Here is a 459894-nt window from a genome sequence, read left to right as displayed (position 1 = left end):
CCGTTCCAGCGCGCGCGCAGGTCGGCCAGCAGCGCTTCATTGCCGTGATGCATCACGTGCAGGTAAGCGAGGCCGAGACGGTCGAGCTCGGTCACCAGATAGCGGTTCAGGTCCGGCCCTTGCTCGCCTTCGTCCACGCCGCCGAGCGTGGCGCCGGGCGACAGGCGGATCGCGGTGCGGTCGGCGCCGATCTCGTCGGCGATCGCCGTCGCGACCTCGATCGCGAAGCGGGCGCGGTTCTCGATCGAGCCGCCATACACGTCGGTGCGCGTGTTCGCATTCGGCGAGAAGAACTGCTGGACGAGATACCCGTTCGCACCGTGGATCTCGACGCCGTCGGCGCCGGCCTCGATCGCGCGGCGCGCCGCGGTGCGGAAGTCGTCGACGGTCGCGCGCACTTCCTCGGTCGTCAACGCGCGCGGCACCGGGATGTCCTGCATGCCCTTGACCGTGAACATCTGCGCGCCCGGTGCGATCGCCGACGGCGCGACACCCTGCCGGTGATGCGGCGTGTTGTCGGGATGCGACATGCGCCCGACGTGCATCAGCTGGATGAACAGCCGGCTGCCGCGCGCATGCACCGCGTCGCTGATGGTCTTCCAGCCGGCGACGTGCGCGTCGGTATAGATGCCGGGCGTCGTGAGATAACCCTGCCCGTCGTCGGACGGCTGCGTGCCTTCGGTGACGATCAGGCCCAGGCTCGCGCGCTGCGCGTAGTATTCGGCGGCCCATTGGCCGGGCGTGCCATCGAAGGCCGCGCGGCTGCGCGTCATCGGCGCCATGACGAGGCGGTTTTGCAGTGTGTAGCGGCCCACGCGGGCCGGGGTGAACAGTTGGCTCATGATGCGTTGCTCCTCGAAGTTCGGGACGGCGGCACCGGGACGATGCCGCTTCGGGCGCCGGCCGCGCATCGTTGCGCGGGCCTCGCCTCCACGCAGTCATCATCCATTGCTTCCTTTTCGGGATAAACCGGGTAATCTGGATAACATTGATCCAAACATGGAGCAGTCGACTTGGAATTGCTGAACGATATGGCGCTGTTCGTCGAGGTCGTGAAGGCGAAGGGTTTTCGCAGCGCGGCGGAAACGCTGGGCGTGCCGAATTCGACGCTGTCGCGGCGTATCGGCGCGCTGGAGAAGGCGATCGGGTTGCGGCTGCTGCATCGCACGACGCGCCGGATCGAGCTGACCGAGGCCGGCCGGCTGTATTTCGAGCGCTGCAAGCGCATCGTCGACGAGGCGCGGCTTGCGCACGAGCAGCTCGGCGGTCTGCTGGCCGAACCGACGGGCGTGCTGCGCGCGTCGTTTCCGGTCGATTTCGCGGTGACGTATCTGGCGCCGCTGATCGTCGAGTTCTCGAACCGCTACCCGAAGCTGACGTTCGATTTCGAGCTGACGTCGCGACGTGTCGATCTGGTGAGCGAACCGTTCGACGTGGCGATCCGCATGGGCGAATCCGAGGATTCTCAACTGATCGCGCGGCGGCTGGCTACGCTCGGGAACTACCTGTATGCGTCGCCCGGCTATCTCGACCGGGAGGGCGAGCCGCGCATGCCGGACGACCTGACGCGGCATGCGTGCCTCGGCCTCGCGAGAGCCGGCACGTGGACGCTGCACGATGGCGTGCGCACGGTGTCGGTGCCCGTGAGCAGCCGCTTCGCGGTGAACAGTGTCGGCATGCTGCGGCGCCTGGCCACGCTCGACGCCGGCATCATCGTGCTGTCGGAAGAGATCGTCGCGGACGACCTGGCCGCCGGCCGATTGCGCCGCGTGATGCCCGCATGGGAGGGCGAGCCGGTTCCCGTCTATGCGATGACGGAAACGCGGCTGCTGCCCGCGAAGACGCAGCATTTCATCGAGTTTTTGCGGGAGCGTTTCGCGCAGGCGTGACGGGCGGTTGCGCGGGTATCCTGCCGTCGATCACTGCGTGCCCGACTTGTCGCTGACCGGCACCATGCGGGCTTTCGTATCGTTCGCGGCGTTTGCGGAATTTGCGGCGTTCACGGCCTTCGCGTCGTCGCCCGGTTCGAGCACGAAACGGAACGAATCGACCCGCTGCATCACCTTCGCCGCATACGCGTTCGAGCCGCCGCTGTAACTCCTCAGTCCGGCCCGCACGTCGCCTCCGGCGGCCCTCACGTAGCCCGACAGGATCGCCGACCCGACTTCGACGTTCGCGTTCGGTTCGGTCAGGTCCTTCACGTTGCGCAACAGGCCGCGGTGCGCGGCCGGCACGACCTGCATCAGCCCGGTCGCGCCATGCTGGCCGCGCGCCTTTTCCTGGAAGCGCGATTCGATCGAAATGATCGCGTAAACGAGTGCCGGAGGCAGGGAATATTTCGTCGCAGTTACGCTCACGATATCGGCGAGCTTCGCGGCCCGCTCCTTCGCGACACCGAATTTCTTCGTCAGGTAGGACGTGATGCGGCGGTTTGCTTCGTTGGGCTGATCGTTCGCGTCCAGCGCGGAAGCGGCGAGTGGCGCGGACGCAGCCATTTGCTCGGGCGCGGAGGCGACCACCGCCGACGCCTGTTGCGCCGATGCCGTGTGCGGCAAGCCGAGCGAAAGTACGATCAGCCAGAGTAACCGTCGCATGGTCGAGTGCGGGGAAATGGGAGGCGCATAGTATATCGGCCAATCGCGGCCGATGTGTGCGCGCGGGATCGAATGAAAGCGCAGTGTCAGCTTGTTGCGGTGCGCGGCGCCAGATCGTGGACCGTTGCGCGGACACACATCGGAGTCCAGAGCGACGTTGCGACCGATCCGGGAGCGCATCTCCGTCAGTCGCGATCGAGATCGGCCTTGAGCATATGAAGGCGGGTTCGTCCGTCGGGAGTGAAATGCGTACCGAAGCGTACCAGCCCTTCCCGATGCAGATGGCAACTCATGGTAAAGCTCAGCAGCATGCCGGGCTCGACATCCCGGACCTGGAGATCGATCGACTTGACGCGCGGCTCGTGCTTGAGAATCGTCGCTTCGATTGAATGTCGGAGCCGGTGCGCAGACGATGGCAGATGACGATAGATTTCCGAAAGATCGTCCAGGCCGTAGTCCGGCAGATGCGCAAGACTGTTGCGTCGGCTGTTCAGGATGCGCTGTATGTTGTCCTGTACGGAAAGAAACGTCTGCGTCGCTGCGTCGAAATCGGCGATGTTGGAACCGTTTGAAAAATGTCCGGTGAGGGCTTCGAAGAGGCCGGGGCCCGTCGGGTTCATCCATTCACCTCCGCGTTAAGATGAAAATTGTCCGGCACCTGCTCGGTATGAGAGCACCGGAATGTGAGTTGCAGGTTCATGGCTGCACGATTTCAGCGACTGAACGACCGAGCCATTCATTGAGCGCGAGATAGAGCATGCCCCCCATGATGAACGAGAGGGCGAGCCAGCTGAACGGCCCAAAGCGGCCGCTCGGCCGGCATGCGGTGACGTCATCGATCATGACGGGAAGGTGCGTGTCCGGCTTGCCGCCGAGGCGCTCATCGATTGCGTTCAGAAGCGCGGCATGAGCGCCACGCTCGCCGAGTGCGAGCTTGCCCGCAAACCCGAGATCCAGTATCGCCCGGAAGATCGCAAGTAGCGGCAGAACGGGGCGGGGCTCGGCAACGCGGTGTTCGATGCGCGAAATCACCTCGTGGCCGGCGTCGTTCCGGCCAAAGGCTTCGACCTGCAACGGTTCGCGCTCCCAGGCGGTGCGATCGTCTCCGGTCAGGTTGCGCAATGCCGTCTCGTCGAGTAATGCGCATTGGGCGTACAACGCGTCCTCGATCACGTCCAGCGGATGGCCGGCCGACGTCATTTCGTCGCGCAGTCGGGCAACCTGTGCGCTGCACGAATGCCGAAGCGGGGCGAACGAATGGCGTGCCGGTTCGTGGGTGAGACTCGCGACGGTCATCGCGGTATCGCGTAAGGCGACCGGCAGCAGTATTGCGGCATCGACGGGCTGCGGCATCATGCGGGAAGCACCACGTAAAGTTCGAGCGAGACGTCGGGTACCGACGCGGGGATATAGAACTGACATGCCCGTGCATCCATCATGCGCTTGAACGCGGCGTGAGCACCGTCAAGAGCAAAGTACTGGTTCTCGATGCGAACCGGAATGGCGGCGGGAACGCGCGACATGGCGCGCAGCGGAATGCCGGGCAGCGCGGAGTTGACGATCTGCTCGACGTCGTCGGGCGATCCGGCCTTGCACAGGCGCGGTAGCTGTTCGAGCAACGCATGAGCGGGCAACCCGGACTGGACCGACAGGTAATACTCCGCACCTTCGACGAGCCGGTCGTCGTTGATTTTGCCCAACCATGACGTCCCGCGAAGCTTCTCCAGGGCGATCGGTACGACACGCGATGGAACGACCGTATCGAGGAGCGTGCGAATCAACGATTCGAGTTCCGCGAAAACCGGATCGGGATCGAGATGATCGTAGGCAGGAATGGATTGCAGGGTTTCCGCTGTCGAGAATGTCAGCAACGAACCGGCCAGGCGTGCCAGCGTGCCATACAGTCGTTCGGGGTGCTGATCGGGCGCCTGACACAGTCGTGCAAGCTCGGGCCAACAACTGTTCACGCTGTGCAACAGCCAGAACAGCGACACGTCGGCGACCGCGTAGTCGGCGATCTGATCGGAACGCTCCCGGCGTCGCACGGCGAGGCTGGCGCTCTTGGCCAGCAGGATCTCGGATAGCCGGGTCATGCGGCCGACGAGGTGGCTGCTGGCCGACAGGAACAGACACGGCGGCACGAAGGCGGCGTCCATCTCGAAACGCCCCTGCGCGTTGCGCGAGATTCTTCCGATCGGGCAGGTGACGTAGTCGCTCGACACCTCGAAATCGAACAGCAACGCCAGCGCATGGCGTTCTACGCTGATCTCCTCCACGTTGTCGCCGTTCACGTCGGCGACCTGGAGATACTCCCGCCGAAAACGCCGCGGCCGCGCAGGTCTTTCGTCAATGTCGATACAGTTGCCGCCTTGCGGATCGAGGAGCGGTAACCCGATGAGCACGACAACCGAATCGGCCTGCGCGGGGACGTCGTTCAGATCGCGCGCCGGCGGAAGGCGATCGGCCGACTCGCTGTCGACCAGGGTTCCGTCCGGCAGGCGCAGATCGAGTGCGGACACCTGCAGGCGATCGATCGTCAGGGCCTGGGTGTCGAACGCAATCCGGCATACGCCCCACGGATCGGGGCTCGTGATGCGCGCGATGCGTTCGTCGGTCGCGTGGTTCCACAACGCCTGCTGCTGAAAGTGCTGGGGCGTCATGAAAATTCCCTTGGCCCACAGCGGTCTCGTTATCTTCATCGTCGTTCGATAGGCATGAAAAATATAGTTTGAGGACGGCCCCGATAGTCAGCGTCGGTTTTTTGCCTTGGGCATTTGAGAGACGAGCGACAGGCCGATGTCCATCCCTTCGATCTGAAAGTGCGGAACCACGAACAGCCTGATGCGAAAAAAGCCGGGGTTGTCTTCGATGTCCTCGACGCTGACGCGTGCTTCCCGTAGCGGGTGCGATGTCTGCAGGTCGTCGCCTGGATCGGTCATTTCCGTTACGAGCGACTTGATCCAGGTATTCAACTCCAGTTCGAGCAGGCGCCTGTCTTTCGTCGTTCCGATGTTCTCGCGCTGGATCAGCTTCAGGTAATGCGCGATACGCGAGATCAGGAAAATATAGGGGAGTCGCGCATTGATGCGGCTATTCGCCGCTGCTTCCTTCGCCTCGTATGAAACGGGTTTCTGCGCGGAGTTCGCCGAAAAGAAGCAGGCGAAATCGTGGTTGAGATAGAACGAAAGCGGAATCAACCCGAGGTTCGCGAATTCGGCTTCGCGCGTTTCCGGAATCAGCGCCTCGGCTGGAATTTTCGCCGGGGTTCCGCTGCCGAGGTCGTAGAGATGAACTGGCAGATCCGTCACGAGGCCGCCCGCGCGAGGCCCGCGAATCTGCACACACCAGCCGTTCCGGACGAAGCTCTTTACCAGGTTCGCGGCGAACACGAACGAGGCGCTTGCCCAAAGGTAGCGGCTGGAGTCGGGGCCCTTGACGGTTTCACGATAGCTGAACGCCCGAACGGGCACGGTGTCCGGGCCGTATGGCGGACGGGCCAGGAAACGCGGGAGCGTGAGCCCGACATAACGGGCATCGTCGGATTCGCGAAAACTTTTCCATTTCCGGTATTCGACGCGATCGAGATAGCTGTCGAGGTCCCGAATACAGACGACTTCCTCCATCGTCCGCTTGCCGAAGAACAGCGGCGATACCGCGCCGATGAACGGCATGTGCGCCGCGGCGGAAACCTTCGAGATATCGCGCAGCAGCGCGATGTCCGGCGCGCTGCGATCGAATGCGTAACCGGCAATGATGGCGCCGATCGGCTCTCCACCCGGCGTGTCGTATTCGCGGACGTACGTATGCAGAAAAAGGCCGCTCTGAATGATTTCGGGCGAGTCCTCGAAGTCATGCCGTAACTGTTCCTTCGAGACGTCGAGCACTTCGATACGTACGTTCTTGCGGAAATCGGTGCGATCGACCAGGTATTTCAGACCGCGCCACGTCGATTCGATTTGCTGAAACGCGGCGTCATGCAGGATCGCGTCGATCTGGTTGCCGATTCGCGCGTCCAGTCGGGCGATGTGGAAGTCGATCAAGCTCTTGTCCAGCACGTCGATCTTTTGCGACGTGCTCCCGATGGCGTCGATGAGTACGGTAATCGCATGCACCAGACGCTCGCCTGCCGTCGATCTCGACACGATATCGGGCTGCGCGAACGCATGCAGAGGCTGCACGGGCACCGTGGGCGAGATGCCGAGCGTGTCGCACAGCGACGCATAGATTCCGTCCGACGACGCGGATGCGCCGGGGTCCGTGCTCGTCGCCGACTCACGCGGAGCGGTTTCGCGTTCCGACATGTCTCAATACTCGTCGATGATCACTTGATATGTACGAGTCAAGCAAGACGCACTCTCGAAATTTCAATCGATGAATGTGACTGATCGAAAGTATTCGATTGCTTTCTAGTACAAATTCCATTGATTGAATGGTCGGGTAATTACGAGATAAAGATTCGTACATCAAAATTCTAAGTTAGGATAAATAGCACATAAATTTCATCTTGAAATTTCCATTCGAAATAATTTTTGAAATCTGCGAAAAATCCGTGAATGTCGATTCACAACGGATGCCAAACTGTTTACCATGCGTCGAAAAAATTCATATGCCGGCTGTTGCGCCAGCGTGCGCGATATCGATCATGAGCATGATGCGAACGGGAAACGAGGGCGATGGCGGATCTACTTGAAAGGGTGGAAAGGTACGGAGCGAATCACGAGGCGGTGACGGGGCGGCAGGCCTATTTCCTGGACGTCGCGGGAAGCGCCTCGGGCCGGGAATTGTCGGTGGTGTCGTTCACCGCGACCGAACGTATCGGCGATCCTTACCGGATCGTCATCGAGCTGACGCATCCGGACAGCCTCCTTCGCGGCGACTATCTCGGGCGCGACGCCACGTTCACCATCGCACCGGAAGATGGCACACGGTCGCGCGTGTTCGCCGGATGCGTGACGCACTTCGCAAAAACGAAGACGACGAAGGATTTCAGCCTTTACCGGCTGGTCGTCGAGGCGCACACCGCGCGTCTTCGGCTCGCACGCACGAGCCGCATCTATCAGCAACGGAGCGCACCGCAGATCATCGAGGCAATCCTGCGCCGCCATGGCTTCAAGGGGCACCAGTTCGCGTTCGCGCTGCGCCGCCAGTATCCGCAGCATGCATTTCGTTTCCAGTATCAGATGTCGGATCTGGCCTACATCGGCATGCTGATGCAGAAGGAAGGAATCTACAGCTACTTCACGCAGGGCAAGCATGGCGATGTGCTCGTGTTTGCCGACGACGTCGATCACTACGTCTACGCGCCGGAACTGAATGCGCGTTATCGGGAGACGGCCGGCCTGGAGGCCGGCGTCGAGGCCGTGTTCGCGCTCGAGATGCACGCGAAGACGGTTCCGCAATCGATTCTTGTCGCGGATTACAACCCGGATCAGGCCTGGGAGCGCTTCAAGGCGGATGCGAACGTGGCGAAGAAGGACGTCACGACTTACGGGCAAGCCTACGTTTACGGCACGCATCACCTGGATCAGGAGGGCGCGCGCTGGGAGGCGCAACTGCGTCACGAGGCGGAGATCGCATGGCAGGTGATCTACGAAGGCGAGAGCAACGTTCTCGAACTGCGGCCGGCGCGTGTGCTACGCGTCGACGAAGCGTTGCCGGATGCACCGACCGGCCAGGTCGTGGTTGAAACGGTTCACACGGGCGGGCGCGGGCGCGCCTATCGCAACACCTATCAGGCGATTCCCGCGGATCGCCGTATCAGGCTCAGGCTCGACGAGGCGGCGTGGCCGAAAATCAACGGCACGTTGAGCGCGCGCGTCACGTCGCCCGGCGACTACGACTATGCGTACCTCACGCAGCAGGGCCGCTACACGGTGCGCTTCGACCTCGACTTCGACGAATGGAATCCCGGCGGCGAGAGCGTGCCGCTGCGGCTTGCGAAGCCGTTCGCCGGCAGCCTGCAGACCGGCTTTCATTTTCCGGCGCTGCACGGCGACGAAGCCGTGGTGGCCTTTCGCGACGGCGATCCGGACAAGCCGTACCTGTCCCAGTTTCACCACCACAGCCAGGCGGTCGACCTCGTCACGAATCAGGATCGGTGGCTGTCGCGCAACGTGATCCGGACGCAGAGCAACAACAAGCTGCGGATGGAGGACTGGCGGGGATGCGAAGGCATCAAGCTGTCCACCGAGCATTCCGGCAAGAGCCAGCTCAATCTCGGTTATCTGGTCGATTCGAACAAGCAACGGCGCGGCGAAGGGTTCGAGCTTCGCACGTCGGGATACGGTGCGATTCGTGCCGGGAAGGGGCTGTTTGTCACCACCGACGATCGACCGAAAGCCGCCGGCGATCAACTCGACATGCAGGAGGCGCTCGCGCGTCTGAACGACGCGCAGGCCCGCATGGAAGGGCTGGCTCAGGCGGCGGCCGTCGCGCAGGCCGATGCGGCCGATGCCAGATCGATGCAGCAGGTGCTCCAGGACCAGATTCGCGATCTCAGGCAAGCGGTGATGCTGCTGTCGTCGAATGCGTCGATCACGACGGTTACGCCGGATACGCTGATTCACAGTGCCGGCGCCAATCTGACGATGACGGCCGGCGCCAATGCCGATATCGGCGTGCTGCGCAAGTTCACCGTTGCAGCCGGCGAGGCAGTCAGTCTGTTCGCGCAGAAGATGGGTATCAAGCTGTTTGCCGCGCGCGGCAAGGTGCGGCTCCAGGCGCAGCGCGACGAAATGGAGCTGACGTCGCAGCAGAACCTGACCGTGACCAGCAGCGACGGCCACGTGATCGTCCAGGCGGGCAAGTCGATCATGCTCACGGACGGCGGTGGCGCTTACATCAAGCTCGACAACGGCAACGTCACCATCGCATCGCCGAACAAGGTGACGATCCGCATGGCCGACTTCGCCTGGGACGGGCCGGACAGCGCGGCGGGAAAGCTGCCGGCGTTTGCCGTCTGCGCGGGGTCGAAGGCGGCGGCGTCGATCGCCGGTGAAAACAGCATGGCGTTGTCGTGATGGCGAATCCGCAAGCTACCGCCCACGTTTCGCGTTGCGAGCCGCCGGCACTTGCAAACGGCGGCTTTCTGCTGGTCGATCCCGATGCATTTTCCGACGTCGACATGATTGCCGCGCTGAACCCGACGCGGTGCAGCCCGACCAACTGGGGCAAGGATCCGGCCGGCCTGCCGGCGATCGTCGATCTCGGTCGGTGCGACGAATGGCAGATTGCGTGGCTGGCAGCGGTGCTCGACGCGGAGCACGCGAACCGGAAGCACACGCCGCTGATGGCGGCGGGAATCGGCGCGTATATCGACGCATCCGCGTCGCTCGATGCGCTCGTGGAGCACATCGCCGGTCTTCTCCTGGTGCTGCCGGTCAACCGGCACGGCAATCGCTCGCCCGGCGGCGCGCTGTGGCGTTTCTTCGACCCGCGCGTGTTTGCTCATCTGTGCTGGATGCTCGATTCCGACACGCTCGACGAACTGGTCGGGCCCGTGTCGAGCTGGTCGTTTCCCTGGCTGGATGGGTGGTTCAGATTCGACGTGAAAGTTCGGCATGCTGATGAGAACAGGCAGGCCCCTGTCGTGTTGTTCGAGGCGCGCGCAGGTGAGTTCCGGCGCATCGACGCTGCCGTATGGGCGCGGGCCCAGCGAATCGCGAGCATCAATCGGGTGGTCGCTTGCCTCGATAACCCGGAGGAACTCGACTGGCCGCAGCGGGTTGCGATCGCGTCGCGAATCGAATCGGCATTGACGGCGGCCGAGCACAGGCTGCATTGGCGCGACCGGGACGACTGCGTCCGCTATGCCGAGTACGCGGTGCGCTACGGCGCGGCGTTTCTCGATCATCCGAAGCTGGTCGACTGCTGGGCGCGGCTGGAAACCCGCGCCGCATCGATGGGCTGGGCCGACGTGATGGCTCTGCTGACGCCGGACGAGCATTGCGCGTTGTCCGGGTGCGTGACCGATGGCGATGGTGTAGCGCCGGATCGGCCATTTAAGAATCACTTTTCATTCGACGGGACCTGACATCGATGGCCGCTGCGACAGAACCGAAATGCGATCTTTGTGACAAGCACGGCTTGCTGCTGATGCCGGTGCGCTATGCGGTTGCGCCCGTCAGCAGCGGGCTGCCGGCGGTAAGCGCGCCATTGAAGGTCGAGGATGCGGCGCGTAGCGTGGGCAACGGCAAGCCGCAGAACCTGGCGATGCAGGGCGGCAGCGTGCGATACACGGCGCGGCTGCTGCGCAGCGGCTATCTGTATGTGTACGACGAGAAACGCGACCGGATGGACGCGTACTGGATCACGGAAGACGGCAACTATCTGCGCATCGCGCCGGAAGCCGCGGTGCCGGACTGCGCAAGATCGGCCAGGCCGTGCAACTTCACCGGGCATCGGGAACTGGCGGGCTGCATTGCGATTCCGGGCGCGCGCGACGCGGGCATCGTCTGGCTCGGGTATTCCGACGTGCAATGGACGCAGGCCGTGATCGACGCGCACAAAGGGGCGAACGGGAAGCGCCTGCGCGAACTGCACATGCGGGCGTTCGACGCGGGCGCGTGGGCGAACGCGCATCCAGGTATGACCGGAAAGAGCGCTTCGCGCGGGCGGGGCGCGGTTCCGCATGCGGTGCCGATGAGCGAGCTTGCGACGACCGTGGGCGAGTACGCGACGGCCAAATCCGTGCCGAACGGTTTCGCGCCGTCCTCCGCGCCCCGTTTCCATTTGCATGCGGGCAAGGCCGACGAGGTGCTGGCGGCGTGCAGCCGGCGCAGCCCGGAGCTGCTGGGTGCGATCGTCGCGGTGGACGATCCGGCCGGTGTCGCGCAGGACCTGGCCGCGCTGATCAACTGGCACAAGGAACGGTTGAACGATACGCGCGTGGAGAAGGAGAGGTACGGGGCCGGATATGGCCCGTATCCGACGACCTACCGGGACCTGGTCGCACTCGATGCGGCGATCAAGACTTTGCATGCGTCCAACGACGTGAAGGTCAAGAGGGAGGTGTTCCAGCAGGCGGACGATCTGGCGGACTACCTCAAGGTGAGTTACGAGGTTGCACGCGAGCATGGTCGGGCGATGGGAAGTGTGCCACCCAGGAATCCTGCGCGCGAGCAGGAACTGGACGCACTCATCCGGCACCCGTCGCCGGAACGGTGGGAGAACGCGCAGCAGAAATCGTGGAATGCGTTTCTGGACAAACTGAACGTCGACGCCTACGGCAAGTGGAAGACGGAATACGAGCAGGCGGAGAAAACGTTGCAGACGCAACATATCGAACCGTTGGCGAAGGCGCATGCGGCGTGGATGCAAAGCAACCAGCTCGCCAACAAGCTCGACTGCACGCACGACGGCAAGGATGCGCTGGCCGGTGACGTCTACGCAGAGACGCTGCAGCGCTGCATGGCGGCGACGCAGGAGATCGCCGGCTGCAGCGAAGTTTACGTGCGCTGGCTGAAGGGCGCGATCACGGACAAGACCAATTTGCTGCTGCGTGCGCTGGTGCTGCGTCAGGACGATCTGATCGAGGCACTCGCGGCCGCGCCGCTCGATCCGGAGGCGGTGCCGTGGAAGGCCCTGATGGATCGGTACGCACAGCGCTGCCAGGCGCTCATCAAATCGGACCCGGTCGCACAGGCCAAGGCGCGGATGAAGCAGGCGGCGGCGGACAAGGCCAGGGCGCAAGCGGAAGCCGCTCGCCGAGAGCTCTCTTTCGCGTCCGCGATGTCGTCGGGCGTGGCGCTGTTCGACAACCCGCTGAGGCGCGCTGTCGAACGGAAGGAAGCGGCGGCGAAATCGAGTCAGGCGCAAGCCGAGCAGGCGAAGCAGGAAGCCGCGCCGAAACTGTTGCCGGATTCGGTGGCGAACGTGCTGACGCAAATTGCCCGACCGTTGGCGGCGGTGTTGCGGGAGTTCAACGAGAACGCGGCGGAGAAGACGCTGGCGCGGTGGATGGCGGTCGTTGGCGTGGCGCTGAAGATGCCGGCGGGCACGGTGGAGATCAATGGAACGGCGCGGGACACGATCAAGACGCTGTCGAAACTGTTCATCGACAACCTGGTGGATGCGGGGGAGCAGGCGGGCAAGCCGCTGTCGGCGCAGCAGATGAGGCAATTGACGACGTTGGCGGAGCGGCAGGTGGTGGGGAGTTTTGCGAGCGGAAATCTGGCGTCGTTCGAGGCGCGGGCACGGGATGGGAACGTGAAGGCGCGGATGGTGGTGTTCATCAACGACGACATCCGAGAGGCACTGAAAGCGACGAGCGATCCGACGTTGAGGGTGAAGTTGCTGGCGGAGAAGGTGACGTCGCCGGGGAGTTTGCGTGAGTTCCGGTTGCTGCGGGCGAAGCTGGGGGCGTCGGTGTATGGGGCGGCGACGGAAGGCGCGCTGACGGCGATCGATGCGGTGTGCAAGTACGCGGGATGGAAGGCATTGCTGGAGAGCGAAAGGAAGGCGCTGTCGTTTCAGAAGACGCGGCAGCAGGATTGGCGGGAGACGCTGGGCGGCGCGCTGTTTGTGGGCGCGCTCGGTACCGGGGTGGGGAATGTGGCGAAGACGTACGGGACGTGGCGGAATCAGTACGCGACGGGGATGGCGGAGCGGGTGGCGGGCGGGAAGCTGGCGATGCGTGCGGATATTGCGCTGCGGGTGGTGGGGGGGATGGCTTCTGCGGTGTCGGGGGTGGTGGCGGTGATGGATGCAGTTGATGGCGTCGTGAGCGCCGCGCAATCGAAATGGGGACTGGCAATGCTCCAGTTTTTTTCCGGTGGAGTCGGAATTGCTGCAGCCATTGCTGGCGGTTGGGCTGCGTACTCAGTCGCGGGTGGCGGCACGATGGTTCTCGGTCTGAGTTTAACGGGATGGGGCTTGATTCTCGCTGTTGTGCTGGTGGGGGTAGGTATGGCGATCGAGTATGTGAAAGGCAACATTTTTTCTCAATGGCTTGAGAAAACCTACTGGGGCGTTCTGCCAATCTCAAGTCGTTACGGAGAGTCCAAAGTTGAGCAGGCAGATTTCAACAAGATGATGGCGGGAGCGTGATGTTTACGACGAGCAAGAAGCAGCGACCGCTTACTGAGCAGGACCGCGAGTGGCATTTGCCAGTTAAGCGTCGAGAGGCAGATCCGCATGCCTCAATGAGGGTGATCCGGTTGAACTCTACGTATCTGGAATTGGTTGACGGATACTACTCGAATCGCGGGTTAATGAGTTTTATAGGATTGCTGGCGGTAGGCGGATTTTTGTGGGCGATTTTTTCTCTTTGGGGTGTGGTGATTTTTAATAATTATTTGAATCCTGCGTGGAATAGAAGTGACGAATGGCAAATGCTAGTGGCGCTTGGGGTATGTTCAATTATATCGATTTCGGTGATTGCTGGAAGCACCGCATTTCTCATGAAAATCGGGGAATGGTTAAGATATGCGCATTATCCAATTCGCATAAATCGTAGGGCGCGCATGGTTTATGTTTTTCGCGGCGACGGAACAGTGCTGAAGGCGTCATGGGACGACGTATATTTCGCGTTGCGCGTGAACGCACAAGTTGCCGGCATTCGCACGTTCGGCATATGTGGGCTTGTGCTGAAGGATCCCGAGACCGTCGAAGAGATGTTCGTGTTCGGCTACGCATCCAGCAGCAAGGAATACTGCCTGCGCCACTGGGAGTTCATCCGCCGCTACATGGAAGAAGGGCCGCGCGCGGTACTCAACGCCCCCGGACTCGATCTCTATCTCCCGATCGCAGACAAGCGCGAGACGCTGTACCAGGGCTGGATACAACTGGTTTCGCACGATGCATGGAATCCGGTCTTCAAGTGGCTGATGTTCCCGTTCCACGTGCTGTTCTTCATCGGTCGTCTGGTGCACCACGCCACGAGCAAGGTGCCGAAATGGCCGGAGGACGTGGAAGCCGAGTGCCGCATTGAACCGGGTGACCCGTACATACGCGATTCGAGTCTGAATCCGCCGGCATATCGATAACGAGCGCGCAACCACAACCGCTCTGGCGAAACACCCCGACCCCGCGATCACCATTCGTCCCAATTGCCATTTCAACTCCATAGGAAACCAAAAAATGCCAAACGTCATCTACGTCGGCGACGCAACGAGCCACGGCGGCAAGGTGCTGACCGGCTCATCCCGCGTCAAGCTGCACGGCCGCGGTGCCGCGCGCAAGACCGACAAGGTTTCGTGCCCGCGTTGCGGCGACAACGAAATCGCCGAGGGCAACGCACGAATGCGCGATGGCGATCTGCCGCTCTCGTTCCATGGCCACAAGACTCGCTGTGGGGCCACGCTGATCGCATCGAGCAAGGTGACGGGCTGCGCGTGATGGCATTCGACCTCCAGAGGATCGGCCCGGAGCGCGACGTGCCGAGCATTCGGCCGGCCTGGCTGGCTTGTGCGCTGTTGTTCGTCATCCTGACAGGGGGCGGCGCATTTTGCGTCGTTCGCTTCTGGCCCGCTGGCGAACCCACGAACACGCCATGGTTCTGGTGTTGCGTCGTCGTGTTTCCGGCCATCGGCTGGTTGGTCCCGTTTCTCGCTTACCTCGGCGTCCTGCAGGCGCCGCGACGGCGTGCGATCGACTACAACGCAGCTCGGCAGCGTCATGTCGAGTCGGTTTGCCGCCGTGCCCGCGTTCCCCTTCACGTGCTCGGATCGGGATTCGTCTTTTCCGCGCAGGCTCACGACAACCGGGCCGATGCCGTCGTGGAGAAGCGACTCGCGCTGGCGCAGCAAGCCCGTTTCCCGGGGGATCATGAAGTCGTGGCGGCACGCTGGATCGAGCCGGAAGGGGAGGCATGGATACCCGAAGACGATCACGCGGATGCGCAGCGGCACCGTGCGTTGCTGAGCCACCTGTTCGACACGCTGCTTCGCGGGATCGCGCCCACGCTGCGGGCGATGCCCGAACGCACGCCATTGCGGATTCGGCTGGGCGTCGACACGTTGCTTTCGACACCCGAGATCGAGAACGCATGGCATGCCGGCTGGGCTGCGAATCGATTGCGCGCATCGGTCAAGCCCGAAATCGATACGACGGCGCCCGAACTGATCGCGGCCGATCGCTGGATAGACGGAAAAGACGACGAAGGGGCCGATGCGGTCGTCCTGCTGTGCGTCGTGCAACTCAACGCGTTGCTGAATGCGCGTCCGGCGGAAGGGGCAGCCGAAGCAGGCGTGATCCTGCTGCTGGCCTCGCAGTCGGTCACGGCGCGTACCCGGCTGACGACTCAGGCGCTGCTCTTTCGTCCGGAACGACGCGATGAGGCGACGCTGGCGCAGGGTGTGGCCCAGGCACTGCTCTGGGCACGCGTGCGTGGCCCGGAGCTGCTCGACCACTGGATGGCCGGCGGCGCGGAGACGCCGCTGAATCGCGCACTGGCGAGCGCTCTCGATGCATGGGGTGTCGGCGCGATGCAGACGCCGAACCTTGACGGCCAGCACGACATCGACCTGTGGATCGGCACGGCCGGCATGGCGGCGCCATGGCTGTGCGTCGCCTTGGCGCTGGAGCACGCGCGGGTTTCCGCACGAACGCAGCTGGTCAGCGTTGCCCACGCGGATCACGTGACGGTCGCGGTCGTCGCGCCGAGATTTTGACAGGAGCCGCGATGCGTTTGAATTACACACTGGCTGCTTTGTTCACGGCGCTGATCGGCGCGTCGCTTTTCGTGTTCGGCAAAGGTGAGCGGATCGGGCTGTCGACGATGAACGAGCGGCTGCTGGCCGTCTGCGCGCTGGCCCTGCTGTTCGTGATCGCGATTGTCGTTTATGCGTTGCTGGTTCGGCGCGCCGAACGCAAGGCCGCGATGCAGGCGGTCGGATCGGCCGAAATTGTCGATGCCGAGGCTGATGGCCGGCCGTCGGCACCGTCCGATCCGTTCGTCGGTCTGCGCAGTGCGTTGCGCGCCCGGTACGGGTTCCGCTGGCGCTACCGTCAGCCGTGGCTGTTGCTGACGGGTGATGATCCGACGATCGCCCGGCTGTTGCCGGAACTGGCGGAGTCCGGCTGGCTGCTTGCCGACGATGCGGTCGTGCTGTGGAGCCGGACAAGTGAGAACGGACTGCCCGACGAGGCGTGGCTGAAGCGCGTGGTTCGCTTGCGCCGTCGCCGGCCGGTGGATGCCGTCGTGTTGGCCGTCGACGGGATGGTGCCGCCGCCCGCGCCGCGCCGCGGCATTGATCGCGATGGCCTGAACCTCGCCCGCATCGCCGATACGTTGCGCTGGGCCGCGCCGGTGTACGTGCTCGACGTGGCCGATGCCGATTCGGCCGCCGGGAGCGGTGCATCGGTGGCGGGCGCCCGGATACCGCGTCCCGCCGACGCCGACGCGATCGGCGCCGCGCTCGATACCGTGCGCAGGCGCCTTGCCGATCTTGCCGTGGCGCAACTGGCACGGAATGCTGCGGATACCTGGGCGGCGACGCTGTCGGCGCGACTCGACACACGCATTGCCCAGCTGGCAGGCTGGATGGCCGGCCTGTCCGGCAATGATGCCCATTCGGCGATCGGAAGGTTTCAGCGCAGGCAGCAGGTCGAAGGTGTGTTTTTCGTAGGCTGTCCGAATGCCGCGCACGACCCGCGCATCGCGCGCGACGTCGGTGAGCCGTTGTGGCGTTATCTCGGTGACGCCGCGCGGGCCGTACCGGGCCGTCGGGTTGGCTGGCACCCGGTGACCGCGTGGTCGATCGTCGCCTTCACGGCACTGGGCCTGTGGACGGCGGGGATGCTGGTGTCCGGCGTGTCGAACGCGCGCGAGGTGCTGCGGACGAAGCAGGTGCTCCGCACGCTGGACGCAGCGCCGGATCCCGCGGCGCGGCTGCGCGCATTGCTGGCGCTGCAGCAGCGTATCGCCTTCTACGAAAGCCGGACGCGGGAGCGCACGCCGCTGATGTCGCGGTTCGGCATGAACCGCGATCGCGAAATGCTCGCGGCGCTGTGGCAACCCTATGCGCGGACGAGCCGTCAGGTACTGGTCACGCCGGTTCAGCAGAACCTCGAGGCCATGCTCGTCGATCTCGGCCAGATGCAGACCGAACAGGTCGACGACCGGACCAGTCGCCTGGCATTCACCGGCCACGAAGCGCTCAAGACCTACCTGATGCTGGCCGAGCCGGCGCGCGCCGATGCGACCTTCATGACCCCGCAGATGGTTCGCTATTGGAGCACGGGCGCGAGTCTCCGTCCGGGGGAAAAGCTCGACCTGTCCGGGCGGCTGCTGGGCTTTTATGCCGATCGCCTGAAGGCGCACGACGACTGGCGCATCCGCGCGCGCACGGACCTCGTCAATGGTGCGCGCCAGACGCTGCTGGCGGTCATCGGCGTGAAGAATTCGGAAGATACGATCTACCGGGGCGTCATCGAAGCAGCGGGCAACCGCTACCCGGACCAGACACTCGCGTCGCTCACGGCCGGCACTGACACGCGCGGGCTGCTGCGGGCCACGGTGTCGGTACCGGGTACCTTTACCCGGCAGGCCTACGACGGCGCGATCGCGGCGGCGATCGAGGAGGCCGCGACGCGCAACGAGGCCGCGCACGACTGGGTGCTGGCGGAGCACCCGGTTCGCCATGCGCCGGAGCAGCCGGCGGCCGACCTGAAGGCCGCGCTCACCCGCCGTTATTTCGACGACTACGCGGATCGCTGGCAGGGCTTCATGAACGGGTTGCAATGGGAGCCGGCGCCGACGCTGCCGTCCTCGATCCAGCAGCTCAGGCTGATGGCCGATACGCGGCAGTCGCCGGTGATCGCGCTGATGAAGTCGCTCGAGTATCAGGCAGGAGCGGGGGCGCTGAAGGCGTCGCTGTCCGATACGCTGGTCGACAAGGCCCAGCAGATATTCGGGGGGAAGATCGACGGGCCGCAGATGGCGAAGCCCGATCCCGCCGGGCCGTTGGGCGCGTCGTTCGGCCCCGTGCTGCGCATCGTCGCGCAAGGCGACGACGGCGGCGGCAACGACCTGAGCTTGCAGCGCTTCATGGATCGCGTGACGACGCTGCGCCTGAAACTCCAGCAGATCAACGATAGCCCCGATGCCGACGCGCGGGCGAGGGAGGCAGCGCAATCGCTGTTCCAGGGGCGCGGATCGGAACTGGCCGATACGCACGCCTATGCGCAGCTGATCGCGGCGAGCCTGGGCGCGCAGTGGGCCGGCATGGGCGAAGCGCTCTTCGTGCGACCGGTCGCGCAGGCGACGCAAACGGTGATGCAGCCGGCTCAGGCCAGCCTGAACGACGCATGGCGGAGGACGATCGTCGCGACCTGGAATCGCTCGTTCGCCGGCCGTTACCCGTTTGCGAATACCGGTAACGATGCATCGATTCCCGAACTTGCCCGGTTCCTGCGCCCGCAGGGCGGGCTGATCGGTGCGTTCCTCGGTTCGCAGCTTGCGGGCGTGCTCGAATTGCAGGGCGATCAGTGGGTGCCGGCATCGGCCGGTGGAACGGCCGTGCGCTTCGATCCGGATTTCCTGAAGGCGATGAACCTACTGCAGCGCATGGCGGGCCATCTGCTCGCGCAGGGTGAGCCGCAATATCGTTTCGACCTGCGGCCGGTGCCGACCGTGGGCGTGACCGAAACGACGCTCATGCTCGACGGCCAGCGCATGCATTACTACAACCAGCAGGAAACATGGCAGCCGATGACGTGGCCGTCGAACCGGACGCAGGGGCTCGGTACGTCGTTGCAATGGCAGACCGAATCGGCCGGCGCGAACAAGCAATTCGAATTTGGCGGCCGCTGGGGATGGATTCGCATGCTCGAACGGGCTCGTGTGCAGCCGATCGACAGCGCGACCTTTCTGCTGACGTGGCAGGCCGTTCCGGATACGCGTGCGCCACGAGCGGGGCGGGGGCCGATAGCTGCGGCTGGCGCAGGCGCGCAGGAAGCCGGTGGCGTCGAGCGTGACGAGCGTGACGAGGGTGACGAAACCGCCGTGGCAGAGCGTGCCGACAGCCTGACGACACAGGAACCGCTGGTGCCGCCTTCCCCCGATGTCGTGTATCCGTTGAGCGTCGTGTTGCGCACGGACGTGGGCAAGGGGCCGCTGGAGTTGCTGACGCTGCGGCAATTTGTGCTGCCGTCGCGCATCTTCGCCGCGCGAGGGCCGGCTGCGGGCAAGTCGACTGCGCGATCGGCGCGGGCCGACGGCCCCCCGCCGCTGCCGAGCGCGTTCATCGATGCGGCAAAGCATGCCGGCACGCCGCTGCCGGAAGGCAGGCGGCCGCTATGAACGTCATCAGAAAGGTATCGGCGCGCATCGTGCTCGTGTACGCGGCCGAAGCGCGTCTCATCCAACCCAACGGTATCGCGAGATCGAGTCAATGAGCAACGGGACCCAGGACAATGAAATCCTCCGCTACTACGAGGCGGAGATGCGCTACTTGCATGACGCGGGCAAGGAGTTCGCGCAGGCGTTCCCCGATCGCGCACGGATGCTGAACATCGATCGTATCGGCGAACGCGATCCGCACGTCGAACGTCTGTTCGAAGGCTTCGCCTTTCTGATGGGGCGCCTTCGCCACAAGCTCGACGACGAACTGCCGGAGCTGACGGAGGGGCTCGTTAGCATGCTGTGGCCGCACTATCTGAGGATGATTCCGTCCTTGTCCATTCTCGAACTGACTCCGTCCGCCGGGGAGCTGCAGAAGCACGAGACGCTTGCTGCCGGGCTGGAGGTCGAGTCCGCGCCGATTCCTGCCGAACCGTCCTCCGGTCGGGGCGACGACGGCGTGCGGTGCGTCTATCGCACGACGCAGGCAGTCGATCTGTACCCGCTGCGGCTCTCCGAGGCGAGCGCGTATGCGCGGGAAGACGGCCGGTCGGTCCTGCGTTTCCGGTTCGAGATCGAGCCGCAGGCGCAGCGGGCGCGGCTGAGCGTGCCGCGCCTGCGCCTGTTCCTGAACGCGGACCGGCCTGTTGCACTGGCGCTGTACGCGGCGCTCGTCAACGCGCCGGCCGCGCTTCAGGTACGCATTCCCGGCTATCCCGCCGACCGTCCCGGTTCTGCGCAGCCCATGCCGGGCCTCCGTATCGAACCGGCGGGATTCGCGGCTGACGAACGACTGTGGCCGAAAGCCGACAACGCGTTCGGGGGGTATCAGTTGCTGCTCGAGTACTTCACGTTCCCCGAGAAATTCATGTTTGTGGACGTGTCGGGGCTCGACATGCAGGCTATTCCCGACGACGCGCCGTACTTCGACGTCGAGGTGGTACCGAGCCGTCCTTATCCGGACGACCTGCGGTTCTCGGCAGAGAACGTTCGCCTTTTCTGTACGCCGATCATCAACCTGTTCCGGATGGAGGCGGACCCGATCCGCGTCACGCACTTCGAAACGGAGTATCGCGTTCACGCGATCGAGCAGCACGATGGCCAGGTCGACGTGTATTCGGTAGATGCCGTGCAGGGCTTCGAGGGGCAGTCGGGGCAGCGCTTCGAGTACGCGCCGTTTGCATCGTTCCGACATCGCGGCGGCATGTTGCGCCACGAAATGCCCGAACGATACTTCCACACGAGAATGCGGCGCGGCCCCGCGGGGCGATTCGACACGTGGGTCGTGCTGGGCGGACACGCGTGGGAGAGGCAGGCGGCGCTACCGATGGAGACGCTGTCCCTCACGGTGACCGGTACGAACGGAATGCTGCCGCGCAAGGGGTTGCGCGAAACGAGCATTACCCGGATGCGCGGCGGCTTCACGAATGTGGAATCGGTACGCAACCTGACGGCACCGACGCTTCCCGTCTATCCGCCAACCGACGATCGCTTTCAGTGGCGTGTTCTGTCGCATCTGGCGCCGAATTACCTGTCCTTGCTGAACCCGGAGATCCTGCGGGGGGCGCTCGCGCTGTACGACTGGACCGAAGGAGAACTGAACAAACGCCGCATCGAAGCGATCGTCGATGTGCGGCATCGGCCGCTGCAGACGCTGGTGAAGGGCGGGCTGCAACGCGGCGTCGAAATCGAAGTGACGCTCGATAGCGGGGCGTTTGCCGGCGCCGGCGACATGGAGCTGTTCGGGGGCATGCTCAATCGATTCCTTGGGCTGTATGCGACGCTGAACCTTTTCACGAGACTGGTGATCGTCGTACAGCCGACGGGCCGGCGCGTTGTCTGGCCGGACACGAAAGGCGACGGGGCGCCGTTTTGAACCGGCCCGGAAACCCCGCTGGTGCGCGGGAGGCGGACGCGCTGTTGCCGGCATTGCTCGACAGCGCGACGCGGATGAACTTCTATCGCTTCTGCGAATTGCTCGAACTCGCGGCGCCCGATCGGGCGCCGCTCGGTACGACCGATTCGCCCCGGGCGGAACCCGTTCGGTTTCGCTCCCGGGCGCGGATCGGGTTTCCGAATCGTGAAATCGATGCGGTGGAACACGATCCTGATCGTCCGACGGCGCCCCCGGACGTGCGCACGACGTTTCTGGGGCTGTACGGCGTCGATGCGCGGATGCCGTCGTATTTCGTCGATGCAATCGCACAGAATCGAGAGGGTGCGGATGCGCTGTCCCGTTTTCTCGACCTGTTTCATCATCGCATCGCGACGCAGTACTACCGGGTATGGCGCAAGTATCGCTATCCGACCGGATTCAGGCCGCAAGGGGACGATACGGTTTCGCGTTACCTGCTGAATTTCGCGGGTCTCGGGCTGGGCGATCCGGAGATTGCCGGGGCGGTGGGCATCCGCAGGCTGTTGTCGATGCTCGGACTCGCGGCGCAGAAGACGCGGACGGCGGAAGGGCTTGCCGGCGTGCTCCGGCATGCGGTGCCGGATGCGCACGTGACGATCGAGGAATGCCATCCGGTATGGCATCGCGTCGGGATGCACGAACCCGGCGCGCTCGGGGAGGGGTGCCTGCTGGGTCGTGAGTTTTGCGATCGGGCGAATACGGTGCGCGTGGTCATTCGGCCGGATACGCGCGAATCGGTGCTGGCGCTGATGCCGGGGCACAGTCAGCATCGGGCGCTCATGGCGCTGCTGCGCTTTTATCTCGGTTACGAGGCGAATGCCCATCTCGAGATGCATGTTGCGCCGGCGCTGATGCCGGGTCCGCGACTGAATTCGACCGACGTCAGCCTTGGGTACACCAGCCAACTGTCGCCACCCGGCACACATGCATCGACAACGGCGGCAGTGCGTGTCCAGCTCGGTCGATGGACAGGCGGCGCGGATCGGGTTTCCGGATGATGACTTGCTTGCACGCCCGGTATTGGCGGGACGTGATTTCGCGGACGTAACGATAACAGGATGGATTGAATGATTCGAACCTTGATGACTGGCGCGATTACGGCCGCCGCCGTTGCCCTGTCGGGGTGCGGCGTGGGCCAGGCGGTGAAGGATGGCGCGATGGATGCCGCGAAGTGGGTATTCACGACGCAGGTCAAGACGATGAATATCGATCTGGTCAGCCGTGCGTCGCTCAATCCGAACGATGCGTCGCAACCGCTGTCGACCATCGTTCGCATTTATCAGCTGAAATCCGGGCAGACCTTCCGCCAACTCGACTACGCGCAGTTGCAGACCAACGATCTCGATGCACTGAAGGCTGATCTCCTGGTGACCAAGAGCGTTCTGCTACGGCCCGATGCGAGCGTCAGCATCGCCGAGCCCATGCATGTCGACGCACAATTTGTCGGCGTAGTTGCATTCTTCCGCAATCCGGAAGCGGGTGCTGCGTGGAAGCTGTTGATCCCGAAAAAGCAATGGAAAAGTACGGATCCCGTGCGGATCGATGGGTATGACAATGCATTGAATCTGGTTGGGCGGACAGAGGGGCCGAAGCGCAGTACGGCACAGCAAAGCGTGCCGAATGCCGCAAAGCCGAAGCCCGTTGTCGAGGAAACCCGAACGCAAGCGGGCTGACCTGCCTGCCGTGTGCCGGTACAACGGGAATGCGTGGGGCGGCGTCCGTCATTCGATCCACGACCAGGCAGTTTCAGGCCCTCGTGTGCCGCACCGCCACCCGCGCAATCGCCCCGATCGCATCGCTGACGAGCACCGCGAGCAGCCCGACGATCACGCCGCCCTGCAGCACGAACGCGGTATTCGACGTCTGCAACCCCGCGATGATCACGTCGCCGAGCCCGCGCGCGGCGACCGTCGAGCCGATCGTCGCGGTGCCGAGATTGATCACGACCGCAAGCCGGACCCCGTTGACGATCACCGGAAACGCGAGCGGCAGCTCGACCGACACGAGTTGCTGCCAGCCGCTCATCCCCATCCCGCGTGCGGCGTCGACGACGTCGCGCGGCACGTCCTCGAGCCCCGCGATCGTGCTTTCGAACACGGGCAGGAGTCCGTACAGCACGAGCGCGATCAGCACGGGCTTCAATCCGAAGCCGACGGCCGGCACCGCGAGCGCGAGCACCGCGACGGGCGGGAAGGTCTGGCCGATGTCGACGACGCTGCGCGCGACCGGCAGGAAATCCGCTCCCCACGGCCGCGTGACCGCGATGCCGGCCGCGACCGCGACGATCGTGCCGATCACGCTCGACAGCGCGACGGTGCCGAGATGCGCGAGCGTGAGGTCGAGCAGGCTCGCGCGATCGTAGATGACCGGCGCGCCGTTGTCCGCGAACGGCGCGAACAGTCCCTGCAGCCACGCGGGACGCAGCAGCAGGACGAGCAGCAGCGCGAGCGCGGCCGCGCGCGCGACGTACGCGGGAAGCGCCGACCGCCCGGGCCGCCGGGTGCCGCGCGCCGTCATGCGGGCTTCCTCGCGTGCGCACGGATCGCATCGAGCGTGATGCGGCGCGCGTGGCGAGCGTCGCCATCGTCGACCGGCAGCGCATCGACGCCGCGCCACAGTAGCTCGGACACCGCATCGCGCAGCGTGCGCGTCGCGGCGATCGGCTCGCCGTCGGCATGACCGGGTTCGGCTACCGCGTCGATCGGCGTCAGCGCGAGCAGGCGCAGCGGCCGGTCGACGCCCGCGACCAGCTGCTCGACGACGCCGGCCGCCGGCTTGCCGAGAATCTCGGCCGGCGAGGCGACCTGCAAGAGCCGGCCGCCGTCCATCACCGCGATCGTGTCGCCGAGCTTCAGCGCTTCCTCGATGTCGTGCGTGACGATCACGACCGTGATGCCGAGGCGGCGCTGCAACGCGAACAGGTCGTCCTGCGCCTTGTTGCGGATGATCGGGTCGAGCGCGCCGAACGGCTCGTCCATCAGCAGCATCGCGGGCTCGGCCGCGAGCGCTCGCGCGACGCCGACGCGCTGCTGCTGGCCGCCCGACAGTTCGTGCGGGAGCTTGCCCGCGAACTCGGCCGGCGCGAGATGAAACAGGTCGAGCAATTCGTTCACGCGCGCATCGATGCGGTCGGCCGGCCAGCCGAGCAGGCGCGGCACGGTCGCGATGTTGCGCGCGACGCTCCAGTGCGGAAACAGCCCGTGCCCCTGGATCGCATAGCCGATGCCGCGCCGCAACTGCTCGGGCGCGACGGTGGCCGTATCGACGCCGTCGATGCGGATCGTGCCGCTGGTGGGCGCGATCAGCCGGTTGATCATGCGCAGCAGCGTCGACTTGCCGCTGCCCGATGCGCCGACGAGCGCGGTGATCGTGCCGCGTTTCATCGTCAGCGACACGTCGTCGACGGCGACGATGTCGCCGAAGCGTTTGCCCGCACGTTCGATCTCGATCATTCTGCACGCCCTTTCGCGAGCGTGGTCGCGGCTTCGAAGATGACGGCCGCCGCCAGCGCGAGCGCGATCGTCGGGATCGCGCCGAGCAGGACGAGATCGGCGGCCGATTGCCCGATCCCCTGGAAGATGAAGGTGCCGAAGCCGCCGCCGCCGATCAGCGCGGCGACCGCGGTCAGCCCGATGTTCTGCACGAGCACGATGCGCACGCCGCTCAGGATCACCGGCAGCGCGAGCACGAGATCGACGCGCAGCAACCGCTGCGCGCGCGTCATGCCCATCGCGCGCGCCGCTTCGGTCACGTGCGGCGGCACCTGCCCGAGCCCGACCACGACGCTCGATGCGATCGGCAGCAGCGAATACAGGAATAGCGCGAGCACGGCCGGCGCGACGCCGATGCCGCGGATGCCGAGCGCGGCCGCGAGCGGCACGTGCGCGGCGAGCAGGCCGAGCGGCGCCATCATCAGCCCGTACATCGCGATACTGGGGATCGTCTGCACGATATTGAGCACGGGCATCGCGACGGTGCGCACGGCCGCGATGCGCGCGCACGCGATGCCGAGCGGCACGCCCGCGACGAGCGCGGCGGCCACCGAGCCGCCGGCGAGCGACACGTGCCGGATCGCCTCGCGCCAGAAATCGTCGCTGCGCACCGCGTATTCGCGCATCACGGAGAGGCCGTCCCACCAGCCGCTCGCGAGCGGCACCGAAATCGCCGCTATCGCGACGACGAGCGCGGCCAAGCGCCGCCACGGGCCGAATGCGAGCCGGGCAAGGGCGTCCGCGACGAGCACGGCCCACGCGAACAGCAGCAGCCAGACGCCGGCGGAGGGCGACACGCGCGCGAGTGTGTCGTCCGGCGCGACGACGTGCGCCGCGGCCGCGCCGACCGCGTACGCGAGCGTCGCGAGCCATGCGCAACCGGCCGCGAGCCGCCACGCGGGGCGGCTCGCCGTCATCGCCCACAGCGCGCCGACGATCCACAGCGCGGCGAGCACGGCGCCCTGCACGGCCGGCAGCGCGGCGAACACGGACAGGTCGGTGCCGGCCGCGATGCGGTTCGGCCGCAGCACCGCGAACGGCAGGCCCAGCACGGCGACGATCGTCAGGACACCGATCAGGATGCCGACCTTGTCCACCGCGATGCGTCGCGCGGAGGCCGCCGCGCGCTGCGTCATTTAACGAAACCCTTCGATTTCAGGTAGCTTTTCGCGACGCCGGCGGCCGGCTCGCCGTTGATCTGGATGCGCGCGTTCAGCGTCTGCAGCGTCTTCAGGTCGAGGCTCGCGAACACGGGCTTCAGGTAGTCGGCGATCTGCGGATGCGCTTTCAGCACGGCTTCGCGGATCACCGGCGCGGGGGCGTAGACGGGCTGCACGTGCTTGTCGTCGTCGAGCACCGCGAGGCCGCTCGACGCGATCCCGCCGTCGGTGCCGTAGACCATCGCGGCATTCACGCCGTCGGTCTGGTTCGCGGCGGCCTTGATCGTCGCGGCCGTGTCGCCGCCGGACAGCACGACGAGCTGGTCGGGCTTCAGCTTGAAGCCGTATGCCTTCTCGAACGACGGCAGCGCGGAAGCGCTGTTCACGAATTCGGCCGACGCCGCGAGCTTCACCTTGCCGCCGCCGGCGATCCACTTGCCGAAGTCGGAGAAGGTCTTCAGGTGCTGCGACTGCGCGACGGGCGCGAGTACGGCGACGCCCCACGTGTTGTTCGCGGGCGCCGGCGCGAGCCAGACGAGATGGTTCGCCGCGTAGTCGAGCTTCTTCGCGGTGTCGTAGCCCTGGTTCGCGTTCTTCCACAGCGGATCGTCGGCCTTGTTGAAGAAGAACGCGGCGTTGCCCGTGTATTCGGGGTAAATGTCGATTTCGCCGCTCGTGAGCGCCTTGCGCACGATCGGCGTGGTGCCGAGCGCGATTTTTTCGGTGACGGCGATGCCGTGCGCCTTCAGCACCTGTGCAATCAGGTTGCCGAGCAGGTTGCCTTCGGTATCGATCTTCGACGACACCACGACGGGTGTGTCGGCGTGCGCGCCGGGTGCGACGAGCGTAGCGGCGAGCGTGAGGCCCAGGATCCGGGCGGGCAGGGCGAGCTTCATACGGGCCATTCTCCAGGACGGGGGCGTACGCCGAAAGTTACTTGACTGAGCCGGCTTTGGCAAACCGCCTGCGGCGGCGTGTCCACAGCCCGTGTGGGGATAACCCGCATCCGTCGTCCCGGCTTGCTACACTCGAATCCGTTCCCGCCTTGCCGACACTTCCTGACATGAAGCCCGAGCTGCTGGTTCTGATCGCGTTGCGCGGCGATGCGCATCGCGAGATCGCCGCGTCGTTCGACGTGCGCTACGCCCCGACACCCGACGCGCGCGAACGCGCGATCGCCGAGCACGGCGGCACGATACGCGCGGTGCTGACCAACGGCAGCACGGGGCTCACCGCCGCCGAGATCGATCGCCTTCCACAACTCACGTTCGTCAGCGCGCTCGGCGCCGGCTACGAGCACATCGACGTCGCGCATGCGAAGGCGCGCGGCATCACCGTGGTCACGGGCGCCGGCACCAACGACGATTGCGTCGCCGATCACGCGTTCGCGCTGCTGCTCGCGGCCGTGCGCAACGTCGTGCAGCTCGATGCGAAAACCCGGGCGGGCGTGTGGCGCGAAGGACTGCCGATGCCGCCGAACGTGTCGGGCAAGAAGCTCGGCATCGTCGGACTCGGCAAGATCGGCGAGAAATGCGCGCGCCGCGCGGCCGGCTTCGACATCGAGATCGGTTATCACAACCGGTCGGAGAAGCCCGTCCCGTATCGCTATTTCGACCGTGTCGACGCGCTCGCCCAGTGGGCCGATTTCCTGATCGTCGCGACGCCGGGCGGCGCGCTCACGCGGCACCTGATCGATCGCGCAGTGCTCGATGCGCTCGGCCCGGGCGGGTTCGTCGTCAACGTGTCGCGCGGCAGTGTTGTCGATACCGCTGCTTTGGCAGAGGCGTTGCGCGACGGGCGCATCGCGGGCGCGGGACTCGACGTGTACGAAGGCGAACCGGAGCCGCCGCGCGCACTGACGGATCTCGACAACGTCGTGCTGACGCCGCACATGGGCGGCTGGTCGCCCGAGGCGCTCGATCGCTCGGTGCGGCAGTTCATCGACAATGCCGAGCGGCACTTTTCAGGGCAGCCGGTGTTGACGCCGCTTTGAGCGCGGGGCGGCGGGCGCGGTTCAGGCCGCCTGCGCGCAGAATTCCCAATAGAACGCCGGCAGGTTCGCCGGCTTGTCGGCATCGAGGTCGATCCAGCCGAACTGACGGTGCTCGTCGCTCAGGACGATGTCACGACGATCGACCTCGCACTGGAAGCACACGATGAGCACGCGCTTGCCCGGCACGACCTCGCACGAACGGCTCGCGACGTAGCGGATCGCCGATGCGACGATTCCGCATTCCTCCCACACTTCGCGCATGACGGTTTCTTCCAGCGATTCGCCCGCTTCGGGCCAGCCGCCGGGCAACTCCCATTCGTCGCGCGGATTGCGCAGGAACAGGACGGAGCGAGCGTCGCGGACGATCGCCTTGGCGCTGATCGGGATCATGTGCGTTTTCCGTTGGCATTCGACTTTCGCAGCCTATCGCACACGTCACCTTCTTGCAGCGATCCCCCGCCGGCGCCGACCGGCGCGCAGGCGGGGGACGCTGTGCCGTTAGGCCGGCAGCCGGCGTGCGGCTACGCGCCCGTGGACGACGCCAGCGGCACCGTCACCGACGTACCGGCCGGATCGAGCGTCAGGCCCGTGCCCGGCGTCGGCCGCAGCGTGGCCTCGTTGTCGCTCGACAGCACGACGAGCCCCAGCCGGTGGCCGGCTTCCAGCTTGTAGTCGCGCGGCATGAACGTCAGCTTCAGGTCGTACGGCATTCCGGGCAGCACGGGCTCCGAGTGCCACTCGGACCACCGGTTGCGCGGGTCGGTCCACGCGCGCGTGACGATCGTGGCCGTGCCGTCCGGCGCACGATCGACCAGCAGCGCCGTCACGTTGGCCACCGCGGTGAAGGTCAGCCTCACGCGTGCGGTCGCGGCGCCGGACAGCCGTGTCGCGGCCGTGAGCGGCGCGGTCTCGAAGCGGCTGCGATTTTCGCCGGTCGGCGTGTTCGCCAGCGTCAGCGCGGTGATGCGCGCATCGTCGGTGAAGCGGGCGAGCGGGCCGCCGGTCGGCAGCCGCAGCAGCGTGCCGGTGCCCGCGCCGTCGCCGCCCGCGAAATACGTGACCGGCGTGGCATGGCGTGCGGCCCAGTCCGCTTCCTTCAGCAGCGTGCCGTCCGCCTGCTCGATCACCGCGCGCGGATCGCGTTCGACGCCGTTGTCGAAACCGATCAGGTAGCGCGTAAACCAGCGGTTCACTTCCGCGGTCCACGCATCGGCCATCGCCGGCACGCGGGTCGGGTCGGTGTGCTTCAGGCGGTGCAGCCACAGCTGCGTCGGCACGCCCTGGCGCCGCATCGCGAGATGCCACGACGTCGACTGGTCGACGCGCACGTTGTCGTCGGTCAGCCCCTGCGCGACGAGCGCCGGCGCGACCGCGAGCGCGGTCGGGATGTCGCGCGCGGCCCAGAACCGCGAATAGTCGCCGGTCTTGCGGTCTTCCTGCTGCAGCGCCTCGTCGATCAGGTGCGTGCAGCGCTCCGGATGCGCGTTCGTCAGCAGCGCCTTGATGTACACGTCGACGTCTTCGCCCTGATAGCCTTCCGGCGCACGCACGAGCCCGCCCGAGCGGTAGTAGCCGTACATGTTCGTCAGCCCGGCGACCGGCACGATCGCGTCGAGCCCGCGCGTGCGCAGGCTCGCCACCATCTTCGGCAGCGTGCCGTCGTACGACACGCCGTACATGCCGACGTGGCCCGTCGACCAGTTCGCGACGACGGTCTTGCCGTTCGCGTCCTTCGCGCTCGCGTCGCGGCCGAGCCAGCGGATCACCGATGCCATCGCGACCGATTCGTCGCGCGTGAGGATCGTCGGGCAGCCGTCCGAGCCGGCGGTGCCGAGCGAATCCGCGTAGACGATCGTGAAGCCGCGCGGGATGAAGTAGCTCTCGATCCACGAGCGGCCGGCGGCGGCCGCTTCGACCTGCTGCAGCATCCGTACCTGCGGCGCGGCGGCCATGATGCGCGCGGACGTCGATGCGGCCGCGGCCGCCTGCGCAGTGGCGGCGGGGTGCGGCGTGCCGTCGAGTTCGACGTCGACGTTGTGGTCGGGGCTGTCGGCGAGGCCCGCATAGTACGGGCTCGCGAGCACGATCACGGGCGTGCGGGCGCCATTCGCGGTTTCGGTCGGGCGCACGATGCGCACGTGGATGCGGTCGCGCGTGCCGTCGCCGTCGGAATCGACCGGCGTGTCGACCCACGCGTTCTCCTCGATCGTGCCGCCGGACAGCGACGGCTGCACCTGGCCGTTCGCGATCACGGGCCTGTAGCGGCCGCCGCTGGCCGGATTCGCGTACGGCACGCCGGACGGCGAAATCCGCGATGCCGACGACTGCTTGTCGGCCGCCGATGCGGCGGCCCCCTCCTGTTGGCCTTGCGCGAGCGCGGAGACGCCCGCCACGCTGCCGCCGTCGTCGCCGCCGCACGCGGCGAGCGTCGCGGCCGCAACGAGCGCGGGAAGCCACGCGCGACGCAATCCGGTTCGATGAATGTCCATAGTCGACCTCTTGTTGTGATTGTCCGGAACCGGCCGGCCCGCGATATGCCCCCCGCGGCCCGGCCGGGTGCTGCATCGGATGAAGCGGAACTGCACCTTCGAAAGCGCCGGGCGCGCTGCCCGGGTGTCACGGCCGGCGTCGACGCGCGTCATGCGGCGCGCGACCCGGCAGGCGTCGGGGTCGGGGCGACTGCACGCCCCGACCGCAAAGCGTCAGCGCGGCGGCCGCTGCGGCGCAGCCGGCACGAGATGAATACAGGAGTGCGAATCAAATGCGGGCATGCCCGATCTTCCTTCAGGTTTCGAATGAAACGGAACGGCACGATGCGATGAGGCGGGGATGGTGCGAACGGCGGTGCTGCAACGGCAGGAAAGCGCGATGCGGGTCGGCAACGCCTGGCCGGATTGCTTTCCGGAAGCTTGCGCAAAACTTATCTCAGTGAAATCCTGGTGTCAAACTTTTTTAGTTTCGGTCAAACAAAGTTATTTCCCGGTTCTCGGGGGCGACTTGCGATCGGTCTAAATTTCCGTGCAATCTGTCCGTAAACGGTAAAAAACGGGTTGAAAGGAGAGAGAGGGCATGACGATTTCAGTGACGGCCGCGAGCGGCATGTCGCTCGCGCAGCGCGCGCAGGAAGCCGCACTCGACGGGCGGCGGCAGACGGACGCGGTGCCGGGCAATCCGCCGGACGCGCCGATTACCGTCCGTGCGCTGGATCAGGACGCGATGCACGCGGCGCGCCTGAAGCAGATGTCGATGCTGGGCGACCTGTCGGCGAAGCTGCGCGACGTCACCGGCCAGCTCGTGACGAGCCTGAACGAGATCGTCGCGAAGCGCCCGGATCTGGCCGATGCGCAGTTCGACTTCGTGACCGACAACGGCAGGATCAAGGTCGTGTCGAAGACGATGACGGACAGCGACCGCGCGTGGGTGGAGTCGACGTTGAACGCGAACGCGGGCCTCGTGCTCGCGACGCGCGAGTTTCACCAGCAGGCCGTCGACTTTGCCGGGCAGGGCGCGGCCGCCGTGGGCGAGACGTTCATGGACGACGATCGCAAGGTGGCCAGCCGGCGCGCCGACGCGGACTTCCTCTTCATGAAGGAGATCAACGCATCCGTCGCGCGCAACCAGAAGTTCGAAGAGGTCGGTGGGCATTTCACCACGCAGGACGGCACGCCGCTGAAGTTCGACCCGTCGGCCGGCAGCGCGCGCGGCACGCTTGCGCTGCTGGATACCGACCGTCAGTTGTCGTCGGGCGCGGCGATCTTCGTCGACGATGCGGGGCACAAGACGTACGGCCGGCGCGCCGGCCTGATCGACGTCGGCTTCGGGGCCGCGTTCGAGGACATCCTGAACGGCCGCGGCAGCGCCGGTTTCCACGCAATCGCATAACGGCGCATGACGTCGAGCCGTGCGCCGCGTGTCTACTCGTCGCGTAGCGCTTCGGCGGGCCGTACCCGCGCGGCGCGCCAGCTCGGGTAGAGCGTCGCGACGCACGACATCAGGAACGCGGCCGCGGCGATCTCGATCACGTCGGTCGCCGCGAGCTTCGACGGCAGCGAACTGAGGAAGTACACGGACGGCGTCAGGAAGCGGATGCCGAGCAACTGCTCGATCGCCGGCAGCACCCACGGGATGCTCACCGCGATCGCGCAGCCGAACGCGACGCCCGCCAGCGTGCCGGCGAGGCCGATCGTCATCCCCTGGATCGCGAAGATCTTCATGATCGACCCGGGCGGCGCGCCGAGCGTGCGCAGGATCGCGATGTCGCCCTGCTTCTGCGTGACGGTCATCACGAGCGACGACACGAGGTTGAACGCGGCCACCGCGACGATCAGCATCAGGATCAGCGACAGCATCCGCTTTTGCAGCCGCTCGGCTTCGAACCACGTGCGGTTCTGCCGCGTCCAGTCGCGGATATAGAGGTCGCCCGACAGCGTGCGCGACAGCGCCAGCGCGATCTCCGGCGCGCGCTGAAGATCGTCGAGGCGCAGCCGGATGCCGGTCGCCGCGCGCACGTTGAACAAGTTCTGCGCGTCCCGGATGTGGATGTACGCGAGCGCGCTGTCGTACTGGTAGTGGCCCGACTCGAACGTGCCGACCACGTTGAACTGCCGGAACTGCGGCAGCGCGTCGCCGATGCGCGCGGTGTTGCCGGGCGCGAAGAACGTGATGCGGTCGCCGATCTTCACGTGCAGCGCGTCGGCGAGCGCCGAGCCGAGCACGATGCCCATCCCGCCCGGGGCGAGGGCGTCGAGGCGCCCCGTCTTCAGCTTGCGCGCGATCTCGGACACGCGTGGTTCCAGCACCGGATCGATGCCGCGCAATGCGACGCCCGTCACGCTGCCCGCGTTCGTCAGCAGCGCCTGCGCGTTGACGTAGGGCGCCACTGCACGCACCGCCGGGTTCTGCAGCGATTCGTGCGCGGTCAGCCGCCAGTCGGGCATCGCGCCGGCGGGCGAAAAGATTTCCACGTGCGCGAGCACCGACAGCATCCGGTCGCGCACTTCGGTCCGGAAGCCGTTCATTACCGACAGCACGACGATCAGCGCGGCGACGCCGAGCGCGATGCCGGCCATCGCGGCGCCCGCGATGAACGACACGAAGCCGTCGCCGGCCGAGCGCCGGCCGCCGCGCGCGTAGCGCAGCCCGATCTGCCATTCGAACGGGAGTTTCAAGCGGTTTCCTTTCATTTCGATTCGAATCATGCCGAGCCGCGCATTCTAGCGAACGCGGCGCGACCGCGCGCAGCGGTTGGACGGTGAATCGAAATTCGCGTGGGCGGCAGGTCGTCGGGCGGCGTCGCACGCCGGCACACCGATATTTCCATCGTTTCGGGTCTGATCGATAATGGCGGCCAGCATTCGGTCGAATATTCCAGATAATCAACGGCGCAACCGGGCCGCGCCGTCACAGACCCATAACGATTCGGGGAACGTTGCCGCACCAGGCAGCATGTCCTTGACAAGGAAATAACAATGGATTTGCTGCGCTTCCTGCTGCTCCTGCCGATTCGCGCGGCGGGCTTCGTCTGGTGGCTGCTCGGCTGCGCGCTGCGCCCGCTGGTCGGCGACGTGTCGTGGACGGCGCCCGCATGGATGGGCGTCACCGCCGCGGCCGTGCGCCGTCGCCCGTGGCATGCGGGCGGCCTCGTGCTGCTCGCGGCCGCGCTCGGCTACGGCGGCTACTGGCTCAAGCATCGCCCGAAGCCGCCCGAGCCCGAAACCGTCGGCTTCACCGTGAAGGCGCCGGCGATCACCACCTACGAGGTGGACGACGCCGACAAGCCGAAGATCACCGTGCATCCGCTCGAAGTCGTGTTCGCGCAATCGGCCGCGCCGATCGAACGGGTAGGCAAGCCGGCCGGCGACGGCATCGAGATGACGCCCGCGTTGAAGGGCGCCTGGGAGTGGGTCGACGACAAGACGCTGCGCTTCACGCCGGCGGCCGACTGGCCGGTCGGCGCGCACGTCGACGTGCGTTTCGCGGTGCACCGGGTGTTCGCGCCGCAGGTGACGATGCGCGACGACCGTTTTGCCTTCGACCTGCCGGCGTTCGCTGCAACGTTCGGCAACAATGAGTTCTACCAGAATCCCGACAATCCGGCGGAGAAGCAGGCGCTGCTGCAATTGCGCTTCAACTACCCGGTCGATCCGGCCGAGTTCGAGAAGCGCATCGGCCTCGTGCTGGTCGGCCGCGACGGCAAGCCATCGACGCCGCTGCGCTACACCGTCAGCTACGACAAGATGAAGACGAGCGCGTGGGTCCACTCGCAGCCGCTCGAGATTCCGCGCGATCCGCTGGTGGCACGGCTCGACGTCGACAAGGGCGTGAAGAGCGCGCGCGGCGGCAACGGCACGCCCGACGTGCTGCACGCGTCGGTCGGCGTGCCGGGGCTCTACAGCCTGTCGATCGGCAACGTCGCGCCGACGCTCGTCGACAACGAGCGCTACGAGCCCGAGCAGGTACTCGTCGCGGAAGCGTCGGACGGCGTGCGCAGCGCCGACCTGGCTGCGCGCTCGAAGGCGTGGGTGCTGCCGAAGCGCAAGCCGGGCGTCGAGCAGTCGGACGACGATCCGCCATACGAATGGAACGTGTCCGACATCAGCGACGCGGTGCTGAAGCAGTCGAAGCCGCTGCCGCTCGACGTGGTGCCGACCGAGAACGACTACGCGACGCTGCAAAGCTTCAAGTATCACGCGACGCCGGGCGATCGCATCGTCGTGCGGTTCGCCGGCGACCTGAAATCGGCCGGCGGCTACCTGCTCGGCGAGCCGGTGACGACCGCGTTCACGGTGCCCGATTATCCGAAACTGCTGCGCTTCATGGCCGACGGTTCGCTGCTGTCGATGAGCGGCAGCAAGCGGCTGTCGGTCGTGTCGCGCAACCTGCCGGGGATGAAGGTCGAGATCGGCCGCGTGCTGCCCGACCAGCTTCAGCATCTCGTGAGCTTCAACAACGGCACGTACGCGCGCCCCGAGCTGTCGTACGCGTTCAGCGAGGATCACATCGTCGAGCGTTTCGTGCAGACGCGGGCGTTCCCGGCGGGCGACCCCGGCCACGCGCATTACGAAGGCATCGATCTCGGCCAGTACCTGAAGGGCGGCAAGCGCGGCGTATTCCTGCTGCACCTGACGAAGTACGATCCGGCCGCCGAAAAGAAGAAAGCCGACGATGCGAAGGACAGCGATGCATCGTCCGGCGACGGCGACAGCCAGGATCAATCCGACAGCGCCGATTCGGGCGACAGCAGCGGCAACGGCGGCGACGGCGACAGCGCACTCGGCGACACGCGCCTGATCGTCGTGACCGATCTCGGGATGCTGGTCAAGAAGGCGCTCGACGGCAGCCAGGACGTGTTCGTCCAGTCGATCCGCACGGGCAAGCCGGTGGCGGGCGCCACCGTGTCGGTGCTCGCGGTGAACGGCCAGGCGCTGTTCACGCAGACGACGGGCGCCGACGGCGTCGTGCATTTCCCCGCGTTCAAGGGCCTCGACCGCGAGAAGCGGCCGCAGTTGTACATCGTGAAGAAGGACACCGACCTGTCGTTCCTGCCGGTGGCCGGCCGCGATCGTCAACTCGATTTCTCGCGTTTCGACGTCGACGGCGAGCGCAATGCGACGGGCCAGGGGCAACTGTCCGCGTACCTGTTCTCGGATCGCGGCCTGTACCGGCCCGGCGATCCGTTCCACGTCGGCCTGATCGTGCGCGCGGCGAGCTGGGCGCGCAGCCCGGCCGGCGTGCCGCTGCAGGCGGAAATCGTCGACCCGCGCGGGATCACGGTCGAGCGCAAGCCGGTGACCGTCGATGCGACGGGCTTCACCGAGCTCGGCTATACGACCGCCGAAACGTCGCCGACCGGCACGTGGACCGTCAATCTCTACATCGTGAAGGACGGCCAGCCGGGCGCCGAGCCGATCGGCAGCACGACCGTGCAGGTGAAGGAGTTCCTGCCCGACCGGATGAAGGTCGATGCGAAGCTGTCGCAGCAGGTGGTCGAAGGGTGGGTGAAGCCGAAGGGGCTGAAGGGTGTCGTCGATGCGCAGAACCTGTTCGGCACGCCGGCGGAGAAGCGCCGCGTGGCGGCGACGCTGACGCTGCGCCCGGTGTGGCCGTCGTTCCGAAGCTGGCAGGGCTATCGCTTCTTCGACGCCCGCCGCGCGAAGGAGGGCTATACGACGACGCTGCAGGACGGCACGACCGACGACAAGGGCCACGCCGAGTTCGACCTCGATCTCGACAAGTACGCGGACGCGACCTACCAGCTCTACTTCCAGGCGAAGGCGTATGAAGCGGAAGGCGGGCGCAGCGTCGCCGCGAACGCGCAAGCGCTCGTGTCGAACAACGACTGGCTCGTCGGCTACAAGTCGGTCGACGATCTCGGCTACGTGAAGCGCGGCAGCCCGCGCACGGTGCAGCTCGTCGCGATCGATCCGAATGCGAAGGCGATCGACGTGAAGGACTTGCGCGCACAGCTCGTCGAGGAACGCTACGTGTCGGTGCTGACCAGGCAGGATTCCGGCGCATACAAATACGATTCGCGGCTGAAGGAAGTGCCGGTCGACGACAAGCCGCTGACGATCCCGGCGGCCGGGCTCGACTTCACGCTGCGTACCGACAAGCCGGGCAGCTATGCGCTCGTGATCCGCAACGCGGGCGGCGCCGCGGTGAACCGCATCGAGTATTCGGTGACGGGCGATGCGAACGTCACGCGTTCGCTCGATCGCAATGCGGAGCTGCAGGTGAGCCTGTCGAAACACGACTTCAAGCCGGGCGAGCAGGTGGAAATCGCGATTCGCGCGCCCTACGCGGGCAGCGGCCTGATCACGATCGAACGCGACAAGGTGTATGCGCACGCGTGGTTCCATGCGGATACGACGAGCTCGATCCAGCACATCACGGTGCCGGCCGGCTTCGAGGGCAACGGCTACATCAACGTGCAATACATTCGCGATCCGTCGTCCGATGAAATCTTCATGAGCCCGCTGAGTTACGGCGTCGTGCCGTTCTCCGTGAACCTCGATGCGCGCCGCAACGCGGTGTCGGTCGATGCGCCCGCGCTCGTGAAGCCCGGCGACACGGTGAATTTCACCGTGCATTCGGCGAAGCCCGCGAAGGTCGTCGTGTTCGCGGTCGACGAGGGCATCCTGCAGGTCGCGCGCTACAAGCTCGGCGATCCGCTGAAGTTCTTCTTCCGCAAGCGGATGCTCGAAGTCGGCACGTCGCAGATCCTCGACCTGATCCTGCCGGACTTCGAGAAGCTGATGGCGATGGCCGCGCCCGGCGGCGACGCCGACGATGCGATCGGCCGCCAGCTGAACCCGTTCAAGCGCAAGCGCGACAAGCCGGTGGTCTACTGGTCGGGGATCGTCGACGTGAACGGCGACACGCGCCTGAGCTATACCGTGCCCGACTACTTCAACGGCAAGCTGCGCGTGATGGCCGTGTCGGTGTCGCCGGACCTGATCGGTACGTTCGAAGGCGCGACGACGGTGCGCGGCGATTTCGTGCTGTCGCCGAACGTGCCGACGACGCTCGCGCCGGGCGACGAGGCCGACGTCAGCGTCGGCGTCTCGAACAACCTGACGGGCGTCGGCAACCAGCCGGTGCCGGTCGCGGTCACGCTGAAGACGGGCCCGCAGTTGCAGGTGATCGGGCCGGCCACGCAGAACGTCGCGCTCGCGCCGCAGCACGAAGGCGTCGCGATGTTCCGTGTGAAAGCGACCGACACGCTCGGCTCGGGTGCGCTGTCGTTCGGCGCGCGCTACGGCGCGAAGGGCGCGCAGCAGCGCGTCGACGTATCGGTGCGGCCGGCCGCCGCGTTCCGCACGCAGCTCGACATCGCGCGGCTCGATCCGGGCAAGAAGGCGAGCGTGCCGAACCTGCGCGCGATGTACGACGCGTATGCGTCGCGCGACGCGAGCATCTCGACCGCGCCGCTCGTGCTGTCCGAAGGGCTGTCGTCGTATCTCGTCAACTTCGAGCACGCCTGCAGCGAGCAGATGGTGAGCGCGGCCGTGCCGCGCGTGTTCGCGGCGAAGTGGCTGTCGGTGCGTGCGCTGACGAGCGCGATGCATGCGACCGATGCCGGCGCCGACGCGACGAACGCGGCAGCGATCGCGCAATTCCTCGGCGTGCTGCGCAGCCGGCAGAACGCGCAGGGCGGCTTCGGCCTGTGGAGCGCGACGCCCGATGCCGATCCGTTCGTGTCTGCCTACGCGATGCACGTGCTGCTCGATGCGCGCGAGCGCGGCGTCGCGGTGCCGAAGGACATGCTCGACGCGGGCAACGCGTATCTGCAGAAGCTCGCGGCGAACGATTCGCTCGGCTCGCTCGACCTGCTGCGGCAGCGTGCGTACGCGGTGTATCTGCTGACGCGCCAGGGCAACGTGACGACCAATAGCCTCGCGGCCGTGCAGAAGCGGCTGCAGGAAGCGTATCCGAACGACTGGAAGAACGATCTCGCGGCCGCGTGGCTCGCCGCGTCGTATCAACTGCTGAAGCAGGACAAGGAGGCCGCCGCGCTGATCGCCGGACCGCAGGCACTGCTCGAGCGCAAGCGTGCATCCGACGGCGGTTACGCGACGGGCTACTACGTCGATCCGCTGACGCGCGATGCGAGCGTGCTGTACCTGATCGCGAAGCACTTCCCGGACCGCGTGCGCAAGCTGTCGCCGCGCGCGATGGACAACCTCGCCGCGCCGCTCGTCGACAATCGCTACAACACGCTGTCGTCGGCGATGACGATCCTCGCGCTCGATGCGTATGCGACGTCGAGCGCGGGCCAGCTCGACCAGCTCGCGATCGACGAAGTGCGAACGGGTGCCGCGGCGAAGGACGTGTCGTCGATCCAGGCGAACCTCGTGCGCTCGGGCACGTGGTCGGCAGGTGCGTCGCGGGTCGACTTCGTGAACGGCAGCACGCTGCCCGCGTGGTGGATCGCAAGTCAGTCGGGCTACGACCGCGGCACGTCGACGAAGGCGATCAGGAACGGGCTGGAGATCGTGCGCGACTACACCGACACGAGCGGCAAGCCGCTCGCCAGCATCATGGTCGGCCAGGAGATCGACGTGCACCTGAAGATCCGCGCGACGGGTTCGGCGAGCGTCGGCAACATCGCAATCGTCGATCTGCTGCCGGGCGGCTTCGATCCGGTGATCGCGCCGCCGCCCGTCACCGACACGCAGGACGGCGACGGCAACGGCGACGGCGGCGCGTCGGCGCCGGTGGCCGATGCGCCGTGGCGTTCGCCGATCGGCGTGACGGGTTCGACGTGGCAGCCGCAGTTCGCGGACGTGCGCGAGGACCGCGTGGTGATCTACGGCACCGCGACGACCGACGTGCGCGAGTTCGTCTACCGGATCAAGGCGGGCAACGCGGGCCGTTTCGTCGCGCCGCCGGCCTATGGCGAATCGATGTACGACCGCCGCGTGCAGGCGCAGGCGCCGGGCGGCAAGACGCTGACGGTGGAGCGCGTGCGATGACGATGCGGTTGCAACGGCGTGGCCGGCCGCACCGGTTGCGAGGAGCGCCCGCACGTGGCTGACGGCGCTTCGGAGCGCCGGCGAGCGCTGCACGGCGCCGGCCGCTGGCTGCATCGCTGGCAGAACTGGATCGCCGGCGCGCTGCTCGTGTTCGGCGCGCTGGCCGCGTGCCGATTGTGGCCGCATCCGCCGCTGCGCGACTGGAAGCCGTCGTCGGTGGCGGTGGTCGACGCGCAGGGCCGGCTGCTGAGGCTCACGCTCGCGAAGGACGACCGCTACCGGATGTGGGTGCCGCTCGACCGGATGTCGCCGCAGCTCGTCGAGGCCGTGATGCTGCACGAGGACCGCTGGTTCTGGTGGCACCCCGGCTTCAATCCGTACGGGCTCGCGCGCGGCGCGTGGATCACGTACGTGCGCGGCGGCAATCCGCAGGGCGGCTCGACGCTGACGATGCAGCTCGCCCGCTCGCTGTGGAAGCTGAACACGCGCACGCCGGCCGGCAAGCTCGAACAGGTTGCGCGTGCGGTGCAGCTCGAACTCTTCTATTCGAAACGACAGATTCTCGAAGCGTATCTGAACGATGCGCCGTACGGCCGCAACGTCGAAGGCGCAGGCACCGCGAGCGTCGTCTATTTCGACCGGATGCCCGATGCGCTGACGCTGCCCGAGGCGCTCGCGCTCGCGGTGATACCGCAGGACCCGGCGCGGCGCGTGCGCGGCGGGCAGGACGAGATCAACCGCGCGCTGGCCGCGTCGCGCAACCGGCTGTATGCGCGCTGGCTGAAGCAGCATCCGGGCGATGCGTCGTTCAAGCCGCTGTTCGCGTTGCCGCTGGCGATGCGGCCGCTGTCCGCGCTGCCGTTCGACGCGCCGCACGCGGTCGACCAGGCGCTCGCCGCACGCAACGCGGGGCGCACGTCCTCGGGCGGCGGGGCAGCCGGCCGCGACGCCGACGCGCGGCTCGTGACCACGCTCGATCTCGACCTGCAGCGCATGCTGGAGCGGCAGATCGCCCGCTACGTGGCGCGCAACGACACGCGCGGCGTGCGCAACGCGGCGGCGATCCTCGTCGATACGCGCGACATGGGCGTGAAGGCGCTCGTCGGCTCCGCGAACTTCTTCGACCGCTCGATCGACGGACAGGTGAACGGCACGCTCGCGCGACGCTCGCCGGGCTCGACGCTCAAGCCGTTCATCTATGCGCTCGGCTTCGACCAGGGCGTGCTGCATCCGCAAACCGTGCTGCGCGACGTGCCGACTGCGTTCGGCCCGTATGCGCCGGAGAATTTCGACGGCCATTTTCTCGGGCCGATCACCGCGACCGACGCGCTGAACCGCAGCCGCAACGTGCCGGCCGTGTGGGTCGCGTCGCAGCTCAAGTCGCCCGATCTGTACGGGTTCCTGAAGGAAGCCGGCGTGCGCCGCCTCGCGAGCGCGCAGCACTACGGGCTCGCGCTCGTGCTCGGCGGCGGCGAGGTGACGATGCAGGATCTCGCGGCGCTGTACGCGATGCTCGCGAATCGCGGCGAGTTCCGGCCGCTGCGGCTGCGCGCGGACGAACCGGCGCCGAGCGGCCGGCGCCTGCTCAGCGCGGAGGCGAGCTACATGACGATGGACATGCTGCGCCAGCATCTGCGCCCCGACGAGACGAGCGGCGCGCAGCCGTCGAGCGTCCCCGTCTACTGGAAGACCGGCACGTCATGGTCGTTCCGCGATGCGTGGACGGCCGGCGTGTTCGGCCCGTACGTGCTGATCGTGTGGGTCGGCAATTTCGACAACTCGACCAATACGGCGTTCGTCGGCGTCGATGCGGCCGCGCCGTTGTTCTTCCAGGTCGTCGATGCGCTGAATGCCGAGCGCACGCTCGTCGAGCCGCCGCGTGCGGTGCCGCCGAAGCTGAAACGCGTGCGGATCTGCCTCGCGAGCGGTGATCTGCCGAACGAGTGGTGTCCGCAGCAGGGCTGGACGTGGTTCATTCCCGGCACGTCGCCGATTCGCGTGAGTACCGTGCACCGGCCGGTCGTGGTCGACGATGCGACGGGGAAGGCCGCATGCCCGCCGTACGACGGCAAGCGCACGCATACGGAGATTTTCGAGTTCTGGCCGTCCGATCTGCAGCAGGTGTTCGCGCAGGCCGGCATTCCGCGCCGGCGGCCGCCGCAGAACGCCGAATGTCGCGACGCGGGGCAGGTCGAAGGCGATCCGCCGCGCATCACGTCGCCGTTGCGCGGCAGTAAGTATGCGATGCGCGTGAAGCGCACGGAGGACACGCGCATCGCGTTCAACGCGACGGCCGATGCGAGCGCGCATGCGCTGTACTGGTTCGTCAACGATGCGTTCGTCGGGCGCAGTGCGCCGGGCGACGCGTTGTTCTGGCAGCCGCGCACGGCCGGCAGTTACACGGTGCGCGTGGTCGACGATCACGGGCGCAGCGACCAGCGGCCGCTGGGCGTCGGGCTGGAGCAGTAGCGGCGGTCCGTCCGCGCCGATTCAGACGCTGTAGCCGATCCGCAGGACACCCCACGGCCGTCCGCCGACGACGATGGGCGCGGACACGTCCTTCATCAGCGCGAACTGGCCGTTGCCCATGTCGCGCCGGTAGGTCTGCAGCAGGAACGGCTTGGTATGCGACACGGAGCTGCGCGCCGTCCGGTCCGTGTAGATCCGGCGGTTGCGGCAGTTCGCGGCGTTCCACGCGGCATCCGCGCGCTGCGGCAGCGAGAACTTCCGGTTGTGGGTCGGCAGGTAGCACTGCCGGTCGAAGCTCGCGCAATAGACGATGCGCGCGTCGGTCTCGAGCACCGGCTCCTGGAGGGCCGGCAGCACGCGATCGGTGAACGCCGTGAAGCGCGTCATGAACTGCTGCGGGTCGGTGCCGGGAATCGGTTCGTAGTGCGTGTCGAAGAGCGCGTCGAGCGCGATATCGCCGCGGCCGACCGCGTCCTCGAAAAGCTTGCTGATCGCGGCGGCCGTGTTCCGCGCGGTTTCGATGAAGCGCGTGTCGGGCGACTCGATGCCGGTCGCGGCCGTCAGCTCGATGAGCGTCTCGGACACGGTCAGCAGGTTGCCGAGCCGGTCCTTGGCCTGCGAGAAGTTGTCGGCCGAGTTCTCGACGCCGGACGCCATCTCGCCCACCTGCTCGTCGAGACGGTGGCATTGCGTCTCGATTTCGTCCGTCAGCGACGCAATCTGTTCGGCCTCGCCGGCGAGCTCGGTGATCGCGTGTCCGGTCGCGTGAACGACGTCGCCGATCGCGCGCGTGCCTTCGCGCACGCGGTGCGCGCGTGCGGCATTGTCGGTTCCCTCCGCGATCAGGTGTTCGGTCTGCTCGGCGAGCCGCGCGAGGGTCGTCTCGATCTGGGCCGTCGCCTGCCCGGTCTTCGCGGACAGGTTCTTGACCTCGGCGGCGACGACGGCGAAGCTGCGGCCCGCGTCGCCCGCGCGGGCAGCCTCGATCGCGGCGTTCAGCGCGAGCAGGTGCGTCTGGCGCGCGATGACGGAGATATCCTCGGATACGGCCCGCACGTGATCGAGCGCGTCGCGCAGTGCACCCATCTGGTCGCTGATCGTGGTGACGCCCTCGACGAGCCCGTGAATGTCGGCGAGCGACGCCTCGATCGTCTGCTGCGACTGACGGACCGCATCCGACGCATTGGCGCTGACGTCGCGCACCTGCTGCGCGGCCTCGGCGATCCGGTGGTTGCCGCGCAGCGTGAGCGCGGCCGATTCGCGCAGCGTGTGGCAGACCTGCGCCTGACGGGCGACGCGGGCGGCCACTTCCTCGACGTGGCCCGACACGTCGCAGATCTCGATGCCGAGCCTGCCGGCCTGCTCGGCGATGTCGCCGACGAGTGCGCGCGACGAACGGCGGCCGCGGCCGATTCCGAAGAAATTCACGTTGCTGGGTCTCCTTGAGAGCGTGCATGCCCGGTTCCTGGCGGATATCGGGTGCGCGCTCCTGACTTGACGGCAGCACGGCTGCGGACTTGAGACCGGGTAAACATCGAGACCGGCATTCCAGACGGTGCGACCGGTGCGGGGCAGCGCGCGTGGGTGCCGCGTTGTCGTGGCGTCCGCATGGCGGTGTGGCGCGAGACGGGCGGCACGTATCGGCCGCCCGTCCGCACGCGCTGCGTCAGAACACGTGATGAATGCCGGCGTTGACGCCGACCGTCGTGCCCGGCAACCCGTACAACGCGCCGCCCGTGATGCCGAGGCCCGTATTCATCGCGCCGTGGTTGTTGACGACGCCGACCTGCGCATACAGGCCCGTTCGCTTCGACAGGCTGTAGTCGGCGCCGACCGCGGCAAGCAGCGAATGATTGTGGGAGTCGTTGCGGTCGGTCGTGTACCACGCGCCGGTATTCAGGTCGAGGGCCGGCGTGACGCGATAGTCGAGACCGGCGCTGTACACGTTGTTGCTGAACGAGCCGGCGACCTTGTAGCTCGTGAACGACGCCTTGCCGGTTACGGGCCCGAACGTGTAGGCGGACCCGATCGTGCGGCCGACGAACGCCACCGTACTCGGAACCGGTGTGGGGGACGTACCGCCGTTCCCGTCGTAGAGCGCCGCGTTGAGCATGAAGCCGCCGTTCGTATAGGTGAGACTGCCGGAATACTGGCGTCCCGCCTGGAAGTCGCCGGCTTTTCCGCCGAACCCGAACATCGCGCTGGCCGTCAGACCGGCGATCGTCGGGCTCGTGTACGAAATCGCGTTCGGGTTGAAGAGACCCGTGACGAGCACGTTGTCGACGTACGGAATCAGTGCGGCGCCGAAGTGCGAGACGTTGCGCGGATCCGAGCCGAGTATCGCGAGCACGAACGGCGAGAACTGCAGGCCGACCTTCGTTTCGCCGAATCCGCCGTCGATCCCGACCCACGCCTGCCGGCCGAAGAAGTTACCGTTGGAATGGCCGAACGCGCCGTCCGTGATGTTGAAGCCGCTCTCCAGCTTGAATCTCGCGTGCAGCCCGCCACCGAGATCCTCGGTGCCCGTGATGCCGAAGTTGGTCGGCGTCATGCCCGTGTCGGTCAGTGCGAATTGGCGTCCGGCATTGCCGCCGGTTGCCGAGTCGAGCGATCGGTTCGTATAGAGCAACGCGGCGTCGAGATCGCCGTACAGCGTGACGCTGCTCTGGGCGAAACCGCTCGTGCTTGCCGCCGCGCCGATAAGCGCCGCGCAAATCGTCCATGTCCTGCTCTTCATCGTCTGTCTCCTTTTCGTGGAATTTGTATTAAGTAAAACTAATTGAAACTGCGGTGTCGGAATCGATGCGAGCCGCCGGCATGCCGTGCCGTCGGGGAATGCGCGGCGATGCTTCTCGCCGGCGCGAAGGTAGCCGCGAGCCCTGGGGGAGCGGCGCGCGGCCGCGCTTCGGCGCCGCAGTGAAGTGAGACGCCCGCCGTGGCGGGCGACATCACATCGAGCGGTTCAACTGTTCGAGGATGGCCGGGTTCTCGAGCGTGGACGTGTCCTGCGTGATCGCCTCGCCCTTCGCGAGCGAACGCAGCAGGCGCCGCATGATCTTGCCCGAGCGCGTCTTCGGCAGGTTGTCGCCGAAGCGGATGTCCTTCGGCTTCGCGATCGGCCCGATCTGCTTGCCGACCCAGTCGCGCAGCGTCTTCGCGAGCGCCGCCGCTTCCTCGCCTTCCGGACGCGAGCGCTTCAGCACCACGAACGCAACCACCGCCTCGCCGGTCGTATCGTCCGGACGGCCGACCACCGCGGCTTCGGCCACCAGCTCATGCGAAACCAGCGCCGATTCGATTTCCATCGTGCCGAGCCGGTGGCCCGACACGTTCAGCACGTCGTCGATCCGGCCCATGATCGTGAAGTAGCCGGTGTCCTTGTCGCGCACGGTGCCGTCGCCGGCCAGATACAGCCGCCCGCCGAGTTCTTCCGGGTAATAACTCTTCTTGAAGCGCTCCGGGTCGCCCCAGATCGTGCGGATCATCGCCGGCCACGGGCGCTTGACGACGAGAATGCCGCCCTGCCCGTTCGGCACGTCCTGGCCGGTTTCGTCGACCACCGCGGCCATGATGCCCGGCAGCGGCAGCGTGCACGAACCGGGCACGGTGGGCGTCGCGCCCGGCAGCGGCGTGATCATGTGGCCGCCCGTCTCGGTCTGCCACCACGTGTCGACGATCGGGCAGCGCTCCTGGCCGACGTGCTTGTGATACCACATCCACGCTTCCGGATTGATCGGCTCGCCGACCGTGCCGATGATGCGCAGGCTCGACAGGTCGTAGCTCTTCGGATGCACCTTGTCGTCGGCCTCGGCCGCCTTGATCAGCGAGCGGATCGCGGTCGGCGCCGTGTAGAACACGGTGACCTTGTGGTCGCCGATCATCTTCCAGAAACGGCCGGCGTCCGGGTAGGTCGGCACGCCCTCGAACACGACCTGCGTGCCGCCGCACGCGAGCGGGCCGTACGTGATGTACGTGTGGCCCGTGACCCAGCCGATGTCGGCCGTGCACCAGAACACGTCGGTGGGCTTCCAGTCGAAGGTCCACTTCATCGTCTGCGCGGCCCACAGCAGGTAGCCGCCCGTGCTGTGCTGCACGCCCTTCGGCTTGCCGGTCGAGCCCGACGTATACAGGATGAACAGCGGATGCTCGGCGCCGACCCATTCCGGCTCGCACTGGTCGGATTCGCCGTCCGTCAGTTCGTGCATCCACAGGTCGCGCCCGGCGTGCCAGTCGATCTTGCCGCCGGTGCGGCGATAGACGATCACGCTCTTCACGGCTTCGCAGCCGCCCAGCGCGAGCGCTTCGTCGGCGATGCTCTTCAGCGGCAGCGTCTTGCCGCCGCGCGCCTGCTCGTCGGCCGTGACGAGCGCCGTGGCGCCGACGTCGACGAGCCGCTCGTTCAACGACTTCGCGGAGAAGCCGCCGAACACGACCGAGTGCGTCGCACCGATACGCGCGCACGCCTGCATCGCGACGATGCCTTCGATCGACATCGGGATATAGATGACGACGCGGTCGCCCTTGCCGATTCCGCGTTTCTTCAGCGCATTCGCGAAACGCGACACACGCGCGAGGAGATCCGCATAGGTGACGCGCGTGACGGTGCCGTCGTCGGCCTCGAAAATCACCGCGACGCGCTCGCCGTTGCCGGCTTCGACGTGACGGTCGAGGCAGTTGTACGACGCGTTCAGCTCGCCGTCGTCGAACCACTTGTAGAACGGCGCGTTCGACTCGTCGAGCACCTTCGTGAACGGCTTGTGCCACGCGAGGCCCTCGCGCGCGAGGCGCGCCCAGAAGCCTTCGTAATCGTTCTCGGCCTCGGCGGCGAGCGCACGATAGGCCGGCATGCCGGAAATGGTCGCCGCCTGTTCGAGCGCCGCGGGCGGCGCGAACTGACGGGTTTCGTGAAGAACCGATTCGATCTTGGACAAGCGTGTCTCCATGCGTTCATGTGATTCCTGACTGCGCTCAGGAAAACGCAACATACGTGCCAGTCGCCCGATTGGTTCACCGATGCGGCGAAAGCCGCGACAGCCGGACGCATGACGTTCGATCCCGTCCGACGGGAGCGTCCCGGGCGGTCGCGCGACACGGCGCGGCGTTCATAAATGCAGCAGGATATGTTGCAGTCCTGAGCAGATGGCGACGAAGCCGGGGCCGGAAGCAGAAAGACGGTCGGCCGCGTCAGGCGAGTAGCGACCGCAGCGCCGGCGCGTGCCTGAATTGCCGGATGCGCTCCAGCGCCGCCACCTCGAGTTGGCGAACGCGTTCGGCCGACAGGTTCAGTTGGCGGCCGATCTCGCGCAGCGAATACTCGCTTTCGACATCGATACCGTATCTCAGGCGAAGAATCCAGGCTTGGCGCGCCGGCAGGCTGTCGATCAGCGACGCAACCGCCTCACGCAACTGGCCGGCACTCGCGGCTTCCTCCGGGGTCGGCGCATCGGGATCGATCGTGACGTCGCATAACGTAAGGTCGCGATCGGGCGAAACCGGCATGTCGGCGGAGATCGGCTCACGCACGATACCCATCAGCTCGCGCACCTTGTCGACGGGCAGCCGCATCTGCGTGGCGAGCGCCCGCGCGTCGGCGACGTCGCCGGTTCGTTGCCGGTGGATTCGTGCGAGCCGTGACAGCTTGTTCAGCGAATCGACCGTATGCGCGGGCACGCGTATCGTGCGTCCCAGATCGGCGAGCGCGTGCGTGATCGCCTGCCGGATCCACCAGGTTGCGTACGTCGAGAATTTGAAGCCGCGCCGAGGGTCGTAGCGATCGACGGCTTTCATCAGGCCGATATTGCCTTCCTGGATCAGATCGGGGAACGGCAGGCCGCGATCGGCATACCGTTTGGCGACCGACACGACGAGCCGCAGATTGCTCTGGAACAGCTTCGTTCTCGCAGGTTGCATCGCATGTTCGATACGCGACACCCGTGCGTCGAGCGCGATCGCGATGTCGAGCGGCAGCGGCGACTGGGCGGCTGCGCGAGCGAGCGCGCTGCGCGCTTCGATCAGCGCAGGCGCATGGCGAGCGAGTGCGGCGCTGCATTCGGGATGTGCGGCGCCGCATGCGTGCAACCACGCGCGTACGTCGTCGCATCGCGTGAAGAGGTCGTGGCGTGCGGGTTCGGTACGTATCCCCGAACGGGCGAGCACGTCGACGAGTCGTTTTTCGAACTTGCGAGCCCGAGTCGCGCGCTCGCCGTTCGCATGTCCGATACGTTCGATCGCGCGCGACGTGAACCGGATCCTGCCGGTCGACGCCGCGGCCTCGCGCAGCAGCGCCCGGTAACCGGCCGACGCGAAACCGTCGGCGTGCAACGCGCGGTGCATCGCCGCGGCCAGCTCGCCGGCACGTTCGAGCGCGTCGACGACCGTATCGCGCCACGCCGGGCTGTCGAGCGGCAGGCCGCCGGCGTCTTCCGGTGCCAAGGATTCCATGGTCGAATCGTCGGGTAGCGTCGGCGGCGCGCCCGCGGACGATTCGGCATTGCCCATCAACCCCGTCACGTAAACCGACGAAGCCACCTTGCCGGCGCGGATGTCGTCCGCGATCGCCGCGATGGCGGCGAGCGCGGCCGGGTCGCGGCTCAAGGCATCGACGCATGCCGCGCGACCGCTTTCCAGACGAAGCGCGAGCGCGATCTCTTCGTCGCGTTCGAGCAGCGGTGTGGCGCTCATTTCCCGCAGATAGAGCCGGACCGGGTCGCGGGTCCGGCCCGCGAGCAGATCGTCGGCCGCGAGCGGCGATGCGGCATGGGCGAGCGGCGACGTGACGTCCGACGCTTGCGCGAAATGCCCGTCGAGCGTCCATGCGGTGCGCGCGCCGGCATCCTCGCGCACCTCGATGCCAAGCTCGCGCAGCATCGACGCGGCCGCATCGAAATCCGCGCCTTCGGCTGCATCGTCGGGCAACGCATCGGCGATGTCGCCGTGCGTGACGTACCCGCGGTCAATGCTCAGCGCGATCAACGCATGCAGGTGTTCCGCGCGTACGGCATCCGCGTCGCGGGGCGGGCCGCCGTTGCCCTCGCGAGCGGGCCCGGCATCAAGCGAGCTTGGCATAGACGTTGCACCAGCCTTCGGCGGCCACCGCCTTGCCCGCGAACATCGGGCAAGTGCCGACGGATTCCCCGGCTGCGGCCTTGTAGAAGCGGCAGTTCGAACACGTCTGGCCGGCCTGATACTTCGGAAACTTGCCTGTATCGACAGTCGTTGCCTTGGCGCGGTAGCCGAGCGTCTTCGCTGCCGCGTCGTTTTCGTCGACGGGCGGTGCGGCGGCGAATGCGCGGGTGCCGGCTGCGAGTGCGGCGCACAGGCCGGCAGCCTGCGCGAAGAAGATTCTGCGATTGCGGGAAATCATGGAGTCATCCTGAACGAAATGAAAGAAAAAGCCCGGCCCGCGCGCCGGGCGTGCGTCCCGGCGCGGCGGTCTGCCGAAGCGAAAGCGGGCGGGAAGGTTACTTGCGCGGCCCGGCGATGAGCGGCGCCTTCGATGCGTTGGCGATATCGGCGGTCAGCTTGCCCTTCGACGCGTCGTAGCCGTTCGAGTACAGCAGGAACGCCATCAGGTCTTCGTATTCCTGTGCCGTCATCTTGCCGGGGCGATCGGCCGGCATGTTGCTCGACATGTACAGGAAGATGCCGCCCACCGTGATATGCGACTTGCCCTCGGGAGCGAACGCCTCGCCGCTCAGCGCGGGAGCCGTATTGCCCTCGAGCTGGTCGCCGTGGCATTTCGCGCAGGCGTCGGCGTAGAGCTTCCTGCCGTGCTGCACCTGGGTCTCGTCGAACGACGGGATGCCGCTGCCTTCGCCGGTCGACACCTTGATGAAGCCGGTCCCTGCCGGCCGCTGCGTGGACGCGATCGCGCCGTCGAGAAACCTGCCGGGCGTCCGTGCGGCGGCCGCTTGCGCGACGGACTCGGGAAGCGTCCATCCGCGCGTGAGCGACGCGAGGCGGCCGTCGCCGCTCATCGTCGTCAGCGCGGCGTCGATGCGCTGTTGCAGCGCGACCTTGCCCGGCCCGAATGCGAACGACAGTTGCCAGTCGGAGTACGGCGACGAGGTTGCCGCGACCCGGAAGTGCAATGGCCGGTGTGCGTGCTCGTATGCGACGACGCTCGGATACCAGACGATCGCGCGCTGTGCGCGACCGGCGGCGAGCGCGCCGATCGTTTTCTCGCTGGTGTTTTCGAGGTCGAAGCGGGCATTCGCCTGCTGCGCGGCGATCAGTTGCGACGGGCTACCGTACGTGGCGGCGATCGTTTCCTTCGCACCGGACGGCGCCTGCGCATCACGCAGCGACACGCTGACGTAGCCGGAGCGCAGGTAGCCCTGCGAGAACGTCATCTTCGATCCCGACGCATCGGCGATGGCCGAGCGCGGGAAGCCGGCGATCACGTCGCAATCGCGTTCGAGCGATTTCGTCAGCTCGCCGGCGGAGATGCCGTCGTCGTCGCCGTTGTCGTCGACGCCGCGCTTGTTGAAGGTTGCAGCGATGCCCGCGGTGCGGAACACTTCGCGTGCGACGGATCGGTCGAGTGCCGTGGTCGGGCTGCCGGGCAGCGTGCAGATGCGCACGCCGGCCGCCGCGGCTGTCGGTGTCATCGCCACGCCCACGGCGAGCAGACTGGCGACGGTAACGGAAGTGAGACGAGTATTCATGGTCGTGTGTCCGGTTGAAGCGGGTGGGCGTCGCGCCCGCATCGGGCGCATGCGGGCGCGACTCGGGCCGGGCGTGCGTTCAGTCGAGCGCGAACACGTAGAGCGTGCCGCCGCGCGGAACGTCCTTCGCGATGTCGGCCATCGGGCCGCCCCAGATCGGGTTCGCGCCGCCATAGCCGGCAAGCACGGCGACATACTCCTTGCCGTCGACCTCGTACACGGACGGCTGCGAAATGATGCCGCTCGCCAGTTGCGGGCTTTCCCAGAGCACCTTGCCGGTCGTCGTGTCGAACGCGTACAGGTGGCCGTCGAGCGAACCGCTGAACGCGAGGCCGCTCGCGGTGGTCGCGACGCCGCCGTTCCACGGCTTCTTCGACCAGTGGCTCCACAGCTTCTTGCCGGTGTTCACGTCGATGGCCGTCAGCTCGCCGTAGCCTTCGCTGCCCGGTTCGGGCTTGATCTCGAAGCCTTCGCCGAGATACGGCAGGCCTTCCATGTAGCTGACCGACTTGCCGGTCAGGCTCATGCACGCATGTAACGCGGGCACGACCGCGATGTTGCGTTCCTGGTCGTACGAGATCGACCACCAGTTCTTGCCGCCGAGGAAGCTCGGGCACGTTTCGATCGTCGTGCCGGCCTTCGGGAACTTCGATTCGTCCTGGATCGGCTTGCCTTCGGCCGTGTAGCCGGTGACGGACAACGCCTTCACGAACGGGGTCGCGTAGATCAGCTTGCCGGTGGTGCGGTCGATCGCATGGAAGAAGCCGTTGCGGTCCGCGTGAATGATCGCGTCGTAGTCCTTGCCCTTGTACTTGATGTCGGCAAGGACGGCCGCGTTCACGCCGTCGTAGTCCCACGTGTCGTTGTTGGTGTACTGGTAGTGCCACTTCAGGTTGCCGTTCTTCGCATCGAGCGCGAGCAGCGAGTCGGAATACAGGTTGTCGCCGGGGCGCAGCGCCGCGAGCCACGGGCCGGGGTTGCCGACACCCCAGTACAGCGTGCGGGACGCGGCGTCGTACGTGCCGGTGAGCCACGCGGCGCCGCCGCCATGGCTCTGCATGCCGTCGGGCCACGTTTCGGCGCCTTTTTCGCCGGCAGCGGGGATCGTGTAGCGTTTCCAGACCTGTGAGCCGTCCTCTGGATTCAGCGCGGCGATGTACCCGCGAATTCCGTATTCGCCGCCGGACGTGCCGACGACGATCGCGCCGTCGATCGCGAGCGGTGCGAGCGAGAACGCGTAGCCGAGGCCCGGCTCGAACATCTGCTTCTTCCACACGAGATTGCCGGTCTGCGCGTCGAGCGCCGCGATTTCGCCGCTCAGCATCGCGATGTAGACGTTCTTGCCGTACAGCGCGACGCCGCGGTTGACGACGTCGCAGCATGCGGTCTTGAACGATGCCGGACCGAGCTTCGGCTCGTACTTCCACAGCTGCCTGCCGGTCTTCGCGTCGAACGCATAGACGTTGTCCTTCGGCGTCGTCACGAACAGATAGTTGCCGTTGACGATCGGCGTGGCCTCGAAGCCTTGCTTCAGGTCGGCGGGGAACTTGTACGCCCACACCTGCTTGAGATCCTTCGCGTTCGACGTGTCGATCTGCTTGAGCGGCGAGTGCGAGCGGCCGTCGTAGGTGCGGTAGTAGGTGAGCCAGCCGGGATCGCCATGCGCATCGGTCAGGCGCTGGTAGGTCACGGCCGGATAGTCCGCGGCCGCTTCGACGAGGCCGGGGTTCAGCGCGACGGCGGCCGCCACCGCGATTCCGATCGTCGCCAGCCGGCTCGCTGAAGCCGAGAATTTCTTCATGGTTGTCTCCTGGGTCATTGTGGTCGCACCGCCGCGCACGTTTCGTCGCGCCGGCACGGTTGGGTTCCGGGCCGAGTGCACTGCCGGTTACGCAAATCGTATGCCATTGCGGCGCGAGCGCGGTGTGGCGCGGCATACCGGGGCATCGCAGGCGATGTGTCGATGGACGACGCGCGCCATGGCGCTCGCGAAGGTGTTGCATTCGGGTACACCGCCGCGCACGAAGTGTTGCCAAACATGACAGGTGGCGCAGGACGCAGCACGGTGGGCGGTCGCCGTCGCCGGTGCATGCCGTTCGAATGCGATGCGCGGTGCCGTGCGTGCCGCATGCGCTCGCCGCGCTGGCACGGTTTTCGCACGCCAGCATCGCGACAACCCGTCGCGCGCGGTACCTCGTACCGGGTGGGCGGAATACAAATAGGGAGACGACGGAAATGATCAGGAGACCAAAGGCAGGCGGACGATACGGCACGATGCGAAGCGACCGGCGTGCGCAATGCGTCGGCACGACCCTCGGGGCGCTCGCGCTGTTCGGCATGTCGCCCGGTGGGGCGCACGCGCAGCAGCAGGCGGACGGCGCCGCCCTCGCGCCGCACGAGTCGGCCGTCATGCTGCCTGCGGTGGTCGTCGTCGGCACGACGCCGCTGCTCGGGATCGGCACGCCGCTGTCGAAGGTGCCGGCGAATGTGCAGACGGTGCGCGCGGCGGAACTCGACGTGCAGCACCGCGCGACGCTCGCCGATTTCTTTGCCGCGAACCTGCAGAGCGTGACGATTTCGGACGCGCAGGGCAACGCGTACCAGACGGACGTCAACTATCGCGGCTTCACCGCGTCGCCGCTGCTCGGCACGCCGCAGGGATTGTCGGTGTTCGTCGACGGCGTGCGCGTGAACGAGCCGTTCGGCGACGTCGTGAACTGGGACATCCTGCCGATGCAGGCGATCGATCGCGTGCAGCTGATTCCGGGCTCCAACCCGGTATACGGGCGCAATACGCTCGGCGGCGCGCTCGCGATCACGACGAAGAACGGCAAGTCGAATCCGGGCGGCGAAGCGGAGGTGTCGGGCGGCGCGTGGGGTCGCAAGACCGCGGGCATCGAGCAGGGCGGGACGATTGGCTCGAACCTCGACTACTACGCGACCGCGAACGTCGCGAACGACGGCGGCTGGGCGGACCATAATGCGAGTCGCGTGCGGCAGGCGTTCGGCAAACTGCGCTACACCGATGCGGACACGACGCTGTCGATCGCCGCAGGCGGCGCGGACAACACGCTGTCCGGCACCCAGACGATCCCGCGCTCGTTCCTCGACAACCCGAAGCAGGCGTATACGTATCCCGACAGGAACCGCAACAGCGCCGGATACCTGACGCTGTCCGGAGACCGTTTTTTCGGCGAGCAGGTCGAGTTGAGCGGCAATGCGTACTACCGGCACCTGCGTAACACCAACACCAGCAGCAACAACAATACGGACTACGGATCGGCGGACGATGACGGAACGGTCGACACGCTGCAAGGCAGCAATGCACGATCGACGGTCGTTACCGACAGCTACGGCGGCAGCGTGCAACTCACGCTGCTCGGCAAGCTCGGCGGGATGGCGAACCGGTTCGTCGCGGGCGTTTCGGCGGATGTCGCGAACTCGAGCTACGTCGCGTCGTCGCAGGACGCGTATTTCACCGACGCGCGCGCGGCAATCGGCCTCGGCGATTTCGTCCAGCAGACCAGCGCGAAGACGCGCAATGCGAATTTCGGCGTATACATGAGCGACGCACTGTCGCTGACGCCGCACTGGACGCTGACGCTGTCGGGCCGCTACGACTGGTCGAAAGCGCAGGTCGGCGACGAGAGCGGCATGCAGCCGCTGCTCGACGGCAACCACGTGTTCTCGCGCCTGAACCCGGCGGTCGGGCTCAACTGGAACCCGATCGCGGGTATCACCGCGTATGCGGCCTACAACGAAGGCATGCGTTCGCCGACCGCGATCGAACTCGCCTGCGCGGATCCCTCCGCCCCGTGTTCGCTGCCGAACGACTTTATCGCCGACCCGGCGCTCAGGCCGGTGATTTCGAAGACGTTCGAAGCCGGCGTGCGTGGCCGCATCGGCGCCGCGACGACCTGGAGCGCCGCGGCCTATCGCACGACGTTGACCGACGATATCCAGTTCATCAGCAGCCCGGCGAGCGCGCAGGGCTATTTCCGCAACGTCGGCGATACGCGGCGGCAGGGCATCGAGCTCGCAGGCCATACGCGGCTCGGCCTGCTCGGCGTCGGGCTGTCGTACAGCTACGTCGATGCGACTTACCGATCGTCGTGGACCGAACACAGCCCGGCGAATTCGGCGGCGGACGCAAGCGGCAACGTGACGGTCAAGCCGGGCGATCGCATTCCCGGTATTCCCGCGCATACGATCAAGCTGCGGCTCGACTATGCGGCAACGCCGGCGTGGGACATCGGCACGAATCTCACGTGGCGCGGCGGCGTCTACGCGCGCGGCGACGAGAACAACGCGGACGTCAACGGCAGGCTCGCGGGGTACGTGCTGGTCGACCTCGACATGCGCTACCGGATCACGAAGCGGTTCGAGGTGTTCGCGAGCGTGACGAACCTGCTCGACAAGCGCTACGCGAGCTTCGGCGCGCTTGGCCAGAATTTCTTCAACGGGCCGAACCACACGTTCAACGGCGCCAATCCGGTAAACGAACAGTTCGTCGGGCCGGGCGCGCCGCGCGGCGCATGGATCGGCGTGCGCTATGCGTGGGATTGAGCGCGGCGCGGTGGCGCGGGTCGTCGCGCCGCGATGCAGCCCGCGCGGGGGGGGGCGTCACGGGAACGGCGCCGTCGCGAACATCGCACGCACGGCGCGTGCGACGCTGCGCGCCAACGCGGGATCGCTTGCCAGATGTCCTGCCTTCACGCGCTCGATCACGACGTCGGGTGCGGCCCGCGCGAGGCGGTCGACGTTGTCGATCGGGCAGACGGGATCGTGCATCCCGTGCGCGGCGAACAGTGGCACCCCGGCCTGCACGGCCCGATGCGCGAGCGCGAGCACGCGGCGCTCGCCGAGCCAGCAATCGCGCTGCAGGTAGTGCGCCTGGATCCGGTATTTGTCGATCAGCAGGGCGGCCGTCTTGCCCGAGCGGACCGCACGCACCGGCGAGCGCCGTGTGCATGACGATGCGAGGAGGGCGTTTTCGTACGCGTGCCATGCGAGCGCCACCGCGCGCTGTCGGCCCGTGCTCGCGCCGTGGCGCAACCGCTGCGCGCAGCGCGCCAGCAGGCGCTCCGGCGGCCCGCCGCCGGCTGCCGCATGCAGGCGCCGCCATTCGCGGGGCGCACGCGTGCGGGAGGTCATGAACAGCCCGCGGATTTCGCGTGGCGACGTCAGGAACAGGCCGCGCAGTACGACACCGGTCACCCGCTCCGGATGCGTGCCCGCATACGCGAGCGCGAGCGCGGCGCCCCACGAGCCTCCTACGACGCCCCAGCGCGCAATGCCGAGCCGCTCGCGCACCGCCTCCAGATCGGCGATCAGCTGCGCGGTGCGGTTGTGACGCGTGCCGCCGCGCGGTGCCGACGCGCCCGCGCCGCGCTGGTCGACGAGCACGACACGCACGCGCGCGAGGTCGAACAGTCGCAGGATGCCGGTCTGGCTGCCGCTGCCGGGACCGCCGTGCAGCACGACGACCGGATGGCCCTGCGCGGCGCCGGCCGTTGCGAAGGCGATCGATTGCGCGTCACGACGCATGCGCAGGCGGGCAGGCGTTGCTCGCGACGTCGGTGTGTCGGGCGGGACCCGCAGCGCGGGCGACGGCGCGGAGGGAATCGGGCGACGCATCATGGCGATAGGGTTCTGGCGGAATCGGGAGGCGTGAACGTTGACGGCCGGGCAGCCTGATCTGTGTCAAAGCCAGAAACGCGCCAGCCGCGAAGATCGGGATTCGCACGGGTAGTCACGCGCCGGGAAATCGCGGTATCACCGGGGCCATGCTGTCGCGCGACAGTGTCAGGACGACTTTATTACGTCGTGCTTTCGGTTCGTGCCGCGGAGCCGGCGTGGCCCGATGCTTGCTTGCAACCAGGGCAAAGAGCCCGGCAATTGACCGGAACGATTCCCCGGAGGAGACGATGCGCGAAGACGTAGAGCAGGCGGCCGGGTCACCGGCCGCGCATCCCGCTGGCTGGCCCGCGCCGTCGATCCAGAAGGCCCACGAGCGCTCGGAGACGTTCGGCCTGCAGGTAACGGCCCGGCCCGACTACGATGTGCTGTCGAACTCGGCGCTGGTGCTGAAGCGCGAGCAGAGCCGGGTGCTGTGCGTGCACGCGATGCCGGTGATGGAGACGTTGCACGAGCAGATCGTCAACACGCAGAGCATGATCGTGCTGACCGATGCGGAAGGGCTGATCCTGCATTCGATCGGCGACGACGATTTCCTGCGCCGCGCGGAGAAGGTCGCGCTGCGCCCGGGCGCGAACTGGGCGGAGAACCGGCAGGGCACCAACGCGATCGGCACGGCGCTGGCCGAGCTGTGCCCGATGGTCGTCCACGGCGACCAGCATTTCCTGGCCGCGAACCGCTTCCTGACCTGTTCGAGCGTGCCGATCCTCGATCCGTATGGCGATGCGATCGGCGTGCTCGACGTGACAGGCGACCACCGTGGCTATCACCAGCACACGATGGCGCTCGCGAAGATGTCGGTCCAGATGATCGAGAATCATCTGTTTACGACGACCTTTCAGGAAACGCTGCAGGTGTCGTTTCATGGGCGCCCCGAATTCCTCGGCACGCTGATGGAAGGGATCGTCGCTTTCACCGCCGACGGTCGCTTCCTGTCGGCCAATCGCAGCGCTCAGTTCCAGCTCGGCATGCCGCTCGCTGCGCTGCGCGCGCACACGCTGTCGTCCCTGTTCGACGTCACGAGTGCGCAACTGATCGACCGTATGCGCGCGAACACGGACCGGCACCTGACGCTCAATCTGGGCAACGGCGCGGTGGTCTGCGCGCGCGTGCACTTTCGCCGCGTGACGCTCGCCGAAGGCAGCCGGCCGACGGACGTGCACGACGCGGCGCAGGCCGCGCGCGCGAACGCGGCGCCCGCTCCGGCGGCGGCCAAGTCGGCCTGCCTGTCGCGGCTCAATTATCTCGACACCGGCGATGCGCAGGTCGCCAGCGTGATCGCGAAGGTGCGCAAGGTGATCGGCAAGGACATCCCGATCCTGATCACCGGCGAGACCGGCACCGGCAAGGAGCTGCTCGCCCAGGCGATCCACAACGACTCGCCGCGGCGCGATGCACCGTTCGTCGCGGTCAACTGCGCGTCGATTCCGGAGACGCTGATCGAGTCCGAGCTGTTCGGCTACGAGGAGGGCGCGTTCACCGGCGCGCGCCGCAAGGGGGCGGTCGGCAAGCTGCTGCAGGCGAATGGCGGCACGCTGTTTCTCGACGAGATCGGCGACATGCCGTATCCGCTGCAGGTTCGGCTGCTGCGCGTGCTGCAGGAGCGCCTCGTCAACCCGCTCGGGTCGACGAAGACGATCGCGGTGGACATCGCGATCATCTGCGCAACGCACCGCGATTTGCGCGACATGATCGCGCAGAACCGTTTTCGCGAGGATCTCTACTACCGGTTGAACGGCCTCGTGGTGCGCCTGCCGCCGTTGCGCGACCGCACGGATCTCGAGGTCGTCGTGCAGAAGATGCTGCAACGGGAAGCGTTCGCGAGCCCGGGCCGGCCGCCGCTGTCGGTCGCCCCGGACGTGATGGCGCTGTTCGAGCGCTGCGCGTGGCCGGGCAACTTCCGCCAGCTCGGCAACCTGCTGCGCACGGCGGCCGCGATGGTCGACGACGATGGAGAAATCCGGCGCGAGCATCTGCCCGACGACTTCTTCGACGACCTGCGACGCGACGATGCGCCGGCCGTGTCCGATCCGTCCGCCGCGGCGAGCGCCGGACCCGGCGTCACGGACGCGTTCCCGCCTGCCGACGCGCGGCTGCAGGACGTGGCCGCGTCGGCGATCGCCGCGGCGCTGGCCCGTCACGGCGGCAACGTCTCCGCCGCGGCGCGCGCGCTCGGCGTATCGCGCAACACGATCTACCGGAAGATGCCGACGGTCGACCCGGAGCGCCACCCGTCGGACGAAAGCTGACACGCGGGCCACGCGGTATCGGCCGTCGCGCGGCGCGCGACCTGTCACAACCGGTGTGCCAAGTTGCAACACCGGTGTTCAACGTTTCAACACCTGCCTCCCCCCGGACGCCGCGCGCGGTCGGGGCGGCGGACTGCATTCGCGCGAATCGTGTCGGCTGTTCGTAAGGTCGGCGGCCCGATGCCCGGATGATGGCCGCAGGCCGCCGCCTGGCCGCGAAAGTGCGACATCGGCACGCTCCTTGCTGATGAGGAACCGACCGCATGATTGCCGCGGTTGTTCGACTCACCCAGCAACGCATCAACTCAACAGGAGACACACCATGCAGTGGACGACACCGTCATACACCGACCTGCGCTTCGGCTTCGAAATCACGATGTACATCGCCAACCGCTGATCGCCGTGCGTGCCGCCCGTTTCGCCGTGGTCGGCGCGGGCGGCCTCGGGAGCTGACGCCCATGAAGATCAAGATACTCGGCTCGGGAGCCGGCGGCGGGCTGCCGCAATGGAACTGCAATTGTGCGAACTGCCGCCGTGCGCGCAGTGGAAGCGGCCATGTGTTGCCGCGCACGCAGTCGTCGATCGCGGTCAGCGACGACGGCATCGACTGGGTCCTCGTCAACGCGTCGCCCGACATTCTTGCCCAGTTGCGCGCCGATCCGGACCTGCAGCCGGCGCGCGCGATCCGCGACAGCGGCATCGCGGCCGTCGTGCTGTGCGACGCGCAGATCGATCACGTGACGGGCCTGCTGATGCTGCGCGAGCGATCGGCGCCGTTGCCGCTCTACGCGAGTGCGCCGGTGCTCGACGATCTGTCGACCGGCTTGCCGCTCGTGCCGCTGCTCGGCCATTACTGCGGCGTCGCCGCTCATACGATCACCCCCGGCGAGGCGTTTTCGGTGCCGGCGGCGAGCGGGATTCGTTTCACCGCGATTGTCGTCGACAGCAAGCCGCCGCCTTATTCGCCGCGGCGCGCGTCGGCCGCACCCGGCGACAATATCGCACTGTCGATCGAAGACGTCGCGAGCGGGCGGCGCGCGTTCTATGCGCCGGGGCTCGCGGCGGTCACCGACGACGTGCGTGCTGCGATGGACGGCGCCGATCTCGTGCTGGTGGACGGCACGTTCTGGACCGGGACCGAGATGATCGATCTCGGCTTGTCGGCCAAGCACGCGGCCGACATGGGGCACCTCGCGCAGTGCGCGGAACACGGGCGGCCCGGCATGATCGACTGGCTCGATACGCTGCCCGCGCAGACGCGCAAGGTGCTCACGCACATCAACAACACGAACCCGATTCTCGATCCGCATTCCGTCGAGCACGCGCACCTGCGCGCGCATGGCATCGACGTCGCTCACGACGGCATGCAATTCCAGGTCTGACGATGAACGCACCGATCCCCGCTACGGCGTTGCACGCGACGCCCTGGAACGCGACCGAATTCGAGGCGCGACTGCGTGCGCTCGAATCGCGCTATCACATCCATCATCCGTTCAACCGGCGGCTCAACAGCGGCGCATGTTCGCCCGCGCAGATCCGCGGTTGGGTCGCGAACCGCTTCTACTACCAGATCAGCATCCCGCTCAAGGATGCCGCGATCCTGTCGAACTGCCCCGACCGCGACACGCGACGCCGCTGGGTCCAGCGGCTGATCGACCACGACGGGCAGGGCGACCACGAAGGCGGCATCGAGGCGTGGGTGCGGCTCGGCGAGGCATGCGGGCTCACGCGTGCCGAACTGTGGTCGCTCGAACACGTGCTGCCCGGCGTGCGCTTCGCGGTGGACGCGTACGTGAACTTCGCGCGGCGCGCGCCGTGGCAGGAAGCCGTGTGCTCGTCGCTGACCGAGATGTTCGCGCCGCAGATCCATCTCGACCGGCTCGCGGGCTGGCCGTCGCATTACCCGTGGATCGAGCCCGCCGGGCTGCACTATTTCCGCAGCCGGGTGCCGCTCGCGCAGCGCGACGTCGAACACGGGCTCGCGGTCACGCTGGCGCATTTCACGACACCGGATGCGCAGCAGCGCGCGCTCGGCATTCTGCAATTCAAGCTCGACATTTTGTGGTCGATGCTCGACGCCGTCGAAAAGGCCTACCCCCTATGAACGCGATCGAAGCTGCCAGCGGCGTACCGCTGCGCCCCTGCCTCCGGGGCATGTACCGACTGCAATGGGAGGCGGCGCAGGATGCGTACGTGCTCCTCTATCCGGAGGGCATGGTCAAGCTCAACCCGAGTGCGGGCGAGATTCTCGCGCGCTGCGACGGCACGCATGAACTGGACGACATCATCGGCGAACTCGAGCGCCTGTTCAGGCAATCGGATCTGGCGACCGACGTCTACCGTTTCCTCGATCATGCGCGCCTGCGCGGCTGGCTCGACTGACATGGCCCCCGACACTTCACGCCCGTCCGCGCCGCTGTGGCTGCTCGCGGAACTCACGTACCGGTGCCCGCTGCACTGTGCGTTCTGCTACAACCCCGTTGATTTCGCGACGCATGGCGCGGAACTCGACACCGATGCGTGGCGCACGGTCATCAGCGATGCGCGCGCGCTCGGCGCCGCGCAAATCGGCTTCTCGGGCGGCGAGCCGCTGCAGCGCGGCGACCTCGAGACGCTCGTCGCGCATGCGCGCGGGCTCGGCTTCTACACGAACCTGATCACGTCGGGCATCGGGCTGAACGTCGCGCGCATCCAGCGGCTCAAGGAGGCCGGGCTCGACCACATCCAGTTGTCGCTGCAGGATTCGACGCGCGAACTGAACGATTTCCTGACCAGCACGCGCACGTTCGAACTGAAGCGCGGCGTGGCGCGGCTGATCAAGGCGCACGGCTACCCGATGGTGCTCAACTGCGTGCTGCATCGCTACAACCTGCCGCACGTGGGGCAGATCATCGAGATGGCGCTCGACCTCGGCGCCGATTACCTGGAACTCGCGAACACGCAGTATTACGGGTGGGCGATGCTCAATCGCGACCAACTGATGCCGACCGTCGAGCAGGTGCGCGAGGCCGAGGAAACGGTGAACCGCTATCGCAAGCTGGTCGGCGAGCGCTGCCGGATCCTGTTCGTCGTGCCCGACTATTTCGAGCATCGCCCGAAGGCCTGCATGAACGGCTGGGGCTCGGTATTCGTCGGCGTCGCGCCGGACGGTACCGCACTGCCGTGTCACGCCGCGCGATCGCTGCCGGGGCTCGCGTTGCCGAACGTACGCGACCGGTCGCTGAAGGAAATCTGGTACGACAGCGACGCGTTCAACGCGTTTCGCGGCGACGACTGGATGCGCGAGCCGTGTCGCACGTGCGACGAGCGACATGCGGATCACGGCGGTTGCCGGTGTCAGGCTTACCTGCTGGCCGGCGACCCGAAGGAGGCCGATCCGGTGTGTGCGAAGTCCGCCCATCACGGCCAGGTCGAGCAGGCGGTGCAATTCGCGCGACGTGGCACGACGCGCGACGAACAGCCGCTGGTTTTCCGCAGCCGGGAGAATTCGCTCGCGCAATGTGGAGCGACGCCCGACTGCTGACGGCGCGCGACGAACACGACGGCCGGTGCGAACGGGGGCATGGCGCGATGGACTCTGGAGCGATCGATATGCATTCCTATTCATATCGCTGGCGAGGGTCGGGCGGGCAAGGACGGCCGGGCGGCATGCGCATCGTGTTGGCTGTCGCTGCGACCTGTGTGATGCATGCGGGCGTATTCATGCTGCTCGCACGCGAACCGGTGGCGCGCAGCGTGCCCGTGCAACGTCGACTGATGATGGCGATACTGATTGTGCCGGCCCCGGAGGGGGCGACAAGGGCGCCTGTCGCGGCGCCGTCGAAGGCCGCGTCACGCGCGCTGCATCGTGCCGTGCCTGCGGCCCGATCGTCGCAGAGCGGCAAGTCGCCGGCGATGAAACCCGTCGCGCCCGATCGCGCCGGACCGCCGGCCCATGATGCGTCGACGCCGTTACGGCCCGTGCCGGCCGCTACGTCGGTCGAGCGACGCAGCATGCCCGACGACGATCCGAGTCCCAACGCCGGGCAGACGCGAGCCGTCTCGCACGCAATTCCGGCATCCGCGCTGCCGCGCTTCGTCGTGCATCCCGAATGCGTGCTCGCTCCACCCGACTACCCGCCGCAGTCGCTGCGCACGGGCGAGCATGGCACGGCGCTCGTCGAGCTGGAGACCGATGCGGCGGGCAGGGTCGTTGCCGCGCGTGTCGTGACAGGCAGCGGCTATCCGCGTCTCGACGCGGCAGCGCGCGAAGCCGCGCTGGCGAGCCGCTGCACGCCGTACTTGGAGAATGGCGCGCCGTCGCCGATGCGGGCGCGCGTGCCCGTAACGTTCAATCTCGATGAATGACCGGGCACGTCGCCCCCATCACCCATCGTCGGCCTTCCCCTGCAGCCCCTTCAGCCCCTGAATCACGACCAGCAGCGCGCGCCCGTGCTCGTCCGACCCGTCCCATGCGTCGACGATCGCGTCGCGCAGCAGGTCGTTGTAGCGGCGGCGCGACGGCTTCGTATCGACGCCATAGAAACTGCATAGCTTGTTGAATGGCGCGCTGCGGCGCAGCCGCCGCCCGTTCGACAGCCGCAGGCGCGACACGGTCGGCTGGCTGACCCCGGAAAGTCGCGCAATTTCGCTGGACGAACGCGTATCCGCCAGCAGACGGCGCAACAGGTCTTGAACGGGAAAATCTTGGTCCGGGGCTTCCATGCGATGCATTATACCTATACAGTAACGGCTGTTGAATGGGCTTGCTGTCACCAGCGAGGCTGTATCGCGAGAAAGTTGATGACACTGAAACACCTCCCCCCCACGTTCTGCTGGACCAAGATCGGTACCGAGTCCGGCGAGGAACTGCCGACCGTCGTGCTCCGCAAGGAATGGGAGCGTCGGCTCGGGGGCGGACGTTTTCTGTGGGGCATCAACCAGCCGCTCGGCAGCAGCGCGCAAGTCGCCGCGCATCGCACGGGCTCGCTGCTCGCGCTGTTTTCGCCGGTCGCATCGCGCCCGCGCGCAGGCGAGCGGAAAAACATGCTGCTGTGGAATGCATGGATCGACGCCAACGGGCAGGTGCGGCCGTTGCCGCCGCACACGTTCATCGCCAGCCGCTCGACGCTGCCGTCGGGCCGGCGCCGCGAACAGCACTACGCGCTCGTGTGCGCGTCGTCCACCGCGCTGACGGTCGGCACGCAATTGCGCGTGTTTCCCGATCACCTGCGCAGCGTGAGCACCGGCAAGCCGCTCGGTGCCGCCCAGGGCGCGGCCGTGGTCGATTGCGTCGGGCGCGCGAAGGAGCAGACGGGCAAGAGCTATCCGCTCGCGTTGTCGGTCGAGCTCGAAGCGCCGTATTTCGTGCGGCTCGCGCAGCCGTGCGTGCTGAAGGCGCGCGATCTCGCGGAAGTGAACAAGGCCACGCGCGCGGGCGATTTCGATCGCTTCGTCGAGCTCGTCGCGCGCTTGCGCGGCCGCTCGCCGACGGACGCCGTGCGCGGCGTCACGCGCGACCTGTTCGACGTGCCGCCGATCGAAACGGCGGCAGCGTATGTTGCGCCCACGCATGTCGCACGTTTGCGCAACCGGCCGGCGGCCGAGCATCCGCGCGATCTCACCGGCGACCTGTTCGACCTGTCGCCGGGCGACGCGGCCGCGTTCGCGGGTCTGGCGCATCCGCGCATCGGGCGTGCATGACGAAACGCGCGCCGCGCGTCGCGCAAGAATTTGTTGCAATCTCGCCATAGCGGAGCGGCGAGCGTAGAGGGACAATCGGCACGAAGCGCGCTGCGCGGCGGCCGATGCGTCGACCCTCGATGGGTCGTGGTTCACGCCGCCGACATGCGCACCACGCACACTGAGCGTCGGCGTGCTTCACACTGCAATCCTGAGGGAGAAGTGTCGATGTCGACCCACATCTGTTCGCGGGAAGCCCAGGCCGCGCAACGCTTCGTCGAAGCCACGCGCAACGTCGATCAGGCGTTTCGCGCCGTGCGCGGCGAAAGCGACGACGACGTTTCGTCGGCCGAATACGCACGCGCGATGTCGCGCCTCGATCGCGCGCTCGACGAGCTGGCGCGTGCGCAGGAATTCTTCGATCGCATAGCCGGCGCCGACACCACCGCGCACGACAACTGATCCCGCGGCGTTCACGCTTTCGCGCGTCGGGCGACGCGCGTTCACCTTCATGCCGGGCATTGCGCCCGGCATGCCGTTCGATCATCCCGTTCCGGCTTCAGACCTTGCGGCCTTCGACCGGATAGCCGGGATCGGTATAGCCGTGCGTCGACGCATGCCCGGGGGGCACCAGCGAATCGACGAACCGTTCGTCGTCCGGGCCGAGTTCGAGCGTCAGCGCGTCGATGTAGCTGTCCCAGTGCGCTTCGGTGCGCGGCCCGGCGATCGTCGAGCTGACGATGCGATTCTTCATCACCCATGCCAGTGCGAATGCAACCGGGGTTGTGCCGCGCGCGGCGGCATGCGCGGCCACCTGCTGCGCGATGTGCAACGATTCGGGCCGCCATTCCGTTTGCCGGATACGCCGGTCGCCGCGGCCCGCGCGCGAATCGGCGGGCGGCTGCGCATCCGTCGCGTACTTGCCGGTCAGCACGCCGCGCGCGAGCGGGCTGTACGGCACGACGCCGATCCCGTAGTGCGCGGCGGCCGGCAGCTGTTCGACCTCGGCCGTGCGATCGACGAGGTTGTACAGCGGTTCGCTCGCGACCGGGCGATCGATGCCGAGCTGGTCCGCGAGCCGCACGATTTCGGCGATACGCCAGCCCTTGAAATTCGACAGCCCGAAGTAGCGCACCTTGCCTTGCCGGATCAGGTCGGCGATCGCGCGCATGCCTTCGTCGAGCGGCGCATCGGTCAGCGCGCGATGGAAATAGAGGATGTCGATGTAATCGGTGCCGAGCCGCTTCAGGCTCGCGTCGACCGATTCCATGATCCATTTGCGCGACTGGCCCTGCCGGTTCGGCCCGGCGTCCGGGCCGGCCGGATAACCGAACTTCGTCGCGACGATCCAGCTGTCGCGACGCGGCGCAATCGCGCGGCCGACCACTTCTTCCGAGCGGCCGGCGTGATACACGTCGGCCGTGTCGATGAAATTGATGCCCTGGTCGAATGCCTTGTCGATGATGCGTGCCGAGGTCGCTTCGTCGGTTTCGCCGCCGAACATCATTGCACCGACACACAGCGGCGACACCTTGAGCGCGCTGCGCCCGAGATAGCGGTAATCCATGGAAGCTCCATGCGGGCGCGTGCCCGCCGGTTGAATGAACGGGGGCGCTTGTCCGCCGGCTTACACGCCGGCTTCGTCGAACACGCGCTGCGCGATCGGCAGCGCCGAGCTTGCGGTCGGCCAGCCCGAGTAGAACGCGAGGTGCGTGATCGCCTCGATCAGCTCGTCGCGCGTGAGGCCGTTGTCGAGCGCTTTTTTCAGGTGGAACGGCAGTTCGTTGATGCGATACAGCGACACGAGGCTCGCGACCGTGACGAGGCTGCGATCGCGCGGCGACAGGCCGGGGCGCTGCCACACGTCGCCGAACAGCACGTTGTCGGTGTAGTCGGCGAGCGCGGGGGCGATGGCGCCGAACGCTTTGCGTGCGGCGGAAGTCGGTTCGGACATCGAGGGCTCCGGTGGCGGTTGGGGAACCCCGACGATGGTAGCCGCCGCTGCGCGTGTCGATAATCCCCGGCAAACCGCATGCACTTATCGACCCGGCTCATGAATCGCGGCGCCGACGCGGCGCCTCGACCGCTCATGCGCGATAGCGCAGCGCGTCGACGATCACCGCGAGCGCGCGCGACGACTGCCGCCGGCTCGCGTAGTACAGGTGATGGCCGGGGAACGTCGGGCACCAGTCGTCGAGCACGCTGTCGAGGCGGCCGGCGGCGACATGCGGCGCCGCGAGTTCGGCGGGCACGTAGGCGAGCCCGTAGCCCGCGAGCGCCGCGTCGAGCGTTTCGTAGGTGCCGTTGAAGGTGACCTGTCCGTCCACGCGCACTTGCAGCACGTCGTCGCCGCGCGCGAGTTCCCATGCGTACAGCCCGCCGTGTGTCGGCAGGCGCAGGTTGATGCAGTCGTGCTCGACCAGATCCTGCGGCGACACGGGCCGCGCACGTTCCGCGAAATACGCGGGCGCGCCGACGATCGCCATTTTCATGTCGGCCGAGATGCGCACGGCGATCATGTCCTTCGCGACCTGGTCGCCGAGCCGCACGCCGATGTCGAAGCGCTCCGCGACGATGTCGGACAACCCGTAGTCGTTCACGAATTCGACCTTCAGGTCGCGATAGTCGCGCAGGACCGGCGCGAGCTTCGGCCACAGCAGCGTGCGGATCGCGAAGTCGGTCGCGTTGATGCGCACGGTGCCCGCGGGCTGGTCGCGCAGCTCCGCGAGCGCCGTCAGTTCGGCGTCGATTTCGTCGAAGCGCGGCGCGAGGTTGCGCAGCAGGCGCTCGCCGGCTTCGGTCGGCGCGACGCTGCGGGTCGTGCGCGTGAGCAGCCGCACGCCGAGGCGCGTTTCGAGCGAGCGGATCGTATGGCTGAGCGCGGATTGCGACACGCCGAGCTGGGCGGCCGCACGCGTGAAACTGCGCTCGCGCGCGACGGCGATGAAGGCGAGGAGGTCCGCAAAGTTGTCGCGCGGCATGGCAGGTGTCGGAGGGTCGATGCCAGCGCATCGTACCACCGGGGTCGCCAGCCCGCGATGCGACGGGAAGCGATGCGATGCTTTGCGACGATGCCGCGCGCGTCAGCCGGCGCGCGTCATGTTCGGCGCACGGGGCGCGGGATGGTACGCGTAGCCGCCATGCTGGAACGACATCGCGAAGAACCGCATCTGGTAGCGGATCGCATTCGCCCAGTAGTCCCACGTGTGGCCGCCGGGCCGCTCCGCATAGTCGTGCGGCACGCCGAGCGCGACGAGCCGTTCGTGCAGCGTGCGGTTCGAGCCGACGAACGCGTCGTCGCGGCCGCAATCGATCGTCAGGTCGAGGTGCGCGCGCACGAACGCGCCGGCGCCGGCGACGATCACGTTGCGGTTCCAGAACGACGGATGGCGGCCGGGGTCGCCGAACACGTGGTCGATGCCGGGTTCGTCCGCGCAGCAGCGCGGATCGACCGCGCCGCTGATGCTGCCGACCGCGCCGAACGTGTCGGGCCGGTCGAGTGCGATGCGCAGCGCGCCGAAGCCGCCCATGCTGAGCCCGGTGATCGCGCGGGCGCGCTGCGTCGCGATCGTGCGGAAGTGCGCATCGACGTAGGACACGACTTCGTCGCCGATGAAGGTTTCGAAGCGGCTGCCCGAGTCGAACGGACTGTCGATGTACCAGCTCTCGTGCCCGCCGTCGGGCATCACGAGGATTACGCGGTAGCGGTCGGCCAGCGCGGCGATATGTGTGTTCGACGTCCAGTCGGTGTGGTCGCCGCCCGAGCCGTGCAGCAGATAGACGACCGGATAGCGGTCGCCGTCGCGGGCGCCGCGCGCATAACCGTCGGGCAGCACGACGGTCGCCCTGAGCGTCTCGTTCATCGCGGCGCTGGGGATCGCGACGACCCGCGCCTGGAAGGCGAGAGCGGGGCCGGAAATGGCGACCAGCAGAAACAGCCAGAAGGCGCGTGCCAGATTCATCGATCTTTGCATGTGTCGACCCTGTCCGGCGCCGGGCACCGGGAAAACCCTGTTCGACCGACTCTAGCAACCGCGCCTTTCAGCCATATTTCGGCGAATCCTACGGGTTGTCAGGCGGGCGGCGCGCGCAGGATGCGCTCTGGCGCGCGTCGAGAAACGCATCGGCCGTTCCATCCGCGCACGTCGAGCGTGCCGATGAAACCGTGGACGAAGACGACGGGTGTGGGCTGGGTCATTGGGCGGGAGCGGAAGGAAGGGGCGGCAATGCGAGTTCGGCGAGCAGTTCGTCGAGTTCGAGCACGTGCGTGCGGTCGTGGTCGAGCAGTTCGCGCACGAGTTCGTCGAGCGACATGCGGCGGATGCCGTCGCGCAACCCGCAGCGCGCGAGTTGCTCGGGCGCCAGCGCGGCTGCCGTTGCGCACAGCGCGGCGCGCCCCGTGCGGAACGCGGCGACGGCCGCGTCGAGCGGCTGGGCGAGATAGTCGCGCTGCGCGGCGAGCACGGTGCCGTCGACGGACGCGATCACCGGCAGCTCGAGCGTGCGCACGGCGTCGATGCGAGCGGCGAACACCGCGTCGAGATCGCGCAGGTGGCACGCGTGCTCGACGAGCGAGAAGCCCGTGCCGTCGGGGCGGCGTGTCCACAGCGCGGCCGGCACGTGCGCCGCATAGGCGGCGAGCCGATCGGGCAGGCGGCCCAGCGCGGCGACGACGTCGGCAAACGGCAGCCGTTGCGGCGCGGCGCTGAACACCGCGCCGTAGCTGAACAGCGTGCCGTCGAGCCGCCCGCGCGCCTGCACGACGTCGTGGCCGTGACGGCGCATCACGTCCGCGACCATCGCGCCGCAGAACTGGCGGCCCGTCGTGTCGGCTTCGATTTCGGGGAATTTCAGCGCGATTTCGTGCTGGATCGCACCGATCGCGGCGACGCCGACGCGCGACAGCGCCGCGAATTCCGCGTAGCGCGCGGGATGCGCGATCAGCGCTTCGAGCTGGGCGCCGAGCGCGGTGGCGCGGAAACGGTCGAAACGGGAATGCATGGCGAACGGGCTCCGTCGAGTAACGTGTCAAAACGATACGTTACTCGACGGAGCCCGTCAACCTACCGGTCAGGACGGGCGCGAGTGTCGCGCCCGTCCGTCGCTCAGGACTTCTGCCGGGCGTCGACTTCCGCGCGCATCCGCGCTTCCTGCTCCTGCAGCTCGGGCGTGAATGCGTCGCCGAAATCCTCGGCTTCGAACAGCGGACGGATCTCGATGTCGGAATCGCCGGGCATCGGGTTCGGGCAGCGCTTCACCCATTCGACCGCTTCTTCCATCGATTTCACCTGCCACAGCCAGAAGCCGGCGATGAGTTCCTTCGTTTCGGCGAACGGGCCGTCGACGACGGAGCGGTTCTTGCCGGAGAAATGCACACGCTTGCCGCGGCTGCTCGGGTGCAATCCGTCGGCGGCGAGCAGGATGCCGGCTTTCACGAGTTCCTCGTTGAAGCGGCCCATCTCGGCCATGAGTTCGGTGTCGGGCAGGCGGCCGGATTCGGAATCGGCGGTGGCTTTGACGATGACCATGACGCGCATTGTCGAGTCTCCTTGAAAAGGTGTGAAGGTATCCGCCGCAGGGCGACGGCAAATCGATCGGTTACGACACTACGACGCGCGGCGGCGACGCGAATCGACATCGCGGCAGAAAAAAATCAGCGGTGATCGGAACGGGGCGAGAGCGCGTCGCGCCGGCAGTGCGTCATGCCGCGCCGGCATGCGCATCGAGCACGCTGCGGATCCGCGCGGCGAGTTCGTCGCGCCGATACGGCTTGCCGAGCAGCATCACGCCCGGGTCGAGCCGCCCCGCATGAAAGATCTCGTCGTGCGTATAGCCGGACGTGAACAGCACGGGCAGCGGCGGCTTGCGCCGCGCGGCGCGGCGCCCGAGTTCGCCGCCCTTCACGCGGCCGGGCATGATCACGTCGGTAAACAGCAGGTCGATCGGCGTCTCGCTGTCGAGCACGCGCAGCGCGGCTTCGCCGTCGGAAGCCGTGATGACCTTGTAGCCGAGCTGCGCGAGCATGTCGACCACCGTCAGGCGGACATCCGCATCGTCCTCGACGACGAGGATGGTCTCGCGGCCGCGCACCGCGTCGTGCTGCGGCGTGCGGGCGGGTTCGTCGGCCGCTTCGTGGCAGCGCGGAAACGTGAGGCGTACGGTCGTGCCGCGGCCCGGCGTGCTGTCGATCGACACGTGGCCGCCGCTCTGCTTGACGAAGCCGAACACCATGCTGAGCCCGAGCCCCGTGCCTTCACCGTTCGGCTTGGTCGTGAAGAACGGCTCGAACGCGCGCTCGAGCACGTCCGCCGTCATGCCGGCGCCGGTGTCGGCGATCTCGAACACCACGTATTCGCCGGGCGGGATCGGCGTGCGGCGTGTGCCCGGCGTGTCGACCGGATGGGTGTCGTTGTACGCGGCGATCGTCAGCGTGCCGCCGCCCTGCATCGCATCGCGCGCATTGATCGCGAGGTTCAGCAGTGCGTTCTCGAGCTGGTGCCGGTCGGCGAGCACGTTGCCGACGTCGGGCGACAGCGCCGGGGCGATCCGGACCGTTTCGCCGAGCGCGCGCCGCAGCATCTCGCTCATGCCGTCGATCAGCCGGCGCGGGTTCAGCGTCGTCGGCGAAAGCGGCTGGCGTCGCGCGAAGGCGAGCAGGTGCGATGCCAGCTGCGCGCCGCGCCGCACCGCGTTGTTCGCGCTCTCGATCCGCGGTTGCGCGCTGGCATGCTCGCCGAGTTCGACCGAGAGAATCTGAAGATTGCCGCTGATCACCTGCAGCACGTTGTTGAAGTCGTGCGCGATGCCGCCCGTCAGGCTGCCGATCGCTTCCATCTTCTGCGCGTGACGCAATTGCTCCTCGATCGCCGCGCGCTCGGCGATCGCGTCGGTCACGCGCTGTTCGAGCGTTTCGGTCAGGCTGCGCAGCTCGGCATTGGATGCCTGGAGTGCCGCTTCCGCGCGATCGCGATGGCGCGTGGCGAGCACGCGTTCGGTGGTTTCGACGACGACGGCGAGCACGCCGCCCGGCGCGCCGTCGTCGTCGGGCATCGGGCTGTAGTGCAGATCCATCCAGACGTCTTCGGGGCGGCCGCTGCGCAGCAGCACGAGCGCCTTGTCGCGATAGGTCAGCGTGCCGCCGGCGAGGCACGTGTTCATTACGTTGCGGTTGAAATCGGCGACCTCGGGCCAGCCGAGTTCGACCGGCTGGCCGAGCAGATAAGGGTGGCGGCCGCCCGCGAACCCCGCATACGCGTCGTTGTAGATCATGTAGCCGGGGCGGTCCCACAGCATTACCAGCGGCAGCGGCGACGCGAGCACGATGCGCACCGCGGCGACGAGGCTGGCCGGCCACGCGTCGAGCGGGCCCAGCCCGGTGGCCGCCCAGTCGAACGCGGCGATGCGCCGGGCCATCTCGCCCCGCCAGCCGGGGCAAGCGTGATGCTGTGCGAACAACTCGACCTGCATGGAAGCGCTCCGGTGAGGACAGGCGGCCGCGGGCGGCGCGGCCAATCGTGAAAGCGTGCTCCATTTTAGTGCGGATCGGCCCGCATGGCGGCGCGTCGGCCGTCGCGGAACCCGTCGCCAAAACTGATATGCTGATCCTCACCACGTTCACGCGGAGGGCGCCATGGCTGCTAAGGAAGTGTCGAAGAAGAAGTACCTGAAAATCCTGAACAAACGCTTGCGCGCGGAACCGGCCGCCCCGGCCGGTGCGTCGTTCGTCTTTTTCCCGCCGGGCGCGAAGGCGAAGCACGCGACGGGCGTCGTGTCCGCCGACGTGCGCAGCAAGCGCGAACTGGCGGTGATGGCCGCGGTGCATCGCAAGGCGGCCGAAGAGTTCGTCGTCGCCGGCGCCTGACCGGCATCGGCTGCACCCCAATCGAAGGACGGCCGCCGCCGCGTTTGACTACACGGCGGCGGCTTCGCAATGAGCGATCGCCCCGGCGAGCACGCGCGGGATGTCGTGCGTGATCGCCGGGCCGTGCATCGGCAGGATCACGTCGAGATCGAGCGCCTGGATTCGCCGCAGCGCATTCGCCAGGTGTGCGAGCGAAGGCAGGTAGTCCGAGCGGCGGATCGAATCGACGATCGCCGGCAGCGGGTCGTCCGCCGCCTCGTCGCCGAAGCGCATCAGGATGTCCGACGACAGCAGCGCCTTGTATGCCGGCAGGTACACGACCAGCGCATCCCATTGATGCACGTGCTTCGTGAAGACCGGCACGACGTCCACCCCTGAAATCGTCGTCGGCTCGCCGTCCTTCAACGGCTCCGCGCGCACGCCGAAGATATCGGCCAGCCCGTGCGTGCAGATCGGATGCGCATACGCGACGAGCGCCGGATTGGCCGCGAGGAAATCGGGCAGCGCGCCCATCTCGTCGACTTCGAAATGCGGAACGATCACGCTGCTCACCCTCGACGGCGCGATGCCGACGGTCGCGAGACTCGCGGCCAGTTGCGGAAAATTGGCACGCGTGCCCGTTTCGATGCAGACGACGTCGCCGTCCGGCGAGCGGACGAAGAACTGGCTGAAGCCGAGCTTCAGCTTGTCGACATAAGTCGTTGCGCGAAACAGGCCGCTGCGGATTTCTTCGATACGGGCGTGGTCCATCGATGCCATCCTTGCGCGGGCAGTGGGGGCCGGACACCGCCGTCGCGCGATCGCCGCGATGTATCCGGGGCCGCGCGACGCGGTGCCACGATGCAGTCTAGCAGCGTCGGTGCACGCACGAATCCTGTCAGGTCATGCGGCAGCAGTCGCCGCCGGGCGTGGCGCCGAACGCCGCGCCGGCCGTCGGGCACCTGCGGCGATCAGGACACGTTGTCGGCTGCCGGCGCGTAGCGGCCGCCGCCTGCTTCGTCGCCTGCCGCGAGCTGTTCGAGCGCGAGCCCCTTCGTCTCGATCCCGAGCGTCCACACGGCGATCGCGGCCGCGACGAACGACAGCGCGCCGAGCGTGAACACGCCGCCCTGGCCGAACACCGGCAGCACGACGCCGACCACGTAAGGCCCGATCAGCGAGCCGACGCGCCCGATCGCCGATGCGAAGCCCGAACCGGTCGCGCGCGCGCCGGTGCCGTACAGCTCGGGCGTGTACGTGTACAGCGCGGCCCACATCCCGAACAGGAAGAACTGCATCGCGAGGCCCGTGACGATCAGCAGTGTCGTGCTGCCGCCGTACAGCGCGCTCTGGCCGTACGCATACGCCATGGCGCCGCCGCCGATCAGCGACGCGATGCAGGTCGGCTTGCGCCCCCAGCGTTCGACGAGCCACGCGGCGCACAGGAAGCCCGGCACGCCGCCGAGCGAGATCAGCACCGTGTAGAACACCGATTTCGTGACCTCGAAGCCGGCCTGCTGCAGCAGCGCGCCGAGCCACGACGTGAGGCCGTAGAAGCCGAGCAGTGCGAAGAACCACAGCAGCCACACCATCACCGTGCGGCGGCGGTACACGCCGCTCCAGATCTCGCGCAGCGCGCCGCGCCCGCGGGCGGCGGCCGGTTCGGCGAGCCGCGACGGCGGCGGCAGCGTCGTGACGCCGGCCGAGCGCATCACTTTCGCTTCGATCGTGTTCATCACCGTGTCGGCTTCCGCGTGCCGGCCCGCGTGTTCGAGCCAGCGCGGCGATTCGGGCACGATGCGGCGCACGACGAGCACGAACACCGCCGGAATCGCGAGCAGCGCGAACACCGTGCGCCAGCCGAACTGCGGCAGCACGAAATACGCGACGACGCCGGCCGTGATGAAGCCGAGCGGCCAGAAGCCGTCCATCAGCGCGATCAGGCGGCCGCGCTTTTCGGTCGGCACGAATTCGGACAGCAGCGTCTGCGCGACCGGAAACTCCATCCCCATCCCGATGCCGAGCAGCACGCGGTAGACGATCAGCGCGTCGACGCTCTGCGCGGTCGAGCACAGGTAGGACGCGGCGCCCCACAGCACCATGCTCCACTGGAACACGGGCCGGCGGCCGAAGCGGTCGGCGAGCAGGCCGGCGACGGCCGCGCCGAGCACCATGCCGAAGAAGCTCGCGCTCGCGACGAGGCCGGCGGCGGCGGTCGACAGCCCGAACTCCTTGCGGATCGAGCCGAGCACGAAGGTCATCGTGCCGAGGTCGACCGAATCGAAGAAGAACGCGATCGCGATGATGAAGAAGATCCGCTTGTGATAGCCGGAGAACGGCAGGCGTTCGAGCCGGGCGGCGGCGGAGGCGGGTGCGGTGGCGGCGGGCATGGCGTCCTCTGAAATGAAAAGGGGCCGCGAAGCGCATGCTCCAGGGCCCCGATGCTTCATCTTCAGTAGACGCGACCACAAACTGCCGCATCAGAGGAAAAGCGCCGCCTGCTTGCCCAAATGCGTCATCGGCGGCGGCGCGTGCCGTGTCAGTTCTTCAGCTTGTAGCCGGTGCGGAACATCCACGCGACGATCGCGAGCAGGATCACGAGGAACAGCCCGGTGGCGGCGAGGCTGATCCACACATGCACGTCGGCGATCCCGTAGAACGACCAGCGGAAGCCGCTGATCAGATAGACGATCGGGTTGAACAGCGTGATGACGCGCCATGCGGGCGGCAGCATGTCGACCGAATAGAAGCTGCCGCCGAGGAACGTGAGCGGCGTGATGATCAGCAGCGGCACGAGCTGCAGCTTCTCGAAGCTGTCGGCCCAGATGCCGATCACGAAGCCGAACAGGCTGAACGTGACGGCCGTCAGCACGAGGAACGTCACCATCCAGAACGGATGGAGGATATGCAGCGGCACGAACAGGCCGGCGGTGGCGAGGATGATCACGCCGAGCAGGATCGACTTCGACGCGGCCGCGCCCACGTACGCGATCACGATCTCCCAGTACGACACGGGCGCGGACAGGATCTCGTAGATCGTGCCGGTGAAGCGCGGGAAGTAGATGCCGAACGACGCGTTCGAGATGCTCTGCGACAGCAGCGACAGCATCACGAGGCCCGGCACGATGAACGAGCCGTAGCCGATGCCGTTCACGTCGCTGATGCGCGAGCCGATCGCGGAGCCGAACACCACGAAGTACAGCGACGTCGAGATCACCGGCGCGATGATGCTCTGCATCAGCGTGCGGCGCGTGCGGGCCATTTCGGCGCGGTAGATCGCGCGGATTCCATGCAGGTTCATGCGTCAGGCTCCTTGCTGCACGCCGTTGCGGCGGTTGTCGATCAGGCTGACGAAAATGTCTTCGAGCGAGCTCTGCGTCGTGTGCAGGTCGCGAAAGCCGATGCCGGCCGAGCCGAGCGCATTGATCAGCTTCGCGATGCTCGCGTCGTCGCGTTGCGAGTCGTACGTGTAGACGAGCGCGGTGCCGTCGCCTGCGCGTTCGAGCCCGAACGGCGCGAGCGCGGGCGGCACGTCCGCGAGCGGATGCTCGAGCTGCACGGTGAGCTGCTTCTTGCCGAGCTTGCGCATCAGCTCGCGCTTTTCCTCGACGAGCACGAGCTCGCCGCCGAGGATGATGCCGATCCGATCGGCCATTTCCTCGGCTTCCTCGATGTAGTGCGTGGTCAGCAGGATCGTCACGCCGCTCTCGCGCAGCGAATCGACGAGCTTCCACATGTCGCGGCGCAGCTCGACGTCTACGCCGGCCGTCGGCTCGTCGAGGAACAGGATGCGCGGCTCGTGCGACAGCGCCTTCGCGATCATCACGCGGCGCTTCATGCCGCCCGACAGCGTCATCAGCTTGTTGTCGCGCTTGTCCCACAGCGACAGCGCCTTCAGCGTCTTCTCGATGTACGCGGGATCGGGCGCCTTGCCGAACAGGCCGCGGCTGAACGACACGGTCGCCCAGACGGTTTCGAACGCGTCGGTGGTCAGCTCCTGCGGCACGAGGCCGATCATTTCGCGGGCCGCGCGGTAGTGATCGCGGATGTCGTGGCCGCCGACCGTCACGCGGCCTTCGGTCGGCGTGACGATCCCGCAGATCGAGCCGATCAGCGTCGTCTTGCCGGCGCCGTTCGGCCCGAGCAGCGCGAAGATCTCGCCGGGGCGGATGTCGAGGGTCACGTGCTTCAGCGCCTGGAAGCCGGACGCGTAAGTCTTGGAGAGGTCGGAGACGGAAAGGATCGGTTGCATGCTCACGGCTGGCACGGCCGGCCGGCGCGACGGCGTGCGCCGCGCGTGCCCGGCGTCGGCGTCGCTGCGAAGCGGGCGGAAGCGGGAACGGCATGGCGGACGGGCGTCATGTCGAACGGTATTGTGGTGCGGGATCGCGGGACCGCCATATTAGCAATCGGTAGATGGAAATGCATTCTGGTGGAAAGGACGGGCGGTGCCGGTGCCGGATTGGCGTGAATTGCGCGTATCTCGCTCGATAAAGTGGCGATTTATTTGACTGGAGCGAACAATACGGACGCGTTTGCGCGAATCAGGCCGCGATCGCATGGCGGCGCGGCGGTCGGGCCGACCGGCCTGCCCGGCGGCTCCTGCGCCGTACCGGGACCGCGTGCGCCGCGCACGTGATAATGCGTTCCTTTCATCGTTGACGGAGCGGCGCGGATGTCTTTGATCGATTTCAAATCCGTCGCGGCGGCGCAGGCCGTCGCATGGAAATCCACGATCGTCGGCGAGGTCGGGCCGGCCCGGATCAAGGTGCTGCGCATGGACGCGCAGCCGTACGAAGCGGAAGTGCACGACTACAACGAGGGGCTGCTGGTGCTCGACGGCCGGATGATGCTCGAGGTCGGCGGCGAGACGGTCGTGGTCGAGGCCGGGCAGATGTACCTCGCGCTGGCCGGCACACCTCACGCGGTGCTGCCGGGTAGCCACGGCACGCTCGCGATCGTCGACGTGTAAGGTTGCGCCGCAGCATGCGTGTGAGCCGCCGAGGCCCGGCCGGCCTGATTCGGCGCGAGTTGATGGCTGCCGTTCAAACGCGTGTTGGACAGGCTGGTTATTTGTCTGAGCAAATAAAATGAAGGCTGTTTGAAAATCTGTCAAATACCGTGTAAACGCTAGGATCGCGCCATTTCATTCGTTTGGAACTCTGCATCCATTTACTTGTTGGAATGGTCCGATCATAGTCTCGACAAACGACGCATCACGATAACGAATCAAGCGTACGTATGGAGACCACACGATGAGACGCCTATCCGCCGGGCCAGCCGGACTGCCGTTTCCCGACTTTTCGCTGAATGCAGGCGCGATGCCGATCGCGTCTCTGCGTTGCCATCTCGCCGTTTAGCGGCGAACCATTTCCCGTTTCGATCGTTCCGACGGCGCCGTGCCGCATGACGGCGCCGCGGGAGAGCGCTCGTCCGTCGCCGCGGCATGTGCCGCATCTGCCTGACCGGCAACGCGGCTGACTTGCGCGCTTCTTCATGCGCCGCGCGTTCGCGCCGCGGCGCGATACCAACCGGCGGGCCATGCAGCCTCGCCGGACGAGACTTGTCGTACCCGAAAAGGAGGGGTTGATGATTTGCATTCCTGAATGGCGGAAAGCGATTCTGTCGTGCGCGGTGCTCGCTTTGCCGTTCGTCGCCGGTTGCGGCGGCGGCGACGATCCGGGGCCGATCACGGTGCCGCAATGCTCGGGCGCCGCATGCGGGCCGAGCGGCGCGGAAACCACGCCACCCGTCGTGAAGAAGCTGTGTCCGGATGTGCTCGATTACACGACGACGTATACGGGCGGTGCGGGCAGCGGCGAGTACGTGAAGGTGAAGTTCGACACGACGAAGCTCACCTATCAGATGCAGTTCCTCGACTCGTCGGTGCCGACGTCGGCGGGGCAGATCAACAATACGCGCGCGGGCCTGACGATCAGCGGCGCGTTCCATCATCCGACCAATCTTCCGACGGCCGAGCAGAACCGTTGCGCATTCGTGCTCGACAGCGGCGCGACGAGCGACGGCACGTATTCGGTGACGATCAATCGCGCGGACCCGCCGATGCTGTTCGTCGGCAATGGTGTGGTGGGCGGCGGGATTCCGGGCGCGACGATCGCGTTCGAGGGGATCGAGGTCGTGCCCGGCTACTTCCTCGGTACCGTACCGTCGCGCACGTTCGACTTCTATCCGTTCATCGGCTTTACCGACACGGAAACGGATTTCACGAAGGTGGCCGGCACGTACAACGAAGTCGGCATTCACCTGTCGCCGACCGGCACCGGCTTTCAGACCACTACGCCGCAGGGCTGGCAGCCGGACGTCGTGAACTGGAACCAGACGCTCAATGCGGACGGCTCGTGCACGATCACGCAAGGCAGCGACTACTCGTGCCAGACGACCGGCACGCCGTGGACGTTGCGCAAGAACGCGGACGGCACGTCCGACAACGTATTCGTCAGCCAGGCGCAGACGGGGCAGGCGTATCCGTCGGCCGGCCAGGGGCAGCCGATCGTGCTTCTCGTGCCGAGCCAGGCCCATGGCGTGATGATCGTCGGCAAGCTGAACGGTGCACTGGTGCCGGTGGTGATCCGCGTAGGGTACGCGTATGCCCCGCCGGGCAATCCGTTCGGTTCCGTGGCCGATGCGGAAGTCGGCATCTCGATGCTCGCGCCTTCCACACCGGTTGCGGCCAACGTGCTGAAGGGCGGATTCATCGGTGCGACGAGCGCGTCCGCGTGCGGTGTGGTGACGAACAACGGGCCGTCGAGCAATGCGGCTGCTGCGCGACCGAGCTTCGACCCGATGATCCCGCATCCGGACCTGCCGGGCGTGTTCAACACCAGTTTCAATTACTTCACGCCGTCCGCCGGCAACTGTACCGACGGCACCGCCGTATCGACCATCGCGGCGAACTACACGTCGACGCTCTTCCAGGGCAATACCGCGGCATTCATCGATCCGCAGACGTCGTCGGAGACGGCTCAGTTCGGGCTGGACTATACGCAGGCATCGCCCGGCAAGATCGCGGTCACGGCCAACAGCGACTTCAACGCGAAGGGCGCCAGCGGCAACGTGGCGATCTTCAAGAAGGGCGACAAGGGCTGGATCGTGACGGCCGGCAACGTCTACGCGATGGTCGTCAACAACAGCCAGGTCAACCCGTTCTTCACGGTCGGCGCGTTCGTCCAGTAACCCTGCACTGAACACGTAACACCGGCGGCGCACGCGTCGCCGCCGGCGAATCGAATTTCAAGAGGATTCCTATGAATTTGAAAAAGTGGATGGCCGCGGCGTCGCTCGCGCCCGTGCTGGCCGCCTGCGGCGGAGACGGCGACCCGCCGCCCGCGCCGGTGGTCCGGCTGTGCCCGCAGACGATCGACTACAACACGGTGTTCATCGGCGGCTCGGGCTCGGGCGAGCTCGTGAAGGTGCAGCTCGATACGACGAAGATGACGTACCGGATGACGTATCTCGCATCGCCGGTGCCGAGCACCACGGGTACCGTGCAGCCGACCCGCGACACGGCGCCGGCCAACGTGGTCGACGGCACGCTCGCCGACGAAACGGGGCTGCCGACGGTGAAGCTGAACCAGTGCACGTTCCGGATGCAGAACGCGAGCCTCGACCCGAACCGGCCCGCGCGGCTGTTCCTCGGCGAAGGCGTGCTGGGCGGCGCGATTCCCGGCGCGACGATCCAGTTCGACGGCGTGATCGGCGTCGGCAAGATTGCGCAGACGACGTTCCCGTACTACCCGTTCATCAGCTTCTCGTCGCTGGAAACCGATCTGACGAAGATCGCCGGCAAGTACAACCAGCTCGGCTATCACCAGGTGCCGTCGCAGAACTTCCAGCCGGTGGCGCTCGACCAGCAGGTGACGATCAACGCGGACGGCAGCTACGTCGAAACCGACAACTTCGGCAAGAAGAACGGCGGGCAGCCGCTCGCGTCGAGCGCGACCGTCAACCAGCCGTTCACGCTGCGGCCCGATGCGCCGGCGTTCCAGTCGCTCAACTACCTGCCGCAGATTCCGCCGACGCTCGCCGCGCTCGATCCGGCGAAGGCCGGCAAGGGGATCCTGATCGTCGGCAAGCTGCGCAACCAGCTCGTGCCGATCTTCATCCGCACCGGTGCTGCCAACGCGGACCTCACGCAAGGCTCGCCGAGCGCGGACGACGAATCGGGCATCTCGTTCCTGAGCCCGCAGACGGCGATCGCGCAAGGCTCGCAGAACGGCGAGTACACGGGTGTCGACAGCGCGTTCAACTACCGCGCGACCGCGCTCGTCGGCGCGCAGGCCACGCTGCTCGATCCGTTCAATGCGTCGCAGGCCGCGCTCACGCGTGCGCTGAACCTCGACTACACGCAGAAGGTGCCCGGTGTCGTCACGACCGTGCATGCGGACGCGGCGTCGGGGCCGGCGACCGGCAAGTTCGTGTTCACCGGTGGCGTATTCGGGTTCCTCGACATGAACGATACGAGCAACCCGTACTTCACGGTCGGCGCATTCGTGCAGTGACGCACGCCTGGATGGAGACACGGTGGCGCCGCGCGCAGATGCGCGGCGCCCGGACAGAATGAGGGGGAGACTTCATGAAGAAGCTGATTGTCGCGGGTGTCGTCGCAGGCGTGTCGACACTCGCATCGGCCCAGCAGGCGGGCGACAACGTCGCGACGCTAGGCTGGCTGCACATCATGCCGCAGGATTCGACCAACGGGCTGACGACGAATCTCGCGAGCATGCCGATCAACGGGCCGCTGCGCCTGCCCGGATCGTTCACGTCGCCGGGCACGAGCCTGACGGTCAACAATGCCGATACGGTCGGCCTCACGCTCACGCACTTCTTCACCGACCATATCGCGGTGACGTCGGTGCTCGGCGTGCCGCCCGAGTTCACGCTGACCGGGCACGGCACGATCCGGCCGCCCGGGCCGGCCGGCGCGCTCGGCAGCGTCAACATGGACGATCCGGCGAACCAGCCTGCGGTGAAGAACGCGCGGCAGTGGAGCCCGACGATCATTCTGCAGTACTACTTCAATTCGTCGACGGCGCGGTTCCGCCCGTTCGTCGGGATCGGCGTGGCCTACAGCTGGTTCAGCAACATCGAACTGAACGGCAACTTCGCGAAGGACATCAACGAGAACCTCGGCAGCGTACTCGCGGCCGGCGCCGGCAAGCCGGGGCCGACGTCGGTGGAGGGCAAGGCGTCGTCGTCGTTCACGCCGGTCTACAACGTCGGCGCGAGCTATGCGATCGACAAGCACTGGGGGCTCACGGCAACGCTGACGTACATGCCGCTGAAGACCTATTCGTCGCTCGTGATCAAGGCGGCCGACGGCTCGACGCTCGCCACCACGCGCACGCGGCTGAAGGCCGATCCGCTGATCACGTTCGTCGGGATTTCCTACAAGTTCTGAGCCGTCCGGCGCGCATGACGCGCGCCGGCGGCTTCCTGCGACCCGTTGGCCGGACCCTTCCGGCCGGGAGGTCGCGTTCCTGGCGGCGTGCCGCCATTTGTGAAGAGAGGGGGCAGTTCAAATGAGCATTCGCAAAATCGTATCGCTTGTTGCTGCAGTGGCTTTCACCGCGGTTTCGGCCGCGCCTGCTTTCGCCGTCACCGTTTCACGTGCCGACGGCCAGCCGATGAACCCGAATGGCGAGCCGTTCTCGGCGTCGGGGATCACGAATCTCAGCAAGGGGTCGATCAGCGCATCCTGTACCGCGACCTTCAACGGCACGATCACGTCGACCGGCATCGTCAACATCACATCGACGCAGTTCACCGGCGGCGGGACGTGCGGCCTCATCGCCGGCAGCGCGAGCAGCGCGTCGCCGTGGACGGGGCAGGCCGACAGCACGACACAGCTGTCGATCAATAACGCGAAGGTGACCGTGACGCTGCTCGGCACTTGCGGGCCGAGCAAGGTCGTGACGGCGTGGAGCGATTCGAACTCGTCGCTGACGTTCAACAACGCCGTGCTGACGCCGGATTGCACGGTGGGCGGCACGGTCCTGACGTCGCCGAAGTTCCACGTGCAGTAAGCGTCGCAGATCGAAGCGGGGCCCGCCGCGCACGAGGGCCGTGCGTCACGCGCGGCGGGTTTCCACCGCTTCGACGGATTCATTCCGTCGCGCGCATGGGCGCGGCGGCGGGTTGGCCACGCTGTCGCGATCCGACGCGCGGTCTTGCGGGGGCGGCACGGCGTATCGCGCCAGCCGATCCGACTGAATCACCCTTATTCCAATTGGCCAGAACACTCCCGGACCACCCATGCTGACCGATCCAGCAAAGTATGGAGATGCCCGCGGCGCGACGCCTGACCGGCTGCGCACCGCCGCGTGGCTGCAGTACCTGATCGACCATCTCGATGCGGCTGCCTGCGCGGCGCAGGCGGGTGACGCAGACGATTCGACCGTCGTTACGTCGCATGCGATACGCATGCGGGCCGGCGCGGATCTGCCCCGGCAAGCCGCGGCGATGCTTCACCGGCTCGCGCCGTGGATCGCATCGGACGGCGGGGCGTGCGCATGCGACCTGACCGACCCGCGCCGCGCGTGCTCGCATGTGCCGTCGATGCAGCAGCTCGCCGACGCCGAACGCAGCTGCCCCGGTTCGCGCGCCGTGTTCGACACCGCGAACGGCGTGATCGATGCCTGCGCATTCGACGATCCCGATATCGGCTGGGCCGCGCTCGAGCGGATTGCCGGCGGTGTCGAATGCAACGGGAGCGGCGACTGCGAATGTCCCGAACATGAAAGGGGCGCGCAGGACGGCTTGCTGCCTGCGAAGAACCTGAGAGACAGGCTGGCCGTCGTCGCGGCGGCGAGTGGAGAAACGTCGGCGCTGCCTGGCGCCGTCATCGACGCGATCGTGCTGCGCGCGTGCGGGCCGCGCGACGATGCATCGCGCATCGACGAGATGGCGGCACTCGCGACGTTCTCGGCCGTGCTCGCTGCCGGCAACGGAACGTCCATTGCCGCGTTTGGCGGTCAGCACAACCTCGTGGCGCGGGCGATCCGCACGCATCGCGCCGATCTCGCGTCCGTGGACGGTCTACTCGCGGCGTTATCCGTGTGCAGGCTCGATCAGCTCGTCGGCGCGGGCAGCTTCTGGGCTTACTCCCTGCTGGCGGGCATCGTGATCGCAGCACCGGACGCCGTCCGGGAAATCGGTCGCCGCTTTCATGGCGACGAGTGGCAGGCGTGGCTCGATCACGTGCTTGCGTGGCCGGCGGTCAACCGATTCGGGCCGAAGGAGGACGTCGCGTTCGAACGCCTGCAAGGCGCGATGAGCCTGACGTCGCGATGGAATCCGATCGTTCGCGGGAAGCGGATGCGCAAGCAGGGTGGTGCAACACCCTGATTCGGGGTGCACGTGGGGCAGGGCCGGCCGATGCATCGCCTTTGCCGAACCGACACGTGAGGATGCCAGACCAATCGCGCACGAGCACCTGGCTCGCGCCGAAATGCCGAGCCCCGTTCGCACGCGTGAGCGGGCGTCAGCCGGTGACGCGCCGAGCCGCCATGCCGGCCACTGGTCGCATGCCACGCCATCCATCTTTCCTGACCGCCTGACTGCCTCCCCGATCCAGGCGCCGTCGACCGAACGCAGTATGATTCCGCAGTCGATGCGGGCGATTGCTGCGCTGTAACCGCCCGCCCGCACCGCCGAAGATCGGCCACGCTTGTTGCACACCGGACGCAAACCGCCGCCGCGTGAGCGCGCCGCTGCGAACCCGCATCCGGACCCCCTTCATCGAAACGGTCAGTCAGATGTCAAAGCAAAACAAGAAAATCCTTCTCCTGAGCGTGAGCGCCGGCGCCGGGCATACCCGTGCGGCCGAAGCGATACGCGCGTTCGCCGACCATCATCCGGCCGGCATCGAAGCCACCCACCTGGACGTGATGGATTTCGTGTCCACCGGCTTCCGCAAGTTGTACACCGATCTCTACATCAAGCTCGTCAGCAGCCAGCCGGCGCTGTGGGGCTACCTGTACCAGAAGACCGATGAAGTCGATCCCGCCGCGCCGTCGCAGAAGATCCGGCGCGCGATCGAGCGGCTCAATTGCCGGGCGCTGCTCGCCGAAATCGAACGGCAGCGCCCCGACGCGATCATCTGCACGCACTTTCTGCCCGCCGAACTGCTGTCGCGCGAAATCCGCAAGGAGCGCGTCGATACGCCGGTGTGGGTGCAGGTCACCGATTTCGACCTGCACAGCATGTGGGTCGTGCCGAACATGCGCGGCTATTTCGCGGCCAACGACGAGATCGCGTGGCGCATGCATGCGCGCGGCATGGCACCCGACACGGTGCACGTCAGCGGCATCCCGATCATGCCGGCGTTCGGCCAGCCGCTCGATCGCGTGGCTTGCGCAGCCGAATTCGGCCTCGATCCCGCGCGCCCGACGTTCCTGATGATGTCCGGCGGCGCGGGCCTCGGCGGGATCGATGTGCTGGCCGCGCGCCTGCTGGAGATGGATGCCGACTTCCAGCTGATCGCGCTGGCCGGCAAGAACAAGGCGATGCTCGCGTCGCTGCAGGCATTGGCCGCGCAGCATCCGGGCCGGCTGTTTCCGCAGGGCTTCACGCAGCAGGTCGAACGCCTGATGGCGTGCGCGGACCTCGTGATCACGAAGCCGGGCGGCCTGACGACGTCCGAATGCCTCGCGATGCAGTTGCCGATGATCGTCAACTCGCCGATTCCGGGCCAGGAAGAGCGCAACGCGGATTTCCTGCTCGAACAAGGCGTCGCGCTGAAGGCGATCGACGACGATGCGCTCGTCTACCGGATCCGCGCGTTGCTGCAGAAGCCGGAGCGTCTCGCAGACATGCGCCGCCGTCTCGCGCCGCTCGGGCGGCCGCTCGCCGGCCGCTTCGTGCTCGATCGCGTGCTGGGCCTGGAGCCCGCCGCATGAGCGGCGCGCGTTTTGTGCCGACCCGCCATACGGTGTTCGTCGTCGCGTGGGTCGTGTTGCTCGCGTACTTCTTCGCGAACGTGGAGATCCAGATCGAAGGCAGCGCGGGCTGGGCCGCCAACCTGCCGACGTGGCGCATCGAGCATCACTGGCTGCTCGACATCTTCTGGGGCGGGCGCCCGATGACCGGCTACCACGCATGGGTGTTCCCGTTCGTCGCGCTGTTCTTTCACCTGCCGGCCGTGTTCAACGGTCGGTGGTCGTGGCGCATCGAAGCGCGGATCGTCGCGTGCATCATGGTGTTCTGGCTGACCGAGGATTTCCTGTGGTTCGTGCTGAATCCCGCTTATGGCCTGGCCCGCTTCAATCCGGCGAACGTGCCGTGGCACATCCACTGGCTGGGTGTGGCGCCGACCGACTACTGGACGATGAGTGCGGCCGCGATCGTGCTGTTCATCATTTCCCGCGAGCGCAAGCGTGCCTTCTATTGATCCCCGACCCGACATGAAAATCGCCTTCCTCGCCGCGCTGGCCGTCGCGCTCGCCGCGCTCGTGCCGCCGGCCCATGCGGACCCGGCCGCCGCGTCGTCCGTCCGGCCGATCAAGTGGGCGCAGAGCCTGACCGACGGGCATGTGAACAACCTGCATCGCATCACGCCGACGCTGTACCGCAGCGCCCAGCTGTCGCGCGCGGACGTGCCGGAACTGCAGAAGCTCGGCATCCGCAAGGTCATCAGCTTCCGTTCGTTTCACTCGGACGACGCGATCCTGGCCGGCACGCAGATCAGGATGCAGCGCATCCGGATCAACACGTGGGACATCCGCGACGAAGACATGGTCACCGCGCTGAAGGCGCTGCGCACGGCCGACCAGGATGGCCCGGTGCTGATCCACTGCCAGCACGGCGCCGATCGTACGGGCCTCGTGTCCGCGCTGTACCGGATGGTGTACCAGGGCTGGACGCGCGAGCAGGCGCTCGACGAGCTGCAGCACGGCGGCTACGGGTTCCACCCGATCTGGCAGAACATCACGAACTATCTGATGCACGTGGACGTCGAGCGTTTGAGGCAGGCAGTGACCGGCGGCTGACGAACGCATGAAAAACGCCGCCGACAATCGCTGTCGGCGGCGTTTCGTCGGTACATCGATGAGCGGGCGGCGAACCCGCTACCGTCAGACCGTCTCCGGCTGACGCACCGCCTTCGCGACGTTCCTCGCCACCGCACCGTTCGCGACGAAGTACGGCACGTCGACCCGCGCGAGCGGCTGGCGGCCGCGGATCTTGTCGGCGATCTTCTCGGCGATCATGATCGTCGGCGCGTTCAGGTTGCCGGTCGTGATGATCGGCATGATCGACGCATCGACCACACGCAGCCCTTCGAGCCCGTGCACGCGGCCTTCTTCATCGACCACGGCCATGTCGTCGTAACCCATCTTGCACGAGCACGACGGATGGAACGCGGTCTCCGCGCGGGCCCGCACGAACGCGTCGAGTTCCTTGTCGCTCTTGCAGTCGGCGCCCGGGTTCAGCTCGCGGCCGCGATAGCGGTCGAGCGCCGGCTGCCGCATGATCTCGCGCGTCGCGCGGATCGCATCGCGGAACTCGCGCCAGTCGAGCGCTTCGGCCATGTAGTTGAACAGGATGCTCGGATGATCGTTCGGATCGCGCGAGCGCAGCTTCACGCGGCCGCGGCTCGGCGAACGCATCGAGCCGACGTGCGCCTGGAAGCCGTGCATCTCGATCGCGTTGGAGCCGTTGTAGTTGATCGCCACCGGCAGGAAGTGATACTGGATGTTCGGCCAGAGATCGTCGTCGCGCGTGCGGATGAAGCCGCCCGCTTCGAAGTGGTTGCTCGCGCCGAGACCGGTGCCGTTCAGCATCCATTCGAGGCCGATCTTCGGCTGGTTCCACCACTTGAGCGCCGGGTACAGCGACACCGGTTCCTTGCACTCGTACTGGATGTACATCTCCAGGTGGTCCTGCAGGTTCTGGCCGACACCGGGCAGATCGAGCACGACCGGGATGTCGAGCGCCTTCAGCCACGCGCCGGGGCCGACGCCCGAGCGCTGCAGCAGTTGCGGCGACGCGATCGCGCCGCTGCAGACGAGCACTTCGCGGCGCGCATGCGCGGTCGCGCGCTCGCTGCCGCGCAGGTACGTGACGCCCGATGCGCGCTTGCCGTCGAACAGGACGCGGTCGGCGAGCGCGTGCGTGACGATTTCGAGGTTCGACCGCGTCTTCGCCTGGTCGAGGTAGCCGCGCGCGGTGCTGGCGCGGCGGCCCTTCGGCGTGACCGTGCGGTCCATCGGGCCGAAGCCTTCCTGCTGATAGCCGTTCAGGTCGTCGGTGCGCGGATAGCCGGCCTGCACGCCTGCATCGACCATCGCCTCGAACAGCGGGTTCACGCCCGGCTTGCTGGTCGTGACCGACACGGGGCCGCTGCCGCCGTGATAGTCGTTCGGGCCGACGTCGCGCGTCTCGGCTTTCTTGAAGTACGGCAGGCAGTCGAGATACGTCCAGTTCTCGAGGCCCTTGTGCGTCGACCAGTTGTCGTAGTCGAGCGCGTTGCCGCGGATGTAGCACATCCCGTTGATCAGCGACGAACCGCCGAGCCCCTTGCCGCGGCCGCATTCCATCCGGCGGTTGTCCATGTGCGGCTCGGGGTCGGTTTCGTACGCCCAGTTGTAGCGGCGGCCCTGCAGCGGGTAGGCGAGGGCGGCCGGCATCTGCGTGCGGAAGTCGAAGCGGTAGTCGGGGCCGCCCGCTTCGAGCAGCAGCACCGTCACGTCCGGATCTTCCGTCAGGCGCGTTGCGAGCACGTTGCCCGCGGAACCTGCGCCGCAGATGATGTAGTCGTATTCGCGTGTCGTCATGACGGGTTCTCCTCCTTTAAAACACCGGGTTGTAGCGGCCGAGCTCGACCTGCACCGACTTGATCCGAGTGTAGTGCTCGAGCGTCGTGATGCCGTTCTCGCGTCCGACACCGGATTGCTTGTATCCGCCAACCGGCATCTCGGCCGGCGATTCGCCCCACGTGTTGATCCAGCAGATGCCGGCTTCGAGGCGATGGATCGTGCGGTGCGCGCGCGACAGGTTCTCGGTCACGACGCCGGCCGCGAGGCCGTAGTGCGTGTCGTTCGCTCGGGCGATCACTTCGTCCTCCGATTCGAAATCGAGGATGCTCATCACCGGCCCGAAAATCTCTTCGCGCACGATCTTCATGTCGTCGCGGCAATCGCCGAACACGGTCGGCGCGACGTACTGGCCGCTGCCGAAATGGCCGTCGGTCAGGCGCGTGCCGCCCGCGAGCAGCTTCGCGCCCTCGGCCTTGCCGCTGTCGATGAAGCCGAGCACCTTGTCGAGCTGCGCGGCCGACACGAGCGGGCCGAAGTTGGTGTCGGCATCGGTCGGCTTGCCGACGCGGATGCGCTTCACGCGTTCGAGCACCTTCTGCGTGAACGCGTCCTTCACCGAACGGTGCACGAACACGCGCGTGCCGTTCGTGCAGACCTGGCCCGAGCTGAAGAAGTTGGCGGTCACCGCGATGTCGGCCGCGCGGTCGAGGTCCGCATCGTCGAACACGATCAGCGGCGACTTGCCGCCCAGTTCCATCGTCACTTCCTTCAGCGACGACGCGCCGGCGAGCGACATCACCTTCTTGCCGGTTTCGACGCCGCCGGTGAACGACACCTTCGCGATGTCCGGGTGGCCCGTCAGCAGCGCGCCGACCGAGCCGTCGCCCTGCACAACGTTGAACACGCCGGCCGGCACGCCGGCTTCGGTATAGATTTCCGCGAGCTTCAGCGCGGTGAGCGGCGTGACTTCGCTCGGCTTGAACACCATCGCGTTGCCGGCCGCGAGCGCGGGCGCGGTCTTCCAGCACGCGATCTGGATCGGGTAGTTCCACGCGCCGATGCCCGCGCACACGCCGAGCGGTTCGCGGCGCGTATAGACGAACGACTCGGCGCGCAGCGGCACCTGCAGCCCTTCAATCGCGGTCGCGAGGCCCGCGTAATACTCGATCACGTCCGCGCCGGTGACGATGTCGACCGCGAGCGTTTCGCCGATCGGCTTGCCGGTGTCGCGCGTTTCGAGCGCGGCGAGCTCGTCGTTGCGCTCGCGCAGCAGGTCGACCGCGCGGCGCAGGATGCGCGAGCGCTGCATCGCGGTCATCGCGGCCCATTCGCGCTGACCTGCCTGTGCGGACGCCACCGCGCGGTCGACGTCGGCCGCGCTCGCCTGCTGCACCTGCGCGAGCAGTTCGCCGGTGGCGGGATCGAAGGTGTCGAAAGTCTTGCCGCTCGTGGCGTCGACGTAACCGCCGCCGATGTAGAGGCGCTGCAAACCGAATACGGACATGAGGATCTCCTTGAGGGCGACTGCGTGACGCGTCAGTCGGACGCGAGCAGCAGGTCGATGTAAGTGTGGGCGAGCTTCAATGCCGCCCGGGTGTCGATCGGGCCGCCGGCGAGCGCGCCGCGCAGCCACAGGCCGTCGATCAGCGCGGCGAGGCCGCTGGCGGCTTCGCGCGCTTTCGTGCGCGGCAACGCCTTCGCGAATTCGGCGCACAGGTTCGAATGGAGGCGCCGCGTGTTGACGTGCTGCAGGCGCTTGAGCATCGGGTCGTGCATGCTCTGCGACCAGAACGCGAGCCACGTCTTCATCACGGGCGCGCTGACCTGCGTGTCGTCGAAGTTCGCGGCGACGATCGCGCGCAGCCGCGAACGCGGATCCTTGCGCGCGGCGACGCGGCGGTGCGTGGTAGCCGACCACAGGTCGCGCAGCACGTGCCGCATCGTCGCTTCGAGCAGGCCGTCCTTGTCGCCGAAGTAGTGGCTGACGATACCCGTCGAGATGTTCGCGCGCTGCGCGACCGATGCGAGCGTCGTGCCGGGCAGGCCTGCTTCGTCGATCGAGCGCAGCGTGGCGTCGATCAACTGTGCGCGGCGAATCTCCCGCATTCCGACTTTCGGCATCGCAACTCCCTTCGCCCGGACGGGCCGTTCCTGGAAGTCGAGAGCTTAGCGGTTTTTTATTGATCATTCAATCAACAAAAAATCGGGGTCGGACGGTGATGGAGCTGCGGGGTCGGCCAAATCGGCAGCGGATCGCGCGTTGTGCAGGTGCGGAAAAATAATTGAAAGATGATTAAGAATGCTGAAGTTTGTTTAAAACGATTCGTGAAGTTGACGATCAATCCGGGTAATCGTTGCGGATGTCGAAGCGATTACGGAATGAAAGAATATTGAGCTGTGTGATATTCGATGAAATATGACGGACGGTGGGCGAAACGACGTCACGATTCATTCATGAAAATTCGTTTTAAATGGATGAATGAAACTGCTTAAGTTGTTGATTGAAAACTAATTTATAGAAGTTTACCGGGGGCTGACTGCTGTCGCGCAAACGATTGCATTCGCCTTCGAGTGCACAGTGCTTACCATAAAAAATGACGAAATAATTTGAAATCGCCGTATTTCCTAGCAGAGTAGAGGGTATCGTTTGGATGACTTGAGTCAGTAATATTGTCCGTATTAGTATGGCGCCGCACTACGAGGAATGAATCGATGCCGCCGGGATTGCTGCGGCGCATTGGCCGGCCGCGCCGTTCGGCGCGCGCGCAAGAACCGGCGCAGTCATTGCGCATCTGCAGCATGCCGCGACGTCGAGACGCCGCATCCACCGGAGAACGACGATGCTGACCGAAAAACACGTGGTCCCGCTGCCGAATGGTCTGAAGGTCTACGTCGAACGGAACGTGTTCGACCCGGCGTTCGACACGGCGATGCTCGTCAACGGCGCGCTCGCGACGACCGCGTCGTTCGGGCAGACCGTCCAGTATCTCGGCGAGCGGATGAACACGATCTGCTTCGACCTGCCGTATGCGGGGCAGTCGCGCCAGCACAACCCGGGCTGCTTCATCCTGACGAAGGACGACGAGGCCGCGATCCTGCAGTACCTGGTCGAGCGTTTCGCGCCGGCGTACCTCGTGTCGGTGTCGTGGGGCGGCGTCGCGTCGCTGTTCGCGCTCGCACGCGGCTGCCCGAGCGTGCGGCGCGCGGCGATCTGCTCGTTCTCGCCGTTCCTGAACGACGCGATGGTCGACTACGTGACGCGCGCCCGCGACCACATCGCGGCCGGCGAGAACCTGAAGGCCGCGCAGTTGCTGAACGACACGGTCGGCCGCTACCTGCCGCGCATCATGAAGCTGTACAACTACCGCTACCTCACGCGCCTGCCTCGCGACGAGCAGGACCAGGTCGCGTTCCACGTCGACCAGATCCTGTCGCTGCAGCCCGAGCGCTACCTCAGCGAGTTCTCGAACATCGGCTGCGAACTGCTGTTCCTGAACGGCGAGCGCGACGAATACACGACGCCCGCCGACGTGCGCCAGCTCGGCGCGCACGTGCCGCGCGCACGGTTCGCGACGGTGCCCGACGCCGGCCACTTCCTCGACATCGAAGGCCGCGCGCAGCGCGAGCACACGCGCGCGGCGCTGCTCGACTTTTTCTGCGGCGGCGCGTCGCTCGCCGCCGGCCTCGCGCTCGCCGCCGCGCAGGCGTGCGCGCCCGCGCCGATGCACGCGCTGTCGTCGTGACGCCGCACGCCGTGCGTCCGGTACGCGCGGCGCACCCGAATTCCCATCCCAACGAGGCAGGCCCGCCGTGAATATCGTTCAGACCATCGCCATCGTCGTTCCGTGGGCCGCGTGGCTCGCCTACTGGATCGCCACGTCGCAACGCGTGAAGACGACCGTGCGCAAGGAAGCGTCGCGTTCGCGCACGCTGCAGTCGATTCCGCTGATCGTCGGCGGCGCGCTGATCATCCTGCCCGATCCGTCGTGGCAGGCGCTCGTGCCGGACTGGCAGCGCTTCGGCCTGCAGGCGCAGTGCGGGCTCGCGGTGCTCGTGGCCGGCCTGCTGTTCTCGGTGTGGGCGCGGCTGCACCTCGGCATGAACTGGAGCGTGTCGGTCACGCTGAAGGAAAACCACGAACTCGTTCGCACGGGGCCGTACGGGCTCGTGCGTCACCCGATCTATACGGGCTGCCTGATCGCGCTCGTCGGCGCCGCGCTGATCGGCGGCGAATGGCGCGGCGCGATCGGCGTGCTGCTCGTGTTCGCGTCGCTCGCGTACAAGGTGCGCGTCGAGGAGAGCTGGCTGACCGGGTATTTCGGGCCGGCGTACGCGCAGTACCGCCGCGAGGTCGCGGCGTTGATTCCCGGCTTCTACTGAACCCGCGAGGCGCGCGATGGCGAAGATGATCGTGACCGCGATCGGCTCGGCGGGCGACGTGCATCCGCTGCTCGGCGTCGCGCGCACGCTCGCGGCGCGCGGCCACGACGTCGTATTCTGCACGCACGCGCCGTTCGAGACGGTCGTGCGCCGCTTCGACTTCGAATTCGTGCCGATCGGCACCGCGGCCGAATACGAGGCCGCGATGGCGAACCCCGCGCTGTGGGATTCGCGCACGTCGTTTCGCACGCTGTGGCAGGTGATCGCGCCGACGCTGCGCCCGCATTACGACACGCTGCGCGCGCTGACCGACGGCGACACGGTGCTCGTCGGCACGCTGTGGGCGTTTTCCGCGCGCTTCATGCAGGAACTGCACGGCACGCCGTACGTGTCGGTGCAGGTATCGCCGTCGACGCTGCTGTCCGCGCATGCGCCGCCGACGCACCCGCGCCTGACGATTCCCGCGCGCTGGCCGCTGCCCGTGAAGGCGGCGCTGATGACGCTGATCGAGCGCCTGGTGCTCGATCGCACGTGCGGCCCCGCGCTCGACGCGGTGCGCCGCGATCTCGGGCTCGTGCCCGCGCGGCGCGTGCTGGGCCGCTGGCTGCATTCGACCGACGGCGTGCTGTGCCTGTTTCCCGGCTGGTTCGCGCCGGCGCAGCCCGACTGGCCGGCGAACCACCTGCAAAGCGGCTTCCCGTTGTTCAACGACGTTGCGGCCCCCGACGACGATGCGGCGCTCGACGCGTTTCTCGCGGCCGGCGGGCCGCCGGTCGTGCTGACGGCCGGTTCGACGCGCGTCGATCACGCGGCCTATGCGCGCGCGGCGGCGCACGCGCTGCGCGCGACCGGCGCGCGCGGCATCCTGCTGACGCCGCACGAGGCGGCGCCGGACGGCGACCGGCTGCTCGTGCGCCGTTTCGTGCCGATGCGCACGCTGCTGCCGCGCTGCCGCGCGCTCGTGCATCACGGCGGGATCGGCACTGCGGCGCTCGCGTTCGACGCCGGGATCGCGCAGGTCGTCACGCCGTTCGCGCACGACCAGTTCGACAACGCGCAACGGGTGGCCGTCAGCGGCTGCGGGGTGCGGATCGACGGCCCGATCGACGGTGCGCGCCTCGGCGCGGCGCTCGCGCGCGTGCTCGGCGAACCGTCGTTCGCGGCGCATGCCGCCCGTGCGCGTGCGCGGCTGGCGGCCGAGCGGGACGGCTGCGACGCCGCCGCCGATTTCATCGAACGGTTCGCGCCGACGCGCGGGCGGCCCGCCGCGCGGCCCGAAGTCGCGGCGGCCGGCGCATGAGCACCGCGTCGCCGCTTCACGACGGGCCCGGCGCGCCGTCTGCGTTCGACGCGCCGGCCCCGGCCCCGGCCGCACAGCCGGTGCGCGGCATCCGGCTCGCGCTGCTGACGTTCGCGCTGTCGCTCGCGACCTTCATCGAGGTGCTCGATTCGACCGTGACGAACGTCGCGGTGCCGGCGATCTCCGGCAGCCTCGGCGTATCGAACAGCCAGGGCACCTGGGTGATCAGCTCGTATTCGGTTGCGGCCGCGATCGCGGTGCCGCTGACGGGCTGGCTCGCACGCCGCGTCGGCGAGTTGCGGCTGTTCGTCGGCGCGGTGCTGCTGTTTACGTTGACGTCGCTGCTGTGCGGGCTCGCGCGCGACCTGCACGTGCTCGTGATCTGCCGCGCGCTGCAGGGGCTGTGTTCGGGGCCGATGGTGCCGCTGTCGCAGACGATCCTGCTGCGCACGTTCCCGCCGGACAAGCGCACGATCGCGCTCGCGCTGTGGGCGATGACGGTGCTGCTCGCGCCGATCTTCGGGCCGGTGGTCGGCGGCTGGATCGTCGACAACTTCTCGTGGCCGTGGATCTTCCTGATCAATCTGCCGATCGGGCTGTTCTCGTTCGCGGTCTGCACCGCGATGCTGCGCCCCGACGCGCAACGCGGCGAGGCAGGCCCGATCGACGTGCCGGGCATCGTGCTGCTCGTGATCGGCGTCGGCTCGCTGCAGGCGATGCTCGATCTCGGCCACGATCGCGGCTGGTTCGGTTCGCCGCTGATCGTCACGCTGGCGGTGGTCGCGGCGCTGTCGATCGTGTCGCTGCTGATCTGGGAGGCGGGCGAAGCGCATCCCGTCGTCGACCTGAGCCTGTTTCGCGATCGCACGTTCTCGTTCTGCGTACTGATCATCTCGCTCGGGATGATGAGCTTCTCGGTGGTCGGCGTGGTGTTTCCGTTGTGGATGCAGGCCGTGATGGGCTACAACGCGTTCCACGCGGGGCTCGCCACGGCGTCGCTCGGCGTGCTTGCGCTGGTGTTCTCGATCCTCGTCGGGCTGCATGCGCACCGCTTCGACGCGCGCGTGCTCGCGACCTTCGGCTTCCTCGTGTTCGCGGCCGTGCTCGCGTGGGATGCGCATTTCACGCTGAAGATGACGTTCGCGCAGATCGCCGCGCCGGGGCTGATCCAGGGGATCGGGCTGCCGTGCTTCTTCATTCCGCTGACGGCCGCGACGTTGTCGCGCATTCCGGACGACCGGCTCGCCGCCGCGTCGAGCCTGTCGAACTTCCTGCGCACGCTGTCGGCCGCGTTCGGCACCGCGATGAGCGTGACGCTGTGGGACAACCGCGCGACCTATCACTACGACGTCGTGTCGCAATCGGTCACGCATGCGTCGGCGAACACGCAGCGCTTCGTGCACACGCTGAACGCGATGGGCGTGGACGGTGTGCGCGAGCTGACGACGCTGCACCAGGTCGTGATGCAGCAGGCGTACATGATGGCCACCAACGACATGTTCTGGATGGCGAGCATGACGTGTCTCGCCCTCGCGGCGATGATGTGGCTGACGCGCCCGAAGCGTGGCGCGGCGGCGTCGTTCGGGCATTGAGGAGAGCAACATGACGACACTCGGCGCACTCGTGATCCTGTATCACCCGAGCAATGCGCAGCTCGACGCGCTCCGCGCATGGCGGCACGCGTGCGACGCACTGCTCGTCGTCGACAACACGCCGCAGCCCGACGCGCGCGCCCGCGCGGTGTGCGCGCGCGAAGGCATCGCGCTGCTGCATCACGGCAATCGCGGCGGGATCGCGGGCGCCTATAACGCGGGCCTCGCGGCGCTGTTTCGCGACCACGTCGATGCGGTCGCGCTGTTCGACCAGGATTCGTCGGTGCCGGCCACGTATTTCTCCGCGATGCGCGAGGTCTGCGCGGGGCTCGCGGGGCGCGCGTTCCTCGCCGGCCCGCGCATCTTCGACGAGAACGCGCGCAGCTTCCTGCCCGAACTGTCGACCAACGGGATCGGGCTGCGCCGCCTGCGCATCGAGCCGGGCGCGCCGCTGCAGCGCTGCGCGTTCCTGATTTCGTCGGGCTGCGTCGTGTCGCGCGACGCGTTCGACGTGCTCGGCCGCTTCGACGAAACGCTGTTCATCGATCACGTCGATACCGAATACAGCTTCCGCGCGCTGTCGCGCAACGTGCCGCTCTATGTCGTGCCGTCGCTGGTGCTGCCGCACCGGATCGGCGCGAAGCAGCGTCACGCGATCGGCCCTTTTGAAATGACGTCGATGAATCATTCGTGGCAACGGCGCTACTACAGCGCACGCAATGCGGTGCAGCTCGGGATGCAGTACGGGCTGCGCTTTCCGGTGGCGATCGTGCCGAACCTGCTGACCGTGTGGCAGGTCGTGCAGATCGCGCTCGTCGAGCGCGACAAGCGCGCGAAGCTCGCCGGCATCCTGTTCGGCGTCGCGGACGGCCTGTTCGGCAGGCTCGGCCCGCTCGAACGCACGCGGCCGCGTCTGGCCGCGCGTGCGCAGCGCATTCAGCAGGGATGAGGGGCGCGATGCGGCGTGTGAAAAAAGCGGCGGGGCCGGTGCCTCGCGTGAACGGCGGCTCGATGACGATCGTCGCCGCGGCGATGTCGCTGGCGTTGAGCGGATGCGTGCCGTCGGGCTTTCTGCCGTCGCTGTCGTTGCGCGCGCCGGCCGACGATGCGCTCGCGCACACGGCCGGCCCCGGCCTGAGCGGCGCGTGGCCCGCGCCCGACTGGGTGAAGCAGTTGCAGGACCCGCAGCTCGACGCGCTGGTCGCCGAGGCGTCGCAAAACAACCCCGATCTGCAGGTCGCGCAGGCGCGGCTCAGGATCGCGCAGGCACAGCTTCAGCAGTTCGATTCGTTGACGGGGCTGACGGGCACGGCCGGCGCAACGGTCAGCCGTGCGCGGATGCCGAAGCCGGGCAACGACGTCGCCGACGTATCGGTGAGCGGCTATCGCGTACCGGTCGAGATCTTCGGCGATCCGAACACCTCGCCGTCGTCGGTGTTCGTCGGGCTGACCTACCAGCTCGACCTGTGGGGGAAGAACCGCGCCGCGACGAAGAGCCTGATGTCGCTGCGCGAAGCGGCGCGGGTCGAGGCCGAGCAGGTGCGGCTCACGCTGGCGGTCGCGATCGTCACCGTGTATTGCCAGCTCGACCAGGCGTATGCGATGCAGGATCTGCTGCAGCAGAAGCTGAAGGTCAGCCAGCGCGTGACGACCGTGCTGCGCGAGCGCACCGCGCGCGGGCTCGACAACGCGTACGACGCGAGCGATGCATCGATCAAGCGCAGCAAGCTGCTCGCGCAGATCGCGCTGAACGATGAACAGATCAAGCTCGCGCAACTGCAGCTCGGCGTGCTGTCGGGCCGCGGCCCCGAGCGCGGGCTCGCGCTGCAGCGGCCGCGCGTCGGCGCGTTCGCGGGCGGCGCGCTGCCCGCGCGGCTGCCGGCCGATCTCCTGGGCCGCCGGCCCGACATCGTCGCCGCGCGCTTGCGGGTCGAAGCCGCGTTCGCGAATGCCGATTCGACGCGTGCGCAGTTCTATCCGGACGTGAACCTCGTCGCGCTCGGCGGCGTGTTCGCATTGACGCCCGCATCGCTGTTCTCGCGCGACGCGCTCGCCGGTTCCGTCGGCCCGGCGATCTCGCTGCCGGTGTTCGATCGCGGCCGGCTGAAGGCGAAGCTCGGCGCGGATGTCGCGCAGGCCGACGTCGCGATCGGGCTGTACAACAAGACCGTCGACGATGCGCTCGGGCAGGTCGCGCAGATCGTCACGTCGCTGCAGACGTCGCAGACGCTCGTCGCGCAACAGCAGGATGCGGTCGCGGCCGCGCAGAAGATCGTGGAGATCGCGACCGACCGGCACCGGCGCGGCGTGCTGATGCAGAAGGATGTGGACGTCGCGGATCTCACGCTGATCGACGAGCGCGCGCAGATGATTGCGTTGCTCGGCCGGCAGCGGACGCTGCGCGTCGGGCTGATCGGCGCGCTGGGCGGCGGGTTCGATGCAGGGGCAACGGTCGCGCAGGCGCCGGCACCGGCCGCGCATCGGGTACGCAGCGGGGCGGCGAAGCGGGGGGCTTCGGCGGTCGCGCCGGCCGTGGCTGCGGCTGTGGCGCCCGCTGCGACTGCTCCAGCCGTTGCTGCCGCCGCTGGCGCGACCCGATCGGCGGCAGGGCCTGCGATCGATTCGCGTGCGGGTAGCGCAAGCGCGCCGCAGCGCGTCGTCGCATCGAATACGGCGTCCGCACGGCGCGACGACGCGGCACGCACGCCGGCCGTCGCCGCGACGCTTCGCGGCACCGCCGTTCTCGCGCACACGGCGGCGGCAAATCCGGCGCCGAACCCGTCGGTGATACCGCCGATCCCCCTGTTCCAGCACGATCGTCTGATCGTCACGCAAAGCGACTGATGCACCACGACAACCTTCACACCGCCGCGCCGCCGGCCGCGCTGAACGATCCGGCACTCGACGCGCGCCGCGCGACGCGCCGCAAGCGCTTCATCGTGTTCTTCGCGATCGTGCTGGTGGCCGCGTTGGCATGGCTCGCGTACTGGCTGCTCAGCGACCGCTATTACGAAGACACCGACGACGCGTACGTCGCCGGCAGCATCGTCCAGGTCGCCGCGCAGATCCCGGGATCGGTGACCGACGTCGTGGTCGCCGATACGCAGGCCGTGCGCGCCGGCCAGACGCTCGTGAAGCTCGACGACACCGAGGCGTCCGTCGCGTTCGCGCAGGCGAAGGCGCAGCTCGTGCAGGCCGTGCGGCAGGTCGCGAACGCGAAGATCTCGACCACGATGTACGTCGAGGCCGTGAACGCGCGGCGCGCCGACCTGTCGCTCGCGCAGCGCGCACTGGCCGCGCGCTCGGGCGCATCGGTCGAAATCGTCGCGCCCGAGGAGCTGGCGCGTGCGCGCGCCGCGGTGGCCGGCGCGCAGGCGAATCTCGCGGCCGCGCAGGCGCAGCTCGACGCGGCGCGCGCGCTTGGCACCAGGTTGCCGGTCGACGAAAGTCCGGCCGTCGTGCAGGCGGCCGCGCAGTTCAAGCTCGCGTACCGGAACCTGAAGCGCACGACGATCGTCGCGCCCGTCGACGGCACGGTCGGGCAGCGTTCGGTGCAGGTCGGCCAGCAGGTCGGGCCCGGCGTGCCGCTGATGTCGATCGTGCAGCTTAACCAGCTGTGGATCGAAGCGAATTTCAAGGAAGGCCAGATCCGCCACATGCGGATCGGGCAGCCGGTGGAGGTCGTGTCGGATCTCTACGGCTCGCGCGTGCGCTATCGCGGCCGCGTGCAGGGCTTCTCGGCGGGCACGGGCAGCGCGTTCTCGATGCTGCCGTCGCAGAACGCGGCCGGCAACTGGATCAAGGTCGTGCAGCGCGTGCCGGTCGTGATCGCGCTCGATCCGCGCGATCTCGCCGCGCATCCGCTGCGCGTCGGGCTGTCGATGCGCGCGACGGTCGACACGCACGACCGCAACGGCCACGCGCTCGACAGCGAGCCGCCGACGCCTGCCGTCAGCACGCGCGTGCACGACGGCGTCGCGAGCGACGCGGAAAGCGCCGCCGCCGCGATCATCCGCGAGAATCAGGGCGGATAAGGCGTGCTCCGAGAAAGGCAGGCCGGTCACAAGGATCGGCCTGCCGGCGAGCGTCTCCCACCGCCCACACCGCGCGCAAAACCTGCCCGCCGCTTCCCGCCCGACTTTCGTATTTCCGCCATCGATGTCGGCGTCGTTCAAACGCGTGTCGCGTTTGAGACATCGGCGCCCCTGCCTCCCGGACTACTCTCGAACAGCACGTTGCGCGTGCGCCGCATCGGCCGGCGCGCCGCGGCGCCAGCCAACGAGACATGGAGACAATACGATGAGCAGCAATCGAGGTGTCGTCTATCTTGGACCGGGTCAGGTCGAAGTCCAGAAAATCGATTATCCGAAGATGGTCGATCCGAGCGGCCGCGCGATCGGCCACGGCGTGATCCTGAAAGTGGTCAGCACGAACATCTGCGGCTCCGACCAGCACATGGTGCGCGGCCGCACGACCGCGCCGGTCGGCCTCGTGCTCGGGCACGAGATCACCGGCGAAGTGGTCGAGATCGGCCGCGACGTCGAGACGCTGAAGCTTGGCGATCTGGTGTCGGTGCCGTTCAACGTCGCATGCGGCCGCTGCGCGATGTGCAAGGACACGCATACGGGCGTGTGCCTGAACGTGAACCCGTCGCGCGCCGGCGGCGCGTACGGCTACGTCGACATGGGCGGCTGGATCGGTGGCCAGGCCGAGTACGTGCTCGTGCCGTACGCGGATTTCAACCTGCTGAAATTCCCCGATCGTGATCAGGCGATGGCGAAGATCCGCGATCTGACCTGCCTGTCCGACATTCTGCCGACCGGTTATCACGGTGCGGTGAGCGCGGGCGTGAAGCCGGGCTCGACAGTCTATATCGCGGGTGCGGGCCCGGTCGGGATGGCGGCGGCCGCCTCGGCGCGCCTGCTCGGCGCGGCTGTGACGATCGTCGGCGACATGAACGCGGAACGCCTCGCGCACGCGAAGGCGATGGGCTTCGAGACGGTCGACCTGTCGAAGGACGCATCGCTCGGCGAGCAGATCGAGCAGATCCTCGGCGTGCCCGAGATCGACTGCGCAGTCGACTGCGTCGGCTTCGAGGCGCACGGCCACGGTTCGTCGGGCCATGCGGAGGAAGCGCCCGCGACGGTGCTGAACTCGCTGATGGAAATCACGCGGCCGGCCGGCGCGATCGGCATCCCGGGCCTGTACGTGACGGACGATCCGGGCGCGAAGGACAAGGCCGCGCAGCACGGCAGCCTGAGCATTCGTTTCGGCCTCGGCTGGGCGAAGTCGCATTCGTTCTTCACGGGCCAGACGCCGGTGCTGAAGTACAACCGCAATCTGATGCAGGCGATCCTGTTCGACCGGCTGCCGATCGCGAAGATCGTCAACGTCGAAGTGATTTCGCTCGACCAGGCGCCGGAAGGCTACAAGAAGTTCGACGGCGGCGCGCCGCGCAAATTCGTCATCGATCCGCACGGGTTGCTGGCCGCGTGATGCGCTAACGTTCGACGCGCGCGACGCGTCGCGGAAAACGGGCGGTGCCGGAAACGGGCCGCCCGTTTTCATTGGGCCGGTATGGTGATGAGGTGCGCGGCGCAGGCGCGCGCGCTGTCCGGCGCGCCGGCGAGTGTCGGTCGCGGCCATACGGAATCGTCGCGATGATCACCGCCCGTTGAGAAACCTTCCGCCGGCGACAGGCCGTGCATACGGCCCGATCGCACGCTCAGTGAGCGCGATAGAGCTTCGCGAGGTCGGCGTTGCTGGCCGCCGCGCGCCGCGCATGCCGGGTGTGCAGGCTGACGCGGCGAATCGCATGCGTGCGGCGCGCCGTGTCGCGGTCGCCTTTCCAGTCCGCCACGCGAACGGCGTCGGTGCGCGCCCGGTCACGCGCGTGCAGCGTCGACGGCGCCGTGCGTGCAGCGGCCGTCCTCCGGGCGGATTCGACGGCATTCGCGCTGCCGCCGCCGCGCGGCGGATTGGTCGCGACCTGTGTGCCATCGATCGCATGAAACGGATACACGGGCACGGGCAGCACGGGCAGCAACGCATCGTTCGATGCCTGCAATCCGGCTTCGGGTACGGGAGCGCCCGGCATACCGGGCCCGCGGCAAACGGGATCGGCCTTGCACGTGCGGTCGACCGCCACGTAGCCGCCCACCAGCAGCACGAGCGTCACGATGCTCAGGAGCGGCGCGCTGGATGCGCGTGGCCGCCGCAACGCGGCGTTGCGCAGCATCCGCGCGATGCGCGACGACCACGTATCTAACGACGGCGGCGGTGCAGGTGCGGCGCGCGTCGTCGACGGTCGTTCGCGTGCAGTGCTCATGGGATGCTCCGTGACGTCGGGGGCGCGGAACACGTTCGTCCGCGCGTACTTACCGCTTCATTTTTGGTCGCCGGCGGGTGAAACGCAAGGTGCATGCGGGGTGTCATGATTCGTCGGTTCTGCGCCGGCCGTTCTGCCGCTGCCGGGCCGCGAGCGCCCCGAGTGTCTCCATCGCGTGCTCGACCGCCGGTGTCCACGGCCGGCCGTAATTGAGCCGAAGAAAGCGGCGGAATCCGCCGGTCGCGGAAAAGATCGGCCCGGGCGCGATGCTGACGCCGCTTGCCATCGCGTCGCCGAACAGATGCATCGCATCCACGCGCGGCGGCAATTCGATCCACAGGAAATACCCGCCGTGCGGCGCGAACACTTCGGTGCCGGCCGGAAAATACGCGCGCACGGCCGTCAGCATCTGTGCCTGGTGCGCGGCGAGATTGCGGCGCAGCTTGCGCAGGAAGCGATCGTACGCACCGTCGCGCAGGTAGCTCGAAATCGCCATCTGCGCGGGCACGTCGGCGGCCGGCGCGCTCGCGCCTTTTGCCTGCCGGACCTGCCGCACGAAACGGCCGGCCGCGACCCAGCCGATCCTGAACCCCGGTGCGAGGCATTTCGAGAACGACCCGCAATGCAGGACGAGCCCGTTCTCGTCATACAGTTTCGCGGGGCGCGTGGGAGCCGTGTCGAAATGCAGTTCGCCGTACACGTCGTCCTCGATCAGCGGCACGTTGCGTGCCGCGAGCAGCTCGATCAGCGCGCGCTTGCGCTCGTCGGTCAGCGTCGCGCCGGTCGGGTTGTGGAACGACGTCATGAACCAGCACGCGCGCACCGGGTGCGAGTCGAGCGCTTCGGCGAGCGCATCGAGGTCGAGGCCCGCTCGCGGGTCGACCGGAATCTCGACGGCCTTCAGGTGCAGCCGCTGCACGGCTTGCAGTGCAGCGTGGAACGCCGGCCGCTCGATCGCGACGATGTCGCCGGGGCGTGTCAGCGCCTGCAGGCTGAGCGTGAGCGCCTCGATCGCGCCGGTGGTGATGACGATTTCCTCCATCGGCAGCGACGCGCCCGCGTTCAGGTAGCGCAGCGCAATCTGGTGCCGCAGCGCGTCGTGGCCGGGCGGCAATCCGGCCAGTAGTTTCGTGCGGTCCATGTTGCGCGCTGCGGACGCCACGTGGCGCCACAGGCTGCTCATCGGAAACAGCGAATAGCTGGCGAATTCGGAGCCGAGCGGAACGACGTCGTCGCATTTGAGCGAATCGAGCAAACGCGTCAGCGTATCGTCGCCGCCGGTCGGCGCGGGGGCGGCCGGCTTGCGCGGCGGTTCGTGGCCGAACCGCACGTGCCTGTCTTCGAGGTTCGCAACGAAATAACCGGAGCGCGCCCGCGCGACGATCAGACCCTCGCTCTCGAGCAGGTAGTACGCGCGAAACACGGTGGACGGGCTCACGCGATACGCGCGGCACGCGGCACGCACGGTGGGAATCCGCGCGCCGGCCACCAGGTCGCCGCGCCGGATGGCGTCGGTGATCGTCTGTGCCAGTGCCGCATAGCGCTTCATGCGTGCCCTCCGGCTGATCGTGGCCTTGGGACAAAGCGTAGTACGGCAGCCGTGGCGTGCAAGCGCGCCCCCAAACCGCCGGCTGATCCGCATGTTTTGAACGCGCTCTGATCCTTTTCTTTCGTCTGACCAGCGGGCATCCTCTCGCAATTCTTGTTCCCGATGTCCGACCGATACGGAATTCACGCTGCGCCGACGGCGGATCCGTGACGCTCGCGCGTGCTGCGCGGTTCCCTGTCCGCGGCGTCCTTACCTTACCCGGAAGCATTCAGCGTGAAATCGAAGACCCTCATCGCGGGCCTGGTGGCCGGCCTCGCCCTCAACCTGTTCAGCGGTGCCGCCACGGCAGCCTGCATCAGCAATCCCGCCTCCCAGCCGAACGCGACGTTTCCCGCCGCGCTGACCGGCAAGCTCGTCTATCACAGCTACGTCAAGTACGGCGACGGCACGAGCCAGCTGTTTCTCTACGACTTCTCGGCTCGTTCGCTGACGCAGCTGAGCAAGAGCACGTGGGGCATCACCGATCCGATGAACGGCGTGTTCAGCCCCGACGGCAAGTGGCTCGCGTTCATGGGCATCAGCAACGGCGCATGGAACGTGTTCATGCTGCAGCTCGGCGCCGGCACGCCGCCCGTCAACATGACGAACAGCACGGGCGCCACGCGCAACGAGGATCCCAAGTTCAGCACGGACGGCAAGACGCTCGTGTTCAAGCAAAACGGCGACGTCAAGCAGGGCACGCTGTCGTACACGAGCGCGGGCCCGGTGTTCACGTCGGTCGTGAGCCTGACGAACGCGCCGGCCGGCGCCGAATACTCGATGCCGTTTCTCGCGCCGGACGCGAGCGCCGTCTATTACGCGACCGGCACCGGCTCCAACATGGGACTGATGAAGCGCACGATCGCGACCGGTGCGACCGCCGTGTTCGATCATCCGGCCGGGCTGCAGACGTACTACCCGATCGTGCGTGCGGACGGCATGGTGTTCTACGCGCGCTGGAAAGACAGCGGCGGGGCCGACCAGATCTACGCGAAGACTGCCGACCCGGCGTCGACGCCGAATGCGTTATCGCTCAACGACTGCGCGAGCAACAACTCGGACCCGGCGCCGGTGAGCGGTACGAACTATCTGTTCTTCTCGTCGACGACGGCGGGCGGCTATCAGCTCTATGTCGGCGACGTGACGACCGGCCAGCGCTGGAGCCTGTCGCAGTTCGGCGTGAATGCCGATACGACGAAGGCCAAGCTCGGGTCGAGCTACTACGGCGGCCCGGCCACCGCGCAGCCGACGCTGCTGTCGCAAGGGCGTCCGGCCGCCGCGTCGGCGAGCTACAACGCGTCGCTCACGCCCGACAAGGCGTTCGACGGCAACGCCACGAGCACGCGCTGGGATTCGCCGGAAGGCGCGGGCGTCGGTTCGCAATGGATCTCCGTGGATCTCGGTGCGGTGAAGCACATCGATCACGTCGATCTGTACTGGGACGCGGGCGCGCTCGTCTACCAGATCCAGACGTCGAACGACAACGCGAACTGGACGACGATCTATTCGACGAGCAACGGTGGTTCATATACCCACGTCACACTGCCGAATCTCAACGGCAGCGGACGTTACGTGCGGATGCTCGGCACGCAGCGCGCGACGCAGTGGGGCTACTCGCTCTACGAAATGCAGGTGTGGGGGTCGTAAGTGCACGCCGGAAGCAGTCTTCAAGGTCGCTGCATGGTGTCGGTCTCCGTTGCTGCGGTGATCGCCGATACATCGCAGGTTCCGGTATCTCGATGTTTTGGGAAAACGCAGGGGCGTGCAGTCTGTCAATCGCAGGCGATGGGCTGACCGGACGAGGGGAGAAGGGCGAACACGCAGGAGACGCTGGAAGAAGACGACCCGCTTCGCGCGGGCCGGTCCGAACGCTCCGTGTTACGTCAATGCGTCTTGGGTATCGGGTTCAGGTTCGGGCAGCAGTGGTCAGGGCATCCGGGGCCGAACGTGATCTCGACGCGCCGCCCAGTATCGTCAAATTCGCTGGCGGGAAACGGCAATTTGTAGATTCGTGCGATGACGGAATTTCGTTCGCCTCGAACCGAAAATTGATCCAATGCGGCTTTGACATTCGCTGCACGTCGTCGAGCAAGGGCTTTCGGGTCTCTCTCCGTCGGTTCCGCCAAACCGACGACCGAAACCACATCGACAATGGAAAAGCGATTGCGCATATCGGCTGACCACGCTGACAGCCTCGCCAACTCGGCGATAGATAGGTCGCTCGAATCATTGTCGAATCGAACGTCAAAATCCCAGCCGGGCAAGTTCGACGGACCATCGCACGCGAATGCCATATGTACGCAACTCAACGCGAGCGCGGCGGCAGTTAGCAATTTAGTCAATCGCAGCATGGTGTCGGTCTCCGTTGCTGCGGTGATCGCCGATACATCGCAGGTTCCGGTATCTCGATGTTTTGGGAAAACGCAGGGGCGTGCAGTCTGTCAATCGCAGGCGATGGGCTGGCCGGACGAGGGAAGAAGGGCGAACACGCAGGAGACGCTGGAAGAAGACGACCCGCTTCGCGCGGGTCGGTCCGAACGCTCCGTGTTACGTCAATGCGTCTTGGGTATCGGGTTCAGGTTCGGGCAGCAGTGATCAGGGCATCCCGGACTAACGTTCACCTCGACGCGCCGCCCCGATTGCCCGAACTCGTCCGGCTTGAAAATTTGACTCATGAAATCGCTTTTCTCGCCACGGATCGAAAACTGACCTAGGGCAGTCATCACGTTTTCCGCCCGTCGCGTTGCAAGCTGCTGTGCGTCTTGCTCGGTTCTTTCGGCCAGTCCTACAAGCCATACCGTATCGATGATCGGAAAGCGCCTTTTCAGATCGCTAGACCACGCCGATAACCTCGATAGTTCGATCGAAGAAATTGCGCTCGAGTCAGTATCGAAAACAATGTCGATGTAATGGGCAGGCATGTTCGATGGACCGTCACACGCGAATGCTGCATGCGCGCAGCACAACGTGAGCGCGGCGGCAGTCAGGAACTTAGTCACCATCGACGACGTACCCCGCAATGCTGTCGGCATTGTTGATTGCCAAGGCCGGATGCGATTGCCCCCATTCAGGAAGGAACCGCGTGATTGTGTATTGATCATCTGTAGATGACATCGTGTCTTGGAAGTGCGTTGCTTCGTGGATGATAGTGGATACGTGAGAATCGGCATTCGCAGTCCACGGGCGCATCGTGCAGAATCGCGCGCTGATGGCGATCGTGTGTGTTGTCGTGTCCGGCGCGCAGACGTGCGCCGCTTCCCCGCCGGTGCCGACCGGGTTAGGTGTGCATCCGGTCGCCAGATCGGCGGCGCTTCCGGTACGGACGACGTTCCTTTCATTGAAGGAGCACACTACCTTAACTACCTTTGTTAGTCCGGTCAGTAGGTGCATTCGTGTTGCCTCGTCGTTACGACCGAACCACTTGAACACGCGGTCTTTTTCGTACTGCGACCACTTTCGCAAAGAGACTATGCGAGCGTCTAGCTTCTCGATGGCTTTGGTCTGAGCCTTGGCGAACACGGCTCGGAACTCCGAGTTGGTCATGTTCTCGCAGATCGGCCGCAAGTCAACGTTCGCGAAATGCTGCGATCCTTCGATGGTGTTTGTCGTTGTCTCGGCAACGGTAGTCTGGTTCCCCATCTTTTCAATCCTCGATTACAAGCTTCAAGGTCTGCGCATCTTCGGTCTGCACGCGCGCAGTACAACCGTGCCGATCGCTCATGCCGGACGCAAGCATGTTCCCTGATCGATCCTTGATCCAATAGCGCACGTTGCTTAACGGCTGCTTGGTCCGAACGTCGCGGATCACGAACTGATCGTCATGGATACCCGACGCGGGCGCGAATGCCGAACGTGCGCCGAACGGGTTCGCCGCTTTGCGGCCGCCGTCGCCCCCGTAAAAAATCGTGCTGTCGCTACCCGCGATAAGTCGGTTTTGCCCGCATGGACAGAGTACCGCGTCACCTTCCAGGGCGACGCATCGCCCGTGATGAATCATGCGCTGGGCGCTGCCCACTATCAGGAACGCCCCATCGCAATTTCCGCATGTCGCCTTGTCGCCATCAATGGCTACCTGCTTGCCGTGATTGAACATCGTAGACGTAACGGCGATGACGACGCCGCCAGTTGTCGTCGGGTCGCCGTTCCTGACTGCTCGTCGGCTCATAGTCGTTTCCTCAATCGAAGTTGGTGTCGCGCGTGCAGGTCATTTGCATATTGCCGCGATACATCGGATCGATTGCATCGGGCGAACAGATCTGCGTAGTGTGTAGCTGCTGCACCATCGCGTAAAGCAGGATCGATGAGTGAAGAAAATACGAACAATCGGCGTGTTCTTTTTCTGTCATAGGCTCGGAAATATTATGTATGGACGAGCCATCGAAGATCGCCGGCAATGATTGGTTTGTATATGGGACGAGTATGATTTTTATTAGTAATCCAATGGAAACGTAGATACTTCGAAGCCGCGCATTACCGAGGGGAGGGATGAACGCGCAATCGAGCGCTGAGTTTCGCAAACCGAGCGGGAAGATGTGCCACGATCCAGGACTTGATCGTTTGCTGTCGACGCTGCTTGTCTGCAAGCGGATGCAACTCGATTGATAGGTCGCCGATGAAACGCACTGGGGATTCGACATTAAGCATGTGCGGCCGAATGGAGCGACAGCGACTGCAATGGCAGAGAAATGGCCGTGCTGCGCCCCTTCGACGAATCATTCGTGGCAGACGTTGCTTACAACGTGGTCGTGAGGGCGTCGTGAACCTGTTCACTGAATCGCGGCTCGCCCCGCGCTCGGCGGCCGAAAGGCGGTGACTCCAAGCGGACTGCGAACGCGTGGCAGACGTGATTGCACCTGTTGTCGCGCTGGGTGACAGCGGACGAGATCACGTGTTGGAAGCGGAGTTTCTACTCCGGGAAAATTCCAGGCTCGAACGAGCGATACTGTTCGGCGCGACACCGCGCCGATCCCCGGCGAATGCCTTCTCGTGACGAGCGCAAACCGGAAAGGGGGGAATCGTCCTACAGCGGTAATGCGGTCAGGTGAGGTGCCTCGGAAGCATCGCGCAGAAAGTTACCACCGCTGCATGGCGGTTGCGATCACGCTTCTACAATCCCTGGGCATCAGTCTTCGCGACCGCATGATTTTTTACCGCGCAGCGCGCGTGTCACGCGTGGACCGCATGCGTCGGAAACGCCGGCCCGGCACTGGCCGCACCCTGCGCGAGCGGCGCGACCTGCTTGCGGCGCTCCCTCGTCGGCGCGACGCCGAACGCGTCGCGATAGCTCTTGCTGAAATGGCACGCCGACTGGAAGCCGCACGCCATCGTGATGTGCATGATCGACATGTCGGTCTGCAGCAGCAGCTCGCGCGCGCGGCGCAGCCGCAGCGTCAGGTAGTAATGCGTCGGCGTCATCCCGAGGTGTTCGCGGAACAGGCGCTGCAGTTGCCGCTGCGACATGTTCGCGAGGCGCGCGAGCTCCTCGCGCGACAGCGGCTCCTCGATGTTGTTCTCCATCAGCGAGATCACCTCGAACAGCGACTTGTTCGCCGAGCCCAGGCGCGCGACGAGCGGCATGCGTTGCTGCGCGCTCGTGTCGCGTACGTGTTCGACGATGAACTGCTCGGCGATCTGCGTGACGCGCGCGGTGCCCACGCGCGCGGCGATCAGGTTCAGCATCATGTCGAGCGGCGCGACGCCGCCCGTGCACGTGATGCGGTCGCGGTCGATCACGAACAGTTCCTTCAGGAAGCGCGTGTCCGGAAACTCTTCCTTCAGCGCCGACATGTTCTCCCAGTGGATCGCGCATGCGTAGCCCGCGAGCAGCCCCGACTTCGCCAGTGCATAGGTGCCCGTGCACAGGCTGCCGAGCGGAATGCCCGCGCGTGCGAAACGACGCAGCGTCGACAGATGGGCCGGCGTGGTCGCACGCTGCACGTCGACGCCGCCGCACACGAACACGATGTCGGGCTGCCCCGCGCATTCGGCCGGGCCCGTGTCGACCGTCAGGCCGTTGCTCGCCGTGACCGGGCCGCCGTCCGGGCTGATCACCGACCAGCGGTAGAGCGGCTGGCCGCTCAGGTAGTTCGCCATCCGAAGCACCTCGATCGCATTGGTGAACGCGATCATCGTGAAGTTCGGTAAAGGCATGAACGCGAAGTGGGACAGCGACGCTGTGCGGTCGGGCGACATGGGGAGCTTCCTGGAATCTCTAATAGCTATAGGCCCGAGGCACCGATCGGGCTGCGGTATTGTGTGAGCGAGCGCAACAAGCGTGCCATACGGCTAAACCCTAGCTCCATACGTTGTCTGGGCGTAAGGCCGATGCTGCACTGCACCGTATCCGGGAGATGTCGCACTTCGATCGAGCGGCACAGGCACTGCGGAAGTGCGTGTCCATAGGTGAACAGCCGTCGCCGTTTTTGTCGGTCATCCGAAAAAGCACGACCGGTCACTTGTATAAAACGGACGCGGATGGCGGAAAAGGCAAAGAACGCGTCTAAATTCATCAATCCGCCGAAAATCCGAACGACAAGAATAGAGCCGTCGGCAGCCTTGTACTGGACGAGCGGGAAACCCAGGCAGGGCGGGCCTTGAGCTTCGGTTTCAGCCCCCTATTCTTCGTCACGGACGCACTATGTCGAACACCCAGCCTTTCTTCTCGCAGTCCCTTGCCGAGCGCGACGCGCCGGTGCGCAGCGCCATCCTGAAGGAACTCGAGCGTCAGCAGTCGCAGGTCGAGCTGATCGCGTCGGAAAACATCGTGTCGCGCGCCGTGCTCGAGGCGCAGGGCTCGGTGCTGACCAACAAGTACGCGGAAGGCTATCCCGGCAAGCGCTACTACGGCGGCTGCGAGTTCGCCGATGAAGTCGAGGCGCTGGCGATCGAACGCGTGAAGCAGATCTTCAACGCCGGCTATGCGAACGTGCAGCCGCACTCGGGCGCGCAGGCGAACGGCTCGGTGATGCTCGCGCTGGCGAAGCCGGGCGACACGGTGCTCGGCATGTCGCTCGACGCCGGCGGCCACCTGACGCACGGCGCGAAGCCGGCGCTGTCGGGCAAGTGGTTCAACGCGGTCCAGTACGGCGTGAATCGCGACACGATGCGGATCGACTACGACCAGGTCGAAGCGCTCGCCCACGAACACAAGCCGAACCTGATCATCGCCGGCTTCTCCGCATACCCGCGCGCGCTCGACTTCGCGCGCTTCCGCGCGATCGCCGACAGCGTCGGCGCGAAGCTGATGGTCGACATGGCGCACATCGCCGGCGTGATCGCCGCGGGCCGCCACGCGAACCCGGTCGAGCACGCGCACGTCGTCACGTCGACCACGCACAAGACGCTGCGCGGCCCGCGCGGCGGCTTCGTGCTGACCAACGACGAGGACATCGCGAAGAAGATCAACTCGGCCGTGTTCCCCGGCCTGCAGGGCGGCCCGCTGATGCACGTGATCGCCGGCAAGGCCGTCGCGTTCGGCGAAGTGCTGCACGCGGACTTCAAGACCTACATCGACAACGTGCTCGCGAACGCGCAGGCGCTCGGCGAAGTGCTGAAGGCGGGCGGCGTCGATCTCGTCACGGGCGGCACCGACAACCACCTGCTGCTCGTCGACCTACGTCCGAAGGGCCTGAAGGGCGCGCCGGTCGAACAGGCGCTGGAGCGCGCGGGTATCACCTGCAACAAGAACGGCATTCCGTTCGACACCGAGAAGCCGACCGTCACGTCGGGCATCCGCCTCGGTACGCCGGCCGGCACGACGCGCGGCTTCGGCGTCGCGGAATTCCGCGAGGTGGGCCGCCTGATCCTGGAAGTGTTCGACGCGCTGCGCGCGAATCCGGAAGGCGACCACGCGACCGAACAGCGCGTGCGCCGCGAGATCTTCGCGTTGTGCGAACGCTTCCCGATCTACTGATCCCACCGTCCCGACAATACTGGAGCAACACATGAGCACGCTGCATCAAGACAGCATCATCATCGACGGTCTGAACATCTCGAAGTTCGAGAAGCCGGTGTTCGAAGACATGCGCCGCGGCGGCATCACGGCCGCGAACTGCACGGTGTCGGTGTGGGAGAACTTCACGAAGACCGTCGACAACATCGGCGTGATGAAGAAGAAGATCCGCGACAACGGCGAGCTGCTGACGCTGGTGCGCACGACGGAAGACATCTTCCGCGCGAAGAAGGAAAACAAGACCGGCGTGATCCTCGGCTTCCAGAACGCGCATGCGTTCGAGGACAACCTCGGCTACATCGAGGCGTTCGCCGACATGGGCGTGCGCGTCGTGCAGCTTTGCTACAACACGCAGAACCTGGTCGGCACCGGCTGCTACGAGCGTGACGGCGGCCTGTCGGATTTCGGCCGGGAAGTGATCACCGAGATGAACCGCGTCGGCATCATGGTCGACCTGTCGCACGTGGGCGGCAACACGTCGTCGGAAGCGATCGCGTTCTCGAAGAAGCCGGTGTGCTATTCGCACTGCCTGCCGTCGGGTCTGAAGGAGCATCCGCGCAACAAGAGCGACGAACAGCTGAAGGAGATCGCCGATGCGGGCGGCTTCGTCGGCGTGACGATGTTCGCGCCGTTCCTGAAGCGCGGGATTGAAGCGAACATCGACGACTACATCGAGGCGATCGAGTACGTCGTGAATCTGATCGGCGAAGACGCGGTCGGCATCGGCACCGATTTCACGCAGGATTACGCGAAGGAATTCTTCGACATGCTGACGCATGACAAGGGCCGCTATCGCCAGCTGACGAACTTCGGCAAGGTGATCAACCCGGACGGCATCCGCACGATCGGCGAATTTCCGAACCTGACCGCGGCGATGGAACGCCACGGCTGGAAGGAGTCGCGTATCCGCAAGATCATGGGCGAGAACTGGGTGCGCGTGTTCAAGGACGTGTGGGGCGCATAAGCGCCGCGAACGCCGAACCGCCGCCAGAAATTCAACATTAAAAAAACCGGGACGTGCCCGCGCAAGCCGCGCGGACACGCGGACGATGTCGCGCCTGCGCCTCGAGCCGCGCGACCCATTTCCTCACGGAGTCACACGATGCAACCGCAACTGCCGATCAACGTCGATCCCGATACCGGCGTCTGGACCACCGACGCGCTGCCGATGCTGTACGTGCCGCGCCACTTCTTCACGAACAACCACGTCGCGGTCGAGGAAGCGCTCGGCGTCGAAGCGTACGCGGAGATTTTGTACAAGGCCGGCTACAAGTCTGCCTACCACTGGTGCGACAAGGAAGCGAAGCTGCACGGCCTGACCGGCATGGCGGTGTTCGAGCACTACCTGAAGCGCCTGTCGCAACGCGGCTGGGGCCTGTTCTCGATCATCGAGGCCGATCCGGCCGGTGCGCGCGCGAAGATCGAGCTGCGCCACTCGTCGTTCGTGCTTCAGCAGCCGGAGAAGGAAGGCAAGCTCTGCTACATGTTCGCGGGCTGGTTCGCCGGCGCGATGGACTGGGTCAACGACACGACGCCGGAAGGCAAGGGCGCACCGCGTGCGCAATCGAAGGAAGTGCAGTGCGCGGCCGAGCATCACGACCATTGCGTCTTCGAAGTGTCGCCGATCGCGCACTGATGTATTGATGCACTGACACCCCGCAACAGAACAACACCCGCAACACGAGACATTCGAACGCCAGAGGTCGCCAGCGATGCGTTATCCCCACCTGTTCAAACCCATGCAGCTGAACCAGCTGACGCTGCGCAACCGGATCGTCAGCACCGCGCATGCGGAGGTGTATGCCGAGCCGGGCGGCCTGCCGGGCGACCGCTATATCCGCTACTACGAAGAAAAGGCGAAGGGTGGCGTCGGCCTGGCCATCTGCGGCGGGTCGAGCCCGGTGTCGATCGACAGCCCGCAAGGCTGGTGGAAATCGGTGAACCTGTCGACCGACAAGATCATCGATCCGCTCACGCGCCTCGCCGACACGATGCACAAGCACGGCGCGAAGATCATGATCCAGGCGACGCACATGGGCCGCCGCTCGTCGTTCCACGGCGAGCACTGGCCGCACCTGATGTCGCCGTCGGGCGTGCGCGAACCGGTGCACCGCGGCAACGCGAAGATCATCGAGATCGAGGAAATTCGCCGCATCATCGGCGATTTCGCGGCGGCCGCGAAGCGCGTGAAGGCCGCCGGCATGGACGGTATCGAGATTTCGGCCGCTCACCAGCACCTGATCGACCAGTTCTGGAGCAAGCGGTCGAACCACCGCACCGACGAATGGGGCGGCAGCCTCGAAAACCGCCTGCGCTTCGGCATCGAAGTGCTGACCGCCGTGCGCGAAGCGGTCGGCAAGGATTTCTGCGTCGGCCTGCGCATGTGCGGCGACGAATTCCACGAAGACGGCCTCGATCACGAAGCGCTGAAGGAAATCGCGCAGGCGATGTCGGAGACGGGCCTGATCGACTACCTGAGCGTGGTCGGCTCGGGCGGCGACACGCACAACACGATCGCCAACTGCATGCCGCCGATGGCGCTGCCGCCGGAGCCGTTCGTGCACCTTGCGGCCGGCATCAAGTCGGTCGTGAAAATTCCGGTGATGCACGCGCAGAGCATCCGCGATGCGGGCCAGGCCGAGCGCCTGCTCGCCACCGGCATGATCGACCTGGTCGGCATGACACGCGCGCAGATCGCCGATCCGCACATGGTGATCAAGATCCGCGACGGCCGCGAGGACGAAATCAAGCAGTGCGTCGGCGCGAACTACTGCATCGACCGCCAGTACAACGGTCTCGACGTGCTGTGCATCCAGAACGCGGCGACGTCGCGCGAAGCGACGATGCCGCACATCATCGAGAAGTCGCGCGGCCCGAAGCGCAAGGTTGTGGTGGTCGGCGCGGGCCCGGCGGGTCTGGAAGCCGCGCGTGTCGCGAAGCTGCGCGGCCACGACGTCGTGCTGTTCGAAAAGAACGCCGAAGTGGGCGGCCAGGTGATGATCGCCGCGAAGGCGCCGCAGCGCGAGCAGATGTCGGGGATCATCCGCTGGTTCGACATGGAAACGAAGCGCCTGGGCGTCGATCGCCGTCTGGGCGTGGCCGCCGACGAGAAGATGATCATGGCCGAGAAGCCGGACATCGTCGTGCTCGCGACGGGCGGGTCGAGCTTCACGTGGCAGGTGCCAGGCTGGGGCGTGGCCGAAGGGCTCGCCGTCAGTTCGTGGGACATCCTGACCGGCAAGGTCGAGCCGAAGCAGAACGTGCTGCTGTTCGACGGCGTGAGCACGCATGCCGGTGCCGGCGTGGCCGACTTCATGGCGAGCCGCGGCTCGAAGGTCGAGGTCGTCACACCGGACGTGAAGGTCGCCGACGATTGCGGCGGCACGACGTTCCCGATCTTCTATCGCCGGCTGTACGCGTTCGGCGTGATCCCGACGCCGAACACGATGCTCGATCGCGTCTATGAAGAGGACGGCAAGCTGATCGCCGTGCTGCGCAACGAGTACACGGAAGAACTGGAAGAACGCGCGGTCGACCAGGTCGTGATCGAGAACGGCTCGTCGCCGAACGACGAGCTGTACTGGAAGCTCAAGCCGGAATCGGTGAACCGCGGCCAGATCGATCCGCACACGCTGTTCGCGGCCGAGCCGCAACCGTGCCTGTCGGAAGAACTCGGCAACGGCCGTTTCCTGCTGTTCCGTGTCGGCGATTGCATCTCGATGCACAACGTCCACGGCGCGATCTACGACTCGCTGCGTCTCGTGAAGGATTTCTAAAGATGAATCCGGCTTTCCTCATTACCGCGCTGCTGTGGCTGTCGGTGGCGGGGCTCGCGTTCGCGGTCGCGAAGCGCTCGTCTTACTGGCGTCTCGGCCGGGCCACCGCGCCCGGCTCGTTCGGCATCGCGAACCTGTTCGCGATTCCCAAACGCTACTTCGTCGACCTGCACCACGTGGTCGCCCGCGATCCGTACATCGCGAAGACGCACGTCGCGACGGCCGGCGGCGCGATCGGCGCGCTCGCGCTGGTGTTCATCAACTACGGCCTCGCGATCTACTCGCCGTGGCTCGACAAGCTGATCTTCCTTGCGGCGCTCGCGATGCTGGTCGGTGCGGTGTTCGTGTGGCGCCGGCGTGCGGCCCGGGACGTGCCGGCCCGCCTGTCGCGCGGCCCGTGGAATACGCTGCCGTGGCTGCTCGGCTCGTTTGCGCTCGGCCTCGTGCTGTTCATGCTGGTGCCGACCGGTGCGATGTCGGGCGCGTTCGCGGTGCTCTGCGCGCTGCTGATCGGTGTCGGCGCGTTCACGATGACGGTCGGCGCCGCGAAGGGCGGCCCGATGAAGCATGCGATCGCCGGCCTGCTGCACCTCGCCTTCCACCCGCGCCAGGAGCGTTTCGCCGCGACGCGCGAATCGTTCACGGGCAACGGCACGGCCACGCCGCCGACCGCACTGAAGCTGCCGGACATCGAGCATCAGGAGTACGGCGTCGCGAAGCCGGTCGAATTCCGCTGGAACCAGTTGCTGAGCTTCGACGCGTGCGTGCAGTGCGGCAAGTGCGAAGCCGCGTGCCCCGCGTTCGCGTCGGGCCAGCCGCTGAACCCGAAGAAGCTCATTCAGGATCTCGTCGTCGGGATGGCCGGCGGCACCGATGCCGCGTACACGGGCAGCCCGACGCCGGGCCTCGCGGTCGGCCAGCATCGCGGCGAGCCGAACGGCCCGATCGTGTCGGGCCTGATCGAAGAGCAGACGCTGTGGTCGTGCACGACCTGCCGCGCATGCGTGCAGGAATGCCCGATGCTGATCGAACACGTCGACGCGATCGTCGACATGCGCCGCAACCGCACGCTCGTGCACGGCACGGTGCCGGGCAAGGGCCAGGAAGTGCTCGCGAACCTGCGTGAAACGGGCACGATGGGCGGCTACGACACGGCCGCGCGCTACGACTGGTCGGTCGACCTGAACGCGCCCGTCGCGCAACCCGGCAAGCCGGTCGACGTGCTGTTCGTCGCGGGCGAAGGCGCGTTCGACATGCGCTACCAGCGCACCCTGCGCGCATTCGTCAAGGTGCTGAACAAGGCAGGCGTCGACTACGCGGTGCTCGGCTCGACTGAAACCGACACGGGCGACGTCGCCCGCCGGCTCGGCGACGAAGCGACGTTCCAGCAGATGGCGAAGCGCCTGATCGGCACGCTCGGCACGCTGTCGTACAAGCAGATCGTGACGGCCGACCCGCACGTGATGCACAGCCTGCGCAACGAATACCGCGCGCTCGGGCTGCGCGTGACGGTCAAGCATCACACGACCTATCTCGCCGAACTCGCCGACAGCGGCAAGATCGCGCCGAAGGCCGTCGACGCGCTGCAGGACAAGCGCACCACGTATCACGATCCGTGCTACCTCGGCCGCTACAACGGCGAGACGGAAGCGCCGCGCAAGCTGCTGAAGACGATCGGCATCCAGGTCGTCGAGATGGAGCGCAACGGCATGCGCGGCCGCTGCTGCGGCGGTGGCGGCGGCGCGCCGCTCACCGACATCCCCGGCAAGCAACGCATTCCCGACATCCGCATCGCCGACGCGCGCACGATCGGCGCGGACGTGGTCGCGGTGGCCTGCCCGAACTGCACGGCGATGCTCGAAGGCGTCGTGGGCCCGCGCCCCGACGTGCTCGACGTGGCCGAACTCGTCGCCGCCTCGCTGGAGTGAATCGATGAACACGATCAAACGAATCGATCCGCGCCGGCCGTTCATCATCACGGCCGCCGGCCTGAAGCGCATCACGCTCGGCGAGGCAGGCAGCGCCGATGCGAACGCCGCGCACTGGTCCGCGCACGGTCATGGCGCGGCGGCCGCGAAGCCGCGCCGCGCGCTGCAGGATCCGAAGCACGTGATGCTGGTGGTCGCGCACGGTGAACGCGGCGCGCTCGACGAGCATTCCCGGCAGGCGATCGCCGCCGCCGCGCTGCTCGCCGACGCGCAGACCGAAGTCGCGCTGCTCGCGTTCGGCGAGCTGAAGGACGACGTGGCCGAACTGGGCGTCGACAAGCTGCTCGAACTGGCCGGCTTCGATCGGCGCGCGTTCGATCCTGAAAGCGAATTGCAAGCGTTGCAGGCCTGTGTGGCCGCACTCGCGCCGAAACACGTGTTCGTGCCCGACAACGCGACGGGCGACGGCGATCTCGGCCGGCGTTACGCGGCGGCCGCCGGCGCAAGCGTCGCGACGCACGTCGTCGAGATCGACGCGAAGCATGTCGGCGCGTATGCGCATGCCGGTCGCGCGTTCGCCACCCGTGCGCTGCCCGACGTGATCCTGCTCGCGCAGAACGCCGTCGACGCGAAGCTGCCGTTCGTCGGCGCGGGCGAACGCGTGGCCGCCGACTTCATCCGCCCGGCCCATGACGCCGCGCAGCCGTACCGCGATCTCGGCCTCGACGAAATCGACGCGGCACAGGTCGCGCTCGAGGAAGCCGATTTCATCGTGTCGGCCGGCAACGGCGTGTCCGACATCGGCGCGTTCGAGCGGCTGGCCGGCGTGTTCGGCGCGGCGATCGGCGCGAGCCGCGTCGCGGTCGACAACGGCCATTTCACGCGCGACAAGCAGGTCGGCGCCACCGGCAAGACGGTCGAGGCGAGCGTGTACATCGCGTTCGGCATCTCGGGCGCGGTGCAGCATCTGCAGGGGATCAAGGACTGCCGCCATGTGATCGCGGTGAACCTCGACGGCAGCGCGCCGATCGCGAAGCGCGCGAACCTGACGGTGGTCGGCGACGCGCAGGGCACGATCGCCGCGCTGATCGAACAGGTGCAGGCTGCGCGCGCCGCGCGCGGCGAATCGCCGGCCGCGGTCGGCACGCGTGAACCCGAAGGAGTCGCCGCATGAACGCCCCCCGCCAGTTGCAACGCATCGCGGTGCTCGTGTCCGTCGGCCGGCATCCGGTCAGCGGCGTCGCGCGCTACAGCCGCAACGATGCGGCCGCGCTCGAAACCGGAGGCCAGCTCGCCGAGCGGCATCGCGCGACGCTCGACGTGATCCATGCCGGCGACCCGGCGAACGCGGCACTTGCCGAATATCTGGCGCTCGGCGCCCGGGAGGTCGAGGTGCTGGCCTGTCGCGACGGCGACGATGCGGTGCACGCGCTCGCCGCCCGCGTCGAAGGCTACGACCTCGTGCTGACCGGCACGCGCGCCGAAGGCGCGTACGACACCGGGATGCTGCCGTACCGCGTCGCTGCGGCGCTCGGTTATCCGCTCGTCGGCTCAGCCGTCGACGTGAGCGTCGGCGGCGGCCGCGTGGCGGTCCGGCAATTTTTGCCGAAAGGGCTGCGGCGGCGCGTCGATGCGGCGCTGCCGGCCGTCGTCGCCGTCCATCCGCTCGCCAATGCGGAGCCGCGCTACGCGTACGCACGGCTGCGTGCCGGCGCGATCCGACCGGCGCTCGCGGCACCCGGCGTGGACGCCGATGCGGCTGCATGGGCGGTCGGCCCGGTCGAGCGTAAACCCGTAAAACTGGTCGCCGCCGAGAAGCGCTCCGGGCATGCCCGGATGCTGTCCGCGACGACGACCGAAAGCCGCGGCGGCAACGTCGTAAATGAAGGGAGTTCGGTCGAAAAAGCACAAGTGATCCTCGCGTATTTGCGCGAGCATCAGCTCATCGACTATTGATTTTGATGCCTGTCGGCAAGAACCCAGGGATGCAAGGAATCCGGAGCAAACGATGAAAGTATCGGCAGACATTCGTGCATTGATCGAGCGGCGCAAGGAAGGGCACAGCCTCGAAGCGCCGTTCTACACGAGCGAGGACATCTTTGCGCTCGACATGGAGGCGATTTTCCGCCAGCACTGGATCCAGGTGGCGATCGAGCCGGACATTCCGGAGCCGGGCGACTACGTGACCGTGCAACTGGGGAACGACTCGATCCTGATCGTGCGCGACGACGACATGGCGATCCGCGCGTTCCACAACGTGTGCCGCCACCGCGGCGCGCGCCTGTGCAACGAGGACAAAGGCTCGGTCGGCAACATCGTGTGCCCGTACCACAGCTGGACCTACAACCTGACGGGCCAGCTGATGTTCGCCGAGCACATGGGCGAGAAGTTCGACCGCTGCAAGCACAGCCTGAAGTCGGTGCACGTCGAGAACCTCGCGGGCCTGATCTTCATCTGCCTCGCCGACGAGCCGCCGGTCGATTTCGCGCAGATGCGCGCCGAGATGGAGCCGTACCTGCTGCCGCACGATCTGCCGAACACGAAGATCGCCGCGCAGATCGACATCATCGAGGAAGGCAACTGGAAGCTCACGATGGAAAACAACCGCGAGTGCTATCACTGCGTCGCGAACCATCCGGAGCTCACCATCTCGCTGTACGAATACGGCTTCGGCTACCAGCGTTCCGACGCGAACGCCGAAGGCATGGACGCATTCGCGGAAACCTGCGTGCGGCGCGGCAAGGAGTGGGCCGAGATGGGCCTGCCGTCCGCCGAAATCGAAAAGCTGCTCGACGTGACGGGTTTCCGCACGCAGCGGCTGCCGCTCGATCGCCACGGCGAATCGCAGACGCTCGATGCGAAGGTCGCGTCGAAGAAGCTGCTCGGCGGCTTCGACAAGGCGGACCTCGGCGGGCTGTCGTTCTGGACCCAGCCGAATTCGTGGCACCACTTCATGAGCGATCACATCGTGACGTTCTCGGTGATTCCGCTGTCGGCCGGCAAGACGCTCGTGCGCACGAAGTGGCTCGTGCACAAGGACGCGAAGGAAGGCATCGACTACGACGTGAAGAACCTCACGGCCGTGTGGAACGCGACCAACGACCAGGACCGCGCGCTCGTCGAATTCTCGCAGCGCGGTGCGACCAGCAGCGCATACGAGCCGGGCCCGTACTCGCCGTTCACGGAAGGTCTCGTCGAAAAATTCTCGGCCTGGTACATCGGCCGGCTCGCCGAAAAAACCGGCGCGTAGTCGTCAGCGGAACAGCAAGCGGAGTCAGACATGATGCGAGATGCGGCCAACTTCGAGCCGACGGACAGCCGGGTGACGCGCCCGGCGTTCTGGAATGCCCTTCCCGAGCGCTGGACGAGCGACGTCGAGGAAACGCTGGTGTGCTGCCACGTGCGGCAGGAAACGCACGACGTGAAGAGTTTCTTCTTCCGTTCGCCGCAGGGCCGCGCGTTCTCGTTCGAGCCCGGGCAGTTCCTCACGCTCGAACTCGACATCGACGGCGAGACGATCAACCGGTGCTACACGATCTCGTCGTCTCCGGCGCGGCCGCATACGGTGTCGATCACGGTGAAGCGCGTGCCGGGCGGCAAGGTGTCGAACTGGCTGCACGACAACCTGCAGCCGGGCGCATCGGTGCGCGTGCTCGGCCCGGCCGGCGAATTCACGTGCGCACGGCATCCGGCGCGCAAGTACCTGTTCCTGTCGGCCGGCTCGGGCGTCACGCCGCTGATGTCGATGAGCCGCGCGCATCATGATCTCGCCGAGGACCGCGACATCCTGTTCGTGCACAGCGCACGCACGCCGGACGACATCATCTTCGCGCGCGAGCTCGACCTGATCGCGTCGAACCATACGAACTTCCGCACGTCGTTCGTCGTCGAGCGCGTGGGCGCACGGACCAACTGGCCGGGCGTCACGGGCTTCCTGACGCTGCCGCTGCTGAAGCTGATCGCACCGGATTTCATGGAGCGCGAAATCTTCACGTGCGGCCCCGCGCCGTACATGAAGGCCGTGCGCGACCTGCTCGACGAAGCCGGATTCGATCGCAAGCAGTATCACGAGGAAAGCTTCTCGTTCGAGACGCTCGCGCAGACCGCGAGCGACGAGCTGCTCGCCGATCTCGTGCCGCCGGCCGACGGTGCGGACACCGCCACGACGCAGTATACGGTCAGCTTCGCGAAGAGCAATCGCGAGATTGCGTGCGGCTCGGAGCAGCACGTGCTGGATGCGGCGCGCCAGTCGGGCGTACGGCTGCCGGCTTCGTGCACGCAGGGCATGTGCGGCACCTGCAAGGTGAAGCTCGTGTCGGGGCAGGTGGAGATGAAACACAACGGCGGTATCCGCCAGCGCGAGATCGACCAGGGGATGGTGCTGCTGTGCTGCAGCAAGCCGCTGTCGGATCTCGTGATCGACAAGTAAAACAAGTAGACGCGCCATCGGCTGGCCCGCAGGCGTCGCCTGCGGACAAGCATCCGTCGCAAAACGACCGGATCGCCGAATTGTGGTTGAAGAACCTAGAGAGACAACGCGCCGGCGTGCGCATTTCAAGGAGATCGACCATGAAGCTGTTCGGAAAACTGTTTTGGACCGGCGCACTGTCGGCCATGGTGGCATTGAGCGCATCGGCGCTTGCCGATACGAAGCCCACGCTGAAGATCGGCTACGTCGAAGGCTGGGACGACAGCGTCGCGACGTCGAACGTCGCGGCCCGCGTGATCGAGAAGAAGCTCGGCTACGAAGTGAAGCTCGTGCCGGTCGCGGCCGGGATCATGTGGCAGGGCGTCGCGCGCGGCGATCTCGATGCGACGCTGTCCGCGTGGCTGCCGGTCACGCATGGGTCGTACTGGGATGAATACAAGTCCAAGGTCGTCGACCTCGGCGCGAATTTCCCCGATGCGAAGATCGGCCTGATCGTGCCCGCTTACGTGAAGGCGAAGAGCATCGACGACCTGAACGCGGAGAAGGCCAGCTTCGGCGGCCGGATCGTCGGCATCGATGCGGGCGCCGGCGTGATGCGCAAGACCGACGACGCGATCAAGAGCTACGGGCTGAGCTACACGCTGATGCCGAGTTCGGGCAGTGCGATGACGGCCGAGCTGTCGCGTTCCGTCAATGCGAACAAGCCGGTCATCGTGACGGGCTGGGCGCCGCACTGGATGTTCGCGAAGTGGAAGCTGCGCTTCCTCGACGATCCGAAGAAGGTGTTCGGCGGCGCGGAGCACGTCGACAGCGTCGTGAATCCGCAGCTCGAAACGAAGGCCAAGCCGGTCGTCGCATTCCTGAAGAAATTCCAGTGGAAGCCGGGTGAAATCGACAGCGTGATGCTCGCGATTCAGAACGGTTCGAAGCCGGAAGCGGCGGCCGATGCGTGGATCGCGGCGCATGCCGACCGCGTGAATTCGTGGACGGAAGGCGCGCAGTAAGCACACGGCGAGCGCGTGACGATTCGTCACGCGCGGCACGTCGACAATCCCCATAAAAAACATACCGGGAATGGCATGCAGGAATCCGAAACAATCGCGATGAACTGCGGCCATATCCCGAAACTCTGTTGCTGATTCTGCAAAAAACCCCGTAAGTTGTTACACTACGGCCCTTGCGCAAGAGTCATCACAGCTTACATGGGACCAGAGCCAGCGTTCACGCGCGCTCTGATCAACAGGAGGAATTGGATGAGTCAGGCAGGACTGCGTGCGAATCGCACCAGTGACGTTGAGGCAACCATCTCACATGATTCGACGGGCCACACGCTGCATCGTGGCCTCACCTGGAAAGACGCTTTTTGGGTAACGAGCGGCGTGCCGGCTGGCGTGCTGTTCACGATCGGCGGCGTATGCGCGACGATCGGCCAGCCCGCGTGGGCGATCTGGATCGCCGCGATCACGATGGGGCTGATTCAAAGCGCGACTTATGCGGAAATATCGGGGCTATTTCCCCATAAATCGGGCGGCGCGTCCGTGTATGGCGCGATCGGCTGGGTCCGTTACAGCAAGCTGATTGCCCCGGTGTCCGTGTGGTGCAACTGGCTCGCGTGGTCGCCGATGCTCGCGCTCGGCTGCGGCCTCGCGGCGAGCTATGCGCTCACGAGCCTCTTTCCCGCCAACGCGGCGGTGCTGCACTGGCAGCTCAAGGTTGCCGATCTCGGGTTCATCAAGCCGGGTCTTTCGCTGCGGATCAATGCGACGTTCATCATCGCGACGATCCTGCTTCTCATCACGTTCAAGCTGCAGCACAGCGGCGCATCGAAAGCGGCACGCACGCAGCGCATTCTCGGCATCGCGTCGCTCACGCCGCTCTTGATCGTCGGCATCGTGCCGTTCGTGTTCGGCGACGTGCCGAAGTCGAACCTGCTGCCGCTGCTGCCGCTCGGTCACGACGCGCACGGCAACGTCACGGCCGCGACGTTCGGCACGTGGAACGGGCAGGGCGTGACGATGGCGCTCGGCGCGATGTTCATGGCCGGCTGGGCGTCGTACGGCTTCGAGACGGCCGTCTGCTACACGCGCGAATTTCGCGATCCGCGCCGCGACACCGCGAAGGCGATCTTCTGGTCGGGCGCGTTGTGCCTCGTCGTGATGACGCTCGTGCCGATGGCGTTCCAGGGCGCGCTCGGCACGCAGGCGATGCTCGATCCGTCGATCGGCGACGGTACCGGCGTCGCGGCAGCGATGGCGAAGATCGTCGGCGGCGGCGCATGGGTCGCGAATGCGGTGGTCGTGATGCTGATGCTGTCGATCCTGCTGATCGTGATGACGTCGATGATGGGCTCGTCGCGCACGCTGTACCAGGCATCGGTGGACGGCTGGCTGCCGAAGTACCTGTCGCACGTGAACGAGCACGGCTCGCCCACGCGCGCGATGTGGACCGATCTCGGCTTCAACCTCGTGTTGCTGATGATGTCGGACTACATGACGGTGCTGTCGATCTCGAACGTCTGCTACATGCTGTTCGTATTCCTGAATCTTCAGTCGGGCTGGATCCACCGGATGGATCGCGGCAACTGGGATCGGCCGTTCCGCTGCCCGACATGGCTGCTCGTCGGCGGCGCGATCTGCGGCTATGCGAACCTCGTGTATGTCGGCGCGGGTGCGAACCTGCAGGGCGAGGGCACACTGCGCAACGGGCTGATCGCGATGCTGCTGATCGTGCCGGTGTTCCTGTTCCGCCACTACTGGCAGGATCGCGGTCGCTTCCCCGCGCAGATGCAGCGCGACATGGAGCTCGAGGTGCCGAAGCGCGCGATGTGGCTGAACCTGATGCCTTACGCGGCGCTGGTCGGCGCGGGGCTGACGATCTGGTTGTCGTATTACTTTGCGTGGGTGAAGTGACGGCCGGATGCATGCGCGGTGCGTCGCCCGACGCACCACATGCAACGCAATGACAAAAGGCCTGACCGGTCCACACCGGTCAGGCCTTTTTCGTTTCGCTCCCGTTTGAACGGGAGCGCTGCCCGCTTACGGAAACACCACCGTCCGATCCCCATTCAGAAACACCCGCCGCTCGATGAACGCCTTCACCGCGCGCGCGAGCGTGAGCGATTCGACGTCGCGCCCCACCGCGAGCAGTTGCTCGGGGCGCAGCGCATGATCGACGCGCTCGACCACTTGCTCGATGATCGGGCCTTCGTCGAGATCGTCGGTGACGAAGTGCGCGGTCGCGCCGATCAGCTTCACGCCGCGCGCATGCGCCTGGTGATACGGCTTCGCGCCCTTGAAGCCCGGCAGGAACGAATGATGGATGTTGATCGCGCGGTTCGCGAGCTTCGCGCTCGTCTCCCGCGACAGCACCTGCATGTAGCGCGCGAGGATCACGAGCTCTGCGCCGCTCGACTCGAAGAAGTCGAGCCACTGCGCTTCCTGCTGCGCCTTCGTATCGGCCGTGATCGGGAAGTGGCGGAACGGCAGCCCGTGCTGCGCGGCGAGCGGCTCGAAGTCGGGATGGTTCGACACGATGCCGACGATGTCCATCTTCAGCTCGCCCATCCGCCAGCGGAACAGCAGGTCCGCGAGGCAGTGCTCGAGCTTCGACACCATGATCAGCACCTTGGGCCGTGCGTTCACGTCGTGGATGGCCCACTGCATGTCGCCCTGCTCGCCGCCGAGGCCGGCCGCGATCGGCGCGAATTCGTGGCGCAGCGCGTCGATCTGCAGCGTCTCGTCCGTCGGATGAAACACGCAGCGCACGAAGAAGCGGTTGCTGAGATCGTCGTCGAACACGTTCAGCGCATCGACGTAGCAGCGATGGCGATCGAGAAAGCCGACGACGGCGGCGACCTGGCCGGCCGCGCTCGGGCACGACAGTGTCAGGACGAATTGATCGGGGCGGTGCTCGGCGGTCATGAGAGTCCTCGTGTGGCAGGGGCGCACGGCCGTGCGGCGGCGCACGAACGCGCCGCGCCGCACGGGTAGCGGGAGGCTCAAGTAAATCAGGACGATACTGGGGCGGATAGAACCAACGCGCCGTGTGGCTGGTATCGGCGCGCCAGCGCGCGAGGGCGGGCGCGGCCGGTCAGGCCCCCGCGCACGCGTCGAGCAGCCAGCGCCGGAACACGTGGGTCGCGTCCGGCTCGGGCCGCTGCGGCGGTCGCACCAGGAAGTAGCCGCGCGACGTGACGACGGGCGCGTCGACGAGCTTCACGAGCTGCCCGGACGCGACGAGCTCGTCGACGAGCGGCGACCAGCCGAGCGCGACGCCTTCGCCGAGCAGCGCCGCATGGATCACGAGCGCGTAGCTGTTGAAGGTCACGCCGCGCGCGGCGGCCGCCGGTTCGAGCCCGTGCGCGTCGAACCAGCCGGACCACGACAGCCAGCGCTCGGGGCGCGTCGGCTGCACGTGCAGCAGCGGCAGCGCGAGCAGGTGGTCGGCCCGCGCGACGTCGGGGTGCGCAGCGCGGAACGCGGGCGAGCACACGGGCGTGACCGATTCCGGAAAGAGCCGTGCGGCGGTGCACGACGGCCAGTGGCCGTCGCCGAACAGGATCGCGATGTCGCCGTGATCGCGCTGCGCGTCGTAATCCTGTGACGTGACGACGCGCACGTCGACGTCCGGCATCACGCGCTTCAGCCCGGCAAGGCGCGGCATCAGCCAGTAGGTCGCGAAACCGAAGTCGGTGACGATCGTGAGGGAACCGTGCTCGCGGCGCGCCCGCAGCGTCGCGGTCGCGCCGCGCAGCGTGTCGAGGCTCAGCCGCACGGCTTCGTACAGGCACTGGCCGTCGGCCGTCAGCGTGACGCCGCGCGGGCTGCGTTCGAACAGCGGCACGCCGAGTTCGGCTTCGAGCTGGTACACCTGCTGGCTCACGGCCGGCTGCGTCGAGCCGAGCTCGCGCGCGGCGGCCGTGAAGCTCGCGAGCCGGGCGGCCGATTCGAACGCACGCAGCGCCTGCATCGACGGTAACGGTTCGGGTTTCGACATAAGTCTCTCTAATGGCCCCATAAGGGCCGGACGCCTACCCGCGCGAATTCGGGCGGGCGATAGTGCATCGGACGGTACGGCCCACGCGCTTCGCGGCCGGCGGGCCACGCCTTCCGCGATTCTAGCCAGCGCGGGCCGCACGCGCGGCAGTTTCTTCGGGCCGCCTCCGTCATGCCGGACGTCTCGCCGCCCGAGCGGCGCGCCGTTCCATTCGAACACCGTTTTCCCCACGACCGCCGATGACGAACCCGACACCCAACATCCTGATCCTGATGGCCGACCAGCTCACGCCGTTCGCGCTGCCGGCCTACGGCAACCGCGTCGCGCGCACGCCGACGCTCGACCGGCTCGCCGCGCAAGGCGTGGTGTTCGACGCCGCGTACTGCGCGAGCCCGCTGTGCGCGCCGTCGCGTTTCTCGCTGCTGACGGGCAAGCTGCCGTCGGGGATCGGCGCCTACGATAACGCCGCCGAATTGCCGGCGCAAACGCTGACGTTCGCGCACTACCTGCGCGCGGGCGGCTACCGGACGATGCTCTCCGGCAAGATGCATTTCTGCGGGCCGGATCAACTGCACGGTTTCGAGGAGCGCCTCACGACCGACATCTATCCGGCGGATTTCGGCTGGGTGCCCGACTGGGACCACCCGACCGAGCGACCGAGCTGGTATCACAACATGAGTTCGGTGCTCGACGCCGGCCCGTGCGTGCGCACGAACCAGCTCGACTTCGACGACGAAGTCACGTTCGCCGCGAAGCAGAAGCTGTACGACGTCGCACGCGAGCGCGCGGCCGGGCACGATGCGCGGCCGTTCTGCATGGTCGTGTCGCTGACCCATCCGCACGACCCGTATGCGATCACGCGCGAATACTGGGATCGCTACGGCGACGAAGAAATCGACATGCCGGCCGTGCGGCTCGATGCGGCCGAAAGCGATCCGCATTCGCAGCGGCTGCGCTTCGTGTGCGAGAACGACCGCACGCCGCCCACCGACGCGCAGATCCGCGCCGCGCGCCGCGCGTACTACGGCGCGACGTCGTACGTCGATACGCAGTTCGGCGGCGTGCTGGCCGCGCTCGAACAGTGCGGGTTCGCGGACGACACGATCGTGATCGTCACGTCCGACCACGGCGACATGCTCGGCGAGCGCGGGCTCTGGTACAAGATGACGTTCTTCGAAGGCGGCTGCCGCGTGCCGCTGATCGTCCATGCGCCGGGCCGCTTCGATGCCGCGCGCGTGCGCGGGCCCGTGTCGCACCTCGACCTGCTGCCGACGCTCGTCGACCTGGCCGGTGTCGCGCCGGCCGGCGGCTGGCCCGATGCAGTCGACGGCGCGAGCCTCGTGCCGCACCTGCGCGGCACGCCTACGCACGACGTCGCGCTCGGCGAATACCTCGCCGAAGGCGCGATCGCGCCGGTCGTGATGATTCGCAGCGGCGACTGGAAGTACGTGCATTGCCCGCTCGATCCCGACCAGCTCTACAACCTGTCGGACGACCCGCGCGAGCTGACGAACCTGGCCGGTGCGCCGGAGGCCGCGGGCGTGCTCGCCGCGTTCCGCGCGCAAGCCGCGCAGCGCTGGAACCTGCCCGAGCTGGACCGGCAGGTGCGCGCGAGCCAGCGGCGCCGGCGCTTCCATTACGCGGCGACGACACAGGGCCGTATCCAGGCGTGGGACTGGCAGCCGTTCACCGACGCGAGCCAGCGTTACATGCGCAATCACATCGAACTCGACACGCTCGAGGCGATGGCGCGCTTTCCGCGCGTCGGGCGCTGAGCGTCCGGCAGTGCGAACCTTGACGAACGACGGAGGAAGCGGACGATGAAACGGCAATGCAATGCAGCAATCCGGATCGGCGCGGCGCTCGCCGCGGCCGCGTGCCTGCTGACGGCGCCAGGCGCGCGGGCGGCCGACCCGCAGACGTGCGGCAACGTGAAGATGGCGGCGCCCGGCTGGACCGACATCGATGCGACGAACGCGATGGCGGGCGTCGTGCTGAAGGCGCTCGGCTACCGGCAGGACGTGGCGAACCTGTCGGTGCCGATCACGTACCAGGGGTTGAAGAAAGGGCAGGTCGACGTGTTCCTCGGCAACTGGATGCCCGCGCAGGCGCCGCTCGTGAAGCCGTTCGTCGACGAGAAATCGATCGACGTGCTGCACGCGAACCTGAGCGGCGCGAAGTTCACGCTCGCCGTGCCCGATTACGTGGCGGCCGCCGGCGTGCATACGTTCGCCGATCTCGCGCGCAACGCGGACCGCTTCGGCGGCAAGATCTACGGGATCGAGCCCGGCGCCCCCGCGAACCAGAACATCAAGCGGATGCTCACCGATCACGCGCTCGGGCCGGCGAACTGGTCGCTCGTCGAATCGAGCGAGACGGGCATGCTCACGCAGGTCGAGCGCGCGGTACGCGACAAGCGCTGGATCGTGTTTCTCGCGTGGGAGCCGCACCTGATGAACACGAAGTTCCACCTGACCTACCTGTCGGGCGGCGACGCGTATTTCGGGCCGAACTACGGCGGCGCGACGGTCAACACGGTCACGCGGCCCGGGTTCGCCGGCCAGTGCGCGAATCTCGCGCGGCTGTTCCGGCAGATGACGTTCTCCGTCGACGTCGAGAACCGGATGATCGCCGACATGCTCGACAACAAGACGTCGCCGGCGCTCGCGGCGCAGCATGCGCTGAAGGCCGACCCGGCGCTGGTTGCCGGCTGGCTGGACGGCGTGACGACGGCGGCCGGCGCGCCGGGCCTACCGGCCGTGCGCGCGGCCCTCGACGGCCGTTGATTCCTCCGTCCGGGCGGCCGGTTTCGGCCGTGCCGCCTGTCTACGTGTTTTCCCGACCGGGTCGCATCGTGACCATTTAGTGTCGCCTTCAGACGGGTGACGCGAAATATGGGTTTGTATTTTTCGCCAATGGCTGCGTTATTGCGAAAAACGAAATGCCGAAGCCAGCGGGCGGTCTGAATTCGAATCCACCGGTGCATCGCGGCACACGCCGGGACGAGATTCTATCCATCGAACGGTTCAGGGAGGGTGGTCGACAATGAAGCACACGAAAGTTGCCGTAGCCGCCGCGCTTGCATGCGCGGCCTGCATTCCCGCCATCGGGCATGCGCAGAGCAGTGTGACGCTGTACGGGATTCTCGACGCGGGCATTACGTACGTGAACAACACGGGCGGCTCGCACGTGGTCAAGTTCGACGACGGCGTCGCGTACGGGAACCGCTTCGGCCTCAAGGGCACCGAAGACCTCGGCGGCGGCCTGAAGGCCGTGTTCACGCTCGAGAGCGGTTTCCGCCTCGGCAACGGGCAACTCGGCTTCGGCGGCGCCGAATTCGGCCGGCAGGCGTATGTCGGCCTGCAGAACGACTGGGGCACGCTGTCGTTCGGCAACCAGCTCGACATCACGAACGAACTCGTGTCGATCTACAACATCTCGGCGTGGGGCAGCGGCTATGCGATCCACCAGGGCGACTTCGACCGCTTCAACGGCGACCGCCTGCCGAATTCGGTGAAGTTCCTGTCGAACGACCTCAACGGCTTCAAGTTCGGCGCGATGTATTCGTTCGGCAACGTCGCGGGCAACTTCCACCGGAACAGCGCATGGAGCGCGGGCGCGAGCTTCACGAAGGGCGACTTCTCGATCGGTGCCGCGTACACGCGCCTGAACAACCCGAACGGCATCTATGCGTTCGACCCGTACGCGATGATCGGCACGCACACGTTCCTCGGCCAGCAGACCGTCACCGTCGATCCGGCGACCGGCGCGCGCACCGACCTGTTCTCGAACACCGCGATGGACGTCGACAGCCAGGGCACGTTCGGCATCGGCACGAGCTACACGATCGGCAAGCTGACGCTCGACGGCAACTTCTCGTACACGACGATCAAGGGCTTCGGCCAGTCGTCGCACATGCAGGTGTACGAAGGCGGCGGCTCGTACCAGTTCACGCCGGCACTGAGCCTGATCGCCGGCTACCAGCACACGCGCTTCGAAGGCCATCACTGGAACCAGGGCACGGCGGGCCTGCATTACCTGCTGTCGAAGCGCACGGATGTCTACATCTCCGGCGACTACCTGCGCGCGTCGCAGGGTGTCGATGCGGTGATCGGCTACAGCTTCACGCCGTCGACCACGCAGACGCAGGCCGACGTGCGGATCGGGATGCGGCATTCGTTCTGATCGGCGTAGGGTGGGGCGGCGACGTCTTCAGCGAGAGGTCTCTCTTTGGCGCGAACCGAGGTTCGCGCTTTTTTTTTGCCGCCTGAGAACGGCCGCCCGACGGTATTGACCGTTGCCGTCTATAGGCGCTAGCATCGTCCGCATGCCCGATCACGCCATTTCCCTCTCCACGCCGCGCCGCGCATGTTGTCAGAACATGCCAGGGGGAAGTTGCGTCCAGCGAACTCGCTGAACATTCAAGCAATCGCCTTCCGGCCGCCTGTGATGCAAAACAGGCGGCCTTTTTGTTTTTGGACCGCCCCTTTCGGGATGGAGAAACTCGATGCCGCTCGCGCTGTATGACACCTGGTCGCGTACCGTACGCCCGTTTACCCCGATCCGTGCCGGCCAGGTCGGCATGTACTGCTGCGGCCCCACGGTCTACGACGATGCGCACATCGGCAACCTGCGTACCTACGTGTTCGAGGATCTCCTGCGGCGCGTGCTGGAGCGCAACGGCTACGCAGTCCGGCACGTCGTCAACATCACCGACGTCGGCCACCTGACGTCGGATGCGGACGAAGGCGAGGACAAGATGGAGAAGGGCAGCCGCCGCACCGGCGAATCGGCGTGGGCCATCGCCCGGCGCTACACGGAAGCGTTCATCCGGGACTGGCGCGCGCTCAATCTCCTCGAGCCGGCGGTCTGGTGCCGCGCCACCGATCATATCGACGAACAGATCGCGTTCATCGCGACGCTCGAGCGCGCAGGCTACGTGTACCGGACGGACGACGGCCTCTACTTCGACACCAGTCGGCAGGACGACTACGGCTATCTCGCGCGGCTGGACCGTGCGGGGCTGCAGGCGGGCAAGCGGGTGGCGCTGGGTGGCAAGCGGAGCATCACGGATTTCGCGTTGTGGAAGTTCAGCCCGGCCGACGTCAAGCGGCAAATGGAATGGGACAGCCCGTGGGGCCGCGGCTTTCCAGGCTGGCATATCGAGTGCTCGGCGATGTCGGCGAAGTATCTCGGCACGTTGTTCGACATCCATTGCGGCGGCGAGGATCACATCGCCGTGCATCACAGCAACGAGATCGCGCAGACCCGCGCGGCCCACGGCACGCAGCTCGCGAACTACTGGATGCACGGGCACTTCCTGACGCTCGACGCCGATACGAAGATGTCGAAATCGAGCGGCGAATTCGTTCGGCTGCAGACGTTGCAGCGCCGGCACGTCGATCCGCTCGCGTACCGTTATCTGTGCCTGACGGCCCACTATCGCAGCAAGCTGCATTTCACGTGGGCGTCGCTCGACGCCGCGCAAACCGCGCTGAACCGGCTGCGGCACCTCCATGCCGGCTGGCCGGACGGCGGGCGCGTCGATGCGGATTTCGCCGCGCGCTTCGACGCGGAACTGAACGAGGACCTGAATCTGCCCAGGGCGCTCGCGGTGCTGTGGGATCTGGTCAGGAGCGACCTGCAGGCGGCGACGCTGAAAGCGACCGTCGACAGCTTCGACGCCGTGCTCGGCCTCGGTTTGCGCGAATGGCGGCCGGTTGCGCCCGACGTTCCCGAACACGTGCGTGCGCTGCTCGACGCGCGCGAGCGCGCTAGGGCGGACCAGGACTGGGCGCAAGCCGACCGGATCCGGCGCGCGTTGAGCGCCGAAGGGTGGCATGTCAAGGACACCGCGGAAGGTCAATGCGTGTCCGCCATCGCCACGGGCCCGACCGAGACGGGCGACCCGACGCGGTGACGTGCGCGGGCCACCAGCATCGTCGGTGGTCTCGCCCACGGCCCGTTTGCCGCGCCTGGCATATCATCGCGATTTATTCGTGTTTGCACCGTCGTCGCGCGCACGCATCGGCGTGCATCGCCGTTCCCGAACGGCGGCGGTGCGCCGCGTCGATCGCCCAGACCTCGATGACCGCCCCCGTGCCCGACTCCGCTCCGTTATCCCCGCTCCCCGCGAACCTGTTCCGCCACGCGCCGTTCCGGCGCTTCTGGGGCACGCGCGTGATGTCTTCGCTGGCTTTCCAGATCCTGTCGGTCGCGATCGGCTGGTACGTGTATGCGCTCACGCACAGCGCGTTCGCACTCGGCCTCGTCGGCCTCGCGCAGTTCGTCCCGATGTTCGCGCTGACGCTCGTCGTCGGGCAGGTGGCCGATCGCTACGACCGCCGTCGGATCGCGACGATCTGCCAGGGCGTCGAGGCGCTGGCCGCCGGCGTGTTCCTGGTCGGCGCCGTGCAAGGGTGGCTGGCCGCGCCGGCCGTGTATGCGCTCGCGGCGATCGTCGGCACCGCGCGCGCGTTCGAGTCGCCGTCGGTGTCGTCGCTGCTGCCGGCCGTCGTGCCGCGCACCGACCTGCCGCGCGCGACCGCGTTGTCGACGTCCGCGAACCAGGCCGCGCAGATCCTCGGGCCGGCATTCGGCGGGTTGCTGTACGGCATCGGCGCGCCCGCCGCGTTCGGCACGAGCGTCGCGGCATTCGCGATCGCGGCGGTGCTGAGCGGCACGATTCCGCTGCGCAGCGCGCCGCCGGCCCGCGAGCCGGTCACGCTGCGCTCGGTGTTTTCCGGCATCGCGTTCATCCGGCGCGAACCGGCGATACTCGGCGCGCTGTCGCTCGACCTGTTCGCGGTGCTGTTCGGCGGCGCGACCGCGTTGCTGCCGATCTATGCGCGCGACATCCTGCAGGTCGGCCCGTGGGGGCTCGGCGCGTTGCGCGCGGCGCCCGCGGTCGGTGCGCTCGCGGGCACGCTGTGGCTCACGCGCTTTCCGTTGAAGGGGCGGCCGGGCCGCGCGATGTTCGGCGGCGTGATCGCATTCGGCATCGCGACGATCGTGTTCGGGTTGTCGCGGCACTTCGCGCTGTCGCTCGTCGCGCTGGCCGCGCTCGGCGCGTCGGACGTGGTCAGCGTCGTCGTGCGCCTGTCGCTCGTGCAGTTGCGGACGCCGGACGAGATGCTCGGGCGCGTGAGCGCGGTCAACGCGCTGTTCATCGGGACGTCGAACCAGCTCGGCGAATTCGAGTCGGGCGTGACGGCCGCATGGTGGGGCGCACCGGCCGCGATCGTCGTCGGCGGCACGGCGACGATCCTGGTCGCGCTCGCGTGGATGCGGCTGTTTCCGCAACTGCGGAACATGACGTCGCTCGAACGGGAGCATTGAAGCGGTGCCGGCGCGGTTTCACGTCCGATGAGCGTGGCTGACGAGCCTGCACGATGGTGTCGGGACGAGCATCGGTTGGGGGCTGCTCGGCGATACGCGCGCCGGCGCACTGGTTCTGCTGTCGCTGACGGGGGCGATGCTCGTGATCGTCGCGCTCGTACGTGCGGCCGGCGCGCAACGGTCGACGCTCAGGCGCCGGCGTCGCGCACGACCTGCACGGCCGTGCCGTAGCAGATGACTTCCGTCACGCCCGACCCGATTTCGGTCGAGTCGTAGCGCATCGCGACGATCGCATTCGCGCCGAGCTTGCGCGCGTCGGCGAGCATCTTGTCGAACGCGTGCTGGCGCGCCTTCTCGCACAGCGACGTATAGAGCGTGATGTTGCCGCCGAAGATCGTTTGCAGCGACGCGCCGAACGAGCCGACGATCGAGCGCGAGCGCACGATGATGCCCTGTGCAACGCCGAGCGAGCGGACGGTCGTATGGCCGGGCAGATCGAACGCGGTCGTGACACGCTCGGGCGAGAGGTCGTCGATTGAGCGGGAGAGATCGGTCATCGCGTGGCACCGTGTGGCGGAAGTGAACGAATGACGATTCTATCCGGAACGGCGAACGGGCCCGGCCGGGCTCGAACGGGCGCGCCTTCGACGCGCGCCCGTTGTGCCGCACCCGGCCGTGCCCCGATCAACGTCCGACGGTCGCGCTGCCGTTTCCGCCGAGATCGACCGCGTACGCGAGCGCCAGTTTGCCGAACTTCAGCGCATGGTTCGCCTGCCGGTCCGAGTTCTCCAGCGTGTCGTTCACCGTATGGATGTACGGGCTGTCGTTCTGGTCGGCCTCGAACGGGAACGACGCCGGATACCCCTGCGCATTCCACGACGCGTGATCCGAGCACGCATACCCGCACTGCGACGTGCCGATCGCAAGCTCCGGCAGGTAGGTCTTCGCGAGGTTCGTCAGATAGGTGTTCTGCGCGGCGTTCGTGTAGTCGGTGATCAGGTAGATATCCTTCGGATCGCCCTTGTAGTTCGTCATGTCGAGCTGCAGTACGCCGACCACGTTCGCGTTCTGCGTGCGGAACTGCTTCGCGATCGCTTTCGAGCCGAGCAGGCCGGCTTCCTCGGCCGCGTACCCGATGAACTTGATCGTCCGTTTCGGCTTGTAGTTGTTCGCGAGCAGCACGCGCAGCGCTTCGGTGAGGCTCGCGATGCCCGACGCGTCGTCGTCGGCGCCGGGCGAGCGCGTGTTCTCCGTCGTGCGGCCGACCGTCGAATCGAGGTGACCGCCCAGCACGACGGTGCCCGCGGCCGGATCGCTGCCGCGGATCGTCAGGATCACAGATTTCTGCGGAAAGCCCGTGTGCGTGAACTGCTCGACGGTAATGTCGGCGCGCGAACCCGCCAGCTGCTTCCACTGCAACGCGAGCCAGTCCGATGCGGCGACGCCGTGCGACGTCGTGTAGTAGCGGTTCGTGAAGCCGGACAGCGACGTGATCGTGCCGACGATGTTGCTGGCCTGAAGCTGCTGGATCCACGTGCCGATCTGCGGCGCGTTCGCAACCTTGTAGGCGGGCGCCGCGGCCTGTTTCGCGAGCGTCGCCGGCAACGGCTGCAGCGCTTGCCGTGCTTCGTCGAACGAATCGTGCACGACGTAGCCGGGCCCGTGGCCGCGCGTATGGTGGACGGCATGGGCGAGATCGCCCAGTCGCGCAGCGTCGATCTCGACGACGTGAACGGTCTCGCGGCGTGCGGTGCCGTCGGCCGTCTTGCCGGCGTCGACGGTCGTGCTGTACTGCGCGGCGGCGCTTGCGTCGATGCGCTGAAGCTGGCGGAACGCGGTGTCGCCGAGCGTGATCCAGACGGGTGCCGCGTGCGCGGCGGCGCTCAGCAGCATGCCGCCCAGCGCGGCGCTCAGGTGGGTCGGTTTCAGAGTAGGCATGGTCGATCTCGTGAGGATGGCGATGTCGATGAAGGGAGCGCGCCGCAGGTCGTGCAGCGTGCTCCCGCCTGCTGCGGTATTACGACTTCTGCGGAACGGTCACGCCGTACGTGCAGCTCTTGTTGTACGCGTTGCCGATCGCGGTGAGCTGCGCGTTGCTGTAGCCGAGCGCGGACGCCGCCGTCAGCACGGCCTGCGCGGCGGCCTTCTGGTTGGTCGAGCTGTTGGTCATCGACAGCCCTTTCAGGAACGCCTTGTCCATCGCCTGCGCGCCGATCGCGTCGCGCGCGACGAGGTTGCACGACGCCCAGTACTGGCCGGCCGTGTGGATCTCCGCGCCGCGGGCCTGCGCATAGGTGCGCCCGACGTTCCAGTTGGTCACGCGGCCGCCCCAGAACTCGTTGTGCCCGTCCCAGTTGTAGACCCAGTGGTACTGCGCATCCGACGGGCTCCACTGGTTGAAGTCGCGGCTGTACGCGGCGGCGAGATAGTCGCCGGTGCCTTCCGACAAACCTTCCTGCTGCGACAGGCCGCCGTTCGTCACCCAGTCGTGGATGCCGTGGCCGAGTTCGTGAATCACGACGTCCGCGTCTTCCGCGTCGTCCACGCCGCCCTGACCGAACGTCAGTCGCCCGCTGCTCGACGAGTACGACGAGTTGTCGTCGCCCGATTCGCCGTGCGGGTCGTACTGCACGCCGCCCGTGTACTGGTACGGCAGCGCCTTGATCCCGAGCGTCTGGTTCACGTAACGCAGGAACGTGTCGATGTGGTAATACGCGTTCACCGCTTCGAAATACAGGTTGCCGCGCGTGAATTCGAACGCGGGTGTCGATTGCGTCGGGCATGCCTTGTCGAGCGGCGCATCGAAATCGACGCAGGCCGCGTACGGGCCCGTCAGCGTGTAGCGCGAACCCGACTGCGCGATGTCCTTCAGCGTCACGCGCACGCGCGCGGCGGTGAGCTGCGACGAATCGGCGTCGTTGGCGTCCTTGTAGCCGGTGCTGCCGTAGCTGCTCTTCGTCGGCGAAAGCGGATCGGGACGGAACACGAAGCCGGTGCCGTCGGTCGCGTAGAACGCCTTGTCCTCGGCGCGCAGCACTTCGCCGCTGCCCGAGTCGATCAGCAGTTCCCAGTCGCCCTTCGGGCCGTCGTTCGGGCGGCCGCGCACTTTCCACGCGGTATGCGTGCCGGTCTTGTCGACGAACGCGACGAGCTGCGCATCGAGGTTCGTGAAGCCGCTCACGCCGAGATACGCGCGGGCGCGGTCGAGCGCCTGCTGCTGGTCGACGGCCTGCGATTTGCGCGCGGTCGCGACCACGCCGTTGATCGTGTTGCTCGCGACGTACAGGATGCGGCCGTCCTTCGCGACCGTCACCGCGATGTCGCTGCCGTACACCGGCAATCCGGCCGCCTGCTGCTGCATGCGCACGACGGTGAAGTCGGCATCGCTGCGCTCCGACGTGACGACGAGGCTCGCGAGCGCGTTCGCGTCGAGCCCGAGCTGCGCGGCCTGCGACGCAACGAAGTCGCGCGCGCTGGCGGCGGGTGTCCCGGCGGCCTTCTTCGCGCGATACGCGGGGTTGTACAGCGTGACGGCGACGCCGTCCGCGCGGAACTGCCCGGCGGCCGTATCGGTCCTGGCGGCCGGCGGCGCGACGCCGCGTGTCAGGCTTTCGCGCAGGCTCGTCGCTTGCGGATTCGACACCTTGGTATCGGCCGCGGTGCCGCCGACGATGCCGAAACCGAGCGCGAGACCCAGGGCGAGCGGCAATGCTTTGCGTGATGTCTGCATACGTGATCCTCATCTCAACGGTTGGACACGCCCGCGCGTTCGTGGCGCGCAGGCACGACACGGCCCGCGCGCCGGCTCGATGGAACCGGTGCGGCGAAGCGGTGTGGGGAGCGTCGACTGACTAAGGAACCCTAAATGTCAGGTCGAAGGAAAACAGGCGGGTGACGAGCGGGGCGAGCGGATGGAGAAGCGAACGGCAGGCAGGTGCGGCGACGGCGAATCGAGCATCGTCATGTCATACCCCTCGGATCGGACGGATATCGGTTGATGGCCCGCATGGCGAGACGTGCGGCGCGCGGCGAGCCGCGTACGCGTGTCGTTAGGGAGCCTATCTAACTTTTTTTGGTATGTTACAGAATATTTTCAACGACATTCCAAATTATTTTCGACGACCGCTTCGGTCCGTCGATCAATCGCCGGCATTGTTCAGCGAGCGGCGGCAAACGCCGCCGGAACGTGCAATACCGCGCCGGATTGTGCCGAATGCCGACGACGATCAGCGCGTCACGCGCCGGTCGCTGCGCGGGCTCAGGCCGAAGCGCGCGCGATACGTGCGCGAGAAATGCGACGGCGACTCGAACCCGCACGCGACGCACACCGACGTGATGCTCATGTCGGTCTGCTGCAGCAGTTCGCGCGCCCGGTCGAGCCGCAGGTTCAGGTAGAAATGCGTCGGCGTGTCGTTCAGCGTCGCGCTGAACAGCCGTTCGAGCTGGCGCCGCGTGATCGACACCTCCTGCGCGAGCGCATCGGAGCCGAGCGGATTTTCCATGTGCCGCTGCATCGTGCCGATCACCTGGATCAGCTTGCGGTTGTGCACGCCGTAGCGCGCGGCGATTTCGAGCCGCTGGCTGTCCGAGCGCTGCCGGATCCGGCTGACGACGAACTGCTCGGAGATGGCTGCCGCGAGATCGGCGCCGTGCCGTCGGCCGATCAGGTCGAGCATCATGTCGATCGACGCGGTGCCGCCCGCGCACGTGATGCGCCGCTCGTCGATCTCGAACAGCTCCTGCGTCGCGTTCAGGCCCGGATAGCGTTCACGGAACGCGGCCAGCGCTTCCCAGTGCAGCGTGAGCGGCTGCGACGCGTCGAACAGCCCGGCTTCCGCGAGCACGAAGCTGCCCGTGTCGATGCCGCCGAGCGTTGCACCATGACGGTGCTGGCGGCGCAGCCAGTCGCCGATCGCACGCGTGTAGCACACGAGCGGATCGAAGCCCGCGACGACGAACACTGTCTCGACGTTGCCGACGTCCGCGCACGCGGCTTCGGCGGCGACCGGAATGCCGTTGCTCGCGGCGACGGGCGCGCCGTCGGCGCTGATCACGTGCCAGCGGTAAAGCTCGCTGCGAAAGCGGTTCGCGACGCGCAGCGGCTCCACCGCGGACATGAAGCCGAGCGCGGAGAAGCCGGGCAGCAGCAGGAAGTGGAAATCCTCGGGCATCGGGGCAGCGGATGGAGTCGGGTGGCGTCGTGCAGCATGCGGGGCGGCGGGCGCACGCGTATGCGCCGCGGCCGGCTCGCGCGCACGGAACGGTCAGGCGGAGATTATCGCGGGTTTTGCGCGGCGTCAGCGCGTTTTTGCGCCGCGCGCGGACCGGCGCGCGGTGGTCGACGGCAACTCGCCGAACTGCGCGTTGTACGCGTTCGCGAAATGCCCGAGGTGGATGAAGCCCCAGCGCGCGGCCGCGTCGCTGATCGACAGGTCGGCCTGCCGCGTGTCGAGCAGCATCCGCCGCACCTGCGACAGGCGCAGCGAGCGCACGTAATGCAGCGGGCTCGTCTGCACGACCGACTGGAAGCTGTTCTGCATCGTGCGCCGGCTCACGCGCAGTTGCGCACACAGGCTCAGCACGTCGACCGGCGCTTCGGGGTGGTCGATCACGTAGTCGTGCACGCGGCGCACGATGTCGGCGCGGCACGCATGCGTGAGACGGTTCGCCGGTTCGGGTATCCGGTACGTGAGGAGATCGACGAGCACGTTGCCGACCTCGCCGCGCAGCTCACGCTGCGCGCGTGCGTCGCGGTACGCATCAGGCGCCGCCAGCACGCGCTCGAGCTGCGTGGCGATTTGCACGCTCGCGCGCATCAGCACGGCGGTGGGCATGTCGACCACGCCGCGCCGCAACGCGGCTTCGTCGAGCCGTACATCGGCCGCATCCTCGACCTGCTGCATCAGCTCGGCGTCGGCGACGACGCCGACCAGCGACATGTCGTCGGGCGAATGCAGCTCGAACGGTGCGCCGCCGCGCGCCATCACCATCGTGCCGCGTTCGACGCGCGCGCCGCCGAATGCGAACGCGCCCGAGCCGGTGAGCGGCATGCCGAACACCGTATGGTCGTGCGGCAGGCGGCCACGCTGGATGATGCGCACGTTGGCAGCTTCCTGGAACAACTGCACGCCGTCCAGCACCGCGTGCTTGACCGCGCTGCGATACACGCCGGCGCCGATCTGGTCGTAGCGCTGGTTCCAGCCGCGCAGCGCGTCGGCATGGCTGTCCGCGTTGTCGAACCTCTCGTGAAACACGAACACGGCGCCTCCAGGTGTGTCGATCGGGACCGCGCAAGGTTAAACCGACCGCGCGGTCGGCGCAATACGGGGGAGCGCTATTCCGCGCGCCTGCGTCAGAGGGTCGGAAGCGTCCGGACGGCGCGGCTTTCAGGCGGTTTTCCAATATCCCGAATCGGCACGCACGCGGTGCCGGTCCGGGTGCTGACCGGATTTATTGTCGAACTACAGTCGCCCCACACAACGTGATTCCCCAACTGGAGGCGACATGAGGACAAGGCGACGAACCGCGGTGCTCGCGGCGACGCTGGCGTTCGCGGCGGCATGGGCGGGCAGTGCGAGCGCGACGGAAAAGCCCGAGGAACTGGTCGTGCAGAAAATGCCGCCATGGCATCCGCACGCGGTCTATATCGTCGACATCTCGATGCCGTCGATGACCGACGGGCGCATCTACGTGTACGACGCCGATGCGAAGAAGCTGCTCGGCCAGATCGACGGCGGCTTCGGCCCCGGCTTCGCGATTGCGCCGGACCACCGGACGAGCTTTGTCGCGACGACCTACTTCTCGCGCGGGTCGCACGGCACGCGCACCGACGTCGTCGAGCTGACCGACAACACGACGCTCGATCATGCCGGCGAGATCGTAATTCCGGCCAAGCATGCGCAGCACGTGCCGTCGCCGTACAACACCGCGTTCAGTGCCGACGGCAAGCGGCTGTACGTCGCGAACATCACGCCGGCCGCATCGGTGACGGTGATCGACGCGGTGTCGAAGAAGGTGCTGTCGGAAATCGACACGGCCGCCTGCGTGCTCGCGTATCCGTCGGGCAACGACCGTTTCACCGCACTGTGCGAAAGCGGCAAGGCGCTGACCGTCACGCTCGATGCGAACGGCAAGGAGACGAAGCGCGCGATGTCGGACGCGTTCATCCACGTCGACAAGGATCCGGCGTTCGTGAATGCGTCGCGCTACCACGGCCGCTATCTGTTCACGACGTACGGCGGCCACGTGCTCGACGCGGATTTCAGCGGCGACAAGCCGACGTTCGGCAAGCCGTGGGCACTGCTGACGGACGCCGAGCGCGCCGAAGGCTGGCGCCCGGGCGGCATGCAGCAGACGGCCGTGCACGCGAAGCTGAACCGCTACTACGTGCTGATGCACAAGGGCGGTGACGGCTCGCACAAGGACCCCGGCATGCAGGTCTGGGTGTATGACCTGAAGTCGCAGCGGCGCGTCGCGCGCTGGGATCTGGCGCAGCAGAAGATCGATCCGCTCGTGTCGATCCAGGTCAGCGAGGACGACCGGCCGCTGTTCTACGGGCTGACGGCGACCTCCGACCTCGTCGTGATGGATGCGCGCACCGGCAAGCTTCAGCACGTGGAGAAGCAGATCGGCAATACGTCGTCGCTGCTCGTCAACCCGTGAGGCCGCGATGACACTCGATCCCGTACTGGCCACCAGCGCGCAGGCCGGCGCCGCCGCCGTCGTGCTGCTCGGCGCGTTCGCGAAGATGCGCCGGCCCGCCGCGTTCGGTCGGGCACTCGCCGGCTACCGGCTGCTGCCCGACGCACTGACCGCACCTGTCGCGTTCGCGATTCCGCTCGCGGAAGTAGTCGGCGCCGCGGCGCTGCTGTTTCCCGATACGCGCATGGCCGGCGCGATCGGCCTGATCGCGCTGCTCGCGGCGTTCGCCGCCGCGATCGCGATCAATCTCCTGCGCGGCCACACCGACATCGACTGCGGCTGTTCCGGCTTCGCGGCGGCGCGTGCCGACGTACCGCGCGGCATCGGCTGGCTGCACGTCGGGCGCGCGCTGCTGCTCGCCGCGCTGGCCGCGACCGCGTTCGTCGAACCGGGTGCGCGCGCGGTCGTGTGGTTCGACTACCTGACGCTGTTCTTTTCCGTGCTGCTGATCGTCTGCGCGCTGCTCACCGTCGACGTGCTGCTCGCCAACGTCCCGCGCCTTTCCCATCTGAGGAATTCATGATGCAAACCGCTCTCACCGTTTCCACCGCACTGTTGTGGGTGGCCGTCCTCGCGCTCGGCGCGATCTGTCTCGCACTGGTGCGCCAGATCGGCATCCTGTACGAACGCATCATGCCGGCCGGCGCGTTGATGATCGACAAGGGGCCGGCGGTCGGCGCGATCGCGCCGACGTTCGAGCTGACCGACATTCGCGGCGCGCGGGTGAAGGTCGGCGGCATCGACGCGTCGGGCAACGCGACGCTGCTGTTCTTCCTGTCGCCGACGTGCCCGGTCTGCAAGAAGCTGTTGCCGCTGCTGCCGTCGCTGCAGGCGAGCGAGGCGACGCCGGTCAACATTGTGCTCGCGAGCGACGGCGATGCCGACGAACACGCGCGCTTCGCGCGCAAGCACGACCTCGGGCGCTTCCCGTACGTGCTGTCCCAGGAGCTCGGTCTTGCGTACCAGATCGGCAAGCTGCCGTACGCGGTGCTGCTCGACGAAACGGGCACCGTGCGCGCGAAGGGGCTCGTCAACACGCGCGAGCATCTCGAGAGCCTGTTCGAAGCGAAGGCGCGCGGCGTCGCGTCGCTGCAGCAGTTCGTGCACGGCGATCACAGTCACGACGCGCACGCGCAGCACGCATGACCGGCCGACCCACTTTCAACGTCATTGGAGAACAACCACATGGGCCTGTTTGATTCATGGTTCGAGCGGTCGGCGCGCGGCGTCGCGCAGCACAGTTCGCGGCGCAGCGCGATGGCGAAGCTCGGCAAGGTGCTGGTGGGGTCGGCGATGCTGCCGCTCCTGCCCGTCGATCGCACCGCGTATGCGGCCGACGCGGCATCGGGGGCGTCCGGTGCGGCGGCGGCCGGGGCGAGCGACGACCCGACGAGCTGCGACTACTGGAAATACTGCGCGATCGACGGCTGGCTGTGCAGTTGCTGCGGCGGCACGTCGAGCAGTTGCCCGCCGGGCACCACGCCTTCGCCGATCACGTGGATCGGCACGTGCCGCAACCCGCACGACGGTTCGGACTACATCGTGTCGTACAACGACTGCTGCGGCAAGACGTCGTGCGGCAAGTGCTTCTGCAATCGCAACGAGCGCGAGAAGCCGCTGTACAAGCTGTCGCTGAACAACGACATCAACTGGTGCATGGCCAACGGCAATTCGAACTATCACTGTTCGGTATCGGTTCTGCTGGGAGCGGCAAAGCAATGAAACGGAAGCAAGCGGAAAAGATCGCTGTCGCGTGCGTGACGGCCGTGGCGGCCTTCGCGCTGGCGGGCGTCGCCGGCGCGCAGGAAGCCGTGCGTTACCCGGCCGGCAAGAACCTGTTCGATGCGCAGTGCGCGGTGTGTCACCAGGCGGGCGGCAAGGGGCAGGACGGCCTCGCGCCGCCGCTGACCGAGTATCCGGGCAAGTATGCGACGGCCGCGGCGGGGCGCGCGCAACTGGTCGCGACGCTGCTGCACGGGATGTTCGGCGAGATAAAGGTGCGCGACAAGAGCTACAACTTCAAGATGCCGTCGTTTGCGAGCGCGAGCGACGACGACATCGCGCACGTGCTCAACTACGTCGTGTTCGATCTGAACGCGCAGCACGGCGATGCGAAGCCGTTCACGGCGGCCGATATCCGCGCGGCGCGCGGGAAGGAGATGGACGGCACGGCCGTTCACGCGCAACGCGAAACCGTCGTCAAGGGGCTCGGCCTGTGAGGCTCGCCCGCGCGGCCCCCGTGGGCGACACCGCGCCGCGCACGCGGTGCGCGGCGGTGCGTCGGTTCGGCAGCGTGTCGCGCCGCGTGGCGTTGCGGCTGATGCTGGGCGGTGCGCTCGTCGGGTTCACCGCGGCATCCGCGCAGGCCGAAGGCGCGGGCGACGCGGCGCTCGCGCGGCAGCACTGGGTGCTCAACTGCATGGGCTGCCACACGGCGACGGGCGGCGGTATTCCCGGCAAGGTGCCGCCGCTGGCCAACTCGCTCGGCTATTTCACGCACCTGCCGGCCGGGCGCGAGTACGTGATGCGCGTGCCCGGCGCGTCGAATTCGGCGCTGTCGGACCAGGATCTGGCCGACGTGCTCAACTGGGTGCTCACGACCATGAACCGCGACGCGCTGCCGCGCGACTTCCGGCCTTATACGGCCGCCGAAGTCGCCGCGCACCGCCGTCCCGCTTTTTCCGACGTCGCGACCGTGCGCGCCGGCCTCGTTCGCGCGTTGCAGTCGCGCGGGATCGACGGCGTTGCCGAGCGCTACTGACCGACTCGTTCAGGACATGTCGCGGCCGGGACGATGCGGGCCGATGCGTTCGTGCGCATGATCGCGGAAAGCGCGCGGGCCGGGGCGTGACGCGCACGCCGCGTGCGGTGTCGCCAAAAAAAAACCGCCAACCCGTGACGGGTTGGCGGCTCGCGTTACGATGACCGGTATCAGAACTGGTTCATCGTGTTGTCCTTGCCCGCCGCCTTCAGCGCTGCTTCGCCGCTGAAGTATTCCTTGTGGTCGTCGCCGATGTCCGAGCCGGACATGTTCTGGTGCTTCACGCAGGCGATACCCTGACGGATTTCCTTGCGCTGCACGCCGGCCACGTAGCCCAGCATGCCCTGGTCGCCGAAGTATTCCTTGGCCAGGTTGTCGGTCGACAGCGCGGCGGTGTGGTACGTCGGCAGCGTGATCAGGTGATGGAAGATGCCCGCTTCACGCGATGCGTCGGCCTGGAACGTGCGGATCTTCTCGTCGGCGAGCGCCGCCAGTTCCGTGTCGTCGTATTCGACGCTCATCAGCTGCGCACGGTCGTAGGCCGACACGTCCTTGCCTGCCGCCTTCATCGCGTCGTATGCCTGCTGACGGAAGTTCAGCGTCCAGTTGAACGACGGGCTGTTGTTGTACACCAGCTTCGCGTTCGGGATCACCTTGCGGATCTCGCTGACCATGCCGCCGATCTGCGCGATATGCGGTTTTTCGGTTTCGATCCACAGCAGGTCGGCGCCGTTCTGCAGCGACGTGATGCAGTCGAGCACGCAGCGTGCTTCGCCCGTGCCGGCGCGGAACTGGAACAGGTTGCTCGGCAGGCGCTTCGGACGCAGCAGCTTGCCGTCGCGCTTGATGACCACGTCACCGTTGCCCAGCTGGTCGGCCGACAGCTCTTCGCAGTCGAGGAACGAGTTGTACTGGTCGCCCAGGTCGCCCGGCGTGTGCGTCACGGCGATCTGCTTGGTCAGGCCGGCGCCCAGCGAGTCGGTACGGGCGACGATGATGCCGTCGTCCACGCCCAGTTCCAGGAACGCGTAGCGGATCGCGCGGATCTTCGCGAGGAAGTCTTCGTGCGGCACCGTGACCTTGCCGTCCTGGTGGCCGCACTGCTTCTCGTCGGACACCTGGTTTTCGATCTGGATACAGCAGGCGCCTGCTTCGATGAACTGCTTGGCCAGCAGGTACGTGGCTTCCGCGTTGCCGAAACCGGCGTCGATGTCGGCGATGATCGGCACCACGTGCGTGACGTGGTTGTCGATCTTCTCCTGGATCGCGGCCTTCGCGGCGGGGTCCTTGGCGGCGTCCAGTTCGCGGAACAGGCCGCCCAGTTCACGAGCGTCGGCTTGACGCAGGAACGTGTACAGCTCGCGGATCAGCGCGCTGACCGAGGTCTTTTCGTGCATCGACTGGTCCGGCAGCGGGCCGAACTCCGAGCGCAGCGCGGCGACCATCCAGCCCGACAGGTACAGGTAGCGGCGTTCGGTGCTGTTGAAGTGCTTCTTGATCGAGATCATCTTCTGCTGGCCGATGAAGCCGTGCCAGCAACCCAGCGACTGCGTGTACTTGGACGGATCGGCGTCGTAGGCGGCCATGTCGGCACGCATGATCTTCGCGGTGTACTTGGCGATGTCCAGGCCCGTCTTGAACTTGTTCTGCGCACGCATGCGGGCGGCGTACTCGGGGTTGATCGCATTCCACGCGTTGCCGTGGGTTTCCTTCAAACCGGCAACTGCCTTGATGTCGTCTTGATACTGGGCCATGTCAATCTCCTGGGAGCAAAGCACGTTTGAGTAACGGGTTGGGCGTGTCCGCCAGGTCTGTCGAAGCGGACTGCATGGGATGAATGGTAACGCCGCCCGTCAGGCTTTTGGTGATGTCTTATATAAGACATAAGACATTATTTTTGCTTGTTTTTCAATGAGATACGTTGCGATTTTTGCGATGTAAAACATGTTTTCAAGCGACGAAAAGGCGGCGGCGCGGGAATTCGACGAGGATTCCGCAATACGAAACGCGCTTTCGGCTGCTGGAGGCCGGGCCACTTTCACACGGGCCCGTGACATCCGTTCGTCGGCACGGCCGAGCGGCACGGGCCGGGCGTGGCGCCGGCATGCGGCGAGCGGCGGTCGGAATCGGCAATGACGCGCCGCATGCGGACAAGCCGGCGCAATCGGAAATGCGCTCGAAAACCCCGTCCACCAAGCCTCTGAAGAAACCTAGTGGTTTCCACTCATAGTCGCAAACAGTCAAGAACAGGTCGCCGCCGGTCTTCTCGCGACCAATATGGCTCGTTACTTTTACTCCCACGATGCAGGCCGGGCACACCCCGCGCACCGGCTGCCGCGAGTCCCACCGGGAGGAAACGAACCATGAAGTCGACGAAGATCGCCGCGCTTGCCGCGGCCGTGCTGGCGACCGGCGCGTTCACACACGCGGCGCTTGCCGAAACGGATGCCGCGACCTGCCGCACCGTGCGTTTCGCGGATATCGGCTGGACCGACATCACGTCGACCACGGCGCTCGCGTCGACCGTGTTCGAGGCGCTCGGCTACAAGCCGACCACGACGATCGCGTCGGTGCCGATCTCGTTCGCCGGCCTGAAGAGCAAGCAGCTCGACATATCACTCGGCTACTGGTGGCCCGTGCAGCAGAAACAACTCCAGCCGTTCCTCGACAGCAAGTCGATCAATGTCGTCGAACCGCCGAACCTGTCGGGCGCGAAGGCGACGCTCGCGGTGCCGAGCTACGAATACCAGGCCGGCCTGAAGACCTTCGAGGACATCGCGAAGCACCGCGCGGAACTCGACGGCAAGATCTACGGGATCGAGCCGGGCAGCAGCGCGAACGCGACGATCCAGAAGATGATCGACACGAACCAGTACGGGCTCGGCGGCTTCAAGCTCGTCGAATCGAGCGAGGCCGGGATGCTGGTGACGGTCGAGCGCGCGATCCGCGAGAAGAAGTGGGTGGTCTTCCTCGGCTGGGAACCGCATCCGATGAACATCCAGCTCAGCATGAACTATCTCTCCGGCGGCGATGCGTCGTTCGGGCCCAACTACGGCGAGGCGCGCGTGTACACGCTCACCGCGCCCGACTTCATTTCACGCTGCCCGAATGCCGGCAAGCTCGTCACGAACCTGCGCTTCTCGACGCAGCTCGAGAACCAGCTGATGCAGTCGGTGATGAACAAGACGAAGCCGGCCGAAGCCGCGAAGGCGTACCTGAAGAAGAACCCGCAGGTGCTCGATCCATGGCTCGCGGGCGTCAAGACGTTCGACGGCAAGGACGGGCTGCCGGCCGTGAAGGCATATCTCGGCCTGTGACGACCCGCGCGCATCCACTGGTGCGCCCCGACAAAACACCCGCAATGCGACACAACCCGATTCAAGCGAGGCAACCAGCATGAACCACGAAGTCATCATCACCTGCGCCGTCACCGGCGCGGGCGATACGGTCGGCAAGCATCCGGCGATTCCGGTCACGCCGAAGGAGATCGCGGCCGCCGCGATCGAGGCCGCGAAGGCCGGCGCGACGGTCGCGCACTGCCACGTGCGCGATCCGCAGACGGGGCGCGGCAGCCGCGACCCGAACCTGTACCGCGAAGTGGTCGACCGCATCCGCTCGGCCGACGTCGACGTGATCATCAACCTGACGGCCGGCATGGGCGGCGACCTCGAGATCGGCCCGGGCGAGGACCCGATGCGCTTCGGCAAGGGCACCGACCTGGTCGGCGGCCTCACGCGCCTCGCGCACGTCGAGGAACTGCTGCCCGAGATCTGCACGCTCGACTGCGGCACGCTGAATTTCGGCGACGGCGACTACATCTATGTGTCGACACCCGCGCAGTTGCGCGCCGGCGCGAAGCGCATCCAGGAACTCGGCGTGAAGCCGGAGCTGGAGATCTTCGACACCGGCCATCTGTGGTTCGCGAAGCAGTTGCTGAAGGAAGGGCTGCTCGACGATCCGCCGCTGTTCCAGCTGTGCCTCGGCATTCCGTGGGGCGCGCCGGCCGACACGGGCACGATGAAGGCGATGGTCGACAACCTGCCGCCGGGCGCGCACTGGGCCGGCTTCGGGATCGGCCGCATGCAGATGCCGATGGTCGCGCAGGCGATGCTGCTCGGCGGCCACGTGCGCGTCGGCCTCGAAGACAACATCTGGCTCGATCGCGGCGTGCATGCGACCAACGGCACGCTCGTCGAGCGCGCGAGAGAGATCGTCGAACGGCTCGGCGGCCGCGTGCTGACGCCGGCCGAAGGCCGCCGCAAGCTCGGCTTGCCGGCGCGCGGCGAGCGTGCGCTCGAACGCCGTCCGGTCGCCGAATTCGCGTGAGCGGTTTCGCCCCCTGATCGATACGAAGCGGCGGCGCGCTCCGGCGCGGCCGCCCACCGATTTCCCCTGATTTGAAGGATGCGTTGACATGGCTGTGAAGACCGACATCAAGACGTTCGCCGCCATCGGCACCGGCGTGATCGGCAGCGGATGGATTTCCCGCGCGCTCGCGCACGGTCTCGACGTGGTCGTATGGGACCCGGCGCCGGGCGCGGAAGCGCGGCTGCGCGCGAACGTCGCGAACGCATGGCCCGCGCTCGAACGCGTCGGCCTCGCGCCGGGCGCCGATCCCGCGCGGCTGCGCTTCGTTTCGACGATCGACGCATGCGTCGCCGATGCCGATTTCATCCAGGAAAGCGCGCCCGAGCGCGAGGCGCTGAAGCTCGAACTGCATGAGCAGATCAGCCGCGCGGCGAAACCCGACGCGATCATCGCGTCGTCGACGTCGGGGCTGCTGCCGACCGATTTCTACGCACGGGCGACGCATCCGGAGCGCTGCGTGGTCGGCCATCCGTTCAATCCCGTGTACCTGCTGCCGCTCGTCGAGGTGCTTGGCGGCGCGCTTACGTCGCCGGAAGCGGTCGAAGGCGCGATGGCGGTCTATCGCTCGCTCGGCATGCGGCCGCTGCACGTGCGCAAGGAAGTGCCGGGCTTCATCGCCGATCGCCTGCTCGAAGCGTTGTGGCGCGAGGCGCTGCACCTCGTCAACGAAGGCGTCGCGACGACCGGCGAGATCGACGATGCAATCCGCTTCGGCGCCGGCATCCGCTGGTCGTTCATGGGCACGTTCCTGACCTACACGCTCGCCGGCGGCGACGCGGGCATGCGACACTTCATGCAGCAGTTCGGCCCCGCGCTCGAACTGCCGTGGACGAAGCTGGTCGCGCCCACGCTCACCGATGCGCTGATCGACCGCGTCGTCGAAGGCACGACCGAACAGCAGGGCACGCGCAGCATCAAGGAACTCGAACGCTATCGCGACGAGTGCATCACCGAGGTGCTGAAGTCGATCGCCGCGGTGAAGGCGCGGCACGGGATGCGATTCGAAGACTGAGGGCGAAAGCGATGACGGGCGATACCCCGCTGACGATATACCGCGACGTGGTGCGGCCCGAATGGGTCGACTACAACGGCCACCTGCGCGATGCGTTCTACCTGCTGATCTTCAGCTTCGCGACCGATGCATTGCTCGATCGCATCGGCCTCGACGACGCCGCGCGTCGCGAGCGGGGCCGCTCGGTCTACACGCTCGAAGCGCACGTGAACTACCTGCACGAGATCAAGGAGGGCACACCGGTGCGCGTCGATGCACGCGTGCTCGCGCACGACGCGAAGCGGCTGCACCTGTATCTCGAACTGTTCGCGCCCGGGCGCGACGATCCGGTATCGGCGAGCGAGCAGATGCTGCTGCACGTCGATACGCGCGACGGCGCGAAGTCCGCGCCGTTCGACGACGACGTGGCCGCACACGTGGCCGAGTTGCACGCATTGCAGCGCGACTGCGCGGCGCCCGCGTATGCGGGCCGCGTGATCGGGCTGCCGCCGCGCCGTTAGCCGGCGCGCACCTTCAACCGCGGAGCGCGCACGATGCTCGAACCGGAAATCGCGGCGTTCGTCGCTGCCGTCGACGCGTGGTATCCGGCCGACGCGGCGGCGCGCTCGCCCGACGCACAGCGGCGCCTCTACGACCGCTTCGCGGCCGAATGGACGCCGGCCGCGCTGCCGGACGGCATCGTGCAGCACGACGCCGTGTGGCAGACACCCGACGGCCGCGCGATTGCGCTGCGGCGCTACACGTCCGCGCACGGCGCGCCGCGCGGCACCGTGCTGTTCTTTCATGGCGGCGGTTTCGTCGTCGGCTCGCTCGACAGCCATGCGCTGATCACCGCGCAACTGGCGGCCGATACGGGGCTCGACGTGATCGCGGTCGACTACCGGCTGGCGCCCGAGCATCGTGCGCCGGCCGCGCTTGAAGATTGCCTGGCAGTCACGCGCGCCGCACGCGATGCACGCTGGCCGTTCGGGCCGTGCGCGCGCCCGCTGACGCTCGCGGGCGACAGCGCGGGCGGGATGCTCGCGGCGGCGGTGGCCACCGCGTTGCGCGATGCGGGCGAAGCCGGCCTCGACGGTATCGCGCTCGTCTATCCGATGCTCGGCTTCGAACCGCAGTCGCCCGCGCGTGAAACCGAAGCGCACGCGCCGATGCTGACGCTCGACGACGTTCACCGCTATCGCGCGCTGTATTGGGAAGGCGGCTTGTCCGATGCGCTGGCGCACGGCCACCCGCTGTTGCGCGCGTCGGTGCCGCTCGCGGCTTCGCGGTTCGACGGCCTGCCGCCCGTGCTCGCGATCGGCGCGGAACACGACCCGCTGCGCGACGATGCGCGCGTGTACGTCGAACGGATTCGCGCGGCCGGCGGGGCCGCGCACTACTGGATGGGAGAGGGGCTGGTGCACGGCTGTTGGCGCGCGCTCGGGACGAGCCCGCAGGCCGCTCGGATGCACCGGACGGTCGGCGGTTTTTTGCTCGCACCACACGCGTAGCGGGCGTTACCGGGAGGCAACGATGCAGGCAGCGCAACACCGTATCGAGGACTGGCGGACGTTTTCCGCCGACGCGGCCATTGCGGCGGCGACGATCGGCGACGGGGCGGTGGATGTCGAATGGAGCGACGCGCGACGATCGCCGTTTCATTTCGACTGGCTGCGCGACAACTGCGCGTGTTCCGCGTGCGTGCATGCGGTGACGCGGGAGCAGGTGTTCGAGATCGCCGATGCGCGCGAGGATCTGTGCGCGCTCGCCGTGCTCGTCGAAGCCGACGGCGCGCTGCATGTCGAGTGGAACGACGGGCATCGCAGCGCGTGGTCGCCCGGCTGGCTGCGTGCGCATGCGTACGACGATGCGTCGCGCGCGGAGCGCCAGGCCGCGCACGGCCGGCACGTGTGGGCCGGAGACGATGCAACGGCCGTCGGCGTGTTCGCGTGGCGCGACGTGATGGAGGATGACGGTGCGTTGCTCGCGTGGCTCGCCGCGTTGCAGCGCACGGGGCTGACGCGCGTCGAAGGCGTGCCGGCCGAGCGCGGCCGCGTCGACGAGATCGCGCGCCGCGTCGGCCTGATCCGCGAAAGCAATTTCGGCGTGCTGTTCGACGTCGAATCGAAGCCGCGCCCGGACAGCAATGCGTATACGTCGCTGAATTTGCCGCCGCACACCGATTTGCCGACACGGGAATTGCAGCCGGGCGTGCAGTTCCTGCATTGCCTCGCGAACGACGCGACCGGCGGCGACAGCGTGTTCCTCGACGGCTTCGCGCTCGCGGATGCGCTGCGGCGCGAGTATCCGGCCGATTTCGAGCGGCTCGCGTCGACACCGTTCGAGTTCTGGAACAAGAGTGCGAACAGCGACTATCGCTGCTCGGCGCCGGTGATCGGGCTCGATGCGCGCGGCAACGTCACCGAGGTGCGCGTCGCGAATTTTCTGCGCGGGCCGCTCGATGCGCCGGCCGGCTCGGTCGCGGCCGTCTATCGTGCGTACCGGCGGTTCCTTGCACTGGCGCGCGAGCCGCGCTTTCGGGTGCAGCGCCGACTGCGCGCGGGCGACATGTGGGCGTTCGACAACCGGCGCGTGCTGCATGCGCGGACGGAATTCGATCCGTCTACCGGTCGCCGGCATCTGCAGGGCTGCTACGTCGATCGCGACGAGTTGCTGTCGCGGTGGCGCGTGTTGTCGCGCTCGGCAGCCGTCCCGCGCTGACTGGCGCACCCGGCTTCGTCCCGCACGCGCGCTTGCGTCGCGGACGAAAAAGCGCCCGGACGCAAGGCGCCCGGGCGAAGCCACCCGCTGCCGGGCGGCGGAGGTATGCGTTTCACAAAAAAGACGAGCCCCGCAACGGGGCTCGTCCTGAGACTGCTTCATCGCGCGACGCGCGGCGCCCGCCGGGGGCGCATCGGCTTACTGACCGAAGAAGATCGAGTCGCGAGCGTTCGACGACGCTGCGGCCGGGGCGCCCGAGTGGACGACCGGAGCCGGTTGCGCGCCGTAGCCGCTGGTGTCGGCACCATGAACACGCGCTTCGGCGCTCTGGATGTCGTTCGGGTAGTACGGGCTCGACAGGCCCGGCTTGTAGCCGGCTTGTTCGAGCTGAACCAGTTCGTTCTTCACTTGCGCGCGGGTCACGGTGCTTTGGGCGAATGCGCCGAACGAAGCGGACAGGGCGGCAGCGGCAACGACTGCGGAAACGAGCGATTTCATGATGACCTCCGGTGTTTTATTGAGTTCGCTGTCGACACCATGTCTTGAGCGATTGATCAAATCTTAGTCATCGGAAGGTTCAGGGTAAACGCTGATTTTGACGATAGATTGTTTCCTGGGTGGTAACAGTGGCGCGTCGAATCAGTCTTTCAACCGGCTTTCTTTTCGGTCGGTGTAATAAGTCTGACGAATGTTGCGCGGCACGCATCGCGCTCAGCGCACTTCGGCCGCCGTGTCGAGCGGCCGGCGCGGCGGGCGTCCTGCCGGCGCGCCCGCGCCGAGGAAGCGCACGCCCGTCGCGGCTTCCGACGCTTCCCACAGCAGCGCCGCCGACGCCACGTCGCGCGCGGCACGCGGCACGCTCGCGGGCGCCGGCAGCCCGCGCGACTCGAACCAGCCGGACGGCCCGATATACGCGCCGCCGGCGAGATCGGGTGCGGTCGCCGCATGAATCGCGGGCAGCGCGCCCTGATCGGCCGGCTGCGCAAGATAACGGTTCGCGGCGCGCATCAGCGCGGCGCGAAGCGGCGCCCCGTCCATCGCCGGGCCCGCGAACTGCAGGTTGGTCGCCGCGTAGCCCGGGTGCGCGGCCACGCTGATGCCGGCGAACGCCGCGCGCTCGAAACGGCGCTGCAGTTCGATCGCGAACACGAGATTCGCGAGCTTGCTGTCGCAATAGGCGAGATAACGGTTGTAGCGGTGCTCGGCGCGCAGGTCGTCGACGCGGATCCGGCCGCCGCGGTTCAGGCCGCTCGACATCGTCACGACACGTGCGCGGCGCGCGGCGCGCAGCGCGGGCAGCAGATGGCCGGTCAGCGCGAAATGGCCGAGGTGGTTGGTGCCGAACTGCATCTCGAAGCCGTCGTGCGTACGGCGCAGCGGCAGGAACATCACGCCGGCGTTGTTGCAGAGGATGTCGACGCGGCCATGGCGTTCGGCGACGTCGGCCGCAAAGCGCGCGATGGACGCGAGGTCGGCCAGGTCGAGCGGATCGACTTCGACCCGGGCATCGGGATGGAGCCGGCGGATCGCGTCGGCGGCCTGCGCGGCGCGGGCGGCGTCGCGGCAACCCATCACGACCGTCGCGCCTTTCGCGGCCAGCGTTTCGGCGAGCTGCCAGCCGAGGCCGCTGTTGGCGCCGGTCACGACCGCGACCTTGCCGCCCTGCGCCGGGACGTGGCGCGCGCTCCATGCATGCATGTCTGCCTCCATCGGCGCGACCGGGCGGTCGCGACGCGTAATCATTACATCGATTGATGTAACGATAGTGCGCGCAGGCGCGGCAGACAAGCGGGGGAATTAGGCACGCGCTTCTAGCGCGGGCGCATCGCGGGATGTCGAGCCCGTGACACGCGGCGGGCGGGATTTACCTGCCGCCGGCCAGCGCGAGCACTTCCGCGGCGGAGATCATCGCGGCCGCGTTCGCGGGGGCCGGGCGCTCGGCCGGGCGGAATACTTCGTCGCCGCGATGGATGACCTGGCGCGACAGCGCGCAGGTGCCGGTGCGCTGCGCGAAGCGGCGGCGCCAGCGCTGTTCGCCGTAATGACAGCGGCCGGGTTCGACCCAGCGGACGACGAGCAGCGTATCGGAGCGTTCGAGGATTTCGACGTGGACGTCGGTGGGATCGAGCACAGGCAGGGATTTGGAGGCCTTCATTTTGCCGTTTCCTAAAGCTCGTGCGGTTTCGGCCGTGGCAGTGGATGTCACTACCCGAGGGCGAATCCGTAGCGGTTTCCATGAGTGGTGCGCTAAATGTAAGCGTCTGTGACCGGAAAAAACATCCTGTCTGGCTCAAATTACCTTTTGCCGATTCAGAAACAATCCACGCTTATTTTCTTGAAAACCACAGACAAAAACGCCCCGGACGTGAAGTCCGGGGCGGAAAATCGGCCCGCGCGCCGTGTCTGCTCGCCCAGTCACGGTGCCCATCGCCGGGGGACGGAGGTGCCCGCAGGGATCGAACGCGGGCGGGGAGGCGACGGGCCGGAAGCGCGGTCCGGTACGTGATGATCGCGCGCGCATCCCGTTGAGACCCTGACGCGAACATGACTTTTTCGTCAGGTTCGCGCGGCGCCGCGCCGGGCGTGGGCGAAGGCGCCGCTCCAAGGCCCCGACGACAGGGGCGCTGCGGCAGATCCGGGAGTGTTCTTGCGGCGGCCGTCGACCCGCGAAGCTTCCCGCGTCGTCCGATTTTCCCGTCGGGGTAAATACTGAATCCTGATTCCGTGACAAACGCGAAACCGCTTCCTATTATTGGTTGGACCTTTGGTCCTTTGTGCCAATCGGCCGACGGCTGGCCGGCTTTTTCGGGAGAGTTGCTCATGAGATTGCAGGGCAAGCGCGCGCTGGTGACGGCGGCCGGGCAGGGCATTGGCCGCGCGACCGCGCTGCGGTTCGCGAGCGAGGGCGCCGACGTGCTGGCGACCGACATCAACGAAGCCGCGCTCGTTCGGCTCGAGGCCGATGCCGAACGTGCGGGCGGCCGGCTCGTCACGCGGCGGCTCGACGTGACCGACGCGCAGGCCGTTGCGGCGCTCGCCGCGCAGGAGCGCGCGTTCGACGTGCTGTTCAACTGTGCGGGCTATGTGCACCACGGCTCGATCCTCGATTGCGACGAAGACGCGTGGGCGTTCTCGCTGAACCTGAACGTCACGTCGATGTACCGGCTGATCCGCGCGCTGCTGCCGGCGATGCTCGAAGCCGGCGGCGGGTCGATCATCAACATGGCGTCGGCCGCATCGAGCGTGAAGGGTGTGCCGAACCGCTTCGTCTACGGCACCACCAAGGCGGCCGTGATCGGGCTGACCAAGGCGGTGGCCGCCGATTTCGTCGAACGCGGCATCCGCTGCAACGCGATCTGCCCGGGCACGATCGAATCGCCGTCGCTGGAGCAGCGGATCGCCGACCAGGCGCGCACGCGCCACGTGTCGACCGACGAGGTGCGCCAGGCGTTCGTCGCGCGCCAGCCGATCGGCCGCATCGGCAGCGCGGACGAAGTGGCCGCGCTCGCGCTGTACCTCGCCTCCGACGAAGCCTCGTTCACGACCGGCGCGATCCATCTGATCGACGGCGGCTGGTCAAACTGACCGTGTCGAACTGACCTGACCGATCGAGCCTTCCCATTCACCTTCCGTTTCCGTTCAGACGACGACATGAAACTGCTGAGATTTGGCGACAAACACCATGAAAAGCCGGGCCTGCTCGATGCGCAGGGCCGCATTCGCGACCTGTCCGGCGTGATCGACGACATCGCCGGCGATGCGCTGACGCCGGCCTCGCTCGCGCGGCTGCGCGACATCCCGCCGTCGTCGCTGCCGCTCGTCGACGGTACGCCGCGCATCGGCGCGTGCGTCGGCCGGGTCGGCAAGTTCATCTGCATCGGCCTCAACTATTCCGACCACGCGGCCGAATCGGGGATGGAAGTCCCGAAGGAGCCCGTCGTGTTCGGCAAGTGGACGAGCGCGATCTCGGGGCCGAACGACGACGTCGAGATTCCGCGCGGCTCGGAGAAGACCGACTGGGAGGTCGAGCTCGGCGTCGTGATCGGCCAGGGCGGCCGCTATATCGACGAAGCCGACGCGCTGTCGCACGTCGCCGGCTACTGCGTGGTGAACGACGTGTCGGAGCGCGAATACCAGCTCGAACGCGGCGGCACGTGGGACAAGGGCAAGGGCAACGACACGTTCGGCCCGCTCGGCCCGTGGCTCGTGACGGCCGACGAAGTGCCCGATCCGCATGCGCTGCGGCTGTGGCTCGACGTCGACGGCCATCGCTACCAGAACGGCACGACCGCGACGATGGTGTTCCGCGTGCCGCACCTGATCAGCTATCTGAGCCGCTTCATGAGCCTGCAGCCGGGCGACGTGATCTCGACCGGCACGCCGCCGGGTGTGGGCCTCGGGCAGAAACCGCCCGTCTATCTGCGCGCCGGGCAGGTGATCACGCTCGGCATCGACGGGCTCGGCGAGCAGCGCCAGCGCACCGTGCAGGCCTGAATTCCTTTCGCGGACGATTCGTCATGCCTATCATTCGATCGATGCGCGTCCTCGACGTGCGCTTCCCGACCTCGCGCCAGCTCGACGGCTCCGACGCGATGAATCCGGACCCCGATTATTCGGCGGCCTACGTCGTTCTCGAAACCGACCGCGACGGCCTCGAAGGTCACGGGCTCACGTTCACCATCGGGCGCGGCAACGAAATCTGCTGCGCGGCGATCGACGCGATGCGTCACCTCGTCGTCGGCCTCGACCTCGACTGGATTCGCGAGGACATGGGCCGCTTCTGGCGGCACGTGACGTCGGACAGCCAGTTGCGCTGGATCGGCCCCGACAAGGGCGCGATCCACCTGGCGACGGGCGCCGTCGTCAACGCGGTGTGGGATCTGTGGGCGAAGGCCGTCGGCAAGCCGCTGTGGCGGCTCGTCGCCGACATGAGCCCCGAGGAACTGGTGCGGGCGATCGACTTCCGCTACCTGACCGACTGCCTGACCCCCGACGAAGCGCTCGCGCTGCTGCGCCGGCAGGCGCCCGGCAAGGCCGAGCGGATCGCGACGCTCGAGCGCGACGGCTACCCGTGCTACACGACGTCGGCCGGCTGGCTCGGCTACAGCGACGACAAGCTGCGCCGGCTGTGCGGCGAGGCGGTGGAGGCCGGGTTCGACCACGTGAAGCTGAAGGTCGGCGCGAACCTGGAGGACGACATCCGCCGCGTGACGATCGCGCGCGAAGTGATCGGCCCCGATCGCAAGCTGATGATCGACGCGAACCAGGTATGGGAAGTGGACGAGGCGATCGACTGGGTGCGCGAGCTGGCGTTCGCGCGGCCGTGGTTCATCGAGGAGCCGACCAGCCCCGACGACGTCGAAGGGCATCGCAAGATCCGCGAGGCGATCGCGCCCGTGCAGGTGGCGACCGGCGAGATGTGCCAGAACCGCGTGCTGTTCAAGCAGTTCATCGCGCGCGGCGCGATCGACGTCGTGCAGATCGATGCGTGCCGCCTCGGCGGCGTGAACGAGATTCTCGCGGTGATGCTGATGGCCGCGAAGTACGGGCTCCCGGTGTGCCCGCACGCGGGCGGCGTCGGGCTGTGCGAGTACGTGCAGCATCTGTCGATGATCGACTACGTGTGCATTGCCGGCACGAAGGAAGGGCGCGTGACGGAGTACGTCGATCACCTGCACGAGCATTTCGTCGAACCGTGCGTCGTGCGCGGCGCGGCGTACCTGCCGCCGACGGCGCCCGGTTTCTCGATCGAGATGAAGCCCGAATCGCTGGAGCAATACCGGTTCCGCGGTTGAAGCACGGCCATGCACGATGGCGCGCGTCGCGCGTCGCGTGCGGCGACAACATGAACGACGGAGACGCGAAGTGGATCTGAATCTGCAACACAAGGTCGCGATCGTGACCGGCGGCGCGTCGGGCATCGGCGCCGCGATCTCGATGCGGCTGGCCGAAGAGGGCGCGATTCCGGTGGTGTTCGCGCGCCACACGCCGGACGATGCGTTCTGGCGCGCGCTCGTGCAGAAGCAGCCGCAAGCCGTGTGCCTGTCCGTCGAATTGCAGGAGGACGAGCAGTGCCGCGACGCGGTGGCGGAAACCGTCGCGCGCTTCGGCCGCATCGACGGCCTCGTCAACAACGCGGGCATCAACGACAGCGTCGGGCTCGAGGCCGGGCGCGACGCGTTCGTCGCGTCGCTCGAACGCAACCTGATCCACTACTACGTGATGGCGCACTACTGCGTGCCGCACCTGAAGGCCGCGCGCGGCGCGATCGTCAACGTGTCGTCGAAGACGGCCATTACCGGGCAGGGCAACACGAGCGGCTATTGCGCATCGAAGGGCGCGCAGCTCGCATTGACGCGCGAATGGGCCGTCGCGTTGCGCGACGACGGCGTGCGCGTGAACGCGGTGATCCCGGCCGAGGTGATGACGCCGCTGTACCGGAACTGGCTCGCGGGCTTCGACGACCCCGACGCGAAGCTCGCCGGCATCGCGGCCAAGGTGCCGCTCGGCAAGCGCTTCACGACGGCCGACGAAATCGCCGACACGGCTGTATTCCTGCTGTCGGAGCGCGCGTCGCACACGACCGGCCAGTGGCTGTTCGTCGACGGCGGCTATACGCATCTCGACCGTGCGATCAGCTGAGGGCCGCGATCCATGCAACCCGACCTGAACCTGCCCGCCACGCCGCCGCTGATCGCGCTGACCGGCATCGGCAAGCGCTTTCCGGGCGTGCAGGCGCTCGACGATTGCCGTTTCGACCTGCGCGCGGGCGAAGTGCATGCGCTGATGGGCGAGAACGGCGCCGGCAAGTCGACGCTGATGAAGATCCTCGCGGGCGTCTACCAGCGCGACGAAGGCGAGATACGGATGGACGGCCGCGCGGTGGAGATCGCCGATCCGCGCGGCGCGCAGGCGCTCGGCATCGGCATCATCCATCAGGAACTGAACCTGATGAACCATCTGAGCGTTGCGCAGAACATCTTCATCGGCCGCGAGCCGCGCGGCCGCTTCGGCGTGTTCGTCGACGAAGACAAACTGAACCGCGATGCAGCCGCGATCTTTCAGCGGATGCGGCTCGATCTCGATCCGCGCACGCCGGTGGGCCGGCTCACGGTCGCGAAGCAGCAGATGGTCGAGATCGCGAAGGCGCTGTCGTTCGACTCGCGCGTGCTGATCATGGACGAACCAACCGCCGCGCTGAACAACGCGGAGATCGCCGAGCTGTTCCGCATCATCGGCGACCTGCGCGCGCACGGTGTCGGCATCGTCTACATCTCGCACAAGATGGACGAGCTGCGCCAGATCGCCGATCGCGTGACCGTGATGCGCGACGGCAAGTACGTCGCGACCGTGCCGATGGCCGGCACGTCGATGGAGTCGATCATCGCGATGATGGTCGGCCGCCAGCTCGCCACCGAATCCCGCACGCCGCCCGATACGTCGGCGAACGATATCGCGCTCGAAGTGCGTGGGCTGTCGCGCGGCCGCGCGATCCGCGACGTCGGCTTCACGCTGCGGCGCGGCGAGATTCTCGGCTTCGCCGGGCTGATGGGCGCGGGCCGCACCGAGGTCGCGCGCGCGGTGTTCGGCGCCGACCCGGTCGACGCGGGCGAGATCCGCGTGCACGGCAGGGCCGTGACGATCCGCACGCCGGCCGATGCGGTCCGGCACGGCATCGGCTACCTGTCCGAAGACCGCAAGCACTTCGGGCTCGCGGTCGGGATGGACGTGCAGAACAACATCGCGCTGTCGAGCATGCGCCGCTTCGTGCGCCGCGGCGTGTTTCTCGATGCGCGCAAGATGCGCGACACCGCGCAGTCGTACGTACGGCAGCTCGCGATTCGCACGCCGTCGGTCGCGCAGCCGGCGCGCCTGCTGTCGGGCGGCAACCAGCAGAAGATCGTGATCGCGAAGTGGTTGCTGCGCGATTGCGACATCCTGTTCTTCGACGAGCCGACCCGCGGCATCGACGTCGGCGCGAAAAGCGAGATCTACAAGCTGCTCGACGCACTCGCCGCCGACGGCAAGGCGATCGTGATGATCTCGTCGGAGCTGCCCGAGGTGCTGCGCATGAGCCACCGGATTCTCGTGATGTGCGAAGGCCGCGTGACGGGCGAACTGCGCGCGGCCGACGCCACGCAGGAAAAGATCATGCAGCTCGCGACGCAGCGCGAGTCGACCGTGTTGTCCTGATTCCGATTCAGACGTCTACCCGATCATGTCCAACGATACGCATCCCGTTCCGCCCCTGGCCTCCGGCGACCCGCCGGCCGCCGCATCGCGCCTGAAGTCGCGCTTCTTCAACCCGGCCGCGCGGCAGAAGCTGCTCGCGTTCGCGAGCCTCGTGCTGCTGATCGTGTTCTTCAGCGTCGCGTCGCCGAACTTCCTCGAAGTCGACAACCTCGTGTCGATCCTGCAGGCCACCGCGGTGAACGGCGTGCTGGCCGTCGCGTGTACGTACGTGATCATCACGTCGGGCATCGACCTGTCGGTCGGCACGCTGATGACGTTCTGCGCGGTGATGGCCGGCGTCGTGCTGACGAAGTGGGGAATGCCGCTGCCGCTCGGGATTCTGGCCGCGCTCGGTTTCGGCGCGCTGTCCGGCTGCGTGTCGGGCTTCGTGATCGCGAAGATGAAGGTGCCGCCGTTCATCGCGACGCTCGGGATGATGATGCTGCTCAAGGGGCTGTCGCTCGTGATCTCGGGCACGCGGCCGATCTACTTCAACGACACGCCGGGCTTCACGTCGATCGCGCAGGATTCGCTGATCGGCAACCTGATTCCCGCGCTGCCGATTCCGAACGCGGTGCTGATCCTGTTCCTCGTCGCGATCGGCGCGTCGATCGTGCTGAACCGCACGATCTTCGGCCGCTACACGTTCGCGCTCGGCAGCAACGAGGAAGCGCTGCGGCTGTCCGGCGTGAACGTCGATGCATGGAAGATCGCGGTCTACACGTTCAGCGGCGCGGTATGCGGGATCGCGGGACTGCTGATCGCGTCGCGGCTCAATTCCGCGCAGCCCGCGCTCGGGCAGGGCTACGAGCTCGATGCGATCGCGGCCGTCGTGATCGGCGGCACGTCGCTGTCGGGCGGCGCGGGCAGCATCGTCGGCACCATCATCGGCGCGTTCATCATGAGCGTGCTGACCAACGGCCTGCGCATCATGTCGGTCGCGCAGGAATGGCAGACGGTCGTGACGGGCGTGATCATCATTCTCGCCGTCTACGTCGACATCCTGCGCCGGCGCCGCCGCTGAGGCACGCACCTGTGCATGCATGTGCTTCATCGCCGGTTCCGGCCGGTGTTCCAGTCGTTCCAGTCGATACGAAAAAAGGAGACGCGAAGTGATCAGGAGCAAGGTGTTGAATGCGGTCGTCGGGCTGACGTTCGCCGTCGGCGTCACGGCCGGCGCGCACGCGCAGGAAGCGTATATCCCGCTGATCTCGAAAGGGTTCCAGCATCAGTTCTGGCAGGCCGTGAAATCGGGCGCGATGCAGGCCGCGAAGGACTACAAGGTGAAGGTGACGTTCGAAGGCCCCGAAACCGAGGCGATGGTCGACAAGCAGATCGACATGCTGTCGGCCGCGATCGCGAAGAAACCGGCCGCGCTCGGCTTCGCCGCGCTCGACAGCAAGGCCGCGCTGCCGCTGTTGAAGAAGGCGCAGGCCGAGAAGATTCCGGTGATCGCGTTCGACTCGGGCGTGGACAGCGACATCCCGGTGACGACGGCCGCGACCAACAACAAGGCCGCCGCCGCGCTCGCCGCCGACAAGCTCGCCGCGCTGATCGGCGACGAAGGCGAGGTGGCTGTGGTCGCGCACGACCAGACGAGCCGCACCGGCATCGACCGCCGCGACGGCTTCCTCGACCGGATGAAGGCCGCGCACCCGAAGGTGCAGGTCGTGACCGTGCAGTACGGCGAAGGCGACCAGCTAAAGTCGACCGAAGTGACGAAGTCGATCCTGCAGGCGTATCCGAAGCTCAAGGGGCTGTTCGGCACCAACGAGGGCTCGGCGATCGGCGTGGTCAACGGCGTGCGCGAGATGAAGCGCAAGGTCGTGATCGTCGGCTACGATTCGGGCAAGCAGCAGAAGGATGCGATCCGCAGCGGGCTGATGGCCGGCGCGATCACGCAGAACCCGATCGGGATCGGCTACAAGACGGTCGAGGCGGCCGTGAAGGCGACCAAGGGCGAGAAGCTGCCGAAGGTCATCGATACCGGGTTCTATTGGTACGACAAGACCAATATCGACGATCCGAAGATCGCGGCGGTGCTGTACGACTGATTGCCGCCTCGAGCGGCGGGGGCGGCGGCAGCACACGCCGCCGCCGCTGCGGCGACCGGACACGAGGGCATCATGAGCGCAATGCGTATCGATTCGCATCAGCACTTCTGGCGTTATCGCGCGGCCGACTACCCGTGGATCGGCCCGGGGATGGACGTGCTCGCGCGCGACTATCTGCCCGATGCGCTGGGGCCGCTGATGCATGCGCAGGCGCTCGGCGCGTCGATCGCGGTGCAGGCGCGCGCCGGGCGCGACGAGACGGCGTTCCTGCTCGATCTCGCGCGCGACGATGCGCGCATCGCGGCGGTGGTCGGCTGGGAGGATCTCGCCGCGCCGCAGCTCGCCGAGCGCATCGCCGAATGGCGCAGCCCGAAGCTGCGCGGCTTTCGTCACCAGGTGCAGGACGAAGCCGACGTCGCGGCGTTCGTCGCGGACGCGGGCTTCAATCGCGGCGTCGCATGGCTGCAGGCGAACGGTTACATGTACGACGTGCTCGTGTTCGAACGCCAGTTGCCGGACGTGCGCGCGTTTTGCGCGCGGCACGATGCGCACTGGCTCGTGCTCGACCATGTCGGCAAGCCCGCGCTGGCGGCATTCGAGCATGACGAAACCGCGTTGCCGCGCTGGCGCGCGGCGCTGCATGAACTGGGCGCGATGCCGCATGTCGCGTGCAAGCTGTCGGGGCTCGTGACCGAGGCCGACTGGCGGCGCGGATTGCGCGCGCGGGACATCCGGCATATCGAGCAATGCCTCGATGCGGCGCTCGACGCGTTCGGCCCGCAGCGGCTGATGTTCGGGTCGGACTGGCCCGTGTGTCTGCTGGCCGCGTCGTACGACGAAGTCGCGTCGCTCGTCGAGCGCTGGGCCGAAACGCGGCTGTCGGCGGCCGAGCGCGACGCATTGTGGGGCGGCACGGCCGCGCGGTGTTACGGGCTGCCGGCGTGAGTGCGCGGCTTCGTCGGACGCATGCCGGCGGCCGTCGTCGCGCATCGATGGTTGCGGCCGCATCGATGCGCGGGGCGGCTCACGGGCCCCGCCATATAAAATAGGCGCGAACGGTCTGCGCGATTCGTCGGACCGAAACCGATTACCAGCGTCGAACGTATGTCCATCCAGCCGATTCAGAACCGCCGTCTCTACCAGCAGATCGCCGACAAGCTCAGTGCGATGATCGAGTCCGGCGATTTTCCGCCGGGCAGCTACCTGCCGCCCGAGCGCGAACTGGCCGAACGGTTCGGCGTGTCGCGCACGTCGGTGCGCGAGGCGCTGATCGCGCTCGAAGTGAGCGGGCTCGTGAGCGTGCGCGTCGGCGACGGCGTCAAGGTGCGCCACCCCGAAACGGCCGCCGAACCCGACGTCGCGGAGAAGGTCGCGCCGTTCACGATCATCGAGATCGATCCCGAACTCGGCATCGCGCTCGACCTCGATACCGAAATTCCGCCGTTCGCGCTGCTGCAGGCGCGCCGGCTGATCGAGCCGGAGGCGGCGTCGCTGGCCGCGAAGCACGGCTCGGACGAGCAGATCGAAGGCATTCACGAAGCGTTCCTGCGCAACCAGGAAGACAACCGCAGCGGGTCGCTCACGCATCCGGGCGACCGGCTGTTTCATATCCGGATCGCGGAAGCGAGCGACAACGCCGCGTATGCGCTGATGATCAAGCAACTGCTCGCGCACAAGTACGACCCGATGTTCCAGCGGCTGCAGTCGCTGTACATGCCGAACGACATGCCGCACCGGTCGGAACTGGAACACCGCGCGATCCTCGATGCGATCCGCGCGCGCGACCCGGACGCCGCGCGCCGCGCGATGGCCGAGCATCTCGACGAAGTGATCCGGATCTTCGGCCGCGCGCTCGACTGAGCGCGCGGCTGCGCGTTCACGCGCTCAGAAGCGATCCGCGCGATACGGCGCCGGATCGGTGAACGGCGCTTCGCCCGTCATCATCTCGGCCAGCAGGCGACCGGTGACGGGGCCGAGCGTCAGCCCGTGGTGGTTGTGCCCGAACGCGAACCACAGCCCGCGATGCGCGGGCGCCGGGCCGATCACCGGGCGCATGTCGGGCGTGCACGGCCGGAAGCCGAGCCACGGTTGCGGGTCGAGCCGCTCGCCGAAACCGAACACGGGGCGCGCCACGCGTTCCGCGCGCTCGAGCTGCACGCCGGTGGGCGGCACGCGGCGCCGCGCGATTTCGACGCCGGTCGTCAGCCGCAGCCCGCGCGTCATGGGTGCGATCACGTAACCGTATTCGCGATCGACGATCGGCGCCGACGGCACGCCGCGCGCAGACGGTGCGTAGTGCATGTGATAGCCGCGCTTCTCGCGCAGCGGGATCGTGTAGCCGAACTTCCCGAACACCGTGTCTGACCACGGGCCGAGCGCGACGACGACGGCCGGCGCGGCGGCCGGCCCGGCCTGCGTGTCGACCTGCCAGCCCGGCGACAGCGCTGCGAGGCTCGCGGCGTCGCCCGTCAGCAGCGTGCCGCCGCCTTGCACGAAGAGTTGCGCATACGCTTTGACGAGCGCGGACGGATCGACGACGCTTTTCGGATCGAGCCAGTGCAGTGCGCCGCAGAAGCCGGGCGCGAGGCTCGGTTCGTGCGCGAGCAGCGCCGCGGCATCGAGCGGCGTGATGCCGAGCCCGTGGCGGCGCGCGGTGAGGCCCGCTTCGGCCACGCCGCGATCGAACGCGGCCGGCGTGCGGAACGCTTCGAGCCAGCCGTTCGCGCGGATCAATTCGCCGGCGCCGGCACGCGCGATCAGCGCGTCGTGCTCGACGATGCAGCGTTCGATCAGCGGCAGCATGTCGCGCGCCGCCGCCGCGTGACGCGGCGGCGCCGATTCCCACCAGAAGCGCGCGAGCCACGGCGCGAATGCGGGCAGCGACGGGCTGTGCCAGTAGAGATCGGTCGAACGGTTCAGCGCGTAGCGCATCAGCGTGAACGGGCTGCGCGGGAACGGATACGGTTCGACCGACGAGCGCTCGATCAGCCCCGCGTTGCCGAAGCTCGTGCCTTCGCCGGGCGCGCCGCGATCGACGAGGGCGACTTTGCGTCCGCGATCCTGCAGGTGGAGTGCTGCGCAGACGCCGACGATGCCTGCGCCGAGAACGATGACGTCGAAATCCATCGGTATGAGTGGACAGCGGTCGAGACGGGTTGCAAACCGACGTTGGAGTCGGGGCGGATTCCGGAGGAAGCGGTGCTGGCGGGCAGCTTGTCGTTAGGATACTCGCGATGTCGCGCGATTCGCAAAGGCAGATCTGGTTTTTAACCGGATGCCAGGTGCGGGGCGGGCGTCGTGTTCATCGATGGCAAGCGGTCGCTTCATGCACCAGCAGAATTGGCGGTTCCGAGCTGACCAACGGGCGTCGAATCCGCTCAACGCCCTTCACGCCATGCAGCCGCGAACGTCCGTGCCGCGGCGAAACAGCCGGCTTCGTCCCCCGGCGCCCCGATCAGCTGTACCCCCACCGGCAGTTCGCCGGGCACGAAACACGGCGCGACGATCACCGGCAGATCAGCGAACGAGATCGGCTGGGTGAGCATGCCGAGCGTCTTCGCGGGTTCGAGCATCGCGCCGTTGACGTCGACCGCGGCGTCCGTGAATCGCGGCGCCGCATAGGGCGTCGCGGCCGCGAGCAGGATGTCGTACCGGTCGAACAGCGTCGCGATGCGTGCCTGCCACGCCGCGCGGCAGGCCAGCGCGCGCGCATAGGCGGCAGCGGGCGTCGCGATCCCCGCTGCAACGCGGGCCCGCAATCGTTCCGACACGTCGGCGGTGGGCGCATCGAGCAGCGCCCGGTGCGCACGGGCGAGTTCCACATTCGACACGATGACGGCAGCTTCACGCACGCGCGCGGCTTCGGCGGTATCGATCGGAACCGTGTCGGTCGTGCGCAGGGCCGCCGCCGCATGCCGGACGCCCCGCCACGCGGCGGCATCGGCATGCTGCTCGAAATCGCCGGTCAGCACGGCGGCGCGCAGCGGGACGGCCGGGTCGCGCGGCGCCGGTCGTGCGTGCAACGGCCCGCTACCGAGCAGTGCGTCGTAGAGCGCGGCCAGATCGTCGATGTCGTTCGCGAACCCGCCGACCGCATCGAGCGTGGCCGCATACGGCACGCATCCGTCGCGCGACAGCCGTGCGGTGCCGGGGCGGAGGCCCCACACGCCGCACAATGCGGCCGGCGCGCGAATCGAGCCATTGGTGTCGCTGCCCAGTGCGAGCGGCACGTAGCCGGCCGCCACCGCGGCGGCCGAGCCGCTCGACGACCCGCCGGTCATGCGCAACGGATCGGCCGGCAACCGCACCACGCCGAAATGCGGATTCACGCCGGTGGCGCCGCACGCGAGTTCGTCCATATGCGTGGCGCCCACCGGAATCGCGCCGGCCGCGACGAGCCGGGCGACCAGCGCCGCGTCGCGGTCTGCCGGCGGCAGCGCGGCGCGCGCGGGCGAACCGGCGATCGTCACGTAGCCCGCCACGTCGAAATTGCCCTTCACGAGAAACGGTACGCCCGCGAGCGGGCCGGGATCGCGTCCGTCCCGCACGAGTGCGTCGATCCGCCGCGCGTCGCGCAACGCCCGTGCGTCGAAGGTGTGCGAGCACGCGCGATACAGCCCGTCGCGGGCGGCGATGCCGGCGAGCACGGCCCGCACGACCGACACCGCGTCGATCCGTCCGGCGCGAACGTCGGCCGCCACCGCAAGCGCACTGCGCATCGGCAACGGCGCGCTCATGCGCGCTCCATCAGCCGGCGCGGAATCGACAGGATCAGCGCGGCCGCGGCGAACAGCGTGAACGCGAGCAGCGCCACGCCCAGCTCGGTGCTGCCGGTCAAGCCCGTCGCGTAGCCCATCAGCGTCGGGCCGATGAATCCCGCGACGGCCGCGCCGATGTTGACGAGCCCCGCGCCGCCCGCCGCCGCCTCGCCGGCGAGAATCCGCGACGGCAGGCTCCAGAACATCGCCAGCGTGCACATGATGCCGGCCACGCCGACGGTCAGGCACGCGACGGCGAGCACCGGATGCGCGTGCATGCCGAGGCTCGCGAGCAGTGCGATGCCGCCGAGCGTGACGGGCAACGCCGTATGCCAGCGGCGTTCGCCGGTGCGCACCGAATGCTGCGCATTGACGACCATCGCGACCGATGCGACGAGATACGGAATCGCGCTGACGAGGCCGACCGCGAGGTTGCTGAGCGTGCCGAGCGCCTTGATCATCGTCGGCATCCAGAACACGAGGCCATAGTTGCCGACGTTGTAGAGGAACGAGGTCGCGACCAGCAGCCACAGCGTCGGCTCGCGCAGCGCGGCACCGAGGCGTGTGCGCTTGCCTGCGGATTCCTGCGCCATTTCCGCGTGAATCAGGCGCTTGTCCGCGTCGGTCAGCCACGCGGCGTCGTCGACGCGTTCGGTCACGCGGGCGAGCAGATACAGGCCGAGCACGATCGCGGGCAGCCCTTCGAGCAGGAACATCCATTGCCAGCCGCGCAGCCCGAAGCCGCCGTGCGTCGCGTCCATGATCCAGCCGGACAGCGGCGCGCCGACGATCACGCCGAGCGGCATCGCGAGAAACAGCAGCGCCATGACCTTGGCCAGCCGGTGCGACGGGAACCACACGCTGAAATACGCGATCACGGCCGGAAAGAAGCTCGCCTCGGTCACGCCGAGCAGGAAGCGCAGCGCGTAGAAGCTGGCCGTGTCGTGCGTCGCGAGCGTGGCGACCGACACGACGCCCCACGACAGCATCGAGCCGGCCAGGCAGCGCTTCACACCGATCCGGCGCACGAGCCAGCCGGCCGGCACCTGAAGCAGCAGGTAGCCGACGAAGAACAGCCCCGCGCCGACACCGTACGCGGCGTCCGACAAATGCAGGTCGTTCACCATCTGCAGCTTCGCGAAGCCGACGTTCACGCGGTCGAGGTAGCCGAAGAAGTAGCAGACCAGGATCAGCGGGATGATGCGCCGGCTCAGACGTGCGTACAACGCGTCGACGTCGGGCGCGCAGGCGCTTGCGCCGTGGTCCGTGCCGGTCTGGATGTCGCGCGGCGCGGCGGCGCCATGGGAATTCGTCATCGTGACTCCGTGCGGGTTGAGCCGCGAGGCCGTTGCGTCGTGCGTGGCCTCACGCGGGCGGGGCGGAAGGAGGGCATGCGACTAGACCGCGCGGCGCAGCGCGAGGCCCGGGCGTACGCTGGTATGCCGGCCGTGTTCGAGCACCGCGCGGCCGTTGACGAACACGTGCTCGATGCCTTCGGGGCGCAGCGTCGGGCTGGCGAACGTTGCGCGGTCGATCACGCGCGCGGGGTCGAATACGACGAGATCGGCGTAGTAACCGACCGCAAGCCGCCCGCGCTCGGCGATGCCGAACTGCTCGGCCGTGAGGCCCGTCATCTTGCGCACGGCCGCTTCGAGCGGAAACAGCTTGCGTTTGCGCGAGAATTCGCCGAGCACGCGCGGGAACGTGCCCCACAGGCGCGGATGCGGGCGCGCATCGTTCGGCAGACCGTCGGAGCCGACCATCGCCAGTTCGTGCCCGATGATGCGCTCGACGTCGGCTTCGTCCATCACGAAGTAGATCGCGCCGGCCGGTTGCAACGCGTCGATCGCGGCGTCGATCGAATCGCCGAACAGCGGCAGCAGCTCGTGGAAATCGCGGCCCGCGAGTTCGGGGTGCGGCCGCGACCACGCGAGCAGCACGCGCGACGACTGGCGGATGCGGTCGGCGCGCAGCATCGTCGACGTGGCCGGATACGGATGGCAGTCGAGGCACAGCGGCTGGTGCGCGCGCTGTGCGTCGATATGCGCGAGCGTTTCGGCCGAGCGGCCGTGATTGGCCTTGCCGGCGACCTTGTGGTGCGACAGCACGACGCGCACGCCGAGCGCGCGCCCGATCGAGAACGCCTCGTCGAGCGACGCGATGATCGCGTCGGTCTCGTCGCGCAGGTGGGTGGCGAACACGCCGCCCGTCTCGCGCAGCGGCGCGCACACGTCGATCAGTTCGTCGGTCGTGGCCGCCATCGCCGGCGGATAGAACGTGCCCGACGATACGCCGAACGCGCCGGCGGCCATCGCATCGCGCACGTCGGCGGCCATCGCGGCGATTTCCGTGGGGCTGGCGGCGCGGCCGAGGTCGGCCATGTGCCGCACGCGCAACGTCGAATGACCGACGAGGGCCGCGGTGTTGACGGCGGCGGGTGCGGCATCCAGCGCGTCGAGATATGCGCCGAACGACGCGAAGCGAAAGTGCTGCCATGCGCCGAGCAGGTCGAGCGGCTGCGGCACGTCCTGTTGCGCGAGCAGCGGCGCGAGGCTGATCCCGCAGTTGCCGGCGATCACGGTCGTGACGCCCTGTGCAACCTTGGGCTCGACGTCCGGATCGGTCAGCACGAACGCGTCGTCGTGCGTGTGGCTGTCGATGAATCCGGGGGCGACGACCTGGCCGGCCGCGTCGATCACGCGCGCGGCGCTCGCATCGCGCAGGTCGCCGATCGCGGCGATGCGCGCGCCGGTCACGCCGAGATCGGCGTCGAAGCGCGCGGCGCCCGTGCCGTCGATCAGCGCGCCGCCGCGCAGGATGACGTCGAAATGCATGATGGCTCCTCGTGTCCCCGCCGGCCTGGGCGGCCGGCTTCCGGGGGATGAGTTGCCGATCGTCCCCGGCCAATAACCGGCCGTCCAATGCGAGTGCGCAAGCGATTCATGCGCGGCAGTCATCAATGCCGGCGTGCCGCGCGAGGGTCAGGCGAGCGATGCCTTCACCAGCGCGTGCAGGTCGCTCGCGAAGCTGGACATCGAGATCGTGCGGTGCCGCACGATGCCGACGGTGCGCTCGATCGTCGGGCTCGCGATCGGGACGGCGCGCACGGCAGGCGTGCCGTACGCGCGCAGCGCGCTTTCCGGCAGGATCGCGCAGCCGACGCCCGACGCGACGAGCGCCGCGACGCTCGAAATGTGCTCGACCTCGTAGAACCAGCGGGTCCGCACGGCTTCCTGGCCCAACAGCATTTCGAGCAGCAGGCGGTTGCCGCTGTCGCGTCCGCCGATGATCAGCTTCGCCTGCCGCAGCTCGCCGAGCGTGACGCTGTCGGCGCGCGCGAGCGGGTCGCCGTTGTGCACGGCGAGCACGTAGCGATCGGTGAACAGCGGCTCGAACAGCAGTTCGTCGTCGTCGCCCGGAGGCAGGCTCACGCCGAATTCGGCGATGCCGGCGCGCACCTGCGACAGCACGAAGTCGTGATTGCCGTCGAGGATCTGCACGGCGACCTGCGGGTATTTGGCCGCGTAGTGCCGCAGCACGTCGGGCAGGGCGCGCGCGACGACGGTCGGGATCGCGGCGAGCCGCACCTTGCCGTAGCGCTTCTCGGCGATTTCCCGGATCGACGACAGCATCGTGCCGAGCTGCGCGATCTGTTCGCGCGCCATCGGCAGGAACTGGCGGCCCACGCCCGTCAGCGTGACGCTGCGGGTCGTGCGCTGGAACAGCTCGACGCCGAGCGTCTGCTCGAGTTTCTGGATGCGCCGCGACAGGCCCGGCTGCGTGAGGTGCAGCTTCTCCGCGGCACGATGAAACGTGCCGAGCTCCGCCACGGCGACGAACGCTTCGAGTTCCGAGTTTTCGACTTTCATGGCGATGCGCGCTCCCGGTCCGCTCCGGCGGCATGGAACGGCACGCCGGCAGCAAGCCGCCATTGTCGTCGAAATCGCGCGGGGAGCAACGCGGCCGGGCGCCGCGCCGTCAGAGCGTCGCGAACAGCTTGCCCCAGCGCGTGAGCCCGCGCGTATCGACGCCCGCCATCCGCAACGCCTTCCACACCACGGTCGCGACCGTGTCATAAGCGGCGATCCCGGTCGCCTGCTCGAACGGCCCGACGAGATGCGCGGCATGCAGGTTCGTGCAGAACGTCGCCACCGCATCGGGTCGTGCTTGCGCGGTCTTGCGCATCAGCGCGGCGAGCTGCGTGTCGGGCACATCCGCGAAGCTGGCGTTCTCGCGCAGCCCGAGATGCTGCTCGGCCACGCAATCGATGCCGAGCTGCGCGTACTGCCGCACGATCCGCTGCTGCACGTCGCCGAGATACGGCGTGACGAGGCCGAGCCGCCGCACGCCGGTGCGTTCGAGCAACTCGTTCAGCGCGAGTACCGACGTCGTCGCCGCAATGCCGGTCGCTTTCTCGATGCTGCGACACAGCGCGGCGTCGCGCTCGAAGCCGAGCCAGCCGGCCGACGTGCCGCTCCAGCCGATCACGTCCACGCGCGCGTCGGCGAGCTGGCGGGCCGCGACGAGGATGCGCGCCGCGTCGAACTGGTCGAGCGCGGCCTCGGTGAGCGCAATCTCGGTGACGGTGAAGCGCGCGAAATGCACGCTGACGTCGGGCAGCCCGGCGACGATCGCGGTCGTCAGCGGTTCGAGCGCGGTGTTCGACGACGGCGTCAGGATGCCGATGCGGATGCGCGGGTTCATCGCATGGCCCCGCGTCAGTCGAGCAACTGCCGCACGGCATCGACCGCGGCGCGGCGCAATGCAGCCAGGTCGAGGCCCGGAATCTCGCCGTTGTCCACCACGACGCGGCCGTTCACGACGGCGTACTTCACCGGCGCCGGTTCGCCCGCCGCAACCGGCGCGATCGCGTAGTCGTGGAAGCCGTTGAAGCGCGGCCCGCTCACTTCGTACAGCACGAGATCGGCCGCTTGCCCGACGTCGAGCGTGCCGACCGCATCGAGCCCGAGCACGCGTGCGCCGCCTTGCGTGCCCCAGTGCAACACCTCCTCGGCGGTGGTTGCCGCCGCGCCGTGCGCCGCGCGATGCACGAGCCATGCGAAATTCGCTTCGTGCGTCATGCTGCCCGATTCGTTCGACGCGACGCCGTCGACGCCGAGCGAGACCGGCACGCCGGCCGCCGCCATGCGCGGCGCGGGCGCGATGCCGCTGCCGAGCCGTGCATTGCTGACGGGGCAGTGCGAGCAGCCGGTGCCCGTTTCCGCGAGCATCGCGATTTCGTTCGCTTCGAGATGGACCAGGTGCGCGAACCATACGTCCGGGCCGAGCCATTCGTGTTCGGCGACGAACTCGACCGGCAGCTTGCCGTAGCGTTCGCGGCAGAAATCGACGTAGCGCGTCGTTTCCGACAGATGCGAATGCAGCCGCAGGCCCATCCGGCGCGCCGCGCGCGCGACCTCGGGCAGCAGCTCGGGCGGCAGCGAGAAGGTCGGCGTGGTCGGCGCGACGACCACGCGGCGCATCGAGGCCGCGCCCGCATCGTGATAGCGTGCCTTCAGCCGCTCGATGTCGGCAAGCATCTGGTCGAGCGTCTCGGGCTGCAGCGCGGTGCCGGCGAAGCCGGGGTGATCGCCTGCCGCCTGCAGCGCGCCGCCGCGGCACAGCACGAAACGCATCCCGAAGCCGGCCGCTTCGTCGAACAGCAGGTCGCCGGTCTCGGTCGTGCCGCCCGCGTGATACAGGTAGTGATGATCGGCGCAGGTCGTCACGCCCGACAGCAGCAGTTCCGCGAAGCCGAGCCGGGCCGCGATGCGTGCGAGGTCCGGCGTGAAGCGCGCGACGCGCGGATACGGCACCGCGGCAAGCCATTCCTGCAGGTCCGCGTTGATGCCGGCCGGCACCGCTTTCAGCAGGTTCTGGAACAGGTGGTGATGCGTGTTCACCCAGCCCGGGTAGACGACGCAGTCGGTGGCGTCGATCACGCGCTCGCCGGGTAGCGGCGCGAGGCCGGCCGCGATCGTGTCGATCCGGCCGTCGCGCACGCGCAGGTCGGTGCGGCCGAGCCGCGCGGCGTCGCCCGCACGGCCGCTCATGACCGCGATCGGGTTGCGGATCAGCAACGAAGAAGAAGGAACGCTCATGGTCGGGTCTCCTCGGATTTGGTTCGGGATTCGGAAGGGGAGGCTGGCCGGCCGTCATGCGCCGCATGGCGGCGCGGTGCCGCACGCGGCGCGGCCGGGCGCCGTCAGTCGCACTCGCGCGCCATCGGGCTGCCGTGCGCGGCGTCGGCATGTGCGTGCGCATCGACCGGGTCGGCCTCCGGCACGCCGTTGAGCAGCGCGTTGAGCAAGACCGACACGAGGCACGCGAGCACGACGCCGCTGTGCAGGAACGGCTGCGTCCAGTCGGGCATGTGCGCGAACACCTTTGGCGCCATCACCGGAATCAGCGCGGTCGCGATCGTGAAGCCGACGATCAGCACGTTGTAGCGGTTGTTCTCGAAATCGACTTTCGCGAGCGTCTGCACGCCGGCCGCGACGACCACGCCGAACATCGCGATGCCCGCGCCGCCGAGCGCGGCCGACGGCGTCGACGCGACGATCGCGCCGATCTTCGGCACCAGCGCGACGACGCACATCAGCACGCCGCTCACCGCGACGATCCAGCGGCTGCGCACGCCGGTCAGGATCACGAGCCCGACGTTCTCCATGAACGCGATGAACGGGAACGCGGCGAACGTGCCGGCGATCGCGCTCGCGACGCCGTTCGCACGCAGCCCGCGCACGACGTCCTCCTCGCTCACCTGCTTCTCGACGATGTCGCCGATCGCGACGAACAGGCCCATCGACTCCACCATCTGCACGATCATCACGACGACCATCGTCAGCACCGGCACGATCGCGAACACCGGCGTGCCGAAGTGGAACGGGTAGGGCACGGTGAACCACGGCGCGGCCGCGACGTTCGTGAAGTTGCCCATCCCGAGCGCGATCGCGAGCAGGCTGCCGGCGACGAGCCCGATCAGTACCGACAGGTTGCGCAGGAACGCATTCGCGAACCGGTTGACCGCGAGGATCACGACCGCGACGACGAGCGCGACCGCGAGGAACGACAGCTCGCCGAACTGCAGCTTCGCCGCGTCGCCGCCGCCGGCCCACTGGTACGCGACCGGAAACAGCTGCAGCCCGATCACGGTGACGATGCAGCCCGTCACGACCGGCGGGAACAGGCGGCGCAGCCGGCCGACCAGCGGCGCGGCGAAGGTCGTGATGATGCCCGCGCCGATCACCGCGCCGCACACGCCGGCGAACCCCACGCCCGGCGTCAGGCCGATCGCGATCACGGGGCCGACGCTGCTGAACGCGACGCCCTGCAGGATCGGCAGCCGCACGCCGAGCTTCCAGACGCCGACCGTCTGCAGAATCGTCGAGATGCCGGAACAGAACAGCGCGGTGCTGATCAGCACGGTGGTGTCGGCGGGCGACATCTTCAGCGCCGACGCGACGATCAGCGGCACCGCGATCGCGCCGATATACGCGACGAGCATGTGCTGCAGGCCGAGCGTCAGCATCTGGCGGCGCGGCAGGACCCGATCGACGGGATGTGAGGCAGAGTTCATGGGCATGTCTCCTGAGGTTCGTTATCGGGCGGGCGCGCGATGCGCCCGCCTGGCGTGCCCGTCAGGCCGCGACCGGCGCGGCGAGACAGGCATGGAAACGGTCGGTCAGCGCGGCGCGATCGAGATCGCGGCCGATGAAAACGATGCGCGACGAGCGCGGCTCGCACCCCCACGCCTGCGCGGCCCGCAACTCGATCACGCCGTGCACGCCCTGCAGCACGTAGCGCTGCGCGCGGCCCTGCACGGCGAGGATCCCCTTCATCCGGAACAGGTTCGCGGTATCGGCGTGGCGCAGCTCGCCGAGCCACGCTTCGAGCGCGTCGAGATCGATGTCGGCTTCGACTTCGATGCCGACCGACGACACGCTTTCGTCGTGTTCGTGGTGGTCGTGATCGTCGTCGTGTGCGTGCGCGGCGTGATCGTCGTGCGCAGGGTCGTGGCTGTCGTCATGCGTGTGCGCGTGTTCGTCCGCATGCGCGGCGTCGGCGTGCAGGCCGTCGCTCTCGACGAGAATCTGCGCGAATTCGTTCGCGCCGATGCCGAGGATGCGGTCGAGATCGACCTGCGCATAACTCGACGTGACGATCTCCGCCGTCGCGTTGAGCCCGCGCAGCCGCGCGGTCAGTGCGTCGACATCCGGCGCGTCGACGAGGTCGACCTTGTTGATCACGATCCGGTCCGCGCAGACGATCTGGTCGACCGCCTGGTTGTCGCGGCCGTCGAGCACGAGATCGTCGAGGTGCGCGCGGATATGTTTCGCGTCGACCATCGTGACGACCGCGTCGAGCGCGACTTCCTTCGCGATCGGATCGTCGAGGAAGAAGGTCTGCGCGACCGGATACGGATCGGCGAGCCCGCTCGTCTCGACGATGATGTGATCGAGCCGGTCGGGCCGCGCGACGAGCATCCGCACGATCCGCACGAGATCCTCGCGCACCGCGCCGACGCAGCACACGCAGCCGTTCGTCATCTCGTAGATTTCCTCGGTCGATTCGAGCACGAGGCCGCCGTCGATGCCGATCTCGCCGAACTCGTTCTCGATCACCGCGATCTTGCGGCCGTGCTTCTCGCGCAGGATGTAGTTCAGCAGCGTGGTCTTGCCCGCGCCGAGAAAGCCTGTGAGCACGGTGACCGGAATCTTCTGGACGTCGCTGTGGGTGGTGTGGATGTGGGTCATGATGCGTCTCCGTTGAGTCGGTTGGGCTGCCGGTTCGGCTGTGATGCGGTTTCTTTCCAGCGATGGACGGTGCGGGAATCGAGGTCGAACAGGTCGAGCACGCGGCCGAGCGTGTGATCGATCATCTGGTCGAGCGAAGCGGGGCGCGCGTAGAACGCCGGCACCGGCGGCGCGACGATCGCGCCCATCTCCGTGACGGCGGCCATGTTGCGCAGATGCGTGAGCGTGTACGGCGTCTCTCTCGCGAGCAGCACGAGCCGGCGGCGCTCCTTCAGCACGACGTCGGCCGCGCGCGCGATCAGGCCCGACGACAGGCCGCTCGCGATTTCGGCGAGCGTCTTCATCGAGCACGGCGCGACGATCATCCCGAGCGTGCGGAACGAGCCGCTCGAAACCGGCGCGGCGATGTCGTCGCTGCGGTACAGCACGCTCGCGAGCGCGGCGACGTCGGACAGCTTGAAGTCGGTCTCGTGCGTCATCGTCAGCGCGGCGGCGCGCGACACGACCACGTGCGTCTCGATGTCGAGCTCGCGCAGCAGCGCGAGCAGCCGCATTCCGTACACGAAGCCGGACGCGCCGCTGATGCCGACCACGAGCCGCCGCGCGCTCATCGCGCGGCTCCGCCGAGCCGGGCGATCGCCTGCGCGGCGCGCTGCATCGCGGCGTCGCCCACACGCGCGCGCACGCCGTCGAAGCGCGAGCCGCGCGTCGCGTCGATGCCCATCCGCGACGTCGTGCCGTCGGCCGACGACGACGGATCGAGCGGGCTGCCCGGCAGCCCGTCGACGACGAACAGGTCGCGGTGCGGCTGGAAGTGCGTCGCGATCGCCCACAGAACCTGCGCGTCGTCGGTGATGTCGACGTCGCTGTCGACCGCGACGACGTTCTTCAGGTACGGGTCCCAGCCGAGCAGGGCGAGCATGATCTGGCGCGCTTCGCCGTCGCGCGACTGTTTCAGCGCGACGTAGCAGTGAAAGTGCGTGCCGGAGTTCGGGTAGTGAATGGCGGTGACCGACGGAAAGCGCGCCTTCAGCTTCTCGCTCATCTCGGCTTCGCGCGGCAGCCGCGCGAGCGTCAGATGCTCCGCGTACGGGCCGCCGACCACGTCGACGAGCCACGCGTCGTCGCGCCGCATCATCGCGTCGATGCGCAACACGTTGTTGGTCGAGCGGTCCGACGAATAGCCAGTGAATTCGCCGAACGGGCCTTCTTCGGCATGCGCGTCGGGATCGATCGTGCCTTCGAGCACGAACTCGGCGGCGGCGGGCACGCCGATGCCGTGGCGCGGCGTGCGCACGAGCTGCAGCGGCGCGCCGAACAGGCCGCCCGCGATCGCGCGCTCGTCCGCACCGAACGGCAATCGTGCGGCGGCCGCGAGCATGAACAGCGGATGCGCGCCGATTACCATCGCGACTTTCAGCGTGTCGCCGCGCGCCTTCGCGGTCTGCAGCATGCGCCACAGATGGCCGCGCGAATGCAGGCTCGTCGCCAGCGCGTTGCGCGCATGCGGCATCGAGCGGTGGTAGCTGAGGTTCGCGACGCCCGTCACCGGATCTTCGGCGACGATCACCGCGTTGGTCACGTACGGCCCGCGATCGGTTTCGAAGTGGCGGATCATCGGCAACCGCGCGAGATCGACCGCGTCGCCTTCGACGACGTGATCGAGCACCGGGCCGTGCGGCACGACGACCGGCGCGACGGGCGCGTTCGCCCGCTGCTGCCATGCGTCGAACAGCCCGTTCGCATCGACGCCGAACAACCGGCCGATCCGCGTGCGGCAAGCAAAGACGTTGGTGACGAGCGGCGTCGACAGGCCGTCGATGCGCTCGCAGACGAGCATTTCGTGCCGGCCGCGCGCAGCGAGCGACGCGACGACGGCGGTGACGTCCTGGTCGGCGGACAGCGGCTGTGCGATCGTCAGTACGTCGTCCGGAAAGTGTTCGCGATACGCGGTCGCGAAGTGATGGAAATCCTGCTGCTCGGCAAAAAGACTGGACGCCATGATGCACTCCGTCGGATACGGAAGAGGAAAGACCGGACCGCGCGCGGGTGGCGGCAGCACGCGATCCGGCTGCGGCGCGTTACACGTAGGTCGCCGTCAGGCGCTTCTGCGCTTCGTCGAGATCCTTCGGCGGCCGGGTCGGCTCGATGCCGACGAGGCGGGCGATGTTGTTGCCCATGTAGTCCTCGAGGCCGTCCTCGTCGAGATCCATCCCCTGCGGCGCGGGCCCGCACAGCATCTCCAGCTCGCGCAGCCACATGCCGGGCTCGTTCGGCGGCGAATCGGTGCCGAACACGATCTTGTTGCGCGGCAGCTCGCGGGCGAACTCGACGATCCGCGACTGGTAGCACCAGCCCGATTCGCAGTACACGTTCGGCGTATCCATCGCCATCCAGAACGCTTCGAACGAGTAGTTGCCGCCCGTCTGGATTCCGAAGTGACCGATGATGAAGTTCACCATCGGAAACTCGCGGATGATCGGGTAGAACTGCGTCGGGATCGTGTACGGGCCGTCACCGGTGTGGATCAGCACGACGATGTTGTACTTCGCGCAGACCTTCATCGCGGGGCGCAGCCAGTCGAGCGCGCGATCGGGCCGGTAGCCGTGCATGTTCGCGTGCAGCTTCACCATCTTGAAGCCGTACTCCTTGATGTGGAATTCGAGCTCCGCCGCGCCGTTCTCCGGGCCCCAGCGCGGGTTGTACGTGAAGTTGCCGATGAAGCGGTCCGGGTATTTCTGCGTGAGTTCGGCGATGTACGCCATGTAGTCGCGGATGCCTTCGCGGCCGCGGCGGTTGCCGTCGCGATAGCCGGTGTTGCCCGGCGGCGGCTGGATGAAGCCCATGTCGATGCGGCGCGGCTTGCCGTTGATGATGTACGGGCCGTCCATCATCTTCAGCAGGCGTTCGCCGGTGAACGGTTCGCCGGTGTGGCGCCACGCCTCGTCGACGAGGTTGGTCGGGTGCAGGTGCGTATCGATGATCATGCAATGCTCCGGAATCGGGAGAGAGGGGCGCGGGCGTCAGGCGGCGGCAAGCAGCGCCTTCGCTTCGTCGACGGTGCGCGGCGCGGGCGTCGGTTCGAGACCGATCATCCGGGCCGTGTTGTTGCCGAGGTAGTCCTCGAGCGTGTCCTCGTCGAGATTCATCCCTTGCGGCGGATCGAAGCAGAGCACTTCGAGCAGGCGCAGCCACATGCCGGGCTCGTTCGGCGGCGTGTCGGAGCCGAACAGGATCTTGTGCTTCGGCAGCACCTTCGCGAATTCGACGATGCGCGACTGCAGGCACCAACCGGATTCGCAATACACGTTCGGCAGGTCCATCGCGAGCTGGAACGGCTCGAAGCAGTACACGCCGCCCGTCTGCACGCCGAAGTGCGCCATGATGAAATTGACGGTCGGGAATTCCTTGATCATCGGCACCCACTCGGTCGGGATGCTGTACGGGCCGTCGCCGGTGTGCAGCTTCACGAGCACGCCGAGTTCCGCGCATTTCTTCAGCGCGGGGCGCAGCCAGTCGAGCGCGCGATCGGGGCGATACGCGTGCATGTTGGCCTGGAACTGCACCATCTTGAAGCCGAGCTTGCGCACGTAGTGATCGATCGCATTGACGCCGTTCTCCACGCCGCAGCGCGGGTTGTAGACGAAGCAGCCGATGAAGCGGTCGGGATGTCTGCGCACCATCTCGACCGTGTACGCCATGTACGCGTCGATCGATTCGGTGCCCGACTTTTCGCCGTCGGTATAGGTATAGATGGTGTTGCCTTGCGGCGGCTGGATGAACGCCTTGTCCACGCGGCGCGGCTTGCCGTTGATGAGGAACGGGCCGTTCATCGTCTCGATCAGGCGCTCGCCGGTGAACGGCGGGCCGTCGTGACGCCACGCGAGGTCGACGAGATTCGTCGGGTAACAGCTGGTGTCGATGATCATCTACTCGATCTCCTTGAGAGGAACCGGAAAAGCCGGTTGCCGGATCGCGGGCAGGCACGTCGATGAAGCGACCCTGTCGGTCGGATTCATGCGGCCTTTTGCAAGGCGCCTTTTTTGGCGCCTTCCCCTCGCCGGCATCGAGTGACACACTTCGACGTGCACTGCTGCTTGGGACCGAGTGTCACCAGCCGAATGTGCTCTGTACAATATTTTTTACTGACGTTCTTGATACGTTTGCGATATGGACATGCGTGTGTTGCGTTACTTCGCGGTGCTGGCCGACGAACTGCATTTCGGGCGCGCAGCCGCGCGGCTCCATATCTCGCAGCCGCCGCTGAGCCAGCAGATCCGGCTGCTGGAAGAGCAGCTCGGCACCGCGCTGTTCGTGCGCTCGCAGCATCGCGTCGAACTGACCGAGGCAGGGAAAACACTGAAGGAACAGGTGCCGCTGATCGTCGCGCAGTTCGATCGCGCGATCGATCTCACGCGTTGCGCGGGGCGCGGCGAGGTGGGGCGCCTCGCGGTCGGCATCATCAGCTCGGCGATGGTCGCGCCGATTCCGCACGCGCTGCGCGTGTTCGCCGAACGCCATCCGCACGTGCACTGGTCGCTGCACGAGATGACGCCGGCCGCGCAGATCGACGCGCTGAAGGAGAAGCGGCTCGACGTGTGCTTCTTCCGGCTGTTCCAGGACGATCCGTCGATCCGCAGCGAGATCGTCGTGCGCGAGACGGCCGTGGCCGTGCTGCCGCTGGGCCATCCGCTCGCGGCGCGCGATGCGATCGCGCTCGGCGAGCTGGCCGGCGAGCAGTTCGTGTCGTTCGGACTCCGGCATTCGCAACTGGCGCAATTCCTGCAGCAGAGCTGCGTCGATGCGCGCTTCACCCCGCGCATCGCGCACGAGGTCGTCGAGGTGCACACGCTGCTGTCGCTGGTGCGCGAAGGGTTGGGCGTCGCGCTGCTGCCGGCGTCGTCGCGGCAGATTTCGACCGGCGGCGTCGCGTTCGTGCCGTTGCGGCCGCCGGCGCTGGAAGTGCCGCTGCAGGCGCGCTATCGCGCGGACGATACGTCGGCGGTGCTCGGCGCGTTTCTCGACACCGTACGCGAGGTCGCGGCCGAATTCGGCGTTTGATGCGGCGCGTGCGTCAGCGCGCGAGCGATTGCGCGACGAGCGCGCCGATCGCGTCGATCAGCGGCTTCACGCGTGCATGCCGCTCGCGCGGCCAGATCGCATGCAGGTTGTAATGCGTCGGAATCGCGATCGTGCAGAGCTCGACGAGTCGGCCGTCGCGCAGCGCGTCGGCGGCGAGCAGCCCGCGCACCAGCCCGGCGCCGAGCCCTGACGCGAGCGTCGCGACCAGCCCCGCCGCGTTGTCGAACACGGCGATCGTCTGCGGTTCGACGGGCTCGAGCCCGGCCGCTTCGAGCCACGGTATCCACGACCGCTTCGTATAGCCGAGCAGCGGCAGCGCCAGTAACTGTTCGGGCGCGAGCGGCGCGGTGAGCCCGTGGCGTTCGAGCAGCGCGGGCGCGGCCATCGCGGTCAGCCGATCGGGGCAGACCAGCGCGCTGTCCACGCCTTCCCATTCCCCGTAGCCGTAGCGCAGCGCAACATCGACGCGATCGAACGCGTCGCGGTCGTGGCGCGGCGCGGACAGTACCGTCAGCGTCGTGCCGTCGAGCGTGCGCATCAGTTCCGGCAGCCGCGCGGGCAGCCAGCCCTGCATCAGTTCAGGATCGACGTCGAGCCGAAGCGACGGCCCCGTCGTGCGGCCCTTCACCGACGACAGCGCGCGATCGATCTGTTCCATCCCGTCCGACAACTGGTTCGCGAACAGCGTGCCCGCATCGGTCAGGATCACGCGGCCGCCGGCGCGTGCGAACAGCGGCTGCCCGATGAATTCCTCGAGCGAGCGGATCTGCTGGCTGATCGCGCTGTGCGTGAGCGCCAGCTGGCGCGCCGCACTCGAAAAACTGCCGACCCGCGCGGCTTGCAGAAACGCCTGCATCGACTGGATCGAAGGGTATCGCTTGAGCATCTGTTAGTCCGACTGACAGGGATTCGACGAAATGATCGCTGGCGCGCCCGCGCTTCGCGTTTCGATAATGCGTCGACACCGCGCAACGGACGCGGGCCGACACCCTCAATACGAATCAGGAGACAGCGCATGATCGACATCGTCGTGAACGATACACGCCATTCGCTCGCGAATGTACCGGAGGGTATGCCGTTGCTGTGGGTGCTGCGCGACCGGCTCAAGCTCACCGGTACGAAGTTCGGCTGCGGCAAGGGGCTGTGCGGCGCGTGCACCGTGCATCTCGAAGGGCAGGCCGTGCGTTCGTGCCTGATTCCCGCCGCTGCCGCGAACGGGCGGCGCATCACGACGATCGAGGGGCTGTCGCCGGACGGGCGCCATCCGCTGCAGCTCGCGTGGGTCGCCGAGGACGTGCCGCAATGCGGCTATTGCCAGCCGGGGCAGTTGATGCAGGCCGCCGCGCTGCTGAAGGGTGGGCAGCCGGTGGACGACGCGGCGATCGTGCAGGCGATGTCGGGCAACGTTTGCCGCTGCGGCACGTATGCGCGGATTCATCGCGCGATCAAGCGTGCGGCGTCGGGCGATCCGGCGCTTGCGGCCGCCGTTGAATCCGCGAAGGAGGCGTGACATGCGCGACGATCACGCATTTAATGCACCGCAGGTCGACGAGACCGCGCGTCGCCGATTTCTCAAGCAGGGTTCCGCGTTGCTCGCCGCCGGCATCGCGGTCGGTTTCCGGATGCCCGACGCCATGGCCGCCGGCACGCACGCGAGCGGCGATCCGCAGCCTGCGGCCGGCGAATTCGAACCCAATGCGTGGGTGCGCGTGCTGCCCGACGACACGATCAAGCTCGTCGTGCACAAGCACGATTCTGGAACCGGCACGCGTACCGCGCTCGCGGCGGTGGTCGCCGAGGAACTCGACGTCGATCCGTTCAAGGTCGACGTGATCACGCCGGAAGATCCGTTTTTCGCCGAGTACATCCATCCGCTGTGGAAGGTGTTCTCGACCGGCGGCAGCACGAGCGTTGCAATGGAGTACGACCGGCTGCGTCGTGCGGGCGCGACGGCCCGCGCGATGCTCGTCGAAGCGGCCGCGCATCGATGGCGCGTGCCCGCTGCCGCATGCACGACGGCCGACGGTGCCGTGCTGCATGCGGCGAGCGGGCGCCGGGCGACGTACGGCGCGCTCGCATCGGCCGCCGCGCAGTTGCCGGCGCCAGACAAGGTCGCGCTGAAGGACCCCGCGCAGTTCCGCTACATCGGCAAGCTGCGCAGGAAGCGCGGTGCCGCGCAGAAGGCCGACGGGTCGTTTCCGTACAGCATCGACGTATCGCTGCCGGGGATGTTGGTCGCGGTCGTCACCCGCGCGCCGGTGATCGACGGCCGCGTGCGCAGCGTCGATGCCAAAGCCGCGCTCGCGATTCCCGGCGTGCGCGACGTGCTGCAGATTCCGCCGCGCCCCGACGTGCTCGGCGGCAACCAGGCCGGCGTCGCGGTGCTCGCGGACGATTACTGGTCCGCGCATCGAGGGCAGGCCGCACTGACGATCGAATGGGAAGACAGCCTGTTCGAGACGTTCGACAGCAGCATGCTCGCGGCGCGCCAGGCCGCATGGGTCGACGATCCCGCCGCGCGCGTCGTGCCGACGATCGCCGACGGCGATCCGGCGAAGGCGAACGCAGCCGGCGCGCGCACGATCGACGCGTCGTATTCGATGCCGCACAAGGCCGCGAATCCGCTGGAGCCGGTCAATCTCACCGTGTGGGCGCACAACGGCGGTATCGAATACTGGGGCGGGCTGCAGGTGCCGTCCACCGCGATCGAAGCGGCCGACGTGATCGGCGGCGTCCCCGCGCATCGCGTGACGCTGCACGAGCTGGTGTCGGGCGGCAGTTTCGGCGCGCGCGAATCGAAATACTGGCTGTTCGAGGCGACGTGGCTCGCGGTGAAGACCGGCAAGCCGGTGAAGCTGATGAACAGCCGCGAGGACGAGATGCGCGCGCTGTTCTATCACGCGGCGAGCTACCACCGCGCGCGTGCGGTGCTCGACGCGCACGGCAATCTCGCGTCGCTGTGGCTGCGCGCCGTGATGCCCGCGTCGCCGCAGCAGTGGGAGCCCGGCTATCTGGAGCGCACCGACCGGATGGATTTCAGCACGACCGAGGCGCTCACGAAATGGGAGTTCGCGTATGCGGCGCCGCATCGCGACATCGGCTGGATCCGGATGGAGACGGGCGTGCCGACCGGCTGGTATCGCGCGGTGAGCTACATCCCGAACGTGTTCGCCGTCGAATCGGTGATGGACGAGGCTGCACATGCGGCGCAGCGCGATCCGGTCGAGTTCCGGCTTGCACACATGCGCGATCGGCCGCGTCATGCGGCCGTGCTGCGTGAAGCCGCGCAGCGCGCGGGCTGGGGACAGCCGTTGCCGGACGGCGTCGCGCTCGGCGTCGCGACGAACCAGGCGTACGACAGCTATGTCGCGGTGGTCGCGCGGGTCGTGCGCAAGGACGGTGCGGTGAAGGTGGAGAAGCTCACGTGCGTGGCCGATTGCGGGATCGCGGTGTCGCCGGCCGGCGTCGACGAGCAACTGTACGGCGGGCTGATGTGGGGGCTCGGCCACGCGACGTCCGACCGTATCGATTTCAGGCACGGGCGCGTGCAGCAGTCGAACTTCGATACGTATCGCGTGATGCGGATGAGCGACATGCCCGACACCGATATTCACATCGTGCAGGGCGATCCCGCGAAGCCGGGCGGCGTCGGCGAGCTGTCGAGCCCGGCCGTGACGCCCGCGATCGCGAACGCGGTGTTCCGGCTGACGGGGAAGCGGTTGCGCGAGACACCTTTCGATTTGTCGGCGCTCGCGTAGCGTGGCGACGGAACGTATGACGTTTGACGCGCGCGCTGCTGCAATCCGCTGATCAATCCACCGACGTCGCGACCGGATCGACGTCGGCAGGCGGGTTCGGTCGAATCGCGCGGCGCCACGCCGATTCCGCATACGTTCCGATGATTCTCGCGGGTGTTTCCCACTGGTTGGTCATGCGAATTTTTACCTAAGATGAAGCCATCATGCGCGTAATTCGGTGCCTGCACGCGCATGGATGGAGGCGGCAGGAGGCAGCGCCGGAGCGACGCCAGCGGATGTTGCCATCATGGACGCGAAAGTGTGCGCGTCGGCTGCCAGTCCCGCGACTGCAGCGACGCCAGCGGGCGCGGCTGCAATCGCCGCGCGGAGCGTGTCCGGCCGTCTCGGCCTGACCACGTCGCTGCGCCACGCGCTCGTCGCAATCGTTTGCGTTCTCGGGGCCGCACAGGCCGTATCCGCAGGCGTTTTTGCCGACGTTTCCGCCGCAGCCGACGATCCGGCCGCCGCGTTGCGCATCGCCGCGGGCGCGAGCCCCGTCGAGCCGGCCGATCCCGCTGCGGCATCTGCCGATACGGCCGTGCGGCAGGTCGTGCTAGGCATCATCAGTTTCACCCGCTGGCCGACGACACCCGTGCGCCTGCATCTGTGCGTCACGGGCCGGCCCGACTATGCGCGCGGCCTGACCGATACGCTGCAGGCCGGCTCCACGCTGCTCGACGTGCAGCGTGTGCGCTTCGACGATGCCGCGCTCGGCATGGCCTGCGACGTCGTCTATCTCGGCAACCTGGGCACGAGCGAGCGAGCGCATGTGAGAGCGGCGCTGGCCGGTCATCCGGTGCTGACGATTTCGGAACACGATCCGTCGTGCACGACGGGCGGCATGTTCTGCCTCAACGTCGACGGCGAACGCGTGTCGTTCGACATCAACCTCGACGCCGTCGCACGCAGCGGTGTGCGCGTGCATCCGAACGTGCTCAATCTCGCGCGACGGCCGGGGGCGCCATGACACGGTTCGCGCCTCACTTGTCCCCGTCGCGCGTGGCGCGCCCGACGCTGCAAAGCGTGCTGCGCCGCGCGCACCTGCGCCTCGCGTTCGTCGCCGTCACGATGGCCGCCGTGTCGCTGATCGTGGTGGCCGTGATCGCATTGCGCGCGTATGCCGGCAACAACCTGAACCTGCTGGCCCGCTCGCTCGGTTATACGGTCGAGGCGGCGCTCGTGTTCGGCGACCGCGTGGCGGCCGCGGAGGCGATCGGTACGATCGCCAGCGACGAGGACGTCGCGCAGGTGGTGGTCACCGACAGCCAGAACCAGCCGTTCGCGACGTGGCAACTGCCTGCCGGCAGCGGGATCGCGCGGCTCGAGCGCGCCGTCGCCGACCTCGCGCTGCCCGGGCCCGTGACGGTGCCGGTGATGCACGACGGCATCGCCGTCGGCCACGTCGTCGTGCGCGGCCGCGGCCATCAATTCTTCGGATTCCTGCTCGGCGGCGTCGGCGGCATTCTCGGTTGCCTGGCGGTCAGCGTGTTCGGCGCGTATGTCAGCTCGAAGCGTTTGTTGCGCAACATCGTTTCGCCGCTGCGCGCGCTGGCCAGCGTGGCGCACGCCGTGCGGCGCGAGCGTGCGTTTGCGCAGCGGGTCGAGCCCGTCGCGATCGCCGAACTGAACCAGCTCGGCGACGACTTCAATGCGCTGCTCGACGAATTCGAAGGCTGGCAGAACACGCTGCGCGACGAGAATGCGTCGCTCGAACACAAGGCGACGCACGATGCGCTCACGGGGCTGCCCAACCGCATGCAGTTCGAGTCGCGCCTCGCGCTGGCCCTCGGCGAAGCCGGGGTGACCGGCCAGCGGGTCGCGATCCTGTATCTCGACTGCGACCGCTTCAAGGAAATCAACGACTGCCTCGGCCACGAGGCCGGCGACGCGGTGCTGATCGGCATCGCGTCACGGCTGCGCACGCAGGTGCGCGAGGCCGACCTGGTCGCGCGCCTGGGCGGCGACGAATTCGCGGTGATGCTGCCGGCCGTGCGGGAAACGGGCAGCGTATGCCGTATTGCGGACGAGATCCTGTCCGGCATGGCGCCGTCGATCGAGCTGTCCGACGGCCGCGTGGTGGCCACCATGATGAGTGCCGGCGTTGCGCTGTATCCCGATCACGCGTCGGATGCGAGCGGCTTGCTGCGGGCGGCGGATGCCGCGATGTACCGCGCCAAGCGCGCCCGGCCAGGCTCGTGGCAACTGGCGGAAGGGGTCGCGGGGGCGGCTTGAGGTTCATCGTTACACGCCGCGGGCGAGGCCGCGGCAGTGGGTTGAAAAAGTGCCCGCGATGCGGGTGCAATCGAAGGGGTCAATGATGAACAACACGTTTCCGATGGACATTGGGCGCCTGTGCGTCGGCAGCACGCTGCTTCTGTGTATGCTGCTCGGAGGTTGCCAGGCACCGCCGCTTCATCGCGGATTGACGCAGACGCAGGTCACGGCGCTCAAGTCCGCCGGCTTCCAGGAAACCCCGCAGGGTTTCGAGTTCGGCTCGACCGGGCCGATCCTGTTCGCTTTCGATCGCTACAACCTCAAGCCCGACGTGCGGCGGATCGTGGAAAGGATCGGGCGCACGCTCAGGTCGGCGGGGATCAACGGGGTACGGGTCTACGGCTACTCGGACCAGGAAGGGGAGGACGAATACGACTTCGAGCTGTCCCGGCGACGGGCGGAGGTCGTTGCGCTCGAACTGGTCGACCTGGGGCTGGATGCGAAGCGCATCACGATCGTCGGGAAGGGGAAGAGCGATCCGGTCGGCGACAACAAGACGGCCGCGGGCCGCGCGCAGAATCGACGGGCGGCGATCGTGGTGTCGCCGCGGTAGCGGAGGCGGTCTTCTCGAGCGCTTTCGTTGATCGGGATGATGGGTGGATGTGGTCGGCGAGAACGGGTTGCTTATCTGCCGCCCCCCACGCATCACCAGGCAATATTACAAGACGACCTCGAAGTCCCCGCACCGCCCGTTGCCGTGCAATGCGTGCCCGCACCGTTGTCATAAAACGTCCGCGTCTCAGGTTGCGGCACGGACGGATCAAACGGATTAGGCGTCCCATGCGGGCCACGCGCGGCATCGTACGGACGAGCCGGCGCATACGCGCCGCTACTGCCAGCCGGCCGCGACCCGTTAGCCCGCAGATATTCATTCCAGTTCTGCGCGCGCTGTTCATACCCGGGCAACGCACGACCAAAACTATCGCTCCCACCCGCACCGAGCGCGACACGATTCGAGGGCAATACCCAGTCGGGCTCGTGTTCCGCCGAAGGCGTCGGTGCCACGAGCGCACCTTCCGTCACCCGCAAGGGTCGTGTATCGGGCGTATCGAACGGACTGCGCTCCACCGGCGCAACGTGCGCCGAGCGACGCTGGCCCATCCGCACCGCATGCCCGTCATCCCGGGCGGCAGCCTGCCGCTCCGAACGAAACACATTGGCACCCGCCGACCGATCGGCCAGCGAATCGCGCCCCGAAGCATCGGCGGCGGAAACGGACAGCGCGCACGCGATCGCGGCGGCGGAAGAAAGGTAGAAAGGATGATTCATCAGCGTTCCGAAGCAGGTGATGTGCGATGAGAAAAAAACGGCAGATCACTGGCTGGCGGCTGGGCGACGGACGGGCGTCGAAGCGGCGCTGAAACGACTGCGAAGCACGGCGTGCGCGCGTCACAGGGAGGCTGGCTGGACTGCAGAAGCGAATTCGTATTATTTCATAAAAATGACAATCCGCTTCCAGATGTTTAGTTTTGTTTGTAAACAGAAGGAATTACCGTCTCGAGCGAGCGCACCAGATCAGTGCCGACCCGACCAATCATCAGTTGATTGAGTGGCAACGCCTGCGCCCTGAGCCGCCGAAATAGCCTGCTGCACGGAACCCACAAGCGCCGAACGCCAGACGCAGCAAGGCGACCACCCAAACAGACACTCCCCCATAGCAACCCGATTGCACCGCAGCAAACGTTCTCGCACCTCACCCGGTTGCGCCCCGGTCGCCACCGCCGCCTCCCAAAACCCTCCGTGTTTTCCCTCACTCGACCGGCATTTTTGACAGACGATTTAAAAACGCCCATATAATTTCGACTGCCTTGCCAACGGCTGTCGGACCATCCTTCCGATCAAGCGGTTTGGCAAGCGGGGCAGGCGAAACGCTTGCGCAATGCAAGACGCATCACGATGTCTTTCCGAACCAGACGTCCCCTTCGGGGACTGCAAGAGCCGGGCCCCGCTACGCAACATTCCGCCGGAGTTCCGTCTTCTATGTGTCTCGGGCGTGTCCCATGTCCTCGCCCCGGGTGCTGTTCGATTGCGCAAGTCATGCCGCCTTTGCCCGTATGACTAAACAACATCGAGGAGCTCCCAGATGACGCTGTCCCGTCTTACGTCCATTTCCGTCGCCGCCGTGCTGTTCGCCGCGGGCGCCGCTGCCGCGCAAGCGGAAACCGTGAAGATCGCCATCGCTGGTCCGATGAGCGGTTCGGTCGCCCAATACGGCGACATGGTGAAGGCCGGCGCGCTGACCGCGATCGAGCAGGTCAACGCCGCAGGCGGTGCGGGCGGCAACAAGTTCGAAGTGGTGATGATGGACGACGCCTGCGAACCGAAACAGGCCGTCGCCGTCGCCAACAAGATCGTCAGCCAGAAGATCAAGTACGTGATCGGCCACGTGTGCTCGGGTTCGACGATTCCCGCGTCGGACATCTACGAGAACGAAGGCATCGTGATGGTCACGCCGTCGGCCACCGCACCGCAGCTGACGGAAGGCAAGAAGCGTCACTTCATCTTCCGCACGATCGGCCGTGACGACCAGCAAGGCCCGGCCGCCGCGCACTTCATCATCAACAACGTGAAGCCGAAGAAGGTCGCGGTGCTGCACGACAAGCAGTCGTACGGCCAGGGCATCGCGTCGTCGGTGAAGAAGGACCTCGAAGCCGCGAAGATCCCGGTCGTGCTGTTCGAAGGCATCAACGCCGGCGATTCGGACTACTCGGCGATCATCACGAAGCTGAAGTCGCAAGGCGTCGATTTCGTCTACTTCGGCGGCTACCATCCGGAAATGGGCCTGCTGCTGCGCCAGGCGCGCGAGCAGGGCGTGAAGGCCACGTTCATGGGGCCTGAAGGCGTGGGCAACAAGGACGTGACGGCGATCGCCGGCCCGGCTTCGGAAGGCATGCTCGTCACGCTGCCGGCCGACTTCTCGGCCGATCCGGCCAACGCGGCTCTCGTGAAGGCCTTCGCGGACAAGAAGCGCGATCCGAACGGCCCGTTCCAGATGCCGGCCTACGCAGCGGTGAAGATCATCGCCGACTCGATCGCAGGCGCGAAGTCGACCGATCCGACCAAGGTCGCCGCGTACATGCACAAGACGACGTTCGACACGCCGATCGGCAAGGTCGCGTATGACGCCCAGGGCGACCTGAAGGCGTTCAAGTTCGTCGTGTACACGTGGCACAAGGACGCGACGAAGACCGCCGCCAAGTAAGACGGAGTACCCGCCCGCGCACCCGCCCCGTCCGAAACCCGGACGGGGCGGGTGCGTATTGATCGCGCATCTGCCCCATGCGCGCCGACGGGCGGCCCGAGACGACACCGTGCGTTGCGCGCGGCCGCGCGCCGTGATCCGGCGACGGCATGCGACCCAGCGCCAACGGGAGCTTCCCGCACATGACTGACTTCTTTCCTCAATTCGCCCAGCAGCTGGTCAACGGCCTGACGCTGGGTGCGATCTATGCGTTGATCGCCATCGGCTATTCGATGGTCTACGGCATCATCGGCATGATCAACTTCGCCCACGGCGAGATCTACATGATCGGCGCGTACGTGGGCCTCGTCACACTGACCGCCATCGGCATCTCCGCCGGCTATCCGCTGCCGCTCGTGCTCGGCGCCGCACTGATCGTGTCGGTGATCGTCACCGGCCTGTACGGCTTCGCGGTCGAGCGCGTCGCCTATCGTCCGCTGCGCGGCGGCCCGCGCCTCGTGCCGCTGATTTCCGCGATCGGCATGTCGATCTTCCTGCAGAACTACGTGCAGATCGGCCAGGGCGCGCGCGACGTGTCCGTGCCGGTGCTGATCTCCGGCGCGTTCGACATCCATCTCGGCGGCGACTTCGACGTGACCGTTCCGTATGCGCGCCTGTTGATCGTCTGCGTGACGATCGTGCTGATGATCGCGCTCACGCTGTTCATCTCGCATTCGCGGATGGGCCGCGCGTGCCGCGCATGCGCCGAAGACATGAAGATGGCGAACCTGCTCGGCATCGACACGAACCGCGTGATCTCGTTCACGTTCGTGCTCGGCGCGATGCTGGCCGCCGTCGGCGGCGTGCTGATCGGGCTCACGATCGGCAAGCTGAACCCGTACATCGGCTTCGTCGCGGGCATCAAGGCATTCACCGCCGCGGTGCTCGGCGGGATCGGCAGCATCCCGGGCGCGATGCTCGGCGGCGTGTTGCTGGGCCTCGCCGAAACCTTCGCAGCGGGCTACATGCCGGCCGAATACAAGGACGTCGTCGCGTTCGGCCTGCTCGTGCTGATCCTGCTCTTCCGCCCGACCGGCCTGCTCGGCAAGTCGGACATCGAAAAGGTTTGAGGGAGACGCAGATGAGTCAAGTCATTTCCGTTCGCCGCCCGGCCGCCGACGCGTCGATCGGCCAGGCGCTGAAAAACGCCGTCGCCGCCGCATTCCTGACGGCGATCCTCACGATTCCGGTGCTCGGGCTGCAACTGAAGCTCGACGGCTATCAGGTGGTGCTCACGCCGCACTGGCGGCCGGTGTGGATCGCGGTCGCGGGCGTGTTCCTGTTCCAGTTGTTCAAGCCGTGGCTCGTGCGCGCGAAATCGGCGGTGAAGCTGCCGGCGATGCCCGCGATGGGCGCGCAGCAGCAGCGCGTGATCGTCTGGGTGCTGCTCGCGGTCGGGCTCGTGTGGCCGTTCTTCGGTTCGCGCGGCGCGGTGGACGTCGCGACGCTCGCGCTGATCTACGTGATCCTCGGCCTCGGGCTGAACATCGTGGTCGGTTTCGCGGGCCTGCTGGATCTCGGCTATGTCGGGTTCTATGCGGTGGGCGGCTACACGTACGCGATGCTGAACCAGTATTTCGGGTTGTCGTTCTGGGAGTGCCTGCCGCTTGCCGCGATCGCGGCCGCGACGTTCGGCTTCCTGCTCGGCTTCCCGGTGCTGCGCCTGCGCGGCGACTATCTCGCGATCGTCACGCTCGGCTTCGGCGAAATCATCCGCCTGCTCGCGAACAACCTGACGAGCCTCACGGGCGGCCCGGACGGCATCTCGGGCATTCCGAAGCCGACCGTGTTCGGCTTCGAGATGGCGCGCAGCGCGAGCGTCGAAGGCGCGAAGACGTTCCATGAACTGATCGGGCTGGAATACAGCGGCGACCACGTGGTGATCTTCCTGTACCTGCTCGCGCTCGTGCTGGTGGGCTTCACGCTGTTCGTGACGAGCCGGCTGATCCGCATGCCGATGGGCCGCGCGTGGGAAGCGCTGCGCGACGACGAGATCGCGTGCCGGTCGCTGGGCCTGAACCCGACGCGCATCAAGCTGTCGGCATTCACGCTCGGCGCGGCGTTCGCCGGTATCGGCGGGGCGTTCTTCGCGGCGCGTCAGGGCCTCGTGAATCCTGAGTCGTTCACCTTCATCGAATCGGCGCTGATCCTCGCGATCGTCGTGCTCGGCGGGATGGGCTCGCAGCTCGGCGTGATTCTCGCGGCGATCCTGCTGACCGTGCTGCCGGAAGTCGCGCGCGGCTTCGCCGAGTACCGGATGCTGATCTTCGGTCTCGTGATGGTGTTGATGATGATGTGGCGTCCGCAGGGCCTGCTGCCCGCGAGCCGTCCCCACGTGGAGTTGCCGCAATGAGCGCGAATGCAGAACTGTTGAAGGTCGCCGGGCTGCAGATGCGCTTCGGCGGGTTGCTCGCGGTGGACGGGATCGATTTCGACGTACGCCGCGATGAAGTGTTCGCGATCATCGGGCCGAACGGCGCGGGCAAGACCACGGTGTTCAATTGCGTCGGCGGCTTCTACAAGCCGACCGGCGGCGACGTCGTGCTCGACGGTCATGCGATCGGCGGGCTGCCGAGCCACAAGATCGCGTTGAAGGGCCTCGTGCGCACGTTCCAGAACATCCGTCTGTTCAAGTCGCTGACGGTCGTCGAGAACCTGCTCGTCGCGCAGCATCGCAAGGTGAAGGCGGGGCTGCTGCCCGGCTTGTTCTCGACGCCCGCGTATCGCCGCGCGGAAAAGGACGCGCTCGAACGCGCGGCGGTGTGGCTCGACCGGATGGGGCTGACGTCGGTCGCCAACCGGCCGGCGGGCACGCTGTCGTACGGGCACCAGCGGCGTCTGGAGATCGCGCGCTGCATGATTACCGAGCCGCGCCTCCTGATGCTCGACGAGCCGGCGGCCGGCCTCAACCCGCAGGAAAAGATCGAGCTGCAGCACCTCATCGACCGGCTGCGCCGCGAGTTCGGCGTGTCGGTGCTGCTGATCGAACACGACATGAGCCTCGTGATGGGCGTGTCCGACCGCATCCTCGTGATGGAGCACGGCCGGCCGATCGTGATCGGCACGCCGGAAGCGGTCCGCAACGACCCGCGCGTGATCAAGGCGTATCTGGGGGAAGAGTGATGCTGAAGCTGGAACAGGTCCATACGCACTACGGCGCCGTCGAAGCGCTCGCGGGCGTGTCGATCGAAGTGAACAAGGGCGAGATCGTCACGCTGATCGGCAGCAACGGCGCGGGCAAGACGACGCTGATGATGACCGTGTGCGGCACGCCGCGCGCCTCGTCGGGCCGCGTGCTGTTCGAGGGCAACGACATCACCGGGATGTCGACGCACCAGATCATGCGGCAGGGAATGGCGATTTCGCCGGAAGGGCGGCGCGTGTTCCCGAGCCTGACGGTACTCGAAAACCTGAAGATGGGCGGTTTCTTCGCGAGCCGTCACGAGATCGACGACGGCATCGAGCACGTGTTCAAGCTGTTTCCGCGCCTGAAGGAGCGCGCGGCGCAGCGGGCCGGCACGATGTCGGGCGGCGAGCAGCAGATGCTGGCGATCGGCCGCGCGCTGATGAGCAAGCCGCGCCTGCTGCTGCTCGACGAACCGACGCTCGGCCTCGCGCCGCTCGTGATCGCGCAGATCTTCGACATCATCCGCACGATCCGCGACGAAGGCGTCACGGTGTTCCTGGTCGAGCAGAACGCGAACAAGGCGCTGGGTGTGGCCGATCGCGGCTACGTGCTCGAAACGGGGCGCGTGGTGCTCGCCGATACGGGCGCGAACCTGCTCGCGAACGACCGGATCAAGCAGGCGTACCTCGGCGGTTGATGCCGAAGCCGCCGGCCTGCAACGGGCCGGCGGCGCTTCCCGTTTTGCGTTCTCATGCAAGGCCGGTTCCCGGCCTTGTCTTCCTATCCGATCCTGAACGTGCTTTTCAGTACGTCGCGCAGATGCAGCGCGGCGCGATTGCTGTCGTCCGTCAGGATATAGATCAGGTGCGGCGGGAGATCGGGCAGCACGATCCCGGCGACGTGGCTCGTCAGGTTGCCGGACACGCGATCGTGTTCGATCAGGCCGACCGCGAGGCCGTTGGCGATACACGCTTCGACCGCCGGCGAACTGGCGCTTTCGAGCAGCATCCGGTGCGCGATCTTCGCCTTCCTCAGTGCGTTCAGCGCGGTGTCGCGGTACGGGCAGCCCTGCAACTGCACGGCGATCGGCAACGGTGCGTCGGGATTGAACTTGAAGGTCCGCGCGGCGACCCATACCGGGTGCGTCTTGCTGAGCAGCTCGCCGTGCGGCGGCGCTTTCGGCACCACGGCAATCGTGATGTCCAGCTGGCCGCGCGAGAACAGCGACTGCAGCTCTTCGCTGGAGCGCGCCTCGACGGTCAGTTCGAGCAGCGGCCGGTCGGCGGCGAAGCGCGGCAGGAATTCCGCCATGAAGTGCGCGGCGTACGAATCGGGGATCCCGAGCCGCAACTTGCCGGTCAGCACCTGCGGCGACAGCGATTCGACGAGCCGGTCGTGGCTCAGCAGGAACTCGGTGGTGTCGCTCAGCAGCTTGTGGCCGAACTGCGTGAGTTCGACGGCCTGGTTGTTGCGCGTGAACAGGCGCTGCGCAACCATCTCTTCCAGCTTCTGAATCTGCGCGGTGACCGACGACGGGCTGCGGTTCACGTGGGCGGCCGCATCCTTGAAGCGGCCGAGCTTCGCGACCGCGTGGAAGGTGCGCAGCAGGTCGACGTCCAGGGTACGCGGCATGATTTGGAAATTCCGAATCAGTGATTCAGGTAATGTCGATTGACGGAATTATTGGGCATCCCTATCCTCGGGTCAACAGGCAGACGACGGCAGGCAGCCGGCCGGGCGTTGCACGTATCCGGGGAACGATTCATGTCGATCAACGATTTCGTTGTAGATGCATTGGTGCGCGACAGGAAGCTGAAGGCCGAATCGGTATGGACGGTCGAGAATCACGAAAAATATTCGACGCTGAAGCGCGGCGACGATGATACGAGGAGGAAGGAAGCCGGGCGCGAGGTGTTTTCGCTGATGCGAAACCTGAACGAGCTGGGCGTGCGCAGCCCCGCGCTGTGCGCGGACCGCGACGGCAACGGTTCGTTGCGCGAAGCGATCGGCAAGCTGAGCGAGCGGCTCGCGACGTTGTCGCGCGGCCGCGATGTGCATTACATCGAGCTCGGGCCGGAACCGGTCAAGACGACCGAGCTCGTGAAGGCCGTCAGCGGCGGCGGGCCGGACCATCTGCGCTACACGGCCGTCGACATCAACGAATCGTCGGAAGACGCGATGCGGCACGCGATCATGCCGTTCCTGAAAACGCCCGGCTGTTTCAACTACATCGCCGACGATTACCGGAACGTGCAGTGGGGCCGCATCGACCAGGGCCAGGACGTGACGTTCATCACGATGCTCGGGTTCCAGGAGGGCAACGAACTGCCGGTGACGATCGGCCGGGTCATTCGCAATCTCGGCGGCAAGTCGACCTACGTCGTGTCTGAAATGCAGTTGCTGGTCGAGGGCAGAGAGGAGCCCATCTACACCTTCTACCAAAACGAGAACATGGTGCGGTTTTCCGAGGTCGTCAGCCGGCAGCAGGGCTTCGAGCCGCTCGGCCAGCACCATGTGTCGATCGTCCGGCTCAATCTGCTCGGCGACCAGTTCCATGTGGCGGTCACGCTGCAACCGGTGTCGAAAGCCGGGGCCGACGGGCATCTGATCACCAACGTCTGCCTGAAATACACGCCGGAGCAATTCCGCCGCGTGCGCCACAGCCACGCCAATTGCCGCGTGATCGACGAACTGCACAGCGGCGACGGCAGCGTCGTGTACCAGATCGCGCAGTTCAAGGGCTGAATGCCGAAACGACCACAGCGAGGCACGCGATGAACAAGGGAAATGCATTGCCGGTGTTTGCGCGAGGGATCGACCGGGTGAGGCTCGCGCTGCAGACGTCGCTCTCCGGCGGCGCGAACGTCGACGGCGCGCTCGACGCCGCGACGGAGCCGATGCGCTGGACCCGAGCCTGCCTGCGCGACGGCTACGAGGTGCGATACCGGCGCAACCTCGACGATCTCGGCTATCGCGACGTGCCGATGCGCGGCACGCGCTCGGATGCACTCAATGCGGTGTGCCATCTTCGCGGACTGTTTTCCGACGAAGCGGTCGATGCGTTGCGCGAGATCGGCCGCGCGCTGGAGCGCAGCGCGTCGAGCAGCAACTGGATCATCTCGAAGCGCGTGCGTGCGGTGACGGAGCGCTCGCGTTTCATTGACGACATGATGCACGACCGTGCGTTCCTGCTGAGGGTGTCCCGTCTCGCCGGTGCGCCGCTGATTCCGTATCCGATGGTCAATGCGCGGTCGCAGTTCAACTACTACTACCCGACCGACCAGCGCGACGGCCGGGAGCAGTTGGGCATGTGGCATACCGACGGCACCAGTTTCGTGCTGAACATCGTGCTGTCGGATCGATCCGACTACGAGGGCGGAAACTTTCTGTTCTACGAATCGACCGCGGAGACGTTCGACCGCCACGATCGCGAACGCCGGCACGTGAAGACCGCGAACCTCGACAACGCGGGCGACGCGCTGCTCATCTATGGCAGCAAGCTGTTCCATGGCGTCGAGCCGGTCGTGTCGGGGCGCCGCATGTCGCTGGTGCTGTCGTTTCATTGCCCGCTCACGCGGGAGGATGACAACGGTTTCTGGCATCTCGCGTCGGACGACGGCATCCCGCGCACGATCGTCAACTGGCTGGCGCTGCAGCGCGCGCTCAAGGACGATGCCGAACTGCAGTACCGGCGCCTCGGGCTCGAACCGATTCGCCCCGAGGATCTGGAGGACCAGCGCGTGTCCCCGGCCACTTTCTGAGAGCCGTCGCCCCATGCAGCTATTCCTGCTCCAGCTCGTTTTCGTGTTGTCGTGGAGTTCCGGTTTCATCGGCGCCAAGCTCGGCGCGGAGACGGCCGGCGCGTTCAACCTGTTGTTCTGGCGGTTCCTGCTCGTCACGCTTTGTCTGGCGATCGTCCTCAACCGGCAGCTCGGGCGCCTCACCTGGGAGAAACTCCGCTATCACGCGGTGATCGGCTTCCTGTCGCAGTTCCTCTATCTGACCTGCGTGTACATCGCGATTCAGCACGGTCTGCCGCCCGGCATCGCCGCGATCGTCGCCGCGTTACAGCCGCTCATCACGGCCGCGATGACGGCGGTGGAAGGCAGCGAGCGCAGCGGGGCGCGCCAGTGGGCCGGGCTCGTCGTCGGGTTCGCCGGCGTGGGCATCGTGATCGGCGGGCAGTACGCGCTGCCGGCTGGCTCGGTCGGGCTCGTCATGTACCTGCTGCCGCTGGTGTCGGCGCTGGGGCTGTCGATCGCGACGATCTATCAGCGGCGCCGCGCACTGACGGCCGCGCGCAGCAACGAGGACGGGCTGTTCCTGCCGCTGTTCGTGCAGGGCTGCGTGAGCCTCGTGCTGTTCGCGGCGTGCGGGATCGTCACGGGCGACCTGCACGTGCCGACCCAGCCGAACGTGTGGGTCTCCGTCGTGTGGCTGACGGTGTTCTCGACCTTTATCGCGTACCTGTCGTTGTGGGCGCTGCTCAAGCGCATGCCCGCGACGCGCGTGGCGATCCTCGTCTATCTCGATCCGCCCGTCACGCTGATGTGGGCCGCGTGGATGTTCGGCGACCGGATCGAGGTGACGACCTATCTCGGCATCGTCGTCGTCGCGATCGGCGTGTGGCTGGCCGGCAAGCACGGCGAGCGGCCCGCGCGGGCGCGGCGGGCGGACATGGAGGCGGCCGGCCGCTGACGCACTGGTGGCGCGCGCGGTTCCGGTGTAGCGTCGCGGTACTGTCCGAACCGCGAAGGAACACGATGATCGTCAAACGGATCGTCGCCAATATCGACACCCGATCAGTCGACGACGCAAAGCGCTTTTACCAGCGCATCTTCGGCCTCGACCTGCTGATGGACCACGGCTGGATCGCGACCTACGGCAATGCCGAGCAGATGGACGTGCAGATCAGCTTCGCATCGCAGGGCGGATCGGGTACGCCGACGCCCGATCTGTCGATCGAGGTCGACGATGTCGATGAAGCGCTCGCCCGCGTCAATGCGGCCGGGATTCCGGTCGAATACGGCCCCGCCGACGAGCCTTGGGGCGTGCGGCGGTTTTACGTGCGCGATCCGTTCGGCAAGCTGGTCAACGTGCTTGCGCATCGCTGAGGCGGTGCGCGGCGGCTTCGGTGTTTGCGCATGCGGCGCCAGCCCTTTACGGCGTTTTCCCCCGCCTTCTTCGGCCGGTGCAGCGCCAACCCGACGAGGTCGAGATTGTCCGCATCGCCGGCACGGCCCCGTCGTGCCCGATAGTGCTTCGACATGGTGGCCTGCGTGCTGACCGGAGTGAGTTTGTAGTCAAATTTGCTTCAATCGTAGTCAAATTGGCTACAGGAGAGCGATCTATCCGGGTTAATACAGAATCGACGACTCCCTCGTCGAATCGTCGAATCGCCGATTCGACATGCGGTGCGTCACGCATGCAGCCTGAGCCCTTTCACGGCCTTCTCCACTGCCTTCTTCGGCCCGTGCAGCGCCAGCCCGACGAGGTCGAGATTGTCCGCATCGCCGGCACGAAACACTTCGCGGTTGGCCGCGTCGTGCCCGGTCGAAAACATCGCGTGCACGTAGGGCACGATCGTGAGTTCGCGCGACAACGCCTGCCGGTGCGCGGCCTGCAGGCCGTTCAGGTCGGCCGCGAATACCAGCATCGGCTGGCCCAGCATCCGGCCGTAGCGGCGTCCCGCCGCATCTTCGTAGGGCTCGCCGAGCGCGTCGGGCGCTTCGGCCGCGACGCCCGTCGCGAGAAACGCGACGACATTGAGTTTTTGCCACGCCGCGAGATCGTCGCGCACGATCAGCGCTACCTTGGTATCGAACATGATTGCTCCTCGTAGGGGCGCTCATGATCGAATGCGGCGCGCGATCCGTCTGGAACGTTTGTGCACAGTTGCCGGTACGCGGCCGGCGTGATCCGGTACGCGCGGCGGAACCAGCGGCCCAGGTGGCTCTGGTCGGCGAAGCCGACGTCCGCGGCGGCCTGCGCGGGCGTGCGGCCGGCCGCCAGCAGCCGGCGCGCGGTGCGCAGCCGCAAGCGCACCAGGTACGCGTGCGGCGACGCGCCGAACGCGCGCTGGAACAGCCGCGTCAGCCGGAACCGGTCGACTCCGGCAACGCTCGCCAGTGCATCGAGCCCGATGTTGTCGTCCATGTGTTCGTGCAGCAGGTCGCGCACGCGCGCGATCGACGGCGGCACGACGCTGCTTTCCAGCGCGGGCGGGCTGCGCAGTTCGCCGCCGAGCCGCATCAGCAGCCGGTCGAGCGTCTGGTCGCGCGCGAGTTTGCCTTCGTTGCCGTGGATCGAGAAAAACGCGTGCCGGATCGCGTCGACGAGGCCGCGGTCGTCGACCAGCGTATGGCCGAACGACGCCTCGACGCCGCCGAGGCCCGGCAGGTCCAGCCGGCGCGCCGCGCGCTCGACCCATGCTTGCGGCAGGTACAGCATCCCGTACGTGAAGCCGCCGGCTTCCGGCGCATGACCGTCGTGCAGCGCGCCCGGCTCGATCAGGATCGCGCGGCCCGGCACGCTCGTATGCACCGACCGATGGCACTGGAACTGCTGCACGCCCTGTTCGGTGAAGCCGATCAGCATGTCGTCGTGATCGTGCGCATCGTATGCGTGGCCGTTGAAATGCGCATGCAGGCTTTCGATGCCGGTTTCCGCATCGCGCCGTGCGACGAGCCAGTGGTCGGTCGTGTCGAGTTTCTTCGCGGGTGTCGTCATCGGATGCGGCGCGCGTGGTCGTTGCTCGGCGAATAGTGTACGCAGGTCGCGCGACGGGAATTGGGGAGCGCATCATGATCCGTTTGCCGCCGCCTGTTCGTCGCGCGCATATTGCGCGGGCGGCCGGCCGACGTGCCGCGAGAACGCGACGCTGAAAGTGCTCGCCGAACTGTAGCCGACGCGCGCCGCGATCTCGGCGATGCGGCCCTCGTTGCGGCGGAGCAGATCCTTCGCGAGCGCCATGCGCCACGTGAGCAGGTATTCCATCGGCGCGAGGCCGACCGCGCGGCTGAAGCGCTCGAAGAAGGTCGAGCGCGACAGCGCCGCTTCTTTCGCCAGCTCGACGATCGTCCACGGATGCGCGGGGCGTTCGTGCATGCGGCGGATCGCGGCGGCGAGCCGGCTGTCGGCCAGCCCGCGCACGAGGCCGGGCGACGCGTTCGTGCCGGACGTGAAGCGCAGCGCCTCGATCAGCAGCACTTCCAGCAGGCGCGCCAGCACGATGTCGCGTGCGGGGCGCTGCGCACGCGATTCGTCGCGGACCAGTTGCACGAGCGTGGTCAGCCGCGGTTCGCCGCGCACGTGCACGAAGCGGGGCAAGAGCGACACCAGCAGCGATGCGTCCGACGAACCGAAGCTGCAGTTGCCGGCCATCATCCGTGTATCGACCGGATTGGCGGGGTCTCCGATCAGGAATTCGCCGTGATCGAGCGCGACCGGCGGCGCGGTTTCGACACCCGGCGGCGGCGGTTCGAGGCTGGACATCGCGACGCCGTACGCCGCCGGAATCAGCACGAAATCGCCGGGCAGCAGCGCGATCGGCGCATGCCCGTCGATCGCGATCCGGCAGCCGCCGTCGAGGATCGCGCAATAGAACGGCTCGCCCGCGACCGTGCGGCTGATCGACCAGGGGCTGGCGCCGCGGATGGACTTGGAATGTCGCGCGCCGGGTTGCAGCAGGGTCACGACTTCGGTCAACGGGTCGATCATTGCCGGACGCTCGCAAAAGAAAAGCGGATTTTCGATTGTAGCAAATACGAATCCAGCCATCTATCGTACGAACACATGCCCAACGCACTCACAGGAGTTTGCATGAAGACCGTACTGATCACCGGCTGTTCTTCCGGCTTCGGCCTCGAGATTGCCCGTCATTTCCTCGCCCGCGACTGGCAGGTCGTCGCGACGATGCGCACGCCGCGCGAGGACGTGCTGCCACTGTCGGAGCGCCTGCGCGTGCTGCCGCTCGACGTGACGAACGCGGACAGCATTCGCGCCGCGATCGATGCGGCCGGTCCGATCGACGTGCTCGTCAACAACGCAGGCTTCGGCGCCGCCGCGCCGGCCGAGCTTCTGCCGCTCGACACGGTGCGCGCGCTGTTCGAGACCAACACGATCGGCACGATCGCGCTTACGCAGGCCGTGTTGCCGCAGTTTCGTCAGCGCGGGGCCGGCGTGGTCGTGAACGTCACGTCGAGCGTCACGCTGAAGGCGCTGCCGCTCGTCAGCGCGTACCGTGCGAGCAAGGCGGCGGTCAATGCGTACACCGAATCGATGGCGGTCGAACTCGAGCCGTTCGGCGTGCGCGCGCATCTCGTGCTCCCGGGCCGTGCGCCCGACACGCGCTTCGCCGACAACGCACGCGCGAACATGCACGGCTTCGAGCACGAAGCGTATGCGGAATTCGTCGGGGCGAGCGTCGCGCGGATGCTCGATGCATCCGCGCCGGTCACGCACGCGCAGGACGTCGCCGAAGCCGTGTGGCGGGCGGCGACCGATCCGTCGAGCCCGATGCGTATTCCGGCCGGCGCCGATGCCCTTGAGTGGGCGGCAGCGAGCGCGCCGGCATCGGCGTGACGGCCGTGCAGAGCACGCGCGATCTCGGCGAACTGATCGCGATGCGGTTGCGGCGGCGCGAGGCGGTGTATGCGGTGATGAAGGGGGGCGATGTGAGGGCATCGTGATCGACGCCTGAGAGGTTTCGACCGCTGCAATGCTTGTCGTATTCATTGGTGCAGCATTGCAGCGCGGATCGCCCGGCGGTGAGTCGATGCTGTCGCACGCACGGTTTCTGGATGTCGTGATGACGCATCGATCTGACCGAGCGGCATGGGACGGCCCGACATTGCGAAGGGCCACGAGATTGTCCTGACATTTTTGCCGGCGCTCCTTGCGACGGCCGCACATCCCAAACAAAAAACCCGCGAAGCGTCGTGCTGTCGCGGGTTTCCGGAACTGCGGTGCATGCGGGGTAACCGCATTTGGTGCCGACGGCGAGACTCGAACTCGCACAGCTTTCGCCACTACCCCCTCAAGATAGCGTGTCTACCAATTTCACCACGTCGGCACTGCAAGGGGCGCAATTCTAGCGCGACGTTGCGCGTTTGTGAAGGGGGTGTGACACGATCGTCGGATGCTGCCGGCGATCCCGGTAAAATCCGGGCGATCGACCCGACGATCGTCGCAACCGCCACCTGTTTTCTCCGCGTGACCCACACCCTCGAACAACTGCAGGCCGGCCAGCTCGCTGGCGCACGGCAACTCAAGCTCGCATGCGGCTTGACGGAATTCCCGCGCGAAATCTTCGATCTCGCCGACACGCTCGAAGTGCTCGACCTGACCGGCAATGCGTTGTCCGCGCTGCCGGACGACCTCCCGCGGCTGCACCGCCTGCGCATCCTGTTCGCGTCCGGCAACCGCTTCACCGCCTTCCCCGACGTGCTCGGCGCGTGCGGGCAGCTCGACATGATCGGTTTCAAGGCGAACCGGATTCAAACCGTGCCGCGCGGATCGCTGCCGCGCGCGCTGCGCTGGTTGATCCTCACCGACAACGCAATCGACGCATTGCCCGCCGACATCGGCGACTGCACGCGGCTGCAAAAGCTGATGCTCGCGGGCAACCGGCTGCGCGCGCTGCCCGCCGAAATGGCCGCATGCCGCGCGCTCGAGCTGGTGCGGCTGTCCGCGAACCGGCTGGACGAACTGCCCGACTGGCTGCTGCGCCTGCCGCGCCTCGCGTGGCTCGCCACCGCAGGCAATCCGTTCGGCGCCGCGCCGGAAGCCGCGGCGTCGGCCGGGCCCGAAGTCGTGGACGTCGACTGGACGTCGCTCGCCTGCGAGCAGAAGCTGGGCGAGGGCGCATCGGGCGTCATTTACTGCGCGCAGTGGCGTGCGGACGGGCAATCGCCACGGGCGGTCGCCGTCAAGCTGTTCAAGGGCGCGGTGACGAGCGACGGCCTGCCCGATTGCGAAATGGCCGCGTGCCTGCACGCCGGCCGCCACCCGAACGTGATCCCGGTGATCGGCAAGGTGCGCGGGCATCCCGACGGCACGCACGGCCTCGTGATGGAACTGGTCGATCCCGCGCTGACGAACCTCGCCGGGCCGCCGAGCTTCGCGACCTGCACGCTCGACGTGTATGCGGCCGACGCGCAATTCGAACCGGCGGCAGCGGTGCGGATCGCGCATGGCATCGCGTCGGTGGCGGGCCATCTGCATGCCCGCGGCATCATGCATGGCGACCTGTACGCGCACAACATCCTGCACGACGGCGAAGGCGCGGCGCTGCTCGGGGATTTCGGCGCGGCGTCGCTCTACGATGTGCGCGATCGTACGCGCGCCGCCGGGTTCGAGCGAGTCGAGGTGCGAGCGTTCGGCCATCTGCTTGGCGAGTTGCTCGCGCGATGCGAACCGCGCACGTGGGCCGGCAGCGAGGCGCTCGATGCGCTCGCGGCGGCCTGCGTGAGCGAAGACGTCGCTGCACGGCCGTCGTTCGACGAGATCGCGGCCGAACTGGCCGCGCACGCGTGACGGCGTCGCGCCTGCTTACGCCTGCCGCGCGGTTAGCAGCTTGATCCCAAGCCCGACGAACAGCAGCCCGCTCGCGCGCTTGAGCGCACGCACCGCGCGGCTCATGCCGAAGCCGCGATGGAACCGGCGCACGCCGGCCGAATAGACGCTGTGAACGACGACGACGGTGCACGCGATCGTCGCGTACATCACGACGAACTGCAGTGCGAGCGGCCGGTCGTGCACGATGAACTGCGGCATGAACGCCGACAGGAAGATCATCGTCTTCGGATTGCTGCCCGATACGAACAGCGCTTCGCGGAACAGTTTCCGGCGGTCGGGCACCATGATGTCCGCCGCGCCGGCAGAAGCGGCGGCGTTGCGATCGCCGCGCAGTTGCCGGACACCGACGACCATCAGGTACGCGGCGCCCATCACCTTCATCGTGACGAACAGCGGCGGCATCGCGGCCAGCACCGCCCCGACGCCGAGCGCGACGAGCACCACGACCACGCCCTGCGCCGCGAGGTTGCCGGCGATCGTCGCGGCCGTGCCGTGCGTGCCGTAGCGCACCGTGTTGCGGATGACGAGCAGCACGTTGGGCCCCGGCGACAGCGTCGTGGCGAGATAGGCTGCGGCAAACAGCATCCAGGTCTGAATGGCCATGCGGTGCTCCGGGAGGCGGTTCCGGCGATCGGGATGACGCGATGATGCCACGCCAATAAATGGCGCACGCCTGCGCCGGAACCGTGCCGTCGCGGCGCGTCAGCGGGCGTCGCGCATGCAGTACGCGGGAATCGACGGCGGCGTATCGATCGCGGCGGGCCGCGTCATCCACGCGATCCACCCGGCCCAGATCCCGCAGACGATCATCACGGCGAGGTTCAGCGGCGTCCGGTAGCGGACGATCAGGTCGGCCAGCGGCAGGCGGTGTTTCATGTGCGTCTCCTTCGATCGGGGCGGATGGCGTTACTGGCCGGAGTAGGTCGGTGCTTTGGCGTCGCAGGTCACGGCGACCGTCGAGCCGTCCGCGAAATGCAGCCGGAACGGCACCTTCGCGCCGGGCGCGACGGCTTGGCGCGGTTGCTCGAGCATCACGTGATAGCTCTTCGGCTTGAAGGTCACCGTGCCGTGCGCGGGCACGTCGACGGCATCGATGTGGACCATCTTCGCGGTGCTGCCGTTCGTCTGCGTTTCATGCAGCATCGCCATCCCGTACGCGGGCGTGTCGACGCCCGTCAGCGTGACGGGCGCGTCGCCGTCGTTCTTCAGCGTGAAGTAGCCGGACGACGGAACGGTGGCCGGCATCGCACGGATCCAGCAGTTTTCCGCCTGCACGGCCGGCGCGGCGAACGTGACGGGGGTTTGCAGTGCCAGCAGCGCGAACAGCAGGCCGGTCGACATCGAGCGTTTCATGATTGGTTGTCCTTATGGATGAATTCGACGGGAAGTGGTGACGATGCGACCGGCGTGGCCCGTCGATGCGCATCGCGATGCATCATTTGAGCGTGAACGAGTAGTGGCCTTGCGTACGGTGGCCGTCGCTTGCCACCGCGATCCATGCGACCGTGTAGGTGCCGGCCGTCAGGCTGGTCAGCGCGGCGTGCATGCGCTTGCGGTTGCCGGCGTCGACGGACGATTTCCCGTCGACGACCGACTGCCCGTGGCTGTCGGTGACGGCGATCGAGCTGAAAGCCGGCTCGAGCGCTTCGCTGAAGCCGATCGTGACCGCGTGCGGCGCGCTCGAAAGCGTGGAATCGGCGGCGGGTTCCTGCGTCTTCGGGAACGCGTGGGCGTGGGCGGCGTGGATGACGACGAAGCCGAGTGCGGCGAGTGCGCCGCGAACGAAAGTGGCAGTTTTCATGGTTGGGTATGCGAATGGAGAACCGGATGGCGCGACACGGATTCGACGGCCGGATGCATGCGCATCGTCACGGCGTCACCGATGGCGGGCGACGTCGGCGCGAACGTGCGCGACCGGCCGTTCGCACGCGGGCGAATGCCGGTGCGACAGTCCGGACCGGAAGCGGCCGGCCGCACGCACGGCACGAGGCCGCACGCAACGCGATGAGACATGAGCGTCCTTCGAAACGTGACACGTCACGCACGCTGGCGGCGTGCGCGGGCCCCGTGATGCGCGACGGCATCACGGGCGTTGACGACGATTCAGGACGTGAACGGCGGGGCGCGCGGTTGCGCGGCCGTGAGCGGCAGCGCGCGGCGCAGGCTGTCGAAGCGGGTCGCTTCGCGGTGCTGAATGACGTGCACGTTGGCCGCGAACGTGAGTTCGGGCGCGGGCAGTGCGGGCGTGTGAGCAAGCAGGCTGCAATAGCCGCATGCGTGGAGGTGGGCCTGCAGGCTCTTCTGCGACGAATCGGCGGCGGCGTCGCCAGCGGCCGGCGCGGCCGTGCAGTAGCCGGCCAGCAGCGTATCGACGCGCTGCTGCGTCGTCAGTGCCTGAGAGATCGTCGGCGCGAGCGCCGTCAGCAGGATGGCGAGCATCCCGATCAGACTGCCGATCTTCCGGAGGCGACGACTCAGCATGTGATGCGCGGGGCGGCGATGGACGACGATGGAGCGGATTATGCCACGCACGCCGGGTCGCATGGCGACACGGACGTGCGGCGTTGCAGCGCGCTACGCGTGCTTCGCCAGGTATTTCGTGATCAGCGTCATCTGCGCGGCCCAGCCCTGATCGTTCATGTCGCGCGCCTGCGCACGGCGCGCTTCGATCAACTGGTCGAAGCCCGTTTCGGTGACGGTGAGCAACGTGCCGCCGGCCTGCGCGGCCAGCGTGAACGTGACGAGCGTCATCGGCTCGGACGCGTAATCGATATTCGGGTCGATCGCGAACGGATGCCAGCGAAACGAGAACAGTTGCTTCGGCTCGACGCGGTCGACGACGATTTCGAACACAGTGCCCGCGTACGGCTCTTGCGCTTTCGCGACGTCGTCGTCGACGCGCGTCGGCGTGATGCGGCCGAACAGCGGCTGGCCGGCGACGAACGGCCCGTCGAACGAGACGCCGAACCACTGGCCGAATTCGCCGGAATTGCTGACGGCTTCCCACACGCGATCGGGCGATGCGTTGAGCAGGGCCTGTTTTTCGATGCGATCGGTTTGCTGGGTCATGACGTTCTCCACAGGGATCAACCTTTTCCGGACGGTGCGCGCGAGCGCGCGCCGTACTAGTCGAGCATGACCGCGTCGGGCACGTCGAGCACGAGGTCCGACGTCGCGACTGCCACGCACGGCAGCGTGTAGCCGTCGGCCTTTTCCTCGCGGCTCAGCCCCGGCCATTCGATCGTGTAGCGTACGCTGCCGCTGACGATCCGGCAAAGGCAGCTCCGGCACGTGCCGTTGCGGCACGAGCGCGGCAGCGACACGCGCGCGAACGCGGCGGCTTCGAGCAGCGTCAGCGTATCGGGCGCATCGAAGGTCGCGCCGAGCGGCTCGATGCGCACGAGGGGAAGGTGGTCCGGATCGGTCATGGCGGAGGCGGGCGGCGGTTCGGCGGCAACGCGCCAAGCATACCCGAACGCGTCGGCGGCAGGCCGCCGGCGTCAATGCCGCCGCAGGTGCCGGTACACGGTATTGCGGGCGAGACCGAGTTCGCGCGCCGCCGCAGACACGTTGCCGCCATGGCGCGCGAGCACGGCATCGATCACCGCGGCCTGATGGCTCTGCAGCGTCGTGCCTTCGCGCGTGCCGGCGGCAGCGGCGGATGCGGCCGGTGCTGCGGATGGTGCGGCCGGTGTGTCGTCGCAGTCGAGCCAGAAATCGTCGGGCAAATGGGCGAGCGTGATTTCCGCTTCGTCTTCGGCCAGCATGCCGGCCGTGCGTAGCACGTTGGTCATCTGGCGCAGGTTGCCGGGCCAGCGGTGGCGCGTGAACGCGTCGAGCACGTCGGCCGCGATGCGGCGCGGCATCGGTTCGCTGCGCGCGAGCCGCGCGAGAATCCGGTCGACGAGCGCGGGCAGATCGGTGCGTGCGGCGAGCGCCGGCAGCGTGACCGCGAGGCCGTTGATCCGGTAGAACAGGTCTTCGCGGAACGTGCCTTCCGCGATCATCGCGCGCAGGTCGCGATGGGTCGCGCACACCACCCGCACGTCGACCGGCACCGCGCGTGCGCCGCCGAGCGGCATTACCGCGCGTTCCTGCAGCACGCGCATCAGGCGGACCTGCTGCGCGAGCGGCATGTCGCCGATTTCGTCGAGAAACAGCGTGCCGCCGTCGGCCTGCACGATCTTGCCTGGGCTGCCGCGCTTGCGCGCGCCCGTGAACGCGCCGTCCTCGTAGCCGAACAGTTCGGCCTCGATCAGCGAATCGGGCAGCGCCGCACAGTTGACCGCGACGAACGGGCCGTCCGCGCGCGGCGACGCGTGGTGCAGGGCGCGGGCGAGCCATTCCTTGCCGGTGCCGGTCTGGCCGAGGATCAGCAGCGGCAGGTCGCGCCCGCGGATCTTCGCGACGCGTTCGAGCACGGCGGCCATGCGCGCGTCGCCCGTATCGAGCGTCGCGAACGTGATCGCGTCGGGGTCCGGTGTGCGCACGCGGGCGGCGGGCGCCGGCGGCGTGACGGCGACGGTGGTCTTGTGCGCTTCCGCGAATTCGCAGCGCGCCAGCACGCGTACGCCGGTCGACAGCGTGAGGCGGAACATCGCGCCGGGTGCGCGTGCGGCCTGCTGGGCGAGCTGGCCGAAGCGCATGCCGAACAGCGCGTCGCTGGCCTGATGCTGCAGTGCGTCGAACGACGCGCCGAGCTGGAATTGTGCGCTGCGGTTCGCGGCGATCAGCCCGCCGTCGGGGCCGAATGCGACGAGCCCGGCGAACAGCGAATCGACGCATTCCTCGTGCGCGTGAAAACGCAGCCGCAACGCTTCCGCGCACTGGTTCGCGAACAGGTGGTTCTCGATCAGCTGCGCGGACATCCGCACGAGCGCGAGCGTGTGCGGGCTCGAGCCGCGCGGATCGCCGCTGACGTCGAGCGTGCCGAGCGTGCGGCCGAACGGATCGAAGATCGGCGCGCACGAGCAGGTGAGGATGTGGTTGGCGTGCAGGAAGTGTTCGTCGCCGTGCACCGCGACGGCCTGGCCCGATGCGAGCGCGGTGCCGATCGCGTTGGTGCCGCGCGCGCCTTCCGCCCACGAGACGCCGGTACACAGTGCGACGCGATTGGCTTTCTCGATGAAATCCGCGTCGCCGATGCTGTGCAGGATCACGCCGTCGGCGTCGGTCAGCAGCACGAGGCTTTGCGTGTCGGCGATTTGCGCGTGGAGATTCTCCATCACCGGGCGCGCGTGCGAGAACAGCGTGTGATTCGTGTCGAGCAGTTCGCGCAGCGCGATACGCGACAGCGGCGAGAAATCGGGGCATTCGTGCGCGCGCAGGCCGACCGCGGTCGAACGCGCATGCGCCTGCGCGAGCAGGTCGGTGCGACCCGCGGCGGCGGGCAGCACGAAGGGTTGCGGCATGACTTGTCTCCTGTCCCATGCTCTGCGGTCGGCAGCAATGAACGCGTCAGCGTTCGCCGTCGCCGCGGACTATTCGCAGCCAACGGCGCTCGGCACGCCAACGCATACCGCCCCCACGTACTCGCCGAAATCCGCTGCGGATTCCCGCTTTCACGTGCGGCGCACCATCGATGTGCGAACGCCGGCCATCCGGGTACGCATCATCATACAAGCGCCGCGTACGATGCGCGACCGCGAACAAAATCCCCTTGCTTTTAAGCGCCCGCCTGCAATGATGGAAGTGGAGCACGCACGCGCCGTGTTCCGCATTGCAACATGCATGCGACGCGACATGCATCCGTTCGGGAGACGCATCATGGTTCGAACGGAACTGAGAGTCGTGCTGGCGGCCATCGCCACGTTCATCATGCTGGGCGGCATCGCCGTGGCGATCCACGGGCTGCTGTTCGATCTGACCGATGCGGTGCGATACGGGGCGGCCGCGATTGCGGTGGGCGCCACGACCGCTGCCATCGCGCTCAACGTCTGGCCGAACGATCCTCATTGACGCCGGTTGCCGAAACGGTGCCGGATGCCGCGCTGATCAGACGATATGCGCGTCGGAACGACGCACACCGGAAAATTTGTCTCCTGCGCGAAACCGTCTAAAGTGAAAGCAACCGGCATGCGTCGTCCGCGCCATATCCCCGCGGACGGTGCCTCCGCCGGCGAGCCCGCGTACATTTCGTCCGGCCGGTGGCGGACGACGGACGCGGTCATTCGTTTTCTACCGGTCGAGGCGGCTCCCCATGCAGATCCATTTCACGAACGAGAAGCCCGAATATTCGGGGCGAGACCTGATGCTTGCGTTCACTGCGTTGGTCAATGGTGAGCGCGTCCAGTGTCAGATCACCGCCGAGGCGCTGGAAGATCACTTCGGCGCGGCATCGCCGCGCTTCGAGGACATGGTCGGCGCATTCGACCAGCATCGCGACCGCATCGAGGCGGCGGCGCGGCGCCTGCTGTCGGAGACGCGCGCGCAATGCGTGACGCTGCGCAGCGGCTACGTCCGCTTCTACGAGGCGAACTGGCGCTGACGACACGACGTTCGTCTTGCGGCGCGCGTCGCTGACGATGTGCGCGCGGAAAGACTGCGCTTGTGCGAGCAATGCCGTTCGGTGACGGCCGGGCGGCATTTTCGTATGCGGGCCGCGTCGGCTGCGCGTGCGTCGGCATCACCAGGCGCGTCATTTCATCAGGATCGCAGAAGAGATCGTTCGAAAAAAAACGCCACCCGAAGGCGGCGTTTCCCGTCATGCATCGCGCCGAAGCGCCACCCGTCACTCGCTGCCGAGATAGAAGAAGCGGAACAGGAACACGGCCGCGATGATCCACACGATCGGCTTGACCGAGCGGGCCTGGCCCGTCAGCAGCTTGAGGCCGCCATACGCGATGAAGCCGAACGCGACGCCGTTCGCGATCGAGTACGTGAACGGCATCAGCAGCGCGGTCAGCGCGGCCGGCACGGCTTCCGTCGCATCGTCCCACGGCACCTCGACCATTTCGCGCAGCATCAGGCACGACACGTACAGCAGTGCCGGCGCCGTGGCGTACGCGGGCACCACGCCGGCGAGCGGCGCGATGAACAGGCACGCGAGGAACAGCACGGCGACGGTGATGGCCGTCACGCCCGTGCGGCCGCCGGCCTGCACGCCCGATGCGCTTTCGATATACGCGGTGGTCGACGACGTGCCGAGCACCGAGCCCGCGACGATCGCGGTGCTGTCGGCGAGCAGCGCCTTGTTCAGCCGGCTCATCTTGCCTTCGACGAGCAGGCCCGCGCGGTTCGCGACGCCCATCAGCGTGCCGGTCGCGTCGAACAGCTCGACGAGGAAGAACACGAGGATCACGTTGATGACGCCGGTCGACAGCGCCGCGCCGATGTCGAGCTTGAACAGCGTCGCGTCGATCGACGGCGGCGCGGAGAACACGCCGTGGAACTGGTTGTCGCCGAAGAAGAACGACAGGATCGTCACGCCGATGATGCCGATCAGGATCGCGCCGCGCACGCGCAGGTGGTCGAGCGTGACGATCGTGAAGAAGCCGACGATCGCGAGGATCGTGTCGTGCTTGTGCAGGTCGCCGAGCGTGACGAGCGTGGCCGGGTTGCCGACGATCACGCCCGACGTCTTCAGCGAGATGATGCCGAGGAACAGGCCGATACCCGCGGTGATCGAGATCCGCAGCGATTTCGGAATGCCGTTGACGATCGCCTCACGCACGCGGAACAGCGTGACGAGCAGGAACAGGCAGCCGGAGATGAACACGGCGCCAAGTGCGGCCTGCCACGTGAAGCCCATCCCCTTGACGACCGTGTACGCGAAATACGCGTTCAGGCCCATGCCGGGCGCGCATGCGATCGGGTAGTTCGCGTACAGCCCCATGATGATCGACGCCAGCGCCGCGACGAGGCAGGTCGCGACGAACACCGATTCCTTCGGCATGCCGGCATCGCCTAGGATCGCGGGGTTGACGAAGATGATGTAGGCCATTGTCAGGAACGTGGTGACGCCCGCGAGTATTTCGGTGCGGAAGTCGGTGCCGGCTTCAGCGAAGCCGAAATACCGCTTGATGGATTCCATGAAGGCGTTTCTCCGGTCGGGTTGTCGTGTTGCTTGTTGTGCCGAATTGTTGTAAAGGCAGTGCGCGCCGGGCTTACTGTAACCAGCCACTATTGCCCGGCTATCGGCGGATTGTAATAGCGCGGATAGCTCGGACGATATAGTTGGAGGGCACGATCGCAAGATCGACCGCTGCCTGCGCGCGAACGGTCTGGCAGCCCGGCCGCGCGGCGAAGGCGCGCATTTTACCGGTTCGGGCGGAACGGGCCGGCAGAAATGGCGGAAACCTGGCGGAAAGGGAGGCGGGGCACGCGAGCGCGGCCAACCGATGCGTACGCAACGGCGTGCGCAGTGGAACGCACGGAGCAGGGGGATGACATCCGACTGAAACGCGGCACCCGCATGCTGGACGAGCGCGGACGCGGGCGAAGCGTGCGCGCGAACGCACGGGCGTGGCCGATGCGGATGGCCGGCCGCGGCGTGCGGCGGGCATTCGTCAGTCCAGGCGGTTGCAGAGATCGGGCTATCGTGCGCCGAAGCCGTCCCGCCCGCAACTGTCATTTCGCGATGCGGGGGCGACTGTGGTTTCTGTGTAAAAGATTGCAAGACCCCATCGCGTAAACCGGCAAGTCTTTCTAGGATAGATACACCGCGCATGCACACGCCGGCCGTTCATTGCCGACGCGGGGGAGTCGCAGTCCGTGCAGGCCCGGCGGTGAAGTGCGGTCAAGGCCGTTGCGCGTTCGGGCAGGCACGGCCGATTGCGATTGCCCGATGCGGGTTCGTCCGTAATCACGGAGGTCAGCATGTTGAACTGGATCAGTCGTTGGGCGATGCGACACGCCCCCACGCCGGAAAAAACCGCTGCGTCGATGCTCGTGACGGCGCGCATGGAACTGTTCGCAGCCGAACAGCGCGTCATCGACGCGAAATTACAAGCGGATTACTGGCGCACACGTGTGTCATTCCTCGAGGAGGTGCAGAAGCAGGGCATCGATCCGTGGGTGACCGCGCAGGCAGCGCAACGTCCCGACCTCGATTCCACTCCCCGGAGCACGGGCCCGCGTCTCGCCGCCAGCACCTGATGCATCAACTGCATCCCGTCGCTGCGCACGGCGCGCGATCGCTCGCGGCACGCAGCGGCGTGCCGCGATATTCGATGCGCACCTGCGGCGCGTTACGCCGCAGGTGCGTCCGTTTTCGGTCGCGGCCGTTCCGCGTCCAGCGTGCCTGACGGCGCGCGCTTATCCGCTTCCTCTCCCCGCCCCGAAGAGCAAACGTTGCACGTGCGCGAGCATGCGCGTGACGCGCTCGCCGCGCCGCACGTACGCGATCGTGAGCGTCGCTTCGGCTGACCGGTCGGCATCGGTACCGAGCCAGATGCGCTCGCCGCGGGCGATGCGCAGCACGTCGCCGGGCTGCACCCAGTGATCGTCGACGCTCGGCGGGCGCGTGACCCACAGCGCCGCGCCGTGCGCGCGGAGTTCCGCGTCCTGCGGCGCGCGCCACGTCAGCGTCGTGCGCGGCGCGACCGCGAAACGGATCACGACGGTCGGTAGCGCGATCGTGCCGGCACGGCGCGGATCGGGTTGGTCGAACAGCGTGCTTGCGTGGTCCATCGTCATCTCCATTCAGTGAGCCGGACGGACGACGCGCACCAGAACAAAAAGGCCTCGTCCGTTTCCGGCGAGGCCTCGTGTGACATGCTGTACTGCTCGATTGCTAATGCACAAGCGCCTCCCGTGAACCGTTCTTTCGAAGGTTCATCGAGCGATGAATCGCGATGGCGATGAGCTTGTACGTAGGCATGCGAACGAGTTTGTCTGCGAGGAACGCGGTTGTCAACGACAATTTTCGGGATAAGCGGGAGCGATGCATCGATGCGCCCGCACCGCAATGCGTGACGCCGCTGCGTACTGATATCCCGTGGGTATCCGGTACGCAGCGGCGCGTTCGTCATGAACGACTTCGGCTTCGACTTCGACATCGCTCGCGCAGCACGCTGCGCATCCGGGCGAGCGCATGCGCGAACCACGCATCGCGTGTCATCACGCACGCGGTCGTGATCGACGCTTCGGCCGGACGGTCGTCGCCGGTGCTCATCCAGAGGCGATCGCCGCGCCGCACGCGCAGCACGTCGCCGGGCCGAATCCAGTAATCGTCGACGCTGCCCAGCCGCGTGACCCACAGCGTCGCGTCGTGCACGCGGATCTCCGCATCGTCTTGCGCGCACCACGTCAGCGTCTTGCGCGGCGCGACCGTGAATTGCATCACGACGCGCGGCAATGCGATCGCATCGGCGCGGCACCGATCGGGGCAGACAACCAGCCGGCTTGCTTGGTCCATCGTCATCTCCATCCGTTGAGCCGGGCGGGATGACGCGCACCAGAACAAAAAGGCCTCATCCGTTTCCGGCGAGGCCTCGTGACATGCGTAACTGAATCTCGATGCTAACGCACAAGCGCCTCCGGTGATCGCCGCGGGTGGGCGTTCACTCGGTTTTTATGCGCGATGGCGGCGGGCTTGAGCGTAGGCATGCGAACGAGTGTGTCGTGGCAGCGCAGCAATGTCAACGGAAATTTCGAGACACGTGGCGGTCACGCGTCGCGTTGCGCGAGCCCGTTCACGAGCAGCTCGGACAGCAGGCCCGTCATCCCTTCCGGGTGCGTGGCCGCGCGCGCCTTGAGCTGTTCGACGAGGTCGGCGTTGAGCTTGCAGGCGAACGGCACGAGGCCCTGTTCCTGGTCGAGCTTGCGCTGCGCGCGGCGGTCGAGCTTGACGGCTTCTTCGGCACCCTTGCCGAAACGCGCGGAGTTCGACTGCTTCATCGCTTGCGTCAGCTTCAGCGCCTTGTTCTTTTCGAGATCGGTTTTCTTCATGGCCATCGCGGCACCTCCGGGAAATGAAGCCGCGATTGTACGCATTTCGGCGGGCAGCGCCCGCCGCGCCGGCAGGAATCGCGCTCAGGCGCCCTTCGTCGTGCCCCAGTTGCCGCCGTGTGCGGCCGCCTGCGCGGCCGGCGAGCGGGCGAGGTAGGCGAGCGCCTGTTCGGTCGAGCCTTCGTGGTGCGGCGTATAGCTCGGCTTGAAATAGCGCAGCGCCGCGCCGATCACCTTCCAGAACGACGGCAGGTGCCCGCGCCGCGAGCCTTGCCACCACGCGAGCGCGAAACCCGGGTAGCGGCCGGCGGCCGGGTCGCGCCGGTACATGAACTTCGCGCCCGTCGTGATGTAGTAGAGCAGCAGCAGGATCACGAACGCCATGTGCACGCAGCGCTCCGGATAGGTGCCGCCCATGTGCCGGTAGATGTCGAACGCGACCGTGCGGTGCTCGACTTCCTCCGCACCGTGCCAGCGCAGCAAGTCGACCATCGTCGGGTCGGCCTTTCCCTCGTCGAGCCCGTGCGCGTTGAGCACCCAGTTGCCGAGATAGCCGAAGAAATGCTCGAGCGACGCGATCACCGCGAGCTGCTGGCGCAGCCAGAAACGCGTGTGGCCGATCTTCAGCCCGAGCGGCTGTTCGCCGAGCACGCGCGTGAAGAGGCGGTTGAGCTTCTGTGTGAACGGCTTCGTGTCTATCCCGTGCCGGTCGTAGTAGTGCTTGAGCACGCCGCCGTGCGAACGCGAATGCACCGCTTCCTGCCGCAGGAAGCCTTCGGCCTCGTCACGCAGGCGCGCATCGGTGATCAGCGGCAATGCCTTGTTGTACACGCGGCAGAACCACAGCTCGCCTTCCGGGAACAGCAGGTTCAGCGTGTTGATGATGTGCGTGCTGCCCGGGTCGTTCGGCACCCAGGTGATCGGCGTGTCGCTGAAGTCGAACTTCACGTGCCGGGCCTTGATCTTGTGATAGTCGGCGGTATCGGTCATCTGTGTCTCCCTGTGCGGCGTCGTGCGCCGTCAATGCGATGCCATGCTGACGCGGGCGATCATCCGGCCGAGCCACGGCATGAAGCGGCCGACGAAGCGCATCGCGTGCGCCTCGGCGCCGACCGCGACGACGGGGCGGTTGCGCAGTACGGCGTCGACCATCGCCTGTGCGACGGTTTCGGGTTTCAGGCCGCGCATCTGGTACAGCTTCGTCGCGCGCTTGCGCAGCCGTGCTTCGTCCTGCGCGTTGGCGCCCGCGTACTGCGTCGACGCCATGATTCCGGTTTCCGCGAAGCCCGGGCACACGGCCGTCACGCCGATGCGTTGCGCCGCGAGCTCCGCCCGCATGCATTCGCTGAGCATCAGCACCGCGGCCTTCGTCGTCGCATACGCGGGCAGGTCGCGCGACGGCCCGAACGCGGCGGCCGATGCGGTATTGACGATGTGGCCGCCGGTGCCGCGCGCGGCCATCTGCTGCGCGAACAGCCGCGAGCCGTGGATCACGCCCCACAGGTTCACGTGCAGGATGCGCTCCCAGTGCCGCGTGCTCGTGTCGAGGATGCCGCCGGCCATGCCGATGCCCGCGTTGTTGATCACGACGTCCGCACCGCCGAGTTCATTGCCGACCCACGTCGCGAGCGCTTCCATTTCGTCGGCGGACCCGACGTCGACGCGTTTCGCGTGCGCGTGCGCACCGGTCAGCCCGATCAGCAGCGCGGTGCGCTCGGCGCTCGCCGGATCGATGTCGCATGCGACGATCGTCGCGCCTTCGCGGGCGAACGCGAGCGCCGCGCAACGGCCGATGCCGCTGCCCGCGCCGGTCACCACAGCGACCTTGCCGCTGAAGCGGCCGCTCGTCGCGCGACGGCGCGCGTTCGCGAGCGCGGGCGGTTCGTCGCCCGATTCGACCGCGTCGATCAGTTGCCCGGCGAGATCCGCGAAGCGCGCCGGATCGGCGAGCGGCAGCCAGTGCCCGGCCGCGACCTCGCGACGGTAGTACTGCGGCACCCAGCGCGACAGGTTCTCGGACAGCGCGGGGCTCACGTATTTGTCGCCGAGCGGCACGATCGTCTGCACCGGCGCATGCGCGTAGCGCTCGCGCGGCGCGAACAGGCAGCGGATGAAGTTCGCGCGGTACAGGCGCACGCCGCGCGCGCCGTCGTCGGCCTGCGTCGGGCGCGGTGCGGCGGGCGTCTTCTCGAGCCGGCGCAGCAGGCCCGGCCACGCGCGGCCGAGCCACAGCCGCCAGCCGAGCTCGGGGATGAAGGGCAGATGGAACAGGTACACGTACCACGACCGCACGAGCTGGCCGCCGAGTCTGGCGAGCGACGCGGGCGTGGGCCGCAGCACGCGTTCGCGCAGCCAGAAGCCGACGTGGTCGAGGCACGGCCCCGAGCACGACGTGTACGACGCGATGCGGCCGGCGAGGCGCGGATCGGTGACGAATTCCCAGCCCTGGATCGAGCCCCAGTCGTGCGCGACCAGGTGGACGGCGCGGCCGGGGCAGAGCGCGTCGATCACCGCGACGAAGTCGTCGGTCAGTTTCGCGAGGTGGTAGTCGGCCGTGCGCTTCGGCACGCCGGACAGGCCCGCGCCGCGCACGTCGTACGCGATCACGTAGTGCTTGCGGGCCAGCAGCGGCGCGACGTGCTGCCAGACGCTGCTGTCGTCCGGATAGCCGTGCACGAGCACGACCGGCGAGTGGGCCGGGTCGCCCCAGGTCCTGACCGCGAGCGTCAGGTCGCCGGACGCGACCGCCGTTTCGCTATGAACCGATTCGAACAGGGCCAGCGGCGCTTCGTCGGAAAGAGGCTGCATCGTGAGTCCGTCGTTCAGGGATTCGGGAGGATGGGCGCGTTCGCGTCAGGCGACGGCCTGCATGCGTTCGGCCTGGCGGCGCTGCCGGCGGCGCACGTGCGGCAGGTCGTCGTCGAGCCAGTACGCGTCGTCTTCGGTGATGACGAGCAGCTCTTCGAATTTCGCGCCGACGCCGGCGAAGCCGAGATGCGGTTCGACCGCCCACAGGCCCGGCACGGGCGCGTGCTCGGAGCGGCGGTCGATCGACCACAGCGGCGACCAGCCTTGCTGTTTCGCCGCGCGGCCCTGGTCGAGCAGCAGATTGCGCGTCGCGTTCAGCCCGAAGCGGGCGACGAAGCGCGGCTTCGACAGCTTGTGGATCTTCGCGACGCGATGCGCGAGCACCTTGAACGGATACGCCTTGTGGCGCGGCTCGACGCCCTGGCGGCGGCACAGCGCGTCGACTTCCTGGGCGACTTCGGCCATCGTCCGGCGCGCCTTCACGAGCCGCACGATCATGTCGCGATGGTCCATCAGGTCGTCCTGCAACTGTTCGAGGATCGGATTGCGGCCGAGGCAGTGCGCGTAGCCGACGTCGGCCACGATGCCGTCGAGCACCGGCGCAACGTCGAGGATCACCGGCATGTCGGTTTCGAGCTGGCGGTTGCTCGGGAAGAACGCGAGATTGAAGCCGCCCATGTGCTTGAGGCCCGAAAAGCCTTCGAATGCGGTGCGGTCGCCGAACCACGCGAACGGCTTGTGCAGCCAGTCGTGCACGCCGTTGTCCTGCAGCCATTCGGTCAGCAGGCGCGCGGCTTCCTTTTCGGTGATGCCGGGGTAGAGCATCGCGCCGACGGTTTCGACACAGCGGTAGGCAAGCTGCTGGACCGCGCGGAATTGCGGCAGCTCGTCGAGGTGGACTTCCGGCAGCGGATGCGGGGCGGACATGATGCGTCTCCGTTCGGGTGCTGATCCGGAACGCACCCGTCGGCGTCGCCGTCGCGGATTATTCAGTCAGCATTTAATGTGTCATTGATCGATGTAATGATAATAGACGGTTCCGGAAAGCGCGCCAGCCCCCGGACGTGAGGATTTGTCCTAATGGAACGGGGAAATAGAGGGGAAGCCCTAGATTGCCGGAGGCTGCGACGACCGGGGGCGTGCCGCGAATCCGGTGCGGATCCGGATGTCTGCGTTATCCGTCCCGCCTCCCGCCCAGCCGCTCCAGCAACGTCCCCAGCAAGTCGATCGGCAGCGGAAACACGATCGTCGAGTTCTTGTCCGCGGCGATCGTCGTCAGCGTCTGCAGGTAGCGCAGCTGCATCGCCTGCGGCTGCTGCGCGAGCGTTTGCGCGGCCTGCAGCAGCTTTTCCGACGCCTGCAGCTCGCCTTCCGCATGGATCACCTTCGCGCGCCGCTCGCGCTCGGCCTCGGCCTGCCGCGCGATCGCGCGAATCATCGTCTCGTTCAGGTCGACGTGCTTGATCTCGACCGTCGACACCTTGATCCCCCATGCATCCGTCTGCGCGTCGAGCGTCTTCTGGATGTCGGCGTTCAGCTGCTCGCGCTCGGCGAGCAGCGCGTCGAGTTCGTGCTTGCCGAGCACCGAACGCAGCGTCGTCTGCGAGAGCTGGCTGGTCGCGTCGAAGAAGCGCGCGACCTGTATCACCGCCTTCTCCGGATCGACCACGCGGAAATACACGACCGCGTTGACCTTCACCGACACGTTGTCGCGTGTGATCACGTCCTGCGGCGGCACGTCGAACACGACGGTGCGCAGGTCCATCCGCACGACCTGCTGGACGATCGGGATGATCAGCACGAGCCCCGGCCCCTTCACCTTCCAGAAGCGGCCGAGCATGAACACCACGCCGCGCTCGTACTCGCGGAAGATGCGGATCGACGACGCGACCAGCACGACGACGAAGACGATCAGCACACTGCTGAAGCCGAACGTATAACCGATCATGACGGGACTCCCTGGTGTTGTTCTTGCGTCGGCACGTCGTACAGCGGGGCGACGGTGAGCAGCAGCCCCTGGCGTCCGGTGACCCGCACGCGGCAACCGGCGGCGAGCGGCACGCTGCTCGCGACGCGCCAGCGCTCGCCGTGCACGCGCGCCCAGCCCGCGGCCGACGGTGCGGGCCCGGCCGCGCCGTCCGGCTGGTCGGCCAGCAGGCCGTCGTCGAGCACTTCGCCGATGCTGCCGACCATCGCCTCGGCGCCCGTCACGACCGGGCGGCGCCGCGCGCGCAGCGCGACGCTCGACACGCCCGCGACGAGCAGCCCGCCGCCGAGCGCGAGGCTCGCGATCACGGGCCACGGAATTCCGTAGCCGGGCACGTCGGTGTCGATCAGCATCAGCGCGCCAATCGTGAACGACACGATTCCGCCGAACCCGAGCACGCCGAAGGTCGGCAGGAACGCCTCGGCGACCAGGCAGCCGAGACCGAGCAGCACGAGGCCGAGGCCCGCATAGCTGACCGGCAGCAACTGCATCGCGAACAGCCCGACCAGCAGGCAGATCGTGCCGACGACGCCCGGCAGCACGAAGCCGGGGTTCGCGAACTCGAAGAAGAGGCCGTAGATGCCGATCGTCAGCAGGATCAGCGCGACGTTCGGGTCGGCGATGATCGCGAGGAAGCGGCTGCGCCAGTCGGGCTCGACCACGACGAGCGGCGCATGCGCGGTGGCGAGCCGCAGCGTGCCGGCGGTGGTCGTCGCGGTGTGGCCGTCGAGCTGGCGAGCGAGGTCGGCCGGGTCCTGGGCGATCAGGTCGATCACATGCTGCGCGCGCGCCTCGTTCGCCGACAGGCTCACGGCCTCGCGCACCGCGCGTTCGGCCCATTCGGCATTGCGCCCGCGCAACTGCGCGAGGCCGCGGATATAGGCGGACGCGTCCTGCGTCGCCTTGCGGATTTCGGTCGATTGGGTATCGGTCGGCAACGCGGCCTGCGTCGCGGCCGCATCGGACGCCGCTGAGGCGCCGGAAGGGGCGGCCGGCGCGCGCGGTGCGACGGGGTTCCCGGCCGGCGGCGCCGCGCCGCCGACGCCGAACTGCACGGGCGACGCCGCGCCGAGATTGGTGCCGGGCGCCATCGCCGCGAAGTGGCTCGCATAGACGATATAGGTGCCCGCGCTCGCGGCTCGCGCGCCGCCCGGCGCGACGAACGCGGCGACCGGCACCGGCGAGCCGAGGATGGCCTTGATGATCTGCCGCATCGACGTGTCGAGGCCGCCGGGCGTGTCGAGCTGCAGGATCGCGAGCGGCGCGTGCCGATGCGCCGCGCGGTCGAGCGAGCGCACGATGAAATCGGCGCTGGCCGGCCCGATCGCACCGTTGACCGGGATCACGATTACCGCGCCTGTGGCGGCGGGTGCGTCGGCCGCCGGCGGCGCGGCGAGCGCGGCACACACGACGAGCAGCGCCGCGAACAGCGCGGCGCGCGCGATCCGTGCGGACAACGGGTGACGAGGGTGGCCGCCGGGCGTGGCAGGCGCCGGCGACGGCCCGTGACGATGAAAGGGCATCGAGACGTCCGGGCGGCGCGCGGCCGCGTGCCGTCCGGCTGGCGGAAAGGGCGTGGGCCCGATGCTTAAAGATTAGGCGGTTTCGGCACAAAGCGCGAAACGACGGCCGGCTAGCGTCAGCTCGCGCCGCCGCCGCGCGCGAGCACTTCGTCGCGATAGTCGGCGGGGCTGCGCCCGCTCCATTTGCGGAACGCGCGGTAGAACGCGCTCGGTTCCGCGAAACCGGTCGCGGCCGCGACGTCGGCGATCGTGCGCGCGGGGTCGGCCAGCGCCTCGAACGCGAGATCGCGCCGCAGCGTGTCCTTGATCGACTGGTAGGCCTGGCCTTCCTGGTGCAGCTTGCGGCGCAGCGTGGCTTCGGCCACGTGCAGCCGCGCGGCCATCCCGCCCGCGCCCGGCCACGCGGCGGGCGGCATCCCGCGCAGCACCGCGCGCACGCGCTGCGCGAGCGCATTCGGGTTGCGGTACTTGACGATGAAGCTCGCGGGCGCGTTGCGCAGGAACGTCTTCAGCGTCTTCGCGTTCTGCACGACCGGCAGCGTCGCGAATTCGGGATCGAAATCGACATACGAATCGGGTTCGTTGAAGCGCATGTCGTCGCAGAACATCGACGGGTATTCGTGATCGGCGGGCGGCGTGTCGCAGCGGAAGCTCGCATGCAGCAGCGGAATGCGGCGCCCGATCAGCCAGCAGGTGAGCCCGTACACGATGATGAAATAGGTCGCGTACGTGAACATCGCGGGCGTCGCGCCGTTGTTGCGGTGCACGAAGCGCAGCCGCACGCGCTGCGGGTTCGCGTCGAGTTCCGCGTGCAGGTCGTCGAGCACGCAGTGCATGAAGTTCACCGCGCGCGCCATCGCGTGCAGCCCGTCGCGCGCAGTGAGCGCGGCCTGGCTCATCGCGATGAAGCTGCCGCTGCGCATCGGGTGGCGATCCTGCCCGAAAAACTCGTCGTCGAGCGTGCGCGCGATCGCGTTCCAGAGGGCGCCGTATTGCTGCGCGGACACGCGTGCGCGCGGCTGCCCGAGCAGCGCGGGCGCGATGCCGGCCTGCGCGAGCAGCGGCTCGGCCGCGACGCCGCGCCGGGTCGCGAGCGCGACGCTGTAAGCGACGAGGCTGATCGCGACGGTTCCCTTGTCTTCCTGCTTCATCGATGTCGCCGGTGTGGCAAAAACGCTCAGTGTAAATGAGCGACGCGAGCATCGAACAGTCGCGCGTGCTTGCCTACACTTGTTGCATCGAAACGCAAGGACGGTCGCGCCCGGCGGCCGCGGGAGACAGCAGCACCATGGACGAGCTTTACACCGAAGACCAGCGGATGATCCGCGACGCCGCGCGCGCCTTTGCGACCGAGATGCTGGCGCCGAACGCCGCGCAATGGGACCACGACGCACACCTGCCCGATGCGATCGTCGCGCAGCTCGGCGAACTCGGCTTGCTCGGGATGATCGTGCCGCAGGAGCTGGGCGGCTCGTATACGGACTACGTGGCGTACGCGCTGGCGATGGAAGAGGTGGCCGCCGGCGACGCCGCCTGCGCGACGATGATGAGCGTGCACAACTCCGTCGGCTGCGGGCCGATCCTCGGCTTCGGCACGCCTGCTCAGAAAGATCGCTGGCTGGCCGACATGGCGGCGGGCCGCGTGATCGGCGCATTCTGCCTGACCGAGCCGCAGGCCGGCTCCGAGGCGAACAACCTGCGCACGCGTGCGGAACTGCGCGACGGCAAATGGGTGCTGAACGGCGCCAAGCAGTTCGTGACCAACGGCCAGCGCGCCGGCGTCGCGATCGTTTTTGCCATGACCGATCCGGAGGCCGGCAAGCGCGGCATTTCCGCGTTCCTGGTGCCGACCGACACGCCGGGCTTCATCGTCGGCAAGCCCGAGAAGAAGATGGGCATCCGCGCGTCGGATACGTGCCCGATCACGTTCGAGAACTGCGCGATTCCGGAAGAGAACCTGCTCGGCAATCGCGGCGAAGGGCTGAAGATCGCGCTGTCGAACCTCGAAGGCGGCCGCATCGGCATCGCCGCGCAGGCGCTCGGCATCGCGCGCGCCGCGTTCGACAAGGCGCGCCGCTATGCGGGCGAGCGCGTGCAGTTCGGCAAGCCGATCGCCGAGCATCAGGCGATCCAGCAAAAGCTCGCCGACATGGCCGTGCAGATCAATGCCGCGCGCCTGCTCGTGCATCACGCGGCGAAGCTGCGCACGGCCGGGCTGCCGTGCCTGTCGGAAGCGTCGCAGGCGAAGCTGTTCGCATCCGAGATGGCCGAGCGCGTGTGTTCGGACGCGATCCAGATCCACGGCGGCTACGGTTACCTGGTCGATTACGAAGTCGAGCGTCATTACCGCGACGCGCGCATCACGCAGATTTACGAAGGCACCAGCGAAGTGCAGCGGATGGTGATCGCGCGGCAGCTTTGAGCCGCGACGATCGCGCCGACGACAACGTCACGCAGGGCACGAGGGCAGCGCGGTGAACGCGGCACGCAACGACGTGACCGTGCGCCGCGCAACAGGGGATCGGGCATGGGCTGCCGCGCATGCGCCGGTCGACCGCGAGGCATGGAGACTTGCCGCGGCACGGAGGCATGCGTAAGGGCTGAAGCGCTTATGCAAACCGCGCACGGCATGGGGGCCACGTAAGCGCTAAAGCGCTAACGTGGGCCGACCGCGCAAGGCATGGGGTCCACGTAAGCGCTAAAGCGCTAACGTGGACCGACAGGAGACTAACGATGACGGTACAGGCATTCCTGAACGCACGCGACTTTCTGCTGCGCCATCGCACCGACTACGAAACCGCATACCGCGATTTCGAATGGCCGGTGCTCGAGACGTTCAACTGGGCGCTCGACTACTTCGACCCGATGGCGCGCGGCAACGACCAGCCCGCGCTGTGGATCGTCGACGCGGCGACCGGCACCGGCGACCCGTATTCGTTCGCGCAGATGTCCGAGCGTTCGTCGCGGATCGCGAACTGGCTGCGCGCGATCGGCGTCGTGCGCGGCGACCGGATCCTGCTGATGCTGCCGAACCGTGTCGAACTGTGGGACGCGATGCTCGCCGCGATGAAGCTCGGCGCGATCGTGCTGCCTGCCACCACGCAACTGTCGCCCGACGACGTGCGCGACCGCGTGCAGATCGGCGGCGCGAAATACGCGATCGTCGACGAAAACGAAACCGCGAAATTCGAACAGCCCGACCTCGGCCTCGCGCAGAAGATCGTCGCGGGCGCGCCGCGCGCGGGCTGGCTCGCGATGAACGACGGCTACGCGGCGAGCGCGGCTTTCGAGCCGGATGCCGTCACGCACGCGAACGATCCGATGCTGCTGTACTTCACGTCGGGCACGACGTCCAAGCCGAAGCTCGTCGAACACACGCACCGCACCTATCCGGTCGGCCACCTGTCGACGATGTACTGGGTCGGCCTGCAGCCGGGCGACATCCACTGGAACATCAGCTCGCCGGGCTGGGCGAAGCACGCATGGAGCTGCTTCTTCGCGCCGTGGAACGCACAGGCGTGCGTGTTCGCATTCAACTACACGCGCTTCGAGCCGAAGGTCGTGCTCGATGCGCTCGTCAAATACCAGGTGACCACGCTGTGCGCGCCGCCGACCGTGTGGCGCATGCTCGTGCAGCAGCCGCTCGCGTCGTTCGACGTGAAGCTGCGCGAGATCGTCGGCGCGGGCGAGCCGCTCAATCCCGAGATCATCGAGCGCGTGAAGAAGGCATGGAACATCGCGATCCGCGACGGCTACGGCCAGACCGAGACGACCTGCCTGATCGGCAACTCGCCGGGCCAGCCGGTCGTCGCGGGCTCGATGGGCCGGCCGCTGCCCGGCTACCGGATCGAACTGCTCGACCCGGACGGCGCGCCGGTGACCGAAGGCGAAGTCGCGCTGCCGATCGGCGCCGACGTCACGCGCCCGGTCGGGCTGATGACCGGCTATGCGAACAACCCGGACGCGACGGCCTATGCGATGCGCGACGGCCATTACCGCACGTCGGACATCGCGATGCGTCGCGACGACGGCTACTACGTGTATATCGGCCGCGCGGACGACGTGTTCAAGTCGTCCGACTACCGGCTGAGCCCGTTCGAACTCGAAAGCGTGCTGATCGAGCATCCGGCGATCGCCGAGGCGGCCGTCGTGCCGAGCCCCGACCCGGTGCGGCTGTCGGTGCCGAAGACCTTCATCACGCTGCGGCAGGGCTATGAAGAAAGCCCCGCGCTCGCGCTGGAGATCTTCCGTTTCTCGCGCGAGAAACTCGCGCCGTACAAGCGCATCCGCCGCCTGCAGTTCGCCGACCTGCCGAAGACGATCTCGGGGAAGATCCGCCGCGTCGAGTTGCGCCGCCGCGAGATCGAGCGCGGTGACGATGCGAGCGCGCGCATGCCCGGCGAATACTGGGAAGAGGATTTCGCCGCCGACCTGAAGTGACGTGACCGCGGGCCGCGCGCGCCGCGTGACGCGGCCGCCGCCCGTAGCCGAATTGAACCGGCCGCGCGGCGATAGCGCGCTTCGCGGCCTTCTGCAAGGAGATGGGATCGATGAACGCGATTTCGAAAGACGTGCCGACGGTCAAGCTGCTGATCGACGGTGCTTTCGTCGAGTCCGCCACGAACGAGTGGCGCGACATCGTCAACCCGGCGACGCAGCAGGTGCTCGCGCGCGTGCCGTTCGCAACCGTCGCGGAAGTCGACGCGGCCGTGCAGGCCGCGCACGCCGCGTTCGCGACGTGGAAGAACACGCCGATCGCCGCGCGCATGCGCATCATGCTGAAGTTCCAGGATCTCGTGCGCTCGAACCAGCAGCGCATTGCAAAAACGCTGACGGCCGAGCAGGGCAAGACGATTCCCGATGCCGAAGGCGACATCTTCCGCGGCCTCGAAGTGGTCGAGCACGCGTGCTCGATCGGGTCGCTGCAGCTCGGCGAATTCGCCGAGAACGTCGCGGGCGGCGTCGACACCTACACGCTGCGCCAGCCGCTCGGCGTGTGCGCGGGCATCACGCCGTTCAACTTCCCCGCGATGATCCCGCTGTGGATGTTCCCGATGGCGATCGTGTGCGGCAACACGTTCGTGCTGAAGCCGTCGGAGCAGGACCCGATGACGACGATGGAGCTCGTCGAACTCGCGATCGAGGCCGGCGTGCCGAAAGGTGTCCTGAACGTCGTGCACGGCGGCAAGGAAGTCGTCGACGCGATCTGCACGCATCCGCTTGTGAAGGCGATCTCGTTCGTCGGTTCGACGGCGGTCGGCACGCACGTGTACAACCTCGGCAGCGCGCACGGCAAGCGCGTGCAGTCGATGATGGGCGCGAAGAACCATGCGGTCGTGCTGCCCGACGCGAATCGCGAGCAGGCGATCAACGCGCTCGTCGGCGCGGGCTTCGGCGCGGCCGGCCAGCGCTGCATGGCGACGTCGGTCGCGGTGCTGGTGGGCAACGCGCGCGACTGGCTGCCGGACATCGTCGAGAAGGCGAAGGCACTGAAGGTCAACGCGGGCGCGGAAGCGGGCACCGATGTCGGGCCGGTCGTGTCGAAGGCCGCGAAGGAGCGCATCCTGTCGCTGATCGACGCGGGCGTGAAGGAAGGCGCGAAGCTCGAACTCGACGGCCGCGACGTGAAGGTGAGCGGCTACGAGCACGGCAACTTCGTCGGCCCGACGATCTTCTCCGGCGTGAAGACCGACATGTCGATCTATACGCACGAAATCTTCGGGCCGGTGCTGGTCGTGATGGAAGCCGACACGCTCGACGACGCGATCGCGCTCGTCAACGCGAACCCGTTCGGCAACGGCGTGGGCCTCTTCACGCAGAGCGGCGCGGCCGCGCGCAAGTTCCAGAGCGAGATCGACGTCGGCCAGGTCGGCATCAACATCCCGATCCCGGTACCCGTGCCGTTCTTCAGCTTTACCGGTTCGCGCGGCTCGAAGCTCGGCGACCTCGGCCCGTACGGCAAGCAGGTCGTGCAGTTCTACACGCAGACCAAGACGGTCACCGCGCGCTGGTTCGACGACGACGCGACGGCCGGCCCCGTGAACACGACGATCCGGCTGCATTGAGCGGCGGAGGGCACCAACATGAAAATCGGATTTATCGGCCTCGGCCACATGGGCGCGCCGATGGCGCTGAACCTGCTGAAAGCCGGCCATGACGTGCACGCGTTCGACCTGAGTGCCGATGCACTGCGCGCGCTGCAGGATGCCGGCGCGCAGGTGGCCGCGTCGCCGCGCGACGCGGCGTCGGGCGCGACGTTCATCATCACGATGCTGCCGGCCGCCCCGCACGTGCGCTCGGTGCTGTCCGGCGAGAACGGCGTGCTCGCCGGCCTCGGCGCGGGCGCGACCGTGATCGATTCGAGCACCATCGATCCGGCGAGCGCGCAGGCGTTCGGCGCGCTGGTGCGCGAGCACGGCGGCGCGTTCGTCGATGCGCCCGTGTCGGGCGGCACAGGCGGCGCGGCGGCCGGCACGCTGACCTTCATGGTCGGCGGCAGCGACGCGGATTTCGAGCGCGTGAAGCCGGTGCTCGCCGGCATGGGCAAAAACATCGTCCACTGCGGCGCGACGGGCATGGGGCAGGTCGCGAAGGTCTGCAACAACCTCGTGCTCGGCATTTCGATGGCGGCCGTGTCGGAGGCGATGTCGCTCGGCGTCGCGCTCGGCATCGACCCGAAGGTGCTGGCCGGCATCGTCAACACGTCGACGGGCCGCTGCTGGAGTTCGGACACCTACAACCCGTATCCGGGCGTGATCGACACCGCGCCGTCGTCGCGCGGCTACTCGGGCGGCTTCGGCACCGACCTGATGCTGAAGGATCTCGGCCTCGCGAACGACGCGGCGAAGCAGGCACGCCAGCCCGTCTATCTCGGCGCGCTCGCGCAGCAGCTGTACCAGACGATGAGCAGCCGCGGCGACGGCCAGCTCGATTTCTCGGCGGTGATCCGCCTGTATCAACCGGCAACGAAGAAGGACGCGTAATGATCGAACTGGACTACGTCGACGACGGCGCGATCGCGTGCGCGACGCTCAAGCGTCCGCCCGCGAACGCCTTTACCGCCGACGGGATGCGGCAGTTGCAGGCGAGCGTCGCCGAACTGAATGCGAACCCGCGCGTGCGCGCGCTCGTGATCACCGGCGACGGCCCGAAGTTCTTCAGCGCGGGCGCCGATCTCAACACGTTCGCCGAAGGCGACCGCGCGGTCGCGCGTGCGATGGCGTCGAGCTTCGGTGCGGCGTTCGAGGCGCTGCACGATGCGCGCGTCGTGACGATCGCGGCGATCAACGGCTATGCGATGGGCGGCGGGCTGGAGTGCGCGCTCGCGTGCGACCTGCGGATCGCCGAGACGCATGCGCAGATGGCGCTGCCCGAGCCGTCGGTCGGCTTGCTGCCGTGCGGGCTCGGCACGCAGACGCTGCCCTGGCTCGTCGGCGAAGGCTGGGCGAAGAAGATCATCCTGACCGGCGCGCGCGTCGATGCGGCCACCGCGCTGCGCATCGGCCTCGTCGAGGACGTCGTGGCGTCGGGCGCGTCGCGCGATGCCGCGCTGGCGCTCGCACGCAACGTCGTGCGGCAGAGCCCGCATGCGGTCGCATACAGCAAGGATCTGATCGGCCTCGCGCGCCGCGGCGTGCCGCGCAGCGCGGCGCTCGCGGTCGAGCGCGAGCGTTTCGTCGACCTGTTCGACACGAACGATCCGCGCGAAGGCGTGGCCGCGTTCCTCGGCAAGCGCGCGCCGCAGTGGCACACCGAGGGGGAGTCGCAACGATGAGCACGCCGGTGACGAACCCCGATACGTTCGCGGCGCACGCGCCCGAGGTGCTGTTCCGCGTGGTGAATCGCGTGGCGTTGATTACGCTGAACCGGCCGGCCGCGCTCAACGCGCTGTCGTACCCGATGATCGGCGAGCTGGCCGCGCACCTCGAGCGCTGCCGCGACGACGACCGGATCGTCGCGGTCGTGCTGCGCGGCGCGGGGGAAAAGGGCTTCTGCGCGGGCGGCGACGTGCGTGCGCTGTACCGGATGGTCGCGCAGCGCGAAACCTGGCTGCCGTTCTTCGTCGACGAATACCGGCTCGACTACGCGATTCATACGTTCCCGAAGCCGGTCGTCGCGCTGATGGACGGCGTGACGATGGGCGGCGGCATGGGTCTCGCGCAGGGCGCGGCGCTGCGCGTCGCGACCGAGCGCAGCAAGATCGCGATGCCGGAGACGCGCATCGGCCTCGTGCCCGACGTCGGCGCGACACATTTCCTGTCGCGCATGCCGGTCGAACTCGAACTGTACGTGGGGCTGACCGGCGCGATGCTGTCGGGCGCCGACGCGCTGACCGCAAAGCTCGCGGATCTATGCGTGCCGTCCGCGTGGCTCGACACGTTCGAGACGCGTATCGAGAGCGTCAGGTGGGAGGGCGACGCGTTGCCGTTGCTGCGCAAGGTGTTCGAGCCGCCGTGCAACGTCGTGCCGCATGCGGCGCTCGACAGCCAGATGCCGTGGATCGTGCGTCACTTCGACAAGCGCTCGACCGTCGAGCGGATCGTCGCGACGCTGACGCAGGATCTCGCCCGCGAGGACCTGTCGCGCGAGCATCGCCAATGGCTGCAGGCGACGCTCGATGCGCTCACCGGCCACTCGCCGACGATGTTGTCCGTGACCCGCGAGGCGTTGCTGCGCGGCCGCCAGATGACGCTGGCCGAATCGTTCCGGATGGAACTCGGCATCGTCGCGCGCGCGATCGAGGAGGGCGACTTCTGCGAAGGCGTGCGCGCGCATCTCGTCGACAAGGATCGCAAGCCGCGCTGGGCGCCCGCGTCGCTCGTCGAGCTGCGCGCCGAACGCGTGCGGCATTTCCTGACGTCGCCGTGGAAGCTGTTTGCGCATCCGCTGGCCGATCTCGGCGCGGCGTGATGCCCCCCCGGCGCGCCGCGCGGCGCGTCGGTTTGCACGCGTCCCGTCACGCTTCGTCGGGACGCTCGATCATTGGCGGCACTGCCTGCGCGAGCGCGTCGATCACGCAGCGCGTCTTGCGCGGCAGGTAGCGCGTCTTCGGCCAGATCGCGTGAATGTCGCCTTCGCAGACGAAGCAGCGATCGAGCACGACAACCATCTCGCCGCGCTTCACGTATTGATCGAGCAGCCAGCTCGGCAGCCACGCGATCCCGAACCCCGATGCGCCGGCTGCCGCGATCGCCTGCACGTCGTCGAAACTGAGCTGGTGCGGCATGTCGATGCGGACCGTCGAGCCGTCCGGCGCGCGCAAGTCCCACGGTTGAGTGACGCCCGAGCGTGAATACGCGATCGTCCGGTGGTTTTTCAGATCGTCGAGCGTCTTCGGCGTCCCGTAGCGTGCGAGATACGACGGCGCCGCGCCGAGGCTGCCGTACTGCGTGCCGAGCCGCCGCACCGCGAGGCTCGTGCTGTCCGCGAGCGTGCCGATCCGCACCGCGAGGTCGATGCCTTCCTCGACGAGATCGACGAAACGGTCGGTGATCGACACGTCGATCCGCAGATGCGGATAGGTGCGCGCGATGTCGAGCACGATCGGCGTCACGCAATGGTGCCCGAACGCGAGCGGCACGCTCAGGCGCAGCTTGCCGCGGGGTTCGTTGCGGCCGCAGTCGAGGTCGGCCTCGGCCGCTTCCAGTTCCGCGAGCGCACGCACGCAGCGGTCGTAGTACGCCTGGCCGTCGTCGGTCAGGCTCTGGCTGCGCGTCGTGCGCTGCAGCAGCCGCGCGCCGAGCCGCTTCTCGAGCCGCGCGATTGCCTTGCCGACGGCCGAACGCGTCATGTCGAGCCGCTCCGCGGCGAGCGCGAAACTGCCCGATTCCACTACCTGGACGAAGGTCGTCACGCCGTCGAGTCTGTCGGTCATCGGAAGGTTGGATGATTGAGTCCTGTAGTTCCCCAGTCTGGAGAAATGTGTGCGTCAATGGGGATGGAAATTCTCACTATAGTACCGATTCCCGTTCAGCGTGCGTTGCCGGCCGCGCGCGGCGAACCCTTCTCACTGGAGGCGCGCGGCCCGTTGCCGGGCCGCCGCGCAATACGCATGACGCTATCCGACTCCCGCAGGAATGCGGTCGCGCTCGCGGCCGTCTGTCTCACGTCGCTGATGTTCGGCCTCGAAATCTCGAGCGTGCCGGTGATCCTGCCGACGCTCGAACACGTGCTGCATGGCGATTTCAACGGCATGCAGTGGATCATGAATGCGTACACGATCGCGTGCACGACCGTGCTGATGGCGGCCGGCACGCTCGCCGACCGGTTCGGCCGCAAGCGCGTGTACGTGGCGGGCACCGTGCTGTTCGGCGCGACGTCGCTGCTGTGCGGGTTCGCGCCGAACGTGCCGGTGCTCGTCGCCGGCCGGCTGCTGCAGGGCGCGAGCGGCGGCGCGATGCTGATCTGCCAGATCGCGGTGCTGTCGCACCAGTTCCGCGAAGGCCGCGAGCGCGGCCGTGCGTTCGGGATCTGGGGCATCGTGTTCGGCATCGGGCTCGGCTTCGGGCCGATCGTCGGCGGCGCGATCGTCGCGCTCGCAAGCTGGCCGTGGGTGTTCCTCGTCCATGCGCCGCTCGCGGCGATTGCGCTCGTGCTGATCGGCGGCGCGGTGCAGGAGTCGCGCGATCCGCACGCGGGCACGCTCGACGTGGCGGGCATCGTCACGCTGTCGCTCGCGGTGTTCGGCCTCGCGTTCTATATCACGCAGAGCGCCGAACTCGGGCTGACGAGCGCGGCCGGCCTCGGCGTGCTCGTCGCGACCGTGCTGGCGCTCGCGGGCTTCTTCGTCGCGGAGCGCGCCAGCGCGCGGCCGATGTTCGATTTCTCCGTGTTTCGGATTCGCGCGTTCACGGGCGCGATCTTCGGGTCGATGGGAATGAACTTCAGTTTCTGGCCGTTCATGATCTACCTGCCCATCTGGTTCCAGGTCGCGCTCGGCTACGACAGCGTGACGGCCGGCCTCGCGTTGCTCGCGTATACGTTGCCGACGCTGGTCGCGCCGCCGTTCGGCGAACGGCTCGCGCTGCGCTTCGGGCCGGGCGTCGTGATCCCGGGCGGGCTGTTCACGATCGCCGCGGGTTTCGCGCTGATGCGGATCGGCAGCGCGGCCGATCATGCGAGCTGGATCACGATGCTGCCCGGCTGCGTGATCGCCGGCATCGGGCTCGGGCTCACGAACACGCCCGTCACCAACACGACGACGGGCGCGGTGCCGAGCGCGCGGGCCGGGATGGCGTCGGGCATCGACATGAGCGCGCGGATGATCTCGCTCGCGCTGAACATCGCGACGATGGGCTTCGTGCTGGTCGCGGGGATCGTCGCGAGCCTGAAGGCCGGTGCGGCCGGCACGATCGGCGATGCGGCGCTGCGCCGGCTCGCGCAGGAAATCGCATCCGGCCGCACCGACGGGCTGCACGAGATCGCACCGGCGCTCGCGCAGGCCGACCCGACCGGCGCGGCGCTGCATGCGGCGCTCGTGCACGGGTTCGGCTGGGTGATGGTGTACGGCGCGGTGGGGGTGGCCGTGCTCGCCACCGCGAGCGCGGTGGCGTTCGCGCCCGCGCGGCGCGGGGCGCCCGTGTGCGAATGAGGCAGGGCGTGACCGGTGCGGCCGGCGCGGTGCGCGCGCCGGTCAGGACATCCCGCCGCCGAGTGCGCGGTACAGCGTCATCCGGTTGTTGCGCCGGTCCAGCCGCGTCTGCTCGTCGGCGCTTTGCACGTCCCGCAGCAGCCGCTGCTGATCGAGCCACGGCTGCACGGCCGTCGCGCCGGCCGCGAACCGCGCGGCGGCGAGCCGCTCGGCGCGCTGCGCGTCGGCCAGCGACAGCGCGCGCTGTTCGGCCTCGCGTTCGAGCGGCGTCAAGGTTGCGATCGGTCGAAGCGGTGAGAGAAGGCGCTTGCGTGCGTGGCGGCCTGCGTCACCGCTGCGCGGCAACGAGCGCCATCATCGGCCGGTCGCATTCCTCTTCGAGTGCGGGCATCGCATCGACCTGCGCCTGCGTCGGCCCCCATTCGTCGAGGTGCATCAGCGTGAAGCCGCTGCCGATCAGCAGGTTCACGAGCGTGCCGAGCGTGCGGTGCTGCTTGACGACGCCCGGTGCGAGCCAGTCGGTCACGCGTTCGCCTTCGCGCTGATAGCCGTCGAGCGGCCAGGACCGGTTGCCCTGCGCATCGACGACGAAGCCGGGCCGGCGCGGCGCCGTGTAGACAGGATGCTCGATCGAGAACACGAGCCGGCCGCCGGGCACGAGCGCGTGATGGATCGTGCGCAGCAGCGTGTCGAGGCGGGCGACATAGTGGAACGCGAGCGAGCTGTACGCGAGATCGAACGCGGCGCGCGGCAACGCGAGTGCTTCGAGATCGTCGCGGCGGTACGTGATGGCCGGGTGCGCGGCGGTCGATGCCGCGCGTTCGAGCATGCGCTCGGACACGTCGATGCCGAGCACGCTTGCCGCGCCCTGTTCGGCCGCCCAGCGGCTGAACCAGCCGTAGCCGCAGCCGAGGTCGAGCACGTGGCGGCCCGGCAGATCGGGCAGCAGCGCACGCAAGGCCGGCCATTCGGGCGCGCCGTCGAGGCCGTGGATCGAGCGGTTCAGGCGGCTGTAGCCTTCGAAAAAGGCCGGGTCGTCGTAAATGTTCTGCGTCATGCGTCAGGCCTCGTGCGAGCAGGGTGCGCGGTGCCGCGCACGCGATTCCGCGAGCTTACGCGCGCGGCGCGCCCGCGTCGATCCGGCGTTGCGTGTCGGCGTCGACGATGTCGCGGATCGCGCTGAACAGCGGGACGGCGTCGGTGTAGCGTCGGCCGTAGCCGAGATTGAACGCGTAGTCGAAATCGGGCGGATTGCGGCCCTGGTTGTGCTGGAGAATCGTCTCCAGCTTGTCGAGCGCCTTCGCCGCGCGTGCCTCCGGCGACGCGGCCGCATCGTATTCGTCCCACAGCGCGACGATCTCGTCGCGCAGCGCGGGATCGAGCGGCGCGGTGAGCGTCAGCAGGTCGTCGCGTTCGTGTGCGCTCTTGTCGGGATGTGCGTCCTGTTCGATCGCGGGGATGTCGCCGTGCAGCGCCTCGCCGAGATCGTGGACGACGCACAGCTTCAGCAGCTTCAGCGTGTCGATGCCGGGCAGCGCGTCCGCGAACACGAGCGCCATCAGGCACAGCCGCCAGCTGTGCTCGGCCGTGCTTTCCGCGCGCCCGGCCGACGTGTGGCCGCTGCGCAGCACGTCCTTCAGGCGTTCGGCTTCGCGCAGGAAAGCGAGCCGCGCGTGGATCGTATCGGGGTTCATGTTCGGTGTCCTTGCGATGAGCCGACCAGCGTAATCCGGCTCGCCGCGGTTCGTCCACGCATGAAATATGCGTGGCTTAAGCGGACGGGGGCGTTGTCGGCATTATTTGCGTGGCGCGCCGCAGCCAGCATGCGGTTCATCGTGGCGCGCCGGCGATCACGCATCGTGGAGCGTCTCCACGAGCCGTGCGGCCGAGCCGTCCGACAGTGTCATCCGCGTCCACCGGCACAGGCTGCCGCGGATCGGCACGACGCGCGACGCATTCGCACCGGTGTCGAATTCGACGCTCGGCGGCCCGGCATGATCGCGCCAGCCGAGCGTGTCGAGCGCGGCTTCCATGCGGATGATCTGCGGGCTCGCGTAGCGCCAAAGCGACGTGCCGAGCAGCATCGGCAGCGGTTGCGAGAATTCGGCCGCGCGCGCCGGCGACGCAGCGAGCAGGCGGTGCGTGAGGTCGCACACGAGGTGCATGCGGCCCGCGCTGCCCGCGACGAGCCGCGCGAGCGCGCGGTCGCCCGCGGAATCGAGGCGGGCGGCGAGCAGCCGCTCGGCCGTCGCGCGCTCGTCGGGCGACATCTGCTGGCGGCCGGCTTCCCAGCGCGAGATCGTTGATTGCGCGACGCCGAACAGCTGCGCTGCGTGGCTTTGCTTGATGCGGTGCAGCGCGCGCCAGCGCTTGAGTTGCGGGCCGAGCGCGGACGGATGAGGCGAGGGGTCGCGCATGTCGATGCTCCTCTATCCGGCGCCGGCCGGATGCATGACGGGCAGGGCGGGTCTAGAACCCGGCGAGCGGCCGGTCCTTGAGCGAAAAATACGCGACCGGCAGCAGCAGGACCCCGCCGAGCACCAGCACGCCGTCGGCCGCCACGGTGACCGGCGTGGCCAGGATCCGGAGCCCCTTCGCGAAGGCGGACGGCGCTTCGTCGATGACGACCGTATAGCGCTCGTTGAATGCTTGCGCGGTGCCGTCCGGTTTCAGCGTGAAGCCCTCGGCGGAATAGCGCTTGCCGACGACGTTGCCTTCGAGTTCGATCCGTTTGTGCGACGCGTTGAAGCCGTCGGCGATTGCCGCCTGACGCGCGTCGTCCGGCGCATCCTTCGACAGAACGGTGTCGTACTGGCCGGTCACGTCGCCGCCGTCGACGCGGAAGCGGCTGAACGACGTGTGCAGCGATGTGCGATAGCGGGCCGTCAGCACCGGGCGCAGCGTGTCCGGCAGATCGAAGATGTAGTGATAGCGTTCGCCCAGCACGACCAGCTTCTTGCCGTCTTTCGTGATCATGAAAGCGGAAACGTGCTCGATGTAGGTTTCGTCGCGGTTTTCGTAGAGCGCCGGCGTGAAACAGCCCGACAGCGCGAGGCTGCTCGCGGCGATGCCGGCGGCCAGCAGGCGCCGGCGCGTGATCGATAGACTCATTCGTTGTTGTCCCGTCTGGTGCGGTTCGGTTCAGTTCAGTGGCTTGCGCCCTCGGAAGCCGGATTCTCGCGTATCCGCTGCGTGTTGTCGAACGGGAAATCCGCCACGGCAGCGGCCGGTCCCGGTCGTCGCCCCGCCGCCGACGTTTTCGTCACGCTTTCAACCGTCTCCTCCATATCTTATTATTTGGCCGGTGCGGACGCGTACCGGCCGCCATCGGTCATGCCGACGCATGACGCGCCGGTATGAATTGCCGCCTTTCGGCCTGAGCGTCGCGCGACGCGCGGTTGAAACGACAGGAAAGCGCGTGGCCGGCGCGTTTCACGAAAAATCACGAGAGGGCGCGATGGTACGACTGGTCTTGCTGCTGCTGGGCATCGAATACCTGCGCACCCGCTGGCGCGGGCTGACCGTGCTGGGCTGGGTATGGGTGGCCGCCGGCATCGTGATCTTCGTCGATGCGCTCGACGGCGCGCTGCACTTTCCGATCCAGATCTTTGCGTGGCTGTTCCTGATCGAAGGGCTTGCGACGCTCACGGTGGCCGGCAGCGGCGTCGGCGGGCAGCGCATCCTGCGCTACGTGAAGGGGATTGCGGTCGTGGTCGCCGCCGGCCTCGTGTTCGCCGGACATCATCACGGCCATTTCCTGCTGTCGATGATCTTCGGCACGCTGTTCCTCGTCGACGGCCTGCTGCAGTGCACCGCCGCGTGGATGGTGCGTTATCGCCGCTGGAACGTCGCATTTGCATGGGGCGTCGTCGAGATCCTGCTGGCGATCTTCTTCTATCAGCCGTACCCGACGCACTATGTGGGCACCGTGCCGTACTGCCTCGGCCTGCTGCTGATGTTCGGCGGGATGCACATGCTGAGCCTCGCCGCGCGGGTGCGGCGGCTGACGCGCAATCCGGCGTTCGTGACGTCGCCGGCGCCGGCGCTCGCGCCGGACGTCGACGATGCGCGCGGCCTGCCGCATTTCACGCAATCCGAATGGGACGGCCCGCCGGCCGACGGCGAGCATGCGCTGACCGTGCACGTGTGGACGCCGACCGGCACGTCGAAGGCTGAAGCGCAGCACTATCCGGTGATCGACCGCTACATCGCGGCGGTGGACGTCAACGGCGTGATCTCGACCGGGCACGCGGCGCTGGAGTCGCCGGAGGGCGTCTATATCAGCCTCTATCCGGGCGTCGAAATCGATCGTTCTCCGGACGAATTCACGCGCATCCTGCGCGCCACCCGCGAAAACGACGTGCCGGGCCTGTTCCAGCCCGACTACGCGACCGAGTCGAACGCGTGGTGCCCGTCGACCGTGCGCGTGCGCATCCGCAACTACGATCCGGCGAAGCTGGACGCGTTCTGGACGTCGTACCGGCAGGACACGACGTACAACCTCACGCACCGCAACTGCTCGAGCACCGTGTCGAACGCGCTCGAAGCCGCGCTCGACGGTGCGGTGTGGCGGCTCAAGGGCGCGCGTGCCGGATGGGGCGCGTTCGTGCGGCTGCTGCTCACGCCCGAGCTGTGGGTCGCCGCGCAGATCCGCAAGCGTGCGGTGACGATGGCATGGACGCCCGGGCTCACGCTCGACTATGCGCGCGCACTCAGCATGCTCGCCGATCCGCGGCCGTTCGCGTGGTGGAAGGTCGCGCGTTCGGCGGTGAAGGCGATCATGGCGTCGCGCCGCACGTGGCGCGAACAGGACAACGCGGCGCTGTCGCCCGGCGGATCGGAGGCGGCGTCGATGAAGTGATTGCGTGCCGCCGGACGAGGGCCCGGTGTCACGGCGGCCGCCATCGCGCGGCCCGGCGATGTTGCCCCTCTGCAAGCCCCCACGAATGCGAACAACAATGAACAAGACGAGAGCAATCCACATCCTGATTCCCGCCGCGCTGGCGCTGACGAGCGCCGGTTTCGCGCAGGCGAGCGCGGACGAAGTGCCGCGCATGAGCAACGACGTGTACCGCACGTCGGTATCGTTCTGCTCGAACGTCGCGGCGGCGGAGAAGATCGAGTGCCAGGGCGACATGATCGCCGCGGGCAGCCGGATCGTCGCGGCGCTCGGCGGCCTGCCGCCGGCCTCCGCCGCGGCGATCGACGAAGGCGCGCGCAACAAGCTGCCGCCGGCGGAGCGCAAAGGGCTCGCGCCCGTCGAGCCCGGTGCGATCGACAAGGACGACGACGTCGCCGGTCTCGCCGGCATGGTGCGCCTGTGCGACGTCTACGAATCCGAACCGGCATCGCGCGCGCGGCATCACGCGGCGTTGAAGCAGCAGGCGCCGGACGCCGCACCGCGTGTCGAGGCGTTGCTGTCCGATGCGTCGACGGCGGCGCGCCGGCGCGTCAGTATCGGCGTGTGGCAGATCCTCGCGCTCGAAGGCCCCGAATCGGCCGCGCGCGCATGCACGCAGCTGGGCGCCGGGTCGTGAGCGACGGCGGGCCGGGCGCGTGCGCGAATCGGTTGCCCGCGAGCCGGTGCGGATAGGGCGACGCCCGTGGCGCTGCCGAATGGTCAGTCGCTCGCGATCGTGGCCGGGCTGACCCGTACCGGCTTGCCCGGCGTGCGGGCGCCCACGGAGCACTGCGCTGCGTCGCGCACGCGTGCTTGGTGCGCGTGCGACAGCGGCCCGTCGCAAATTATTTCGTCCACCTTCACATTCGTGCCATGTTGCGTCGGCAACAATCGCGGACGGACATTCGACAATCTTGCGGCGCATCCCGCGACCGCAAGCCTTTTCCGAGGAAACGCCATGCTCAAGACGCTCGCCCGCGCCGTTGCCGCACTCGCCGTCGCTTCCGCATCGCTGCACGCCGCCGCGCAGACCAGCTACGACTACCTGTTGCTCGCCGCATCGTGGGAGCCCGGCTTCTGCGCGTCGCACGACACGCCCGAATGCACGAACCTCGCCGGCACGTATGCTGCGACGAGCCTGTCGCTGCACGGCCTGTGGCCGAACAACTACGACGGCAACCAGCCGTTCTACTGCGGCGTGCCGCAGAACGACATCGACCTCGACAATGCGCACCAGTGGTGCAGCATGGACGCCTACCCGATCAGCAGCGCGACCCGCAACACGCTGTCGACGTACATGCCGGGCGTCGCGTCGTGCCTCGACAAGCACGAGTGGTTCAAGCACGGGACCTGCTCGAACTCGGCGACGCCCGATGCGTACTGGAACCAGGCGTCCGGCATGATCAGCCGGCTCGGCAACACGTCGTTCAACGCGTTCCTGCAGGCGAACGCAGGCAAGACGGTCACGCGTAACCAGCTGCTGTCGGCCTTCGAAGGCGCGTTCGGCAGCAATACGCGCAGCGCGGTGTCGCTGAAGTGCACGAAGACGAATGGCGTCAGCTACTTCACCGAAGCATGGATCGCGGTGAAGACCAATGCGGCCGCGCAGTTCCCGAGCGCAGCATCGCTCGTGACGGACGGCAATACGCAGGGCACGTGCCCGACGTCGGGCGTGTATATCGCGAAGTAAGGGGACGACGGCGGGGGCGTGCGCGGCAACGCGCCCGTCGTCGCCCGTCGTGGCTTCGGCTTGATGCGTGAGCACGGCAGCCGAGCGGTTCCGGTGCGTCAGGCGGGGGCTCTCGGCTGTCGGCTATGGCGGGCAGCGGATGTCGCGGCACCGCTCGATGCGACATTTGTGACGCGCTGCTGGCTGATGCCGGTCGAGGGCCGGTATCGTCGTTACCGTCGGCGGCGCGCACCGTGCACCGGACCATCGACCTCGTTAGCCGAGCAGACGCAACGCATCGTCGAGCGACAGCACCGTCGTGCGCGATTCGAACGCGGTCGAGAACAGATGCTCGTGAACCACCGGGTCCGGGTCGTAGCAGCAATCCTCGACGGTGTACAGGCGGAAGTCCGCGTCGCTCGCGTGGGCGATCGACGACAGCATCACGCCCGTCGACGCGATGCCGACCATGATCAGCGAATCGATGCCTTGCTCGACCAGCCGCGTTTGCAGATCGGTGCCGAAGAACACGCTGGCGCGGTGTGCAATGATCAGCGGTTCTTCGGGCAGCTGCCCCAGCTCCGGGCACGTACCGTCGTCGATGAACAGGCCGAGCTGCTTGATGCCCTGGCCGTTCTTGTTGCGCGGGCTGACTTCCGGATAGCCGGGGCTGAACCGGAGATTCGCGAACCAGACGCCGATACCGCTTGCCCGTGCCGCGTCGCAGAGCCGGCGCGTATTGGCGAGCAAGCCGGGCGCGACCGACGGAAAGAGGCCGAGGATGTCGGTCTGGTAATGCATGACGAGCAGCGCGGTGCTCGACGGCACGATGGCGGGAAACGGCGCGGATGCGCTGCCGCCCGGATTCGCGCGGGGTGTCGTAGCGATATCCGGTGTGTCTGGGCGAGTCATGAATGAAGGTCTCCGGTAGCCGGCGGGGAATGTCAGCGTCCCCGATTTGTACCGGAAAATCAGGGCGGCTGCCGAGGCGATTTTCGTAGGGGTGGTTTGCCGTGGTGTGCGCCCGCGATCGTCACGCCGGGGGCCCGTTCTTGCATTGCCGGCAATATACTGGCGATTGCTTCGTCGGCTGTCTGTCGGTGCGGCGTGACGCCGGCTTTGACGGGCGGCTCCGCTCAGGTGTCACTACGTGACTGCTGCTTTCGCGCAATCAGCGCCCGGAAGCGGCAATGCCCGGCGCGATGCAATCCCCTGTCACGATGTATCCACAAGAGCGACACGTCATGCCGGTTACCGGATTCAGTCACTACAACCTGCGGGCGGATCGGGCGACACTCGACGCGCTTCGCGATTTCTACGTCGACATCGTCGGGCTGCACGAAGGGTTTCGTCCGCCGTTCAATAGCTTCGGGTATTGGCTGTATGCGGGCACGCAGGCGGTGCTGCATCTGTCGGAAGCGCGGCCGGGCGAGTCGCGCCCGTCAAGCGTCGCCAATACGTTCGATCACGTTGCGTTTTCCTGCACGGACGCCGAAGCGACGGCGCGTCATCTGACCGACGCGAACGTGCCATTCACAAGCACGCATGTTCCGCTCACCGGCCAGGTACAGATGTTCTTCCGCGATCCGGCGGGTAATGGCGTCGAGTTGAATTTCGCGCAAGACGCGTGAGCGCACCGGGCATTTGTCGATCGGCCGCCTGCCGCGCGCGACGCCCGGGCGTGCAACAGGCACGCACCGAGCCCCTTACCGGGCTGCCACGATCACATGTGCCTGAATCTTGCCGCTCACCGGGCCTTCGCCATGGCGGCTGGCTATCAACTCCGCAGCACGATCCGCGGCGAGCTGAAGCAATTCCGTGTCGCGCGCCTCGATTTCGTTTCGCAGCGGCGTTCCGAGGCAATAAGCGGTGGCCACATCGCGTGCCGACGGTGCGCAACTCACTTTCGCCCGCGTCTCGACTTCGATGTGCGCGAACCCGGCGCGCGCCAGATCCTCCCGGATTCGAGCAACGTCGTGATAGCCGTGCGGCGTTCGGGCGAGGAATCTTGGCGGGTCGCGCGGAAATAACGCGGCGACGGCGTGGGTGACGTCGTCGGCAAAGGCGTTTTCTTCGATGCGGTCCCAGACACTGAAGACAAAACGGCCGCCCGGTTTCAGCACGCGGCGTGCCTCGGCGTAGCCGGCGATTCGGTCGGGAAAAAACATCGCGCCGAACTGGCAGCAAACGACGTCGAATGACGCGTCCTCGAAGGGCAGGTCGAGCGCATCCGCCTGCCTCCATTCGATACGGTTGTCGGCACCCTGCCTGGCGGCGGCATAGTCAAGCATCGGTTGGTTGAGATCGGTCACCACGTAGCGCGCGCCAATCCGGAGTTTTGGCGCCAGCGCCCGCGTGACCGCGCCGCTGCCGGCCGCCGTTTCAAGCACCGAGCCGGGCGAAGAGGCCGCGACGAGCTCCGCCATGTCGGCGGCATAGGCGTCGAAGATCAGCGGGACCATCAGCGTGTCGTAGGACTTCGGGATCGAGCCCGCGAACACCTTGTCGTGCTCAGTCATGGTGCCTCCTTGGAATCACGTCGTGACACCCTTTATTACCCATTTTAGGGCGGCTCGGGTCAAGCCGACGCGTCTTTTGGCTGCCGAGGCATGGGCGGCCAAGATTCATGGGGGGCCATGCGTGCCGGTTCTGTCAATACCGTCTGGCGCTCTTTCCCAGACTGCTTGGACGGTTGCAGTGTCGCCATGACTGGACTGCGAATGGCTGCCAGCTTTGAGCTTGCGGATTCGGCCATCCGCAGCCCACTCATCAACGATGTCGCGCTGACAAATGGATGTCGTTTTGATGTATTGCAGCGGTCGTTCACTAGACGGAGCGAACCGGGCTCGCTTTAGAATCCAGAAAGGATGGTTTGCCAAGCCAACTAGCTGACGGTGAGAAAAAAGAGACACCATGAAGAGACGACGCATTCTGAAGGGTGTTGCCGCCCTGCCTTTCCTCTCAACCACCACGATTTTTGCAGACGTGATTCCAGCAGTGGCTGAAACAGGCCGCGTTCGGCCTGGCGATCCTGAGTGGCCGGAAACGGAGGAATGGGAGGCGCTGAGTCGCGCAGTTGGTGGAAATTTGTTGCGACCAACGACGATCTGGGAGACTTGTGCGCAGGCGCCCCATACGCCCGACTGTCTCGCTCGCCTGGGGGAAGCGCGAAACCCGATCGCGCTCGGTGACGATCCTGGCGGCACGCAGATATCAGGATGGCTCGACGGATGGACACCCCGCTCGAGCGCTTACGCTCTGGCGGCCCGTTCTACTGCCGACGTGGTTGCGGGCATCAATTTCGTGCGCCAACACAATTTGCGTCTCGTGGTGAAAGGAGGAGGGTACAGTTACCTGGGCGGTTCGAACGCGCCGGATTCCCTTTTGATCTGGACACGCGCGATGAACCGCATCGAGCTACACGATGCATTCGTTCCCTTGGGCGCTTCGATGCCTCCCGCGCCGGCTGTGACTGTAGCGGCCGGCTGCATGTGGATCGACGTCTACACGGCCGTCACCACTGAGGCTGGGCGATACGTCCAAGGCGGCGGTTGTGCGAGCGTGGGGGTGGCCGGCCTCGTCCAGGGCGGCGGTTTCGGATCGTTCTCGAAGCGTTACGGATTGGCAGCCGCGAGCCTGCTCCAGGCCGAGATCGTCACCGCTGACGGCGTTGTCCGCACGGTCAACGCATCGCGGGAGCCCGACCTGTTCTGGGCGCTGAAAGGCGGAGGTGGCGGCAGTTTCGGTGTGGTGACCAAGATCACTTTGCAGACCCACGATCTGCCTGAGCACTTTGGTTGGGCTGCGTTCACGGTCAAGGCGTCATCGCGTGAGGCTTACCGGCGGCTGGTTGAACGACTCGTTGACCACTATGCTGAAAACCTGTTCAACCCCCAATGGGGCGAGCAGCTCGTTTTTCACGGCAACGAAGTCCACGTGTCGATGGTGTGTCAGGGCCTCGACGACGGACAGGCCAAATCGGTCTGGGCGCCTTTCATCGATTGGGTACGAGCCTCACCAGCAGATTTCGCGTTCAACGACGAACCTCGGATCGGTGCCGGTCCCGCACGCCGCTGGTGGGATCCTAAGGCCAACCCGGATCTGGTGCCCGACCCACGAGACGGCGCGCCCACCCAGCACGTTTGGTGGCGAGGCGATGGAGACGAGGCCTCCCTGTTTCTGTACGGCTACGAGTCACAATGGCTGCCCGCGACGCTTCTCGAACCGACGCAGCGCGGTCGGTTTGCCGGGACGCTCGTGGAGGCCGCCCAATTTCATGCCGTGGAACTGCACGTCAACAAAGGACTCGCGGGTGCACCTGCGGAGGTGAACGAACACGCACGTCAGTGCGCCATGAATCCCAAAGTCGCCGATGCGTTCGCCTTAATGATTGTGGCTGCGGGCGGGCCTCCGCCGTTTGCAGGTCTCCCGATCACGCAGCCTGACATGACAGAGGCATATGGCCAAGCCGAGCATGTGGTTAAAGCTGCGGCTGTTCTTAGAGCGTTGTCACCACAAAGCGGCTCCTATCTTTCGGAAACAAATTTTTTCCGTGGAGATTGGCGCGAAGCGTTTTGGGGGGCGAATTATGCGAGGCTGAAAGCGATCAAGAATCGCTACGACCCCGAGGGGTTCTTTTTCGTCCATCACGGGGTCGGCAGCGAGGACTGGAGCGCCGACGGCTTTACGCCGGTGCGGTCGTGACTGTCGGGATATTCCTTCATTGACTTGGGGTGGTCGTGTGTCGTCCATCCGGACCACAAAGCGCTACGGAGCGATTGTGGCCGAATGCCGAATTTTTCACCGAATGAGGCGATGTTCGCCTGCCGCCGTTGCGCCAAGTGGGGTCCCCATAACCTCCAATGCGTCAAAAAATCGACCTTCCCGAATAAGTCGTCAACCACTCCAGCGCCAGCGTCCCCGCCAGCGAATTCCCGTTCGCATCGAGCCCCGGCGCCCACACGCACACGGCCATCTCGCCGGGCAGCACCGCGACGATCCCGCCGCCGACACCGCTCTTCGCGGGCAACCCCACGCGATACACGAAATCGCCGGCCGCATCGTAGGTGCCGCAGGTCAGCATCAGCGCGGACAGCCGCTTCGCGGAACTCGAATCGACGATCCGCTCGCCGGTCACCGGCGCGACGCCGCCGTTCGCGAGGAACAATGCGGCGCGCGCAAGCTCGACGCAGTTCATCGTGATCGCGCACTGGCGGCAATACGCATCGATCACCGTGTCGGGCGGCATCTGCATGTTGCCGAAGCTCGCCATGAAGTGCGCCATCGCGCGGTTGCGCTCCGCGTGCTGCAGCTCCGACTGCGCGACGCGCGAATCGTAGTCGATGTCGTTCGAGCCGATCAGCCGCCTGACGAATTCGACGAGCGCCGTCTCGGCCTGCACGAAGCGGCGGCACAGCACGTCGGTGACGACCAGCGCGCCGGCGTTGATGAACGGGTTGCGCGGCTTGCCGCGCTCGCTTTCCAGCTGGACCAGCGAGTTGAACGCGTTGCCGGACGGCTCGCGGCCCACCCGTTCCCACAGTTCGTCGCCCAGCAACTGGAACGCGAGCGTGCACGCGAACAGCTTCGAGATGCTCTGGATCGAGAAGCGCTCGTGCGCGTCACCGACCGTGAAAACGTTTCCGTCAAGCGTGACGACGGCCATCCCGAACTTGTCGGCGGGCACTTTCGCGAGCTCGGGAATGTAGTCGGCAACCCGCCCCTGGCCGATCCAGGGGGTGAGTTCGGTATGGATGCGTTCGAGGATCGTCTGGTAATTCATCAAGTCAGGCGGGCAGGTGAGTAGCCCGAATTCTGGCGAGCCCGTATGGAACCGTCCCGCCACCATTTCGTCAAGCTCGACCGACATCGCGCCCTTATTTTCAAGACCTCTGAACAGGCAATCGGCGGGCGCAGTATCATGCGGTACGTTTCGGCCGATGGCCGGCGTCCGGCACCGGCCGGCGCCGCCGCGGCCTCCTCGATGATCCGACCGTTGCCCATGTCTTTTCGCATCCTGCTCGTCGAAGACGACACCCGCCTGTCCACGCTGATCGCCGGCTACCTGCGCAAGAACGACTATGAAGTCGACACTGTGCTGCATGGTGACGCCGCGGTGCCGGCGATCCTGTCCATTCGTCCCGATCTCGTCATTCTCGACGTGAACCTGCCGGGCAAGGACGGCTTCGAAATCTGCCGCGAGGCGCGCAAGCAGTACGACGGCGTGATCATCATGGTGACGGCCCGCGACGAGCCGTTCGACGAACTGCTCGGCCTCGAATTCGGCGCGGACGACTACGTGCACAAGCCGGTCGAACCGCGCATCCTGCTCGCGCGGATCAAGGCCCAGCTGCGCCGCGCGCCCGCGCGCGTGGCCGAGAGCACCGCGCCGCAGCCCGAGCGCTATGCGTTCGGCAAGTTCTCGATCGACCGCACCGACCGCTCCGTCGTGCTGCCCGACGGCAGCACGCCCGACCTGACGTCGGCCGAATTCGACCTGCTGTGGGCGCTGGTGTGCCATGCGGGCGAAGTCGTCAGCCGCGACGACCTGATGCTGCAGTTGCGCGGCGTCGAATTCGACGGGCTCGACCGCACGATCGACGGGCGCATCTCGAAGCTGCGTCGCAAGCTGCGCGACGACGCGAGCAACCCGCAGCGGATCAAGACGATCCGCAGCAAGGGTTATCAATTCAGCAAGCACGCGTGGGAATGACCCGGCCGTCGTGCGACGCCGTCACGTTCCGCGCGGGCCTTTCACCCGCCGGCCGGGAGCCGCGATGATCCGACGAACCCGCTCGCACCCCGATGCGCCGCCGCTGCCGACGCTGCGCTACGTCAAATGGCGCTGGCTGCATTTCCGTCGCGCATGGACCGATACGCGCGCCGACCGCATTCCGAGCTGGTCGCGCCTCTACGTGCGCACCTACCTGCATCTGCTCGGCCTCGTACTGCTGACCGCGCTCGTGCCGGCGCTCGCGCTGTGCGTCGAATTGTCGCCGCAGGTCGTATGGCATGCGTTCGACTCGCTGCCCGGCGACATCTGGATCGTGCTCGCATTCGTGTTCGCCGCGCCCGCGCTCGCCGCATACCGATGGATGCGGCCCGTGTGGTCGGATCTCGTGATGGTGCGCGAGCGCGCGATCGATTTCACGGGCGGCCGCTTCAACACGCGGGCGCGCGAATCGCACAGCGTGATCATCGGCCCGCTCGCGCGCACGCTGAATGCGCTCGCGATGCGCATGGAACGGCTGATCGCCGCGCAGCGCGATCTGACGAACGGCATCTCGCACGAGTTGCGCACGCCGCTCGCGCGCGTGCGTTTCGCGCTCGAAATGCTGCGCGAGCCGGGCTCCGCGGCCGAATACCAGGGCGCGCTCGAGAGCATCGCGCAGGACGTGACCGAGCTTGAAGAGCTGATCGACATGAGCCTCACGTATGCGCGGCTCGAATACAGCTCGCTGCAATCGAACCTCGAGATGACGGCGCCCGTCGCGTGGTTCGAGCATCAGGTCAGCGACGCGCAACTGCTGTATCCGGAGCGCGCGATCGAATCACGCATCGCGATCGCGTCTGACCTGCGCGTGAGGATGGACCGGCGGCTGATGTCGTATGCGATGCGCAACCTGCTTCGCAACGCGAGCAAGTATGCGAGATCGCGGATCGTCGTCGGGATCTCGCTCGTGCACGGCAACATCGGGATCTTCGTCGAGGACGACGGTCCCGGCGTGCCGGAGAGCGAGCGCGAGCGGATCTTCGACGCATTCGTGCGCCTCGACCGCCGCACCGGCGGCTATGGGCTCGGCCTGTCGATCACGCGGCAGGTGCTCCATGCGCACAACGGCCGGATCGCGGTCGTCGATCCGGTCGAACTCGGCGGCGCGCGCTTCGAGATCAGCTGGCCGGTGTAGCGATACGCCGCCGCGCGAGGCCCGAGTCTCGACACGCTCAGTACGTGCGACCGAGCTGCAGATAGAAGTTGCGACGGCCGCTCGGCGCGAGCGCCACGCCGATGTAGACGGGCCCGAACGCGGTCGACAGGCTCGTGAAGAACGTATAGCTCTGCTTGAGCGCGCCGCCGCCGATCTGCTGGCCGCTCGACCACACGTTGCCGACTTCCGCGCTGGCGCCCACCGACAGCGCCTTGACCGGCGACGCGTTGAACGTCATCAACTGGTTCATGTAGGTGACCTGCGCATAGGCGAGCTCGTTGCCGTTCAACTGGTCGGCCGCATACGCGGACAGATGCTGGAAGCCGCCGAGCGTGAAGTTGAACGCGTTGATCAGGTTGGTGCCGCCGATGCTCTTGCCACCTTCGATCGTCGCACTGACGCTGTGCCGGCCGAACTGCTGCGCCACCATCGCCTTGCCGTAGATCTCGGTGTAGGGCGCGTTGTTGATGCCGTCGTCGAACTCCGACGCCGATCCTCCATTGCGCGACACCAGCGAGCGTTCGACACGCAGCTCGGTGAAATAGCCCTTGCGCGGGAACAGCGGATCGTCGAGCTGGTCGATGACGAGCCGCGCGCGCGCCGTCAGCGCCTGCGACGTGAAGCTCGGCCACAGCAGCGTCTGGCCGTTGCCGTCGTCGAACGGCAGGTTGTAGGTCGGCGAGCCGTGCCCGGTCACGTAACCGAGGCCGATCCGGAAATCGCCGAGCCGCCCGATCGGCAGGCCGAAGTCGATCCCGGCGCGCGCGGTCTGCATCAGGTATTGCGTGATCTTCACGTCGCCGCTGTCGTCGTACAGGTTCGCGTAGCGGCGCTGATATTCCGCGTACGGCGACAGATAGACGCCGTACGCCGTCGACAGCGGCTGGCGGAACTCGATGCGCGCGGATTGCAGGTCGCTGCCGATCGTCGTGTCCGCGCGGAATTCGAGCCCTGAATCGGTCAGCCACGGCCGCCGGTAGCCCACATGCAGGCGGAAGCCGCCCTCGTCGGTCGAACTGCTCGACATGCCGAGCCCGAACAGCAGGAAATTCGGCCCCCAGTATTTCTCGCGCGCGTTGATTTCGAGGACGTTGTCGTCGCCGTGGCTCACGATCTGCTGCGTGACGCTTTCGAAGTTGCCGCCCGTCGTGAGCCCGAGCAAATCCTTGCTGACTGTGTCGGGATCGTAGATGTCGCCTGGTTTCACGTGCAGCGCGTTGCTGACGACCCGCGTCGGCACGCCGCCGGAGGTCTTGATCTCGATGCGCGTGATCCGGATCGGCGGCGGCAGCGGCTGCGCGTGCGCCGACCGGTAGGCCGCGTACTGTTCCGGCGTGAGCGCGAAGCGCCGCAGCCTCGGCAGTGCCGCGGTCGCGGCGGCCGCGCCGGCGGCGATCGCCTGCTTCGCGTTCTGGAAATCGGTGAACGCGAGCGAGCCGAGGTCCGGCGTGAGCAGCACGTCCTGCGCGTCGAGCTGCTTGCGCTGCGCGGTCACGTTCTGGCGGATCAGGATGCCGACCATCTGCTGCATCACGTCGGCGGGCGACGCGAGCGCGTCGAGCGGGCGCAGTTGCGAGCCGATGTCGACCGCGATCACGATGTTCGCGCCCATCTGCCGCGCGGTGTCGACGGGCAGGTTGCTGACGAGCCCGCCGTCCACGAGCGCGCGCCCGTTGATTTCGGCCGGCGCGAACAGGCCCGGCATCGCCATGCTCGCGCGGATCGCGAGCGGCAGCGAGCCGTGGTCGAGCACGACCATCTGGCCCGTCTGCAGGTCGGTCGCGACCGCGCGGTACGGGATCGGCAGGCGGTCGAACGGCTGGTTGGTCGGCACGGCGGCCGTCCAGTTCGCGAGCAGCGCCTGCAGCCGGTTGCCCTGCACGAGCCCGACCGGCGCCTTCACGCCGTTCTTGCCGAAGCCGAGCGTCAGCCCGTTGATGTACAGGCGTTCGTCTTCCCGGCTGGTTTGCGGCAGGTCCGCGCGGTCCGTCACGTCGAACGCGATGTCCGCAAGATTGACCTCCGACAGCCGCTTCTGCATCTCGTCGGCGGCGATGCCGCTCGCGTACAGGCCGCCTACCACGGCGCCCATACTGGTGCCCGCGATGCAGTCGATCGGGATGCGGTTGTCCTCCAGCACCTTCAGGACGCCGAGGTGCGCATAGCCGCGCGCGCCGCCGCCGGACAGCACGAGGCCGATCGACGGGCGGCCGGCCGGGCCGCCGTCGGCTTCGCAGATGTGGGCGGATGCGGCGGCCGTGGCAGCGGGTGCGCTGGCGGCGGCGACCGGGGCGGCCGAGGGTTCGGCGGCCGGCAGCGATTGCGCGGCGACCGTGCAGCACCACAAGGCGACGAGCGTCGTGCAAAGCGGGCGCAGCCGCGCCCAGCGGAAGAAAACGGTCGCTGTCATGGTGAACATACCTGGCGAGATCGGGCGTCTGAAGCCTGCCGGGAGCAGGCAAGACCGAGAGATTACCGTGTTTTACAGGCGCCGCGCGAGCGGCCGTTGCGTAGCTGGGCGTGCGCCGAACGGCATTTTTGACAATTCCGTCGCGAAAAAATCATCGGAATTGCCTAAAGTATCGGAACGAATTGCCGCTAAGCTCGTGATGGGGCGGCATGGACGCACCGCGGAAATGCGGCGCGGCTGCCTGTCCGTTCGAATACAAAGGCCTGATATGTCGACACCGCTGTTCGGAAAGTTGTTTGCGCAACCCGTTGCGATCGACCCTGGAACGGCGAGTACGCGGATCTATACGCACGAACGCGGCGTGGTGCTGAACCAGCCGTCGGTCGTCTGCTTCCGCAAGGGCGGCGCGACCGACGCGCGGCCGACGCTCGAGGCCGTCGGCGAGCTCGCGAAGGCGCTGCTCGGCCGCGAACCGGGGCATCTCGAAGCCGTGCGGCCGATGCGGCACGGCGTGATCGCCGACGCGCACGCGGCCGAACAGATGATCCGCAGCTTCATCGACATGTCGCGCACGCGTTCGCGCTTCGGCCGTCGGGTCGAAGTGACGTTGTGCGTACCGTCCGATGCGACGGCCGTCGAGCGCCGCGCGATCCGCGAGGCCGCGTTCGCGGCGGGTGTATCGGAGGTCGAACTGATCGAGGAAGCGCTCGCGGCCGGGCTCGGCGCGGGCCTGCCGGTGACCGAGCCGGTCGGCTCGATGGTCGTCGACATCGGCGGCGGCACGACCGAGGTCGCGGTGATCGCGCTCGGCGGTATCGTCTACCGCGAGGCGATTCGCGTCGGCGGCAACCAGTTCGACGCGGCGATCGTCAATCATGTCCGCAACCTGTATGGCGTGCTGCTCGGCGAGCAGACGGCCGAGCACGTCAAGCAGACGATCGGCTCGGCCACCAGCGCGGTGCCGCGCAGGTCGACGCGCGCGGTCGGGCGCGGTGTCGGCGACGGCCTGCCGCGCTCGATCGAGCTGTCCAACCATGACGTGGCCGACGCGCTGGCCGCGCCGCTCAAGCAGGTGATCGGCGCGGTGAAGTCGGTGCTGGAGAATGCACCGGCCGAGCTCGTGACCGACATCGCGAATCGCGGCCTGGTGCTGACGGGCGGCGGCGCGCTGCTCGCGGACCTCGAACGCCTGCTGTACGACGAGACGGGGCTCGTCGCGCGGATCGCCGACGAGCCGGCGACCTGCGCGGTACGCGGGGCCGGCGAGGCGATGGGGCGGCTCGCGATGTGCCCGGTCGACTGAGCCGGGCCGTGCCGGACCGCGCATCGCGGCGCGGTCGTTCACCTTCTTTCGATCTCCGCAGGGCGTGGCCGCGTCGCAGGGCAAGCGTGTTCGGCCGACTGTTAGAAGTGGCCGGCAGGCCGGCATCGGTCCGCCATCGATTCGTCGCGTGGACACCCGAACGCGCGCCATGCTAGCGTGACGCGCCCGTTTCGGGCCGGGCCGCCCAGCCGATACGCGCCCGACGACCTGAGAGACCGAAAATCTTGAAAAAACACATGAGACGGCGCTTTTTTGCGCGCTTCGGCCGCCTGCTGGCCATCGTCGCCTGCCTCTGGATCGCGGCGGCCGTCGCGCTCGTCGCGTACGGGATGCGGATGCCGAGCGAGCCGGCCGACGTCGCCGTGATCTTCGGCAACGCGCTCGACGAAACCGGCGCGCCGAAGCCGGTGCTGGCCGCAAGGCTCGACGTCGGCGTGCGCTGCTATCGAACGGGGCAGTGCCCGGCGTTCCTGGTCAGCGGCGCGATCGACGGCCCGGGGCTGAACGAGGCGACCGCGATGCGCGACTATCTCGTGGCGCGCGGGGTGCCGGCCGACCGGATCGCGGTGGACGACCACGGCGACAACACGCTCGCGACGGCGCAGCATACGCTCGCCTATCTGCAGGCGCACCGCGTGTCGTGCGTGGTGATCGTCAGCCAGTATTACCACCTCGCGCGGGCGCGCCTCGCGTTCGAACGCGTCGGCATCGCGCGGGCGAACATCTTCGCCGTGTATCCGCGCCGCTTCCAGTTGCGCGACGTCTATTCGAGCTGGCGCGAAGTGCCGGCCTACGCGGTCTATGCGGTGCGCTTGTGGGCGAATCCCGACGCGCGGCCGGTTTCGTTCAGGCCGATGCTTTATCTGATGAGCCTGTTTTCGTAACGGGTTCCGGCTTTTCCTTTTCTTCGCGCGGCGTGCCGATTCAGGCGGGAGGCTGCGCGCTTTGTCGTCGCTGCGCACGTTCCCCGTTCTGTCCTATCCTGTGCGAAACACGCAACGCGCCGCGCGTTGCGGTCCGACACAGGAGCATCGATGCCGAATCACGCCGAAGCCACGACGACCCAGGCGCCGCAAGTCGCGCCTGTTGCCCCGACCGCAGCGTCGGGCCCCGCCTTCATCGCGCCCGAAGCCGATCCGCAGGCACTCGCGCGCAACAACCAGTACGTGCTGAAATCCGGCGACGCCTTCGTGGTCGGCGACGCGCTCGGCGATATCGGCGGTCACGACGACGGGCTATTCGTCGACGACATGCGCGTGCTGTCGACGTGGCGCCTGACGTTCGGCGGCCGCGCGCCGTCGCTGCTGTCGGGCGCGACGAGCGCCGACAACGCGTCGTTCACCGCGCACCTGACGAACCGCCCGCTGCCGCCGCTCGGCGGCCAGGAGACGCCCGAGGGCGTGATCCACATCGAACGGACGCGCGTGCTCGCCGGCGACGTGCTTTACGAAGCGCTGACGCTGACGAACTACGGCGCGAGCGAAGCCGAGGTACCGCTGTCGCTGTCGTTCGCGGCCGATTTCAAGGACATGTTCGAGGTGCGCGGCACGCTGCGCCCGAAGCGCGGCACGGTCGGTGAGCCGCGCGTCGACGCGGGCGCGGTGCGGCTGCGCTACGACGGCCTCGACGGCGTCGAGCGCAACGTGACCGTGCATTTCTCGCCGGCGCCCGACGCGCTGTCGGTCGATCGCGCCGACTACACGCTGACGATCGCCGCGCAGGCATGCGTGTCGATCTACCTGACCGTCGATGCGACGCTCGGCCCGGTGCATGCGGAAGGGCCGGGATGCGGCCGCGTCGCGCTGCGTACCGCGCTCGTCGGCGTGCATCGCGAGATGCGCGCGCGGCGCGAATCGATGGCGCGGGTGAATACCGGCAATCCGCTGTTCGACGCATGGCTCGACCGTTCGCTCGCGGATCTGGGGCTGCTCACGACGCAGCTCGACACGGGGCCGTACCCGTATGCGGGCATTCCGTGGTTCTCGACGCCGTTCGGCCGCGACGCGGTGATCACGTCGCTGCAGATGCTGTGGCTGCAGCCGTCGCTCGCGCGCGGCGTGCTGCGTTTTCTCGCGGAGCATCAGGCGCGCGAGACCTCCGCGTTCCGCGACGCGGAGCCCGGCAAGATCATGCACGAGTTCCGCCGCAGCGAGATGGCCGCGACGGGCGAGGTGCCGTTCGCGCTGTACTACGGCGGCGTCGATACGACTCCGCTGTTCATCATGCTCGCGGGCGCGTACGTCGAGCGCACCGGCGACGATGCACTGATCGACGAGCTGTGGCCCGCGCTCGAACGCGCGACGCAATGGGTGATCGACAAGTGCGACCGCAATCCTTACGGACTGCTCGATTACCAGCGCACGTCGGAGCGCGGCCTCGCGAACCAGGGCTGGAAGGACAGCCACGATTCGGTGTTCCACGCGGACGGCCGCTTCCCCGACGGCCCGATCGCGCTCGTCGAAGTGCAGGCGTATGCGTGCGCGGCGCTCGATGCGATGGCGATGTGTTCGCACCGGCGCGGCCACGCGGCCGATGCCACGCGCTACGCGTTGCGCGCGAAGACGCTGCGCGACCAGGTCGACGCGCTGTTCTGGATGCCGGAAGGCGATTTCTACGGGATCGCGCTCGACGGTCACGGCGAACTGTGCCGCGTGTTCGCGTCGAACGCCGGCCACCTGCTCGCGTTCGGGCTGCCCGATGCGGCGCGCGGCGCGGCGGTCGCCGGTGTGCTCGGCTCGGCGCTGTTCCAGACGGGGTGGGGCATCCGCACGCTCGCGGCCGGCCAGCCGCGCTTCAATCCGATGGCGTATCACAACGGCTCGGTGTGGCCGCACGACAATGCGCTGATCGCGCGCGGGCTGGCGCACTACGGCGACAAGACGGCCGCGGTGAACCTGCTGCGCGCGCTGTTCGAGGCGGCGGTGAGCTTCGAGATGCGCCTGCCCGAGCTGTTCTGCGGGTTCCCGCGCCGGCGCGGCGAACCGCCGACCGCGTATCCGGTGGCCTGCCTGCCGCAAGCGTGGGCGGCAGGCGCGCCGTTCATGATGCTGCAGGCCTGCCTCGGTGTGAGCATCGACGCATCGCGTCACGAAGTGCGCGTCGAGCGCCCGGCGCTGCCCGAAGGCGTCGACTGGCTGCGGATCGATGCATTGCGCGTCGGCGACGAAACCGTGTCGCTCACGTTCCGCCGCGTCGACGGGCAGGTCATCGCGTCCGCGGAGCAGCCGGGCCGCGTGAAGGTGATCGCGGTGCTGTAGCACGACGCGGCGCGAACGTTGCGCGATGTCGCGCCACGTTCGCGCCGCGCGGCATAGAATCGTGACATGACCCTTGAACGATGGCGGAGGTAGACGATGACGACCGACAACCGGCCCGACGACGGCGAGCACAAGCTCGAGAATCTGGAAGCGGCGGTCGACCACCTGCACAAGTCGATCGAATCGCAGAGCATCGCGGTCGGCGCGGCGAAGGGCATCCTGTTCAGCCTGATCGAAACGCTCGGCGCGCTGATCGGCGATCCCGACCTGCCCGAGCACGCGCGCTCGGGCTACGAGGCGCTGCGCGACAAGGCGAGCGAATTGCGCGGCGGGCTCGACCGGCATTGATGCACGAATGGCGCCGGGGCAGGCCGCACGGGCCGCACCGGCGCTGCCCGATTCTGCAGACGAAGCACAAAACCCCGTGCGCTCAATGAGTTAGGTCGCCGATGCGCAGGATATCCACACGCTTGCCAACACAATCTGTGGAGAACCTTCCGGCCCGAAGCCGGGTGTGAGGCGCGTGCGTTCTAAAGTGCGTGCGCTGCCACATGGTTGACCGCGCAAGGTCCGTATCTCGAAACCCCTTTTGTATCAGCGTGTTACGCGGCGGCTCGGGAGGATATCCACAGGCTTGCCAACATATTCTGTGGACAACTCGCAATCGATTGCGTCGCGACAGTTGACGATCGGGCCGCCCGAGGCCCGCGCGCGAAGCCCCGGTGCATACGGGTTGCCCGATGTCTGCGTCGGCACGCTAATTCGTGCGCGATCAAGGGCTTAGGTCCCGGGTACCCAGGATATCCACATCCTTGCCAACACTTTCTGTGGACAAGCGGGGCCGTGTCATTCGGCCTGCGCGGTGGCGGCCGCTTCGGCCACGATCCAGTCGCGAAAGAGCGTCATCGCCGGCGTGAGCGGTTTCGACTTCAGCGACGTGAGCCAGTAGCCGCCGGCACGCACGTCGATGTCGAGCGGCCGCGCGAGCAGGCCGAGCTGCAGCTCGCGCGCGAACATGCACGCCGGTGCGAGCGCGACGCCCGCGCCCTGCATCGCGGCCTCGACCATCAGCCGCGACGAATCGAACACCGGCCCGTTGACCGCCCACGGTGCAAGCTGCGCGGCATCGAACCAGCCGAGCCATTCATCGGTGCGGTACGAGCGCAGCAGCGTTTCGTTCGCGAGATCGGCGGGGTGTGCGAGCCGCCGCGCGATGTCCGGCGTGCACAGCGCGGTGAGCGGCGCGTCGAGCAGGCGCTCGTTGCGCGTGGCCGGCCAGTTGCCTTCCCCGAAGCGGATCGCGAAGTCGAGGCCCTCGGCGGCGAGATCGACGACGTTGTTGTTGGTCCGCAGCCGCAGCTCGACGAACGGGTGCGTATCGCCGAACTGCTTCAATCGCGGCATTAGCCAGCCTATGGCAAAGGTGCCGACGACGCCGAGCGTCAGCACCTCGTGGAAGCGCCCGCCGTCGAACTGCTTGAGCACCGTCTCGATGCGGCTGAACGCGTCGCTCAGCACCGGCAGCAGCGCGCGCCCCTCGTCGGTGAGCCCGAGGCCGCGCGGCAGCCGGGTGAACAGCGTGCAGCCGAGCCGCTCCTCGAGCGAACGCACCTGCTGGCTGACCGCGGCCTGGGTCACGCTCAGCTCGAGGCCGGCGCGCGTGAAGTTCAGGTGGCGCGCCGACGATTCGAACGCGCGCAATGCATTGAGCGGAAGGTGAGGGCGGAGCTTCGTCATAAGAATTTCTTTTGTCAGCGCTCAATTATCGTTGCTTGTCAGGCAACCGTAAAGTCACGATAGTGCAGTCTCGCCGGCCGGGCGTGTTCAACACCATTTCGCCTCCATTCCACCACGAGACAACCGACATGACCTACTCATCGAAACGTCGCACCCTGTTGCTGGCGGCCGCCACGGCGCCGCTCGCGCTGACCGTCGCCGCGTGCGCGTCGCGGCCGGCCGCTTCGCCTGCCGCAACGGACGAGGCCGGCGCGGCCGCCGCTGCTGCGGCCGCGAGCGTGGCGCCCGCCGCCGCCGCGCAGATGTTCGCCGAGCTCGAACGCAGCGCGGGCGGCCGCGTCGGCGTGTGCGCGATCGACATCGCGACCGGCCGGCGTGCCGAGCACCGCGCGGACGAGCGCTTCCCGTTCTGCAGCACGTTCAAGGCGATGCTGAGCGCGGCGGTGCTCGCGCAGAGCGTCGAGCGCCCGGCGTTGCTGCAACAGCGCGTGACTTATAGCCAGGCCGATCTCGTCAACTATTCGCCGGTGTCGGAGAAGCATGTCGGCACGGGCATGACGGTCGCCGCGCTGTGCGAGGCCGCGATCCAGTACAGCGACAACTCGGCCGCGAACCTGCTGTTGAAGATGCTCGGTGGCCCGTCGGCGGTGACGGCCTACGCGCGCTCGATCGGCGACGACACGTTCCGGCTCGATCGATGGGAGACCGAACTGAATACCGCGCTGCCCGGCGACCCGCGCGACACGACGACGCCGGCCGCGATGGCCGCGAGCATGCGCGTGCTGATGGTTGGCGATGCGCTGCCGCCCGCGCAGCGTGCGCAGCTCGTCGCGTGGATGCGCGGCAACAAGGTCGGCGACAAGCGGCTGCGCGCGGGCGTGCCGGCCGGGTGGACGGTCGCCGACAAGACGGGCACCGGCGACTACGGGACGACCAACGACGCGGGTGTGGTGTGGTCGCCGTCGCGTACGCCGATCGCGCTGGCCGTGTACTACACGCAGGCACGTGCCGATGCACGCGCGAAGGACGACGTGATCGCGTCGGTCGCGCGCATCGTGGTGCAGGCATTCGGTTGACGCGGGCGGCGCGACGCGCGCTGCGACGTCCGTGACGCGATCCGCATGCGTGCGGTGCCGCAACCGTGACCCGCGCGATCAAACGTTGTGCGATCAACGACTTAGGTCGCGCATGCTCAGGATATCCACATGCTTGCCAACAAAAATTGTGGACAAGCCCGCGCGCGGGCGCGTCCGGTGGGGCGCGGGCCGCCGTGCCGCGTTTGAAGCAGCACGGACAAAGTCTTTCGTATCAAGTGCTTGGGCGCGGTATGCGCAGGCTGTCCACAAGCTTGCCAACACAATCTGTGGACAAGCCCGGCCGCCGCGCCGACGACGATCAGGGCTGCCGATCGTCGACCGTCGGCCAGCGCACGAACGCGAACACCCACAACATGATGAAGTTCAGGACCGGGACGAACATCGTCAGGATCCACCAGCCCGAATGTCCGGTGCGCCGGACGATGCGGATGTACGGATAGATGATGATGGCGACGAGCACGAGTGTGACGACCAGCTGCCACGCGGTGAAGTGTTCCATGGTCTTCCTCGGAGTGTTGTGTCGTGGTGCGGCGCCGGCGGAACTGCCGGGCCGTTGAGCCGGCGCGCGAAGCCGGCGATGCGAGGCTCGCGTGCGGCTCGCGTGATCTTGCCGCGCGGCGGGCGCGAGCGTCAAGACGACGATGATGGAACGTCGTTGCGCAGGATCGCTCGCCTGCGCGCATGCCCGGGCCGCATGGTGCCGCAACCGTGACGCCGCGCTTGAACCGTAGCCGGATCAACGGGTTAGCGCAGGCTTGCGCAGGATATCCACAAGCTTGCCAACACAATCTGTGGGTAAGTGGTGCCGCGCATGGCGGGCACGTTCGAAGCGGCTGCGGCGTGCATCGTCGTGGCGTTGTGATGCGTCGTGCGGTGACGCGGGGGATGCGATGGCCATCCTCGGGGCTTGTCTGCATCACGCGTGCCAAAGTCCTTCGGATCAAGGGCTTAGCGTCGCGGTGCGCAGGATATCCACAAGCTTGCCAACATTTTCTGTGGAGAAGTCGGGGTGCGCGAGTAATGTGCAACACCCCCGTGAACGCCACACACTGCCCCGATTCACTGGTGCGCTCACGCAGTGCAGATCCCGGCCACACTGACTTTCTGAAACAGGTGCGGGCTCGCGACGGCGGACGATCGATAGACCGACAGCCTGGCGACGAACTCGGGATGCGTGAAGGCCGCGCGAAATGCTTCGCACGATTCTCGGATCGCGCATGACAGAGCCGGGCGCATCACTGTTCCGGCTGGCGCATTTGCCGCGCACGCCTGGCAAATCCTTTCCGATCAAAGGCTTGGTGTCGTTAACGGACGGTTGTCCACAAGCTTGCCAACACAATCTGTGGACAAGCCGCGCGATGCGCGCGGGTCAGGCCGGCTGCGGAAAGCGCACGGTGACGGTCAGCCCGCGCCCGCCGCGCGTGGTGCCGAGCGCGACCGTCGCGCGATGCTGTTCGGCGATCCGCTTGACGATCGACAGCCCGAGCCCGCTGCCCGAGGACGTGACGGCCTGCGCGCCCTTGCCGCGATAGAAGCGCTCCCACACGTCGGTGCGTTCGGCTTCCGGGATGCCGGGGCCGTCGTCGGCGACTTCGAGCACGGGCGTCGTGCCGTCGAGCCGCGCGGACACGTCGACGCGCGCGCCGTCGCCCGCATAGCGGATCGCGTTGTCGACGAGATTGTTCAGCAGCACGCGCAGCGTGTCCGCGTTGCCCGAGGTCATCACGGGCGTCGACACGATCGCGCCGAGGTCGATCCGGTGCGCATCGGCGACACGCGTGCGATCCGATACCACCGAGCGGCACAGTGCGGCGAGATCGACGGGCGCCGACGTGCAGGCGGCCGCCTGCGCATCGGGTTCGAGGCGCGCAAGCGTCAGCAACTGCTCGGCGAGGTGGCCGAGGCGCGTCGTGCCCGCCTGGATCTGCGCGAGGATGCGCTCGCGTTCCTCCGCGCTCGACGCGCGCCGCAGCAACTGCGACTGGATCGACAGCCCCATGATCGGCGTGCGCAACTCGTGCGCGGCATCGGCGATGAAGTGGCGCTGCAGCGTGAACGAGCGGTCGAGGCGCGCGAGCAGGTCGTTGATCGCCTCGGCGAGCGGACGGACTTCGTTCGGCATCGAACCGACGTCGACCGGTTCCAGATTGTTCGCATTCCTGCGTTTGAGGCCGGATGCGATCGAGCGTAGCGGCCGCAACCCCGCGCCGATGCCGAACCACAGGCCGATCGCGAGCAGCGGCAGCATCGAGAACACCGGCCACAGCAGGTGCACGGCGATGCCTGCGATCGCTTCCCAGCGGGCATGGCGAGCCTGGGCGAGCCGGATCGTCGTACCGCCGCGCTCGGTCATATAGGTGCGCCACGGCTGGCCGCCGACGTCGACAGTCGCGATGCCTTTCTGCGCGGGCGGCGGGAGGGCCGAATCGCGGTCGGTCGAATACACGAGCGTGCCGTTGCGCCAGACCTGCAACAGCACCGCGTCGGGGTCGCCCGCCTCGAAGCCGTGCTTGCCGTTGGCGTGGTTGCTGAACGACAGCTCGCCGTTCGGGCCGACGACGATCTGTTTCGACATGCTGCGCATCTGGTCGTCGAGCAGGTCGTCGAGCTCGCGCAGCGCGCCCCAGTAGGTGCCCGCGCTCGCGACGAGGCCGATCACGCACGCGGCCGGCAGCAGCCACGTCAGCAGGCGCCGCCGCAGCGACGCATTGCGCCAGCGCGCGAGCGCGCGTTGCATGCGCGTCATGCGCCGTCACCGATCCGGTAGCCGACGCCGCGCACCGTGCGGATCATGTCGTGGCCGAGCTTCTTGCGCAGGTTGTGGATGTGCACCTGCACCGCGTTGCTCTCGATTTCCTCGCCCCAACTGTACAGCCGCTCCTCGAACTGCTCGCGCGAAATCACCGCGCCCGGGTCGCGCATCAGCTCGTGCAGCAGCACGAATTCCTTCGGCGACAGCGGCACTTCGTCGTCGTCGAGCCACACCAGATGCTTGACGGGGTCGAGCCGCAGCGGGCCGATCGCGAGCGTCGTCTGCGCGCGGCCCGCATGGCGGCGGTTGACCGCGCGGATGCGCGCGAGCAGCTCGTCGAGTTCGAACGGCTTGACGAGATAGTCGTCGGCGCCGCTGTCGAGGCCCGCGATGCGGTCGGGCACGCCGTCGCGCGCGGTGATGATGATCGCGGGGAGGGTTTCGTCGCGGCGGCGCAGCGCGGCGAGCACCGACAGGCCGTCGCGGTTCGGCAGCCCGAGATCGAGCAGCAGCAGGCCGTAGCCGGTCGCGCGCAACGCGAGCGAGGCGGCGTCGCCGTCCTTCACCCAGTCGACCGCGAAGCCTTCCTGTTTGAGCCCCTGTTCGAGCCCGCTGCCGATCAGCGGATCGTCCTCGACGAGCAATACGCGCATGGATTCGTGCCTTTTCAACAGGGCGCCGCGGCGCCCGGGGTTCCCATGATAAGCGCCGCCGTATTAGGCGAAGCTTAAATACGGACCGTGCGAAGGCCGCCTTCGTACACGTCTTATGCGACACCGTGTCGCCTCGGTACGACCTTCAGGTTTGCTTAATCTTACGGTCCGTAATCTTGGGCCGTCGCGTTCAACGGGGCGCGGCGTCACATCGAAGAAGAGGACCGACATCATGAAACACCTGGCCAGAATCCTGGCGGTCGCGCTCGCCACGCTGCCGGCCGCCGTCTACGCGCAATACACGGGGCCGACCGCGCTGACCACGACCACCGTGAAGTCACTGCTCGCGAACGGCAAGGACGACCAGCATGTGCAGTTGCAGGGCCGCATCGTCAAGCATATCGGCGGCGAGGATTACGAGTTCGCCGATGCGACCGGTACGATTCGCGTCGAGATCGACGACAAGCTGTGGCTGGCCGGCCAGCCCGTCAGCGACAAGAACGAGGTGAGGGTGACCGGCGAATTCGAGCGCAAATGGTCGGGCAGCGCGAAGGTCGACGCCGATCACGTCGAAGTGCTGCGCTGACCGGTGCGTGCGGGGCCGGTGATACCATGGACGACCGGTTCCCGTTCTCACCAAGATGGCCGCCAATTTCGACGAACTCGCGTCCCGGATCCGGGCGCAATTTTCCGAGCTGAGCCCGCAATTCCAGGCGGGCGCCGCCTTCCTGCTCGATCATCCCGACGAAGTCGCCACGTCGTCGATGCGCAAGGTCGCCCAGCGCGCGCAGGTACAGCCCGCGTCGCTCGTGCGGCTCGCGCAGCAATTCGGCTTCCCCGGCTGGAACGAGCTGCGCGACCTGTGCGTCGCGCGCGTGCGCACGCGCCCCGAGCCGCTCACGCAGCGCGCGCGCTCGCTCGTGCGGCCCGACGCGAAGGCGTCGCTCGCGCACGACCTGCTCGCCGCGCAACAGCACAATCTGTCGGCCACCGCCGCGCAGAACGAGCACGCGCTCGCCGATGCCGCGAAACTGATCCGCAAGGCGTCGCACGTACATGTCGCGGGGTTTCGCTCGTGCTATCCGGTCGCATTCGGTTTCGTGTACGGCTACCGGCTGTTTCGTCCGAGCGTGTCGCTGCTCAACGGCGTCGCCGGTTCGCTCGAAATGGAGCTGCGCACGATCGCGAAGCAGAGCGTGACCGTCGTCGTCAGCTTCGCGCCGTATTCGGCGGAAGCGACGCGCGTCGCGCAGGCCGCGAAGGCGCAGGGCAGCCGGATCGTCGCGATCACCGACAGCGCGGTGTCGCCGATCGCGCTGCACGCGGATGCGCAACTGATCTTCACGCACGACAGCCCGTCGTTCTTCCCGTCGCTGGTGGCCGCGCACGCGATGGCCGAAGCGCTGGTCGCGCAGTTGCTGGCGCTCGAAGGCAGCGATGCGATCGCCGCGCTCGAACGCACCGAAGCGGAACTGCACGCGAAGGGCGCCTACGTCGTTTGACGCGGGACGTGCGGCTGCCACGCCGCTTCATTTACGCCTTCCCATTCACAAGACTCGACCGATGACGTTCACATACGAGGTGACCGACGCGGGCGACGCGAACGTGCGCAAGCAGATCGTCGCGCCGCTCGTCCGGTTCAACGAAAGCCGGGCCGGCCCGAACGACGCGCGTGCGCTGGCTGTGATCGTGACCGACGAAGAAGGTGCGGTGGTCGGTGGCCTGTGGGGCAGCACCGCGTACGGCTGGCTGCATGTCGACCTGCTCGTGGTGCCCGAGGCCGCGCGCGGCCAGGGCGCGGGCACGCGCATCATGGATCTGGCCGAAGCGGAAGGCGTCGCACGCGGATGCCACAGCGCGTGGCTCGACACGTTCGACTTCCAGGCGCGGCCGTTCTACGAGAAGCGCGGCTATGTCCGCTTTGGCGAACTGCCGGATTATCCGGTCGGCCACACGCGCATTTTCCTGACGAAGAAGCTCGCGGGCTGAGCGGTTGACGCGGGCGCCGGCCGTCGCCTAGGATACCGGTCAGCGATGCAGGTCGCTTCCGGGTCCGCGGAAAGGGTTGAACCCACCTGTTGCAGCAAATTCAGCTTTCCCCCTGTCCTTTGTGCTGGCGGTATTGCGGACCTTCGGCCATGACTGCACGAGGATTCGCATGAAAAAACTGCCTCCCGGGGCCCATCCCGATCATCTGAAAAAGCAGGCCAAGACATTGTTGCGCCTGTACCGTCAGGGCGACGCCGATGCCGTCGCGCGCTTCATCCGGTTTCTTCCCGCCGCCGCGAACCGCACGCACGACGAAACGCTCGCGCTCGGGCTTCGGCTGCACGACGCGCAATCCTGCATTGCGCGCGAGTACGGTTTCGCGTCGTGGGCCGATCTCGGCGCATTCGTCGACTCGCATGCGCTCGGCGGGCAACCGCGCCCGCAACTGATCCGGCGCTGGCTCGACCTCGCGTACGGCGGCGACGTGACCGGCGGCGTCGCCACGGCCCGGCCGCGCGTCGCCGCGCAACTGCTGCTCGACCATCCCGATCTCGTCGCGCACGATTCGACCGTCGCTTGCGCGGCCGGCGACCTCGACGCCGTGAAGGCGGCGCTGGCCGCCGATCCCGGCTGGATCGCGCGCGCCGGCGGCGCGTTGAAGCTGCCGCCGCTGGTCGCCGTCACGCATTCGCAGCTCGGACAGATTCCCGAGTTCGCGGTCAGGCTGCGCGCTTGCGCGCGCCATCTGCTCGATGCCGGCGCCGATCCGAACCAGCGGATCGGCAACCGCTTTCCTCCCGCATCGCTCGACGCGCCCGACGAAGCCGGGCCGCTGTCGGCGCTGTACGGCGCGGCGGGCGTCAATCGCGATCCGGTTCTCACCGCGATGCTGCTGGACGCCGGCGCCGACCCGAACGACGGCGAATCGCTGTATCACTCGGTGGAAAATCCGGCCTGTACGCGGCTGCTGCTCGAACACGGCGCGCGGGTGAGCGGCACCAATGCGCTGCGTCGCGCATTCGACATGCGCGATGCGGATGCGCTCGAACTGCTGCTCGCGCACGGCGGCGACCCGAACGAGCCGCCCGGCGAGGGGCTGGCGCAGACCTGGGGCGCACCGCTGCTGCGGGCGATCGGCGTGCGCTGCTCGGCGCGCCACGTCGCCGCGCTGCTGGCCGCCGGCGCCGATCCCCATGCGCGGACCCCAACCGGCGTCAGTGCGTACCGGCTCGCGATGCAGACCGGATTGTCGGACGTCGCGGCGCTGTTGCGCGCGGCCGGCGCGGAAGAGCCGCTCGACGCGGCGGACGCGTTCGTGGCGGCGTGCGCGCGCGCCGACGCCGACGACGCACGGCGCATCCAGGCGCGGCATCCCGAACTGCCCGGTGCGCTGCCCGACGAGCGGCTGCGGCTGCTGCCGGACGCCGCCGCATGGGGGGCGGCCGACGCGGTGAAGGTCATGGTCGAACTGGGTTGGCCGATCGCGGCGCGCGGCGGCGACTGGGACGCGAGCGCACTGAATCACGCGGTGTTCCGCGGCGATGCGGATTTGCTGACGTTCCTGCTCGCGCATGGCGCGAGCTGGCGCGAAACGCACGGGTTCGGGAGCGATGCGCTCGGCACACTGGCGTGGGCGTCCGTCAACGAGCCGGAGCATGTCGGCCCGGCCGACTGGGAGGCGTGCGCGCGGGTGCTGCTCGCGCATGGTGTGCCGCTCGCCGCACGGCACCCGTCGAATCCGGACGGCGTGCTGATCGACGGGCGCGCGCTGTATTTCTCCGAAGCCGTGACCGATATATTGCTCGGGATCGACGGCGGGGGGCCGGCGTCGAACTGAACGACCGTGGGCCGGCAACGGCTGCAAGGGCGCGAGGGCGGCGGCGTGTTGCGTGCCGCCCCGCTCGCGGCCGTGTTGCAGGGTACCCGGCACTGGCCGCAAGCGAGCACCCGGCGCACCGGTTTTTTCCTGTCGCGCGACGACATTTCGATGCATGCTGAAACGTCGGATGCAGGACAGGCGTACGCTCGGTCATCCCCTTCCTTCCGGAGTCCGCGATGCCCCGTTCCGATCTGCAAGCCCGCCAGGCCGAAGCCTTCCGCGCACTGCATGCGCGCCCCGGCGCGTTCATCATCCCGAACCCGTGGGACGCCGGCACTGCGCGCCTGCTCGCGATGGCCGGCTTCGAGGCGCTCGCGACCACGAGCGCCGGCTACGCGTTTTCGAAAGGCCGGCCCGACAATGCGATCGACCGCGACGCGATGCTCGATCACATCGCCGAGATCGTCGCCGCGGGCGGCCTGCCTGTCAGCGCCGATCTCGAGAACGGCTTCGGCGACGCACCCGACACGGTGGCCGAAACGATCCGGCTCGCGGCCGAGGCGGGCGCAGTCGGCGGCTCGATCGAGGATGCGACGGGGCGTGTCGACACGCCGATCTACGCGCGCGACGCGGCGATCGAGCGCATCGCGGCGGCCGTCGACGCGGCGCGTGCGCTGCCGTTTCCGTTCACGCTGACCGCGCGCTGCGAAAACTACCTGCACGGCCGCCCCGACCTCGCCGACACGATCGCGCGGCTCGTCGCCTATCGCGACGCGGGCGCCGACGTGCTGTACGCGCCCGGTATCACCGATGCGGACGACATCGCGGCGGTGACGCAGGCGGTCGGGGCGCCCGTGAACGTCGTAATGGGGCTGCAGGGCGGGTTGCTGAGCCTCGACGCGCTGGCGGCGCTCGGCGTGAAGCGCGTGAGCGTCGGCGGTGCGCTGGCGCGGGCCGCGCTCGGCGCGTTCCTGCGCGCCGCGAAGGAGATGGTGCAGGACGGCACGTTTACGTTCGCGCAAGCGGGCGTGCCGGGGCGCGACATCAATCGCTGGTTTGCGTCGCCCGATAATTCGCCGGTTTTGTTCGGCGAATGAGCGTCGATAAATCGTGGGATCGTTTCCAGTCGAAACGTGGATTGACGATAATCAACCGATTTCACGTCAGGATTAAACGCCGGTGACGGCGCAAAATCCATCGTCTATTCTCCGCATTCGGCCCGCACGACCCGGTCCGGCGCGCAAGCCAAGCCGGACCGGGCGATCGGGCATTCGCCGTGCGTGTCGATGGCGCGCATTGTTGCATTTTCCCGGCAGGTATGTTTTTGAACGCGGGAGTTGCACGGCGATTTTTTGATTGATAATCTGCGGCACGTTCGAATGAACGGTTGGTGATCCGCCGGTTATATCGATATATAAAAATGCTGAGAGAGCGATGACGATCCGAGAAAATCAACGCGTCAGGTTTGGCGTCGGCGATGTCGTGACGCTGAAGACGGGCGGCCCGCGCATGACCGTCACCTATGCCGGGCCGGTCGTATTCGACGACGGCGACTGGCTGATCTGCCAGTGGTTCGACGAGAGCGGCGAATTCCGGCAGGAAATGTTCCCGCACGACACGGTAGTGCCCGAGCCGCGTGCGATTTCCGCCGGGCGCGTCCGCATGCGGATGCAGTCGCATCGCTACCGGTCGGCCGCCTGACGATGCCCTGCCGCCGCGATGCGGCCGCACGCGGCGCCTGCGCCGCGACATTTCACGTCAGCCCGAAACATGCGGCGGCGCGCCGCGCCGATACTGTCTGCATGAACCCGACCGATCCCATCGCAGCGGTCACGCACCGCGATCCCTATCCCTACTATGCGGCGCTCGTCGACGGGCCGCCGCTCGCGTTCGACGCCACGCTCGGCCTGTGGGTCGCGAGCCGCGCGGCTGCCGTGACGGCCGTGCTCGGCCATCCGGCCTGCCGCGTGCGCCCGCTGGACGCGCCCGTGCCGCCCGCGTTGCGCGGCACGACGGCCGGCGCGCTGTTCGGCGAACTCGTGCGCATGAACGACGGCGCGATGCGGCACGACGTGCCGAAGCAGGCGCTGCGCGCGGCGTTCGCGCCGATCGATGCCACCGCGTTGCGCGATCGCGCGGCGCAGCTTGCCGCGCGGTGCTTGCCGGCGCCGGGCGACGCCGACGCGCTGAACGCGTGGTGCATGACGATGCCCGTCTGCGCGGTGGCCGATCTGCTCGGCTTCGACGACACGCAGCTCAACGATATCGCGCTGCTGGTCGTCGATTTTGTCGCCGCGCTGTCGCCGTTGTCGGATGCGGCGGCGCTGGCCCGCGCGAGCGACGCCGCGCGGCAGTTGCTCGACCGCATGACGGCGCGCGTCGCGCAGACGCATGCGCACGACGGCACGCTCGTCGCCGCGATACAGCAGGCGGCCCGCGCGTCGGGCTGGCAGGCGGGCGAAGCGCGGGTCGCGAATCTCGTCGGGCTGCTGTCGCAGACTTGCGAGGCGACCGCCGCATGGCTCGGCAATGCGCTAGTGGCGTGGAACGGGGAGGCGGGCGGGGAGGCGGCAACGCGCACCGTGCGCGACGATGCCGCGCTCGACGCATTCGTTGCCGAAATCGGGCGCCTCGATTCACCGGTACAGAACACGCGCCGCTTCGTCGCGTCGCGCACGACGATCGAAGGCGTGAGCGTCGAAGCCGGCGACGCGATCCTCGTCGTGCTCGCCGCGGCGAACCGCGACCCTGCCGTGCATCGCGACCCGCACCGGCTGATGCCCGGCCGTGCGGCCGGCCCGAATTTCGGCTTCGGCACGGGGCCGCATGCGTGCCCGGGCGAGCGGATCGCGCGGGCGGTGACGGCGGGGGCGTTCGGGGCGTGGCTGCGTGCGGGCGGCGAGACGCCGCGCGACGGGCTGGTGTGGCATTACCGTGCGTCGACCAACGTCAGGATGCCGAAGTTCGACGCAGCAGGGTGAGCGGGAAGGAGGGACTTATCGGCAGCCTTGCTTCTCCGCCCATTGCTCCTGGGCGGCTATGCGGCGCTGCACGCGTTCGACGAGACCGGTGGAAAAGGTCCGCATGCTGATGCCGCGGCGCTTGGCGAGGATCGTCTGCGCGACGTCGGTGCGCGGATTCGGCTGGCAGGCCCAGTACAGGGTCATCAGCCAGCCGATGCCGGTCCACCCGAACAGCGCGTTGAACATCGCGACCGTCAGCTTGTCGTGCCGGCCGCGCCGGTCGGCAATGACTGCCGGCAGAAAATAGATCGCGATCGCGGCTACCGAACCGGCTACTTGAATCAGGACTGCGTTCTGCATGTTGCTGCTCCATCCGAACTGCAATGGGACTGATTGTCGCGCTTTTTTCGGTAGCGTGCAGGCCGCGCGTCGGCAATTGATTGTTGCGCTTTTAATGATGATCAGCCGGCTTCGGCCGCCGCGGGCTGAACTTCGTTGCTCAGCGCGAAACCTTCGTCGAGCCAGCCCGTCACGCCGCCGATCATCAGCTTGACCGGCCGGCCGAGGCGCGCGAGCTGGATCGCCGCGCGCGCGGCGCCGTTGCAGTGCGGGCCCGCGCAGTAGACGACGAACAGCGTGCCGGCCGGATAGCCGGCGAGCTTGCTCTCGATGATCTTGCGGCGCGGCAGGTTGCGCGCGCCTGGCACGTGGCCAGCCGCGAACTGGTCGGGGCCGCGCACGTCGAGCAGCACGAAATCGGGCGCACCCGACGCGAGCGCGTCGTGCACGTCCCAGCAATCGGTCTCGTAGCGCAGCGACGCCTCGAAGTGGGCGAGGGCGGCGGGGCTGTCGGCGGCGGGCACGTCGGTGACGAAGGACATCGCAGGTTCTCCTGAAGATTGCGCGGATCGCGGTGGAATGAGGGGCAGTATCGCGGTTCCGCGCGTTTCGCGGCAGTGGCGCGATCGACAAGTTCCGGTAACATCGCGCCATGCACAATCATCTCGTCGTCGCGCTCGCCTACGATCGCCTCTGCACGTTCGAATTCGGCTGCGTGGTCGAACTGTTCGCGCTCGAACGCCCCGAACTCGGGGTCGACTGGTATCGCTTCGCGGTCTGCGCGAGCGAGCCGGGGCCCGTGCGCGCGGCGGGCGGCATCACGGTCGCGGCGCCTTACCGGCTCGCGACGCTCGATCGCGCCGATACCATCGTGATTCCCGGCTGGCGCGATCCGGACGAACTGCCGCCGGAACCGCTGCTGAAGAAGCTGCGGGCCGCGCATCGTCGCGGCGCGCGGCTCTGCTCGATCTGCTCGGGCGTGTTCGTGCTGGCGGCGGCCGGCGTGCTCGACGGCCTCACGGTGACGACCCACTGGCGCTATGCGGAGAAGCTGCAGGCGCGCTATCCGGCGCTGCGCGTGAATCCCGATGCGCTCTACGTCGACGAAGGGCAGATCGTCACGTCGGCGGGATCGGCGGCGGGGCTCGACATGCTGCTGCATCTCGTGCGCCGCGATCACGGCGGCGCGATCGCGAACCGGGTCGCGCAGCGCCTCGTGCTGCCGCCGCATCGCGACGGCGGCCAGGCGCAGTTCGTGCCGCGCCCGGTCGCGCCGGGCGGCACCGACCGGCTCGCGAAGCTGATCGACTGGATGCGCGCGCACGCGGCCGAGCCGCACACGCTCGCATCGCTCGCCGCGCAGGCCGCGATGAGCACGCGCACGCTGCAGCGTCAGTTCGCGGACGCGACGGGGATGTCGCCGCTCGCGTGGCTGATCCGCGAACGCGTGAACGTCGCGAAGGACATGCTCGAAGCGCATCCCGCGTTGCCGCTCGCGCAGGTCGCCGCGCGCGCGGGGTTCGGTTCCGAGGAATCGTTGCGCCGGCATTTCCGGCGCGTCGCGGCGACGAGCCCGGCCGCGTACCGGCGCGGGATGGATCGTGGCGCGCGATAGCGGGCGCCGCATCGGATCCCGTCGCGCGACGCTACGCGGATGCGGCGCGGCATGCGAAACGCGGCCTGCCGCGTAGTCCGGCCGGCCGCCGCGGCGGCCGATCGACCGGGCAGGCTCAGCGCGTGCGGGTGTCGAGCGCCTTCTGCCTGATGCACGCGATCCGGTACACCCCGTCCTCGACTTCGACGCCATGCGTATCGTGCGTGAAGCCGGGGAAGCGCAGGTCGAATTGCTCGAGCGCCTTCAGGTAGCCGAGCAGCGGGCCGTCGGCCGGCCCCGCGTTCTCGCCCGGCATCAGCAGCGGAATGCCCGGCGGATAGGGCACGACGCCCGTCGCGACGGTGCGGCCCGCCATCTCCGACAGCTCCAGCATCTCGATGTCGTTGTGCACCAGGTGCTCGAACGCCTCGGCCGGGCTGTAGTCGGGCTTCGGCAGCGTCGAGAAGCCGCGCGACATCATCTCGGTCGTCTTCAGGTCGCTCATCGCGCTGAACATCAGGTCGCACAGGTCGCGCAGGCCGAGCTTGCCGTAGCGCGCCGGATAGCGCGCGACGAGTTCGGGCAGCGCCTGTTCGAGCGGCGCGTTCGCGTCGTAGTCGCGCTTGAAGTCGAGCAGCGTGTTGACGAGCGTGCCCCACTTGCCCTTCGTCACGCCGAGCGAGAACAGGAACAGGATCGTGAAGTCGGTCGTCTTCTCGACGACGATTCCGTGCCGGTCGAGATACGCGGTGACGACCGACGCCGGAATGCCGACCGGCATCAGCCCGCCGTGCGGTGCGACGCCCGGCGTGACGATCGACACCTTGATCGGGTCGAGCATGCAGTAGTCGTCCTCGATGTCGCCGAAGCCGTGCCACGTGTCGCCCGGATGCAGCACCCAGCACGACGGGTCGGTGGCGAGCAGCGTTTCGTCCGCTTCGTGGAAGCGCACGCGGCGGCCGGTCTTGCGATCGACGACGCTGTCGGGCTGCCAGCCGTCGAAGAACCAGTCGTCGTTCTCCGCGCATTCCGTGTGCAGGCGCGCCAGCATCTGGCGGAACGCGACGGCCTCGCGGATCGCGTCGGTCGTCAGCGCCTCGCCGCCGGGGCCGTCCATCATCGCGGCGCTCACGTCGTTCGACGCGATGATCGCGTAGTTCGGCGACGTCGACGCATGCATCATGTACGCCTCGTTGAAGCGCGCGTGCTCGATCGGGTTGCGGCCGTCGCGAACGTGGATGAACGAGGCCTGCGACAGCGCGGCGAGCAACTTGTGCGTCGACTGCGTCGCGAACACGGTCGGCTTGCTCGCGTCGTGTTGCGACGGATCGCCGTGCATTGCGTGACGGTCGCGGTAGATCGGATTGAAGCGCGCGTAGCCGTACCACGCCTCGTCGAAATGCAGGCGGTCGACGCTCTGGCCGAGCAGCGCCTCGACGCGCGCGACGTTGTAGCAGAGGCCGTCGTACGTCGAGTTCGTGATCAGCGCATGCACGGGCGTCGGGTCGATGCCGGCGCGACCGCGCACGAGCGGGTTCGCGTCGATCGCGAGGCGCACGGCGGCGGCCGTGAGCCGCTCCGGCATGATCGGCCCGATGATCCCGTAGTGGTTGCGCGACGGCACCAGGTAGGTCGGAATCGCGCCGGACATCGTCATCGCGTGCTCGGCCGACTTGTGGCAGTTGCGGTCGCACAGCGCGACCTGGTTGCGCGTGACGCTCGCCATCACGATCACGCGGTTCGACATCGACGAGCCGTTCGTCACGTGATACGTGCGATGCGCGCCGAACACGCGCGCCGCGTAGCGTTCGCTTTCGCCGATCGGGCCCGAGTGGTCGAGCAGCGAGCCGAGCTCGCCGACCGAGATCGACAGGTCCGAGCGGAACAGCGCTTCGCCGAAGAATTCGAAGTACGCGCGGCCGACCGGCGATTTCAGGAACGCGGTGCCGCCCGTGTGGCCCGGCGTGTGCCACGAGTATTCGTACACGCGCGAGAACTGCGCGAGCGCGCGGAACATCGGCGGCAGCACGGTTTCGCGGTAACGCTCGATCGCGGCGACGATCCGGCCGCCGATGAACGCGGTGGTGTCCTCCAGCAGCCAGATGAAGTCGTCGGCCTTGCGCATCGCGTCGACCGGAATCGCGGACGCGCTCGCGCGGCTCGCGAGCAGGAACACCGGCACGGTCGCGTTGCGCGCGCGCATCGCGTCGAGCACGGCCTGCGCGGGCGCATGGGCGACGTCGCCGCCGAGTTCCCAGTTGAGCAGCAGGCACTGGATCGCCGGATCGGCGGCGACCACGGCGCAGGCATCGTCGGCGGACGTCGCGATCACGACGTCGACGAGCCGCGCGCGCAGTTCTTCGGCCAGCGCCGTCGCGGCGCGCCCGGTGGCCGTGCGTTCGTCGATGTCGTGCTGCACCAGCAATGCTTTCATGCCGAGGCGGCGGAAGGCCGGTTGGGTCAAGGATGCGGTCATGTGTCATTCCCCCGTCGGTTGGGTTGCCTGGGCGCTCGCGGCAACGGCCGGCGAGCGAGCATGAAGGACGTCGGCCCGGTGTCGGCCCACGGAGATCCAGAAGGTGGCGGCGAGCGCGGCGATGGTCACGCCGAGCGCGAGATAGCGCACCCAGCGCGGCGAACGGCCGCCCGGATGCACGTGGGTTTCCTCGATCTCGCGCTGGCGATTGATCGACAGTTCGTAGAAGACGATCGTCGCGACGACGAAGATCAGCGACCAGCGCGTCTGCTGGCCGTCGGAGCCGACCATCGCCCACAGCGCGTAGACGGCGCCGATCAGGCCGACGATCGTGTAGAACGTGAACTGGTGCGACGGCATCTTTCCGTAGCCGAGCACCTTGATCGCGATGCACGAGTAGATGTACGGCAGCAACGTCATGATCACGGCGATCGACGCGATCTTGCCGAACTGCTCGCTCGCGCTCGGCGACATCGTCGCGAGCACCTGCACCGACATGATCAGCGCGACGATCGCGAGGCCGGCCGACGGCACGTTCTTCGAGTTCACGCGGGCGAACACGCCGGCGAACAGGCCGTCGTCGGCGGCCGCCTTCGCGGTCTGGCCGACCAGCAGCGTCCAGCCCGCGAGCGAGCCGAGGCAGCCGAGCGCCGCGCAGATCGCGACCGCGTTCGCGGCCGTATCGCCGAGCGCGAGGCGCGCGGCATCCGCGAACGGCGCGCTCGATGCGAGCAGCGCCTTGTTCGGGATCATCCCCATGATCACGGTCGAGCTGAGCACGTAGCAGACGGCCGCGAGCACGACGCCGCCAACGGTCGCGATCGGCACGTTGCGCGACGGATTCTCGACGACGCCGGCCGACACCGACGCGCTCTCGACGCCGATGAACGCCCACAGCGTGAAGTTCAGCGTCGCGCCGATCGCGTTGAAGCTGCTCGTGCCCGACACGTTCCAGCCGGCGAAGTACACGTCCTTGCTGAACCAGAACCAGCCGAACACGGCCATCCCGAGGATCGGCACGAGCGCGAAGATCGTCGTGACCGACTGCACGCGGCCCACGACGTTCGGCCCGAGGATGTTCGCGTACGTGAACAGCCAGATCACGAAGATCTGCGCGAGCGCGAACACGAGCGGGTCTTTCAGGACCGGGAAGAAGTGCACGAGATAGCCGAGGCCTGCGACCGCGAGGCCGACGTTGCCGAGCACGTTCGCGAGCCAGTAGATCAGGTTGGTCTGGTAGCCCATGTACGGGCCGAACGACTTGCGCGCGTATGCATACGGGCCGCCGGCGGCCGGGTCGATCGCGGCGAGCTTCGCGAACACGAGCGCGAGCGACACGGCGCCGACGACGGTGATCAGCCAGCCGAAGATCGCGATGCCGCCGGTGGCGGCGAGGTTCGCGGGCAGCATGAAGACGCCGGAGCCCATCATGTTGCCCGCGACCATCAGCGTGGCGGGAACGACGCCGATTTTCGGCGCGGAAGCGGTGGCCGGCGTGGCGGCGGAACGGGAGGGGGACGAGCTGGCATCGGACATGCGAGGCTCCTTGAAAAGACGTGATGCGGTTGAGGTGGCGCGGCCCGGCGCCGGTCGACGATTCCGGTGCGGATCGCCGTTTTATTAAGCGGTGTCATGTTATCTCGGTAATCGGATTTTTAAATGAAAATGCAGAAGTTAAATCGTTTGAATATTGATGTGAATCATTGAGTTGAGAGAAACGATGTCTCGGTGCGACCTCGGTGGCGCGGCGCGGTTGGGCTTGTGGGGCCAGCGCTCCCGATGCCGGACGGTCGCAAAGGCCGGTCGAATGGCGCGTCGGTCGCTAATTGAGCGTTTTGTCGAATGGGTTAAATCGCGGCGTGACGTAAATAATCATTCGATCAGTGATCGATTTTGTTGATTATCGTCAACGGAATGAAAAACGTGTTGCTTGCGCAATATGCTTCGCGTTCACGTGATGGGTGCCGATTTCTGCTGACAGCAGGCCGACGCGGCCCAGCCGCTCGGCGCATTCACACGGGTTTTTCCTGACGGGCGCGAGGGCAGCCGGGGAACACGTCGGGAAAACGTCGGGAAAACGGGAAAAGGACCTGAAGGGGCCCCGAAAGCGGCCACGGAAAGCGCCCCCGGGGCCCGGCCCATCGGCGTATCATCCGGATTTTCGTCAGCCCGATCCAGGCACCCCACCATGACTTCCGTCGACACTACCCCCGTCCTCGACCATGACAAGCTCGTTACCTTCGTCGAGCGCAAGTGGAACGATGAAATCCTCCATGCACTGACCGACTACATCGCGATTCCCGCGAAGAGCCCTGCATTCGATCCCGACTGGGCGAAGCGCGGCTATCTCGAGCGCGTCGTAACCGATGCCGCGCAGTGGGCCGAACGCCAGCCGGTGAAGTGCCTGAAGCTCGAGATCGTGCGTTTGCCCGGCCGCACGCCGGTGATCTTCTTCGAAACGCCCGCCACGCGCTCGGGCAGCACCGACACGATCCTGCTGTACGGCCACCTCGACAAGCAGCCCGAATTCGACGGCTGGCGCGCGGACCTCGGCCCGTGGACGCCGAAGTACGAGAACGGCAAGCTGTACGGCCGCGGCGGCGCGGACGACGGCTACGCGATCTACGCGAGCCTCGCGGCGCTCGGCGCGCTCGACGAGCAGGGCATCGAGCGGCCGCGTTGCGTCGGCCTGATCGAGACCTGCGAGGAGTCGGGCAGCTACGACCTGCTGCCGTACGTCGACGCACTGCGCGACCGGCTCGGCCAGGTATCGCTCGTCGTGTGCCTCGATTCGGGCGCCGGCAACTACGACCAGATGTGGCTCACCACGTCGCTGCGCGGGCTCGTGTCCGGCGACCTGCAGGTCGAGGTGCTCGAGGAAGGCGTGCACTCGGGCGTTTTCGGCGGCATCGCGCCGTCGAGCTTCCGCGTGATGCGCCAGTTGTTCGAGCGTCTCGAAGATGCGAAGAACGGCAACCTGCTGCCCGGCGTGTTCCATTGCGAGATTCCCGACAGCCGCGTGCGCGAAGCAGACGCGGCCGCCGCGATTCTCGGCGACGCCGTGTGGAAGGGGCTGCCGTGGGCCTGCGGCGCGGACGGCAAGCCGGTGCTGCCGACCACGACCGATCCGCGCGAGGCGCTGCTGAATTCGACGTGGCGTCCGTCGCTGTCGGTCACCGGTGCGGCCGGCCTGCCGGCGCTCGCCGATGCGGGCAACGTGCTGCGCCCGCGCACCGCGTTCAAGCTGTCGCTGCGCCTGCCGCCGCTCGTCGACGCCGCGCAGGCCGTGCAGCAATTGAAGGAATTGCTCGAACTCGATCCGCCGTACAACGCGAAGGTCACGTTCAAGCCGGACGCGGGCGCCGCGACGGGCTGGAGCGCGCCGGATCTCGCGCCGTGGCTCGCATCGTCGCTCGATGCCGCGTCGCGTCGCCACTTCGGCGCCGACTGCGCGTACATGGGCCTCGGCGGCACGATCCCGCTGATGAACGTGCTTCAGGAGGGTTTTCCGTCCGCCCAGTTCATGGTGTGCGGCGTGCTCGGGCCGAAGTCGAACGCGCACGGCCCGAACGAATTCCTGCACGTGCCGTACGCGAAGAAGCTGACGGCGGCGGTCGCGGACGTGATCGCGACCGCGCGCTGATCGCCGGATTGCCCGACGTGCCGATGGCCCGACCCGGGCCGACTTGATGGAGTGTTGCCGATGACCGTACTGCCGACGCCCGATACCGAACCGCTGCGCATGCGCGCCGAACCGCTGCATGCGTTCGTCGCGGCACTCTGGGAACGGGCCGGCAGCAGCGGGCGCGAGGCTGCGCTCGTCGCCGATCATCTGGTCGGCGCGAATCTCGCGGGCCACGATTCGCACGGGATCGGGATGATCCCGAACTACGTCGCGTCGTGGCGGGAAGGGCAGTTGCAGTTGAACGGGCACGCGTCGATCGTGCGCGACGGCGGCGCGGTGCTGACGATCGACGGCGGGCGCGGCTTCGGCCAGGTGATCGCGTTCGAGGCGATGGTCGAGGGGATCGAGCGTGCGCGACGCATGGGTATCTGTGCGATCGGGCTGCGCGACGTGCATCATCTCGGCCGCATCGGGCACTGGGCCGAACAGTGCGCGCGCTCGGGGCTCGTGTCGTTCCATTTCGTCAACGTGCCGGGCGACCTGCTGGTCGCACCGTTGCACGGCACCGATCCGCGCTTCGGCACGAACCCGTTCTGCGCCGCGTATCCGCGTGCGGGCCGGCCGCCGCTGCTGCTCGATTTCGCGACGAGCGCGATCGCGTACGGCAAGACGCGTGTCGCGTACAACCAGGGCAAGCGCGTGCCGGGCGGGTCGCTGATCGACCATCGCGGGCAGCCGACCGACGATCCGGCCGTGATGCACGAGCAGCCGTTCGGTGCGCTGCTGCCGTTCGGACTGCACAAGGGCTATGCGCTGGCCGCGATGTGCGAGATTTTCGGCGGGGCGCTCGTCGGCGGGCATACCACCTACGGCGACACGCTGCAGAAGACGAGCGCGATCGTCAACGGGATGCTGTCGGTGCTGATCGATCCGAATGCGTTCGATGCGGCCGACGCCGAGCGCGAAGCCGATGCGTTCGTCGCATGGGCGAAGGCGTCGCCGCAGGCCGGCGACGCGCCGGTGCAGGTGCCGGGCGAGCCGGAAGAGGCCAGCCGCGCGGCACGCGGTGCCGGCGGCATTCCGGTCGACCGCGCGACGTGGCGGCAGATTCGCGACAGCGCGGCGGCGGTCGGCTTCGATGACGCGGCGCTCGATGCGTGGACGCAACGTTGCACGGAGCGCGCATGAGCTGGCAGTCGGAGAAGGCGCGCGGCGAGGAGATCGCGTATCAGCTCGCGCCGCTCGGCAACGTGACGGTCGTGCGGTTCTTCAGCGGTGCGGCGATGCGGCTCGACGGCGTGATGTTCGGCTTCATGTCGCGCGGGTCGCTGTTCCTGCGTGTGGATGACGTGAACCGTCCGGCGTTCGTCGCGGCGGGGATGGGGTCGTTCTTGTACGAGCGGCCCACGCGGACCGTCGCGCTCGCGGGCTACTACGAAACACCGGCCGACGTGCTCGAGGACGCAGGCGCGCTGTTCGACTGGTGCCGCAGCGCGTATCGCGCGGCGCTGCTGGCAGGGCCGCCGAAGCGCAAGGCGCGGGCGGCGGTGAAACCGGTGGGGGAAGGGAAGCCGGCGGTGAAGCGAGCGGTGAAACCAGCGGCAAAACCCACAGCAAAACGCAAGCAAACCTAATACCGGCCAAGCGAAGCAACTGCTTCGCGAACTTCGCTTTCCTTTCTTTCGGTCTCGGCCGTATCCGTGCGGTGCACGCGGCGTGATGCCCGGCGGCGCGCCCGCACCGGTGCGCAAAAGCCACTGGCTTGCCGCATCGCACATCCCCCGTGCTTCACAACGGCGGCCCCGGCGTTTATGATCGGCGCGGGTTGCACCCGTGCATCGCGCGACCCGCGCCGGCCTCGCCGCCGGCTCCGCGAACGACGCATCGTACGTCGCGCGGCATGCTTCCCCACTCATCATTCCAGACGGAGACAGCCGATGCTCGTCCTGATTCTCGGTTTAGCGATCTTCCTCGGTGTGCACTCGATCCGGCTCGTCGCGGACGGCTGGCGGTCGGCGACGATCGAGCGGATCGGCGAGAAAGGCTGGAAGGGCCCGTATGCGATCGCGTCGATCGTCGGCTTCGTGCTGATCGTCTGGGGTTACGGCATCGCGCGTGAGGGCGCGACGCTGCTGTGGGTGTCGCCCGTCGGCGTGCGCCACCTCACCGGGATGCTGACCGCGATCGCCTTCGTGCTGATCGCTGCGTCGTACGTGCCCGGCAACCGCATCAAGATGCTCGTCGGCCATCCGATGGTGGCCGGCGTGGCGGTATGGGCGATCGCGCACCTGCTCGCGAACGGTACGCTGCACGCGGTCGTGCTGTTCGGCGCGTTCTTCGTGTGGTCGCTCGTCGATTTCGTCGTGTGGCGTGCGCGCGATCGCCGCGATGGCGTACGCTATCCGGCGGGCAGGCTGTCGGGCGACGTCGTGGCGATCGTGGCCGGGCTCGTCGCATGGGCCGTCTTCGCGCTGTTCCTGCACGGCTTGCTGATCGGCGTGCGGCCGTTCGGTTGAGCGAACGACCGAACGACCGAACGACGGCCCCCCGGCCGCCGACGCCAACGCTTAGCGCAGCTTCGCGCCGGCCGCGTCGCCGAGTTGCGCCGGCTTGCGGCGCAGGAAATACGCGGCGACGATCGCGATCGCCGTCGAAACCGTGAACCAGAACTGGAAGCGCGAATCCGGGTTGAATGCCTGCGAGCCGAGCACGGCGACGAGCGCCAGCAGCGCGACCCAGTTCGACACCGGATAGAACCACGCGCGGAACGCCGCCGGATCGCGTTGCTCGTGTTGCGTCTGCCGGCGCATCGCGAAGTGCGCGACGATGATGAAGATCCACACGATCATCACGAACGCACCGCTGCTCTTCGCGAGCATCAGGAACAGGTCGCCGCCGCTCACGAAGTGAATTCCCAGAATCGACACGCAGATCGCGAGGCACAGCACGAGCGCGTTCATCGGCACGCCTTTCGCGTTGGTGCGGCCGAACACCGCGGGTGCGTGACCCCGCTGGCTCAGCGAGAACAGCATGCGCGAGTTCGAGAACAGGAACGAGTTCATCACCGACATGAACGACACGAACAGCACGATCTTCATCGCGACGGCCGCGCTCGTGAAGCCTGCCATGCTGAACAGCGACACGTACGGCGATTTCAGGTTGGCCTTGTCGGTCCACGGCATGCACAGGATCAGGATCGATACCGAGCCGACGTAGAACACCATCACGCGCACGATCACGCTCTTGATCGCGCGGATCACGTTCTTGCTCGGGTTCTCGGATTCGCCCGCCGCCACGGCCGCGATTTCGCTGCCGCCGAGCGAGAAGATCACGACCATCACGCCCGCGAGCACGGGCGAGATGCCGTTCGGCATGAAGCCGCCGTGATCGGTGAGGTTCACGAGCCCCGGCGCCGGAATGCGCGGCTGGAAGCCGAGCAGGATCGATGCGCCGAGCGCCATGAACACGATGATCGTCGCGACCTTCGCGAACGACAGCCAGTATTCCGCTTCGCCGAACGAGCGCACCGAGTACGCGTTGCTCGCGATCAGCGTGACGAGCATGAACAGCGCGCCGCCCCAGATCGGCAGCCACGGCAGGAAATCGTGGAGGATCGCGCCGAGCAGGATCGCCTCGACGGTAATCGTCATCATCGACTTGAACCAGTACAGCCAGCCGACCGCGAAGCCCGCCCATTCGCCGAGATAGCTGCTTGCGTAGGTGGAGAACGATCCGCTGTCGGGGTTGCGCGAGGCCATTTCGCCGAGCATGAACATGACCAGCGTGACGATCACGCCGCCGATCAGGTACGACAGGATCGCCGCGGGGCCGGCGCTCGCGATGATCGCGCCGGAGCCGACGAACAGGCCCGCGCCGATCACGCCGCCGAGCGCGATCATCGTGATGTGCCGTTGCTTGAGGCTTTGCCTCAATGAGTTGTCCTGCATCTCCTACCTCTGATTATTGTTGACCGGGAACGCATCGGGTGGCGCGGCGGCAAGCGTTCTGCCGCCGCGGGGGCGCCGACGTCGAGGGAGCGTGTGTGACGCGATGTGCCGGGCCGCCGGCGCTGAATCGGAATGGCGGCCGCGAAGTGCCGGTCGGTGCCCGCGAGAGGGCGACGACGACCGCAACCCCGGATTGTGGGCGGACACCGCCGTCGCGGCAAACGAGATATGCGAAAGACGTCTTGCGGTTTGCTCATCAATTGCCGCGAGGGCGGCAAGCGCGTGTTCGCGTCAGATCGGCCTGACGAACAACCCGACGGTGAGCACGGCGCCGATGCAGACGATCCCGATCCGCAGCACGCGTTCGTTGACGCGGTGCAGCGCCCACGTGCCGAGCAGGCCGCCGACGATCGCGCCGCCGCCGAGCGCGAGCGCGTTGCCCCAGTGCAGGTGCGGCGACGTCAGGAACAGCACGACGGCCGATGCGTTCATCACGCCCGCGAGCGCGTTCTTCGTCGACATCGCGTGACGCGGCGACAGGCCGGCCATCGTCAGCACGGCCATCATCAGGAAGCCGAGCCCGCCGCCGAAGTAGCCGCCGTAGATCGCGATCATGAACTGCGACAGCGCGGCCGGGACGGTGCCGAGGTGTGCGGTGCCTTCGCGCGGCTTGCGGAAAAAGCTGCCCCACGCGAACACGATCGTCGCGAACAGCACGAGCCACGGCACGAGGCGCGAGAAGATCGACGACGGGGTCTTCAGCAACAGCAGCCCGCCGAGCGCGCCGCCGACCACGCTGATCGCGAACATCGCGCGAAACGACAGCTTGCCGACGCCGCGCACCAGCTTGCGGCTCGCCCAGCCGGTCGTGACCTGCGCGGGAAACAGCGCGACCGTCGACGTGATGTTTGCCGCGAGCGGCGACATGCCCGACACGATCAGCGCGGGCAGCGTGACGAACGAGCCGCCGCCGGCCAGGGTGTTCTGCAGTCCGGCCCAGAGGCCGGCGAGGACGACGAGTGCGAGCATCGGTGCGGGAGCGGAAGGTGGCGGGGGCGCCGGTCGAAAGCGGGCAAGCGCGGCGGACGCACGATGGTAATGCAGGATCGGGCGCGGCGGGAACCCGTGCGATCGCGGTGTCGTTGCGCGGTCTTACGACGTCGCGCGACCAATGTCTGATTGCCGAACGGCGCGCGCGAAATAGACTGATTGATGAGCGGCAGGACAGAACCGGCAGGGTTGGGGCAAGCCGGCGCCCGGTGCGCTCGGGAACGCAGTTCCTGTTGACGGGTTCGATTCCGGCCACGCGGTGCCGGCGCGCCGGAATCGGGCCACCTTTATTCGGGGGACACGCATGCGCGCCGGCGGGCGAACAGGCGACGAGGTCGATCGCGGCCACGCGAGGGTGCTTCGTTGCCGTTGCTCCGCCGTATCGGCGGAGTAGCTGAATTTCGCAATCCGGATCATGCGGCGCGTGTGCCACGCGCCGTACGATCGACGTTGCCCGATCGCTCCGCAGCCGGCGGATGTCAGCCGTTGGACGGCCGTCGCGGGGGCGCGGGCGTGAGAGAACAATCATGAGAAAGTCGCTTCACGGAATCGGATCGGGTACGGCCGTCTGCCTGATCTGCACTGCATGTATCGCCGCATCGCCGGCAGCCGCCTACACGCCGCGCGGCATGCGGCATGCGCATCCTTCTCGCAACGTGCAGCCGCTTGCGATCGCGACCGTCCAGCCGACGGCGAACGGCGGAGACCAGGCCGACGCGCTGCAGGCCGCGTTCGATGCGTTGCAGCCGGGCCAGCACCTCGTGCTTGCGCCGGGACGCTACGTCGTCGGCCGCTCGTTGACGGTATCCAGGGCGGACGTCGTGATCTCCGGCTATGGCGCGACGCTGGTCGCGACCGATCCGGCGCAGCAGACCATCGTGATGAGCGGCAGCGGCTCGACGCTCGTCGGCGTCACGCTGGTCGGCACGGGCACGACGCGGCTGACGACACCCGAATCGACGAAGGTCGAGGTGACGGGCACCGGCGTCCAGGTGCTCGGCGTGACGATCCAGGGCGGCGCCAGCGCCGGGATCTTCGTGTTCGGCGGCAGCAACGTGGCGATCGTGGGCAACACCGTGCAGGCGACGCTGGCCGACGGCATCCACACCACCTACGGCTCGACCAACGTGCTGGTGCGCGGCAACACGGTGAAGGACACCGGCGACGACCTGATCGCCGTCGTCAGCTACCAGCATGACGGCCGCCTGAGCGCCAACGTGCTGATCGACGGCAATACGGTATCCGGCAATTACTGGGGGCGCGGCATCTCCGTGGTCGGCGGTCGGTCCGTGACGATTTCGAACAACACCGTCAACGGCGTGCAGAAGGCGGCCGGCATCCTGGTCGCGCAGGAGGACAGCTGGAAGACCTACGGTGTGTCGGACGTGCTGATCGAGAACAACGTCGTCGGCGCGATCCAGGACGGCACGAACGCGAACAACGGCCTGCCGCCCACCGGGCAGGGCGCGATCGAACTGGATACGTCGTCGGGGGCGGTGTCGTACGTCGTCGTGAAGGGCAACCGCGTATCGGGTTCGGGCTATGCCGGCTTCCGCGCGGCGGGGAACGTCTGCCATTTCGCGGTGACCGATACGACGCTCGCGTCGATTGCCGGCGTACCGGTGTCGCTGCTGACGAACGGCTGCCCGGCCGCCAGTATCGTCGCGTACGGCAATTCGCTGGGCGGCGTCGCGCTGGTGCCGCCGGTCGGCGCCTCCCCGACCGGGACGATTCCGGCCGGCGGCGCGGTGACCGCGGGGATGCCGGCGGTGCGCACGAGCCTGATGCGTGCAAATGGCACATCCGCCCCGGCGCGGAACTGACGAGGTTCGCGACGTGCCGCCAGTCGTGCGATCGAACGGGGCGCCGCGCGATGCGTTCGGGCGCGCGGTTGCCCCGGTGCCGTGGCGGCGTCCGCGACCGCGGGCAAGCGGCCGCGATGCGCGGCGATGCGGTCGGTGTGGTCGCGTTTGATCTCGTGCTGCGGGTCGTCGGGCGATGCGCGATGACGGTGGCCTTTGCAGTCGAAGTCCGCGGTGTGGATCCCGACGATCGTGCCGGTCGTTCATCGGAATGGCCGGTTCGATCGTCGTCGCGTCGCTCGGCGCGTCATCGGCTCATGCCGGCGGCTTCAACTGCGATGAAAAACGGCTAACCGTCGATGCCGATCGTTACGTCGAGGCGAGGCCATCCGCGAAGCAGTTGACCGATCCAGCGCACCTATTCGGCATCGGCGCAGACCGCTGACCCAACACCGGCCGGTTGCGGCGAACGGTCGAGCTTCGGCAGCCACACGAAGGCGATCGTCACGAGCGTCACGCCGACGACGAGCATCGGCACCACCATCGGCCAGGCCCCTAATTGATATTGCGGGCCGACGAAGGTTGCCGCCGTCTGGCCCACGCAGAAAGCGAAGAACATCATGATGAAGCCGGACCACGACACGGCACGACCTGCAAGGTGCGGCAGACCGCTCACCGCGCCTGCCTGTCCGCAAGGCTGGTGGATGCCATGGCCGAGACAATACACGCCGTGTCCCAATAGCAGCGGCCATGCACTCCACGGAAGCAGCACACAGCCGAGTGCCTGGATCACCGCGCCGGTGAGGCTCAGCATCGCGCCTTGCTGCACGGTGCGAAGCATGCTCTGCCGGTTGAGCAGTCGTCGGCATCCATACGTGCTTGCAACGTAGACCAGGGTGCCGCAGGCGGGTATCCAGCCGTAGCGCTGAGGCGATATGCCCAGATATCCGATATAGATCGCCGGCGAGAGCAGCAGAAAGCAGAACATGCCGGTATAGGTCGACGCGGCCACGAGTGCCCATACCCTGAACGTCGCATTGGAGAGGATTTCGCGTACGCCGCCGGCTGCCGGCTTGCTCGTATGTCCCTGCCGACGAGATTCTTCAAAACCGCGCCAGCACGTCGCAAGCAGCACGCATGCATACACGCTCATGCCTGCCAGGACCCACCGCCAACCTGCGTGTTGGGTGACATAGGCACCCAGGATCGGCGCGACACACGCCATCAACCCCATTCCCGTGAATCCGCGCGCCATCACATGGGGCCCATCGTCGGCCGCATAGCGATCGCGCACCGTCGCACGTGCGCATACCAGGATTGCGGCCATCGCCAAACCCTGAAAGGCGCGTGCCACGGTCAACATCACGGCGGTCGCGGCGAGCGCGGCACCCAGCGCAGCGACCGCGTAGAGCGCGAGGCCGGTCAACAGCACCGGCCGACGGCCGAAGCGATCGGACAGGCTGCCCATCGGCAACTGCCCGATGCCGAATGCCAACGCAAACACCGTGAGACTGATGCTGGCCGAGCCCAGCGTCGCGGCGATTTCGGGCAGCGCCGGCAGGTAACTGTCGGTCGCAACCGGCTGCGCCGCCAGCAAGAACGGTAGCAACAGCGCAAAGTCGATGGGAGCGCGGCGAATCATTTGAGCAGTTCCGGGCAAGAACCTTTCCTGAATGGATTGACGGCAACCGCGTAGCCCGCGCAACAGGGTACGAGGACGCCGAGGCTGGCCGTTGCGGTCGCAATGGTTTTCCGGATGGTTTCGGGCATGAGTACGACGTCAGGCAGAATGATATCGGTCCGGGCGGACCCGTTTCACGCGTACGCGGCCGTGACGATGAACGGCGCCGACAGCGTCGGCGCCGAAGCAGTTCGACACGACCGCGACTAGCGTTGAAGGGATCTGGATACCCGCTCGTTCACCGTGCTGTCCGGTTGCATTGCCAGTGCCCGCAGGCGCGCGTATTCGGCCTTGCCGACCGGCTGCGCATTCGGCTGGCCCAGATCGTTCATGTGAATACGATAGGTTTCCCGCGCGCTCAACGCGGCAAGCGATGCAATCACGGTGGCGCCGAACGTGATTGCGCCCACGATCAACCAGACATTGGCCGTCCCGGGCGGCGCCACGGCCGTGAAGAGCGCCGGCAGCATCGCGGTGGCGGCGGTGCCGAGGTTCTGCGCGATGGCCATGGCCGACACACGGGTGCGGGTCGGGAAAAGTTCGGGGTAGAAGCTCGGGAACACTGCGTTGTAGCCCTGATAGACGACGCCCCACATCAGCAGCGACATCGCGAAAGCAAGCGGTACGCTCTTGATGCTGATCGCATACAGGTACGCGAACGCGAGCAGGCCCGACAGCAGCGCACCGAAAACGATGGGCGGTTTGCGGCCGATCCTGTCCGACAGGTTGCCGACGTACGGAATCACCAGCACCGCGACGATGTTGCCCACCACCGGAATCCACAGGTAGACGTCCTTCGCGAAGCCGATGCCGTAGGCCGGCTGCACCGCATAGGCCGCGCCGAAGATGGTGGCGACCACCGGAATCACGTTCATCAGCGCCATGCAAACCACACGCAGCATGTCCTTCCAGCTGTACTTGAACGCGTCGACGACCGGTGAACGCGGGCGCGACTGCTGCCGGACTTCGGCTGCGAACGCTGGCGTCTCGTCCACCTTGCGGCGGATGATCCAGGCCGCGATGATGACCACGAAGCTGAGCAGGAACGGAATGCGCCAGCCCCAACTGGTGAATTGCTCGGCCGGCAAGTAGTGGGCGAGCGGCAGGAACACGGCAGCCGCCAGCACCTGGCCGGCCTGCACGCCCTGCAGCGTGAAACTCACGAAAAAGCCGCGGCGTCCGAAGGGCGCGTGCTCCAGGATCATCGAACTGGCGCCCGAGATCTCGCCGGCGACCGCAAAGCCCTGCGCCAGACGCAGGATCACCAGCAGTACCGGCGCCAGCAGCCCGACCTGCTCATAGGTCGGCAGCAGGCCCACCCCGATGGTCGAGAAGCCCATCAGGAACATGCACCAGAGCAGCACGGTCTTCCGTCCGTGCGTGTCGCCGAGATGACCGAGCACGAACGCGCCGATCGGCCGCGATACATAACCCACGCCGTAGGTGGCCAGCGACGCGATGATGGCGGTCGTCGCATTGCCCTTCGGGAAGAAGATCTGCGGAAAGATCAGCGCCGAGGCGGTGGCGTAGATGAAGAAATCGTAATACTCGAGCACCGACCCGATCCAGCCGCTGGCGGCGGCCTTCTTCGACTGATGCTTGCCGCGAGGCTCCTGTGGTGTGGCTTCGATCATGCTTGTCTCCATATATTGATATCGAGGGCAGAGGGCAACGCGCGTGCGAGGCACCGGCTCCTGCCCGAAGCTCGGTGCCTCTTCGTACGACGGGTGCAACGGTCGCGGCCCTGCCTGTGTCGGCTTCAGCCGATCTGTTCTCGTACAGCGGCGCTTACGCTCGATCGATCGCCGACGCGGCGGCCCGCAGGGCCAGCAGATAGCTGTCGACACCGAAGCCGCAGATCTGCCCGCTGACGATGTCGGCGAAAACGGAGTGATGCCGGAACGGCTCCCGGGCATGGATGTTGGACATGTGCAATTCGACGATCGGGCAGGTCAGGATGGCCAGCGCGTCGCGGATGCCGTAGCTGTAGTGGGTCCAGGCGCCGGCATTGATCAGTACGGCATCCTGATGTTCTTCGAATGCGCGATGAATCCGCTCGCACATCGATGCTTCGCTGTTCGTCTGGAACGATTCCACCTGCGCGCCCAGCTCGGTCGCGAGCGATTGCAGCCGCGCGTCGATCTCCGCCAGCGTGATGGTCCCGTACTGCTCCGGATCGCGCTTGCCGAACATGTTGTGGTTGATGCCATGCAGCATCAGGATCTTTTTCATCGGAGTCTTCCTCGCACATTCAGTCAAAAGGCACGGCAAGCCGATCGATCACCTCGCTGGTCTCGGGACGTACGCCGCGCCACCACGCGAACGCTTCGGCCGCCTGCTCGACCAGCATGCCGACCCCATCCGCGATCCCGTGCACGCCCGCATTTTTCGCGAGTCGGAGAAAGGGTGTCAGACGCTTGCCGTACGCGAGCTCGTAGGCCGTGCCGTCCGGGCTGAACACGCTCGGCGGAACGGGCGGCAGGTCGCCGGTCAGACTGGCCGACGTGGCATTGACCACCAGATCGAAACGGCCCATCCGGGCCAGGTTCGCGTAGCTGCTGGCCACGAGCGGGCCGCGTCCGGCGACCTGCGCGGCCAGTGCGCGCGCCTTGTCGACGTCGCGATTCGCGATGACCATCTCGGCCGGCGCCGCGTCGAGAAACGGCAGCAGTGCGCCGCGGGCTGCGCCGCCCGCGCCGAGCAGCAGCACGCGCTTGCCGGCCATCGGGAGGCGGAGGTTGACTTCGATGTCGCGGACGAGCCCGATACCGTCGAAGTTGTCGGCCAGGATGCGGCCGCCTTCGAACTTGAGCGCATTTGCCGCGCCCGCCAGTTCCGCACGCTCGCTTCGTTCGTTCGCCATCGCGAAAGCGTCGAGCTTGAACGGGGCCGTGATGTTGATGCCCTTGCCGCCGCTCGAGGCGAAAGCACGAACCACGTCGGCAAAGGCGCCGTCCGGCTCGACCGGTCCTTCGATCGCCGTATAGCGGATGTCCTGCCCGGTTGCCTGCGCGAACAGGCCGTGAATCAGCGGAGATTTCGTGTGTCCGATCGGATTGCCGATCACTGCGTACTGGTCGGTCATCGCTGGCTCGCTTTCGAATAGAGGACGCCGTCGGCCTGCATCGCATCGATTTCGGCCGGATCGAAGCCGAGCGATTGCGCGACTTCGGCGTTGTGCTGCCCGAGATCGGGTGCGGTCTCCCGGATCGTCGTGTCGCAATCGGAGAACCGGAACGGCAGGTTGGGCAGGCGCAGCGTCCCGTAGCGCGGATGCTGCTGCTCGACGACCATGCCGCGTGCCTGGATCTGCGGATCGGCCAGCACCTCGTCGATGCGCTGCACCTTCGCGCAGGGAACGTCGATGCCATCCAGCAGTTCGAGTACCGAAGCAACCGACCGGGCGGCCACCCACGGCTCGACCACCGCGAGAATCTCCGAGCGGTGCGCGTTGCGTCCGACACTGTCGTGAAACCGCGTGTCGGCGCCGAAGCACGCCGGGCCGCCGTGCGCTTCGATCAGCGCGGCGAAGCGTTTCCATGCGTCGTCGACCTGCGCGGCGATCACGAGATCGCCGTCCGCGGCACGGAACACGCCATAGAGCGTCGAGGTCGGCATGTCGTGCCCGGTCTGCTCGGGCAGCACGCCTTGCAGCGTGTAGCACTGCACCGCGTATTCGTGCATCGACACCAGCGTGTCGTACAGCGCCATGTCGATGTGCTGCCCGCGCTTGCTCTTCACGCGCCCCAGCAGCGCGGCATTGATGGCCGCCACCGCATGAATGCCGGTGTACATGTCGCCGAGCGAGATGCGTAGCAGCGGCGGCCGCTCGCCCGGCGTGCCGACCATCTGCATGATGCCGCTCTTGGCCTCGGCGATCAGCCCGAAACCGGCACGATGCGCGTCCGGCCCGGTGTGGCCGTACGCCGAAATCGAGCAGTAGACGAGGCCCGGATTGCGCGCCGACAGTTCGGCGTAGCCCAGCCCGAGTTTGTCCAGTGCGCCCGGCCGGTAATTCTCGATGAACACGTCCGCCGAGTCGCACAGCCGCTGCATGAATGCCTTGCCGCGCGCGTCCTTCATGTTGACGCTCACGCCGCGCTTGCCCATGTTGAGCTGCAGGAAATAACCGCTTTGCTGATCGTCGAGCACGGTTGCGTGCTGGCGTCCGGCGTCGCCGGTGCCGGGGCGCTCGACCTTGATCACTTCCGCGCCGAGTGCCGCGAGGCATCGCCCGACATAGGGGCCGGCGAGGAAGTGGCTATAGTCGACGACGCGAATGCCTTCGAGGGGACGGGCTTGCATCAGATGGCTCCCGGGCGGCGCGGCACCATCAGGCGATGTTCGCCGCGTTGAACGACCTGGCCGTCCTGGTTGATCAGCTCGGAAGGCAGCACGACGATGCCCCAGTCGGGGCGGCTCTTGCTCGCCCGCATCGAGCCGACGCGGAATGTGACGTGCAGCACGTCGTTGACCTTGATCGGCAGCAGGAAATCCCACGTCCAGCCGAGCGACATGCCCGGCAGAAAGCGGTAGTCGCTCTGCGTCTTCAGCCCGTCGGCGATGGACAGGCCGAACAGCCCGTGCGCGACGAGGCAGCCGAAGTGGCTGGCATTCGCGTAGTCCTCGTCCACGTGGACGGGCGTATGGTCGCCGGTGAGATCGGCGTACGCGAGGATGCGCTCCTTCGTCACCGTATAGTTCGGGCTCGTGCATGCGTCGCCCTCACGGGCGTCGTCCCAGTATTTCTCGACGATCGTCATGGTCACGCCTCCGCGCGCGGGTTGATGGCCAGTGCCTGCGCGACGCATGAAGCCGGCCGGGCCTGGATCAGTTCGACGGCGAGCCCGTCGGGCAGGCGAAGCCAGTTGCGCCCCTGCGGCATCTCCGTTACGCCGAATCGTTGTGCCGCGGCCAGCGCGGCCTCCAGGTCTTCGCACATCACGCCGAGATGGGCGAGCCGGCCTTCCGGGCCGTCATGTTCCGGTGCGTGGATGAACTGCAGGCCGCCGAGTGTCCAGTACTGCCGGGGCGCGTCGAGCGTGCCGTCCACTTCGCGCAGGGTCATGCCGAGCACGTCCTCGAAAAAGCGGATGTGCCAGCGGATGTCCTTCACCCAGATCGCAACGTGTTCCAGATAGGCTTTCGGCGCGCTCATGCGGCGACCTCCTCGCGTTGGCGATCGGCCATCGCGCGCTCGAGCCCCTTGATGCAGGCGACGAGCGTCGCATTGACCGGGGTCGGCACGCCGTAGCGCTGCCCCCACCGAACGACCGAACCGTTGATGAAGTCGATCTCGGTGATCGAGCCTTTCTCCAGGCTTTGCAGCATCGACGTCTTGAAGGTCGCGGGCAGCCCCTCGGCGGCAAGCGTCCAGGCCTGTTCGGGATCGGTCATCGACAGCGTCACGCCGGCTGCCTGCGCGGCCGCGATCGCCTCGGCCACGGCCGCGAGCGATGCGGCCTTCAGCAGCGGCTCGTCGTAGAGCTGCCCATAGGTCAGGCCGGTCACGCCGGTCAGCGCGCCCGTCGCGACGTTCACGAGCAGCTTGTCCCACATCGTGCCGACGATGTTGTCGCTGACCGTCGTGGCAAGGCCCGCGGTATTGAATGCGTCGGCGATCGCCTGGACCCGCGGCGTGATGCGGCCGTCGAGTTCGCCGATATACGTGTACTTGCCGACCACGCCGGACTCGATATGACCCGCGCCGCGCAGTACGCCGCCGACATAGGTCTTGCCGGCGAGCACGCGCTCGCGGCCGACGACGTCGGCCAGGATGTCCTCGTGGCCGAGACCGTTCTGCAGCGATAGCACGAGCGTATCCGGCCCCACCAGCGCCTGCGCGCCGCGTATGGCCGCCTCGGTATGGAACGACTTGACCAGTACGATCACCAGGTCGGCTGCGCCGACGTCGGCCGCCTGCGTCGTCGCATGGACGCGCACGTGCCGGGAGCCGCCGGTGTCGTCGACCCGCAGGCCGTCGCGACGCATCGCGTCGACGTGTGCGGGCGAGCGGTCGATCAGCCAGGTCTCGTGACCGCCTTCGGTGAGGGTGGCACCGATCGCGCAGCCCAGTGCGCCGGCGCCCAGTATCGCAATCTTCATTGTTTTCTCCTGTCGACCAGAGTTGACGCCATGTCGGCCGGAACGCGTGCTTCAGCACTGACTTCGGTCCCACGCATCGCTGACGAATGGCTGCACGATAGAATTCGGCGCTCACGCTGGCAATGCAATGACTACAATGGCGTCATTGCCATGGACAATAATGCGATGACGTCGACCGATCTTCCCGACCTGAAGCTGCTCCAGCTCTTCGATCTTCTGTACGACCTGCGAAGTGTCACGCGCGTGGCCGAGCAGCTCGGCCAGAGCCAGCCGACGGTCAGCATCTGGCTCGGGCACTTGCGGGAATACCTGCACGATCCGTTGTTCATTCGAACGCCGGGCGGCATGGCGCCGACGCCGCAGGCCGATGCGCTCATCGGGCCGTGCCGGGAAATTCTCGAGTCGCTGAGACGGTTCACCGCATGGGAGATCGCCTTCGACCCCGCCACCGCGCAGCGACGATTTCGCATCTGCATGACCGACGCGAGCCACGTCACGCTGCTTCCGCGGCTGCTGGCGCATGTCCATGCGGCGGCGCCCGGCATCCGGCTGGAAGCCGCGCGGATCGACGGCAACACGGAACGCGCGCTCGAATCCGGCGAGGCCGATCTCGCGATCGGCTATGTCCCGTGGCTCGGCGGCAGCATTTATCAGCAGCAGTTGTACGAGCAGGACTGGGTGTGCCTTGCCAACCGTCGCCACCCCAGGATCCGTACCCGACTCGGGGTGAAGCAATATCGCGCGGAGGGGCACGTGGTCATCACGGCGGGTACCGGCGCGCAACTTCTCGAGCAGGCGCTGAGGCGGGAGCGCATCGACCGTCAGGTCGTGCTGGAGTTGCCGGGATTTTTGGGGCTGGGCGCGATCATCCAGAGCACCGACCTGATCACGACGCTGCCGCGTCACATCGGCGAGACGTTGGCTCGGGCCAATGACCTGGCGGTTCATTCATGCCCGATTCCGGTGGAAGGATTTGCCGTGCGGCAGCACTGGCACGGCCGGTATCACCACGAAGCGGGGAATCGCTGGCTGCGTAGCGTGGTGATTCAGTTGTTTGGCGGTTCGCATTGACGCAATGCGAGCGTCGTTGACTCGGGAGAGGTATCGAGCGCGCTACCGTGAGCCTGACGACTCTCGGCGATGGGATGCCGGCTTGATGGACTCGTGCCGGCCCCCTTCCACGAGAGGTGGCGATTCGGGGCCGGGGCCACTCTGCTCACTCCCGTCGAATCAGCTCGAGACCTTCGCGGTAGGTGGTCACCTTGAACGCGGGGAACCGTTGCTTGAACTTCGTCGAATCGAACAGGTTGTCCTGCTCGTAGCGGGGTAGAAGCTCCCGGATTTCGCGTACCTGAGGGGAGAATAGGCCGGCGGCCAGGAAGGCCCATTTCCCGACGATCGAATACGCGGGCTTTCGTCCGAATGCGTTGCTGGCCATGTCGATGAACTCCCGATAGGTCGGCCGGTCGTCGCAACACGGTAGATGCCAGGTCTGCCCGAATGCATCCGGCGTATTGGCGAGCGTCGCGAGCGCACGGCTCGCGTCGGGCGTCCAGATGAGCGTGCGCCGCGTGTCGTCGCGCAACGGCACTTTCGGCTTCTTGCCTGCCTTGAGCTTGTCGATGACCAGCGCGTTCGTGAAGCTCTGGGTCTTGCCCGGGCCATAGAATTCGGGCGCCCGCCCGATCAGGACGGGAATATCTCCGCGCGCCATCTCTTCGAGCACCATCGACGCCATTGCCGCGCGCACCTTGCCCTTGCGGCCGACCGGCGCGAACGGTGTCGACTCCGTCTGCAGCCGGTTGTTCTGCGGGTACATGTAGGTGTTGTCGAAATAGGCGAACCGCGCGCCTTCCGCGCGGCACGCATCCAGCGCGTTCTTCAACATCACGGGAAACTGCGTTTCCCACAGCTGCGTGTCCGGCGGCAGGCCGGCCGTGAAATAGACGATGCTGCTGCCTTTCACCGCCTGTGCGGTCTGGCTCGCATCGAGCAGATTGGCCGAGACCAGGCTGTCGGTGTCGTTGACCTTGCGCGGATTGCGGCTCACGAGGCGTATGTCGCCCGTGTGGACGCGTCGCAATTCTCTCGCCAGTTCGGTCGCGATCTGGCCATTTGCCCCTAATATCGTCTGCATATCGTCCGCCTTTGTGGCTTTGCCATCAATGATGATGAGCGAGAGGCTAACCTTGAAGGCAAGTTCAAGGTCAAGGGGCCGACGAATGCGCCGGCGACATTCAGTCTCGTTGAAGCGCGACTGGTCGATTGAATCTCTCTAACGGAGTGATAGGGAAACGCAGAACCAGATATATAGTTCGGCAAACTGAATAAAATTCGGATCGTCTTGCGATGGCTGTATGGCAAGCAGTAAAAGGATTCTGCCGGACAACCGCCTGATCAGTCTCAAGCCGGCGACGTGCTCGTCGGTGCAGATCTACCCCGTCACAACTTCGCTTGACATTCAACTTCACTTCAATCCTAGGATCTCGTCAGTGACGTTGCGCGCCGTTGTTACGTGTGCGCTGCCCTGGTTGACGGGTGTTGTGAAACAGCCCCGACTCATGTGAGGAATTTGGAAATGTTCAAGCGTTGGTTCGCCAGACACTGGCTTCTTGCCATCATCGTTTCAATGTTGACGGGCGGTTACGCGTATGCCGCGCAGACTGGACAGAGCGACGGCGCGGTGCAGCCGGGCGACAGGATTCTGGTCGTGATGACCAACCACGCCCGGTATCCCTCTCGATCGGATACGACCGGACTTTGGTTCACTGAACTGACGCATTTCTATGACGTCGCCGAGGCGGCCGGACTGCAGATGGATTTTGCGAGCCCGGCAGGCGGGGAAGTGCCGATCGACCAGCGCAGCCTGAAGTCCTTCTACCTGGACGATTCGGCACGCGCACATCTGGCAGATCCGGCGTTCATGGCGCGATTGAAGGCGACGTTGCCGGCTTCCGCCGTGACTCCATCCAGTTACAAGGCGATCTACTTCACCGGCGGCCACGGAACGTTGTGGGACTTCGCGGATAGCGCGGCATTGAAATCCGTCAGTGAGCAGATCTATCGCCAAGGCGGCATTGTCTCGGCGGTTTGCCACGGGGTCTCCGCACTGCTGCCGCTGCAGGACGATGGCGGGAAGTCGCTCGTCGACGGCGTGCCCGTGACGGGATTCTCCGATATGGAAGAAACGCTGTCCGGCATGAAGTCCCAGGTGCCCTTCTTTTTGCAGGATTCGCTCGTAAGCCGTGGTGCGCGCTACCAGAAGGCGTTGCTTCCCTTTACGTCTTATGTCGTCAGTTCCGATCGGATCATTACCGGGCAGAACCCGCAGTCGAGCAAGGAAATTGCCGAGGCGGTGGTCAAGCGACTGAAGGAAATGAATTGACCTGCAGCCGACAGGAGCGGGTCAAGCATCGGAACGGGGCGCTTTTTTAACGAGTCCGCGCAACGGGGGAGCGGAGCGCGCAGTCGTTCGCGGTCCGAGTATCGAGTGGTCGGTGTCACCGCTTTCGATTACCAAAGGAGGCTGTCATGAGCGGCAAGGAAGAAGTCGACTGCATCAACCAATCACGTCGTGAACTGATGATCGGGGCCGGTGCGGTAGCCGCCGCGTCGATGGCGCTGCCTTTATTCGCTTCGAGCGGCGCGGCGAACGCTGCGACAACCCGGCATCCGTTCCATCCGTCGGAAGGCGACGCGGGCGGGGGCAACAAGATTGTGACGAAGGATGGCGTCGAGATTTTCTACAAGGACTGGGGAAAAGGTCAGCCGATCGTCTTCAGTCACGGTTGGCCGTTGTCGGCGGATGACTGGGACGCTCAAATGCTGTTCTTCGTGGAGCATGGATATCGAGTGATTGCCCATGATCGCCGTGGGCATGGGCGATCGACGCAAACAGCCGATGGCAATGACATGCATCACTACGCTGCCGACCTGGCGGCCCTGACCGAAGCGCTCGATATCAGAAACGCGATCCACATCGGGCATTCGACCGGGGGCGGAGAAGTGGCTGCCTACGTGGCGCGCCATGGCATGAAACGGACCGCCAGGATCGTTCTGGTCAGTGCGGTACCGCCGGTCATGGTCAAGAGCGAGCGCAATCCCGGCGGCACGCCGATCGAGGTCTTCGATGGTTTCAGGAAACAGCTCGCCGCGAACAGGGCGCAGTTCTATCTCGATGTTCCGTCCGGGCCGTTCTACGGGTTCAACCGGGCGGGAGCGAAAGTGTCCGACGGCATCATTCGCAATTGGTGGCGCCAGGGCATGATGGGCGGCATCAAAGCCCAGTACGATTGCATCAAGGCCTTCTCGGAGACGGACTTCACCGCGGACTTGAAGAAGATCACGCAGCCGGCGCTGGTGTTGCATGGCGATGACGACCAGGTGGTGCCCTACAAGGATGCCGGCATGCTGTCTGCCAAGCTGCTCGGGAACGCCAGGCTGACGATCTATCCGGGCTATCCGCACGGGATGTTGACGACCCATGCGGATGTCATCAATGCGGACATTCTGAAGTTCATTCGGAGCTGAAGATCGAGGCAGCCTCTCTCGAGAGAGGCTGCCTTTTTCCGGCGTGGTTCCGATCGGTTTACTGCAATACCGGATCAGCTTTCGAGGCTTTGGCTACCCACGCAAGAACGCGAGCAGATCGGCGTTGATCGTGTCGGCGTTGGACGTCGGCATGCCGTGCGGAAAGCCCTTGTAGGTCTTCAGCGTACTGTTCCTGGCGAGCTTCGCCGACAGCAGGCCGGAATCGGCATAGGGGACGATCTGGTCGTCGTCGCCGTGCATGACGAGCACCGGAATCGTCGTGCTCTTCAGGTCCTCGGTGAAGTCGGTTTGCGAGAACGCCACGATGCCGTCGTAGTGTGCCTTGGCGCTGCCCATCATGCCCTGGCGCCACCAGTTCCAGATCACGCCTTGCGACGGCTTCGCGCCGGCACGGTTGTAGCCGTAGAAGGGGCCCGCCGGCACGTCGTAGTAGAACTGCGCGCGATTCGCTGCGAGCTGGGCCTGCAGGTTGTCGAACACGTCCTTCGGCAAACCACCCGGATTGCTCGCGGTCTTGACCATCAGCGGCGGTACGGCGCTGATCAGCACGGCCTTGGAGACGCGATCTTCGCCGTGGCGGGCAACGTAGTGGATGACTTCACCGCCACCCGTGGAATGGCCAACATGAACCGCACCCTGCACCCCGAGGTGGTTGACCACTGCCGCGACGTCGTCGGCATAGTGATCCATGTCATGGCCGTCCCACACCTGGCTGGATCGTCCGTGTCCCCGGCGATCATGCGCGATGACGCGGTAGCCGTGCGACAGGAAAAAGAGCATCTGGGCATCCCAGTCGTCCGCGCTGAGCGGCCAGCCGTGATGGAAGAAAATTACCTGTGCATCGCGCGGGCCCCAGTCCTTGTAGAAGATCTGAACGCCATCCTTCGTCGTGACGTAAGCCATGATCAGCACTCCTTTTCAATGTGAAGATTGAGATTCAGTCGCGTTCCTGACAAATTTTGTTGCTCGCTGGTGGGCTGCTCCTTTTATGATGGTGGCGGATAAGGCGGCAACGTTGCCACGGGGCAGGTCGCGCTGCCGGAAGTGCGCAGGCCGGCGTCGCCATTCGCTCGGGCCTGGTCGGAACGATGCGCTCCTTTTGTCGAGACAATTTGAAATGATCAAGCGACCGCGGTGCGGTTGCTTGCCGAAGAATCCGTCGTGTTGCTCGTCGTCGTCATGGAGCAACTTTAGGATTAAAGTGAACGTTAATGTCAATCGTTTTTTGGGGGGTAGAGTGAAAATCGGAGAGTTGGCGAAGCGCACGGGTCTGACGGCTTCACGCATCCGTTTTTACGAGGCCGCCGGCTTGATAAGGGTGGTGGAGCGTAACGTGAACGGCTATCGGGAGTATCCGCCGGAAGCGGAGTTGATTCTGGGGATGATCGCTATCGCGCAGCATGCCGGGTTCACGCTTGAACAGATGCGGCAGTTGTTGCCCGTTGGTCCCGGCGCCTGGGATCATGGTGCGTTGCTGGACGCGCTCAAGCAGAAGGTGGTCGAGATCGATAGTGTCCGCAAGCGTCTCGACCAGAGCCGCGCGCAACTGCTGGTTGCGATCGAGAGCATCGAGAACAAGCCGGACGGAATCGAATGCGCGGATAACAAGAAGCGCGTGCTCGACCGTCTCCGTGAAGCAGGCATTACGCCGGATTTCAGCAAGCTGGGCGACTCCGGCGCTGGCTGAGCCCCGTGGCGATCGCGCTGCTTGCTCGATCGAGGGAACGTCGAACAGCTTATCCGTCCCGGTACGACAAATGTCCGCGCAAGGAACGAACGGGTTGTCCGATTTGGCACGGGATTGGTACGACCTCGCTGCGACCAAAAGAGCCGCCACGCCGACTCGTCGTTGAGCGCTTGACCTTAAAGTCATATTCAGTCTTAGAGTGATTGCTACCGGCTGTTGATCGGTATGCCTTCCGAGGCACGCCCGACGGCTCAATCACAAGAAGGTCAGGAATATGGACAAGCGGTTTACAGAGGTCGAGTTCGGCGCGCACAAGGTCGAGGTGCCCGCTGGCGGGTACTACGACCGTTACCGGATGAACCCGAATCTCGACGAGGTCGCACAGGATCCTGCGGCGGGCAATATCGACTTTTTTCGCAGGATTCCAAAGCGGCTCGTCACCTCTACTGTCGGTCCGACCTGGGCGCCCAACTTTTACTATCGCTCGAGCAATGTGCAACTGCTGTTCCTGGCGCCGGTCGACCGGTTGCGGGCGATGTTACGAGCGCCGCTCGAGCCGCTGAGAGCATTTCCGGGCCACGGGCTTGTGGCGTTGACCTTTTTCTCCTATTCGGTCTGTGACAACGATCCATACGACGAAGTATCTGTCGCCGTGGTGATCCGTCGGCCGGGCGCGCGTGGGTCGCATGCGCTGGAACTTCTCGACTCCATCCGGCGGCGGAATTTCTTCGCCCATGTTCTCGCGCTGCCCGTGACGACGGAAATCGCTCGGGTCCGTGGTCTGTATGGGTACCAGTTGCCGAAGTGGCGAACGGATATCGGATTGAACATCGGCGCAGACATTTCAGCCGCCATCGCCGGCCCTGGCGGCAAGCCCGACCTGACCTTGAGCGCGCCGCTTCCCGCTTTGCGCGATGTCCCGTCGCAGTCGCATATGGGATCGGCAACCATGATCAACATGATCGACGGCGAATGGCACCAGACCTTGGTCCAGACCAATGTGTTGTCGTTCGCCCAGCGCCTCTTTCCACGAGACGTCAATCTGACACGGCACGGCGGCCCCTTGAGCCAGTTGCTTGACGGACTCGGAGCCTCCACGGTGCTTCGCATGGACGTGGTCAAAGACGCGCAACTGGTCCTGAACATGCCAACCCGGCTAGATGCTTTCGCGCCACGATCATGAAGATAGGGGATCTGGCGGAGCGCACGGGATTGACCCCTTCGCGCATCCGCTTTTATGAACGCATTGGGCTGTTGACCGCGGTCGAGCGCCAGCCGAACGGCTATCGGATCTATTCGGCTGACGCGGTGCTGGTGCTCGGGCTGGTCGCAACCGCGCAAAAGGCAGGCTTCAGCCTGGACGAGATCCGCATGTTGCTGCCGCCCGACCTTGCGCAATGGCAGCGTGGTGCGCTACTGGACGCGCTCAGCCACAAGGTGCGGGACATCGAAGCGATGGAGGTGCGGCTTGCGCAGAACAAGCGGCATCTGATGGCGTTGATGGCCGAGGTCGCGGCCAAGCCCGAGGATATCGATTGCACCGCCAATGCAACGCGGCTGCTGTCGCAGATGCAGTTGGGCGATCCGGGCAGCACCGCCCGAACGCAGGGCGCCGTCAAAGTGAAGCGGCGCCGATCGGTCCGAAACAGCTAGGCGGCGACGTGCGTATCGATGCGTTGATATCCGGGGCCTGCTTGCCGTTACACGAGCGCTGCGACCTGCTCGGCGGTTGCCTTTGCTGATTGCGGATTCTGGCCCGTCACCAGCCGGCCGTCGGTGACCACGTTCGACGTGAATGGCAGCAATGCCTTCTCGTAAAGTGCGCCACGTTGCACCATCTCTTCTTCCGCGTTGTAGGGCACTTTCTTCGCGACGCCAGCCAACACCTCCTCAACCCATGAATAGCCGGTGACGCGGCGGCCCGCTACGAGCAATGCCCCGTTGCTGAGTTTCGTATTCAGTAACCCGCAATAGCCGTGACAGACGGAAGACACGATGCCGCCGCGCTCATAGATGTCTCGCGTGAGCCGCTGGAGTCCTGCGTCATCGGGGAAATCCCACATGACAGCGTGGCCGCCCGTGAAGTAAATCGCATCGAAATCCGCAGGATCGATCTGGTCGGGGCGTGCCGTGGTGGCCAGAAGTTTCTGGCAGTCGGGGTCGTTTAACCACGCTTTCACGGAGGCGTCGGCGAGGGGCCATTTCAGCGAGCGCGGCTCTAACGGAGAACGGCCGCCCCTGGGGCTGACGAGACGCTGGCCATACCCTTTCTCGGCGAATACGTGCCAGGCATGCGTCAGTTCCGATAACCACAGCCCGGTGGGTTCGGACTGATCGGCGTAGTTGGCGACATTGCTGACGACGTGAAGTATGCGTTTGGTCACGTTGGACGTCCCCTCTTCATGGGTCACGAATGAGATTCATGGACATGTCGTTCTTTTGTCTGATGGCGCAAAGCACGCGTGCCACCGCAGACCATAACCTTAAAGCGAAGTCGATGGTCAAGGCTTTTTTGCCTTCGTCGTGTGTGCTGTTTCGCGTCCGGCATCAGGCCGTGTGACCTGCCCCCTGCAAACAGGGTCAGCCGGAGTCTAGTAGATCGAGAAACTGGGCTGGCCGACACCGTCGTCGACGCCACGGCGTGATGATTGAACGCGAACAGTCGGTTTTGCCCGGTGGGCCTAACGAAGTTTGGTCAATCGATCTCGTGATAGGCGTAGATGCCACAGTAATGCGCGTTGCCGCGGCACTTGGCAAATCCGCCTGGATTTTGGTGTCCGGTGTGGCTGCAGGCGGGCGTTGGAAATGCTCATGGTCAACATCGGAATGGTATCCCGACGCGGTGACACTTTTTCGTCAGGAAGTCGATGAGTCGGATTGGGCGGGGTCGTCCAGCAAGTTATCGATGCATTATCTAAGATGATGCTGAAGGATAAAAAATAAGACGGGGTAACATTCTTTGGATATTACCCATCCATCTATATGTAATTGGAATCAGACCGGCCCACTGCTTGTGGGGGTAGTGCAATCGATTGTTACGGTCGCCGACCCTTCAGCCGTCTCGGGGTTAAATTCCACACCGGGTCCGCGGTAGCTATATGCGGTTAGCCTTCCAAGTTGATTGGTTAAGCATTGAACGGATACGGTTGTTCCGGTCAGATTGGAGAGTGAAACATTTTGTCCTCTCCAAATAAAACTGAAAACCCTCGTTGATGAGTTGAGTGGCAACGTATCCCCCGTTGCCGTGCACGTCCCCCCGGACGGACTGGAGCACTGCAGTACGATCGTGGAGCCGTCGGCATATACACTGGCACTTGACGCGATTGACAAACATCCAGCGATAATCAAGCCGATTCTTTTCATACCAACCCTCCAGTGAAGAGTAATTAACCTCGATAGACGGATTTGTATTTCGCGGGACTGCGGGTGCATAGTCTGATAAGGAAAACGGAATGTCAACGACGCTATCGTGAGATTTTGATGACACTCCACAGCCCCGGGAATGTAGGGGCTTCGGATCTTGGCGGTAATGGTGAATCGAAGTGTGAAAAAAGAAAGCAAAATAAAGAAGCCTGCCGGGACGCGGTATTTTGACGAGGGACAGGAACGGGCGACGCGGATGCGCTCGTTCGGCTTCCGATGCCGGGTGGCTTAAATTCGTGCTTACGTCTCATCGATCGCGACAGTACCAGGATCACGTGCTGCGAACGTTAGCTGGCATCGACCTCGATTGCCAGGCGTTCCTGGCGGGTATGCACAAGCTCATCACCCGTTAACCGTGGCCTCAGTGCCTTGATCTGAGTGCTTGAGCCAAACACGTAGCCGGCACAGTGCGCCGCGAATCCAAGCGTTTCTTGCGAGGTCGAGTTTCACATCCGAAGTTGCTCCATTCGTGCGAGTTGTCAAAGCGCACCGAAACCACCCGAAAAGAGCACAACTTTCGTTCGTCGGACTGTTCCTCAGACCAAAAAGAGGTTGCGGTTTTACCCGCTTGCCTCCGTGAAATTGCCGTGCTAATTTTTCATGAAATTTCTCGTCGTAATTTTCACGGAAGTCCGCATGTTCGTGCAGTCCGACCGTCACGTCGCCAGCTACTACGCCGGCACCTACCCGGCGCCGATTCCGCATCGTCCGGAACTGGACGAACGCATCGACGCCGACGTGCTCGTCGTCGGCGCGGGGTTCAGCGGGCTGCATACGGCGTTGCGCCTGGCGCTCGCCGGCAAGCGCGTCGTCGTGCTGGAAGCGAGCCGCGTCGCGTGGGCCGCGTCGGGCCGCAACGGCGGGCAGGCGCTGCTCGGCTGGTCGTGCGACATGCAGCCGCTCGAGGATGCGCTCGGTCGCGACGGCGCGCGCCTGCTGTGGGACAGCATGCGCTGGGCCGCGGCCGAGGTGCGCGACTTGCCCGCGCGGCACGGGTTCGACATCGACTACCGGCCCGGCAGCCTGTGGGCGGCGGTGCGGCCGCGCCGCGTCGCGATGCTCGAGCAGGCCCGCGACGAGGCGGCCGAGCGCTGGGGTTACGACCGGCTGCGCGTGATCGGTCGTGACAAGATGCCCGAATGGATCGGCAGCACGCGCTATCTCGCGGCTCTCCACGATCCCGAGGCCGGCCACCTGAATCCGCTGAAGCTCGCGCTCGGCCTCGCACAGACGATCGAACGCGCGGGCGGCCGCGTCTTCGAGCAGAGCCGCGTGCTCGACTGCCAAGAGACCGCCGGCGGCCACATCGCGCGCACCGCGCGCGGCGAGGTGCGCGCGGACGTGCTCGTGCTGGCCTGCAACGCGTATGTCGACCGGCTCGATCGCGATCTCGCGCGCCGGCTGCTGCCGGTCGGCACGTATCAGGTCGCCACCGCACCGCTTGCGGCCGACGTCGCCCGGTCGCTGCTGCCGCGCAACAGTTGCGTGATCGACAATCAGTTCGTGCCCGACTATTTCCGCCTGAGCCCCGACAACCGGCTGCTGTTCGGCGGCGGCTGCACGTATCTCGGCGGCATTCCGGCCGATATCGCGGCGGCGACGCGCCCGCATCTCGAACGCGTGTTTCCGCAACTGGCCGGCGTGCCGCTCGATTACGCGTGGGGCGGCCATATCGACATCAGCATGCGCCGCACGCCGGACATCGGCCGCCACGGGCAGCGCTTCTGGCTGCAGGGCTTCTCGGGGCACGGCGTGCTGCCCACGCTTGCGGGGGCGCGCGCGGTGGCCGATGCGGTGCTCGGCGACGAATGCCTGCTCGCGCAGTACCAGCGCATCCACAACCCGCGCTTCCCGGGCGGCGACCGGCTCGCCGCGCCGCTGGAAGCGATCGGCAAGGCCTGGTACCGTCTGCGCGATACCGTCTGACTGAATCGGAATTGACCATGAACGAACAGGAAGAGATAGAAAGCCTGGCGATCCTGATCCGCGACCTGCGCAAGCATCGCAAGGTCACGCTCAACGATCTCGCGGAACGGATCGGCCGCTCGGTCGGCTTTCTGTCGCAGGTCGAGCGCGGGCTGTCGCGCCCCACGGTGGCGGATCTCACCGCGATCGGCGAGGCGCTCGGCGTGCCGACCACCTATTTCTACAGCCTGAGCAAGCCGCGCAGTGTGCCGTGGGTCACGCGGCCCGACGAGCGGCGTACCGTGTATTACGCGGCCGGCATTACCGACATCCTCGTGTCGCCGAACATGCGCGCGCGCTTCTCGATCCTCGAAAGCCATCTCGCGCCCGGCGCGAGCAGCGGCGAGCGGCCCGTCGACGACAGCGACGAGCAGGGTGGATTCGTACTCGAAGGAGAACTGACGATCTGGGTCGACGGCGACGACACGCCCGTCACGCTCGGCCCGAACGATGCTTTCCAGCTTCCCGCGCACAAGCGCTTTCGTTATGCCAATCTGACCGAAACACCGACGCGCGTGATCTGGGTATTCACCTGAGCTGTCGGCGCGGTATGCGGTCGGGCGAGCAGCCGCGTCGAGGTAGTTATTTGCAGTCCTGATCTGTAACCGGCATGCGACGTCGTGCATGCCGGATGAATCCGGTTCGCCGCACTGCGGCACCCGTCATACGAGACATGGAAAGGATGAGACATGGCTGACGTCGTTCCCGCGCTGGTCGATGAAGTGCGCGCATTCCGGCAGGCGCACCCCGAGATCCGTTATGTCGACCTGATTTGCCTCGACCTGCCCGGGCATTTCTACGGCAAGCGCTACCCGATCGACGCACTTGAGAAGGTGGCGGCCGGCTCGCTGCTGAAGCTGCCGCAGAACTGCATCCTGCTCGGCACGCAGGGCGGGCTCTACAAGATCGGCGACTACTGTTTCAACGACGGCGACCCGGACGCCGTGCGTCGGCTGATCCCCGGCACGCTGAAGCCGGTGACCTGGGAGAAGCAGCCGCTCGGCCAGATGCTGATCACGACGGACGGCACCGACGCCCCGGTCGAGTTCGAGCCGCGCGAAGTGCTGGCGCGCGTGCTGAAGCGGTTTGCGCGGCGCGGCATCCGGCCGGTCGTCGCGTTCGAGCTCGAGTTCTACCTGTTCGCCGCGCAGCTCGAAGCGGGGATGCCGACGTATCCGCGCGACCGCCTGTCCGACGATCGCGACGATCAGCCGAACATGCATATCGAGCGGCTGTCGCGCTTCTCCGACGTGCTGCACGAGATGGTCGACGTCGCGTGCATGCAGGGAATCGACGCGACCGTGATCACCGCCGAGCTCGGGCCGGGCCAGTTCGAGATCAACTTCGGCCATTGCGACGACGGGCTGCGCGCGGCCGACTGGTCGGCGATGTTCTGTCGCAGCACGCGCGGCGTCGCGTTGCAGCATGGCTATCGCGCGAGCTTCATGGGCAAGCCGTACCTGCATGCACCGGGCAGCGGGATGCACGTGCACGTGAGCCTCTACGACGACGCGGGGCGCAATCTGCTGGCGGCGGACGGGCAGCGGCCGCTGCGGCACGCGGTGGCCGGATGCCTCGCGCTGCTGCCGCACTGCATGCCCGTGTTCGCGCCGAATCACAACGCGTTCCGGCGCTACGGATCGATGGTGAACGCGGCGAGCCGCGCGAGCTGGGGCTTCGAGGATCGCGATGCATGCATCCGGATTCCGGAGTCGGATGAGCGCAACCTGCGGATCGAGCACCGGCTCGCGAGTGCGGACGCGAACCCGTATCTGGTGCTCGCGGCGATTCTCTCCGGGATGGAGCACGGGCTCGATGCGAAGATCGAGCCGATCGCGCCGCTCAACGAGGATCGCGGTAGCGGCATCGATTTCCCGAAGGAGATGCTGTCGGCCGTCGCGGGGATGCAGGATCATGCGGCCGTGCGCGAAGGGCTCGGCAGCGAGTTCGTGATGGTGTATTGCGAGAACAAGCGCCAGGAAGAGCTGGATTTTCGCAATGAGATCGGCGCGCGGGAGTATCGGTGGTTTCTGTGATTGTCCGTGAGCCGATGTCGCCCGTCAGGGCAGTGCGCGCCAGTACCGCACTTCGTCGATCGGCGTGCCGTCGATCTCGAACGTCTTGATGTCGTCTTCGGCGACGAAGCTCTCGCGTTCATAGAACGCCCGGGCGCGATGGTTCTTGATCAGCACCCACAGCGACACCCATTCATGACCCATGTCATGCAGCGCCCGGCACGCATGGTCGACCAGCGCCGCGCCGATGCGTTGCCCGCAATGCGACGGATGCAGGTAGATCGCTTCGATTTCGCCCCAGGCGCGATCCTTGTCGGTGTCGCGCGTCGGACCGTAGGCGACCCAGCCCGTCGGGCCGCTTTCCGCGAACGCGAGCGCAACGCGCGGCCGGCCGGCGTCGAGCGCATGGCGCCACGAAGCGGTGCGCTTTTCGACCGACAGGCCGGCGAGGAACGGGGCCGGCATGATGCCCGGGTAGGTGGCCTGCCACGATGCGACGTGGATGGCGGCGATGGCCGGGGCGTCGGCGGGCGTGGCGGCGCGGATGTCGATCTTCATCGTGTCCGGATCGTTGAGGACTTCAGAGGATTCAGGCCGCATCGCCGCGCGTTTTCGCGGTGCCGAAGCGGCGCAACGGCAAGGGCCGCACGCGCCGCGCCGCGTCGAGAAACGCCTTGCGGCACGGCATGCGAACAAGCCCTTACTCGCCGAGCTTCGACGTCACGCAGCCCGTGCTCGAGCATTCGCGCTCGCGTTCGCGCAGGAACGACAGCCGCGACTGCGTCATGTCGTTCGCGCACTGGATATCGACGAGATAGCGGTCGTTGCGCGTCTCGCTGCACTGCGCGTCGCGTTGCTTGAGCCACGCGAGCTGGCCGGCCTTCAGCGTCGCCTGCTGGTCGCCGCTCAGTTGCTTGCGCAGGCGGCCGTATTCGTCGTTGAGATCGCGGTCGGACTGCGAGAACTGCGTGCTGGTGCAGTACACCTGGTCGAACGCGCTGCGCGGCGTCCCGCAGCCGGCCGCCTGCGCGGCGAACGGAACGGCGAGCGCGAGCAGTGCGCAGGATGCGAGCAGATTCTTCATTTTCATCGTGGTGCTCCTGACTGGGGGAAATCCGTGGGGGCCGACAGCGGCCCCGTCGTTGTCATTTCGGCGCGGTGCACGCGTCGATGCCGCCCGCGATCGCAGCGGACAGCTTCTGGATCGTCTCGCGTCGCGCAAGCCGCGCTTCCTCGTCCGGATTGACGATCACGCCGGCTTCGACGAGCACGGCCGGAATCGGCGCGGTGCGCAACACGACGAGATCGTCGAAGCGGTGGATGCCGAGTTGCGGGTCGATCAGCGGGCGATTCTCGCCGCGGATCGGCTGCGCGTGATACAGCGACGGCCGTTCGCCGGCTGCGACCAGCCGTTCGGCGATCGCCTTCGCGCAACGCAGGCTTTCCGCATAGTGCGGATTGCGTTCCGACACGAACACCGAGAAGCCGCGGAATTCGCGCTGGCGGCCCGCGTCGATGAACTGCTGCTGCATCGAGTCGTGATGGATCGACACGAACAGGTTCGCGTCGGGCGCCTGCGTCGATCGCTGGTCAAGCGCAATCTCGCGCCCGTCGGCCGACGTGCGCAGCACGCGGTCGCCATGCGCGGTGAGTTTTTCGGCAACCGCCGCGGACAGGTCGAGGTTGTACAGGTATTCGACGCGGCCGCTCGCGCCGGTCGAGCCGGGATGCGCCGGCGTATGGCCGGTGTCGACGACGATGTAGCGCCCGGAGGCGGGCTCGGCGGCGGTGGCGGCCGTGTCGGCCGCATGCAGCGCCGGCGGCGCGGCGAGCAGCGGCGCGCAGGCGAGCACGCGCGCGGCCGTGCGGGCGAGCGCACCCAGGTGTCGGAGGATTCGGTTCGTCATTGTTGTTCTCGCGGAGGGCATACGGCGCGTCGAACGGCGCGGCGCCGTCGGCCTGCTCAATGCAGTCGGAATGTCGCGCGATTATAGCGGTTGGCGGCGCCGCCGCAATGACGAAACGGCCGGCACCGCGCCGCGCGGCAGGCGGCGCTCAGGTCAGCACGCGGCGGGCCGCCAGCATGCCCCAGTACGACGCTTCCTCGAACAGCGACAGCCCGGACAGATCGGCATGCGCGAACACGACGGGGCCGTCGGCATCGCGCAGCGCGAGCAGGCCCGGCCGGCTCAGGAAGCCGACGTCGGGCGTCGCCATCGCGTGGCCGCGCACGGTGATCTCGAGCGCCGTCGCGTGTTTCCACAGCTCGCGCCCGTATACGGCCTGCAGGTCGATCGCCGCCTGTTCGCGCAGCGCGTCGGGCTTGGCCTGCGCCAGCCAGCGGCGCGTGTCGTCCGGTGCCTGCAGGTTCAATGCCTGATACGCGGAAAACACCGAGCGTGTCGGCGGCGACATCCGGATCAGTTGGTGCGTCGACACGACATAGCCGAGCGCCGCACCGTCGTAGACGACGTTGTCCCATGCGAGCGGTACACCCGCTTCCTCGGCCGGCATCCCGTCGAGCAGGAAGTTGGACACGAGCCACGGCGCACGCGGCGGCAGATCGCGCGCGGGGTCGAAGCCGGACGCGGCAAGCAGCGGAAACACGCGTGCCGCGACGAACAGCGGCATCGCGCTGACGACGCGTCGCGCCTTCAGCGTGAACGTCGACAGTGCGCCGTCGCTGCCGATGCGCGCGCACAGCACGTCGACGCCGCCCGTGCGTTCGGTCGCGCGCACCGCGAAGCCGTCGCGCGACCACGCGTTCGAGCCGGTGCGCGCGGTGATCGAATCGCTCAGCTTCGTCACCATCGTGTGCAGCCCGTCGGGCCAGGTCAGTACCGCACCGTCGCTCGCATCGCCCGCATGGCCGCCGCGCGACGAGAAATAGTGCAGGCCGGCCCATGCCGAAACGTGCGCGTAGCCCGCGCCATAGTCGTCGCGGCAGCAGTAGTTCAGGTACCAGTGCAGCGCCTTCGCGGTATAGCCCTCGTCGAGCAGCCACTGGCGAAACGAGCGCCGGTCCAGCGCGCGCCAGCGCGGGTCGCGCGACGATTCCGCGATCGGGATGCAGAACACCTTGCGGCCGTCGGCGCCGCGCGCGGTGCGCAGGCTGTCCGTATACGCGAAGAAGCGTGCCTGTTGAGCGAGTTCGTCGGCGCCGAGGCCGGCCGTCGGCACGATGCCGTCCTGCCACTGCCCGGCGATGAAGAGCCGTTCGTCGGGCGCATGGACGAGCACGCGCTCGTCGTACACCGGCCGCGCGGCGAACGGCGCCGACTCGATCACGCCGAGATCGGCGAGCATGTCGCGCAGATGCGCGGATTCGAGCGACGGCAGCGGCAGGTAGTGCGCGCCCTTCGGATAGCCGAGATCGCCGAAGCGTCCGCCGGCCGCGTTGCCGCCGAATTCGGGGCCCGCGAGCACCGTGAAGCGCTGGTGCCCCGCGCGCGCGAGCTGCCACGCGCACGACAGGCCGGCCGCTCCCGCGCCGAGGATCGCGATGTCGGTCTCGATCGTGCCGGACGGCGGCGGCAGCGTCGCATGGTCGCGCAGCGCGTGGCCTTCGCGCATGCCGGGGTAGCCGACATGCGGCGTCGTCTCGATCCAGCCGGTGCGCCCGCAGGCGGCGAGCGACGCGGCCGCCGACGCGACGAGGAACGTGCGGCGGTCCATCAGCGCAGCACGTGTTTCCAGTCGTCGTCGAAGCGGCGCACGAGCGGCTGGTCGTTGAGTTCGTTCGGCGACATCGGCAGCGCCGGCATGTCGGCCGGGAAGTGGAACATCTCGACGGCCGTCTGCGCGTCGAGCCAGCGCGTGGGCACAGAGTAGTGCGTCGGCACCGTGAAGTCGCGGCGCTTGCCGGCGATCACGAAACCCCAGTCGCCGAACGACGGCACGTAGCAGTGATAAGGCCACGTGTTGAGCCCGGCTTCGTGCAGCGTCGCGATGATGGTCCAGTACGCGTGCGGCGCGAAGTACGGCGACGTCGACTGGATCACCGCGTAACCGTTCTCCGACAGGTGGCGCGCGAGCAGCCGGAACACCGGCACCGAATACAGCCGGCCGAGCCCGAAGTTGGTCGGGTCGGGAAAGTCGACGACGATCGCGTCGTACACGTCGGCATTCGATTCGAGCCAGCGCACCGCATCGTCGTTGATCACCTGCACGCGCGGGTCCTTCAGCGCGCCCTGGTTCAGCTTGACGAGCGGCGCGGACGTCGAGAACAGCTTCGTCATCGCGGGATCGAGATCGACGAGCGTGATCCGTTCGAGGTTGCGGTGCTTGAGCAGTTCGCGCACCGCTAGACCGTCGCCGCCGCCGAGTACGAGCACGCGCTTCGCCCACGGCAGCGCCTCGATCGTCGGATGGATCAGCGCCTCGTGATAGCGGTGCTCGTCGCGCGACGAAAACTGCAGGTTGCCGTTCAGGTACAGCCGCATGTCGTCGTGCCACTGCGTGAGCACGATGCGCTGGTACGGCGTCGTTTCCGAATAGATCGTCTCGTCGCCGTACACGCCGTGTTCGGCCCAGTGCGTGATGCGGTCCGACAGCGCGAACCCGGCGACGAGCAGCCCGATCACGAGCGACGCGCGCATCAGCTTGCCGCGCACGTTGCGGATCTCGTCGCGGAACAGGTGCGTCGTCCACAGCGCGACGAAGGCGTTCAGGAGCCCGAACAGGAAGCTCGTGCGCAGCAGGCCGAGACGGGGCGCGAGCACGAGCGGGAAGATCAGCGACACGGCGAGCGAGCCGAGATAGTCGAAGGTCAGCACTTCGCTGACGGTATGGCGGAATGCCTGGCGGCGCTGCTGGAACGCGCGCATCACGAGCGGGATTTCCATCCCGATCAGCAGGCCGAGCGCGAGCACGAGCGCATAGAGCGCCGCGCGAAACGGGGCGGCGAGCCACGCGAACACCGCGAACAGCAGCGCGGCCGACACGCCGCCGAGCAGGCCGACGAGCAGCTCGATGTCGACGAAGCGGTCGAGCACGTCGTCGTCCTCGACGAACTTCGCGAGCCACGAGCCGATCCCCATCGCGAACAGGTAGCAGCCGATCACCGACGAGAACTGCAGGATCGAATCGCCGAGCAGGTAGCTCGACAGCGCGCTGCTGATCAGTTCGTAGCCGAGCCCGCACGACGCGAGCACGAGGATCGACAGGACGAGCGCGCGCTTATGCAGCATGGCGCATCCGTTGTGCAGTGTTCGGCAATGTGGATATACTGGCGCGGATTTTTGTCTGTCGGCCCCGAGCGGGCCGGCCGGCGACGGGGCGGCGAACCGAGCACAAAATCCGAGGAAAAGAATGAATAGTGCCTATCTTTATGCGGTTCATTTGCTGTCGGCGTTCGTGCTGCTTTTCGTGTTCGCGGCAGTGTACCTGAAGGTCACCCCGTTCGACGAACTGGCGCTGATCCGCGACGGCAACGCGGCCGCGACGCTGTCGTTCGGCGGCGCGCTGATCGGTTTCTGCCTGACGCTCGCGTCCAGCATCGTGCACAATTCCACGCTCGGCGAAGTCGTGGTCTGGGCCATCGGCGCGATGATCGTCCAGTTGATCACCTATGCGGCGCTCACCCGCGTGATGCCCGGCATGAATCATGCAATCGAGGATCGCAACGTCGCGATGGGCGGCCTGATGGGCACCGCGTCGCTCGTCGTCGGCATCATCAATGCCGCCTGCCTGACCTGACGCGCCACGCGTTTCGAGGAGATCGACATGAGTCTGGGTTCATTCATCCGCAAGCAGTTCATCGACGTCCTGCAATGGACGGAGGACACCGACGGCGTGCTGGCCTGGCGCTATCCGATGGAAGACCAGGAAATCCAGTACGGCGGCAAGCTGACCGTGCGCGAAACGCAGGTCGCGATCTTCGTGAACGAAGGCAAGATCGCCGACGTCTTCCAGCCGGGGCTGTACACGCTGGAAACGAACACGCTCCCGGTGCTCACGTACCTGAAGAACTGGGACAAGTTCTTTCAGTCGCCTTTCAAGTCGGACGTCTATTTCTTCAGCACGCGGCTGCAACTCGGCCGCCGCTGGGGCACCGCGCAGCCGGTGACGATCCGTGACCGCGAATTCGGTTTTGTGCAGGTGCGTGCGTTCGGCATCTACTCGTACCGGATCGTCGACGCGGGCGCGTTCCACCGCGAAGTGAGCGGCACGCGCGCGCAGTACACGGTCGACGATCTCGAACAGCAGTTGCGCAACCTGGTCGTCACGGCGATGAGCACGACGTTCGGCTCGTCGGACGTGCCGTTCGTCGACATGGCCGCGAACCAGTCGCTGCTGTCGCAACGCGTCGCCGACGCGCTGGCGCCGGTGTTCACGCGCTACGGCCTCGCGCTTGACGCGTTCGCGGTCGAGAGCGTATCGCTGCCGGCCGAACTGCAGAAGGCGCTGGACCTGCGCATCGGCGCGGGGATGGCCGGCGATCTCGCCCGCGCCACGCAATACCAGACCGCGCAGGCGATTCCGCTCGCCGCGCAAAACCCGGGCGGCATCGCCGGCGTCGGCGCGGGGCTCGCGGCCGGCGCGGCGATCGGGCAGGCGATGGCCGGCCAGATCGCGGGCGCCGCGCAGCCGGCGCAGGCCGCACCCGTGGCGGTGCCGGCAGCGGCTGCGCCGGCGGCAGGTACCGATTACGTGCAGCGGCTCGAACAGTTGAAGGCGCTGTTCGACAAGGGCCTCGTGACCGAAGACGAATATTCGCGCGCGAAGGCCGAGATCCTCGCGAAGCTCACCGGTTAAGCGTCGCGCATGTTCAGCACCTCGTGCCCCCAGTGCGGCGCGCCGGTCGAGTTTCGCTCGGCCGCGGCGGTCATGGCCGTCTGCGCGTTCTGCCGCAGCACGCTGCTCAAGCGCGGTGCCGACGTCGAACGGATCGGCGAACTGGCCACGGTGCTCGACGATGCGTCGCCGATCCAGATCGGCACGGCCGGGCGCTACGGCAAGCGCGCGTTCACGGTGCTCGGGCGCATCCAGATGACGTACGACGCCGGCGCCTGGAGCGAGTGGTACGTCGTGTTCGACGACGGCGCGTTCGGCTGGCTGTCCGATGCGTCGGGCCAGTATGCGATCACGGTGCGCGAGCCCGACGACGCGATCGGCGCGACCTGGCCGGCGTTCAACGCGCTCGAACCCGGCATGCGGATCGACCACGGCGGCCGCGCGTATCTCGTGTCCGACGTGCGCACCGCACGCTGCACGGGCGGCGACGGCGAGTTGCCGTTCCGGGTCGATGCGGGGTGGGAAGCGCGCGTGGCCGATTTGCGCACCGGCAACGCATTCGCGACCTACGACTATTCCGATGCCGCCGCGAACGGCGGGTGCCCGGCGGTCTACGCGGGCGAAGCACTCGAGTTCGATGCGCTCGCGTTCACCGGGCTGCGCGATACCGAGAACGAGACGCGCGAGCAGCGCGGCGCGGAGATGGTGCCGTTCGCGTGCCCGAGCTGCGGTGCGCCGCTGTCGTATGCGCCGAACGTGGCCGATTACGTCGTGTGCGGAAACTGCCATGCGGGCGTGCAGTGCACGGCCGAGCAGCAGACCGTGTTCGCCGCGCAGCGCAGGCTCGACGCGGTGAAGGGCGCGCTGGAGCTCGGCGCGGTCGGTACGTTCGACGGCGCGAAGTACACGGTGATCGGGATGATGCGTTGCCGAGTGCCGGGCGACGACGAGACGTGGGACGAATACCTGCTGCTGAATCCGAAACGCGGCTTCCTGTGGCTCGTGCAGAGCGACGGGCGCTGGGAGCGCGTGCAGGTGCTCGACCAATGGCCGACGATCGGCAGCGATGCCGACGTGACCGACGGCGGCAAGACCTATCGCCTGCGCGAGACATACGACTCGGAGGTCGTCTACGTGGTCGGGGCGTTCAACTGGCGTGTGCAGGTCGGCGATCGCACGTCGATCATCGACTACGGCTGGCAGAAGGACAAGCTGACGCGCGAGCGCAGCGCCGCGGAGATCGTGTGGTCGCGCGCGCGGCCGCTGTCGGGCAGCGCGCTCGCCGACCGCTTTGGCATGCCGGCGCTCGCGACGGCCGCGGCTACCGGGGCTACGGCGGCAACCGGCGCCGCCGCGTCGACCGGCCTGTTCGGCGGAAAAGGCCCGCACAGTTTCGCGCCGCTGCCGCTCGTGTTCAGCGCGCTGCTCGTGATCCTGAATATGGGCTCACTGTTTTCGTTTAGCGGGCGCACCGTCTACGTGCTGATCGGCCTGCTGGTGCTGTGGCTGCCTGAATGGCTGTGGAAGCGCTTTGCATCGGACGGGGGCGGCGCGTGATCCGGTACATCCTCTACGGCATCTACGCGCTGATCGTCGTCACGCTGTTCAGCTGCGCATCGATCGGCGGCAGCGGTTCGGGCGGCAGCGGCTGGGGCAGTTCGTCGGCCCGCAGCGGCTACTCGTCGTACGGGTCGCACAAATGACCGCGTTCGACGGGATTGCGGCACCGCCGCGCGCGACGTTCGGTTCGCACGTGCTGGCCGATCTGGCCGGCATCGACGCCGCGCTGCTGCGCGACGCCGCGCGGCTCGAGGCGCTGCTGACCGACGCGGCGCAGCGGGCGGGCGCCCGCGTGATCGGCGCGCATTTCCATCATTTCGGCGGCGAGCATGGCGTGACGGGGGTCGTGCTGCTCGCCGAATCGCACATCACGATCCACACGTGGCCCGAGCATCGCTTCGCGGCCGTCGACGCGTTCATGTGCGGCGCGGCGCGCGCGGCCGATGCGGTCGAGGCGATCGCCGCCGCGCTCGGCGCGCAGGCGCAGGTCCGGCAGCAGGTCGCGCGCGGCGGCGCGCCGACGTGAGCGGGCGAGTCGCGTTCGTGACGCTATTCCCGCCAACGGCCAAACCGGAACGACGACACGCCATGCAGCGTCGCGCGGCACGCGCCGCTGTCAGTGCGGCACCGCTTCGGCTTCGGCCCAGCGCTTGAACGAATCGAGACGCCGGCGCGTCTGCACGAGGTAGAACGCGCCGATCAGCGGTTCGAGCAGCCAGCGCAGCCAGGCCGGCTGCGCGCGGAAGTGATATGTGAATTTCACCTCGGTCGTGCCGGGCGTGTGCTCGGTGAAGTTCCAGCTGCCGCTGAAGCGTTCGAGCACTTTCGGCCCGTCGACCATTTCGACGGCCGCGACCTGCGGCGGACGGTACGAGATGTAGCGCGACACCATCGTCGCGCCCGACTGGCTGCGGCAGAACGCGTCGACGCCGACGTCGGCCGCCGCTCCGTCGAGCAGGTAGGCGTCGGCGAGGAAGCTGTCCCACATGAGCCGCCGCGCGTAATCCTGCGACCACGTGAAGAGGCGCCTGCGATCGACGCCGACGGTCCGGCTGACTGAGATCCTCATGATGGCGGACGCAATGGCGCGGATTGGGATGAAATCGAGTGTAACCCGCCAATGCCGCGCATTTCTTCATACTTCGTCAAGTCGAGGAGGGGCTCGATTGACGCACTCCGGGATTTCACCTAGAGTTCGTGTCAACCCTTCGGGAAAGACCCGAAGCGTTTCAATCTCTTGAGGGAGCCTCATGAGTACGCAACAGAACCGGCGCTTCGACGCGCTCGTTTTCATTGGTCGTTTCCAGCCTCCGCATCGTGGTCACCTGAACGTGCTGAAGTCGGCACTGAGCCGGGCCGCGCGCGTGTGCGTGCTGATCGGATCGACCGACAAGCCCCGCACCATCAAGGATCCGTTTTCGTTCGACGAGCGCCGCCAGATGCTGGCTTCGCTGCTCGACGCGTCCGAGCGCGACCGCGTCACGATCGCACCGTTGCAGGATTCGACCTACAACGACGGCGACTGGGTGCGCTGGGTGCAGGACGCCGTCGCGTCCGCGCTCGGCGACGTCGCGCAGCGCAAGGTCGGGCTGATCGGCCACGAGAAGGACGCCACGTCGTATTACCTGCGGATGTTCCCGCAATGGGAGCTCGTCGACGTCGACGCGACGGAAGACATTTCCGCCACCGAAATCCGCGACCAGTATTTCGCCGAACGCCCCAACAGCTTCGTGCAATGGGCCGTGCCGGAACCGGTGTTCGGCTGGCTCGAGCGTTTCCGCACGCAGCCGGAATTCGCGCAACTGAAGTCGGAAGCCGAATTCATCGCCGGCTATCGCAAGGCGTGGGCGGCCGCGCCGTATCCCGTCACGTTCGTGACGGTCGACGCGGTGGTTGTGCACTCGGGCCATATCCTGCTCGTGCGCCGCCGCAGCGAGCCGGGCCGCGGCCTGTGGGCGCTGCCGGGCGGGTTCGTGAACCAGGACGAGCGGCTCGACGCGGCCTGTATCCGCGAGCTGCGCGAAGAAACCGGCCTGAAGCTGCCGGAGCCCGTGCTGCGCGGCTCGATCAAGGATCGCCAGGTGTTCGACCACCCCACGCGTTCGCTGCGCGGGCGCACGATCACGCACGCGTGCCTGTTCAACTTCCCGACCGGCGAATTGCCGCGCGTGAAGGGCAGCGACGACGCCGACAAGGCGCGCTGGGTGCCGCTGAACGAATTCGCGCAGATGCGCGGCGTGATGTTCGAGGATCACTTCGACATCGCGTATCACTTCTTGGGGAAGCTGTGACACGCTGATTCCCCGCAATCCGTCCGCCGCGACAGACGCGGCGGCACTTCAACGGCCTAGAGGAGCTCTAGCCATGCAAAACGATCCCGGCGGCTTTGCCGCGATTCTCGCCAATCCGATCCTCAACACGGATTCGTACAAGGCTTCCCATTTCCTGCAATATCCGCCCGACGCGACGGCGATGTTCTCGTACGTCGAATCGCGCGGCGGCCGCTACGACCGCACGCTGTTCTTCGGCCTGCAGATGCTGCTGAAGGATTATCTGTGCAAGCCGATCACGCACGCGATGATCGACGAAGCGCGCGACTTCTTCACGGTGCACGGCGAGCCGTTCAACGAAGCGGGGTGGCGCTATATCGTCGAACGCTACGACGGCTATCTGCCCGTGAAGATCCGTGCGGTGCCCGAGGGTTCGGTCGTGCCGGTGCACAACGTGCTGATGACGGTCGAATGCGACGATCCGCAGGTGTTCTGGCTCGCGTCGTATCTCGAGACGATGCTGTTGCGCGTCTGGTATCCGGTGACGGTCGCGACGCGCAGCTGGCACCTGCGGCAGACGATCCGCCGCTTCCTCGAAAGGACCGACGACGATCTCGCGCAACTGCCGTTCAAGCTGCACGACTTCGGCGCGCGCGGCGTGTCGAGCGCGGAGTCGGCCGCGATCGGCGGCGCCGCGCACCTCGTGAGCTTCATGGGCTCGGACACGGTGCTCGGCGTACTGGCCGCGAACCGCTTCTATCGCGAGCCGATGGCCGCGTATTCGGTGCCGGCGGCCGAACACAGCACGATCACGTCGTGGGGCCGCGAACACGAAGCCGATGCGTACCGGAACATGATTCGCCGTTTCGGGCTGCCCGGTGCGATCGTATCGGTCGTGTCGGACTCCTACGATCTGTTCGCCGCGCTCGATCTGTGGGGCGGCGAGCTTCGTCAGGCCGTGCTCGACTCGGGCGCGACGTTCGTCGTGCGACCCGATTCGGGCGACCCGGTGAAAATCGTGCTGCAGACCGTGCGCGCGCTCGACGAATCGTTCGGCTCGACCGTGAACGGCAAGGGGCGGCGCGTGCTGAACCGCGTGCGCGTGATCCAGGGCGACGGCGTCGACGAGCTGTCGATCGAAGCGATCCTTTCCGCGCTCGACGATGCGGGCTATGCGGCCGGCAACGTCGTGTTCGGGATGGGCGGCGCGCTGTTGCAGCAGGTGAATCGCGATACGCAGCGCTTTGCGATGAAGTGCTCGGCGATCCGGCGCGGCGACGTATGGCACGACGTCCGCAAGGATCCGGTCACCGACCAGGGCAAGCGTTCGAAGAAGGGGCGGCTCACGCTGCTGCGCAGCATGCGCACCGGTGAGTATCGGACCGTGACGCTGCCCGTCGCGTGGGACGACCGGGTGCTGGAAGGCGAGTGGGAAGAGGCGCTGGTAACGGTGTTCGATACGGGGCGGTTGCTGGTCGACACGACGTTTGCGGAAGTGCGGGCGAGGGCGCACGCGGGGGAGGTGTGACGCAGCCCACCGGCGCGAGCGGGGCGGCAGCGCGCGATGCGGCCGCCCCGTTCGCGCTCAGGCGGCGCGGGTGACGAGCGTGCGAAGCACGGCATCCACGTCGATTTCCCCTTTCAATACATCCGCGCGTGCCGACTCGAAATCGATCCAGCCTTCGTTGAAGCCGTCGAGCATGCTCATGCGCGGTTCGGGGTAACGCATCCGCTGCGTATCGAACAGGGCTGCCCATGTGTCGCGCGGTACGACTTCGGCGCGGACGGCGCGCCCGAGCACGCGAGCGAACGCGGCCGCAAGGTCGTTCGGGCTGACACGACGCGGCCCTTCGAGCTCGACGATGCGTACGCCGGCCCATTCTTCCTGGAGCAGCGCGGCGGCTACGCGGCCGACGTCTTCGGTAGCGACCATCGGTACCGGTCTGTCGAGCGGCTGGAGAAAGCTGTGGACGACACCGGCGTCGCGTGCCGTCGCGACGTCCCATGCGGCGTTTTCGACGAACCACGCGGGGCGCAGGAACGCGACGGGCATTGGCAGGTCGCCGAACGCCCGCTCGAGCATCGTCAATTGCGTGAGCAGGTTCACCCGCGTCGCCTGCGCGCCGATCGTCGACAGGCAGACGATCTTGCGCGGCCGCGCGGCTCGCAATGCCGCGCCGACTGCGTCGATCACCGCGCGTGTTTCGGGAAATCCCGGGGATGGATCGAAGCACGGCGGCAGCAGAACGAACACGCCGGCCGAGTCCGAGAAAGCCGCCGTCAGTGCAGCGGTGTCGGTCATGTCGGCGAGTGCAACGTCGCAGTTGCGCGCAGCCCAGGGCACGGCGCGATCCGCGCTGCGCGTGACGGCCCGCACGCGCTGGCCGGATGCGAGCAGCGTTCGGGCAAGTGCGCCGCCGACCTGTCCGGTGATGCCGGTAATGGTGTACATGGTTCGAAATCCTCATCGAAAAATGGGAGGAATGCGCGCCGGAACGGCCGGTAGGCGCATCTGCCTGTCGTACTCGGCATGCCGCCGCAGGGGGTTGCCGTCGCGATGCATCGGGTTGCATGATAGGGAACGGCGATTCCTGACGGAATCGAATTCATGTCATTGGATTGGTGATTTTTTGTCATGAGCGAAATCATGAGCATCGACGGGCGGATTCTGGCGAACGTGGGCGTGCTGGCCGCGATCGTGGAGGGCGGCAGCTTCGCGCGCGCGGCCGATGCGCTCGGCATGTCGCCGTCCGGTGTCAGCCGGGCCGTCGGCCGGCTCGAGGCGCGCGTCGGCGTGCGGCTGCTCGATCGCACGACGCGGTCGGTGACGCTCACGGACGAAGGGCGGCGTCTGTACGAAGACATCGGGCCGCTGCTCGCCGGCATTGGCGACGCGGTCACGCTGGCCGCCGGCTCGGCCGCCGCCGTGCGTGGCAGGCTGCGCGTGAATGTCGACGCCTATTTTTCGCGACGGGTACTGGCACCGCATCTGCCCGCGCTTCTTGCGCGCCATCCCGATCTGTCGCTGGAACTCGCTGCGCGCGAGCAACTCGGCGATCTGGTCGCCGAAGGATTCGACATTGCGGTGCGGTTTGGCGAACCGCCGTCATCGTCGCTGGTCGCGCGCAAGCTTCTGGAGACGCGTGCGGTGACGGTCGCCGCGCCCGCATACGTGAAACGGCACGGGCGTCCCGAGACACCGGCCGATCTCGTCGGCCATGCCTGTATCCAGATGCGCAACACGCTGACCGGCGAGCCGCTCGAATGGGTCTATCAGCTTGGCCGCAAGCGCGTGCCGGTGAAGACGACCGGCCGGCTGCTCGTCAACGATGCCGGCACGATGCTCGGCGCATGCCTGGCCGGTGCCGGCGTCGCGCGCTTCAAGGCGAGCGGGGTAGCGGGGCTGATCGAGCAGGGGCGGCTCGTTGAACTGCTCGCGGATTGGCGCGGCGAGGCGTTCCCGCTGTTTGCGTACTATCCGTCGCGTCATCTGCCACCCGCAAAGGTACGGGCGTTCATCGATTTCGTGGCCGAGATCGTGGCGATCGGCAGTTAGCACGATCGCCCGCGATCACCGCTCACCTGCGAGCGCGCGCGTTCCGGCATCCGTCTGCATGCCAGCCCGCGCCGCCTCCATCGCCCGTGCGAGCGCATCGAACACGGCCGGCCCCTTGCAACGCGACACGTTGAACCGCAGGTACGACGTCGCGCCGTGCGACGGGCTGAACACGTTGCCGGGCGCGAGCACCACGTCCTCGTCCAGCGCATGGCGCGCGACACGCGCGGCGTCGAGCCCGTCGGGCAATTGCGCCCACACGAACAGGCCGCCGCGCGGCTCCGTCCAGATTCGCAGCCCGGCGCGCGACACGCGCCGGAGCGTTTCGCCCATCGCATCCGCGAGGCGCGCACGCAGGCTGTCGACATGGCGCCGGTACGTGCCGTCGACGAGCAGCCGGTGTACGACGTTCGCGCCGATCTGCGCATGGCCGAACGACGTCGCGAGCTTCAGGTCGACCAGCGCATCGATCCATTCCGGGCGCGCGGCGACATAGCCGCAGCGGATCGCGGCCGACAGCGTCTTCGAGAAGCTGCCGATCGATACGACGCGCGACAGCCCGTCGAAGGCCGCGAGGCGCGGCGCGGGCGTGCTTTCGAAATCCGCGAAGATGTCGTCCTCGACGATCAGCAGGCCATGCTCGGCCGCGAGCGTCAGCAGCCGGTGCGCGACGGGCGCCGAGAGCGTCGCGCCGGTCGGGTTGTGCAGCGCCGCGTTGGTGATGTACAGGCGCGGCCGGTGCTCGGCGAGCACCTGCTCGAAGCGCGCGAGATCGGGGCCGTTCGGCGTGTACGGGACGCTGACGATCCGCGCGCGGTGCGCACGCAGCAGCGCCTGGAAGTTGAAATAGCACGGATCGTCGAGTACGACCGTGTCGCCAGGCTCCAGCAGCAGGCGGCACACGAGATCGAGTGCGTGCGAGCCGCCGTCGGTCAGCATGATCTGCGCGGGTTCGGCCTGGATGCCATGCTGCGCGAGCCGCCACGCGAGCTGCTGGCGCATCGCGGGCAGGCCGAGCGGCGTCGCGTAGTCGGTCAGCGCGTCGGATTCGTCGCGCGACGCGGCGCGCAGCGCGCGGCGCAGGCTCTCGTCCGGCAGCCACGACGGCGGCAGCCACCCGCAGCCGGGCTTCACGGACGTCGGCGCCGCTTCGAGCGACTGGCGCGACAGCCACAGCGGATCGAGCCCGCGATCGAGGCGCGGGCCGAGATCGGCGAGCGCGAGCGGCGGCGCGTGCCCCGACACATAGAAACCCGAGCCGCGCCGCGCCACGAGCACGCCTTCGCTCGCGAGTCGCTCGTATGCATCGACGACGGTCGATTTCGACACGCCCAGCCCCTCCGCCATCATCCGGATCGACGGCACGCGCGCGCCGGGCACCAGCGCACGGCTCGCGATCCGTGCGCGCAACGTATCCATCACGGTCTCCACGCGCGTGCGCGACGGGGTGGGCGGAACGGGAAGCGGGTTGGCCTGGCTCATGGCGAAGAATGAACTGTACGGCCGGTTGTCCAGTACAGTTTGTCCGAATTGTATTGGGCTGTAGCTTACGCGCTTTTCATGGACGGCGGATCATCGGTCATCCACTTTCCCCGTTCAGGATTTCCCGTGCAAAAAACGACCGACGGATGGCTCAGCGGCCTGCTGGGCGTAATCATCTTCAGCGGCTCGCTGCCCGCGACGCGTGTCGCGGTGCAGGGGCTCGACCCGCTGTTCGTCACGTTCGCGCGCGCGACGATCGCCGGCGCGCTCGGCCTGCTGCTGCTCGTCGTGCTGAAGCAGCGCCGGCCGACGCGTGCCGAAGCCGTGTCGCTGGCCATCGTCGCGCTCGGCGTCGTGGTCGGTTTTCCATTGCTGACGGCGCTCGCGCTGAAGCACGTGACCTCCGCGCACGCGATCGTGTTCGTCGGGTTGCTGCCGCTCGCGACCGCGCTGTTCGGCGTGTGGCGCGGCGGCGAACGGCCGCGGCTGCCGTTCTGGATCTTCTCGATCGTCGGCAGCGGTGCGGTGGCCGCGTTTGCGCTGCGTAACGGCGGGCAGGCATCGGTGGTCGGCGATGCGCTGATGCTGGCCGCGATCGTCGCGTGCGGGCTAGGCTATGCGGAGGGCGCGCGCCTGTCGCGCGAGCTCGGCGGGTGGCAGGTGATTTCGTGGGCGCTCGTGCTATCGCTGCCGCTGATGCTGCCGCTCGCGTGGCTCACCCGGCCCGCGTCGTTCGACGGCGTCGATGCCGCCGCGCTGTGGGGGCTCGCGTACGTGTCGCTGTTCAGCATGCTGATCGGCTTCGTGTTCTGGTATCGCGGGCTCGCGCTCGGCGGGATCGCGGGCGTCGGCCAGTTGCAGTTGCTGCAGCCGTTCTTCGGCTTGCTGCTCGCAGCCGGGTTGTTGCACGAGGCCGTACCGTCGTCGATGGTCGTGGTGACGGTCGTCGTGGTCGGCTGCGTGGCGGGCGCGAAATACTTCTCGAAAATGACGCCCGTGCGGCGCGCGGGCTGACGCGCATGGCCGAACGGAGGGGGCGGGCGCTTCCCGTCGAAGGTTGACGCGCTCGCGCCCGGTCGTCCGGGGCACGCAGGCCGCGCGCCCCGTTGCTTCGTGCCGGCGTTACTCGAACGTTTCGAGCGCGAGCAATTCGTCGATCGTCTGCCGGCGGCGGATCAGACGCGGCACGCCGCGATCGACGAGCACTTCCGGCGCGAGCGGCCGGCTGTTGTAGTTCGACGACATCGACGCGCCGTACGCGCCCGCGTCGTGCAGGAACAGCAGGTCGCCGATCTGCGGCTGCGCCAGCTTGCGGTGCGTGACGACACCGCCCGCATCCTGCGTGAACACGTCGCCCGATTCGCACAGCGGCCCCGCGATCGCGATGTCGACGAGCGGCCGGCCGGCCGGCAGCGCGCCATCCGGCGCATGCACCGACACCGCGTGGTAGCTGCCGTACATCGACGGGCGCATCAGGTCGTTGAAGCCCGCGTCGATCAGCACGAAATCGTGCTTCGGCCGGCGGTTGACGGCCTGCACTTCGGTGACGAGCGTGCCGGCTTCGGCGACGAGGAAACGGCCCGGTTCGATCTCGATGCGTACCGGGTGGCCGAGGTGCCGCTCGATCCGCTTGCGCGCGGCGTCCCACTGGCTGAAGTAGTGACCGACGTCGACACGCGGCTCGCCGTCGCGATACGGGATCGACAGGCCGCCGCCGGCCGAGATCGCGTCGATGTCATGGCCGAGCGACGTGACGAGATCGACCATCGCATCGCATACCTGCGACAGGTGGTCGTAGTCGACGCCCGAGCCGATATGCATATGGATGCCGACCAGCTTCAGCCCGTACCGGCGCACGATCTCGATCGCGCGCGGCACGTCGTCGATCCAGATGCCGTGCTTGCTCTGCGGGCCGCCGGTGTTGGTCTTGTTGCTGTGGCCGTGGCCGAACCCGGGGTTGACGCGCAGCCACACGCGGTGGCCGGGCGCGTGCTCGCCGATGCGCGCGAGCATGTCGAGCGAACCGGCGTTGACGGTCACGCCGTGCTTCAGCACGGCCGCGAGCGTCGGGCGGTCGATCAGGTCGGCCGTGAACACGACGCCCTCCGGCTCGCCTGCCGGACTGAACCCGGCCGCGAGGCTGCGCTCGATCTCGCCGAGCGACACCGCGTCGACGCACGCGCCTTCCTCGCGCATCAGCTTCAGGATATGGACGTTCGAGTTCGCCTTCTGCGCATAGCGGATCACGTCGAACTGGCGCAGTTGGGCGATGCGGTCGCGGATGACGTCGGCGTCGTACACCCACAGCGGGGTGCCGTATTGCTGCGCGAGCGTCGCGAGCTGGCGGGAATCGAGGGACATGGCGGATGAATCGGGACGAATGAACGGATAACGTGAATGATGCGCCGGATTGGCTATACAGTAAAATGCCTGTATATCGACATTCGATTCATATCTGATATAGCCGATCATGCTCACGCATCGTCATATCGAGGTTTTTCGCGCGCTGATGGTCACCGGCAGCACGACGCGCGCGGCCGAGATGCTCTATACGTCGCAACCGACGATCAGCCGCGAGCTCGCGCGCATGGAGCAGGTGGTCGGCTTTGCGTTGTTCGAGCGCGCGCACGGCCGGCTGCGGCCGACGATGGCGGCGCTCACGCTGTTCGACGACGTGCGGCTCGCGTATGTGGGGCTTGAACGCGTCGCGGCGACGGCCGCGCGCCTGCGCGAGTTTCGCGACGGTCAGCTGTCGGTGATCGCGCTGCCGGCGTTTTCGCACGCGATCCTGCCCGGCGCGTGCCGGCGTTTTCATGACGCGCACGCGGGCGTGAGCGTGTCGGTCGCGACGCAGGAATCGCCGGTGCTCGAAGAGTGGCTGACCGCGCAGCGTTACGACGTCGGACTGACCGAGCACGACGTCGCGCCGCCCGGCACTGTGCTCACGCCGCTGCTCGAAGTCGACGAAGTCTGCGTGCTGCCCGACGGCCATCCGCTGCTCGCGCAGGACGCGATCGATCTGCCGGATCTCGCCGACCGTCCGTTCGTGAGCCTGTCGTTGAACGATCCGTACCGCATCCTGATCGACGAGGCGTTCGCGCAACTCGGCGTCGCGCCGCGCTCGGTCGTCGAAACACCGTCGGCGGTGTCGGTGTGCGCGTTCGTGCGGCAAGGGCTCGGCGCCGCGATCGTCAATCCGCTGACCGCCATCGATTTCGTCGGGCGCGGCCTGCACGTGCGGCCGCTCACGCGGTCGTTCCCGTACCGGGTCAGCGTGATCGTGCCCGAGCATCGGCCGAAGAGCCTGCTCGTCGATGCGTTTGCCGACGCGCTGCGCGGCGAGGCGAACGCGATTCGCCGGCGCCTGGCCACGCTGCTCGGCTGACGCGGCCGTATGATGGGCGTTTCACCGCCATCGCCGCCTTTTTCCGGAATTCCTCATGACCGACACTTCCGTTTCCCTCGAACCACCGATCCTCACCGGCGCATGCGTCGAACTGAGGCCGCTCGACCGAGCCGACCGGCAGGCGCTGCTGGATGCCGCCGCGGACGGCCAGCTGTGGAACCTGAAGGTCACGGTCGTGCCGGGCCCCGAGACGGTCGACGCCTATATCGACACCGCGTTGCAGGGCCGCGCCGCCGGCACCGTGATGCCGTTCGCGATCGTCGATCGCGCATCGGGCCGCGTGATCGGCAGCACGCGCTTCTGGAAGATCGATCGCCAGAACCGCAAGCTCGAGATCGGCCATACGTGGCTGAGCGAATCGGCGCAGCGCACGCGCGCGAATACCGACGCGAAACGGTTGCTGCTGGGTTATGCGTTCGACGTGCTGCAATGCGTGCGCGTGCAGTTCACGACCGACGAGCTGAACGAGAAATCGCGCGCGGCGATTTTGCGGCTCGGTGCGAAGCAGGAAGGCATCGTGCGGCACGAACGGATCATGCCGGATGGCCGCAAGCGCAATTCGGTGCGCTTCAGCATCATCGACGACGAATGGCCGGACGTGCGTGCGCGGCTGGACGCGAAGCTTGCGACGTAACGTGCAACGCGTGAGGTGCGACTTCCGACGCGCGTCGCGCCGCCGGAAGGGGGCGGCGACGCGACGGGAGGGAAAGCAGCGCGCCGCGCATCACGCGCGGCGCGGCGGCGCGTTACTGCGCCGATGCGAGGTGGTGGCGTTCCGCGAGCTTCTGCGCGTCCGCATACTGCTTCTGCAGGATCGGCAGCGCCTGGCGGGCGACTTCCTTCAGCTTCGCGTCGCGGCCCGATGCGATTTCGGCCTGGAATGCCGAAATCGTCTTCTGCTGGCCGGCGAGCGCGACCTGTTCGATATACGCCTTGTCGAACTCGGCGCCGCGCAGGTTCTTGATGCTGTCCAGCACGGCCGTGTCGGGGTCGTTGGCCGGCACGTCGACGCCGCGCGGGCTGGCTGCGCGCATCGCCTGGATGATCTTTTGATCATCGGCCGACACGCGTTGCGCGAATGCCTTCACCTGGCTGTCCGACGTGCGCGAGTCGGCGATGCGTGCCGCGCCGTGCTGCGTCGACACCGTTTTCGTGCCGTCCGTGATGAAGGCCTGGTCGGCTTCGTGGATGCGCGTCGCGGCGGCGGCCGGCGCAGCCGGTGCGGCCGGTGCCGGTTGGGCGGTTTGCGCGGTCGCCGTCACGGCGACGAGAAGCAGGCCAGCGGCAGACAAGGCAAGGCGCGAGACTTGGGGAAAGCGGTTCATGGGACCTCCTTTCGATCGGGGCTCTGGTTGAAAACCGGATCGTTCGATCCGGTGCTGTGCGAGAGACCGGGCGCGCCCGGGCCGGATTCGACCGCCGCTCTGCCGCGGCGCCGGTCGAAGTGTTTCCCGGCCCGACCGATTCTAGGAGAGCGATCCGGTAGCAGGTGCAACGGTGCTGTGGTTTGTGTAACGGTTGGTAAGACGAATCGATGAGCGTGCGCGCCGACAGGTATTGCGTACATGCTGTGTGTGCGGCGGCGGCAATTTTTGCGTGCACGTGACGCGTGAAATGCACGTGGGTGTCATCTGGCGGCCATCGTGGTGTCGTGGGAGATCGTGCGTGGCGAGCGGCGGACCGAACCGGACGTGCGCCGCGAACGAAGCGAACGACGTGCACGACACGCAGGACGCGCACGAATGCGTCACACGCGATCGAGCAGGGCGGCGAGACTCGGCAGCAACGGTGTCGCGCAATGCGCCTGCAGCGCGTCGGGCGCGGTATAGCCCCACGCGACGCCCTGGAATGCGATGCGCGCGCGTCGTGCCGCGTCGGCATCGCGGATTTCGTCGCCGACGTACAGCGCTTCGTCGTGCCGCACGCCGGCCTCTTGAACGAGCGCGCGCAGACGACGTGCCTTGCCGAACAGCGGAATGCCGCACGCGAAATGTTCGACCCGGCTGCTCGCGGGCGGGCCGAGCCGGTCGCGCACGATCGCCTCGGTATTCGATGTGGCGATCGCGATGCGGATGCCGCGCGCGGCGAGCGCGTCGAACGTAGCGTCGACGCCGGGGAACAGCGCCACTTGCGCGACACGCGGCTGCATCAGGCGACGCATGTCGATCGTCACGCGCGGCACTTTCCACATCGGCACGTCGAGCGCGCGAACGATGTCGCGCGCCGACATGCCGCGCAGCGCCGGGCGCAGCTCGGGCGTCGCGTCGCGAAAGCCGTGCAGACGCGACGCTTCCGACAGCGCCGCGAGAAAGCTGTCGAGCGAATCGGCAAGTGTGCCGTCGAAGTCGAATGCGATGAGGCGGTAGGGCATGAAGCGGTGTGGCGGGTTGATCGGGCAGGGTGACATTGTCACCGAATCGAGTGCTGTCGCGTGCACGATCGGCTGAGCGTGCGGAGACGCGAGAGGGTCGAGCGCGCTCGCGCCGCCTCATCGGGACGATTGGCACCGATGTGCGGTTTGCTGAACAAGTCGGCCACCTCAGCCCGGTTGCACGCCACTTTCGCCCGGAAGGCGCATGCGCATCCGTCGAGCCGCAGCGACATGCAGCACCGCTTGTCGCCCCACGCGCTGCGCGGTATCGTCGGCGTTTCGCCTTCCCCTCGAACCGGAGACCGACGTGCCCGCTGCCGCCCCCGCCACGCTGAGATTTTCCACCGACAAGCGCGAACTCGACGTCGACGCGATCTTCGACTTCCTGCACCGCGACGCGTACTGGTCGCAGGGCATCCCGCGCGACGTGGTCGAGCGGGCGATCGCGGGGTCGCTGTGCTTCGGCGCGTACGTCGGCGACCGGCTCGTCGGCTTCGCGCGGCTCGTGACCGATCACGCGACGTTCGCGTACCTGTGCGACGTGTTCGTGCTGCCGGCCGACCGCGGCCACGGTTACGGCCGCGCGCTGATCGATTACGTGTTCGCGCAGGAGATGGTGCAGGGCCTGCGCCGCATCATGCTCGTGACGTCCGATGCGCATGCGCTGTACCGGCCGGTCGGCTTCGGGCCGGTGGAGAATCCCGAGCGGGTGATGGAGATCCGCCGCCCGGACATCTACGCGAAACGTTGACGCGCGGCGCAGCGCATACAATACGCACTTTCCGTTTTTTGCCGAAGAGAAGCCCGTCATGACCGAACAGGAAGCCGAACAGCTCGCGACGCATCGCCATTACAAGGGCGGTCTGTATCGCTATATCGGCGTTGCGCGCCATTCCGAAACCGAGGAATCGGTGGTCGTGTACGAACACCTGTGGCCGCATGCGCGCGGGCTGTGGGTGCGGCCGGAAGCGATGTTCAACGGCAATCTCGAAGACGGCACGCCGCGTTTTCGCAAGCTGCGCGATTGACGGGCGGCCGGCCCGCGCGGGCCGGCACCCTGCGCGTGAGCCGCGCGCGCGTTACGCGACGGCCAGCGCCTTCTCCAGCTCGGGCGGCGCGTGCCGGACCGTGACGTCCGGCGTGCCGTGCCATGCAGCGAGCTTCTTCACCGCCTTCGCGACATCGGCCGCGACCCCGGTGCCGAATCGCACACCGGGCTCGACATGCACGGCCTTCAGTTCGAACGTGCCGAGCGTGCGATGCGCCTTCGCGTCGACGCGCCCGACCAGCCGGCCGCGATGCAGCACCGGCAGGCAGAAATAGCCGTAACGCCGCTTGTGCTCGGGCGTATAGCATTCGATCGTGTAATCGAAACCGAACAGCGTCGATGCACGCCGCCGGTCCCAGACGACCGGGTCGAAAGGCGACAGCAGCGTCGTGACCGTCGAGCGCAGCGTATCGGCCTCGGCGGCCGGCAGCCACGCTTCGAGCGAGCGATGCACGTAGGCCGGCTCCTTCCAGCCGTCGATCGCCACCGGGATCAGGTCGCCCGCGTCCGCGAGCTGCTCGAGCTCCGCGCGGTACGAACGGCGCGGCAGCCGATAGTAATCGGCCACCCAGTCCGCGCGCACGACGCCGAGCGCGCGGCACGTGAGGTCGAGCAGCGCGGGCAGCACGGCTTCGCGCGGCGGCAGGTCGCGCGCGTCGTCCCAGTCGGGCAGCACGCGCTCGCGCACGTCGTAGACGCGCTGGAAATTGCGGCGTTCCGACACCATCAGGTCGCCCGTCGTGAACAGCACTTCCAGGTGACGCTTCTCGGGCTTGCGATCCCACCACCCGTTGCCTTTCACGCCATCGTCGCGGACGAAATCGGCCGAGCGCACGGGGCCTTCGTCGCGAATTCGCGCGAGCAGCCGCTCGATGGCGGGACGATGCTGTTCGTGCCACTCGGCCGCGTATTTCCAGCCCATTCCCGACGGATCGAGCATCTTGTAGCGCATCAGGCCGAACTGCTCGATCGGCAAAAAGCACGCCTCGTGCGACCAGTATTCGAACAGGCGCGCCTCCGCGAGATGTTCGTCGAGCCACTGCGGCGAGAAATTGCCGAGACGGCTGAACAGCACGAGATACGGGCTCCGCGCGACGACGTGGATCGTGTCGATCTGCAGTTGCGCCATCCGGCGGATCGTGTCGAGCACGTCGGATTTGGTCGCCTTGCGGCGGGGCGGCGTCAGCAGGCCCTGCGCGGCGAGATGCAGCGCGCGGGCGGCGGCGGGCGAGAGCGTAAGCATCGGAAGGGCGGCCGGGAGTGATGATCGGGAGCCACTTTAGCGCGAAAGCGGCGCACGCGCATGACGTGCCGCTGCAACGTGTCTGACAATGCTTGACAGATGCATTTCGCAAGTTTCCCTATAGTGCAGTCCATGGCGCGACGAAATGAGCGCGCAACGATTCCGCTTCCGACGCACATATGTCCATGGCACGCAGGAAGCGAATCCGGGATTCTCAACCCCCATCGGGAGACCCGGAGCCCTGAGCGGACATCCATGCGGTTGCGCACCGGCCCCGTGTGGATGTCCGCTGATTTTTTTGTTTTTTCCGGTTTCCCCTCTCCGTCACGCGGCCCTTCAGGCCGTGGTGCTCGTCTCCCCCGGCCGCAATGCGCGCGACAAGTCGTAATGTCGGGCCGCGCCGTAACGCGGCGAACCGAAATGCCAGTCGTAGTTGCCGCGAATATACGTGCGGGCTTCGTCAAGCAGCCGCAGCGACGTTCGGTCGGTGGTGCGCGCCCGCACCCGTGTTTCCAGATCCAGATATTGCGCCAGATACCCGTTGTGGATCCCGGCCGCCGCGTCGAGCGCGGCTTGCGGCGCGAGCCCGCGTTCGTGCATCAGGACGCACACGAGATTGCTGCTCGATTCGCCGGCTTCCTTCGGATACGAAAAGATGTCGTTGCACAGGCACAGGATCAGGCTGGACAGCTTGCGCAGGCGCTGAACCTCCTCGTCGGCGTAGAAAGCGGCCGGGGCTTCGTAGCCCGCGGCGATATCGATCAGCGCAAACGCGCCTTCGCCGCATCCGTTGTACGTGCGGCCGGAAAGATATTCGGCCTCGCCCGGCACGACGTCGGTCGCGTAACGGCCGGCTTCCCACAGCGTCGAAAACAGGAACGTCATCATGCCCGCCGTCCAGCGCGCGAACTGCGCGCGCGTGCACGTGGCCGCGATGCGTGCACACACGTCCTGCGTCGCCCGTTGCAGCGACGGCAGGAATGCCGCCAGGTGCGGCAGCCGCGCCGCCAGCGCAGTGCGCAGCGGCACCGGATCGTAGCCGGTCGGATCGGCCATCATCTCGTACAGCCACAGGTAGAGCGCCCCGAGATCGCCGGGCGCGCGCGCGGCGCCGTGCAGACTGCACAGGCCGTCGTCGATCGCGAAGATCCAGCCGTATGCGCGGGTCGTCGTGCACAGGCCGTCGAAGGTCGCATGCGCATAGACGCGCGCGCAGTATTCCCCGACCTTGCCGTGGCGAATGCCGCTGGCCCAGCGCGGATCGTCGAGCACGCCGTGGCCGTTCATCCACGCATGCAGATCGGCTTCGGCGCGACCGGCATCGGGATGCACGGGCGTTTCGAACGGGTGGAACAGATGCGGCAGCACCAGCGCGGGCGCGGCGGCAACGGTTTCGACGGTGGACATGGCGTATCTCGCGAAGGGCGGATGACAACGGGCGCAGTGAAGGTGCGCTCCGGCCTACTTGCCGGACCGGCGCGTGCGTTTGCCGTAGGCATCGATGGCCTGCTCGAAGTCGTTGCGTCCGAAATCGGGCCAGCACGTCGGCGTGAAATAGAACTCCGAGAAAGCGGTTTGCCAGAGCATGAAATTCGACAGGCGCTGCTCGCCGGACGTGCGGATCACGAGGTCCGGTTCGGGCTGGCCGGCCGTGTAGAGCCGGCTCGCGATCAGCTCGGGGCTGAGCCGCGCGAGCAGCTGATCGACGGTGCCGACCGCGACATGCTCCTCGATCAACGACCGGATCGCATGCAGCAGGTCGAGGCGGCCGCTGTACGCGACCGCGATGTTCACGTCGAGCCCGCGCGAGCCGGCCGTGCGTCGTTGCGCGGCGTCGATGCGCCCGGCCGTGGCGGGCGGCAGTTTCGTCAGGTCGCCGATCAGGCGCAGGCGCCAGCGGCCGCTGGCGGCGAGTTCGTCGAAGACGTCGGCGATCACCGCGAGCAGGCCGCGCAATTCGTCGGCGTCGCGGTCGAGGTTGTCGGTGGACAGCGGCCAGAGCGTCACGAACGGGATGCCGGCTTCCTCGCACCACGACAGCAGCGCGTGCACGTTGCGGCCGCCGGCCCGGTACCCTTCGGCGGGCGGCAGGCCGAGCCGGTCGGCCCAGCGCCGGTTGCCGTCGAGAATGACGGCCAGATGCGCGGGTAGTCGCCGCGGGGCGATGGCTGGCGCGACCGGCGAATCGACGGCGAACGGGTTCGGCGCACGCAAAATCAGCTCTTGAGTCATGGCGACTCCTTCGACGCATGAAAGCGGTCGAAACTTGAAGCAGCAGATGGGATTGTTACCGCAACTGTCCGAATGCCGGCGTGGGGATGACGTTCGCGCGGATGCGGGCCGCGCATTATTGGTCGATATATTCCGGATTTTCAAGTGATCCGCGTGCGCGAATCGCAATGCCCCCGGGGCGCAAGGCCGGGCGGGCATTGCGCCGGACAAGGCGGAAGCCCCGTACGGTTCCGTTCAGGCGATTTTCGGTTCGACGTGATTTTCAGGTCGCTATTGCGGCCGGCGCTTTTTATTCATTTCGCTTTATTGAATAAAGCGGGAATTGAAAAATAAAAAGCAACGCAATTTGCGGGCGGCGAAAACGATTCCGCCGCGCGGGCCGCTTATTGCCGCTTGCCGCGCGCGACTTCGTCGCCGGCGCCGGGCGGCAGCCGGCGCGTGATCGGAATCGATGCGAACGAGCACAGCCCGACCACGACGAACGCGGGCCAGAAATCCGACCACACCATCTTCTGATGACCCTGCAGCCAGTGCGAAATATGCAGCACGAGGCCGGCCACCGTCACGCCGAGGCCGAGCGACATCTGCTGCACGACGCTGCCGAGGCTCGTCGCGCGGCCCGCATCGCGCGGCGAGATGTCCGCGTAGATCATCGAGTTCAGGCTCGTGAACTGCAGCGCGGGGAAGATGCCGCCGACGAGCACGATCAGCCAGATCGCCCAGGTCGCCATGCCGGGATGGAACACGCCGTACGCGGCGATCGCGAGCCCCGCGAAGGCCGCGTTGTAGATCAGCACCGTGCGGAAGCCGAAGCGGCGCAGCGTATGGGTGGCCGTCGAGCGGCTCATCGCGCCGCCGAACGCGGACGCGCAGGTGATCAGCCCCGAATGGAACGCGCTCATGCCGAGCCCTTCCTGCAGCGCGAGCGGCAGCAGGAACGGCACCGCGCCGAGGCCGATGCGGAACAGCGACCCGCCGACGACGCTCGCGTGATACGTCGGAATCTTGAGGAAACTGAGGTCGAGCACCGGGCGCTCCTTGCGGCGCGCGTACGGCACGTAGAGCGCGAGCATCGCGGTGCCGGCCACGCACATGAGGATCGCGTTCGAGCGCGACGTGAGCGAGCCGTCGATCAGCGTGAGGCCCATCAGCAGCAGCGCGGCGCCGCTGGCCGACAGCAGGAAGCCGAACCAGTCGAGCGGGCCCGGATCGGGCTCGCGCGTGTTCGCGATGTGCTTGCTCGCGAGATAGATCCCGTAGATGCCGATCGGCACGTTGATGAAGAAGATCATCCGCCAGTGCAGGTAGGTCGTAATGAAGCCGCCGACGAGCGGCCCGACCGTCGGCCCGAACAGCGCGGGAATCGCGAGGTAGTTCATCGCGCGCACGAGATCCGAGCGCGGCACCGCGCGGAAGATGATGATGCGCCCGACGGGCACCATCATCGCGCCGCCGACGCCCTGGATGAAGCGCGCGAACGTGAGCACGCCGAGGGAATTGGACGCCGCGCACATCAGCGAGCCGACGACGAAGATGCCGATCGCGGTGCGGAATACGGAGCGGGCGCTGAAGCGGTCGGCGAGCCAGCCGCAGATCGGGATAAACACGCCGAGCCCGACCACGTAGGCCGTGATCGCGATGTTCAACGTGACGGGGCTGTGCCCGAAGTCCCTCGCCATCGCCGGGAGGGCGGTGACGATGATGTTCGCGTCGACGCTTTCCATGAACAACGCACAGGCAACGATGAGCGGTGCTAGAAAGACGGGCGACATGGGCTGGGCACGCGGTAAAGGCGTCATTATGCCCACAATGTGACCGTTGAGTCACGTACGACAACAGTTGTTCCGCATGTTGCAACAGTCGTCTTTTCGAGCGGGCGGGGTGGAAAGAACGACTGCGCGAACGGGCGCACGCGCAGCATGGACTCGGCTGACAGGCTGCGCGGTCTCGACGGTCGGCAGGATCTTCGCGATGTCGAAGCGGCGATCGCCGGAATGCGTCTCGTGCAGTGCCGCGACGGCGAGTTCACGCGCGTGGCGATCCTGCGCGACCCGGACTCGCGAGCCGGTCGTCCACGCCGAGTCGGGTGGGGTTTCGTTGCGGCGCAGCGAGTCGCGTGTGCCGTCAGTTTCGACGAGAGCGGTGCAATGTGTTCGTGCAGTAACCATAGAGGCTTCGCGATTCGGCGCACGTGCCGGAGAACAGGAACACGATGGGCCGCGTCACGGTTCACCATCGCACACGGACCTTTTTGACAGCGCGAAAGGGCGTTTCTAGAATATGAGCGTTTGCTCATATTCGAAGCTCGCATGCCCACCATGTCCGAATCGTCTTCGCGCACGCCGCTGTCGCCCCGCAAGGCACCGCGCCAGCGCCGTTCGGTCGCTACCGTCGACGCGATCGTCGAGGCCGCTGCCCGCGTGCTGGAGCGCGACGGCCTCGACGGCTACACGACCAACGCGGTCGCGGCACTGGCCGGCGTGAGCATCGGCTCGCTCTATCAATACTTCCCGAATCGCGATGCACTGACGGCCGCGCTCGTCGAGCGCGAGAGCGCGCATCTGCTCGACGACGTCGATCGCGCGGCCGCGCTGTCGTGCTGCGACGACGTCCTGCGCGCGCTGGTGCGCGGAGCCGTGGCGCACCAGATGCGCCGGCCGGCGCTCGCGCGGCTGATCGATTTCGAGGAAGCGCGGCTGACGCTCGACGCGCGCGACGCACGGGTCGCGGACCGCATCCACGCCGTGCTGCTGCATGCGCTCGGTCTGCGCGACGCGCCGCACGTCGCGGCGCCCGACGTCGTCGCACGCGATCTGCTCGCGATCGTGAAGGGGATCGTCGATGCGGCGGGCGCGCGCGGCGAGACCGACGACGCTGCACTCGAAGCGCGCGCTTGGCGCGCGGTGCGCGGCTATCTGCGCGAGTCGCGCGAATCGAAACTTGCTTGACATGCGGGTTTCGTGCGACAGTCGGACCCACTCGCACCACTACATGACGCGTATCGATCGACGGCCATCGAGACGAACGCGCGCGCGAACGAGACCCCGTGCCGATCCACTCACCATCGAAAGGGGGGACACGTCATGACGTCACGTCGTGCCGCATCGATTGCATCTCGCTTGTCAGCCGGTCCTGCATCGCATCCCGCATCGGGTTTCGCACCGCCCGCGCCACGCCTGCGCTGGGCTGCCGCACTGGCCGTCGCCTACCTCGCCGTCGCCGGCTGCGCCGCGCAGGCCGACAACGCGAACCCTGCCGCCGCACAGGTTGCCCGCCCGCCCGCGGTCGCGGCCACCTCCGCCGCGGCGGCGGCCCCCGCGGCGGGCACGCTGCTGCCGCCGCCGAGCCAGCTCTACGGCGACCTGTTCGTCGCGGTGCAGACCGCGCAGCTCTATCCCGACCAGAAGACCTTCGTCGACGCGACGCCCGATACCGATCCCGCGACGATCGTGCAGTTGTATCAGCAACAGAAATCGCAGCCGGGCTTCTCGCTGAAGGCGTTCGTTGACCAGCATTTCACGCCGCCCCCGGCAGGCGGCGTGACGCCGCCGCCGAACCAGACGCTGCGCCAGCACATCGACTGGCTTTGGCCGCAGCTCACGCGCACGAGCACGACGGTGCCGCCGTACAGTTCGCTGATTCCGATGCCGAAACCGTACGTCGTGCCGGGCGGCCGCTTCCGCGAAGGTTACTACTGGGACACCTATTTCACGATGCTCGGGCTGCAGGTGTCGGGCCGCGAGGATCTCGTCGACGACATGCTCGACAACTTCGCCCACCTGATCGACACGATCGGCCACATTCCGAACGGCAACCGCACGTATTACGCGAGCCGCTCGCAGCCGCCGTTCTTCGCGTACATGGTCACGCTCGCCGCGCAGGCCGAAGGCGACAAGATCTACCTGAAATACCTGCCGGAACTGCGCAAGGAGCATGCGTACTGGATGCAGGGCGAAACCACGACGCCGCGCGGGCAGGCCGCGCGCCACGTGGTCGCGATGCCCGACGGCGCGGTGCTGAACCGCTACTGGGACGCCAGCGATACGCCGCGCGACGAGTCGTATCTCGAGGACGTGACGACCGCGAAGTCGGTGCCGTCTCGCCCGGCGAACGACGTGTACCGCGACCTGCGCGCGGGCGCCGAAAGCGGCTGGGACTACAGCTCGCGCTGGTTCGGCGACGGCAAGACGCTCGCGACGATCCGCACGACGTCGATCGTGCCGGTCGACCTGAACAGCCTGATGTTCCATCTCGAGACGACGATCGTGAAGGGCTGCGCGGTCGCGCGGGACATCGGATGCGTGACCGATTTCTCCGGGCGTGCCGCGCGGCGCGCAGTCGCGATCAATCGCTATCTGTGGAATCGTCGCGGCTATTACGGCGACTACGACTGGCAGTTGCGCAAGCCGCGCGACGGCGTGACGGCCGCCGCGCTGTATCCGCTGTTCGCGGGCGTCGCATGGCCCGAGCGCGCGAAGGCGACCGCGCGCGAGGTGCGCAAGACGCTGCTGCAGCCGGGCGGCCTCGCGACGACCACCGAGAACACCGGGCAGCAGTGGGATGCGCCGAACGGCTGGGCGCCGTTGCAGTGGATCGCGATCGACGGGCTGCGGCGCTATGGCGACCCGGCCCTCGCGAAGGACATCGGCACGCGCTTCCTGTCCGACGTGAAGCAGGTGTATGCAGCCGAAGGCAAGCTCGTCGAGAAGTACGTGGTCGAAGGCGCGGGCACGGGCGGCGGCGGGGGCGGCGAATATCCGCTGCAGGACGGCTTCGGCTGGACCAACGGCGTCACGCTGAAGCTGCTGGGGTTGTACGGCGAGTAAGACGGCGAGTCATACGACGCGGCGCGTGCCGCGTCGCCCGCACGGGAAACATCACACGGGTCGGAGCGGCGCGCAAGTGGCCGTCCGGCCCGTGTCTTGATGCGGGCTGCGTCAGAACGTGATCGTCGTGCGCACGCCGATCACCGTTTCGTCGCCGATGCGCGCACCGGCCGCGTTCGGGTTCGGGATGCCGCCGCCCGGACGGAAGAAGTGCTGCAGGTCGGCCTGCACTTGCCACCACGGCGCGACCTGGTACTGGTAGGTCGCTTCGACGACGGTTTCCGCGCGGCGCACCGGGTAGCCGGGTGTCGCGTACACGCCGGTGTCGCCGTCGAGGCCGCGCGCATGCGAGCCGATCTTCGCGTAACCGACCGCGATGCCCGCCACGTCGTCGTCGCGCCCGGCGAACGGCGCCTTCAGCGTCACGCCTGCGTTGGCCGCGAAATCGACGATATTGCGATCGCCCGGCGAGCCCATCACGCGCGCGAACACGCCGACCGCGCGCGGGCTGTCGGCCGACGGCCGCCATACCATCTGGTCGGCCACCGCATAGAAACCGTAGTTGCCGCGATGGGTGGCGGCGATGCCGTTGCTGTCCGGATTCGCGAGCGACAGGCCGTCGGTGCCGTAGCGCGGGTCGTTCGCATGCTGCGACTGATACCAGAAGCCGAGCTTGTACGTGCCCGGCAGGCCGGCCGGCTGCGGCGCCTTCGGGTCGGCCGGGGGCGCGTTCAGCGCGTACTGCACTTCGCCGATCACGAATGCGCCGCTGCGCAGGTTGAAGTTGGTGCCGTGCGCGTTCAGCACCTGCGGATCGCCGTCGCTGCGCCCGGCCGGGTTGCCGTCGAACACGCCGACCATCGCGGTCCACGCATCGGCCGGCTTCACGCGCAGCCGCACGCCGAGCGACGACAGCGGATACGCGGCGCCGCCGGCCGGCAGGTCGGTCGACGGCAGCACGGGCCAGCCGAACGTCGCGTTCATGAACGTCGCCGCGTTCTGGCTCACCATGAATTCCTGGTCGACGCTCTGCTGGCCGACCTTCACGTCGACCTTGCCGTCGAGCAGCGACTGCTGGTACCAGAGTTCCCACAGGCGCGTGGTCGCATTCGCCTCGATGCCGGTCGCGGTCTGCAGCGTCTGCAGGTAGCGCTGCGTGAGGTTGGTGCCGTGAATCTGCAGCGCCGACACGTTGAACGTGCCGCCCGGCAGGCCGACCGCCTTGCCCGTGTCGACGGTGAAGCCGAATTGCGTGAGCCCCTGATAGGCACCGCCGCGATTCGTGCCGCCCGACGTGTTGTACAGGTACTCGCTGGTTTCCTGCAGGCTGAGCGTCACACCGTGATCGCCGAGCACGTCGCGCAGGCCGCCCATGTTGCCGAGCAGGTTCGAACGCTCCCACAAGCCGGTGGGCGCGGCGGCATCGGCGGCCTGTTGCGCGGGCGCGGCGGCGTCGCCGGCGCTGGCCGGCGATGGCGACTGGGCGAACGCGGGCGCGGCGGCGAGCGACAGCAGCATGGCGAGCGCATCGACACGGCGCTTGCGCGGAACGGGTTCGAGAGGGTTCTTCATGTGGATTCCGTTGTTGGTTTGTTTAGTCAAGCTGACGAAATGAACACGGGATGCGCTGCGCATGGCGGGACGATCGCGCGGCGGCCCCTGGCGCCTGGAAACTGGCGCGGCTGCGCAACGGCGAGTTACGGCAGCCAGCCGCCGATGCGCCACACCTGCGCGAAGCCGAGGCGCGACGCCGCCGAACACAGCAGCGCGACGAGCGCGACCGCGGCGGCCATCACGGCGACCATCACGCAGTCGAGCAGGCGCGGGGCCGCCGGCAGGTGGGCGAGTGCCGTGCCGCGCCAGTTGCTGAACGCATGGGCGAGCGGCGAGCGGCCGGAAATGAACGAGCGGTCGCATGCGCCTTGCAGGATGCGCTTGAGCCTGACCGCGAACGATTGAAGAAACATGACGCTGCCTCCGTCCGGTCCGGCTCGGGCCGGACGACGTGATCGAGCGCGGGCGCTTGATGCAGCCTGCGATCGGAGGGTGGAACGTAACGGAGCGTGCAACGGACGAACCGGCGATGGCCGGCCCGGGAGGAAGCGCGCTAACCCGGCGAATGCGAGCTAGCGGCGAACGACATGCGTGCGGCGGCTATCTCGCGATGGCTTGGCCGGCGTGGGCCGGCATCGAACTGCAACTAGAGCATGTGTCCACGGATGGAACCCTGTGATGAATTGCGGCGGATTGTATGCGTGTGGTTTGCTGCAGCGCAAGTAAAAAACGCACGAACGGCGCTGCGTGTGGCGTGCGCCTCACTGCGCGCGGCTGCATCGCGGCCCCGGCAAGAGGGGGTGCGACGACGCGGCGGCGGTGCGCCGCGCCGTTGTTCACGCACATCGGATCGTGACCGTATCGCGACGCGCTGAAAGGTTTCGTCGCGTCGTTTCGAGGGCAAATCTTTCAATGCCGCAAGGCGGGAAATTTATTTGGGGAAATGGGGTTTGGAGGGGTTGACTTCACTTTCGGGCCGTCCATAGAATCCGCCATCTTCACTCTTGGGGCCGCCGCCTTGGACGCCTGCAGTAGTCGATCTTCGAACGAAATTTCCGCCTGAGCGACCGACGTCCGCGCCTCATCGAAGCCGCCGTTTGTCCCCCGGGCAAACGGTGCGCGCAGCAGTATTCCGCAGCAAATCCCTACGTGCACCCTGATTCGCGCCGGTTAGCGTGATGCGTTTTCGCATGCGCCGCCCGGCTTCACCGCCGCCTGGCTGGCGGCCGCGTTCGCGCATGCCTTTGCCCGGCGCGCGAATGCCGGCCCGCACGCCGGACGGCGGTCAACCGTGTTCTCCGGAACACCGCACAGGAGCCGCCATGAACGACAGTGACAGTTGTCCCTTATGCCCGTTGCACACACAGACCCTTTTGAACCCGGGTCGCAGGGACACTCCGGCCGACTAGCCTGACACGTCGCTCAGGCCCCGGACTGGCCCCGCGCCCAACACGCGGCCGGCACGCCTGCCGTCGCCGCATGGAGCCAGACCATGAACTTCGGCCTTCTGCTGTCGAATCTTCCGCACGTCACGGAATCGCGCCACCACTACGACGCGATGCTGATGCTCGACGCCCGTCCGCGGGTGTTCTCCCGCCTGCTGACCCGGCTGAAATCGCTGCTTCACTGAAAGACGCACCGAGCGCGTCTCGGCATGCGCACACGCGGCCGCGTCGAGCGGTCGCCCCGCGCGCATGCCAAGGTCGCCTGCTCATCGGATCATCATTAGCCGTACGGAACACATCATGTCCACGCCATCCAACGTATCTCCACCGATCGCCGCCGAACGCGGCGCCGTGCTCGACGAAGCCCACCTGGGCGACATCCGCGGTGCGCTCGGGACGATCGCGCATCACGACACCGGCGCGCGCGGCACGTGGTGGGCGCGCCTGCGCACGCTGCTCGCGATCGTCGGCCCGGGCCTCATCGTGATGGTGGGCGACAACGACGCCGGCGCATTCGGCACCTACACGCAGGCCGGCCAGAACTACGGCACGACGCTGCTGTGGACGCTGCTGCTGCTCGTGCCGGTGCTGTACGTGAACCAGGAAATGGTGCTGCGCCTCGGCGCGGTCACGGGCGTCGGCCATGCGCGCCTGATCTTCGAACGCTTCGGCAGGTTCTGGGGGGCGTTCAGCGTGATCGACCTGTTCCTGCTCAATGCGCTCACCATCGTCACCGAGTTCATCGGCATCACGTTCGTGCTGGCTTTCTTCGGGCTGCCGAAGGTGGCCGGCGTGTGCGTGGCCGCGGCGCTGACCATGGCCGCCGTGAGTACCGGCGATTTCCGGCGATTCGAGCGGTTCGCGATCGGGCTGTGCGTGCTGAGCCTGCTGCTCGTGCCGGTGCTCGTGTCGATCCATCCGCCCGTCGCGCAGATGTCGCGCGACTTCTTCGTGCCGAACTGGCCCGCGCACGCGAAGCTGTCGGACGTGATGCTGCTCGTGATCGGCATCGTCGGCACGACCGTCGCGCCGTGGCAGCTGTTCTTTCAGCAGAGCTACGTGATCGACAAGCGCATCACGCCGCGCTTCATGAAGTATGAAAAGGCCGACCTGTGGATCGGCATCGTGTTCGTGCTGATCGGTGCGGTCGCGATGATCGGCTTCAGTTCCGCGCTGTTCAGCGGGCATCCGGAAGCCGGCAACTTCACCGATGCGGGCGGCATCATCGCGGGCCTCGAGAAGTATGCGGGCCGTACGAGCGCGACGCTGTTCGCGGTGGCGCTGCTCGACGCGTGCATCATCGGCGCGGCGGCCGTGTCGCTGTCGACGGCCTATGCGATCGGCGACGTGTTCAGGATCCGCCACTCGCTGCATCGCGGCGTGTCCGATGCAAAGGGTTTCTATCTCGTGTATTTCGGCATCGTCGCGGCCGCGGCCGCGCTCGTGCTGATTCCGGGCAGCCCGCTCGGCCTGCTGACCGAAGCCGTGCAGACGCTCGCGGGCGTGCTGCTGCCGAGCGCGACGGTGTTCCTGCTGGTGCTGTGCAACGACCGCCAGGTGCTGGGGCCCTGGGTCAACTCGACGAAGCTCAACGTGTTCACCGGTGCGGTGATCTGGGTGCTCGTGCTGCTGTCGATCATCCTCACGGCGTCGGTGATGTATCCGGATATCAGCGGCGAAGCGATCGTCGACGTGCTGATCGGCGGCACCGTCCTCGCGATCGCCGGCTATATCGCGACGGTACTGGTTCGCCGCAACAAGCGCGTGATCGAACCGGCGGTCGACCGTTCGCTGCGCGACACGTGGCGCATGCCGGCGCTCGACACGCTCGAGCCGCGGAGCATGACGCTCGCCACGCGGATCTGGATGGCCGTGCTGCGCGGCTATCTCGTGATCGCGGTCGGTCTCGTGATCGTCAAGGTGGTGCAGATGACGCTGCTGAAGTAACGCGGCGGCTCGCTCGACCGCAAGCGGCACCGCGCCGCCACCCGCACATGCCGGCCCGCGAGGCCGGCATGTGCGTTTACCGACGCGTGTGACGACGGCACGCGGCGCGACGTCAGATCAGTTCGAGCTTCGACGTCAGGTACGTGAGCTGGATCCGGTTCGCGACACCGAAGCGCTTGCGCAGCTTGCGCAGGTGATAGTCGACGTTGTGCGCGCTGGTGTCGAGGCGCCGGCCGATCTCCTTGTCGGACGCGCCTTCGGCGATGCCGAGCAGCAGTTCCTGCTCGAACGGCGTGAGCCCGTTTACCGCGCGTTCGCGCGACGTCGAGATCAGTTGCGGCGACGCGAACTTGTGCACCGACAGCCCGATCGACAGCGCCTGCTCGATCGTCGCCGGCGTGATCCATTCGCGCGTGCGGCGCGGCGCGGTGAAGCTCATGAACGCGTGCAGACGCGTGCCGGGCACGGCCATCGAATACATGATGCCGCTGCACATCCCGTCGTCCTGCATCGTCTGCAGGAAGCCGTCGAGCGCGGCGGGCGTCGCGCGCGGGCCGGCGTCGTGCTCGCGGTGGTCGCGGCGCAGTTGCTGCAGGTCCCACACGATCGGCATGTTGCACACGCGTGCGCCGAGCGTGCGCGGATCGACGTCGTGATGGTTGTGCCGCACGTAGTCGCCGCGATAGGTGGCCGGCGTGAAGGCTTCGTGCAGGTAGAGGCTTTCGACCCGCTCGTGCGCGAATTCGAGTGCGAAGTACGCGAACGTCGAGAAACCCGTCAGATGCAGCAGGCTCGCGACGATCCGGTTGCGCTCGGCCGTGCTCTGCGCGTGCGCGAGCGTGTCGGCGACGCCGAGCTTCGGCGCATGCGGCTGCGTGAGCTCGCCGCGCTTCACGTCGTCGCACCAGACGACCTGCACCGGGCGCTCCCGCAGCACGTCGGGGCGCGCGTTCAGCCCGTGCGACGGACGGGCAATGGTTGAGGCGACCGCTTCTTCATGCAATGCAATATCGGACATGAGCCATCCCTCGGAATCGACGCGCATCGCCTGGCGGCGGCCGTATCGTGTACGGCATTCGCGGCGGTGCGATCGAGCATCGTGTGATATGCGCCGATCGTCATCCCTGACGAAACGCGGGGGCATTGTACAAAAATGCGTCGGTGCGCGTAATATGCCGTAATACTAATCGCGGTGAAAGTTTCATATTCGCACGCGTATAACGACGACCAGAAAATCCTAAAGAAAAGACCAGATCGTGACGGGGCGCAGTTTCACATATTGGGAAAGGGCGGGCTCCTCATGACACATGCTGACGGCGCACCACGCGTCGAATGGTTCTCACAAGCCGATATAACGGCGGCCGCCGCTTATTCGAGCGAATATCAGTCAATCGAGCGCGACGTTTTTACCGGCTTGCAAATTACGCCAGGTAAATCCGACTTCGCATCGGTCGATTTCGCGCAATGCCATGCGCGATTGCGGCAAATCGGATTCAGCACGCTCGGTTACGGCGCGTACGAAATGATCGGGCGGCGCATCCTGTGCGCGCACCTGCTGCGCGACCTCGCGCCGGCGACATTCATGCAGCCGTTCATCGAAGGCATGCTCTACGAAAGCGACCCGCGTTTCGCGCAGGTGCGGCAGAGCGGCTTTCCGGTCGCGTGGCGGCTCGACGAGATCGAAGCGGCCGCGCAGGGCAGCGGCGACCGCAAGGTGCTCGCGCTTGCCGGCCATCTGCGCGCGCACGCGATGAACAGCGGCGTCATCTTCGGGCTGTCGGCGCCGCGCCTCGACCTGCGGGTCGCGGTGAACCTGACGTCGGAGACGCACGGCACGGACTGGATCGACGATCGCGTGATCGGCGGCGCGTTGTCGGTCAGCCTTGCCGTGCATCGCGTCGCGCTGCCGTTCCTCGAGGCGCGCGTCGCGCGCATGCGCGGCTTTGCGCTCGGCGACGAACAGCAGCAGGTGCTCGACCGCCTCGTGCACGGGCTGTCCGATCAGGAGATCGCGAGCGCGCTGCGCACGTCGCTGCACAAGGTCGGTCACCATATCCGCTCGCTCGAAAAACTCTTCAACGTGCAGAACCGTGCGCAACTCGCGTACCTCGCCGCACGGCGGATGCCGTCCGACCTGACGTCCGCCTGACGCGCGCGCCGGCGGCCCGGCGCGCGATGGAAGCGGTTCCGGCGGCGCGTGCCGGAACGTGCCGCCGGGTTTCGTAGTCCGATTCGATCGTGGCCGGAAAACGCGCTTTCACGCTACGAGGCGCGTGCCTTTTTCCGTCGTTCCCCGTCGCTACACTCGTCCCATTCAACGGTCCGTGCGACATGGGGCAGGGTTGCCCGTACCAGCAGGCAATAACGACAGGACGACGGCACGATGGCAGAACCGAAGGCGCTCCCCCGCGACTGGCAGCGGTTGTTTTCCGCTGGCCGCGGCGTGTCCGGACGGCGCTTCGGGGGCGCATCGCCGCGCGCCGATCTGTTTCTCGCGACGTTCATCGTCGCGGTCGTCGCGCTGTTCATCCTGCCGCTGCCGCAGGCCGCGCTCGACGGAATGATCTCGCTGAATCTCGCCGCGAGCGTCGTGTTGCTGACGGTGTCGACCTACGTGCCGTCGGCGGTCAGCTTCTCGTCGTTTCCGGCGCTGCTGCTGTTCACGACGCTGTTCCGGCTCGCGCTGAACATCGCGTCGTGCAAGCTGATCCTGCTGCATGCGAACGCGGGTCACGTGATCGACGCATTCGGGCGGCTCGTGGTGGGCAACAACGTCGTGGTGGGCGGCGTGGTGTTCCTCGTGATCGCCGTCGTGCAGTTCATCGTGATCGCGAAGGGCTCGGAGCGGGTGGCCGAGGTCGGCGCGCGCTTCTCGCTCGATGCGATGCCGGGCAAGCAGATGAGCATCGACGCGGACCTGCGCGCGGGCATCATCAGCGCCGACGAAGCGCGCGAACGCCGCGAGAAGCTCGAGCAGGAATCGCAGATGCACGGCGCGATGGACGGCGCGATGAAGTTCGTGAAGGGCGACGCGATTGCCGGCCTCGTGATCGCGTTCATCAACATCGTCGCGGGGATCGCGGTCGGCACGCTGATGCACGGCATGGATATCGGCGAAGCGCTGCAACGTTACGCGATCCTGACGGTCGGCGACGGGATGGCGTCGCAGATCCCGTCGCTGCTCGTGTCGATCGCGGCCGGCATCGTGACGACGCGTGTCGCGACCCGCGATGCACGGCAGCGCCAGCTCGGCGAACAGCTCGGCGAGCAGCTGGGCGCGCATCCGCGCGCATTGCTGATCGCGGCGTTCGTGCTGAGCGGTTTTCTCGTCGTACCCGGTTTTCCGAAATGGTCGTTCGCGCTGATCGCGCTCGGCCTCGGCGCGTTTGCGTTCTCGCAGCTCAGGCGCAAGACGGCCGCGCCGAGCTTCAACCTGATTCATGTCGCGGGGCGCGTCGGCGCGGCCGACGACGGCCAGCCCGCGAAGGTGTCGCATGCGGCCGGCGTCACGTCGCTGATCGCGGTGTCGCTGTCCGACGACCTGCGCGCGAGCCTGAACCTGGCGCACCTGCAGGCCGCGCTGTCGAGCGCGAAGGCGCGGGTCGACGCGGACATCGGCACGGTGTTTCCGCGCATCACGCTGAACGACGACGAAGGCGCGGCGGCCGGCACGTACCGGATCTACCTGCAGGACGTGCTCGCCGCGCAAGGCGCGCTGAAGCCGGGCTGGCTGCTGTGGGACGGTGTCGCGCCGCTGCCCGAGCGCGCGGAGCGCCAGCCGGCCGAAGCGTTCGGCCCGTTCGCGACCGCGCTGTGGATCAAGCCCGACGGCGCCGCGCCCGACGGCAGGTGGCTGTCGAGTGAAGGCGCGCTGGCCGCGCACGTCGAGCAGATCGTGCGCCAGCATGCGGACGAACTGCTCGGGATCCAGGAGACGCAGGCGCTCGTGCACCTGGTGCGCCGCGATCACCCGGAGCTCGTCGGCGAACTGACGCGGCTCGTGCCGCTGCAGCGCGTGACCGAGGTGTTGCGCCGGCTGCTGGCGGAACAGGTGCCGATCCGCAATCTGCGCGTGATCTTCGAGAGCCTGATCACGTGGGCGCCGAACGAACCCGACGACGTGATCGCGCTGGTCGAACTCGTGCGTGTCGACCTGCGCCGGATGATCACCGACCGCCATGCGGGCACGACGCGCCAGCTGCGGGTCGTGCTGTTCGAGCAGAACCTGCAGGAGCGGATCGAGCGTGCGGTGATGCGCACGAAGCAGGGGAATTTCCTCGCGCTGTCGAGCGCGGTCAAGCAGGACATCGGCGAGCAGGTGCGCGCGATCGTGCAGGCCGCGCAGGCGGCCGGCCCCGGCGGTCACGGCACTGCGCAGGGCGCCGCGCGGCTCGCGGTGATGGTCGCGCTCGGCGCGCGCCGCTACGTGAAGACGATCCTGCAGCCGGTGCTGCCCGACCTCGCGGTGCTGTCGTACCAGGAGGTCGAGGAGGACGTGCAGCTGCATACGGTCGGCTGGGTCAAGAACCCGCCGGACGACGGGACGGTCGGCGCGGGCGCCGACGTGCGCGTGCCGGGAGCCGTGCAATGACCAGCTCGACGATCCTCGACCTGACGCGGCAGGCGCTGATGCTCGTGCTGCTGCTGTCGCTGCCGATCGTGCTGATCGCCACCGTCACCGGCCTCGTCGTCGCGATTCTGCAGGCCGTCACGCAGGTGCAGGACGCCAATATCGGCATCGCGGTGCGGCTGATCGCCGTGATGGTCGCCCTCGTGCTGCTGTCGGGCTGGCTCGGCGGCGAAGTGCTGCGTTTCGCGCAGCAGGCGCTGGAACGCATGTTCGTTTCTTCCACAGGAGTGCTTTGATGCGTCGACGCGTCGCCTCGATCCGGTTTCAACCGCGCAGCCTGCAACGGGCCGCGCTTGCCGTGTGCGCGAGCGCGCTGCTCGCGGCATCGCTGTGCATGGCGCCCGCGCAGCCCGCGCGCGCCGCGGACCTGCGCTGGCGCAACAAGCCGTTCACGATCGTCGCGAACGGCAAGAAGATCGGCGACTTCATCCGCGAGCTCGCGTCATCGCAGGGCGTGACGGCGGTGGTCGACCCGAAGGTCGACGGCGTGATCAGCGGCCGCTTCTCCGGTACGCCGCAGCAGACGCTGGATACGATCTGCTCGACCTACGGCCTGACCTGGTACTACGACGGATCGTTCCTGTACGTCGATCCGGCCGACCAGTCGCAGACGCAGATGATCCCGATCCCGCCGAATGCCTCCGGAGAAATCGGCCGCGCGCTGCAGGCCATGCAGATCCCCGACAAGCGCTACACGCTGGTGATCAACGACCGCGCGAACAGCGTGTACGTGGCCGGCCCGCGCCGCTACGTCGAACTCGTGCGGCAGGCGGTGGGCTCGGTCGGCGACCCGTCGGCGAACGGCGCGCACGCGGACATCCGCGCGTTCCGGCTCAAGTACGGCTGGGCGTCGGATTTCACGATCAACCGCTCCGGCAAGGAAGTGACGGTGCCGGGCGTCGCGACGATCCTGCGGCGGCTGTTCGGCAAGGCGGCCGACACGACCGCGGCGCCGTCGAACCCGTCGCTCGGGCAGGCCGCGCGCCAGGTGAAGCTCGGCTCGGGGCTGACGATCGCGGTGCCGCGCCTCGATTTCCCCGACATCTCCGGCGGCCCGCGTTCGGGCGGCTATGCCGGCGACGGCAGCATGGGCGGCGGGTTCTCGCCGTTCTCGAACGGCGGCGGCGACACGCTGCCGCAGATCGTCGCCGACCCGGCGATCAACGCGGTGATCGTGCGCGACCTGCCGGAGAACATGTACCGCTACCAGTCGCTGATCGGCCAGCTCGACGAGCGGCCGCGCATCGTCGAGATCAACGTGACGATCATCGACATCAACGAGGATTCGCTCGACAGCCTCGGGATCGACTGGCGCCTGCACACGACGCACGGCGACGTGCAGATCGGCAATGGCCAGAATGCGCTGAACGGCAACACGCAGTACAACGGCAGCGGCAATCCGCCGCTGACGTTCGGGATCGGCACGTCGGAAACCGGGCAGACGGGCACCTTCATGCCGACCGGCATCGCGCTGACCGCGTCGATCGGCGGGTCGCTGCGCAACTACCTGCTCACGCGCGTGAACGCGCTCGCGCAGAAGGGGCAGGCGCAGCTGCGATCGAAGCCGAAGGTGCTCGCGCTCGACAACACCGAGGCGATCCTCGAGAACCTCACGCAGTTCTACGTGCAGGTGCCGGGCTATCAGGATTCGTCGCTGTACAGCGTGACGACCGGCACGAGCATCAAGGTGACGCCGATGATCGTCGACGAGGCGATCCGCAATGCGGCCGCCGTATCCGGCAACCCGCAGAGCGTGATGATGTCGATCGACATCCAGGACGGCAACATCGTGCCGGGGCAGGCCGTGTCGAACGTGCCGGTGATCCAGCAGCGCAACATCGTCACCAAGACGATGATCGACGAAGGCAAGAGCCTGCTGATCGCGGGTTTCAACGACGACGAGGTGCGGCTGAACAAGAGCGGCGTGCCCTGGCTGTCCGACATTCCGCTGATCGGCAACCTGTTCAAGTACACCGACAAGTCGGGCAACCACATGGAGCGGTTCTACCTGCTGACGCCGCGCGTGGTGACGACCGCGTCGATGTATGCGCCCGACGGCTCGCCGGTGAACCCGGGCGCCGACGGGCCGGCCAGTCCGGAAGGGATGTCGATGTACCGGCCGCCGGACAACGACGTCGCGGTGCCGCTGACGCCGAAGCCGCTGCCCGGCACGAAGTTCGGGCCGCCCGCGTTGCCGCCGCCGTCGGGTTCGGCGTCGCAGCCGGCGGCGACGACCGCAGGAGTTACCCCGCATGTCGACGACCATCATTGATCCGCACGGCGACGGTGCATTGCCCGGCGGCGCGGGAGGCGCGGGGGCCGGTTCGGCCGCGCCCGCGTCGCCGTGGAACCTGTGCTTCCTGAGCGGGCCGATGTACGGCCGCACGATGTCGCTCGCGCGCGGCGCGAACTGGGTCGGCACCGCGGCCGACTGCGAGGTGATCCTGCCCGATCGCGAGATCGGCGCGAAACAGGTGTGCCTGCAGGTCGGCGCGCTCGCGGTGACCGTGCAGAACCACGGCGGCGACGCCGGCGCACCGGTCCTGTTCAACGACGAGCCGCTCGGCGCGGGCCGCCGCTCGCTGACGCCGCACGACGTCGTGACGGTCGGCTCGATCCGGCTCGGCATCGCGCGGCACGCGCAGGCGAGCGTCGCGCTGCCGGATGAAGCCGGCACGCCGGACCCCGCGCGCGAGGCGGCGTGGCTCGGCTGGCTCGCGGGCGGACTGCGCCGCCTCGGCAGCCGGCGGCTCGTGATCGCGCTGGTCGCGCTGTGGCTCGGCGTGCTGCTCGGCGCGCTCGGCTACGGTTTCGTCACGTGGTCGGGGCGCCTGCCGTGGCAGCACGAATCGGTGCTCGCGCGCACGCACCGGCTGCAGCAACTGCTGCGCGCGTACCCGGAGCTGGCCGTCGCGCCGCGCGACGACGGCGTGATCGTGTCGGGCTACGTGAGCGATCCGGCCGCGCGCGAACGCGTCGCGCAGATCGTCGCGGGCGTCGACAACGCGGCGCTCGGCAACATCTACGTGGTCAGCGACCTGGTCGCGACCGCGCAGACCTATTTCAGCGACACGGCGCTGACGGTCGCGTATCTCGGCCGCGGCCGGATCGAGCTGACGGGCACGGCCGCGCGCGCGCAGATCGAGCCGCGTATCCGCAACTACATGAAGGATGCGCGTCCGGCGCTCGAGGTGGTCGATCACGTGCGCGATGCCGACGCGGGCGCGCCGCGCACCGCGACGACGCTCGGCGGCACGGCGGGGATTCCGGAGATCACGACCGTGTTCGCCGGCGACGGCGACCAGCGCTACATCGAGACCGCCGACGGCAGCCGCTATTTCGAGGGCGCGCGGCTGAAGGAGGGCGCGACGGTCGTGTCGATCGGCCCGGACGAAGTCGTGTTCGAGCGCAACGGCCAGCGCATCACGATGCCGCTCGGCGGCCCGTCGGCGCATGCGCCCGAGCAGGTGCCGGCGCCACCCGTGGCGCCGCTTGCGAGCGGCGCGGCGGCCGGGATCGCGCAACCGGTGCCGATGTCGTCGCCGGATGGTTTGCCGTCCGATGCCGCGGCGGCCGGTGCCGCGGCGCAACGCGCATCGAAGGACGCGGCGCACTAGCGTCGTGACAGGTCATGCGCATCGCGCGGCGCGCGGTGCGCGCATTACGCGGGGCGTCGCGAGCGTGCGGCGCCCCACGTCGACGGCGGGGCATGGGGCTTCCGTCGCCAGGTGGATGACGTTCACGTAAAGGAGCGCAACATGGGTACGCAGGCAGCAGGTGGTGCAACCAACACGAACCAGGTCCAGCAGCAGGCGGACGACCTGACCAAGACGCAGCTCGAACTGACGAAGATCAACTTCCAGGTCCAGCAGTCGACCGCGACGTTCGAAACCAGCAACGCCGTGACCGCGCAGGAGGGGACGGCGAACGCCCAGGTCGCGCAACACCTGAGCTCGGCCGGCCGCGCATGACGCCGGCCGCCGGCCACGCCGCGCACCGTTGTGCGCCGGGCGTGCCCGCGACGGGCGCCCGGTGGTGGCGGTGCGCGTGCCGGCCGGCCTGTTCCGGGCGGGCCCGACCGATCCGGTCCGGCGCGTGCTTTTCGAGGAGGGCATGGACATGTCAGTGACAGGCGTAGGCGCGGCGACGCCGGGCGCGGCCGCGCTCGCGGGGGCCGCGCAGCAAACGGGCGCGGCGTCCGATCCGGCGCAGGTGCGCCAGTTCGATGCGTTGATGCAGCCGGGCGCTTCACCAGCGGCGCCGCCGTCTTCGTCGGGCGTCGCGATGTCGCGCGCGCCGGCCGATGCGGCGCCGGCCGTGCAGATGACGCCCGCGCAGGCGAACCCGTCGTCGCTCGTCGAGCGGTTGCGCACCTACGGCAACGATCTCGACGCGCGGTACGCGAACATCGACAAGCATCGCAGCGAGATGCTGACGTCGATGGCCGACAGCCGCAGCGATCCGATGATGACGATGGTGAAGGCGATGGATTTCCAGTGGACGGCGACCACCACGATTTCGGAATACCAGTTGAGCCTGTCGGTCGCGCAGGCGGCGAACGGCTTCACGCACACGGTGCTGAAGACGCAGGAGTGAAAGCGCGCGTGCGGGCCGAGTGCGGCCTCACGCGCCCTGAAGCGGACAAACGATGACGACGATCGATTCGACGCCGCGCGCGCATGCGTGGCGCAGCCGGGCGGCGCGCGCGCTGCTCGCGGGGCTGCTCGTGCTGCTGGCCGGGTGCCAGAAGGAGCTGTACTCGGGCCTGTCGGAGCGCGATGCGAACCAGATGGTCGCGGTGCTCGGCGACGCGGGCATCAGCGCGTCGAAGGACAACGACGCGCGCGACACGTCGGACCGCAACGCGTGGCTCGTCAGCGTCGCGGACGGCGACATGCAGTCGGCGCTCACGGTGCTGCAGGCGAACGGGTTGCCGAAGCCGAGCTATGCGAGCCTCGGCGAGCTGTTCCAGAAGCAGGGCCTCGTGTCGACCCCGGCCGAGGAACGCGTGCGCTACCTGTACGGCGTGTCGCAGGACCTGTCGCGCACGCTGCAGGACATCGAGGGCGTGGTCGTCGCGCGCGTGCAGGTCGTGATTCCGGAGAACGATCCGCTCGCGGACAAGATCAAGCCGTCGTCGGCGGCCGTGTATATCCGCTACCGGCCCGGCGTCGACCTGCGCGCGATGGCGCCGATGGTCAAGGATCTCGTCGCGCACAGCATCGAAGGGCTGCAGTACGACAACGTGTCGCTGTTCCTGCAGCCGGCCGCCGCGCGCGCGACGCGCGTGGACGGGATCGGCAGCGCGGTGACCGACATCGTGCGGCTGCGCTCGCCGCTCGGCTGGCTCGTATTCGCGCTGATCCTGCTGACCTGCGCGGTGATCGCGCTGTCGGCGGCGCGGCGCGGGATGTTCGGCGCACGGCTCGCGGGCCTGCTCGGCGCGTCGCGCGCGGCGCACGGGACGGCCGGTTCCGGCGGCCTGCGCACGCCGGACGGCGCGCGCGACGGCGCATGAGCGATCCGTACGCGCCGCCGCCGGGCGACGGGCCCGCCGCATCCGACGCGGCGCCGCTGCCGTGGCTGCAGCCGCTCGGGCCGCCGCCCGCGGCGCGGCGCGCCGCGTTTCATGCGCTCGTCTGCGACTTCAACCTGCGGCCCGACCGCTATCTGCACGTGACGCGCGTGCCGGCCGACTGGCCCGCGCGCTACCGTTCGCCGGATGCGTTCGGCGCGGCCGGCCGCAAGCTGCTGGCGCGGTACCTGCTCGACGCGCACGGCGTGGCCGGCCGGCACGACTTCGACGTCGCGAACCCGTGCGCGCGGCTCGCGCTGCTGCCGGGCGCGGCGCTCGAGCAGCTGGCCGCGTATGCGGGGCTGCTGCTGCATCGCCCGTGGCTGCGCGATGCGCTGGCCGTGCGGCGGATTCGCGCCGAAGTCGCGGCGAAGCTCGGCGCGGACGCACTGGAACTCGCGCTCGAACGCGCGCCGGAATTCGGTGCGCTCACCGACACGCTCGAGCCGTGGCGCGCCGATCCCGCTGCGTTGCCTGCGATGATTCGCGCGCGCGGCGGCCGGCTGCTGGCGGATTTCATCGGTGCGGCGGGCGACGCGGTCGCGCGGCGCACGCGCCTGAAGTTCCACCGCGCGATCGACGACGAAGCGCCGTACTGGCTGAACCGCGCGCAGCGCGATCAGTTCGGCGAACTGATGTTCCTGTTTCTGATTCCCGAGAGGCTCGCGTCATGGGACTGGCTTTTCTGATCACGAGCGACAACCTGCAACTCCTGTCGGAGCGCAAGGTGCTCAAGGAGCGCGAATACGCGGCGCTGCTCGACGCGTCCGCGGTGATCGCCACCGCGCGCGACGAGGCCGCGCGCATCGTCGCCGACGCGCAGCGCGAATTCGACAGGCGCCAGGCGGCCGGCTACGACGAAGGGGTGCGCCGCGCGCAGCGCGAGCAGGCCGCGCAGGCCTATACGCAGGCGCTCGCCGCCGCGCGCACGATGGAGACGATGAAGGATGCGATGGCCGACATCGTCGTGAAGGCCGTGCGCGCGATCGTCGGCGAGATGAGCACGAAGACGCTGTACGAGGCCGCGCTCGCGCGGATCGCGCCGCTCGTGCGCGACGAGGCGTTCCTGATCGTGCGGGTCGCGCCCGGCCGCCAGGACGAAATGCGCGACGCGCTCGACGGCGCATTCGCCGGGCAGTCGAACCGGCAGAAGATCCGCATCGTCGAGGACGCGCAGCTCGAACGCCATGCGTGCACGGTCGAGACGCCGTCCGGGCGCATCGACGCGAGCCTCGACCTGCAGATCGACGCGCTGCGCCAGGCGATCCGCCGCGATGCGCTGAAGGGCGCCGCGCGATGAACGCACCGCTCGACGATACGCTGCCGGCGGGCGACGACGACGGCGCGCCGTTCGATCGCGGCCGCCTCGTCGGCGAGCTCGATGCGGGGCTCGCGTTCTTCTCGCCGGTGTCGGTGCAGGGCCGCGTCAATCACGCGGTCGGGCAGATCCTGAACGCGACGGGCATCCGTGCGCGGCTCGGGGAAATCTGCGAGCTGCGCACGCCGAACCAGCCGACGCTGCTCGCCGAAGTGGTCGGCTTCTCGCGGCAGACGACGCTGCTCACGCCGCTCGGCGACGTGGCGGGGCTGTCGCCCGAGACGACCGTCGTGCCGTCCGGGCGCGAGCATGTGTTTCCGGTCGGAGAAGGGCTGTTCGGCCGCGTGCTCGACGGGCTCGGCCGGCCGCTCGACGATCGCGGGCCGGTGACCGGCGCCGCGTGGGTGTCGACGCAGCAGGACCCGCCGAATCCGCTCGCGCGCAAGCTGATCGACACGCCGTTTCCGACCGGCGTGCGCGTGATCGACGGCTTGATGACGCTCGGCATCGGGCAGCGCGTCGGCATCTTCGCGCCGTCCGGCGTCGGCAAGAGCACGCTGCTCGGCATGATCGCGCGCGGCGCGCAGGCCGACGTGAACGTGATCGCGCTCGTTGGCGAACGCGGCCGCGAGGTGCGCGAATTCATCGAGCACAGCCTGTCGCCCGAGGTGCGCGCGCGGTCGATCGTCGTCGTGTCGACGTCCGATCGCCCGGCGATGGAGCGTGTGAAATCCGCGCTGGTCGCCACCGCGATCGCCGAACATTTCCGCGATGCGGGCAAGCGCGTGCTGCTGCTGGTCGATTCGCTCACGCGCTTCGCGCGCGCGCAGCGCGAGGTCGGCCTCGCGAGCGGCGAGCCGCCGACCCGGCGCAGCTTCCCGCCGTCGACGTTCGCGGTACTGCCGCGCCTGCTCGAGCGCGCGGGGCAGGGCTCGCGCGGCTCGATCACCGCGCTCTATACGGTGCTCGTCGAAGGCGACGAGGAATCGGATCCGATCGCCGAGGAAGTGCGCTCGATCCTCGACGGCCATATCGTGCTGTCGCGCAAGATCGCGCTCGCGAACCGCTATCCGGCGATCGACGTGCTCGCGAGCCTGTCGCGCGTGATGCCGCTCGTCGCGAGCCGCGCGCACCAGCATGCGGCCGCGCGCGTGCGCGAGCTGATCGCGAAGTACCAGGAAATCGAGCTGCTCGTGCAGATCGGCGAATATCGCGAAGGCAGCGACCGGCTCGGCGATCTCGCGCTGCGCGCGCGCGACGCGATCGGTGCGTTCTGCGCGCAGGCGTCGGACGAGGACGTGCGCTTCGACACGCTGCTCGCGAAGCTGACGAAGCTGGCGAACGATCATGTCTGAAGCCGACGACCGCCTCGTGCTCGCGACGCTCGCGCGCCTGAAGCGCGTGCGCGCGATGCGCAGCCAGATCGCACGCGTCGCGGCCGCGCGCCAGCAGGGTATCGCCGCGCAGAGCCGCCGCGCGCTCGCGGCCGCGCACGCGCAGCTGGCGCAGCAGGTCGCCGCGAAGGCCGCGATCCAGACGCGGCTCGCCGACGACGTGCGCGAGGCGCGCGCGCTGCAGGATGCGGCGGCCGACACGCGCACGTTCGACCGGCAGATCGGCACCGCGAACGCGTCGGTGAACGAGGCCGCGCACGTGCATCGCGGCCACGAGGCGACGCTTGCCGACCTGCAGCGCGCCGCGCGCAAGGCGCAGGCAGCCGAGGACAAGCTCGGGAAAGCCGGCGAGAAGGCGCTGCACGCGCGCGCCGCGCGGGTCGAGCGCGATGCTGACGAAGTCGCGGACGGCCATGCGGTGCGACGTTTCGCGACGGCTGGCGCATGGGCGGCCGTGGGCGCCGACGCGTCGGGCCACGGGGCGGCCGCGTCCGATGCAGCGCAGGCATTCGATGCGGAGATGACCGCACCGCGGGCCGATACGCGAGCCGACCGGGACGACCCGAACGACCCGAACGACCCGGCCGCTTCCGCCGCCGATGGCGTTGGCGATGATCTCCCCGATGTCGCCACGCCGGCCACGCTGGAGCGCCGATGCTAGACCCGGCCTCGGGCTTCAACGACGTCGCGGGCACGCTGCGGCCGCTGCTCTATGTGATGCCGCGCCTGTTGCCGATCATGTTCGTCGTGCCGGTATTCAACGAGCAGATCGTCACGGGCCTCGTGCGCAACGGAATCGCGGTCGTGATCGCCGCGTTCGTCGCGCCGGCGATCGACGCCGCGCAGGTGGCCGCGCTGCCGTTCCTGATGTGGTGCCTGCTCGTCGCGAAGGAGGCGATGGTCGGCATGTTGCTCGCGGGCGCGTTCAGCGCGGTGCTGTTCGCGATCCAGGGCGTCGGCTACCTGATCGACTTCCAGACCGGCAGCGGCAGCGCCGCGTTCTTCGATCCGATGGGCGGACACGAAGGCGGCCCGACGTCGGGATTCCTCAATTTCGTCGCGATCGCGCTGTTCGTCACCGCAGGCGGGCTGCAGGTGCTCGTGCAGCTGTTCGCGCAGTCGTATGCGTGGTGGCCGATCGGCTCGCTCGGCCCCGATTTCTCGTCGATGCTGCAGACCTTCGTCGTGCGCCAGACCGACACGATCTTCGAATGGATGGTGAAGCTCGCCGCGCCGGTGACGATCGTGCTGGTGCTCGTCGAGCTCGGCGTCGGGCTGGTCGGGCGCGCGGTGCCGCAGCTCAACGTGTTCGTGTTCTCGCAGCCGCTGAAGAGCGCGCTCGCGCTGCTGATGATGGTGCTGTTCCTGCCGGTGGTGTACGCGTCGCTGCATGCACTGCTGAGCCCCGACAGCGGGTTGATGGCGTTGCTGCGCGCCCTGTTCGCCGCGCACGGCGGCGCGTGAGCGCGACGGAGCCGCGATGGCCGAAAAGGACCAGAAGCCGACCGCGAAACGCCTGCGCGAAGCGCGCGAGAAAGGCGATGTGCCGAAGAGCGCGGAAACGATCTCGTCGGCGTTCTTCGTCGGCGTGTGCGTCGCGCTCGCGGTGGGTATCGGCGCGCTGTTCGCGCGGCTGCAGGCGCTGTTCCGGCTCGTGTTCGACGCGGTCGGCGCGGCCGACCCGTCCGCGCGGATCGCGGTGCTGATCGACGGCGCCGCACGCGACTGGGCGACGCTGTCCGCGCAGATCGTCGCGGCCGGGCTGCTGGCGGGCCTGCTCGCGGGCTTCGTGCAGGTCGGCGGCGTGATGGCGTGGAGCCGCCTCGTGCCGCAGCTGTCTCGACTCAACCCGGCCGAGGGGATGAAGAACCTGTGGTCGCTGCGCAACCTCGTCAATCTCGCGAAGATGCTGCTGAAAACGGCGCTGCTCGCCGCGACGCTCGGCTGGCTGATCGTCGAGTCGCTCGACCCGGCCGTGCAGTCGGGCTTCACGCGGCCGCTCTCGATCCTCGCGCTGATCGTGAAGCTGCTGATGCTGCTGTTCGGCTGGGCCGCGCTGATCTACATCGTGATGGCATTGATCGACATCGTGCACCAGCGGCACGAATTCAACCAGAAGATGAAAATGTCGATCGACGAAGTGCGGCGCGAGCACAAGGAAGACGAAGGCGATCCGCACGTCGAGGCGAAACGCCGCCAGCTCGCGCGCGAAGTGCAGTTCGCGTCGCTGTCCGACCGGATCGGCTATGCATCGGTGGTCGTCCATTCGCCGCGCGTCGCGGTCGCGCTGTATTACGGCGGGATCGGCACGCTGCCGTGGGTGCTCGCGCGCGGCGAGGGCGACGCGGCCGAGCGGATCGTGCGTGCCGCGCGCGATGCGCTGCGCCCGACGCTCGCGAACGTCGGGCTCGCGCAGGCGCTGTACGAGACGACGCCCGAGAACGGCACGATCCAGCCGCAGCATTTCCGCGAAGTCGCGCAGCTGCTGAAATGGGCGACCGGCGCGGGCTGATGCGTGCGACGGCAGCCGCTTCGGCATTCAGCCCTTTTTTCGTTCCGCGCGCGTGCTTGCGTGGCCATGCGTTCCGATCCGATATGGCCCCTTGGGGCGGTCATGCGTGTGCGGCGCTTGACGATATTTTTTTCTTGTTTGCGCGCAAGTTCACCTGTGAATTATTGCTGATTTATTTCTTCGTAAGATGGCTCGACCGTCACGCCGGACGGCGGGCCGCGAGCTTGCGCCACGCGTGACGGAAATGGTCAACAGGGGCGGACAAATCAAATGTGCGGAATCGACGGCTTTCTGAATAGCGTCGCCTTCGATGAGGAGACAGCGCGCGGCACGCTCGCGCGGATGACGGCAAGCCTCGCGCATCGCGGGCCGGATGGGCAGGGGATCTGGGTCGACCCGGAAGCCGGCATCGCGCTCGGCCACCGGCGGCTCGCGATCGTCGACCTGTCGGTGCACGGCCGACAGCCGATGGCATCCGCGTGCGGCCGCTACGTCTTGGTCTTCAACGGCGAAATCTACAACCATCGCGAACTGCGCGCGGAACTCGAGCGTGCCGGGCGCGCACCGGCGTGGCGCGGCCACTCCGACAGCGAGGTGCTGATCGCGGCGATCGCCGCGTGGGGTGTCGACGCGACGTTGCGGCGCGCGACCGGCATGTTCGCGTTCGCGCTGTGGAACCGCGCGTCGCGGGTGCTGACGCTCGCACGCGACCGGATCGGCGAGAAGCCGCTCTATTACGGCCGGATCGGCGACGCGCTGGTATTCGCGTCCGAGCTGAAGGCGCTGCGCGGCTATCCGGGCTTCGACGGCGCGATCGATCGCGATGCGCTGTGCCTGTACCTGCGCCAGTCGAGCGTGCCCGCGCCTCACACGATCTATCGCGGCATCCACAAGCTGCCGCCGGGCACCTTCATCCAGTTCGAGCATGCGCGCGACACGCCGCGCATCCGCGCGTACTGGACGCTCGAGCAGGCCATCGAGGATGGCCGCGCGCAGCCGTTCGAGGGCAGCGCCGACGAAGCCGTCGGCCAGCTCGACACGATCCTGCGCCAGGCGGTGGCGCGGCAGATGGAAGCGGACGTGCCGCTCGGCGCGTTCCTGTCGGGCGGCATCGATTCCTCGACGATCGTCGCGCTGATGCAGGCGCAATCGGCGACGCCGGTCGACACGTTTACGATCGGCTTCCATGAAGCCGGGTACGACGAAGCCGGATACGCGAAGGCGGTCGCGCGTCATCTCGGCACGCGCCATACCGAACTCTACGTGACGGCCGACCATGCGCTCGGCGTCGTGCCGAAGCTGCCGTCGATCTACGACGAGCCGTTCTCCGATGCGTCGCAGATTCCGACCTTCCTCGTGTCGGAGCTGACGCGCCGGCACGTGAAGGTGAGCCTGTCCGGCGACGGCGGCGACGAGCTGTTCGGCGGCTATACGCGCTACTTCCTGACGCCGCGCCTGTGGCGCAAGCTGCATCGCGTGCCGGCGGCGGTGCGGGCGCGGATCGCCGCCGCGCTGCATGCGTTGCGGCCCGATCACGCGGACCAGCTCGCGGCCGTCGCGCAAGGTGCGTGGGGCGGCGTGGAGGCGCGCGATACGGCGACGCGCATCGGCGACCGCCTGCACAAGCTGGGCCACGTGATGACGGCCGAGAGCCGCATCGGGCTGTACCGGCTGCTGATGTCGGCGGTGCATCATCCGGAACGTCTCGCGCTGTCGGGGCACGAGCCGCCGACGCCGCTCGACACGGTGTCCGCGTGGCCCGAGCATCTGAGCTTCGCCGAGCAGGCGATGGCGATCGATACGCTCACCTACCTGCCGACCGACATTCTCGCGAAGGTCGATCGCGCGGCGATGGCCGTCAGCCTCGAAACGCGCATGCCGTTCCTCGATCATCACGTGGTCGAATTCGCGTGGCGGGTGCCCGCGGCGGTGCGCTTGCCGGAAGGGCAGTCGAAGGCGCTGCTGCGCCGCCTGCTCGACCGCTACGTGCCGTCCGCGCTGATCGACCGGCCGAAGCAGGGCTTCTGCGCGCCCGTCGACCATTGGCTGCGCGGCGCGCTGCGCGACTGGGCCGAGACGCTGCTGCGGCCGTCGCGGCTGCGCGAGGAGGGCTTCTTCGACGCGGCCGCCGTCGAGCGCCTGTGGCGGCAGCACCAGACCGGCCGGATGAACTGGCAACATCAGCTGTGGACGGTGCTGATGTTCCAGGCGTGGCTCGAACATCAGCGCGCGGGGTGACGCGGCGCGGCGGGCGCGATCGACGCGCACCGCCGCATCCGGGCGCGCGCCGCCATCAGCCCACGATCAGCGGCGCGCCGACCGGCAGGCGATTCGGATCGTTCGCGACCGACGGATTGAGCTGCAGGATTTCTTTCAGCGCGCGCGCGTCCTGCTGGTCGCGCGTCATTCCCTGTTGATCGGCGGGCGATACGTGCGCGGCGTCGAGCAGCGACTGGCGATGCCGGTCGGCGATGACCCACAGCGAATCGCCGGCGACGACGATGTAGGGCTGCGCGGCGGCGCCTCCGGGCGCCTGCGGTGTCGTCGTCGGGGGCGCCGCGGGCGCGACGTGCGCGTGCGTGCCTGACGGCGGTGCCGGCGGCGCGGACGGCACGGACGGCGCGCTGCCGTGGTTCGTCGCGCCGTTCGACGGCGGCGTGTTGCCGTTGCCGCTATTGCTGCTGCTACTGCCGCCGCCGCTGCCGCTGAACGCCGTATAGATCCAGTTGCCGACGTAGATCCCGATCGGCGCGAGCAGCAGTATCGTCGGCATCTTGCCGGTGACGCGCTTGGTCAGGTTCGGGAAATGCGTGTCGGCACGAGCGAGCGCGAGCAGCGTTGCCGACCCGAGCGACGAGATCGCCAGCGGCACGTTCGTGTGGATGGTCGCCGCCGCGCCGACGAACGGCGCGATATAGCCGCCTGCGATGCTCGCGAGGTCGGACGCGGTATCGATGAAGCGCACGACGCGGCTGCGCCGTTCGATGCTCAGGTGGGTGAACGCGCTGGCCTGCACGAGCCCGGTGTAGGTGAGGCCCAGCACCGCACCGGTGGTGCCGAGGAACGGCACCAGCGACGGGTCCTGCAGCAGCGTATGCAGCGACAATTCGCCGAGGCTCGCATAGCCGGCGATCGCGGCCGTGCGGCCCACCTTGCCGAGGAAGCGGCGCGGATTGCCGTGATGCAGCTGCTGGATCGACGTGCCGGCCAGCACGCCCTGCATCTGCTGGATCATGTCGGTCGCGAGCAGCTTCGTATACTCGACCGTCTTGTCGGCGGACAGCACCTTGCGGCCGTGCAGTTCGAGCTGCAGGTTGATCTTCGCGCGGCCTTCGGCCGCCAGCCGCACCAGCGACTCGCGACGTTGCGCCTCGTCCATCCGGTGTGCCGACAACTGGTTGTTGAGCCCGTTGATGAAGCGATCGATCACGTGGTTGAAGAGCCGTGGATCGCCGCTTTGCAGCGCGCGCAGCGTGTCCTGGTGCAGTGCCTGGACGAGGCGGCCCGTTCGCACGCCGACGAACGTCGCGTTGGCCGCCTGCTTGTAGTGGGCGGGCGTCAGGCCGATATGGTGGACGGCGACGCCGGCGCCGATCCCGACCAGTCCCGACAGCACGTTCTTCCAGTTGAGCACCGACCACGAGCGTTCCATCTGCTGCAGGCGCAGCGCATTGAGTTCTGCGAATGCGGCGAGCGGATCGTCCGGCTTCACGTAGTCGGCAGCCTGCGCGCTGATCAGACGGTTGTCGCTGACCGGCAGCGACGCGTCGACCATCAGCGCCGGCCGCCGGACCACTTCGCGCCACGGTTGGAGCCCGGCCGCGACGTCCCGGCCGTCGATCAGCGTCGTGTCCTGCTCCGGCGCGTCCAGCAGCGCGCCGACGTCCTTCAGCCATGCGTCGTTGAACGCGCGCTCGCGGGACTTCTCGGACGGCGCGTGCTTCGGGTCGGCGTGCCACGCGTCGGTGGCGAACTTCGCCGTCGCATAGCGCGCGCGATTCAGCAGCCGCGTCGTATTGCCTTCATACAATCGCTGGCGCAATTCGGCGATCCGGGCGGGCGTGAGCCCCTTTTCGCGGCCGATCCGCTCGATTTCGGCCAGCAGCATCTGGTGCTGGTCCGCCAGCGTGTCGCGATCGACGCGCTCGAACACGCGCGTCAGCGCGTCCGTGCCGTGCAGCCGTGCGAGCTTGCTGTGTCGCGGGTTCAAGCCGCCCGGCTGCGCGTATTCCTCCACGGCCCGCTCGACGAGCAGCCTGGCCAGCGCGGTCGTCAGCTCCTGGTTCGCGATGAAGTCGGCGCCGTGCGTCGCGTACGACAGGCCGACATGCACCCATTGGAGCGTGGGCCGGTCGAGCAGCGAATTGAGCAGCTCCAGGTGCCCGGCGCCCGGCACCGGCTCCGGCACCGCGTCCCAGCCGTGGAAGGTCACCATCACGTGCGGAGCCGGTTGGCCCTCGTGCTCGGCGGCCCATGATTCGAGCAGGGTGCCGAGGCGTGCGTGATGGTGGTAGCCGTCGTTGGTGCCCGCGAGGTGGCGATAGTCGGCGGACGACACGAGCGCGCGCGCCGGCGCCATCTCGAGGCGCAGCAGGAAGCCGGCCTGCGAGGCCGCGTCGAGCCAGCGATGCAGGTTCTCGCGAGTCAGGTCGTCGAGGTGCATGACCTTGCCGTTCTCGCCCGTGACGGTGCCTTCCCAGTAGTCGATCTTCGCCTTCTTCTGGTCGCCGATCGATTTCACGTCGCTGACGAATTCCGCGTCGTGCTTCGCGCCGCGCGTCGCGTTCAGCGTGTGCGGATCGATCGGGATCGTCACGACCGGCATGACGCCGCCGTTGCGACGGATTTGCGCGACGAACGCGGCCGGATCGTCGGACAGCCGATACGCGCGGCTCATCGGCACGATGCGGTTGCGCAACGCGTTGCCGGCGCCGAGCACGGCACGCCGCAGCGCGCGGTCGGTGGCGGCGGCCGTGCTGAGGACGCGCTGCGCCCGCTTCGAAAACGGCACCGGTGCGTAGCGCGCGCCGCCGCCCGACCAGTCGCGGGCCACGTACAACGGCATGCCGGTGTCGCGCCATGCGGCGGCATCGGCCATGATCGCGGGCGGCGGCGTCGTGTCGGTTGCGTCGGTCAGTTCGAGCGGCGGCAGCCGCGAATCGCGCGCGTACTTCGCGAGCGCGTCGATCCGCTCGAGGTGCGCGAACAGGTCGGGCACGTTGCCGTCGCCATACAGGCGCTTCCATTCGACCAGCGTCGTGCTGACGAGCGACGGCTGGTACGGGCGAATCTTGAGCTCCGGGTATGCGGGCGCGGTCAGGCCCTGGCGCTTCGCAGCCTTGGTCGCGGCCTTGATTTCCTTCTTCAGCGTGTTGCGTGCGCGGCGCGTTTCGCGTGCCTCGTCGCTCGCCCATCTGCGCAGCGACGCAAAGGTGCTCGGCGACGGATCTTGCTCGATCCCTTCCAGATACTCGACGCGCCGGTTCAACGCGGCAAGGCGCGTGCCGCGCGCGTGATCCGCCAGTTCGTTCGGCGTGAGCTCGGTGAGCAGCAGATGGGTGTCGGCGCCGTAGGGCCCGGCGCCGATCGGCGAGGACTCGAGCGGCACACCCGGCGCGCCCGGATTCTGCCCGTCGTGCCAGGTCAGCTTGCCCTTCGCGTCCGGCACCAGCACGCCCCGCGGTGTGTCGAGCCGGTACGTGAGCGCGTCGCTCGTGTCGTACACGTAGATGCGATGCTTGCCCGCATCGAGTGCGCCGAACTCGGCCGCACTCAGCAGATGCACGGCATTGTGGCCGCTGAAATCGAGCGCCGCATGCTTGCCCGCCGGCAGCACGTTCTGGTCGAACAGCGGCACGGTCGCGGCCGCGGCGGCGGGCAGCGCGGCGCCGACGCGTGCGCGCCCGAGCAGCGCCGCGGTGCGGTTGCGCGTCAACAGCGCGACGCGGCGCGGCGCGTTCAGCGTCCTGGTGAGACCGAGATGGCCGAGATAGCGCAGCCCCGGCCGCGGCAGCTTGTCCGGCTTGTCGGCTTTCGGCGGCTTCGGCGGATCGAAGCGATTGCCGACCTGCTCGAGCATGGCCGGATCGACGCTGCTGACCACGAACGACACGCCGTGCCGGCGCGCGCGCGTGAGCGGCACGCCGTGCGGTTTGCCGTGCGGCCGCACGCGCACCTGCGCGCGCCGCGGATACGCGTCGCGCAGCGGACGGTTCTCGATGCGGGTCTTCGCAAGCGGCGCATTCTCGTGGTACTTCCACGACCCCGTCGCGGCATCGTACGTCGCATGGCCGCGAATCTCGCCGCTCGTGCGATCGATCGCGTAGAGGGTGTCCGACGGGCCGGCCGCGCCAATGGCCTTGTGCGCGCTGCGGAAGTGCTTCGAATCCGCGAGCGCGCCGATCGCATCGACGTACCGGCTGCTCACGCGGCCGCGTCGCGTGAATTCGACGACGTTGCCGTCGCTCGCATGCTCGATCTTCGACACCCCGCCGAGCGCCTGCAGCTGCGTGAGCGGCACCGGCGACGCATGGAACGCGAAGCCCGCGCGTGCCGCCGCGGCCTGCGCGGGTTGCGCCGCATCATGCGCGGCATCGAGCGCGGCGGCGAGCGATTGCTGCTCGTCGGGCGTCAGCTTCCGGCCGATGAACCTCGGCGCCGTGATCGCGCCGTTCGCATCGATCCGTGCGGTCGCGACGAAATCGGGCGCCGTCGCCGGCGTGAGCTTGCCGGCGCGCGTGATCAGCAGCGCGGTATCGACGCCGGCCTGCCGCACGAGCGTGCGCAGCGACGACGCATCCGCGCCGTCGATGCGCTTGAGCGTGCGCATCCCGCGCGCGTCGAGCCACGCGCGCGCGCGCGTCATCTCCGCGCTGTCGAGCGCATGGCGGCCGCGCCGGGCGCCGCCGGCCCGCGCGCCGCCACGCGCCGGCGCCGCGAGCGTGAGCGGCGCCGGCGCACCGGCGAGATCGGCCCGCGCCTGCTCGCCGTACAGCGCGCGATAGGTCGGCCGGCCCGGCAGCGACGTGCGCATCTCGCCGAACGCGTCGGCGAGTGCGTCGAGCGCGGCCGGATCGCCGCTTGCAAACGCGTGTTCCGCCGCGCGCGCGAGCGCCGGCGGCAGCTGCACGTGCATGGCGATGTCGGGGCCGCCCGCAGCGAGGATTTCGGCGCGCACGCGATACGCGTTGAGTTGCGCACGGGCTTCGGCCAGCAGCAGGCTCTTTACATACGCGTCGTGGCTGTTGCGGTCGAGGCCGAGCGTGTCCGTCGCGAGGTCGACGCTGTGCTGCGCTTCGTGCGCGAGCGCGAACACGAGCGTGCCGGCGCGGCGCGTGTTGCCGTCGAGGACGATCCTGCGCCGCGCCGCATCGACGTACTGACCGCCGTCGGGCGCACCGAGCTTCACCTTCCAGCCGTCGGCGCGCGCGAGCCGCATCTGGGCACGCAGCGTTGGCGAACGGCGCGCCAGCGCATGCGCCTGCATCGTCAGCACGATGCCGCGGAAGGTCATGACGACGCGCGCGATCGCGCCGCGCCGCGGTGCGTACGCGCCGGCCTCGTCGAACGCGGGATGCGCGAGCTTGATGCGGCCGTGCGCGATCCCGGAATGGATTTTCGCGGCGACTTCGTCGATTCGCCCGAGTACGCTGCCGTCCGGGTCGGCGCCCGGCATCACTTCGCCGGGATCGTGCAGCATCACGTCGCCGTTGCGGCCGAACAGGACCTGGAAGTCGTACAGCAGGTGGTGGGCCTGCGTGACGCGGCGAATGCGTGCGAGATCCGCCAGACCGCGGCTCGACACCACGGCCGGCAGGCCGATGTCGAACTCCACGTCGACGCTGCTGAGTTGCGCGGACGGCTTCAGCACGACGCCGACGCGGTTGGCGACCGAGAACGGCCCGTCGGTGGTGCTGGTCGGCAGCTCGTACGCCTCCTTCAGCATCCTGAGCCCGTCCTGCTCGAGCTCGACGGCTTCGTACGCGTCGGCGAGGCCCTCGATCGAGCCGTCGCGATATACGCCGATCGCCTGGCCGGCGCCGCCGTCGAACACCGTCTTGTACGCGCCCGAGCCGAGCACCGGCCCGAGGAAATCCGCAGGGTCGGCAGGCCGCGCGGGATCGCCGTCGCGGTAGAGCGTGCGGTGCACGCTGTCGACCGACAGCTCGCCGAGCGACGGCTGCCGATAGCTGGCCGGGCGGTAGCGGTTCAGCCCGGACAGGTCGTCCGGCAGGCCGCCCGCGCCGATTGCGTCCGGATGGACGGTGTAGATCGCGCGCTGCCACAGGTTCGCGAGCTGCGCGGCCGCCCCTTCGTTCGCATGCCGCGCCGACAGGATCGTCGTGTAGCCAGGGTCGGACGGCGGCGCGTTGAGCAGCGTGAATTCGTGCGGATCGACCGGCTGCCCGTCGGGCCCGAGCAGCGTGCCGTCGCGCAACGTTTCGGCCGGCACGATCGCGATGCGCTGGCCGACGTCGAGCAGCACGCGGCCGTCGCGCAGCAGCGCCAGCGTGTCGACCGCCGGCGGGCCGCCGGCGCCGAACGGCGACGCGTCGTGTTCCGCGTGGGCCTGCGACCATGCCGCGCGCTGCGCCTGGATCTCGCGCATCGATGGCGGTGCGTCGCCGCCGTCGCGCGCGGCGCGCGTCTCCGGTGCCGGCATCGCGCGCGTGCGCCGGCCGGGGCCGCGCTCATACGCGTTACCGTAAAACTCGGCGTAGGTCTTGCCGCGGCCGCCCGACACCGGCGCATCGGCGAACGCGTCGACGAGCCGTGCGAGCGCGCCGTCATTGCCGCGCGCCGTCTGCCATGCGTCCGCTTCCGCCTGCAGCGCGTCCGGCAGCCGCACCTTCGCGGCGATGTCGACGCCGCTCGCCATCCGGATCTCGTAGCGTGCCTCGAACGCGTTGAGCTGCGCGCGCGCTTCGGCTTCGAGCGCCGTACGTACGAAGCGCCCGCGGCCGCTGTAGTCGAGGCCGAGCGTCCCCTCGATCGCGTCCACCGCATGTTTCGCTTCATGCGCGAGCACGTACGTCATCCATCCGGGGCCGGCCGCCGCGCCGTCGATCGTCACGCGCTTGCGCTTCGTGTCGATCCGGCTGCCGCCGCCGCGCTTGCCGACCTTCACGCGCCAGCCGTTCGCGTCGAGCATGCGCAGTTGCGTCGCGAGCGTGCCGGAGCGCTGCGCGAGCGCGCTGACCTCGACCGGCAGCGGCGCGCCGCCGACCCGCATCCGCACGCGCGTGATCACCGACGGCTTCTGCACGAACGCGTCGTCGGCAACCGGTGTCGTGTCGCGTTGCGAATCGAGCGCGTCTTCGCCGTGCAACTCGATCCAGCGCATCATGCCTTTTTCGATCTCGAACAGACGCGATTGCGACAGCGCGTGCGCCGCGTAGGTGTGCAGGATCGGGCCCGGATCGCAGACGAGGAAGTCGCCCGTGCGCGTGAAGATGCCCTGCAGGTCGAAACCGATCTCGTGCTGCGTGAGCAGCTCGCGCAGCTTCACCACGTTCCGGATGCCCGCGCGCGACAGCGCGGGCGGCAGGCGGCCGGTCGCGAACTCGTCGCTGTGGAACACGCCGAGCGGGCGGGACAGCGCGGAGACGCGCTCGCCGAGCGCGCGAAACGGCCCGTCCAGCCGAACGGTGCGGATGCCCCACTGTTCCAGCTGCGCGAGCGCCCGTTGCTCGTCGATCACGAGCTGCTCGTTGGCCGCGCGCTGCGCTTCGGGCGTCAACGGTTCCTGCGGCGCGCCGGGCGGCGGCGGACTGCGGTCGACGGTGGCGAGCGCGGCGTCGTCGCCGAGCGCGAACGCGGTCTTGCGCGCGCCTGCGCCCAGCAGTTCGCCGACGTTGCCGTCGATGTCGATCCGGGTGGCCGGATCGCCGTCGAGATGAACGCCGTCGGCGTCGGCCGCGAGTTCGCCGAGGGCGTGCGGTGCGGCAGGGGCCGGGTCGAAGCGGCGGAACACGCGCGCGTCGTGCACCGTCGCATCGGCGCCGGCCGCATGCTCGGGCGGCGCGTAGACGGCGCGCCGCCACACGTTCGAGAGCCGCGCGGCCGCTTCGTAGCCGCCGTGCCCGGCGGACAGCACGATCGCATCCGCCTGCTTGACCGTATGCCACGGCGCCATCGCGATCGCGTATTCGTGCGCGCCGACCGGCTGGCCGTCGACGAGCAGCGTGCCGTCCGGCAGCGTGTCCGCGTGCAGCATCAGCACGTTGCCGTCCGCAAGCGTCGACAGGTGTCCGTCGCGGCGCGCCTGCAACGTGGCGGCATCGGGCGCCGGGCCGTCGCCGAACGGCGACGCGAACACCGCATGCGCGTAGCTCCACGCGGTGCGCTCGTCGAGGTGCTGCCGCCCGGCCGGCGCGGTGCCGTCCCGGCCGTCGCCGGCGTGCATCCGCGGCGCGGGCATCCGGTGCGGGATGCCGCCCCGGCGTTGCTGGCGCGACCACACGTCGTCGTAGAACTCGCGGTAGGTCTGCTCGTCGCGGCCGGAGACCGGCGCATCGGCGACGTTGTCGGCGAGTCGCGCGACCGTTCCCGTGTAATCGCTCGTCGGGCCGTGCCAGTCCACGCCTTCGCGCGCGATCGCGTCGGGCAGATGCGCGTGTTCGGCGATGTCGACGCCGGTCGACAGCGCGATCTCGTAGCGTGCCTCGAACGCGTTGATCTGGGCGCGCGCCTGCGCTTCGAGCGCCTTGCGCGTAAAGCGGCCGCGGCTGCCGTAGTCGAGGTTCAGCACGCCGGCCATCGCTTCGACCGCCTGGCGCGCCTCGCTCGCGAGCGTGTACGTGATGCTGCCGGGGTCCTGGAGCGCGCCGTCGATCGTCATCACGCGCTTGCGCGAGTCGATGTGGCTGCCGCCGCCGCGCTTGCCGACCTTCACGCGCCAGCCGGCCTCGCTCAGCATGCGCAACTGCGTGACGAGCGTCGCCGACTGCGCCGCGAGTGCCCGCGCGGCCTCCGGCACCGGCGCGCCGCCGAAGCGCATCTGCATCCGCGTGAACCAGCCCGGCCCGGACGCGGCCGCGTCGGGCGGCGCGGCTTCGGTCGTCTCCGGATGCGCGGCCACGAGATCGGCATCGTAGGCGCCGGCGACCTCGTGGTCCGACACCGGGCGCGGGTGGGCGCCGTCCGCGCGGGATCGCGCCGGCGCGCTCTCGTCGTGCGCCGGCGTGCGCTCGGGCGCGGCGGCGCGTTCGGGCCTGACCAGCACCAGGACCCGGTTCGGCGGGCTGAAGCGGCCGTCGAGTGCCTTCATCGGCTGCGGCGTCGCGGCGGGGCGCGGCATCGCGGGCGCGTTCGGTCCGCGCTTGCCGGCGAGCACGATCACCGGCCCGTCGTTCGCGTCGCGCGCCGGCGCGGCGTGCGACGCCTGTTCGGCGGCGTCGCCGCCGGCCGGGCCGCCTGCGACCGCGACGCCGTCCGGTGCCGGATCGAAGCGCAGCATGCGCGCGTCGGCGCGCAGCTGACCGTCGGCGCCGAATGCGTCGGGCGTCGCCGCGTAGACCGGCTTCTGCCAGCGGTTCGCGAGTTCGGGCGCGAGTTGCGCGTCACGCTCGCCCGCGACGACGACGATCGGTTCGTCGAGGTTCTGCGCGCGCGCGGCGGCGGGCGACGCCGCGTGCGGCGCGTCGCCGTCGCGGACGATGTAGAGCGTGCGACCGCCGACCTCGAGCGGCTCCGCGCCTGGGCCGCGCGGCACCGAGATGCTGGCCGGATCGGCCGTGGCCGCGCGCGCGGCGGGCTCGGCGCCGGTCAGGTCGACGACCCGGATGTCGACGCGCGGGCGTGCGGCGGTGGGCGTCGCGCGCGCGAGCGCACCGGCCGGCGCGTCGGTATCCAGCGGCCGGTACCGCATCGCCTGTGCGTCGGCGCTGCGCCGGTCGAGGTTCGCGTCGGTCACGTGCTCGGCAGCGCGCTCGTCTTGCTGCGCGTCAACGCGCGCGCGTTCCTCGCTGGTGCGCCGGGTGCTGCGCGCGTCGTTCGCGGCGCTGGCCGTCTCGCCTTGCTGCGCCGCTTGCGCGAGGCTGCGCGGCGCCTGTTCGCCGCGAGCGGCGACGTACTCGTCGCGCGCCTGCTGCAGCGCACTGTCGAGCAGGTCGAGCGGCGTTCTCGCGAGAATCTTCGGCGTCGCGCTCATTCGGCCGCCGGGGCCGAACGACAGCCGTTCGCCGGTGTCGGTCACCGAGTCGACCCGCGTGCCGTTGGTCCAGTTCTTGTCGGAAGCGGAGACGACCGACAACTTGCCGTCGTCGCCGAGCACCACGGATTTGCCCGCGGGCAACGCGTTGCGCGATGCGCCGTCGAGCACGCGAATCGGCTGGTCTTCGTAGGTCAGGATCTTGTCGCCGACCCTCAGCGTGCCGTCGGGCGCGACCGTCACGCGCTCGCCGTCGAACGTCGCGCGATTGCGGCCGGCGGCGAGCGATGCGTCGTCGCCTTGATTGAGCAGTCGCCCGATCGTCCGGCCGTCCACGGTGACCGTGCGGCCGTCGGGCGTGCGCGCGGCGAACGGCCTGCCGGTGCGCTTGACGACGCTCGTGACCGCACGCTCCTTGAGCCCGCCTGCGCCCATCAGCGCGAGATTCGTGACGCCGCCGACGAGCGCCTGGTTGCCTGCCTTGGTGTCGTGATTCCAGTAGTCGACGCCGGCCTCGACGAACGATTCGCCCGCACCGATCGCGCCCGTCGTGATCGCCGTGGCCTTCATCGCGCCCCTGAAGACCGACGCCACTTTCGGTGTGCGCGTCAGCGCCGTGACGGTGCGCGTGAACAGTTTGCTGCCGGCCAGCTTCGCGGCGCCGGCGGCGCCCATCGGCACCAGGTTGATGAAGTCCGCGCGCGCGCCCGGGTCGGTCAGCGGATTGATGCTGCGGCCGTGATCGAGGCGGGTCTTGATGTCGAGCGCCGAGCTCGTCATCGTCGCGGCGATCGACGTGTACGTCATGCCGGCGCCGACGACGTTCAGCGTCGCGCCGAGCGGCAGCCCGACGCCGGTCGCGTCGAGCACGCCGCCGATGCCTTCGAGCACCATCCCGCCGATCAGCATGCCGAGATTGACCTTGGTGCCGGTCAGCGTTTTCATCAGGCTGTCGAAGCCGCTGTCGTGGTGCGCGGCGCGCGACGTGATCTGCAGCGTGCCGTTGTCGTTGTGGCCGGTCGCGATGTCGACCGTGCCGTCCGACGACAGTTCGTTGTTGTCGATGTAATCGTTGATGTCGTTGTACGTGCTGGCGGTCTCGTCGACGAACTGGGTGCCCCCGTCCTTGTCCTTGACCTTGAACATCGCGGTCGTCTGCATGCCGGCGTCCTTCGCCGCATACACGATCGGCAGCACGTTGATCTGCGTGGCCGCGCCGCCGCCGATCTTCAGCAGCTTGTCGCGCACGCCGTCGATCGTCGACAGTTTGTCCTTGTTGGTGAAATGCGTCTGCGTGTCGGTGGCGACGGACGGGTTCGACGACGGGTCGCCGGCGACGTCCGGCTCCATGCCGAGCGCGACGCCGATCAGGTTGCGCTGCTGTGTGTCGCTCAGCTTGCCGAAGTCGATGGTCGCGCCGTTGCCGGTGCTCGCGCTCGCCGCGTCGAGCAGCGTGTTCGACAGTTCGCTGCGATGCGCCTCGTAGAAGTCGTGCTGCGCCTTCTGGTAGTCCTTGTACGCGTCCGAATCCGGCGCGGCATAGCGCAGCCGCTCGTCGAGCCCCGCATCGAACTGGTCCAGCAACACCTGCTGGTGAGCCGACTCGCTCAGCAACTGCAGCCGCTGCACGGTGTTGTCGGCGTTCTGCGCGTCCTTTTTGGCCTGATCGAGCTGGCTCTGGTTCGGGTTCGGCAGCGGCGGCGTATACGCGGGCAGGATGTCGCCGTCGGCGAGTTTCCGAATGCGCAGCGGCGCCGGATGCGCGGCCTGCCAGTCGTCGTATTGCTGCTGGATCGTCGCGAGCGTCGCGTGTTTCTGCGATTGCTGGTTGCGCGCTTCGGTGAGCGCCGCGCCGGTCGCGCGCTCGTTGACCAGATTCGACAGCCGGTTGTCGGCGGCGCGGATGGCGCCCGCGGCGACGCGCAGGCGCTTCGCATCGAGCAGCGTCGGGCCGGACGGCGTGGCCGGGTTCGCGCCCGCATTCGCCGGCGGGAACGGGAGCGGGCCGTTCAGTAGCGGCGACGTGTTCCACAACGGCTGGCTGCCGTTCGGGGCGCCTGCGGCGTTCGTCGTCGGCAGCGGCGACGAAAACAGCGGCGCCGCGCCGGGCAGCTTCGACGTGCCGTTCGCGGGCGTGCCGGTGGTGTTCCACGGCGGCGGCGCGAACAGCTGCGACGGGTTCGCCGTGCCGAACGGCGAGGTTCGCGCGGGCGGCTTGACGGTGGCTTCGATCTGCGCGGCCTGGTCGTCGTACTGCTGCGCGAGCGATGTGCCGTACGCGACGACGAACGCGTCGTGCGCGATGCTCGCCTGCTGCTTCGCGAGCTGGAGCTGCCGGTACGGGTCGCTCGGATCGTCGGAGAGGCGCGCGAGCTTGCCGTTGTAGTTCGCCTGCAACGTGTCGGCCTGCTGTTGCGCGGCCAGCATCTGCAGATAGCTGCTGCTCGTGCCTGCCGCGACCTGCGCGTGATCGAGCGCCGTCTTGTCCTTCTCGATCGCGCCGGGCACGATCACCGTCGGGCCGTCCTTGCCGTTGTCGGCATCGGACTGCTGCTGCGCCTGCGAGAGCGTCACGTTGTCGTTCGCCGCCGCAAGCGCGGCATTCGCGTAGTTCGCATCCTTGGCGGCGGCCGTGACGGCTTTTTGCGCGGCATCCGCGGAATCCGGCGGGTCGGGCATCGACACCTGCAGGTCGAAAGGCTGCAACGCATCGTTGAGCCGGCCGACGCCGGCGTCGAGCGCCGCCTTGTAGTCGGGGTCGGCGAGGGTCGACTGGAACTGCGCGTACGCGAGATTCGAGTTCGCGACGTCCGCGAAATATTTCGCCGAGCCGGCCGACGCATGCGCCTGCGCGGTCTGCCAGTCGTCGTATGCGCGGATCTGCAGCGGGTTCTTGCAGTCGCTCGCCTGCGGCACCCAGTTCGGATCATCCGGATGATCGGGGAACGCCGCGAGCAGCGTCTTGAGCTGCTGGTCGGCCGCATGCTGCGCGTCGCCCGGGTCCGTCACCTTGCCGGAATCGTCGATCTTCATCCCGGCCGGCATGTCGGCGTTTGCCTGTTCGCCGTACAGGATCATGTAGCCGGCGTCGGTCGTCACGTTGAGTTCGCGCTGCGCGGTATCGGCGGCAGTGCGTGCCTTCGCATAGTCGGCCTGCGCGGTCTTGCGCTCGTCGGCTGTCGTCTCCGGGTCGCGGTTCGCCAGGTGCAGCACGTTCTGCGCGCCCTGCAGCGCCTGTGACGCGTTGTCGTACTTTGTCTGCGCGTCCTGGATCGCCTTCTGCACGGCGGTCGTCTTGTCGTTCTCCACCGTGATGTCGGGCGGTGGCGGCGTGTACTGCGCGGCCATGCTCTGGATCAACGCCGTGGCCGACTGGATTTCCGCGTTGGTCGGCTTGGACGGATCGGTCGACGGCGTCGCGGTGACCGGAATCGGCGGCGTGACGGTCGGGTTCGCGGGCCCGGCCGCGGGATCGTCCTTCTTCGGCGGCGGGGGAGGCGGCGGCGCGACGACCGGATCCAGCGTTTCCGACAGGAAGCGCTGCCAGTTGACACCCAGTCCCAATCCGTCGATCAACAGCATGCTCGTCTCCGATGAACCGCGCGATGCGCGGCACCCACGGCGCGCTGCACGCCGCGCCGCGATCGTTCGAGTGTACGGACGCGTCCGGCGGCGGGAGCGCCGCTGTTTCGTAGCGACGACGGGCGGCCGGCGAACCGGCGCCGCGCCCGCTACGAGACGGGCGCGGCGTCGTTCGGGCCCCTGAAAGCAGTACGGGCGCGAGCCGATGGCGCCGCGCGCGATCCCGCGCTCACTGATCGAGACAGCGCACGCACAGCCGCTTCGCCTGGCTCGCCGGCAGCCCGCGGCACATCATCACGACCGGGCGCGCATGGCACGACGGCGCGTCCGCGGAGGCGGCCGGCGCTGCCAGCCGGCGGGCGCGTTCGGGCGGCGTGACGGCCGCCGCGTCCATGCGCCGCTGCCGCGCGGGCGGCGGCACGTCGCGCACCACCGGAATCGGCTCGATGCCGCCTTCGCGCGCGTTGCGCTGCGCGCTGGCGACGACGCGGCTCACGTAGCCGGTCGAGAAGCCGGTCGTGAAGTTGCCGCTGTAGTAGCACGACAGCGCCGCGCGCAACGCGGCCTGCGCGGCACGCCCGGTATTCGCGGAACGCGCGAAGCATTCGGTCAGGATCGCGCCGCCGGCCCGCAGGTTGCGGCACGGCTCGAACATCGTCGCCTCGTCGAGCCCGTATTTCGTGAAATTGCGCTCGTTCACCTGCGCGAGCCCGACGCTGTAGCTGAAGCCGCGTGCGGCCAACTCGCGCGCGGTCGCGCGCGCTTCGTCGAGCGACGCGGGCTGGCGTGCCAGATGGCCGCCGACCACGCCGATCGCATACGGATTGAAGCCCGACTCGGTGCGCACGAGCGCGGCGAGCGTGTCGGGATCGACGTTCGGCGCGCATGCGCGCGCGAGCTGCGCGAAGCCTGCACCGCCGGCCGCATGCGCGACGCGCGGCTGCCAGCACGCGAACGCGAGCGCGACCAGCGCGCACAGGCACGCGGCGGCGTGGCGCAGGCGGTGCGCGTCCATCATCCGGCTCCCGTCACCCGGTACGACATCACGAGCCCGTGCACGAGCAGCGACCAGCCGTCGAGCGCGACGAACAGCAACAGCTTGAACGGCACCGAGATCGTGGTCGGCGAAATCATCTGCATGCCGAGCGCGAGCAGGATGTTCGCGACCAGCAGGTCGACGACGATGAACACGATATAGATCACGAAGCCGATCTGGAACGCCTTCGTCAGCTCGGCGAGCGTAAAGCTCGGCACCAGCACCAGCAGGTCGTCGTCCTTGATGCCGTCCGCGCGGTTCTTCGGCCACACCGAGGTCGCGGTGCGCACGAAGAATTCGCGATCGCGCTGCCGCGTGTGCGACACGAGGAAATCCTTGATCGGCGGCAGCGCGGCATCGGCGAGCGCGCCGACGTCGGCGGTCGACAGCTGCCCCGACGCATCGAAGTGGCGCGCCTGCAGCGCGTCGCGGATCGACATCCCGACGGGCGCCATGATGAACAGCGACAGGATCAGCGCGATGCCGTTCAGCACGAGGTTCGGCGGCACCTGCTGGATCCCGAGCGCGGAGCGCAACAGGCCGAGCACGACGACGAGCTTCGTGTAGCTCGTGACCATCAGCGCGGCGAACGGCGCGATGCCGAGCGCGGCGATCACCGCGATCAGCGCGACCGGATTCGGCAGGTTGCCCATCGTTCAGCGCTCGCGCGGCGCGGGCTGGGTCAGCGTGACGACCCGCACGCCGAGCTTCTGGCCGACCGCGATCAGGTGCCCCGTGCCGATCAGCATCCCATTCGCAACGAGATGGATCACGGCCTGGTTGATCCCTTGCTGCAGCTCGATCACGGCGCCGGGCTGCAGCGCGCTGAGTTCGCCGAGCGGCATCGACGTGGGCGGCAGCTCGAAGCGCAGGTCGACCGCGAGGCCGTCGAGCGGGCGCGGCGCATCGGCGGGCGGCGCGTCGGGCGTCGTCGCGGACGCGATGTCGGTGCGGGTCGGTTCCAAAGGCATCTCCCTGATTCGTTCGACGGTCAGCCGGTTGCCCGATGGCCGTCCGGTAATCTCCCACGCCGGCGCGGCCGGCAGCCGCGCGACGCACAGCAGGTTCTGCTCGTGCGCGTGCCAGTGCTCGATCGCGATGATGTCGCCGCCGACGACGTCGGCCAGCTCGGCCGTCGTCAGCTCGGTGCGGCCGATCTCGAACACGAGCGGCACGGGCAGGTTCGCGTAGGCTGCGCGCGCGTCGGCGGGTGCGGCGGGCGCAGCCGCGAAGAACACGGCGAGCGCATCCGGCGCGTCGAACAGCAGCGCGCCGTGGCAGCGCCATGCGGCGTCGGCGCGCCGCAGCTCGAAGCGCAGCGCGGCCGGCGACGCGCGCCAGGCGGGCACGCTGTCTGGCGGCGGCAGCAATTCCACGCGCTGCCGCGTCGCGGACTGCAGCACGGTCGCGAGCGGCGCGCCCAGATCGGCGAGCAGCGCCGCGCGGATCACGGCCGGCACGGCCGGATCGGCCGCGTCGCCCAGCCATGCCGCTTCCGCGACCGGGTCGATCCACAGCGTGCCGGCGGCCGGGCCGACGACGAAGCGGTATGCGTGCGCATCGGCGGCCGGCTCGGCGTCGACACGCCAGCGCACGTCGTACGCGTGTTCGCCGAGCGTGACCGGAACGGCGCCGGGCGCGCAGTAGGCGTGCGACAGCCCGCGCGCGGCGGCAGCGGACAGGCGCGGCAGATGGGGCGACGCGTCGAGCGCGACCGCGGTCGGCGATGCGGCGGGTGGCGCGCAAGCGTCGGGCGTCTCCCGGTTCGCGGCATCGCCGGCGTCGGCATTCGTCAGGAACAGCGCAGGCACGGCGGGATCGGGGCGGATTCGGCGTTGGTTCGACGGGTTGTTCCGGGGCCCGCGGCACTCAGGGGCGCGCGCGGCTGCTGCGTCGATTGTAGGGACGGCCATGGCCGTGTGCCGCGCCGGAATCCGTAGTCGCGCGCATCGCGACACGGGCGCCGAAGCGGGGTGCTACGAAGCGTGGCGAAGCCGGCCGGCTGCATGCGCCGCCCAAAAGCAACCGCCGCCCGGAGGCGGCGGTCGGGTCGCGACTGGCTGGCGGGCCGGGCGGCAGGGAGGCCGCGCCCGACGGGCGGGCCGCGACGCGCTGCGGATCGGCCGCAGCGCGGTGGGGGGAGCGTGGCACGCGCGCCGCGAGCCGGCGGCGCGCGGGTGAGTCGTCAGGCGTAGTCGGCGGCCATCGCGGGCTGCGGTGCCGCGCGCAGGATCGGCGCCGCATCGTGGCGCTCGACGTGCGTCATCGCCGCACCGAACAGCACCAGGCGATAGCCGACCGCGTAGATCGGGATGATGCGCAGGTTCTTGTCGTGATCGAGCTGCAGCTTCGAGCGGATCCGCGAGATATGGGTGTCGAGCGTGCGCGACGACACGCCGAGTTCACGGCCCCACACGGCTTCCTGGATTGCCTGCCGCGGCACGATCTTGTTCATGTTGTCGAGCAGGAATTCGACGACGTCGAATTCACGCGGCGTGACATCAATGATCTTGTTGTCGATTTCGATCGTGCGGCGCACGAAGTTGATTTTTATGTTGTCGATGTACAGGTATTTGCAATCCATGGTGGCCCTCTCATGTCCATAAAGGAGTGTTTGCGGGCCCTGTGCTGCAACTTCCGGGCCAGGGAGGGCGGCTCGGGTATCGATCGGGAGCGGGATCGCCGCAGACGCCGCGGCGGCCTTGAATTTAAAAGAATTTTTAACGGGAGGCGCGGCGCGGATTAAAAAAGGGGCCGGGCAATCTTGAAGGATTGTTACGTAGCATCGGCGGGCGGCGTTACGGGACGTTACGTCCGTTACGTCCGACGTAACGTAGGGGGGGCGAGGGGCGGAGCATCGCTCCGGCCGAGTGGCGAACCCGGCAGCGAACCCTGCACGGATCGACGGGTTCTCTGATGGATCAATGCGTTACGCGCGATTTTTGCCGACATCGAACGCCGCATCGGCCGCGTCCGGCAAAAAACGCCGGCCGTGAGACGTTTCCGCCCCGCGGCCGGCATTGCGGCCCGTCGTCAAGCCTTCGCGCTATCCGCCGAATCGAACGGCAGCACGTAATGCCGCTTGCCCGTCGCCGCGAAGATCGCGTTCGCGACCGCCGGCCCGATCGGCGCGACGCCCGGCTCGCCGACGCCGGTTGGCGCCTCGGCCGACGGCACGATATGCACTTCGACCTTCGGCATTTCGGCCATCCGCAGCACGTTGTAGCCGTCGAAGTTGCGCTGCTCGACGTGGCCGTCCTTCAGCGTGATCGCGCTGTGCATCGCCGCGCCGAGCCCGAAGCCGATGCCGCCTTCCATCTGCGCAGCGACGATGTCGGGATTGATCGCGACCCCGCAATCGACCGCGCAGACCACGCGCTCGACCTTCACCTTGCCGTCCGCGTCGACCGACACCTCGGCCACCTGCGCGACATAGCTCTTGAACGCCTCGGCGACCGCGATCCCGCGCCCGCGGCCCTTCGGCAGCGGCTTGGCCGGATCCCAGCCGGCCTTCTGCGCGGCCAGATCCAGCACCGCGCGCATGCGCGGCTCCTTCGCGAGCAGGTCGCGGCGGAACGCGTACGGGTCCTTGCCGGCCGTGTGCGCGGCTTCGTCGATGAACGCCTCGACCGCGTACGCGGTGTGCGAGCTGCCGACCACGCGCCACCACAGCACGGGCAGGCCGACCTGGGTGGTGGTGAGCTCGACCGACACGTTCGGCACCGCATACGGCAGGTTCGCCGCGCCCTCGACCGACGTCGCGTCGATGCCGTTCTTCACCATGAACGCCGCGAACGGCGTGCCGGCGAGGATCGACTGGCCGACGATCCGGTGGCGCCAGCCGACCAGCTTGCCGTCCGCGGTCAGCCCCGCCTCGAGCTTGTGGAAGTACATCGGCCGGTAGAAGCCGCCCTGGATGTCGTCCTCGCGCGTCCACTGCAGCTTCACCGGCTTGCCGTCCGCGCCGAGCGCCTTCGCGATCGACACGGCCTCGACCACGTAGTCGGACCACGCGTTCGCGCGCCGGCCGAAGCTGCCGCCCGCGTACAGCGTGTGGATCTGCACCTGCTCGGGCTTCAGGCCCGCCGTGCGGGCCGCGTTCGCCTGGTCGACCGTCTGGAACTGGTCGCCGGCCCAGATTTCGCAGCTGTTCGCGGTGAGCTTGACGACCGCATCGAGCGGCTCCATCGGCGCATGCGCGAGATACGGGAATTCGTACGTCGCGGCGATCTTGCGCGCGGCGCCCGCGATCGCCGCATCGGCATCGCCGTCCTTGCGTGCCGACGTGCCCGGCTTGTCGGCGAGCTGCCGGTATTCGCGCATGATCTCGTCCGAGCTGCGCTTTTCCGCGTTCGTTTCGTCCCACTCGACCTTCAGCGCGTCGCGGCCCTGTTTCGCGGCCCAGAAGCCGGTTCCGACGACCGCGACGCCGCCCGGCACCTGCACGACCGACACGACGCCCGGCACGGCCTTGGCCGCCGTCGCGTCGAACGACTTCACCTTCGCGCCGAAGCGCGGCGGGCGCTGCAACAATGCGACGCGCATGCCGGGGAAGGTCGTGTCGAGCGTGAAATGCGCGGTGCCGTTCGATTTCGCCGACGCGTCGACGCGCGGAATCCGGTGGCCGATCAGCTTGAAATCGGCCGGCTGCTTCAGCGTGACGGTGTCGGGTACGGGCAGCTTCGACGCATCGGCGACGAGCGTGCCGTACGCGGCCGTCCTGCCGCTCTTCGCGTGCGTGACGACGCCGTTGGCCGTCGTCAGTTCGCCGGCCGGCACCTTCCAGCGGGCCGCCGCGGCCGAGACCAGCATCGCGCGGGCCTTGCCGCCCGCTTCGCGCAGTTGCTGCCACGAGTTCGACATGGCCGAGCTGCCGCCCGTGCCCTGCATCGTGCCGAACGCGAGGTTCGCGTAGCGTTTCGCATCGGCCGGCGCGCTTTCGACGCGCACGTGCGACCAGTCGGCGTCGAGTTCCTCGGCGACGATCGTCGCGATGCCGGTATACGCGCCCTGGCCCATTTCGACGTGCTTCGCGATGACCGTGACGGCGCCGTCGGGCGTGATGCGCAGGAACGCGTTCGGCGCGAAGTCGGCGGCGGGGGCGGTCGCCGCCAGCGCGCGGCGGCCGAGGCCGGCCCATTCGAAGCCGATGGTCAGGCTGACGGCGGCGGCTGCACCCGCGGCCTTCAGGAACGTGCGGCGCGACGGACGCACCGAACCGGTATTGTCGAGTTCGATCGTCATGGTCACGCTCCCAGCGTCGCGGCCGCGTCGTGGATCGCCGCCCGGATGCGGGCGTAGGTCGCACAGCGGCACAGGTTGCCGTTCATCGCGGCGTCGATGTCCGCGTCGGTCGGCTTCGGGTTCTGTTCGAGCAGCGCGGTGGCCGACATGATCTGGCCGGACTGGCAGTAGCCGCACTGCGGCACCTGCAACTTGACCCATGCGGCCTGCACGGCCTGCGCGGGCTTGCTCTGCAGCCCTTCGATCGTCGTCACGTGCTTGCCGGCGATGCCGGCGAGCGGCAGCACGCACGAGCGCACGGCCTGGCCTTCGAGATGCACGGTGCACGCGCCGCACTGCGCCATGCCGCAGCCGAACTTCGTGCCGGTCAGTCCCGCGTGTTCGCGTATCGCCCAGAGGACGGGCATCGACGGATCGGCGTCGAGCGTCACGTTCTTGCCGTTCAGGACAAAGGAGGTAGGCATTTTGATTGTCTCCGTGGGGAAAACCCGGCATACGCCCGGTTAGCGGGGAGTGTGCGCGACGCGCCGGTTTTTGCGTCTACCCAATCCTGCAAATTTATTGAACAATCCTGCAAATCCCCGGCGGGCCGCGGGCGGTTTCGCTATGCTCCCGCGACATGGGGAAATCTATCGAGGAAGCATCATGGACATGACCGATATCGTGGCGTCGCGCGAAGCCGGGCGGCGCGAACTGGCAATGCTGATCGGTCGCTTCGCGCCGGCGGACGGCTCGCATTCGACGGCCGTGCCGGGCCTGATGCTGCACCGGCACACGCGGCCGGTCGATCTCGGCTGCGGCGTGTCGCGGGCCGCACTCGTGATCGCCGCGCAGGGCGCGAAGCGCGTGATCGTGGCCGGCCACGCGTACGAATACGACACGCAGAATTGCCTGATTACCTCCATCGACTTGCCGATCCTGTCGCGCGTGACGAACGCGTCGCCGGACGCGCCGTACCTGTGCCTGTCGCTGACGCTCGATCCGCAGCGCATCGTCGAGCTGGCGGCCGAGATGCGGCTGCCCGAACCCGACGCGGGCCCCGAAGGCGAGGGAATCGCGCTCGCCGAGCTGACGCCGCCGCTGCTCGACGCCGCGCTGCGGCTGCTGCGCCTGCTCGATACGCCGGCCGACATTCCGGTGGTCGCGCCGCTGATCGAAAAGGAGCTGCTGTACCGGCTGATGACGAGCGGGCAGGGCACGCGGCTGCGGCACATGGCGATCGCCGGCAGCCAGACCCACCGGATCGCGCGCGCGATCGAATGGATTCGCGACCATTTCGCGGAGCCGATGCGCGTCGAGTCGCTCGCGCAGGCGGTCAACATGAGCGTGTCGTCGCTGCACCATCACTTCAAGCACGTGACGACGCTGAGCCCGCTGCAGTACCAGAAGCAGCTGCGGCTGCACGAGGCGCGGCGGCTGTTGCTGCGGCAGGGCGGCGACGTCGGGTCGGTGGCGGCCGTCGTCGGCTACGAAAGCGCGTCGCAGTTCAGCCGCGAATACAGCCGGCTGTTCGGCGCGCCGCCGATGCGCGACGTCGTGCAGTTGCGCAGGAAGGAACTGCTCGGCTGACCGCGGATGGCCGGCAGCCGCCTCGCTGCCGCGCCACCGGTCGTCGGTCATTTCATCTGGCGACCACCGTCGTCTGCAGGAACGTCGGCGCGATCCGCCAGTCCGGCACGTAGTGCCCCGGCCACGCGCCGGGCGTATCGACCGCGTTGAAATACACGACGGCCTTCAGCAGCGGGTAGCGCCACAGCGAGCGCTGCAATGCGTCGAGCGCGTCGCGCTTGCGCGCATCCGACCCGTCGACGCCGAGTTCCGTGACCATCACCGGCAGCCCGTAGTCGGCCACCCGTTCGTACTTGGTCCGCAGGATGCTCGCGGCGGACGCACGGCCGCCGCTCGACCAGGCCGACCACGTCGACCAGGTCGCGCAGCGCGGGCAGTCGAACACGGACAGGCCGATGTCGTCCACATACCCGCGGCCGGGGAAATAGTCGTCGAGGTTCCGGTTGCCGGCCGGCGACCACACGAAGCGGATCTGGTCGGTCATCGAGCGGCAGGCGCTCACGAATCGCCGGTACGCCGCGATGTACGTCGATGCATCGCCGACGGCCCACGGATAGCGGCCGGTGTCGGCCTCCATCTCGTGGCCCCAGCGCACGAACACGGGACGCTTCAGCGCGGCGAGCGCCGAGCAGGTGGCCGCGATCCGCGCATCGTAGCGCCCGTGCGCGATATCGTCGAGCAGCGCGCGTTGCCGCGTGTCGCCGGCGGCCCAGGGTTCGACGGTCAGGATCAGCGAGCGGTTGCGCGCCTGTGCGCTCCGGTACGCATCGTCGATTTCCGCGTGGACGTCGGGCGCGTTCCACGACACGAACACATGGTCGAACGCGAGATCCCGGTCGGCCGCGAGCGCGTTCCCGGGATCGTAGGCGCCGAGTTCGGGCTGCTTCACCGGTTCGCCCGGCGCGGGCGCGACCACGGCCGGCAACCCCGTGCGCCACATCATCGCCTGCCAGCCTTGCGGCGCGCGCAGCCCGATGCCCGACAGCAGCATCGCGAGCGCGATCGCGAACAGCGCGTTGCGCACGGGCAGGCGGCTGAAGAACATCTGCGTGAACGCCGACGCGTCGAGCCCCTGCTCCCTGCCGTGATTCACCGCGACGACGGCCGCGATCACGAGATACAGGATGCTCGTCAGCGTCGAGAACAGATAGAAGCCGGCGGCGTTGCGCGGATTCTCGACCATCACGACGGGCAGGCTGCAGAACAGCGAGATCAGCAGATACGGCGCGACCACGCGCAGCGGCGCGTCCTGTTCGATCGTGCCGCCTTTCGGCGTGACCTTGAACGGAAATTCCTTGCCGCGTACGCAGTCGAACACTGCCGACACGCAGCCGAGCACGACCCACGGCCAGCGCGCGAACACGAACGACAGCCCTTCCCACGACAGCAGCTTCGTATTCAGCGGGCGGCACGAGCGGGTCGTCTGCGTGGCCCAGGTCACGACGCACAGGATCAGCACGGACAGCGGCAGCGCATAGGTGAGGTAGGTGAGGAAGTCGACGTGTGCCCACACGCGGCCGGTGAGCAGCGCGACGACCGGAATCAGCACGCCGCCGGCCATCGCGAGCGCGCACAGCGGGTACCACAGCTGGCAGAACAGGAACTGCGCCTTCAGTTTCAGCGGCAGGCCCATGAAATAGTGGCGCGTGTAGCGCAGCATGATGATCATCACGCTCTTGGACCACTGGAATTCCTGCGTGGCCAGGTCGCCGAACGTGCGCGGCCCTTCGCCGTTCGCGATCGCGTTCAGCGCGTGCATGCCGCGCCAGCCCTTCGAATTGAAGATCATCGTGGTCGAGTGATCCTCGGCGAGCTCGGGGCCGAGCCCGCCGATCTCGCGCAGCGCGCGGCAGCGCACCGCATAGTGCGAGCCGATGCACAGCGGCGCGAGGCCGCCCGCATAGCCGGCCTGCATCGTGCCGTGCAGCGGCCCCTCGACGTTCATGCGCCCGCGTGCGCTCCAGCTCTCGGCCGCGTTGCTGTCGCAGATGCTCGGCGCCGACACGTAGCCGATTTCCGGGTCGACGAACGGCCGCAGCATCTCCTCGAGATAGGTGCGGGTCGGCACGTGGTCCGCATCGAGCTGCGACACGAAATCGTAGTTGTCGTAGCCGACCGTGTCGTAGAAGTACGCGAGATTGCCTTCCTTGCACCGGGTCCGGCGCGGCCAGCTCGGCCGGTGGTACGCGGCGACGCCGCGCCGCGTCGACACCGATACGCCGTGCGCGCGGCACCAGTCGAGCGTCTCGGGCGACGGGTCTTCGTCGGCGAGCCAGGTGTCGTGCGGGTAAGTCTGGTCGAGCATCGCGAGCAGCGTCGTGCGGACGATGTCGAACGGCTCGGACGGCGCCTTGGTGACGACCATCGCGACGCGCCAGTCGCGCGGCACCGGCAGCGCGGGATTCGGTACGACCGCCGAGCGGATGATGCAGATGAAGTAGCCGGGAATGAAGGTGGTCCAGAACAGCACGAAGCCGTTCACGCCGAAGCGGAATGCGTCGACGTAGTGCTCGTCGCGCAGCCACCAGCGCCAGAAGATGCCCAGCGCGACGAACCAGCCCAGCGCGAGGAGATGGAAGACGATCCTGGTCCCGCCGTCCATCAGCGGGACGACGAGCGGGACGTCCGGGTGCCGCGTGGCGGCGCGCGCCGCTTCGGCGTCGGCGGTGTCGGCGGTATCCGGCGCAGGGCCGCCGGCAAGCGACGCAGCCAGCTTCTCCATGGTGTTCTCCCGTCGAGGTCGGAATCAGTCTTGAAGCAGGCCGCGCCGCGGCCGGGTGTCCTCGCCTGCGTACTGTTGTTCCGGCTGGTGTTCCGGCGCCGGGTCGGCCGGCGCGCTTCCGACGCACGAGCGGCCCACGCGTTCGTAGCGGCGAAAGCCGCTGTCGACGGCCAGCCGTTCGCTGAACAGGTTGCGCATGTCGAGCATCACGGGGTCGGCCATGTGGTCCGCGAGGTCGGCGAGATCGAGTGTCTCGAACGCTTTCCATTCGGTCATCACGACGACGGCGTCCGCGCTGCGCACCGCGTCGATCGCCGAGCCTTCCATGAATACCTGCGGCAGCAGCCGCGACGCCTCGTGCGGACGCGCCGGGTCGTACGCGCGGATATGCGCGCCCGCGCCGACGAGCAGCTGAATCACGTCGATGCTCGGGCTTTCGCGCACGTCGTCGGTCTGGCCTTTGAACGTGAGGCCGAGCACCGCGATGCGCTTGCCCTTGATCGAGCCGCCGCAGGCTTTCTCGATGCGGCGCAGGATCTGCTCCTTGCGCAGCGTGTTCGATTCGATCGCCGCGCTGACGATGCGCAGCGGCACCGCATGTTCGGACGCGGTCGCCTTCAGCGCGCGCGTGTCCTTCGGGAAGCACGAGCCGCCCCAGCCGGGGCCGGCCTTCAGGAACGACGCGCCGATGCGGCGGTCGAGGCCCATGCCGTTCGCGACCAGCTCCACGTCGGCGCCGACGGCTTCGCACAGGTCCGAGATCTCGTTGATGTAGCTGATCTTCACCGCGAGGAACGCATTCGCCGCGTATTTCACGAGTTCGGCCGTTTCGATCTCGGTCGCGAGCACGAGATGGCCCGCCGCTTCCAGCGGCGCATAGATCGCCTTCATGATCTCGATCGCGCGCGGATGCTCGGCGCCGAACACGACGCGGTCGGGATGCATGAAATCGTCGATCGCCGAGCCTTCGCGCAGGAACTCGGGATTCGACGCGATCGCCGCATCGACGCCGTCCGGCGCGCAGCGCTCGACGATCTGCTGGACGATCCGGTTGGTGCCGACCGGCACCGTCGACTTCGTGACGACGACCGCGAAGCCGGTGAGATTCGCCGCGATTTCCCGCGCGGCCGCCTCGACGTACCGCAGGTCGGCTTGGTCGGTGCCCGGCAGCGTCGGCGTGCCGACCGCGATGAATACCGCGTCGCGCTCGCGCACGGCCGTCGCGAGGTCGCTGCTGAAGCGCAGCGTGCCGCGCGCCACGTTGCGCGCGACGACGGCGTCGAGGCCCGGTTCGTAGATCGGCATGTGGCCTTCGTTCAGCGCGTCGATCTTGCCGCGATTGTTGTCGATGCAGACGACGTCGTGCCCGAGGTCCGCAAAGCATGCACCGCTGACCAGCCCGACGTAGCCCGTGCCGACGATGGCGATTCGTACGTTCATGGTGATTCCCCCGAGTGCTTGCAACGCAACCTGCCTACTTGCCCGATTCGAATTGAAGTGCTTTCTGAAACCATGCCGCGGCGTGTTCGACCATCGGCTCGATCGCGGTGAAACGCGGCCGCCAGCCGAGCACGAGCGCGGCTTTCGTCGCATCGGCGTACAGCTCGGGCGGGTCGCCCGGGCGGCGCGCGGCGATCACCGTCGGCACGCGGCGGCCCGTCACGGCTTCGACGGCGCGCAGCGCGTCGAGCACCGACGTCCCGTTGCCGGTCCCGAGATTCAATGCGACGCTGGGGCCGCCGCCGCACAGATAGGCGGTCGCCTTCAGGTGCGCGTCGGCGAGGTCGCTCACGTGCACGTAGTCGCGAATCGCCGAACCGTCGGGCGTCGGATAGTCGGTGCCCATTACCTGGAATGCGTCGCCCGTGCCGAGCGCCGCGCGGATCGCGAGCGGCAGCGCGTGTGTTTCGGGTTCGTGGCATTCGCCGATCATGCCGTCCGGGTCCGCGCCCGCCGCGTTGAAGTAGCGCAGCGCGACCCACTTCAGCCCGTACGCGCGCTCGAAATCGGCGGCCATCCGCTCCATCGCGTACTTCGTGAAGCCGTACGGATTGATCGGCCGCTGCGGCGTGCGCTCCGAGATCGGCAGCACGTCCGGGATGCCGTACGTCGCGCACGACGACGACATCACGATCCGGCCGACGCCGGCATCGCGCATCGCGCTCAGCAGCGTGCAGGTGCCGGCGACGTTGACCGTGTAGTAGCGCTCGGGCGCGAGCACCGATTCGCCGACGTAGGCGAGGGCAGCGAAATGGATCACGACGTCGGGCCGGTGCAAGGCGAACGCCCTCGACAATGCAGCGCGGTCGAGAATGTCGGCCACGACGAGCGGCCCCCATCGAACGGCGTCGCGATGGCCGGTCGACAGATCGTCGTACGCGACCGGCTCGTGTCCCGCTGCCGCGAGCGCCTTGCAGGTATGGCTGCCGATATAGCCCGCTCCGCCTGTCACGAGCACCTTCATGCGGCGGCCCCGGTCATGCGCAGCACCGGCTCGAGCCACAGCTCCCGGCTGAAATAATCGATGGTCCGGCGCAGCCCTTCGTCGAGATCGACGGTCGGCCGCCAGCCGAGCTCGGCCGACGCGATCGAGATGTCGGGCCTGCGCTGGTGCGGATCGTCGATCGGCAGCGGCCGGAACACGATCTCCGATTTCGAGCCGGTCATCGCCAGCACTTTCTGCGCGAGTTCGATCATCGTGAATTCGCCCGGGTTGCCGAGGTTGACGGGGGCGCCGACGTTGCGCTCGGCGCCCATCAGGCAGAAGAAGCCGTCGATCAGGTCGCTCGCGTAGCAGAACGAGCGCGTCTGCCGGCCGTCGCCGTAGATCTCGAGCGGCGCGCCGTTGAGCGCAGCGACGATGAAGTTCGACACGACGCGGCCGTCGCGCGGCGACATCCGCGGGCCGTAGGTGTTGAAGATGCGCGCGACGCGTACGTCGATGCCGTGCGTGCGGTAGTAGTCGTAACACAGCGCTTCGGCCGCGCGCTTGCCTTCGTCGTAGCACGCGCGCGGGCCGATCGTGTTCACGTTGCCGCGATAGGTTTCCGCCTGCGGATGCACGTCCGGGTCGCCGTAGATCTCGCTGGTGGACGCCTGGAACACGCGTGCGCCCGTCTTGCGTGCGAGGGCGAGGCAGTGGTGCATGCCGAGCACGTTGGTCATCATCGTATGCACGGGATCGATCTGGTAGGTGGGCGGCGACGCCGCGCACGCGAGATTCCAGATCTCGTCCACCTGCAGCTGCGGCAGGCCGAGCGCTACGTCGCCCCTCACGATTTCGAAGCGGCCGGACGCCTTCAGGTCGGCGACGTTGAGCTTGCGTCCGGTCAGCAGGCTGTCGACACAGGTGACGAATGCGCCTTCCATGATCAGGCGCTCGCAGACATAGCTGCCGAGAAAGCCGGCGCCGCCCGTCACGAGGGCGCGCACACCGACGCGCGTTTCGAGCGCGACCCTGTCATTCATGGCGCTCTCCGTCGTCGATCAGCTCGAGGAACCACTCGTCGATCAGCTCGACGGCGGCGCGCACGTGCCCCATCCCGCTGCACGGACAGCGTTTCGGCGAGCGCCGGTCCACGTGTGCTGTCGTCGACGAAGCGCCGCGACAGGCGCTCCGGTTTCGCTGACTACCCCGTTGATGCTTGAACGACGCAAGCGTCGATCGATCGGTGGTGATCTTCATCGCCGTTTCCCCGATGCGCTGATTGACGAGCCGGCCGCCGTTCGTGATCTCGTGCCGCGGCGTATCGCTCGGTTAGAGCCGGACATCAGGCAATCGGCATGCCATGGACGATGCGGCCGCGATGCGCGCCGCGGCGGCGGCGCAATCGCCGCGCGATACGCGTGCTTCTGTTTCATATCTGTATCGTGGGGACAGGAATGCGGTCGTCCAGATACCGGATCGACGCGATTCGATACGACGAAATGCGCGATAAATCAGGCTTTTGCGGGGTTGCGTTCGTCAAGCAGGTGTTGAAGCGGAATGTTTCATCGATGAGAAATTCGTCGATAACGCGTGAAAAACGTTTCTAAAATGGACGGTCAAACGGGTGATGCGATGTATGAAAAGCGAGCGAATGGCAGCGAATAAATGACGGACGAGATCAGGGTGGGGTCGTGCGTTTTCATTTGTTTTAATTGTTACGGCGGCATGCGGTTTATTTGCGGCTCATTTCGACGCTTGAGCGGCTTGTGATCCTGCCGGTATTTTCACGAATGAATCAAATTCGTCTGGGTTGTCGGAGGAAATGCGTGTCGACCGCACGTCGGAGGCCGCCGCGTCGGGCTCCCGGCATCCGGCGCCGGGCGAACCGATTTTCGTTTGTAACGGCACGGAAGGGAACGGCACGCGCCGCGCCCCACGGTTTGCACGCGGGATGGCCCGTGCCGCCGGCCTTGCGCGGCCATCCGCTTCTCAAGTTTGAAACATTTGTTCAAGCGTCCGTGCGGCCCGGGCTCACGGCCCGGATTCGTCCGTCTAATCCGGCGATTGCTTCGCGGCGCTCAACGGCGGCGGCGGGCGCCGCCCCGTTATCGCGATACATTCCTGAAACAAAAAGAGCTATTCCCGGCGAAGCGGGCTGTCGCGGCGGTCGTTTGCCGTGGGCAATCTGCGGTGGAATAACGGGTGGCACGCGCCTTGCGGTACAGGACGCACCGGCGGGCGGTCGACACGAAGTCACGAAGAGGTGGGGCGGCCAGCTCGTCAATAAGCAGTCGGGGAAACGGCGATGAAGACCAAAAGCATCAGTACGATCGGTGCGTACTTTGCGCATCGATGGGGTAGTCGGAAAGGCCGGGGTGACGCATGCGACGCGGTGTCAGCGTCGCGGGATGCCGCGCCCCGGTTCCTTGCCCGCCGCGCGCTTCGCGTGCTGGCGCGGCTGTCGCGTCGCACGGTGCTCGGGCGACAGCAGTACGCGCCTTCGTTCAGCTCAACCGGATGGATCAGGCTGTTCATGCCGGACAGCGTGATGCCGGTTCGTCTTCGGCCGTGCAGGGTCGCCTCGATTGCGCCTGGCCCATGCCGGCGCCGGCCGGATTAGATCGAGCGCCCGTCGGCCGGATTATCCGGACGACCCTTCGTCGACAGCTCAGGGAGAACCCATGCCACCTGGTTGCAGTGCAGGGCCGTTGTCGCCCCGATAAAGGGGGTATTTTCAACGGCGCTGCGTTTTGCGGTGGTTAATGTATTCGCGAATTTTCGATTCCGGAAAGGTATGCCGCACGTCGACATGCTTTTCTAATGGGTATCGAATATCGCGGGGTGGAATGATGTGCGCATCGTTCCGGTTTGTCGGGTAATGGTGTTTTCTTTTATTTGACAATGTTCATAAAAATAATAGAAAACACCTACCAAAAAAATTTGGATAACTAAAAATTGCGAAGCTAAGCTTCGTCTGGCCGAAATAACAAACAAAAGAATCGAAAAAGTAATCAGCATTTTGCTAATTGAATAGTGATCCTTAATTTAAGGGATTGCTCAAGTCTGGAAGGTCGATGGCGTGCGATCTTCCCGATTCACTCCGTTCACGCCGTTTTGGAGTCGACCATGAAGAAGCTTCTGATTGCAGCAGCAGTTCTGGCGGTTTCGGGTGCAGCGTTTGCCGGCAGCGGCACGGTGTCGGGCAGCAATTCGTCGAGCGGTGGTTCGACGATGGCTGGCGTTGCAGGGTTCGGTCATTTCTCCGCGACCGATTCCGGCTCGGCACTCGGTGCAGCCGGCGCCGTTGCAGGCGGCCCGGGCAGCGGTTCGGTCTCGTACACGAACCACACCCAATCGTCGTCGGTGGGCGGGTTCGGCTTCGGTGGCGCACAAGCTGGCGGCACCAGCGGCGCGAATGCCGGTTCGATCGGCTGGACGACGCACCACTAAGCCGCGACGCGTAGCGTTCGTCATTGGCTGGCGGTACGGATGCCGGGTTCCGCTCGATGGGGGTAGGCCCGGCTCCGCCACCGCCAAACTTACTCACAGCAAGGAATTGCTATGAAAGCCAAAGTGATTTTCGCGACAGCGCTCACCGTCCTATCGTCGGCTGCATTGGCAGCAGGCCCCTCCACGACCAACCAGACGCAATCCGTTGCGGCGGGTGTATCCGGTTCGGTCCTGGTCGGCTCCGGCAGCTATACCAGCAATTCGACTTCGACGGCGGGCGCGAACGCGGGCAGTACGGTGACACCCGCTGGTTCCTCCGGCACGGCATCCGCCTTCCACAACACCACTTCGACGGCCAGCGGTTCGGGCACGAACGGGGGCGCGTTCGCGGCCGGCGGCGGTATCGGTGCCGCAGGCTCGTACGGTGGAAACAGCAGCACAAACGAGAACGCGAACGCGTTGTCGGGCGGGGTAAGCGCCACGATCGTCCTTGGTGCCAATCACTACACGGCCTCGAGCGCGAACGACCAGGGCAATGCCAATGCAGGCGCCGCAGGGCTGACCGGCAGTGGTGGGTCAGGCGCGATCGCGGGTTCGAATCACTACAACTCGTCGACCGTGTGGAGTACCGGTTCGGCTGGCTCGCCGTCCGCATCGGGTGGAAGCCAGGCCAGTTCAAGTGCGACCGGAAGCAGTCATTAGTCTGGTGTGGGGGGACCAGTTTCCCAGCGACTCTGGTCTCTTTTCCACATCGTTGTCACGTAAGGAGTTGGCATGAAGCAGAAACTGATTGCCGCCGCTCTGATGCTCGCGTCTTTGACGGCGTATGGCGCTGACCGTATCGCCAACGACGTGCAATCGAATTTGCAGACGTCAAACAACCCTGACCAGACAACCAAACCGTCAGAACAACAAACGCTTTCGTCGGGCAGTGCCATCGGCGGACCAGATGCCCAGCAGTGGCAGGGCATGTCGGCCGGCTCGTGGTCCCAGCTGGGCAACGGCTGGAAACAGTTCGGGGAAGCAGGCAAAGCTGAAGGGAATCAGGGGAATTAGTACGGTTGGCTGGGTGGGAGGTAAAACCTCGTCCGGAGAGTGAAATGAACAGCAACAGGATCAAGGTGGCATGCGCGGCGATGTTCGCGATGACCACGATCGGGGCCCACGCGCAAACCGCCGATTCGACTTCGAGCGCGCAGTCGTCGACGTCGTCGACGGCCATCAGCCAGGGCGGCGGCTCGAGCATGAACACGAACACCTCGAGTTCGCGCGGCGGCAATGCCACCAGCTCCAGCGGCGTTCGCGGCAGCGGCAATTCGAGCGTGAACGTGAACGTGACGATGCCGTCCGGCACGAGCGGCGGTTCGAGCGTCACGCCGCAGAGCACCAACTCGCTCCAGTCGTCCGGCGCGCCCGGCACCAACCCGTACAACACCCAGTCGGCGGAAAACGTCAATTACTCCGGGACGCAGACGATCAAGACGAACCCCTCGATCCAGGCGCCGGGTCTCACGACCACGCTGTCCGATACCTGCATGGGATCGGTGAGCGTCGGCGTGTCGTTCCCGGGGTTCGGCGCGACGGGCGGCACGACGCTGGTCGACCAGGCCTGCGTGCGGCGTCTCGATGCGCGTGAATTCCGTGCGATGGGCCTGACCGACGTGGCGCTCGCGCTGCTCTGCCAGAGCGACGCGAACCGGCGTGCGGTGGAAGCGACCGGGCACCTGTGCCCGGGCACGACCGCGCCGCTCGCACGATCGAACGTGGCGCCGAGCGTCGAAGCGACGGTCGCCGACGACCTGAAGTATCGCGACCCGATCGTGCGCGACCGCATGGGCCTGCCGCCGCTGGGCGCTGCCGCGCCGGCACCGGCGCAGCCGCGCCCGGTGGCGACGACGTCGGTACAGGCGGCGCCCGTGTCGGTGCCGGTCCCGGTACCCGTGCCGTCGATCGCACCGGTTGCCGCCGCGCCGGCCATTGCCGCGCCGGCAGCCGCAGCCGCACCGGCAGTCGCTGCCGCCCCGGCCGTGGCCGCACCCGCCGTCGCAGCCGCGGCGCCGGCCGCAGCTGCAGCGCCGGTCGCAGCCGCAGCGCCTGCGGTGGCCGCCGCACCGGCCGTCGCCGCCGCGCCTGCCGCGTCGGTCGTACCGGCGGCCGCGATCGCAGCCGTCCCGGCTGCCGCCGTGCTCGCCGCACCGGCTGTGGCGGACAAGGCATCGCCCGCGCCTGCCGAGCCGGTCGCCGACACGAAGGCGCCCGAGCCCGTGCCGCCCGTCGCCGACAAGGCGCCGGAACCGGCACCGGCAGTTGCCGACAAGGCGCCCGAACCGGCCCCGGCGGTCGCCGACAAGGCCCCGGAACCCGTGCAGCCCGTCGCCGACAAGGCACCGGAACCGATGCCGGCCGCGACCGACAACGCAGCGCAGGCCGCTGCCGCGCCGGCGGCCGACCCGGCACCGGCCGCTGCCGTCGTCGCGGCGCCCGCAGCCGAGGCCGCGATGCCCGCGCCGAGCGCGGATGCGAAAGCACCCGAGCCGGCTCCGGTCGCCGCCGAAGCGCCCGCGCCGGAAGCCGCGCAGCCTGCCGTAGCCGCGGCGCCTGCCGACATGCCGAGCGCCGACGCGAAGGCGCCGGCGGAGGCCGCGGCGCAGCCCGCCGACATGCCGGCGTTGTCCGATCCGGCGCAAGGATTGCCGGCGGCGCCGGTCGACCAGCAGGCCGCCCCGGCTGCACCGGTCGTGCCGGCTCCGGCGGTCATCTCGACGAGCACGTCGTCGTAAGCACGCGGGCCGGGCTCCCGTGCCGCCGGTACGCGGGCTGCACGGGAGCGTCCGGACCCGATGCCCGACGGTCGTTTCCTGTTTGACGGGTGTTGGTCCCATCCCCGAGGTCAACACCTCTTTTTGCCTGACGAGGATGCAAGGAGGCCTCAATCATGAGGATCTTTTTGGTCGCTCTGTTGTTGTACAGCGCGCAAGCCGCCGCGCAGGCGGTATTCCAGAACCCGGCGGTCTTCGTGATCCTGGGCGAGCAGACCGCCGCGAATGCCGTGAGCATCCAGCAGGCGTTGACGACGCTCGGTCGCGCCGACAACACGGCATGCGCGCCGATGATGATGATCGGCGATCCGCAGATGGTCTACATGATGCCGGAGGAAGGTCACGCGCCGTCGTGGCAATCGCCGGTGTACGGCCGAGGCGCGCCGTTCGCCGCGCAGAACGGGCCGACGCCTACCGGCAAGACGGTCGGCGCGATGCAGCACGCCGAGGACATGCAGACGCAGCCGTGGAGCGACGGCAGCGCGATCACGCAGAAGATCGCCGGCGAGTCGAGCGTGATGGCCGACGACCGGGTGAGCGGGTGGCAGCACCGCGGGCTCAACGCGATCGAGACGGCCCCCGCGACGGAGGTCACGGTGAACGGCAAGACCTACCGCGCCTATCGTGACGACCTCAACCATGCGGCGAAGCCGGTCGTCGAGCCGCAGATCTACACGCAGCGCGTCGTTTTCTGCCGATAACGAAACGTCAGTCCGGGGACGGCCCGGCGCTGCGCCGCGAGGGCCACGATGCCCCGTGCTGAGCGCCCCCGCAACGGCCGTTTCGACAACCAACCCAAGCGACGAGGCCATCGTGAACGATTGCTGCCAGATCAGGGTGTCGGGCCCGCAGGATCTCGAATGCGATGCGGTGGCGCCGCCGCTCGTCGCCATCCGCCGCAACCCGGTCGCACCGTCGCGGCCGCTCGTCTATCTGTCGCAGCAGCACGATGCCGCACTCGTCGACTGTCTCGCGTCGCGCGGCTGGGACGTGTGGCGCGCGAAAACCGTTGCGGACGCACTGAATCTCGTCAGGGCCAACCGGCCGCATGCGGGCATCGTCGATTTCGGCAGCTTCGCGTCGCCCGACCTCGCGTTGTTCGAGACGCTGTTGCGCGACCCGCGCGTCGGCTGGGTCGCGTTCGCCGACAACGAGCGGCTGCGCGATCTGACGATCGCGCGCCTGATTCGTCACTGCTGCTTCGACTACGTGCGCAATGCGAGCGCCTATACGACGATCGGCTATCTGGTCGGCCATGCGTACGGCATGCTGAAGCTCGCGGACGGCAGCCCGGACGCCGATGCGGCGCCGCCCGGCGGCGCGATGATCGGCACGTGCGACGCGATGCGGCGGTTGTTCGCGACGATCCGCAAGGTCGCGAACACGGACGCCACCGTATTCGTCGCCGGCGAATCCGGCACCGGCAAGGAACTGACGGCGGCGGCGATCCACCGGCAGTCGTCGCGCGCCGACGCGCCGTTCGTCGCCGTGAACTGCGCGGCCATTCCGTCGACGCTGTTGCAGGCCGAGCTGTTCGGCCACGAGCGCGGCGCGTTCACGGGCGCGCACCAGCGCAAGATCGGCCGGATCGAATCGGCGCACGGCGGCACGCTGTTTCTCGATGAAATCGGCGACATGCCGTTCGAGAGCCAGGCGAGCCTGCTGCGTTTCCTGCAGGAAGGCACGATCGAGCGGCTCGGCGGCCACGCGTCGATTCCGGTCGACGTGCGGATCGTGTCGGCGACCCATGTCGATCTCGAGGCCGCGATGCGGGCGGGGCGGTTCCGCGCCGATCTGTACTACCGCCTGTGCGTGCTGCGCATCGACGAGCCGCCGCTGCGCGTGCGCGGCCGCGACATCATGCTGCTCGCCGACCACGTGCTGCGGCGCTATCGCGGCGACAATTCGCACCGGATTCGCGGCTTCACGCCGTGCGCGATCGAAGCGATCCACAACTATCCGTGGCCCGGCAACGTGCGCGAGCTGATCAACCGGATCCGGTTCGCGGTCGTGATGACGAACGGCCCGATGATCTCGGCCACCGATCTCGAACTGCACGCGTACACGTCGCGGCACCCGCCGACGCTCGCGCAGGCGCGCCGGCAGGCCGAGCGGCATGCGATCGAGGAAACGCTGATGCGCCATCGCCACCAGCATGCGGACGTGGCGGCCGAGCTGGGCATCTCGCGCGCGACGCTGTACCGGCTGATGACCGCGCACGGGCTGCACGACTGACACGCCGCGGCGCCGCCGCTCAAGACCGCGCGGTGTCGGCCGTTAAGACGGGAAACAGCCCGTGTGGCGCGCCGGCGCAGCCCTGCGCGCGCGGCCCGCACGCGGCGCAGCCCGCTTATCCGAGGTTACCGTGGCAGAGTGCAGTCACTGCGGCAGGACGTTCCTGACCGGCGGCCGGTCGATCGACGGCCGCCGCTATTGCCGTGCGGCGTGCGTGCGCGCGCATCCGGTCGTCGTCGAGGCGGAACGGGTGTCCGACGAGCAGGTCTGGGAGGTCGTGCACGACTGGCGTTACGGGCCGTGCCCGATCTGCCGTCGCGACGATCGGCCGGTCGATGTGCATGCGTCGCATCGCATCGTGTCGCTGTTGTTCGTCACGCGCTGGGCGACGCGGCACCACGTGTGCTGCCGGCGCTGCGGCCGCAGGCAACAGGCGGTCGCGTTGCTCGCGTCGGCCGCGTTCGGCTGGTGGGCGCTGCCGTGGGGGCTCGTGCTGACGCCGATCCAGCTCGCGCGCAACGTGCTCGGGCTGGCCGCGCGCGATCCGCAGGTCGCGACGCGGCAGTTCGAGCAGCTCGTGCGTCGCAAGCTCGCGGCGCGCCGGCTGCGGCGCGCGCGGCAGGGCGCCGGCGCTTGAGTCGAGCCGAACCCGGGCAGGCACGCGCGCCGCGCGCGATCAGCCGGCCGGCCGCTCGAAGCCCGATGCGACCCAGCGCTCGGCGCTGGCCTTGTTGAGCTTGAATCCGGCCGACACCTTCGCGTCGGCCAGCAGCTCGCCGTATGGATCGAAGGCCTTGAGCTGCGCGTACGGCTCGAATTCGTCCGGCACGATGTCGAGCGTCACCGACACCTCGTGGCCGTCGTCGCCCTGAACCGTCACTTCCTTGTGCAGCATCGCGCGCCGCTGCTGCTCGTGCCGCATCAGCACCTCGGTCGCGGTCTTCACGAGCGTGCGGAACGCGTTCGCGTCCATCGGCTTCGGGTTCTTCTTGTCGCGGCCCATGGTCCACGGCCCGACGAGCGCGGGTTCGGACTCGCCGTCCTTGATCATCTCGACGGCCCAGCCGTCGTCGTCCTCGTTCTTGATGATGCGGGCCGTCCAGCCGTTGTCGCGCCAGAGGCCGTCTTCGTGGAGGGTGGTGTCGTCGGGTTGCAGGTCGGATTCGGTCATGAGGAGCGGAGGAAGTCGGGCAGCCGGCCGACGGGCGGCGGCGCGCGGCCGGCATCGGCGCGTCGCTCGCCGCCGGTGGCCCGGCGCGGCATGCAAAGGGGGCAATTTTACCTGCTGGCCGGCCGCGTGGCCCGGACGACCCGCGACGTCGGCCATCCGGCCGATGCTCGCCGCTGCCGATCGTCGTATGTCGGCGTCTCGAACCGACGCAAATATCAAACTCGTATTACGTCCCGGACGGCCGATCCCGATGCCGTCCGATATCCCGACCGCACACGGCTTCATAGAATCGACGTTCAGGATAAAAATATCCTGAACGTCCTTTCAACGCTCAATCGGCCGCGCGCGTTTCGCGTCGCGCGGCCGATGATTCACCAGGAACCGTGCATGAGGAAATTCAATGTTCGTGTGGTTGTCGCGTACGACTGGCCGTTGACGCTGGCCGGGATCGAGCAGGTCGCGGGCAGCGGCTGTGCGATCGAGCTCGTCGCGGTCTACCGGAGTGCGGCCGAACTGGTCGCGTCGCTCGGCGGCGTCGACTGCGACGTCGTGCTGGTCGACTATGCGACGCCCGGAGACGAGCGGATGGACGGTCTCGCGCTGTTCGACTGGCTGCGGCGCATGCGTCCGAACGTCAGGGTCGTCACGCTGGTCGCGAACGAGAATCCGCTGATCTTCGGATCGATCCTCGCGATCGGCGGCGTGAGCATCGTCAGCAAGTTCGACGAGGTCGGCCATATCGTCACGGCCATTCATTCGAGCTACAGCGGCGGGCGCTACCTGTCGCCGCTCGTCAGGCGCGCGGTCGACGCGATCGGCGAGCGCAGCGAAGTGCCCGTGAAGCTGTCGGCGCGCGAGATCGAGGTCATTCGCCTGTATCTGTCGGGCGTGCCGATCAAGACGATCGCGCAGCGCCTGAGCAAGGGCAAGCAGACGGTCAGCGCGCAGAAGATCAGCGCGATGAGGAAGCTCGGCGCGAACAACGACGTCGAGCTGATCCAGCGCGCGGCGGGGCTCGGGCTGGGCACCGGCGCCGCCGCGGCATCGAGGCCCGGCGGCGCCGCGTGAGCGGGCGCGCGCCGGGCGGCCGCCGTCACGCGGGCGGCAGCGCGAAGCGCGTCACCGCGTCGCGCAACGCCTCGGCCTGGTCGCGCAGCGAATGCGCGGCGGCCGCGGCCTCTTCGACGAGCGCCGCGTTCTGCTGCGTGACCTGATCCATCTCGCCCACCGCGCGATTGACCTGCTCGATCCCGGCGCTCTGTTCGCGCGACGCATGGCTGATTTCGTCGAGGATTTCGTTTACGCGCCGTACCGACTGCACGATCTCGGCCATCGTTTCGCCGGCGTTCGTGACGAGCGTCGCGCCTTGCTCGACGGTCTCGTTCGACGACACGATCAGCGACTTGATTTCCTTCGCGGCCGTCGCCGAGCGCTGCGCGAGCGAGCGCACTTCGGCCGCGACCACCGCGAAGCCGCGGCCCTGTTCGCCCGCACGCGCGGCCTCGACGGCCGCGTTCAGCGCGAGGATGTTGGTCTGGAACGCGATTCCGTCGATCACGCCGATGATGTCGCCGATCTTGTGCGAGCGGTCGGTGATTTCGTTCATCGTGCGCACGACGTCGTCGACCACCGCGCTGCCGCGCGTCGCGACCTGCGCGGCCTGGCTCGCGAGCGACGCGGCCTGCGCGGCGCTGTCCGCGTTCTGCTTCACGTTCGCGGTCATCTGGTCCATGCTCGACGCCGTCTGCACGAGCGCGGCCGCCTGTTCCTCGGTGCGCTGCGACAGGTCCGTGTTGCCGGACGCGATCTCGCTCGCGCCGACGTTGATGTTCTCGGTGCCCGTCCGCACGCGCGACACCATGTCGATCAGCCCGCTCTGCATCGTATGCAGCGCGTGCAGCAGGCTGCCGCGATCGTCGTGCTTCACGGCGACGTGCGCGGTCAGGTCGCCCTGCGCGATGCGCTGCGCGGCGTCGAGCGCCACTTCCAGCTCGCCGCCGAGGTTCGCGCGCACGCTCTTCAGCACCAGCACCATCACGGCGGTCGCGATCCCGCCGAGCACGGCCGTCATCGCGAGCCAGCGGCCGATGCTTTCGAGCACGGCCGAGCGCACGTCGTTCATGTACATGCCGGTCACGAGATACCAGTCCCACGGCGCGAAGCGCTGCACGGCGCTGGTCTTTTCCTGCGGCTTGTCGGCGCCCGGCTTCGGCCACAGATACTCGACGAAGCCCTTGCCGCCGTCCGCGTTGCCGGCCTTCACGATCTCGACGAACAGGTGCTTGCCATTCGGATCGGCGAAATTCGACACGTCCTTGCCGTTGAGCTCGGTCTTGATCGGATGCATCACGATCACCGGCTTCGAGTCGTTGATCGAGATGTAGCCGTCGGCGCCGTGGCGCATCGCGGCGATCGCCTCGAGCGCCTTCTGCTTCGCGTCTGCTTCCGGCAGCGCGTTCTGCTGCGACAGCTTGTAGAAATGGTCGGTCACGCTCGCGGCCTGCGCGACCAGCGACGCGAGCTGGTCGCGGCGGTCCGCGATCATCGACGCGCGCGTCTGCCATGCGCCGAGCCCGGCAATCACGAGCAGGCCGAGCCAGAGAATGACGATCATCGAAGCGAGTTTCTGATTCAGGGAAAGTTGGCGCATGGTGTGAGGTCGGTCAGTCGGTCGTGGAAGCTCGCCGGAGCGGCGTGACGGGATAAGTGTCTTGACGGCGCCGCGCGGGCATCGCCGTAGACGGGTTATCCCTAGGAACCGGTACCGTTGCCGGTGCCGCCCACGTCGAAACGGGTATCTATGCATATGCATAACGCGCATCGCTATACTGTCGGGGCGATCGCGTGCGCGCCGCGTTCGGCGTGGCGGCGCGACGGCGAATGAAACCGAAAGGAGGCAACGATGCGAATTCTGGTGGTAGGGGCCGGCGCGGTCGGCGGGTACTTCGGCGGCCGGCTGGCCGCGGCGGGGCGCGACGTGACGTTCCTGGTGCGCGACGGCCGCGCGGCCGCGCTCGCGCGCGACGGGCTGCTGATCCGCAGCCCGCGCGGCGACCTGACGCTCGCGAACGTGCAGACCGTGCGCGCGGGCGATGCCGGCGCCGGCGTCGCGCCGTTCGACCTCGTGCTGTTGAGCTGCAAGGCGTACAGCCTCGACGATGCGATTCGCTCGTTCGCGCCGTTCGTCGGCCCGCAGACGCTGATCCTGCCGATGCTCAACGGCATGCGCCATCTCGACGTGCTGCGCGAGCGCTTCGGCGCCGCGCAGGTGCTCGGCGGGCTGTGCGTTATCGCGGCGACGCTCGATCGCGAGCAGCGCATCGTGCACCTGAACGACACGCACGGGGTCACCTTCGGCGAACTCGCGGGCGGCGAATCGCCGCGCGTGCGCGCGCTGGCCGACGTGCTCGGCGGCGCGGGGTTCGATGCGACGCTCAGCGACGACGTGGCCGCGCGGATGTGGGAAAAGTGGGTGTTCCTCGCGACGCTCGCCGCGAGCACGTCGCTGTTTCGCGGCTCGGTGGGCGACATTCTCGCCGCGCCGGACGGCCGCCGCCTGCTCGAGACGATGCTCGCCGAATGCAGCGCGATCGCCGAACACAACGGCCACCGGCCCGAACCGGCGGCGATCGAGCGGATGCAGAAGATGGTGCTGACGCCGTCGCCGCTGACCGCGTCGATGCTGCGCGACGTCGAGAATCATGCGCGCGTCGAAGCCGATCACGTGATCGGCGACCTGCTCGCGCGCCGCGACCCGCAGTCGGCCGATGCGCTGTCGCTGCTGCGGATCGCGTACAACCACCTGAAGGCGTACGAAGTACGTACCGCGCGCGAGCACGCGGGCGCATGAGCGCCGGCGCGCGCGGCCGCCCGGCCTTTGCGCGCTGCACAAATTTGCCGTCCGGCGCCGTTTGCGGCCGGAATGCGCAAAAAAGTATCGGAAATCAGGCGTAAAGTTGGTGGAGCCGCGCGCTCGATCGACCTACATTGCTTCCCATGCGACCGGCCGCGTCGCCGCGTGAAACGCGCGGCGCAGCCGACGAGGCCGGCCGACGAGACATGGGAATGGAGACGCCAACATGATGCACCCCGATCTGGAAGTGGTCGACGTGCGACGCGACGAGTCGTTCAAGGTGTGGTCGCACGGCTATCCGTATCGCACGATCCGCTGGCACTTCCACCCCGAATTCGAACTGCACCTGATCGTCGCGACCCGCGGCAAGTATTTCGTCGGCGACCACATCGGCTCGTTCGGCCCCGGCCATCTCGTGCTGCTCGGCCCGAACCTGCCGCACAACTGGGTCAGCGACATGGCCGAAGGCGAGACCGTCGAACGCCGCAATCTCGTGATCCAGTTCGATCCCGCGTTCGTGCGCCGCTGCATGGACGCGTTTCCCGAATGCCGCGACGCGCAGGCGCTGCTCGACGATGCGCGGCGCGGCGTCGGTTTCGACGCGGCAACCAGCGCCGCGATCGCGCCGCTGTTCGACGAACTGCTGACGGCGCGCGGCATGCGCCGCATCGCGCTGTTCATGACGATCCTCGAACGCCTTTGCGGCGCGGCCGAACGCACGCTGCTCGCGAGCCCCGCGTACGATCAGGCCGACGTCACGCCCACGCGGCTCAGCCATGCGCTGTCTTACATCGGCAAGAACCTTGCGTCCGACCTGCGCGAATCCGAACTCGCGCAACTGACCGGGCAGAGCGTCAGCGCGTTTTCGCGCGCGTTCCATCGCCATACGGGCATGCCGTTCGTCCAGTACGTGAATCGTCTGCGGATCGAATCCGCGTGCCAGATGCTGCTCGCCGACGACGCGAGCATCACCGACATCTGCTTCCAGGCCGGCTTCAACAACGTGTCGAACTTCAACCGCCAGTTCCGCGCGCTGAAGGGGATGGCGCCGTCCGAATTCCGCGCGCTGCAACGCCTGAACGCGCGCAGCCGAGACCTGGCGCTGCATGCGGCGCCCACCGGCAATCCGCTGCCGCCGCGCGTCGTCACGCCCGGCGTGCCGGCGCTCGCGCCGCAGCCGGGATGATCGCCGGGCCGCGGCCCGCCTGAATTTTTCCACCCCGTTTTACCCAGCCGATCGCGCCGTTCACGTCGCGAGGGGCGCATTCACCCACGAAAAAGCCGCACACGATTGGAGACACCGTCATGACGCACGCCTCATCCGCTTCATTCCCTCGTCGCGCCGCCCGCATCGCGGCCGTTGCCGCGCTCGCCGTTGCGGCGCTGTTGCCCGCCGCCGCGCACGCCGCGCCGTTGCGCATCGGCATGACGTTCCAGGAGCTGAACAACCCGTATTTCGTGACGATGCAGAAGGCGCTGAACGACGCGGCCGCGTCGATCGGCGCGCAGGTCGTCGTCACCGACGCGCATCACGACGTCAGCAAGCAGGTGAGCGACGTCGAGGACATGCTGCAGAAGAAGATCGACATCCTGCTCGTGAACCCGACCGATTCGACCGGCATCCAGTCGGCGATCACGCAGGCGAAGAAAGCCGGCGCGGTGGTCGTGGCCGTCGACGCGAACGCGAACGGCCCGGTCGATTCGTTCGTGGGCTCGAAGAACTACGACGCGGGCGTGATGTCGTGCGACTACCTCGCGAAAGCGATCGGCGGCAGCGGCGAGGTCGCGATCCTCGACGGCATTCCGGTCGTGCCGATTCTCGAACGCGTGCGCGGCTGCAAGGCGGGGCTCGCGAAATACCCGAACGTGAAGCTGGTCGACACGCAGAACGGCAAGCAGGAGCGCGCGAGCGCGCTGTCGGTCACCGAAAACATGATCTCCGCGCATCCGAACCTGAAGGGCATCTTCAGCGTGAACGACGGCGGCTCTATGGGCGCGCTCGCCGCGATCGAGGGCTCCGGCAAGGACATCAAGCTGACGAGCGTCGACGGTGCGCCCGAGGCGATCGCCGCGATCCAGAAGCCGAATTCGAAGTTCATCGAGACGACCGCGCAGTTCCCGGCCGACCAGGTGCGCATCGCGCTCGGCATCGCGATCGCGCGCAAGTGGGGCGCGACGGTGCCGAAGGCGATCCCGGTCGACGTGAAGGTCGTCGATCGCGGCAATGCGAAGGGCTTCAGCTGGTGAACGACGTGCGATGCGACGCGAAGGGCGGCGGCGCGGCCGGCGCCCCTCGTACGGAGAAGCCGATGGACACGATACTCAGGCTCAGCCACATCACGAAAAGCTTTCCGGGCGTGAAGGCGCTGTCCGACATTCATCTGCAGATCGTACGCGGCGAGATTCACGCGCTGCTCGGCGAGAACGGCGCGGGCAAGTCGACGCTGATGAAGATTCTGTGCGGCATTCATCAGCCGGATACTGGCACGATCGAGATCGACGGCGCGCCACGTCGTTTCGCGGACTATCGCGACGCGGTCGCGGCGGGCGTCGGCATCGTGTTCCAGGAGTTCAGCCTGATTCCGCACCTCGACGCCGTCGACAACCTGTTCCTCGGCCGCGAACTGTGCAATCGCTGGGGCGCGCGCGATCGCAGGCGGATGCGCGACGCGGCGGCCCGGATCTTCGCGCGGCTCGGCGTCGCGATCGATCTCGATGCGCCGATCCGCACGCTGTCGGTCGCGCAGCAGCAGTTCGTCGAGATCGGTAAGGCGCTGTCGCTCGACGCGCGCATCCTGATCCTCGACGAACCGACCGCGACGCTCACGCCGGCCGAGGCCGAACACCTGTTCGCGATCATGCGGGAGCTGAAGCGGCAGGGCGTCGCGATGATCTTCATCTCGCACCACCTCGACGAGATCTTCGCGGTGTGCGATCGCATCACGGTGCTGCGCGACGGCCAGTACGTGGCGACGACCGACGTCGCGCACACCGACGTCGAGCAACTGGTGCGGATGATGGTCGGCCGCCGGATCGAAAGCAGCTTTCCGCCGAAGCCGGCGCGTGCGGCCGATGCGCCGCGGGTGCTGGAGGTCGACGCGCTGCAGATCGAGCGCGGCGGCCCGGTGAACCGCTTCACGCTGCATGCCGGCGAAATCCTCGGGTTCGCCGGGCTGGTCGGCTCGGGCCGCACCGAGACCGCGCTCGCGGTGATCGGCGCGACGCGCGCGCATCGCAAGGACGTGCGGGTGCGCGGCGCGGCCGCGAAGCTCGCCGACCCGGCCGACGCGCTGCGCGCGGGCATCGGCATCCTGCCGGAGAGCCGCAAGACGGAAGGGCTCGTCACGTCGTTCTCGATCCGCGACAACATTTCGCTGAACAACCTCGGCAAGTACCGGTCGATGCGCTGGCTGATCGACCGCCGCGGCGAGGCGCGCACGACGCACGACGTGATGCGGCGCGTCGGCGTGAAGGCGCCGTCGATCCACACCGAGGTCGCGACGCTGTCCGGCGGCAACCAGCAGAAGGTCGTGATCGCGCGCTGGCTGAACCATCACACGTCGGTGCTGATCTTCGACGAGCCGACGCGCGGCATCGACGTCGGCGCGAAAGCCGAAATCTACGGGCTGATGCGCGAACTCACCGCGCGCGGCTACGCCATCATCATGATCTCGTCCGAACTGCCGGAGATCGTCGGCATGTGCGATCGCGTCGCCGTGTTCCGGCAGGGCCGCATCGAGGCGACGCTCGAAGGCGACGAGATCGATCCCGACACGGTCATGACCTATGCCACGGCCGGCACGCGAGGAGCGACCCATGAACCTGCCTGATTCTTCTTCCACGCCTTCCACGACGCTCGCGGCCGACGGAAACGGCGCCGCACCGCCGCCGCGCGCGATGTGGGCGCAGTTGCGCCGCTCGACGCTGTTCTATCCGCTCGTCGGCCTTGTCGTCGTGTGCATCGCGATGATGATCGCGAGCCCGAGCTTCCTGTCCGCCGCGAACCTCGAGAACGTGCTGCGGCAGGTGTCGATCAACGCGATCATCGCGGTCGGCATGACCTGCGTGATCCTGACCGGCGGGATCGACCTGTCGGTCGGCTCGGTGATGGCGCTGTCGGGCACGCTCGCGGCCGGGCTGATGGTCGCGGGCGTCAACGCGGCGGCCGCGCTCGCGATCGGCATTGCGGTCGGCCTCGGCTTCGGCTTCCTGAACGGCGTGTTCGTCGCGTTCGCGGGGATGCCGCCGATCATCGTCACGCTCGCGACGATGGGCATCGCGCGCGGCCTCGCGCTGATCTACACGGGCGGCTACCCGATCGACGGCTTGCCCGACTGGGTCGCGTTCTTCGGCAGCGGCAAGGTGCTCGGCATTCAGGCGCCGGTTCTGATCATGCTCGCGGTCTACGCGATCGCGTGGCTGCTGCTCGACCGGATGCCGTTCGGCCGCTACGTGTATGCGATCGGCGGCAACGAACAGGCGACGCGGCTCACCGGCGTGCGCGTCGCGCGCGTGAAGCTGATCGTCTACACGCTGGCCGGGCTCACGTCGGCGCTCGCCGCGATCGTGCTGACCGGACGGCTGATGAGCGGGCAGCCGAACGCGGGCGTGGGCTTCGAGCTCGACGCGATCGCGGCCGTCGTGATGGGCGGCACGTCGATCTCGGGCGGGCGCGGCGCGATCCTCGGCACGCTGGTCGGCGCGCTGCTGCTCGGCGTGCTCAACAACGGGCTGAACATGATCGGCGTGAACCCGTATGTGCAGAACGTGATCAAGGGCGGAATCATCCTGCTCGCGATCTATATCAGCCGGGAACGGTCGCGGTAACGACCGATTCATCGGCAATCCATATCATCCACGAAAGAGACAACCCATGACGACACCCGAAGCCCCGCCGCGGATGACCGCGGTCGTCTGCCACGGCCCCGAGGACTATCGCGTCGAACAGGTCGCGAAGCCGCGCCCCGGCGCGAACGAGCTCGTGATCCGCATTGCCGCATGCGGAATCTGCGCGAGCGACTGCAAGTGCTATACGGGCGCGAAGATGTTCTGGGGCGGCCCGAGCCCGTGGGTGAAGGCGCCCGTGATACCCGGCCACGAATTCTTCGGCTACGTCGAAGCGCTCGGCGAAGGCGCGGCCGAGCACTTCGGCGTGGCGCTCGGCGACCGCGTGATCGCCGAGCAGATCGTGCCGTGCGGCAAGTGCCGCTATTGCAAGTCGGGCCAGTACTGGATGTGCGAAGTGCACAACATCTTCGGCTTCCAGCGCGAGGTCGCGGACGGCGGCATGGCCGAATACATGCGCATTCCGCCGACCGCGATCGTCCACCGGATTCCGCTCGGCGTGTCGCTCGAGGATGCGGCGATCATCGAGCCGCTGTCGTGCGCGATCCACACGGTGAACCGCGGCGACGTCCAGCTCGACGACGTGGTCGTGATCGCGGGCGCGGGCCCGCTCGGGCTGATGATGACGCAGGTCGCGCACCTGAAGACGCCGAAGAAGCTGGTCGTGATCGACCTGATCGACGAGCGGCTCGAACTGGCGCGCGAGTACGGCGCCGACGTGACGATCAACCCGAAGCGCGACGATGCGCGCGAGATCGTCAGGTCGCTCACCGACGGCTACGGCTGCGACGTCTACATCGAGACGACCGGCGCGCCGGTCGGCGTGAGCCAGGGGCTCGACCTGATCCGCAAGCTCGGCCGCTTCGTCGAATTCAGCGTGTTCGGCGAGGACGCGACCGTCGACTGGTCGATCATCGGCGATCGCAAGGAGCTCGACGTGCGCGGCGCGCACCTGGGGCCCTACTGTTACCCGATCGCGATCGATTTGCTCGCGCGCGGGCTCGTCACGTCGAAAGGCATCGTCACGCACGATTTCGCGCTCGAGGACTGGGACGACGCGATCCGCGTCGCGAAATCGCCCGAATCGATCAAGGTGCTGCTGAAGCCGGCGAACTGACGGTTGCGCCTCACCGGAGACATCATGGACTACGTCATAGGCGTCGACATCGGCACGCAGAGCACCAAGGCGCTGCTGGTCGACCGGCACGGCACGATCGTCGCGCGGCGCTCGGCCGGCTACCAGCCCGATACGCCGCGCCCGCTATGGGCCGAGCAATGGCCGCAGGTGTGGTTCGATGCCGTGCTCGCGTGCATCGCGGGCTGCGTGAGCGATGCGCGCGCGCGGGGCGTGCCGGCCGACGCGATTCGCGCGGTGTGCGTCGGCAGCCTGTACGGCGGCTCGGGCATTCCGGTGGACAGCGACATGCGGCCGCTTCATCCGTGCCTGATCTGGATGGACCGGCGCGCGACCGCGGAAGTCGACTGGGTCAACGCGAACGTGAACGTCGAGCGGCTGCGCGTGATCACCGGCAACGGTGTCGACAGCTATTACGGCTTCACGAAAATGCTGTGGCTGCGCGGCCAGCGGCCCGACGTGTGGGCGAACGTGCGCTATTTCCTGCCGCCGAACGCGTACGTGATCTATCTGCTGACCGGCGAGGTCGCGGTCGATCACAGCTCGGCAGGCAACATCGGCGGCGTGTACGACGTCGCGCGCCGCGAGTGGTCCGACGACGCGCTCGACATGCTCGGCATTCCGGCGACGATGATGCCCGAGCGGCTCGTCGAATCGACGGACGTCGTCGGCGGGCTGCTGTCGCAATGGACGGAGCAACTCGGGCTGCCGGCGGGCACGCCCGTCGTCGCGGGCGGCGTCGATGCGGCCGTCGCGACCTTCGCGGCCGGCGCGACGCGCACGGGGCAGCATGTCGCGATGATCGGTACCAGCATGTGCTGGGGCTACGTGAGCCGGCACGTCGATGCGCGTCACGGGCTCGTCAGCATGCCGCACGTGTTCAACGGGCAGCGCGACCTGTACGTGTTCGGCGGGGCGATCACGGCAGGCGCGTCGGTTGCCTGGTTTCGCGACCAGTTCTGTCAGGCCGAAATCGATGCGGCGCGCCTGCTGCCGCACGGCGACCCGCATGCGCTGCTCGAGGAGGCGGCTGAAAGCGTGCCGCCGGGCGCCGACGGCGTGCTGTTCCTGCCGTACCTGATGGGCGAACGCAGCCCCGTGTGGGACGCGAAGGCGAGCGGCGCGTTCGTCGGGCTGAGCCTCGCGCATACGCGCGCGCACCTGTATCGCGCGGTGCTCGAAGGCGTCGCGTTCGCGTTGCGGCACAACATCGAGGCCGGGCGCCGCGGTGCGACGGCGCTCGACGACCGGCTGATCGTCGTCGGGGGCGCCGCGCATTCGGCGCTGTGGATGCAGATCATCGCGGACGTGACGGGCTTCCCGGTGTGGACGATCGAGCAGGACGTCGAAGCCGCGATGGGCGCCGCGCTGCTCGCGGGCGTCGGCGCCGGGCTCGTGTCGCACGACGACGCGCAGCGCGGATGGGTCACGCTCGTCGAGCGCGCGCGGCCCGATGCCGAACGCGCGAAAGCCTATGCGGCGCGCTTTGCGCTTTATACGGCGCTGTATCCGGCGCTCCAACCGATCATGCACGGGTTGCACACGCCATCATGAAGACACGATTCGATTTCAGCGGTTCGCGGGTGCTCGTCACGGGCGCGTCGAGCGGGATCGGGCGCGCGTGCGCGGTCGCGCTCGTGCAGGCCGGCGCGCAGGTCGTCGCGGCGGGGCGCGACACGGCTGCGCTCGACGCGCTGGCCGGCGAGACCGGATGCGAGACGCTGCGCCTGGATGTCGGCGCAGACGAGCAGGCGATCGACGCGGGGATCGGCGCATACGATGGGTTCGACGGCCTCGTGAACTGTGCGGGGATCGCATCGCTCGAAGCGGCGCTCGACGTGAGCGCCGCGCATTTCGATCGCGTGATGGCCGTCAACGCGCGCGGCGCGGCGCTCGTCGCGCGGGCCGTCGCGCGGAAGATGATCGCGCGTGACGCACGCGGCGTCGCGCACGCGCGGGGCAGCATCGTCAACGTATCGAGCCAGGCCGCGCTCGTCGGCCTGCCCGCGCATCTGAGCTATTGCGCGTCGAAGGCGGCGATGGACGCGATCACGCGCGTGCTGTGCATCGAACTCGGGCCGCACGGCATTCGTGTGAACAGCGTGAACCCGACCGTCACGCTCACGCCGATGGCGCAGTTCGCGTGGAGCGAACCGGAAAAGCGTGCGCCGATGCTGGCCGCGATTCCGCTCGGCCGATTTGCGGAGCCGGACGAGGTCGTCGAGCCGATCCTGTTCTTGCTGAGCGATGCGGCGTCGATGGTCAGCGGTGTTTCGCTGCCGATCGACGGGGGGTATACGGCGCGCTAGACGACGGCGTGCGGAGACGGCGCGTGGCCGGAACCGGCGGCGAGTGCGCGGCGCTGCCGCGTTGCCGCTAGACCGGGTCCTTGCTCGGCGGTCCGTCCGGCTGCTGCGGGTTGTCGTGATGGCCGGGCGGCGACCACAGGGGGTCGTCTTCCGGGTCGCGGTTCGGGTCGGCAGGGGGCTCGGGCGTCGGGGTCGTGTGGTCGCTCATGGAGAACTCGCGCAGTGCGTGACGGCGGTGGCGCGGCGGGTGCGCCTCGTCTCCGTTATAGCCAATCGGGCGTGCGTTTGCTGCGGGATTCTTGCAGCGGGTGGTCCGGCGTCTGCGCAATCCGTGCGGGGGCGGCTTTCTTGCGGATATCTGCCTCGCGGAAGCGGCGCATGCGTTGCAGTATGCGCTTCGCGCGCGCCCGTTCAGCGCAAATCCGCCGGCGTATCGACGTCGCGCACGATGCCGGGATCGTCGACGTCGAGCAGCCTGACCGGTGCGCTGGCGAACAGCGCTCGGGCGCCCGTGTCGCCGTCGAGGGCGGCGAGCGCATCGAAGTGGTGCGCGGCGAACCCGACCGGATGGCCGCGCACGCCGCGATGCGCGGGCGCGACGATCGATGCGTCGTCGGCGTCGAGCGCGCGTGTGACGGTTTCGTAGGTGGAAGCCGCAATCCACGGCATGTCGCCGAGCGCGACGAGCCAGCCGTTCGCGTCGGGCGTCGCGCGCACGCCGGCGGCGAGGCTCGCGCCCATGCCGCGCTCGGCGTCGGGTGCGTAGACGACGTGGCAGCCGGCTTCGTTCAGCAGCATCGCGAGTTTTTCGGCACCGGGACGCACGACCGCGATCACGTCGGCCGTGGCCGCCGCCAGATGGCGGGCGGCCGCGACCGCCACCGGCGTGCCGTCGGGAAGCAGCGCGAGGAGTTTGCTGTGCAGGCCGCTCGGATCGAAGCGTTGACCGAGGCCGCCGGCGAGCAGGACGCCGGTGGCGAGTGACGCATAGGGCATCGGCGCGGAGGGAATGAGACAGGTGCTGCGATTGTGCGGGAGCACACGGGGATCGGCAAGTGCGGATGTTACCGGGACGGGCGCATTTCGTCGGAAAGAATGTCAGCGCGCGGCTTCGTCGAGCATGTTTTCCTCGACGGGGCCGTAGATCGCGTGCGATTGATCGTGCATGACGGCCCAATAGCGGTCGCCGAATGACCAATGCCACCATTCCGACGGGTAATTCGTGAGGCCGGCGCCCGTCAACGCGGCGATCAGCACCTGGCGATTGCGGGCGGCTGCGCGGCTGATGAACGGGTTGTGCGTGTAGCACGCGCCGGACGATTCCTGGTCGGTGGCGTCGAGCACGCAGCCCATGTCGAGTTCGGTGCCTTCCGCCGACATCAGCGTCAGGTCGACGGCCGCACCCGTCGGATGGGCGGCGACTTCCGGCGGCGCGACGTAGTGGCTCGCGAGGGCGATCAGTGTGTGTTCGTCCGGCAGCGGATTCAGCGTCTGGCGCAGGTGCGCGAGGTGCCCGGCGAAGTAGTGGCGCTGCAAGGCCGGCGGACGATAGCCCTCCTTCACGTAGAGGCGCAGGCCGTCGGGCAGCGCGTGCGCGGCGGCGACCAGCCGTTGCGCCACGCCACGACGCACTTTCAGGAAATGCGGGCTTTTGCCTGGGGCGTTGCGGGGATTGAGGTCGACGGCGATGCGGTCATGGAAACCTTCGAGATCGACAAACCCTTCGTGCGATTCCAGCAGGGCGATCGACCGGACAACGGGATCGGAGAGCGATATCACGATAGCGGACGAACTGGCGCGATGACGGTTGCGGGCCGCGCGCCGGCGCCGAGGCGGGCCGGCCGAGGTCGTTTTTGTCAGATGAATCGCCAATATGCCAGAGTCCGGCAGCGTATGCGCAGCCGTTGCGCCCTCGGGCGGATGACGCTCACCAGAGCGTCTTGACGTGCGCGTAGGCGCGGATTTTTTCGTCGCGGGTGACGAGCGGCGCGCCGAGACGCCGTGCGGTCGCGACGATCATGCGATCGGCCGGGTCCTTGTGGAACGTGCCGGGCAGGTCGGTGGATTTCGCGGCGATGTCGGCGTCGACGGGCACGAAGCGCATGCCGTCGATCTGCGCGACGGTGGCGAGCCACGCGTCGACATCCATCGTCAGCGCAAGACGCTCGTTGCGCACCAGCATCGCAATCTCCCATGCGGAAATCGCTGATGCCGCGAGCGCGCCTTCGCTGCGCGCGCGATCGATCGCGCTTTTCGCCTTCTTGCTGAGCGACGAATCGCCCGCCACCCACCACACCAATGCATGCGTATCCAGCACGATCACCGCGACGCCTCCCAATCATCTTCCGCAATCGGATCGAGAGGATTGTCGTAGCGCATGACCGAACCGCGCAATATCTCCAACGGCTGAGCGTCGCGTGCGTGGTAGGGCCGGATTTCGAGCGTCGGCTTGCCGTGATCGGTGACGATCAGGCTTTCTCCGGACGCTTCGACGAGCCGGAAGTATTCGAGTGCGCGGGCCTTGAATTCGGATTTCGATACGGGAGCGTGCGGCATCATGATATGAGCATGGTCATTTGACGATGGTCATTTTAGTCATCGATGACGGTACGGTGCAAGCTCGGGGCGCGGGCAGTGTCACGCGTTGGGATGCCTATTCGCCCACTTCGTCAGATGGTTGTGATGGATCGCCACCCTTGAGCGGTGACTTGTTTCGACCAAGTTCCGCGCTTGGCCTCTGCGCTGATACGCAAACCAGCGAATCCGTCGATCGGCTCGTCAGTACCCGTGAACCATACGCCGGATTTTGTTCGCATCAAATTTCATTTCCACCCCCAAATTACCTACGCCTTGGCTTGGGTTGGAGTGATCCTCACGTCGCTATGACGAACGCCTGCATCAGGCGCTACGCATCCGCCCACTTCCTCAACAAGTTGTGATAAATCCCGGTGAGCGAAATGACCATCGGATCCTTCGCCCCTTTCTCGGCGGAAAGCGTCTGAATCTGCGTATCCAGCTGAAACAGAAGCGTGCGGTCGCCATCGTCGCGCACCATGCTCTGAATCCAGAAGAACGACGCGACACGCTCGCCGCGCGTCACCGGCGTCACCCGATGCAGGCTCGATGCCGGATACAGCACGAGATCGCCCGCCGGCAGCTTCGCGCGATGCGTACCGTACGTATCCTCGACGCACAGCTCGCCGCCGTCATACGCATCGGGTTCTTCGAGAAACAGCGTCGCCGACAGATCGCTGCGCACGCGGAAATCCGTGCCGCGCAGCAGCCGGATCGCGTTGTCGACATGCGTGTCGAACGTCTCGCCGCCTTCATAGCGATTGAACAGCGGCGGAAACACCTTCAGCGGCAGCGCGGCCGAAAAGAACAGCGCGTTGCGCGCGAGCGCATCCTGAATCGCATCGCCGACCGCGCGCGCGGCGGGCGAGTGCTCCGGCAACTGCCGGTTGCGCTTCGCGAGCGCCGATTGCGCACCGGACGTTGCGTTGCCGTCGACCCATTCGGCGGCATCGAGCAGTTCGCGGCATTGCGCGACCTGCGTGCTGGTCAGTACGCCGGGGATATGAAGCATCATGTTGCGGATTCCATGGCCGGGGTGTGCGGCCGCAGTTGCAGCGCCGCCGCACGAAATGCGTCGATCGGCGACGATGCGAGATACGCGACCATCTTCGCGACGAACGCGGGCGTCGCGCTGGCCGGCACATGCGCGAGCCATTCGAGTGCCTCGTCGATGTGCCCGCGTTCGCCAAGCAGTCGTGCGTAATTGAACTGGCCGCGGAAGTCGCCGGCAACCGCGGCGCGACGATAGTGGTCGAACGCGGCGTCGGTGTCGACCGGTACGACCCAGCCATCCTCGTAGAAACCGCCGATCAGGTTGATCGACTTCGCATGGCCGAGCGCGGCCGCGCGGCGAAACCAGTCGAGCGCGTCGGCGCGGTTCTCGTCGACGCCGTTGCCGAGCGCGAGCGCCGTCGCGTAGTTGTACATGCCCCAGTCGAGCCCCGCCTGCGCGGCGAGCCGGTACCAGTACACGGCGACCGGTGCGCACGCGGCCGTGCCCCAGCCGAACTCGTAGCAGCGGCCGAGCATGTTCATCGCCATCGGGTGGGCGGCGCGCGCCGCATGCCGGAACCAGTTGAACGCGGCCGCCGGATCGCGCGCGACGCCATGCCCGTCGAGCAGGTATTGCCCGTAGACGGCCTGCGCATCGACGATGCCATTGTCGGCCGCCGCCGCGACCCACGCGGCGGCGCGCTCGGGCGGCCCGGCCAGGATGTCCGCGAACTCGCGCGGCGACACCGACGCGAGCGCCTTCAGCGACACGGCCTCCATCGATCAGTAGCGCGCGTTCAGCGTGACGAACGCCGAGCGGCCCGGTGCGATCGACGCATAGTGCGCCGGATACGCCTGGTCGAAGTAGGTGCGGTTGAACAGGTTGTTCACGTTCAGCTGCAGGTCGAGCTTCTTGTTGATCCGGTACTGCGCCATCGCATCGAAGCGCCAGTACGACGGCACCGCGCGCAGGTTCGCGGGATCGCCGAACACTTCCGACATGTAGAACGCGCCGCCGCCGACGGTGAATTTCGGCGTCACGTCGTAGTTCGACCACATCGTGAAGCTGTGCTTCGGCGTGTTCGGGAAGCGGTTGCCGTTGTTCGCGATGTCCTTGCCGTTGTCGCGCAACTCGCTCTTCATGTACGTATAGCCGCCGAACACCTGCCACTGCTTGGTGATCTGGCCGGCGACGCCGAGCTCGAGACCCTGCACGCGCTTGTTGCCCACCATTGCGTACTGGTTGTTCGGCAGCGTCACGCGCGCGTTCGTCGTGTCGATCTGGAACAGCGCGCCGGTGAGCGACAGCTTGTCGTTCAGCACGTTCCACTTCGTGCCGAGCTCGATGCTGCGGTTCTTTTCCGGCGACAGTTGATCGGCGTTCGAGCCGACGCCGCCGCGTCCCGGCGTGAGCGACTGCGTTTCGCTGCCTTCGCCGAGCAGCATGCCGGCCGGCGTCGACGACGTCGCATACGACGCGTAGATGCTGCCGTTCTGCGCCGGTTTGAACACGAGGCCGGCCTGCCAGTTCACGAGCGTGTCGTCGCGCGTGTAGGTCTTGCCACCGTTGGCCTGGGTGTCGGTGAAGCGGGTCGAGTAGTCGTCGACGCGCACGCCGGCGTTGACCTGCCAGCGCGGCGTGATCTCGATCGTGTCGAAGCCGTAGATCGACTTCGTCGTGGTGCGCGCATGCGCGTAGTCGTTGTTGCGCGTGATCGAACCGGCCCACGGATCGTTCGGATTCGGCGACCATAGGCTCGTGCAGTTGTAACCCGACGCGGTGCCGATCCCTTGCTGGCAGATCTTGCCGGTGCCGGTCGCGACCGTGTACGAATCGCGCTTGCCCCATTCGCGCGACAGCTCGATGCCGGTCGTGAAGCTGTGCTTGAACGGGCCGGTGCGGAATTCGCCGAACAGCTCGGTCAGGTTCGCGATGCTGTTGATCGAGCTGTCGCGGTTGTTGTTGCGGCGCCAGACCTTGCCGTTCACCACGTTGCCCTGGCTGTCGTCCGGCTGCGTCCAGATGTAGTCCTGCGTGGATTCCGTGTAGCGCGTGGTGTTGCGGACCGTCAGCGACGACGTGATGTCGTGCTCGATCCTGATCGTGCTGATGTCCGACGTGGTCTTGCGGAAGTCGCGGTCGATCAGGCCGTAGAAGTTGTGGCGATCGACGGGCGCCGGATAGATCGTGCCGACGTTCGCGGGCTTGTTCGACGTCGTGTAGAAGTACGGGATGCCGCCGTCCGGCATGTCGTCCGTCGACAGGTGGTAGTAGCTCGCGGTCACGCGCGTCGGCGTGCCGAGGCCGAACGCGATCGACGGCGCGACGCCCCAACGCTCGTTGTTGACCGCGTCGCGGCCGGCGACGTCGTTGTTGTGGCTCATCAGGTTCAGGCGGAACGCGGCGTGATCGGCGAACTGCCAGTTGCCGTCGGCCGTGAAGCGGCGATAGCGGTCGGTGCCGAGGCCCGCGCTCGCGGCGGCGGTGGTGCCGAGATGCGGGGCCTTCGTGATCAGGTTGATGCTGCCGCCCGCGCCGCCGCGGCCGCCGAATGCGCCGTCGGAACCCTTGGTGATCTCGATGCGTTCGGTGTTGAAGATCTCGCGCGTGGTGGCGCCCGTGTCGCGCATGCCGTCGACGAACATGCTGCCCTGCGTGTCGTAGCCGCGGATGAACGGACGATCGCCGAGCGGGTTGCCGCCTTCGCCGGCGCCGAACGTGATGCCGGGCGTGGTGCGCAGCGCTTCGGTCAGCGTCGACGCGCCGCTGTTCCGGATCAGTTCCTGCGGAATCACGGTGACGGATTTCGGGGTATCGACGAGCGGCGCGGTGAATTTCGCGGACGCGGAGAAGTCGGCCTTGTAGCTGTGCTCGGCCTTGCCCTGGACCTCGATCGGTGCGAGATGGCCGTCGGTGCCGGTCGGGGCGGGCGGCGGCGTGCCGTCCGCCGCGAACGCCGGGCTCGCGGCGAGCACGCTGCACAGGGTGGTGAACTTGCCGAGCTTCAGCTCGTCGGGACGTGACTTCATGGTGCGCTTCGACCTCGCGGTGTGGCCCGGGGGCGCTGCGGAAATGTGCATGCCGCCGGGAATTATTACGATTTGTTTTCAGCCGGCATTCTATGTAATTTCAACTTGAATGAGAAGCGTTCTTGTTCTCGTTTGTTGTGGAATTGTTGACGAATGTTGCGGCCCGCGGGGCGGGGCGATGGCCGTTCGGCCAGGTATGACGGGCTTCCGGGGCGGTTTAGAGTGATGGCATCGCGGCTCGCCAGCAATGACAGCAAGGTGATAATATGACTGCATTGAAAGCAATCGTCTCGGGGTGCATCATGCCTGTCATTACCGTTCGGAATTTGCCCGATGAAGTGCATCGGGCGCTTCGGATTCGTGCGGCCCAGCACGGGCGCAGTACCGAAGCGGAAGTGCGTGACATTCTCGAGCAGGCGGTATTGCCGGTCGGTCGGCTGAAGCTGGGAACGCTGCTGGCGGAAATCGGGCGGGAGGCGGGAGGTGTCGATTTCGACGTTCAACGCGACAAGACGCCAACCGGTCCGATGAGCTTCGAATGATTCTGGTCGACACGAACGTCATGTCCGAGCCGCTGCGGCGCGAGCCGAGTGCGGCCGTGATCGAGTGGCTCGATGCGCAGAACGTCGAGACGCTATTCGTTGCCGCGATCAGTCTTGCCGAAATGCGGTCCGGCGTCGCGGCGCTGCCGGAAGGGCGCCGGCGCGACTGGTTGCATCAAAGCATCGAGCAGCGAGTCGTGCCGTTGTTTCGCGGCCGGATCCTGCCGTTCGACGATGCGGCGAGCAAAGCGTATGCGGGTCTTCGCGCGCGGGCCCGGGCTGCGGGCAGTGCGATCGCGCCCGCAGACTGCTTCATTGCCGCGACGGCCGAGGCGAACGGATTGATGATTGCGACGCGCGACGTCGCGCCATTTCAGGCGGTCGGCTTGCGCGTGATCGATCCGTGGGCGTCTTAGGCGCCGATTGCCGCCATGTTTGCCGCGCGCAAAAAATAAAGCGCGCCGGGCAGCCCGGCGCGCTTGCCGTTGAGCGTGGTGCGCCGCGTGGCGCGCCCCGGCTGTTCCTGCTCAATCGACGCCGTGAAACACCGCGTCTTCCGGCCCGAGGTACGCCGGCGGGCGCCACGTCGCGTCGCGCATCGAATGCTGAACGAGGTTCTCGACGCCGAGCAGTACCGCGAAGATCGCCATCCGCACCGGAATCCCGTTGTCGGTCTGGCGGAAGATCGCGAGGCGCGGGTCCCGGTTCAGGTCGACCGACAGGTCGTTCGCGCCGGGCCGGCTGTCGCGCGGCAGCGGGTGCATGATCAACGTGTCAGGTTTGCACACCGTGTCGACGAGCGCCTGGTTGATCTGGAAATCCGGCGTGTAGCCTTCGAACGACTCGTCGGTGAAGCGCTCCTTCTGGATCCGCGTTGCATAGACGACGTCCGCGCCGTGCAGCCCGGCCGCGAGGTCGGTCGTCTGCTCGATCACGTGCCCGTTGGTCGCGATCTGGTCGATGATGTAGGCCGGCATCTCGAGCGTCGGCGGAGACACGAGCGTGAACTTGAGCCCGCGGTACAGCGCGAGCAGCTTCACGAGCGAATGCACGGTGCGGCCGTACTTGAGGTCGCCGACCAGCGCGATGTGCGCGCCGTCGACGATCTTGCCGAGCCGCGAGAATTCGCGCTGGATCGTATAGAGGTCGAGCAGCGCCTGGCTCGGGTGCTCGCCGGGGCCGTCGCCGCCGTTGATCACCGGCAGGTTGGTCGCGCGGGCGAATTCGGCCACGGAGCCTTTCTCCGGATGGCGGATGACCAGCGCGTCGACGTAGCCGGCCATCACGCGGCTCGTGTCGTAGATCGATTCGCCCTTTGCCATCGACGAGAACGTGAAGCCCGTCGTGTCGCACACCGAGCCGCCGAGCCGGCAGAAGGCGGCGCCGAACGAGACGCGCGTACGCGTGCTGGCCTCGAAGAACAGGTTGCCGAGCACCGCGCCTTCCAGCACGCGCGAAATCTTGTGGCGGCGCGCGATCGGCTGCATCACGTCGGCCACGCGGAACAGCGCCTCGACCGAGTCCCGCGAGAACTGGTCGACCGACAGCAGTTGCGGCTTGCCTTCAAAAAAGAACTGCTTCGCGAGCCCCTGGTTGTCTACGCTTTGCGTATATTCACCGCCTTCCGGTGTGGCGCGCTCGACGATTTCCGAGACGAAGCGCTCGACGATCTCGGGCATCCCGCGCGATTCCTGCGAATCGTCGGGCAACAGCCAGGTGTCCAGCGCGCGCCGGCTGACGCCGATGCGATTGGCGAACGCTTCGCGGGTCATGTTGAGGCGGCGCATGGCGTCGCGAAGGAAGGCTTGCTGGGGAACGGTCATCGGCGGCTCCTGACGAAAATATACGCGGTGCGTATATTAGTTCGTGGCGCGTTGAAGTCAAGAAAAATCTGCGCGAACCGGTTGTGGGGCCCAGATGACATGTGGCGGCTTTGTACTGGCGTGCGCGGCGGCCGTCTCCGTATAATCAGGTCAGGCCCCGTGCCCGGCATGTTGCCGGGCGCCATGCCGAACACGATTCGCCCGTCGGGCATGTTGATTCCAAGGAGAATGAGAATGACGCGTACGATTGCTGCAATGCTGCTGGTGGTGACCGCCGCGCTTGCCGGTTGCAACACGGTTGCCGGCGTGGGGCAGGACCTTTCGAAGGGCGGCCAAGCAATCAGCGATACGGCTGAAAAGGCCAAGTAAGCCAGCTGGTTCCGGAATGCCGAAGGCGCCGGGCCGTCCCGCAATCGCGGGGCGGCCCGGCGCCTTTTTTACGGCCCGGATTCGATGCCGGTGGCGTCAGGCGTGCTCGACGAACGCGTAACGGCCGTCGACCTTGCGCGGCGCAAACCAGCCGTAGTCGGGGAACAGGCGGTTGCGGACGAACCACACGTAGCCCACCAGCAAAAGCGTGATCACGAGGCCGGGCAACGCAGTTGCCGGATCGCGCCCGAGTGCGCCGATGGTCTTCGGCAGCTGCAGCAGCGACAGCAGGATGAACGCGTGGTAAGCGCCGACGCGGTTGGTCGCAAAGCCCCAGATGAACAGCAGCGACAGCGGCACGGTCAATGCGAGGAACACGAGCGCCAGGCCACTGCCGGCACCCGTCGCGAAGAAGTAGTACGCGAGCATGACGCTGATCGCGAGCTGGGCGATGCCGAGAGCGATCAGGATCCGGATGTGCACCTTGTTCTTGCGGCAGCGTTCGGGGTCGGGCCGCGACGCGATCAGGTGCGCGAGCACGCGATCCTTGAGCCCCTGTCCGGACAGTTCGGCCAGTGCGTCGGCCTTCCTCGTTCCCGCGGACAGCAGCACCGCGATTCTTGTTTTGGCTTCCTTCCTGTTCATTGCGTGGCGGATTGTTGTTCGTTGGTTGTCAAAGGTCCCGGTCACGCGAATATTGCATCTTGCGGGGTGCGGCGCAACGGTTTTGCGATGCGCGGACACATTCCTACAGTCGCCGGCCGCGCATGGCGCGGACGCGGGGGACGACAGGTCGTGCGGCGGGGTGGCGCCGCCGCCGTTTCGGCAGCGGCACGATGAGCGCAAATCAGTCGGCTGCAGTCGGTGCGGGGCCGGCTGGCCGACCCGGATTCACCGGGTGCGTTTCGGGTGCGCCGGCTGCTCCGGCCGCCGGATCGCGCCGCCGCGTCGCGCCGACGACCACACCCGCGACGACGAGCGCGATGCCCGCGACCCGCGTGCCGCTGAGCGTTTCGCCGAACAGCGCGACCGCGAACAGCACGGCCGAGACCGGCGCGACCGCCGTGAACAGCGCGGCCTCGGTGCCGCTCGTGCGGGCCGAACCCGCATACCAGCACAGGTAGCCGAGCACGGTCGGCACCAGCGCGTAGTACGCGATCGCCGACACCGCGCCGACGGTCCAGCCGGTCGCCGCCGCGTGCCATTCGAACGCGGCCGGCACGAGTGCGAGCACGAAGCCGAGGCCCGACATCGCGGTCGACAGCGCCAGCGGCGGCCACGGCGCGGCAAGCCGCCGGTTGAGCAGGATGAACACCGCTTCGCACGCGACCGCGGCCAGCACCAGCGCGTCGCCGGCGAGCGAGCGGAGCGACGGCATGGCCTGGCCCGGCGCGAACGTGACGAACAGCACACCGGCCGTGGCGAGCGCGGCGGCCATCCAGTCGCGCGGCGTCTGCCGCTCGCGCAGCACGACGGCAGCGATCAGCGTCGACATCGCGGGCAGCGTGCCGAGCATCACGCCCGCATCGAGCGGCGACGACAACTTCGTGCCGCAGATCAGCAGCACCGTGTAACCGACGCCGCCCGCCGCCGCCTGGATGACCAGCAGCATGGCGTCGCGCGTGGAGATGCGTGGCCAGCGCATGCGCTGCGCGCGCATCAGCGCGAACAGCAGCGGCGTCGCGATCAGGAAGCGCAGCGCCGTGGCCGCGAACGGCGGCAGGCCGCCTGCCGCGAGACGGCTCGCGACGACGGTGCTGCCGACACCCGCCATCGCGGCGGCGAGATAGAGATAGCCGATCAGTCGTGTCTTCATGCGCCGCATCGTCGCGTGGCGCAGCCGTGCGCGTCTTGAACGAAATTGCAGCGTGCTCGGGCGCATCTCCTCTGGTGTGCCGGGCACGGGAACCTTGACCGTCGCGTTCCAGATGCCGGCGACGTCGCCGTCGGACGCTTCGAGCACTTCGGCCTTGAAGCCCTTGCGCTCGCTATGCGTGCGCCACGGCGGGGCGCATATCGTTACCGTCGACGCGGCAACGTCTTCGAAGGGGGTTCGCATGCGCATGGCAGTCGTCACGCGGCATGGCCGTGGCGTCAGACCGCCTGAGTGAACCGCCCCGGCGTGATCCCGAACTGGCGCGCGAACGCACGCGTCAGGTGGCTTTGATCGGCAAAGCCGGCTTCGGCCGCGGCATCGGCGATCGGCAGGCCGCCGGCGAGCAGCGCGCGCGCCAGCCGCGCACGCGACTGGATCAGGTACGCGTGCGGCGTGATGCCGAGTTCGCGGGCGAACCCGCGCAGCAGCTGGAAGCGGCTCACGCCGCTCAAGTCGGCCAGTTCGGCGAGCGAAACGGGCGCGGCCGGCGCCGCGTCGAGCCGCTCCCGGGCGATGCGGATCGCCGGGGCGACGCCCGCCGCCGGCAGCGAGCGGTTCGCGTGCCGGGCGAGCAGCCCGGCGACGAGCATCACGAGCGCCTCGTCGCGGGCGAGCGGCGGGGATTCTCCCGCGACGATGCGCGCATGCAGCCGGCCGACGGCGGCCGCGAGCCGCGCGTCGCGCACCGCCGGATGGGCGAGCTCGACGCCGCCGACACCTTCTTCCGCCGCGACACCCGCGACCAGCGCGGGGGCGAGGTACAGCATCCGCCAGCGCCGGCCCGTGCCGGCCTCGATCGGCGCGCCGTCGTGCATCTCGCCCGGGTTGACCATGATCGCGTCGCCGGCCAGTGCGTCGACCTGCCCGCGGCCGCTCCACGACCGGTGCGCGCCGCTGACGATCACGCCGACCCCGAATTCGTCGTGCGCGTGGCGCGGAAACGCGCGGTCGGATTCGAGGCTGATGGCCTCGATGCCTTCGCCGGTCCGTCGGTAATGGGTGACGCGGTGCATGTGCGCTCCTCGCGCCGGGCGCGGCGCGGATTTCGTGCACTTTAGCGCGTTCCGGCGCCGCGCGCCCTTCATCCTTTTGGCCGATACCGCGCGGCGCACGCAGCCCCCACCATGTGCACATGAGCAGCGTACACGGCCCGCCGGGCATGAAGCTGCGCGGGAGACGGCAGGTGGAACGACAGGATCCGGTATTCATTCAGGTTGGCGCGCTCGCGGACGGCTTCGCGCCGGAAGCGAACACCCTCGCACCCGTCGACGCGCTCGCCGGGCGCACGCTCGCGCTCGGCGATGCATCGGGTGTGTGGCGCATCTATACGTTCGAGCGCGGCGCGCTGCAGTGGCGCGACGCGGCGACCGACACGGGCGGCCGCGAGCCGTGCCGCGTGACGCGGCTGCGCGGCGGCCTGTACTTCGTCGACTACATCGATTCGACGGTGCGCGCGACGTCGGTCAGTCTCGTGATGGATCTCGATGCCGGCGTGTGGACGTCGGTGGTCGGCACGCTGCCGACCGAAGCCGATACGCACATCGACGCGTTCACGCGAGTTGCGCGCGGGCTGGCGCTGACGGGCGTCGAGGCCGGTTTCCGGCACGGCACGCTCGGCGGCCACACGCAGCCGGGGCCGCTGCACGGGCCCACGCGCGAGCTGATCGGCAAGCGGACGATGTACCGCTACAGCCCGACCGAATGCTACGAGCACATCTACCTGAACGACAACTTCTACGCGTGGCAGTGCCTGCAGGGTGTCGAAGCCGGGCTGGCCGATGTCGACCGCTGTCATTACTTCAGGATTGCAGACGAACTGTACCTGTTCGTGTGGCGCGAAAAAGTGGTGCCGACGCTCGGCGTCGTGTTGATCGACCTCGCGCAGCGCAAGACCGACGGCAAGATCTTCGGCTACCAGGGCGGCGATTTCGGCACGCTGTCGAACTTCCCGGTCGGCGCCCATGCGCTCGTGCTGAACGACACTGTGCATCCGCTCGGCGGCGAGGCGCCGCGATGACCGCCGTGCCGGGCAGCGGCCGCCTGCGTGCGGATTTCAGCGGGCGCGTCGTCCTCGTCACGGGCGCCGCGCAGGGGATCGGCGCGGCGATCGCGCGCCGCTTCGCGGAATCCGGCGCGTTCGTCGCGCTGGCCGACCTGAACGGCGAGGCCGCCGCCGCGCAGGCCGACGCGCTCGCGAGCACGGGCGGCGACGCGCGCGCCTATCAGGTGGACGCCGCCAGCCGCGACGAACTGCGCGCGCTGGTCGCGGCGGTCGAGCGCGACGGCGGCCGGCTCGATGTCGTCGTCCACAATGCCGCGTATTTTCCGCTGACGCCGTTCATGCAGATCGACCAGCCGACGCTCGACCGGACGCTGTCGGTCAACCTGTCGGCGTTGTTCTGGCTCGCGCAGGCCGCGTTGCCGGCATTCGAGCGCGCGGGAGCGGGGCGGCTGCTCGTCACGTCGTCGGTGACGGGGCCGCGCGTCGCGTACCCGGGACTCGCGCATTACGCGGCGTCGAAGGCCGGCGTGAACGGCTTCATTCGCGCGGCGGCACTGGAACTCGCGCGCCGCAACGTGACGGTGAACGGTGTCGAGCCGGGGATGATCCGCACGCCGGCGGCCGGCAATCTCGGCGACGCGTCGCTCGCCGCGCAGATCGCGCGCGACATTCCGCTTGCGAGGCTGGGCGAGCCGGACGATATCGCGAACGCGATGCTGTTTCTTGCATCGGCCGACGCCGCGTACATCACGGGGCAGACGATCGTCGTCGACGGCGGCGCGACGCTGCCCGAGAGCGGGGCGGTGCTGGACGGTACGTGACGGCGGGCCGGGCAACGACCGCCGGAACAGCGCGGTGTCGGCGGCCCGCTGCGAGCGCGCGCGGCGGGCTCGGTGCGGGCCGTCCGGGGCATTCGCGCAGGCGTCAGTCCGGCCTCCCGTCATGGCCGCCGAGCGGCCGGTCGGGCCAATCCACCCAGCGGTCCGCGCGGGTCAGCTCGTAGGCCTCGTTCATCGGGTAGCGGATGCGGTTGTCGTCGCGCGGACGTTCGCCGATCACCATCAGCCGGACTTCGTCCTTCGTGTTGTTGATGAAGGTGTGGCAGATTCCGGTCCCCGCCGGGAACGCGACGGATTCGCCTTCGGCAACGGGGTAAAGCACGCCGTCGATCCAGACGTCGGGCTTGCCCTCGAGCACGTACACGAACTCCTGCTCGGTGCTTTCGGCATGCGGATAGGACGTCCGCCGGCCCGGCAGCAGCCTCACGTGATGAATGCCGATCCGCGTGATGCCGAGTTTCTCGGAAAGCGGTGCGTCGAGCGCCATCGGCTCGGTGTCGCCGCGATAGCAATGCGCTTCCGGTTCTTCGAGCTCGGTCCAGTGCTTGATGAAATCGGGACGGGTCATCGGTTGCGCTCCTTTCAGGGGGATGTCGAGGTACGGGCCGGCCGCCGACGTCGGCCGCGAATCGCGCCTGACCTCTGCGAACGGACCTCGGCCGATAACTTACCAGCCAATATGCAACGACGGTGCACGTCGTGGTATTCGGGCGGTGGAATGCGCGGCCCGGAGGTCGCCGACGAAGCGGCCGACGACATTCAGGGAATGTCGCGACGTCGATTATTCGCGCAGCGCCAATGACGTGCGTGACGCGACACGCGCGGGCCGGCCGCCCTGCATATTGCCGCGGCGACTACACCCAGCCGTTGCGGATGAACTCGACGATCGAATAGCGGCGGGGTTCGAGATCGTGTTGCCGGACGGCATCGACGATGCGCGACACGCCGTCCGCATACGGTGCCGCACCCACCACGCGCGATTCGAACTGCAGGCTGCATGCGCCGTCTTCGATACGTATCCGGTGAATCGCGTGACGGCCGAGCTGATCGTCGGCGAGCCCGAATTCGCCGCGCTGCACGTCCGGGTCGCGCACGGAGCGGATGTCGTCCGGCCGCACGCCGAGCGACTGGCCGATCCCGACGGCCGTGCCGGGGACGGAGGTCTTGCCGGCCTGGTGCGACTCGGTCAGGCTGATCCGGCAGCCGTGAAACAGAGGGCCGCTGGTCTCCAGCATGCTCATGAACTTGAGCATCAGGATGTTCGTGTTCGGGCACAGCACGACCGGGAACGCGTGCGCACCGGTTTCGAGCTCGGAGCCGGTCGACAGTTCGACGAGCGGCGATGCGGTGGCCCCGCAGAACGCGATCGCGGCACGGAGTTCGCGGCCGGAGCCGGCATGCACGACGATCGTTCGTGCCGGGCTGCGTCGGGCGTCGCTTTGCGCGCTGTCCGACCATGGCATCACGTGATACGTTGCCGGGTCGAGCCGGTGTGCGTCGAGCAGCTCGCTGGCCAGCTTGCCGGTTCCTACGACGAGAACTTGCATGGAATCGATGGATTGAGGTTCGGGATTCTGGATGGAGATGACGCGGGCCGTCGGGTGCCCCGGCCCGGTCGCGTCTGACCGGCTTCGTGCATTATGCCCGGCCGGCCGTCGGCGTGCCCGCCGGGCCGCGCGGGCGGCGACGCGTTCAACCTGATGTACCCGTTCCGGCTGCGCGACACGTGGATGCCGAAGCCCGGCCGGCTCGGCTACGTGCTCAACACGCCGACCGCACACCGCGTGCACCCTGCGTCGAACCTCGACTGTCTCGATGCGAACGAAGGCGGCGTGTCGAGTGTGTTCGACCGGCCCTTCAGCACCTGTGTCGCCGAGCGTGTCGCCGAGCGGTGCCGTTTCGGCCTCGTCACGTCGGCCCCGCTCGCGCAACCCGTTCGTCGTCGGGCGCGAGCACTGTGCGAGCCGCGCCCGCGACATCGCAACGGCCCGCGACGTGGGGGCCGCGATCCGCTTCATGCCGCCGCCGGGCTGGCGTTCGGACAACCCGGACAACCCGGGCGAAACGACGGAGGAACTACGCCGCCGCAGGCCCGTCGCCGTGCGCACGGATGCGTGAACGGCGCTACGCTGTGGCGAATTGCCGGCCGCGCATGCATCCCGCGGCCGGCCTCTGTCATGCAAAACGCATCCAGCAACCCTCGATCCAGGAGAAACATCGATGGAACACGAACTCAAAGGCAAGGCAGTCGCGATCACCGGCGGCTTCGGCCATCTGGGCGTCGCGACGGCCGCGTGGCTCGGCGCGCGCGGCGCGCGCGTCGCGCTGATCGGCCGCGGCGCGGCCCCGGCCGCGCAGGCGCTGCCCGGCGTGCCGGCCGACGCGCTGCGCATCGGCGGCATCGATCTCGTCGATCCGCAGGCCGCCGTGCAGGCGCTCGATACCGTGCAGCGCGAATTCGGCCGGGTCGACGCGCTGCTGAACATCGCGGGCGCGTTCGTGTGGCAGACGATCGCCGACGGCGATGCCGCCACGTGGGACCGCATGTACGACCTGAACGTGAAGACCGCGCTGAACGCATCGAAAGCGGCGCTGCCGCACCTGCTGGCGAGTCCGGCCGCGCGCATCGTCAACATCGGCGCCGGCGCGGCGTTCAAGGCCGGCACCGGGATGGGCGCCTATGCGGCCGCGAAGGCCGGCGTCGCGCGGCTCACCGAGGCGCTGGCGGCCGAACTGCTCGACCGCGGCGTGACGGTGAACGCGATCCTGCCGAGCATCATCGATACGCCGCCGAACCGCGCGGACATGCCGGACGCGGATTTCACGCGCTGGGTGCGGCCGGAGCAGATCGCGGCGACGATCGGCTTCCTGCTGTCGGCCGACGCGCAGGCGATCACCGGCGCGTCGATTCCGGTGACGGGCCGCGTCGCGTAGCGCGGCGGGCAGGGGCGCGCACGGCGGCCGGCCGTGCGTACAATGTCGCACCGGAAACGCGCGAGCCCAGCCTGAGCCCATGAATCAGCCCAACATCCTGATCGTCGAAGATGAAGCGGCGATCGCGGACACGATCGTCTACGCCCTCGGCACCGAAGGCATGCAGACTGTCCACTGCACGCTCGGCCTCGCGGCGCTCGATCGCCTGCGCGACACGCGCTTCGATCTCGTGGTGCTCGACGTCGGCCTGCCCGACCTCAGCGGTTTCGAGGTATGCCGGCGGCTGCGCACGTTCTCCGACGTGCCGGTGATCTTTCTCACCGCGCGCCACGATGAAATCGACCGGATCGTCGGGCTCGAAATCGGCGCCGACGATTACGTGGTCAAGCCGTTTTCGCCGCGCGAACTGGCGGCGCGGGTGCGCGTGATCCTGCGGCGCTTCAACCGCACGGCCGCACCCGAAACGACACCCGCGCCGGCCCCGGCGCCCGCCGAAACGCCCGCACCGGGTTTCACGCTCGACCTCGACGGCGCGCGCGTGTCGTGGCTCGGCCACGCGCTGGACCTCACGCGCTACGAATTCGGGCTGCTCGCGCTGCTGGTCCGGCATCCGGGGCGCATCTATTCGCGCGAGCAGCTGATGGACCTCGTGTGGCACGAGGCACTCGATTCGGCCGACCGCACGGTCGATACCCACGTGAAGACGCTGCGCGCGAAGCTGCGCGCGATCGACCCCGAGCGCGACCCGATCCGCACGCATCGCGGGATGGGTTATTCGCTGCAACCGTAACGACCGGCACCGCCCATGCATATCGGCCTGCGCATCTTCTTCGGTTTTTTCCTGATCGTCGGCCTGGCCGCGCTGATCACGCTGCGCGTGTTCGTGCAGGAGGTGAAGCCCGGTGTGCGCGAGGCGATGGAGGACACGCTCGTCGATACCGCGCAAGTGCTCGCGACGCTCGCCGCCGACGACATGGCGAACGGCCATATCGCCGACGGCGCGTTCGCGCGGCAACTGTCGAACCTGCACGAGCGCGCGGTCAGCGCGAACGTGTGGGGCGTGCAAAAGAACGCGATCGGCTACCGTCTCTACATCACCGATGCGCACGGCATCGTGCGCTACGACTCGTCCGGCAAGGCCGTCGGGCAGGACTATTCGCGCTGGAACGACGTGTACCGCACGCTGCGCGGCGAATACGGCGCGCGCAGCACGCGCAGCGATCCGAACGACGACAGCAGCACCGTGATGCACGTGGCGGCGCCGATTCGGCACGGCAACGAGATCATCGGCGTGCTGACGATCGCGAAGCCGAACCAGACGGTCGCGCCGTTCATCGCGCGCAGCCAGCGCAAGATCATGCTGTACGGCGCGCTGCTGATGGGCGGCGCGATCCTGATCGGCGTGGCGTGCACGTGGTGGCTGGTGGTCGGGCTGCGGCGCCTGCAGCGCTATGCGCGCGCGATCGCGGCGGGCGAGCGGGCCGACATGCCGCTGCAGGGCGCGAGCGAACTCGCCGAGCTCGGGCGCGCGGTGGAGAGCATGCATCGGCGGCTGGAAGACCGGCAGTACGTCGAGAACTACATCCATACGCTCACGCACGAGATGAAGAGCCCGCTGGCGGCGATCAGCGGCGCGGCCGAACTGCTGCACGAAGAGATGCCGGTCGCGAACCGCCGGCGCTTCACCGAGAACATCCGCCGCCAGGCCGGCCGCCTCGAACAGATGATCCGCAAGCTGCTCGCGCTCGCCGAAGTCGAGCAGAAGCAGCGCCTGTCGGTGCGCGAACCGGTCGCGCTGCGCCCGATGCTCGAACAGCTCGTCGACGACATCGAGCCGCGCGCGCGGCAGCGCGGCGTGAACCTGGCGATCGACGCGAGCGACGCGGCCAATGCGGCCAATGAGGCCAATGGGGCCGATGGGGCCGATGCGGCGATCGTCGAAGGCGATCCGTTCCTGCTGCGCCAGGCGCTCGGCAACCTGCTCGACAACGCGCTGGATTTCGCGCCGCAGGGCAGCACGATCCGCATAGCGCTCGAACGGCAGCCGGCGGGCAGGGCGCACGTCGCGGTCGTGCGCGTCGTCGACGACGGCCCCGGCGTGCCCGATTACGCGCTGGCCCGCGTGTTCGAGCGCTTCTATTCGCTGCCGCGCCCCGACGGGCAGGATCGCAGCACGGGCCTCGGGCTGTGTTTCGTTCGCGAAGTCGCGATGCTGCACCGCGGCCAGGTCGCGCTCGCGAACCGCGACGAAGGCGGCGCGTGCGCGACGCTCACGCTGCCGTCGGCAGGCTGATCGCGCTTCACGTTCGCCGCACGTTCGCCACACATTCGCTTCACGCAGGCTTCAATCGCCCTTCACCGGGCCGGATCATGCTGACCGTACCCTTTACTCCGGTACCTGTCGGCCATGAATCGAGTCCTGTTGTTCAAATTCGCGATCACCGCGTTTCTCGCGCTGCTGATCCTGATCCCGCTGCAGATGGTGCAAGGCATCGTGCAGGAGCGCGCCGCGTATCGCCGCGATGCGCTGCAGAGCATCTGGTCGAGCTATGCGGGGCCGCAAACCGTGTCGGGGCCCGTGCTCGTCGTGCGCTACACCGAAGTCACGCGCGTGCGCGACGACGCGCCGGCCCGCGGCGCGCCGAAGACGAGCCTGAAGAGCGAGACGAAGCGCCTGCTCGTGTTTCCGAAGACGCTGAACGTCAACGGCACGCTGACGACCGGCATTCGCTATCGCGGCATCCACAAGGCGCTGGTCTACGAGCTGGCGAGCCGGCTGACCGGCACGCTGCCGTTGCCGGACCTGAAGAAGCTGCCGGAGGCCGACGGCCACGTGAGCTTCAAGATCGACGACGCGTACGTTGCGCTCGGCATCGGCGACATTCGCGGGCTGACCGCGCGGCCCGACCTGCGCATCGGCGGCGCGCGGCTCGACGTCGAGCAGGGTGCGCGGCTGGAGAGCTTGCGCCAGGGCGTGCATGCGAACGTCGATCTCGCGGCGCTGGCAGCGGCGAACGCGGGCGAGGCCGTGCCGTTCAGCATCGACCTGCCGCTGCGCGGCGCGGAGTCCGTCGCGTTCGCGCCGGTGGGCGACCAGAACGATTTCTCGCTGAAGTCGACGTGGCCGCATCCGAGTTTCGACGGCGCGTTCCTGCCGACCAGCCGCACGGTCGATGCGCACGGCTTCACCGGCAACTGGCGCGTGACGTCGTTCAACACGAAGGCGCGCGAGCAGATCGCATCCGGCAACGGCGAGGGCGCGATCGAAATGGCGTCGGTGTCGATGATCGAACCCGTGAACGTCTATCTGCAGACCGAACGCGCGACGAAGTACGGCGCGCTGTTCGTGATGCTCACGTTCGCGAGCTTCTTCATGTACGAGCTCGTCAAACGGCTGCGCATTCACCCGATCCAGTACACGCTGGTCGGCCTGTCGCTCGCGCTGTTCTTCCTGCTGCTGCTGAGCCTGTCCGAACACATCGCGTTCGCCAGCGCGTATCTCGCGGCAAGCGGCGCCTGCATCGGGCTGCTCGGCTTCTACCTGTCGTTCGTGCTGCACAGCGTGAAGCGCGGGGCGGTGTTCGCCGCGCTGCTCGCGGTGCTGTACGCGGCGCTCTACGGGCTGCTGCTGTCGGAAGACAACGCGCTGATGCTCGGTTCGCTGCTGCTGTTCGCGATCCTCGCCGGCATCATGACGCTCACACGCCGCGTCGACTGGTATTCGCTCGGCGCCGCGTGGCAGCCGCTGGCCGACAAGGCGGGCGCGGCCGCCGCGAAGCCGGGCGCGCAGGCGAAGTAAGCGCGCGGTCGGCGTGCAGGAGCGCCGGCCGGGAAAGTCACGGCCGGCGCGTCACACGGTGCTGTGCAGCGCCGCCGGTTCACGCACGCGATGCGGGCCGGCGAAACCGCGCCAGCGGAATTTCCGCGACGGCGGCGATCTCGATCAGCAGATCGGGATGGTAGAGACGCGCGACCTGGACGGTCGTCGTCACGGGATACGGCTCGGCGAAGTACGTGCCGCGGATGTCGCCGGCCTGCATGAAGGCGTCGATGTCGGTCGCGTAGTGCACGAGCGAGATCACGTCCTGCATCTGCCCGCCCATCGACGCGAGCACGGCGCGGATGTTGTCGAGCGTCTGCCGCACCTGCGCGCGCATGTCGCCGACGCCGACCACGCGGCCGTCGCGGTCGAGCGCCACTTGCCCCTTCAGATGCACGATCCGGCCGTCGCCCTGGATCACGGCCATCGAGAACGCGCCGAACGGCGCCCAGACTTCCGGCGGATTGACTGCTTCGGCCATCGTGCGGTTCCTGTCGGGCGATGAGGACGATCAGTATGCCGGAGCGGCTCCCCATCGGCGACGCACTGTATGGCACGCGCAGGTTGCGTGGCGACGCCGCGCAGCGAACGACGGCGCCCGAGCGGCGTGGCGTCGTGTTCCGCGATTCGCGGCACGCGTTCGTCGACCGTCCGGGCGCGAGCGGTGTTGTGCTTGCCGAGGCGAGCGCCGAAATCGAAGTATGGACCCGCGAGATCCGGATGCGCGACGCCGGGGTGATGATTCGGGGAGATGGCGCAACGTGGAACGACCCGCGCGCCACGCAGGCCGCACGGCATCCGCTTATACTGAGCGCGTCACTTCATCCGATTTTCGCCGTGCCCGATACTGCCGCTCCGGAATCGTCCGTCGACGATCCCCGTCCGACCCCGCCGATCCAACCCGAACTGGAAGACTGCTGCAACAGCGGCTGTTCGCCCTGCGTCTTCGATCTCTACGACGAAGCACTCGCGCGCTATCGCGTCGAGCTGGCCGAATGGGAAGCGCGCCACGCGCAACGCCGGCATCCCGCGTGAGCCGGATGGCGGCGAGCTGCCGCACCGGCGGCTGCGTCGTTTTCGCTTCGTCGGCCCCCGCCTGCGCCGCGATTCCCGTTTCGCTCACGCGCCCGCGTGCAGCCGCCGATGCAGCGGCCCGAGCATCGCCGATAGCGCCACGCACGCGAGCAGGACGGCCGTCAGCGCGAACATCGACGTCCGGAACCCCTTCACGTAATCGAGCGCGGCCGGATGCGCGCCGAGCCGCGTGAAGAACAGGCCGCCGAGCGTCGCCGCGCCGACGGCCGCGCCGATTTGCAGCATCGCGGTGACCATGCCGGATGCGACACCCGCGCGCGCCGTGTCGACTTCCGCGAGCACGATCCGCACGACCGACGGCAGCACGAGGCCCTGGCCGATCCCGATCGCCGCGATCCCCGCATAGAAGCCGGGGCCCGGTGCGGCCGCGCCCGCCAGCGCGGCGGCCGTCGCGACGCCGGCCGCGAGCATCGCGAAGCCGAGCGTGAGCACGCGATAGCCGCCGAACCGGCCGACGAGCCGCGGCATCAGCAGCGGGCTCGACAGGAAGCCGAGCCCGAGCGGCAGGATCGCGAGCCCCGACGCGAGCGGCGACCAGTTCAGGCAGCCCTGCAGATAGATCCCGTAGCTCAGGAAGAACGCGCTCAGCGTGTAGAACAGGAACGCGAGTACGAGCCCGAGCGCGACGACGGGATGGCGAAACAGCCGCACGTCGAGCAGCGGATCGTGGCCGCGCGCGAGACGGCGCGCCTCGACCGCCAGCAGCGCGCCGAGCATCGGCAGCGCGCCGACGAGGCACGCAACCATCCACAGCGGCCAGCCGGCGTCGCGGCCCTGCGTGAGCGGGTAGACGAGCATCAGCAGGAACAGCGACAGCAGCGCCATGCCGGGCACGTCGATGCGCTGGCCGCGCGGCGGCCGGCTTTCCGGGATGAAGCGCCAGCTGCCGATCAGCGCGAGGAGGCCGATCGGCAGGTTGACGAGGAAGATCGCGCGCCAGCCGAGCCCGAACGGATGCAGGCTGATCAACGCACCGCCGCCGAGCTGGCCGATCACGGCCGCGAGGCCGAACACGAAACCGTAGAAGCCCATCACGCGCACCTGCTCCTGCGGGCTGAACACGCTGCGGATCGTCGCGAGCACCTGCGGCGCGAGGATCGCGGCGAACAGGCCCTGCAGCACGCGGCCGCCGACCAGCACCGCGCCGCTGCCGGCGAGCCCGCACAGCGTCGACGCGACGACGAAGCCGGCCATCCCGATCATGAACATGCGCTTGCGCCCGTACAGGTCGCCGAGCCGGCCGCCGGTGATCTGCACGACCGCGTTCGCGCACGCGTACGCCGACACGACCAGCTGCAGCTCGGCCGGGCGCGCGCCGATGCCGTCGCGGATGGCCGGCAGCGCGAGATTCACAATGAAGTAGTCGAGTGGCGGCAAAATCGCGCCAACCAGCAGGACCACCAGCGCCCAGCCGTGGTGGCTGCGCGGCGTCGCTGCGGCGGCCGTACCGGCCGGCACGCAGGGAGCAAGGGTGTCGTTCGTCATGGAAGCAGGTCCGAAAGAATGAGTGCCACATTCACGCCGAGCGCGACGCCGGGCGCGCCGGTTCGGCCGTGGACGGGCGATTGATCCCCATTCTGGTTCGTGTCGACGAATCGGAAAAGCGGGAATTGGTGGTAGCATCCATCGGGTAACTCGATGGATGGAGAATGACGATGCGCGGTTTCGACCTGGATCAGTTGCGGACTTTCGCGGCGGTCGCGGACGCCGGCAGCCTGACGGCCGCCGCGCCGCTGCTGCACCTGTCGCAGTCGACGGTCAGCGAGCAGGTGCGCAAGCTCGAGTCGCGCGCCGGTGTGCCGCTGTTCGTGCGCAGCAAGCGCGGGGTCGAGCCGACGCCGGCCGGCGCGCGGCTGCTGCAGCACGCCCGGCGCATCGTCGCGTTGAACGAGGCCGCGTTCGACGAAGTGCGCGGGCAGGCGATCAAGGGCGAACTGCGCGTCGCGATCACCGATTACTACCGGACGAACGAAGTCGCGGGCCTGCTCGCGCGGCTGCGGGAGTGCTACCCGCAACTGAGCCTGCACGTGAGCGCGATGAAGAGCGCGGATATCGAGGCGGCGCACGCGCGCGGGCAGGTGGATCTCGGCGTGGTGATGAACCTGTCGAGCGGGCCGTTCCGGCCCGCGTCGGCCGATACGCGCTGGGTGCTGCGGCGCGAGCCGCTGTCGTGGGTCGCGTCGCCCGCGCTCGCCGAGCAGTTGCCCGAGCCGCTGCCGCTGGTGCTGCTGCCGGACGACTGCATGATGCATCAGATCGCCGTGCGCTCGCTCGACGAGCAGCACACGCCGTACCGGCTCGTGCACAGCGCGTCGGGCGTCGCGGGGCTGCAGTCGATGCTCGCGGCGGGGCTCGGGGTGGGCTGCCTGTGCGCGTCGGCGATCGGCGACGGCCTGATGCGGCTCGGCGCGAAATACCGGCTGCCGCCGCTGCCCGACGCGGTGTTTTCGCTGACGCCGCCGATGCCGGGCGAACGCGACACCGTCACGCAGGCGCGCGAGGTGCTGTCGCGCCAGTTGCTGATGTAGAACCGGGCCGCGCGATTCGCACGCGTCACGTGCGCGGCCGCGCACCGTCTATTCGCCGGCTTCGCCGTTCACGTACGCACGCAGCCCGTCGGCCAGCGCGTCGAACACCGCACGGCAGCGCGGGCTCGTGCGCAGATCCTCGTGCATCACGACCCAGGTTTCCAGCCGCATCGCGAGCGTGTCCGGCAGCACGCGCACGAGCCGCGCGTCGCGTGCCGCGAGCCGGCTCTGGCAGAAGCCGATCCCGTAGCCGGCGCGGATCATCGCGAGCTGCGCGAGGTTGCTGTCGGTGCGCAGCGAGAATGCGTCGCGCTTCCACTGCGGCATGCCGCGCCCCGCCGAACGGATGAACGGTGTGATCGTATCGAAGCCGATCAGCGCGTGATGCGCGAGTGCATCGACCGTCGCGGGCGCGCCGTTGTGCGCCAGGTAGTCGTCGCGCGCATACAGCCCGATCTCGATGTCGCCGATGCGCCGCGCCACGAGCGCCTCCTGCACGGGCGGCGCCATCCGTACCGCGATGTCGGCCTCGCGCTTGAGCACGTCCTGGATGCGATCGGTCGGCACCAGTTCGATGACGAGCCCCGGATGGTGGCGCCGCAATTGCGCAAGAATCGGCGGCAGCACCTCGACGGCGATCACGTCGCTGGCCGAGATCCGCACGATGCCGCGCACGCCGGCGCCGTGGCTCGCGGCCGCACGCTCGAATGCGGCCGCCGCGCTGCGCAGCGCCTCCGCATGGCCGCGCAGCGCGAGCGCCGCCTCGGTCGGCAGCAGGCCGGACGGCGAGCGCGTGAACAGCGTCTGGCCGAACGCGGCCTCGAGCGCCGCGACGTGGCGGCCGGCCGTCGGCTGCGTGATGCCGAGCGCGCGCGCCGCGCCCGACAGCGAGCCTTCCGTCAGCACGGCGAGGAAGGTGCGATAGCGTTCCCAGTTCAGATCGATGGCCATGCATAAATGTATAGCCGATCGCTTGTGTTCGGCAATTCCTTGATAGCCGGAATCGCACCAGAATGCGTGTCATCACGGTTCATTCAAGGAGAGCGGCAATGACGACGAACGCAGGCGGCACGCCACGACAGGCCCTCGTGCTTGGCGCGAGCGGCGGGATCGGCGGGGAAGTCGCGCGGCAGTTGCGCGACGCGGGCTGGCAGGTGCGGGCGCTCAAGCGCGGGCTCGATGCCGAAGTCGTCGAGCGCGACGGCATCAGATGGATACGCGGCGACGCGATGGACCGCGACGCGGTCGTCCGGGCCGCGCGAGGCTGCAGCGTGATCGTGCACGCGGTGAATCCGCCGGGCTACCGGAACTGGGCCGGGCAGGTGTTGCCGATGATCGACAACACGATCGCAGCGGCGAAGGCGGCGCGGGCCACCGTCGTGCTGCCGGGCACCGTCTACAACTACGGCGCCGACGCGTTTCCGGTGCTGTACGAAGACGCGCCGCAGCATCCGTCGACGCGCAAGGGCGCGATTCGCGTCGAGCTGGAGCGGCGGCTGCGGGATGCGGTCGGGCAGGGGATTCGCACGATCATCGTGCGCGCCGGCGATTTCTTCGGGCCGAAGCTCACCGGCAACAGCTGGTTTGCGGCCGGGCTCGTCAAGGCCGGGCAGCCGGTTTCCGCGATCAGCGTGCCGGGGCGGCGCGGCGTCGGGCATCAATGGTCGTACGTGCCGGACGCCGCGCGCGCGATGGTCGAGCTGATCGAGCGGCGCGACACGCTGGAACCGTTCGCGCGTTTTCATCTCGGCGGACATTGGGACGAGGACGGCGCGCAGATGGCCGAGGCCATCCGACGCGTCGCGCAGCGGCACGGGCTGCGTCCGACGGTGCGCAAGTTCCCGTGGTGGTTCGTGTGGGTCGCGGCGCCGTTCGTCACGACGCTGCGCGAATTGCTCGAAATGCGTTACCTGTGGCGCGAGTCGATTCGGCTCGACAACACGCGGGTGACCGCGGTGCTCGGCCGCGAACCGGTGACGCCGCTCGACACGGCGGTGGAGGCGACGCTCGCGGGGCTCGGGTGTCTGAAGTGAGCCACGGCGGCCGCGAACGCAAGCGCGTTCCGATCTGATCCGCGCGCCCCTTCGTCGATGTTGCTGCAAGAAGGTACCCACGACCGCCGGAATGCCGGAGGACCGGCAGGGGGCAGGCGCCGCGCGCAACAAGCCGTCGCGCCCGTGCGCCGTGCGATTTTCCTACTGCCCGTCACGCGACGACCGGCAGCACCTCCACCGCATAGCGGTGCCGAAGGCTGCGCCCGAGCACCGGATCGTGCAGTTCCATTTCGAACGCATCGCCGTCGCCCATCGCGGCGATCGCGCCATGCACGGCGACCGTGCCGCCATACATCGCGCAGCGCGCGGGCATCGTGCGGCGGTCGTCGAAGCGCTGCCACAGCACGTCGGGCGCCAGCAGGCCGCTGACCGCGCCGTGCTGGTACGCGGTCCGCCCGCCGTCGCGCGCAATCAGCCACGAACGCATCTCGATCGCATCCCAGTGATCCGCAACCTCGGCGTAAAGCCACGCGTCTTGGCCGAGCGGTTTCGCGCATACCTGTTTCGACACCGCGACGCCATAGGCTTCGACTTCGCGATCCGTATGATCGGAGCCGACGGTCACCAGCGTGCCGGCCGGGCTGTCGACCAGCACGCATTCGATCTCGCCGCCCGAGCGCGCGCCGAGCACGCCGATCGACGGCGCCTGCGTGAGCAGCGCGGACGAGACGCGATAGAAGCACGGGGTGGTCGACGGCGGCGCGACGCCGAGCGCCGCGAGTTCGTCGATATGCGCGCGGATCGCGGCCGGATCGCGGCCGGCCCAGCCGGCGATCACGACGCGCTCGATGTCGACGTCGACCGGGGCCGGCGCGCGCTGGAGGGAAATCACGTTGAACGACAGGGTTTGCATGCGGTTATCCGTCTGGAATGCGAATCAATGAAACGGGTGAGGACGACGCTCAATCCGCGAGCGGCTTGTGCGCGGTTTCGCGTGCGACGAGCAGCGCGATCGACGTGACGACGAGCGCGGCGGCGACGTACAGCGAGACGGCCGTCGTGGTGCCCGTCTGCCGGAACAGTGCGGCGATCACGAGCGGCGCGAAGCCGCCGCCGACGATGCCGGCGAGCGTGTACGCGAGCGACGAGCCCGCATAGCGCACGCGGGTCGGGAACTGTTCGGTCACGAACGCGCCCTGCGGGCCGTACATCACCGCGTGGATCACGAGGCCGATCGCGACGGCCGCGACGATCGCGGCGGGGCGGGCCGAATCGAGCAGCGCGAAGAACGCGAACGCCCACACGATGCCGGCAAGCGCCCCCGCGAGATATACGGGCCGACGGCCGAAGCGGTCCGACAGCGCGCCGAAGAACGGCACCGCGAGCGCGTTGCAGGCCGTGCCGATCATCACGGCCGTCAGTGCGACGGGGCGCGAAAGGTGCAGCACGGTCGTCACGTAGGTCAGCGTGAACACGACGATCAGCGCATACAGCACGTCCGAGCCGATCCGCGAACCGCCCGCGATCAGCAGGCGCTTCCAGTGGTACTTCAACACGTCGGCAACCGGCACGTCGGCGGTTGCATGCGATTCGGCGAGTTGCTCGAACTGCGGCGTTTCGTCGACGCCGCGACGCAGCCAGAAACCGAACACGACGAGCAGCGCGCTGGCCGCGAACGGCACGCGCCAGCCCCACGACAGGAAGTCGGCCGACGTGGTCGACAGCGTCACGAGCGCGATGCAGCCGGTGCCGAGCAGCGTGCCGAACGACGGGCCGATCTGCGTCCACGACGCGGACAGCCCGCGCCGCTTCTGGTCGCCGTGCTCGACCGACAGCAGTACCGCGCCGGCCCATTCACCGCCGAGCGCGACGCCCTGCACGAAGCGCAGCGCGACGAGCAGGATCGGGCTCAGGATGCCGGCCTGCGCGTAGGTCGGCAGCACGCCCATCAGCGCGGTCGTCACGCCCATCAGCACGAGCGTGAGCATCAGTACCGCGCGGCGGCCGATGCGGTCGCCGAGATTGCCGAACACGAAACCGCCGAGCGGGCGCGATACGTAGCCGACCGCATAGGTCGAGAACGCGAGGATCGTGCCGGCCAGCGGATCGACCGACGGAAAGAACAGGTGGTTGAAGACGAGCGCGGCGAGCGTGTTGTAGATCGTGAAGTCGTACCACTCGAGCGACGTGCCGATCATGCTCGCGGTCGCGAGTCGGCTGTTGCGGACGCGGCGGGGCGCGTGGGCGGCGGGCTGGGCGAGAGTGCTCATGGTATCGGGCATGTCGTGACGGAGGACGAAGTGAAGCGCCGGGCCGATGCGCGGGCGTGCATCGCCCGTGCGGTGCGGCCGGCGTGGGCGATCAGGCGGGCAGCGCGGTGGCGGCCGGCGCGGCGGCGACGTCGCCGCGCGCCGCATGCAGCGGTGCGGCGGCGCGCCACAGCAGCGCGAAGGTGCGCACGTCGTCGTGCCCGGCGAGCGCGGCGGCCACGCGGCGCGTCGCGGCCGCATCGCTGCCTTCGATCAGCACGAGCGCGTCGGCGGCCGGGCGGGCGGCCGCATCGGCGCCGATCGGCGCGGACAGCTCGGGCGCGGTGCGGAAGAGCCGTGCCGCGTGGATGCCCGGTTCGTGCAGCGCGGCGTCGAAGCGCTCGCGCAGTTGCGGTACGTCGATACGATCCGGCGGCAGCACGAACAGTGCGAGATGCGCGCCTTCGCCGTCGCCGGCCTCGATCGTCAGGTCGCCGACGCGTCGCTGCGTGCCCGTCATGCGCTCGAAGTTCGCGAGCGACCACGCGGTCTGGTGCGTGAACGCGCGCCGGTACGCATCGCTGCGGAACACGTCGAGCGTCTCCGTCACGTACAGCGCGAGGTACTTGCGCGGGCCGTCGTCGGTCGCGCTAAACCGCCGCGCATGCGTGAAGCCGGGAATCGCGACGCGCTCCTGCATGTGCTCGCGGTCGTACCACGCGTTGAAATCGGCTTCGTGCCCGGGGGCGATATCCGTCCAGACGCAGAGCTGGCCGTGCGCAGGGGAAAGGCGGGTCATGGCAGGTTCCTCGTGATGCTGTGTATCAGGAACTGCAGTGTCCCGAATGCGGGCCGCGCCCGTCCAACAAGAAAACAAATTCGCGGTGAACAGGTTTTCTTATGAGCGGCGCGGGCGGCGTTTTGCTGCGGGCGGCGCGGCTTGAGACGCGCGTGCTGCTTTTGCCTGCGGATTCGATTTCGTCTTCGTTTTTGTCTTTGCCTTTGCTTTTGCCAGTGTCGTCGCACGGGCGGGACGTACATCGTCCGTGTCGGCCGTTTCGGGCACGCGCGATGCGGCCGGCTTCGCCTGGCTCGCGCCGGACGGCATCGCGCGCGCGACTTCGCTGGCGAGTTCGGCGATACGCGCGGCCACCGGCAGGCCCTGGCTGCGATACGTCGCGACGAGCGGCAGCGACGGGAATTCGGGGTCGACGTCGAGCAGTTCGAGCGCGCCTTCGTGCAGCTCGCGCCCGATGATCGCGGGCGGCAGCGCGGCCACGCCGAAGCCGTCGGCGACGAGGCGGATCATCGCGGCGACCGACGTGATGCAGTTGATGCTGGCCGGCCGCTCGACGGCCGCGAACAGCCGTTCGATCGTCGCGTGCGGCCCCGAGTGGCGAGAGAAGCTGACGATCGGGAAGTCGGCCAGGCGCGCGACGCCGAGCCGCTGGCCGCCGAGCCCGAGGCGTGGGCTGGCTGCCCAGCGCACCGGGAACTCGCACAGCGGCAGGTTCGTGAAGTCGGGGCCCGGCACCGGGTCGGTCTGCAGGATCAGGTCGATGCCGTCGGTGCTGAGCAGGCGGGTCAGGTGCAGCGTCGTGTCGCTCGTGATCTCGACGTCGAGGCGCGGATAGCGCTCGCGCAGTTGCGCCATCAGCGCGGGAAACCAGCTGTGCACGATCGATTCGATCACGCCGATCCGGATCAGGCCCGCGTCGCTCGCCGCATCGATGTCGCGGCGCATTTCGCCGTCGAGCCGCACGATCCGCTCGGCATACGCGAGCATGCGGCGCCCGGCGGGCGTGAGCGTGGCCGAGCGCGTGTTGCGGTCGAACAGCCGCACGTCGAACGCTTCCTCCAGCGACGCGATGCGGCTCGATACGGCGGCCTGCGTCGTGTGGAGTTTTTCGGCGGTGAGCCGGAAGTTTTCCAGCTTCGCGAGCCAGACGAAGGTTTCAAGAAACCGGATGTTCATCGAAGTCCGAACGGTGAGGCAGTGCCGGGCAACGCGGCGGGATCGGTCGATGGTAGCGGATTTTCAGGGGCGGGAAACGTGCGGGCGGCGGCCCGCGCGTGAACGGCGGGCGCCAAACCGGAGGGCATGCGCGACACGCGGCCCGCGACGCGTGCGTTACGCGGGCGGCGTACCCGCGCCAGTCAGAGCGTGTCGAACGCGAGCGTCGGTACGTCGACGACCGTCGCGCCGCCGTCGGCGACGAGCGTCGCGCCGGTCACGAACGATGCGTCCGACGACGCGAGGAACGCACAGACCGCCGCGATCTCGTCCGGGGCGGCCGCGCGCCGCAGCGGCACGTCGGCGCTGACGCGCGCATACGCGCCGTCGAGCGTGTCGCCGTGCGCCGACATCAGCGGTTCCATCTCGGCATCGGCCATCGGCGTGCGGACCCAGCCCGGGCATACCGCGTTCGCACGCACGCCGTGCGGCCCGTAGTCGCGCGCGAGCGAGCGGGCGAGCCCGAGCAGCGCGTGCTTGCCGACGGTGTAGCCGCACACGCCGGGCCCTGCCGCGAGCGCGGCGATCGACGCGACCAGCACGATGCTGCCGCGCTGCGCGATCAGGTCGGGCAGGCACGCGCGTGCGCTGACGAACGCGGTGTCGAGGTTCGCGTGCATCGCGTCGCGCCACTGCGCGTCGTCGGTTTCGCCTGCGCAGCCGAGCCCGTGGCCGCCCGCGCACGCGACGAGCGCGTCGACGCGACCGAAGCGTTCGGCGATCTGCGGCAGGAAGCGTGCCCAGTCGGCGGGGCTCGCGGCATCGCCGGCCAGCGCGAGGCCGCCCGTTTCGGCGGCCAGCGCGGCGAGCGGCGCCGGGCGCCGCCCGATCAGCACGACGCGATCGCCGCGGCGGGCGAAACGGTGCGCGCACGCGGCGCCGATGCCGGTACCGGCGCCGGTGATCACGATCGTGCGGGGTTGAGGGTTGGTCATGGCGGGCTCCGGGAGGTGTCGTTGCCGGTCACTTTAGGGGGCGCCGGCGCGCGCCGGTATCCGCCGAAAGGATGAACGCAGGCGGCATCCGGCCCGGCGTAACGGCCGTCGGCCATTTTGCAAAGGCTGACGATGTCCGGCGCCGAATCGCTCTATCCTCCACATTTTTGCGATAAGTCACGAAAGCCCGGCAAAATAGCGCGGGCGGGCCGCGTATCGACGCGCGACGCGTCGGCCGGCCGATTCCGTCGCGCGGGCGCGGTGGCAGGCCGGCGATCCCGGCATGCGCACCCTGCCCGGGTTGCACCGGCCGAAATCGCGCTGCGACAACACACATCGCCCGGCCGCGCGCCTGCGCGCCGGACCATCGACAAGAACGAACAGGGAGGGCCGGCTATGAGGCTGGACGACGAAAGGGAAAGCACGAACGTCGAGGATCGCCGCGGCGCGGGCGGGTTCGGTGGCGGGCGTGGCGCGACGATCGGCATCGGCACGATCGTGATCGCGTTCGCGGCATCGTATTTCTTCGGGATCGACCCGCGCGTGGTGCTCGAAGGCGCGTCGGCGCTGCAGGGCCGCCAGCAGCAGGCGCAACCCGCGCCCACGCAGCGGCAGGGCGCGCCGGCGGACGACGCGGGCTCGGTGTTTACGCGCAAGGTGCTCGGCAATATCGAGCGCACGTGGACGAGCGTGTTCAATACCCAGCTGCATGCGCAGTACCAGCCGCCGACGCTCGTGATGTTCACGAACTCGACGCCGACCGCCTGCGGCACGGGCCAGACCGCGATGGGGCCGTTCTATTGCCCGGGCGACCGCAAGGTGTACATCGATCTCGGCTTCTACGACGAACTGCGCAAGCGGTTCGGCGCGGGCGGCGATTTCGCGCAGGCTTACGTGATCGCGCACGAAGTCGGCCATCACGTGCAGAACCTGCTGGGCATTTCCGACAAGGTCGACGCCGCGCGTCGGCGGGCGAGCCAGGCGCACTCGAATGCGCTGTCGGTGCGCATGGAACTGCAGGCCGACTGTTTTGCCGGCGTATGGGCGAACAACGCGCAGCGCGCGAACCAGCGGCTGATCGAACCCGGCGATTTCGAGCAGGGGCTGAAGGCGGCCGCCGCGATCGGCGACGACCGGCTGCAGCAGCAAGGGCAGGGCTACGTCGTGCCGGAAAGCTTCACGCACGGCACCAGCGACCAGCGCGTGTACTGGCTGCGGCGCGGGATGGAGTCGGGCGAGCTGAGCGCCTGCGACACGTTCGCCGCGAACGCACGCTGACGCGAGGGCGCGCCCCGTCGCGCGCCCGCCTCGTCCCGGACGAAACCGGACCGGCCGTCGCGGCCGCACCCGGCCGCGCCGGGCCGGGACGATTTGCCGATTTGTGCTCACCGGCGCTTTTCGGCGCCGGTAGGCTGGCCCGAACTTCGATCCTCGACACGTTCGCCCGCCCGCCGATTCCTCCATGCCGACTTCATCCGTTCCCGCCGATCCGGCCGCCGACTGGTCGCGCGCGCTGCGCGCGTGCGTGGATGCGTTCGACGCGTTCGCGAGCCCGTCCGCGATCGTGTTCTACCGGCTCGACCTGAGCGGCGAACCGGCCGATTTCGAGCTGTTCGGGATGCCGGAATCGATGCATCGCACCTATGTCGCGCGCTACCGGATGCTCGATCCGCTGCATCCGTCGCGCTGCGCGGCGGGGGAGCGCGCGGTCGTCACGCTCGCGTCTCAATTGCCTGACGAAAGACGCGACGCGTCCGCATACTGGACCCGTTTCCTGCGGCGGCACGACGTGGCCGACGTCGTCGAGATCTGGCTGCGCGATGCGGGCCGGACGGTCGGTGCGTTCTCGCTGCTGCGCTTCGGCGCGGGCGAAACGCGCGCCGGCCTGGCCGGCAACCGCACGGCGGGGCGGTTCGCGCCCGGCGAGATCGACGCGCTCGCGCGGCTGCAGCCGGTGGCCGAAGCCGCACTGAGCCCGCTGCTGCGCGCGCGGGGCGGCATCCACCGGATCGATTGCGCCGAGCGCCTGACCTACCGCGAAGAACAGATCGCGCGCCTCGTGCGCGACGGCCGCTCGAACAAGGAGATCGCACGCGATCTCGAGCTCGGCCAGCCGACCGTCAAGACGCATCTGATGCGGATGTTCCGCAAGCTGGGCGTGTCGAACCGTACCGAACTGGTGGGGGCGTTGTTTCTTTGATTCGTCGGATCATTGCGATTCGGGCTTCGAACGTTCGCGATCGCCGATTCAGGAATAACCACGTATTGCCCGGCTTGCCGGGTGCCTCGACGGCCTCGAAGCGACCCATCCCCGCGCGGTTCGAACCCGCTCCCCCAGCGCCCACGCGCTGCCAATTTGCGCTCACCGGGCGCAATCCGTCGTCGATACAGTGGAACGACGCCCGCGTGCCCGTGCGCACGCGGTCCAGCCACGACAATCATCGAGACGCCCATGAGCACCACGAACTTCGTCGCCGTCAGCGACACCGTGCGCACCTTCGTTGCGCGCGATTTCGGCCTCTTCATCGACGGTGAAATGCAGCCCGCGCACGCGGCCGCGCGGCTCGACGTGTACGACCCCGCGACCGGCGAGCGGCTCGCGACGGTCGCGGATGCCGACGCACACGACGTCGACCGCGCAGTCGCCAGCGCGAAGCATGCATTCGACACGCGCGCATGGAGCGGGCTGCGCCCGGCCGAGCGCGAACGCATCCTGCTGAAACTCGCCGACCTGATCGAGCGCGACGCCGAAACGCTCGCGCAGCTCGAAACGCTGAACCAGGGCAAGTCGATCCACGTGTCGCGCGCGATCGAGGTCGGCGCGAGCGTCGAATACGTGCGCTACATGGCCGGCTGGGCGACCAAGATCACCGGCCAGACGCTCGACGTGTCGATCCCGTTCCCGCCCGGCGCGCGCTACACGGCCTATACGCGCAAGGAGCCGGTGGGCGTGGTGGCCGCGATCGTGCCGTGGAATTTCCCGCTGATGATCGCGGTGTGGAAGCTGATCCCCGCGCTCGCGGCCGGCTGCACGATCGTGCTGAAGCCGTCGCCGGAAACGCCGCTCACCGCGCTGCGCCTGGCCGAACTCGCGCTCGAAGCCGGCGTGCCGCCCGGCGTGTTCAACGTCGTCACCGGCGGGCGCGTGTGCGGCGCCGCGCTCGCGAGCCATCCGTCGATCGCGAAGATCTCGTTCACGGGCTCGACCGCGACCGGCAAGCTGGTCGGTGCGGCGGCCGTGCAGAACATGACGCGCTTCTCGCTGGAACTCGGCGGCAAGAACCCGATCGTGATGCTCGACGATATCGACGTCGCGCAGGCGCTCGACGGCGTCGCCGCCGGCGCGTTCTTCAACCAGGGGCAGGTGTGCGCGGCCGCGTCGCGCATCTACGTGCACCGCAGCAAGTTCGCGCAGCTCGCCGACGGCCTGGCCGGCGTCGCGCAGTCGATGAAACTCGGCGCGGGCCTCGACACGACCGCGCAGATCAACCCGCTCGTGTCCGCGCACCATCGCGACAAGGTCGTCCAGCACATCGAAGGCGCGCGACGCGCGGGCCTCACGTTCCTCGCGGGCGGCACGCCGGCCGACGACCTGCCCGGCTACTACGTGAAGCCGGCCGTGATCGCCGATCCGCATCCGGACAGCGCGATCGTGCGCGACGAGGTGTTCGGCCCGGTGATCGTCGTCGTGCCGTTCGACGACGCGGCCGATGCGGTGCGTCTCGCGAACGCATCGCCGTACGGCCTCGCCGCGAGTATCTGGAGCAACGACCTGAAGCGCGTGATGAACCTCGTGCCGCAGATCGAGGCCGGCACCGTGTGGGTGAACTGCCATATCCCGCTCGACCCGTCGATGCCGTTCGGCGGCTACAAGCAATCGGGCATCGGCCGCGAATTCGGCCAGTACGCGATCGAAGGCTTCACCGAAACCAAATCCGTCTGCATCGCGCACTGACGCACTGACGCACTGCGCCGACGACGCAACCCTCGAACCTCGGCGATCGAGGTTCAACCGATCCGACCTTGGAGACTGCAATGAGCTACAACGAAGCGAAGTTCTGGCACCCGATGCTGCACCCTAACGAGATGAAGCAGCGCAAGCCGATCCGCATCGTGCGCGGCGACGGCTGCTACGTGTTCGACGAAACCGGCAAGCAACTCGTCGACGGCGTCGCGGGCCTGTGGAACGTGAACGTCGGCCACAACCGCCAGGAGGTGAAGGACGCGATCGTGCGCCAGCTCGACGAGCTCGAATACTTCCAGCTGTTTGACGGCATCTCGCATCCGCGCGCGGAAGAACTGTCGAAGAAGCTGATCGACATGCTCGAACCGGAAGGCATGCGCCGCGTGCTGTACAGCTCGGGCGGCTCCGACTCGATCGAGACCGCGCTGAAGATCGCGCGCCAGTACTGGAAGGTGCGCGGCCAGGCCGACCGCACGAAGTTCATCTCGCTGAAGCAGGGCTATCACGGCACGCACTTCGGCGGCGCGTCGGTGAACGGCAACACGGTGTTCCGCCGCAACTACGAGCCGAACCTGCCGGGCTGCTTCCACGTCGAGACGCCGTGGCTGTACCGCAACCCGTTCACGCAGGACCCGGAGGAACTCGGCCGGATCTGCGCGGAAATGCTCGAACGCGAGATCCAGTTCCAGAGCCCCGACACGGTCGCCGCGTTCATCGCGGAGCCGATCCAGGGCGCGGGCGGCGTGATCGTGCCGCCGGCCAACTACTGGCCGCTCGTGCGCGAGGTGTGCGACCGCTACGGCGTGCTGCTGATTGCCGACGAGGTCGTGACGGGCTTCGGCCGCAGCGGCAGCCTGTTCGGCAGCCGCGGCTGGGGCGTGCGCCCGGACATCATGTGTCTCGCGAAGGGGATCTCGTCCGGCTACGTGCCGCTCGGCGCGACGGTCGTGAACGCGCGGATCGAGGACGCGTTCGCCGCGAATGCCGATTTCGGCGGCGCGATCATGCACGGCTACACGTATGCGGGCCACCCGGTCGCCTGCGCGGCCGCGATCGCGAGCCTCGACATCGTCGTGAAGGAAGACCTGCCGGCGAACGCGGCGAAGCAGGGCGCGTATCTGCTCGAGGCGCTGCAGCCGTTCGCGCAGCGTTTCGCCGCGGTCGGCGAGGTGCGCGGCAAGGGGCTGATGCTCGCGCTCGACCTCGTCGCGAACAAGGAAACGCGCGAGCCGATCGACCCGCTGTCCGGCTATGCGAATGCCGTCGCGGAAGTCGCGCGCGAGCACGGCGTGCTGGTGCGCCCGGTCGGCACGAAGATCATCCTGTCGCCGCCGCTCGTGATCCAGCGCGAACAGCTCGACCGGATCGTCGACGCGCTCGCGGCGGCCTTCGAGGCCGTGCCGTTCGCGTAACCGCGTCGTGGGTCGCGTGACGGCAACCCTGCGGTGGCAGGCGCACACGCCGCCGCCGGTTTGCCGATTTGCGCTATGACCGGATTATTTTGCCTGCGTATTTTTTCGACATCGGATCGAGGTGTGATCGACAGGGGCCCGGGAGACGAAGCGCTGAAGCGCCGCCCCGGGCCGACCGCAACGCAAATGCAGCCCCGGCCGCCGACGAAGCGGTGGCCGGGGCGACCCACGAAGGAGACAGGGATGTCGGGATGGTCAGGAGTTAACGGCGCAGCAGGCGACGCGCCCGCCGGCACGCCGGCTGAAGCGGGTGGCGGCACGGCGCTGAACGCGGGCGCGGTCGGTTTTCCGACCGCGCTGGCCAGCGCCGTCGGTCTCATCATGGCAAGCCCGGTGATCCTCACCGCGACGTCGGGCTTCGGGATGGGCGGCTGGGCGTTCGCGGTCGCGATGATCATCGCGTTCGTGATGATGCAGGCGCAGGCGACGACCTTCTCCGAAGCGGCCGCGATGCTGCCGACGGCCGGCTCGGTTTACGATTACCTGTCGTGCGGGCTCGGCCGCTTCTGGGCGATCACCGGCACGATTTCCGCGTATTTCCTCGTGCACGTGTTCGCCGGCACGGCGGAGACGATCCTGAGCGGCATCATGGCGCTCGTCAATTTCGAATCGCTGAACGCCGCGTTCGAGAAGCACAACAGCTCGTGGCTCGTCGGCGTCGGCCTCGTCGTCACGTTCGCGATCACCAACATCGTCGGCATCAAGGTGTTCAGCAAGCTCGAAATCGTGCTGACGGCCGGCATGTGGCTGTCGCTGATGATCTTCGGGATTCTCGGGCTCGCGGCTGCGCCGGCCGTGCATCTCGACGGCTGGTTCGGCGGCTCGGAAGTCGGCACGTCGGTGCCGGCCGTGCTGTCGCTGGTCGGGATGGCGATGTTCATGTTCGTCGGCTGCGAGTTCGTCACGCCGCTCGCGCCGGAAATGAAGGCGCCGGGCCGCACGATTCCGCGCGCGATGGCGCTCGGCCTCGTCGGCGTCGCGATCTGCATGTTCCTGTACGGCGCGGCGATCCGCCGCCAGGTCGCGAACGTGCCCGTGAGCCCCGACGGCCTCACGCACCTGCTCGACACGCCGGGCGCGATTCCCGCGTTCGCGCTGCAGGTGCTCGGGCCCTTCGGCCGCGTGTGGTTCGGCATCGCGTTCCTGTGCGCGGGCGCCGCGACGATCAACACGCTGATGGCCGGACTGCCGCGCATCCTGTACGGGATGGCGATCGACGGCGCGCTGCCGCGCTGTTTCGCATATCTGCATCCGCGCTTCAAGACGCCGGTGGTCGGCATCGTCGCGGCGGCGGTCGTGCCGATCTTCCACGCGTGGCTGATCAACGGCAATCTCGACAGCATCCTGCACCTCGTGCTCGCCGCGACCTGCGCATGGGGCACCGCGTACCTGCTCGTCACCGCGTCGGTCGTGATGCTGCGGATTCGCCGCCCGGACCTGCCGCGCCCGTACCGTTCGCCGCTGTTCCCGCTGCCGCAGATCGTGTCGAGCGTCGGCATCGTGCTGGCGATCTGGTACATCACGCCGCCGGGCATGAACGCGCGCGACATCTACGTGCCGTTCGGCGCGATGCTCGGGCTCACCGCGCTGTACGCGCTGTTCTGGACGCTCGTCGTGCAGCGCCGGCATCCGTTCCGGCCGGTGCCGGTCGAGGAAGTGCTGCGCAACGAGCACGTCGCGTCGTGAAGGCCGCGCTCGCCCGCTGGCGCGCGGCGCCCGATGCACGGCCGCCCGGCCATCGGCCCGGCGCGATCGCCGCGCGCGTGCTGGCCGACCTGCGCGCCGAGCGCGAAGCCGACGGGGCTGGCGGGTCTGCCGCGCTTGGCGGCGCGACGGCCCGACTGCCGAACGGCGTGCGCGTGAGCATCGACGAGCGCGTCGACCGCCAGTTCCTGATGCATACGGTCAGCGTGAAGGTGGCGGCAACCGCATGCGGCCCGACCGTGCAGGGCAGCGCGCGCGTGCGCCAGACCGGCTGGCTGCGCAGCAAGGGCATCGACGCGGTCGCCGCGCCGGGATGCGACCCCGGATTCGTCGACACGGTAAACGCGCTGGCTGCCGAACCGTCGCTGGCCGACGCGCTGCGGCCGCTGCACCTGACCGACTGCACGATCGACGCACACGACGGCCGCTGGACGCTCGCGATCGTGCCGTTCGGCGGCAGCGAGGTGGTGAACCGGATGCCGTCGTTTCGCCGCTACGTCAGGCTGACGGGCGAGCAGGCCGCCGTGTTGTCCGCAGCCTGTCTTGCGTTCGAAACCGCACTACGCAGGATTTTGCACGGGTAAGCTATGACGTTGCGCGCCGGGGAACCGGCGGTCGCGTTCAAGGGTTTCACCGGAGATGCCGATGCTGTTCCAGTCACGCTCACACGAAGACGTGCACGATCACGGGCTCGCGATCGCGGGCTGGCATCAGGTCTATCGCCAGATGACGCCGGGTCGCTTCAAGGGCACCGTCACGCAGGTGCTGTACGACGATTTCCACTTCTTTCGCGAAACCACCAACCGGCGCGTCGCGCAAACCGGGGTCGCGCCTCACGGGCGCACGTCGCTCGCGGTGCCGCTGTCCGTGCCGCTCGCGGGCACGTTCCAGGGGCAGCCCGTCGACGGCCATGCGCTGCTCGCGCTGCGTGCCGGCGAGGATTTCGAATTCCATACGCCGGAAGGGATGGGGCTCGTCGGGATCAGCGCGGCGTCCGACATGGTCGACGAGCTGTGCGAAGCCGAATTCGGCGCGTCCGGCGCGCGCAAGCTGCGCCACGTGACACGGCTGTCCGACGCGCAGGGCGTCGCGCTCGGCGCGCGGCTGTCGGCGCTGATCGACGATGCGCAGCGCAATCCGGGCCACCTCGAATACGCGGCCACGCGCAGGATGTTCCGCGACGCGATGCTCGGCATGTTCCTCGATGCGCTCGAACAGGGCACCGGCGTCGAGCGCCGCGACATCACGCACGCCACCTACAGCGACATCGTGAGCCGTTGCGAGAAGCACCTGCGCGAGCGGCCCGAGGAACCCGTCACCGTGCTCGAACTGTGCCGCGCGCTGCGCTGCAGCCGCCGCACGCTGCAGACGAGTTTTCAACGCGTGGCCGACGTCACGCCGGTCGGCTATCTGCGCACGATCCGGCTGAACGCGGTGCGCCGCATGCTGCGCACGACGTCCGTGCAGCAGCTCGGCGTCGGCGAGGCCGCCGCAAGCTGGGGGTTCACGCATCTCGGCTATTTCGCGCGCGAGTATCGCGACCTGTTCGGCGAGCTGCCCTCGCAGACCACCCGCCCCGAATGACGCACGCGCGGCGCGCCGCCGCCGGGCACCGTCGCGCTCAGTACGCGCCACGGTTTGCCGATTTGCGATAGAGGTCCTGAATTTTCGCTGGATAGAGTCCTGTCACCCATATCGACAACACCATCGATCTGCACTGCGAATCGATGACCAAAGAGGGGCGGGACATGAAGACAGGACGACGACTGGCCGCGGCGGCGGCGACGCTGGGTTGTATCCACGCACACGCGCAGACCGCGGGCAGCGTGACGCTGTACGGCACCGTGGATACCGGCATCATCTACTCGACGAACCAGCAGTTCACGCGTGCCGACGGCAGCACGGGCGGCGGCCATGCGTGGCAGATGGGCGGCGGCAACCTCGTGCCGTCGCGCTTCGGCTTCCAGGGCGCCGAGCCGCTCGGCGGCGGGCTCGACGCGGTGTTTACGCTCGAGCAGCAGTTCCTGTCGGCGAACGGGCAGGCGCTGCAAGGCGGCACCGCGTTCAGCCGGCAGGCCTGGGTCGGGCTGCGCCAGGACCGGATCGGCACGCTTGGCCTCGGCCGCCAGTACGACTCGTACACCGACATGCTCGGCGCGTACGTGTCGAGCAACAACTGGGCGACGCCGTACGGCTCGCACCTCGGCGACGTCGACAACCTGAACGCCGCGTTCAACTTCAACAACGCGGTGAAGTTCACCAGCGCCGATTTCAACGGCCTCACGTTCGGCGGCACGTTCAGCTTCGGCGGGCAGGCCGGCGACTTTTCCGCGAAGCGCGGCTATGCGGTGGCCGCGACCTACACGCGCGCGCCGGTCGCGTTCTCGGTCGGCTACCTCGACCTGCACCAGCCGCTCGACGCGGCGCTCGGCGGCGCGAGCGGCTATATCGGCGATTTCGCGTGCAGCAACCCGGGCGCGATGTACTGCCTGCTACAGGATGCCGGCTCGATGCGCGCGTTCGGCGCGGGCGGCTCGGTCACGCTGGGCGCTGCGACGATCGCGCTCACCTACACGCATACGCGCCTCGGCGACAGCCGCTATTTCTCGACCGCCGCGCAGCCGCGCACGCAGGCGTTTACGTTCGATATCGGCGAACTGAACGCCACCTACATGTTCACGCCGGCGCTGCAAGGCGGCATCGCGTACATCTTCAACGCCGCGCATACCGACGGGCGCGGCACGACGCGGTTTCATCAGGTGAACGTCGGCACGAACTACAGCCTGTCGAAGCGCACGGCGCTGTATGCGGTTGCGATCGGCCAGATCGCGAGCGGGAAGGGGCTCGGCACCGACGCGGACGGCAACGCGGCGAACTATGCGCAGATTCCGGTGCTCGCGAACAGCAACTCGACCCGGCAACTCGCGGTGATGGCCGGCATTCGCGTGAACTTCTGACGGTCGGCGGCGCGAGTCGGCGCGCCGGTCAACTGGTGGAAAGCGATGCTTGAAAAAAATCGCCCGTGTGCTTAACTGAACGGTCGAGATCGACGGAAATCCCGTATCGCAAGCGATGGCGCGGAAGGTCGGGAGCGGCTATCCCGCCATTTTCATCAGGAATCGGATCGTTCCGTCCGGCACCGTACACGCATCGCGGGGTGCCCGGCTTGCCGCTTGCCACAATACCTTCACGGTCGACGTGAACAATGGCGACGCTTCAGGCGACCGACGTGTCGCCGGCGTTGCACACGTGTGCAACGCATGGTTGTCCCGCTACACACGCCGACCGAGAGAGACCACATGACCCTGCTGAGCCGCCTGCGCGTACTGTCCGCCGCCATCGCGCTGTCCTTCGCCGCCTCGCACGCCTGCGCGGCCGATCTCGTCATCGCAGGCCGCGACGACATCTACGGCAAGGGGCTGGCCGACGCCGTCGCCGGCTTCAACAAGCTGCACCCGGGCACCGAGATCGAGCTGCTCAAGCTGCCGAACGCGAACCTGTACCAGAAGCTGAAGCTGTCGATGCGCGAAGGCACCGGCGCGTACGACCTCGTGATGATGGACGACACGTGGGCACCCGAATTCATCGGCAACGGCTGGCTGAAGCCGCTGCCGGCGTCGCTCGCGGACGCCGATCTCGTGCCGTCCGCCGTCGCGCTCGGCCGCAACGCGGCCGGGGCGCTATACGCGCTGCCGATCGTCGGCAACGTCGAGATGTTCGCGTACCGCAAGGACCTGCTCGCGAAGTACAAGCTGCAGCCGCCGCGCAACTGGGACGACGTGCTGAAGATCGCGCAGACCGTCGGCGGCGCCGACAAGAGCGTGTCGGGCGTGGTGTTTCGCGGCACGAAGGGCAACCCGGTCGTCACGGGCTTCCTGCCGATCCTGTGGGCGTACGGCGGCGACGTGTTCGACCATGCCGGCAACGTGACGATCGATTCGCGCGAAGCGCAGGCCGCGCTGAAGACGTTCCTCGCGCTGAAGGCGTTCGCGCCGAAGGACGTCGACGTGTACGGCGCGGCGGAAGTGCGCGACGCGCTGCAGCGCGGCACGGCCGCGCAGTCGATCGAGGTGTGGCCGGCCTGGGTGCCGGCGCTCGACGATCCGAAGCAGTCGCGCGTGGTCGGGCAGATCGCGCTGCAGCCGCCGCCCGGGCAGACCGCCGGCCCGGCGCCGATGCTCGGCATCTGGCAGATGGGGATTCCGAAGGATGCGCCGCACGCGAAGCTCGCGCAGGATTTCCTGGCGTACCTGACTGCCCGCGACACGCAGACGCGCCTGGCCGGCATCGGCATTCCGCCGACCCGCCGCAGCGTGTTCAACGATCCGGCGCTGGTGCGGCAGTACCGCTGGTATCCGGATCAGCTGAAGGCGCTCGAAGCCGGCCGTGCGCGGCCGCGCGTGAAGGACTGGCAGCAGGTCGAAAGCATTCTCGGCGACCAGTTGCAGCTCGCGCTGACCGGGCAGGCCGCGCCCGACGCCGCGCTGCGCCAGGCGCAGCAGAAGATCGCGCAGGCGACGGCCGCGGCCGGCAAGTGACGGCGCGCGTCAACCCGTCGCCGGAGCGCGGCGCATGAAAGCCTTCGGCCGCAGCCTGCCGTTCGTCGCGCTGCTCGGGCCGGCACTGCTGGTGCTCGCCGCGCTCGCGCTGTATCCGGTCGCGCAGGTGCTGATCGACTCGTTCTGCCAGGTCGACTACTCGGCCGGCCGTCGCGCGTTCGCGGGGCTCGCGAACTATCGCGCGGTGCTCGGCGACGACGCGTTCACGGCCGGCTTCGGCAACACGCTGCGCTTCACGATCGTCGCGTCGCTCGCCGAGGTCGCGCTCGGCTTCGGCCTCGCGCTGCTGTTCGTGCGCGCGTTTCCGGGCCGGCGCATCGCGTTGCCGCTCGCGATCCTGCCGATGATGCTGTCCACGCTCGTATGCTCGGCGATCTGGCGCAACTGGCTGAACTTCGACGGCTTCCTGAACGCGCTGCTCGCGGCGTTCGGCGTCGAAGGCGTGCGCTGGCTGTCCGATCCGCATCTCGCGCTGTGGTCGCTCGCGCTCGTCGACGTCTGGCAGTGGACGCCGATGGCGTTCCTGATCGTGCTCGCGGGGCTGCAGTCGATCCCGCAGGAGCTGTACGAGGCCGCGCGCACCGACGGCGCGAGCGAGTGGCAGTGCCTGCGCGACATCACGCTGCCGCTCGCGGCGCCGCAGATCGGCCTCGCGCTGCTGCTGCGCTCGATCGACACGTTCAAGCTGTTCGACAAGGTCTATGCGCTGACGGGCGGCGGCCCCGGCAATGCGACGCAGACGCTGTCGACCTATATCTACGACACGGGCTTCCGCTTCTTCAACGTCGGGCCGGCGAGCGCCGCGTCGGTGCTGATGCTCGCGGCGTCCGCGCTGCTGGTCTCGGGGTACGTATGGCAGACGGTTCGCAAGCGGCGCGCATGACGGCGCAACCCGCAGGCATCACGGGCGCACGAACGGGCGCCGCTCTCGGTCGCGCGATGCCGTGGGTCCTGCGTATCGCCGCGCTCGCGCTATTGCTGCTGCCGTGCCTGTGGATGGCCGGCGCGGCGTTCATGCCGACGCTCGAACGCCTCGATCATCCGTTGCGGCTCTGGCCGGCCGCGCCGACCTTCGAGCATTTCGCGTCGGTGTGGTCCAACGGCATCGGCGCGCCGCTGTTCAACTCGCTGCTGGTCGGCTTCGGCACGACGCTGCTCGCGCTGGCGCTCGCGTTTCCGGCCGCGTACGCGCTCGTGCGGCTGCGCTTTCCCGCGCGGCTCGACCTGCTGTTCCTCGTACTCGTGCTCGCGCTGAAGCTGATGCCGCCGATCACGATCGCGGTGCCGCTGTTCGCGCTCGCGAAGCGGCTGCATCTGCTCGATTCGACGCTCGGCCTGGTGCTCGCGTACCAGATCTATGCGTTGCCGATGGCGATCTGGATGCTGCTCGCGTTCGTGCGCGACGTGCCGATCGAATACGAGGAAGCCGCGTGCATCGACGGCGCGGGGCTCGCGCGACGGCTCGTGCAGATCGTGCTGCCGCTGTGCGCGCCGGGGCTGATCGCGACCGCGATCTTCGTGTTCATCGCCGCATGGAACGAATTCCTGATCGCGCTGCTGTTCGTGTCGACGCCGAGCCGCTTCACGCTGCCGCTCGCGATTGCCGGCTACGTGACCGAGAACGGGATCGACTGGGGCGACCTGATGAGCGCAGGGCTGATGGCGTCGCTGCCCACGCTGGCCGTGGCCGGCTACGTGCAGCGCTACCTGCTGCGCGGGTTCGCGGGCGGCCTGAAGTGACGCGCGGCGTGGCCGCGCCCGTTTTCAGGCCGTCACGCGCAGCTTGCACGCACGATTTGCGTGACCGGCACGACACGCGTGCGCGACGGGCCGTCGAACGTCTGCATCCGGTCGGCGAGCAGCTCGATCGCCGCGTGCGCGAGGCCGCGCGTGTCCTGCCGCAGCGTCGTCAGCCGGTACGCATCGTATTCGGCGGCCGGAATGTCGTCGAAGCCGACCACGCGGACGTCGTCCGGCACGCGCAACCCGAATTCGCTGCGCGCGACGTCGATCACGCCGAGCGCCAGCAGGTCCGACGAGCAGAACACGCCGTCGGGCCGCTGGCCGTTCGCGAACAGTTCGCGCGCGGCCTCGATTCCGCTCGCATGAGTGTCGGACGGGGTGTCGAGCACGTGCGCGAGCGTCGCGCCGAACGCGTCGCCGCGCGCGATCGCCTGCTCGAACGCGGCGGCGCGCGACTGCGCGCTGTAGCTCGCGCCGCGCGGCCCGACGAACGCGAGCCGGCGTGCGCCGGTGCGCACGAGCCGCTGCGCCGCATGGGCAGCGCCCGCCGCGTTGTCGCTGACGACGACGTCGGCGCCCGGCAGGTTCGCGTCGCGATTGATCATCACGACCGGAATCCGGTGTTCGAGATACTGCTGCGCGACCGACAGCGGCGGCGACGCGGACGTCATCACGAGGCCCGCGATCCGGTAGCTGAGCAGCTGCTCGAGCGATTGCCGGACCTGACGCGGATCTTCCGCATTGGTCACGAGCGGCGTCAGCGCGCGCTGCCCGAGCGCGGCCATCAGGTCCGACAGCAGCCGCGCGCGGAACGGGTTCTCGAACCCGGCCGTCACGACGCCGATCATGCTGCTGCGCTGCGTGATCATGTCGCGCGCGATCAGGTTGACCTGGTAGCCGAGCGCGCGTGCTGCGGTCATCACGCGCTCGCGCGTCTGCGGTGCGATGCTCGCCGTCGGCGAAAACGCGCGCGACACCGCGGAGCGCGAGACGCCGGCGCGCGCCGCGACATCCGACGCCGTCACCCACGGTTTTCTTTCCTTGTCATTCATCGATTCATGATTCCTTCGAGCCACGATACGTGCATGCCGTCTGCCGACTGGATGTCGGCGCTCGACGACGCGCGGCCGCTGCATACGCTGACCCTACCGGGCAGTCATGACACCTGTGCGTATACGGTCGACGACCTGCTCGTGCGCACGCAGCGCGCGCCGCTCGATGCGCAGCTCGCGCACGGCGTGCGGCTGCTCGACATCCGTTGCCGGCACGTGCGCGATGCGTTCGACATCCATCACGGCGGCATCGCGCTCGGCATGACGTTCGACGACGTGCTGGCGACCTGTGCGCGCTTTCTCGATGCACACCCGCGCGAATGCATCGTGATGTCGGTGAAGGACGAATGGCCGGCGCACGCGTGCACGCGCAGTTTCGACGCGACGTTCGACGCGCATCGCGCGCGGCAGCCGCGGCTGCGCTGGCATGCCGGCGGCACGCTGCCCGCGCTCGGCGACGTGCGCGGCGCGATCGTGCTGCTGCGGCGCTTTCGCAGCAGCCGGCCGCTCGGCATCGACCTGAACACGTGGCCCGACAACGCGACGTTTTCGATCGACCATCCGGACGGCGCATTCGTGATCCAGGACGAATATCGCGTGCCGGTGGTCGCGTCGATCGCGTGGAAGTGGCGTGCGATCGATGCGCTGCTCACGCACCTGCCGTTGCCGGACAGCGGCCGCTGGGCGATCAGTTTCTGCAGCGGAACGGGGATGGGCGCGAATCCGTCGGTGGTCGCGCACGGCGACGGCCGCGTGCAGGGCATTCATGCGCGGCTGGCCGAACGCTTGCGCACGCAGCGCGGCCCGTGTGGCGCGATGCTGCTCGACTTCTGCGATGACGACGACTGGGCGCTGGTGCGCGCGTTGATCGAATGCAACGACTCTGCGCCGGCGCAGCGCGTCTGGCGCAAGACGTTGCGCTGTTAGCGCAGATTGGCGCTGAAGAACGCGAGCGCCTTCACGTCGAGCGTTTCGTGGAATGCCGCGCGATCGAATCCGTTCGCATCGGTACAGACTTCAGGCGAGACCTGCGCCAGTCGTTCGGGGCACGGCGCGAGAAACGCGAAATGCGCGGAATTCGGCACGACGTGGAATTCCGGTCGTTGCGGCAGCATGCCGGCCAGCGCGCGGACGGCTTCCGGCTCCACGCCGTCGCCGCCGGCTTCGGACCCCCAGAGCTGGATCGGCGCGTGCACGTCCTTCAGCGAATCGGCGGTCGGAAATTCGTTCAACGGGTCGGCGATCACATAGGCCTTGATCCGCGGATCGTGCGTCAGCGGTTGGTGCGGCAGGTCATGGTCGCGTATCTGCCTGCAGATCAGCCAGGTCGGGTCGGGGCAGGCGACCCGCGCATGGACGAAATCCGGATTGGCGCCGGCCAGCACGAGGCCCGTATAGCCGCCGCGTGAAAAGCCGAAGAAGCCGATCCGCGCGGGGTCGATATGCGTCGCGTCGGGCCCCTTTGCCAGCATGTAGTCGACGAGACGCTTGATGTCCTCCGGCCGCTCGGCGAGCTCGCGAAGGTCGGCCGCGCGGCTCATGTCGGTATGCGTGTCGCCGGGATGGTTGATTGCCGCGACGACGTAGCCCGCATCGGCCAGCGTTTCGGCGAGGTCGTGATGCCCGAAGTACGTGCCGGCATGGCCGTGCGAAATCACGACGAGCGGCAGCTTGGCGCCGACGGTCGGACAGTTGCGTTGCCCTTTCAGCACGAACGGGCCGATCGTCAGCGATTGCGCGGGTGCTGCGCAGGGCGTCCAGATGGCCGCGCGCAGTTCGGGGCCGGCCGCGTCGGCCGGGATGCTGACGAACTTGATACCGGCCGCGTGCGCGAGCGTCGCGGACAGGCAGAGAAGGACAGCCGGGAGCCAGGTTTTCATGTCGATTCCCCTCCGCTGCAGTAAGCGGGCTTCCGTTCCGGTTCGCGGGGCAGCGACTGCCGCGCGAGCCCGGCGATTCGACCGGGCGGCGAGTTCGGGAGGCATCGCGCCGAGCGGTGACATGGCGGTCCCGGCGACGCCGTGGCGTGCGGCGGGGTGCCGTTCAGCGTGTCGCGATCGCCACCGCCGCACCGGCCATCGCGGTTGCGCTCGTGCGGTTGGCAATCCGCTTGGCGCGCGCCGACGTCAGGAACGCCCGTGCGCGCGACGCAAGCAGCGACCAGAAGCAGTCGGCCAGGATCAGGACCGCGAGCATCGTGCCGACCAGTTCGGCCCACGCGGTCACTCCCACGTGCGCGAGGTCGACGAGAGTCGGCAGCAGCGCGAGATAGAACACCGCGATCTTCGGATTGCCGAGCGTGACGGCCATGCCCGCGACGAACATGCGCCACGGCGACTGGCCGCGCGGCAGCGCGTCGGCGCCCGTTTCCGTCGGCGCGGTCCACATCTTCCACGCGAGGAACAGCAGGTACGCGACGCCGAGCAGCTTCAGCACGATCAGCCCCGTCTCGAACGTGCGTACGAACGCGGACAGCCCCGCGACCGCGAGCGTGAGCCACAGCGCCTCGCCGAGCCACATCGCGGCGAGGAACGGCAGCACGTCCCGCACACCGTTCGTGAGCACGCGTGCGACCAGCGCGGCGACGCTTGGGCCGGGCGTGCCGGCGGTGACGAGCAGGGCGATGGCGAAGACGACGAGCGCGGACAACGTCATGACGAACCTCGTGGGTGGGGCGTTCGAAACGTATGAGGTTTCGATTATAGTGACGGCCGTTCCAGACTGTCTGCCTGAATTGCCGTCATGACTGCATCGATCCTGATTCGCCCGGCCACGCGGGAAGACGCGGCCGCGATGGCCGCCGTGGAAGTCGCCGCCGCGCAGCGGTTTCGCGACATCGGCATGGCCGATATCGCCGATGCCGGGCCGACCGACACGGCCGCCCTGCGCGTGCGCATCGACGACGGTCGGGCGTACGTGGCGGTCGATGCGCAGGGTGCGTGCGTCGGGTTTGCATTTTACCGGCTGCTCGATGCGCAGCGGCTCTATCTGGAAGAACTGGATGTCGCGCCGTCACATGCGGGGCAGCGGATCGGCGCGCGCCTGATCGAACAGGTGACGGCGCGCGCGGCGCAGGAGGGTATCACCGAAGTCGTGCTGTCGACGTTTCGCGATGCGCCGTGGAATGCGCCGTACTACGCGCGCCTGGGTTTCGAGGTGCTCGACGACGCGATGCTCGACGACATGCTGCGTACCATTCGCGCGTATCACGTGTCGCTCGGGCTCGACGAGACACGGCGCGTATTCATGCGGTTGCGCGTTCCGGGCTGACGCAGGCCCGGCGAATCACGGTGCCGGCCGCGGTCCGGTCCGGCGTCAGCGCAATGCCGTGCTCCCGGTAAACGGCAGCGATGCGAACGCGGCTTCCACGTGTGCAAGAAAGTCGGCCGCGGGCCGCGTCAGTTGCAGCCCCGGCGGCGTGAGCCGGTACAACTGCAGCGGCGGCGGCGACATCGGTAACGGCAGCGGCGTCAGCTTCTGGCCGAACACGGTTTCCGCGAGCGAGAGCCGGGTCCACGAGAAAATCGCATCGTTGGTCATCATCAGGCTGTAGAACAGCGCATACGACGTGCAGCGCGTGATGCAGCGCGGCGGGGGCAGGCCCGCGTGCGCATGCAGGTCACGGATATACGTGGGGAAGTTGTCGCTCGCATCGGCGTGGATCCATTCCGCGTCGCGCAGCGCGTCGAGCGATGTCGCGCCCGCAAAGCGTCCGTTCTCGCGGGTGACGAACGCGGTGTCGAACGTGCGGATCGCCTTGATGTCGAGCGACTCGGCAATGGGGCCCGTGACGGCGACGAAGGCGAGATCGAGCGTGCGATTGCGCAACTGTTCCGAGAGCAGGTTGAACGTCAGTTCACGCAGTTCGCACTCGACGTTTGGCCAGCGGCGGCGGAACGCGGCGTAGGCCTCGGCAAAGCCCGTCACCGCGACGATCGGTGTGAAGCCGATCACGAGCCGCCCGTCTCGCAGCCCCTTCATGTGTGCCATGTCCTCGCTCGCCCGTTCGAGCTCGCGCACGACAGCCTGCGCGCGCCCCAGCAGCGCGTCGCCTTCCGGTGTCGGCACGACGCCCCACGGCTTGCGCTCGAGCAGGGGGAGGCCGAACTCGTTCTCCAGTTCCTGGATCGCCTTGCTGATGGCCGGCTGCGTGACGTGCAGGGTCCGGGCCGCAGCCTTGATGCTGCCGGCCGTCGTGACTGCGACGAGCGCGCGCAATTGATGAATTTTCATGATGCGGAAGATATTACCAAAAGTTATCTGCATCAAAATTCGTGAGTTTTTTGACCCGAAACGCGTCTCTATGCTTGGCCGGGACGGTCGCGAGGCGGCCGATTCCACGGAGCCATTCATGACGCAGAACCTTGCTCACGTACTCGCGGCGATTCGCGAGTCGGAGTCCCGATTCGTGGCGATCCGCCGCGACATCCACGCCCATCCCGAACTCGGCTTCGCCGAGACCCGCACCGCGCAGCTCGTCGCCGAACAGCTGGCCGCATGGGGGTACGACGTCACGACGGGCGTGGGCGGCACGGGGGTCGTCGGCCAATTGCGGCGCGGCGCGTCGGCGCGCACGCTCGGTCTGCGCGCCGACATGGACGCGCTGCCGATCGAGGAGGCGACGGGGCTGCCGTATGCGAGCACGGTGGCGCGCACGATGCACGCGTGCGGACACGACGGCCATACGGCGATCTTGCTGGCCGCCGCGCACTATCTCGCCGAACAGGGCCGATTCGACGGCACGCTCAACGTGATTTTCCAGCCGGCCGAGGAGGGGCTCGGCGGCGCAAAGCGGATGATCGACGATGGCCTGTTCGAACGTTTCCCGTGTGAACGCGTGTATGCGCTGCACAACGCGCCGGGCGTGCCGGTCGGCCATTTCGCGTTGCGCCATGGGCCGATGATGGCCTCGTCCGATTCGGTGACCATCACCGTGACGGGCAAGGGCGGACACGGTGCGATGCCGCAGCTCGCAAGCGACCCGATCGTCGCGGGCGCGCAAATCGTGACCGCGCTGCAATCGATCGTCTCCCGCAACGTCGATCCGCTGAAACCGGCCGTCGTGACCGTCGGCACGTTCCATGCGGGCACCGCGCCGAACGTGATTCCGGAAACCGCAACGCTGCAGTTGTCCGTGCGTGCGCTCGACGCGGCCACGCGCGACGAAATCGAGGCGCGCATCCGCCGGATCGTCGACGCGCATGCGCAGGCTTACGGGATGACCGCGCAGATCGAATATCAATCGATCTCGCGTGTCGTGGACAACGACCGCGCGGCATCGGATCTCGCGGTCGAGACGATTGCGGCGCTGGCCGGCGAAGGCGCGCTCACGCTGTTGCCCGACGGCGTGATGGGCAGCGAGGATTTCTCGTGGATGACCGAATGCGTACCGGGCTGCTACGTGCTGATCGGTAACGGCGTCGATTCCCGCGGCGGGTGTTCGGTGCACAACCCGGGTTACGACTTCAACGACACCGCGCTGAGCTGGGGGGCGGCCTATTTCGCCGGTATCGCCGAACGCTTCCTGAAGGCGGACTGACGACGGCGCAGAGGAGAAGCGCCGGTCGGACATGAATCGAATTGACGATAAGGATATCGAATGAAAAAGCGATTTGCACTGGGTGCGGCCTGTCTCGCGCTCGGCGCCGGCAACGCGCGCGCCGTGCCCTATCAGGACGTGTTGCTGGCGGCGGTGCCCGAGTACAACGGTCGACTGACGGAGGGCGTCGCGCTGTACGGCTCGGTCGACATGGGAATCAACTACCAGACGGTCGGCGGCCATTCGCTGTGGCAGACGCAGAGCGGTGGCGAGTGGACCTCCAAATTCGGCTTCTTCGGCCGCGAGAACCTCGGTGGCGGCTGGCGCGCCGAGTTCAACCTCGAAAGCGGTTTTCTCGCGAACAATGGCGCGCAGCAGGACAAGCAGTCGACCTACAACCGGCAGTCGTGGGTCGGCCTGTCGTCGGACAGCTACGGGCGGCTGCGTCTCGGCAAGCAGATCGGCACGGCGCTGCCGCTGTTCATCGACGTATTCGGCACGGTGGGTACGAACTCGGTCTATACGTGGCTGGGCGCGGCAGCCGTGCAGACGAGCCGCGGCGTCGGCTACAACTCGGACCTCGGGCCAGGGGCGACGCAATTGCCGGCACGCGTCGACAACGCCATCACGTACCGTACGCCGATCGTTGCGGGCACCACGTCGCTGATGCTGATGTATGCGCCGAGCAACGTGGCCGGGCGCGCGCCCGCGGCGTCCGCGCAGGGCGCGCTGCTGCAGTGGTACAACGGCACGACCTATCTGGCCGCGAGCTACAACCAGGCGTGGGGCGTCAACGGGGCGAGCACCGTGCGCAACGACCTGTACGGGCTCGGCGCCGTCTACGACACGGGGCGGATCGTGCTGTCCGCATCGTTCAACCAGTACGCGCCGAAGCTGGCCGGCGACGGCATCGCGCGCGTCTACACGGTCGGCGCGATCGTGCCGTTCGGTGTCAATGCGATTCGTGCGTCGGTCGTCTATCGCGATACGTCGGGCGTACGCGACGCGGCCGGCCAGCCGGCCAAGGATTCGGCGCTCGGTGCGATGCTCGGCTACGACTACCTGCTGTCGAAACGCACGGGCCTCTATGCGCGTGCGGGGTTCATCCGCAACTACGGCATCTCGACCGTGCTGCTGAACGGCAACCCGCTGCCGACCGAGCCGGGCGGCACCGCACCACGCACCGGGACGACCCCCGTGACGCTGTCGCTCGGCATGTATCACAACTTCTGAACGGGAATTTTCCGATGCATACCCTGAATCGCACGGCCGCCGCACGGGTCGATGCCGCGCCGCGTGTGACGCGCCGCACGGTCGTTGCGGCCGCACTCGGCAACGGACTCGAGTTCTTCGACTTCACCGTCTACAGTTTTTTTGCCGCCCTGATCGGCAAGCTGTTCTTTCCCGCGTCGAGCGACGTCGGCGCACTGATGCTGTCGCTGGCGACGTTCGGTGTCGGGTTTGTCGCGCGGCCGCTCGGCAGTGTCGCGATCGGCGCCTATGCGGACCGTGCCGGGCGCAAGCCTGCACTCGTGCTGACGGTCGCGTTGATGGCGCTCGGCACCGGGATCATCGGCTTCGCGCCGACCTATGCGCAGATCGGCATCGCAGCGCCGCTGCTGATCGTCATCGGGCGCTTGCTGCAGGGCTTTTCGGCGGGGGGCGAAGTCGGCGCCGCGACGACCCTGCTGATGGAGTCGGGCGATACCGGCCGGCGCGGCGAGCGGGTGAGCTGGCAGATGGCGAGCCAGGGCGGCGCGACGCTGGTCGGCGCGTTCGTCGCGCTGACGCTGTCGCGCGCGCTGCCACCCGAAGCGCTGCACGCGTGGGGATGGCGCGTACCGTTCGTGCTCGGTTTGCTGATCGGCCCGGTCGGCTTCTATCTGCGGCGTCACCTCGACGATACGTTGCCGCACGCGGCGGCCGGCGCACCGCGCGAGCGTGCGCGCGTTCCGTGGCGGCAGGTCGTGGCCGGCACGCTGCTCGTGATCGGCGGCACGTCGACCACCTATACGATCGTGTTTTTCCTGCCATCGTTCCTGACGCTGACCGTCGGCATGCCGGCATCGGTGTCGTTGCTGTCGGGCTGCGCGGCGGGCGCCGTGCTGCTGATCGGTTCGCCGCTCGCGGGACGGCTCGCGGATCGCGTGCGGCGTCGCAAGCGGCTGGTGGGCGTGACGTGTGTCGCGTCGGCCGTGCTCGTACTGCCGGCGTTTTACGCGATGAGCAAGTGGCCGTCGGCGGTCACCGCGGTCGCGGTCGTGATCGTGCTGATCGGCTTGATGACGCTGTCGAGTCCCGCCGGCTTCGTGATGATTCTCGACGCATTTCGGCCCGAAGTGCGGGCCATGTCGCTCGGGATGATCTATGCGCTCGGCGTGACGATTTTCGGCGGGTTCGCACAACTGATCGTCGGTGCGATGTGGCGCGCGACCGGCAGTTTTTACGCGCCGGCGTGGTATGTGCTGGGATGCAGCGCGGCGAGCCTGGTCGGCCTGGCGTTGTTCGTGGACGCGCCCGCCGTGGACGGCACGCGGTGAGCGGGACGGGCGAACGCGTTGCATGCCCGCCCGGAGGTGTGCACGACGAACGGACGGGCGAGGCCGGACCATTCGTCGTGCATGGCTCGTTGCGCGATCAGGCCGCGTCGCTCAGCGCCGGGTAGTCGGTATAGCCCGTTTCGCCTTCCGCGTAGAACGTCTCCGGCACCGGCTTGTTGAGCGGTGC

Annotated in this window: 400 protein-coding genes, 1 tRNA gene and 6 pseudogenes (2 of these 407 only partly in view); 222 read left to right on the top strand and 185 right to left on the bottom strand. The window is 67.7% G+C overall.

The features are described from left to right. On the bottom strand, positions 1–842 hold the 5' portion of the coding sequence (locus WJ16_RS30410; RefSeq protein WP_069261228.1) for an alkene reductase. It extends 232 nt beyond the left edge of the window; 842 of the gene's 1074 nt are visible here — the first part of the coding sequence; it begins with the start codon at positions 840–842; its stop codon lies off the left edge, out of view. Between the two features lie 171 nt (positions 843–1013). Here WJ16_RS30410 and WJ16_RS30405 point away from each other — a divergent pair, with 171 nt between their 5' ends. After that, a complete protein-coding gene (locus WJ16_RS30405) occupies positions 1014–1889 on the top strand; it encodes a LysR family transcriptional regulator (protein ID WP_174921867.1) in 876 nt (291 codons plus the stop codon). Between the two features lie 30 nt (positions 1890–1919). Here WJ16_RS30405 and WJ16_RS30400 read toward each other — a convergent pair whose 3' ends face one another. From WJ16_RS30400 to tssC, 5 genes are all read right to left on the bottom strand, one after another. Further along, entirely contained in the window at positions 1920–2594 is a 675-nt protein-coding gene (locus tag WJ16_RS30400; protein WP_069260672.1) for a lytic transglycosylase domain-containing protein, read from the bottom strand. Between the two features lie 185 nt (positions 2595–2779). Then, the gene (gene tssE / locus WJ16_RS30395) at positions 2780–3214 is read right to left on the bottom strand and encodes a type VI secretion system baseplate subunit TssE (protein ID WP_069260671.1); all 435 of its coding nucleotides are present in this window, start codon (positions 3212–3214) and stop codon (positions 2780–2782) included. Between the two features lie 76 nt (positions 3215–3290). Next, positions 3291–3950 (bottom strand): DotU family type IV/VI secretion system protein, encoded by a 660-nt coding sequence (locus WJ16_RS30390; protein ID WP_069260670.1) that lies wholly within the window; start codon positions 3948–3950, stop codon positions 3291–3293. After that, the gene (gene tssK, locus WJ16_RS30385; RefSeq protein WP_076606033.1) at positions 3947–5293 is read right to left on the bottom strand and encodes a type VI secretion system baseplate subunit TssK; all 1347 of its coding nucleotides are present in this window, start codon (positions 5291–5293) and stop codon (positions 3947–3949) included. Before tssK ends, WJ16_RS30390 begins: the two co-directional genes overlap by 4 nt. Before the next feature lie 48 nt (positions 5294–5341). Beyond that, positions 5342–6895 carry a type VI secretion system contractile sheath large subunit gene (tssC, locus tag WJ16_RS30380; RefSeq protein WP_069260668.1) on the bottom strand — a complete coding sequence of 518 codons (1554 nt, stop codon included), beginning with the start codon at positions 6893–6895 and terminating at the stop codon, positions 5342–5344. Positions 6896–7267: 372 nt separating this feature from the next. Between tssC and WJ16_RS30375 the strand changes: the two genes are divergently transcribed. The 10 genes from WJ16_RS30375 to tssJ all read left to right on the top strand — a co-directional run bounded on the left by WJ16_RS30375 (position 7268) and on the right by tssJ (position 23463). Next, positions 7268–9613, top strand: coding sequence for a type VI secretion system Vgr family protein (locus WJ16_RS30375; protein WP_084636135.1), 2346 nt, complete (start codon positions 7268–7270; stop codon positions 9611–9613). Then, positions 9613–10626 (top strand): hypothetical protein, encoded by a 1014-nt coding sequence (locus WJ16_RS30370; RefSeq protein ID WP_069260666.1) that lies wholly within the window; start codon positions 9613–9615, stop codon positions 10624–10626. Before WJ16_RS30375 ends, WJ16_RS30370 begins: the two co-directional genes overlap by 1 nt. Positions 10627–10631: 5 nt before the next feature. Further along, positions 10632–13640 carry a T6SS effector BTH_I2691 family protein gene (locus tag WJ16_RS30365; protein WP_069260665.1) on the top strand — a complete coding sequence of 1003 codons (3009 nt, stop codon included), beginning with the start codon at positions 10632–10634 and terminating at the stop codon, positions 13638–13640. Next, the gene (locus WJ16_RS35145) at positions 13640–14578 is read left to right on the top strand and encodes a DUF6708 domain-containing protein (RefSeq protein WP_076606031.1); all 939 of its coding nucleotides are present in this window, start codon (positions 13640–13642) and stop codon (positions 14576–14578) included. The genes WJ16_RS30365 and WJ16_RS35145 overlap by 1 nt, the downstream gene beginning before the upstream one ends. A 94-nt stretch (positions 14579–14672) precedes the next feature. Then, the gene (locus WJ16_RS30355; protein WP_069260663.1) at positions 14673–14930 is read left to right on the top strand and encodes a PAAR domain-containing protein; all 258 of its coding nucleotides are present in this window, start codon (positions 14673–14675) and stop codon (positions 14928–14930) included. Continuing rightward, positions 14930–16204: a hypothetical protein gene (locus WJ16_RS30350; RefSeq protein ID WP_069260662.1), complete on the top strand. Its 1275-nt coding sequence runs from the start codon at positions 14930–14932 to the stop codon at positions 16202–16204. The genes WJ16_RS30355 and WJ16_RS30350 overlap by 1 nt, the downstream gene beginning before the upstream one ends. 11 nt (positions 16205–16215) lie before the next feature. Continuing rightward, entirely contained in the window at positions 16216–19836 is a 3621-nt protein-coding gene (locus WJ16_RS30345) for an ImcF-related family protein (RefSeq protein ID WP_084636133.1), read from the top strand. Between the two features lie 91 nt (positions 19837–19927). Then, positions 19928–21751: a type VI secretion system baseplate subunit TssF gene (tssF, locus tag WJ16_RS30340; protein ID WP_069260661.1), complete on the top strand. Its 1824-nt coding sequence runs from the start codon at positions 19928–19930 to the stop codon at positions 21749–21751. Between the two features lie 41 nt (positions 21752–21792). Further along, positions 21793–22788 (top strand): type VI secretion system baseplate subunit TssG, encoded by a 996-nt coding sequence (gene tssG, locus WJ16_RS30335; protein WP_418219886.1) that lies wholly within the window; start codon positions 21793–21795, stop codon positions 22786–22788. A 69-nt stretch (positions 22789–22857) separates the two neighbouring features. Then, entirely contained in the window at positions 22858–23463 is a 606-nt protein-coding gene (gene tssJ / locus WJ16_RS30330) for a type VI secretion system lipoprotein TssJ (RefSeq protein ID WP_069260659.1), read from the top strand. A gap of 73 nt (positions 23464–23536) precedes the next feature. Here tssJ and WJ16_RS30325 read toward each other — a convergent pair whose 3' ends face one another. From WJ16_RS30325 to osmF, 4 genes are read right to left on the bottom strand one after another with little or no spacing between them, the layout of a single operon-like run. Then, a complete protein-coding gene (locus tag WJ16_RS30325) occupies positions 23537–24307 on the bottom strand; it encodes an ABC transporter permease (RefSeq protein ID WP_069260658.1) in 771 nt (256 codons plus the stop codon). After that, positions 24304–25242, bottom strand: coding sequence for an ABC transporter ATP-binding protein (locus WJ16_RS30320; protein WP_069260657.1), 939 nt, complete (start codon positions 25240–25242; stop codon positions 24304–24306). The genes WJ16_RS30325 and WJ16_RS30320 overlap by 4 nt, the downstream gene beginning before the upstream one ends. After that, complete coding sequence (locus WJ16_RS30315; RefSeq protein ID WP_069260656.1) at positions 25239–26417, bottom strand: ABC transporter permease; 1179 nt, start codon at positions 26415–26417, stop codon at positions 25239–25241. The genes WJ16_RS30320 and WJ16_RS30315 overlap by 4 nt, the downstream gene beginning before the upstream one ends. After that, positions 26414–27337: a glycine betaine ABC transporter substrate-binding protein OsmF gene (gene osmF, locus WJ16_RS30310; RefSeq protein WP_069260655.1), complete on the bottom strand. Its 924-nt coding sequence runs from the start codon at positions 27335–27337 to the stop codon at positions 26414–26416. The genes WJ16_RS30315 and osmF overlap by 4 nt, the downstream gene beginning before the upstream one ends. A gap of 167 nt (positions 27338–27504) precedes the next feature. Between osmF and WJ16_RS30305 the strand changes: the two genes are divergently transcribed. Further along, positions 27505–28434 (top strand): 2-hydroxyacid dehydrogenase, encoded by a 930-nt coding sequence (locus WJ16_RS30305; protein ID WP_069260654.1) that lies wholly within the window; start codon positions 27505–27507, stop codon positions 28432–28434. Between the two features lie 21 nt (positions 28435–28455). Here the strand turns inward: WJ16_RS30305 and WJ16_RS30300 are convergent, their stop codons facing one another. Together WJ16_RS30300 and WJ16_RS30295 are read right to left on the bottom strand one after the other, a co-directional pair. Continuing rightward, complete coding sequence (locus WJ16_RS30300) at positions 28456–28824, bottom strand: NUDIX domain-containing protein (protein WP_069260653.1); 369 nt, start codon at positions 28822–28824, stop codon at positions 28456–28458. A 131-nt stretch (positions 28825–28955) separates the two neighbouring features. Next, entirely contained in the window at positions 28956–30923 is a 1968-nt protein-coding gene (locus WJ16_RS30295) for a Xaa-Pro dipeptidyl-peptidase (protein ID WP_069260652.1), read from the bottom strand. A 580-nt stretch (positions 30924–31503) separates the two neighbouring features. Between WJ16_RS30295 and WJ16_RS30290 the strand changes: the two genes are divergently transcribed. Next, positions 31504–32316, top strand: a complete 813-nt coding sequence (locus WJ16_RS30290) for a hypothetical protein (RefSeq protein WP_069260651.1) — start codon at positions 31504–31506, stop codon at positions 32314–32316. 32 nt (positions 32317–32348) lie between these two features. Here the strand turns inward: WJ16_RS30290 and WJ16_RS30285 are convergent, their stop codons facing one another. Then, positions 32349–33617: a lipoprotein-releasing ABC transporter permease subunit gene (locus WJ16_RS30285; protein ID WP_084636132.1), complete on the bottom strand. Its 1269-nt coding sequence runs from the start codon at positions 33615–33617 to the stop codon at positions 32349–32351. A gap of 285 nt (positions 33618–33902) precedes the next feature. On the opposite strand from WJ16_RS30285, the gene WJ16_RS30280 reads away from it, so the two are divergent. Together WJ16_RS30280 and pbpC are read left to right on the top strand one after the other, a co-directional pair. Then, the gene (locus WJ16_RS30280) at positions 33903–39908 is read left to right on the top strand and encodes an alpha-2-macroglobulin (RefSeq protein ID WP_069260650.1); all 6006 of its coding nucleotides are present in this window, start codon (positions 33903–33905) and stop codon (positions 39906–39908) included. Positions 39909–39962: 54 nt separating this feature from the next. Continuing rightward, positions 39963–42377, top strand: a complete 2415-nt coding sequence (pbpC, locus tag WJ16_RS30275; protein ID WP_069261224.1) for a penicillin-binding protein 1C — start codon at positions 39963–39965, stop codon at positions 42375–42377. Positions 42378–42398: 21 nt separating this feature from the next. Here pbpC and WJ16_RS30270 read toward each other — a convergent pair whose 3' ends face one another. The 7 genes from WJ16_RS30270 to WJ16_RS30240 all read right to left on the bottom strand — a co-directional run bounded on the left by WJ16_RS30270 (position 42399) and on the right by WJ16_RS30240 (position 52844). Next, positions 42399–43805 carry a methyl-accepting chemotaxis protein gene (locus tag WJ16_RS30270; protein ID WP_069260649.1) on the bottom strand — a complete coding sequence of 469 codons (1407 nt, stop codon included), beginning with the start codon at positions 43803–43805 and terminating at the stop codon, positions 42399–42401. A 238-nt stretch (positions 43806–44043) separates the two neighbouring features. Then, positions 44044–45114: a porin gene (locus tag WJ16_RS30265; RefSeq protein ID WP_069260648.1), complete on the bottom strand. Its 1071-nt coding sequence runs from the start codon at positions 45112–45114 to the stop codon at positions 44044–44046. Between the two features lie 211 nt (positions 45115–45325). Beyond that, entirely contained in the window at positions 45326–47308 is a 1983-nt protein-coding gene (gene acs, locus WJ16_RS30260) for an acetate--CoA ligase (RefSeq protein WP_069261223.1), read from the bottom strand. A gap of 253 nt (positions 47309–47561) precedes the next feature. Further along, positions 47562–49442 carry a sigma-70 family RNA polymerase sigma factor gene (locus tag WJ16_RS30255; RefSeq protein ID WP_069260647.1) on the bottom strand — a complete coding sequence of 627 codons (1881 nt, stop codon included), beginning with the start codon at positions 49440–49442 and terminating at the stop codon, positions 47562–47564. Then, positions 49426–49740 carry a high-potential iron-sulfur protein gene (locus WJ16_RS30250; RefSeq protein ID WP_069260646.1) on the bottom strand — a complete coding sequence of 105 codons (315 nt, stop codon included), beginning with the start codon at positions 49738–49740 and terminating at the stop codon, positions 49426–49428. Before WJ16_RS30250 ends, WJ16_RS30255 begins: the two co-directional genes overlap by 17 nt. A gap of 97 nt (positions 49741–49837) precedes the next feature. Beyond that, on the bottom strand, positions 49838–51043 hold the full coding sequence (locus tag WJ16_RS30245; RefSeq protein ID WP_069260645.1) for a c-type cytochrome: 1206 nt from the start codon (positions 51041–51043) through the stop codon (positions 49838–49840). A 79-nt stretch (positions 51044–51122) separates the two neighbouring features. Further along, entirely contained in the window at positions 51123–52844 is a 1722-nt protein-coding gene (locus WJ16_RS30240; protein ID WP_069260644.1) for a methanol/ethanol family PQQ-dependent dehydrogenase, read from the bottom strand. Between the two features lie 434 nt (positions 52845–53278). Between WJ16_RS30240 and WJ16_RS30235 the strand changes: the two genes are divergently transcribed. Further along, positions 53279–55609, top strand: coding sequence for a TonB-dependent receptor (locus WJ16_RS30235; protein WP_069260643.1), 2331 nt, complete (start codon positions 53279–53281; stop codon positions 55607–55609). Between the two features lie 57 nt (positions 55610–55666). Here WJ16_RS30235 and WJ16_RS30230 read toward each other — a convergent pair whose 3' ends face one another. Further along, positions 55667–56683, bottom strand: a complete 1017-nt coding sequence (locus WJ16_RS30230) for an alpha/beta fold hydrolase (RefSeq protein ID WP_069260642.1) — start codon at positions 56681–56683, stop codon at positions 55667–55669. A 287-nt stretch (positions 56684–56970) separates the two neighbouring features. Between WJ16_RS30230 and WJ16_RS30225 the strand changes: the two genes are divergently transcribed. The 7 genes from WJ16_RS30225 (at position 56971) to WJ16_RS30200 (ending at position 63336) form a co-directional block, all read left to right on the top strand. Next, on the top strand, positions 56971–58989 hold the full coding sequence (locus WJ16_RS30225; protein WP_069260641.1) for a sigma-54-dependent Fis family transcriptional regulator: 2019 nt from the start codon (positions 56971–56973) through the stop codon (positions 58987–58989). Positions 58990–59311: 322 nt separating this feature from the next. Continuing rightward, positions 59312–59386, top strand: coding sequence for a pyrroloquinoline quinone precursor peptide PqqA (gene pqqA, locus WJ16_RS34030; protein WP_006485436.1), 75 nt, complete (start codon positions 59312–59314; stop codon positions 59384–59386). A gap of 61 nt (positions 59387–59447) precedes the next feature. Continuing rightward, entirely contained in the window at positions 59448–60371 is a 924-nt protein-coding gene (pqqB, locus tag WJ16_RS30220; RefSeq protein ID WP_069260640.1) for a pyrroloquinoline quinone biosynthesis protein PqqB, read from the top strand. A gap of 2 nt (positions 60372–60373) precedes the next feature. Further along, positions 60374–61093 carry a pyrroloquinoline-quinone synthase PqqC gene (gene pqqC, locus WJ16_RS30215; RefSeq protein WP_069260639.1) on the top strand — a complete coding sequence of 240 codons (720 nt, stop codon included), beginning with the start codon at positions 60374–60376 and terminating at the stop codon, positions 61091–61093. After that, a complete protein-coding gene (pqqD, locus tag WJ16_RS30210; protein WP_069260638.1) occupies positions 61090–61371 on the top strand; it encodes a pyrroloquinoline quinone biosynthesis peptide chaperone PqqD in 282 nt (93 codons plus the stop codon). Before pqqC ends, pqqD begins: the two co-directional genes overlap by 4 nt. 1 nt (position 61372) lies before the next feature. Then, positions 61373–62512 (top strand): pyrroloquinoline quinone biosynthesis protein PqqE, encoded by a 1140-nt coding sequence (gene pqqE / locus WJ16_RS30205; RefSeq protein ID WP_069260637.1) that lies wholly within the window; start codon positions 61373–61375, stop codon positions 62510–62512. After that, positions 62488–63336 (top strand): TonB family protein, encoded by an 849-nt coding sequence (locus WJ16_RS30200; RefSeq protein WP_084636131.1) that lies wholly within the window; start codon positions 62488–62490, stop codon positions 63334–63336. Before pqqE ends, WJ16_RS30200 begins: the two co-directional genes overlap by 25 nt. An 18-nt stretch (positions 63337–63354) precedes the next feature. Here WJ16_RS30200 and WJ16_RS30195 read toward each other — a convergent pair whose 3' ends face one another. Then, a complete protein-coding gene (locus tag WJ16_RS30195; RefSeq protein ID WP_069260635.1) occupies positions 63355–63693 on the bottom strand; it encodes a helix-turn-helix domain-containing protein in 339 nt (112 codons plus the stop codon). A 78-nt stretch (positions 63694–63771) separates the two neighbouring features. On the opposite strand from WJ16_RS30195, the gene WJ16_RS30190 reads away from it, so the two are divergent. Further along, positions 63772–64671: a hypothetical protein gene (locus WJ16_RS30190; protein WP_069260634.1), complete on the top strand. Its 900-nt coding sequence runs from the start codon at positions 63772–63774 to the stop codon at positions 64669–64671. 207 nt (positions 64672–64878) lie between these two features. Further along, complete coding sequence (locus tag WJ16_RS30185; RefSeq protein WP_069260633.1) at positions 64879–65112, top strand: hypothetical protein; 234 nt, start codon at positions 64879–64881, stop codon at positions 65110–65112. 97 nt (positions 65113–65209) lie between these two features. On the opposite strand, the gene WJ16_RS30180 is transcribed toward WJ16_RS30185, so the two are convergent. The 7 genes from WJ16_RS30180 to WJ16_RS30150 all read right to left on the bottom strand — a co-directional run bounded on the left by WJ16_RS30180 (position 65210) and on the right by WJ16_RS30150 (position 72117). After that, positions 65210–66217, bottom strand: a complete 1008-nt coding sequence (locus WJ16_RS30180; RefSeq protein WP_069260632.1) for an aldo/keto reductase — start codon at positions 66215–66217, stop codon at positions 65210–65212. Between the two features lie 60 nt (positions 66218–66277). Beyond that, a complete protein-coding gene (locus WJ16_RS30175) occupies positions 66278–66604 on the bottom strand; it encodes a carboxymuconolactone decarboxylase family protein (RefSeq protein WP_069260631.1) in 327 nt (108 codons plus the stop codon). 133 nt (positions 66605–66737) lie between these two features. Next, complete coding sequence (locus WJ16_RS30170; protein ID WP_069260630.1) at positions 66738–67631, bottom strand: LysR family transcriptional regulator; 894 nt, start codon at positions 67629–67631, stop codon at positions 66738–66740. A 102-nt stretch (positions 67632–67733) separates the two neighbouring features. Next, positions 67734–68612: an alpha/beta hydrolase gene (locus tag WJ16_RS30165; RefSeq protein WP_174920930.1), complete on the bottom strand. Its 879-nt coding sequence runs from the start codon at positions 68610–68612 to the stop codon at positions 67734–67736. Between the two features lie 232 nt (positions 68613–68844). Next, positions 68845–69651, bottom strand: coding sequence for a DinB family protein (locus WJ16_RS30160; protein ID WP_069260628.1), 807 nt, complete (start codon positions 69649–69651; stop codon positions 68845–68847). A gap of 104 nt (positions 69652–69755) precedes the next feature. After that, entirely contained in the window at positions 69756–70187 is a 432-nt protein-coding gene (locus tag WJ16_RS30155) for a YciI family protein (protein ID WP_069260627.1), read from the bottom strand. A 163-nt stretch (positions 70188–70350) separates the two neighbouring features. Further along, complete coding sequence (locus WJ16_RS30150; protein WP_069260626.1) at positions 70351–72117, bottom strand: ATP-binding protein; 1767 nt, start codon at positions 72115–72117, stop codon at positions 70351–70353. 163 nt (positions 72118–72280) lie between these two features. Between WJ16_RS30150 and WJ16_RS30145 the strand changes: the two genes are divergently transcribed. Next, positions 72281–72511, top strand: a complete 231-nt coding sequence (locus WJ16_RS30145) for a hypothetical protein (RefSeq protein ID WP_069260625.1) — start codon at positions 72281–72283, stop codon at positions 72509–72511. Between the two features lie 48 nt (positions 72512–72559). Here the strand turns inward: WJ16_RS30145 and WJ16_RS30140 are convergent, their stop codons facing one another. The 4 genes from WJ16_RS30140 to WJ16_RS30125 all read right to left on the bottom strand — a co-directional run bounded on the left by WJ16_RS30140 (position 72560) and on the right by WJ16_RS30125 (position 76742). Beyond that, entirely contained in the window at positions 72560–73261 is a 702-nt protein-coding gene (locus WJ16_RS30140; protein ID WP_069260624.1) for an oxygen-binding di-iron domain-containing protein, read from the bottom strand. A gap of 200 nt (positions 73262–73461) precedes the next feature. Further along, a complete protein-coding gene (locus WJ16_RS30135; protein ID WP_069260623.1) occupies positions 73462–74880 on the bottom strand; it encodes an MFS transporter in 1419 nt (472 codons plus the stop codon). Positions 74881–75029: 149 nt separating this feature from the next. Next, on the bottom strand, positions 75030–75791 hold the full coding sequence (locus WJ16_RS30130) for an ABC transporter permease (protein WP_069260622.1): 762 nt from the start codon (positions 75789–75791) through the stop codon (positions 75030–75032). Between the two features lie 3 nt (positions 75792–75794). Beyond that, on the bottom strand, positions 75795–76742 hold the full coding sequence (locus WJ16_RS30125; protein ID WP_069260621.1) for an ABC transporter ATP-binding protein: 948 nt from the start codon (positions 76740–76742) through the stop codon (positions 75795–75797). 423 nt (positions 76743–77165) lie between these two features. On the opposite strand from WJ16_RS30125, the gene WJ16_RS30120 reads away from it, so the two are divergent. From WJ16_RS30120 to WJ16_RS30080, 9 genes are all read left to right on the top strand, one after another. Then, positions 77166–77462 carry a cupin domain-containing protein gene (locus WJ16_RS30120; protein ID WP_069260620.1) on the top strand — a complete coding sequence of 99 codons (297 nt, stop codon included), beginning with the start codon at positions 77166–77168 and terminating at the stop codon, positions 77460–77462. A gap of 617 nt (positions 77463–78079) precedes the next feature. After that, on the top strand, positions 78080–79684 hold the full coding sequence (locus WJ16_RS30115) for a DUF2957 domain-containing protein (RefSeq protein WP_069260619.1): 1605 nt from the start codon (positions 78080–78082) through the stop codon (positions 79682–79684). A 71-nt stretch (positions 79685–79755) separates the two neighbouring features. Then, positions 79756–81009, top strand: a complete 1254-nt coding sequence (locus WJ16_RS30110) for a DUF2957 domain-containing protein (protein ID WP_069260618.1) — start codon at positions 79756–79758, stop codon at positions 81007–81009. 74 nt (positions 81010–81083) lie between these two features. Further along, positions 81084–81908 carry an OmpW/AlkL family protein gene (locus tag WJ16_RS30105; RefSeq protein WP_069260617.1) on the top strand — a complete coding sequence of 275 codons (825 nt, stop codon included), beginning with the start codon at positions 81084–81086 and terminating at the stop codon, positions 81906–81908. Between the two features lie 121 nt (positions 81909–82029). Further along, a complete protein-coding gene (locus WJ16_RS30100) occupies positions 82030–82533 on the top strand; it encodes an activator protein (RefSeq protein WP_069260616.1) in 504 nt (167 codons plus the stop codon). 229 nt (positions 82534–82762) lie between these two features. Then, positions 82763–83854 carry a hypothetical protein gene (locus tag WJ16_RS30095; protein ID WP_069260615.1) on the top strand — a complete coding sequence of 364 codons (1092 nt, stop codon included), beginning with the start codon at positions 82763–82765 and terminating at the stop codon, positions 83852–83854. A gap of 410 nt (positions 83855–84264) precedes the next feature. Further along, complete coding sequence (locus tag WJ16_RS30090) at positions 84265–85407, top strand: MGDG synthase family glycosyltransferase (RefSeq protein WP_069260614.1); 1143 nt, start codon at positions 84265–84267, stop codon at positions 85405–85407. Next, positions 85404–85898, top strand: coding sequence for a hypothetical protein (locus WJ16_RS30085; RefSeq protein ID WP_069260613.1), 495 nt, complete (start codon positions 85404–85406; stop codon positions 85896–85898). The genes WJ16_RS30090 and WJ16_RS30085 overlap by 4 nt, the downstream gene beginning before the upstream one ends. Before the next feature lie 13 nt (positions 85899–85911). Continuing rightward, positions 85912–86496 (top strand): dual specificity protein phosphatase family protein, encoded by a 585-nt coding sequence (locus WJ16_RS30080; RefSeq protein WP_069260612.1) that lies wholly within the window; start codon positions 85912–85914, stop codon positions 86494–86496. A gap of 84 nt (positions 86497–86580) precedes the next feature. On the opposite strand, the gene betA is transcribed toward WJ16_RS30080, so the two are convergent. The 3 genes from betA to betI are packed head-to-tail and all read right to left on the bottom strand — an operon-like array spanning position 86581 to position 90384. Beyond that, positions 86581–88281, bottom strand: a complete 1701-nt coding sequence (gene betA, locus WJ16_RS30075; protein ID WP_069260611.1) for a choline dehydrogenase — start codon at positions 88279–88281, stop codon at positions 86581–86583. A 16-nt stretch (positions 88282–88297) separates the two neighbouring features. Then, entirely contained in the window at positions 88298–89767 is a 1470-nt protein-coding gene (betB, locus tag WJ16_RS30070; protein WP_069260610.1) for a betaine-aldehyde dehydrogenase, read from the bottom strand. Between the two features lie 32 nt (positions 89768–89799). Further along, positions 89800–90384, bottom strand: a complete 585-nt coding sequence (betI, locus tag WJ16_RS30065) for a transcriptional regulator BetI (protein ID WP_069260609.1) — start codon at positions 90382–90384, stop codon at positions 89800–89802. 719 nt (positions 90385–91103) lie between these two features. On the opposite strand from betI, the gene WJ16_RS30060 reads away from it, so the two are divergent. The 8 genes from WJ16_RS30060 to fdhA all read left to right on the top strand — a co-directional run bounded on the left by WJ16_RS30060 (position 91104) and on the right by fdhA (position 101031). Then, positions 91104–92006 carry an alpha/beta fold hydrolase gene (locus tag WJ16_RS30060; protein ID WP_069260608.1) on the top strand — a complete coding sequence of 301 codons (903 nt, stop codon included), beginning with the start codon at positions 91104–91106 and terminating at the stop codon, positions 92004–92006. A gap of 67 nt (positions 92007–92073) precedes the next feature. Beyond that, positions 92074–92643, top strand: coding sequence for a methyltransferase family protein (locus WJ16_RS30055; RefSeq protein WP_069260607.1), 570 nt, complete (start codon positions 92074–92076; stop codon positions 92641–92643). A 16-nt stretch (positions 92644–92659) separates the two neighbouring features. Then, positions 92660–93943: a glycosyltransferase gene (locus WJ16_RS30050; RefSeq protein WP_069260606.1), complete on the top strand. Its 1284-nt coding sequence runs from the start codon at positions 92660–92662 to the stop codon at positions 93941–93943. Then, positions 93940–95535, top strand: a complete 1596-nt coding sequence (locus WJ16_RS30045; protein WP_069260605.1) for a DHA2 family efflux MFS transporter permease subunit — start codon at positions 93940–93942, stop codon at positions 95533–95535. Before WJ16_RS30050 ends, WJ16_RS30045 begins: the two co-directional genes overlap by 4 nt. Before the next feature lie 10 nt (positions 95536–95545). Further along, complete coding sequence (locus WJ16_RS30040) at positions 95546–96484, top strand: glycosyltransferase family 2 protein (RefSeq protein WP_069260604.1); 939 nt, start codon at positions 95546–95548, stop codon at positions 96482–96484. Positions 96485–96492: 8 nt separating this feature from the next. Further along, complete coding sequence (locus WJ16_RS30035) at positions 96493–98379, top strand: efflux transporter outer membrane subunit (protein WP_069260603.1); 1887 nt, start codon at positions 96493–96495, stop codon at positions 98377–98379. After that, on the top strand, positions 98379–99569 hold the full coding sequence (locus WJ16_RS30030) for an HlyD/EmrA/EmrK family protein (RefSeq protein ID WP_069260602.1): 1191 nt from the start codon (positions 98379–98381) through the stop codon (positions 99567–99569). Before WJ16_RS30035 ends, WJ16_RS30030 begins: the two co-directional genes overlap by 1 nt. 265 nt (positions 99570–99834) lie before the next feature. Next, entirely contained in the window at positions 99835–101031 is a 1197-nt protein-coding gene (gene fdhA / locus WJ16_RS30025; RefSeq protein ID WP_027789739.1) for a formaldehyde dehydrogenase, glutathione-independent, read from the top strand. Between the two features lie 229 nt (positions 101032–101260). Here fdhA and WJ16_RS30020 read toward each other — a convergent pair whose 3' ends face one another. Both WJ16_RS30020 and WJ16_RS30015 read right to left on the bottom strand, forming a co-directional pair. Continuing rightward, positions 101261–101863, bottom strand: coding sequence for a hypothetical protein (locus WJ16_RS30020; RefSeq protein ID WP_236858354.1), 603 nt, complete (start codon positions 101861–101863; stop codon positions 101261–101263). A gap of 103 nt (positions 101864–101966) precedes the next feature. Beyond that, complete coding sequence (locus tag WJ16_RS30015) at positions 101967–103412, bottom strand: aminotransferase-like domain-containing protein (protein WP_069260601.1); 1446 nt, start codon at positions 103410–103412, stop codon at positions 101967–101969. A 273-nt stretch (positions 103413–103685) separates the two neighbouring features. Here WJ16_RS30015 and WJ16_RS30010 point away from each other — a divergent pair, with 273 nt between their 5' ends. Further along, the gene (locus WJ16_RS30010; protein WP_069260600.1) at positions 103686–105098 is read left to right on the top strand and encodes a discoidin domain-containing protein; all 1413 of its coding nucleotides are present in this window, start codon (positions 103686–103688) and stop codon (positions 105096–105098) included. 236 nt (positions 105099–105334) lie between these two features. Here WJ16_RS30010 and WJ16_RS34005 read toward each other — a convergent pair whose 3' ends face one another. The 6 genes from WJ16_RS34005 to WJ16_RS29995 form a co-directional block, all read right to left on the bottom strand. Further along, entirely contained in the window at positions 105335–105802 is a 468-nt protein-coding gene (locus WJ16_RS34005; RefSeq protein ID WP_236858352.1) for an OmpA family protein, read from the bottom strand. 201 nt (positions 105803–106003) lie between these two features. Continuing rightward, positions 106004–106453: an OmpA family protein gene (locus WJ16_RS34000; RefSeq protein WP_076606027.1), complete on the bottom strand. Its 450-nt coding sequence runs from the start codon at positions 106451–106453 to the stop codon at positions 106004–106006. Next, complete coding sequence (locus tag WJ16_RS30005; protein ID WP_069260599.1) at positions 106443–107090, bottom strand: M35 family metalloendopeptidase; 648 nt, start codon at positions 107088–107090, stop codon at positions 106443–106445. The genes WJ16_RS34000 and WJ16_RS30005 overlap by 11 nt, the downstream gene beginning before the upstream one ends. A gap of 4 nt (positions 107091–107094) precedes the next feature. Then, a complete protein-coding gene (locus tag WJ16_RS30000) occupies positions 107095–107616 on the bottom strand; it encodes a PAAR domain-containing protein (protein WP_069260598.1) in 522 nt (173 codons plus the stop codon). 10 nt (positions 107617–107626) lie between these two features. Continuing rightward, positions 107627–108088 (bottom strand): hypothetical protein, encoded by a 462-nt coding sequence (locus WJ16_RS35140; RefSeq protein ID WP_157126882.1) that lies wholly within the window; start codon positions 108086–108088, stop codon positions 107627–107629. A gap of 529 nt (positions 108089–108617) precedes the next feature. Next, entirely contained in the window at positions 108618–109643 is a 1026-nt protein-coding gene (locus WJ16_RS29995) for a GlxA family transcriptional regulator (RefSeq protein ID WP_069260597.1), read from the bottom strand. Positions 109644–110088: 445 nt separating this feature from the next. On the opposite strand from WJ16_RS29995, the gene WJ16_RS29990 reads away from it, so the two are divergent. The 11 genes from WJ16_RS29990 (at position 110089) to WJ16_RS29940 (ending at position 124444) form a co-directional block, all read left to right on the top strand. Next, positions 110089–111363 (top strand): serine hydroxymethyltransferase, encoded by a 1275-nt coding sequence (locus tag WJ16_RS29990; RefSeq protein ID WP_069260596.1) that lies wholly within the window; start codon positions 110089–110091, stop codon positions 111361–111363. Between the two features lie 31 nt (positions 111364–111394). Beyond that, positions 111395–112366 carry a dipeptidase gene (locus WJ16_RS29985; protein ID WP_069260595.1) on the top strand — a complete coding sequence of 324 codons (972 nt, stop codon included), beginning with the start codon at positions 111395–111397 and terminating at the stop codon, positions 112364–112366. A 138-nt stretch (positions 112367–112504) separates the two neighbouring features. Then, positions 112505–113038: a DUF5943 domain-containing protein gene (locus tag WJ16_RS29980; RefSeq protein WP_069260594.1), complete on the top strand. Its 534-nt coding sequence runs from the start codon at positions 112505–112507 to the stop codon at positions 113036–113038. Positions 113039–113114: 76 nt separating this feature from the next. Continuing rightward, entirely contained in the window at positions 113115–115178 is a 2064-nt protein-coding gene (locus WJ16_RS29975) for an NADH:flavin oxidoreductase (RefSeq protein ID WP_021160633.1), read from the top strand. A 2-nt stretch (positions 115179–115180) separates the two neighbouring features. Continuing rightward, a complete protein-coding gene (locus WJ16_RS29970) occupies positions 115181–117106 on the top strand; it encodes a (Fe-S)-binding protein (protein ID WP_069260593.1) in 1926 nt (641 codons plus the stop codon). Between the two features lie 4 nt (positions 117107–117110). Continuing rightward, a complete protein-coding gene (locus tag WJ16_RS29965; RefSeq protein WP_069260592.1) occupies positions 117111–118280 on the top strand; it encodes an electron transfer flavoprotein subunit alpha/FixB family protein in 1170 nt (389 codons plus the stop codon). After that, the gene (locus WJ16_RS29960; RefSeq protein WP_069260591.1) at positions 118277–119062 is read left to right on the top strand and encodes an electron transfer flavoprotein subunit beta/FixA family protein; all 786 of its coding nucleotides are present in this window, start codon (positions 118277–118279) and stop codon (positions 119060–119062) included. Before WJ16_RS29965 ends, WJ16_RS29960 begins: the two co-directional genes overlap by 4 nt. 52 nt (positions 119063–119114) lie before the next feature. Continuing rightward, positions 119115–120356, top strand: a complete 1242-nt coding sequence (locus WJ16_RS29955) for an aromatic ring-hydroxylating oxygenase subunit alpha (protein WP_069260590.1) — start codon at positions 119115–119117, stop codon at positions 120354–120356. A 30-nt stretch (positions 120357–120386) separates the two neighbouring features. Further along, positions 120387–121535, top strand: coding sequence for an FAD-binding oxidoreductase (locus WJ16_RS29950; RefSeq protein ID WP_069260589.1), 1149 nt, complete (start codon positions 120387–120389; stop codon positions 121533–121535). 140 nt (positions 121536–121675) lie between these two features. After that, complete coding sequence (locus tag WJ16_RS29945) at positions 121676–122539, top strand: glycine betaine ABC transporter substrate-binding protein (RefSeq protein WP_069260588.1); 864 nt, start codon at positions 121676–121678, stop codon at positions 122537–122539. A gap of 249 nt (positions 122540–122788) precedes the next feature. Beyond that, entirely contained in the window at positions 122789–124444 is a 1656-nt protein-coding gene (locus WJ16_RS29940; RefSeq protein WP_069260587.1) for an APC family permease, read from the top strand. A gap of 126 nt (positions 124445–124570) precedes the next feature. Here WJ16_RS29940 and purU read toward each other — a convergent pair whose 3' ends face one another. Continuing rightward, complete coding sequence (gene purU, locus WJ16_RS29935; RefSeq protein ID WP_069261221.1) at positions 124571–125455, bottom strand: formyltetrahydrofolate deformylase; 885 nt, start codon at positions 125453–125455, stop codon at positions 124571–124573. Positions 125456–125624: 169 nt separating this feature from the next. Beyond that, positions 125625–126530: a choline sulfate utilization transcriptional regulator gene (locus tag WJ16_RS29930; RefSeq protein WP_069260586.1), complete on the bottom strand. Its 906-nt coding sequence runs from the start codon at positions 126528–126530 to the stop codon at positions 125625–125627. A gap of 239 nt (positions 126531–126769) precedes the next feature. On the opposite strand from WJ16_RS29930, the gene betC reads away from it, so the two are divergent. The 5 genes from betC (at position 126770) to WJ16_RS29905 (ending at position 133868) form a co-directional block, all read left to right on the top strand. Beyond that, the gene (gene betC / locus WJ16_RS29925; protein ID WP_069260585.1) at positions 126770–128305 is read left to right on the top strand and encodes a choline-sulfatase; all 1536 of its coding nucleotides are present in this window, start codon (positions 126770–126772) and stop codon (positions 128303–128305) included. Positions 128306–128350: 45 nt separating this feature from the next. Next, positions 128351–129316 carry a choline ABC transporter substrate-binding protein gene (gene choX / locus WJ16_RS29920; RefSeq protein ID WP_069260584.1) on the top strand — a complete coding sequence of 322 codons (966 nt, stop codon included), beginning with the start codon at positions 128351–128353 and terminating at the stop codon, positions 129314–129316. A gap of 259 nt (positions 129317–129575) precedes the next feature. Next, a complete protein-coding gene (locus tag WJ16_RS29915; protein WP_069260583.1) occupies positions 129576–130715 on the top strand; it encodes a porin in 1140 nt (379 codons plus the stop codon). Between the two features lie 322 nt (positions 130716–131037). Further along, entirely contained in the window at positions 131038–132450 is a 1413-nt protein-coding gene (gene cysS, locus WJ16_RS29910) for a cysteine--tRNA ligase (protein ID WP_069260582.1), read from the top strand. Between the two features lie 167 nt (positions 132451–132617). Beyond that, the gene (locus tag WJ16_RS29905) at positions 132618–133868 is read left to right on the top strand and encodes an MFS transporter (RefSeq protein ID WP_069261220.1); all 1251 of its coding nucleotides are present in this window, start codon (positions 132618–132620) and stop codon (positions 133866–133868) included. Positions 133869–134056: 188 nt separating this feature from the next. Here WJ16_RS29905 and WJ16_RS29900 read toward each other — a convergent pair whose 3' ends face one another. From WJ16_RS29900 to WJ16_RS29880, 5 genes are all read right to left on the bottom strand, one after another. Next, positions 134057–134425 carry a YbjQ family protein gene (locus WJ16_RS29900; RefSeq protein ID WP_069260581.1) on the bottom strand — a complete coding sequence of 123 codons (369 nt, stop codon included), beginning with the start codon at positions 134423–134425 and terminating at the stop codon, positions 134057–134059. A 127-nt stretch (positions 134426–134552) separates the two neighbouring features. After that, a complete protein-coding gene (locus WJ16_RS29895; RefSeq protein WP_069260580.1) occupies positions 134553–135806 on the bottom strand; it encodes a M20/M25/M40 family metallo-hydrolase in 1254 nt (417 codons plus the stop codon). Between the two features lie 79 nt (positions 135807–135885). Further along, positions 135886–137598 (bottom strand): M36 family metallopeptidase, encoded by a 1713-nt coding sequence (locus WJ16_RS29890; protein ID WP_069260579.1) that lies wholly within the window; start codon positions 137596–137598, stop codon positions 135886–135888. A 496-nt stretch (positions 137599–138094) separates the two neighbouring features. Further along, entirely contained in the window at positions 138095–139039 is a 945-nt protein-coding gene (locus WJ16_RS29885; protein WP_069260578.1) for a GlxA family transcriptional regulator, read from the bottom strand. 126 nt (positions 139040–139165) lie between these two features. Next, complete coding sequence (locus WJ16_RS29880) at positions 139166–140128, bottom strand: helix-turn-helix domain-containing protein (RefSeq protein ID WP_069260577.1); 963 nt, start codon at positions 140126–140128, stop codon at positions 139166–139168. A 244-nt stretch (positions 140129–140372) separates the two neighbouring features. Between WJ16_RS29880 and WJ16_RS29875 the strand changes: the two genes are divergently transcribed. From WJ16_RS29875 to WJ16_RS29850, 6 genes are all read left to right on the top strand, one after another. After that, on the top strand, positions 140373–141530 hold the full coding sequence (locus tag WJ16_RS29875) for an amine dehydrogenase large subunit (protein ID WP_069260576.1): 1158 nt from the start codon (positions 140373–140375) through the stop codon (positions 141528–141530). A gap of 7 nt (positions 141531–141537) precedes the next feature. Further along, on the top strand, positions 141538–142092 hold the full coding sequence (locus WJ16_RS29870) for a MauE/DoxX family redox-associated membrane protein (RefSeq protein WP_069260575.1): 555 nt from the start codon (positions 141538–141540) through the stop codon (positions 142090–142092). Further along, the gene (gene mauD / locus WJ16_RS29865; RefSeq protein WP_069260574.1) at positions 142089–142715 is read left to right on the top strand and encodes a methylamine dehydrogenase accessory protein MauD; all 627 of its coding nucleotides are present in this window, start codon (positions 142089–142091) and stop codon (positions 142713–142715) included. Before WJ16_RS29870 ends, mauD begins: the two co-directional genes overlap by 4 nt. A gap of 39 nt (positions 142716–142754) precedes the next feature. After that, the gene (locus WJ16_RS29860) at positions 142755–143291 is read left to right on the top strand and encodes a methylamine dehydrogenase light chain (protein ID WP_069260573.1); all 537 of its coding nucleotides are present in this window, start codon (positions 142755–142757) and stop codon (positions 143289–143291) included. Further along, complete coding sequence (locus WJ16_RS29855; RefSeq protein ID WP_069260572.1) at positions 143288–143788, top strand: c-type cytochrome; 501 nt, start codon at positions 143288–143290, stop codon at positions 143786–143788. The genes WJ16_RS29860 and WJ16_RS29855 overlap by 4 nt, the downstream gene beginning before the upstream one ends. 101 nt (positions 143789–143889) lie before the next feature. Beyond that, the gene (locus WJ16_RS29850; protein WP_175911260.1) at positions 143890–144330 is read left to right on the top strand and encodes a c-type cytochrome; all 441 of its coding nucleotides are present in this window, start codon (positions 143890–143892) and stop codon (positions 144328–144330) included. A gap of 170 nt (positions 144331–144500) precedes the next feature. Here the strand turns inward: WJ16_RS29850 and WJ16_RS29845 are convergent, their stop codons facing one another. Then, the gene (locus WJ16_RS29845; protein ID WP_069260570.1) at positions 144501–146084 is read right to left on the bottom strand and encodes an isocitrate lyase; all 1584 of its coding nucleotides are present in this window, start codon (positions 146082–146084) and stop codon (positions 144501–144503) included. A 609-nt stretch (positions 146085–146693) separates the two neighbouring features. Here WJ16_RS29845 and WJ16_RS29840 point away from each other — a divergent pair. From WJ16_RS29840 to WJ16_RS29815, 6 genes are all read left to right on the top strand, one after another. Beyond that, on the top strand, positions 146694–147647 hold the full coding sequence (locus tag WJ16_RS29840) for a choline ABC transporter substrate-binding protein (RefSeq protein ID WP_069260569.1): 954 nt from the start codon (positions 146694–146696) through the stop codon (positions 147645–147647). Positions 147648–147726: 79 nt separating this feature from the next. After that, positions 147727–148656, top strand: a complete 930-nt coding sequence (gene cdhC, locus WJ16_RS29835; RefSeq protein WP_069260568.1) for a 3-dehydrocarnitine:acetyl-CoA trimethylamine transferase CdhC — start codon at positions 147727–147729, stop codon at positions 148654–148656. Between the two features lie 88 nt (positions 148657–148744). Further along, the gene (locus tag WJ16_RS29830; protein ID WP_069260567.1) at positions 148745–149710 is read left to right on the top strand and encodes an L-carnitine dehydrogenase; all 966 of its coding nucleotides are present in this window, start codon (positions 148745–148747) and stop codon (positions 149708–149710) included. An 11-nt stretch (positions 149711–149721) separates the two neighbouring features. Then, a complete protein-coding gene (locus WJ16_RS29825) occupies positions 149722–150210 on the top strand; it encodes a thioesterase family protein (RefSeq protein WP_069260566.1) in 489 nt (162 codons plus the stop codon). A 33-nt stretch (positions 150211–150243) separates the two neighbouring features. Beyond that, positions 150244–151200, top strand: a complete 957-nt coding sequence (locus tag WJ16_RS29820; RefSeq protein ID WP_069260565.1) for an alpha/beta hydrolase — start codon at positions 150244–150246, stop codon at positions 151198–151200. Positions 151201–151222: 22 nt separating this feature from the next. Further along, on the top strand, positions 151223–152410 hold the full coding sequence (locus tag WJ16_RS29815) for a TauD/TfdA family dioxygenase (protein WP_069260564.1): 1188 nt from the start codon (positions 151223–151225) through the stop codon (positions 152408–152410). A gap of 198 nt (positions 152411–152608) precedes the next feature. On the opposite strand, the gene WJ16_RS29810 is transcribed toward WJ16_RS29815, so the two are convergent. From WJ16_RS29810 to WJ16_RS29800, 3 genes are all read right to left on the bottom strand, one after another. Beyond that, entirely contained in the window at positions 152609–152908 is a 300-nt protein-coding gene (locus WJ16_RS29810) for a DUF4148 domain-containing protein (RefSeq protein ID WP_069260563.1), read from the bottom strand. Between the two features lie 213 nt (positions 152909–153121). Beyond that, positions 153122–154108, bottom strand: a complete 987-nt coding sequence (locus WJ16_RS29805; protein ID WP_069261219.1) for an oxidoreductase — start codon at positions 154106–154108, stop codon at positions 153122–153124. Between the two features lie 166 nt (positions 154109–154274). Next, positions 154275–154565 (bottom strand): DUF3331 domain-containing protein, encoded by a 291-nt coding sequence (locus tag WJ16_RS29800; protein WP_069260562.1) that lies wholly within the window; start codon positions 154563–154565, stop codon positions 154275–154277. A gap of 665 nt (positions 154566–155230) precedes the next feature. Here WJ16_RS29800 and WJ16_RS29795 point away from each other — a divergent pair. The 9 genes from WJ16_RS29795 (at position 155231) to WJ16_RS29755 (ending at position 164556) form a co-directional block, all read left to right on the top strand. Continuing rightward, positions 155231–155995 (top strand): SDR family oxidoreductase, encoded by a 765-nt coding sequence (locus tag WJ16_RS29795; RefSeq protein WP_069260561.1) that lies wholly within the window; start codon positions 155231–155233, stop codon positions 155993–155995. Between the two features lie 66 nt (positions 155996–156061). Beyond that, on the top strand, positions 156062–156904 hold the full coding sequence (locus WJ16_RS29790) for an ureidoglycolate lyase (protein WP_069260560.1): 843 nt from the start codon (positions 156062–156064) through the stop codon (positions 156902–156904). Positions 156905–156927: 23 nt separating this feature from the next. After that, complete coding sequence (locus WJ16_RS29785) at positions 156928–158205, top strand: L-fuconate dehydratase (protein WP_069260559.1); 1278 nt, start codon at positions 156928–156930, stop codon at positions 158203–158205. 70 nt (positions 158206–158275) lie between these two features. Next, complete coding sequence (locus tag WJ16_RS29780) at positions 158276–159052, top strand: SDR family oxidoreductase (protein WP_069260558.1); 777 nt, start codon at positions 158276–158278, stop codon at positions 159050–159052. 12 nt (positions 159053–159064) lie between these two features. After that, positions 159065–160603, top strand: coding sequence for a sugar ABC transporter ATP-binding protein (locus tag WJ16_RS29775; protein WP_069260557.1), 1539 nt, complete (start codon positions 159065–159067; stop codon positions 160601–160603). A gap of 25 nt (positions 160604–160628) precedes the next feature. Beyond that, positions 160629–161666 carry an ABC transporter permease gene (locus tag WJ16_RS29770; RefSeq protein WP_069260556.1) on the top strand — a complete coding sequence of 346 codons (1038 nt, stop codon included), beginning with the start codon at positions 160629–160631 and terminating at the stop codon, positions 161664–161666. Positions 161667–161754: 88 nt separating this feature from the next. Further along, positions 161755–162696, top strand: coding sequence for an ABC transporter substrate-binding protein (locus WJ16_RS29765; RefSeq protein ID WP_069260555.1), 942 nt, complete (start codon positions 161755–161757; stop codon positions 162694–162696). Between the two features lie 72 nt (positions 162697–162768). Next, positions 162769–163641, top strand: a complete 873-nt coding sequence (locus WJ16_RS29760; protein WP_069260554.1) for an L-fucono-1,5-lactonase — start codon at positions 162769–162771, stop codon at positions 163639–163641. A 159-nt stretch (positions 163642–163800) separates the two neighbouring features. Continuing rightward, the gene (locus tag WJ16_RS29755; RefSeq protein WP_069260553.1) at positions 163801–164556 is read left to right on the top strand and encodes a FadR/GntR family transcriptional regulator; all 756 of its coding nucleotides are present in this window, start codon (positions 163801–163803) and stop codon (positions 164554–164556) included. Positions 164557–164580: 24 nt separating this feature from the next. Here WJ16_RS29755 and WJ16_RS29750 read toward each other — a convergent pair whose 3' ends face one another. The 13 genes from WJ16_RS29750 to WJ16_RS29690 form a co-directional block, all read right to left on the bottom strand. Beyond that, positions 164581–165822: an NAD(P)/FAD-dependent oxidoreductase gene (locus WJ16_RS29750; RefSeq protein WP_069260552.1), complete on the bottom strand. Its 1242-nt coding sequence runs from the start codon at positions 165820–165822 to the stop codon at positions 164581–164583. 251 nt (positions 165823–166073) lie between these two features. Further along, positions 166074–167414: an amidase family protein gene (locus tag WJ16_RS29745; RefSeq protein WP_084636154.1), complete on the bottom strand. Its 1341-nt coding sequence runs from the start codon at positions 167412–167414 to the stop codon at positions 166074–166076. A gap of 14 nt (positions 167415–167428) precedes the next feature. Then, positions 167429–168769: an MFS transporter gene (locus WJ16_RS29740; protein ID WP_069260550.1), complete on the bottom strand. Its 1341-nt coding sequence runs from the start codon at positions 168767–168769 to the stop codon at positions 167429–167431. Positions 168770–168850: 81 nt separating this feature from the next. Next, a complete protein-coding gene (locus WJ16_RS29735) occupies positions 168851–170287 on the bottom strand; it encodes an N-acyl-D-amino-acid deacylase family protein (protein WP_069260549.1) in 1437 nt (478 codons plus the stop codon). A gap of 147 nt (positions 170288–170434) precedes the next feature. Continuing rightward, positions 170435–171322, bottom strand: a complete 888-nt coding sequence (locus tag WJ16_RS29730) for a LysR family transcriptional regulator (protein WP_069260548.1) — start codon at positions 171320–171322, stop codon at positions 170435–170437. 109 nt (positions 171323–171431) lie between these two features. Next, complete coding sequence (locus tag WJ16_RS29725) at positions 171432–172157, bottom strand: maleate cis-trans isomerase family protein (RefSeq protein ID WP_069260547.1); 726 nt, start codon at positions 172155–172157, stop codon at positions 171432–171434. A gap of 14 nt (positions 172158–172171) precedes the next feature. Next, positions 172172–173554: an amidohydrolase family protein gene (locus WJ16_RS29720; protein WP_069260546.1), complete on the bottom strand. Its 1383-nt coding sequence runs from the start codon at positions 173552–173554 to the stop codon at positions 172172–172174. Positions 173555–173658: 104 nt separating this feature from the next. Then, positions 173659–175032: a nucleobase:cation symporter-2 family protein gene (locus WJ16_RS29715; protein ID WP_069261218.1), complete on the bottom strand. Its 1374-nt coding sequence runs from the start codon at positions 175030–175032 to the stop codon at positions 173659–173661. 61 nt (positions 175033–175093) lie between these two features. Beyond that, complete coding sequence (locus WJ16_RS29710; protein ID WP_069260545.1) at positions 175094–176209, bottom strand: CobW family GTP-binding protein; 1116 nt, start codon at positions 176207–176209, stop codon at positions 175094–175096. Then, a complete protein-coding gene (locus tag WJ16_RS29705; RefSeq protein WP_069260544.1) occupies positions 176206–176820 on the bottom strand; it encodes a UbiX family flavin prenyltransferase in 615 nt (204 codons plus the stop codon). The genes WJ16_RS29710 and WJ16_RS29705 overlap by 4 nt, the downstream gene beginning before the upstream one ends. Further along, entirely contained in the window at positions 176817–178211 is a 1395-nt protein-coding gene (locus WJ16_RS29700) for a UbiD family decarboxylase (protein ID WP_069260543.1), read from the bottom strand. Before WJ16_RS29700 ends, WJ16_RS29705 begins: the two co-directional genes overlap by 4 nt. A gap of 79 nt (positions 178212–178290) precedes the next feature. After that, on the bottom strand, positions 178291–179196 hold the full coding sequence (locus WJ16_RS29695; RefSeq protein ID WP_069260542.1) for an amidohydrolase family protein: 906 nt from the start codon (positions 179194–179196) through the stop codon (positions 178291–178293). 36 nt (positions 179197–179232) lie between these two features. Further along, the gene (locus WJ16_RS29690; RefSeq protein WP_069260541.1) at positions 179233–180138 is read right to left on the bottom strand and encodes an amidohydrolase family protein; all 906 of its coding nucleotides are present in this window, start codon (positions 180136–180138) and stop codon (positions 179233–179235) included. Positions 180139–180379: 241 nt separating this feature from the next. On the opposite strand from WJ16_RS29690, the gene WJ16_RS29685 reads away from it, so the two are divergent. Further along, a complete protein-coding gene (locus tag WJ16_RS29685) occupies positions 180380–181270 on the top strand; it encodes a LysR substrate-binding domain-containing protein (RefSeq protein WP_069260540.1) in 891 nt (296 codons plus the stop codon). Positions 181271–181283: 13 nt separating this feature from the next. Here WJ16_RS29685 and WJ16_RS29680 read toward each other — a convergent pair whose 3' ends face one another. Next, on the bottom strand, positions 181284–182177 hold the full coding sequence (locus WJ16_RS29680) for a LysR substrate-binding domain-containing protein (protein ID WP_069260539.1): 894 nt from the start codon (positions 182175–182177) through the stop codon (positions 181284–181286). A 129-nt stretch (positions 182178–182306) separates the two neighbouring features. On the opposite strand from WJ16_RS29680, the gene WJ16_RS29675 reads away from it, so the two are divergent. The 5 genes from WJ16_RS29675 to yfiB all read left to right on the top strand — a co-directional run bounded on the left by WJ16_RS29675 (position 182307) and on the right by yfiB (position 187915). After that, the gene (locus WJ16_RS29675; RefSeq protein ID WP_069260538.1) at positions 182307–182801 is read left to right on the top strand and encodes a (2Fe-2S)-binding protein; all 495 of its coding nucleotides are present in this window, start codon (positions 182307–182309) and stop codon (positions 182799–182801) included. 1 nt (position 182802) lies between these two features. Further along, on the top strand, positions 182803–185049 hold the full coding sequence (locus WJ16_RS29670) for a xanthine dehydrogenase family protein molybdopterin-binding subunit (protein WP_069260537.1): 2247 nt from the start codon (positions 182803–182805) through the stop codon (positions 185047–185049). Positions 185050–185335: 286 nt separating this feature from the next. Continuing rightward, on the top strand, positions 185336–186055 hold the full coding sequence (gene yfiR / locus WJ16_RS29665; protein ID WP_069260536.1) for a regulatory sequestration protein YfiR: 720 nt from the start codon (positions 185336–185338) through the stop codon (positions 186053–186055). Further along, positions 186052–187320, top strand: a complete 1269-nt coding sequence (gene dgcN, locus WJ16_RS29660) for a diguanylate cyclase DgcN/YfiN (RefSeq protein WP_069260535.1) — start codon at positions 186052–186054, stop codon at positions 187318–187320. Before yfiR ends, dgcN begins: the two co-directional genes overlap by 4 nt. 85 nt (positions 187321–187405) lie before the next feature. Further along, positions 187406–187915: an outer membrane lipoprotein YfiB gene (gene yfiB / locus WJ16_RS29655; RefSeq protein WP_069261217.1), complete on the top strand. Its 510-nt coding sequence runs from the start codon at positions 187406–187408 to the stop codon at positions 187913–187915. Between the two features lie 92 nt (positions 187916–188007). Here the strand turns inward: yfiB and WJ16_RS33980 are convergent, their stop codons facing one another. After that, positions 188008–188631, bottom strand: a complete 624-nt coding sequence (locus tag WJ16_RS33980; protein ID WP_076606024.1) for a hypothetical protein — start codon at positions 188629–188631, stop codon at positions 188008–188010. Positions 188632–189445: 814 nt separating this feature from the next. On the opposite strand from WJ16_RS33980, the gene WJ16_RS29650 reads away from it, so the two are divergent. The 5 genes from WJ16_RS29650 (at position 189446) to WJ16_RS29630 (ending at position 194427) form a co-directional block, all read left to right on the top strand. Then, a complete protein-coding gene (locus tag WJ16_RS29650) occupies positions 189446–190564 on the top strand; it encodes a branched-chain amino acid ABC transporter substrate-binding protein (protein WP_069260534.1) in 1119 nt (372 codons plus the stop codon). 182 nt (positions 190565–190746) lie between these two features. After that, positions 190747–191673, top strand: coding sequence for a high-affinity branched-chain amino acid ABC transporter permease LivH (gene livH, locus WJ16_RS29645; protein ID WP_069260533.1), 927 nt, complete (start codon positions 190747–190749; stop codon positions 191671–191673). 11 nt (positions 191674–191684) lie between these two features. Next, the gene (locus tag WJ16_RS29640) at positions 191685–192956 is read left to right on the top strand and encodes a high-affinity branched-chain amino acid ABC transporter permease LivM (RefSeq protein ID WP_069260532.1); all 1272 of its coding nucleotides are present in this window, start codon (positions 191685–191687) and stop codon (positions 192954–192956) included. Then, complete coding sequence (livG, locus tag WJ16_RS29635) at positions 192953–193726, top strand: high-affinity branched-chain amino acid ABC transporter ATP-binding protein LivG (protein WP_069260531.1); 774 nt, start codon at positions 192953–192955, stop codon at positions 193724–193726. The genes WJ16_RS29640 and livG overlap by 4 nt, the downstream gene beginning before the upstream one ends. Then, positions 193726–194427: an ABC transporter ATP-binding protein gene (locus tag WJ16_RS29630; RefSeq protein ID WP_069260530.1), complete on the top strand. Its 702-nt coding sequence runs from the start codon at positions 193726–193728 to the stop codon at positions 194425–194427. Before livG ends, WJ16_RS29630 begins: the two co-directional genes overlap by 1 nt. A gap of 83 nt (positions 194428–194510) precedes the next feature. On the opposite strand, the gene WJ16_RS29625 is transcribed toward WJ16_RS29630, so the two are convergent. Next, positions 194511–195362, bottom strand: a complete 852-nt coding sequence (locus tag WJ16_RS29625) for a LysR substrate-binding domain-containing protein (RefSeq protein WP_069260529.1) — start codon at positions 195360–195362, stop codon at positions 194511–194513. A 132-nt stretch (positions 195363–195494) separates the two neighbouring features. On the opposite strand from WJ16_RS29625, the gene WJ16_RS29620 reads away from it, so the two are divergent. The 4 genes from WJ16_RS29620 to WJ16_RS29605 all read left to right on the top strand — a co-directional run bounded on the left by WJ16_RS29620 (position 195495) and on the right by WJ16_RS29605 (position 198844). After that, on the top strand, positions 195495–196475 hold the full coding sequence (locus tag WJ16_RS29620; RefSeq protein WP_069260528.1) for a hypothetical protein: 981 nt from the start codon (positions 195495–195497) through the stop codon (positions 196473–196475). Between the two features lie 29 nt (positions 196476–196504). Continuing rightward, positions 196505–197491, top strand: a complete 987-nt coding sequence (locus WJ16_RS29615; RefSeq protein WP_069260527.1) for a 2OG-Fe(II) oxygenase family protein — start codon at positions 196505–196507, stop codon at positions 197489–197491. 13 nt (positions 197492–197504) lie between these two features. Beyond that, the gene (locus tag WJ16_RS29610) at positions 197505–198428 is read left to right on the top strand and encodes a DMT family transporter (protein ID WP_069260526.1); all 924 of its coding nucleotides are present in this window, start codon (positions 197505–197507) and stop codon (positions 198426–198428) included. Between the two features lie 65 nt (positions 198429–198493). Next, positions 198494–198844, top strand: a complete 351-nt coding sequence (locus WJ16_RS29605) for a VOC family protein (protein WP_069260525.1) — start codon at positions 198494–198496, stop codon at positions 198842–198844. A gap of 41 nt (positions 198845–198885) precedes the next feature. Here WJ16_RS29605 and WJ16_RS35715 read toward each other — a convergent pair. The 4 genes and pseudogenes from WJ16_RS35715 to WJ16_RS29590 form a co-directional block, all read right to left on the bottom strand. Then, positions 198886–198969 (bottom strand): annotated as a pseudogene (locus WJ16_RS35715) (DUF2000 domain-containing protein); the annotation flags it as partial. Between the two features lie 180 nt (positions 198970–199149). After that, the gene (locus tag WJ16_RS29600) at positions 199150–199557 is read right to left on the bottom strand and encodes a DUF2000 family protein (RefSeq protein ID WP_069260524.1); all 408 of its coding nucleotides are present in this window, start codon (positions 199555–199557) and stop codon (positions 199150–199152) included. A gap of 47 nt (positions 199558–199604) precedes the next feature. Further along, positions 199605–200459: pseudogene (locus WJ16_RS29595) on the bottom strand (AraC family transcriptional regulator); the annotation flags it as partial. 72 nt (positions 200460–200531) lie between these two features. Continuing rightward, entirely contained in the window at positions 200532–201509 is a 978-nt protein-coding gene (locus WJ16_RS29590) for an AraC family transcriptional regulator (protein WP_069260523.1), read from the bottom strand. A gap of 42 nt (positions 201510–201551) precedes the next feature. Between WJ16_RS29590 and WJ16_RS29585 the strand changes: the two genes are divergently transcribed. Next, positions 201552–202313 carry an SDR family oxidoreductase gene (locus WJ16_RS29585; RefSeq protein WP_069260522.1) on the top strand — a complete coding sequence of 254 codons (762 nt, stop codon included), beginning with the start codon at positions 201552–201554 and terminating at the stop codon, positions 202311–202313. Then, positions 202283–202420, top strand: a pseudogene (locus tag WJ16_RS35975) (MFS transporter); the annotation flags it as partial. The gene WJ16_RS29585 and the pseudogene WJ16_RS35975, both read left to right, overlap by 31 nt. Before the next feature lie 298 nt (positions 202421–202718). On the opposite strand, the gene WJ16_RS29580 reads toward WJ16_RS35975, so the two are convergent. After that, positions 202719–202803 (bottom strand) — tRNA-Leu (locus WJ16_RS29580). Between the two features lie 140 nt (positions 202804–202943). On the opposite strand from WJ16_RS29580, the gene WJ16_RS29575 reads away from it, so the two are divergent. Continuing rightward, on the top strand, positions 202944–204266 hold the full coding sequence (locus WJ16_RS29575; protein ID WP_069261216.1) for a leucine-rich repeat-containing protein kinase family protein: 1323 nt from the start codon (positions 202944–202946) through the stop codon (positions 204264–204266). 15 nt (positions 204267–204281) lie between these two features. Here the strand turns inward: WJ16_RS29575 and WJ16_RS29570 are convergent, their stop codons facing one another. From WJ16_RS29570 to WJ16_RS29535, 8 genes are all read right to left on the bottom strand, one after another. Further along, entirely contained in the window at positions 204282–204911 is a 630-nt protein-coding gene (locus WJ16_RS29570; RefSeq protein ID WP_069260521.1) for a LysE family translocator, read from the bottom strand. 99 nt (positions 204912–205010) lie between these two features. Next, a complete protein-coding gene (locus tag WJ16_RS35390) occupies positions 205011–205184 on the bottom strand; it encodes a hypothetical protein (protein WP_167375403.1) in 174 nt (57 codons plus the stop codon). A gap of 30 nt (positions 205185–205214) precedes the next feature. Beyond that, entirely contained in the window at positions 205215–205661 is a 447-nt protein-coding gene (locus tag WJ16_RS29565; protein ID WP_069260520.1) for a copper chaperone PCu(A)C, read from the bottom strand. Positions 205662–205743: 82 nt separating this feature from the next. Then, complete coding sequence (locus WJ16_RS29560; protein WP_069260519.1) at positions 205744–206109, bottom strand: copper resistance CopC family protein; 366 nt, start codon at positions 206107–206109, stop codon at positions 205744–205746. A gap of 302 nt (positions 206110–206411) precedes the next feature. Next, on the bottom strand, positions 206412–206789 hold the full coding sequence (locus WJ16_RS29550; protein ID WP_069260517.1) for a DUF2946 domain-containing protein: 378 nt from the start codon (positions 206787–206789) through the stop codon (positions 206412–206414). Between the two features lie 93 nt (positions 206790–206882). Next, positions 206883–207377: an SRPBCC family protein gene (locus WJ16_RS29545; RefSeq protein ID WP_069260516.1), complete on the bottom strand. Its 495-nt coding sequence runs from the start codon at positions 207375–207377 to the stop codon at positions 206883–206885. A 56-nt stretch (positions 207378–207433) separates the two neighbouring features. Beyond that, the gene (locus WJ16_RS29540; protein WP_069260515.1) at positions 207434–207736 is read right to left on the bottom strand and encodes a 2Fe-2S iron-sulfur cluster-binding protein; all 303 of its coding nucleotides are present in this window, start codon (positions 207734–207736) and stop codon (positions 207434–207436) included. A 72-nt stretch (positions 207737–207808) separates the two neighbouring features. After that, entirely contained in the window at positions 207809–209719 is a 1911-nt protein-coding gene (locus WJ16_RS29535) for a sigma-54-dependent Fis family transcriptional regulator (protein WP_069260514.1), read from the bottom strand. 271 nt (positions 209720–209990) lie between these two features. On the opposite strand from WJ16_RS29535, the gene WJ16_RS35890 reads away from it, so the two are divergent. Then, positions 209991–210266 carry a DUF2964 family protein gene (locus tag WJ16_RS35890; protein ID WP_319000523.1) on the top strand — a complete coding sequence of 92 codons (276 nt, stop codon included), beginning with the start codon at positions 209991–209993 and terminating at the stop codon, positions 210264–210266. Between the two features lie 241 nt (positions 210267–210507). Further along, the gene (locus WJ16_RS29525; RefSeq protein ID WP_011354308.1) at positions 210508–210795 is read left to right on the top strand and encodes a DUF1488 family protein; all 288 of its coding nucleotides are present in this window, start codon (positions 210508–210510) and stop codon (positions 210793–210795) included. A 243-nt stretch (positions 210796–211038) separates the two neighbouring features. Here WJ16_RS29525 and WJ16_RS29520 read toward each other — a convergent pair whose 3' ends face one another. Further along, positions 211039–212340: an NCS2 family permease gene (locus WJ16_RS29520; protein WP_069260513.1), complete on the bottom strand. Its 1302-nt coding sequence runs from the start codon at positions 212338–212340 to the stop codon at positions 211039–211041. A gap of 785 nt (positions 212341–213125) precedes the next feature. Here WJ16_RS29520 and WJ16_RS29515 point away from each other — a divergent pair. Further along, positions 213126–213404, top strand: a complete 279-nt coding sequence (locus WJ16_RS29515) for a hypothetical protein (RefSeq protein WP_069260512.1) — start codon at positions 213126–213128, stop codon at positions 213402–213404. A 159-nt stretch (positions 213405–213563) separates the two neighbouring features. Here the strand turns inward: WJ16_RS29515 and WJ16_RS29510 are convergent, their stop codons facing one another. The 9 genes from WJ16_RS29510 to WJ16_RS29470 form a co-directional block, all read right to left on the bottom strand. After that, positions 213564–213938: a DUF2917 domain-containing protein gene (locus WJ16_RS29510; RefSeq protein ID WP_069261215.1), complete on the bottom strand. Its 375-nt coding sequence runs from the start codon at positions 213936–213938 to the stop codon at positions 213564–213566. A 337-nt stretch (positions 213939–214275) separates the two neighbouring features. After that, the gene (locus WJ16_RS29505) at positions 214276–214665 is read right to left on the bottom strand and encodes a DUF2917 domain-containing protein (protein WP_069261214.1); all 390 of its coding nucleotides are present in this window, start codon (positions 214663–214665) and stop codon (positions 214276–214278) included. Positions 214666–214916: 251 nt separating this feature from the next. Further along, positions 214917–215204: a hypothetical protein gene (locus tag WJ16_RS29500; RefSeq protein WP_069260511.1), complete on the bottom strand. Its 288-nt coding sequence runs from the start codon at positions 215202–215204 to the stop codon at positions 214917–214919. A 78-nt stretch (positions 215205–215282) separates the two neighbouring features. Beyond that, positions 215283–216188 carry a metal-dependent hydrolase gene (locus WJ16_RS29495; RefSeq protein ID WP_069260510.1) on the bottom strand — a complete coding sequence of 302 codons (906 nt, stop codon included), beginning with the start codon at positions 216186–216188 and terminating at the stop codon, positions 215283–215285. Positions 216189–216218: 30 nt separating this feature from the next. Continuing rightward, positions 216219–218006 (bottom strand): SDR family oxidoreductase, encoded by a 1788-nt coding sequence (locus tag WJ16_RS29490; protein ID WP_069260509.1) that lies wholly within the window; start codon positions 218004–218006, stop codon positions 216219–216221. A 45-nt stretch (positions 218007–218051) separates the two neighbouring features. Beyond that, positions 218052–218933 (bottom strand): M24 family metallopeptidase, encoded by an 882-nt coding sequence (locus WJ16_RS29485; RefSeq protein WP_069260508.1) that lies wholly within the window; start codon positions 218931–218933, stop codon positions 218052–218054. Positions 218934–219180: 247 nt separating this feature from the next. Beyond that, the gene (locus tag WJ16_RS29480; protein WP_069260507.1) at positions 219181–219954 is read right to left on the bottom strand and encodes a slipin family protein; all 774 of its coding nucleotides are present in this window, start codon (positions 219952–219954) and stop codon (positions 219181–219183) included. Then, positions 219951–221516 carry an NfeD family protein gene (locus tag WJ16_RS29475; protein WP_069260506.1) on the bottom strand — a complete coding sequence of 522 codons (1566 nt, stop codon included), beginning with the start codon at positions 221514–221516 and terminating at the stop codon, positions 219951–219953. The genes WJ16_RS29480 and WJ16_RS29475 overlap by 4 nt, the downstream gene beginning before the upstream one ends. Positions 221517–221632: 116 nt before the next feature. Beyond that, positions 221633–222667 (bottom strand): AraC family transcriptional regulator, encoded by a 1035-nt coding sequence (locus WJ16_RS29470; protein WP_069260505.1) that lies wholly within the window; start codon positions 222665–222667, stop codon positions 221633–221635. A gap of 137 nt (positions 222668–222804) precedes the next feature. On the opposite strand from WJ16_RS29470, the gene WJ16_RS29465 reads away from it, so the two are divergent. The 6 genes from WJ16_RS29465 (at position 222805) to WJ16_RS29440 (ending at position 230426) form a co-directional block, all read left to right on the top strand. Further along, positions 222805–223938, top strand: coding sequence for an acyl-CoA dehydrogenase family protein (locus WJ16_RS29465; protein WP_027789617.1), 1134 nt, complete (start codon positions 222805–222807; stop codon positions 223936–223938). Positions 223939–224249: 311 nt separating this feature from the next. Next, a complete protein-coding gene (locus WJ16_RS29460) occupies positions 224250–225956 on the top strand; it encodes an AMP-binding protein (protein WP_069260504.1) in 1707 nt (568 codons plus the stop codon). A gap of 101 nt (positions 225957–226057) precedes the next feature. Next, positions 226058–227581, top strand: coding sequence for a CoA-acylating methylmalonate-semialdehyde dehydrogenase (locus WJ16_RS29455; RefSeq protein WP_157126881.1), 1524 nt, complete (start codon positions 226058–226060; stop codon positions 227579–227581). Positions 227582–227599: 18 nt separating this feature from the next. Further along, on the top strand, positions 227600–228499 hold the full coding sequence (gene mmsB, locus WJ16_RS29450) for a 3-hydroxyisobutyrate dehydrogenase (RefSeq protein WP_069260503.1): 900 nt from the start codon (positions 227600–227602) through the stop codon (positions 228497–228499). Beyond that, entirely contained in the window at positions 228499–229290 is a 792-nt protein-coding gene (locus tag WJ16_RS29445) for an enoyl-CoA hydratase (protein WP_069260502.1), read from the top strand. Before mmsB ends, WJ16_RS29445 begins: the two co-directional genes overlap by 1 nt. Continuing rightward, complete coding sequence (locus WJ16_RS29440; protein WP_069260501.1) at positions 229287–230426, top strand: enoyl-CoA hydratase/isomerase family protein; 1140 nt, start codon at positions 229287–229289, stop codon at positions 230424–230426. The genes WJ16_RS29445 and WJ16_RS29440 overlap by 4 nt, the downstream gene beginning before the upstream one ends. A 46-nt stretch (positions 230427–230472) precedes the next feature. Here WJ16_RS29440 and WJ16_RS29435 read toward each other — a convergent pair whose 3' ends face one another. Then, positions 230473–231390, bottom strand: a complete 918-nt coding sequence (locus WJ16_RS29435) for a LysR family transcriptional regulator (RefSeq protein ID WP_069260500.1) — start codon at positions 231388–231390, stop codon at positions 230473–230475. A gap of 177 nt (positions 231391–231567) precedes the next feature. On the opposite strand from WJ16_RS29435, the gene WJ16_RS29430 reads away from it, so the two are divergent. Further along, complete coding sequence (locus tag WJ16_RS29430; protein ID WP_069261212.1) at positions 231568–233106, top strand: MFS transporter; 1539 nt, start codon at positions 231568–231570, stop codon at positions 233104–233106. Positions 233107–233148: 42 nt separating this feature from the next. Here WJ16_RS29430 and WJ16_RS29425 read toward each other — a convergent pair. The 5 genes and pseudogenes from WJ16_RS29425 to WJ16_RS29405 all read right to left on the bottom strand — a co-directional run. Continuing rightward, positions 233149–233370 (bottom strand): annotated as a pseudogene (locus WJ16_RS29425) (efflux transporter outer membrane subunit); the annotation flags it as partial. Positions 233371–233434: 64 nt separating this feature from the next. Further along, a complete protein-coding gene (locus WJ16_RS29420; protein WP_069260498.1) occupies positions 233435–234163 on the bottom strand; it encodes a class I SAM-dependent methyltransferase in 729 nt (242 codons plus the stop codon). A 55-nt stretch (positions 234164–234218) separates the two neighbouring features. Further along, complete coding sequence (locus WJ16_RS29415) at positions 234219–234800, bottom strand: HD domain-containing protein (protein WP_069260497.1); 582 nt, start codon at positions 234798–234800, stop codon at positions 234219–234221. Positions 234801–234956: 156 nt separating this feature from the next. After that, on the bottom strand, positions 234957–235523 hold the full coding sequence (locus WJ16_RS29410) for a helix-turn-helix domain-containing protein (RefSeq protein ID WP_069260496.1): 567 nt from the start codon (positions 235521–235523) through the stop codon (positions 234957–234959). A gap of 52 nt (positions 235524–235575) precedes the next feature. Then, entirely contained in the window at positions 235576–236217 is a 642-nt protein-coding gene (locus WJ16_RS29405; protein WP_069260495.1) for a hypothetical protein, read from the bottom strand. Between the two features lie 346 nt (positions 236218–236563). Between WJ16_RS29405 and WJ16_RS29400 the strand changes: the two genes are divergently transcribed. The 3 genes from WJ16_RS29400 (at position 236564) to WJ16_RS29390 (ending at position 239696) form a co-directional block, all read left to right on the top strand. After that, positions 236564–237967, top strand: coding sequence for an HdeD family acid-resistance protein (locus WJ16_RS29400; protein WP_069260494.1), 1404 nt, complete (start codon positions 236564–236566; stop codon positions 237965–237967). Between the two features lie 97 nt (positions 237968–238064). Further along, a complete protein-coding gene (locus WJ16_RS29395) occupies positions 238065–238643 on the top strand; it encodes a hypothetical protein (RefSeq protein WP_069260493.1) in 579 nt (192 codons plus the stop codon). 321 nt (positions 238644–238964) lie between these two features. Beyond that, positions 238965–239696 (top strand): ribonuclease T2, encoded by a 732-nt coding sequence (locus WJ16_RS29390; RefSeq protein WP_069260492.1) that lies wholly within the window; start codon positions 238965–238967, stop codon positions 239694–239696. Positions 239697–239951: 255 nt separating this feature from the next. Here the strand turns inward: WJ16_RS29390 and WJ16_RS29385 are convergent, their stop codons facing one another. Then, positions 239952–240587: a cysteine hydrolase family protein gene (locus tag WJ16_RS29385; RefSeq protein WP_157126880.1), complete on the bottom strand. Its 636-nt coding sequence runs from the start codon at positions 240585–240587 to the stop codon at positions 239952–239954. A 332-nt stretch (positions 240588–240919) separates the two neighbouring features. On the opposite strand from WJ16_RS29385, the gene WJ16_RS29380 reads away from it, so the two are divergent. Continuing rightward, complete coding sequence (locus WJ16_RS29380) at positions 240920–241306, top strand: VOC family protein (RefSeq protein WP_069260491.1); 387 nt, start codon at positions 240920–240922, stop codon at positions 241304–241306. Positions 241307–241381: 75 nt separating this feature from the next. On the opposite strand, the gene WJ16_RS29375 is transcribed toward WJ16_RS29380, so the two are convergent. Continuing rightward, positions 241382–242194, bottom strand: a complete 813-nt coding sequence (locus WJ16_RS29375) for a class I SAM-dependent methyltransferase (protein WP_069260490.1) — start codon at positions 242192–242194, stop codon at positions 241382–241384. Between the two features lie 394 nt (positions 242195–242588). Here WJ16_RS29375 and WJ16_RS29370 point away from each other — a divergent pair, with 394 nt between their 5' ends. After that, a complete protein-coding gene (locus WJ16_RS29370) occupies positions 242589–244379 on the top strand; it encodes an FAD-binding oxidoreductase (RefSeq protein WP_069260489.1) in 1791 nt (596 codons plus the stop codon). A 163-nt stretch (positions 244380–244542) separates the two neighbouring features. On the opposite strand, the gene WJ16_RS29365 is transcribed toward WJ16_RS29370, so the two are convergent. Continuing rightward, the gene (locus WJ16_RS29365) at positions 244543–245457 is read right to left on the bottom strand and encodes a glutaminase (protein WP_069260488.1); all 915 of its coding nucleotides are present in this window, start codon (positions 245455–245457) and stop codon (positions 244543–244545) included. Positions 245458–245676: 219 nt separating this feature from the next. Here WJ16_RS29365 and WJ16_RS29360 point away from each other — a divergent pair, with 219 nt between their 5' ends. Both WJ16_RS29360 and WJ16_RS29355 read left to right on the top strand, forming a co-directional pair. Next, positions 245677–246387 (top strand): response regulator, encoded by a 711-nt coding sequence (locus WJ16_RS29360; RefSeq protein WP_069260487.1) that lies wholly within the window; start codon positions 245677–245679, stop codon positions 246385–246387. Between the two features lie 64 nt (positions 246388–246451). Beyond that, positions 246452–247582 carry an ATP-binding protein gene (locus tag WJ16_RS29355; RefSeq protein ID WP_069260486.1) on the top strand — a complete coding sequence of 377 codons (1131 nt, stop codon included), beginning with the start codon at positions 246452–246454 and terminating at the stop codon, positions 247580–247582. Between the two features lie 37 nt (positions 247583–247619). Here the strand turns inward: WJ16_RS29355 and WJ16_RS29350 are convergent, their stop codons facing one another. Then, positions 247620–250013 (bottom strand): patatin-like phospholipase family protein, encoded by a 2394-nt coding sequence (locus WJ16_RS29350; protein WP_069261210.1) that lies wholly within the window; start codon positions 250011–250013, stop codon positions 247620–247622. Positions 250014–250281: 268 nt separating this feature from the next. Between WJ16_RS29350 and mreB the strand changes: the two genes are divergently transcribed. From mreB to WJ16_RS29330, 4 genes are all read left to right on the top strand, one after another. Beyond that, positions 250282–251316, top strand: coding sequence for a rod shape-determining protein (mreB, locus tag WJ16_RS29345; RefSeq protein WP_069260485.1), 1035 nt, complete (start codon positions 250282–250284; stop codon positions 251314–251316). A 257-nt stretch (positions 251317–251573) separates the two neighbouring features. Then, entirely contained in the window at positions 251574–252221 is a 648-nt protein-coding gene (locus WJ16_RS29340) for a YdcF family protein (protein ID WP_157126879.1), read from the top strand. A gap of 150 nt (positions 252222–252371) precedes the next feature. Next, entirely contained in the window at positions 252372–254594 is a 2223-nt protein-coding gene (locus tag WJ16_RS29335; RefSeq protein ID WP_069260483.1) for an amylo-alpha-1,6-glucosidase, read from the top strand. Positions 254595–254690: 96 nt separating this feature from the next. Continuing rightward, the gene (locus WJ16_RS29330) at positions 254691–254942 is read left to right on the top strand and encodes a hypothetical protein (protein ID WP_006482135.1); all 252 of its coding nucleotides are present in this window, start codon (positions 254691–254693) and stop codon (positions 254940–254942) included. A gap of 498 nt (positions 254943–255440) precedes the next feature. On the opposite strand, the gene penR is transcribed toward WJ16_RS29330, so the two are convergent. Then, positions 255441–256331: a beta-lactamase transcriptional regulator PenR gene (gene penR / locus WJ16_RS29325; RefSeq protein ID WP_069260482.1), complete on the bottom strand. Its 891-nt coding sequence runs from the start codon at positions 256329–256331 to the stop codon at positions 255441–255443. Between the two features lie 128 nt (positions 256332–256459). On the opposite strand from penR, the gene blaPEN-bcc reads away from it, so the two are divergent. Continuing rightward, positions 256460–257407 (top strand): PEN family class A beta-lactamase, Bcc-type, encoded by a 948-nt coding sequence (gene blaPEN-bcc, locus WJ16_RS29320; protein WP_069260481.1) that lies wholly within the window; start codon positions 256460–256462, stop codon positions 257405–257407. Between the two features lie 319 nt (positions 257408–257726). On the opposite strand, the gene WJ16_RS29315 is transcribed toward blaPEN-bcc, so the two are convergent. From WJ16_RS29315 to WJ16_RS29305, 4 genes and pseudogenes are all read right to left on the bottom strand, one after another. Continuing rightward, positions 257727–257927 carry a DUF805 domain-containing protein gene (locus WJ16_RS29315; RefSeq protein WP_069260480.1) on the bottom strand — a complete coding sequence of 67 codons (201 nt, stop codon included), beginning with the start codon at positions 257925–257927 and terminating at the stop codon, positions 257727–257729. Between the two features lie 572 nt (positions 257928–258499). Beyond that, positions 258500–258652, bottom strand: a pseudogene (locus tag WJ16_RS35705) (antibiotic biosynthesis monooxygenase); the annotation flags it as partial. A 145-nt stretch (positions 258653–258797) separates the two neighbouring features. After that, positions 258798–260174 (bottom strand): ATP-binding protein, encoded by a 1377-nt coding sequence (locus WJ16_RS29310; protein WP_069260479.1) that lies wholly within the window; start codon positions 260172–260174, stop codon positions 258798–258800. Continuing rightward, entirely contained in the window at positions 260171–260833 is a 663-nt protein-coding gene (locus WJ16_RS29305; RefSeq protein WP_069260478.1) for a response regulator, read from the bottom strand. The genes WJ16_RS29310 and WJ16_RS29305 overlap by 4 nt, the downstream gene beginning before the upstream one ends. Positions 260834–261065: 232 nt before the next feature. Here WJ16_RS29305 and WJ16_RS29300 point away from each other — a divergent pair, with 232 nt between their 5' ends. From WJ16_RS29300 to WJ16_RS29270, 7 genes are all read left to right on the top strand, one after another. Beyond that, positions 261066–261419: a NirD/YgiW/YdeI family stress tolerance protein gene (locus WJ16_RS29300; protein ID WP_069260477.1), complete on the top strand. Its 354-nt coding sequence runs from the start codon at positions 261066–261068 to the stop codon at positions 261417–261419. 55 nt (positions 261420–261474) lie between these two features. Next, the gene (locus WJ16_RS29295) at positions 261475–262335 is read left to right on the top strand and encodes a MurR/RpiR family transcriptional regulator (protein ID WP_069260476.1); all 861 of its coding nucleotides are present in this window, start codon (positions 261475–261477) and stop codon (positions 262333–262335) included. Between the two features lie 61 nt (positions 262336–262396). After that, entirely contained in the window at positions 262397–262822 is a 426-nt protein-coding gene (locus WJ16_RS29290) for a GNAT family N-acetyltransferase (protein WP_069260475.1), read from the top strand. A 169-nt stretch (positions 262823–262991) separates the two neighbouring features. Then, positions 262992–264659: an ankyrin repeat domain-containing protein gene (locus tag WJ16_RS29285; protein WP_069260474.1), complete on the top strand. Its 1668-nt coding sequence runs from the start codon at positions 262992–262994 to the stop codon at positions 264657–264659. A 218-nt stretch (positions 264660–264877) separates the two neighbouring features. Beyond that, positions 264878–265738, top strand: coding sequence for an isocitrate lyase/PEP mutase family protein (locus WJ16_RS29280; protein ID WP_069260473.1), 861 nt, complete (start codon positions 264878–264880; stop codon positions 265736–265738). A gap of 337 nt (positions 265739–266075) precedes the next feature. Continuing rightward, entirely contained in the window at positions 266076–266342 is a 267-nt protein-coding gene (locus tag WJ16_RS29275; protein WP_069260472.1) for a YodC family protein, read from the top strand. Positions 266343–266443: 101 nt separating this feature from the next. Next, the gene (locus WJ16_RS29270) at positions 266444–267622 is read left to right on the top strand and encodes a cytochrome P450 (protein WP_069261209.1); all 1179 of its coding nucleotides are present in this window, start codon (positions 266444–266446) and stop codon (positions 267620–267622) included. A 15-nt stretch (positions 267623–267637) separates the two neighbouring features. On the opposite strand, the gene WJ16_RS29265 is transcribed toward WJ16_RS29270, so the two are convergent. Beyond that, positions 267638–267964 carry a superinfection immunity protein gene (locus WJ16_RS29265; protein WP_069261208.1) on the bottom strand — a complete coding sequence of 109 codons (327 nt, stop codon included), beginning with the start codon at positions 267962–267964 and terminating at the stop codon, positions 267638–267640. 101 nt (positions 267965–268065) lie between these two features. Beyond that, positions 268066–268485 carry a rhodanese-like domain-containing protein gene (locus tag WJ16_RS29260; RefSeq protein WP_069260471.1) on the bottom strand — a complete coding sequence of 140 codons (420 nt, stop codon included), beginning with the start codon at positions 268483–268485 and terminating at the stop codon, positions 268066–268068. Positions 268486–268595: 110 nt separating this feature from the next. Here WJ16_RS29260 and ftrA point away from each other — a divergent pair, with 110 nt between their 5' ends. After that, positions 268596–269558 carry a transcriptional regulator FtrA gene (gene ftrA, locus WJ16_RS29255; RefSeq protein ID WP_069260470.1) on the top strand — a complete coding sequence of 321 codons (963 nt, stop codon included), beginning with the start codon at positions 268596–268598 and terminating at the stop codon, positions 269556–269558. A gap of 115 nt (positions 269559–269673) precedes the next feature. Here ftrA and WJ16_RS29250 read toward each other — a convergent pair whose 3' ends face one another. Next, the gene (locus tag WJ16_RS29250) at positions 269674–272013 is read right to left on the bottom strand and encodes an Orn/Lys/Arg family decarboxylase (protein ID WP_069260469.1); all 2340 of its coding nucleotides are present in this window, start codon (positions 272011–272013) and stop codon (positions 269674–269676) included. A gap of 3 nt (positions 272014–272016) precedes the next feature. Beyond that, a complete protein-coding gene (gene adiC, locus WJ16_RS29245) occupies positions 272017–273549 on the bottom strand; it encodes an arginine/agmatine antiporter (RefSeq protein ID WP_069260468.1) in 1533 nt (510 codons plus the stop codon). 652 nt (positions 273550–274201) lie between these two features. On the opposite strand from adiC, the gene WJ16_RS29240 reads away from it, so the two are divergent. The 4 genes from WJ16_RS29240 to WJ16_RS29225 all read left to right on the top strand — a co-directional run bounded on the left by WJ16_RS29240 (position 274202) and on the right by WJ16_RS29225 (position 278154). After that, positions 274202–275656, top strand: a complete 1455-nt coding sequence (locus tag WJ16_RS29240) for a M20 family metallopeptidase (protein ID WP_069260467.1) — start codon at positions 274202–274204, stop codon at positions 275654–275656. Positions 275657–275716: 60 nt separating this feature from the next. Beyond that, positions 275717–276826 (top strand): malate/lactate/ureidoglycolate dehydrogenase, encoded by a 1110-nt coding sequence (locus WJ16_RS29235; RefSeq protein WP_069260466.1) that lies wholly within the window; start codon positions 275717–275719, stop codon positions 276824–276826. Further along, entirely contained in the window at positions 276823–277272 is a 450-nt protein-coding gene (locus WJ16_RS29230; RefSeq protein ID WP_069260465.1) for a TfoX/Sxy family protein, read from the top strand. The genes WJ16_RS29235 and WJ16_RS29230 overlap by 4 nt, the downstream gene beginning before the upstream one ends. Positions 277273–277575: 303 nt before the next feature. After that, positions 277576–278154 carry an NnrU family protein gene (locus tag WJ16_RS29225; RefSeq protein WP_069260464.1) on the top strand — a complete coding sequence of 193 codons (579 nt, stop codon included), beginning with the start codon at positions 277576–277578 and terminating at the stop codon, positions 278152–278154. 51 nt (positions 278155–278205) lie between these two features. Here the strand turns inward: WJ16_RS29225 and WJ16_RS29220 are convergent, their stop codons facing one another. Then, positions 278206–279585 carry an amino acid permease gene (locus WJ16_RS29220; protein ID WP_069260463.1) on the bottom strand — a complete coding sequence of 460 codons (1380 nt, stop codon included), beginning with the start codon at positions 279583–279585 and terminating at the stop codon, positions 278206–278208. Between the two features lie 291 nt (positions 279586–279876). Beyond that, on the bottom strand, positions 279877–280614 hold the full coding sequence (locus tag WJ16_RS29215; RefSeq protein WP_069260462.1) for a sulfite exporter TauE/SafE family protein: 738 nt from the start codon (positions 280612–280614) through the stop codon (positions 279877–279879). Positions 280615–281162: 548 nt separating this feature from the next. Here WJ16_RS29215 and WJ16_RS29210 point away from each other — a divergent pair. Further along, positions 281163–282458, top strand: coding sequence for a right-handed parallel beta-helix repeat-containing protein (locus tag WJ16_RS29210; protein WP_069260461.1), 1296 nt, complete (start codon positions 281163–281165; stop codon positions 282456–282458). A 104-nt stretch (positions 282459–282562) separates the two neighbouring features. Here the strand turns inward: WJ16_RS29210 and WJ16_RS33965 are convergent. Next, a pseudogene (locus WJ16_RS33965) lies at positions 282563–282697 on the bottom strand (hypervirulence associated TUDOR domain-containing protein); the annotation flags it as partial. A gap of 11 nt (positions 282698–282708) precedes the next feature. Between WJ16_RS33965 and WJ16_RS35125 the strand changes: the two are divergent. Next, complete coding sequence (locus WJ16_RS35125) at positions 282709–282882, top strand: hypothetical protein (protein ID WP_157126878.1); 174 nt, start codon at positions 282709–282711, stop codon at positions 282880–282882. Here the strand turns inward: WJ16_RS35125 and WJ16_RS29205 are convergent. From WJ16_RS29205 to WJ16_RS29170, 8 genes are all read right to left on the bottom strand, one after another. Then, on the bottom strand, positions 282856–284079 hold the full coding sequence (locus WJ16_RS29205; RefSeq protein WP_084636129.1) for an MFS transporter: 1224 nt from the start codon (positions 284077–284079) through the stop codon (positions 282856–282858). The two genes, WJ16_RS35125 and WJ16_RS29205, sit on opposite strands and share 27 nt — an antisense overlap. A 245-nt stretch (positions 284080–284324) precedes the next feature. Further along, complete coding sequence (locus tag WJ16_RS29200) at positions 284325–285752, bottom strand: MFS transporter (RefSeq protein WP_069260460.1); 1428 nt, start codon at positions 285750–285752, stop codon at positions 284325–284327. 154 nt (positions 285753–285906) lie between these two features. Beyond that, on the bottom strand, positions 285907–286350 hold the full coding sequence (gene aroQ / locus WJ16_RS29195) for a type II 3-dehydroquinate dehydratase (protein WP_069260459.1): 444 nt from the start codon (positions 286348–286350) through the stop codon (positions 285907–285909). A 19-nt stretch (positions 286351–286369) separates the two neighbouring features. Continuing rightward, positions 286370–287203, bottom strand: coding sequence for a shikimate dehydrogenase (gene aroE, locus WJ16_RS29190; RefSeq protein ID WP_069260458.1), 834 nt, complete (start codon positions 287201–287203; stop codon positions 286370–286372). Further along, entirely contained in the window at positions 287200–288423 is a 1224-nt protein-coding gene (locus WJ16_RS29185; RefSeq protein WP_069260457.1) for a CaiB/BaiF CoA transferase family protein, read from the bottom strand. Before WJ16_RS29185 ends, aroE begins: the two co-directional genes overlap by 4 nt. Then, the gene (locus tag WJ16_RS29180; RefSeq protein ID WP_069260456.1) at positions 288423–288881 is read right to left on the bottom strand and encodes a MaoC family dehydratase; all 459 of its coding nucleotides are present in this window, start codon (positions 288879–288881) and stop codon (positions 288423–288425) included. Before WJ16_RS29180 ends, WJ16_RS29185 begins: the two co-directional genes overlap by 1 nt. Positions 288882–288883: 2 nt before the next feature. Next, a complete protein-coding gene (locus WJ16_RS29175) occupies positions 288884–289276 on the bottom strand; it encodes a VOC family protein (RefSeq protein ID WP_069260455.1) in 393 nt (130 codons plus the stop codon). Then, positions 289273–290223, bottom strand: coding sequence for a ketopantoate reductase family protein (locus WJ16_RS29170; RefSeq protein WP_069260454.1), 951 nt, complete (start codon positions 290221–290223; stop codon positions 289273–289275). The genes WJ16_RS29175 and WJ16_RS29170 overlap by 4 nt, the downstream gene beginning before the upstream one ends. 150 nt (positions 290224–290373) lie before the next feature. On the opposite strand from WJ16_RS29170, the gene WJ16_RS29165 reads away from it, so the two are divergent. After that, complete coding sequence (locus tag WJ16_RS29165; protein ID WP_069260453.1) at positions 290374–291294, top strand: LysR family transcriptional regulator; 921 nt, start codon at positions 290374–290376, stop codon at positions 291292–291294. Between the two features lie 145 nt (positions 291295–291439). Here the strand turns inward: WJ16_RS29165 and WJ16_RS29160 are convergent, their stop codons facing one another. Continuing rightward, the gene (locus WJ16_RS29160; RefSeq protein ID WP_069260452.1) at positions 291440–292360 is read right to left on the bottom strand and encodes an SDR family oxidoreductase; all 921 of its coding nucleotides are present in this window, start codon (positions 292358–292360) and stop codon (positions 291440–291442) included. Positions 292361–292801: 441 nt separating this feature from the next. Between WJ16_RS29160 and WJ16_RS29155 the strand changes: the two genes are divergently transcribed. Both WJ16_RS29155 and WJ16_RS29150 read left to right on the top strand, forming a co-directional pair. Continuing rightward, on the top strand, positions 292802–293608 hold the full coding sequence (locus WJ16_RS29155; protein ID WP_069260451.1) for a type 1 glutamine amidotransferase domain-containing protein: 807 nt from the start codon (positions 292802–292804) through the stop codon (positions 293606–293608). 146 nt (positions 293609–293754) lie between these two features. Then, the gene (locus WJ16_RS29150) at positions 293755–294753 is read left to right on the top strand and encodes an alpha/beta fold hydrolase (RefSeq protein WP_069260450.1); all 999 of its coding nucleotides are present in this window, start codon (positions 293755–293757) and stop codon (positions 294751–294753) included. A gap of 93 nt (positions 294754–294846) precedes the next feature. Here the strand turns inward: WJ16_RS29150 and WJ16_RS29145 are convergent, their stop codons facing one another. Next, on the bottom strand, positions 294847–295677 hold the full coding sequence (locus WJ16_RS29145; RefSeq protein ID WP_069261206.1) for an alpha/beta fold hydrolase: 831 nt from the start codon (positions 295675–295677) through the stop codon (positions 294847–294849). 334 nt (positions 295678–296011) lie between these two features. On the opposite strand from WJ16_RS29145, the gene WJ16_RS29140 reads away from it, so the two are divergent. From WJ16_RS29140 to WJ16_RS29130, 3 genes are all read left to right on the top strand, one after another. Beyond that, complete coding sequence (locus tag WJ16_RS29140) at positions 296012–296461, top strand: MerR family transcriptional regulator (protein WP_069260449.1); 450 nt, start codon at positions 296012–296014, stop codon at positions 296459–296461. A gap of 274 nt (positions 296462–296735) precedes the next feature. Further along, entirely contained in the window at positions 296736–297644 is a 909-nt protein-coding gene (locus WJ16_RS29135; protein WP_069260448.1) for an acetoacetate decarboxylase, read from the top strand. Then, positions 297641–298114 carry a MerR family transcriptional regulator gene (locus tag WJ16_RS29130; RefSeq protein ID WP_069260447.1) on the top strand — a complete coding sequence of 158 codons (474 nt, stop codon included), beginning with the start codon at positions 297641–297643 and terminating at the stop codon, positions 298112–298114. The genes WJ16_RS29135 and WJ16_RS29130 overlap by 4 nt, the downstream gene beginning before the upstream one ends. Positions 298115–298161: 47 nt before the next feature. On the opposite strand, the gene WJ16_RS29125 is transcribed toward WJ16_RS29130, so the two are convergent. Further along, entirely contained in the window at positions 298162–298845 is a 684-nt protein-coding gene (locus tag WJ16_RS29125; protein WP_069261205.1) for a type 1 glutamine amidotransferase domain-containing protein, read from the bottom strand. 38 nt (positions 298846–298883) lie between these two features. On the opposite strand from WJ16_RS29125, the gene WJ16_RS35385 reads away from it, so the two are divergent. From WJ16_RS35385 to WJ16_RS29110, 4 genes are all read left to right on the top strand, one after another. Beyond that, positions 298884–299021, top strand: coding sequence for a hypothetical protein (locus WJ16_RS35385; RefSeq protein ID WP_167375388.1), 138 nt, complete (start codon positions 298884–298886; stop codon positions 299019–299021). A gap of 1499 nt (positions 299022–300520) precedes the next feature. Then, positions 300521–301810, top strand: a complete 1290-nt coding sequence (locus WJ16_RS29120; protein WP_069261204.1) for an NAD(P)/FAD-dependent oxidoreductase — start codon at positions 300521–300523, stop codon at positions 301808–301810. A 17-nt stretch (positions 301811–301827) separates the two neighbouring features. After that, positions 301828–302385, top strand: coding sequence for a helix-turn-helix domain-containing protein (locus WJ16_RS29115; protein WP_069260446.1), 558 nt, complete (start codon positions 301828–301830; stop codon positions 302383–302385). Between the two features lie 153 nt (positions 302386–302538). Continuing rightward, the gene (locus WJ16_RS29110) at positions 302539–303885 is read left to right on the top strand and encodes a glutamine synthetase family protein (protein ID WP_069260445.1); all 1347 of its coding nucleotides are present in this window, start codon (positions 302539–302541) and stop codon (positions 303883–303885) included. A gap of 24 nt (positions 303886–303909) precedes the next feature. Here the strand turns inward: WJ16_RS29110 and WJ16_RS29105 are convergent, their stop codons facing one another. The 5 genes from WJ16_RS29105 to WJ16_RS29085 all read right to left on the bottom strand — a co-directional run bounded on the left by WJ16_RS29105 (position 303910) and on the right by WJ16_RS29085 (position 309053). Next, complete coding sequence (locus WJ16_RS29105; RefSeq protein WP_236858344.1) at positions 303910–304422, bottom strand: GNAT family N-acetyltransferase; 513 nt, start codon at positions 304420–304422, stop codon at positions 303910–303912. A 142-nt stretch (positions 304423–304564) separates the two neighbouring features. Continuing rightward, positions 304565–304954: a lysozyme inhibitor LprI family protein gene (locus WJ16_RS29100; RefSeq protein ID WP_069260443.1), complete on the bottom strand. Its 390-nt coding sequence runs from the start codon at positions 304952–304954 to the stop codon at positions 304565–304567. 55 nt (positions 304955–305009) lie between these two features. Next, entirely contained in the window at positions 305010–305771 is a 762-nt protein-coding gene (locus tag WJ16_RS29095; protein ID WP_069260442.1) for an N-acetylmuramoyl-L-alanine amidase family protein, read from the bottom strand. Positions 305772–305919: 148 nt separating this feature from the next. Further along, positions 305920–307539: an NAD(P)-binding protein gene (locus WJ16_RS29090; RefSeq protein WP_069260441.1), complete on the bottom strand. Its 1620-nt coding sequence runs from the start codon at positions 307537–307539 to the stop codon at positions 305920–305922. Continuing rightward, the gene (locus WJ16_RS29085) at positions 307539–309053 is read right to left on the bottom strand and encodes a polyamine aminopropyltransferase (RefSeq protein ID WP_069260440.1); all 1515 of its coding nucleotides are present in this window, start codon (positions 309051–309053) and stop codon (positions 307539–307541) included. Before WJ16_RS29085 ends, WJ16_RS29090 begins: the two co-directional genes overlap by 1 nt. A gap of 121 nt (positions 309054–309174) precedes the next feature. Here WJ16_RS29085 and WJ16_RS29080 point away from each other — a divergent pair, with 121 nt between their 5' ends. The 5 genes from WJ16_RS29080 to speD are packed head-to-tail and all read left to right on the top strand — an operon-like array spanning position 309175 to position 312685. Beyond that, positions 309175–309561, top strand: coding sequence for a DUF350 domain-containing protein (locus WJ16_RS29080; protein WP_069260439.1), 387 nt, complete (start codon positions 309175–309177; stop codon positions 309559–309561). Between the two features lie 27 nt (positions 309562–309588). Next, a complete protein-coding gene (locus tag WJ16_RS29075) occupies positions 309589–310620 on the top strand; it encodes an SPFH domain-containing protein (RefSeq protein ID WP_069260438.1) in 1032 nt (343 codons plus the stop codon). A gap of 9 nt (positions 310621–310629) precedes the next feature. Further along, complete coding sequence (locus WJ16_RS29070; protein WP_069260437.1) at positions 310630–312156, top strand: DUF4178 domain-containing protein; 1527 nt, start codon at positions 310630–310632, stop codon at positions 312154–312156. Beyond that, positions 312153–312302, top strand: a complete 150-nt coding sequence (locus WJ16_RS35115) for a hypothetical protein (RefSeq protein WP_157126877.1) — start codon at positions 312153–312155, stop codon at positions 312300–312302. Before WJ16_RS29070 ends, WJ16_RS35115 begins: the two co-directional genes overlap by 4 nt. Further along, positions 312299–312685 carry an adenosylmethionine decarboxylase gene (speD, locus tag WJ16_RS29065; RefSeq protein ID WP_069260436.1) on the top strand — a complete coding sequence of 129 codons (387 nt, stop codon included), beginning with the start codon at positions 312299–312301 and terminating at the stop codon, positions 312683–312685. The genes WJ16_RS35115 and speD overlap by 4 nt, the downstream gene beginning before the upstream one ends. A gap of 90 nt (positions 312686–312775) precedes the next feature. On the opposite strand, the gene WJ16_RS29060 is transcribed toward speD, so the two are convergent. Continuing rightward, positions 312776–313228: an SRPBCC family protein gene (locus WJ16_RS29060; protein WP_069260435.1), complete on the bottom strand. Its 453-nt coding sequence runs from the start codon at positions 313226–313228 to the stop codon at positions 312776–312778. A gap of 181 nt (positions 313229–313409) precedes the next feature. Between WJ16_RS29060 and WJ16_RS29055 the strand changes: the two genes are divergently transcribed. Continuing rightward, positions 313410–314450 carry a bifunctional nicotinamide-nucleotide adenylyltransferase/Nudix hydroxylase gene (locus tag WJ16_RS29055; protein ID WP_069260434.1) on the top strand — a complete coding sequence of 347 codons (1041 nt, stop codon included), beginning with the start codon at positions 313410–313412 and terminating at the stop codon, positions 314448–314450. Between the two features lie 73 nt (positions 314451–314523). Further along, the gene (locus tag WJ16_RS29050; RefSeq protein WP_069260433.1) at positions 314524–315957 is read left to right on the top strand and encodes a nicotinate phosphoribosyltransferase; all 1434 of its coding nucleotides are present in this window, start codon (positions 314524–314526) and stop codon (positions 315955–315957) included. A gap of 57 nt (positions 315958–316014) precedes the next feature. Here the strand turns inward: WJ16_RS29050 and WJ16_RS29045 are convergent, their stop codons facing one another. Then, positions 316015–316881 carry an NmrA family NAD(P)-binding protein gene (locus tag WJ16_RS29045; protein WP_069260432.1) on the bottom strand — a complete coding sequence of 289 codons (867 nt, stop codon included), beginning with the start codon at positions 316879–316881 and terminating at the stop codon, positions 316015–316017. A gap of 195 nt (positions 316882–317076) precedes the next feature. Between WJ16_RS29045 and WJ16_RS29040 the strand changes: the two genes are divergently transcribed. After that, positions 317077–317985 carry a LysR family transcriptional regulator gene (locus WJ16_RS29040; protein ID WP_069261203.1) on the top strand — a complete coding sequence of 303 codons (909 nt, stop codon included), beginning with the start codon at positions 317077–317079 and terminating at the stop codon, positions 317983–317985. Positions 317986–318000: 15 nt separating this feature from the next. On the opposite strand, the gene WJ16_RS29035 is transcribed toward WJ16_RS29040, so the two are convergent. Further along, positions 318001–319467 (bottom strand): aminotransferase-like domain-containing protein, encoded by a 1467-nt coding sequence (locus WJ16_RS29035; RefSeq protein ID WP_069260431.1) that lies wholly within the window; start codon positions 319465–319467, stop codon positions 318001–318003. 126 nt (positions 319468–319593) lie between these two features. Between WJ16_RS29035 and WJ16_RS29030 the strand changes: the two genes are divergently transcribed. Continuing rightward, on the top strand, positions 319594–320481 hold the full coding sequence (locus tag WJ16_RS29030) for a DMT family transporter (RefSeq protein WP_069260430.1): 888 nt from the start codon (positions 319594–319596) through the stop codon (positions 320479–320481). A gap of 108 nt (positions 320482–320589) precedes the next feature. Here the strand turns inward: WJ16_RS29030 and lysA are convergent, their stop codons facing one another. Then, on the bottom strand, positions 320590–321828 hold the full coding sequence (lysA, locus tag WJ16_RS29025) for a diaminopimelate decarboxylase (RefSeq protein ID WP_069260429.1): 1239 nt from the start codon (positions 321826–321828) through the stop codon (positions 320590–320592). Between the two features lie 109 nt (positions 321829–321937). Here lysA and WJ16_RS29020 point away from each other — a divergent pair, with 109 nt between their 5' ends. Together WJ16_RS29020 and WJ16_RS29015 are read left to right on the top strand one after the other, a co-directional pair. Further along, a complete protein-coding gene (locus WJ16_RS29020) occupies positions 321938–322852 on the top strand; it encodes a LysR family transcriptional regulator (RefSeq protein ID WP_069260428.1) in 915 nt (304 codons plus the stop codon). 55 nt (positions 322853–322907) lie between these two features. After that, positions 322908–323507, top strand: coding sequence for a GNAT family N-acetyltransferase (locus WJ16_RS29015; RefSeq protein ID WP_069260427.1), 600 nt, complete (start codon positions 322908–322910; stop codon positions 323505–323507). Between the two features lie 112 nt (positions 323508–323619). Here WJ16_RS29015 and WJ16_RS29010 read toward each other — a convergent pair whose 3' ends face one another. Next, positions 323620–324198 (bottom strand): DUF4142 domain-containing protein, encoded by a 579-nt coding sequence (locus WJ16_RS29010; RefSeq protein ID WP_069260426.1) that lies wholly within the window; start codon positions 324196–324198, stop codon positions 323620–323622. Positions 324199–324620: 422 nt separating this feature from the next. Then, on the bottom strand, positions 324621–325244 hold the full coding sequence (locus WJ16_RS29005; RefSeq protein WP_069260425.1) for an HAD hydrolase-like protein: 624 nt from the start codon (positions 325242–325244) through the stop codon (positions 324621–324623). A gap of 307 nt (positions 325245–325551) precedes the next feature. On the opposite strand from WJ16_RS29005, the gene WJ16_RS29000 reads away from it, so the two are divergent. Both WJ16_RS29000 and WJ16_RS28995 read left to right on the top strand, forming a co-directional pair. Next, positions 325552–325995, top strand: coding sequence for a GNAT family N-acetyltransferase (locus WJ16_RS29000; RefSeq protein WP_069260424.1), 444 nt, complete (start codon positions 325552–325554; stop codon positions 325993–325995). A gap of 58 nt (positions 325996–326053) precedes the next feature. Next, positions 326054–326272, top strand: coding sequence for a DUF1653 domain-containing protein (locus WJ16_RS28995; protein ID WP_006480837.1), 219 nt, complete (start codon positions 326054–326056; stop codon positions 326270–326272). Positions 326273–326323: 51 nt separating this feature from the next. Here the strand turns inward: WJ16_RS28995 and WJ16_RS28990 are convergent, their stop codons facing one another. From WJ16_RS28990 to WJ16_RS28975, 4 genes are all read right to left on the bottom strand, one after another. Next, the gene (locus WJ16_RS28990; protein ID WP_069260423.1) at positions 326324–327535 is read right to left on the bottom strand and encodes a winged helix-turn-helix domain-containing protein; all 1212 of its coding nucleotides are present in this window, start codon (positions 327533–327535) and stop codon (positions 326324–326326) included. A gap of 336 nt (positions 327536–327871) precedes the next feature. Continuing rightward, positions 327872–328942: a terpene synthase family protein gene (locus WJ16_RS28985; RefSeq protein ID WP_069260422.1), complete on the bottom strand. Its 1071-nt coding sequence runs from the start codon at positions 328940–328942 to the stop codon at positions 327872–327874. A gap of 54 nt (positions 328943–328996) precedes the next feature. After that, positions 328997–329767: a polyprenyl diphosphate synthase gene (uppS, locus tag WJ16_RS28980; protein WP_069260421.1), complete on the bottom strand. Its 771-nt coding sequence runs from the start codon at positions 329765–329767 to the stop codon at positions 328997–328999. Between the two features lie 383 nt (positions 329768–330150). Further along, positions 330151–331539: an MFS transporter gene (locus WJ16_RS28975; protein ID WP_069260420.1), complete on the bottom strand. Its 1389-nt coding sequence runs from the start codon at positions 331537–331539 to the stop codon at positions 330151–330153. A gap of 546 nt (positions 331540–332085) precedes the next feature. Here WJ16_RS28975 and WJ16_RS28970 point away from each other — a divergent pair. Together WJ16_RS28970 and treA are read left to right on the top strand one after the other, a co-directional pair. Then, a complete protein-coding gene (locus WJ16_RS28970; RefSeq protein WP_069260419.1) occupies positions 332086–332715 on the top strand; it encodes a TetR/AcrR family transcriptional regulator in 630 nt (209 codons plus the stop codon). A 135-nt stretch (positions 332716–332850) separates the two neighbouring features. After that, on the top strand, positions 332851–334593 hold the full coding sequence (gene treA, locus WJ16_RS28965; RefSeq protein ID WP_069260418.1) for an alpha,alpha-trehalase TreA: 1743 nt from the start codon (positions 332851–332853) through the stop codon (positions 334591–334593). 111 nt (positions 334594–334704) lie between these two features. Here the strand turns inward: treA and WJ16_RS28960 are convergent, their stop codons facing one another. Together WJ16_RS28960 and WJ16_RS28955 are read right to left on the bottom strand one after the other, a co-directional pair. Beyond that, a complete protein-coding gene (locus tag WJ16_RS28960; RefSeq protein ID WP_069260417.1) occupies positions 334705–336165 on the bottom strand; it encodes a carbohydrate porin in 1461 nt (486 codons plus the stop codon). A 125-nt stretch (positions 336166–336290) separates the two neighbouring features. After that, the gene (locus WJ16_RS28955; protein ID WP_069260416.1) at positions 336291–336560 is read right to left on the bottom strand and encodes a hypothetical protein; all 270 of its coding nucleotides are present in this window, start codon (positions 336558–336560) and stop codon (positions 336291–336293) included. Positions 336561–337639: 1079 nt separating this feature from the next. Here WJ16_RS28955 and WJ16_RS35380 point away from each other — a divergent pair. Next, positions 337640–337777: a hypothetical protein gene (locus WJ16_RS35380; protein WP_167375402.1), complete on the top strand. Its 138-nt coding sequence runs from the start codon at positions 337640–337642 to the stop codon at positions 337775–337777. 115 nt (positions 337778–337892) lie between these two features. Continuing rightward, positions 337893–339539: an NRAMP family divalent metal transporter gene (locus tag WJ16_RS28950; RefSeq protein ID WP_069260415.1), complete on the top strand. Its 1647-nt coding sequence runs from the start codon at positions 337893–337895 to the stop codon at positions 339537–339539. Positions 339540–339651: 112 nt separating this feature from the next. Here the strand turns inward: WJ16_RS28950 and WJ16_RS28945 are convergent, their stop codons facing one another. Then, the gene (locus WJ16_RS28945) at positions 339652–340557 is read right to left on the bottom strand and encodes a helix-turn-helix transcriptional regulator (protein WP_069261202.1); all 906 of its coding nucleotides are present in this window, start codon (positions 340555–340557) and stop codon (positions 339652–339654) included. Positions 340558–340839: 282 nt separating this feature from the next. Between WJ16_RS28945 and WJ16_RS28940 the strand changes: the two genes are divergently transcribed. The 15 genes from WJ16_RS28940 to asnB all read left to right on the top strand — a co-directional run bounded on the left by WJ16_RS28940 (position 340840) and on the right by asnB (position 357206). Continuing rightward, a complete protein-coding gene (locus WJ16_RS28940; protein WP_069260414.1) occupies positions 340840–341688 on the top strand; it encodes a helix-turn-helix transcriptional regulator in 849 nt (282 codons plus the stop codon). Positions 341689–341922: 234 nt separating this feature from the next. Next, on the top strand, positions 341923–344130 hold the full coding sequence (sctV, locus tag WJ16_RS28935) for a type III secretion system export apparatus subunit SctV (RefSeq protein ID WP_069260413.1): 2208 nt from the start codon (positions 341923–341925) through the stop codon (positions 344128–344130). Next, entirely contained in the window at positions 344127–344405 is a 279-nt protein-coding gene (gene sctS / locus WJ16_RS28930) for a type III secretion system export apparatus subunit SctS (protein ID WP_006480854.1), read from the top strand. Before sctV ends, sctS begins: the two co-directional genes overlap by 4 nt. Further along, positions 344405–346441 (top strand): type III secretion system outer membrane ring subunit SctC, encoded by a 2037-nt coding sequence (sctC, locus tag WJ16_RS28925; RefSeq protein ID WP_069260412.1) that lies wholly within the window; start codon positions 344405–344407, stop codon positions 346439–346441. Before sctS ends, sctC begins: the two co-directional genes overlap by 1 nt. Then, positions 346422–347786, top strand: coding sequence for a type III secretion system inner membrane ring subunit SctD (gene sctD / locus WJ16_RS28920; protein ID WP_069260411.1), 1365 nt, complete (start codon positions 346422–346424; stop codon positions 347784–347786). The genes sctC and sctD overlap by 20 nt, the downstream gene beginning before the upstream one ends. 141 nt (positions 347787–347927) lie before the next feature. After that, a complete protein-coding gene (locus tag WJ16_RS28915; protein ID WP_034180511.1) occupies positions 347928–348140 on the top strand; it encodes a hypothetical protein in 213 nt (70 codons plus the stop codon). Positions 348141–348288: 148 nt separating this feature from the next. Next, positions 348289–348765: a hypothetical protein gene (locus WJ16_RS28910; RefSeq protein WP_069261201.1), complete on the top strand. Its 477-nt coding sequence runs from the start codon at positions 348289–348291 to the stop codon at positions 348763–348765. 52 nt (positions 348766–348817) lie between these two features. Then, the gene (sctJ, locus tag WJ16_RS28905; RefSeq protein ID WP_069260410.1) at positions 348818–349687 is read left to right on the top strand and encodes a type III secretion system inner membrane ring lipoprotein SctJ; all 870 of its coding nucleotides are present in this window, start codon (positions 348818–348820) and stop codon (positions 349685–349687) included. After that, positions 349684–350433 (top strand): SctK family type III secretion system sorting platform protein, encoded by a 750-nt coding sequence (locus WJ16_RS28900; RefSeq protein ID WP_069260409.1) that lies wholly within the window; start codon positions 349684–349686, stop codon positions 350431–350433. Before sctJ ends, WJ16_RS28900 begins: the two co-directional genes overlap by 4 nt. Further along, complete coding sequence (gene sctL / locus WJ16_RS28895) at positions 350415–351044, top strand: type III secretion system stator protein SctL (protein WP_069260408.1); 630 nt, start codon at positions 350415–350417, stop codon at positions 351042–351044. The genes WJ16_RS28900 and sctL overlap by 19 nt, the downstream gene beginning before the upstream one ends. Beyond that, positions 351041–352417, top strand: coding sequence for a type III secretion system ATPase SctN (gene sctN / locus WJ16_RS28890; protein WP_069260407.1), 1377 nt, complete (start codon positions 351041–351043; stop codon positions 352415–352417). The genes sctL and sctN overlap by 4 nt, the downstream gene beginning before the upstream one ends. Beyond that, entirely contained in the window at positions 352410–353117 is a 708-nt protein-coding gene (locus tag WJ16_RS28885) for a hypothetical protein (RefSeq protein ID WP_069260406.1), read from the top strand. The genes sctN and WJ16_RS28885 overlap by 8 nt, the downstream gene beginning before the upstream one ends. Further along, positions 353111–353920, top strand: coding sequence for a type III secretion system export apparatus subunit SctT (gene sctT / locus WJ16_RS28880; protein ID WP_069260405.1), 810 nt, complete (start codon positions 353111–353113; stop codon positions 353918–353920). The genes WJ16_RS28885 and sctT overlap by 7 nt, the downstream gene beginning before the upstream one ends. A 16-nt stretch (positions 353921–353936) precedes the next feature. Beyond that, complete coding sequence (locus WJ16_RS28875) at positions 353937–354968, top strand: EscU/YscU/HrcU family type III secretion system export apparatus switch protein (RefSeq protein WP_069260404.1); 1032 nt, start codon at positions 353937–353939, stop codon at positions 354966–354968. A gap of 270 nt (positions 354969–355238) precedes the next feature. Continuing rightward, positions 355239–357206, top strand: coding sequence for an asparagine synthase (glutamine-hydrolyzing) (gene asnB / locus WJ16_RS28865; protein ID WP_069260402.1), 1968 nt, complete (start codon positions 355239–355241; stop codon positions 357204–357206). Between the two features lie 55 nt (positions 357207–357261). Here asnB and WJ16_RS28860 read toward each other — a convergent pair whose 3' ends face one another. The 7 genes from WJ16_RS28860 to WJ16_RS28830 form a co-directional block, all read right to left on the bottom strand. Beyond that, entirely contained in the window at positions 357262–370701 is a 13440-nt protein-coding gene (locus WJ16_RS28860) for an LWXIA domain-containing protein (protein ID WP_069260401.1), read from the bottom strand. Positions 370702–370930: 229 nt separating this feature from the next. After that, on the bottom strand, positions 370931–371716 hold the full coding sequence (locus WJ16_RS28855) for a lytic transglycosylase domain-containing protein (RefSeq protein ID WP_069260400.1): 786 nt from the start codon (positions 371714–371716) through the stop codon (positions 370931–370933). Next, on the bottom strand, positions 371716–372390 hold the full coding sequence (sctR, locus tag WJ16_RS28850) for a type III secretion system export apparatus subunit SctR (RefSeq protein WP_069260399.1): 675 nt from the start codon (positions 372388–372390) through the stop codon (positions 371716–371718). The genes WJ16_RS28855 and sctR overlap by 1 nt, the downstream gene beginning before the upstream one ends. 3 nt (positions 372391–372393) lie before the next feature. After that, positions 372394–373548, bottom strand: a complete 1155-nt coding sequence (sctQ, locus tag WJ16_RS28845) for a type III secretion system cytoplasmic ring protein SctQ (protein WP_069260398.1) — start codon at positions 373546–373548, stop codon at positions 372394–372396. 374 nt (positions 373549–373922) lie between these two features. Further along, positions 373923–374321, bottom strand: coding sequence for a winged helix-turn-helix domain-containing protein (locus WJ16_RS28840; RefSeq protein WP_069260397.1), 399 nt, complete (start codon positions 374319–374321; stop codon positions 373923–373925). A gap of 449 nt (positions 374322–374770) precedes the next feature. Beyond that, positions 374771–376981, bottom strand: a complete 2211-nt coding sequence (locus WJ16_RS28835) for a xanthine dehydrogenase family protein molybdopterin-binding subunit (RefSeq protein WP_069260396.1) — start codon at positions 376979–376981, stop codon at positions 374771–374773. 2 nt (positions 376982–376983) lie between these two features. Continuing rightward, complete coding sequence (locus tag WJ16_RS28830; RefSeq protein ID WP_006480868.1) at positions 376984–377445, bottom strand: (2Fe-2S)-binding protein; 462 nt, start codon at positions 377443–377445, stop codon at positions 376984–376986. 181 nt (positions 377446–377626) lie between these two features. Here WJ16_RS28830 and WJ16_RS28825 point away from each other — a divergent pair, with 181 nt between their 5' ends. After that, a complete protein-coding gene (locus WJ16_RS28825; protein WP_069260395.1) occupies positions 377627–378550 on the top strand; it encodes an AraC family transcriptional regulator in 924 nt (307 codons plus the stop codon). Between the two features lie 52 nt (positions 378551–378602). Here the strand turns inward: WJ16_RS28825 and WJ16_RS28820 are convergent, their stop codons facing one another. From WJ16_RS28820 to WJ16_RS33950, 5 genes are read right to left on the bottom strand one after another with little or no spacing between them, the layout of a single operon-like run. Next, entirely contained in the window at positions 378603–381272 is a 2670-nt protein-coding gene (locus WJ16_RS28820) for a glycosyltransferase family 2 protein (protein ID WP_069260394.1), read from the bottom strand. 24 nt (positions 381273–381296) lie between these two features. Then, positions 381297–382712 (bottom strand): UDP-glucose dehydrogenase family protein, encoded by a 1416-nt coding sequence (locus WJ16_RS28815; RefSeq protein WP_069260393.1) that lies wholly within the window; start codon positions 382710–382712, stop codon positions 381297–381299. Between the two features lie 34 nt (positions 382713–382746). Continuing rightward, the gene (gene galE, locus WJ16_RS28810; RefSeq protein WP_069260392.1) at positions 382747–383736 is read right to left on the bottom strand and encodes a UDP-glucose 4-epimerase GalE; all 990 of its coding nucleotides are present in this window, start codon (positions 383734–383736) and stop codon (positions 382747–382749) included. Next, complete coding sequence (locus WJ16_RS28805) at positions 383733–384740, bottom strand: UDP-glucuronic acid decarboxylase family protein (protein WP_069260391.1); 1008 nt, start codon at positions 384738–384740, stop codon at positions 383733–383735. The genes galE and WJ16_RS28805 overlap by 4 nt, the downstream gene beginning before the upstream one ends. Beyond that, the gene (locus tag WJ16_RS33950; RefSeq protein WP_226243760.1) at positions 384733–384957 is read right to left on the bottom strand and encodes a hypothetical protein; all 225 of its coding nucleotides are present in this window, start codon (positions 384955–384957) and stop codon (positions 384733–384735) included. Before WJ16_RS33950 ends, WJ16_RS28805 begins: the two co-directional genes overlap by 8 nt. Before the next feature lie 1869 nt (positions 384958–386826). Between WJ16_RS33950 and WJ16_RS28800 the strand changes: the two genes are divergently transcribed. The 7 genes from WJ16_RS28800 (at position 386827) to WJ16_RS28770 (ending at position 392841) form a co-directional block, all read left to right on the top strand. Next, positions 386827–387150: a hypothetical protein gene (locus tag WJ16_RS28800; RefSeq protein ID WP_069260390.1), complete on the top strand. Its 324-nt coding sequence runs from the start codon at positions 386827–386829 to the stop codon at positions 387148–387150. Positions 387151–387261: 111 nt separating this feature from the next. Then, the gene (locus WJ16_RS33940) at positions 387262–387852 is read left to right on the top strand and encodes a hypothetical protein (RefSeq protein ID WP_076606023.1); all 591 of its coding nucleotides are present in this window, start codon (positions 387262–387264) and stop codon (positions 387850–387852) included. A 72-nt stretch (positions 387853–387924) separates the two neighbouring features. Beyond that, a complete protein-coding gene (locus WJ16_RS28790; protein WP_011354481.1) occupies positions 387925–388206 on the top strand; it encodes a hypothetical protein in 282 nt (93 codons plus the stop codon). Positions 388207–388250: 44 nt separating this feature from the next. Beyond that, positions 388251–389930, top strand: coding sequence for a chemotaxis protein CheA (locus WJ16_RS28785; protein WP_069260388.1), 1680 nt, complete (start codon positions 388251–388253; stop codon positions 389928–389930). A gap of 155 nt (positions 389931–390085) precedes the next feature. After that, positions 390086–390670, top strand: coding sequence for a hypothetical protein (locus WJ16_RS28780; RefSeq protein ID WP_069260387.1), 585 nt, complete (start codon positions 390086–390088; stop codon positions 390668–390670). 112 nt (positions 390671–390782) lie between these two features. Then, on the top strand, positions 390783–392204 hold the full coding sequence (locus WJ16_RS28775; protein ID WP_157126876.1) for a sigma-54 dependent transcriptional regulator: 1422 nt from the start codon (positions 390783–390785) through the stop codon (positions 392202–392204). 130 nt (positions 392205–392334) lie between these two features. Further along, the gene (locus tag WJ16_RS28770) at positions 392335–392841 is read left to right on the top strand and encodes a hypothetical protein (protein WP_069260386.1); all 507 of its coding nucleotides are present in this window, start codon (positions 392335–392337) and stop codon (positions 392839–392841) included. A 39-nt stretch (positions 392842–392880) separates the two neighbouring features. On the opposite strand, the gene WJ16_RS28765 is transcribed toward WJ16_RS28770, so the two are convergent. Further along, positions 392881–393375, bottom strand: a complete 495-nt coding sequence (locus tag WJ16_RS28765; protein WP_069260385.1) for a hypothetical protein — start codon at positions 393373–393375, stop codon at positions 392881–392883. A 387-nt stretch (positions 393376–393762) separates the two neighbouring features. Between WJ16_RS28765 and WJ16_RS28760 the strand changes: the two genes are divergently transcribed. Continuing rightward, positions 393763–394443, top strand: a complete 681-nt coding sequence (locus WJ16_RS28760; protein ID WP_069261199.1) for a LuxR C-terminal-related transcriptional regulator — start codon at positions 393763–393765, stop codon at positions 394441–394443. A gap of 25 nt (positions 394444–394468) precedes the next feature. Here the strand turns inward: WJ16_RS28760 and WJ16_RS28755 are convergent, their stop codons facing one another. Continuing rightward, positions 394469–396025: a methyl-accepting chemotaxis protein gene (locus WJ16_RS28755; RefSeq protein WP_069260384.1), complete on the bottom strand. Its 1557-nt coding sequence runs from the start codon at positions 396023–396025 to the stop codon at positions 394469–394471. Positions 396026–396277: 252 nt separating this feature from the next. Between WJ16_RS28755 and panE the strand changes: the two genes are divergently transcribed. The 8 genes from panE (at position 396278) to WJ16_RS28715 (ending at position 405517) form a co-directional block, all read left to right on the top strand. After that, on the top strand, positions 396278–397225 hold the full coding sequence (panE, locus tag WJ16_RS28750; RefSeq protein ID WP_069260383.1) for a 2-dehydropantoate 2-reductase: 948 nt from the start codon (positions 396278–396280) through the stop codon (positions 397223–397225). Positions 397226–397454: 229 nt separating this feature from the next. Then, the gene (locus tag WJ16_RS28745) at positions 397455–398414 is read left to right on the top strand and encodes an AraC family transcriptional regulator (protein ID WP_069260382.1); all 960 of its coding nucleotides are present in this window, start codon (positions 397455–397457) and stop codon (positions 398412–398414) included. A gap of 119 nt (positions 398415–398533) precedes the next feature. After that, on the top strand, positions 398534–399475 hold the full coding sequence (locus WJ16_RS28740) for a substrate-binding domain-containing protein (RefSeq protein ID WP_069260381.1): 942 nt from the start codon (positions 398534–398536) through the stop codon (positions 399473–399475). 62 nt (positions 399476–399537) lie between these two features. Then, positions 399538–401058 (top strand): sugar ABC transporter ATP-binding protein, encoded by a 1521-nt coding sequence (locus WJ16_RS28735; RefSeq protein ID WP_069261198.1) that lies wholly within the window; start codon positions 399538–399540, stop codon positions 401056–401058. Further along, positions 401045–402055, top strand: a complete 1011-nt coding sequence (locus WJ16_RS28730; protein ID WP_069260380.1) for an ABC transporter permease — start codon at positions 401045–401047, stop codon at positions 402053–402055. Before WJ16_RS28735 ends, WJ16_RS28730 begins: the two co-directional genes overlap by 14 nt. A gap of 46 nt (positions 402056–402101) precedes the next feature. Further along, positions 402102–403190 carry an alcohol dehydrogenase catalytic domain-containing protein gene (locus WJ16_RS28725; RefSeq protein WP_069260379.1) on the top strand — a complete coding sequence of 363 codons (1089 nt, stop codon included), beginning with the start codon at positions 402102–402104 and terminating at the stop codon, positions 403188–403190. Between the two features lie 24 nt (positions 403191–403214). Beyond that, on the top strand, positions 403215–404762 hold the full coding sequence (locus WJ16_RS28720; protein ID WP_069260378.1) for an FGGY-family carbohydrate kinase: 1548 nt from the start codon (positions 403215–403217) through the stop codon (positions 404760–404762). Further along, a complete protein-coding gene (locus tag WJ16_RS28715) occupies positions 404759–405517 on the top strand; it encodes an SDR family oxidoreductase (protein ID WP_069260377.1) in 759 nt (252 codons plus the stop codon). Before WJ16_RS28720 ends, WJ16_RS28715 begins: the two co-directional genes overlap by 4 nt. A gap of 411 nt (positions 405518–405928) precedes the next feature. Here the strand turns inward: WJ16_RS28715 and WJ16_RS28710 are convergent, their stop codons facing one another. From WJ16_RS28710 to WJ16_RS28680, 7 genes are all read right to left on the bottom strand, one after another. Beyond that, positions 405929–406513 (bottom strand): nucleotidyltransferase family protein, encoded by a 585-nt coding sequence (locus tag WJ16_RS28710; RefSeq protein WP_069260376.1) that lies wholly within the window; start codon positions 406511–406513, stop codon positions 405929–405931. A gap of 102 nt (positions 406514–406615) precedes the next feature. Beyond that, positions 406616–407137, bottom strand: coding sequence for a M15 family metallopeptidase (locus WJ16_RS28705; RefSeq protein WP_236858343.1), 522 nt, complete (start codon positions 407135–407137; stop codon positions 406616–406618). A gap of 307 nt (positions 407138–407444) precedes the next feature. Further along, positions 407445–407840 (bottom strand): type II toxin-antitoxin system VapC family toxin, encoded by a 396-nt coding sequence (locus WJ16_RS28700; protein WP_069261196.1) that lies wholly within the window; start codon positions 407838–407840, stop codon positions 407445–407447. Then, complete coding sequence (locus WJ16_RS28695) at positions 407837–408076, bottom strand: type II toxin-antitoxin system Phd/YefM family antitoxin (RefSeq protein WP_084636128.1); 240 nt, start codon at positions 408074–408076, stop codon at positions 407837–407839. Before WJ16_RS28695 ends, WJ16_RS28700 begins: the two co-directional genes overlap by 4 nt. Before the next feature lie 346 nt (positions 408077–408422). Then, positions 408423–409106, bottom strand: a complete 684-nt coding sequence (locus tag WJ16_RS28690) for a Fe2+-dependent dioxygenase (RefSeq protein ID WP_069260375.1) — start codon at positions 409104–409106, stop codon at positions 408423–408425. Next, positions 409103–409864 carry a tetratricopeptide repeat protein gene (locus tag WJ16_RS28685; protein ID WP_069260374.1) on the bottom strand — a complete coding sequence of 254 codons (762 nt, stop codon included), beginning with the start codon at positions 409862–409864 and terminating at the stop codon, positions 409103–409105. The genes WJ16_RS28690 and WJ16_RS28685 overlap by 4 nt, the downstream gene beginning before the upstream one ends. Before the next feature lie 3 nt (positions 409865–409867). After that, positions 409868–412114: a TonB-dependent receptor gene (locus WJ16_RS28680; protein WP_069261194.1), complete on the bottom strand. Its 2247-nt coding sequence runs from the start codon at positions 412112–412114 to the stop codon at positions 409868–409870. Between the two features lie 302 nt (positions 412115–412416). On the opposite strand from WJ16_RS28680, the gene WJ16_RS28675 reads away from it, so the two are divergent. Further along, a complete protein-coding gene (locus tag WJ16_RS28675; RefSeq protein WP_069261193.1) occupies positions 412417–412656 on the top strand; it encodes a FitA-like ribbon-helix-helix domain-containing protein in 240 nt (79 codons plus the stop codon). Continuing rightward, positions 412653–413072 carry a type II toxin-antitoxin system VapC family toxin gene (locus tag WJ16_RS28670; RefSeq protein WP_069260373.1) on the top strand — a complete coding sequence of 140 codons (420 nt, stop codon included), beginning with the start codon at positions 412653–412655 and terminating at the stop codon, positions 413070–413072. The genes WJ16_RS28675 and WJ16_RS28670 overlap by 4 nt, the downstream gene beginning before the upstream one ends. A 111-nt stretch (positions 413073–413183) precedes the next feature. Here the strand turns inward: WJ16_RS28670 and WJ16_RS28665 are convergent, their stop codons facing one another. Next, complete coding sequence (locus WJ16_RS28665; RefSeq protein ID WP_069260372.1) at positions 413184–414479, bottom strand: aspartate carbamoyltransferase; 1296 nt, start codon at positions 414477–414479, stop codon at positions 413184–413186. A 234-nt stretch (positions 414480–414713) separates the two neighbouring features. Here WJ16_RS28665 and WJ16_RS28660 point away from each other — a divergent pair, with 234 nt between their 5' ends. Continuing rightward, positions 414714–414848: an entericidin A/B family lipoprotein gene (locus tag WJ16_RS28660; RefSeq protein WP_069261192.1), complete on the top strand. Its 135-nt coding sequence runs from the start codon at positions 414714–414716 to the stop codon at positions 414846–414848. A gap of 96 nt (positions 414849–414944) precedes the next feature. Here WJ16_RS28660 and WJ16_RS28655 read toward each other — a convergent pair whose 3' ends face one another. The 3 genes from WJ16_RS28655 to WJ16_RS28645 all read right to left on the bottom strand — a co-directional run bounded on the left by WJ16_RS28655 (position 414945) and on the right by WJ16_RS28645 (position 417737). After that, positions 414945–415493 (bottom strand): permease, encoded by a 549-nt coding sequence (locus WJ16_RS28655; protein ID WP_069260371.1) that lies wholly within the window; start codon positions 415491–415493, stop codon positions 414945–414947. Between the two features lie 202 nt (positions 415494–415695). Continuing rightward, on the bottom strand, positions 415696–416664 hold the full coding sequence (locus WJ16_RS28650; RefSeq protein WP_069261191.1) for a DMT family transporter: 969 nt from the start codon (positions 416662–416664) through the stop codon (positions 415696–415698). Positions 416665–416942: 278 nt separating this feature from the next. Next, positions 416943–417737: an AraC family transcriptional regulator gene (locus WJ16_RS28645; protein ID WP_069260370.1), complete on the bottom strand. Its 795-nt coding sequence runs from the start codon at positions 417735–417737 to the stop codon at positions 416943–416945. A 170-nt stretch (positions 417738–417907) separates the two neighbouring features. Here WJ16_RS28645 and WJ16_RS28640 point away from each other — a divergent pair, with 170 nt between their 5' ends. Both WJ16_RS28640 and WJ16_RS28635 read left to right on the top strand, forming a co-directional pair. After that, on the top strand, positions 417908–418741 hold the full coding sequence (locus tag WJ16_RS28640; protein ID WP_069261190.1) for a molybdenum cofactor biosynthesis F family protein: 834 nt from the start codon (positions 417908–417910) through the stop codon (positions 418739–418741). Further along, entirely contained in the window at positions 418738–419547 is an 810-nt protein-coding gene (locus WJ16_RS28635) for an SDR family oxidoreductase (protein ID WP_069260369.1), read from the top strand. The genes WJ16_RS28640 and WJ16_RS28635 overlap by 4 nt, the downstream gene beginning before the upstream one ends. Positions 419548–419650: 103 nt before the next feature. Here the strand turns inward: WJ16_RS28635 and WJ16_RS28630 are convergent, their stop codons facing one another. Further along, positions 419651–420133 carry a cupin domain-containing protein gene (locus tag WJ16_RS28630; protein ID WP_069260368.1) on the bottom strand — a complete coding sequence of 161 codons (483 nt, stop codon included), beginning with the start codon at positions 420131–420133 and terminating at the stop codon, positions 419651–419653. A gap of 286 nt (positions 420134–420419) precedes the next feature. Continuing rightward, positions 420420–421112 (bottom strand): dihydrodipicolinate reductase, encoded by a 693-nt coding sequence (locus WJ16_RS28625; protein ID WP_069260367.1) that lies wholly within the window; start codon positions 421110–421112, stop codon positions 420420–420422. Between the two features lie 673 nt (positions 421113–421785). Between WJ16_RS28625 and WJ16_RS28615 the strand changes: the two genes are divergently transcribed. The 4 genes from WJ16_RS28615 (at position 421786) to creD (ending at position 426298) form a co-directional block, all read left to right on the top strand. Continuing rightward, positions 421786–422499, top strand: coding sequence for an SDR family NAD(P)-dependent oxidoreductase (locus WJ16_RS28615; RefSeq protein WP_069260365.1), 714 nt, complete (start codon positions 421786–421788; stop codon positions 422497–422499). Between the two features lie 79 nt (positions 422500–422578). Beyond that, complete coding sequence (gene creB / locus WJ16_RS28610; RefSeq protein ID WP_069260364.1) at positions 422579–423289, top strand: two-component system response regulator CreB; 711 nt, start codon at positions 422579–422581, stop codon at positions 423287–423289. Between the two features lie 15 nt (positions 423290–423304). Further along, positions 423305–424792: a two-component system sensor histidine kinase CreC gene (gene creC, locus WJ16_RS28605; protein WP_069260363.1), complete on the top strand. Its 1488-nt coding sequence runs from the start codon at positions 423305–423307 to the stop codon at positions 424790–424792. Between the two features lie 114 nt (positions 424793–424906). Next, positions 424907–426298, top strand: coding sequence for a cell envelope integrity protein CreD (gene creD, locus WJ16_RS28600; RefSeq protein WP_069260362.1), 1392 nt, complete (start codon positions 424907–424909; stop codon positions 426296–426298). 79 nt (positions 426299–426377) lie between these two features. On the opposite strand, the gene WJ16_RS28595 is transcribed toward creD, so the two are convergent. After that, positions 426378–426800 (bottom strand): RidA family protein, encoded by a 423-nt coding sequence (locus tag WJ16_RS28595; RefSeq protein WP_069260361.1) that lies wholly within the window; start codon positions 426798–426800, stop codon positions 426378–426380. A gap of 356 nt (positions 426801–427156) precedes the next feature. Here WJ16_RS28595 and WJ16_RS28590 point away from each other — a divergent pair, with 356 nt between their 5' ends. Then, positions 427157–427354 carry an oxidoreductase-like domain-containing protein gene (locus WJ16_RS28590; RefSeq protein WP_069261189.1) on the top strand — a complete coding sequence of 66 codons (198 nt, stop codon included), beginning with the start codon at positions 427157–427159 and terminating at the stop codon, positions 427352–427354. A gap of 84 nt (positions 427355–427438) precedes the next feature. Here the strand turns inward: WJ16_RS28590 and WJ16_RS28585 are convergent, their stop codons facing one another. Next, positions 427439–428899, bottom strand: coding sequence for an MFS transporter (locus WJ16_RS28585; protein ID WP_069260360.1), 1461 nt, complete (start codon positions 428897–428899; stop codon positions 427439–427441). Positions 428900–429069: 170 nt separating this feature from the next. Here WJ16_RS28585 and WJ16_RS28580 point away from each other — a divergent pair, with 170 nt between their 5' ends. Next, the gene (locus WJ16_RS28580) at positions 429070–429942 is read left to right on the top strand and encodes a LysR family transcriptional regulator (protein WP_069261188.1); all 873 of its coding nucleotides are present in this window, start codon (positions 429070–429072) and stop codon (positions 429940–429942) included. 48 nt (positions 429943–429990) lie between these two features. Here the strand turns inward: WJ16_RS28580 and WJ16_RS28575 are convergent, their stop codons facing one another. Further along, entirely contained in the window at positions 429991–430893 is a 903-nt protein-coding gene (locus WJ16_RS28575; protein ID WP_069260359.1) for a LysR family transcriptional regulator, read from the bottom strand. Positions 430894–430991: 98 nt separating this feature from the next. Here WJ16_RS28575 and WJ16_RS28570 point away from each other — a divergent pair, with 98 nt between their 5' ends. Beyond that, the gene (locus WJ16_RS28570; RefSeq protein WP_069260358.1) at positions 430992–431975 is read left to right on the top strand and encodes an NAD-dependent epimerase/dehydratase family protein; all 984 of its coding nucleotides are present in this window, start codon (positions 430992–430994) and stop codon (positions 431973–431975) included. 172 nt (positions 431976–432147) lie between these two features. On the opposite strand, the gene WJ16_RS28565 is transcribed toward WJ16_RS28570, so the two are convergent. From WJ16_RS28565 to WJ16_RS28545, 5 genes are all read right to left on the bottom strand, one after another. Then, the gene (locus WJ16_RS28565; RefSeq protein WP_069260357.1) at positions 432148–432849 is read right to left on the bottom strand and encodes a DUF2848 domain-containing protein; all 702 of its coding nucleotides are present in this window, start codon (positions 432847–432849) and stop codon (positions 432148–432150) included. Positions 432850–432898: 49 nt separating this feature from the next. After that, on the bottom strand, positions 432899–434134 hold the full coding sequence (locus WJ16_RS28560) for an MFS transporter (protein ID WP_404822567.1): 1236 nt from the start codon (positions 434132–434134) through the stop codon (positions 432899–432901). A gap of 163 nt (positions 434135–434297) precedes the next feature. Then, a complete protein-coding gene (locus WJ16_RS28555; RefSeq protein ID WP_069260356.1) occupies positions 434298–434984 on the bottom strand; it encodes a DUF4286 family protein in 687 nt (228 codons plus the stop codon). 99 nt (positions 434985–435083) lie between these two features. Continuing rightward, entirely contained in the window at positions 435084–436160 is a 1077-nt protein-coding gene (locus WJ16_RS28550) for a LysR family transcriptional regulator (RefSeq protein WP_069260355.1), read from the bottom strand. A gap of 182 nt (positions 436161–436342) precedes the next feature. Beyond that, complete coding sequence (locus WJ16_RS28545) at positions 436343–437134, bottom strand: SDR family NAD(P)-dependent oxidoreductase (RefSeq protein ID WP_069260354.1); 792 nt, start codon at positions 437132–437134, stop codon at positions 436343–436345. Between the two features lie 396 nt (positions 437135–437530). On the opposite strand from WJ16_RS28545, the gene ypfJ reads away from it, so the two are divergent. The 11 genes from ypfJ to WJ16_RS28490 all read left to right on the top strand — a co-directional run bounded on the left by ypfJ (position 437531) and on the right by WJ16_RS28490 (position 450573). Continuing rightward, on the top strand, positions 437531–438412 hold the full coding sequence (ypfJ, locus tag WJ16_RS28540) for a KPN_02809 family neutral zinc metallopeptidase (RefSeq protein ID WP_069260353.1): 882 nt from the start codon (positions 437531–437533) through the stop codon (positions 438410–438412). Positions 438413–438596: 184 nt separating this feature from the next. Continuing rightward, on the top strand, positions 438597–439334 hold the full coding sequence (locus tag WJ16_RS28535; protein ID WP_069260352.1) for a helix-turn-helix transcriptional regulator: 738 nt from the start codon (positions 438597–438599) through the stop codon (positions 439332–439334). 252 nt (positions 439335–439586) lie between these two features. After that, positions 439587–441089, top strand: coding sequence for an aldehyde dehydrogenase family protein (locus tag WJ16_RS28530; RefSeq protein WP_069260351.1), 1503 nt, complete (start codon positions 439587–439589; stop codon positions 441087–441089). 80 nt (positions 441090–441169) lie between these two features. Further along, complete coding sequence (locus WJ16_RS28525; protein ID WP_069260350.1) at positions 441170–442510, top strand: aspartate aminotransferase family protein; 1341 nt, start codon at positions 441170–441172, stop codon at positions 442508–442510. A 243-nt stretch (positions 442511–442753) separates the two neighbouring features. Then, a complete protein-coding gene (locus tag WJ16_RS28520; RefSeq protein ID WP_069260349.1) occupies positions 442754–444256 on the top strand; it encodes an APC family permease in 1503 nt (500 codons plus the stop codon). Then, positions 444253–444858, top strand: a complete 606-nt coding sequence (locus WJ16_RS28515) for a DUF3156 family protein (protein WP_069260348.1) — start codon at positions 444253–444255, stop codon at positions 444856–444858. Before WJ16_RS28520 ends, WJ16_RS28515 begins: the two co-directional genes overlap by 4 nt. Positions 444859–444919: 61 nt before the next feature. After that, on the top strand, positions 444920–445858 hold the full coding sequence (locus tag WJ16_RS28510; RefSeq protein WP_069261186.1) for a helix-turn-helix domain-containing protein: 939 nt from the start codon (positions 444920–444922) through the stop codon (positions 445856–445858). A gap of 164 nt (positions 445859–446022) precedes the next feature. Beyond that, entirely contained in the window at positions 446023–447231 is a 1209-nt protein-coding gene (locus WJ16_RS28505) for a porin (RefSeq protein ID WP_069260347.1), read from the top strand. 342 nt (positions 447232–447573) lie between these two features. Further along, positions 447574–448812 carry an ABC transporter substrate-binding protein gene (locus WJ16_RS28500; RefSeq protein WP_069260346.1) on the top strand — a complete coding sequence of 413 codons (1239 nt, stop codon included), beginning with the start codon at positions 447574–447576 and terminating at the stop codon, positions 448810–448812. Positions 448813–448846: 34 nt separating this feature from the next. Next, entirely contained in the window at positions 448847–449716 is an 870-nt protein-coding gene (locus tag WJ16_RS28495; RefSeq protein ID WP_069260345.1) for a carbohydrate ABC transporter permease, read from the top strand. Then, positions 449713–450573 carry a carbohydrate ABC transporter permease gene (locus tag WJ16_RS28490; protein ID WP_069260344.1) on the top strand — a complete coding sequence of 287 codons (861 nt, stop codon included), beginning with the start codon at positions 449713–449715 and terminating at the stop codon, positions 450571–450573. Before WJ16_RS28495 ends, WJ16_RS28490 begins: the two co-directional genes overlap by 4 nt. A gap of 32 nt (positions 450574–450605) precedes the next feature. Here WJ16_RS28490 and WJ16_RS28485 read toward each other — a convergent pair whose 3' ends face one another. Beyond that, positions 450606–451628, bottom strand: coding sequence for a LacI family DNA-binding transcriptional regulator (locus tag WJ16_RS28485; RefSeq protein ID WP_069260343.1), 1023 nt, complete (start codon positions 451626–451628; stop codon positions 450606–450608). A gap of 6 nt (positions 451629–451634) precedes the next feature. Here WJ16_RS28485 and WJ16_RS28480 point away from each other — a divergent pair, with 6 nt between their 5' ends. Continuing rightward, complete coding sequence (locus tag WJ16_RS28480; RefSeq protein ID WP_157126875.1) at positions 451635–452555, top strand: phosphatidylinositol-specific phospholipase C; 921 nt, start codon at positions 451635–451637, stop codon at positions 452553–452555. Here WJ16_RS28480 and WJ16_RS28475 read toward each other — a convergent pair. Both WJ16_RS28475 and WJ16_RS28470 read right to left on the bottom strand, forming a co-directional pair. Then, positions 452552–453508, bottom strand: a complete 957-nt coding sequence (locus WJ16_RS28475; RefSeq protein WP_069260342.1) for an alpha/beta hydrolase family protein — start codon at positions 453506–453508, stop codon at positions 452552–452554. The two genes, WJ16_RS28480 and WJ16_RS28475, sit on opposite strands and share 4 nt — an antisense overlap. A gap of 163 nt (positions 453509–453671) precedes the next feature. Beyond that, positions 453672–454283: a LysE family translocator gene (locus tag WJ16_RS28470; RefSeq protein WP_069260341.1), complete on the bottom strand. Its 612-nt coding sequence runs from the start codon at positions 454281–454283 to the stop codon at positions 453672–453674. Between the two features lie 87 nt (positions 454284–454370). On the opposite strand from WJ16_RS28470, the gene WJ16_RS28465 reads away from it, so the two are divergent. Next, positions 454371–454898 (top strand): GNAT family N-acetyltransferase, encoded by a 528-nt coding sequence (locus WJ16_RS28465; RefSeq protein ID WP_069260340.1) that lies wholly within the window; start codon positions 454371–454373, stop codon positions 454896–454898. A 45-nt stretch (positions 454899–454943) separates the two neighbouring features. Here WJ16_RS28465 and WJ16_RS28460 read toward each other — a convergent pair whose 3' ends face one another. Beyond that, positions 454944–455981, bottom strand: coding sequence for a LysR family transcriptional regulator (locus WJ16_RS28460; RefSeq protein WP_226243731.1), 1038 nt, complete (start codon positions 455979–455981; stop codon positions 454944–454946). Between WJ16_RS28460 and WJ16_RS28455 the strand changes: the two genes are divergently transcribed. Genes WJ16_RS28455 through WJ16_RS28445 form a run of 3 tightly spaced genes read left to right on the top strand, consistent with a single transcriptional unit; the run spans position 455980 to position 459707 of the window. Continuing rightward, complete coding sequence (locus WJ16_RS28455; RefSeq protein ID WP_069260338.1) at positions 455980–457167, top strand: M20 aminoacylase family protein; 1188 nt, start codon at positions 455980–455982, stop codon at positions 457165–457167. The two genes, WJ16_RS28460 and WJ16_RS28455, sit on opposite strands and share 2 nt — an antisense overlap. 60 nt (positions 457168–457227) lie before the next feature. After that, a complete protein-coding gene (locus tag WJ16_RS28450; RefSeq protein ID WP_069260337.1) occupies positions 457228–458400 on the top strand; it encodes a porin in 1173 nt (390 codons plus the stop codon). Positions 458401–458414: 14 nt separating this feature from the next. Further along, positions 458415–459707, top strand: coding sequence for an MFS transporter (locus tag WJ16_RS28445; protein ID WP_069260336.1), 1293 nt, complete (start codon positions 458415–458417; stop codon positions 459705–459707). A gap of 97 nt (positions 459708–459804) precedes the next feature. Here the strand turns inward: WJ16_RS28445 and WJ16_RS28440 are convergent, their stop codons facing one another. Then, positions 459805–459894, bottom strand: the 3' end of a protein-coding gene (locus tag WJ16_RS28440) for an alkene reductase (RefSeq protein WP_069260335.1). The gene runs 972 nt beyond the window's last position; only the last 90 of its 1062 coding nucleotides appear in the window; its start codon lies off the right edge, out of view — the gene reads right to left on this strand; the stop codon is at positions 459805–459807.

This window comes from Burkholderia metallica (assembly GCF_001718555.1).
Lineage (GTDB): Bacteria > Pseudomonadota > Gammaproteobacteria > Burkholderiales > Burkholderiaceae > Burkholderia > Burkholderia metallica.
This window is presented reverse-complemented; position numbering and strand designations above follow the sequence as displayed.

Excerpts from the sequence above, each read along its gene's own strand:
- WJ16_RS30400 (WP_069260672.1), bottom strand. The coding sequence starts at position 2,594 with ATGCGACGGTTACTCTGGCTGATCGTACTTTCGCTCGGCTTGCCGCAC.
- tssE (WP_069260671.1), bottom strand. The coding sequence starts at position 3,214 with ATGAACCCGACGGGCCCCGGCCTCTTCGAAGCCCTCACCGGACATTTT.
- WJ16_RS30390 (WP_069260670.1), bottom strand. The coding sequence starts at position 3,950 with ATGATGCCGCAGCCCGTCGATGCCGCAATACTGCTGCCGGTCGCCTTA.
- tssK (WP_076606033.1), bottom strand. The coding sequence starts at position 5,293 with ATGAAGATAACGAGACCGCTGTGGGCCAAGGGAATTTTCATGACGCCC.
- tssC (WP_069260668.1), bottom strand. The coding sequence starts at position 6,895 with ATGTCGGAACGCGAAACCGCTCCGCGTGAGTCGGCGACGAGCACGGAC.
- WJ16_RS30375 (WP_084636135.1), top strand. The coding sequence starts at position 7,268 with ATGGCGGATCTACTTGAAAGGGTGGAAAGGTACGGAGCGAATCACGAG.
- WJ16_RS30370 (WP_069260666.1), top strand. The coding sequence starts at position 9,613 with ATGGCGAATCCGCAAGCTACCGCCCACGTTTCGCGTTGCGAGCCGCCG.
- WJ16_RS30365 (WP_069260665.1), top strand. The coding sequence starts at position 10,632 with ATGGCCGCTGCGACAGAACCGAAATGCGATCTTTGTGACAAGCACGGC.
- WJ16_RS35145 (WP_076606031.1), top strand. The coding sequence starts at position 13,640 with ATGTTTACGACGAGCAAGAAGCAGCGACCGCTTACTGAGCAGGACCGC.
- WJ16_RS30355 (WP_069260663.1), top strand. The coding sequence starts at position 14,673 with ATGCCAAACGTCATCTACGTCGGCGACGCAACGAGCCACGGCGGCAAG.
- WJ16_RS30350 (WP_069260662.1), top strand. The coding sequence starts at position 14,930 with ATGGCATTCGACCTCCAGAGGATCGGCCCGGAGCGCGACGTGCCGAGC.
- WJ16_RS30345 (WP_084636133.1), top strand. The coding sequence starts at position 16,216 with ATGCGTTTGAATTACACACTGGCTGCTTTGTTCACGGCGCTGATCGGC.
- tssF (WP_069260661.1), top strand. The coding sequence starts at position 19,928 with ATGAGCAACGGGACCCAGGACAATGAAATCCTCCGCTACTACGAGGCG.
- tssJ (WP_069260659.1), top strand. The coding sequence starts at position 22,858 with ATGATTCGAACCTTGATGACTGGCGCGATTACGGCCGCCGCCGTTGCC.
- WJ16_RS30325 (WP_069260658.1), bottom strand. The coding sequence starts at position 24,307 with ATGACGGCGCGCGGCACCCGGCGGCCCGGGCGGTCGGCGCTTCCCGCG.
- WJ16_RS30320 (WP_069260657.1), bottom strand. The coding sequence starts at position 25,242 with ATGATCGAGATCGAACGTGCGGGCAAACGCTTCGGCGACATCGTCGCC.
- WJ16_RS30315 (WP_069260656.1), bottom strand. The coding sequence starts at position 26,417 with ATGACGCAGCGCGCGGCGGCCTCCGCGCGACGCATCGCGGTGGACAAG.
- osmF (WP_069260655.1), bottom strand. The coding sequence starts at position 27,337 with ATGAAGCTCGCCCTGCCCGCCCGGATCCTGGGCCTCACGCTCGCCGCT.
- WJ16_RS30305 (WP_069260654.1), top strand. The coding sequence starts at position 27,505 with ATGAAGCCCGAGCTGCTGGTTCTGATCGCGTTGCGCGGCGATGCGCAT.
- WJ16_RS30300 (WP_069260653.1), bottom strand. The coding sequence starts at position 28,824 with ATGATCCCGATCAGCGCCAAGGCGATCGTCCGCGACGCTCGCTCCGTC.
- WJ16_RS30295 (WP_069260652.1), bottom strand. The coding sequence starts at position 30,923 with ATGGACATTCATCGAACCGGATTGCGTCGCGCGTGGCTTCCCGCGCTC.
- WJ16_RS30290 (WP_069260651.1), top strand. The coding sequence starts at position 31,504 with ATGACGATTTCAGTGACGGCCGCGAGCGGCATGTCGCTCGCGCAGCGC.
- WJ16_RS30285 (WP_084636132.1), bottom strand. The coding sequence starts at position 33,617 with ATGAAAGGAAACCGCTTGAAACTCCCGTTCGAATGGCAGATCGGGCTG.
- WJ16_RS30280 (WP_069260650.1), top strand. The coding sequence starts at position 33,903 with ATGGATTTGCTGCGCTTCCTGCTGCTCCTGCCGATTCGCGCGGCGGGC.
- WJ16_RS30265 (WP_069260648.1), bottom strand. The coding sequence starts at position 45,114 with ATGAAGAGCAGGACATGGACGATTTGCGCGGCGCTTATCGGCGCGGCG.
- WJ16_RS30255 (WP_069260647.1), bottom strand. The coding sequence starts at position 49,442 with ATGCCAAGCTCGCTTGATGCCGGGCCCGCTCGCGAGGGCAACGGCGGC.
- WJ16_RS30250 (WP_069260646.1), bottom strand. The coding sequence starts at position 49,740 with ATGATTTCCCGCAATCGCAGAATCTTCTTCGCGCAGGCTGCCGGCCTG.
- WJ16_RS30245 (WP_069260645.1), bottom strand. The coding sequence starts at position 51,043 with ATGAATACTCGTCTCACTTCCGTTACCGTCGCCAGTCTGCTCGCCGTG.
- WJ16_RS30240 (WP_069260644.1), bottom strand. The coding sequence starts at position 52,844 with ATGAAGAAATTCTCGGCTTCAGCGAGCCGGCTGGCGACGATCGGAATC.
- WJ16_RS30235 (WP_069260643.1), top strand. The coding sequence starts at position 53,279 with ATGATCAGGAGACCAAAGGCAGGCGGACGATACGGCACGATGCGAAGC.
- WJ16_RS30230 (WP_069260642.1), bottom strand. The coding sequence starts at position 56,683 with ATGATGCGTCGCCCGATTCCCTCCGCGCCGTCGCCCGCGCTGCGGGTC.
- WJ16_RS30225 (WP_069260641.1), top strand. The coding sequence starts at position 56,971 with ATGCGCGAAGACGTAGAGCAGGCGGCCGGGTCACCGGCCGCGCATCCC.
- pqqB (WP_069260640.1), top strand. The coding sequence starts at position 59,448 with ATGAAGATCAAGATACTCGGCTCGGGAGCCGGCGGCGGGCTGCCGCAA.
- pqqC (WP_069260639.1), top strand. The coding sequence starts at position 60,374 with ATGAACGCACCGATCCCCGCTACGGCGTTGCACGCGACGCCCTGGAAC.
- pqqD (WP_069260638.1), top strand. The coding sequence starts at position 61,090 with ATGAACGCGATCGAAGCTGCCAGCGGCGTACCGCTGCGCCCCTGCCTC.
- pqqE (WP_069260637.1), top strand. The coding sequence starts at position 61,373 with ATGGCCCCCGACACTTCACGCCCGTCCGCGCCGCTGTGGCTGCTCGCG.
- WJ16_RS30200 (WP_084636131.1), top strand. The coding sequence starts at position 62,488 with ATGTGGAGCGACGCCCGACTGCTGACGGCGCGCGACGAACACGACGGC.
- WJ16_RS30195 (WP_069260635.1), bottom strand. The coding sequence starts at position 63,693 with ATGGAAGCCCCGGACCAAGATTTTCCCGTTCAAGACCTGTTGCGCCGT.
- WJ16_RS30190 (WP_069260634.1), top strand. The coding sequence starts at position 63,772 with ATGACACTGAAACACCTCCCCCCCACGTTCTGCTGGACCAAGATCGGT.
- WJ16_RS30185 (WP_069260633.1), top strand. The coding sequence starts at position 64,879 with ATGTCGACCCACATCTGTTCGCGGGAAGCCCAGGCCGCGCAACGCTTC.
- WJ16_RS30180 (WP_069260632.1), bottom strand. The coding sequence starts at position 66,217 with ATGGATTACCGCTATCTCGGGCGCAGCGCGCTCAAGGTGTCGCCGCTG.
- WJ16_RS30175 (WP_069260631.1), bottom strand. The coding sequence starts at position 66,604 with ATGTCCGAACCGACTTCCGCCGCACGCAAAGCGTTCGGCGCCATCGCC.
- WJ16_RS30170 (WP_069260630.1), bottom strand. The coding sequence starts at position 67,631 with ATGCCGCGCGACAACTTTGCGGACCTCCTCGCCTTCATCGCCGTCGCG.
- WJ16_RS30165 (WP_174920930.1), bottom strand. The coding sequence starts at position 68,612 with ATGAATCTGGCACGCGCCTTCTGGCTGTTTCTGCTGGTCGCCATTTCC.
- WJ16_RS30160 (WP_069260628.1), bottom strand. The coding sequence starts at position 69,651 with ATGCATTCCCGTTTCGACCGTTTCCGCGCCACCGCGCTCGGCGCCCAG.
- WJ16_RS30155 (WP_069260627.1), bottom strand. The coding sequence starts at position 70,187 with ATGCGCGTCATGGTCATCGTCAAAGCCACCGCCGATTCCGAATCCGGC.
- WJ16_RS30150 (WP_069260626.1), bottom strand. The coding sequence starts at position 72,117 with ATGCAGGTCGAGTTGTTCGCACAGCATCACGCTTGCCCCGGCTGGCGG.
- WJ16_RS30145 (WP_069260625.1), top strand. The coding sequence starts at position 72,281 with ATGGCTGCTAAGGAAGTGTCGAAGAAGAAGTACCTGAAAATCCTGAAC.
- WJ16_RS30140 (WP_069260624.1), bottom strand. The coding sequence starts at position 73,261 with ATGGACCACGCCCGTATCGAAGAAATCCGCAGCGGCCTGTTTCGCGCA.
- WJ16_RS30135 (WP_069260623.1), bottom strand. The coding sequence starts at position 74,880 with ATGCCCGCCGCCACCGCACCCGCCTCCGCCGCCGCCCGGCTCGAACGC.
- WJ16_RS30130 (WP_069260622.1), bottom strand. The coding sequence starts at position 75,791 with ATGAACCTGCATGGAATCCGCGCGATCTACCGCGCCGAAATGGCCCGC.
- WJ16_RS30125 (WP_069260621.1), bottom strand. The coding sequence starts at position 76,742 with ATGCAACCGATCCTTTCCGTCTCCGACCTCTCCAAGACTTACGCGTCC.
- WJ16_RS30120 (WP_069260620.1), top strand. The coding sequence starts at position 77,166 with ATGTCTTTGATCGATTTCAAATCCGTCGCGGCGGCGCAGGCCGTCGCA.
- WJ16_RS30115 (WP_069260619.1), top strand. The coding sequence starts at position 78,080 with ATGATTTGCATTCCTGAATGGCGGAAAGCGATTCTGTCGTGCGCGGTG.
- WJ16_RS30110 (WP_069260618.1), top strand. The coding sequence starts at position 79,756 with ATGAATTTGAAAAAGTGGATGGCCGCGGCGTCGCTCGCGCCCGTGCTG.
- WJ16_RS30105 (WP_069260617.1), top strand. The coding sequence starts at position 81,084 with ATGAAGAAGCTGATTGTCGCGGGTGTCGTCGCAGGCGTGTCGACACTC.
- WJ16_RS30100 (WP_069260616.1), top strand. The coding sequence starts at position 82,030 with ATGAGCATTCGCAAAATCGTATCGCTTGTTGCTGCAGTGGCTTTCACC.
- WJ16_RS30095 (WP_069260615.1), top strand. The coding sequence starts at position 82,763 with ATGCTGACCGATCCAGCAAAGTATGGAGATGCCCGCGGCGCGACGCCT.
- WJ16_RS30090 (WP_069260614.1), top strand. The coding sequence starts at position 84,265 with ATGTCAAAGCAAAACAAGAAAATCCTTCTCCTGAGCGTGAGCGCCGGC.
- WJ16_RS30085 (WP_069260613.1), top strand. The coding sequence starts at position 85,404 with ATGAGCGGCGCGCGTTTTGTGCCGACCCGCCATACGGTGTTCGTCGTC.
- WJ16_RS30080 (WP_069260612.1), top strand. The coding sequence starts at position 85,912 with ATGAAAATCGCCTTCCTCGCCGCGCTGGCCGTCGCGCTCGCCGCGCTC.
- betA (WP_069260611.1), bottom strand. The coding sequence starts at position 88,281 with ATGACGACACGCGAATACGACTACATCATCTGCGGCGCAGGTTCCGCG.
- betB (WP_069260610.1), bottom strand. The coding sequence starts at position 89,767 with ATGTCCGTATTCGGTTTGCAGCGCCTCTACATCGGCGGCGGTTACGTC.
- betI (WP_069260609.1), bottom strand. The coding sequence starts at position 90,384 with ATGCCGAAAGTCGGAATGCGGGAGATTCGCCGCGCACAGTTGATCGAC.
- WJ16_RS30060 (WP_069260608.1), top strand. The coding sequence starts at position 91,104 with ATGCTGACCGAAAAACACGTGGTCCCGCTGCCGAATGGTCTGAAGGTC.
- WJ16_RS30050 (WP_069260606.1), top strand. The coding sequence starts at position 92,660 with ATGGCGAAGATGATCGTGACCGCGATCGGCTCGGCGGGCGACGTGCAT.
- WJ16_RS30045 (WP_069260605.1), top strand. The coding sequence starts at position 93,940 with ATGAGCACCGCGTCGCCGCTTCACGACGGGCCCGGCGCGCCGTCTGCG.
- WJ16_RS30040 (WP_069260604.1), top strand. The coding sequence starts at position 95,546 with ATGACGACACTCGGCGCACTCGTGATCCTGTATCACCCGAGCAATGCG.
- WJ16_RS30035 (WP_069260603.1), top strand. The coding sequence starts at position 96,493 with ATGCGGCGTGTGAAAAAAGCGGCGGGGCCGGTGCCTCGCGTGAACGGC.
- WJ16_RS30030 (WP_069260602.1), top strand. The coding sequence starts at position 98,379 with ATGCACCACGACAACCTTCACACCGCCGCGCCGCCGGCCGCGCTGAAC.
- fdhA (WP_027789739.1), top strand. The coding sequence starts at position 99,835 with ATGAGCAGCAATCGAGGTGTCGTCTATCTTGGACCGGGTCAGGTCGAA.
- WJ16_RS30020 (WP_236858354.1), bottom strand. The coding sequence starts at position 101,863 with ATGAGCACTGCACGCGAACGACCGTCGACGACGCGCGCCGCACCTGCA.
- WJ16_RS30015 (WP_069260601.1), bottom strand. The coding sequence starts at position 103,412 with ATGAAGCGCTATGCGGCACTGGCACAGACGATCACCGACGCCATCCGG.
- WJ16_RS34005 (WP_236858352.1), bottom strand. The coding sequence starts at position 105,802 with ATGCTGCGATTGACTAAATTGCTAACTGCCGCCGCGCTCGCGTTGAGT.
- WJ16_RS34000 (WP_076606027.1), bottom strand. The coding sequence starts at position 106,453 with ATGGTGACTAAGTTCCTGACTGCCGCCGCGCTCACGTTGTGCTGCGCG.
- WJ16_RS30005 (WP_069260599.1), bottom strand. The coding sequence starts at position 107,090 with ATGGGGAACCAGACTACCGTTGCCGAGACAACGACAAACACCATCGAA.
- WJ16_RS30000 (WP_069260598.1), bottom strand. The coding sequence starts at position 107,616 with ATGAGCCGACGAGCAGTCAGGAACGGCGACCCGACGACAACTGGCGGC.
- WJ16_RS35140 (WP_157126882.1), bottom strand. The coding sequence starts at position 108,088 with ATGTCGAATCCCCAGTGCGTTTCATCGGCGACCTATCAATCGAGTTGC.
- WJ16_RS29995 (WP_069260597.1), bottom strand. The coding sequence starts at position 109,643 with ATGTCGCCCGACCGCACAGCGTCGCTGTCCCACTTCGCGTTCATGCCT.
- WJ16_RS29990 (WP_069260596.1), top strand. The coding sequence starts at position 110,089 with ATGTCGAACACCCAGCCTTTCTTCTCGCAGTCCCTTGCCGAGCGCGAC.
- WJ16_RS29985 (WP_069260595.1), top strand. The coding sequence starts at position 111,395 with ATGAGCACGCTGCATCAAGACAGCATCATCATCGACGGTCTGAACATC.
- WJ16_RS29980 (WP_069260594.1), top strand. The coding sequence starts at position 112,505 with ATGCAACCGCAACTGCCGATCAACGTCGATCCCGATACCGGCGTCTGG.
- WJ16_RS29975 (WP_021160633.1), top strand. The coding sequence starts at position 113,115 with ATGCGTTATCCCCACCTGTTCAAACCCATGCAGCTGAACCAGCTGACG.
- WJ16_RS29970 (WP_069260593.1), top strand. The coding sequence starts at position 115,181 with ATGAATCCGGCTTTCCTCATTACCGCGCTGCTGTGGCTGTCGGTGGCG.
- WJ16_RS29965 (WP_069260592.1), top strand. The coding sequence starts at position 117,111 with ATGAACACGATCAAACGAATCGATCCGCGCCGGCCGTTCATCATCACG.
- WJ16_RS29960 (WP_069260591.1), top strand. The coding sequence starts at position 118,277 with ATGAACGCCCCCCGCCAGTTGCAACGCATCGCGGTGCTCGTGTCCGTC.
- WJ16_RS29955 (WP_069260590.1), top strand. The coding sequence starts at position 119,115 with ATGAAAGTATCGGCAGACATTCGTGCATTGATCGAGCGGCGCAAGGAA.
- WJ16_RS29950 (WP_069260589.1), top strand. The coding sequence starts at position 120,387 with ATGATGCGAGATGCGGCCAACTTCGAGCCGACGGACAGCCGGGTGACG.
- WJ16_RS29945 (WP_069260588.1), top strand. The coding sequence starts at position 121,676 with ATGAAGCTGTTCGGAAAACTGTTTTGGACCGGCGCACTGTCGGCCATG.
- WJ16_RS29940 (WP_069260587.1), top strand. The coding sequence starts at position 122,789 with ATGAGTCAGGCAGGACTGCGTGCGAATCGCACCAGTGACGTTGAGGCA.
- purU (WP_069261221.1), bottom strand. The coding sequence starts at position 125,455 with ATGACCGCCGAGCACCGCCCCGATCAATTCGTCCTGACACTGTCGTGC.
- WJ16_RS29930 (WP_069260586.1), bottom strand. The coding sequence starts at position 126,530 with ATGTCGAAACCCGAACCGTTACCGTCGATGCAGGCGCTGCGTGCGTTC.
- betC (WP_069260585.1), top strand. The coding sequence starts at position 126,770 with ATGACGAACCCGACACCCAACATCCTGATCCTGATGGCCGACCAGCTC.
- choX (WP_069260584.1), top strand. The coding sequence starts at position 128,351 with ATGAAACGGCAATGCAATGCAGCAATCCGGATCGGCGCGGCGCTCGCC.
- WJ16_RS29915 (WP_069260583.1), top strand. The coding sequence starts at position 129,576 with ATGAAGCACACGAAAGTTGCCGTAGCCGCCGCGCTTGCATGCGCGGCC.
- cysS (WP_069260582.1), top strand. The coding sequence starts at position 131,038 with ATGCCGCTCGCGCTGTATGACACCTGGTCGCGTACCGTACGCCCGTTT.
- WJ16_RS29905 (WP_069261220.1), top strand. The coding sequence starts at position 132,618 with ATGACCGCCCCCGTGCCCGACTCCGCTCCGTTATCCCCGCTCCCCGCG.
- WJ16_RS29900 (WP_069260581.1), bottom strand. The coding sequence starts at position 134,425 with ATGACCGATCTCTCCCGCTCAATCGACGACCTCTCGCCCGAGCGTGTC.
- WJ16_RS29895 (WP_069260580.1), bottom strand. The coding sequence starts at position 135,806 with ATGCCTACTCTGAAACCGACCCACCTGAGCGCCGCGCTGGGCGGCATG.
- WJ16_RS29890 (WP_069260579.1), bottom strand. The coding sequence starts at position 137,598 with ATGCAGACATCACGCAAAGCATTGCCGCTCGCCCTGGGTCTCGCGCTC.
- WJ16_RS29885 (WP_069260578.1), bottom strand. The coding sequence starts at position 139,039 with ATGCCCGAGGATTTCCACTTCCTGCTGCTGCCCGGCTTCTCCGCGCTC.
- WJ16_RS29875 (WP_069260576.1), top strand. The coding sequence starts at position 140,373 with ATGAGGACAAGGCGACGAACCGCGGTGCTCGCGGCGACGCTGGCGTTC.
- WJ16_RS29870 (WP_069260575.1), top strand. The coding sequence starts at position 141,538 with ATGACACTCGATCCCGTACTGGCCACCAGCGCGCAGGCCGGCGCCGCC.
- mauD (WP_069260574.1), top strand. The coding sequence starts at position 142,089 with ATGATGCAAACCGCTCTCACCGTTTCCACCGCACTGTTGTGGGTGGCC.
- WJ16_RS29860 (WP_069260573.1), top strand. The coding sequence starts at position 142,755 with ATGGGCCTGTTTGATTCATGGTTCGAGCGGTCGGCGCGCGGCGTCGCG.
- WJ16_RS29855 (WP_069260572.1), top strand. The coding sequence starts at position 143,288 with ATGAAACGGAAGCAAGCGGAAAAGATCGCTGTCGCGTGCGTGACGGCC.
- WJ16_RS29850 (WP_175911260.1), top strand. The coding sequence starts at position 143,890 with ATGCTGGGCGGTGCGCTCGTCGGGTTCACCGCGGCATCCGCGCAGGCC.
- WJ16_RS29845 (WP_069260570.1), bottom strand. The coding sequence starts at position 146,084 with ATGGCCCAGTATCAAGACGACATCAAGGCAGTTGCCGGTTTGAAGGAA.
- WJ16_RS29840 (WP_069260569.1), top strand. The coding sequence starts at position 146,694 with ATGAAGTCGACGAAGATCGCCGCGCTTGCCGCGGCCGTGCTGGCGACC.
- cdhC (WP_069260568.1), top strand. The coding sequence starts at position 147,727 with ATGAACCACGAAGTCATCATCACCTGCGCCGTCACCGGCGCGGGCGAT.
- WJ16_RS29830 (WP_069260567.1), top strand. The coding sequence starts at position 148,745 with ATGGCTGTGAAGACCGACATCAAGACGTTCGCCGCCATCGGCACCGGC.
- WJ16_RS29825 (WP_069260566.1), top strand. The coding sequence starts at position 149,722 with ATGACGGGCGATACCCCGCTGACGATATACCGCGACGTGGTGCGGCCC.
- WJ16_RS29820 (WP_069260565.1), top strand. The coding sequence starts at position 150,244 with ATGCTCGAACCGGAAATCGCGGCGTTCGTCGCTGCCGTCGACGCGTGG.
- WJ16_RS29815 (WP_069260564.1), top strand. The coding sequence starts at position 151,223 with ATGCAGGCAGCGCAACACCGTATCGAGGACTGGCGGACGTTTTCCGCC.
- WJ16_RS29810 (WP_069260563.1), bottom strand. The coding sequence starts at position 152,908 with ATGAAATCGCTCGTTTCCGCAGTCGTTGCCGCTGCCGCCCTGTCCGCT.
- WJ16_RS29805 (WP_069261219.1), bottom strand. The coding sequence starts at position 154,108 with ATGCATGCATGGAGCGCGCGCCACGTCCCGGCGCAGGGCGGCAAGGTC.
- WJ16_RS29800 (WP_069260562.1), bottom strand. The coding sequence starts at position 154,565 with ATGAAGGCCTCCAAATCCCTGCCTGTGCTCGATCCCACCGACGTCCAC.
- WJ16_RS29795 (WP_069260561.1), top strand. The coding sequence starts at position 155,231 with ATGAGATTGCAGGGCAAGCGCGCGCTGGTGACGGCGGCCGGGCAGGGC.
- WJ16_RS29790 (WP_069260560.1), top strand. The coding sequence starts at position 156,062 with ATGAAACTGCTGAGATTTGGCGACAAACACCATGAAAAGCCGGGCCTG.
- WJ16_RS29785 (WP_069260559.1), top strand. The coding sequence starts at position 156,928 with ATGCCTATCATTCGATCGATGCGCGTCCTCGACGTGCGCTTCCCGACC.
- WJ16_RS29775 (WP_069260557.1), top strand. The coding sequence starts at position 159,065 with ATGCAACCCGACCTGAACCTGCCCGCCACGCCGCCGCTGATCGCGCTG.
- WJ16_RS29770 (WP_069260556.1), top strand. The coding sequence starts at position 160,629 with ATGTCCAACGATACGCATCCCGTTCCGCCCCTGGCCTCCGGCGACCCG.
- WJ16_RS29760 (WP_069260554.1), top strand. The coding sequence starts at position 162,769 with ATGAGCGCAATGCGTATCGATTCGCATCAGCACTTCTGGCGTTATCGC.
- WJ16_RS29755 (WP_069260553.1), top strand. The coding sequence starts at position 163,801 with ATGTCCATCCAGCCGATTCAGAACCGCCGTCTCTACCAGCAGATCGCC.
- WJ16_RS29750 (WP_069260552.1), bottom strand. The coding sequence starts at position 165,822 with ATGGATTTCGACGTCATCGTTCTCGGCGCAGGCATCGTCGGCGTCTGC.
- WJ16_RS29745 (WP_084636154.1), bottom strand. The coding sequence starts at position 167,414 with ATGCGCAGTGCGCTTGCGGTGGCGGCCGACGTTCGCGCCGGACGGATC.
- WJ16_RS29740 (WP_069260550.1), bottom strand. The coding sequence starts at position 168,769 with ATGACGAATTCCCATGGCGCCGCCGCGCCGCGCGACATCCAGACCGGC.
- WJ16_RS29735 (WP_069260549.1), bottom strand. The coding sequence starts at position 170,287 with ATGCATTTCGACGTCATCCTGCGCGGCGGCGCGCTGATCGACGGCACG.
- WJ16_RS29730 (WP_069260548.1), bottom strand. The coding sequence starts at position 171,322 with ATGAAAGTCGAAAACTCGGAACTCGAAGCGTTCGTCGCCGTGGCGGAG.
- WJ16_RS29725 (WP_069260547.1), bottom strand. The coding sequence starts at position 172,157 with ATGAACCCGCGCATCCGCATCGGCATCCTGACGCCGTCGTCGAACACC.
- WJ16_RS29720 (WP_069260546.1), bottom strand. The coding sequence starts at position 173,554 with ATGAGCGTTCCTTCTTCTTCGTTGCTGATCCGCAACCCGATCGCGGTC.
- WJ16_RS29715 (WP_069261218.1), bottom strand. The coding sequence starts at position 175,032 with ATGAACTCTGCCTCACATCCCGTCGATCGGGTCCTGCCGCGCCGCCAG.
- WJ16_RS29710 (WP_069260545.1), bottom strand. The coding sequence starts at position 176,209 with ATGACCCACATCCACACCACCCACAGCGACGTCCAGAAGATTCCGGTC.
- WJ16_RS29705 (WP_069260544.1), bottom strand. The coding sequence starts at position 176,820 with ATGAGCGCGCGGCGGCTCGTGGTCGGCATCAGCGGCGCGTCCGGCTTC.
- WJ16_RS29700 (WP_069260543.1), bottom strand. The coding sequence starts at position 178,211 with ATGGCGTCCAGTCTTTTTGCCGAGCAGCAGGATTTCCATCACTTCGCG.
- WJ16_RS29695 (WP_069260542.1), bottom strand. The coding sequence starts at position 179,196 with ATGATCATCGATACGCACCTGCACCCGACCAACCTCGTCGACGAGGCG.
- WJ16_RS29690 (WP_069260541.1), bottom strand. The coding sequence starts at position 180,138 with ATGATCATCGACACCAGCTGTTACCCGACGAATCTCGTCGACCTCGCG.
- WJ16_RS29685 (WP_069260540.1), top strand. The coding sequence starts at position 180,380 with ATGGACATGCGTGTGTTGCGTTACTTCGCGGTGCTGGCCGACGAACTG.
- WJ16_RS29680 (WP_069260539.1), bottom strand. The coding sequence starts at position 182,177 with ATGCTCAAGCGATACCCTTCGATCCAGTCGATGCAGGCGTTTCTGCAA.
- WJ16_RS29675 (WP_069260538.1), top strand. The coding sequence starts at position 182,307 with ATGATCGACATCGTCGTGAACGATACACGCCATTCGCTCGCGAATGTA.
- WJ16_RS29670 (WP_069260537.1), top strand. The coding sequence starts at position 182,803 with ATGCGCGACGATCACGCATTTAATGCACCGCAGGTCGACGAGACCGCG.
- yfiR (WP_069260536.1), top strand. The coding sequence starts at position 185,336 with ATGGACGCGAAAGTGTGCGCGTCGGCTGCCAGTCCCGCGACTGCAGCG.
- dgcN (WP_069260535.1), top strand. The coding sequence starts at position 186,052 with ATGACACGGTTCGCGCCTCACTTGTCCCCGTCGCGCGTGGCGCGCCCG.
- yfiB (WP_069261217.1), top strand. The coding sequence starts at position 187,406 with ATGAACAACACGTTTCCGATGGACATTGGGCGCCTGTGCGTCGGCAGC.
- WJ16_RS33980 (WP_076606024.1), bottom strand. The coding sequence starts at position 188,631 with ATGAATCATCCTTTCTACCTTTCTTCCGCCGCCGCGATCGCGTGCGCG.
- WJ16_RS29650 (WP_069260534.1), top strand. The coding sequence starts at position 189,446 with ATGACGCTGTCCCGTCTTACGTCCATTTCCGTCGCCGCCGTGCTGTTC.
- livH (WP_069260533.1), top strand. The coding sequence starts at position 190,747 with ATGACTGACTTCTTTCCTCAATTCGCCCAGCAGCTGGTCAACGGCCTG.
- WJ16_RS29640 (WP_069260532.1), top strand. The coding sequence starts at position 191,685 with ATGAGTCAAGTCATTTCCGTTCGCCGCCCGGCCGCCGACGCGTCGATC.
- livG (WP_069260531.1), top strand. The coding sequence starts at position 192,953 with ATGAGCGCGAATGCAGAACTGTTGAAGGTCGCCGGGCTGCAGATGCGC.
- WJ16_RS29630 (WP_069260530.1), top strand. The coding sequence starts at position 193,726 with ATGCTGAAGCTGGAACAGGTCCATACGCACTACGGCGCCGTCGAAGCG.
- WJ16_RS29625 (WP_069260529.1), bottom strand. The coding sequence starts at position 195,362 with ATGCCGCGTACCCTGGACGTCGACCTGCTGCGCACCTTCCACGCGGTC.
- WJ16_RS29620 (WP_069260528.1), top strand. The coding sequence starts at position 195,495 with ATGTCGATCAACGATTTCGTTGTAGATGCATTGGTGCGCGACAGGAAG.
- WJ16_RS29615 (WP_069260527.1), top strand. The coding sequence starts at position 196,505 with ATGAACAAGGGAAATGCATTGCCGGTGTTTGCGCGAGGGATCGACCGG.
- WJ16_RS29610 (WP_069260526.1), top strand. The coding sequence starts at position 197,505 with ATGCAGCTATTCCTGCTCCAGCTCGTTTTCGTGTTGTCGTGGAGTTCC.
- WJ16_RS29605 (WP_069260525.1), top strand. The coding sequence starts at position 198,494 with ATGATCGTCAAACGGATCGTCGCCAATATCGACACCCGATCAGTCGAC.
- WJ16_RS29600 (WP_069260524.1), bottom strand. The coding sequence starts at position 199,557 with ATGTTCGATACCAAGGTAGCGCTGATCGTGCGCGACGATCTCGCGGCG.
- WJ16_RS29590 (WP_069260523.1), bottom strand. The coding sequence starts at position 201,509 with ATGGCTGGATTCGTATTTGCTACAATCGAAAATCCGCTTTTCTTTTGC.
- WJ16_RS29585 (WP_069260522.1), top strand. The coding sequence starts at position 201,552 with ATGAAGACCGTACTGATCACCGGCTGTTCTTCCGGCTTCGGCCTCGAG.
- WJ16_RS29570 (WP_069260521.1), bottom strand. The coding sequence starts at position 204,911 with ATGGCCATTCAGACCTGGATGCTGTTTGCCGCAGCCTATCTCGCCACG.
- WJ16_RS35390 (WP_167375403.1), bottom strand. The coding sequence starts at position 205,184 with ATGAAACACCGCCTGCCGCTGGCCGACCTGATCGTCCGCTACCGGACG.
- WJ16_RS29565 (WP_069260520.1), bottom strand. The coding sequence starts at position 205,661 with ATGAAACGCTCGATGTCGACCGGCCTGCTGTTCGCGCTGCTGGCACTG.
- WJ16_RS29560 (WP_069260519.1), bottom strand. The coding sequence starts at position 206,109 with ATGAAAACTGCCACTTTCGTTCGCGGCGCACTCGCCGCACTCGGCTTC.
- WJ16_RS29550 (WP_069260517.1), bottom strand. The coding sequence starts at position 206,789 with ATGCTGAGTCGTCGCCTCCGGAAGATCGGCAGTCTGATCGGGATGCTC.
- WJ16_RS29545 (WP_069260516.1), bottom strand. The coding sequence starts at position 207,377 with ATGACCCAGCAAACCGATCGCATCGAAAAACAGGCCCTGCTCAACGCA.
- WJ16_RS29540 (WP_069260515.1), bottom strand. The coding sequence starts at position 207,736 with ATGACCGATCCGGACCACCTTCCCCTCGTGCGCATCGAGCCGCTCGGC.
- WJ16_RS29535 (WP_069260514.1), bottom strand. The coding sequence starts at position 209,719 with ATGCCGCAACCCTTCGTGCTGCCCGCCGCCGCGGGTCGCACCGACCTG.
- WJ16_RS35890 (WP_319000523.1), top strand. The coding sequence starts at position 209,991 with ATGATGGAAGTGGAGCACGCACGCGCCGTGTTCCGCATTGCAACATGC.
- WJ16_RS29525 (WP_011354308.1), top strand. The coding sequence starts at position 210,508 with ATGCAGATCCATTTCACGAACGAGAAGCCCGAATATTCGGGGCGAGAC.
- WJ16_RS29520 (WP_069260513.1), bottom strand. The coding sequence starts at position 212,340 with ATGGAATCCATCAAGCGGTATTTCGGCTTCGCTGAAGCCGGCACCGAC.
- WJ16_RS29515 (WP_069260512.1), top strand. The coding sequence starts at position 213,126 with ATGTTGAACTGGATCAGTCGTTGGGCGATGCGACACGCCCCCACGCCG.
- WJ16_RS29510 (WP_069261215.1), bottom strand. The coding sequence starts at position 213,938 with ATGGACCACGCAAGCACGCTGTTCGACCAACCCGATCCGCGCCGTGCC.
- WJ16_RS29505 (WP_069261214.1), bottom strand. The coding sequence starts at position 214,665 with ATGGACCAAGCAAGCCGGCTGGTTGTCTGCCCCGATCGGTGCCGCGCC.
- WJ16_RS29500 (WP_069260511.1), bottom strand. The coding sequence starts at position 215,204 with ATGGCCATGAAGAAAACCGATCTCGAAAAGAACAAGGCGCTGAAGCTG.
- WJ16_RS29495 (WP_069260510.1), bottom strand. The coding sequence starts at position 216,188 with ATGACCGATACCGCCGACTATCACAAGATCAAGGCCCGGCACGTGAAG.
- WJ16_RS29490 (WP_069260509.1), bottom strand. The coding sequence starts at position 218,006 with ATGCAGCCTCTTTCCGACGAAGCGCCGCTGGCCCTGTTCGAATCGGTT.
- WJ16_RS29485 (WP_069260508.1), bottom strand. The coding sequence starts at position 218,933 with ATGTCCGCCCCGCATCCGCTGCCGGAAGTCCACCTCGACGAGCTGCCG.
- WJ16_RS29480 (WP_069260507.1), bottom strand. The coding sequence starts at position 219,954 with ATGATCGGTTATACGTTCGGCTTCAGCAGTGTGCTGATCGTCTTCGTC.
- WJ16_RS29475 (WP_069260506.1), bottom strand. The coding sequence starts at position 221,516 with ATGCCCTTTCATCGTCACGGGCCGTCGCCGGCGCCTGCCACGCCCGGC.
- WJ16_RS29470 (WP_069260505.1), bottom strand. The coding sequence starts at position 222,667 with ATGAAGCAGGAAGACAAGGGAACCGTCGCGATCAGCCTCGTCGCTTAC.
- WJ16_RS29465 (WP_027789617.1), top strand. The coding sequence starts at position 222,805 with ATGGACGAGCTTTACACCGAAGACCAGCGGATGATCCGCGACGCCGCG.
- WJ16_RS29460 (WP_069260504.1), top strand. The coding sequence starts at position 224,250 with ATGACGGTACAGGCATTCCTGAACGCACGCGACTTTCTGCTGCGCCAT.
- WJ16_RS29455 (WP_157126881.1), top strand. The coding sequence starts at position 226,058 with ATGGGATCGATGAACGCGATTTCGAAAGACGTGCCGACGGTCAAGCTG.
- mmsB (WP_069260503.1), top strand. The coding sequence starts at position 227,600 with ATGAAAATCGGATTTATCGGCCTCGGCCACATGGGCGCGCCGATGGCG.
- WJ16_RS29445 (WP_069260502.1), top strand. The coding sequence starts at position 228,499 with ATGATCGAACTGGACTACGTCGACGACGGCGCGATCGCGTGCGCGACG.
- WJ16_RS29440 (WP_069260501.1), top strand. The coding sequence starts at position 229,287 with ATGAGCACGCCGGTGACGAACCCCGATACGTTCGCGGCGCACGCGCCC.
- WJ16_RS29435 (WP_069260500.1), bottom strand. The coding sequence starts at position 231,390 with ATGACCGACAGACTCGACGGCGTGACGACCTTCGTCCAGGTAGTGGAA.
- WJ16_RS29430 (WP_069261212.1), top strand. The coding sequence starts at position 231,568 with ATGACGCTATCCGACTCCCGCAGGAATGCGGTCGCGCTCGCGGCCGTC.
- WJ16_RS29420 (WP_069260498.1), bottom strand. The coding sequence starts at position 234,163 with ATGACGCAGAACATTTACGACGACCCGGCCTTTTTCGAAGGCTACAGC.
- WJ16_RS29415 (WP_069260497.1), bottom strand. The coding sequence starts at position 234,800 with ATGAACCCCGATACGATCCACGCGCGGCTCGCTTTCCTGCGCGAAGCC.
- WJ16_RS29410 (WP_069260496.1), bottom strand. The coding sequence starts at position 235,523 with ATGCGCGACCCCTCGCCTCATCCGTCCGCGCTCGGCCCGCAACTCAAG.
- WJ16_RS29405 (WP_069260495.1), bottom strand. The coding sequence starts at position 236,217 with ATGAGTCTATCGATCACGCGCCGGCGCCTGCTGGCCGCCGGCATCGCC.
- WJ16_RS29400 (WP_069260494.1), top strand. The coding sequence starts at position 236,564 with ATGGTACGACTGGTCTTGCTGCTGCTGGGCATCGAATACCTGCGCACC.
- WJ16_RS29395 (WP_069260493.1), top strand. The coding sequence starts at position 238,065 with ATGAACAAGACGAGAGCAATCCACATCCTGATTCCCGCCGCGCTGGCG.
- WJ16_RS29390 (WP_069260492.1), top strand. The coding sequence starts at position 238,965 with ATGCTCAAGACGCTCGCCCGCGCCGTTGCCGCACTCGCCGTCGCTTCC.
- WJ16_RS29385 (WP_157126880.1), bottom strand. The coding sequence starts at position 240,587 with ATGACTCGCCCAGACACACCGGATATCGCTACGACACCCCGCGCGAAT.
- WJ16_RS29380 (WP_069260491.1), top strand. The coding sequence starts at position 240,920 with ATGCCGGTTACCGGATTCAGTCACTACAACCTGCGGGCGGATCGGGCG.
- WJ16_RS29375 (WP_069260490.1), bottom strand. The coding sequence starts at position 242,194 with ATGACTGAGCACGACAAGGTGTTCGCGGGCTCGATCCCGAAGTCCTAC.
- WJ16_RS29370 (WP_069260489.1), top strand. The coding sequence starts at position 242,589 with ATGAAGAGACGACGCATTCTGAAGGGTGTTGCCGCCCTGCCTTTCCTC.
- WJ16_RS29365 (WP_069260488.1), bottom strand. The coding sequence starts at position 245,457 with ATGAATTACCAGACGATCCTCGAACGCATCCATACCGAACTCACCCCC.
- WJ16_RS29360 (WP_069260487.1), top strand. The coding sequence starts at position 245,677 with ATGTCTTTTCGCATCCTGCTCGTCGAAGACGACACCCGCCTGTCCACG.
- WJ16_RS29355 (WP_069260486.1), top strand. The coding sequence starts at position 246,452 with ATGATCCGACGAACCCGCTCGCACCCCGATGCGCCGCCGCTGCCGACG.
- WJ16_RS29350 (WP_069261210.1), bottom strand. The coding sequence starts at position 250,013 with ATGACAGCGACCGTTTTCTTCCGCTGGGCGCGGCTGCGCCCGCTTTGC.
- mreB (WP_069260485.1), top strand. The coding sequence starts at position 250,282 with ATGTCGACACCGCTGTTCGGAAAGTTGTTTGCGCAACCCGTTGCGATC.
- WJ16_RS29340 (WP_157126879.1), top strand. The coding sequence starts at position 251,574 with ATGAGACGGCGCTTTTTTGCGCGCTTCGGCCGCCTGCTGGCCATCGTC.
- WJ16_RS29335 (WP_069260483.1), top strand. The coding sequence starts at position 252,372 with ATGCCGAATCACGCCGAAGCCACGACGACCCAGGCGCCGCAAGTCGCG.
- WJ16_RS29330 (WP_006482135.1), top strand. The coding sequence starts at position 254,691 with ATGACGACCGACAACCGGCCCGACGACGGCGAGCACAAGCTCGAGAAT.
- penR (WP_069260482.1), bottom strand. The coding sequence starts at position 256,331 with ATGACGAAGCTCCGCCCTCACCTTCCGCTCAATGCATTGCGCGCGTTC.
- blaPEN-bcc (WP_069260481.1), top strand. The coding sequence starts at position 256,460 with ATGACCTACTCATCGAAACGTCGCACCCTGTTGCTGGCGGCCGCCACG.
- WJ16_RS29315 (WP_069260480.1), bottom strand. The coding sequence starts at position 257,927 with ATGGAACACTTCACCGCGTGGCAGCTGGTCGTCACACTCGTGCTCGTC.
- WJ16_RS29310 (WP_069260479.1), bottom strand. The coding sequence starts at position 260,174 with ATGACGCGCATGCAACGCGCGCTCGCGCGCTGGCGCAATGCGTCGCTG.
- WJ16_RS29305 (WP_069260478.1), bottom strand. The coding sequence starts at position 260,833 with ATGCGCGTATTGCTCGTCGAGGACGATCCGCTGATCGGCAGCGGGCTC.
- WJ16_RS29300 (WP_069260477.1), top strand. The coding sequence starts at position 261,066 with ATGAAACACCTGGCCAGAATCCTGGCGGTCGCGCTCGCCACGCTGCCG.
- WJ16_RS29295 (WP_069260476.1), top strand. The coding sequence starts at position 261,475 with ATGGCCGCCAATTTCGACGAACTCGCGTCCCGGATCCGGGCGCAATTT.
- WJ16_RS29290 (WP_069260475.1), top strand. The coding sequence starts at position 262,397 with ATGACGTTCACATACGAGGTGACCGACGCGGGCGACGCGAACGTGCGC.
- WJ16_RS29285 (WP_069260474.1), top strand. The coding sequence starts at position 262,992 with ATGAAAAAACTGCCTCCCGGGGCCCATCCCGATCATCTGAAAAAGCAG.
- WJ16_RS29280 (WP_069260473.1), top strand. The coding sequence starts at position 264,878 with ATGCCCCGTTCCGATCTGCAAGCCCGCCAGGCCGAAGCCTTCCGCGCA.
- WJ16_RS29275 (WP_069260472.1), top strand. The coding sequence starts at position 266,076 with ATGACGATCCGAGAAAATCAACGCGTCAGGTTTGGCGTCGGCGATGTC.
- WJ16_RS29270 (WP_069261209.1), top strand. The coding sequence starts at position 266,444 with ATGAACCCGACCGATCCCATCGCAGCGGTCACGCACCGCGATCCCTAT.
- WJ16_RS29265 (WP_069261208.1), bottom strand. The coding sequence starts at position 267,964 with ATGCAGAACGCAGTCCTGATTCAAGTAGCCGGTTCGGTAGCCGCGATC.
- WJ16_RS29260 (WP_069260471.1), bottom strand. The coding sequence starts at position 268,485 with ATGTCCTTCGTCACCGACGTGCCCGCCGCCGACAGCCCCGCCGCCCTC.
- ftrA (WP_069260470.1), top strand. The coding sequence starts at position 268,596 with ATGCACAATCATCTCGTCGTCGCGCTCGCCTACGATCGCCTCTGCACG.
- WJ16_RS29250 (WP_069260469.1), bottom strand. The coding sequence starts at position 272,013 with ATGACCGCATCCTTGACCCAACCGGCCTTCCGCCGCCTCGGCATGAAA.
- adiC (WP_069260468.1), bottom strand. The coding sequence starts at position 273,549 with ATGTCCGATGCCAGCTCGTCCCCCTCCCGTTCCGCCGCCACGCCGGCC.
- WJ16_RS29240 (WP_069260467.1), top strand. The coding sequence starts at position 274,202 with ATGACTTCCGTCGACACTACCCCCGTCCTCGACCATGACAAGCTCGTT.
- WJ16_RS29235 (WP_069260466.1), top strand. The coding sequence starts at position 275,717 with ATGACCGTACTGCCGACGCCCGATACCGAACCGCTGCGCATGCGCGCC.
- WJ16_RS29230 (WP_069260465.1), top strand. The coding sequence starts at position 276,823 with ATGAGCTGGCAGTCGGAGAAGGCGCGCGGCGAGGAGATCGCGTATCAG.
- WJ16_RS29225 (WP_069260464.1), top strand. The coding sequence starts at position 277,576 with ATGCTCGTCCTGATTCTCGGTTTAGCGATCTTCCTCGGTGTGCACTCG.
- WJ16_RS29220 (WP_069260463.1), bottom strand. The coding sequence starts at position 279,585 with ATGCAGGACAACTCATTGAGGCAAAGCCTCAAGCAACGGCACATCACG.
- WJ16_RS29215 (WP_069260462.1), bottom strand. The coding sequence starts at position 280,614 with ATGCTCGCACTCGTCGTCCTCGCCGGCCTCTGGGCCGGACTGCAGAAC.
- WJ16_RS29210 (WP_069260461.1), top strand. The coding sequence starts at position 281,163 with ATGAGAAAGTCGCTTCACGGAATCGGATCGGGTACGGCCGTCTGCCTG.
- WJ16_RS35125 (WP_157126878.1), top strand. The coding sequence starts at position 282,709 with ATGGCCGGTTCGATCGTCGTCGCGTCGCTCGGCGCGTCATCGGCTCAT.
- WJ16_RS29205 (WP_084636129.1), bottom strand. The coding sequence starts at position 284,079 with ATGATTCGCCGCGCTCCCATCGACTTTGCGCTGTTGCTACCGTTCTTG.
- WJ16_RS29200 (WP_069260460.1), bottom strand. The coding sequence starts at position 285,752 with ATGATCGAAGCCACACCACAGGAGCCTCGCGGCAAGCATCAGTCGAAG.
- aroQ (WP_069260459.1), bottom strand. The coding sequence starts at position 286,350 with ATGAAAAAGATCCTGATGCTGCATGGCATCAACCACAACATGTTCGGC.
- aroE (WP_069260458.1), bottom strand. The coding sequence starts at position 287,203 with ATGACCGACCAGTACGCAGTGATCGGCAATCCGATCGGACACACGAAA.
- WJ16_RS29185 (WP_069260457.1), bottom strand. The coding sequence starts at position 288,423 with ATGCAAGCCCGTCCCCTCGAAGGCATTCGCGTCGTCGACTATAGCCAC.
- WJ16_RS29180 (WP_069260456.1), bottom strand. The coding sequence starts at position 288,881 with ATGACGATCGTCGAGAAATACTGGGACGACGCCCGTGAGGGCGACGCA.
- WJ16_RS29175 (WP_069260455.1), bottom strand. The coding sequence starts at position 289,276 with ATGAGCGCGCCGAAAGCCTATCTGGAACACGTTGCGATCTGGGTGAAG.
- WJ16_RS29170 (WP_069260454.1), bottom strand. The coding sequence starts at position 290,223 with ATGAAGATTGCGATACTGGGCGCCGGCGCACTGGGCTGCGCGATCGGT.
- WJ16_RS29165 (WP_069260453.1), top strand. The coding sequence starts at position 290,374 with ATGGACAATAATGCGATGACGTCGACCGATCTTCCCGACCTGAAGCTG.
- WJ16_RS29160 (WP_069260452.1), bottom strand. The coding sequence starts at position 292,360 with ATGCAGACGATATTAGGGGCAAATGGCCAGATCGCGACCGAACTGGCG.
- WJ16_RS29155 (WP_069260451.1), top strand. The coding sequence starts at position 292,802 with ATGTTCAAGCGTTGGTTCGCCAGACACTGGCTTCTTGCCATCATCGTT.
- WJ16_RS29150 (WP_069260450.1), top strand. The coding sequence starts at position 293,755 with ATGAGCGGCAAGGAAGAAGTCGACTGCATCAACCAATCACGTCGTGAA.
- WJ16_RS29145 (WP_069261206.1), bottom strand. The coding sequence starts at position 295,677 with ATGGCTTACGTCACGACGAAGGATGGCGTTCAGATCTTCTACAAGGAC.
- WJ16_RS29135 (WP_069260448.1), top strand. The coding sequence starts at position 296,736 with ATGGACAAGCGGTTTACAGAGGTCGAGTTCGGCGCGCACAAGGTCGAG.
- WJ16_RS29130 (WP_069260447.1), top strand. The coding sequence starts at position 297,641 with ATGAAGATAGGGGATCTGGCGGAGCGCACGGGATTGACCCCTTCGCGC.
- WJ16_RS35385 (WP_167375388.1), top strand. The coding sequence starts at position 298,884 with ATGGACATGTCGTTCTTTTGTCTGATGGCGCAAAGCACGCGTGCCACC.
- WJ16_RS29120 (WP_069261204.1), top strand. The coding sequence starts at position 300,521 with ATGTTCGTGCAGTCCGACCGTCACGTCGCCAGCTACTACGCCGGCACC.
- WJ16_RS29115 (WP_069260446.1), top strand. The coding sequence starts at position 301,828 with ATGAACGAACAGGAAGAGATAGAAAGCCTGGCGATCCTGATCCGCGAC.
- WJ16_RS29110 (WP_069260445.1), top strand. The coding sequence starts at position 302,539 with ATGGCTGACGTCGTTCCCGCGCTGGTCGATGAAGTGCGCGCATTCCGG.
- WJ16_RS29105 (WP_236858344.1), bottom strand. The coding sequence starts at position 304,422 with ATGAAGATCGACATCCGCGCCGCCACGCCCGCCGACGCCCCGGCCATC.
- WJ16_RS29100 (WP_069260443.1), bottom strand. The coding sequence starts at position 304,954 with ATGAAAATGAAGAATCTGCTCGCATCCTGCGCACTGCTCGCGCTCGCC.
- WJ16_RS29095 (WP_069260442.1), bottom strand. The coding sequence starts at position 305,771 with ATGACGAACCGAATCCTCCGACACCTGGGTGCGCTCGCCCGCACGGCC.
- WJ16_RS29090 (WP_069260441.1), bottom strand. The coding sequence starts at position 307,539 with ATGGACCGCCGCACGTTCCTCGTCGCGTCGGCGGCCGCGTCGCTCGCC.
- WJ16_RS29085 (WP_069260440.1), bottom strand. The coding sequence starts at position 309,053 with ATGCTGCATAAGCGCGCGCTCGTCCTGTCGATCCTCGTGCTCGCGTCG.
- WJ16_RS29080 (WP_069260439.1), top strand. The coding sequence starts at position 309,175 with ATGAATAGTGCCTATCTTTATGCGGTTCATTTGCTGTCGGCGTTCGTG.
- WJ16_RS29075 (WP_069260438.1), top strand. The coding sequence starts at position 309,589 with ATGAGTCTGGGTTCATTCATCCGCAAGCAGTTCATCGACGTCCTGCAA.
- WJ16_RS29070 (WP_069260437.1), top strand. The coding sequence starts at position 310,630 with ATGTTCAGCACCTCGTGCCCCCAGTGCGGCGCGCCGGTCGAGTTTCGC.
- speD (WP_069260436.1), top strand. The coding sequence starts at position 312,299 with ATGACCGCGTTCGACGGGATTGCGGCACCGCCGCGCGCGACGTTCGGT.
- WJ16_RS29060 (WP_069260435.1), bottom strand. The coding sequence starts at position 313,228 with ATGAGGATCTCAGTCAGCCGGACCGTCGGCGTCGATCGCAGGCGCCTC.
- WJ16_RS29055 (WP_069260434.1), top strand. The coding sequence starts at position 313,410 with ATGAGTACGCAACAGAACCGGCGCTTCGACGCGCTCGTTTTCATTGGT.
- WJ16_RS29050 (WP_069260433.1), top strand. The coding sequence starts at position 314,524 with ATGCAAAACGATCCCGGCGGCTTTGCCGCGATTCTCGCCAATCCGATC.
- WJ16_RS29045 (WP_069260432.1), bottom strand. The coding sequence starts at position 316,881 with ATGTACACCATTACCGGCATCACCGGACAGGTCGGCGGCGCACTTGCC.
- WJ16_RS29040 (WP_069261203.1), top strand. The coding sequence starts at position 317,077 with ATGAGCATCGACGGGCGGATTCTGGCGAACGTGGGCGTGCTGGCCGCG.
- WJ16_RS29035 (WP_069260431.1), bottom strand. The coding sequence starts at position 319,467 with ATGAGCCAGGCCAACCCGCTTCCCGTTCCGCCCACCCCGTCGCGCACG.
- lysA (WP_069260429.1), bottom strand. The coding sequence starts at position 321,828 with ATGTCCCTCGATTCCCGCCAGCTCGCGACGCTCGCGCAGCAATACGGC.
- WJ16_RS29020 (WP_069260428.1), top strand. The coding sequence starts at position 321,938 with ATGCTCACGCATCGTCATATCGAGGTTTTTCGCGCGCTGATGGTCACC.
- WJ16_RS29015 (WP_069260427.1), top strand. The coding sequence starts at position 322,908 with ATGACCGACACTTCCGTTTCCCTCGAACCACCGATCCTCACCGGCGCA.
- WJ16_RS29010 (WP_069260426.1), bottom strand. The coding sequence starts at position 324,198 with ATGAACCGCTTTCCCCAAGTCTCGCGCCTTGCCTTGTCTGCCGCTGGC.
- WJ16_RS29005 (WP_069260425.1), bottom strand. The coding sequence starts at position 325,244 with ATGCCCTACCGCCTCATCGCATTCGACTTCGACGGCACACTTGCCGAT.
- WJ16_RS28995 (WP_006480837.1), top strand. The coding sequence starts at position 326,054 with ATGACCGAACAGGAAGCCGAACAGCTCGCGACGCATCGCCATTACAAG.
- WJ16_RS28990 (WP_069260423.1), bottom strand. The coding sequence starts at position 327,535 with ATGCTTACGCTCTCGCCCGCCGCCGCCCGCGCGCTGCATCTCGCCGCG.
- WJ16_RS28985 (WP_069260422.1), bottom strand. The coding sequence starts at position 328,942 with ATGTCCACCGTCGAAACCGTTGCCGCCGCGCCCGCGCTGGTGCTGCCG.
- uppS (WP_069260421.1), bottom strand. The coding sequence starts at position 329,767 with ATGACTCAAGAGCTGATTTTGCGTGCGCCGAACCCGTTCGCCGTCGAT.
- WJ16_RS28975 (WP_069260420.1), bottom strand. The coding sequence starts at position 331,539 with ATGTCGCCCGTCTTTCTAGCACCGCTCATCGTTGCCTGTGCGTTGTTC.
- WJ16_RS28970 (WP_069260419.1), top strand. The coding sequence starts at position 332,086 with ATGTCCGAATCGTCTTCGCGCACGCCGCTGTCGCCCCGCAAGGCACCG.
- treA (WP_069260418.1), top strand. The coding sequence starts at position 332,851 with ATGACGTCACGTCGTGCCGCATCGATTGCATCTCGCTTGTCAGCCGGT.
- WJ16_RS28960 (WP_069260417.1), bottom strand. The coding sequence starts at position 336,165 with ATGAAGAACCCTCTCGAACCCGTTCCGCGCAAGCGCCGTGTCGATGCG.
- WJ16_RS28955 (WP_069260416.1), bottom strand. The coding sequence starts at position 336,560 with ATGTTTCTTCAATCGTTCGCGGTCAGGCTCAAGCGCATCCTGCAAGGC.
- WJ16_RS35380 (WP_167375402.1), top strand. The coding sequence starts at position 337,640 with ATGAACTTCGGCCTTCTGCTGTCGAATCTTCCGCACGTCACGGAATCG.
- WJ16_RS28950 (WP_069260415.1), top strand. The coding sequence starts at position 337,893 with ATGTCCACGCCATCCAACGTATCTCCACCGATCGCCGCCGAACGCGGC.
- WJ16_RS28945 (WP_069261202.1), bottom strand. The coding sequence starts at position 340,557 with ATGTCCGATATTGCATTGCATGAAGAAGCGGTCGCCTCAACCATTGCC.
- WJ16_RS28940 (WP_069260414.1), top strand. The coding sequence starts at position 340,840 with ATGACACATGCTGACGGCGCACCACGCGTCGAATGGTTCTCACAAGCC.
- sctV (WP_069260413.1), top strand. The coding sequence starts at position 341,923 with ATGGCAGAACCGAAGGCGCTCCCCCGCGACTGGCAGCGGTTGTTTTCC.
- sctS (WP_006480854.1), top strand. The coding sequence starts at position 344,127 with ATGACCAGCTCGACGATCCTCGACCTGACGCGGCAGGCGCTGATGCTC.
- sctC (WP_069260412.1), top strand. The coding sequence starts at position 344,405 with ATGCGTCGACGCGTCGCCTCGATCCGGTTTCAACCGCGCAGCCTGCAA.
- sctD (WP_069260411.1), top strand. The coding sequence starts at position 346,422 with ATGTCGACGACCATCATTGATCCGCACGGCGACGGTGCATTGCCCGGC.
- WJ16_RS28915 (WP_034180511.1), top strand. The coding sequence starts at position 347,928 with ATGGGTACGCAGGCAGCAGGTGGTGCAACCAACACGAACCAGGTCCAG.
- WJ16_RS28910 (WP_069261201.1), top strand. The coding sequence starts at position 348,289 with ATGTCAGTGACAGGCGTAGGCGCGGCGACGCCGGGCGCGGCCGCGCTC.
- sctJ (WP_069260410.1), top strand. The coding sequence starts at position 348,818 with ATGACGACGATCGATTCGACGCCGCGCGCGCATGCGTGGCGCAGCCGG.
- WJ16_RS28900 (WP_069260409.1), top strand. The coding sequence starts at position 349,684 with ATGAGCGATCCGTACGCGCCGCCGCCGGGCGACGGGCCCGCCGCATCC.
- sctL (WP_069260408.1), top strand. The coding sequence starts at position 350,415 with ATGGGACTGGCTTTTCTGATCACGAGCGACAACCTGCAACTCCTGTCG.
- sctN (WP_069260407.1), top strand. The coding sequence starts at position 351,041 with ATGAACGCACCGCTCGACGATACGCTGCCGGCGGGCGACGACGACGGC.
- WJ16_RS28885 (WP_069260406.1), top strand. The coding sequence starts at position 352,410 with ATGTCTGAAGCCGACGACCGCCTCGTGCTCGCGACGCTCGCGCGCCTG.
- sctT (WP_069260405.1), top strand. The coding sequence starts at position 353,111 with ATGCTAGACCCGGCCTCGGGCTTCAACGACGTCGCGGGCACGCTGCGG.
- WJ16_RS28875 (WP_069260404.1), top strand. The coding sequence starts at position 353,937 with ATGGCCGAAAAGGACCAGAAGCCGACCGCGAAACGCCTGCGCGAAGCG.
- asnB (WP_069260402.1), top strand. The coding sequence starts at position 355,239 with ATGTGCGGAATCGACGGCTTTCTGAATAGCGTCGCCTTCGATGAGGAG.
- WJ16_RS28860 (WP_069260401.1), bottom strand. The coding sequence starts at position 370,701 with ATGCTGTTGATCGACGGATTGGGACTGGGTGTCAACTGGCAGCGCTTC.
- WJ16_RS28855 (WP_069260400.1), bottom strand. The coding sequence starts at position 371,716 with ATGGACGCGCACCGCCTGCGCCACGCCGCCGCGTGCCTGTGCGCGCTG.
- sctR (WP_069260399.1), bottom strand. The coding sequence starts at position 372,390 with ATGGGCAACCTGCCGAATCCGGTCGCGCTGATCGCGGTGATCGCCGCG.
- WJ16_RS28840 (WP_069260397.1), bottom strand. The coding sequence starts at position 374,321 with ATGGATTGCAAATACCTGTACATCGACAACATAAAAATCAACTTCGTG.
- WJ16_RS28835 (WP_069260396.1), bottom strand. The coding sequence starts at position 376,981 with ATGACGATCGAACTCGACAATACCGGTTCGGTGCGTCCGTCGCGCCGC.
- WJ16_RS28830 (WP_006480868.1), bottom strand. The coding sequence starts at position 377,445 with ATGCCTACCTCCTTTGTCCTGAACGGCAAGAACGTGACGCTCGACGCC.
- WJ16_RS28825 (WP_069260395.1), top strand. The coding sequence starts at position 377,627 with ATGGACATGACCGATATCGTGGCGTCGCGCGAAGCCGGGCGGCGCGAA.
- WJ16_RS28820 (WP_069260394.1), bottom strand. The coding sequence starts at position 381,272 with ATGGAGAAGCTGGCTGCGTCGCTTGCCGGCGGCCCTGCGCCGGATACC.
- WJ16_RS28815 (WP_069260393.1), bottom strand. The coding sequence starts at position 382,712 with ATGAACGTACGAATCGCCATCGTCGGCACGGGCTACGTCGGGCTGGTC.
- galE (WP_069260392.1), bottom strand. The coding sequence starts at position 383,736 with ATGAAGGTGCTCGTGACAGGCGGAGCGGGCTATATCGGCAGCCATACC.
- WJ16_RS28805 (WP_069260391.1), bottom strand. The coding sequence starts at position 384,740 with ATGAATGACAGGGTCGCGCTCGAAACGCGCGTCGGTGTGCGCGCCCTC.
- WJ16_RS33950 (WP_226243760.1), bottom strand. The coding sequence starts at position 384,957 with ATGAAGATCACCACCGATCGATCGACGCTTGCGTCGTTCAAGCATCAA.
- WJ16_RS28800 (WP_069260390.1), top strand. The coding sequence starts at position 386,827 with ATGAAGAAGCTTCTGATTGCAGCAGCAGTTCTGGCGGTTTCGGGTGCA.
- WJ16_RS33940 (WP_076606023.1), top strand. The coding sequence starts at position 387,262 with ATGAAAGCCAAAGTGATTTTCGCGACAGCGCTCACCGTCCTATCGTCG.
- WJ16_RS28790 (WP_011354481.1), top strand. The coding sequence starts at position 387,925 with ATGAAGCAGAAACTGATTGCCGCCGCTCTGATGCTCGCGTCTTTGACG.
- WJ16_RS28785 (WP_069260388.1), top strand. The coding sequence starts at position 388,251 with ATGAACAGCAACAGGATCAAGGTGGCATGCGCGGCGATGTTCGCGATG.
- WJ16_RS28780 (WP_069260387.1), top strand. The coding sequence starts at position 390,086 with ATGAGGATCTTTTTGGTCGCTCTGTTGTTGTACAGCGCGCAAGCCGCC.
- WJ16_RS28765 (WP_069260385.1), bottom strand. The coding sequence starts at position 393,375 with ATGACCGAATCCGACCTGCAACCCGACGACACCACCCTCCACGAAGAC.
- WJ16_RS28760 (WP_069261199.1), top strand. The coding sequence starts at position 393,763 with ATGAGGAAATTCAATGTTCGTGTGGTTGTCGCGTACGACTGGCCGTTG.
- WJ16_RS28755 (WP_069260384.1), bottom strand. The coding sequence starts at position 396,025 with ATGCGCCAACTTTCCCTGAATCAGAAACTCGCTTCGATGATCGTCATT.
- panE (WP_069260383.1), top strand. The coding sequence starts at position 396,278 with ATGCGAATTCTGGTGGTAGGGGCCGGCGCGGTCGGCGGGTACTTCGGC.
- WJ16_RS28745 (WP_069260382.1), top strand. The coding sequence starts at position 397,455 with ATGATGCACCCCGATCTGGAAGTGGTCGACGTGCGACGCGACGAGTCG.
- WJ16_RS28740 (WP_069260381.1), top strand. The coding sequence starts at position 398,534 with ATGACGCACGCCTCATCCGCTTCATTCCCTCGTCGCGCCGCCCGCATC.
- WJ16_RS28735 (WP_069261198.1), top strand. The coding sequence starts at position 399,538 with ATGGACACGATACTCAGGCTCAGCCACATCACGAAAAGCTTTCCGGGC.
- WJ16_RS28730 (WP_069260380.1), top strand. The coding sequence starts at position 401,045 with ATGAACCTGCCTGATTCTTCTTCCACGCCTTCCACGACGCTCGCGGCC.
- WJ16_RS28725 (WP_069260379.1), top strand. The coding sequence starts at position 402,102 with ATGACGACACCCGAAGCCCCGCCGCGGATGACCGCGGTCGTCTGCCAC.
- WJ16_RS28720 (WP_069260378.1), top strand. The coding sequence starts at position 403,215 with ATGGACTACGTCATAGGCGTCGACATCGGCACGCAGAGCACCAAGGCG.
- WJ16_RS28715 (WP_069260377.1), top strand. The coding sequence starts at position 404,759 with ATGAAGACACGATTCGATTTCAGCGGTTCGCGGGTGCTCGTCACGGGC.
- WJ16_RS28710 (WP_069260376.1), bottom strand. The coding sequence starts at position 406,513 with ATGCCCTATGCGTCACTCGCCACCGGCGTCCTGCTCGCCGGCGGCCTC.
- WJ16_RS28695 (WP_084636128.1), bottom strand. The coding sequence starts at position 408,076 with ATGATGCCGCACGCTCCCGTATCGAAATCCGAATTCAAGGCCCGCGCA.
- WJ16_RS28690 (WP_069260375.1), bottom strand. The coding sequence starts at position 409,106 with ATGATGCTTCATATCCCCGGCGTACTGACCAGCACGCAGGTCGCGCAA.
- WJ16_RS28685 (WP_069260374.1), bottom strand. The coding sequence starts at position 409,864 with ATGGAGGCCGTGTCGCTGAAGGCGCTCGCGTCGGTGTCGCCGCGCGAG.
- WJ16_RS28680 (WP_069261194.1), bottom strand. The coding sequence starts at position 412,114 with ATGAAGTCACGTCCCGACGAGCTGAAGCTCGGCAAGTTCACCACCCTG.
- WJ16_RS28675 (WP_069261193.1), top strand. The coding sequence starts at position 412,417 with ATGCCTGTCATTACCGTTCGGAATTTGCCCGATGAAGTGCATCGGGCG.
- WJ16_RS28670 (WP_069260373.1), top strand. The coding sequence starts at position 412,653 with ATGATTCTGGTCGACACGAACGTCATGTCCGAGCCGCTGCGGCGCGAG.
- WJ16_RS28665 (WP_069260372.1), bottom strand. The coding sequence starts at position 414,479 with ATGACCGTTCCCCAGCAAGCCTTCCTTCGCGACGCCATGCGCCGCCTC.
- WJ16_RS28660 (WP_069261192.1), top strand. The coding sequence starts at position 414,714 with ATGACGCGTACGATTGCTGCAATGCTGCTGGTGGTGACCGCCGCGCTT.
- WJ16_RS28655 (WP_069260371.1), bottom strand. The coding sequence starts at position 415,493 with ATGAACAGGAAGGAAGCCAAAACAAGAATCGCGGTGCTGCTGTCCGCG.
- WJ16_RS28650 (WP_069261191.1), bottom strand. The coding sequence starts at position 416,664 with ATGAAGACACGACTGATCGGCTATCTCTATCTCGCCGCCGCGATGGCG.
- WJ16_RS28645 (WP_069260370.1), bottom strand. The coding sequence starts at position 417,737 with ATGCACCGCGTCACCCATTACCGACGGACCGGCGAAGGCATCGAGGCC.
- WJ16_RS28635 (WP_069260369.1), top strand. The coding sequence starts at position 418,738 with ATGACCGCCGTGCCGGGCAGCGGCCGCCTGCGTGCGGATTTCAGCGGG.
- WJ16_RS28630 (WP_069260368.1), bottom strand. The coding sequence starts at position 420,133 with ATGACCCGTCCCGATTTCATCAAGCACTGGACCGAGCTCGAAGAACCG.
- WJ16_RS28625 (WP_069260367.1), bottom strand. The coding sequence starts at position 421,112 with ATGCAAGTTCTCGTCGTAGGAACCGGCAAGCTGGCCAGCGAGCTGCTC.
- WJ16_RS28615 (WP_069260365.1), top strand. The coding sequence starts at position 421,786 with ATGGAACACGAACTCAAAGGCAAGGCAGTCGCGATCACCGGCGGCTTC.
- creB (WP_069260364.1), top strand. The coding sequence starts at position 422,579 with ATGAATCAGCCCAACATCCTGATCGTCGAAGATGAAGCGGCGATCGCG.
- creC (WP_069260363.1), top strand. The coding sequence starts at position 423,305 with ATGCATATCGGCCTGCGCATCTTCTTCGGTTTTTTCCTGATCGTCGGC.
- creD (WP_069260362.1), top strand. The coding sequence starts at position 424,907 with ATGAATCGAGTCCTGTTGTTCAAATTCGCGATCACCGCGTTTCTCGCG.
- WJ16_RS28595 (WP_069260361.1), bottom strand. The coding sequence starts at position 426,800 with ATGGCCGAAGCAGTCAATCCGCCGGAAGTCTGGGCGCCGTTCGGCGCG.
- WJ16_RS28585 (WP_069260360.1), bottom strand. The coding sequence starts at position 428,899 with ATGACGAACGACACCCTTGCTCCCTGCGTGCCGGCCGGTACGGCCGCC.
- WJ16_RS28580 (WP_069261188.1), top strand. The coding sequence starts at position 429,070 with ATGCGCGGTTTCGACCTGGATCAGTTGCGGACTTTCGCGGCGGTCGCG.
- WJ16_RS28575 (WP_069260359.1), bottom strand. The coding sequence starts at position 430,893 with ATGGCCATCGATCTGAACTGGGAACGCTATCGCACCTTCCTCGCCGTG.
- WJ16_RS28570 (WP_069260358.1), top strand. The coding sequence starts at position 430,992 with ATGACGACGAACGCAGGCGGCACGCCACGACAGGCCCTCGTGCTTGGC.
- WJ16_RS28565 (WP_069260357.1), bottom strand. The coding sequence starts at position 432,849 with ATGCAAACCCTGTCGTTCAACGTGATTTCCCTCCAGCGCGCGCCGGCC.
- WJ16_RS28560 (WP_404822567.1), bottom strand. The coding sequence starts at position 434,134 with ATGATCGGCACGTCGCTCGAGTGGTACGACTTCACGATCTACAACACG.
- WJ16_RS28555 (WP_069260356.1), bottom strand. The coding sequence starts at position 434,984 with ATGACCCGCCTTTCCCCTGCGCACGGCCAGCTCTGCGTCTGGACGGAT.
- WJ16_RS28550 (WP_069260355.1), bottom strand. The coding sequence starts at position 436,160 with ATGAACATCCGGTTTCTTGAAACCTTCGTCTGGCTCGCGAAGCTGGAA.
- WJ16_RS28545 (WP_069260354.1), bottom strand. The coding sequence starts at position 437,134 with ATGACCAACCCTCAACCCCGCACGATCGTGATCACCGGCGCCGGTACC.
- ypfJ (WP_069260353.1), top strand. The coding sequence starts at position 437,531 with ATGAGGCTGGACGACGAAAGGGAAAGCACGAACGTCGAGGATCGCCGC.
- WJ16_RS28535 (WP_069260352.1), top strand. The coding sequence starts at position 438,597 with ATGCCGACTTCATCCGTTCCCGCCGATCCGGCCGCCGACTGGTCGCGC.
- WJ16_RS28530 (WP_069260351.1), top strand. The coding sequence starts at position 439,587 with ATGAGCACCACGAACTTCGTCGCCGTCAGCGACACCGTGCGCACCTTC.
- WJ16_RS28525 (WP_069260350.1), top strand. The coding sequence starts at position 441,170 with ATGAGCTACAACGAAGCGAAGTTCTGGCACCCGATGCTGCACCCTAAC.
- WJ16_RS28520 (WP_069260349.1), top strand. The coding sequence starts at position 442,754 with ATGTCGGGATGGTCAGGAGTTAACGGCGCAGCAGGCGACGCGCCCGCC.
- WJ16_RS28510 (WP_069261186.1), top strand. The coding sequence starts at position 444,920 with ATGCTGTTCCAGTCACGCTCACACGAAGACGTGCACGATCACGGGCTC.
- WJ16_RS28505 (WP_069260347.1), top strand. The coding sequence starts at position 446,023 with ATGAAGACAGGACGACGACTGGCCGCGGCGGCGGCGACGCTGGGTTGT.
- WJ16_RS28500 (WP_069260346.1), top strand. The coding sequence starts at position 447,574 with ATGACCCTGCTGAGCCGCCTGCGCGTACTGTCCGCCGCCATCGCGCTG.
- WJ16_RS28495 (WP_069260345.1), top strand. The coding sequence starts at position 448,847 with ATGAAAGCCTTCGGCCGCAGCCTGCCGTTCGTCGCGCTGCTCGGGCCG.
- WJ16_RS28490 (WP_069260344.1), top strand. The coding sequence starts at position 449,713 with ATGACGGCGCAACCCGCAGGCATCACGGGCGCACGAACGGGCGCCGCT.
- WJ16_RS28485 (WP_069260343.1), bottom strand. The coding sequence starts at position 451,628 with ATGAATGACAAGGAAAGAAAACCGTGGGTGACGGCGTCGGATGTCGCG.
- WJ16_RS28480 (WP_157126875.1), top strand. The coding sequence starts at position 451,635 with ATGATTCCTTCGAGCCACGATACGTGCATGCCGTCTGCCGACTGGATG.
- WJ16_RS28475 (WP_069260342.1), bottom strand. The coding sequence starts at position 453,508 with ATGAAAACCTGGCTCCCGGCTGTCCTTCTCTGCCTGTCCGCGACGCTC.
- WJ16_RS28470 (WP_069260341.1), bottom strand. The coding sequence starts at position 454,283 with ATGACGTTGTCCGCGCTCGTCGTCTTCGCCATCGCCCTGCTCGTCACC.
- WJ16_RS28465 (WP_069260340.1), top strand. The coding sequence starts at position 454,371 with ATGACTGCATCGATCCTGATTCGCCCGGCCACGCGGGAAGACGCGGCC.
- WJ16_RS28455 (WP_069260338.1), top strand. The coding sequence starts at position 455,980 with ATGACGCAGAACCTTGCTCACGTACTCGCGGCGATTCGCGAGTCGGAG.
- WJ16_RS28460 (WP_226243731.1), bottom strand. The coding sequence starts at position 455,981 with ATGAATGGCTCCGTGGAATCGGCCGCCTCGCGACCGTCCCGGCCAAGC.
- WJ16_RS28450 (WP_069260337.1), top strand. The coding sequence starts at position 457,228 with ATGAAAAAGCGATTTGCACTGGGTGCGGCCTGTCTCGCGCTCGGCGCC.
- WJ16_RS28445 (WP_069260336.1), top strand. The coding sequence starts at position 458,415 with ATGCATACCCTGAATCGCACGGCCGCCGCACGGGTCGATGCCGCGCCG.